The 461,373-nt window shown below is 53.8% G+C and carries 421 protein-coding genes, 13 tRNA genes, 1 other RNA gene, 8 pseudogenes, 1 riboswitch and 1 other annotated feature (2 of these 445 cut by a window edge); of the genes and pseudogenes, 228 read left to right on the top strand and 215 right to left on the bottom strand.

The features are described 5' to 3' along the window. The 3 genes from dinG to pcaB form a co-directional block, all read right to left on the bottom strand. On the bottom strand, positions 1-530 hold the start of the coding sequence (gene dinG, locus WM46_RS10460) for an ATP-dependent DNA helicase DinG (protein WP_102602207.1). The gene continues 1,621 nt to the left of window position 1, outside the view; only the first 530 of its 2,151 coding nucleotides appear in the window; its start codon is at positions 528-530; its stop codon lies off the left edge, out of view. A 208-nt stretch (positions 531-738) separates the two neighbouring features. Then, the gene (locus WM46_RS10465; RefSeq protein WP_102602208.1) at positions 739-2,160 is read right to left on the bottom strand and encodes a DASS family sodium-coupled anion symporter; all 1,422 of its coding nucleotides are present in this window, start codon (positions 2,158-2,160) and stop codon (positions 739-741) included. Between the two features lie 33 nt (positions 2,161-2,193). After that, on the bottom strand, positions 2,194-3,546 hold the full coding sequence (gene pcaB / locus WM46_RS10470; protein ID WP_102602209.1) for a 3-carboxy-cis,cis-muconate cycloisomerase: 1,353 nt from the start codon (positions 3,544-3,546) through the stop codon (positions 2,194-2,196). Positions 3,547-3,748: 202 nt separating this feature from the next. On the opposite strand from pcaB, the gene WM46_RS10475 reads away from it, so the two are divergent. Further along, entirely contained in the window at positions 3,749-4,483 is a 735-nt protein-coding gene (locus WM46_RS10475) for a GntR family transcriptional regulator (RefSeq protein WP_043001287.1), read from the top strand. Positions 4,484-5,149: 666 nt separating this feature from the next. On the opposite strand, the gene rhlE is transcribed toward WM46_RS10475, so the two are convergent. Next, the gene (gene rhlE, locus WM46_RS10485; protein ID WP_102602210.1) at positions 5,150-6,526 is read right to left on the bottom strand and encodes an ATP-dependent RNA helicase RhlE; all 1,377 of its coding nucleotides are present in this window, start codon (positions 6,524-6,526) and stop codon (positions 5,150-5,152) included. A gap of 231 nt (positions 6,527-6,757) precedes the next feature. Between rhlE and cecR the strand changes: the two genes are divergently transcribed. The 5 genes from cecR to WM46_RS10510 all read left to right on the top strand — a co-directional run bounded on the left by cecR (position 6,758) and on the right by WM46_RS10510 (position 12,753). Further along, complete coding sequence (gene cecR, locus WM46_RS10490; protein ID WP_061076936.1) at positions 6,758-7,432, top strand: transcriptional regulator CecR; 675 nt, start codon at positions 6,758-6,760, stop codon at positions 7,430-7,432. Next, the gene (gene hlyD, locus WM46_RS10495; protein WP_102602211.1) at positions 7,432-8,427 is read left to right on the top strand and encodes a secretion protein HlyD; all 996 of its coding nucleotides are present in this window, start codon (positions 7,432-7,434) and stop codon (positions 8,425-8,427) included. Before cecR ends, hlyD begins: the two co-directional genes overlap by 1 nt. Then, positions 8,420-10,156, top strand: coding sequence for an ATP-binding cassette domain-containing protein (locus WM46_RS10500; protein ID WP_102602212.1), 1,737 nt, complete (start codon positions 8,420-8,422; stop codon positions 10,154-10,156). The genes hlyD and WM46_RS10500 overlap by 8 nt, the downstream gene beginning before the upstream one ends. Further along, positions 10,149-11,282 (top strand): ABC transporter permease, encoded by a 1,134-nt coding sequence (locus tag WM46_RS10505; protein ID WP_102602213.1) that lies wholly within the window; start codon positions 10,149-10,151, stop codon positions 11,280-11,282. Before WM46_RS10500 ends, WM46_RS10505 begins: the two co-directional genes overlap by 8 nt. 364 nt (positions 11,283-11,646) lie before the next feature. Further along, positions 11,647-12,753: an ABC transporter permease gene (locus WM46_RS10510; protein ID WP_102602214.1), complete on the top strand. Its 1,107-nt coding sequence runs from the start codon at positions 11,647-11,649 to the stop codon at positions 12,751-12,753. Here the strand turns inward: WM46_RS10510 and WM46_RS10515 are convergent. Further along, complete coding sequence (locus WM46_RS10515; RefSeq protein WP_061076931.1) at positions 12,715-13,125, bottom strand: YbhQ family protein; 411 nt, start codon at positions 13,123-13,125, stop codon at positions 12,715-12,717. The genes WM46_RS10510 and WM46_RS10515 overlap by 39 nt on opposite strands. A 132-nt stretch (positions 13,126-13,257) precedes the next feature. On the opposite strand from WM46_RS10515, the gene WM46_RS10520 reads away from it, so the two are divergent. The 3 genes from WM46_RS10520 to WM46_RS10530 are packed head-to-tail and all read left to right on the top strand — an operon-like array spanning position 13,258 to position 16,219. After that, the gene (locus WM46_RS10520; RefSeq protein WP_102602215.1) at positions 13,258-14,019 is read left to right on the top strand and encodes an endonuclease/exonuclease/phosphatase family protein; all 762 of its coding nucleotides are present in this window, start codon (positions 13,258-13,260) and stop codon (positions 14,017-14,019) included. Then, positions 14,016-15,257, top strand: a complete 1,242-nt coding sequence (gene clsB / locus WM46_RS10525; protein WP_102602216.1) for a cardiolipin synthase ClsB — start codon at positions 14,016-14,018, stop codon at positions 15,255-15,257. The genes WM46_RS10520 and clsB overlap by 4 nt, the downstream gene beginning before the upstream one ends. Continuing rightward, complete coding sequence (locus WM46_RS10530; RefSeq protein WP_061076928.1) at positions 15,257-16,219, top strand: YbhN family protein; 963 nt, start codon at positions 15,257-15,259, stop codon at positions 16,217-16,219. The genes clsB and WM46_RS10530 overlap by 1 nt, the downstream gene beginning before the upstream one ends. A gap of 71 nt (positions 16,220-16,290) precedes the next feature. On the opposite strand, the gene WM46_RS10535 is transcribed toward WM46_RS10530, so the two are convergent. The 6 genes from WM46_RS10535 to moaA all read right to left on the bottom strand — a co-directional run bounded on the left by WM46_RS10535 (position 16,291) and on the right by moaA (position 19,760). After that, the gene (locus WM46_RS10535) at positions 16,291-16,995 is read right to left on the bottom strand and encodes a Bax inhibitor-1 family protein (RefSeq protein WP_061076927.1); all 705 of its coding nucleotides are present in this window, start codon (positions 16,993-16,995) and stop codon (positions 16,291-16,293) included. Positions 16,996-17,049: 54 nt separating this feature from the next. Then, positions 17,050-17,502, bottom strand: coding sequence for a molybdopterin synthase catalytic subunit MoaE (gene moaE / locus WM46_RS10540; RefSeq protein WP_061076926.1), 453 nt, complete (start codon positions 17,500-17,502; stop codon positions 17,050-17,052). 1 nt (position 17,503) lies between these two features. Then, positions 17,504-17,749: a molybdopterin synthase sulfur carrier subunit gene (moaD, locus tag WM46_RS10545; protein ID WP_102602217.1), complete on the bottom strand. Its 246-nt coding sequence runs from the start codon at positions 17,747-17,749 to the stop codon at positions 17,504-17,506. Then, positions 17,742-18,227, bottom strand: a complete 486-nt coding sequence (gene moaC, locus WM46_RS10550; protein ID WP_044256450.1) for a cyclic pyranopterin monophosphate synthase MoaC — start codon at positions 18,225-18,227, stop codon at positions 17,742-17,744. Before moaC ends, moaD begins: the two co-directional genes overlap by 8 nt. Before the next feature lie 5 nt (positions 18,228-18,232). Beyond that, entirely contained in the window at positions 18,233-18,745 is a 513-nt protein-coding gene (gene moaB, locus WM46_RS10555) for a molybdenum cofactor biosynthesis protein B (RefSeq protein WP_061076924.1), read from the bottom strand. A gap of 25 nt (positions 18,746-18,770) precedes the next feature. Further along, positions 18,771-19,760 (bottom strand): GTP 3',8-cyclase MoaA, encoded by a 990-nt coding sequence (gene moaA / locus WM46_RS10560; RefSeq protein WP_061076923.1) that lies wholly within the window; start codon positions 19,758-19,760, stop codon positions 18,771-18,773. After that, positions 19,748-19,890: riboswitch (molybdenum cofactor riboswitch) on the bottom strand. It overlaps the preceding gene by 13 nt. Before the next feature lie 267 nt (positions 19,891-20,157). On the opposite strand from moaA, the gene yvcK reads away from it, so the two are divergent. Next, positions 20,158-21,066, top strand: a complete 909-nt coding sequence (gene yvcK / locus WM46_RS10565; protein ID WP_061076922.1) for a uridine diphosphate-N-acetylglucosamine-binding protein YvcK — start codon at positions 20,158-20,160, stop codon at positions 21,064-21,066. A 108-nt stretch (positions 21,067-21,174) separates the two neighbouring features. On the opposite strand, the gene uvrB is transcribed toward yvcK, so the two are convergent. The 5 genes from uvrB to bioB all read right to left on the bottom strand — a co-directional run bounded on the left by uvrB (position 21,175) and on the right by bioB (position 27,373). Further along, positions 21,175-23,196 carry an excinuclease ABC subunit UvrB gene (uvrB, locus tag WM46_RS10570; protein WP_061076921.1) on the bottom strand — a complete coding sequence of 674 codons (2,022 nt, stop codon included), beginning with the start codon at positions 23,194-23,196 and terminating at the stop codon, positions 21,175-21,177. A 564-nt stretch (positions 23,197-23,760) separates the two neighbouring features. After that, positions 23,761-24,447, bottom strand: coding sequence for a dethiobiotin synthase (gene bioD, locus WM46_RS10575; protein WP_102602218.1), 687 nt, complete (start codon positions 24,445-24,447; stop codon positions 23,761-23,763). After that, positions 24,440-25,195: a malonyl-ACP O-methyltransferase BioC gene (gene bioC / locus WM46_RS10580; RefSeq protein WP_061076919.1), complete on the bottom strand. Its 756-nt coding sequence runs from the start codon at positions 25,193-25,195 to the stop codon at positions 24,440-24,442. Before bioC ends, bioD begins: the two co-directional genes overlap by 8 nt. Next, positions 25,179-26,336, bottom strand: coding sequence for an 8-amino-7-oxononanoate synthase (bioF, locus tag WM46_RS10585; RefSeq protein ID WP_102602219.1), 1,158 nt, complete (start codon positions 26,334-26,336; stop codon positions 25,179-25,181). Before bioF ends, bioC begins: the two co-directional genes overlap by 17 nt. After that, positions 26,333-27,373: a biotin synthase BioB gene (bioB, locus tag WM46_RS10590; protein ID WP_102602220.1), complete on the bottom strand. Its 1,041-nt coding sequence runs from the start codon at positions 27,371-27,373 to the stop codon at positions 26,333-26,335. The genes bioF and bioB overlap by 4 nt, the downstream gene beginning before the upstream one ends. 76 nt (positions 27,374-27,449) lie before the next feature. On the opposite strand from bioB, the gene bioA reads away from it, so the two are divergent. After that, complete coding sequence (gene bioA, locus WM46_RS10595) at positions 27,450-28,739, top strand: adenosylmethionine--8-amino-7-oxononanoate transaminase (protein ID WP_102603818.1); 1,290 nt, start codon at positions 27,450-27,452, stop codon at positions 28,737-28,739. A 58-nt stretch (positions 28,740-28,797) separates the two neighbouring features. Then, the gene (locus WM46_RS10600) at positions 28,798-29,274 is read left to right on the top strand and encodes a kinase inhibitor (RefSeq protein ID WP_102602221.1); all 477 of its coding nucleotides are present in this window, start codon (positions 28,798-28,800) and stop codon (positions 29,272-29,274) included. Between the two features lie 65 nt (positions 29,275-29,339). Here the strand turns inward: WM46_RS10600 and hutH are convergent, their stop codons facing one another. The 5 genes from hutH to hutI form a co-directional block, all read right to left on the bottom strand. After that, complete coding sequence (hutH, locus tag WM46_RS10605) at positions 29,340-30,860, bottom strand: histidine ammonia-lyase (protein ID WP_102602222.1); 1,521 nt, start codon at positions 30,858-30,860, stop codon at positions 29,340-29,342. A 1-nt stretch (position 30,861) separates the two neighbouring features. Continuing rightward, on the bottom strand, positions 30,862-32,547 hold the full coding sequence (gene hutU, locus WM46_RS10610) for a urocanate hydratase (protein ID WP_102602223.1): 1,686 nt from the start codon (positions 32,545-32,547) through the stop codon (positions 30,862-30,864). Positions 32,548-32,717: 170 nt separating this feature from the next. After that, complete coding sequence (locus WM46_RS10615; protein ID WP_102602224.1) at positions 32,718-33,443, bottom strand: histidine utilization repressor; 726 nt, start codon at positions 33,441-33,443, stop codon at positions 32,718-32,720. A gap of 25 nt (positions 33,444-33,468) precedes the next feature. After that, positions 33,469-34,410, bottom strand: a complete 942-nt coding sequence (gene hutG, locus WM46_RS10620) for a formimidoylglutamase (RefSeq protein ID WP_102602225.1) — start codon at positions 34,408-34,410, stop codon at positions 33,469-33,471. After that, complete coding sequence (hutI, locus tag WM46_RS10625; RefSeq protein WP_061076912.1) at positions 34,407-35,630, bottom strand: imidazolonepropionase; 1,224 nt, start codon at positions 35,628-35,630, stop codon at positions 34,407-34,409. The genes hutG and hutI overlap by 4 nt, the downstream gene beginning before the upstream one ends. A gap of 223 nt (positions 35,631-35,853) precedes the next feature. On the opposite strand from hutI, the gene WM46_RS10630 reads away from it, so the two are divergent. Continuing rightward, positions 35,854-37,137 (top strand): putative acyl-CoA thioester hydrolase, encoded by a 1,284-nt coding sequence (locus WM46_RS10630; RefSeq protein ID WP_102602226.1) that lies wholly within the window; start codon positions 35,854-35,856, stop codon positions 37,135-37,137. A gap of 67 nt (positions 37,138-37,204) precedes the next feature. Here the strand turns inward: WM46_RS10630 and pgl are convergent, their stop codons facing one another. Then, on the bottom strand, positions 37,205-38,200 hold the full coding sequence (pgl, locus tag WM46_RS10635; protein ID WP_102602227.1) for a 6-phosphogluconolactonase: 996 nt from the start codon (positions 38,198-38,200) through the stop codon (positions 37,205-37,207). Positions 38,201-38,374: 174 nt separating this feature from the next. On the opposite strand from pgl, the gene WM46_RS10640 reads away from it, so the two are divergent. Then, entirely contained in the window at positions 38,375-39,193 is an 819-nt protein-coding gene (locus tag WM46_RS10640) for a pyridoxal phosphatase (protein ID WP_102602228.1), read from the top strand. On the opposite strand, the gene modC is transcribed toward WM46_RS10640, so the two are convergent. The 4 genes from modC to WM46_RS10660 form a co-directional block, all read right to left on the bottom strand. Next, positions 39,194-40,252: a molybdenum ABC transporter ATP-binding protein ModC gene (modC, locus tag WM46_RS10645; RefSeq protein WP_061076908.1), complete on the bottom strand. Its 1,059-nt coding sequence runs from the start codon at positions 40,250-40,252 to the stop codon at positions 39,194-39,196. A gap of 2 nt (positions 40,253-40,254) precedes the next feature. Further along, a complete protein-coding gene (modB, locus tag WM46_RS10650) occupies positions 40,255-40,944 on the bottom strand; it encodes a molybdate ABC transporter permease subunit (protein ID WP_043001320.1) in 690 nt (229 codons plus the stop codon). Further along, the gene (modA, locus tag WM46_RS10655; RefSeq protein ID WP_061076907.1) at positions 40,944-41,717 is read right to left on the bottom strand and encodes a molybdate ABC transporter substrate-binding protein; all 774 of its coding nucleotides are present in this window, start codon (positions 41,715-41,717) and stop codon (positions 40,944-40,946) included. Before modA ends, modB begins: the two co-directional genes overlap by 1 nt. Before the next feature lie 233 nt (positions 41,718-41,950). Continuing rightward, the gene (locus WM46_RS10660; RefSeq protein ID WP_003023026.1) at positions 41,951-42,100 is read right to left on the bottom strand and encodes an AcrZ family multidrug efflux pump-associated protein; all 150 of its coding nucleotides are present in this window, start codon (positions 42,098-42,100) and stop codon (positions 41,951-41,953) included. Between the two features lie 128 nt (positions 42,101-42,228). On the opposite strand from WM46_RS10660, the gene modE reads away from it, so the two are divergent. From modE to WM46_RS10685, 5 genes are all read left to right on the top strand, one after another. Further along, the gene (modE, locus tag WM46_RS10665; protein WP_061076906.1) at positions 42,229-43,017 is read left to right on the top strand and encodes a molybdenum-dependent transcriptional regulator; all 789 of its coding nucleotides are present in this window, start codon (positions 42,229-42,231) and stop codon (positions 43,015-43,017) included. A gap of 192 nt (positions 43,018-43,209) precedes the next feature. Then, the gene (scpA, locus tag WM46_RS10670; protein WP_102602229.1) at positions 43,210-45,354 is read left to right on the top strand and encodes a methylmalonyl-CoA mutase; all 2,145 of its coding nucleotides are present in this window, start codon (positions 43,210-43,212) and stop codon (positions 45,352-45,354) included. Then, positions 45,347-46,342, top strand: coding sequence for a methylmalonyl Co-A mutase-associated GTPase MeaB (meaB, locus tag WM46_RS10675; protein ID WP_102602230.1), 996 nt, complete (start codon positions 45,347-45,349; stop codon positions 46,340-46,342). The genes scpA and meaB overlap by 8 nt, the downstream gene beginning before the upstream one ends. 10 nt (positions 46,343-46,352) lie before the next feature. Further along, positions 46,353-47,138, top strand: coding sequence for a methylmalonyl-CoA decarboxylase (scpB, locus tag WM46_RS10680; RefSeq protein ID WP_061076904.1), 786 nt, complete (start codon positions 46,353-46,355; stop codon positions 47,136-47,138). 19 nt (positions 47,139-47,157) lie between these two features. Beyond that, on the top strand, positions 47,158-48,636 hold the full coding sequence (locus tag WM46_RS10685) for an acetyl-CoA hydrolase/transferase family protein (protein WP_102602231.1): 1,479 nt from the start codon (positions 47,158-47,160) through the stop codon (positions 48,634-48,636). Here the strand turns inward: WM46_RS10685 and srsR are convergent. Continuing rightward, a pseudogene (gene srsR / locus WM46_RS10690) lies at positions 48,633-49,529 on the bottom strand (LysR family transcriptional regulator SrsR). The gene WM46_RS10685 and the pseudogene srsR sit on opposite strands and share 4 nt — an antisense overlap. A gap of 246 nt (positions 49,530-49,775) precedes the next feature. Here srsR and modF point away from each other — a divergent pair. From modF to gpmA, 6 genes are all read left to right on the top strand, one after another. Beyond that, positions 49,776-51,248, top strand: coding sequence for a molybdate ABC transporter ATP-binding protein ModF (gene modF / locus WM46_RS10695; RefSeq protein ID WP_102602232.1), 1,473 nt, complete (start codon positions 49,776-49,778; stop codon positions 51,246-51,248). A gap of 206 nt (positions 51,249-51,454) precedes the next feature. Next, entirely contained in the window at positions 51,455-52,471 is a 1,017-nt protein-coding gene (gene galE / locus WM46_RS10700; RefSeq protein ID WP_054176163.1) for a UDP-glucose 4-epimerase GalE, read from the top strand. Positions 52,472-52,479: 8 nt separating this feature from the next. After that, positions 52,480-53,526 (top strand): galactose-1-phosphate uridylyltransferase, encoded by a 1,047-nt coding sequence (galT, locus tag WM46_RS10705; RefSeq protein ID WP_061076900.1) that lies wholly within the window; start codon positions 52,480-52,482, stop codon positions 53,524-53,526. Positions 53,527-53,528: 2 nt separating this feature from the next. Further along, positions 53,529-54,677: a galactokinase gene (gene galK, locus WM46_RS10710; RefSeq protein WP_061076899.1), complete on the top strand. Its 1,149-nt coding sequence runs from the start codon at positions 53,529-53,531 to the stop codon at positions 54,675-54,677. After that, the gene (gene galM / locus WM46_RS10715; RefSeq protein ID WP_102602233.1) at positions 54,671-55,711 is read left to right on the top strand and encodes a galactose-1-epimerase; all 1,041 of its coding nucleotides are present in this window, start codon (positions 54,671-54,673) and stop codon (positions 55,709-55,711) included. Before galK ends, galM begins: the two co-directional genes overlap by 7 nt. A 231-nt stretch (positions 55,712-55,942) precedes the next feature. Next, positions 55,943-56,695, top strand: coding sequence for a 2,3-diphosphoglycerate-dependent phosphoglycerate mutase (gene gpmA / locus WM46_RS10725; RefSeq protein ID WP_061076897.1), 753 nt, complete (start codon positions 55,943-55,945; stop codon positions 56,693-56,695). Positions 56,696-56,737: 42 nt separating this feature from the next. Here gpmA and WM46_RS10730 read toward each other — a convergent pair whose 3' ends face one another. The 3 genes from WM46_RS10730 to aroG form a co-directional block, all read right to left on the bottom strand. Continuing rightward, entirely contained in the window at positions 56,738-57,502 is a 765-nt protein-coding gene (locus WM46_RS10730) for an ABC transporter ATP-binding protein (protein ID WP_102602234.1), read from the bottom strand. Beyond that, on the bottom strand, positions 57,499-58,566 hold the full coding sequence (locus tag WM46_RS10735; RefSeq protein WP_102602235.1) for a FecCD family ABC transporter permease: 1,068 nt from the start codon (positions 58,564-58,566) through the stop codon (positions 57,499-57,501). Before WM46_RS10735 ends, WM46_RS10730 begins: the two co-directional genes overlap by 4 nt. A gap of 151 nt (positions 58,567-58,717) precedes the next feature. Next, a complete protein-coding gene (gene aroG / locus WM46_RS10740) occupies positions 58,718-59,770 on the bottom strand; it encodes a 3-deoxy-7-phosphoheptulonate synthase AroG (RefSeq protein WP_102602236.1) in 1,053 nt (350 codons plus the stop codon). Positions 59,771-60,087: 317 nt separating this feature from the next. Here aroG and WM46_RS10750 point away from each other — a divergent pair, with 317 nt between their 5' ends. Continuing rightward, entirely contained in the window at positions 60,088-60,462 is a 375-nt protein-coding gene (locus tag WM46_RS10750; protein ID WP_061076895.1) for a YbgS-like family protein, read from the top strand. Positions 60,463-60,570: 108 nt separating this feature from the next. Beyond that, positions 60,571-61,512, top strand: a complete 942-nt coding sequence (gene zitB / locus WM46_RS10755) for a CDF family zinc transporter ZitB (protein ID WP_102602237.1) — start codon at positions 60,571-60,573, stop codon at positions 61,510-61,512. On the opposite strand, the gene pnuC is transcribed toward zitB, so the two are convergent. The 20 genes from pnuC to mngA form a co-directional block, all read right to left on the bottom strand. Then, on the bottom strand, positions 61,509-62,228 hold the full coding sequence (gene pnuC / locus WM46_RS10760; protein WP_102602238.1) for a nicotinamide riboside transporter PnuC: 720 nt from the start codon (positions 62,226-62,228) through the stop codon (positions 61,509-61,511). The two genes, zitB and pnuC, sit on opposite strands and share 4 nt — an antisense overlap. 25 nt (positions 62,229-62,253) lie before the next feature. Further along, a complete protein-coding gene (gene nadA / locus WM46_RS10765) occupies positions 62,254-63,297 on the bottom strand; it encodes a quinolinate synthase NadA (protein WP_102602239.1) in 1,044 nt (347 codons plus the stop codon). Positions 63,298-63,597: 300 nt separating this feature from the next. After that, positions 63,598-63,673: transfer RNA gene (locus WM46_RS10770), tRNA-Lys, on the bottom strand. A gap of 32 nt (positions 63,674-63,705) precedes the next feature. Then, positions 63,706-63,781 (bottom strand) — tRNA-Lys (locus WM46_RS10775). 160 nt (positions 63,782-63,941) lie between these two features. Further along, positions 63,942-64,017: transfer RNA gene (locus tag WM46_RS10780), tRNA-Lys, on the bottom strand. Between the two features lie 3 nt (positions 64,018-64,020). Then, positions 64,021-64,096: transfer RNA gene (locus WM46_RS10785), tRNA-Val, on the bottom strand. Positions 64,097-64,231: 135 nt separating this feature from the next. Continuing rightward, positions 64,232-64,307 (bottom strand) — tRNA-Lys (locus WM46_RS10790). Between the two features lie 164 nt (positions 64,308-64,471). Continuing rightward, positions 64,472-65,266: a cell division protein CpoB gene (cpoB, locus tag WM46_RS10795; RefSeq protein ID WP_102602240.1), complete on the bottom strand. Its 795-nt coding sequence runs from the start codon at positions 65,264-65,266 to the stop codon at positions 64,472-64,474. A gap of 9 nt (positions 65,267-65,275) precedes the next feature. Then, positions 65,276-65,794 (bottom strand): peptidoglycan-associated lipoprotein Pal, encoded by a 519-nt coding sequence (gene pal, locus WM46_RS10800; protein ID WP_006685431.1) that lies wholly within the window; start codon positions 65,792-65,794, stop codon positions 65,276-65,278. Between the two features lie 34 nt (positions 65,795-65,828). Next, positions 65,829-67,121: a Tol-Pal system beta propeller repeat protein TolB gene (gene tolB / locus WM46_RS10805; RefSeq protein ID WP_043001339.1), complete on the bottom strand. Its 1,293-nt coding sequence runs from the start codon at positions 67,119-67,121 to the stop codon at positions 65,829-65,831. A gap of 131 nt (positions 67,122-67,252) precedes the next feature. Continuing rightward, the gene (tolA, locus tag WM46_RS10810) at positions 67,253-68,461 is read right to left on the bottom strand and encodes a cell envelope integrity protein TolA (RefSeq protein WP_102602241.1); all 1,209 of its coding nucleotides are present in this window, start codon (positions 68,459-68,461) and stop codon (positions 67,253-67,255) included. 62 nt (positions 68,462-68,523) lie between these two features. After that, positions 68,524-68,952 (bottom strand): colicin uptake protein TolR, encoded by a 429-nt coding sequence (gene tolR, locus WM46_RS10815; RefSeq protein ID WP_042320591.1) that lies wholly within the window; start codon positions 68,950-68,952, stop codon positions 68,524-68,526. A 3-nt stretch (positions 68,953-68,955) separates the two neighbouring features. Then, entirely contained in the window at positions 68,956-69,648 is a 693-nt protein-coding gene (gene tolQ / locus WM46_RS10820; protein ID WP_080343208.1) for a Tol-Pal system protein TolQ, read from the bottom strand. After that, positions 69,645-70,049: a tol-pal system-associated acyl-CoA thioesterase gene (gene ybgC, locus WM46_RS10825; RefSeq protein WP_043001341.1), complete on the bottom strand. Its 405-nt coding sequence runs from the start codon at positions 70,047-70,049 to the stop codon at positions 69,645-69,647. The genes tolQ and ybgC overlap by 4 nt, the downstream gene beginning before the upstream one ends. Before the next feature lie 273 nt (positions 70,050-70,322). Then, entirely contained in the window at positions 70,323-70,616 is a 294-nt protein-coding gene (gene ybgE / locus WM46_RS10830) for a cyd operon protein YbgE (protein ID WP_042320596.1), read from the bottom strand. Further along, on the bottom strand, positions 70,616-70,729 hold the full coding sequence (cydX, locus tag WM46_RS10835; RefSeq protein WP_042320599.1) for a cytochrome bd-I oxidase subunit CydX: 114 nt from the start codon (positions 70,727-70,729) through the stop codon (positions 70,616-70,618). Before cydX ends, ybgE begins: the two co-directional genes overlap by 1 nt. 14 nt (positions 70,730-70,743) lie before the next feature. Continuing rightward, the gene (gene cydB, locus WM46_RS10840; protein ID WP_061076890.1) at positions 70,744-71,883 is read right to left on the bottom strand and encodes a cytochrome d ubiquinol oxidase subunit II; all 1,140 of its coding nucleotides are present in this window, start codon (positions 71,881-71,883) and stop codon (positions 70,744-70,746) included. Positions 71,884-71,898: 15 nt separating this feature from the next. Beyond that, positions 71,899-73,467 (bottom strand): cytochrome ubiquinol oxidase subunit I, encoded by a 1,569-nt coding sequence (gene cydA, locus WM46_RS10845; protein ID WP_061076889.1) that lies wholly within the window; start codon positions 73,465-73,467, stop codon positions 71,899-71,901. A gap of 681 nt (positions 73,468-74,148) precedes the next feature. After that, the gene (mngB, locus tag WM46_RS10850) at positions 74,149-76,782 is read right to left on the bottom strand and encodes a mannosylglycerate hydrolase (protein WP_102602242.1); all 2,634 of its coding nucleotides are present in this window, start codon (positions 76,780-76,782) and stop codon (positions 74,149-74,151) included. Positions 76,783-76,801: 19 nt separating this feature from the next. Next, complete coding sequence (mngA, locus tag WM46_RS10855; RefSeq protein ID WP_102602243.1) at positions 76,802-78,718, bottom strand: PTS 2-O-a-mannosyl-D-glycerate transporter subunit IIABC; 1,917 nt, start codon at positions 78,716-78,718, stop codon at positions 76,802-76,804. Positions 78,719-78,894: 176 nt separating this feature from the next. Here mngA and WM46_RS10860 point away from each other — a divergent pair, with 176 nt between their 5' ends. From WM46_RS10860 to cobO, 11 genes are all read left to right on the top strand, one after another. Beyond that, positions 78,895-79,614: a GntR family transcriptional regulator gene (locus WM46_RS10860; protein ID WP_061077999.1), complete on the top strand. Its 720-nt coding sequence runs from the start codon at positions 78,895-78,897 to the stop codon at positions 79,612-79,614. Positions 79,615-80,110: 496 nt separating this feature from the next. After that, the gene (glmS, locus tag WM46_RS10865; RefSeq protein WP_061076886.1) at positions 80,111-80,560 is read left to right on the top strand and encodes a methylaspartate mutase subunit S; all 450 of its coding nucleotides are present in this window, start codon (positions 80,111-80,113) and stop codon (positions 80,558-80,560) included. Further along, positions 80,560-81,948 carry a methylaspartate mutase accessory protein GlmL gene (gene glmL, locus WM46_RS10870; protein WP_061076885.1) on the top strand — a complete coding sequence of 463 codons (1,389 nt, stop codon included), beginning with the start codon at positions 80,560-80,562 and terminating at the stop codon, positions 81,946-81,948. Before glmS ends, glmL begins: the two co-directional genes overlap by 1 nt. Before the next feature lie 18 nt (positions 81,949-81,966). After that, positions 81,967-83,412 (top strand): methylaspartate mutase subunit E, encoded by a 1,446-nt coding sequence (locus WM46_RS10875; RefSeq protein ID WP_102602244.1) that lies wholly within the window; start codon positions 81,967-81,969, stop codon positions 83,410-83,412. Next, positions 83,412-84,653: a methylaspartate ammonia-lyase gene (locus WM46_RS10880; protein WP_061076883.1), complete on the top strand. Its 1,242-nt coding sequence runs from the start codon at positions 83,412-83,414 to the stop codon at positions 84,651-84,653. Before WM46_RS10875 ends, WM46_RS10880 begins: the two co-directional genes overlap by 1 nt. A 3-nt stretch (positions 84,654-84,656) precedes the next feature. After that, positions 84,657-86,027, top strand: coding sequence for an acyclic terpene utilization AtuA family protein (locus WM46_RS10885; RefSeq protein ID WP_102602245.1), 1,371 nt, complete (start codon positions 84,657-84,659; stop codon positions 86,025-86,027). After that, on the top strand, positions 86,024-86,341 hold the full coding sequence (locus WM46_RS10890; protein ID WP_042320615.1) for a DUF4387 domain-containing protein: 318 nt from the start codon (positions 86,024-86,026) through the stop codon (positions 86,339-86,341). The genes WM46_RS10885 and WM46_RS10890 overlap by 4 nt, the downstream gene beginning before the upstream one ends. Positions 86,342-86,511: 170 nt before the next feature. After that, a complete protein-coding gene (locus WM46_RS10895; protein WP_102602246.1) occupies positions 86,512-87,819 on the top strand; it encodes a dicarboxylate/amino acid:cation symporter in 1,308 nt (435 codons plus the stop codon). 126 nt (positions 87,820-87,945) lie between these two features. Continuing rightward, positions 87,946-88,947 (top strand): glutaminase A, encoded by a 1,002-nt coding sequence (gene glsA, locus WM46_RS10900; protein WP_102602247.1) that lies wholly within the window; start codon positions 87,946-87,948, stop codon positions 88,945-88,947. Between the two features lie 113 nt (positions 88,948-89,060). Next, complete coding sequence (locus WM46_RS10905) at positions 89,061-90,713, top strand: class I fumarate hydratase (RefSeq protein WP_102602248.1); 1,653 nt, start codon at positions 89,061-89,063, stop codon at positions 90,711-90,713. A 9-nt stretch (positions 90,714-90,722) separates the two neighbouring features. After that, entirely contained in the window at positions 90,723-91,325 is a 603-nt protein-coding gene (cobO, locus tag WM46_RS10910) for a cob(I)yrinic acid a,c-diamide adenosyltransferase (protein WP_102602249.1), read from the top strand. A gap of 61 nt (positions 91,326-91,386) precedes the next feature. Here the strand turns inward: cobO and WM46_RS10915 are convergent, their stop codons facing one another. Continuing rightward, entirely contained in the window at positions 91,387-92,295 is a 909-nt protein-coding gene (locus WM46_RS10915; protein ID WP_061076878.1) for a LysR family transcriptional regulator, read from the bottom strand. A 405-nt stretch (positions 92,296-92,700) separates the two neighbouring features. On the opposite strand from WM46_RS10915, the gene cobA reads away from it, so the two are divergent. Further along, on the top strand, positions 92,701-93,480 hold the full coding sequence (gene cobA, locus WM46_RS10920) for a uroporphyrinogen-III C-methyltransferase (protein WP_102602250.1): 780 nt from the start codon (positions 92,701-92,703) through the stop codon (positions 93,478-93,480). On the opposite strand, the gene WM46_RS10925 is transcribed toward cobA, so the two are convergent. After that, positions 93,459-94,352, bottom strand: coding sequence for a PocR ligand-binding domain-containing protein (locus tag WM46_RS10925; protein ID WP_102602251.1), 894 nt, complete (start codon positions 94,350-94,352; stop codon positions 93,459-93,461). The two genes, cobA and WM46_RS10925, sit on opposite strands and share 22 nt — an antisense overlap. Before the next feature lie 372 nt (positions 94,353-94,724). Here WM46_RS10925 and otnK point away from each other — a divergent pair, with 372 nt between their 5' ends. Genes otnK through WM46_RS10965 form a run of 8 tightly spaced genes read left to right on the top strand, consistent with a single transcriptional unit; the run spans position 94,725 to position 101,500 of the window. Further along, entirely contained in the window at positions 94,725-95,990 is a 1,266-nt protein-coding gene (gene otnK / locus WM46_RS10930) for a 3-oxo-tetronate kinase (protein ID WP_102602252.1), read from the top strand. Continuing rightward, a complete protein-coding gene (locus WM46_RS10935) occupies positions 95,987-96,631 on the top strand; it encodes an aldolase (protein WP_061076874.1) in 645 nt (214 codons plus the stop codon). The genes otnK and WM46_RS10935 overlap by 4 nt, the downstream gene beginning before the upstream one ends. Positions 96,632-96,637: 6 nt before the next feature. Beyond that, positions 96,638-97,447 (top strand): DeoR/GlpR family DNA-binding transcription regulator, encoded by an 810-nt coding sequence (locus tag WM46_RS10940; RefSeq protein WP_187394479.1) that lies wholly within the window; start codon positions 96,638-96,640, stop codon positions 97,445-97,447. Next, positions 97,428-98,204, top strand: coding sequence for a hydroxypyruvate isomerase family protein (locus WM46_RS10945; RefSeq protein WP_102602254.1), 777 nt, complete (start codon positions 97,428-97,430; stop codon positions 98,202-98,204). The genes WM46_RS10940 and WM46_RS10945 overlap by 20 nt, the downstream gene beginning before the upstream one ends. Positions 98,205-98,240: 36 nt before the next feature. Beyond that, complete coding sequence (locus tag WM46_RS10950; RefSeq protein WP_102602255.1) at positions 98,241-99,050, top strand: 3-keto-5-aminohexanoate cleavage protein; 810 nt, start codon at positions 98,241-98,243, stop codon at positions 99,048-99,050. A 24-nt stretch (positions 99,051-99,074) separates the two neighbouring features. Continuing rightward, on the top strand, positions 99,075-100,421 hold the full coding sequence (locus WM46_RS10955; protein WP_061076870.1) for a bile acid:sodium symporter family protein: 1,347 nt from the start codon (positions 99,075-99,077) through the stop codon (positions 100,419-100,421). 6 nt (positions 100,422-100,427) lie between these two features. After that, positions 100,428-100,847, top strand: coding sequence for a GlcG/HbpS family heme-binding protein (locus WM46_RS10960; protein WP_102602256.1), 420 nt, complete (start codon positions 100,428-100,430; stop codon positions 100,845-100,847). Beyond that, the gene (locus tag WM46_RS10965; protein ID WP_102602257.1) at positions 100,844-101,500 is read left to right on the top strand and encodes an aspartate/glutamate racemase family protein; all 657 of its coding nucleotides are present in this window, start codon (positions 100,844-100,846) and stop codon (positions 101,498-101,500) included. Before WM46_RS10960 ends, WM46_RS10965 begins: the two co-directional genes overlap by 4 nt. Positions 101,501-101,664: 164 nt before the next feature. On the opposite strand, the gene sucD is transcribed toward WM46_RS10965, so the two are convergent. From sucD to sdhC, 8 genes are all read right to left on the bottom strand, one after another. After that, the gene (gene sucD / locus WM46_RS10970; protein ID WP_061076867.1) at positions 101,665-102,534 is read right to left on the bottom strand and encodes a succinate--CoA ligase subunit alpha; all 870 of its coding nucleotides are present in this window, start codon (positions 102,532-102,534) and stop codon (positions 101,665-101,667) included. Beyond that, positions 102,534-103,700 carry an ADP-forming succinate--CoA ligase subunit beta gene (gene sucC, locus WM46_RS10975; protein WP_042320639.1) on the bottom strand — a complete coding sequence of 389 codons (1,167 nt, stop codon included), beginning with the start codon at positions 103,698-103,700 and terminating at the stop codon, positions 102,534-102,536. Before sucC ends, sucD begins: the two co-directional genes overlap by 1 nt. Positions 103,701-103,815: 115 nt before the next feature. Continuing rightward, positions 103,816-105,036 (bottom strand): 2-oxoglutarate dehydrogenase complex dihydrolipoyllysine-residue succinyltransferase, encoded by a 1,221-nt coding sequence (odhB, locus tag WM46_RS10980; protein ID WP_061076865.1) that lies wholly within the window; start codon positions 105,034-105,036, stop codon positions 103,816-103,818. Positions 105,037-105,050: 14 nt separating this feature from the next. Beyond that, the gene (gene sucA, locus WM46_RS10985; RefSeq protein WP_061076864.1) at positions 105,051-107,852 is read right to left on the bottom strand and encodes a 2-oxoglutarate dehydrogenase E1 component; all 2,802 of its coding nucleotides are present in this window, start codon (positions 107,850-107,852) and stop codon (positions 105,051-105,053) included. A gap of 415 nt (positions 107,853-108,267) precedes the next feature. After that, entirely contained in the window at positions 108,268-108,984 is a 717-nt protein-coding gene (sdhB, locus tag WM46_RS10990; RefSeq protein WP_043001368.1) for a succinate dehydrogenase iron-sulfur subunit SdhB, read from the bottom strand. Between the two features lie 15 nt (positions 108,985-108,999). Then, positions 109,000-110,766 carry a succinate dehydrogenase flavoprotein subunit gene (gene sdhA / locus WM46_RS10995; protein ID WP_102602258.1) on the bottom strand — a complete coding sequence of 589 codons (1,767 nt, stop codon included), beginning with the start codon at positions 110,764-110,766 and terminating at the stop codon, positions 109,000-109,002. Next, positions 110,766-111,113 carry a succinate dehydrogenase membrane anchor subunit gene (gene sdhD, locus WM46_RS11000; protein WP_042320644.1) on the bottom strand — a complete coding sequence of 116 codons (348 nt, stop codon included), beginning with the start codon at positions 111,111-111,113 and terminating at the stop codon, positions 110,766-110,768. The genes sdhA and sdhD overlap by 1 nt, the downstream gene beginning before the upstream one ends. Continuing rightward, positions 111,107-111,511, bottom strand: coding sequence for a succinate dehydrogenase cytochrome b556 subunit (gene sdhC, locus WM46_RS11005; protein ID WP_043001371.1), 405 nt, complete (start codon positions 111,509-111,511; stop codon positions 111,107-111,109). The genes sdhD and sdhC overlap by 7 nt, the downstream gene beginning before the upstream one ends. A 695-nt stretch (positions 111,512-112,206) precedes the next feature. Here sdhC and WM46_RS11020 point away from each other — a divergent pair. Together WM46_RS11020 and WM46_RS11025 are read left to right on the top strand one after the other, a co-directional pair. Further along, positions 112,207-113,490 (top strand): citrate synthase, encoded by a 1,284-nt coding sequence (locus WM46_RS11020; RefSeq protein ID WP_102602260.1) that lies wholly within the window; start codon positions 112,207-112,209, stop codon positions 113,488-113,490. A gap of 186 nt (positions 113,491-113,676) precedes the next feature. Then, positions 113,677-114,723, top strand: a complete 1,047-nt coding sequence (locus WM46_RS11025) for an AbrB family transcriptional regulator (RefSeq protein ID WP_102602261.1) — start codon at positions 113,677-113,679, stop codon at positions 114,721-114,723. On the opposite strand, the gene nei is transcribed toward WM46_RS11025, so the two are convergent. The 11 genes from nei to WM46_RS11085 all read right to left on the bottom strand — a co-directional run bounded on the left by nei (position 114,720) and on the right by WM46_RS11085 (position 124,069). Then, on the bottom strand, positions 114,720-115,511 hold the full coding sequence (gene nei / locus WM46_RS11030) for an endonuclease VIII (protein ID WP_102602262.1): 792 nt from the start codon (positions 115,509-115,511) through the stop codon (positions 114,720-114,722). The two genes, WM46_RS11025 and nei, sit on opposite strands and share 4 nt — an antisense overlap. Positions 115,512-115,534: 23 nt before the next feature. Continuing rightward, positions 115,535-116,179, bottom strand: a complete 645-nt coding sequence (pcp, locus tag WM46_RS11035; RefSeq protein ID WP_061076860.1) for a pyroglutamyl-peptidase I — start codon at positions 116,177-116,179, stop codon at positions 115,535-115,537. Positions 116,180-116,188: 9 nt separating this feature from the next. Then, positions 116,189-117,184 carry a DUF979 domain-containing protein gene (locus WM46_RS11040; RefSeq protein WP_061076859.1) on the bottom strand — a complete coding sequence of 332 codons (996 nt, stop codon included), beginning with the start codon at positions 117,182-117,184 and terminating at the stop codon, positions 116,189-116,191. Continuing rightward, positions 117,181-117,909, bottom strand: coding sequence for a DUF969 domain-containing protein (locus tag WM46_RS11045; RefSeq protein WP_102602263.1), 729 nt, complete (start codon positions 117,907-117,909; stop codon positions 117,181-117,183). The genes WM46_RS11040 and WM46_RS11045 overlap by 4 nt, the downstream gene beginning before the upstream one ends. Positions 117,910-117,986: 77 nt before the next feature. Then, positions 117,987-118,721: a 5-oxoprolinase subunit PxpA gene (gene pxpA / locus WM46_RS11050; protein WP_102603819.1), complete on the bottom strand. Its 735-nt coding sequence runs from the start codon at positions 118,719-118,721 to the stop codon at positions 117,987-117,989. Then, positions 118,711-119,643 carry a 5-oxoprolinase subunit PxpC gene (gene pxpC, locus WM46_RS11055; RefSeq protein WP_102602264.1) on the bottom strand — a complete coding sequence of 311 codons (933 nt, stop codon included), beginning with the start codon at positions 119,641-119,643 and terminating at the stop codon, positions 118,711-118,713. The genes pxpA and pxpC overlap by 11 nt, the downstream gene beginning before the upstream one ends. Next, positions 119,637-120,293, bottom strand: a complete 657-nt coding sequence (pxpB, locus tag WM46_RS11060) for a 5-oxoprolinase subunit PxpB (protein WP_061076856.1) — start codon at positions 120,291-120,293, stop codon at positions 119,637-119,639. The genes pxpC and pxpB overlap by 7 nt, the downstream gene beginning before the upstream one ends. Positions 120,294-120,455: 162 nt before the next feature. Continuing rightward, entirely contained in the window at positions 120,456-121,199 is a 744-nt protein-coding gene (gene ybgI, locus WM46_RS11070) for a radiation resistance protein YbgI (RefSeq protein WP_061076855.1), read from the bottom strand. A 175-nt stretch (positions 121,200-121,374) separates the two neighbouring features. Next, complete coding sequence (gene phrB / locus WM46_RS11075) at positions 121,375-122,793, bottom strand: deoxyribodipyrimidine photo-lyase (RefSeq protein WP_102602265.1); 1,419 nt, start codon at positions 122,791-122,793, stop codon at positions 121,375-121,377. Positions 122,794-122,814: 21 nt separating this feature from the next. Continuing rightward, a complete protein-coding gene (locus WM46_RS11080) occupies positions 122,815-123,768 on the bottom strand; it encodes a YbgA family protein (RefSeq protein ID WP_102602266.1) in 954 nt (317 codons plus the stop codon). Between the two features lie 94 nt (positions 123,769-123,862). Beyond that, complete coding sequence (locus WM46_RS11085; RefSeq protein WP_043001383.1) at positions 123,863-124,069, bottom strand: YbfA family protein; 207 nt, start codon at positions 124,067-124,069, stop codon at positions 123,863-123,865. Between the two features lie 308 nt (positions 124,070-124,377). Between WM46_RS11085 and kdpF the strand changes: the two genes are divergently transcribed. The 11 genes from kdpF (at position 124,378) to WM46_RS11140 (ending at position 137,498) form a co-directional block, all read left to right on the top strand. Further along, positions 124,378-124,467, top strand: coding sequence for a K(+)-transporting ATPase subunit F (gene kdpF, locus WM46_RS11090; RefSeq protein WP_042285393.1), 90 nt, complete (start codon positions 124,378-124,380; stop codon positions 124,465-124,467). Next, positions 124,467-126,146 (top strand): potassium-transporting ATPase subunit KdpA, encoded by a 1,680-nt coding sequence (gene kdpA, locus WM46_RS11095; protein WP_102602267.1) that lies wholly within the window; start codon positions 124,467-124,469, stop codon positions 126,144-126,146. The genes kdpF and kdpA overlap by 1 nt, the downstream gene beginning before the upstream one ends. 20 nt (positions 126,147-126,166) lie before the next feature. Continuing rightward, positions 126,167-128,215, top strand: a complete 2,049-nt coding sequence (kdpB, locus tag WM46_RS11100; protein ID WP_102602268.1) for a potassium-transporting ATPase subunit KdpB — start codon at positions 126,167-126,169, stop codon at positions 128,213-128,215. Positions 128,216-128,223: 8 nt separating this feature from the next. Then, on the top strand, positions 128,224-128,799 hold the full coding sequence (kdpC, locus tag WM46_RS11105; RefSeq protein ID WP_187394480.1) for a potassium-transporting ATPase subunit KdpC: 576 nt from the start codon (positions 128,224-128,226) through the stop codon (positions 128,797-128,799). After that, a complete protein-coding gene (gene kdpD / locus WM46_RS11110) occupies positions 128,789-131,476 on the top strand; it encodes a two-component system sensor histidine kinase KdpD (RefSeq protein ID WP_102602269.1) in 2,688 nt (895 codons plus the stop codon). Before kdpC ends, kdpD begins: the two co-directional genes overlap by 11 nt. Beyond that, complete coding sequence (gene kdpE, locus WM46_RS11115) at positions 131,473-132,150, top strand: two-component system response regulator KdpE (RefSeq protein ID WP_102602270.1); 678 nt, start codon at positions 131,473-131,475, stop codon at positions 132,148-132,150. The genes kdpD and kdpE overlap by 4 nt, the downstream gene beginning before the upstream one ends. A 277-nt stretch (positions 132,151-132,427) precedes the next feature. Beyond that, positions 132,428-132,532, top strand: a complete 105-nt coding sequence (gene speFL, locus WM46_RS26350; protein WP_114149115.1) for a leader peptide SpeFL — start codon at positions 132,428-132,430, stop codon at positions 132,530-132,532. Positions 132,533-132,788: 256 nt separating this feature from the next. Further along, positions 132,789-134,987, top strand: coding sequence for an ornithine decarboxylase SpeF (speF, locus tag WM46_RS11125; RefSeq protein WP_061077996.1), 2,199 nt, complete (start codon positions 132,789-132,791; stop codon positions 134,985-134,987). Then, positions 134,984-136,303, top strand: a complete 1,320-nt coding sequence (gene potE / locus WM46_RS11130) for a putrescine-ornithine antiporter (protein WP_061076847.1) — start codon at positions 134,984-134,986, stop codon at positions 136,301-136,303. The genes speF and potE overlap by 4 nt, the downstream gene beginning before the upstream one ends. 66 nt (positions 136,304-136,369) lie before the next feature. Continuing rightward, positions 136,370-136,861, top strand: coding sequence for a pyridoxamine 5'-phosphate oxidase family protein (locus WM46_RS11135; protein WP_102602271.1), 492 nt, complete (start codon positions 136,370-136,372; stop codon positions 136,859-136,861). 205 nt (positions 136,862-137,066) lie between these two features. Then, positions 137,067-137,498, top strand: coding sequence for a nuclear transport factor 2 family protein (locus WM46_RS11140; RefSeq protein WP_061076845.1), 432 nt, complete (start codon positions 137,067-137,069; stop codon positions 137,496-137,498). Positions 137,499-137,646: 148 nt separating this feature from the next. On the opposite strand, the gene pgm is transcribed toward WM46_RS11140, so the two are convergent. Together pgm and seqA are read right to left on the bottom strand one after the other, a co-directional pair. Next, positions 137,647-139,287, bottom strand: a complete 1,641-nt coding sequence (gene pgm / locus WM46_RS11145) for a phosphoglucomutase (alpha-D-glucose-1,6-bisphosphate-dependent) (protein WP_102602272.1) — start codon at positions 139,285-139,287, stop codon at positions 137,647-137,649. A gap of 23 nt (positions 139,288-139,310) precedes the next feature. Then, a complete protein-coding gene (gene seqA, locus WM46_RS11150; protein WP_102602273.1) occupies positions 139,311-139,856 on the bottom strand; it encodes a replication initiation negative regulator SeqA in 546 nt (181 codons plus the stop codon). Positions 139,857-140,046: 190 nt separating this feature from the next. On the opposite strand from seqA, the gene ybfF reads away from it, so the two are divergent. From ybfF to tcuC, 8 genes are all read left to right on the top strand, one after another. Beyond that, positions 140,047-140,820: an esterase gene (gene ybfF / locus WM46_RS11155; protein WP_061077995.1), complete on the top strand. Its 774-nt coding sequence runs from the start codon at positions 140,047-140,049 to the stop codon at positions 140,818-140,820. A gap of 128 nt (positions 140,821-140,948) precedes the next feature. Next, entirely contained in the window at positions 140,949-141,242 is a 294-nt protein-coding gene (ybfE, locus tag WM46_RS11160; protein ID WP_044326665.1) for a LexA regulated protein, read from the top strand. 149 nt (positions 141,243-141,391) lie between these two features. Continuing rightward, positions 141,392-141,922 carry a flavodoxin FldA gene (gene fldA / locus WM46_RS11165; RefSeq protein WP_003022839.1) on the top strand — a complete coding sequence of 177 codons (531 nt, stop codon included), beginning with the start codon at positions 141,392-141,394 and terminating at the stop codon, positions 141,920-141,922. 280 nt (positions 141,923-142,202) lie between these two features. After that, positions 142,203-142,649, top strand: coding sequence for a ferric iron uptake transcriptional regulator (fur, locus tag WM46_RS11170; protein WP_046477500.1), 447 nt, complete (start codon positions 142,203-142,205; stop codon positions 142,647-142,649). A gap of 130 nt (positions 142,650-142,779) precedes the next feature. Further along, positions 142,780-143,706, top strand: coding sequence for a tricarballylate utilization LysR family transcriptional regulator TcuR (tcuR, locus tag WM46_RS11175; RefSeq protein WP_102602275.1), 927 nt, complete (start codon positions 142,780-142,782; stop codon positions 143,704-143,706). A gap of 97 nt (positions 143,707-143,803) precedes the next feature. Beyond that, positions 143,804-145,207, top strand: coding sequence for an FAD-dependent tricarballylate dehydrogenase TcuA (gene tcuA, locus WM46_RS11180; protein ID WP_102602276.1), 1,404 nt, complete (start codon positions 143,804-143,806; stop codon positions 145,205-145,207). Then, on the top strand, positions 145,194-146,333 hold the full coding sequence (gene tcuB / locus WM46_RS11185) for a tricarballylate utilization 4Fe-4S protein TcuB (protein WP_102602277.1): 1,140 nt from the start codon (positions 145,194-145,196) through the stop codon (positions 146,331-146,333). The genes tcuA and tcuB overlap by 14 nt, the downstream gene beginning before the upstream one ends. A gap of 54 nt (positions 146,334-146,387) precedes the next feature. Next, positions 146,388-147,683, top strand: coding sequence for a tricarballylate/proton symporter TcuC (gene tcuC / locus WM46_RS11190; RefSeq protein WP_102602278.1), 1,296 nt, complete (start codon positions 146,388-146,390; stop codon positions 147,681-147,683). 52 nt (positions 147,684-147,735) lie between these two features. Here tcuC and chiQ read toward each other — a convergent pair whose 3' ends face one another. From chiQ to nagE, 4 genes are all read right to left on the bottom strand, one after another. Next, positions 147,736-148,068, bottom strand: a complete 333-nt coding sequence (chiQ, locus tag WM46_RS11195) for a ChiQ/YbfN family lipoprotein (RefSeq protein ID WP_044256579.1) — start codon at positions 148,066-148,068, stop codon at positions 147,736-147,738. Between the two features lie 49 nt (positions 148,069-148,117). Beyond that, positions 148,118-149,524 (bottom strand): chitoporin ChiP, encoded by a 1,407-nt coding sequence (gene chiP, locus WM46_RS11200; protein WP_061076840.1) that lies wholly within the window; start codon positions 149,522-149,524, stop codon positions 148,118-148,120. A gap of 437 nt (positions 149,525-149,961) precedes the next feature. Continuing rightward, on the bottom strand, positions 149,962-151,629 hold the full coding sequence (gene glnS / locus WM46_RS11205) for a glutamine--tRNA ligase (protein ID WP_102602279.1): 1,668 nt from the start codon (positions 151,627-151,629) through the stop codon (positions 149,962-149,964). 188 nt (positions 151,630-151,817) lie between these two features. Next, a complete protein-coding gene (nagE, locus tag WM46_RS11210; protein WP_061076838.1) occupies positions 151,818-153,833 on the bottom strand; it encodes an N-acetylglucosamine-specific PTS transporter subunit IIBC in 2,016 nt (671 codons plus the stop codon). 326 nt (positions 153,834-154,159) lie between these two features. Between nagE and nagB the strand changes: the two genes are divergently transcribed. The 12 genes from nagB (at position 154,160) to WM46_RS11285 (ending at position 161,093) form a co-directional block, all read left to right on the top strand. Beyond that, positions 154,160-154,960, top strand: a complete 801-nt coding sequence (nagB, locus tag WM46_RS11220) for a glucosamine-6-phosphate deaminase (protein WP_043001402.1) — start codon at positions 154,160-154,162, stop codon at positions 154,958-154,960. Between the two features lie 59 nt (positions 154,961-155,019). Continuing rightward, the gene (nagA, locus tag WM46_RS11225; RefSeq protein WP_043001403.1) at positions 155,020-156,168 is read left to right on the top strand and encodes an N-acetylglucosamine-6-phosphate deacetylase; all 1,149 of its coding nucleotides are present in this window, start codon (positions 155,020-155,022) and stop codon (positions 156,166-156,168) included. Between the two features lie 8 nt (positions 156,169-156,176). After that, on the top strand, positions 156,177-157,397 hold the full coding sequence (gene nagC, locus WM46_RS11230; RefSeq protein WP_102602280.1) for a DNA-binding transcriptional regulator NagC: 1,221 nt from the start codon (positions 156,177-156,179) through the stop codon (positions 157,395-157,397). A gap of 46 nt (positions 157,398-157,443) precedes the next feature. Further along, positions 157,444-158,196: a ribonucleotide monophosphatase NagD gene (gene nagD, locus WM46_RS11235; protein WP_042320681.1), complete on the top strand. Its 753-nt coding sequence runs from the start codon at positions 157,444-157,446 to the stop codon at positions 158,194-158,196. Positions 158,197-158,450: 254 nt separating this feature from the next. After that, a complete protein-coding gene (gene asnB / locus WM46_RS11245; protein ID WP_061076836.1) occupies positions 158,451-160,115 on the top strand; it encodes an asparagine synthase B in 1,665 nt (554 codons plus the stop codon). Between the two features lie 223 nt (positions 160,116-160,338). Beyond that, positions 160,339-160,415: transfer RNA gene (locus WM46_RS11255), tRNA-Met, on the top strand. A gap of 8 nt (positions 160,416-160,423) precedes the next feature. Then, a tRNA-Leu gene (locus tag WM46_RS11260) sits at positions 160,424-160,508 on the top strand. A gap of 23 nt (positions 160,509-160,531) precedes the next feature. Continuing rightward, positions 160,532-160,606, top strand: a tRNA-Gln gene (locus WM46_RS11265). A 36-nt stretch (positions 160,607-160,642) separates the two neighbouring features. Next, positions 160,643-160,717: transfer RNA gene (locus WM46_RS11270), tRNA-Gln, on the top strand. 19 nt (positions 160,718-160,736) lie between these two features. Continuing rightward, a tRNA-Met gene (locus tag WM46_RS11275) sits at positions 160,737-160,813 on the top strand. Between the two features lie 47 nt (positions 160,814-160,860). Beyond that, positions 160,861-160,935: transfer RNA gene (locus tag WM46_RS11280), tRNA-Gln, on the top strand. A gap of 83 nt (positions 160,936-161,018) precedes the next feature. After that, positions 161,019-161,093: transfer RNA gene (locus WM46_RS11285), tRNA-Gln, on the top strand. Between the two features lie 99 nt (positions 161,094-161,192). Here WM46_RS11285 and ubiF read toward each other — a convergent pair. Beyond that, a complete protein-coding gene (ubiF, locus tag WM46_RS11290) occupies positions 161,193-162,368 on the bottom strand; it encodes a 3-demethoxyubiquinol 3-hydroxylase (RefSeq protein ID WP_102602282.1) in 1,176 nt (391 codons plus the stop codon). A gap of 145 nt (positions 162,369-162,513) precedes the next feature. On the opposite strand from ubiF, the gene miaB reads away from it, so the two are divergent. The 10 genes from miaB to rihA all read left to right on the top strand — a co-directional run bounded on the left by miaB (position 162,514) and on the right by rihA (position 172,889). After that, positions 162,514-163,938, top strand: coding sequence for a tRNA (N6-isopentenyl adenosine(37)-C2)-methylthiotransferase MiaB (miaB, locus tag WM46_RS11295; protein WP_061076834.1), 1,425 nt, complete (start codon positions 162,514-162,516; stop codon positions 163,936-163,938). 210 nt (positions 163,939-164,148) lie between these two features. Next, positions 164,149-165,195, top strand: coding sequence for a PhoH family protein (locus tag WM46_RS11300; protein WP_061076833.1), 1,047 nt, complete (start codon positions 164,149-164,151; stop codon positions 165,193-165,195). Next, a complete protein-coding gene (gene ybeY, locus WM46_RS11305; protein ID WP_061076832.1) occupies positions 165,192-165,659 on the top strand; it encodes an rRNA maturation RNase YbeY in 468 nt (155 codons plus the stop codon). The genes WM46_RS11300 and ybeY overlap by 4 nt, the downstream gene beginning before the upstream one ends. Before the next feature lie 98 nt (positions 165,660-165,757). Next, entirely contained in the window at positions 165,758-166,636 is an 879-nt protein-coding gene (gene corC / locus WM46_RS11310; protein ID WP_061076831.1) for a CNNM family magnesium/cobalt transport protein CorC, read from the top strand. 23 nt (positions 166,637-166,659) lie between these two features. After that, the gene (gene lnt / locus WM46_RS11315) at positions 166,660-168,198 is read left to right on the top strand and encodes an apolipoprotein N-acyltransferase (RefSeq protein WP_102602283.1); all 1,539 of its coding nucleotides are present in this window, start codon (positions 166,660-166,662) and stop codon (positions 168,196-168,198) included. Positions 168,199-168,625: 427 nt separating this feature from the next. Further along, positions 168,626-169,534, top strand: a complete 909-nt coding sequence (locus tag WM46_RS11320; protein ID WP_061076829.1) for an amino acid ABC transporter substrate-binding protein — start codon at positions 168,626-168,628, stop codon at positions 169,532-169,534. Positions 169,535-169,697: 163 nt separating this feature from the next. Further along, positions 169,698-170,438: a glutamate/aspartate ABC transporter permease GltJ gene (gene gltJ, locus WM46_RS11325; RefSeq protein WP_061076828.1), complete on the top strand. Its 741-nt coding sequence runs from the start codon at positions 169,698-169,700 to the stop codon at positions 170,436-170,438. Beyond that, positions 170,438-171,112, top strand: a complete 675-nt coding sequence (gene gltK, locus WM46_RS11330; RefSeq protein WP_043001414.1) for a glutamate/aspartate ABC transporter permease GltK — start codon at positions 170,438-170,440, stop codon at positions 171,110-171,112. Before gltJ ends, gltK begins: the two co-directional genes overlap by 1 nt. Continuing rightward, entirely contained in the window at positions 171,112-171,837 is a 726-nt protein-coding gene (gene gltL / locus WM46_RS11335) for a glutamate/aspartate ABC transporter ATP-binding protein GltL (RefSeq protein ID WP_043001415.1), read from the top strand. The genes gltK and gltL overlap by 1 nt, the downstream gene beginning before the upstream one ends. A gap of 116 nt (positions 171,838-171,953) precedes the next feature. Beyond that, positions 171,954-172,889, top strand: a complete 936-nt coding sequence (rihA, locus tag WM46_RS11340) for a pyrimidine-specific ribonucleoside hydrolase RihA (RefSeq protein ID WP_061076827.1) — start codon at positions 171,954-171,956, stop codon at positions 172,887-172,889. 89 nt (positions 172,890-172,978) lie between these two features. Here rihA and WM46_RS11345 read toward each other — a convergent pair whose 3' ends face one another. After that, positions 172,979-173,461 carry a zinc ribbon-containing protein gene (locus tag WM46_RS11345; protein WP_043001417.1) on the bottom strand — a complete coding sequence of 161 codons (483 nt, stop codon included), beginning with the start codon at positions 173,459-173,461 and terminating at the stop codon, positions 172,979-172,981. 235 nt (positions 173,462-173,696) lie between these two features. Here WM46_RS11345 and leuS point away from each other — a divergent pair, with 235 nt between their 5' ends. Genes leuS through nadD form a run of 4 tightly spaced genes read left to right on the top strand, consistent with a single transcriptional unit; the run spans position 173,697 to position 178,558 of the window. Beyond that, positions 173,697-176,279, top strand: coding sequence for a leucine--tRNA ligase (gene leuS / locus WM46_RS11350; protein WP_102602284.1), 2,583 nt, complete (start codon positions 173,697-173,699; stop codon positions 176,277-176,279). A 14-nt stretch (positions 176,280-176,293) separates the two neighbouring features. After that, positions 176,294-176,884, top strand: coding sequence for an LPS assembly lipoprotein LptE (gene lptE, locus WM46_RS11355; protein WP_061076825.1), 591 nt, complete (start codon positions 176,294-176,296; stop codon positions 176,882-176,884). Further along, a complete protein-coding gene (gene holA / locus WM46_RS11360) occupies positions 176,884-177,915 on the top strand; it encodes a DNA polymerase III subunit delta (protein ID WP_102602285.1) in 1,032 nt (343 codons plus the stop codon). Before lptE ends, holA begins: the two co-directional genes overlap by 1 nt. Before the next feature lies 1 nt (position 177,916). Continuing rightward, on the top strand, positions 177,917-178,558 hold the full coding sequence (nadD, locus tag WM46_RS11365) for a nicotinate-nucleotide adenylyltransferase (protein WP_081093735.1): 642 nt from the start codon (positions 177,917-177,919) through the stop codon (positions 178,556-178,558). Here the strand turns inward: nadD and cobD are convergent. After that, on the bottom strand, positions 178,533-179,618 hold the full coding sequence (gene cobD / locus WM46_RS11370; protein WP_102602286.1) for a threonine-phosphate decarboxylase CobD: 1,086 nt from the start codon (positions 179,616-179,618) through the stop codon (positions 178,533-178,535). The genes nadD and cobD overlap by 26 nt on opposite strands. Positions 179,619-179,715: 97 nt before the next feature. Between cobD and WM46_RS11375 the strand changes: the two genes are divergently transcribed. From WM46_RS11375 to lipA, 11 genes are all read left to right on the top strand, one after another. Next, complete coding sequence (locus tag WM46_RS11375) at positions 179,716-180,327, top strand: adenosylcobalamin/alpha-ribazole phosphatase (RefSeq protein ID WP_102603822.1); 612 nt, start codon at positions 179,716-179,718, stop codon at positions 180,325-180,327. Positions 180,328-180,585: 258 nt separating this feature from the next. After that, positions 180,586-180,903, top strand: a complete 318-nt coding sequence (gene rsfS, locus WM46_RS11380; protein ID WP_012904988.1) for a ribosome silencing factor — start codon at positions 180,586-180,588, stop codon at positions 180,901-180,903. Between the two features lie 3 nt (positions 180,904-180,906). Further along, a complete protein-coding gene (gene rlmH / locus WM46_RS11385; RefSeq protein ID WP_003022725.1) occupies positions 180,907-181,374 on the top strand; it encodes a 23S rRNA (pseudouridine(1915)-N(3))-methyltransferase RlmH in 468 nt (155 codons plus the stop codon). Positions 181,375-181,403: 29 nt separating this feature from the next. After that, positions 181,404-183,305, top strand: a complete 1,902-nt coding sequence (gene mrdA, locus WM46_RS11390) for a peptidoglycan DD-transpeptidase MrdA (protein ID WP_061076820.1) — start codon at positions 181,404-181,406, stop codon at positions 183,303-183,305. Positions 183,306-183,307: 2 nt separating this feature from the next. Beyond that, complete coding sequence (mrdB, locus tag WM46_RS11395; RefSeq protein ID WP_061076819.1) at positions 183,308-184,420, top strand: peptidoglycan glycosyltransferase MrdB; 1,113 nt, start codon at positions 183,308-183,310, stop codon at positions 184,418-184,420. A 10-nt stretch (positions 184,421-184,430) separates the two neighbouring features. Continuing rightward, positions 184,431-185,546, top strand: coding sequence for an endolytic peptidoglycan transglycosylase RlpA (gene rlpA / locus WM46_RS11400; protein WP_102602287.1), 1,116 nt, complete (start codon positions 184,431-184,433; stop codon positions 185,544-185,546). A 149-nt stretch (positions 185,547-185,695) separates the two neighbouring features. Next, positions 185,696-186,907, top strand: coding sequence for a D-alanyl-D-alanine carboxypeptidase DacA (gene dacA, locus WM46_RS11405; RefSeq protein WP_043001427.1), 1,212 nt, complete (start codon positions 185,696-185,698; stop codon positions 186,905-186,907). A 107-nt stretch (positions 186,908-187,014) separates the two neighbouring features. Further along, on the top strand, positions 187,015-187,278 hold the full coding sequence (ybeD, locus tag WM46_RS11410) for a DUF493 family protein YbeD (protein ID WP_042320704.1): 264 nt from the start codon (positions 187,015-187,017) through the stop codon (positions 187,276-187,278). A gap of 102 nt (positions 187,279-187,380) precedes the next feature. Then, a complete protein-coding gene (gene lipB / locus WM46_RS11415) occupies positions 187,381-188,022 on the top strand; it encodes a lipoyl(octanoyl) transferase LipB (protein ID WP_061076817.1) in 642 nt (213 codons plus the stop codon). Between the two features lie 298 nt (positions 188,023-188,320). Beyond that, positions 188,321-189,274, top strand: a complete 954-nt coding sequence (locus WM46_RS11420) for a YbeF family transcriptional regulator (RefSeq protein WP_061076816.1) — start codon at positions 188,321-188,323, stop codon at positions 189,272-189,274. Positions 189,275-189,482: 208 nt separating this feature from the next. After that, on the top strand, positions 189,483-190,448 hold the full coding sequence (gene lipA, locus WM46_RS11425) for a lipoyl synthase (RefSeq protein WP_102602288.1): 966 nt from the start codon (positions 189,483-189,485) through the stop codon (positions 190,446-190,448). A 97-nt stretch (positions 190,449-190,545) separates the two neighbouring features. On the opposite strand, the gene tatE is transcribed toward lipA, so the two are convergent. Beyond that, a complete protein-coding gene (gene tatE, locus WM46_RS11430; RefSeq protein WP_043001430.1) occupies positions 190,546-190,749 on the bottom strand; it encodes a twin-arginine translocase subunit TatE in 204 nt (67 codons plus the stop codon). Positions 190,750-190,878: 129 nt separating this feature from the next. After that, the gene (locus tag WM46_RS11435) at positions 190,879-191,667 is read right to left on the bottom strand and encodes a deaminated glutathione amidase (protein ID WP_102602289.1); all 789 of its coding nucleotides are present in this window, start codon (positions 191,665-191,667) and stop codon (positions 190,879-190,881) included. Between the two features lie 91 nt (positions 191,668-191,758). Between WM46_RS11435 and crcB the strand changes: the two genes are divergently transcribed. Then, the gene (gene crcB / locus WM46_RS11440) at positions 191,759-192,142 is read left to right on the top strand and encodes a fluoride efflux transporter CrcB (RefSeq protein ID WP_102602290.1); all 384 of its coding nucleotides are present in this window, start codon (positions 191,759-191,761) and stop codon (positions 192,140-192,142) included. Between the two features lie 53 nt (positions 192,143-192,195). Here crcB and cspE read toward each other — a convergent pair whose 3' ends face one another. Together cspE and pagP are read right to left on the bottom strand one after the other, a co-directional pair. Beyond that, entirely contained in the window at positions 192,196-192,405 is a 210-nt protein-coding gene (cspE, locus tag WM46_RS11445) for a transcription antiterminator/RNA stability regulator CspE (protein ID WP_000034826.1), read from the bottom strand. Positions 192,406-192,578: 173 nt separating this feature from the next. Continuing rightward, positions 192,579-193,157 carry a lipid IV(A) palmitoyltransferase PagP gene (pagP, locus tag WM46_RS11450; protein WP_102602291.1) on the bottom strand — a complete coding sequence of 193 codons (579 nt, stop codon included), beginning with the start codon at positions 193,155-193,157 and terminating at the stop codon, positions 192,579-192,581. A gap of 446 nt (positions 193,158-193,603) precedes the next feature. Here pagP and dcuC point away from each other — a divergent pair, with 446 nt between their 5' ends. Next, positions 193,604-194,989 (top strand): anaerobic C4-dicarboxylate transporter DcuC, encoded by a 1,386-nt coding sequence (dcuC, locus tag WM46_RS11455; RefSeq protein WP_043001434.1) that lies wholly within the window; start codon positions 193,604-193,606, stop codon positions 194,987-194,989. Between the two features lie 56 nt (positions 194,990-195,045). On the opposite strand, the gene dpiA is transcribed toward dcuC, so the two are convergent. Together dpiA and dpiB are read right to left on the bottom strand one after the other, a co-directional pair. Next, positions 195,046-195,723, bottom strand: coding sequence for a two-component response regulator DpiA (gene dpiA / locus WM46_RS11460; protein WP_061076811.1), 678 nt, complete (start codon positions 195,721-195,723; stop codon positions 195,046-195,048). Then, complete coding sequence (dpiB, locus tag WM46_RS11465) at positions 195,692-197,353, bottom strand: sensor histidine kinase DpiB (protein ID WP_102602292.1); 1,662 nt, start codon at positions 197,351-197,353, stop codon at positions 195,692-195,694. Before dpiB ends, dpiA begins: the two co-directional genes overlap by 32 nt. A 389-nt stretch (positions 197,354-197,742) precedes the next feature. Here dpiB and citC point away from each other — a divergent pair, with 389 nt between their 5' ends. The 8 genes from citC (at position 197,743) to rna (ending at position 205,402) form a co-directional block, all read left to right on the top strand. Continuing rightward, on the top strand, positions 197,743-198,819 hold the full coding sequence (gene citC, locus WM46_RS11475; RefSeq protein WP_102602293.1) for a [citrate (pro-3S)-lyase] ligase: 1,077 nt from the start codon (positions 197,743-197,745) through the stop codon (positions 198,817-198,819). Next, entirely contained in the window at positions 198,816-199,112 is a 297-nt protein-coding gene (citD, locus tag WM46_RS11480) for a citrate lyase acyl carrier protein (RefSeq protein WP_102602294.1), read from the top strand. The genes citC and citD overlap by 4 nt, the downstream gene beginning before the upstream one ends. Beyond that, positions 199,109-200,017 carry a citrate (pro-3S)-lyase subunit beta gene (citE, locus tag WM46_RS11485; protein ID WP_102602295.1) on the top strand — a complete coding sequence of 303 codons (909 nt, stop codon included), beginning with the start codon at positions 199,109-199,111 and terminating at the stop codon, positions 200,015-200,017. Before citD ends, citE begins: the two co-directional genes overlap by 4 nt. Positions 200,018-200,027: 10 nt before the next feature. Beyond that, positions 200,028-201,560: a citrate lyase subunit alpha gene (citF, locus tag WM46_RS11490; protein WP_102602296.1), complete on the top strand. Its 1,533-nt coding sequence runs from the start codon at positions 200,028-200,030 to the stop codon at positions 201,558-201,560. 3 nt (positions 201,561-201,563) lie between these two features. Next, a complete protein-coding gene (gene citX, locus WM46_RS11495; protein WP_102602297.1) occupies positions 201,564-202,115 on the top strand; it encodes a citrate lyase holo-[acyl-carrier protein] synthase in 552 nt (183 codons plus the stop codon). Continuing rightward, entirely contained in the window at positions 202,087-202,995 is a 909-nt protein-coding gene (citG, locus tag WM46_RS11500; RefSeq protein WP_102602298.1) for a triphosphoribosyl-dephospho-CoA synthase CitG, read from the top strand. The genes citX and citG overlap by 29 nt, the downstream gene beginning before the upstream one ends. Positions 202,996-203,020: 25 nt before the next feature. Then, a complete protein-coding gene (gene citT / locus WM46_RS11505; protein ID WP_061076803.1) occupies positions 203,021-204,484 on the top strand; it encodes a citrate/succinate antiporter CitT in 1,464 nt (487 codons plus the stop codon). Between the two features lie 111 nt (positions 204,485-204,595). Then, complete coding sequence (rna, locus tag WM46_RS11510) at positions 204,596-205,402, top strand: ribonuclease I (protein WP_102602299.1); 807 nt, start codon at positions 204,596-204,598, stop codon at positions 205,400-205,402. A gap of 38 nt (positions 205,403-205,440) precedes the next feature. On the opposite strand, the gene WM46_RS11515 is transcribed toward rna, so the two are convergent. Both WM46_RS11515 and WM46_RS11520 read right to left on the bottom strand, forming a co-directional pair. After that, complete coding sequence (locus tag WM46_RS11515) at positions 205,441-206,064, bottom strand: flavin reductase family protein (RefSeq protein WP_102602300.1); 624 nt, start codon at positions 206,062-206,064, stop codon at positions 205,441-205,443. A gap of 96 nt (positions 206,065-206,160) precedes the next feature. After that, positions 206,161-206,997, bottom strand: coding sequence for an alpha/beta fold hydrolase (locus WM46_RS11520; protein ID WP_102602301.1), 837 nt, complete (start codon positions 206,995-206,997; stop codon positions 206,161-206,163). Between the two features lie 274 nt (positions 206,998-207,271). Here WM46_RS11520 and rnk point away from each other — a divergent pair, with 274 nt between their 5' ends. The 3 genes from rnk (at position 207,272) to uspG (ending at position 208,458) form a co-directional block, all read left to right on the top strand. Continuing rightward, positions 207,272-207,682, top strand: a complete 411-nt coding sequence (rnk, locus tag WM46_RS11525; RefSeq protein ID WP_043001447.1) for a nucleoside diphosphate kinase regulator — start codon at positions 207,272-207,274, stop codon at positions 207,680-207,682. Between the two features lie 147 nt (positions 207,683-207,829). Next, positions 207,830-207,919: a small membrane protein YldA gene (yldA, locus tag WM46_RS26765; RefSeq protein WP_271788437.1), complete on the top strand. Its 90-nt coding sequence runs from the start codon at positions 207,830-207,832 to the stop codon at positions 207,917-207,919. 110 nt (positions 207,920-208,029) lie between these two features. Further along, positions 208,030-208,458: a universal stress protein UspG gene (gene uspG, locus WM46_RS11530; protein ID WP_046477250.1), complete on the top strand. Its 429-nt coding sequence runs from the start codon at positions 208,030-208,032 to the stop codon at positions 208,456-208,458. A gap of 77 nt (positions 208,459-208,535) precedes the next feature. Here uspG and ahpF read toward each other — a convergent pair whose 3' ends face one another. After that, entirely contained in the window at positions 208,536-210,101 is a 1,566-nt protein-coding gene (gene ahpF, locus WM46_RS11535) for an alkyl hydroperoxide reductase subunit F (RefSeq protein WP_102602302.1), read from the bottom strand. A 243-nt stretch (positions 210,102-210,344) separates the two neighbouring features. After that, a complete protein-coding gene (gene ahpC / locus WM46_RS11540) occupies positions 210,345-210,908 on the bottom strand; it encodes an alkyl hydroperoxide reductase subunit C (RefSeq protein ID WP_004859485.1) in 564 nt (187 codons plus the stop codon). A 376-nt stretch (positions 210,909-211,284) separates the two neighbouring features. Between ahpC and dsbG the strand changes: the two genes are divergently transcribed. The 3 genes from dsbG to WM46_RS11555 all read left to right on the top strand — a co-directional run bounded on the left by dsbG (position 211,285) and on the right by WM46_RS11555 (position 214,187). Beyond that, positions 211,285-212,031 (top strand): thiol:disulfide interchange protein DsbG, encoded by a 747-nt coding sequence (gene dsbG / locus WM46_RS11545; RefSeq protein WP_102602303.1) that lies wholly within the window; start codon positions 211,285-211,287, stop codon positions 212,029-212,031. Positions 212,032-212,361: 330 nt separating this feature from the next. Beyond that, the gene (locus WM46_RS11550) at positions 212,362-213,585 is read left to right on the top strand and encodes a phosphoadenosine phosphosulfate reductase (RefSeq protein ID WP_102602304.1); all 1,224 of its coding nucleotides are present in this window, start codon (positions 212,362-212,364) and stop codon (positions 213,583-213,585) included. Further along, on the top strand, positions 213,570-214,187 hold the full coding sequence (locus WM46_RS11555) for an IbrB-like domain-containing protein (protein WP_061076796.1): 618 nt from the start codon (positions 213,570-213,572) through the stop codon (positions 214,185-214,187). The genes WM46_RS11550 and WM46_RS11555 overlap by 16 nt, the downstream gene beginning before the upstream one ends. 48 nt (positions 214,188-214,235) lie before the next feature. Here the strand turns inward: WM46_RS11555 and WM46_RS11560 are convergent, their stop codons facing one another. The 7 genes from WM46_RS11560 to entC all read right to left on the bottom strand — a co-directional run bounded on the left by WM46_RS11560 (position 214,236) and on the right by entC (position 221,616). Continuing rightward, positions 214,236-214,433 carry a YbdD/YjiX family protein gene (locus WM46_RS11560; protein ID WP_043001453.1) on the bottom strand — a complete coding sequence of 66 codons (198 nt, stop codon included), beginning with the start codon at positions 214,431-214,433 and terminating at the stop codon, positions 214,236-214,238. A 57-nt stretch (positions 214,434-214,490) separates the two neighbouring features. After that, positions 214,491-216,596: a pyruvate/proton symporter CstA gene (gene cstA / locus WM46_RS11565; protein ID WP_061076795.1), complete on the bottom strand. Its 2,106-nt coding sequence runs from the start codon at positions 216,594-216,596 to the stop codon at positions 214,491-214,493. A gap of 185 nt (positions 216,597-216,781) precedes the next feature. Continuing rightward, a complete protein-coding gene (gene entH / locus WM46_RS11570) occupies positions 216,782-217,195 on the bottom strand; it encodes a proofreading thioesterase EntH (protein WP_061076794.1) in 414 nt (137 codons plus the stop codon). Between the two features lie 2 nt (positions 217,196-217,197). Then, entirely contained in the window at positions 217,198-217,953 is a 756-nt protein-coding gene (gene entA / locus WM46_RS11575; RefSeq protein ID WP_061076793.1) for a 2,3-dihydro-2,3-dihydroxybenzoate dehydrogenase EntA, read from the bottom strand. Then, complete coding sequence (locus WM46_RS11580) at positions 217,953-218,810, bottom strand: isochorismatase (RefSeq protein ID WP_102602305.1); 858 nt, start codon at positions 218,808-218,810, stop codon at positions 217,953-217,955. Before WM46_RS11580 ends, entA begins: the two co-directional genes overlap by 1 nt. A 13-nt stretch (positions 218,811-218,823) precedes the next feature. Beyond that, positions 218,824-220,431: a (2,3-dihydroxybenzoyl)adenylate synthase EntE gene (gene entE, locus WM46_RS11585; protein WP_102602306.1), complete on the bottom strand. Its 1,608-nt coding sequence runs from the start codon at positions 220,429-220,431 to the stop codon at positions 218,824-218,826. Positions 220,432-220,440: 9 nt separating this feature from the next. Then, positions 220,441-221,616: an isochorismate synthase EntC gene (entC, locus tag WM46_RS11590; protein ID WP_102602307.1), complete on the bottom strand. Its 1,176-nt coding sequence runs from the start codon at positions 221,614-221,616 to the stop codon at positions 220,441-220,443. A gap of 184 nt (positions 221,617-221,800) precedes the next feature. Between entC and fepB the strand changes: the two genes are divergently transcribed. Further along, positions 221,801-222,739: a Fe2+-enterobactin ABC transporter substrate-binding protein gene (fepB, locus tag WM46_RS11595; protein WP_061076789.1), complete on the top strand. Its 939-nt coding sequence runs from the start codon at positions 221,801-221,803 to the stop codon at positions 222,737-222,739. A 49-nt stretch (positions 222,740-222,788) separates the two neighbouring features. Here fepB and entS read toward each other — a convergent pair whose 3' ends face one another. After that, the gene (gene entS, locus WM46_RS11600) at positions 222,789-224,027 is read right to left on the bottom strand and encodes an enterobactin transporter EntS (RefSeq protein ID WP_102602308.1); all 1,239 of its coding nucleotides are present in this window, start codon (positions 224,025-224,027) and stop codon (positions 222,789-222,791) included. A gap of 111 nt (positions 224,028-224,138) precedes the next feature. On the opposite strand from entS, the gene fepD reads away from it, so the two are divergent. From fepD to fepC, 3 genes are read left to right on the top strand one after another with little or no spacing between them, the layout of a single operon-like run. Next, positions 224,139-225,143, top strand: coding sequence for a Fe(3+)-siderophore ABC transporter permease (gene fepD / locus WM46_RS11605; RefSeq protein ID WP_102602309.1), 1,005 nt, complete (start codon positions 224,139-224,141; stop codon positions 225,141-225,143). Next, positions 225,140-226,132, top strand: coding sequence for an iron-enterobactin ABC transporter permease (gene fepG / locus WM46_RS11610; protein ID WP_102602310.1), 993 nt, complete (start codon positions 225,140-225,142; stop codon positions 226,130-226,132). Before fepD ends, fepG begins: the two co-directional genes overlap by 4 nt. Beyond that, positions 226,129-226,923 (top strand): iron-enterobactin ABC transporter ATP-binding protein, encoded by a 795-nt coding sequence (gene fepC / locus WM46_RS11615; RefSeq protein ID WP_043001464.1) that lies wholly within the window; start codon positions 226,129-226,131, stop codon positions 226,921-226,923. Before fepG ends, fepC begins: the two co-directional genes overlap by 4 nt. Positions 226,924-226,960: 37 nt before the next feature. On the opposite strand, the gene wzz(fepE) is transcribed toward fepC, so the two are convergent. The 4 genes from wzz(fepE) to fes all read right to left on the bottom strand — a co-directional run bounded on the left by wzz(fepE) (position 226,961) and on the right by fes (position 233,699). Further along, positions 226,961-228,094 (bottom strand): LPS O-antigen length regulator Wzz(fepE), encoded by a 1,134-nt coding sequence (gene wzz(fepE), locus WM46_RS11620; RefSeq protein WP_102602311.1) that lies wholly within the window; start codon positions 228,092-228,094, stop codon positions 226,961-226,963. Between the two features lie 212 nt (positions 228,095-228,306). Next, a complete protein-coding gene (entF, locus tag WM46_RS11625; protein ID WP_102602312.1) occupies positions 228,307-232,203 on the bottom strand; it encodes an enterobactin non-ribosomal peptide synthetase EntF in 3,897 nt (1,298 codons plus the stop codon). Beyond that, on the bottom strand, positions 232,200-232,418 hold the full coding sequence (locus tag WM46_RS11630; protein WP_061076784.1) for an MbtH family protein: 219 nt from the start codon (positions 232,416-232,418) through the stop codon (positions 232,200-232,202). Before WM46_RS11630 ends, entF begins: the two co-directional genes overlap by 4 nt. Positions 232,419-232,448: 30 nt before the next feature. Beyond that, complete coding sequence (gene fes / locus WM46_RS11635; RefSeq protein ID WP_262360497.1) at positions 232,449-233,699, bottom strand: enterochelin esterase; 1,251 nt, start codon at positions 233,697-233,699, stop codon at positions 232,449-232,451. 195 nt (positions 233,700-233,894) lie between these two features. On the opposite strand from fes, the gene WM46_RS11640 reads away from it, so the two are divergent. From WM46_RS11640 to WM46_RS11665, 6 genes are all read left to right on the top strand, one after another. Continuing rightward, a complete protein-coding gene (locus WM46_RS11640) occupies positions 233,895-236,168 on the top strand; it encodes a TonB-dependent siderophore receptor (RefSeq protein WP_102602314.1) in 2,274 nt (757 codons plus the stop codon). A gap of 45 nt (positions 236,169-236,213) precedes the next feature. Continuing rightward, on the top strand, positions 236,214-236,876 hold the full coding sequence (gene entD, locus WM46_RS11645; protein ID WP_102602315.1) for an enterobactin synthase subunit EntD: 663 nt from the start codon (positions 236,214-236,216) through the stop codon (positions 236,874-236,876). 117 nt (positions 236,877-236,993) lie between these two features. Further along, a complete protein-coding gene (locus WM46_RS11650; protein WP_102602316.1) occupies positions 236,994-237,935 on the top strand; it encodes a D-ribose ABC transporter substrate-binding protein in 942 nt (313 codons plus the stop codon). Between the two features lie 11 nt (positions 237,936-237,946). After that, positions 237,947-238,555, top strand: a complete 609-nt coding sequence (locus WM46_RS11655; protein WP_102602317.1) for a DUF2291 family protein — start codon at positions 237,947-237,949, stop codon at positions 238,553-238,555. After that, positions 238,555-240,081, top strand: coding sequence for a sugar ABC transporter ATP-binding protein (locus WM46_RS11660; RefSeq protein ID WP_187394481.1), 1,527 nt, complete (start codon positions 238,555-238,557; stop codon positions 240,079-240,081). The genes WM46_RS11655 and WM46_RS11660 overlap by 1 nt, the downstream gene beginning before the upstream one ends. Before the next feature lies 1 nt (position 240,082). Continuing rightward, a complete protein-coding gene (locus tag WM46_RS11665; protein WP_102602318.1) occupies positions 240,083-241,171 on the top strand; it encodes an ABC transporter permease in 1,089 nt (362 codons plus the stop codon). A 48-nt stretch (positions 241,172-241,219) separates the two neighbouring features. Here WM46_RS11665 and WM46_RS11670 read toward each other — a convergent pair whose 3' ends face one another. After that, positions 241,220-242,173: a sugar-binding transcriptional regulator gene (locus WM46_RS11670; protein ID WP_102602319.1), complete on the bottom strand. Its 954-nt coding sequence runs from the start codon at positions 242,171-242,173 to the stop codon at positions 241,220-241,222. 312 nt (positions 242,174-242,485) lie between these two features. Between WM46_RS11670 and WM46_RS11675 the strand changes: the two genes are divergently transcribed. From WM46_RS11675 to WM46_RS11690, 4 genes are read left to right on the top strand one after another with little or no spacing between them, the layout of a single operon-like run. Then, complete coding sequence (locus WM46_RS11675; RefSeq protein ID WP_102602320.1) at positions 242,486-243,316, top strand: transketolase; 831 nt, start codon at positions 242,486-242,488, stop codon at positions 243,314-243,316. Beyond that, positions 243,309-244,256 (top strand): transketolase family protein, encoded by a 948-nt coding sequence (locus WM46_RS11680; RefSeq protein WP_102602321.1) that lies wholly within the window; start codon positions 243,309-243,311, stop codon positions 244,254-244,256. The genes WM46_RS11675 and WM46_RS11680 overlap by 8 nt, the downstream gene beginning before the upstream one ends. 36 nt (positions 244,257-244,292) lie before the next feature. Further along, positions 244,293-245,711, top strand: a complete 1,419-nt coding sequence (locus WM46_RS11685; protein WP_102602322.1) for an L-fucose/L-arabinose isomerase family protein — start codon at positions 244,293-244,295, stop codon at positions 245,709-245,711. A 32-nt stretch (positions 245,712-245,743) separates the two neighbouring features. Continuing rightward, on the top strand, positions 245,744-247,258 hold the full coding sequence (locus tag WM46_RS11690; protein ID WP_102602323.1) for an FGGY family carbohydrate kinase: 1,515 nt from the start codon (positions 245,744-245,746) through the stop codon (positions 247,256-247,258). A 105-nt stretch (positions 247,259-247,363) separates the two neighbouring features. Here WM46_RS11690 and WM46_RS11695 read toward each other — a convergent pair whose 3' ends face one another. Further along, positions 247,364-247,516: a Hok/Gef family protein gene (locus WM46_RS11695; protein WP_046477188.1), complete on the bottom strand. Its 153-nt coding sequence runs from the start codon at positions 247,514-247,516 to the stop codon at positions 247,364-247,366. Positions 247,517-247,742: 226 nt separating this feature from the next. Next, positions 247,743-249,776, bottom strand: coding sequence for a choline transporter (locus WM46_RS11705; protein WP_061076771.1), 2,034 nt, complete (start codon positions 249,774-249,776; stop codon positions 247,743-247,745). Between the two features lie 127 nt (positions 249,777-249,903). Here WM46_RS11705 and betI point away from each other — a divergent pair, with 127 nt between their 5' ends. The 3 genes from betI to betA are packed head-to-tail and all read left to right on the top strand — an operon-like array spanning position 249,904 to position 253,674. Further along, positions 249,904-250,494, top strand: coding sequence for a transcriptional regulator BetI (gene betI, locus WM46_RS11715; RefSeq protein WP_102602324.1), 591 nt, complete (start codon positions 249,904-249,906; stop codon positions 250,492-250,494). Positions 250,495-250,511: 17 nt separating this feature from the next. Next, a complete protein-coding gene (betB, locus tag WM46_RS11720; RefSeq protein ID WP_102602325.1) occupies positions 250,512-251,984 on the top strand; it encodes a betaine-aldehyde dehydrogenase in 1,473 nt (490 codons plus the stop codon). A 13-nt stretch (positions 251,985-251,997) separates the two neighbouring features. Then, positions 251,998-253,674 carry a choline dehydrogenase gene (betA, locus tag WM46_RS11725; protein ID WP_102602326.1) on the top strand — a complete coding sequence of 559 codons (1,677 nt, stop codon included), beginning with the start codon at positions 251,998-252,000 and terminating at the stop codon, positions 253,672-253,674. 36 nt (positions 253,675-253,710) lie between these two features. Here the strand turns inward: betA and WM46_RS11730 are convergent, their stop codons facing one another. Further along, the gene (locus WM46_RS11730; protein WP_102602327.1) at positions 253,711-254,415 is read right to left on the bottom strand and encodes a GNAT family N-acetyltransferase; all 705 of its coding nucleotides are present in this window, start codon (positions 254,413-254,415) and stop codon (positions 253,711-253,713) included. 142 nt (positions 254,416-254,557) lie between these two features. Here WM46_RS11730 and WM46_RS11735 point away from each other — a divergent pair, with 142 nt between their 5' ends. Both WM46_RS11735 and WM46_RS11740 read left to right on the top strand, forming a co-directional pair. Further along, a complete protein-coding gene (locus tag WM46_RS11735; protein WP_102602328.1) occupies positions 254,558-255,673 on the top strand; it encodes a YbdK family carboxylate-amine ligase in 1,116 nt (371 codons plus the stop codon). A gap of 69 nt (positions 255,674-255,742) precedes the next feature. Further along, positions 255,743-255,991, top strand: a complete 249-nt coding sequence (locus WM46_RS11740) for a DUF1158 domain-containing protein (RefSeq protein ID WP_102602329.1) — start codon at positions 255,743-255,745, stop codon at positions 255,989-255,991. Here the strand turns inward: WM46_RS11740 and WM46_RS11745 are convergent. The 3 genes from WM46_RS11745 to WM46_RS11755 form a co-directional block, all read right to left on the bottom strand. Further along, positions 255,920-257,545, bottom strand: coding sequence for an alpha/beta hydrolase-fold protein (locus WM46_RS11745; protein WP_102602330.1), 1,626 nt, complete (start codon positions 257,543-257,545; stop codon positions 255,920-255,922). The two genes, WM46_RS11740 and WM46_RS11745, sit on opposite strands and share 72 nt — an antisense overlap. A gap of 133 nt (positions 257,546-257,678) precedes the next feature. Then, positions 257,679-258,020, bottom strand: coding sequence for a RamA family antibiotic efflux transcriptional regulator (locus tag WM46_RS11750; protein WP_061076763.1), 342 nt, complete (start codon positions 258,018-258,020; stop codon positions 257,679-257,681). Beyond that, positions 258,017-259,150: an MBL fold metallo-hydrolase gene (locus WM46_RS11755; protein WP_102602331.1), complete on the bottom strand. Its 1,134-nt coding sequence runs from the start codon at positions 259,148-259,150 to the stop codon at positions 258,017-258,019. The genes WM46_RS11750 and WM46_RS11755 overlap by 4 nt, the downstream gene beginning before the upstream one ends. A 192-nt stretch (positions 259,151-259,342) precedes the next feature. On the opposite strand from WM46_RS11755, the gene WM46_RS11760 reads away from it, so the two are divergent. The 4 genes from WM46_RS11760 (at position 259,343) to WM46_RS11775 (ending at position 262,368) form a co-directional block, all read left to right on the top strand. Next, positions 259,343-259,924: a TetR/AcrR family transcriptional regulator gene (locus WM46_RS11760; protein ID WP_061076761.1), complete on the top strand. Its 582-nt coding sequence runs from the start codon at positions 259,343-259,345 to the stop codon at positions 259,922-259,924. Beyond that, positions 259,924-260,292: an MmcQ/YjbR family DNA-binding protein gene (locus WM46_RS11765; protein ID WP_061076760.1), complete on the top strand. Its 369-nt coding sequence runs from the start codon at positions 259,924-259,926 to the stop codon at positions 260,290-260,292. Before WM46_RS11760 ends, WM46_RS11765 begins: the two co-directional genes overlap by 1 nt. Positions 260,293-260,390: 98 nt before the next feature. After that, positions 260,391-261,044 (top strand): oxygen-insensitive NAD(P)H nitroreductase, encoded by a 654-nt coding sequence (gene nfsB / locus WM46_RS11770; RefSeq protein WP_102602332.1) that lies wholly within the window; start codon positions 260,391-260,393, stop codon positions 261,042-261,044. Between the two features lie 76 nt (positions 261,045-261,120). After that, on the top strand, positions 261,121-262,368 hold the full coding sequence (locus WM46_RS11775) for a mechanosensitive ion channel family protein (protein WP_102602333.1): 1,248 nt from the start codon (positions 261,121-261,123) through the stop codon (positions 262,366-262,368). 1 nt (position 262,369) lies between these two features. On the opposite strand, the gene WM46_RS11780 is transcribed toward WM46_RS11775, so the two are convergent. The 7 genes from WM46_RS11780 to WM46_RS11810 form a co-directional block, all read right to left on the bottom strand. Next, positions 262,370-263,341, bottom strand: a complete 972-nt coding sequence (locus WM46_RS11780; protein ID WP_102602334.1) for a LacI family DNA-binding transcriptional regulator — start codon at positions 263,339-263,341, stop codon at positions 262,370-262,372. A gap of 75 nt (positions 263,342-263,416) precedes the next feature. Then, positions 263,417-264,559, bottom strand: coding sequence for a Gfo/Idh/MocA family protein (locus WM46_RS11785; RefSeq protein ID WP_102603824.1), 1,143 nt, complete (start codon positions 264,557-264,559; stop codon positions 263,417-263,419). After that, positions 264,552-265,577, bottom strand: coding sequence for a sugar phosphate isomerase/epimerase family protein (locus tag WM46_RS11790; RefSeq protein ID WP_102602335.1), 1,026 nt, complete (start codon positions 265,575-265,577; stop codon positions 264,552-264,554). The genes WM46_RS11785 and WM46_RS11790 overlap by 8 nt, the downstream gene beginning before the upstream one ends. Positions 265,578-265,592: 15 nt before the next feature. Continuing rightward, the gene (locus tag WM46_RS11795) at positions 265,593-266,831 is read right to left on the bottom strand and encodes an MFS transporter (protein WP_061076755.1); all 1,239 of its coding nucleotides are present in this window, start codon (positions 266,829-266,831) and stop codon (positions 265,593-265,595) included. A gap of 188 nt (positions 266,832-267,019) precedes the next feature. Beyond that, a complete protein-coding gene (pheP, locus tag WM46_RS11800; protein WP_102602336.1) occupies positions 267,020-268,408 on the bottom strand; it encodes a phenylalanine transporter in 1,389 nt (462 codons plus the stop codon). Positions 268,409-268,524: 116 nt separating this feature from the next. Beyond that, positions 268,525-270,708 carry a TonB-dependent receptor gene (locus WM46_RS11805; RefSeq protein WP_102602337.1) on the bottom strand — a complete coding sequence of 728 codons (2,184 nt, stop codon included), beginning with the start codon at positions 270,706-270,708 and terminating at the stop codon, positions 268,525-268,527. Positions 270,709-270,771: 63 nt separating this feature from the next. Next, a complete protein-coding gene (locus WM46_RS11810) occupies positions 270,772-271,857 on the bottom strand; it encodes a YncE family protein (protein WP_102602338.1) in 1,086 nt (361 codons plus the stop codon). 297 nt (positions 271,858-272,154) lie between these two features. Here WM46_RS11810 and WM46_RS11815 point away from each other — a divergent pair, with 297 nt between their 5' ends. The 3 genes from WM46_RS11815 (at position 272,155) to WM46_RS11825 (ending at position 283,970) form a co-directional block, all read left to right on the top strand. Continuing rightward, entirely contained in the window at positions 272,155-273,330 is a 1,176-nt protein-coding gene (locus WM46_RS11815; protein ID WP_061076751.1) for a DnaJ family molecular chaperone, read from the top strand. Between the two features lie 557 nt (positions 273,331-273,887). Continuing rightward, on the top strand, positions 273,888-274,460 hold the full coding sequence (locus WM46_RS11820) for a helix-turn-helix transcriptional regulator (protein ID WP_102602339.1): 573 nt from the start codon (positions 273,888-273,890) through the stop codon (positions 274,458-274,460). A gap of 195 nt (positions 274,461-274,655) precedes the next feature. Then, entirely contained in the window at positions 274,656-283,970 is a 9,315-nt protein-coding gene (locus tag WM46_RS11825; RefSeq protein WP_102602340.1) for an autotransporter outer membrane beta-barrel domain-containing protein, read from the top strand. Positions 283,971-284,078: 108 nt separating this feature from the next. Here the strand turns inward: WM46_RS11825 and WM46_RS11830 are convergent, their stop codons facing one another. The 6 genes from WM46_RS11830 to WM46_RS11855 all read right to left on the bottom strand — a co-directional run bounded on the left by WM46_RS11830 (position 284,079) and on the right by WM46_RS11855 (position 292,121). After that, positions 284,079-284,666 (bottom strand): helix-turn-helix transcriptional regulator, encoded by a 588-nt coding sequence (locus WM46_RS11830; protein ID WP_061076748.1) that lies wholly within the window; start codon positions 284,664-284,666, stop codon positions 284,079-284,081. 15 nt (positions 284,667-284,681) lie between these two features. Next, positions 284,682-285,377 carry a flagellar brake protein gene (locus WM46_RS11835; protein WP_102602341.1) on the bottom strand — a complete coding sequence of 232 codons (696 nt, stop codon included), beginning with the start codon at positions 285,375-285,377 and terminating at the stop codon, positions 284,682-284,684. A 537-nt stretch (positions 285,378-285,914) separates the two neighbouring features. Then, positions 285,915-289,061, bottom strand: a complete 3,147-nt coding sequence (locus WM46_RS11840) for a CusA/CzcA family heavy metal efflux RND transporter (RefSeq protein ID WP_102602342.1) — start codon at positions 289,059-289,061, stop codon at positions 285,915-285,917. Positions 289,062-289,072: 11 nt separating this feature from the next. Beyond that, positions 289,073-290,335: an efflux RND transporter periplasmic adaptor subunit gene (locus WM46_RS11845; RefSeq protein ID WP_102602343.1), complete on the bottom strand. Its 1,263-nt coding sequence runs from the start codon at positions 290,333-290,335 to the stop codon at positions 289,073-289,075. A gap of 32 nt (positions 290,336-290,367) precedes the next feature. Beyond that, a complete protein-coding gene (gene cusF, locus WM46_RS11850) occupies positions 290,368-290,712 on the bottom strand; it encodes a cation efflux system protein CusF (RefSeq protein ID WP_102602344.1) in 345 nt (114 codons plus the stop codon). 26 nt (positions 290,713-290,738) lie between these two features. Continuing rightward, a complete protein-coding gene (locus WM46_RS11855; protein WP_102602345.1) occupies positions 290,739-292,121 on the bottom strand; it encodes a Cu(I)/Ag(I) efflux RND transporter outer membrane protein in 1,383 nt (460 codons plus the stop codon). Positions 292,122-292,291: 170 nt separating this feature from the next. On the opposite strand from WM46_RS11855, the gene cusR reads away from it, so the two are divergent. The 3 genes from cusR to WM46_RS11870 all read left to right on the top strand — a co-directional run bounded on the left by cusR (position 292,292) and on the right by WM46_RS11870 (position 295,699). After that, on the top strand, positions 292,292-292,975 hold the full coding sequence (gene cusR / locus WM46_RS11860) for a copper response regulator transcription factor CusR (RefSeq protein ID WP_061076742.1): 684 nt from the start codon (positions 292,292-292,294) through the stop codon (positions 292,973-292,975). Beyond that, positions 292,965-294,404 carry a Cu(+)/Ag(+) sensor histidine kinase gene (locus WM46_RS11865; protein WP_102602346.1) on the top strand — a complete coding sequence of 480 codons (1,440 nt, stop codon included), beginning with the start codon at positions 292,965-292,967 and terminating at the stop codon, positions 294,402-294,404. The genes cusR and WM46_RS11865 overlap by 11 nt, the downstream gene beginning before the upstream one ends. A gap of 563 nt (positions 294,405-294,967) precedes the next feature. Continuing rightward, positions 294,968-295,699, top strand: a complete 732-nt coding sequence (locus WM46_RS11870) for a polymer-forming cytoskeletal protein (protein WP_061076740.1) — start codon at positions 294,968-294,970, stop codon at positions 295,697-295,699. 420 nt (positions 295,700-296,119) lie between these two features. Here WM46_RS11870 and WM46_RS11875 read toward each other — a convergent pair whose 3' ends face one another. Next, on the bottom strand, positions 296,120-297,145 hold the full coding sequence (locus tag WM46_RS11875) for an alpha/beta hydrolase (RefSeq protein ID WP_233623098.1): 1,026 nt from the start codon (positions 297,143-297,145) through the stop codon (positions 296,120-296,122). Positions 297,146-297,402: 257 nt separating this feature from the next. On the opposite strand from WM46_RS11875, the gene WM46_RS11880 reads away from it, so the two are divergent. The 7 genes from WM46_RS11880 to WM46_RS11910 all read left to right on the top strand — a co-directional run bounded on the left by WM46_RS11880 (position 297,403) and on the right by WM46_RS11910 (position 303,517). After that, positions 297,403-298,083: a heavy metal response regulator transcription factor gene (locus WM46_RS11880; protein WP_032950013.1), complete on the top strand. Its 681-nt coding sequence runs from the start codon at positions 297,403-297,405 to the stop codon at positions 298,081-298,083. A gap of 15 nt (positions 298,084-298,098) precedes the next feature. Next, positions 298,099-299,568, top strand: coding sequence for a heavy metal sensor histidine kinase (locus WM46_RS11885; RefSeq protein ID WP_102602348.1), 1,470 nt, complete (start codon positions 298,099-298,101; stop codon positions 299,566-299,568). 100 nt (positions 299,569-299,668) lie between these two features. After that, positions 299,669-300,289: a flavodoxin gene (locus WM46_RS11890; RefSeq protein ID WP_410374629.1), complete on the top strand. Its 621-nt coding sequence runs from the start codon at positions 299,669-299,671 to the stop codon at positions 300,287-300,289. 51 nt (positions 300,290-300,340) lie between these two features. Next, on the top strand, positions 300,341-300,991 hold the full coding sequence (locus WM46_RS11895) for a DUF4405 domain-containing protein (protein ID WP_102603825.1): 651 nt from the start codon (positions 300,341-300,343) through the stop codon (positions 300,989-300,991). Positions 300,992-301,095: 104 nt separating this feature from the next. Continuing rightward, a complete protein-coding gene (locus WM46_RS11900) occupies positions 301,096-301,575 on the top strand; it encodes a cupin domain-containing protein (protein ID WP_061076735.1) in 480 nt (159 codons plus the stop codon). Beyond that, positions 301,553-302,314 (top strand): carboxymuconolactone decarboxylase family protein, encoded by a 762-nt coding sequence (locus WM46_RS11905; RefSeq protein WP_102602350.1) that lies wholly within the window; start codon positions 301,553-301,555, stop codon positions 302,312-302,314. Before WM46_RS11900 ends, WM46_RS11905 begins: the two co-directional genes overlap by 23 nt. A gap of 138 nt (positions 302,315-302,452) precedes the next feature. Then, positions 302,453-303,517: an alpha/beta hydrolase gene (locus WM46_RS11910; protein WP_102602351.1), complete on the top strand. Its 1,065-nt coding sequence runs from the start codon at positions 302,453-302,455 to the stop codon at positions 303,515-303,517. Between the two features lie 73 nt (positions 303,518-303,590). On the opposite strand, the gene WM46_RS11915 is transcribed toward WM46_RS11910, so the two are convergent. Further along, a complete protein-coding gene (locus tag WM46_RS11915) occupies positions 303,591-304,763 on the bottom strand; it encodes an MFS transporter (protein ID WP_061076732.1) in 1,173 nt (390 codons plus the stop codon). An 84-nt stretch (positions 304,764-304,847) separates the two neighbouring features. On the opposite strand from WM46_RS11915, the gene WM46_RS11920 reads away from it, so the two are divergent. Further along, complete coding sequence (locus WM46_RS11920; protein ID WP_102602352.1) at positions 304,848-305,348, top strand: Lrp/AsnC family transcriptional regulator; 501 nt, start codon at positions 304,848-304,850, stop codon at positions 305,346-305,348. Here WM46_RS11920 and WM46_RS11925 read toward each other — a convergent pair. After that, the gene (locus WM46_RS11925) at positions 305,345-306,472 is read right to left on the bottom strand and encodes an MFS transporter (RefSeq protein ID WP_187394504.1); all 1,128 of its coding nucleotides are present in this window, start codon (positions 306,470-306,472) and stop codon (positions 305,345-305,347) included. The genes WM46_RS11920 and WM46_RS11925 overlap by 4 nt on opposite strands. 141 nt (positions 306,473-306,613) lie before the next feature. Then, on the bottom strand, positions 306,614-307,672 hold the full coding sequence (locus WM46_RS11930; protein ID WP_187394482.1) for an alpha/beta hydrolase: 1,059 nt from the start codon (positions 307,670-307,672) through the stop codon (positions 306,614-306,616). Positions 307,673-307,936: 264 nt separating this feature from the next. On the opposite strand from WM46_RS11930, the gene WM46_RS11935 reads away from it, so the two are divergent. Then, positions 307,937-308,821, top strand: coding sequence for a LysR family transcriptional regulator (locus WM46_RS11935; RefSeq protein WP_102602355.1), 885 nt, complete (start codon positions 307,937-307,939; stop codon positions 308,819-308,821). 136 nt (positions 308,822-308,957) lie between these two features. Here the strand turns inward: WM46_RS11935 and WM46_RS11940 are convergent, their stop codons facing one another. Continuing rightward, positions 308,958-310,874 (bottom strand): hypothetical protein, encoded by a 1,917-nt coding sequence (locus WM46_RS11940; RefSeq protein WP_102602356.1) that lies wholly within the window; start codon positions 310,872-310,874, stop codon positions 308,958-308,960. Positions 310,875-311,323: 449 nt separating this feature from the next. Here WM46_RS11940 and WM46_RS11945 point away from each other — a divergent pair, with 449 nt between their 5' ends. After that, positions 311,324-311,866: an AAA family ATPase gene (locus tag WM46_RS11945; protein ID WP_102602357.1), complete on the top strand. Its 543-nt coding sequence runs from the start codon at positions 311,324-311,326 to the stop codon at positions 311,864-311,866. A 4-nt stretch (positions 311,867-311,870) separates the two neighbouring features. On the opposite strand, the gene WM46_RS11950 is transcribed toward WM46_RS11945, so the two are convergent. Next, positions 311,871-312,461 carry a GrpB family protein gene (locus tag WM46_RS11950; protein ID WP_102602358.1) on the bottom strand — a complete coding sequence of 197 codons (591 nt, stop codon included), beginning with the start codon at positions 312,459-312,461 and terminating at the stop codon, positions 311,871-311,873. 214 nt (positions 312,462-312,675) lie between these two features. Between WM46_RS11950 and WM46_RS11955 the strand changes: the two genes are divergently transcribed. Next, entirely contained in the window at positions 312,676-313,527 is an 852-nt protein-coding gene (locus WM46_RS11955) for an aldo/keto reductase (RefSeq protein WP_061076717.1), read from the top strand. A 26-nt stretch (positions 313,528-313,553) separates the two neighbouring features. Next, positions 313,554-314,543: an aldo/keto reductase gene (locus WM46_RS11960; protein ID WP_102602359.1), complete on the top strand. Its 990-nt coding sequence runs from the start codon at positions 313,554-313,556 to the stop codon at positions 314,541-314,543. A 34-nt stretch (positions 314,544-314,577) separates the two neighbouring features. Here the strand turns inward: WM46_RS11960 and WM46_RS11965 are convergent, their stop codons facing one another. Next, positions 314,578-315,471 (bottom strand): LysR family transcriptional regulator, encoded by an 894-nt coding sequence (locus WM46_RS11965; RefSeq protein ID WP_102602360.1) that lies wholly within the window; start codon positions 315,469-315,471, stop codon positions 314,578-314,580. A gap of 148 nt (positions 315,472-315,619) precedes the next feature. Between WM46_RS11965 and WM46_RS11970 the strand changes: the two genes are divergently transcribed. The 3 genes and pseudogenes from WM46_RS11970 to WM46_RS11980 all read left to right on the top strand — a co-directional run. Further along, positions 315,620-316,393 (top strand): SDR family oxidoreductase, encoded by a 774-nt coding sequence (locus tag WM46_RS11970; protein WP_102602361.1) that lies wholly within the window; start codon positions 315,620-315,622, stop codon positions 316,391-316,393. A 141-nt stretch (positions 316,394-316,534) separates the two neighbouring features. Next, complete coding sequence (locus WM46_RS11975) at positions 316,535-316,786, top strand: DUF1471 domain-containing protein (protein WP_102602362.1); 252 nt, start codon at positions 316,535-316,537, stop codon at positions 316,784-316,786. Between the two features lie 158 nt (positions 316,787-316,944). Further along, a pseudogene (locus WM46_RS11980) lies at positions 316,945-317,142 on the top strand (DUF421 domain-containing protein); the annotation flags it as partial. Between the two features lie 3 nt (positions 317,143-317,145). Here the strand turns inward: WM46_RS11980 and WM46_RS26620 are convergent. Both WM46_RS26620 and WM46_RS26510 read right to left on the bottom strand, forming a co-directional pair. Continuing rightward, positions 317,146-317,240, bottom strand: a pseudogene (locus WM46_RS26620) (hypothetical protein); the annotation flags it as partial. 110 nt (positions 317,241-317,350) lie between these two features. Further along, positions 317,351-317,446, bottom strand: a pseudogene (locus WM46_RS26510) (KGG domain-containing protein); the annotation flags it as partial. A gap of 341 nt (positions 317,447-317,787) precedes the next feature. On the opposite strand from WM46_RS26510, the gene WM46_RS11985 reads away from it, so the two are divergent. Then, positions 317,788-318,696 (top strand): SDR family oxidoreductase, encoded by a 909-nt coding sequence (locus tag WM46_RS11985; RefSeq protein ID WP_102602363.1) that lies wholly within the window; start codon positions 317,788-317,790, stop codon positions 318,694-318,696. A gap of 204 nt (positions 318,697-318,900) precedes the next feature. Then, positions 318,901-319,173, top strand: a complete 273-nt coding sequence (locus WM46_RS11990) for a hypothetical protein (protein ID WP_102602364.1) — start codon at positions 318,901-318,903, stop codon at positions 319,171-319,173. Between the two features lie 692 nt (positions 319,174-319,865). Here WM46_RS11990 and WM46_RS11995 read toward each other — a convergent pair. From WM46_RS11995 to WM46_RS12020, 7 genes are all read right to left on the bottom strand, one after another. Further along, positions 319,866-320,495 (bottom strand): LuxR C-terminal-related transcriptional regulator, encoded by a 630-nt coding sequence (locus WM46_RS11995; protein WP_102602365.1) that lies wholly within the window; start codon positions 320,493-320,495, stop codon positions 319,866-319,868. A 251-nt stretch (positions 320,496-320,746) separates the two neighbouring features. Then, positions 320,747-321,259, bottom strand: a complete 513-nt coding sequence (locus WM46_RS12000) for a fimbrial protein (RefSeq protein ID WP_102602366.1) — start codon at positions 321,257-321,259, stop codon at positions 320,747-320,749. Between the two features lie 10 nt (positions 321,260-321,269). Then, positions 321,270-321,422 (bottom strand): fimbrial protein, encoded by a 153-nt coding sequence (locus WM46_RS26835; protein WP_410374630.1) that lies wholly within the window; start codon positions 321,420-321,422, stop codon positions 321,270-321,272. A gap of 15 nt (positions 321,423-321,437) precedes the next feature. After that, on the bottom strand, positions 321,438-322,277 hold the full coding sequence (locus tag WM46_RS12005; RefSeq protein WP_262360471.1) for a fimbrial protein: 840 nt from the start codon (positions 322,275-322,277) through the stop codon (positions 321,438-321,440). Between the two features lie 36 nt (positions 322,278-322,313). Next, a complete protein-coding gene (locus WM46_RS12010; protein WP_102602367.1) occupies positions 322,314-324,839 on the bottom strand; it encodes a fimbria/pilus outer membrane usher protein in 2,526 nt (841 codons plus the stop codon). Between the two features lie 34 nt (positions 324,840-324,873). Then, a complete protein-coding gene (locus WM46_RS12015) occupies positions 324,874-325,551 on the bottom strand; it encodes a molecular chaperone (RefSeq protein ID WP_102602368.1) in 678 nt (225 codons plus the stop codon). Between the two features lie 56 nt (positions 325,552-325,607). Beyond that, on the bottom strand, positions 325,608-326,138 hold the full coding sequence (locus WM46_RS12020) for a fimbrial protein (protein WP_061076706.1): 531 nt from the start codon (positions 326,136-326,138) through the stop codon (positions 325,608-325,610). Positions 326,139-326,706: 568 nt separating this feature from the next. Here WM46_RS12020 and WM46_RS12030 point away from each other — a divergent pair. From WM46_RS12030 to WM46_RS12045, 4 genes are all read left to right on the top strand, one after another. Beyond that, positions 326,707-327,869, top strand: a protein-coding gene (locus WM46_RS12030) for an IS3 family transposase (protein WP_102602369.1) whose coding sequence is annotated in 2 segments (ribosomal slippage) — positions 326,707-326,968 and positions 326,968-327,869 — 1,164 coding nt in all. Because the reading frame shifts where the segments join, the coding sequence is not laid out codon by codon here. Positions 327,870-327,904: 35 nt separating this feature from the next. Next, entirely contained in the window at positions 327,905-328,498 is a 594-nt protein-coding gene (locus tag WM46_RS12035) for a winged helix-turn-helix transcriptional regulator (RefSeq protein WP_262360472.1), read from the top strand. A gap of 66 nt (positions 328,499-328,564) precedes the next feature. Then, entirely contained in the window at positions 328,565-329,194 is a 630-nt protein-coding gene (locus tag WM46_RS12040) for a helix-turn-helix domain-containing protein (protein WP_061076704.1), read from the top strand. Between the two features lie 155 nt (positions 329,195-329,349). Further along, a protein-coding gene (locus WM46_RS12045) for an IS3 family transposase (protein ID WP_102601642.1) occupies positions 329,350-330,497 on the top strand; the annotation gives its coding sequence in 2 pieces (ribosomal slippage) (positions 329,350-329,587 and positions 329,587-330,497; 1,149 coding nt in all). 89 nt (positions 330,498-330,586) lie between these two features. Here the strand turns inward: WM46_RS12045 and WM46_RS12050 are convergent. From WM46_RS12050 to WM46_RS12080, 7 genes and pseudogenes are all read right to left on the bottom strand, one after another. Next, a pseudogene (locus WM46_RS12050) lies at positions 330,587-331,132 on the bottom strand (phage tail protein); the annotation flags it as partial. 10 nt (positions 331,133-331,142) lie between these two features. Continuing rightward, complete coding sequence (locus WM46_RS12055; protein WP_102602371.1) at positions 331,143-332,099, bottom strand: DUF6453 family protein; 957 nt, start codon at positions 332,097-332,099, stop codon at positions 331,143-331,145. A gap of 7 nt (positions 332,100-332,106) precedes the next feature. Then, a complete protein-coding gene (locus WM46_RS12060; protein WP_262360473.1) occupies positions 332,107-334,242 on the bottom strand; it encodes a DUF1983 domain-containing protein in 2,136 nt (711 codons plus the stop codon). Continuing rightward, positions 334,238-335,548, bottom strand: a pseudogene (locus WM46_RS12065) (terminase large subunit); the annotation flags it as partial. The gene WM46_RS12060 and the pseudogene WM46_RS12065, both read right to left, overlap by 5 nt. Then, entirely contained in the window at positions 335,548-336,045 is a 498-nt protein-coding gene (locus tag WM46_RS12070; RefSeq protein ID WP_102602372.1) for a phage terminase small subunit P27 family, read from the bottom strand. The gene WM46_RS12070 and the pseudogene WM46_RS12065, both read right to left, overlap by 1 nt. Before the next feature lie 196 nt (positions 336,046-336,241). Further along, entirely contained in the window at positions 336,242-336,592 is a 351-nt protein-coding gene (locus WM46_RS12075; RefSeq protein WP_102602373.1) for an HNH endonuclease, read from the bottom strand. Next, complete coding sequence (locus tag WM46_RS12080) at positions 336,592-337,203, bottom strand: hypothetical protein (protein WP_102603826.1); 612 nt, start codon at positions 337,201-337,203, stop codon at positions 336,592-336,594. Before WM46_RS12080 ends, WM46_RS12075 begins: the two co-directional genes overlap by 1 nt. 163 nt (positions 337,204-337,366) lie before the next feature. Here WM46_RS12080 and WM46_RS12085 point away from each other — a divergent pair, with 163 nt between their 5' ends. Further along, on the top strand, positions 337,367-337,600 hold the full coding sequence (locus WM46_RS12085; protein WP_102602374.1) for a hypothetical protein: 234 nt from the start codon (positions 337,367-337,369) through the stop codon (positions 337,598-337,600). A 137-nt stretch (positions 337,601-337,737) separates the two neighbouring features. Here WM46_RS12085 and WM46_RS12090 read toward each other — a convergent pair whose 3' ends face one another. Continuing rightward, positions 337,738-339,195 (bottom strand): glycosyltransferase family 2 protein, encoded by a 1,458-nt coding sequence (locus tag WM46_RS12090; RefSeq protein WP_102602375.1) that lies wholly within the window; start codon positions 339,193-339,195, stop codon positions 337,738-337,740. Between WM46_RS12090 and WM46_RS26355 the strand changes: the two genes are divergently transcribed. Next, positions 339,185-339,427, top strand: a complete 243-nt coding sequence (locus WM46_RS26355; RefSeq protein ID WP_187394483.1) for a hypothetical protein — start codon at positions 339,185-339,187, stop codon at positions 339,425-339,427. The two genes, WM46_RS12090 and WM46_RS26355, sit on opposite strands and share 11 nt — an antisense overlap. Positions 339,428-339,859: 432 nt before the next feature. Here the strand turns inward: WM46_RS26355 and WM46_RS12105 are convergent, their stop codons facing one another. From WM46_RS12105 to WM46_RS12145, 11 genes and pseudogenes are all read right to left on the bottom strand, one after another. Continuing rightward, positions 339,860-340,057, bottom strand: coding sequence for a hypothetical protein (locus WM46_RS12105; RefSeq protein ID WP_102602377.1), 198 nt, complete (start codon positions 340,055-340,057; stop codon positions 339,860-339,862). Between the two features lie 29 nt (positions 340,058-340,086). After that, positions 340,087-340,407: pseudogene (locus tag WM46_RS12110) on the bottom strand (DUF2514 family protein); the annotation flags it as partial. A gap of 80 nt (positions 340,408-340,487) precedes the next feature. Further along, positions 340,488-341,135 (bottom strand): hypothetical protein, encoded by a 648-nt coding sequence (locus WM46_RS12115; RefSeq protein WP_102602379.1) that lies wholly within the window; start codon positions 341,133-341,135, stop codon positions 340,488-340,490. After that, positions 341,128-341,511 (bottom strand): hypothetical protein, encoded by a 384-nt coding sequence (locus WM46_RS12120; protein ID WP_102602380.1) that lies wholly within the window; start codon positions 341,509-341,511, stop codon positions 341,128-341,130. Before WM46_RS12120 ends, WM46_RS12115 begins: the two co-directional genes overlap by 8 nt. An 88-nt stretch (positions 341,512-341,599) precedes the next feature. After that, entirely contained in the window at positions 341,600-341,731 is a 132-nt protein-coding gene (locus WM46_RS26625; RefSeq protein ID WP_262360474.1) for a hypothetical protein, read from the bottom strand. A 169-nt stretch (positions 341,732-341,900) separates the two neighbouring features. Next, a complete protein-coding gene (locus tag WM46_RS26630; RefSeq protein ID WP_262360475.1) occupies positions 341,901-342,650 on the bottom strand; it encodes a hypothetical protein in 750 nt (249 codons plus the stop codon). After that, complete coding sequence (locus WM46_RS12135; protein WP_187394484.1) at positions 342,643-342,996, bottom strand: hypothetical protein; 354 nt, start codon at positions 342,994-342,996, stop codon at positions 342,643-342,645. Before WM46_RS12135 ends, WM46_RS26630 begins: the two co-directional genes overlap by 8 nt. A 95-nt stretch (positions 342,997-343,091) precedes the next feature. Next, entirely contained in the window at positions 343,092-343,262 is a 171-nt protein-coding gene (locus WM46_RS26370) for a hypothetical protein (protein WP_187394485.1), read from the bottom strand. Further along, positions 343,249-343,653: a CHC2 zinc finger domain-containing protein gene (locus tag WM46_RS12140; RefSeq protein ID WP_102602382.1), complete on the bottom strand. Its 405-nt coding sequence runs from the start codon at positions 343,651-343,653 to the stop codon at positions 343,249-343,251. The genes WM46_RS26370 and WM46_RS12140 overlap by 14 nt, the downstream gene beginning before the upstream one ends. Continuing rightward, the gene (locus WM46_RS26375; RefSeq protein ID WP_187394486.1) at positions 343,646-343,807 is read right to left on the bottom strand and encodes a hypothetical protein; all 162 of its coding nucleotides are present in this window, start codon (positions 343,805-343,807) and stop codon (positions 343,646-343,648) included. Before WM46_RS26375 ends, WM46_RS12140 begins: the two co-directional genes overlap by 8 nt. Then, a complete protein-coding gene (locus WM46_RS12145) occupies positions 343,800-344,087 on the bottom strand; it encodes a host cell division inhibitor Icd-like protein (protein WP_102602383.1) in 288 nt (95 codons plus the stop codon). The genes WM46_RS26375 and WM46_RS12145 overlap by 8 nt, the downstream gene beginning before the upstream one ends. A 199-nt stretch (positions 344,088-344,286) precedes the next feature. Here WM46_RS12145 and WM46_RS12150 point away from each other — a divergent pair, with 199 nt between their 5' ends. Next, positions 344,287-344,490 (top strand): YlcI/YnfO family protein, encoded by a 204-nt coding sequence (locus WM46_RS12150; RefSeq protein WP_102602384.1) that lies wholly within the window; start codon positions 344,287-344,289, stop codon positions 344,488-344,490. A 79-nt stretch (positions 344,491-344,569) separates the two neighbouring features. Here WM46_RS12150 and WM46_RS12155 read toward each other — a convergent pair whose 3' ends face one another. From WM46_RS12155 to WM46_RS12180, 6 genes are all read right to left on the bottom strand, one after another. Continuing rightward, positions 344,570-345,187, bottom strand: a complete 618-nt coding sequence (locus WM46_RS12155) for a Bro-N domain-containing protein (protein WP_102602385.1) — start codon at positions 345,185-345,187, stop codon at positions 344,570-344,572. A gap of 105 nt (positions 345,188-345,292) precedes the next feature. Next, on the bottom strand, positions 345,293-345,490 hold the full coding sequence (locus tag WM46_RS12160; protein ID WP_102602386.1) for a helix-turn-helix transcriptional regulator: 198 nt from the start codon (positions 345,488-345,490) through the stop codon (positions 345,293-345,295). A gap of 217 nt (positions 345,491-345,707) precedes the next feature. After that, complete coding sequence (locus tag WM46_RS12165) at positions 345,708-346,166, bottom strand: hypothetical protein (RefSeq protein WP_102602387.1); 459 nt, start codon at positions 346,164-346,166, stop codon at positions 345,708-345,710. Between the two features lie 18 nt (positions 346,167-346,184). Next, positions 346,185-346,538 carry a hypothetical protein gene (locus tag WM46_RS12170; protein WP_102602388.1) on the bottom strand — a complete coding sequence of 118 codons (354 nt, stop codon included), beginning with the start codon at positions 346,536-346,538 and terminating at the stop codon, positions 346,185-346,187. 340 nt (positions 346,539-346,878) lie between these two features. Next, positions 346,879-348,066: a tyrosine-type recombinase/integrase gene (locus WM46_RS12175; protein ID WP_102602389.1), complete on the bottom strand. Its 1,188-nt coding sequence runs from the start codon at positions 348,064-348,066 to the stop codon at positions 346,879-346,881. A gap of 166 nt (positions 348,067-348,232) precedes the next feature. Further along, positions 348,233-348,309: transfer RNA gene (locus WM46_RS12180), tRNA-Arg, on the bottom strand. A 243-nt stretch (positions 348,310-348,552) separates the two neighbouring features. Here WM46_RS12180 and folD point away from each other — a divergent pair. The 5 genes from folD (at position 348,553) to WM46_RS12205 (ending at position 353,084) form a co-directional block, all read left to right on the top strand. Beyond that, entirely contained in the window at positions 348,553-349,419 is an 867-nt protein-coding gene (gene folD / locus WM46_RS12185) for a bifunctional methylenetetrahydrofolate dehydrogenase/methenyltetrahydrofolate cyclohydrolase FolD (protein WP_061076703.1), read from the top strand. A 1-nt stretch (position 349,420) separates the two neighbouring features. Further along, positions 349,421-349,633: a ribosome-associated protein YbcJ gene (gene ybcJ, locus WM46_RS12190; protein ID WP_102602390.1), complete on the top strand. Its 213-nt coding sequence runs from the start codon at positions 349,421-349,423 to the stop codon at positions 349,631-349,633. Positions 349,634-349,886: 253 nt separating this feature from the next. Beyond that, positions 349,887-351,386 (top strand): PTS transporter subunit EIIC, encoded by a 1,500-nt coding sequence (locus WM46_RS12195; RefSeq protein ID WP_061076702.1) that lies wholly within the window; start codon positions 349,887-349,889, stop codon positions 351,384-351,386. An 84-nt stretch (positions 351,387-351,470) separates the two neighbouring features. Continuing rightward, the gene (gene malI, locus WM46_RS12200; protein WP_061076701.1) at positions 351,471-352,487 is read left to right on the top strand and encodes a Mal regulon transcriptional regulator MalI; all 1,017 of its coding nucleotides are present in this window, start codon (positions 351,471-351,473) and stop codon (positions 352,485-352,487) included. A 72-nt stretch (positions 352,488-352,559) separates the two neighbouring features. After that, a complete protein-coding gene (locus WM46_RS12205; protein ID WP_061076700.1) occupies positions 352,560-353,084 on the top strand; it encodes a metal-dependent hydrolase in 525 nt (174 codons plus the stop codon). A gap of 91 nt (positions 353,085-353,175) precedes the next feature. Here WM46_RS12205 and cysS read toward each other — a convergent pair whose 3' ends face one another. After that, positions 353,176-354,561, bottom strand: a complete 1,386-nt coding sequence (gene cysS, locus WM46_RS12210) for a cysteine--tRNA ligase (protein ID WP_102602391.1) — start codon at positions 354,559-354,561, stop codon at positions 353,176-353,178. A 174-nt stretch (positions 354,562-354,735) separates the two neighbouring features. Here cysS and ppiB point away from each other — a divergent pair, with 174 nt between their 5' ends. The 6 genes from ppiB to mnmH all read left to right on the top strand — a co-directional run bounded on the left by ppiB (position 354,736) and on the right by mnmH (position 359,791). After that, entirely contained in the window at positions 354,736-355,230 is a 495-nt protein-coding gene (gene ppiB, locus WM46_RS12215) for a peptidylprolyl isomerase B (protein ID WP_061076698.1), read from the top strand. A 2-nt stretch (positions 355,231-355,232) separates the two neighbouring features. Further along, the gene (gene lpxH / locus WM46_RS12220; protein ID WP_102602392.1) at positions 355,233-355,955 is read left to right on the top strand and encodes a UDP-2,3-diacylglucosamine diphosphatase; all 723 of its coding nucleotides are present in this window, start codon (positions 355,233-355,235) and stop codon (positions 355,953-355,955) included. 39 nt (positions 355,956-355,994) lie between these two features. Beyond that, the gene (locus WM46_RS12225; protein ID WP_102602393.1) at positions 355,995-356,936 is read left to right on the top strand and encodes a DUF1848 domain-containing protein; all 942 of its coding nucleotides are present in this window, start codon (positions 355,995-355,997) and stop codon (positions 356,934-356,936) included. Positions 356,937-357,050: 114 nt separating this feature from the next. Next, positions 357,051-357,560, top strand: coding sequence for a 5-(carboxyamino)imidazole ribonucleotide mutase (purE, locus tag WM46_RS12235; RefSeq protein WP_043001520.1), 510 nt, complete (start codon positions 357,051-357,053; stop codon positions 357,558-357,560). Then, positions 357,557-358,624, top strand: coding sequence for a 5-(carboxyamino)imidazole ribonucleotide synthase (purK, locus tag WM46_RS12240; protein ID WP_102602394.1), 1,068 nt, complete (start codon positions 357,557-357,559; stop codon positions 358,622-358,624). Before purE ends, purK begins: the two co-directional genes overlap by 4 nt. 96 nt (positions 358,625-358,720) lie before the next feature. After that, positions 358,721-359,791: a tRNA 2-selenouridine(34) synthase MnmH gene (gene mnmH, locus WM46_RS12245; RefSeq protein WP_102602395.1), complete on the top strand. Its 1,071-nt coding sequence runs from the start codon at positions 358,721-358,723 to the stop codon at positions 359,789-359,791. A gap of 66 nt (positions 359,792-359,857) precedes the next feature. Here the strand turns inward: mnmH and WM46_RS12250 are convergent, their stop codons facing one another. The 3 genes from WM46_RS12250 to ybbA form a co-directional block, all read right to left on the bottom strand. Next, positions 359,858-360,991, bottom strand: coding sequence for a porin (locus WM46_RS12250; RefSeq protein ID WP_061076692.1), 1,134 nt, complete (start codon positions 360,989-360,991; stop codon positions 359,858-359,860). A gap of 177 nt (positions 360,992-361,168) precedes the next feature. Next, complete coding sequence (gene ybbP / locus WM46_RS12255; RefSeq protein WP_102602396.1) at positions 361,169-363,583, bottom strand: putative ABC transporter permease subunit YbbP; 2,415 nt, start codon at positions 363,581-363,583, stop codon at positions 361,169-361,171. Then, positions 363,580-364,266 carry a putative ABC transporter ATP-binding protein YbbA gene (gene ybbA / locus WM46_RS12260; RefSeq protein ID WP_102603828.1) on the bottom strand — a complete coding sequence of 229 codons (687 nt, stop codon included), beginning with the start codon at positions 364,264-364,266 and terminating at the stop codon, positions 363,580-363,582. Before ybbA ends, ybbP begins: the two co-directional genes overlap by 4 nt. On the opposite strand from ybbA, the gene tesA reads away from it, so the two are divergent. Genes tesA through WM46_RS12275 form a run of 3 tightly spaced genes read left to right on the top strand, consistent with a single transcriptional unit; the run spans position 364,237 to position 366,573 of the window. Then, positions 364,237-364,860, top strand: a complete 624-nt coding sequence (gene tesA, locus WM46_RS12265) for a multifunctional acyl-CoA thioesterase I/protease I/lysophospholipase L1 (protein WP_061076689.1) — start codon at positions 364,237-364,239, stop codon at positions 364,858-364,860. The two genes, ybbA and tesA, sit on opposite strands and share 30 nt — an antisense overlap. 28 nt (positions 364,861-364,888) lie before the next feature. Continuing rightward, complete coding sequence (locus WM46_RS12270) at positions 364,889-365,659, top strand: SDR family oxidoreductase (protein ID WP_102602398.1); 771 nt, start codon at positions 364,889-364,891, stop codon at positions 365,657-365,659. 59 nt (positions 365,660-365,718) lie between these two features. Then, a complete protein-coding gene (locus WM46_RS12275; protein WP_102602399.1) occupies positions 365,719-366,573 on the top strand; it encodes a co-chaperone YbbN in 855 nt (284 codons plus the stop codon). A 50-nt stretch (positions 366,574-366,623) separates the two neighbouring features. On the opposite strand, the gene fetB is transcribed toward WM46_RS12275, so the two are convergent. Together fetB and fetA are read right to left on the bottom strand one after the other, a co-directional pair. After that, complete coding sequence (gene fetB / locus WM46_RS12280) at positions 366,624-367,403, bottom strand: iron efflux ABC transporter permease subunit FetB (protein WP_102602400.1); 780 nt, start codon at positions 367,401-367,403, stop codon at positions 366,624-366,626. Then, positions 367,396-368,067, bottom strand: a complete 672-nt coding sequence (gene fetA, locus WM46_RS12285; protein ID WP_102602401.1) for an iron efflux ABC transporter ATP-binding subunit FetA — start codon at positions 368,065-368,067, stop codon at positions 367,396-367,398. The genes fetB and fetA overlap by 8 nt, the downstream gene beginning before the upstream one ends. Positions 368,068-368,212: 145 nt before the next feature. Between fetA and WM46_RS12290 the strand changes: the two genes are divergently transcribed. From WM46_RS12290 to WM46_RS12305, 4 genes are read left to right on the top strand one after another with little or no spacing between them, the layout of a single operon-like run. Then, positions 368,213-369,127, top strand: coding sequence for an SPFH domain-containing protein (locus WM46_RS12290; RefSeq protein ID WP_061076685.1), 915 nt, complete (start codon positions 368,213-368,215; stop codon positions 369,125-369,127). Beyond that, positions 369,127-369,585, top strand: a complete 459-nt coding sequence (locus WM46_RS12295; protein WP_102602402.1) for an NfeD family protein — start codon at positions 369,127-369,129, stop codon at positions 369,583-369,585. Before WM46_RS12290 ends, WM46_RS12295 begins: the two co-directional genes overlap by 1 nt. 22 nt (positions 369,586-369,607) lie before the next feature. Continuing rightward, positions 369,608-371,752, top strand: a complete 2,145-nt coding sequence (locus WM46_RS12300) for a hypothetical protein (protein WP_102603829.1) — start codon at positions 369,608-369,610, stop codon at positions 371,750-371,752. Continuing rightward, complete coding sequence (locus WM46_RS12305; RefSeq protein ID WP_102602403.1) at positions 371,722-372,438, top strand: DUF3142 domain-containing protein; 717 nt, start codon at positions 371,722-371,724, stop codon at positions 372,436-372,438. Before WM46_RS12300 ends, WM46_RS12305 begins: the two co-directional genes overlap by 31 nt. Here the strand turns inward: WM46_RS12305 and cueR are convergent. Both cueR and WM46_RS12315 read right to left on the bottom strand, forming a co-directional pair. Further along, positions 372,435-372,845, bottom strand: a complete 411-nt coding sequence (gene cueR, locus WM46_RS12310; protein WP_044258912.1) for a Cu(I)-responsive transcriptional regulator — start codon at positions 372,843-372,845, stop codon at positions 372,435-372,437. The two genes, WM46_RS12305 and cueR, sit on opposite strands and share 4 nt — an antisense overlap. A 402-nt stretch (positions 372,846-373,247) precedes the next feature. Then, positions 373,248-373,799, bottom strand: a complete 552-nt coding sequence (locus tag WM46_RS12315; protein WP_262360476.1) for a serine O-acetyltransferase — start codon at positions 373,797-373,799, stop codon at positions 373,248-373,250. Positions 373,800-374,062: 263 nt separating this feature from the next. On the opposite strand from WM46_RS12315, the gene copA reads away from it, so the two are divergent. The 3 genes from copA to ybaK all read left to right on the top strand — a co-directional run bounded on the left by copA (position 374,063) and on the right by ybaK (position 378,194). Then, positions 374,063-376,564 carry a copper-exporting P-type ATPase CopA gene (gene copA / locus WM46_RS12320; protein WP_102602404.1) on the top strand — a complete coding sequence of 834 codons (2,502 nt, stop codon included), beginning with the start codon at positions 374,063-374,065 and terminating at the stop codon, positions 376,562-376,564. A 153-nt stretch (positions 376,565-376,717) separates the two neighbouring features. Then, positions 376,718-377,512 (top strand): TraB/GumN family protein, encoded by a 795-nt coding sequence (locus WM46_RS12325; RefSeq protein ID WP_102602405.1) that lies wholly within the window; start codon positions 376,718-376,720, stop codon positions 377,510-377,512. Positions 377,513-377,714: 202 nt separating this feature from the next. Further along, entirely contained in the window at positions 377,715-378,194 is a 480-nt protein-coding gene (gene ybaK, locus WM46_RS12330) for a Cys-tRNA(Pro)/Cys-tRNA(Cys) deacylase YbaK (RefSeq protein ID WP_061076676.1), read from the top strand. Between the two features lie 123 nt (positions 378,195-378,317). On the opposite strand, the pseudogene ushA reads toward ybaK, so the two are convergent. Then, positions 378,318-379,969: pseudogene (gene ushA, locus WM46_RS12335) on the bottom strand (bifunctional UDP-sugar hydrolase/5'-nucleotidase UshA). Between the two features lie 225 nt (positions 379,970-380,194). Between ushA and fsr the strand changes: the two are divergent. Next, positions 380,195-381,415, top strand: a complete 1,221-nt coding sequence (fsr, locus tag WM46_RS12340; RefSeq protein WP_102602406.1) for a fosmidomycin MFS transporter — start codon at positions 380,195-380,197, stop codon at positions 381,413-381,415. Positions 381,416-381,629: 214 nt separating this feature from the next. After that, the gene (ybaL, locus tag WM46_RS12345; protein WP_061076674.1) at positions 381,630-383,306 is read left to right on the top strand and encodes a YbaL family putative K(+) efflux transporter; all 1,677 of its coding nucleotides are present in this window, start codon (positions 381,630-381,632) and stop codon (positions 383,304-383,306) included. Between the two features lie 119 nt (positions 383,307-383,425). Here ybaL and gsk read toward each other — a convergent pair whose 3' ends face one another. Beyond that, positions 383,426-384,730: an inosine/guanosine kinase gene (gene gsk, locus WM46_RS12350; protein ID WP_102602407.1), complete on the bottom strand. Its 1,305-nt coding sequence runs from the start codon at positions 384,728-384,730 to the stop codon at positions 383,426-383,428. Positions 384,731-384,871: 141 nt separating this feature from the next. On the opposite strand from gsk, the gene aes reads away from it, so the two are divergent. After that, positions 384,872-385,843, top strand: a complete 972-nt coding sequence (gene aes, locus WM46_RS12355; RefSeq protein WP_102602408.1) for an acetyl esterase — start codon at positions 384,872-384,874, stop codon at positions 385,841-385,843. Here aes and hemH read toward each other — a convergent pair. The 8 genes from hemH to WM46_RS12405 all read right to left on the bottom strand — a co-directional run bounded on the left by hemH (position 385,840) and on the right by WM46_RS12405 (position 394,153). Further along, positions 385,840-386,802: a ferrochelatase gene (hemH, locus tag WM46_RS12360; protein WP_102602409.1), complete on the bottom strand. Its 963-nt coding sequence runs from the start codon at positions 386,800-386,802 to the stop codon at positions 385,840-385,842. The genes aes and hemH overlap by 4 nt on opposite strands. 163 nt (positions 386,803-386,965) lie before the next feature. Beyond that, positions 386,966-387,610, bottom strand: a complete 645-nt coding sequence (adk, locus tag WM46_RS12365; RefSeq protein WP_102602410.1) for an adenylate kinase — start codon at positions 387,608-387,610, stop codon at positions 386,966-386,968. A 242-nt stretch (positions 387,611-387,852) separates the two neighbouring features. Continuing rightward, the gene (htpG, locus tag WM46_RS12375; protein WP_061076670.1) at positions 387,853-389,727 is read right to left on the bottom strand and encodes a molecular chaperone HtpG; all 1,875 of its coding nucleotides are present in this window, start codon (positions 389,725-389,727) and stop codon (positions 387,853-387,855) included. Positions 389,728-389,837: 110 nt separating this feature from the next. After that, a complete protein-coding gene (gene recR, locus WM46_RS12380; RefSeq protein WP_061076669.1) occupies positions 389,838-390,443 on the bottom strand; it encodes a recombination mediator RecR in 606 nt (201 codons plus the stop codon). Continuing rightward, on the bottom strand, positions 390,443-390,772 hold the full coding sequence (locus WM46_RS12385) for a YbaB/EbfC family nucleoid-associated protein (RefSeq protein ID WP_001515903.1): 330 nt from the start codon (positions 390,770-390,772) through the stop codon (positions 390,443-390,445). Before WM46_RS12385 ends, recR begins: the two co-directional genes overlap by 1 nt. A 53-nt stretch (positions 390,773-390,825) precedes the next feature. Then, positions 390,826-392,754, bottom strand: a complete 1,929-nt coding sequence (dnaX, locus tag WM46_RS12390) for a DNA polymerase III subunit gamma/tau (RefSeq protein WP_102602411.1) — start codon at positions 392,752-392,754, stop codon at positions 390,826-390,828. Then, positions 391,429-391,493 (bottom strand) — a sequence feature (DnaX frameshifting element). Its footprint overlaps the gene before it by 65 nt. Positions 392,755-392,962: 208 nt before the next feature. Continuing rightward, the gene (gene apt, locus WM46_RS12400; protein ID WP_061076667.1) at positions 392,963-393,514 is read right to left on the bottom strand and encodes an adenine phosphoribosyltransferase; all 552 of its coding nucleotides are present in this window, start codon (positions 393,512-393,514) and stop codon (positions 392,963-392,965) included. Between the two features lie 261 nt (positions 393,515-393,775). Beyond that, positions 393,776-394,153, bottom strand: a complete 378-nt coding sequence (locus WM46_RS12405; RefSeq protein WP_042324439.1) for a DUF454 family protein — start codon at positions 394,151-394,153, stop codon at positions 393,776-393,778. A 69-nt stretch (positions 394,154-394,222) separates the two neighbouring features. On the opposite strand from WM46_RS12405, the gene priC reads away from it, so the two are divergent. Both priC and rsmS read left to right on the top strand, forming a co-directional pair. Next, entirely contained in the window at positions 394,223-394,750 is a 528-nt protein-coding gene (gene priC, locus WM46_RS12410; protein WP_187394487.1) for a primosomal replication protein N'', read from the top strand. Positions 394,751-394,764: 14 nt separating this feature from the next. Next, complete coding sequence (gene rsmS, locus WM46_RS12415; RefSeq protein WP_061076664.1) at positions 394,765-394,926, top strand: pleiotropic regulatory protein RsmS; 162 nt, start codon at positions 394,765-394,767, stop codon at positions 394,924-394,926. Between the two features lie 118 nt (positions 394,927-395,044). On the opposite strand, the gene mscK is transcribed toward rsmS, so the two are convergent. Both mscK and acrR read right to left on the bottom strand, forming a co-directional pair. Further along, complete coding sequence (gene mscK, locus WM46_RS12420) at positions 395,045-398,404, bottom strand: mechanosensitive channel MscK (protein WP_102602413.1); 3,360 nt, start codon at positions 398,402-398,404, stop codon at positions 395,045-395,047. A 119-nt stretch (positions 398,405-398,523) separates the two neighbouring features. Continuing rightward, on the bottom strand, positions 398,524-399,177 hold the full coding sequence (gene acrR / locus WM46_RS12430; RefSeq protein WP_061076662.1) for a multidrug efflux transporter transcriptional repressor AcrR: 654 nt from the start codon (positions 399,175-399,177) through the stop codon (positions 398,524-398,526). A gap of 141 nt (positions 399,178-399,318) precedes the next feature. On the opposite strand from acrR, the gene acrA reads away from it, so the two are divergent. The 6 genes from acrA to WM46_RS12460 all read left to right on the top strand — a co-directional run bounded on the left by acrA (position 399,319) and on the right by WM46_RS12460 (position 406,129). Then, entirely contained in the window at positions 399,319-400,512 is a 1,194-nt protein-coding gene (gene acrA / locus WM46_RS12435; RefSeq protein ID WP_061076661.1) for a multidrug efflux RND transporter periplasmic adaptor subunit AcrA, read from the top strand. 22 nt (positions 400,513-400,534) lie between these two features. Next, positions 400,535-403,684: an efflux RND transporter permease AcrB gene (acrB, locus tag WM46_RS12440; protein ID WP_061076660.1), complete on the top strand. Its 3,150-nt coding sequence runs from the start codon at positions 400,535-400,537 to the stop codon at positions 403,682-403,684. A 512-nt stretch (positions 403,685-404,196) separates the two neighbouring features. Continuing rightward, a complete protein-coding gene (gene tomB / locus WM46_RS12445; protein ID WP_042324455.1) occupies positions 404,197-404,571 on the top strand; it encodes an Hha toxicity modulator TomB in 375 nt (124 codons plus the stop codon). 27 nt (positions 404,572-404,598) lie between these two features. Beyond that, a complete protein-coding gene (locus WM46_RS12450) occupies positions 404,599-404,817 on the top strand; it encodes an HHA domain-containing protein (RefSeq protein ID WP_001280991.1) in 219 nt (72 codons plus the stop codon). 176 nt (positions 404,818-404,993) lie between these two features. Next, positions 404,994-405,545 (top strand): maltose O-acetyltransferase, encoded by a 552-nt coding sequence (gene maa, locus WM46_RS12455; protein ID WP_102602414.1) that lies wholly within the window; start codon positions 404,994-404,996, stop codon positions 405,543-405,545. A 113-nt stretch (positions 405,546-405,658) separates the two neighbouring features. Continuing rightward, positions 405,659-406,129, top strand: coding sequence for a YlaC family protein (locus WM46_RS12460; protein WP_102602415.1), 471 nt, complete (start codon positions 405,659-405,661; stop codon positions 406,127-406,129). A gap of 49 nt (positions 406,130-406,178) precedes the next feature. Here WM46_RS12460 and ykgO read toward each other — a convergent pair whose 3' ends face one another. Continuing rightward, positions 406,179-406,319 (bottom strand): type B 50S ribosomal protein L36, encoded by a 141-nt coding sequence (ykgO, locus tag WM46_RS12465; protein ID WP_003859006.1) that lies wholly within the window; start codon positions 406,317-406,319, stop codon positions 406,179-406,181. Between the two features lie 222 nt (positions 406,320-406,541). Here ykgO and WM46_RS12470 point away from each other — a divergent pair, with 222 nt between their 5' ends. Continuing rightward, positions 406,542-408,092 (top strand): EAL domain-containing protein, encoded by a 1,551-nt coding sequence (locus WM46_RS12470; RefSeq protein ID WP_061076657.1) that lies wholly within the window; start codon positions 406,542-406,544, stop codon positions 408,090-408,092. A 39-nt stretch (positions 408,093-408,131) separates the two neighbouring features. Here WM46_RS12470 and WM46_RS12475 read toward each other — a convergent pair whose 3' ends face one another. Then, positions 408,132-408,485, bottom strand: a complete 354-nt coding sequence (locus tag WM46_RS12475; protein ID WP_061076656.1) for a DUF1428 domain-containing protein — start codon at positions 408,483-408,485, stop codon at positions 408,132-408,134. Positions 408,486-408,567: 82 nt separating this feature from the next. Next, entirely contained in the window at positions 408,568-409,164 is a 597-nt protein-coding gene (locus WM46_RS12480) for a YczE/YyaS/YitT family protein (protein ID WP_102602416.1), read from the bottom strand. A gap of 84 nt (positions 409,165-409,248) precedes the next feature. Here WM46_RS12480 and WM46_RS12485 point away from each other — a divergent pair, with 84 nt between their 5' ends. Next, positions 409,249-410,676, top strand: a complete 1,428-nt coding sequence (locus WM46_RS12485; RefSeq protein ID WP_102602417.1) for a PLP-dependent aminotransferase family protein — start codon at positions 409,249-409,251, stop codon at positions 410,674-410,676. Here WM46_RS12485 and WM46_RS12490 read toward each other — a convergent pair. The 4 genes from WM46_RS12490 to WM46_RS12505 form a co-directional block, all read right to left on the bottom strand. Continuing rightward, on the bottom strand, positions 410,673-410,891 hold the full coding sequence (locus WM46_RS12490; RefSeq protein WP_043001564.1) for a hypothetical protein: 219 nt from the start codon (positions 410,889-410,891) through the stop codon (positions 410,673-410,675). The genes WM46_RS12485 and WM46_RS12490 overlap by 4 nt on opposite strands. Further along, on the bottom strand, positions 410,888-411,139 hold the full coding sequence (locus WM46_RS12495; protein WP_061076654.1) for a hypothetical protein: 252 nt from the start codon (positions 411,137-411,139) through the stop codon (positions 410,888-410,890). Before WM46_RS12495 ends, WM46_RS12490 begins: the two co-directional genes overlap by 4 nt. 423 nt (positions 411,140-411,562) lie before the next feature. Further along, the gene (locus WM46_RS12500; protein ID WP_032247720.1) at positions 411,563-411,790 is read right to left on the bottom strand and encodes a DUF2188 domain-containing protein; all 228 of its coding nucleotides are present in this window, start codon (positions 411,788-411,790) and stop codon (positions 411,563-411,565) included. Positions 411,791-412,007: 217 nt separating this feature from the next. Beyond that, positions 412,008-412,628, bottom strand: a complete 621-nt coding sequence (locus WM46_RS12505) for a recombinase family protein (protein WP_187394488.1) — start codon at positions 412,626-412,628, stop codon at positions 412,008-412,010. A 386-nt stretch (positions 412,629-413,014) separates the two neighbouring features. Here WM46_RS12505 and WM46_RS12510 point away from each other — a divergent pair, with 386 nt between their 5' ends. Continuing rightward, complete coding sequence (locus tag WM46_RS12510) at positions 413,015-414,067, top strand: nucleoid-associated protein (protein ID WP_032082908.1); 1,053 nt, start codon at positions 413,015-413,017, stop codon at positions 414,065-414,067. Continuing rightward, a complete protein-coding gene (locus WM46_RS12515) occupies positions 414,064-415,674 on the top strand; it encodes a hypothetical protein (protein WP_102602418.1) in 1,611 nt (536 codons plus the stop codon). The genes WM46_RS12510 and WM46_RS12515 overlap by 4 nt, the downstream gene beginning before the upstream one ends. Before the next feature lie 188 nt (positions 415,675-415,862). Here the strand turns inward: WM46_RS12515 and WM46_RS12520 are convergent, their stop codons facing one another. The 4 genes from WM46_RS12520 to ffs all read right to left on the bottom strand — a co-directional run bounded on the left by WM46_RS12520 (position 415,863) and on the right by ffs (position 419,074). Then, complete coding sequence (locus WM46_RS12520; RefSeq protein WP_262360477.1) at positions 415,863-416,276, bottom strand: hypothetical protein; 414 nt, start codon at positions 416,274-416,276, stop codon at positions 415,863-415,865. A 346-nt stretch (positions 416,277-416,622) separates the two neighbouring features. Further along, a complete protein-coding gene (locus WM46_RS12525; RefSeq protein ID WP_102602419.1) occupies positions 416,623-417,132 on the bottom strand; it encodes a hypothetical protein in 510 nt (169 codons plus the stop codon). A 665-nt stretch (positions 417,133-417,797) separates the two neighbouring features. Continuing rightward, complete coding sequence (locus WM46_RS12530) at positions 417,798-418,868, bottom strand: site-specific integrase (protein WP_102602420.1); 1,071 nt, start codon at positions 418,866-418,868, stop codon at positions 417,798-417,800. Positions 418,869-418,977: 109 nt separating this feature from the next. After that, positions 418,978-419,074: signal recognition particle sRNA small type (ffs, locus tag WM46_RS12535), an RNA gene on the bottom strand. Positions 419,075-419,236: 162 nt separating this feature from the next. Between ffs and WM46_RS12540 the strand changes: the two genes are divergently transcribed. Then, positions 419,237-419,548, top strand: coding sequence for an MGMT family protein (locus tag WM46_RS12540; protein ID WP_061077988.1), 312 nt, complete (start codon positions 419,237-419,239; stop codon positions 419,546-419,548). Between the two features lie 31 nt (positions 419,549-419,579). Here the strand turns inward: WM46_RS12540 and WM46_RS12545 are convergent, their stop codons facing one another. Further along, positions 419,580-420,149 carry a YbaY family lipoprotein gene (locus WM46_RS12545; RefSeq protein WP_044267638.1) on the bottom strand — a complete coding sequence of 190 codons (570 nt, stop codon included), beginning with the start codon at positions 420,147-420,149 and terminating at the stop codon, positions 419,580-419,582. A gap of 212 nt (positions 420,150-420,361) precedes the next feature. On the opposite strand from WM46_RS12545, the gene tesB reads away from it, so the two are divergent. Then, entirely contained in the window at positions 420,362-421,225 is an 864-nt protein-coding gene (tesB, locus tag WM46_RS12550; protein ID WP_061076653.1) for an acyl-CoA thioesterase II, read from the top strand. 73 nt (positions 421,226-421,298) lie between these two features. Here the strand turns inward: tesB and amtB are convergent, their stop codons facing one another. From amtB to decR, 5 genes are all read right to left on the bottom strand, one after another. Next, complete coding sequence (gene amtB, locus WM46_RS12555; RefSeq protein ID WP_061076652.1) at positions 421,299-422,585, bottom strand: ammonium transporter AmtB; 1,287 nt, start codon at positions 422,583-422,585, stop codon at positions 421,299-421,301. Positions 422,586-422,616: 31 nt separating this feature from the next. After that, positions 422,617-422,955, bottom strand: a complete 339-nt coding sequence (glnK, locus tag WM46_RS12560) for a P-II family nitrogen regulator (RefSeq protein WP_002891893.1) — start codon at positions 422,953-422,955, stop codon at positions 422,617-422,619. A gap of 223 nt (positions 422,956-423,178) precedes the next feature. Then, positions 423,179-424,957, bottom strand: coding sequence for a SmdB family multidrug efflux ABC transporter permease/ATP-binding protein (locus WM46_RS12565; protein WP_102602421.1), 1,779 nt, complete (start codon positions 424,955-424,957; stop codon positions 423,179-423,181). After that, a complete protein-coding gene (locus WM46_RS12570; RefSeq protein ID WP_102602422.1) occupies positions 424,950-426,722 on the bottom strand; it encodes a SmdA family multidrug ABC transporter permease/ATP-binding protein in 1,773 nt (590 codons plus the stop codon). The genes WM46_RS12565 and WM46_RS12570 overlap by 8 nt, the downstream gene beginning before the upstream one ends. A gap of 45 nt (positions 426,723-426,767) precedes the next feature. Beyond that, positions 426,768-427,226, bottom strand: coding sequence for a DNA-binding transcriptional regulator DecR (gene decR / locus WM46_RS12575; RefSeq protein ID WP_061076649.1), 459 nt, complete (start codon positions 427,224-427,226; stop codon positions 426,768-426,770). Between the two features lie 112 nt (positions 427,227-427,338). On the opposite strand from decR, the gene WM46_RS12580 reads away from it, so the two are divergent. Then, positions 427,339-428,394 (top strand): PLP-dependent cysteine synthase family protein, encoded by a 1,056-nt coding sequence (locus tag WM46_RS12580; protein WP_102602423.1) that lies wholly within the window; start codon positions 427,339-427,341, stop codon positions 428,392-428,394. Positions 428,395-428,437: 43 nt separating this feature from the next. Here WM46_RS12580 and cof read toward each other — a convergent pair whose 3' ends face one another. Next, positions 428,438-429,256: an HMP-PP phosphatase gene (gene cof / locus WM46_RS12585; RefSeq protein ID WP_102602424.1), complete on the bottom strand. Its 819-nt coding sequence runs from the start codon at positions 429,254-429,256 to the stop codon at positions 428,438-428,440. 99 nt (positions 429,257-429,355) lie between these two features. Here cof and WM46_RS12590 point away from each other — a divergent pair, with 99 nt between their 5' ends. Beyond that, positions 429,356-431,056: an SgrR family transcriptional regulator gene (locus WM46_RS12590; protein WP_102602425.1), complete on the top strand. Its 1,701-nt coding sequence runs from the start codon at positions 429,356-429,358 to the stop codon at positions 431,054-431,056. Between the two features lie 190 nt (positions 431,057-431,246). Next, positions 431,247-431,942: a 7-cyano-7-deazaguanine synthase QueC gene (gene queC / locus WM46_RS12595; protein ID WP_043001575.1), complete on the top strand. Its 696-nt coding sequence runs from the start codon at positions 431,247-431,249 to the stop codon at positions 431,940-431,942. Positions 431,943-432,006: 64 nt separating this feature from the next. Here the strand turns inward: queC and fadM are convergent, their stop codons facing one another. The 9 genes from fadM to bolA form a co-directional block, all read right to left on the bottom strand. Beyond that, on the bottom strand, positions 432,007-432,405 hold the full coding sequence (gene fadM / locus WM46_RS12600; RefSeq protein ID WP_043001576.1) for a long-chain acyl-CoA thioesterase FadM: 399 nt from the start codon (positions 432,403-432,405) through the stop codon (positions 432,007-432,009). A 108-nt stretch (positions 432,406-432,513) separates the two neighbouring features. After that, entirely contained in the window at positions 432,514-432,894 is a 381-nt protein-coding gene (locus WM46_RS12605) for a helix-hairpin-helix domain-containing protein (protein WP_061076645.1), read from the bottom strand. Positions 432,895-433,044: 150 nt separating this feature from the next. Continuing rightward, a complete protein-coding gene (gene ppiD, locus WM46_RS12610) occupies positions 433,045-434,919 on the bottom strand; it encodes a peptidylprolyl isomerase (protein ID WP_061076644.1) in 1,875 nt (624 codons plus the stop codon). Positions 434,920-435,187: 268 nt separating this feature from the next. Next, the gene (gene hupB, locus WM46_RS12615) at positions 435,188-435,475 is read right to left on the bottom strand and encodes a nucleoid-associated protein HU-beta (protein WP_152754439.1); all 288 of its coding nucleotides are present in this window, start codon (positions 435,473-435,475) and stop codon (positions 435,188-435,190) included. 193 nt (positions 435,476-435,668) lie between these two features. Beyond that, positions 435,669-438,023, bottom strand: a complete 2,355-nt coding sequence (lon, locus tag WM46_RS12620; protein ID WP_042285905.1) for an endopeptidase La — start codon at positions 438,021-438,023, stop codon at positions 435,669-435,671. A 184-nt stretch (positions 438,024-438,207) separates the two neighbouring features. After that, positions 438,208-439,482: an ATP-dependent protease ATP-binding subunit ClpX gene (clpX, locus tag WM46_RS12625; protein ID WP_042324505.1), complete on the bottom strand. Its 1,275-nt coding sequence runs from the start codon at positions 439,480-439,482 to the stop codon at positions 438,208-438,210. A 127-nt stretch (positions 439,483-439,609) separates the two neighbouring features. Continuing rightward, on the bottom strand, positions 439,610-440,233 hold the full coding sequence (gene clpP, locus WM46_RS12630; protein WP_002891804.1) for an ATP-dependent Clp endopeptidase proteolytic subunit ClpP: 624 nt from the start codon (positions 440,231-440,233) through the stop codon (positions 439,610-439,612). 245 nt (positions 440,234-440,478) lie between these two features. Then, the gene (gene tig, locus WM46_RS12635) at positions 440,479-441,777 is read right to left on the bottom strand and encodes a trigger factor (RefSeq protein ID WP_061070466.1); all 1,299 of its coding nucleotides are present in this window, start codon (positions 441,775-441,777) and stop codon (positions 440,479-440,481) included. Positions 441,778-442,118: 341 nt separating this feature from the next. Then, positions 442,119-442,436 carry a transcriptional regulator BolA gene (bolA, locus tag WM46_RS12645; protein ID WP_042324511.1) on the bottom strand — a complete coding sequence of 106 codons (318 nt, stop codon included), beginning with the start codon at positions 442,434-442,436 and terminating at the stop codon, positions 442,119-442,121. 307 nt (positions 442,437-442,743) lie between these two features. On the opposite strand from bolA, the gene WM46_RS12650 reads away from it, so the two are divergent. The 8 genes from WM46_RS12650 to WM46_RS12690 all read left to right on the top strand — a co-directional run bounded on the left by WM46_RS12650 (position 442,744) and on the right by WM46_RS12690 (position 451,684). Next, positions 442,744-443,322 carry a lipoprotein gene (locus WM46_RS12650; RefSeq protein ID WP_061076642.1) on the top strand — a complete coding sequence of 193 codons (579 nt, stop codon included), beginning with the start codon at positions 442,744-442,746 and terminating at the stop codon, positions 443,320-443,322. A gap of 47 nt (positions 443,323-443,369) precedes the next feature. Beyond that, positions 443,370-444,845: a muropeptide MFS transporter AmpG gene (gene ampG / locus WM46_RS12655; RefSeq protein WP_061076641.1), complete on the top strand. Its 1,476-nt coding sequence runs from the start codon at positions 443,370-443,372 to the stop codon at positions 444,843-444,845. A 458-nt stretch (positions 444,846-445,303) separates the two neighbouring features. After that, positions 445,304-446,260: a cytochrome o ubiquinol oxidase subunit II gene (gene cyoA, locus WM46_RS12665; protein ID WP_061076640.1), complete on the top strand. Its 957-nt coding sequence runs from the start codon at positions 445,304-445,306 to the stop codon at positions 446,258-446,260. Between the two features lie 11 nt (positions 446,261-446,271). Beyond that, positions 446,272-448,263 (top strand): cytochrome o ubiquinol oxidase subunit I, encoded by a 1,992-nt coding sequence (gene cyoB / locus WM46_RS12670; protein ID WP_042324518.1) that lies wholly within the window; start codon positions 446,272-446,274, stop codon positions 448,261-448,263. Beyond that, positions 448,253-448,867 (top strand): cytochrome o ubiquinol oxidase subunit III, encoded by a 615-nt coding sequence (locus WM46_RS12675; protein ID WP_061076639.1) that lies wholly within the window; start codon positions 448,253-448,255, stop codon positions 448,865-448,867. The genes cyoB and WM46_RS12675 overlap by 11 nt, the downstream gene beginning before the upstream one ends. Next, positions 448,867-449,196 (top strand): cytochrome o ubiquinol oxidase subunit IV, encoded by a 330-nt coding sequence (locus tag WM46_RS12680; RefSeq protein WP_032176034.1) that lies wholly within the window; start codon positions 448,867-448,869, stop codon positions 449,194-449,196. Before WM46_RS12675 ends, WM46_RS12680 begins: the two co-directional genes overlap by 1 nt. 11 nt (positions 449,197-449,207) lie before the next feature. Beyond that, positions 449,208-450,098: a heme o synthase gene (gene cyoE, locus WM46_RS12685; RefSeq protein WP_081093670.1), complete on the top strand. Its 891-nt coding sequence runs from the start codon at positions 449,208-449,210 to the stop codon at positions 450,096-450,098. A 221-nt stretch (positions 450,099-450,319) separates the two neighbouring features. Continuing rightward, a complete protein-coding gene (locus WM46_RS12690) occupies positions 450,320-451,684 on the top strand; it encodes an MFS transporter (RefSeq protein WP_061076637.1) in 1,365 nt (454 codons plus the stop codon). Positions 451,685-451,720: 36 nt separating this feature from the next. Here WM46_RS12690 and WM46_RS12695 read toward each other — a convergent pair whose 3' ends face one another. Next, positions 451,721-452,212 carry a YajQ family cyclic di-GMP-binding protein gene (locus tag WM46_RS12695; protein WP_061076636.1) on the bottom strand — a complete coding sequence of 164 codons (492 nt, stop codon included), beginning with the start codon at positions 452,210-452,212 and terminating at the stop codon, positions 451,721-451,723. A 113-nt stretch (positions 452,213-452,325) separates the two neighbouring features. Between WM46_RS12695 and panE the strand changes: the two genes are divergently transcribed. Beyond that, the gene (panE, locus tag WM46_RS12700; protein WP_061076635.1) at positions 452,326-453,237 is read left to right on the top strand and encodes a 2-dehydropantoate 2-reductase; all 912 of its coding nucleotides are present in this window, start codon (positions 452,326-452,328) and stop codon (positions 453,235-453,237) included. Next, complete coding sequence (gene yajL, locus WM46_RS12705; protein WP_102602427.1) at positions 453,200-453,790, top strand: protein deglycase YajL; 591 nt, start codon at positions 453,200-453,202, stop codon at positions 453,788-453,790. Before panE ends, yajL begins: the two co-directional genes overlap by 38 nt. 128 nt (positions 453,791-453,918) lie before the next feature. Here the strand turns inward: yajL and WM46_RS12710 are convergent, their stop codons facing one another. The 3 genes from WM46_RS12710 to WM46_RS12720 are packed head-to-tail and all read right to left on the bottom strand — an operon-like array spanning position 453,919 to position 457,602. Then, positions 453,919-454,707: a dimethyl sulfoxide reductase anchor subunit family protein gene (locus tag WM46_RS12710; protein ID WP_102602428.1), complete on the bottom strand. Its 789-nt coding sequence runs from the start codon at positions 454,705-454,707 to the stop codon at positions 453,919-453,921. A gap of 10 nt (positions 454,708-454,717) precedes the next feature. Continuing rightward, on the bottom strand, positions 454,718-455,269 hold the full coding sequence (locus WM46_RS12715) for a 4Fe-4S dicluster domain-containing protein (protein WP_102602429.1): 552 nt from the start codon (positions 455,267-455,269) through the stop codon (positions 454,718-454,720). After that, positions 455,269-457,602 (bottom strand): molybdopterin-dependent oxidoreductase, encoded by a 2,334-nt coding sequence (locus WM46_RS12720; protein ID WP_102602430.1) that lies wholly within the window; start codon positions 457,600-457,602, stop codon positions 455,269-455,271. Before WM46_RS12720 ends, WM46_RS12715 begins: the two co-directional genes overlap by 1 nt. A 170-nt stretch (positions 457,603-457,772) precedes the next feature. Between WM46_RS12720 and WM46_RS12725 the strand changes: the two genes are divergently transcribed. Beyond that, entirely contained in the window at positions 457,773-458,468 is a 696-nt protein-coding gene (locus WM46_RS12725; protein ID WP_102602431.1) for an IclR family transcriptional regulator, read from the top strand. 36 nt (positions 458,469-458,504) lie between these two features. Here WM46_RS12725 and thiI read toward each other — a convergent pair whose 3' ends face one another. Continuing rightward, positions 458,505-459,953 carry a tRNA uracil 4-sulfurtransferase ThiI gene (gene thiI, locus WM46_RS12730; RefSeq protein ID WP_061076629.1) on the bottom strand — a complete coding sequence of 483 codons (1,449 nt, stop codon included), beginning with the start codon at positions 459,951-459,953 and terminating at the stop codon, positions 458,505-458,507. Positions 459,954-460,273: 320 nt separating this feature from the next. On the opposite strand from thiI, the gene xseB reads away from it, so the two are divergent. After that, positions 460,274-460,516 (top strand): exodeoxyribonuclease VII small subunit, encoded by a 243-nt coding sequence (xseB, locus tag WM46_RS12735; protein WP_042324547.1) that lies wholly within the window; start codon positions 460,274-460,276, stop codon positions 460,514-460,516. Further along, on the top strand, positions 460,517-461,373 hold the 5' portion of the coding sequence (gene ispA / locus WM46_RS12740) for a (2E,6E)-farnesyl diphosphate synthase (RefSeq protein WP_102602432.1). 43 nt of this gene lie beyond the right edge of the window; 857 of the gene's 900 nt are visible here — the first part of the coding sequence; it begins with the start codon at positions 460,517-460,519; its stop codon lies beyond the right edge, outside the window.

The raw sequence follows: 461,373 nt of genomic DNA on the forward strand, positions 1-461,373 counted from the left end.
ATATCCGTATGATCGCGCAGGCCGTCCCACTTGTAGCTGTCGAGGTCGCCTTTCAGCTTTGCGCAGCGCTTCTGCTCTTCCTGATTATTCGGCGTGAGTTCATCGTCAAGAAAGGCGAGCAGATCCTGCTGCGTCGGTTCGGTACTGGCCAGCGCCGTCAGATTTCGCGGACACACATAGCGCCCGCGACCAAATGCAGCGGTAAAGCGAAGATCGGGAATGATTTTGCGCAGTAGCGGCAGATCTTTATTGTAGATCTGATCCTGCAACGCCACGTTGGCGGTACTGACCACCAGCGTTTTTTGCTCTTCCCGCGCAATGGCAATGCCGGGAATGAGATAGGACAGGGTTTTCCCCACTCCGGTAGGAGCCTCAATCGCCAGATGACGCCCTTCTTCTCCGGTCAGCGTTTTTGCGACATCGGCAATCATCTGCCGCTGCGGCGCACGGGGGATAAAGTCGGGGATCTGTTCCTGAAGCGCCTTATACCAGGCGGCGATTTGCGCTTTAAGCGCAGCGGTTAATGCCATGAGAAAACCTGAAACACTGTATAAACAGCCACTATTGTGGCACATTTCAGGCCTGGAACGTATCTTTTTTGCCGCTTCTGGAAGGCGCTTCGCAACCTGGAGACGAAGTGCCGGATGGCGGCTTACGCCTTATCCGGCCTACGGCTATATACCAATCTGTGCGCGTAGGCCTGATAAGCGCAGCGCCATCAGGCAACTGCGTTGTGACTTAATAGTAACCCAGCAGCTTCCACCACAGCATGCCCACCGCGAAAATGATAATGACGTTGAAGGTCACCACGCACAGGTTGATTCGGTAAAACCGTGGTCGCTCGAAATAGCCTTGCGCAAAGTAGATAGGACCGGGTCCGCCGCCGTACTCGGTGTTCCCCCACATCAGGTTACTGAAGATACCGAAGCAGATAGCCACCATCATCGGCGGTGCGCCGGCAGCAATCGCCGTGGCGGCAAATGGCGCGTACAGCGCGGCAACGTGCCCCGTGGCGGTAGCAAACAGGTAGTGGACGTAGATATACAAGACACCGAGCACGATGAAGGCTTCCATCGCACCGAACCCCTGAATCCCGCCACCCAGCTTCACCGTCATCCATTTGATGAATCCCAGATCAGCCAGACCCGTCGCCAGGCTGATGATCACGCTGAACCAGATCACCGTATCCCACGCCGCATGGTCATTGAGGAGACTTTTCCAACTGACCGCTCCGGTCGCAAACAGATAAGCGGCCAGCCCCAACCCAACCGACGTCGCAGAGAGGCCGGTTATCAGACTGGTTCCCCAGCCCACCAGCGCCAGCACAAAGCCTATGGCTACTTTTTTCTCATTACTGCTCATGCCGCCCAGTTCGCTCAGCGACTGTTTGCCCATCGCTTTGGCTTCCGGAGTCTGTTTCAGTTCCGGATCCAGCAGCTTGTAGACCAGCAGCGGCATCAGGCAAAAACAGACCATCGCCGGAACGACGGCGGAAATAAACCAGCCACCCCAGGTGATCTCCAGACCCAGCGTGGATTTTGCCAGGCTTGCCACCAACGGGTTCGCCGCCATCCCCGTTAAAAATATCGCCCCGGTGATCGGCGTGAACTGAAAGCAGACCATCGTTAAGAAATCGCCAATCCGCTTACCGGTCGCGCCGGGCGCCGAACCGAGCACGTCATTGATTGAGCGGGCGATCGGGAAAATAATCCCGCCGGAACGCGCCGTTACGGAAGGCATCGCCGGGGCCATAATCAGGTCGGAAACGCCAAGCGAATAGGCGATCCCCAGGCTACTGCCACCAAACAGCGACAGCATTTTATAGGCAATGCGTTTCCCCAGCCCGGAGGTGACAAACCCCAGCGAAAGCACGTAGGCGCAGAAAATCAGCCATACCGTGCCAGAGGCAAAGCCCGACAGCGCCTTTGCCTCGGTCAACGTTTTGCTAAAGATGACCACGCAAAGCGCAATCAGCATGACCGCCCCCGAAGGGAGCGGCTGGGTCAGGATTGCCGCAATAGTGGCGGCAAAAATCGCAAACATATGCCAGGCCGCCGGCGTTAACCCTTCAGGGACGGGAATAAACCAAATGACGGCACCGATCACCAGCGGGATCAGAAATGAGAGAAGTTTCTTTCCCGCGACAGAATTTGTAGACATAGCCATATCCTTATTCCGTTAGCACGAGAACGTTCATTTCCGTGACTGATATTTGGCCAGCACCTGATCGACCATCTCAGGCGCCATTCCCAGATAATTTGCCGGATCGGTCAGTTGGTTAATCAGTTGCGGATCCAGTCGTTGTGCGACGGTCGGCATGGCATTCAGTACATCGGCCAGATGACCGCCCTGCTCATTGACGATGCGACAGGCGTCATACACCACATCGTGAGCATCCTGACGACCGATGTACGGAGCCAGCCCCATCATCACGGCTTCGGCCACAATCAATCCATTGGTCATTCCCAGATTGCGCGTCATCGCGGCTTCATCGACCTCCAGTCCTGCCAGCATAAAGTTGGCCTGATGCAGCGCCCCTGCGCTCAGGACGAAACTTTCCGGGATCGCAATCCATTCCGCGTGCCACGGTCCGGTGGCGCGCTCCAGATCCTGAACCATCGCATCCAGCATCAATCCGGCCTGTTGGCGAACGCCTTTCGCGCAGGCCAGCATCAGCTCACTGGAGATAGGGTTACGTTTTTGCGGCATCGTGCTGCTGGCGCCACGTCCTTTTACGAACGGTTCATACAGTTCACCAAACTCGTTCGACGCCATCAGCATCACGTCATAAGCAATTTTTCCTAGCGAACCGGTGATGACCGCCAGCAAATTTACCGCTTCGGCGAAGCCGTCGCGCGCTACGTGCCAGGTGGAGGTCGGGACATTGAGACCTAACTCTTCCATCAGCGCTTTTTGTACCGGCAATCCTTTGTCGCCCAGCGATGCCAGCGTTCCGGCAGCCCCGGCAAATTCACCGACCAGTACACGCGGACGCGCCTGTTGCAGTCGTTCGGCGTGGCGTTCGAACATGTCCAGCCAGATGGCGGCTTTATAACCGAAGGTCACCGGCAGCGCCTGCTGTAAATGGGTGCGACCGGCCATCGGTGTATCCCGATAGCGCAGCGCCAGATCTGCCAGCGTTGCGCGCAACCGGTTCATATCCGCCTCGATCAGTTCAAAGGCGTCACGGATTTGCAGTACCACCGCCGTGTCCATAATGTCCTGCGTCGTCGCCCCCCAGTGCACATAGCCGCCAGACTCTCCGGCCTGCTTTGAAATCTGGTGCACAAGCGGCAGGATCGGATAACCGACGATTTCCGTCTCATGGCGCAGCAAATCGAAATCCAGCGTATCGGCATTGCACTTCTCGGCGATCTCTTTAGCTGCTGCTTCCGGAATCACTCCGCAACGCGCCTGCGCTTTGGCGAGCGCTACCTCCACTTCGACATACTTGCGAATGAGTTCGTAGTCATCAAACACCGCGCGCATTGCCGGTGTACCAAAAGAATCTCTAAATAAAACAGAATCCATTACATTCGAAGCCATAAATCCCCCGGTTCAATCTGATAATGATAAGATGAGTGTCTGACCCGGTTTACAACACAACCGGGATAACAAAAATGTCCGAACATATACAAATGTCCGTACATTTAGAATGTACGGACATTTATAATAATCATGACGAATGTATGGAATAGCCCGTACCCATTTTTGTGACTGTGATCATTAATTATTTGACGAAATTGCGATGAAAGAATCTCTGTACAAACGGATAGCCCGTGAACTGGCCCATCAAATCTCGACGGGAACTTACCCGCCCGGTTCACTGTTTCCGACAGAAATGGAACTGTGCGAAACCTGGCAAGTAAGCCGTCACACCATGCGCGAAGCGCTGCGGGAATTAACGGAACAGGGGTTGATTTCGCGACGTAAAGGCGCAGGCACGCGTGTATGTGAACCGCAGGCGAGCGGGGTTAACCATCCGCTGTCGCATCTGGAAGATCTGCTGCTGTTGGCGAAAAACAACCTGCGGGTGATTAAAAAGATCGATGAGATTGTGGCGGATATTGAGCTTTCCCAGCTGATAGATTGCCCGCCCGGTTCACGCTGGCTGCATATCGCCAGTATTCGCGAGGATGCGCAAAACCCGGATGCGCCTATTTGCTGGACGGACAGTTACGCCAGCACCGATTATTCCAGGCTGCGCGCGTTTATCCGCGACGATCCGCACTCGCTGATTAGCGATCTGATCGAAACGCACTACGGAATTAAGAGTCACGAAGTGCATCAGACGATCACCGCCGTTGGCGTACCGAAGAAAATCGCGAAGATACTGAATGTCGAGCCCGACTCTCCGGGGATGCGCATCGTACGACGCTATCGGGATCGTGACGGAAAAGTGTTCGAGACCACGATTTCGATTCACCCGGCGGGAAGATATACCTGTTCTATTGTGTTGAAATCGCAGAATTCGGGGGAGTGAGGGGGGTTGTATTCGCTTTGCGAAGCATATGCCACCTCTGGGACGGGTACCGTTCACCTCATGTCCGCAGCTAGTCTGGTGCACCAGCACCAGTGAACGGGTTAAGGAGGCTCGTCGCCGCCTCCTTAACAATCCAGGCTCCCGACAGGAAAATTGTCGCTTCGCGATGCCCTCCGCTTATTCCTCCAGGCTACCGGGACGGGCGCGACTCAGCGTCCCTGCTTCGCACGCCCTGAACCCGCATCCTTGCGGGTTCCCCGGCCTTACGGAAACGCGTCGGAAATTTTCAGTCGGACCCATCCACACCTGACCACCTGAGCGGTTTACTTTTTACAGCGAAATGAATTTACCTGAAAGGCTGAGAATCGAAGCGATGCCGTTGGTCCGGCGTGAAAATCGATGAGCCGTTGACGGCTGACCGGGTCCGCCCGCAGGGAAGCGGGCGGAGGGGACGGCCTGCAGGGATGCAGGCTCGGCCCCGACCCGACAGGCAGACGACATAAGGCGAATGGACCACGAAGTGGCGATTTTCCCGGCCGGGAGCCAGGGTTGCAAGGGAGGCGGCGGTGAGCCTCCCTTGCACGTTCACGTGTACTGCGGTTTCAGAGAACCACTGAATATAGAGTGAACGTAACATTTCTCAGAGTATCAGGTTCCCCTGCCTCCTTACTGTACTGGCGTAATTCTGCGTGGACGACGCGGCGGACGCGGCTTTTCGCCTGCCGGTTTCGCATCGCCTGTGCGGCGTGAAGGTTTAGCGCCGACTTTCGACGCGCCACCGTCCTGACGACGCGGCTGCTGAGCGCGACTCGCGCCCTGCCCTTGTCCCTGACCACGGCCTCGACCGCCGCCGCCACCGCTACGCTGCTGGCGACCATTCTGGATCGGCTCAGCTTTAATCGATGGGTCCGGCTCGTAGCCCGGCGTAGTAATACGCGGGATCTCTTTTTTCAGCAGTTTTTCAATGTCACGCAGCAGTTTGTGTTCATCAACACAAACCAGCGACAGCGCTTCCCCCGTCGCCGCAGCACGACCGGTACGACCGATACGGTGCACATAATCTTCCGGAACGTTCGGCAGCTCGTAGTTCACCACGTGCGGCAGCTCTTCGATATCCAGACCGCGCGCTGCAATGTCAGTCGCCACCAGCACGCGGATATCGCCTGATTTAAAATCCGCCAGCGCACGGGTACGCGCTCCCTGGCTCTTGTTACCGTGGATCGCTGCGCTGCGGATACCATCTTTGTTGAGCTGTTCCGCCAGGTGATTGGCGCCGTGTTTGGTGCGGGTAAAGACCAGCACCTGCTGCCAGTTGCCCTGACCGATCATCTGCGACAACAGTTCGCGCTTGCGTTTCTTATCGACAAAATGGACGTGCTGCGTCACCTGCTCAGACGCCGTGTTGCGACGCGCCACTTCAATTTCCAGCGGGTTATGCAACAGCTTTTCAGCCAGCGCTTTGATCTCATCAGAGAACGTCGCGGAAAACAGCAGGTTCTGACGTTTCGCCGGCAGTTTCGCTAACACCCGGCGAATATCGTGAATAAAGCCCATATCCAGCATACGGTCCGCTTCATCCAGTACCAGAATCTCAATCTGGTCCAGCTTCACCGCGTTCTGGTGTTCCAGGTCCAGCAAGCGGCCCGGCGTTGCCACCAGCACATCGACGCCGCCACGCAGTTTCATCATCTGCGGGTTAATACTCACGCCACCAAAAACCACCAGCGAACGAATGTTCAGATACTTGCTGTAATCACGGACGTTTTCACCAATCTGCGCCGCCAGTTCACGCGTCGGCGTCAGGATCAGCGCCCGCACCGGGCGACGTGCCTTGCCGTGCGGCTGTTTGGTAATAAGGTGCTGTAACAGCGGCAGCGTAAAGCCCGCCGTTTTACCGGTACCGGTCTGCGCACTCGCCATCAGGTCGAGACCTTCCAGCACGGCGGGGATCGCCTGTTGCTGAATAGGGGTAGGTTCACGGTAACCCTGCTCGGCAATGGCGCGCAGAATATCAGGATTTAAACCCAGGGAATCAAAAGACATAACTACTCCGAACCGCCCCGACCGTTCCCGGTGTCGTTTTCAGGGAGATGCATACAATTTGGGAATGACAAAAACCACAATGTCATGAAGAGGCGGAGTGTAGCAGTTTTTGTGACACACCGCATAAATTATCCCTGTCACTGGAAAAGACAAAATAAACGACCAGACTGGACAAGGAGAATATTCAGTCATAATCTTAATCAATCGATTGATTAAGAATTAGGTCGCGTGATGAATACGCCCACCATGACCACGAAAGGTGAACAGGCCAAAAGCCAGCTGATTGCCGCCGCACTGGCACAGTTTGGCGAGTATGGTCTGCACGCCACCACCCGCGACATTGCCGCGCAGGCCGGGCAAAATATTGCCGCCATTACCTACTATTTTGGCTCAAAAGAGGATTTATACCTCGCCTGCGCCCAGTGGATTGCCGATTTTATTGGCGGGCAGTTTCGGCCGCACGCGGAAGAAGCCGAACGCTTATTCGCCGAGCCCCACCCCGACCGTGCGGCCATGCGCGAGCTGATTCTGCGCGCCTGCAAAAACATGATCATGCTGTTGACCCAGGATGACACCGTCAATCTGAGCAAATTTATCTCGCGTGAACAGCTCTCCCCTACCGCGGCCTATCAACGGGTGCACGAGCAGGTTATTGAGCCGCTGCACAGTCATCTGACCCGTCTTATCGCCGCGTATACCGGCTGCGACGCCAGCGATACGCGCATGATTCTGCATACCCACGCGCTGCTCGGCGAAGTGCTGGCATTCCGTCTCGGTAAAGAAACCATTTTGTTACGTACCGGCTGGTCGCAGTTTGATGAAGAAAAAACCGCACTGATTACGCAGACCGTGACCTGTCATATCGATCTTATTCTGCAAGGGTTATCGCAAAGGAGTCTGGACTGATGAAAAAACCTGTCGTTATCGGGCTGGTGATTGCGGCACTGCTCGCCGTGATTGCCGGTGGCACATGGTGGTATCAAAGTCGACAGGATAACGGGCTGACGCTCTACGGCAACGTGGACATCCGTACCGTTAACCTCAGCTTTCGCGTCGGTGGCAGACTCGCATCGCTGGCGGTGGATGAAGGAGATGCCATTAAAACGGGACAGGTGCTGGGCGAACTGGATCATGCTCCCTATGAGAACGCCCTGATGCAGGCAAAAGCGGGCGTTTCCGTCGCCCAGGCCCAGTACGATTTGATGCTGGCGGGCTATCGTCAGGAAGAGATCGCCCAGGCTGCGGCAGCGGTGAAACAGGCCCAGGCAGCCTATGATTACGCGCAGAATTTCTACAACCGCCAGCAGGGATTGTGGAAAAGTCGCACCATTTCCGCTAACGATCTGGAAAACGCCCGTTCTTCCCGCGACCAGGCGCTGGCCACGTTGAAATCCGCGCAGGACAAACTGAGTCAGTACCGTTCCGGTAATCGCGAACAGGATATCGCCCAGGCGAAAGCCAGCCTTGAACAGGCGCAGGCACAGCTGACACAGGCGGAACTCGACCTCCATGACACCACGCTTGTCGCTCCGTCGAACGGCACGCTGTTAACCCGTGCGGTCGAACCTGGCAGCATGCTCAGCGCAGGAGGCACCGTGCTGACGCTCTCCCTCACCCGACCGGTCTGGGTGCGCGCCTACGTCGACGAACGTCATCTCTCTCAGGCACAGCCGGGACGCGAAATCCTGCTGTACACCGATGGACGTCCCGACAAGCCTTACCACGGTAAAATCGGTTTTGTCTCTCCGACGGCAGAGTTCACTCCGAAAACGGTAGAGACGCCAGACCTGCGTACCGATCTGGTTTACCGTCTGCGCATTGTGGTCACCGATGCCGACGACGCCCTGCGCCAGGGTATGCCGGTGACGGTAAAGTTCGGCAACGAGGCTGGACATGAATGACGCCGTCATCACGCTAAGCGGGCTGACTAAGCGTTTTGCCGGACTGGAAAAACCGGCGGTCGCCCCACTCGACTGTACGATTCACGCCGGGTATGTAACCGGTCTGGTGGGACCGGATGGCGCCGGGAAAACCACGCTGATGCGAATGTTGGCGGGCTTGCTGAAGCCGGATGGCGGCAGCGCGACGGTGATTGGCTTTGATCCGATCAAAAACGACAGCGCACTGCACGCCGTGCTCGGTTACATGCCGCAGAAATTCGGTCTGTATGAGGATCTCACCGTGATGGAGAACCTCAACCTGTACGCGGATTTACGCAGCGTGACGGGCGAGGTACGAGAAAAAACCTTTGCCCGCCTGCTGGAGTTTACCTCGCTCGGCCCGTTTACCGGGCGTCTGGCGGGAAAACTGTCCGGCGGGATGAAACAGAAGCTGGGGCTGGCCTGTACGCTGGTCGGCGAACCTAAAGTGCTGCTGCTGGATGAACCTGGCGTCGGCGTTGATCCGATTTCACGTCGCGAACTGTGGCAGATGGTACACGAACTGGCGGGCGACGGGATGCTGATCCTGTGGAGCACCTCCTATCTGGATGAAGCCGAACAGTGTCGGGACGTGCTGCTGATGAACGAAGGCGAACTGCTGTATCAGGGGGAGCCGACCCAACTGACGCAAACCATGGCGGGACGTAGTTTTTTGATGCACAGCCCGCAGGAAAACAACCGTAAACTGCTCCAGCGGGCGTTAAAACTGCCGCAGGTCAGCGACGGTATGATCCAGGGGAAATCGGTGCGTCTGATCCTGAAAAAAGAGGCCACGGCGGACGACATTCGCCATGCCAACGGCATGCCAGAGATCGACATCAGCGAGACGGCGCCACGCTTCGAAGACGCGTTTATCGATCTGCTGGGCGGTGCCGCGACCTCTGAATCACCGCTGGGCGCCATTCTGCATACCGTAGAGGGAACGCCGGGAGAAACAGTAATTGAAGCGAAAGCGCTGACCAAGAAATTTGGCGACTTCGCCGCCACCGATCACGTTGATTTTGCCGTCCAGCGCGGTGAAATTTTCGGCCTGCTGGGCCCCAACGGCGCGGGCAAATCCACGACCTTTAAAATGATGTGCGGCCTGTTAGTACCCACATCCGGAAAAGCGCTGGTGCTGGATATGGATCTGAAGGTCAGCTCCGGCAAAGCACGCCAGCATCTGGGCTATATGGCGCAAAAATTCTCGCTCTACGGCAACCTGACGGTGGAGCAAAACCTGCGCTTTTTCTCCGGCGTTTATGGCCTGCGGGGACGCGCGCAGAACGAGAAAATTGCCCGTATGAGCGAGGCGTTTGGCCTGAAGAGTATCGCTTCGCATGCTACCGACGAACTGCCGCTGGGCTTTAAGCAACGGCTGGCGCTGGCCTGTTCGCTGATGCATGAACCGGACATCCTGTTTCTCGATGAACCCACTTCAGGCGTCGATCCCCTCACCCGCCGCGAGTTCTGGCTGCATATCAACAGCATGGTGGAAAAAGGCGTGACGGTGATGGTGACCACGCACTTTATGGACGAAGCGGAATATTGCGACCGTATCGGTCTGGTCTATCGCGGAAAATTGATTGCCAGCGGCACGCCGGACGATCTGAAAGCGCAGGCCGCCGATGACGACACACCGGACCCGACCATGGAGCAGGCTTTTATCCGGCTGATTAACGACTGGGATAAGGAGCATGCCAATGCGTAACCGCCTTCTCTCCTGGCGTCGCGTACGGGCGCTGTGCGTCAAAGAGACGCGGCAGATCGTCCGTGATCCCAGTAGCTGGCTGATCGCCGTGGTGATCCCATTGCTGCTGCTATTTATTTTTGGCTACGGCATTAACCTTGACTCCAGCAAGCTGCGGGTGGGGATCCTGCTTGAGCAGCAAAGCGAAGAGGCGCTGGACTTTACCCATGCGATGACCGGCTCGCCGTACATCGACGCCACCATTAGCGATAATCGCCAGGCGCTGATTGAAAAGATGCAGGCCGGACGTATTCGCGGCCTGGTGGTGATTCCGGTCGATTTCGCCCAGCAGATGGCGCGCGCCAACGACACCGCGCCCATTCAGGTCATCACCGACGGCAGTGAACCCAATACCGCCAACTTCGTGCAGGGCTATGTGGAAGGGATCTGGCAAATCTGGCAGATGCAACGGGCGGAAGATCGCGGGGAAACGTTTGAACCACTGATTGAGGTGCAGACCCGCTACTGGTTTAATCCGGCGGCAATCAGCCAGCATTTTATTATCCCTGGCGCGGTGACCATCATCATGACGGTAATCGGCGCAATCCTCACCTCACTGGTGGTGGCGCGTGAATGGGAACGCGGGACCATGGAAGCGTTGCTCTCCACGGAAGTGACGCGCGCCGAGCTGCTGCTGTGCAAGCTCATCCCCTACTACTTCCTCGGCATGCTGGCGATGCTGCTGTGTATGCTGGTATCGGTGTTTATTCTCGGCGTCCCGTATCGCGGATCGCTGCTGCTGCTGTTTTTCATCACCAGCCTTTTTTTGCTCAGTACACTGGGGATGGGACTGCTGATCTCTACCATCACCCGCAACCAGTTTAATGCCGCCCAGGTGGCGCTTAACGCCGCCTTTTTGCCGTCGATTATGCTGTCAGGTTTTATCTTCCAGATAGACAGTATGCCTGCGGTGATCCGTGCGGTGACCTACATTATTCCGGCACGCTACTTCGTCAGTACCCTGCAAAGCCTGTTTCTCGCCGGTAATATTCCGGTGGTGCTGATTGTCAACGTGCTGTTTTTGGTAGCCTCGGCGGTGATGTTTATTGGTCTGACATGGATAAAAACCAAACGTCGGCTGGATTGATGTAATAAAAGGCAGTGTGCCTGATGGCGCTGCGCTTATCGGGCCTACAGGATATTGATGTAATCGACGGTGCGTAGGCCGGATAAGGCATTTACGCCGCCATCCGGCAGTGTGCCTGATGGCGCTGCGCTTATCAGGCCTACAGGATATTGATGTAATCGACGACGCGTAGGCCGGATAAGGCATTTACGCCGCCATCCGGCAGTGTGCCTGATGGCGCTGCGCTTATCAGGCCTACAGGATATTGATGTAATCGACGGTGCGTAGGCCGGATAAGACGTTTACGCCGCCATCCGGCAGTGTGCCTGATGGCGCTGCGCTTATCAGGCCTACGAGGTGCTTCATCGGGTATAAGGGCAACACTATGTTTCATCGTTTATGGACGTTAATTCGCAAAGAACTGCAGTCGCTGTTACGCGAGCCGCAAACCCGCGCGATCCTGATTCTGCCGGTGCTGATTCAGGTGCTTCTGTTTCCCTTTGCCGCGACGCTGGAAGTCACTAACGCCACCATCGCCATCTATAACGAAGACAACGGGAAGCACTCGGTTGAGCTGACCCAGCGCTTTGCCCGCGCCAAAGCCTTTACCCACATCCTGTTACTGAAAAGCCCGCAGGAAATTCAGCCCACGATCGATACGCAAAAGGCGCTGCTGCTGGTGCGTTTTCCGGCGGATTTCTCGCGCAATCTGGATACCTTTCAGTCTGCGCCCATGCAGTTAATCCTTGATGGTCGTAACTCGAACAGCGCGCAGATCGCCGCCAACTATCTTCAGCAAATCGTGAAGAACTATCAGCAGGAGCTGATGGAAGGCAAGTCGAAGCCGAATAACAGCGAGCTGGTGGTTCGCAACTGGTACAATCCTAACCTCGACTACAAATGGTTTGTGGTGCCCTCACTGATCGCGATGATCACGACCATTGGCGTGATGATCGTCACCTCGCTGTCCGTAGCGCGCGAGCGCGAACAGGGCACGCTGGATCAGCTGTTGGTCTCCCCGCTCACCACCTGGCAAATATTTATCGGTAAAGCGGTTCCTGCACTGATTGTCGCCACCGGCCAGGCCTCTATCGTGCTGGCAGTTGGTATCTGGGCGTATCAGATCCCGTTTGCCGGGTCGCTGGCGCTGTTTTACTTCACGATGGTGATTTACGGGCTGTCGCTGGTGGGATTTGGCTTGCTGATCTCCTCACTCTGCTCCACGCAGCAGCAGGCGTTTATCGGTGTATTCGTCTTTATGATGCCGGCGATTTTACTGTCGGGCTACGTCTCCCCGGTCGAGAATATGCCGGTCTGGTTGCAGAACCTGACGTGGATAAACCCGATCCGTCACTTCACGGATATCACCAAGCAGATCTATTTGAAAGATGCGAGTTTGCAGATTGTCTGGGGAAGCTTGTGGCCGCTACTGGTAATAGCGGCCACGACGGGATCAGCGGCGTATGCGATGTTTAGACGCAAAATCATGTAGTTTTTTGTCTTTCGCCAGCAGCGAAACCACAGCGGGTCCGGCCAGGATTGCCAGTCCCGCTAACGCCAGCAGGACGTTGTTTTGTAAAACCCGGGACAACAGCCACAGCACAATCAGCGCCGCGCCGAAATACCAGGTGGTGGTGAGTTCTTCCAGCACGTCGGCGACTTCGCGCCAGCGCTGCTCATGATGACGCTGTAACGCCAGCATCAGTAATACGGTCACACCATACACTACGCATAATCCCAGGCCGACGTGCACCAGCGTGCCACTCATCCAGCCCACGACCAACAACGCCACGACCAGTAAATGCAACATAATCTGCCAGCAACTTAACCCCGTTGCGACACGAACTCGTTGTTGCCACCTCATGGCTTTTCTCCTGAAGGATTTTTCTCTAATTACTCAGAGTACCGCACTTTACGGAAAATTCCGTAACACCGCACCTTTTTGTGACGACGACTACACTATTTCAATCAGAAGCGTGACACCAACAGGAGAAAAATGACTCAGTCGACACGAAATTTTTCATTCACCGTGCTCACCATCAATACGCATAAAGGCTTTACCGCCTTTAACAAGCGCTTCATTTTACCGGAACTGCGTGATGCCGTTCGTACGGTTGGCGCCGACATTGTCTGCCTGCAGGAGGTGATGGGCGCGCACGAAGTGCATCCGCTGCACGTCGAAAACTGGCCGGATACCACGCACTACGAATTTCTCGCCGACACCATGTGGAGTGACTATGCTTACGGGCGTAACGCCGTCTACCCGCAAGGGCATCATGGCAACGCGGTGCTGTCACGCTATCCTATTGAACATTATGAAAATCGGGATGTTTCGGTCGGCAGCAGTGAAAAGCGTGGCGTGCTCTACTGTCGTATTGTTCCGCCGCAACTCGGGAAACCGATTCATGTGATGTGTGTTCATCTCGGCCTGCGAGAAGCTCACCGGCAGGCGCAGCTCACCCTGCTGGCAAACTGGGTTAACGCCTTGCCCGATGGCGAACCGGTGGTGGTGGCCGGTGATTTCAACGACTGGCGGCAGAAAGCGAATTATCCGCTAAAAGTTGCTGCCGGGCTTGAGGAGATTTTTACCCGCGCCCGCGGTCGCCCCGCGCGCACCTTTCCCGTCAGCTTGCCGCTGCTACGCCTCGATCGTATTTACGTGAAAAATGCCAATGCCAGTTCGCCGACAGCGCTGCCGCTGCGCAACTGGCGGCATCTCTCTGACCATGCCCCCCTTAGCGCGGAGATCCATCTATGAAATGTGGCTGGCGTGAAGGTAATCAGATCCAGTTACTGGAAAACGGCGATCAGTATTATCCCGCCGTGTTTGCGGCAATAGCCGATGCGCAGCAAAAAATTATTCTCGAAACCTTCATCTGGTTTGAAGATGAGGTAGGAAAACAGCTCCATGCGGCTCTGCTGGCCGCAGCAAAACGTGGCGTGAAGGCGGAAGTGCTGCTGGACGGCTACGGCTCACCGGACCTGAGCGATGCGTTCGTCGGCGAACTGACCTCAGCAGGCGTGGTGTTTCGTTATTACGATCCGCGTCCCCGAATCTTTGGTATGCGCACCAACGTCTTTCGCCGTATGCATCGCAAGATTGTGGTGATTGACGACCGGGTGGCGTTTGTCGGCGGGATTAACTATTCCGACGAACATATGTCCGACTACGGCCCGGAAGCCAAGCAGGATTATGCAGTGCGTGTGGAAGGGCCTGTCGTCGCCGATATTCTGCAGTTTGAGGTGGAAAATCTCCCCGGACAGAGCGCGGTGCGCCGCTGGTGGCGTCGTCATCACCGTGCGGAAGAGAACCGCCAGCCCGGCGAGGCGCAGGCGCTGTTCGTCTGGCGCGATAACGACGAGCACCGCGACGATATCGAACGTCACTACCTGAAGATGCTCACCCAGGCACGGCGGGAGGTGATTATCGCCAACGCCTACTTCTTTCCCGGTTACCGGTTACTGCACGCCATGCGCAAAGCCGCCCGCCGTGGCGTGCGCGTCAAACTGGTCGTGCAGGGGGAGCCGGATATGCCGATTGTGAAAGTCGGAGCCCGCCTGCTGTACAACTATCTGGTGAAAGGCGATGTCCAGGTTTACGAATACCGCCGTAAGCCACTGCATGGCAAAGTGGCGCTGATGGATGACCACTGGGCGACGGTCGGCTCCAGCAATCTCGATCCGCTCAGCCTGTCGCTTAATCTGGAAGCCAACCTGATCGTTCACGATCGCCAGTTCAACCAGACGCTGCGCGACAACCTCAACGCGATCATTACCGAAGACTGTAAGCAGGTTGATGAGTCGATGCTGCCGAGACGCACCTGGTGGAACCTGACCAAAAGCGTGCTGGCGTTCCACTTCTTACGTCACTTCCCGGCGCTGGTCGGCTGGCTTCCGGCGCATACTCCCCATCTGGCGCAGGTGGATCCGCCAGCCCAGCCCGAGATGGAAACGCAGGATCGGGTGGAGGTACAGAACACAGGAGCCAAACCCTGATGGCAAAATCACATCCGCGCTGGCGGCTGGCAAAAAAGATCCTCACCTGGCTGTTTTTTATCGCCGTGATTGTGCTGCTGGTCGTCTACGCCAGCAAGGTCAACTGGGAGGAGGTGTGGAACGTCATTCGCGATTACAACCGGGTTGCGTTGCTGAGCGCCGTCGGGCTGGTAATCCTCAGCTATCTGCTCTATGGCTGCTATGACCTGCTGGGCCGCGCCTATTGTGGTCACAAGCTGGCAAAGCGGCAGGTGATGCTGGTGTCGTTTATCTGCTATGCCTTTAACCTGACGCTCAGTACCTGGGTCGGCGGCATTGGTATGCGCTACCGACTCTATTCCCGCCTCGGCCTGCCGGGTGGCACCATCACCCGTATCTTCTCTCTTAGCATCACCACCAACTGGCTGGGCTACATTCTGCTTGGCGGGATCATCTTCACCTTTGGCGTGGTGCAACTGCCGGCCCACTGGTATATCGACGAGGGCACGCTGCGCATTCTGGGCGGGGTGCTGCTGTTAATCATCGCTATTTATCTGTGGTTCTGCGCCTTCGCAAAGCATCGTCATATGACGATCAAAGGGCAAAAACTGGTGCTACCGTCGTGGAAATTTGCGCTGGCCCAGATGGCTATCTCCAGCACAAACTGGATGGTGATGGGGGCGATCATCTGGCTGCTGTTGGGCCAGCAGGTAAACTATTTCTTCGTGCTGGGCGTGCTGCTGGTCAGCAGCATCGCGGGGGTGATTGTCCACATTCCTGCGGGAATTGGCGTCCTGGAAGCGGTCTTTATCGCGCTGCTGGCGGGGGAACACGCGTCGCAAGGCACAATTATTGCCGCCCTAATCGCTTACCGCATGCTCTATTACTTTGTCCCGCTTTTGCTGGCGCTATTGAGCTATCTGCTGCTGGAGAGTCGGGCGAAAAAACTGCGGGCGAAAAACGAGAAGGCGATGGCGAAGTAATACCTCGTCACCGCCCTCGGCATCATTTTCGTAGGCCGGATAAGGCGTAGCCGCCATCCGGCACAACGAACTCAGCGGCGATTGCCTAAAATACGCAGCAGCATCAGGAACAGGTTAATGAAGTCCAGATACAGCGTGAGCGCGCCGAGAATCGAGTATTTACGCAGGTTAGAACTGTCGCGCACATCGATCTGCTCGCCGATGTTCTTCAGTTTCTGGGTGTCATAGGCGGTCAGCCCGACAAACACCACCACGCCGATATAGGTCACCGCCCACATCAGCGCTTCACTCTTCAGCCAGAAGTTCACCAGTGAGGCCAGGATGATACCAATCAGCGCCATAAACAGCATGTTTCCCCAGCCGCTCAGATCGCGCTTCGTGGTGTAACCCCACAGGCTCATCACGCCAAACATCCCGCCGGTGACCACAAAGGTGCTGGCGATCGAGGAGTAGGTGTAGACGACAAAAATACTGGAGAGCGTGAGCCCGGTTAGCGCCGAATAGAGCATAAACAGCGTCGTCGCCATGCCGGCACTGAGTTTATGCACCAAGCCAGACAGCACAAAGACCAGCGCCAGTTGAGCGATGATTAAACCGAAGAACGTAATTTTGCTGGAAAAGACGAACATCATGACGGCTGGCGTATTCGCCGCATACCACGCAATAAACGCGGTAAGCAGCAACCCGACCGTCATCCAGCCGTATACCTGCGCCATATAGGTTTGCAGGCCGGAACGCGCCTGCACGATTGATTCGGATCGTGGAAATCGGTCCATGATAATCTCCTGATTGAAAGTGACCACTCTGGATAAGCGTATCACAATTTCCTGCTACCAGCGTTTTGCCGCCTGCCGATCGCTGTCACGGGCTTCCACCCAGCGCTCGCCTTCCGGCGTGGCTTCACGCTTCCAGAACGGCGCACGCGTCTTCAGATAGTCCATGATGAACTGCCCGGCCTCAAACGCACTGCTGCGGTGCGAACTGGTGACGCCGACAAAGACGATTTCATCGCCCGGCCACAGTTCGCCAATCCGGTGAATCACCGTGACGCGTCCCAGCGGCCAGCGCGCCCGCGCCTCGTCGACAATCTCCGCCAGCGCTTTTTCCGTCATTCCCGGATAGTGCTCCAGCGTGAGCGCCTTCACGCTGTCGCCGAGATTATGGTTGCGCACTTTACCCGTGAAAGTCACCACCGCACCGTCTTCGTCGCGTGCCGCCAGCCAGGGATATTCATCCCCCACGCTGAACGGCGCAGGCCCGACCACAATTTTCGTTTCCGCCATCTCAGCCTCCCGTGACCGGAGGAAAGAAAGCCACTTCATCACCCGCCGTCAGCGGATGATCAAAGCTCACCAGCGTCTGGTTTACCGCCGCCAGCAGCTTGCCGTCTTCCAGCGCCAGCGCCCAACGGTTGCTGTTAGCAGCCAGATGCTGACGCAGCGCTTCCACCGTCGGGAATTCTGCCGCCACATCCAGCGTATCGGTACCCACCAGTTCGCGAACCTGAGCGAAGAACAAAACCTTAATCATTCGAATCCGCCTTAAAATCGCCAGACTTACCGCCGCTTTTCGCCAGCAGACGCACCGGACCAATCACCATATCTTTCTGCACCGCTTTGCACATGTCGTAAATGGTCAACGCGGCCACGGACGCCGCCGTCAGCGCTTCCATCTCCACCCCGGTTTTGCCGGTAAGACGACACAGCGATTCAACACGGACACGATTGTGTTCAGGTTGCGCCTGCAGTTGTACTTCCACTTTGCTCAACAGCAACGGATGGCACAGCGGGATCAGCTCCCAGGTGCGCTTTGCCGCCTGAATACCTGCAATACGCGCGGTGGCGAACACATCGCCCTTGTGGTGGCTGCCGTCGATAATCATGGCCAGCGTTTCGCTGCGCATGGTGACAAAGGCTTCAGCGCGCGCTTCGCGGACGGTCTCCGCTTTTGTGGAGACATCCACCATGTGCGCTTCACCGGCGGCGTTTATGTGAGTCAGTTGCGACATACTTATTATTTCTTCAGATGTGGGTGAAAATTACAGGGACGCGTACGGGCATCCAACTGCGGTGCAATGATATTGTCCCACGCGGTACGGCAGGCTTTGGTGGAGCCTGGCATCGCGAAAATCAGCGTTTTGTTGGCCACGCCCGCCACCGCGCGCGACTGCAGCGTAGCCGTGCCGATCTCTTCAAACGACAGCATACGAAATACTTCGCCGAAGCCTTCCACTTCGCGATCAAATAACGGCAGCAGCGCTTCCGGAGCCTGGTCGCCTTCGGTCAGGCCCGTGCCGCCGGTGACCAACACCACCTGCACCGCATCACTGGCAATCCATGCTGAAACCTGCGCGCGAATGGCGTAACGGTTCTCTTTGACAATCGCTTTATCGATAATCTGATGCCCCGCTTCCTGCGCGGAATCACGCAGAAAATGGCCGGAGGTATCGTCCTCTTCGCCACGACGATTAGATACCGTCAAAATAGCAATGCGGGTCGGAATGAATTCAGCGCTTACCTGACTCATGGAAAACTCCTTGTTCAAAGCGGCGTTAACCGCCTATGTATGAGAGGTTCTGGGTGATACCGGTATTGTTCTGATGCAGGAAATGGGTCTGTTTTTTCTCACGCAACGCAAGCGCGATACGCGCTTCCAGCGCATCTTGTTGCTCATCGTCTTCCAGCAAATCACGCAGGCTGACGCCTCCCTCACCAAACAGGCAGAGATGAAGTTTACCCACGGAGGAGACGCGCAGACGGTTGCAGGTCGCGCAGAAGTCTTTTTCATACGGCATGATGAGGCCGATCTCACCCTCATAATCGGGGTGACAAAAAACCTGCGCCGGACCGTCGCTACGCTGGCGTAGCTGGTGGATCCAGCCGCGACGCAACAGTTCGTCACGCAGCACCTGACCGGAGATGTGGTGTTTACGGAACAGTTCGCTGCCCTCACCCGTCTCCATCAGTTCGATGAAACGCAGTTGAATGGGGCGCGTCTGGATCCAGTCGAGAAAGGTATCGAGTTGATGATGGTTCACATCGCGCATCAGCACGGTGTTGACTTTAACTTTTGCAAAACCGGCATCAAACGCGGCATCAATGCCCGCCATCACCTGCTGGAATTTATCCTGCCCGGTAATCGCGTGGAACTGACGCGCATCAAGGCTATCGACGCTGACGTTAATGCCGGTCAAGCCAGCCTCGCGCCAGTGGGCGGCATCACGCGCCAGACGGTAGCCATTGGTGGTTACCGCCAGTTGACGAATCGCCTCGTTTTCACGCACGGCGGCAATGATGTCGGTGAAATCACGACGCAGAGAGGGTTCGCCACCGGTCAGACGCACTTTTTCAGTGCCCAGGTTGGCAAAGGCGCGGGTCACCCGGCGAATTTCATCGACGGAGAGAAAACCTTTATTGGTGACGCCGCCGGGCTTGTAACCATCCGGCAGGCAGTATGTGCAACGAAAGTTGCACACGTCGGTAATCGACAGACGCAAGTAGTAAAACTTGCGCGCGAAAGCATCGGTCAGTTGTGTGGCCATGTACACCTTTCCAAATACGGGAGGCGAAGTCATTTCTTCCTGCGCCCTGGTGGCAATGCGTTTGCGTTGTCACGGCCAAAGCACCGTATCATTTGACCCAGGTGCAGAGGCTAGAGTGTTTACTGTGGTTATGGCGATACTAGCGTGTAAATGAACATAATGCCATTTACACTTAACGCTGTATAATCATGTATATAGCGTCATGATCGTGCCATTTCGCTACAGAATAAGCAAAAATAGCACTTTTGCATTGATGTATATCATTTCGCAGTCAGGCATTCGTCACTCTAAAGAGGTAGTACGGCAGAATTTATTTTCTCAACTTGCCGTTGGCGAATTGCTGAAAAGCCCCTGTTTGCGCTACTGTAGCGCGGTAAATCTGACTTCAGGAATTTTTATGCGCAATCGTACGCTGGCTGACCTGGATCGTGTCGTCGCTCTCGGCGGAGGGCATGGATTAGGACGCGTTCTCTCTTCCCTCTCCTCCCTCGGCTCACGCCTCACCGGTATCGTGACCACCACGGATAACGGCGGCTCGACGGGCCGTATTCGCCGCTCAGAAGGGGGAATCGCCTGGGGCGATATGCGCAACTGTCTCAATCAGTTGATTACCGAACCGAGCGTCGCTTCCGCGATGTTTGAGTACCGTTTTGGCGGTAATGGCGAACTTTCCGGTCATAACCTCGGAAATCTGATGTTAAAGGCGCTCGATCACCTGAGCGTGCGGCCTCTGGAAGCCATCAACTTAATTCGTAATCTGCTGAAAGTGGATGCACATTTAATCCCCATGTCGGAGCTGCCCGTTGACCTGATGGCGATCGACGATCAGGGGCATGAAGTGTACGGCGAAGTGAATATTGATCAGCTCACCTCGCCCTTGCAGGAACTGATGCTGTCACCGAAGGTCCCCACTACCCGGGAAGCGGTGCAGGCGATTAACGACGCCGACCTGATTATTATCGGTCCGGGCAGTTTTTACACCAGCCTGATGCCAATCCTGCTGCTGGATGAACTCGCCCAGGCGCTGCGCCGCACGCAGGCGCCCATGGTCTACATCGGCAATCTGGGTCGGGAACTGAGCATCCCCGCCGCAAGCCTGACGCTGATCGATAAGCTAACCATTATGGAGCAGTATGTCGGTAAAAGAGTCGTTGATGCGGTTATCGTGGGACCGAAAGTGAATGTCTCTGCGGTCAGTGACCGGGTGGTGATTCAGGAAGTTCTGGAGGCCAGCGATATTCCTTATCGCCATGACCGCCAGTTATTACACAGCGCGCTGGAGAAAGCCGTACAGGCGCTGCGGTAACCGCCTGATTACCTGATGGCGCTACGCTCATCAGGCCTACTTAATCACATCTGCGGACAGCCAGCGAACAGGCCGGATACGGTATTTACAACGTCATCCGGCAATCTCTCACGACGCCGCGATAAACAGTTCACGCAGCTGATGCAGTTGATCGCGGATCTGCGCGGCCTCTTCGAATTCCAGATTCTGCGCATGCTGCATCATCTGCCCTTCGAGCTCGTGGATCTTCTGTTGCAGCGCTTTTGGCGTCATATCCAGTTCCACCACATCGGATTTCGCCGCGGAACGCGATTTGCCTCTGCCCTTCGCCTTGGTTTTCGCAATGTTCTGCCCCAGCGCCAGAATATCGACCACTTTTTTATTCAGGCCCTGCGGAGTAATGCCGTGCTCTTCGTTGTACTGTTGCTGTTTCTCACGACGACGCTCGGTTTCGCTAATCGCCTTCGCCATTGAGGCCGTAATCTTGTCACCGTAAAGAATCGCCTTCCCGTTAATGTTACGCGCCGCACGACCGATGGTCTGTATCAGCGAACGTTCGGAACGCAGGAACCCTTCCTTGTCGGCGTCGAGAATCGCCACCAGCGACACCTCAGGCATGTCGAGACCTTCGCGCAACAGGTTGATCCCCACCAGCACATCAAACTCGCCCAGACGCAGGTCACGAATGATTTCCATACGTTCGACGGTATCGATGTCCGAGTGCAGGTAACGCACCCGCTCGCCGTGCTCTTCCAGATACTCGGTGAGATCTTCCGCCATGCGCTTGGTCAGCGTGGTTACCAGCACGCGCTCGTTAATCTCCGCACGCTTGCGGATCTCAGAAAGCAGATCGTCCACCTGCGTTGCCACCGGACGTACTTCAATCACCGGATCCAGCAACCCTGTCGGACGCACCACCTGATCAACCACTTCGCCGCCCGATTTCTCCAGCTCGTAATTGCCCGGCGTCGCAGACACATAAATAGTCTGAGGTGCCAGCGCTTCAAACTCTTCGAACTTTAACGGGCGGTTATCCAGCGCCGATGGCAGACGGAAACCGTACTCCACCAGCGTCTCTTTACGCGCCCGATCGCCGCGATACATCCCGCCAATCTGCGGGATGGTGACGTGGGATTCATCCACCACCAGCAAACCGTCGGCGGGCAGATAGTCAAACAGCGTCGGCGGCGGCTCACCCGGCCCGCGTCCTGACAGAAAGCGCGAGTAGTTTTCGATCCCTGAGCAGTAACCCAGCTCGTTCATCATCTCCAGATCAAACTGGGTACGCTGACTCAGACGCTGTTCTTCCAGCAGTTTGTCGTTGGCCAGCAGGACTTTGCGACGTTCAGCCAGTTCGACTTTGATCTCTTCCATCGCCTGCACAATGCGCTCACGCGGGGTCACGTAGTGCGTTTTCGGGTAGATGGTGTAGCGCGAAATGGTGGACTCCACCTGCCCGGTCAGCGGGTCAAACAGCGACAGACGCTCCACCTCTTCGTCAAACAGCTCCACACGCAGCGCAATGTCGTCGGATTCCGCCGGGAAGATGTCGATCACCTCACCGCGCACGCGGAAAGTCCCGCGCTGGAACGCCTGATCGTTACGGGTATATTGCAGTTCAGCCAGTCGCCGCAGAATGGCGCGCTGATCGATGATCATGCCCACCGTCATGTGCAGCATCATCTTCAGATATAAATCGGGATCGCCCAGACCATAGATGGCGGAAACAGAGGCCACGACGATCACGTCACGGCGCTCCAGCAACGCTTTGGTGGCCGACAGACGCATCTGCTCAATATGTTCGTTCACCGAGGCATCTTTTTCGATGAAGGTGTCTGAGCTGGGAACATACGCTTCCGGCTGATAGTAGTCGTAGTAGGAGACGAAATACTCGACGGCGTTATCCGGGAAAAACTCTTTCATTTCACCATACAGCTGCGCCGCCAGCGTTTTGTTGGGCGCCAGCACCATCGTCGGACGCTGCAAATCTGCGATCACATTAGCAATGGTGAACGTTTTCCCCGAACCCGTTACGCCAAGCAGCGTCTGATGCGCCAGGCCGTCCTCCAGTCCCTCTTCCAGACGGCGTATCGCCTCGGGCTGATCGCCGGAAGGTTTAAATGCGGAATTCAGTTTGAACGGTTTACTCATGAGCAGCTACCTGAAGGAATGAGCGGGCAGGTGTGTAATTTTACTCGCAGAAGATAATATTGCCAGTAAAATATACTGGATGAAAAAACAGTAACGCCTCATGAAATTTGTGTTACGCATGATAAAAGCGGATCGGAGATGGCTATAATTTCACCGCTGGCAAGATATTACACTACGAAGCGGGTTTATCCCCAGACCATTGACTTCGTTAACATTGTCAAGATGTGTGATGAAAGTTTTATTGCATTCAATGACCACAATATGACAGCCATTGATTTTATCTAACGCGCTGTAAATTATAGGATATTTCACAAAGACGCCTTTCGCACCAATTCGGCTGGAAGCTGCGTATTCTCTCGCTTGCCTTGTGTTTTCTAACTCTAATACACAAGGTTATCCACAGGAATGGTGGATAACTGCCTGCAGGCCATATGGTCTGCCGCCTGGCAAATTCCCGGTCCGACCCACCAGGGAGCACATAAAAAAAAATTATCGCTAAATTTTGATTTTTATCAGCTAAAGAAGTGCCCCTGGCAGGCGAGATCTTGCTCGCAATTTCGCCTTTTACTCATCCGCGAGTAAAGCGAGATCCAGATATTGTCCTGTGACCGTATTTTCGGCTCCTGCCGCCAGCCACGGGATTTCGCCTAACAATGGCGCAGGGATGACCCGCGTAAGCGTCGCCAGATACTCATGATGACGTTTTCCCGGCGGCGTGACGTCATTCGCCACCCACCCGACAAGCGGAAGTCCTGCCTGCTGTACCGCCTGCGCTGTCAGCATGGCATGGTTTATACACCCCAGCTTCACGCCGACGACCAGGATCACCGGTAAGCGCTCGCGCAACACCCAGTCGGCGAAGGTAAAATCGTCCGCAAGCGGGGTAAACCAGCCGCCAGCGCCTTCCACCAGCAGCCACTCCGCCTGCGCGTCCAGCGCGCGCAGTCCGTCTGACATCACGTCAGCACGAATCGGCCTTCCCTCATCGGCGCTGATGATATGCGGTGAGGTGGGTTCCGCGAAGGTGTAGGGATTCACCGCCGCGTAGTCCAGCGTCAGACTGCTGTTGCGCTGAAGCGCCAGGGCGTCACTGTTGCGAAGTCCTTCTGGCGTCATGTCACTGCCTGATGCGACAGGTTTATAGCCGGCCGTCCGATAACCCAGACTGCGCGCCGCCTGTAGCAACGCGCAGCTGGCGACGGTTTTACCGACTTCCGTATCGGTACCGGTGACAAAATAACGTTTAGTCACGTGCAATCACTCCTGCAAAAAGATGGTAGGTCAGCGGATATTTCCCCTGCCGCTGCGGCCACGCCAGTTGAAGCTGCTGCAACTGCGAGCGAGTTAAAACGCGCGACTCGCGCCCCTCGTGCAAATGGGTCGCGCCGATGCCTTTCAGCGAGCGCATGGCGCTCAGGGCGTCATCAAACTCCAGCGTCAGAGAGATGGATTGATGATGTCCCTGCCAGTCGCGCATCGCCTCACACAGCGCCTCACAGGATAAAAAGCGGTTGCCATGCGCCCGCTCATCCACCGCGCGCCAGGCCTGATGAAGCTCCGGCAGCGAGTCCTGAGCCAGCGTGGTGAAGGCCACGCAGCCACCGGGGCGCACGACCCGATACAGTTCGCTCAGCGCCTGATGCAGACTGTCACACCATTGCACGGCCAGATTGCTCCAGGCCAGGTCAAACGTTGCGCTGGCTAACGGCAACGACTCAATGTCGCCGGCGAGATAGTGATGCGCCACGTCCTGACGACGCGCTTCGTCCAGCATGCGGGCAGAGAGATCCAGCGCGGTGACCTGACTCCCCAGCTCGCGCCAGTAGCGACTCAAACGCCCCGGCCCGCAGCCGGCATCCAGTACCTGTAAAAATGGGCGCTCCGGCAGTTGCGCCAGCAACGCGTCGGCGCTCAGGCGCTGCAATGTGGCGTGCTGCTCATAGTGCGCTGCCGCACGGCCAAACGCCGCCGCGACCGCCTGTTTATTCACCTGCCCCATGCAGCACCTCCAGCAATCGGTCGATATCCTCAGGCTCATGCGCCTGAGTTAACGTCAGTCGCAGACGGGCCGTCCCGGCGGGTACGGTCGGCGGACGGATCGCCGTGACCCAACACCCCTGACGGCGTAAGGTGTCCGCCAGCTGCAACGCGCGCGCATTTTCGCCAACAATCAGCGGCTGGATGGCGCTGTGCGACTGCGCCAGCCTGAAATCGGCATGATTGATAGCCGATCTGAAGCGCTGGATCAGCGCAGTCAGTTTCTCCCTGCGTGCGTCACCTTCCTGGCTGCGAATCACCGAAAGCGACGCCTGTAACGCCATCGCCTGCGCGGGCGGCATGCTGGTGCTGTAAATCAGATGACGGGCGAACTGCAGCAGGTAATCGGCAACGCTTTCAGAGCACAGAATCGCCGCACCGCTGACGCCAAAACCTTTGCCGAACGTTACGACCAATAACGCCGGTTTTACCCCCTGCTGCCAGCAGCTCCCGCGTCCCTCTTCTCCACTGACGCCAATGCCGTGGGCATCATCCACCAGCAGCCAGGCATTACGCGCCTGTGCGGCCTGCTGAATGTCCACAAGCGGCGCGTTGTCGCCATCCATGCTGAATACGCCTTCGGTCACCACCAGTTGTCGCCCGGAACAGGGGGCGTCAAGCAGGCGCGCGAGATGCGAGGCGTCGTTATGGGTAAAGCGGCGAAGCTGCGCCGGACTAAGACTGGCCGCTTCCAGCAGCGAAGCATGGCTGAGACGGTCAGCGACAATCCGGTCATCCTTTTCCATCAGCGCGGTAATCACCGCCTGGTTTGCGGCGAAACCCGAGATAAACAGCAACGCGCGCGGATAGCCCAGCCAGTCGGCCAGTTCCTCTTCCAGTTGCTGATGGGCAATGGAATAACCGCTGACGTGGCCCGAGCCGCCGCTGCCGACGCCAAACCGCTCCGCTCCCTGCTGCCAGGCGCGAAGAATATGCGGATGGTGACTCAAGCCCAGATAATCATTGCTGGAGAAATTGAGATAGCGCTGGTCATTCGTCTCCAGCCAGCGACCGGCTCCCTGCGCGACCGCGTAACGTCGGCGCAAAGTATCCGCCGAACGACGCGCCGCCAGCGCATCGTCGATTTTGTGTTGCCAGGTCATACGGCAGCCGCGTTGTAGTAATCGTCGGTATCTGGCGTCAGCAGCGCCTGCTCCAGACGCGCACGCTGCTCGTTATCCCCGGCGAGCACCGCCGTTTGCTTCGGGTTCAGCCCCAGCTTATGGAAAAGCTGGAGGTCTTTGTCCTCTTCCGGGTTTGGCGTGGTGAGCAGTTTGCAGCCGTAGAAAATAGAGTTGGCGCCAGCCATAAAGCACATGGCCTGCGTTTGCTCATTCATCTGCTCGCGACCGGCGGACAGGCGCACATACGAGGTCGGCATCATGATGCGCGCCACGGCAATGGTGCGAATAAAATCAAATGCGTCGACGTCATCGTTATCTGCCAGCGGCGTGCCTTTTACCTTCACCAGCATATTGATCGGCACACTTTCCGGCGGGGTCGGCAGGTTTGCCAGTTGCAGGAGCAGCCCGGCGCGGTCAGTCACCGTTTCGCCCAGACCGACGATGCCGCCGGAACAGACTTTGATCCCGGCCTCGCGCACTTTATCCAGCGTGTCGAGCCGCTCCTGGTAGGAACGGGTGGTGATGATGTTGCCGTAAAATTCCGGCGAGGTGTCGAGGTTGTGGTTGTAATAGTCCAGCCCCGCCTCCGCCAGCCGTTGCGCCTGCGATTCATCGAGCGTGCCAAGCGTCATGCAGGCTTCCAGCCCCAGCGCTTTCACCCCCTGAACCATCTGCTGCAAATACGGCATGTCGCGCTCGTGCGGGTTCTTCCACGCCGCGCCCATGCAGAAACGGGTGGAGCCGGCGTTCTTCGCCTGGCGCGCCGACTCCAGCACCTGCTCAACTTCCATCAGCCGCTCAGATTCAAGACCGGTTTTATAGCGCGAACTTTGCGGACAATATTTGCAGTCTTCCGGGCAGGCGCCGGTTTTGATCGACAACAGCGTGCTGACCTGTACCTGGCGAGGATCGAAATGCTGACGGTGGATTTGCTGTGCCTCGAACAGCAGATCCAGCAGCGGTTTTTCAAATAATTCGGTGACTTGCGACAGCGTCCAGCGAGAATGAGTGGTCATAATTTTATACTTTTTGTGGTGATAAGGGTGTAGACTTGTAAACCTAAAACTTTTTAATTTGGTTTACAAGTCGATTATGACAACGGACGATATCACTTTTGATCAGCGCCATATCTGGCACCCCTACACCTCTATGACGTCTCCGCTGCCGGTCTATCCTGTTGAACGGGCCGAGGGCTGCGAACTGATTTTATCCAGCGGTGAGCGCCTGATTGATGGCATGTCGTCGTGGTGGGCCGCGATTCACGGCTACAACCATCCGCAGCTCAATGCCGCGATGAAAACGCAGATTGACGCCATGTCGCATGTGATGTTCGGCGGGATCACTCATGCCCCCGCCGTCAACCTGTGCCGTAAACTGGTCGCCATGACGCCCGCGTCGCTGGAGTGCGTGTTCCTCGCCGATTCCGGTTCCGTCGCGGTGGAAGTGGCGATGAAAATGGCGCTGCAATACTGGCAGGCTAAAGGGGAATCCCGTCAGCGCTTCCTGACATTCCGTAACGGCTATCACGGCGATACCTTCGGCGCGATGTCGGTCTGCGATCCGGACAACTCCATGCACAGCCTGTGGAAGGGCTATCTGCCGGAAAACCTGTTTGCCCCTGCTCCGCAAAGCCGAATGGACGGCGAGTGGGATGAGCGTGATATGGTGGCCTTCGCGCGCCTGATGGCCGCGCATCGCCATGACATTGCGGCAGTGATTCTCGAGCCGATTGTTCAGGGGGCAGGCGGTATGCGGATGTACCATCCGGAGTGGCTGCGCCGCATCCGCAAAATGTGCGACCGCGAAGGCATTCTGCTGATTGCTGATGAAATCGCCACCGGATTTGGCCGCACGGGCAAACTGTTTGCCTGCGAACACGCCGGGATCGCGCCCGACATTCTGTGTCTGGGTAAAGCGCTGACCGGCGGGACGATGACCCTCTCCGCTACCCTGACCACCCGCCTGGTAGCGGAAACTATCAGCAACGGCGAGGCGGGTTGTTTTATGCATGGCCCGACGTTTATGGGCAATCCGCTGGCCTGCGCGGTGGCGACCGCCAGCCTGTCACTACTGGAATCCGGCGACTGGCAGGCGCAGGTCTCGGCCATTGAAACCCAGTTACGCCAGGAACTCGCCCCGGCGCTGGCGTCACCATGGGTGACTGATGTCCGCGTGCTGGGAGCGATTGGCGTGGTGGAGACGACGCATCCGGTTAATATGGCGGCCCTGCAGAAATTCTTTGTGCGACAGGGAGTGTGGATCCGCCCGTTTGGCAAGCTTATCTACCTGATGCCGCCGTATCTCATCCAGCCAGAGCAACTGCGCCGTCTGACGAAGGCCGTGAACGAAGCTGTGCGCGACGAAACATTTTTTAACGCGTAATTAACGGTAAGCTGTACGGTTTCTGGCTACACTTTTTGGCGAGAATTAAGGAGAGTGCATGAAATTAATCAGCAACGATCTGCGCGACGGGGATAAGCTTCCCCAGCGCCATGTCTTCAACGGTATGGGCTATGACGGCGACAACCTTTCTCCGCACCTGGCCTGGGATGAGGTGCCTGCCGGAACAAAGAGTTTCGTGGTGACCTGTTTCGACCCCGATGCGCCAACCGGCTCTGGCTGGTGGCACTGGGTCGTCGCCAATATTCCTGCCGACATCCGCGTACTGCCGCAGGGCTTTGGTTCCGGACTGGTTGCGCTGCCAGACGGCGTTATCCAGACGCGAACCGATTTCGGTAAAGCGGGCTATGGCGGCGCGGCGCCGCCAAAAGGTGAAACCCACCGCTATATCTTTACCGTTCACGCGCTGGATGTGGACAGGATTGACGTCGATGAAGGTGCCAGCGGCGCGATGGTCGGATTTAACGTCCATTTCCATGCGCTCGCCAGCGCCTCGATTACCGCGATGTTCAGTTAAGCGTCTTATCCGGCCTACGGGAGGGATTCGTAGGCCGGATAAGCGTTAGCGCCATCCGGCGCTGTTCAAAGAAATTCCGGCACGAGCTGCAGCAAGGCCCCCTGCGCCAGCAATTCTGTCGCACACTCAATATCCGGGGCGAAGAAACGGTCCTGGGTATAATGCGCGACCTGCTCACGCAATACCGTTCGCGCCTGCTCCAACAGCGGACTTGACGTTAATCCCTCGCGCAAATCGATCCCCTGACACGCAGCCAGCCATTCGACGGCCAGCACGCCGCGAGTATTCGCCGCCATTTCCCATAACCTGCGCCCTGCCGCGGGTGCCATCGAGACATGATCTTCCTGATTCGCCGACGTTGGCAGGCTGTCCACGCTGTGCGGATGCGCCAGCGCTTTGTTCTCGCTGGCGAGCGCCGCCGCCGTCACCTGGGCAATCATAAAGCCAGAGTTCACGCCACCGTTTTTGACCAGAAAAGGCGGCAACTGCGACATATGCTTATCCATCATCAGCGCAATTCGACGTTCGGACAACGCGCCAATTTCGGCAATCGCCAGCGCCAGATTATCTGCCGCCATCGCCACCGGTTCAGCGTGGAAATTACCGCCTGAGATGACGTCCCCCTGCTCAGCAAAAACCAGCGGATTATCAGAGACCGCATTGGCCTCCGCCAGCAGTACGTCCATCACCTGGCGCATCTGCGTCAGACACGCGCCCATCACCTGCGGCTGACAGCGCAGAGAATACGGGTCCTGCACCTTTTCACAATTGTGGTGCGACGCCGACAGCGCGCTGGTCTCCGTCAATACATGGCGATACAGCGCCGCCGCGTCGATCTGCCCACGCTGCCCGCGCGCGGCGTGAATACGCGCATCAAACGGACGGCGGGACCCTAACACCGCTTCGGTGGTTAACGATCCGCACATGACAGCCGACGCGAACAACTCTTGTGCTTCAAACAGTCCGCGCAACGCAAACGCCGTCGACGCCTGTGTGCCGTTAAGCAGCGCCAGCCCTTCTTTCGCCGCCAGCGTAATTGGTTCCAGTCCGGCTTTTTTTAACGCTTCCGTCGCCGGTAACCATTCCCCCTGCCAACGCGCCTTTCCTTCACCCAGCAGCGTGAGCGACATGTGGGCCAGCGGCGCTAAATCACCTGAGGCGCCTACCGATCCTTTCGCCGGAATGTGCGGCCAGACTTCGGCGTTAACCAGCGCAATCAGCGCCTCTATCACGCTAAGACGAATACCGGAGAAGCCGCGCGCAAGGCTGTTTATCTTCAGCACCATGATCAGGCGCACCAGCGCGTCATCTAAGGCATCACCCACGCCTGCCGCATGCGACAGCACCAGCGAACGTTGCAGGTTTTGCAGATCCTCATCGGCGATGCGCGTCTGCGCCAGCAGACCAAAGCCGGTGTTAATGCCGTAGGCCGTGCGCCCCTCAGCGACAATCGTGTTGACGCAGGCCACACTGGCGTTAATGCCATCAATCGCGCTGGCGTCGAGGCGCAGTTTAACCGGCTGCTTCCAGATCGCACGCAGCTGTGAAAAGCTCAGATGGCCCGGCGTTAAGGTCATGGTATTCATATCAGCGTTTCCCCTGCGTTGCCGCAACCATCGGTAGATTCAGCCCCTGTTCCACGGCGCACGCCACGGCAATGTCGTAGCCCGCATCCGCATGACGCATTACGCCGGTCGCCGGATCGTTATGCAGCACGCGGGCAATTCGCTCGGCGGCTTCATCGCTACCGTCACAGACAATGACCATCCCGGCGTGCTGTGAGAAGCCCATTCCCACACCGCCGCCGTGATGCAGCGATACCCAGGTCGCCCCGCTGGCCGTGTTGAGCAACGCATTGAGCAGCGGCCAGTCGGATACCGCGTCAGAACCGTCGCACATCGCTTCGGTTTCGCGGTTGGGGCTGGCGACAGAGCCGGAGTCCAGGTGGTCGCGACCGATCACAATTGGCGCCGACACTTCCCCCTTGCGCACCATTTCGTTAAACGCCAGGCCGAGTTTTTGCCGCCATTCGAGACCCACCCAGCAGATACGCGCTGGCAGCCCCTGAAAATTAATGCGCTCCCGCGCCATGTCCAGCCAGCGGTGGAGATGTTCGTCATCCGCCACGATCGCTTTCACTTTGGCGTCGGTTTTATAAATATCCTGCGGATCGCCGGAAAGGGCCACCCAGCGAAACGGCCCGATGCCGCGGCAGAACAGCGGGCGAATATAGGCCGGTACGAAACCAGGAAAGGCGAAGGCATTTTCCACGCCCATCTCTTTCGCCATCTGACGAATATTGTTGCCATAATCGAACGTTGGTACGCCCATGTCGTTGAACGCCAGCATGGCCTCGACGTGCTTTGCCATCGAGTGCTTCGCGGCCTCTACCGTTCCCTGCGGATCGGAAAGCGCTTTCTGCTGATAAGTTTCCCAGTCCCAGCCGGAAGGTAGATACCCGTGCAGGGGATCGTGGGCGCTGGTCTGGTCGGTGACCATGTCCGGACGCACACCGCGCTTCACCAGTTCGGGCACTACGTCCGCCGCATTGGCGCACAGGGCAATCGATACGGCTTGACCTTCGCGGGTATATTTTTCGATACGCGCCAGCGCATCATCAAGAGACGTCGCCTGTTCATCGACATAACGGGTGCGCAGGCGGAAATCGATACGGCTCTGCTGACATTCAATGTTCAGGGAACAGGCGCCTGCCAGCGTCGCCGCCAGTGGCTGTGCGCCGCCCATGCCACCGAGCCCGGCGGTTAACATCCAACGCCCGCGCAGGTTGCCGTCGTAGTGTTGCCGTCCCGCTTCAACGAACGTTTCATAGGTGCCCTGCACAATTCCCTGACTGCCGATATAGATCCAGCTTCCGGCCGTCATCTGACCGTACATCGCCAGCCCTTTCGCATCCAGTTCGTTGAAATGCTCCCAGGTCGCCCAGTGAGGCACGAGGTTGGAGTTGGCGATCAGCACGCGCGGGGCGTTCTGGTGGGTTCTGAACACGCCAACCGGTTTGCCGGACTGAACCAGCAGCGTTTCGTCCTCTTCCAGTTGAGTCAGGGCGTTGACAATCGCGTCATAGCATTCCCAGTTACGGGCCGCGCGGCCTATACCGCCGTACACCACCAGCTCATGTGGGTTCTCAGCGACATCGGGGTCCAGGTTGTTCATTAACATGCGCAATGGCGCTTCGGTCAGCCAGGATTTGGCCGTCAGCGTTGTCCCTCGCGGGGCGCGGATATCTTGCTGACGATACTTGCTATGAGACATAACAACGACTCCTCACGGACATACCGGAAAAGGTTTATCCGGCAAATGGAATGATCGGGTGTGAGGTAAATATATACTTGTCTATACAAGACATAACAAGACGCCATTTAACAAATAAGATACATTTTTGTTATATTGCGTCAGCAATCACGCTTTTCAGTCCGCGCGATTCAGGAGGAGAAATGGCCCTGCAAGCGGTAACGAGACCCCGGGAAGAGCAACCGCGCGTGAGAAACGATCTGCGTGGCGGACCAGGTGGTACGACGAATGAGTAAACAAGGATCGGTCTCGCCGATGTCGAGTAAAGCGCACTCTTCTGTCGTGGCGCGCACCGCTTCAACAATGTGCTCCCCTTCCGTCAGCGGGGCAATCAACGACAGATATGCATGCGGCGTGGTCTGGCTGTAATCCTGCGCCAGATACTCCGGCACAATGTCGGCATTCACACAGCGATCTTCAATCTGTACCGGCTGGTCGTTTTCAAAATGTACCATCACAGAATGAAAAATCGCCGTACCTTCCGTCACCTTCAGCGCCGCTGCCTGCCGCGCATTGGCCGGTTTCTTTTCCAGAATCAGCACCTCGCAGTGATGCCGATGCGCCCGTGCGGCGATTTCATCGGCAATACTGCGAATTTCAAACAGCGCGGACTGGCCTTTCGGCTCCGCGACAAAGGTTCCCACGCCCTGCAGGCGCACCAGCATCCCTTCGTCGGTCAGTTCACGCAGCGCCCGGTTGATGGTCATCCGGCTGAAGCCGTACTGCGTCACCAGCTCCGCCTCCGACGGAATACGATCGTGCGGTAGCCAGACGCCGCTGGCGATCTTTTCGCTAATCTCGCGTTTAACCGTCTCATAGAACGGCGCGGGAGCAGAACGAGGGCGAGAGAGTGTCATGGGAATGTTTTACCTTATCAATCAATTACTGCCACCAGTGGGCGATTTGCCAGCCAAGCCGCGCCGCCACGCGTGCCGACCTGCCATCATTATCAAAGCGCGGATTAAATTCAACCAAATCCACCGCCTGGAGCTTACCGCTGCGGCAAACAGGTTCAATCAATTTCAGCAGGGTCGCCAACGGCACGCCCAGCGCCGCAGGCGCCGATACGGCAGGCATCTCTCCAGCCGGCAGGACGTCGAGATCGACGGTCAGATAGAGTTTATCCACCTCACGGATAAACGCCGCCAGTTGAGCGTGGGCTTCATTACACTGTAAATCTTCCACCACCAGCACGTTGCGCTTGTGCGCCTCATCCCACAACGCCTGGGTATTTGCCGCCCGGCTGACGCCGATACACGCATAGCGGAACTCACGCTGCTGCTGGTCGCAAAGCTGCGCCAGTTGACGAAACGGCGTGCCAGAGGTTGCCCGCCCGGCGTTGCGCAGATCCAGATGCGCGTCGAGATTAATGATCCCTACCCGCTCGCCAGGGAATGCATCGAAAATACCCGCCCCATGACCAAACGCCGTTTCGTGCCCGCCGCCAAGGACGAAGGTGCGCATCCCCGCATGCTGACATTGACAGACCGCATCACGTAACGCCTGCTGCGCCCCTTCCAGATCCGTCGTAGGAGCCAGCAGGTTCCCCATATCCACCAGTCGCTCATGTCCCGCGTGACTCGCCAGGTTAGCCAGCGCTGAACGCAACGCGTCCGGCGCGCCGGCGGCGCCAGGACGCCCATGATTACGCTTGACCCCCTCATCGCAGGCAAAGCCGATCAGCGCGATCCTGTCACGGTATCGCTCTGGCGAAAACGTCAGGCTGCGTGTGATCGTCTGAAACAGACGCAGCGCGTTTGCGGCTTCGCCGCTGTCATCTCGCCCCCGCCACAGGTCAGGGGCAGCCGCTTCCCATTGCGTCATGTGATTTGTCCTCGAAATATGCGTTGATACAGCGGGTTGCGCCCAGGTTCATAGAGGATCTCTACCGGGTTTTGCGCATCCCAGACGTTAAAATCGGCAACGTAACCTGCCTTCAACTGTCCGTGCGTCGCCTGGCGGCCCAGCGCCTGAGCGGCATGACGGGTGACGCCCGCCCATGCCTCCTCCGGCGTCAGTCCGAACTGCACGCAGGCCATGTTCATCGCCAGATGCAGGCTGATAAACGGGCTGGTGCCGGGGTTGAAATCGGTCGCCACCGCCATCGGCACCTGATAACGGCGCAACAACTCAACGGGCGGGCGCTGCGTCTCTTTGAGGAAATAGAACGCCCCCGGTAGCAGTACGCCAACGGTGCCGCTGTGACGCATCGCGACCACGCCCGCTTCATCAAGATACTCAATGTGATCCGCAGAAAGCCCATGATAGCGGCTGACCAGTTGCGCTCCGCCAAGCAGAGACAACTGCTCGACATGCCCTTTGACCGGAATGCCCGCCGCCTGCGCCGCGCGCAATACCCGCTCGCTTTGTGCCAGGGTAAACCCCACGCTCTCACAGAACAGATCGACCGCTTCAAACAGCCCCTTTTCCCATAGCTGCGGCAGTATCGTTTCGCAGACGTGGGTGATATAGCCGTCAGGATTGTCCCGATACTCAACCGGCACGGCATGCGCCGCCAGCAGCGTGGGGCTGATTTCGATAAGATTTTCTTCGGCCAGGCGGGCCGCGACGCGCAGCATCTTTTCTTCGGCTGTCGCATTCAGGCCATAGCCGGATTTCACTTCCAGCAGGGTCACGCCCTCGCGCATCAGACGCGCGATCCGCGCCTGTGCAGAGGCAAAGAGCGCCTCCTCCGTCGCGGCACGCGTCGCCGTCACGGTGGCATTAATACCGCCGCCCTGCGCGCTAATCTGCTGATAAGAGACGCCATTCAACCGTTGCTCCCACTCGCTGGCACGGTTGCCGCCGAACACCAGGTGGGTGTGACAGTCAATCAACCCTGGCGTCACCAGACGTCCTTGAAGGTCATGCGTATTGGCGTGCGCAGTCGGGAGAGACGCCTCCGGTACAATCGCCAGCACGCGCCCCTCACGGATAATCAACGCATGATGGTCCAGCAGGCCATACGGCGCCGTCTGCGCCGGATCGAGCGTCGCCAGACGGAGGTTTCGCCAGAGCGTATCATCAGGTAACAGGTGTTGCATGCCCTCTCCAACTTGTCTTAGGTTGTATAGACATTTATTTGAGATCGCACGCGGGAAGTCAATCATCCCGGGCAAAAATGTTACTTAATTGTGACTTTGACGGTACCCGAATCCACGAGGAGTGGTTTAAAAAACAACTTTTTAGCTTTTCACCTTCCTGTTTTGCTCAACTTAGTATAAAAAAGCAGGCTTCAATGGATACTTTTATAGCCCGGAGCAACTCGTGAACACATCATCAGTTTCCCGTCTGGCGCTGGCACTGGCTTTTGGCGTGACGCTGACCGCCTGTAGCTCTACCCCGCCGGATCAAATTCCTTCCGATCAAACCGCGCCAGGAACCTCCTCACGCCCGATTTTATCGGCGAATGAAGCGCAGAATTTTGTCGCTAAAAACTATTTTTCTTCCCTGACGCCGAACACCGCGCCGTGGACGCCATCTTCAATTTCTCTGCCTGCGCAGCCTGACTTTGTGGTCGGCCCGGCCGGTACGCAGGGCGTTACCCACACCACCATCCAGGCGGCGGTGGATGCGGCGATCACCACGCGCACCAACAAACGTCAGTACATTGCGATTATGCCGGGTGAGTATCAGGGAACCGTCTATATCCCTGCGGCGCCAGGCAGCCTGACGCTGTACGGAACGGGTGAGAAACCGCTGGACGTGAAGATTGGCGCGGCAATTGACGGTGAAATGAGCACCGCTGACTGGCGTCATACGGTGAATCCGGGCGGGAAATATATGCCTGGCAAACCGGCCTGGTACATGTTTGACAACTGTCAGAGCAAACGCGGCGCGAATATCGGCGTGATGTGTTCAGCGGTATTGTGGTCACAGAATAATGGCCTGCAGTTGCAGAATCTGACCATTGAAAACAATCTCGGCGATAGCGTGGATGCGGGCAACCATCCGGCCGTTGCGCTGCGCACCGACGGTGACAAAGTTCAGATCAATAATGTGAACATTCTGGGCCGCCAGAACACCTTCTTTGTAACCAACAGCGGCGTGCAGAACCGTCTGGAAAATGATCGCCAGCCGCGTACGCTGGTGACCAACAGCTATATCGAAGGCGATGTGGATATCGTTTCCGGTCGCGGCGCAGTGGTGTTCGATAACACCGACTTCCGCGTAGTGAACTCGCGTACTCAGCAGGAAGCGTACGTCTTCGCCCCGGCAACGCTGTCGAACATTTATTACGGTTTCCTCGCCACCAACAGCCGCTTTACCGCCGCCGGTGACGGCGTGGCGCAGTTGGGCCGCGCGCTGGATGTCGATGGCAACACCAACGGTCAGGTCGTGATCCGCGATAGCGTGATTAACGAAGGCTTTAACATGGCACAGCCGTGGGCTGACGCAGTGATCTCTAAACGTCCTTTCGCGGGCAATACCGGCGCGAAGGATGATAAAGGCGAAACCCAGCGTAACCTGAACGACACCAACTTTAACCGCATGTGGGAATACAATAACCGCGGTGTGGGCAGCAAAGTGGTGACTGCGCCGAAGCAGTAAGCATAAAAAAACCGGCATCCTGCGATGCCGGTTGTTCTTTTACCGGTTGGTTAAAAAACTATTCCAGTTAATACGCGTTAACCACCACCCACATCGGGCCCTGGCCTACCGCATAACGTCCCTTCTCCGTTAACAGCCCCTGCTCACCGGCAATCTCGTACACCGCGATATGGTGTGACTTCTGCCCGGCAGCAATCAGGTATTTCCCGCTATGGTCAACATTGAAACCACGCGGCTGCGTTTCGGTTGGCTGGAAGCCCTCTTTGGTCAGCACGCTGCCATCTTCTGAAACGCTAAACACGGTAATCAGGCTGGCGGTACGGTCACAGGCATACAGGTGACGACCATCCGGCGTAATGTGAATGTCCGCAGCCCAGCGGGTGTCGGAGAAATCAGCCGGCATCATGTCCAGTGTTTGCACGCATTCGATATCACCGTGCGGATCTTTCAGTTCCCAGACGTCCACAGAGCTGTTGAGCTCGTTGATGCAGTACGCATATTGCTGATTCGGGTGGAACGCCATATGGCGCGGACCGGCCCCTTCAACGGTGGTCACTTCCGCTGGCTCTTGCGCCACCAGCTTACCGTCATCGCTGAGGGTAAACAGGCAGATACGATCCTGCTTCAGCGCAGGCACCCACAGGGTACGGTTGTCCGGGGAAATATTGGCGGAGTGACAGCCATCCATCCCTTCCACCACATCCACAACCCCGACCGGCAGGCCATCTTCCAGACGGGTGACGCTGACGTTACCCGCATTATAGGAGCCAACGAAAACGAAACGGCCGTGATGATCGGTAGAAATGTGCGTAGGGCTGCCCGGTAGCGCGGATTCTGCGGCAAACGTCAGCGCCCCATCATCCGGCGCAATCCGGTAAGCCAGTACGCGGAATTCAGGACGCACGCCCACGTAGAGATAACGTTTATCCGGGCTGACCACCATCGGCTGAACCTGCCCGGGCACATCAACCACCTGTACCAGCGTTAACGCACCATCATGATTCAGGCTCCAGACATGGATCTGTTGGCTTTCAGGGCTGGCGGTATAAACGGTTTGCTTCATGAATGCTCCTCTGCTTTAGGCAACTGGCTGCAATAATGGAATACAGCTTAACGTAGTCGCTTTTAACGGTGAATGCTGAATCTATACTAGGGTATACGCACAAAATTTTGCCTGCTCCCCGTCCCGGTGTACCATTCAGGCAGACAAAATTTCAATGTTAATCGGGATGACGATATGACCGCTCGCGTGATTGCCCTGGATTTAGATGGAACCCTGCTGACCCCGCAAAAAACCCTGCTCCCCTCATCTGTCGAAGCGCTGTCGCGCGCCAGAGAGGCAGGCTACCAACTTATCATCGTCACCGGGCGTCATCACGTCGCAATTCATCCTTTTTATCAGGCACTGGCGCTGGATACACCTGCAATTTGCTGTAATGGTACCTATTTGTATGATTATCACGCAAAAAACGTTCTCGCAGCCGATCCCTTGCCGGTTAACCAGGCACTACAGCTTATTACGCTGCTGGAAGCGCATCAGATTCACGGCCTGATGTACGTGGATGACGCCATGCTGTATGAGCATCCGACCGGCCATGTCCTTCGCACATCAAACTGGGCGCAGACGCTGCCGCCGGAACAGCGCCCGGTCTTCACCCAGGTGCCTTCACTGGCGCAGGCGGCGCACGATGTCAACGCGGTGTGGAAATTCGCCCTGACAGACGAAGATATCCCTAAACTGCAGCAATTTGGCAAACATGTCGAAGAGCAGTTGGGCCTTGAGTGCGAGTGGTCCTGGCACGATCAGGTCGATATCGCCCGTCAGGGTAACAGCAAAGGCAAACGCCTGACCGAGTGGGTTGAATCTCAGGGCGGGTCGATGGAAAACGTGATTGCCTTTGGGGATAACTACAACGACATCAGTATGTTGGAAGCGGCTGGTACCGGCGTGGCGATGGGCAATGCTGATGACGCAATCAAAGCGCGCGCCAACGTCGTTATCGGCGATAACACCACCGACAGCATTGCGAAGTTCATCTATAGCCAGCTGTTGTAATCAGGCGGTTATCGACACGCTCTTAATCTGCGCGTACAGCCAGAGGCCAGGTTTGATCCCCAGTTCATCCCTGGCCCAGGGGCTAATGCGCGCCCACAGCGTTTTCCCCCCCACCTCAAGCTGAACTTCCACCTGCCCGTTATCGTCGTAGCAGTGGATCACCTTCGCACGCAGGATATTGCGGATACTGGTCTGCTGCGGCGGCTGCAGCACCAGCGAGACATCCGACGCCTGAATGCGAATGCGCAGCGAGGCCTGCAGCGGCTCATTGAGCTTATTGACCCATAGATGCTGGTCACCCAGCGCCAGCGCCGTCATCGCGTAATGCGGATGATGCTCCAGCACGCTCACTTTCAGGATGCTGCTCTGCTGTTCTTTCGGCAGCCATGGATGCATCACGCTGCTGCTCCAGACCTCTTCCAGCGCGCCAAATGCCTTCACCTGACCGTCTTCCAGCACCATCACGTTATCGGCCAGATGGAGAATTTCGTCGAGCGAGTGACTGACGTAGAGCATAGGAATGTTGATCTCCCGCGCCAGACGTTGCAGATAGGGCAACAGTTCACGCTTACGCGGAATGTCCAGCGAGGCGAGCGGTTCATCCAGCAGCAGCAGTTCCGGTGCGGTCAGCAGCGCCCGGCCAATCGCCACACGTTGTTTTTCACCGCCGGAGAGGCCGCCCGGCAATCTGTCGAGCAGAGGCTCAATACCCAATAGCGCCACCAGCTTATCGAACTGGCCGGCCATGCTTTTCGCCATGCCGTAACGCAGATTACCGCGCACTTTATAATGGGGAAACAGGCGCGCATCCTGAAAAACGTAGCCTATCCGGCGTTTTTCCGGAGTCAGACAGATACGCTTTTCCGTGTCGTTCAGCACCCGTCCGTTGAGTACAATGCGCCCTTTCTGCGGTCGCGTCAGGCCACTGATCGCATTGATGAGCGAGGTTTTTCCGGAACCGGAGACGCCAAAAATCGCGGTAATACCGCTGGCGGGCAGCGTTTCGTTAAGCGAGACGCAGTGGGTCCCCAGCGTCTGGGAGAAATTGAGTTCCAGCATAATTATCGCCCCGTCCGCTCACGGCTTAGCCGCGCCAGCCATTCAGAAATTAACAGTGAAATCAGCGCCAGTACGATGGAGATAAGGCACAATCTCGCCGCTGCGCTTTCACCGCCCGGCGTCTGAATCAGGGTATACATCGCCGAAGGAATGGTGCGCGTTTCGCCGGGAATATTGGAAACGAAGGTAATCGTCGCGCCAAACTCGCCGAGCGAGCGGGCAAACGCCAGTACCGTCCCGACAATAATGCCAGGCAGCGTCAGCGGAAGAGTAATCGTGAAGAAGACGCGCCAGCGTCCCGCGCCCAGCGTCCGGGCGGCTTGCTCCAGCTTAAGGTCCACCCCTTCCAGCGCAAGCCGGATAGCACGCACCATCAGTGGAAAAGACATCACTGCCGCCGCCAGTACCGCGCCGCGCCAGCTGAAGGCAAAGGTTATGCCAAACCAGTCGTACAGCCACTGGCCGATAAATCCGCGCCGTCCCATCGAGACCAGCAGCAGATAACCGACCACCACCGGCGGTAAAACCAATGGCAGATGCAGTACGCTATCCAGCAAGGCTTTGCCCGGGAAAGTGCAGCGCACCAGCAGCCAGGCAAAGAAGATCCCAAACGGCAAACTAAACAACACGGCCAGGGAAGACACTTTCAGGCTCAGAAGAACGGCCTGCCATTCGGGATCGGTCAATATCATTACTTGGTCGTAAATCCGTAACGTTTAAAGATTTCAGCAGCCTGCGGTCCTTTCAGGTAATCATAGAACGCGCTGACCGTGGCGTTTTTATGTCCATCAACAATCGCGATGGGGTACTCCACTTTTTTGTGCGAATCTTCCGGGAAGGTGGCCACGACTTTAACGCCTTTACTGGCAACCGCGTCAGAGCCGTAAACGATGCCCAACGGCGCTTCGTTACGCTCGACCAGCGCCAGCGCGCCGCGCACATCTTCCGCCGGCGCCAGTTTCGGTGACAGCGTCTCCCAGGCCCCCAGTTTCTGCAGCGCTTCTTTCGCGTAGATCCCCGCCGGAACGTGTTCCGGGTCGCCTACCGCCAGACGTCCACCATTCAGCAGCGTCGTCCAGTTGGTTTTGCTGTCAATCGTAAAATCTTTCTGCTCACTGGCTTTTGGGGCAACCACCACGAGGCTATTGCCCAGCAGCGTCTGACGCGTTGCGGTATCAATCGATTTCTTATCTACCGCGTAGTCCATCCATTTCTGATCGGCAGAAATGAACAGATCCGCTGGCGCACCGGCTTCGATCTGGCGAGCCAGCGTTGAAGACGACGCAAAAGAGGAGACCACGTCGACATTCTTCTCTTTTTTGTACTCTGCCGCGATATCCTGCATCGCATTGGTCAATGACGCCGCGGCAAATACCGTGATTTTCCCTTCATCCGCCAGCGTTTGTCCGGCAACCGTCAGTGATAATGTTGCCCCAGCAAACAAGCGTAACCATGTACGAGCCATCTGTAACTCCTTTCGAGTATCGTTATGTAGACGCAAATATAACGACAAAGCAACGATTTTCCCAGAAGTTATTGATACCACTAAGAGGTTACGCAAAGAAAATATCGGCAGGGATGAGGAGAACTTGAGAAACAATCCTGATGGGGTGCGGGCTGCATTGAGGCGCAACCAACAAAGATACGGTCTGAAAGATGAGAAAACAAAAACGCCCGACTGAGCGGGCGTTTGGGAAATCAATGATTCTGTCTGGACTGGTCTTTCTGACCGATACCGGAGAAAATGTTGAACACTTCACCGAGACCGTAAATCAGACCCAGGATGATGGCCATCACCACAGGTACCATGATTACGGCGAATACCAGACTTTTCAATAACTCTAACATGGTCAACTCCTGATATAGTCCTTGTAGTATTCTAACCGCATCACTGAGAAAAGCACTCCCCTTTTGTGCGGTCGGCTTTGCGTCTCTGCGGTTTTCCGTCACAATAACCTTTTTGCCAGGATCTTGTTATGCAAGCCGAAATCCTTCTTACCCTGAAACTTCAGCAAAAACTGTTCGCCGACCCCCGACGCATCTCTTTGCTCAAGCACATTGCGCTTTCCGGTTCCATTAGTCAGGGCGCGAAAGACGCAGGCATCAGTTATAAGAGCGCCTGGGACGCCATCAATGAAATGAATCTTCTCAGCGAACAAACGCTGGTCGAGCGTGCGACAGGCGGTAAAGGCGGCGGCGGCGCGGTGTTAACCCGCTACGGTCAGCGTCTGATCCAACTCTACGATCTGCTGGCGCAGATTCAGCAAAAAGCCTTCGATGTTTTAAGCGACGATGACGCGCTGCCGCTCAATAGCCTGCTGGCGGCCATCTCGCGTTTTTCCCTGCAGACCAGTGCGCGCAACCAGTGGTTTGGCACCATTACCGCCCGCGATCGCGATCAGGTGCAGCAGCATGTCGATGTCCTGTTGGCCGATGGTGAAACACGACTGAAAGTGGCCATCACTGCCCAGAGCGGCGAGCGTTTAGGGCTTGATGAAGGCAAAGAGGTACTTGTGCTGCTGAAAGCGCCGTGGGTGGGGATTACCCAGGACGACGCCATCGCGCAGGCGGCGGATAACCAGCTCCAGGGCATTATCAATCATATTGAACGCGGCACAGAGCAGTGTGAAGTATTGATGACGCTACCGGACGGTCAGATACTGTGCGCCACCGTGCCGGTAGACGACGCCGCGTCGCTGAACGAAGGTGCGAATGTGACAGCGTATTTCAATGCCGACAGAGTGATTCTCGCAACGTTGTGCTAGGTATCCCTACCTCGGTTATAACGGCGGGATGTTACCCGCCGTTATTTTTTCTTTGAAATTCATTACAAGATGAATAATTCCACCCGGCAAAAAACGACGCATCGTTGGCTATTTTTTGCTGGCGACAGGGGACATTAAAAAGCTCATCGTACCCGCAATACCCTCTTTTTATTGCGGAATACGGAGCAAAAAATGTCAGACTTACCGGAGTGGCAGGCACTTGCCAACAAGGAGCTCAGCCGGCGGAATAAAACCGTCGAGTCGCTGGTCACACAGACAGCGGAAGGCATTGCCATCAAACCGCTGTACACCGAAGCCGACCTCGACAAACTGGAAGTCACCGGCACCCTTCCCGGCCTACCGCCTTACGTTCGCGGCCCTCGCGCCACCATGTATACCGCGCAACCGTGGACCATTCGTCAGTACGCTGGCTTCTCTACCGCCAAAGAATCTAACGCGTTCTATCGGCGTAACCTCGCCGCCGGGCAGAAAGGTCTTTCTGTCGCCTTCGATCTCGCCACCCACCGTGGCTATGATTCCGATAATCCACGCGTCGCAGGCGATGTCGGGAAGGCTGGCGTGGCGATCGATACCGTTGAAGACATGAAGGTACTGTTCGACCAGATCCCACTGGATAAGATGTCGGTATCGATGACCATGAACGGCGCGGTGCTGCCAGTGATGGCGTTTTATATCGTGGCGGCTCAGGAGCAAGGCGTGTCGCCGGAACAGCTAACCGGCACCATTCAGAACGATATTCTGAAAGAGTACCTGTGTCGTAACACTTACATTTACCCGCCGAAACCCTCCATGCGCATTATTGCCTACATCATCGCCTGGTGTTCGGGCAACATGCCGCGCTTTAATACCATCAGCATCAGCGGCTACCATATGGGCGAAGCGGGCGCCAACTGCGTACAGCAGGTCGCTTTTACCCTGGCGGATGGTATTGAATACATCAAAGCCGCCCTTTCTGCCGGGCTGAACATTGATGACTTTGCGCCCCGCCTTTCATTCTTCTTTGGCATCGGCATGGATCTGTTCATGAACGTCGCCATGCTGCGCGCGGCGCGTTATCTGTGGAGCGAAGCGGTGAGCGGTTTCGGCGCAACCGACCCGAAATCGTTAGCTCTTCGTACCCACTGCCAGACTTCCGGCTGGAGCCTGACCGAACAGGATCCCTATAACAACGTCATCCGTACTACTATCGAAGCGCTCGGCGCCACGCTTGGCGGCACCCAGTCACTCCATACCAACGCCTTTGACGAAGCACTTGGTCTGCCCACCGACTTTTCTGCCCGCATCGCGCGTAACACACAAATTATCCTGCAGGAGGAATCAGAAATCTGCCGCACCGTGGATCCGCTGGCTGGCTCCTACTATGTGGAATCGTTAACTGACCACATTGTTAAACAGGCGCGGGCCATCATCCAGCAGATCGACGACGCGGGCGGGATGGCAAAGGCTATCGAAGCCGGGCTACCGAAACGGATGATTGAAGAGGCGTCAGCCCGCGAACAATCACTGATCGACCAGGGCAAGCGCGTCATTGTCGGCGTCAACAAATACAAGCTGGAAAAAGAAGACGACACGACCGTCCTGGAGATCGACAACGTCAAGGTGCGCAACGAGCAGATCGCCTCCCTGACGCGGATCCGCGCGACTCGCGATAATGCCGCCGTTCACGCGGCGCTGGCGGCGTTGACTCACGCCGCATTGCATAATGAGAACCTGTTGGCCGCCGCCGTGAACGCCGCACGCGTCCGCGCCACGCTGGGTGAGATCTCCGACGCGCTGGAGTCGGCGTTTGACCGTTATCTGGTGCCAAGCCAGTGCGTCACCGGCGTGATTGCGCAGAGCTACCATCAGTCCAACCAATCGGCCAGCGAATTTGATGCCATCGTGGCGCAAACAGAACAGTTCCAGGAAGACAGCGGTCGTCGTCCGCGCATTTTGATCGCCAAAATGGGTCAGGATGGTCACGATCGCGGCGCAAAAGTGATCGCCAGCGCCTATTCCGATCTCGGTTTCGATGTCGATCTCAGCCCGATGTTTTCCACTCCGGAAGAGATCGCCCGCCTGGCGGTGGAAAATGATGTACACGTCGTCGGCGCCTCCTCGCTGGCGGCCGGTCACAAAACGCTCATCCCTGAACTGATCGACGCGTTGAAAAAATGGGGACGCGACGATATCTGCGTGGTCGCAGGCGGCGTGATTCCCCCTCAGGACTATGCCTTCCTGGAGGAGCGTGGCGTGGCGGCCATTTATGGCCCCGGCACACCGATGCTGGAAAGCGTACGCGACGTACTGAAGCGGATAAGTCAGCATCATGATTAGCGAATCCACGCTGACTGACACCGTGCGGCGATTGCGCCAGGCAGAGCGGGCCACGCTCGCCCAGGCCATGACGCTGATTGAAAGTCAGCACCCTCGTCACCAGGCGCTGAGCGCACAACTGCTGGATGCCATTATGCCTTTCACCGGCAACGCGCTGCGTTTGGGGATCACTGGCACGCCGGGGGCTGGAAAAAGCACCTTTCTCGAGGCTTTCGGCACGCGACTGATCCGCGACGGACTGCGTGTGGCGGTAATTGCCGTCGACCCCAGCAGCCCGATCAGCGGCGGCAGCATTCTTGGCGACAAAACGCGAATGACCGAACTGGCGCGATCGGATGCCGCCTTCATCCGCCCGGCCCCCTCCCGCGGCCATCTGGGCGGTGCCTGTCTGCATGCGCGAGAGCTGGGGCTGTTGTGCGAAGCGGCGGGCTTCGACGTTGTGATTATTGAAACCGTCGGCGTTGGACAATCGGAAACAGAAATCGCCCAGATCGTGGACTGCTTTGTGTCGTTACAGATAGCTGGCGGCGGCGACGACCTGCAGGGCATCAAAAAAGGGATCATGGAAATGGCGGACTTGATTGTCATCAACAAGGATGACGGGGAAAACCATAACCGTGTCGCTATCGCCCGCCATATGTACGAAAGCGCACTGCATATAGTGCGGCATAAATATGCCGAGTGGCAGCCGCAGGTATTGACCTGTAGCGCGCTGGAAAAACGCGGGATTGATGAGGTCTGGCAGACCATCTGCGATTTCAGAACACAGATGACCTCCAGCGGACGACTGCAACAGGTACGCCAGTTGCAGGAAATTGACTGGTTGCAAAAGCAGACGGAAGCCGAGGCGTTGCGGCTGCTGTTCTCCCGTGACGACTTCGACCGCTACTACCACCTGACGCAGCAGGCCGTCAAAAACAACCGTCTCTCGCCGCGCGTTGGCCTTCAGCGAATCCGCGAATACCTTCAGAATCATTACTTTTCATAAAGAGAAAAATATGCCTTATCAATACGTTAACGTTGTTATCATCCGTAAAGTGGCGGTCATTGAGTTCAACTATGCCCGCAAACTGAACGCCCTGAGCAAAGTCTTTATTGACGATCTCATGCTGGCGCTCAGCGATCTTAATCGCCCGGATATTCGCTGTATTATCCTGCGTGCGCCCAGCGGCGCGAAGGTCTTCTCCGCCGGTCATGACATTCATGAACTGCCCGCCGGACGGCGCGATCCGCTCTCTTATGACGATCCGCTGCGCCAGATCACCCGTATGATTCAGAAGTACCCCAAACCGGTGATCTCCATGGTCGAAGGCAGCGTCTGGGGAGGCGCGTTTGAGATGATCATGAGCTCCGATCTGATCATCGCCGCCAGTACCTCCACGTTCTCCATGACCCCGGTTAACCTTGGCGTTCCGTACAATCTGGTCGGGATCCACAACCTGACCCGCGATGCGGGTTTCCATATCGTCAAAGAGCTGATCTTCACCGCATCCCCTATCACCGCGCAGCGCGCAATGGCGGTCGGCATTCTCAACCATGTCGTCGCCGCCGAAGAACTGGAGGATTTCACGTTGCAGATGGCGCACCATATCTCGGAAAAAGCGCCGCTGGCCATTGCCGTGATCAAGGAAGAGCTACGCGTGCTTGGCGAAGCGCACACCATGAATTCCGATGAGTTCGAACGTATTCAGGGGATGCGCCGCGCCGTTTACGACAGCGAAGATTATCAGGAAGGGATGAACGCGTTTATGAATAAACGTAAACCCAATTTTGTGGGCCATTGATACCGGGAAGGGACAAGATATGAAAGACCCCTGGTCACGGATGAGCGCCGACGACGCGGCGCAGGTAATCGAGCACAATGCGATGGTTGCTTTCAGCGGCTTTACCCCCGCGGGTTCTCCCAAAGCACTCCCTGCGGCTATCGCCCGCCGCGCCAGTGAGCTACATCAGGCGCAGCAACCGTTTCAGATTCGCTTATTGACGGGAGCGTCTATTGGCGCTGCCGCCGATGACGCGCTGTCCGAAGCTGACGCCATCTCATGGCGCGCCCCCTATCAGACATCAGGCAGCCTTCGGCAAAAAATCAATCAGGGTCAGGTACGATTTGTAGACCTGCATCTGAGTGAAGTGGCGCAGATGGTGAACTATGGTTTCTTTGGCGATATTGACGTCGCGGTGATTGAAGCCTCGGCGATCACGCCTGACGGACGGGTCTGGCTCACCAGCGGGATCGGCAATGCGCCCACCTGGCTGCTACGGGCGAAGAAAGTCATCATTGAGCTGAATCACTACCACAACCCACGCGTCGCTGAACTGGCTGATATCGTTATTCCCGGCGCACCGCCGCGTCGCAACAGCGTCCCCATTTATCATGCGATGGATCGCGTGGGCGCCCGGTACGTGCAGATTGATCCCAACAAGATTGTTGCGGTGGTCGATACAGAACTCCCCGACGGCGGAAACGTGCTCGATAACACCAATCCTGTCTGCCAGCAAATCGCCGATAACGTCGTAACGTTTCTGCTGGAAGAGATGGCGCGCGGGCGGATCCCTGCGGAGTTTCTGCCGCTGCAAAGCGGTGTGGGTAATATCAATAATGCCGTGATGGCGCGGCTGGGTGAGAACCCGGATATTCCATCTTTTATGATGTATTCGGAGGTGTTGCAGGAGTCCGTCGTGCATTTACTGGAAACGGGAAAAATCACCGGAGCCAGCGCGTCCAGTCTGACAGTATCCGCCGATTCCTTGCGGAAGATTTATGACAATATGGACTTCTTCGCCAGCCGTATTGTGCTTCGCCCACAGGAAATCTCCAATAATCCGGAAATTATCCGCCGTCTTGGCGTCATAGCTCTCAATGTCGGGCTGGAGTTTGATATCTACGGCCACGCCAACTCAACGCACGTGGCTGGTGTGAATCTGATGAACGGCATTGGCGGCAGCGGTGATTTTGAGCGCAACGCCTACCTGTCTATTTTCATGGCGCCATCCATCGCCAAAGGCGGCAAGATTTCCACTATCGTCCCCATGTGCAGCCACGTTGATCACAGCGAGCACAGCGTGAAGGTGATCATCACCGAACAGGGGATCGCCGATCTGCGGGGACTCTCACCGCTACAACGGGCGCACACGATCATCGACAACTGTGCGCATCCTCTCTATCAGGACTATCTACACCGCTATCTCGCCAGTGCGCCTGGCGGGCACATTCATCACGATCTCAACCATGTGTTCGATCTGCACCGCAATCTGATCGAACACGGTTCGATGCTCGGCTAAGCCATCTCTGCGCCACGATCTTCCGCAATATGCTGAAGCATCGTGGCGGTATAGCGATGGTTTTTCAGGGAGTAAAGGTACTCCTGCATATACATCGTACCGCCGGGCGCATCGAAATACTTCAACGTCGCCGGATTCACCAGACGCCAGGCAAACTAGGGGATCACGGTCAGAAACTGCCCGCGCTCTACCGCGCTTATCTTCGCCATAAAGCTGTAGGGACGATAGATGATCGTTGGGTTAATCCCGCATGGCCGCATATGCGCTTCCAGTATCGCTTCAAAATTGGCCCGATTCTGAAAGCGCATTTGCAGCCAGGGCAGTTCACGCAAAAGCTCCTGCGGCTGTTTATCCTCGTAGCGACGGGAAACAAGAAACCCCAGACGCAGCGGCTTCAACTCACTGATGGTTAGATTATCCAGCTCCTGCACGCGAGCCGAAACATACTGTGGCGAAATGATAAAATCGAGCTGGCGGCTAAACAGGTTATCAATGACTTCATTCTCGCTGAACTCGACAGACTTTACGGTCACACCGTTATACTTGTCGCCCAGACTGATCAACTGGTCGAAAATAATCGTTGGGTAGGTGTTGTCGACGCCAATGACTATGTTGCGCGAACCACGCGCAGCGTGATGAATTTCATTATCGATCGCCGACAGGGACTGATAAATCGGAAACAGTTTCTGGTACAACTCCTGCCCGGCCTTGTTCAGGCTTATGCTGTTGTCTTTACGGGTAAAGAGCGTATAGCCAATTTGATCTTCCAGCGCAGAAATGCTTTTACCAAATGGCGATGCCGTCATGTGTATTTTCTCAGCCGCTCTGGCGATATTATTGGTTTGCGCCAACAGGATGAAATTACGCATTTTTTTCGAGATAAAAACATCCATAAACACTCCATCATTCATCGCCATGACATCTCTACTGGCTGCGAAAAAATACTGGATAACGCGTCGCCCTTTTTTGCAGTTGCTCACAAAATAGCGATAGTTCTGTCGCCGTAATCGCCGCATGGCACAGATACCTACATCGATTTTAAAGCGCCGTTTTTTCCCCGCCGTCGCGCTAATCACATTGACATTCCTCCCCGGAACACGTATCCCTGTCATTCATTGCTGCAAAAAATGGGATGCAAAATGTCATCGTTGCATATTTCGCAAGGCACGTTTCGTCTTAGCGACACAAAAACGCTTCACCTGGATTCCGTGACGTTAAATGCGGGTGAGAGTTGGGCGTTTGTCGGTTCGAACGGAAGCGGGAAATCGGCGCTGGCACGCGCGCTGGCCGGCGAATTGTCGCTGCTCAAGGGCGAACGCCTGTGTACGTTCTCACGGATAACCCGTCTCTCCTTCGAGCAACTGCAGAAACTGGTCAGCGATGAATGGCAGCGTAATAACACCGATATGCTCAGTCCTGGCGAAGAGGATACCGGACGAACCACGGCGGAAATCATTCAGGACGAGGTGAAAAACCCGGCCCGCTGCGCGACGCTGGCGCAGCAGTTTGGTATCACTCATCTGCTCGATCGCCGCTTTAAATATCTCTCTACCGGCGAAACGCGCAAAACGTTGCTCTGCCAGGCGCTGATGGCTGAGCCGGACCTGTTGATTCTCGATGAGCCGTTTGACGGTCTCGACGTCGCTTCCCGCCAACAACTGGCAGGACTGCTTGAAACGCTACATCAGTCAGGTATCACGCTGGTGCTGGTGTTGAACCGTTTTGATGAGATCCCGGCATTCGTTCAGTATGCCGGTGTACTGGTCGACTGCACCTTAACGGAAACCGGGGCGAGAGCCGACTTACTCCAGCAGGCGCTGATCGCGCAACTTGCGCATAGCGAGCGACTGGAAGGGGTGACATTACCTGAAGCCGACGAACCCGCCGCCAACCCTGTTCTGGCTGCCGATGCGCCGCGGATCATCCTCAGGGATGGCGTCGTGTCATATAACGATCGCCCTATTCTCGATCGTCTGAGCTGGCAGGTCGATCCCGGCGAACACTGGCAGATTGTCGGCCCCAACGGAGCAGGAAAATCGACGCTGCTCAGCCTGATCACCGGCGACCATCCGCAGGGTTACAGCAACGATCTGACGCTATTTGGCCGACGTCGCGGCAGTGGTGAAACCATCTGGGATATCAAAAAGCACATTGGCTACGTCAGTAGCAGTCTGCATCTCGACTACCGGGTAAGCACCACGGTGCGCAATGTGATTCTGTCAGGCTATTTCGATTCCATCGGGATTTATCAGGCCGTGTCGGATCGTCAACAAAAACTCGCGCAGCAGTGGCTGGACATTCTGGGACTCGACAAACGCACTGCCGACGCGCCGTTTCATAGTCTCTCCTGGGGACAACAGCGACTGGCGCTGATCGCCCGTGCGCTGGTTAAGCACCCGACCCTGCTGATACTCGACGAACCCTTACAGGGACTGGATCCACTAAACCGCCAGCTTATTCGTCGCTTTGTCGATGTGTTGATTAGCGAGGGCGACACGCAACTGCTGTTTGTCTCCCATCACGCTGAAGATGCGCCTGCCTGTATTACCCACCGTCTGGAGTTTGCGCCAGACGGCGAGACCTATACCTATCAGCAAACGCGGCTGCGTTAGTTTTCATCCGTGGGCGCGAAAGCGCCCTTTTTTTTCGGATAAAAGGCGCAATCATTCTTAAAGTTAATGATTTATAATCGATTAATTGATGACTCAGTGTGAGAAATCGCGAGTGTAAACGATTCCACTATTTTATTCCATGTCACACTTTTCGCATCTTTGTTATGCTATGGTAATTCCATACCATAAGCTTAACGGAGCGAATTATGAGAGTTCTGGTCACCGGTGGTAGCGGTTACATAGGGAGTCATACTTGTGTACAGTTGCTGAAAAACGGTCATGACGTCATCATCCTGGATAACCTCTGCAACAGTAAGCGCAGCGTACTGCCTGTTATTGAACGTCTGAGCGGCAAACATCCGACGTTTGTTGAAGGCGATATCCGCAACGAAGCGCTGATGACGGAGATCCTGCACGATCACGCCATTGACACCGTCATCCATTTTGCCGGACTGAAGGCCGTCGGCGAATCCGTTGCAAAGCCGCTGGAATACTATGACAACAACGTCAACGGAACGCTGCGACTGATTAGCGCCATGCGCGCCGCCGGCGTCAAAAACTTCATTTTCAGCTCATCGGCAACCGTCTACGGCGACCAGCCGAAAATCCCTTATGTCGAAAGCTTCCCGACCGGTACGCCGCAAAGTCCTTACGGCAAAAGCAAGCTGATGGTCGAGCAGATCCTCACCGATCTGCAAAAAGCCCAGCCGGAGTGGAGCATCGCGCTGCTGCGCTATTTCAACCCGGTCGGCGCACATCCATCAGGCGACATGGGCGAAGACCCGCAGGGCATCCCGAATAACCTGATGCCGTACATCGCCCAGGTTGCGGTAGGCCGTCGCGATTCCCTCGCCATTTTTGGCAATGACTACCCGACCGAAGACGGCACCGGCGTACGCGATTACATCCACGTGATGGATCTCGCTGACGGCCACGTTGCTGCGATGGAAAAACTGGCGGGCAAACAGGGTGTCCATATTTACAACCTCGGGGCAGGTGTCGGCAGCAGCGTGCTGGACGTGGTCAATGCCTTCAGTAAAGCCTGCGGCAAACCGGTGAATTATCATTTTGCTCCGCGTCGCGATGGCGACCTGCCAGCCTACTGGGCAGATGCCAGCAAAGCCGACCGCGAACTGGACTGGCGCGTAACGCGCACGCTTGATGAAATGGCGCAGGACACCTGGCACTGGCAGTCGCGTCATCCGCAGGGATACGAGGATTAAGAAACATCATGAGTCAATTCAACCCCGTCGATCATCCGCATCGTCGTTTTAATCCGCTCACCGGACAGTGGATTCTGGTGTCGCCGCATCGCGCCAAGCGCCCCTGGCAGGGGGCGCAAGAAACGCCTTCTAACGAGGTGCTGCCAGCACACGATCCGGACTGTTTCCTGTGTGCGGGCAATACCCGCGTCACCGGCGATAAGAACCCGGATTACAGCGGAACGTTTGTGTTCACCAACGACTTTGCCGCGCTGATGACGGATACGCCTGACGCGCCGGACAGTCACGACCCGCTGATGCGCTGCCAGAGCGCACGCGGCACCAGCCGCGTTATTTGCTTTTCACCGGATCACAGTAAAACCCTGCCGGAGCTTAGCGTTCCTGCCCTGACCGAAATAGTGAAAACCTGGCAAGAGCAAACCGCTGACCTCGGGAAACGTTATCCCTGGGTACAGGTCTTTGAAAACAAAGGCGCGGCGATGGGCTGCTCGAATCCCCACCCCCACGGCCAGATTTGGGCCAACAGTTTCCTGCCAAACGAAGCTGAACGCGAAGATCGTCTGCAAAAAGCCTACTTTGCTGAACAGGGCTCGCCGATGCTGGTTGACTATGTGCAGCGCGAGCTGGCTGACGGCAGCCGTACGGTAGTAGAAACCGATCACTGGCTGGCTGTCGTCCCTTACTGGGCGGCGTGGCCGTTCGAAACGCTATTACTGCCGAAAGCGCACGTGCTGCGCATTACCGATTTGACCGACGAACAGCGCGCAGACCTTGCGCTGGCGTTGAAAAAACTGACCAGTCGTTACGACAACCTGTTCCAGTGCTCTTTCCCCTATTCGATGGGCTGGCACGGCGCGCCGTTTAACGGTGCAGAGAACGAACACTGGCAGCTACACGCGCATTTTTATCCGCCGCTGCTGCGCTCCGCGACCGTCCGCAAATTTATGGTCGGTTACGAAATGCTGGCCGAAACCCAGCGCGATCTTACAGCAGAACAAGCGGCAGAGCGTCTGCGCGCGGTCAGCGACATCCATTTTCGCGAATCCGGAGTATAAAAATGAGTCTGAAAGAGAAAACACAATCTCTGTTTGCTGAAAAATTCGGCTACCCTGCAACCCACACTATTCAGGCGCCAGGCCGCGTCAATCTCATCGGTGAACATACCGATTATAACGACGGCTTTGTGTTGCCCTGCGCCATTGATTATCAAACCGTCATCAGCTGCGCTGCCCGCAACGACCGTCAGATCCGCGTCATTGCGGCCGACTACGATAATCAGACTGACGAGTTCTCCCTTGATGCTCCTGTCGTGACCCATGACAGCCAGCAGTGGGCAAACTATGTACGCGGCGTGGTGAAGCACCTGCTCAAACGCGACAGCAGCTTTGGCGGCGCGGACCTGGTGATCAGCGGTAATGTCCCGCAGGGCGCGGGTCTGAGCTCTTCTGCCTCGCTGGAAGTGGCTGTCGGTACCGTGTTCCAGCAGCTTTACCATCTGCCACTGGACGGCGCACAGATTGCACTCAACGGTCAGGAAGCGGAAAACCAGTTTGTCGGCTGTAACTGCGGGATAATGGATCAGCTCATCTCCGCGCTGGGCAAGAAAGATCATGCCCTGCTGATCGACTGCCGTACGCTGGGCACTAAAGCGGTCTCCATGCCAGAAGGCGTAGCGATCGTTATCATCAACAGCAACTTTAAGCGCACGCTGGTCGGTAGCGAGTACAACACTCGCCGTCAGCAATGCGAAACAGGCGCGCGATTCTTCCAGCAGCCAGCCCTGCGTGATGTCAGCCTGGATGCCTTTAACGCCGTTGCGAACGAACTGGATCCACTGGTTGCCAAACGCGTCCGTCACGTGTTAACTGAGAATGCGCGTACGGTTGAAGCCGCCAGCGCGCTGGAAAAAGGCGATCTGCAACGCATGGGGCAACTGATGGCCGAATCGCACGCCTCAATGCGTGATGATTTCGAAATCACCGTGCCGCAGATTGATACGCTGGTTGACATCGTCAAAGCCACAATTGGCGAGAAGGGCGGTGTCCGCATGACCGGCGGTGGATTTGGCGGTTGTGTTGTGGCGCTGATCCCGGAAGCGCTGGTCCCTGCCGTCCAGCAAGCCGTGGCTGAACAGTACGAAGCTAAAACCGGTATCAAAGAAACATTCTATGTGTGCAAACCATCACAAGGAGCAGGACAGTGCTGAATGAAACACCTGCACTGGCACCCGATGGTCAGCCGTACCGCCTGTTAACCCTGCGCAATAGCGCGGGGATGGTGGTCACGCTGATGGACTGGGGTGCTACGTTACTCTCGGCCCGCATTCCTCTTTCCGACGGCGGTGTGCGTGAAGCGCTGCTGGGCTGCGCCAGTCCGGAGCATTATCAGGATCAGTCGGCGTTTCTGGGCGCCTCAATTGGTCGTTACGCCAACCGCATTGCCGACAGCCGCTATGCCCTCAACGGGGAAACGGTAACTCTGCAACCAAGCCAGGGCGTCAACCAGTTACACGGCGGGCCGGACGGATTTGATAAACGCCGCTGGCAAATTGTTAACCACAATGAACGTCAGGTTCTGTTTGCCATAAGCTCAGACGATGGCGATCAGGGCTTTCCAGGCAACCTCTGTGCGACGGTGCAGTATCGTCTGACCGATGACAACCGCATCTCGATTACCTATCGCGCGACGGTGGATAAGCCGTGCCCGGTCAATCTGACCAACCACGTCTACTTCAACCTTGATGGCGATCAGACCGACGTGCGTAATCATAAGCTGCAACTTCTGGCGGATGAGTATCTGCCAGTGGATGAAGGCGGGATCCCACGCGACGGCCTGAAACCGGTCGCCGGAACCTCCTTTGATTTCCGCACCGCGAAAGTGATCGCCAGCGAATTTCTTGCCGATGACGACCAGCGCAAAGTGAAGGGTTACGATCACGCTTTCCTGTTGCAGGCAAAAGGCGACAGTAAAAAGCCGGTTGCCCTGCTCGCTTCGCAAGACGGAAAGTTGCAGATGGAGGTCTACACCTCGGCCCCAGCGCTACAGTTTTACTCCGGTAACTTTCTCGGCGGCACCTCTTCACGCGGACCGAACGCCTACGACGATTATCAGGGCCTGGCGCTGGAGAGCGAATTCCTGCCAGATAGCCCGAACCATCCGGAATGGCCGCAACCAGACTGCGTTCTGCGCCCCGGTGAGGAGTACGCCAGCCTGACGGAATATCGCTTTATTCCTTCCTGATGGTGCGGCACAACCCGTGCAAAATGCCCGATAGCGCCTGCGTATCGGGCTTTAGATACCGCATCTTGCTCAAATCCCCACCACTCAAAGACAAAATCGCAACTCAGAGTTCACAAGAACCTTACACTGCTGCACTATTTTCGCTATGGTTATGCGTAAGCATTGCCGCTGCCCCGTCACGGCAATATAATGAGAATTATTATCATTCGATAAAGCTTGAGGAGTGAGAGTATGGCTGTAACTAAGCTGGTTCTGGTACGCCACGGCGAAAGCCAGTGGAACAATGAAAACCGCTTCACCGGTTGGTATGACGTTGACCTGTCCGAGAAAGGCGTGGGCGAAGCGAAAGCAGCAGGCAAACTGCTGAAGGCTGAAGGCTATAGCTTCGATTTTGCTTATACCTCCGTGCTGAAACGTGCCATCCACACGCTGTGGAACGTACTGGATGAACTGGATCAGGCCTGGCTGCCAGTCGAGAAATCCTGGAAACTGAACGAACGTCACTACGGTGCGTTGCAGGGTCTGAACAAAGCAGAAACCGCTGAGAAATACGGTGACGAGCAGGTTAAACAGTGGCGTCGTGGTTTCGCGGTGACCCCGCCGGAGCTGACCAAAGATGACGAACGTTATCCGGGACATGATCCGCGCTATGCCAAGCTGACCGAAAAAGAATTGCCGCTGACCGAGAGCCTGGCGCTGACCATCGATCGCGTGATCCCTTACTGGAACGACACCATTCTGCCACGCATGAAGAGCGGCGAGCGCGTCATCATCGCGGCGCACGGTAACTCCCTGCGCGCGCTGGTGAAATACCTCGACAACCTGAGCGAAGACGAAATCCTCGAACTGAACATCCCGACCGGCGTGCCGCTGGTGTATGAGTTCGACGAAAACTTCAAACCGCTCAAGCGCTACTATCTGGGTAATGCCGACGAGATCGCAGCGAAAGCCGCTGCCGTCGCCAACCAGGGTAAAGCGAAGTAAAAGTGTCGCCGGATAGCGGCTTGCGCCCTGTCCGGCCATTTTCTATACCCTAATCACGCCATCCAGTACCACCTGCGCCCTGCCCTGTGAGCAACACTCTACGCGGGCCCGGACGTTATACACTTGCGCCAGACTTTCTGCTGTGATGACCTTTTCCGGCTCGCCGCTGGCGACCCGCTTTCCGTCTTTAAGCATCAGCACATGTTCACTGTGGCGCAGCGCGATATTGATATCATGCACTACCACCACCGTGACCATATTACGCCGTCGTGTTTCGCGGCGAACGACATCCATCACATGAAACTGGTAGTTCAGATCCAACGCACTCAGGGGTTCATCAAGCAACAACAAATCGGGATGACGGATCAGTGATTGCGCCAGTCCCACAAGTTGCCGTTGTCCTCCGGAAAGCTGATCAAGGTAGTGCAATGCCAGAGAGGTAATTCCCAGTTGCTCGAGGATCGCCAGCACCTGTTCATCATCACGTTTACCCAACGCCCGCTGCGCGACATGGATCGACTCCAGAACATGCAAATGCACGCCCTGTGGCAGCGACTGAGGCAAAAACACGACTTTCCCGGCCCGCTCGGCGAGCGACAGCGCCGACAGGTTCTCTCCGTCCAGTAACACTTCGCCGCGAGCTTTACCCAGCCCGGCCAGCGCGCGTAACAAGGTCGATTTCCCACAGCCGTTCGGCCCCAGCAGCGCCGTAATTTTACCGCGCGGCAGTTCATCGACGCTAAGATCGTCAATCACCGGTCGTTCTGGATAGCCCGCAGTGACGCCCCGCAGGATCAAGCCACTCATGACATACTCCCACGGTGACGCAAAATAATGCTCAGAAAGAACGGGACGCCCACCAGCGAGGTGACAATCCCCACCGGTATGATGATACCGGGAAGGATGTTTTTCGAAGCGACAGAGGCCAGAGAGAGCACCAGTCCGCCTGTCAGAATACTGCCAGGCAGATAGAAACGGTGATCTTCACCAAACAGCAGACGTGATATGTGTGGCGCCACCAGGCCAATAAAGCCAATCGGGCCGACGAAGGCTACTGAGAGTGCGGACAGCAAACTGATGCGCAGCAGCGATGACAGGCGCAAGCGACGTACATCGATACCAAAGCTCATCGCCCGTTCTTCCCCCAAACGCAGCGCGGTCAGTTGCCAGGCGCTACGCATTGACCACATCCCGACGCAAATAAATGCCAGCGCCAGTACGCCCATTTTTTCCCACGACGCCCGCGCCAGGCTGCCCATTGTCCAGAATACCAGTCCCTGCAACGTATCCTCATCAGCCACGAACTGCATCATCGAGACCAGCGCGTTGAAGGTGAAGACCAGCGCGATACCAAACAGCACCACGCCGGAGGTCGCCACCCGGGTCCAGCGGGTAATGCCGTCAAGCAACAGGGCAGAGAGCAGCGCAAAAATGAACGCATTCGCCGGAATGAACCACGCGGCAGGAATACCGGGAATGCCGATCCCCAGTACAATCGCCAGCGCCGCGCCAAACGCCGCCGCCGAAGAGACGCCCAGCGTGAACGGACTCGCCAGCGGATTATTCAGGATGGTCTGCATTTCAGCCCCCGCCAGCCCCAGCGCCATGCCAACCAACAGCGCCATGAGGGCGTACGGCAGACGAATCTCCCAGACAATAACCCGGGTGCCACCGCTGGCGCTCGTCGGATGAATCAGCGTTTGCCAGAGTTCACCGATCGGCAGCCCAGATGGGCCGAGCGTAAAGTCCAGTAGTAGCGAACCAACAATCGCCATCACGATCATCAGCACCAGCAGTACGCGCTTGCGGATGACCTTGCGATATTGCGTGTTAATGACATCGTCAATGGCTGTCTGAGGAAGAAGAGACATAGCGGGATAGCAGATGCGTTTGCGAATGAAGGCCGGATTATAGCGCAATTGCCACTCGCTATATAAAAAAATATATTCCGAAACGCGAATACGCTCGGCGAAGAGACAAAAAAGCCGACTCCAGAAGTCGGCTTGTCAGGTTGCAGACGCGTTATCCGCGACGCGCTTTTACCGCATCCGCAAGCTGGCGCAGGATGATGTCGGTATCTTCCCAGTTAATGCAGGCATCGGTAATGCTTTTGCCGTACACCAGCGGCTCACCGCTGTCCGGGTTCTGATTGCCTTCAACCAGATGGCTTTCGATCATCACGCCCATAATCGCAGTCTCACCGTTTGCAATTTGCTGGCATACGTCAGCCCCGACTTCCATCTGCTTTTTAAACTGCTTACAGGAGTTGGCATGGCTGAAATCAATCATGATTTGCGCAGGCAGACCCGCTTTCGCCAGACCTTCTTTCACCGCCGCGACATGTGCAGCGCTGTAGTTCGGCTCTTTGCCGCCGCGCAGAATGATATGGCAATCGCCGTTACCGCTGGTGTTCACAATAGCAGAGTGACCCCATTTGGTGACCGACAGGAAGCAGTGCGGTGCACCGGCGGCGTTGATGGCATCAATCGCCACTTTAATGGTGCCATCGGTACCGTTCTTGAAACCGACCGGACAAGAGAGACCCGACGCCAGCTCACGGTGAACCTGAGATTCGGTGGTACGCGCGCCAATCGCGCCCCAGCTCATCATATCCGCCAGATATTGCGGGGTGATCATATCGAGGAATTCACCTGCCGTCGGCAGGCCGCTGTCGTTAATATCCAGCAGCAGCTTACGCGCAATGCGCAAACCGTCATTGATCTGGAAGCTGTTATCCATATGCGGATCGTTAATCAGCCCTTTCCAGCCAACGGTCGTACGCGGTTTTTCAAAGTAGACACGCATGACGATTTCCAGCTCGCCTTTCAGCGCTTCGCGCAGCGCCAGCAGACGACCCGCGTACTCTTTCGCCGCCACAGGATCATGAATTGAGCACGGCCCAATCACCACCAGCAGGCGATCGTCATTCCCTTTCAAAATTTTGTGAATGGCTTTACGCGCATGGGCAACCGTGTTGGCGGCATTTTCTGTAGCGGGGAATTTTTCCAGCAGTGCGACAGGGGGTAATAACTCGTTGATCTCTTTAATACGTAAATCGTCGTTCTGATAATTCATGATTATTCCAGCGTTGCCATACTTATCTAAATGAATGCAATCCCTCCAATCTATATCCTCAGCCAAAAAGTGTAAACGGTCTTTTACACTTCGAACGGATTAATCCTGGAATTCAGCTAAAAAACGCCACAAAGTAGCGAAAAACGAGATCTAACCTACAATTTTTAACTGTAACCACTCTGTTTATGAATCTTTTCAAGATTCTCTGCTGAGCCTTTGCGCTCGTTTGAGATCTTTAACCATTGCCTGCCCCTTTGACTGGCACATGCACTGTTGGAAGACGTTCTCCGACAACTCAACCAAAACAGGAGCATCTTATGCGAATGACAAAACTGGCCTCACTTTTCCTGACCGCCACGCTCAGCCTTGCCAGCGGCGCTGCGCTGGCCGCCGAATCCAGCACCCAAAGTAATAATGGCCAGGCGAATGCCGCCGCTGACGCCGGCCAGGTCGCCCCGGATGCAAAAGAAAACGTGGCTCCGAATAATGTTGATAACGACAATATCAATTCAGGCGGCACGATGCTGCATCCAAATGGCTCTTCCATGAATCACGAGGGAATGACCCAGGATGAGGTGCACAAAAACACAATGTGTAAGGACGGCCGCTGCCCGGACATGAACAAAAAAGTGGAAACCGGTGACGGTATGAACAACGGTGTTGATAGCAAAACCGATGGCACCACGCAGTAAAACTGAAAACAAGCTAACAGGAGAGCGCGAGCTCTCCTTTTTATTTTATTCGTCCAGAAACGGTATGATGTCATACAGTTAAGATGAAAATAACTAAGGGATGACATTATGGCGCACTCACACTCTCATTCTGCCCCTCACCTGCCCGAGGATGGCAATGCCCGCCGCCTGCTGCTCGCGTTTTGCATCACGGCGGGCTTTATGTTGCTGGAGGTGGTGGGCGGGATTTTATCCGGTTCACTGGCGCTGCTCGCCGACGCCGGACATATGCTGACCGATGCCGCCGCACTGTTGTTTGCGCTACTGGCCGTTCAGTTCGCCCGCCGACCGCCGACTATCCGCCACACCTTTGGCTGGCTGAGACTGACGACGCTGGCCGCTTTCGTCAATGCGATTGCGTTGGTCGTGATTACGATTTTAATCGTCTGGGAGGCGATTGAGCGCTTCTACACGCCGCGTCCGGTGGCGGGCGGCATGATGATGGTCATCGCTGTCGCCGGATTGCTGGCGAATATCCTTGCCTTCTGGATCCTGCATCGCGGCAGCGAAGAGAAAAACCTGAACGTACGCGCTGCGGCATTGCATGTGATGGGGGATTTATTAGGTTCGGTCGGGGCCATCATCGCGGCGGTGATTATCATCTGGACCGGCTGGACGCCTGCCGACCCCATTCTGTCGGTACTGGTCTCACTGCTGGTTCTGCGCAGCGCGTGGCGCTTATTGAAAGATAGCGTGAATGAATTGCTGGAAGGCGCCCCGGTTTCGCTGGATATCGCTGCGCTGCAGCGCCACCTCAGCCGGGAGCTCCCTGAAGTGCGAAACGTCCATCACGTACACGTGTGGATGGTGGGTGAGAAACCGGTCATGACCCTGCATGTACAGGTGATCCCGCCGCACGATCATGACGGACTGCTGGAACGCATCCAGCACTTTCTGATTCATCATTACCAGATTGAACACGCCACCATTCAGATGGAATATCAGCCCTGTCACGGGCCGGACTGCGATCTAAATCAGAAAGTGTCCGACCATTCACATCACCACCACTAATGGGACAGCGCGTGTGAGCCTCGTTCGCGCGCGCTGTTAATCCACATCCGGCTACCGTTAAGCGCAATAAAGGTCAGGATCAGGTACTCCAGCGACATCGCATAGACCCCCTGCAGGGCAAAGATCACGACGCTAATCACATTGATCACCACCCAGAGCAGCCAGTTCTCAACGTATTTGCGGGTCATCAGGATCATCGCCACAATCGACAGCACCATCATGCAGGAATCCCAGAACGGGAAGGCATCGGGCTGTAAATCCGGTACGGCAACCTGTAAACCCAGCATCTGCATGATCGTTACTGCGATACGGGTCAGAAAATCAAAGACCGGGTCGATATAGACCGTCATCAGACCGATCGCCGCCACACAAACCGCCAGCCAGCCCAGCGCCTTCGGCAGAGGCAGCCAGCGAATCTTAAGTTCTGCCTCGTTCTGCGTGGTCTGCCGCGACCACGCATACCAGCCGTAAATGTTGGCGGCGAAAAAGAAAAGCTGCAACAGCAGGCTGGCGTAGAGCTGGATCTGGAAAAAGATGATCGCAAACAGCGTGACGTTAATCAGGCCAAAAGCGTAGTTGCTGATCTTCTCCATACTGGCGAGACCAATGCACAACAACCCCGCGATAGTACCTACCGCTTCGATCCACGACAGATCGTAACCCCCAGCACCCATTGGTATATGTACCAGAATGTTCTGCGTGCTAAAAAAGTCCATCTTTTCCCCCGGAGCGTGTGATTATCTACGCACGTAGTGTAGCCGCAAATTCCAGCATACGGTTTAACGGCGCTAATGCGCCTTCTCGCAGCGCTTCGTCAACGTGTATCTCATGGGTCTGCCCACCCTGCTCCAACCCCTCAGCGATTGCTTTGAGGCCGTTCATCGCCATCCACGGACAGTGCGCACAGCTGCGACAGGTAGCGCCTTCTCCGGCAGTGGGCGCTTCCAGCAGCTCTTTACCCGGTACCGCCTGCTGCATTTTGTAGAAAATACCCCGATCGGTAGCGACAATAAGTTGTTGATGTGGAAGCGTTTTGGCTGCATTAATGAGCTGACTGGTGGAACCAACAGCATCGGCCATATCCACTATTGCCTGCGGTGATTCCGGGTGAACCAGGATCGCGGCATCCGGGTACAGACCTTTCATGCGACTCAACGCCTGCGTTTTGAACTCGTCATGGACGATGCACGCCCCTTGCCAGCAGAGGACATCCGCCCCTGTCTGCTTTTGAACATATTTCCCGAGATGACGATCCGGTGCCCAGATGATTTTTTCACCCAAACTATCCAGATGCTCAATCAGTTCAACCGCGATACTGGACGTCACCACCCAGTCGGCGCGAGCCTTAACCGCCGCGGAGGTATTGGCGTAAACCACGACAATGCGATCCGGATGGGCATCGCAGAACGCGCTGAATGCGTCGATTGGACAGCCAAGATCCAGCGAGCATTCCGCCTCGAGGGTCGGCATTAAAATGGTTTTTTCCGGGCTGAGAATTTTGGCCGTCTCACCCATAAAGCGAACGCCTGCAACGAGCAGCGTCGAGGCGGGATGATTGGCGCCAAAGCGGGCCATCTCCAGTGAGTCAGAAATACAGCCGCCGGTCTCTTCGGCCAGTTGCTGGATTTCGGGGTCGGTGTAATAGTGCGCAACCATCACCGCATCACGCTCTTTCAGCAGGCGCTTGATTTTTTCACGGTAGAACGCTTTTTCATCGGCGCTCAGCGGCACCGGCTTCGGCGGAAACGGATAGATTGCGGCTTCAGGGTCAAACATCACGCTCATCATGCTTTCTCGTTTTACTGGCTTAACGAATTAACCGACTTAAGGCGTGATGCATGCCATGATCGGTCATATTTGTTTTATATGCTAAACAAGATAGCGGATTGAGCGGCAAAAGTCACAACAATTGCGCTTGATAACGCCGGATGGCGACTGACGTCTTATCCGGCCTACAAGGCATAACCATTGACCAGATCAATCATTGACAGGTCTGACAAGCGAAACGCCATCAGACGTTACGCAGGTTGGAATCGTTACATTCTGCGCATAGCAAAAAGGCGCCTTTAGGGCGCCTTTTTACACTGGTGGGTCGTGCAGGATTCGAACCTGCGACCAATTGATTAAAAGTCAACTGCTCTACCAACTGAGCTAACGACCCCTTACGGGATTTTCTTACTTAATCATTCAGGATGGTGGGTCGTGCAGGATTCGAACCTGCGACCAATTGATTAAAAGTCAACTGCTCTACCAACTGAGCTAACGACCCATTCGGGTGTTGCCTGAAAGATTTTTTTTACTCGGCACCAATTTAATATTCGATGTTAAATTGGTGGGTCGTGCAGGATGACTCGGCTTCGCCTCGCCCTACGGGCCGTTGCTGAAGCAACGTTATCCTTCACGTTTAACATCTGAGTTTGATGTTAAATTGGTGGGTCGTGCAGGATTCGAACCTGCGACCAATTGATTAAAAGTCAACTGCTCTACCAACTGAGCTAACGACCCGAGTGGTGGGTGATGACGGGATCGAACCGCCGACCCCCTCCTTGTAAGGGAGGTGCTCTCCCAGCTGAGCTAATCACCCGATACTACGCTGGTAAAGATGTTTCCATCTTTAAGTGGTGGGCCGTGCAGGATGACTCGGCTTCGCCTCGCCCTACGGGCCGTTGCTTTCGCAACGTTATCCTTCACGTTCTTCTATCGCGTCCACCAGAACGATTGGTGGGTCGTGCAGGATTCGAACCTGCGACCAATTGATTAAAAGTCAACTGCTCTACCAACTGAGCTAACGACCCACTTTTGCGCTGCTTTTGGTTTGTTTGATATCCCTTGGCAACGGCGGCATATATTACTGATTTAAGATTTGAGCGCAACAAAAATTTCGATGTAGATCACTCAACTGCTTAGGAATCGCACGACACGACCAGAAATAATTCGATTTCTGGTCGCATGCTGTGCATTACATCGCGCCAAGACGTTTCTGCGCTTGTTTTGCGCCTTCGGTGCCTGGGTATTTGCTGATAACCTGCTGATATACCGCTTTTGCTTTCGCGGCGTCACCTTTGTCCTGCATGATCACGCCGACTTTATACATCGCGTCAGCAGCCTTAGGTGACTTCGGGTAGTTTTTCACTACCGAAGCAAAATAAAACGCGGCATCATCTTTTTTACCCTTGTTGTAATTCAACTGACCGAGCCAGTAGTTGGCATTCGGCTGATAAGTCGAATCAGGGTACTTTTTGATGAAGTTCTGGAATGCCACAATTGCATCATCCTGACGGGATTTATCCTGCACCAGGGCAATTGCCGCATTGTAATCGGTATTCGCGTCACCGCTTTGTACTGGCGCCCCCGACGTCGCAGCACCTGCGTCAGGCGCAGACGCCGCTGCCCCCGCTGCTGCTCCGCTCTGATCGCCGCTTGCAGGCTGCGCGGAAGCACCACCGCTGCTCAGACTATCCATCTGTAACAGGATCTGCTTCTGACGCTCAACCACCTGATTCAGTTGATACTGACTTTCCTGAATTTGACCACGCAGGGAGTCTATATCGGCCTGATTATCAGAGAGTTGCTGCTGGAGTTGGGTTAAAAGCTGGCTGTGAGCGTTAGAAATACGCTCGAGTTGAGTGACACGGTCTTCGACCGAGCCTGAGCCGACACTACTGATTGGCGCCTGAGCAAAAGCGGCCCAGGGGGCCGCTATGCCAACCAGTAACGACAGACTCAACAGATGATGTCTGAAGTTACTGCTCATGCAATTCTCTTAGTAAACCAGTACGGCACGACGGTTTTTGGAGTAAGCCGCTTCGTCGTGACCCAGTACTGCAGGTTTTTCTTTACCGTAAGAAACGATGGAGATCTGGTCAGCAGAAACGCCTTTACCCTGCAGGTACATCTTAACAGCGTTCGCACGACGTTCACCCAAGGAGATGTTGTACTCAGGAGTACCACGTTCGTCCGCGTGACCTTCTACGGTGACTTTGTAAGACGGGTTGCTACGCAGGAAGTTAGCGTGCGCATCCAGCATTGCAGCGAAGTCAGAACGGATATCGTACTTGTCCAGATCGAAGTAAACGATGTTGTTCTGCTGCAGCTGCTGCATCTGCAGACGAGCCTGCTCTTCGGAGGACATGTTGCCGCTGCCGTTTGCATCCATACCAGTGCCGGCACCCAGCATGCCTTCGCTGCCGTCATTGCTGGCGTTCTTGTTAGAAGAACATGCCGCAATAGCCATAACAGGCAGAGCGATCATCAGCCCTTTCAGCACTTTGTTCAGTTGCATTTCAATGATTCCTTTATTAATCAATTATTTATTATCACAGATACGGCGACCAGGCAGGGAATTTAACCTGTCCATCAGTTGCCGGAAGACGCGCTTTGAAACGCCCATCTGTAGAAACCAAATTCAGCACGGATCCCATCCCCTGAGAAGAGCTGTAGATTACCATAGTGCCGTTAGGTGCCAGACTTGGCGTTTCGTCCAGGAACGTTGACGACAGAACTTGTACGCCACCCGCTACCAGATCTTGTTTGGCAATGTGCTGCTGACCATTGGCCGAACTTACCATTACCATAAATTTGCCGTCGCTGCTGACATCAGCATCCTGGTTTTGTGAACCTTCCCAGGTAATACGCTGCGGAGCACCGCCGTTAACGTTAACTTTATACACTTGCGGACGACCCGCCTGATCCGATGTAAAGGCCAGGTTCTGGCTGTCCGGGAACCAGGTTGGCTCCGTATTGTTGCTGCGACCATCGGTCACCTGACGGATCTGGCCAGAGCCGATATCCATCACGTACAGGTTCAGACTCCCGGTTTTTGACAGGGCAAACGCCAGTTTGCTGCCATCCGGAGAGAACGCAGGCGCACCGTTGTGACGCGGGAATGACGCAACCTGACGGACCGCGCCGTTAGACAACGTCTGGATAACCAGCGCAGAACGACCGCTTTCGAAGGTGACATACGCCAGTTTAGAACCGTCCGGAGACCAGGCCGGAGACATCAACGGCTGCGGTGAACGGTGAACCACAAACTGGTTGTAGCCATCGTAGTCAGACACGCGCAGTTCATACGGGAACTGACCGCCGTTAGTCTGAACAACATACGCGATACGAGTACGGAATGCGCCTTTAATCCCGGTCAGCTTCTCAAACACTTCGTCACTGGCAGTATGGCCGGCATAGCGTAGCCACTGCTTGTTTACTTTGTAAGAGTTCTGAGCCAGTACAGTACCCGGCGCGCCGCCGGTGTCAACCAGCTGGTAAGCGACATTGTAAGAACCGTCCGGATTCGGAGTTACCTGACCGACCACAACCGCGTCAATCCCCAGCGCAGACCATGCAGCAGGTTGAACGTCCTGCGCAGTCCCAGGCTGTTGTGGCAAACGAGACCGATCTAACGGATTAAATTTACCGCTGTTGCGCAGGTCCGCGCCAACGATGCCACCGATATCTTCAGGTGCAGCACCCGGCCCTGCCCACTGGAATGGCACAACGCCAATCGGGCGCGCCGAGTCCACCCCTTGGGTTATCTCGATACGTACTTCTGCGTGCAGCACCGCTGCCCACAGCATTAGAAAACCAAATGCTACTCGTAATGCCTGCTTCATCATATCTCCCTTATCCAGGCGATCAGCCCACGATAATTTAGCAGAATGTTAACAAACTCAAATACACAAAACTACCAGAACCCAGCGACTACCGCAGATTGTTTTCCCCGCCATAACGGGGAAAGTTTAGCTTACGGTTTAAAGTCCAGAGGTGCGTTTTTAAACACTTCATATACCGCCTGGCTCGGTGGTTTTGGAATCTTCGCTTGTCGGGCTGCAGCAAGCGCTGCCTGACAAAGCGCGGGATCGCCACCTTCAGACTGGATGTCGAGCAGCATACCGTCTGAAGCCAGTTTTATCCGCAGCGTACAGGTTTTACCTGCATAAGACGATGCGTCGTAGAACTTGCTCTCAATGGCAGATTTAATCTGCCCGGCATAGTTGCTGATATCCGCGCCTGATGCGCCATTATTTTTAGTATTACCACTCCCCGCAGGAGAAGCGTTGTTCCCTTTTGCCCCACCGCCGGTTTTCGGCGCATTCTTACCGGAGCTGAGATCGCCAAGCAGATCGTCAACGCCAGATGCCGCAGCTGCTTTTTCAGCAGCGGCCTTTTTGGCCGCAGCGGCTTTATCAGCTGCTGCTTTCTTATCGGCAGCGGCTTTCTCGGCGGCAGCTTTTTTATCAGCGGCGGCCTTTTCTGCGGCGGCTTTTTTCTCAGCTGCAGCTTTCTCGGCGGCAGCGGCTTTCGCTGCCGCCGCTTTTTCCGCGGCAGCTTGCTTAGCGGCTTCAGCCTCGGCTTTCTTCTTCGCATCGGCAGCCGCTTTAGCCGCTTCTGCTTCCGCTTTCTTCTTCGCGTCAGCAGCGGCTTTTGCCGCCTCTGCTTCGGCTTTCTTCTGTGCATCCGCCGCGGCTTTCTTCGCGGCTTCTGCGGCTTCTTTCACCTGTGCATCAGCTTTCGCTTTGGCATCCGCTGCCGCTTTCTTCGCCGCTTCTTCAGCCTGTTTCTGCTGTTCCTGCGCTTTCTTCGCGTCGGCTTCAGCCTGCTTCTGCTGTTCCTGAGCCGCTAAACGTTCTTTCTCGATCTGCTTAAGCCGTTCCTGTTCGGCAGCCTGCTTCTCACGAAGCTCTTCCGCCTGCTGCTGCTCCAGTTTTTCACGTTGCTCTTTGGCACGCTGCGCACTTGACTGTTGCTGCTGCTGACGTTCGTACTGCTGAACCACGGCGCCAGGATCAACCATCACGGCATCGATGGAAGAACCACCGCCGCCGCCGGCTGAAGCCTCAATATGCTCATCGAACGAACTCCAGATCAGGACTGCAAATAGGATGACATGCAGCACCGCTGAAATAATTATCGCCCGTTTGAGCTTGTCGTTTTGTTCGGTTGCCTTTGACACTCTCGGTTCCCAAAAACTGTTCGCCTGTTACACGCTCTCTTTCAAACCAGAGACGCAAATGATCAGATAGGCTGCGTCATTAAGCCAACCGACTTCACACCCGCACTGTGCAACAAGTTCAGCGCTTTAATTATTTCATCGTAAGGCACGTCTTTCGCGCCCCCGATCAAGAAGACCGTTTTCGGATTGGACTCCAGGCGACTTTTCGCCTCGGCGATCACCTGTTCTGGCGGCAGTTGATCCATACGATCTTTCTCAACCACCACGCTGTACTGCCCTACTCCGGAAACCTCAATAATGACCGGCGGATTGTCGTTACTGCTCACGGCCTGCGACTCAGTCGCATCCGGCAGATCGACTTCCACACTCTGCGTAATGATCGGCGCTGTCGCCATAAAGATCAGCAGCAACACCAACAGAACGTCGAGCAACGGTACGATGTTGATTTCGGACTTCAGGTCGCGACGACCTCGTCCACGCGATCTGGCCATGGCTTACCCCTTGTTGCTTTCGCTAACGGTAAACGCCTGACGGTGCAGAATCGCGGTGAACTCTTCCATAAAGTTGTCGTAATTCAGTTCCAGCTTGTTAACACGCTGATTCAGACGGTTGTAGGCCATGACCGCCGGGATTGCCGCAAACAGACCAATCGCCGTAGCAATCAATGCTTCCGCGATACCCGGCGCAACCATCTGCAACGTCGCCTGTTTTACCGCCCCGAGCGCGATAAACGCATGCATGATCCCCCACACGGTACCGAACAGACCGATATACGGGCTGATGGAACCCACGGTGCCGAGGAACGGAATATGCGTTTCCAGCGTTTCAAGTTCACGGTTCATCGAGATCCGCATCGCACGAGATGCCCCTTCCACCACCGCTTCTGGCGCATGGCTGTTTGCCCGATGCAACCGTGCAAACTCTTTGAACCCGCTATAGAAGATTTGTTCCGAACCCGCCAGATTATCACGGCGGCCCTGGCTCTCCTGATACAGGCGAGACAGCTCAATACCGGACCAGAATTTGTCTTCGAACGCTTCAGCTTCACGCGCGGCGGCGTTAAGAATACGGGTCCGCTGGATAATGATGGCCCAGGATGCGATTGAAAAACCAATCAAAATCAACATGATAAGTTTAACCAGAAGGCTTGCCTTCAGGAACAAATCAAGGATATTCATGTCAGTCACTGCTTAAACTCCGCGACAATAGACTTGGGAAGCGCACGAGGCTTCATTTTGAGTGGATCAACGCAAACAATCAGAACCTCAGCCTCATTGAGCACGGTGTTCTCTGCGTTGACAATGCGTTGCGTGAAAACCAAAGAGGTGCCACGCATTGACGTAATTTCTGTTTGGATTTCGAGCATATCGTCGAGCCGCGCAGGCGCGTAGTATTCCAGCGTCATTTTACGCACCACGAAGGCAACTCGCTCAGCCAACAGCACCTGCTGACTGAAGTGATGATGACGCAGCATCTCTGTGCGTGCTCTTTCATAAAAAGCGACGTAACTGGCGTGATAAACCACACCACCGGCGTCGGTGTCTTCGTAGTAGACACGTACCGGCCATCGAAATATATACTTATTCATCCTGCTGCCTCTTTGTTGGCTTCGTCCACTCACACCAGTCACTTACTCCTGTAAGCTCCTGGTGATTCGCGCACTTGCCGCCGCGATGCATCAAGAATGCTGTTGTATATAGCGTTGTATTCACTTTACATCCCGGTAATGCAACAAAAGTTAGTGCTTTTAAGCGTTGCTACTATACGCGCGCGATTGAGGCTTGGGAATGGGGAGAGGTTAAGGGAGAGTAAAAATTTATGGGCTTATGCAAGCCCATAAATATTTAAGGATGTTTCTTATTCAAAAGAAGAAGAAAATCAGACCGACAATAAGCACGATATCGGCGAGTAGCGGAGAGAAAATCCCCTGCCAGTGCGCGGCGCGAGGACGAAAACCTACGCCATGAATGATGCCCGCACAGACCGCCCACATCAGCAGCAGACCGTGCCAGATTTCCAGCCCGCTGGTTTTAGCCGCGAAGCGGGAGGGATCCCAAAACATACATCCTGCTAACACTAACGCCATCACCAAAGAAAGCGCCCGTAACGGGCGCTTGTCCATCGCGTTATATTGCATCGCGATCAGGGTGGTCATCAGTGTTCTTCTTGACCGTCTTTGCTTGCCTCGACGTGCTCAAGGGCCAGCGCGGTGATGATCCCAAATGCACAGGCAAGAAGCGTTCCCAGAATCCAGGCGAAATACCACATAGTTTGCTCCTTACTTAGTACAGAGAGTGGGTATTGTTTTCAATATGCTCTTTGGTGATGCGACCGAACATTTTCCAGTAACACCAGCTGGTGTAGATGAGAATGATCGGAACAAACACCGCAGCAACCCAGGTCATCAGATTCAGCGTCAGCTGACTGGACGTCGCATCCCACATGGTCAGGCTCGCGTTCATCATGGTGCTTGAAGGCATCACGAACGGGAACATCGCGATACCAGCGGTCAGGATGATGCAGGCCAGCGTCAGAGAGGAGAACAGGAATGCCCATGCCCCTTTCTCCATACGGGAGGTCAGAATCGTCAGCAGCGGCAGCGCCACACCCAGTGCCGGAACCAGCCACAGGATCGGTGCATTGTTGAAGTTGACCATCCAGGCACCCGCTTCACGCGCCACTTCTTTGGTCAGCGGGTTAGACGCCGCATGATGATCAACCGCAGAGGTCACCACGTAGCCATCAATACCGTACATCACCCAGACCCCCGCCAGCGCGAAGCAAACCAGAGTGACCAGCGCCGCAATCTGCGATGTCGCACGGGCACGCAGGTGCAGTTCACCCACGGTACGCATCTGCAGATAGGTCGCGCCCTGAGTAATGATCATCCCTACGCTCACCACGCCCGCCAGCAGGCCAAACGGATTCAGCAACTGGAAGAAATTACCGGTGTAGTACAGACGCAGATACTCGTCGATATGGAACGGTACGCCCTGCAACAGGTTGCCGAATGCCACGCCGATCACCAGCGGCGGCACGAAGCTCCCCACGAAGATGCCCCAGTCCCACATGTTGCGCCAGCGGGTGTCTTCAATCTTCGAGCGGTAATCAAAACCGACCGGACGGAAGAACAAAGACGCCAACACGAGGATCATCGCCACATAGAAACCGGAAAACGCCGCAGCGTAGACCATCGGCCAGGCCGCAAACAGCGCGCCACCCGCGGTGATCAGCCACACCTGGTTACCGTCCCAGTGCGGGGCGATGGAGTTAATCATAATTCGACGCTCGGTGTCGTTACGACCGAGGAAACGGGTGAGCATGCCCACCCCCATGTCGAAGCCATCGGTGACCGCAAAACCAATCAGCAGAATGCCAACCAGCAGCCACCAGATAAAACGTAGTACTTCATAATCGATCATTTGACGACTCCTGTCTTAGCGTGCCGGCTGAGTAGTCGCGGTGGACTGCTCAAAGTGATAGCGACCGGTTTTCAGGCTGCTTGGGCCAAGGCGTGCGAACTTGAACATCAGGAACAGTTCAGCCACCAGGAACAGGGTATACAGGCCACAAATCAGGATCATGGAGAACAGCAGGTCGCCGACGGTCAGCGACGAGTTCGCCACTGCGGTTGGCAACACCTCACCAATCGCCCACGGCTGACGGCCATATTCGGCGACAAACCAGCCGGCTTCTACTGCAATCCACGGCAGTGGAATACCGTACAGCGCGGCGCGCAGCAGCCATTTCTTCTCACCGATGCGGTTACGAATCACGCTCCAGAAGGAGAGCGCAATGATCGCCAGCAGCAGGAAGCCACATGCCACCATGATACGGAAGGCGAAATACAGCGGCGCAACGCGTGGGATAGAATCTTTCGTCGCCTGCTGAATCTGCGCTTCAGTCGCATCAGAGACGTTCGGGGTATAGCGTTTCAGCAGCAGACCATAACCGAGGTCTTTTTTCATGCTGTTGAACTGTTCGCGAACAGCCTGGTCGGTCGAACCGGCACGCAGTTGCTCCAGCAGTTCATACGCTTTCATCCCGTTACGGATACGCTCTTCATGCTGCACCATCAGGTCTTTCAGACCAATAACCGGCGTATCGACAGAACGCGTGGCAATGATGCCCAGTGCGTAAGGGATCTGAATCGCCAGTTTGTTTTCCTGCGACTCCTGGTCAGGAATGCCGAACAGGGTAAAGGCAGCCGGAGCAGGCTGAGTCTCCCACTCTGCTTCAATGGCCGCGAGTTTGGTTTTCTGCACGTCGCCCATTTCGTAACCGGATTCATCACCCAGAACGATAACAGACAGCACGGCAGCCATGCCAAAGCTCGCAGCAATTGCAAAAGAGCGTTTTGCGAAAGCGACGTCGCGGCCTTTCAGCAGGTAGTAAGCGCTGATACCAAGGATGAACATCGCACCGGTCACGTAGCCAGACGCCACGGTGTGCACAAATTTCACCTGGGCAACCGGGTTAAGGACCAGTTCAGAGAAGCTCACCATCTCCATACGCATGGTTTCGAAGTTGAAATCCGATGCGATAGGGTTCTGCATCCAGCCGTTTGCGACCAGGATCCACAGAGCGGACAGGTTGGAACCTAAAGCGACCAGCCAGGTTACCGCCATGTGCTGAACTTTGCTCAGACGATCCCAGCCGAAGAAGAACAGACCTACAAAGGTGGATTCGAGGAAGAAGGCCATCAGACCTTCGATCGCCAGCGGCGCACCGAAGATATCCCCAACGTAGTGGGAATAGTAAGACCAGTTTGTCCCGAACTGGAACTCCATGGTCAACCCGGTTGCCACACCCAGAGCAAAGTTGATACCAAACAACTTGCCCCAGAACTTAGTCATATCTTTATAAATCTGTTTGCCGGAAAGGACGTAGACCGTTTCCATAATGGCCAGCAGGAACGCCATACCAAGCGTCAGTGGCACAAAGAGGAAGTGGTACATCGCGGTCAAGGCAAACTGTAAGCGCGACAGTTCGACTATATCTAACATCATGACTCCTTGCTCATCGCATGAAGACTCCGAGAGTGACCCCGTTAGAAAGGGTCACACGCATGCCCCAATACAAATTTATTTGTGCGCTCTCGCCGTTATCGTTTTCCTGGAGAAGGAAACAGAAAGGGCGAAAGGTTACAAACATGTTAATAAAAAACTCAAATTGATCCCGCAATTATATTACGCCGCAAAATCCTTACAATAAACAGGTTTTTATTGAGGAAGATTTGCATTTTTCGACAGTGATCAATTTATAGCGAATTTATCACCTTTCCACCAATTTGATCGGCGACAATTTAACGTGTTTCGCACACTTTTTCCAACGTTTAAACATTGATTTAAATCAAAAACAATGCCTTTTGTTAATCGTGTTTAAATTGAGTGATCGTAGTGAAAAACATGTTGCTAACATGTATCTTTGCGGGCGGGAATGGTTACCATGTGAAAATGTATATATAAAAAGACAGTGTTTTAATTAACGCCGTCACAGGAATTCCTCTTCCCTTTCCCGATTCGTTCAGCGTAGACAATTTATTGTTATTTGCCAGGATATAAATTCCACGCGTCAACTTTCACAATTATTTCACTTTTATAGCGTTATAAATTAACACCGCGCAGTTATTATTCTGTTAATAAAAAAGCCACGCAATGCGTGGCCTGTGTCTGTTTGCTGGCTATTCACACAATCTTGTAGCTGAATGTTCGCGTTTGCCCCGGCAAAACCGGGCCAATGTCGCTGCGCTTTTCATCAACGCTCTGAACCGGCTGCTCATCCAGGCGCGTTTCTGTACACGATTGAACCGCTCTGCCGAAGGCAACCGTTGCGTCGCATGACTCCGAATCTGAAGGATTAAACAGGCGCAGGATCAGTTCCTCTCCCTCTTCCGCTTTCTTCAGGGTGCTCAACTGACACCCGACCGGCGGCATAGTGAACAAACTGTAGCGGTCAGGCGTCATGAAACCGGCTTTGTTCAGTTTCATCGCATCCCACGGAATCTTGTTATAACACTGTACCGGGGTAAGCCAGGCCCTGGCCTGCTGAGCAATACCGGCGTTTACTGGCGTACCGGTATAACTGAAAAGGCTCAGCCGACAGTGCAATCGTCCGCGCAGTTGCGCATCCGGCACCGCCATTTTAATGCCTGAAGGACGGCCGGGACGCAAAAGCAAATCCTCTTTCCCGAGGAGTCCTACACCGCGTAGCAGCGTGATGGCGAAAGTTTTTTTCCTGTCACCCAGCACTTCAAATTCACGCAACCCTTCGGTGAAAACCGCCAGACCGTTTCTGCCCTCCTGAAGCGTCGCATAGTTAAGCATATTCCAGACGGGAACCGGTGCCTCTTTCCAGCCCTCTTCCCGCCAGTTTGCCAGTGCGGGATCCCGCACGGGGCGGCTCACCGTACCAAACTGCGTATCTGCCAGCACAGTGTCGGTCACAAACGGAGTGGGGATCAGTACCCGCAGGCGATGATCGTCAGCCTGATTATCCAGAAGCACTTCAATATCAATACGCCTGCTGTTGTGGCTCAGGATGACCGTTATTTCAACCTCAACCCTACCGCTACGCTGGCGAGCGCGACGTTCCGTAAGATTGAGCGGCACGGCCATTTGATAACAAATCCGCGCCCGGCTTTGCCATGCTTCATGGGTCACCTCGCACTCTGCTTTTACCGACGCAGAAGGCAGAAGCCACTCTTCTCTGGCGGGCGAGTAATCATACTCATCCCCATCATCAGAGCCCTCTTCCAGCTCCAGGACGCGGTCATAGCAGATGCCGCTATCTTTGTCATACAGACGCAGCGTGCCATCGTCGTTAACGGTAATCTGCCAGAACGCATTTTCCAGCCCCTCCGCCCGGGAGGTTTCTGGCGGATTATTATTTCCCGCCTCGCCTTGCGTCACGTACAGCGTGCGATAACCCATCGACGGTACAATCTGATGGATCTGGATATCAAACTCCATAAACGGCTCGTAGTTACCGTAATGCACGATCTGCCTGTCTATCAGTCCAGGATCGATATCGCGAACCGCGCGCACAAAACAGGGAACGGGATTTCCCCGATCGTCACGCAGGCAAAACTGATGACCTCGCAGGCGGATCGTCGTGTTAATCACCTCTTCACGCGGCCACGGCATCAGGTTAAACAGCACCAGTTTGTCACTGTCGCTCTGTGGCATGTTGTCTGTGATTTTGCGCAGATAAAAACGGATCAGGTTATCTGCCATATCCTCCGCCAGTTCGAAGCGCGCGATGATTTCCCGGTGAACCTTATCGCTACAGCAACATCCAATGCTGTCGTGGGCATGATTTTTTAAAATCTCTTTCCACATTTTTTCCAGCAAACCGTGGTGATACTCAAAGCCAAGCGTCCAGGCCAGCGTCGCCAGGGGTTCAAGGATATTGACGATCTTATTTTCAATGCGCGCATGAATGAGTTTGATGTCCATCCGCGTCGAGCCAATCGTGCGGTGTACCCGCATATACTTGCCGTCAATAAATTCGCCTTTCAGCGTAGCGAGTTGTTCACGTCGATTCTCGATATGTTCAAACACCGCTTCAAAACGGCTCATCACAAACTTCCGCTGCGGGTAGATCTCGCGCAGTTTGTCCATCACCGTAAAAATGTTCTGTTGCAGCGGCATCTGATCGTGGCCATTAGGCAGCAAAATCTCTTTGGTCACTGACGCTTTTTCCAGCACCTCAAAATAGCTGTCAAGCCGTTTGCGCAGTCCGCTCTCGTCCTCGGGTAAGTACTTACCAATTGCGTAACCCAGCGGCAGCACCTGCGCGACAACTTCACTGCCATCGCTGCTTTGCCATAAAAACTCGGTCTTATCGGTACCGTGACGCTCTGAACAACCGCGCCAGAACATCGTGCGGGTGATGCCAAATCCGTTGTAGATATGCGGAAGCTGTCCCGACATGCCAAAGGAATCCGGTAGATAGCCAATTTTCATCGGTTCGCCAAAGGCCTGGCAATCACGCATGCCATACAGCAGATTACGCACAATAGACTCACCGGAGACAATCGTGGTATCCGTCTGGGTATACCACGGGCCAATGATCAGCTTTCCGGCTTGCACCAGACGTTGTACCCGACGGGTATTTTCCGGCTTTATCGCGAAGTAGTCCTCCAGCACCGCCGTCTGTCCATCAAGAACGTAATATTTATAGTCGGTATCCTGCTCCAGTCGGGTGAGGATCTCTTCCATATTATTGACCAGCAAAATGCGCGACGCCTCGGTGGTAAAATACCACTCCCGATCCCAGTGCATATGCGGGGTAATGTGAACGCGAGATACAGCTTTCATCTTCGTTTCCTGTTCTGAATTACGACGTTACGCCATCCGTCATATATTTGCCCTGCTTCACCGCATAGCGTCGCCAGAGCAGCAAAACCAGCGTTGAGATGGCGGTTCCCACCAGCGCCGCACCGAACCAACCCGCCGCCGCCAGTACGCCGCCGTACCCGGCATCGTGCAGCAAAAAGAGTGAGAAAATACCCGCGCCAGGCGTTGAGAGACCGATATTCATCGCCCCAACCATTGCCCCTGTCGCCATTGATCCGAGGACAAAGGAGCCAATCACCCGCACAGGATCTTCAATCGCCATCGGGATTGCCCCTTCGGTAATACCCGCCAGCCCAAGCAGCCAGGTAGATTTACCGGTTTCAATTTCAAACGCTTTAAACAGACGCGGAGAAACTAACGTTGACGCAGTCACCGTAAATGCGGAGACCATTTTGACCGAGGCAAAGATGGCATAAGGACCATAGACGCCGTTCGCCATCGCCCCCAGACAAAAGGCATAGGCGGCCTTATTGACGGGCCCCCCCAAGTCAAATGAACACATAAAGCCGAGAATCGCGCCAAGCAGCAGCGCATTCGCCCCAGATAAACCGTTAAGCCAGACGGTCAGACTGTTGTTAAGCCATGCCACAGGTTCACCAACCACAAACAACATCAGACTGCCTGCTCCCAGCGTGCCAACCACCGGATAGAGGTAAAACGACAAAAAACCGTTGAATTTACTGCTCAGCCGCAGGTGGTTTTTCACCCAGCGCATCAGGTATCCGGCGATCAATCCTCCCGCGATTGCGCCAAGAAAACCGGAACCAATCATGTTCGCGGCAAGCCCCGCAGCAAAACCGGGTGCCAGTGCGGGTTTATCCGCCAGTGAATACGCGGTGTATGCCGCCAGTACAGGCACCATCAAAATGCCGAGGATCCCACCGCCAAGTTTGCGATACATCCACAGCCAGGAGTTCTCCTGATCGAACAGCGGTTGCAGACCAAATATCTGCGCCAGCAATACCGCGACAGCAAGTACCGTCCCACCCGCAACAATCAGCGGCACGGCAAAGGAGATCCCACTCAGTAACGCTTGTTTTAACTCCGTCTTAAACCCTTTAGGCTGATGACTCTCTTCCTGCCGCGCGCGCTTTTCATTTTGTGGTTCAAGCGCCAATGCTTGCCGGATCAGTTGTTCAGCATGGCGAATCGGCCCGGCGACGGGTACCGTCAGCGCCGGGATCCCCGCAAACCGTTCGCTCTCTTTGATTGCCACCTCAGCAGCAAAAATACAGGCACTGGCCGTATTCAGTTGATCCGCCGTTAAGCGCCCTTCAATACCGTTAGCGCCCTGCTTTTCAACAAACACATTGACGCCCAGTTTCCGCCCGGCTTTCTCCAGATATTCCGCCGCCATATAGGTATGCGCGATACCCGCCGGACAGGCGGTCACGCACACAATCGTGGGAGCGTTGAATGGGGTTGCTACCGTCGGTCCATGCGTGTTGTCATCCAGCGCCGACAACAGCTCGTCTGCATTCGTTGCCGCCATAACACGGGCTCGCGTCTCATCATCAGCCAGCTTCGTGGTGAGCGCGGTCAGCAATTGCATATGGGTACTGCCCACCTCTTCCTGCGGAATAGCGAGCAGGAAAATCAGTTCAACTGCTTCCGGACCATCGATCCCTTCCCAGCTCAAGGGCTCGCTGAGCGTCGCCACAGCAAAAGCGGCTTCTTTGACTGCTGACGTTTTCCCGTGCGGTACCGCCAGCCCTTCTCCTAACGCAGTAGGTCCGAGGTTTTCACGTGCAAACACTTCTTCCAGAAAGGCATCAGAATCAGCAATCTTGCCCAACGCCGTTAGCCGCTGCGCTAACGTACGAATCGCCTCTTCACGGCTGGTAAACCGGGCGTTCAGGCACAGCGCGTCCCGCTGGGTTAACGTCGTCAGGTTCATCATGATCCTCACAAAATGGTTGTTTTATGTGCGAAGGATTGTGCCAGACAAAATAATACATTTACGTGATCACTTTCACTTAAAGAGTGATATTTGTATTTAATTTGTATTGTTTACACCCAAAATTCATCAGGCATAATGTGAAAAGTCGTCTTAACAACCTGACAGAAAAAACCATGAGCCGAAAACCGCTGTATCGACAGATAGCCGACAGGATCCGTGAACAAATCCAGCGGGGTGAGCTGAAGCCCGGTGATGCTTTGCCGACAGAATCCGCGCTACAGGCGGCATTTGGCGTCAGTCGGGTCACCGTGCGTCAGGCGCTAAGGCAGTTAACCGAGCAGCAGATCATCGAAAGCATTCAGGGCAGCGGCACGTACGTTAAAGAGGAACGGGTTAATTACGACATCTATCAATTAACCAGTTTTGATGAAAAACTGACCGATCGTAGCAGCGATACGCACAGCGACGTGCTGGTTTTCGAAGTGATTCAGGCCGATGAATTTTTGAAAAATCAATTACAACTGGCTGATGATAAACGAGTCTGGCACGTCAAGCGGGTGCGTTACATCAAGCAAAAACCGGTCGCGCTGGAGGAGACGTGGATGCCGCTGGCATTGTTCCCTGATTTAACCTGGCAGGTAATGGAAAACTCGAAGTACCACTTCATTGAAGAGGTGAAGAAACAGGTCATCGAGCGCAGTGAGCAAGAGTTGATTCCGCTGATGCCCACCGAAGAGATGAGCCGCCTGCTTGTTATCCCTCTCACAAAGCCAATCCTGGAAAAAGTTTCGCGTGGCTTTTTAAAGGGAGGACAGGTATTCGAATACAGTCGCAATGCGTTTAATACTGACGATTATAAATTTACGTTGATCGCCCACAGGAAACAGCGTTAACTGAAGTGCGCGTTAACACTATTTCGATGAAGTGTTAACTGCTTCACAAATATATATGAAATGTAATACACAGAATTTCCGCTGTCCCACAGCGGGAATAGCAAACAAATCACTATCATATTTATCATTTTATTAACAATAATAAAATGACGTATAGAAACATCATACTTTATTCCGTTACACACCTCACATTTCTTCTTCTGAAATTATTTAAATACTCCTTCCGCGTAAAGACAAATAAACAGGATTCAGATCACAAACATAGAACATCGTTTAATAGACATCTATTTATTAAAATATATACCATCTAAAACAATGCACACAATCAATTGATAACAAACGATTTTTAAATTTTCATTCATAGAACAGTCGTTTTTCGAAAGATATTTTGAAAATAGATCAATTGCATCCGCCGCGCCTCCCCACGACACTCCGTCCCTATTAAAACATTTCAAAACATTTTATTTCTTACCCTGAGTCCTGGAGAGGATTACCCATGAAAAAATCAACACTCGTTATTGGCGTCATTGGTGCTGACTGCCATGCCGTAGGCAATAAAGTTCTGGACCGCGTTTTTACTGCCCATGATTTTCGCGTAATCAATCTGGGCGTAATGGTGAGCCAGGATGAATATATTGATGCCGCGATCGAAACCGGCGCCGATGCGATTGTCGTCTCTTCCATTTATGGCCACGGCGACATCGACTGCCTGGGTCTGCGCGAGCGCTGCATCGAACGCGGTATCGGCGATATCCTGCTTTACGTCGGCGGCAACCTGGTGGTCGGAAAGCATGACTTCGCAGACATCGAAGCCAAATTCAAAGAGATGGGCTTCCAGCGCGTCTTCGCCCCAAGCCACGATCTCGAAGATGTGTGTCAGTTGATGGCAGCGGATATCAACAAGCGCCACGGCGTTGAACAGCGTTGTCTGGAAGAGGCTATCTGATGCAAACCGTCTCTGTCGATATCGGCTCGACGTGGACCAAAGCTGCCCTCTTCGCAAAGGAGGGGGATGCGTTAACACTGGTTAACCACGTTCTGACTCCGACGACGACCCATCATCTGGCGGACGGTTTTTTCGCCAGCCTGAACCAGGTGCTGAACGTTGCCGATGCGCGCCCACTGCTCAACCGCGGTGAAGTGACCCTGAAATACTCCTCGTCGGCGAAAGGCGGTCTTGCCGTCGCCGCAATGGGGCTGGTGCCGTCGATCACCCTGGAATCGGCAAAAGTCACGGCGCATTCCGCCGGGGCAAAAATCGCCCAGTACTATTCGTACAAACTGAATCGCCATGATATTCAGGCGCTGGAAGCCTCACCGCCGGACATTCTGCTGTTTACCGGCGGCACCGACGGCGGCGAAGAGAGCTACGGTCTGGCCAATGCGCATGCGCTGGCGGCGTCCAGCCTCGACTGCGCCATTATCTACGCCGGAAACCGCGACATTCAGGATGATGTCCAGGCGATTCTGGGACACAAAGATCTGACCACGGTAGACAACATTCTGCCCGACCTCGATCACCCGAATCCCTTCGCCGCCCGCAAGGCGATTTGTGATGTCTTCCTGTCCCGCATCGTAAAAGGCAAAGGCCTGGATGTGATTGTCGGTGAAACCGGCGAAGAACCCATGCCGACGCCCTGGACGGTGTACGAACTGGTCAAAGCCATCAGCGAAGTCGATAGCGCATGGAAAGAGTTCATGCTCATCGACATGGGCGGCGCGACCACCGACGTCTATTCCGCCAGTGCCAACACCCTCTCGCCCGATACCGTGCTGCACGGTGTCCCGGAGCCCTTTGTTAAGCGCACCGTGGAAGGCGATCTCGGCATGCGCGTTTCCGCCGTGGTGGTAGGCGAAAGTACCCAGGAACTGGTGAAGGTGGTATTCGCTCAGCAGCCGGCACGCCAGGAGGCCTTCTATGGCTACCTGCGTCATCTGGTGGCGCATCCCGATTATCTGCCGCAGAGCGAGGAAGAGAAATACTTTGATTCTCTGTTAGCCGGACTGTGCGTCGGCTACGCCGCCGAGCGTCACGCAGGCACCAAAAAGCAGGTCTGTACCTGCGTTGGCAACGTCGATTTACAAATGGGACGCGACCTGACTACCGTGCGCAAAGTGGTCGGTTCGGGCGGCTGGCTCTCCCGCGCCAGTCAGTTTGATATCCATCACTGGCTCAAATATCGCGAACTGGACGACGACGGCAGACGCATTCTTTTACCCACTCAGTTTGAGTACTACCGCGATGCAAAAGGTCTGCTCCCGCTGCTGGCAAACGTTGCCAGACTGGATCCCCAGGCCGCTGCGCGCACCAGCATTCACTGTTTAACCCTATAAAACCTAAGGCAGCGACGAATGGAACTTCGAAATAAAAAATTAACCCATGACGAATTTATGACCGAGCGGCATCAGGTGTTGCAGACGTGGCATACCGGCAAAGACGTCGAACATTTTGAAGATGGCGTGAAGTATCAGCAGACCATTCCTGAGAAAAAACGGTTCTCGCACGCCTTGCTGAAGGCGGATCAGGAAGGGAAAACCCTGAGCCAACCGCGTGCCGGTGTGGCGCTGATGGATGAGCATATCGAACTGCTGAAAACCCTGCAGGTAGAGTGTGACCTGCTGCCCAGCACCATCGATGCCTACACCCGTCTGAATCGTTATGAAGAAGCCGCCATTGGGATCCAGAAATCCATCGAAGCCGGGACCTCAAAACTCAACGGACTGCCGGTGGTTAACCACGGCGTAGCGGCCTGTCGTCGGATGACCGAAGCGCTGGAGAAACCCATTCAGGTCCGTCACGGTACGCCGGATGCGCGTCTGCTGGCGGAGATCGCCATGGCCAGCGGCTTCACCAGCTATGAAGGCGGCGGTATCTCCTACAACATTCCTTACGCCAAACGCGTGACGCTGGAAAAATCCATTCGCGACTGGCAGTACTGCGACCGCCTGATGGGGCTGTATGAAGAACACGGCATTCGCATTAACCGCGAACCGTTCGGCCCGTTGACCGGCACGCTGATCCCGCCATTCATGTCTCACGCAGTGGCAATTATCGAAGGTTTGCTGGCGCTGGAACAGGGCGTGAAATCCATCACCGTCGGCTACGGCCAGGTGGGCAGCCTGACGCAGGACATTGCCGCGATCCAGTCACTGCGCGAACTGTCTCACGAGTATTTCCAGAACTACGGCTTCAATGATTACGAGCTGAGCACCGTGTTCCACCAGTGGATGGGCGGATTCCCGGAAGACGAATCCAAAGCGTTCTCCATTATCTCCTGGGGCGCAGCGGTCGCCGGTATGTCCGGCGCGACCAAAGTGATCACCAAGAGCCCACATGAAGCCTTCGGTATTCCGACGGCGGCGGCAAACGCCCAGGGACTGCGTGCGTCACGTCAGATGCTCAACATGGTCAGTGACCAGAAATTCCCGCCGTGTGCCGCAGTAGAACAGGAAGTGGATCTGATTAAGAGCGAAGTTCGCGCAGTCCTGAAGAAAGTGTTTGAACTGGGCAACGGCGATGTCGCGCGCGGCACCGTGCTGGCCTTCGAAGCAGGCGTGCTGGACGTACCTTTCGCCCCGGCCTCCTGTAACGCCGGTAAAATCCTGCCGGTTCGCGATAACGCCGGCGCGATCCGTATTCTGGAAGCCGGTTCAGTGCCGCTGCCGCAAGACATTCTCGCTCTACACCACGATTACGTGGCCGAACGTGCCCATTACGAAGGACGTAAACCCTCATTCCAGATGGTTGTTGATGACATCAACGCTGTATCCCACAGTCAATTAATAGGAAGACCATAATGAAAATTAAACAGGCGCTTTTCACCGCTGGCTACTCCTCATTCTATTTTGATGACCAGCAGGCGATCAAAAATGGCGCAGGTCATGACGGGTTTATTTATACCGGCGATCCGGTTACCCCGGGCTTTACCTCTGTACGCCAGGCTGGCGAGTGTGTTTCCGTACAGCTGATTCTGGAAAACGGCGCCGTCGCGGTGGGTGATTGCGCCGCCGTTCAGTACTCCGGTGCCGGCGGCCGTGATCCGCTGTTCCTGGCTGAACATTTTATTCCGTTCCTCAACGATCACATTAAACCGCTGCTGGAAGGCCGCGATGTGGATGCGTTCCTGCCGAACGCCCGTTTTTTCGACAAACTGCGCATCGACGGTAATTTGCTGCATACCGCCGTTCGTTACGGCCTGTCACAGGCGCTGCTTGACGCCACCGCGCTGGCCTCGGGTCGTCTGAAAACGGAAGTGGTGTGTGACGAATGGCAACTGCCGTGCGTACCGGAAGCCATTCCTTTATTTGGCCAGAGCGGCGACGACCGCTACATCGCCGTCGACAAGATGATCCTCAAAGGCGTTGACGTCCTGCCGCACGCGCTGATCAACAACGTTGAAGAGAAGCTCGGTTTCAAAGGCGAAAAACTGCGTGAATACGTGCGCTGGTTGTCCGACCGTATTCTCAGCCTGCGCACCAGCCCACGCTATCACCCGACGTTGCATATCGACGTGTATGGCACCATCGGTCTGATCTTCGATATGGACCCGGTGCGCTGCGCCGAGTATATCGCCAGCCTCGAAAAAGAAGCGCAGGGTCTGCCGCTGTACATTGAAGGCCCGGTCGATGCAGGCAACAAACCGGATCAGATCCGTATGCTGACCGCCATCACCAAAGAGCTGACCCGTCTGGGTTCCGGCGTGAAAATTGTCGCCGACGAATGGTGTAACACCTATCAGGACATCGTGGACTTCACCGATGCCGGCAGCTGTCACATGGTGCAGATCAAAACCCCGGATCTCGGCGGCATTCACAACATCGTTGACGCGGTGCTGTACTGCAACAAGCACGGGATGGAAGCCTACCAGGGCGGTACCTGCAACGAAACCGAAATCAGCGCCCGCACCTGCGTACATGTGGCTCTCGCCGCCCGTCCAATGCGTATGCTGATCAAGCCGGGTATGGGCTTCGATGAAGGTCTCAATATCGTGTTTAACGAAATGAACCGCACCATCGCGCTGTTGCAGACTAAGGATTAAGAGATGGCACGCACATTTAAGATCTTATCGCCGACGGCTATCCTGGGTTATGGCTTCCCGGAAGAGAGCTTTCGTAAAGCCATGGAAGCGTCACCGGATCTGATCGCGGTTGACGCAGGCTCCTCCGATCCTGGCCCCCACTACCTGGGGGCGGGGAAACCGTTTACCGATCGGGCCGGAGTGAAACGCGATCTGCGCTATATGATCACGGCGGGCGTTAAGAACAACATTCCGGTGGTGATCGGCACCGCCGGGGGATCCGGTGCAGCACCGCACCTTGAGTGGTGTCGGCAGATTATCCTTGAGATCGCACAGGAAGAAAAACTGTCCTTCTCAATGGCGCTGATCCCATCGGATGTGAATAAAGAGGTGGTTCATCAGGCGCTGGATAACGGCAAAATCACCGCGCTGGACTTTGTTCCGGCACTGACCCACGAGGCGATCGAAGAGAGCACCTACATCGTGGCGCAGATGGGGATCGAACCGTTCCAGCGTGCGCTGGAAGCCGGTGCGCAAGTGGTATTGGGCGGACGGGCTTACGATCCGGCCTGCTTCGCGGCGCTGCCGATTATGCAGGGATTTGATGAAGGTCTGGCGCTGCACTGCGGCAAGATCCTGGAATGTGCGGCCATTGCCGCCACCCCAGGTTCCGGCTCTGACTGCGCAATGGGGATTATCGACGACAACGGCTTTACGCTGAAGACGTTCAACCCGAAACGCAAGTTCACCGAAACGTCGGCGGCGGCACACACCCTGTATGAGAAATCCGATCCGTACTTCCTGCCAGGCCCTGGCGGCGTACTGAACCTGAAAGGGTGCAGTTTCAAAACGGTAAACGATGGCGAAGTGTACGTCAGCGGTTCCCGTCATGAAGAAACGCCGTATGCGCTGAAACTGGAAGGTGCGCGTCAGGTGGGCTTCCGTTGCCTGACCATCGCCGGTACCCGCGATCCGATCATGATTGCCAGCATCGACACCATTCTCGAAGAAGTTCAGGCCAGCGTCGCCCGCAACCTCTCGCTGAATGATGACAGCATCCGCATGACGTTCCACCTGTACGGCAAGAACGGCGTGATGGGTAATCATGAGCCGGTGCAAACCGCCGGGCATGAACTGGGCATTTTGCTGGATGTGGTCGCGCCAACGCAGGATATCGCCAACAGCGTCTGTTCGCTGGTGCGCTCTACCCTGTTGCACTACGGCTACGAAAACCGGATCGCCACGGCAGGCAACCTCGCCTTCCCGTTCTCGCCATCCGACATTCAAAGCGGGCCGGTGTATGAGTTCTCAATCTATCACCTGATCGAAGCCAGCGACGCCCTGCGTTTTGACTTCCATATCGAACAGGTGACGCCAGAAGGAGTTCAGGCATGAAACACGCTATTTGCACCCTGGCGCAGGTGATTCGTTCTAAAAACGCCGGACCGTATGAACTGGTGTTAGATATTTTATTTAAAACGCGCGAAGACTATCAGCGGGTAAAACGTTCTGAGCAATTAACCCCGCAGTTAATTGCCCGCTTATATAACGTTGAACCTGATTTTATTCATCGCATCGTCTGGTTCGACCCGGCGAATGCCGTAAAAATCGTGATGCCTCGCGATATTATTTCCGGCAACGTTGGTGACAATGATGTTTATGGCGCGCAGCAGCATGCGCCGTTATTAAGTATTGAGTTCGATCTATAGTCAATAAAATACAACAACGTCCATTGGCGTACAGGATTTCGCTGTATCACTGTATTCCAGATAATTCATGCGGTTGGTCACAACCAGCGTGCGCCTGAACTGCTGTCCTGGCTCAGGCGCACGCTACCTTACAACACTTCACAGACCAGCCTTGATCCGATGGAGTAATAATGAAGAAAATAAGTCTAACCAAAATGATCATATTAGGCCTGATACTCGGCATGATTGCCGGGGTGGCTATTAATAATATGGCATCGGCAGATACAGCAAAATCATACGCGCAGGATATTTCTATTTTTACCACCATCTTTTTACGTATGGTAAAAATGATTATCGCGCCGTTGGTTATTTCAACCCTGGTTGTCGGTATCGCGAAAATGGGCGATGCCAAAACGCTGGGACGTATATTCTCAAAAACCTTTTTCCTGTTTATCTGCGCCTCACTGCTGTCGATTGCGCTGGGTCTGGTCATCGTCAATCTGTTCCAGCCAGGTGCGGGCATTAACTTCGTCGCCCATGACGCAGCGGCAGTGGCTGGCGTGCAGTCAGAACCGTTCACGCTGAAAGTGTTTATCTCTCACGCCGTACCGACCAGTATCGTGGATGCGATGGCGCGTAACGAAATCCTGCAAATCGTGGTGTTCTCGATTTTCCTCGGGTGCAGTCTGGCCGCCATTGGCGAGAAAGCCGAGCCGATCGTGAAGGTGCTCGATTCACTGGTTCACGTCATGCTGAAGCTGACCGGTTACGTCATGCTGTTCGCCCCGTTAACCGTGTTCGCCGCGATCTCCGGGCTTATCGCTGAACGCGGGCTGGGCGTGATGGTGAGCGCCGGGATCTTCATGGGTGAGTTCTACCTGACGCTGGGTATGCTGTGGGCGATCCTCATCGGCCTGTCAACGGTGATTGTCGGTCCGTGCATCAGTCGCCTGACGAAAGCGATTCTCGAACCGGCGCTGCTGGCGTTTACCACGTCCAGTTCTGAAGCTGCGTTCCCGGGCACCCTGGATAAGCTGGAGAAATTCGGCGTCTCGTCTAAGATTGCCAGCTTCGTGCTGCCTATCGGTTACTCCTTCAACCTCGTGGGTTCAATGGCCTATTGCTCGTTTGCCACCGTCTTTATCGCGCAGGCGTGCAACATTGAACTGAGCATGGGCGAGCAAATCACCATGCTGCTGATTCTGATGTTGACCTCCAAAGGTATGGCAGGCGTACCGCGTGCCTCGATGGTGGTCATTGCCGCTACCCTCAACCAGTTCAACATTCCGGAAGCCGGTCTGATCCTGCTGATGGGCGTCGATCCGTTCCTCGACATGGGCCGTTCCGCAACCAACGTGATGAGTAACGCCATGGGCGCCGCGATTGTCGGTCGCTGGGAAGGTGAACACTTCGGTTCCGGCTGCCGGGGCACTGCGCCGGTCAAAACGCCAGAACAGGAGCGTCCTGCCACTGAGCCGTCAGAAGTGGTGATGTCCTGATGATATAAGGTTGCCGGATGGCGCTATTGCTTATCCGGCCTACACATCGAGTATTAACCTGTAGGCCGGATAAGGGGCTTGCGCCGCCATCCGGCAACATGCCAATCACACCAACAAGGTTGCACCATGAACGTAAAATTCTTCGGCGCGAGCATGTTAACCGCCAGCCTGTTTTTTAGCGCCGCCACGCTGGCGCAAACGGCACCGGACTACGCCGCATTGATCGAACAGGCACACCAGAAATACAAAAGTAACGACGGCGGCAAAGTCGCCGACTATATCCCTGCTCTTGCCACCTACAGCCCCAACAACTTCGCCATTACCCTCGCTACCGTTGACGGCAAAATTTACCAGGCCGGAGACATCAACAAAGCATTCCCGATGGAATCGCTGAGCAAAGTCTTCACCCTCGCGCTGGCGATGGAACAGCGTGGGCCACAAGAGGTGCTGGATAAACTTGGCGCCAATGCTACCGGCCTGCCCTTTAATTCCGGTCTCGCGGTCGAACTCACCCAAGGCGCACCGGAGAATCCGCTGGTCAATGCCGGTGCCATGAGTACCGTCAGCCTGATTGATGCCAAAGACAAAACCGACCGCTGGAACAAAATCCTCGCCAACCTGAACGCCTGGGCCGACGCCACGCTCACGGTCAATGAACCGGTATTTCGATCGGAAATGGAGACCAACCAGCACAATCAGGCGCTGGCGCAATTGATGGCATCGTACAACAGCTTCTACGGCAACACGCAGGAGGCCGTGGAGATCTACACCCGCCAGTGTTCAGTAGACGTCACCGTTGAGCAACTTGCCAAAATGGGTGCCGTACTGGCCAACAAGGGGAAATCGCCGTTCACCGGCAAACAGTTGCTCAATGAGCGCTATGTTCCGCAGGTACTGGCTGAAATGGCCATCGCCGGTCTCTACGACGGCAGCGGAAAATGGCTGTACACCGTCGGTATTCCGGCGAAAAGCGGCGTCGGCGGGGGAATGGTCGCGGTGGTACCGGGACAATACGCCATCGCCGTTTACTCACCGCCGCTGGACAGCGCCGGGAACAGCGTGCGCGCACAGCAGACTATTGAATATGTTGCCCATGCAACGCAGGCCAATCTCTTTATGGCGCATTAAGCGGATGCCGGATGGCGCTCATGCGAATCCGGCCTACAAATCAGGCATTTTTGTAAGTCGGATACGGCGCGACGACGCCCTCCGGCGATATCAACCTTAACGTGAGAAGTAACATGTCTAAACCCTTTGTCTGGCAAGAACTCTTTGTACAAAGCAAAGAGAGTACGGAATACGAATTACTGAGCAATCAGCATGTTACGGTGACAGAGTTAGATGGCGAAGAGGTCATCAAAGTGGCGCCGGAAGCATTAACGCTGCTGGCGCAACAGGCATTCTATGAAGCATCGTTCTTCCTGCGCTCCGGACACTTAAAGCAGATTGCCAGCATCCTGCACGATCCGCAGGCCAGCAGTAACGACAAATATGTCGCCCTGCAGCTGTTACGTAATGCGGAAGTGTCGGCGAAAGGCGTGCTGCCGAACTGCCAGGACACGGGTACGGCGACAGTGGTCGCCAGCAAAGGCCAACAGATATGGACCGGCGGCGATGACGCCGAAGCGCTCAGCAAAGGGATTTACACCACCTTTAAAGAAAATAACCTCCGCTACTCGCAAAACGCCCCGCTGGATATGTATACCGAGGTCAATACCGGCACCAACCTGCCGGCGCAGATCGATATCAGCGCCACGCCGGGTAGCGAATACCGCTTCCTGTTCGTCAATAAGGGCGGCGGCTCAGCCAACAAAGCGGCGCTGTTCCAGGAGACCAAATCGATCCTGCAACCGGAAAAGCTCACCGCCTTCCTGATCGAGAAGATGAAATCGCTGGGTACCGCAGCCTGCCCGCCGTATCACATCGCTTTTGTCGTCGGTGGTCTCTCCGCAGATCAGGCGCTCAAGGTCGCCAAACTGGCCTCAACCAAGTATTACGACAACCTGCCCACCAGCGGTAACGAACTGGGTCAGGCGTTTCGTGACACCGCGCTGGAATCCGCGCTGCTCAATGCCAGCCGTGAATTTGGCATTGGCGCACAGTTTGGCGGCAAATATTTCGCCCATGATATTCGCGTCATTCGTCTGCCGCGCCACGGCGGCTCCTGCCCGATCGCGATGGCGCTCTCCTGCTCCGCCGATCGCAATATCAAAGCGAAGATCAACAAACACGGGATCTGGCTGGAAAAACTCGAGCATAACCCGGGCAAATTTATCCCTGAATCCAGCCGCATCGAGAACAGCGCGCAGAGCGTAAACCTGGATCTGAACCGTCCGCTGCGCGAGATCCTGCATGATTTATCCGCCCTGCCCGTCGGTACGCGGCTTTCGCTAAACGGCCCGATCGTCGTCGCCCGCGACATCGTGCACGCCAAACTCAAAGAGCGCCTGGACAACGGCGAAGCGATGCCAGCGTACATGAAAGATCACATTGTCTACTACGCAGGCCCGGCCAAAACGCCAGATCAGATGGCCTGTGGCTCGCTCGGGCCAACCACCGGCGGGCGCATGGACGGTTATGTCGATGCCTTCCAGGCCGCTGGCGGTAGCCTGATCATGCTGTCCAAAGGCAACCGCAGTTCGCAGGTCACCGAGGCCTGCCATAAACACGGCGGATTCAACCTCGGCAGCATCGGCGGCGCCGCAGCCTTACTGGCGCAGCAATACGTGAAAAGCCTGCGCTGCCTCGAATACCCCGAACTGGGAATGGAAGCGGTCTGGATGATGGAAGTTGAAAACCTGCCGGCCTTCGTGCTGGTAGACGACAAAGGAAACAACTTCTTCAGCCAGTTTGAACAACAGCATCGTTGTGCATCCTGCCCGGCAGGACATTAAGGAGCGTTTATGCAAGCGCGAGCCAATGGCGACCGTCATCGCCAGCGTCAGCAAAAGCTGAAAGAACAGGTGGATATCCGCGTGGCAGCCGCCACGGAACAAAAAGGGATTTTGATCGTTTTCACCGGTAATGGAAAAGGGAAATCCACGGCCGCCTTTGGCACCGCCACCCGTGCGGTGGGTCATGGTAAAACCGTTGGCGTCGCGCAGTTTATCAAAGGCCAGTGGGATAATGGCGAATACAACACCCTGCATCCACTGGGGGTTGAGTTTCACATTATGGGGACCGGGTTTACCTGGGAAACGCAAAACCGCGTGTCAGATATCGCCGCGGCGCTCGCCGTCTGGGCAGAGAGCAAGCGCATGCTGGCCGATGCGCATTACGATCTGGTGGTGCTGGACGAACTCACTTACATGCTGGCGTATCACTATCTTGATACCGACGAGGTGATCGCCGCCATTCGGGAGCGTCCGGCGCAGCAGAGTGTGATTGTGACCGGGCGAGGGTGTCACGCGCAGTTACTGGAGCTTGCCGATACGGTGAGCGAACTGCGCCCGGTCAAGCATGCGTTTGACAGCGGTATTCAGGCTCAGGCAGGAATTGACTGGTAGTCACGTCGTTGCCGGATGGCGCATGCGCTTATCCGGCTTCCCGTTTGCCCGTCATCCGCCATCAGCGTTCCAGGTGAGATACCACCGATTTTTGCAACAGCCAGTCGCGGAAGACCTGTAAATGACGGGATTCCGCTTTTTCTTCCCGCCAGGTCATGATGAAACGATTACCCGTGCGCATGGGCACATCGCAAGGGATCACCATGTCACCGTTGTCCAGATCGTGCTGGATCGCAAAACGCGGGAGCAGCGCAACCCCCAGATTCGATCGCACCGCGGCGATCAGCATCGACAGCAGATCAAAACGCGGGCCTTTGTTGGCCAATGGACTACTGACATCCGACAGGGCGAACCACTCCTGCCAGCCGTTAATTCGCGTACTTTGATGCAGCAATGGAAACTCATTGAGCAACTCTTCGACCGCCAGTTTCTGGTTAGGCTGTGACAGCAGACTGCCGCTGCAAACCGGGAGGATTTCCTCTTCGAACAGATACTCCACTTCTGACCACGGCGAACAGAAGTCCTCACGCATAATGGCCGCATCATATTCACGATTGAGAAAATCGCCCATGTTCGCCAGCGAGTGAATATTAACGATAATATCGGGGTTAAGTTTGTTGAATTCACGCAGATTGGGGATCAGCCAGTGGGTGCTGAACGTCGGATTGACCGCCAGTTCAATGACTTCGACCGTGGGCTGCCAGGTCATAATGGTATTCGTATCACGCTCAAGTTTATTTAGCGTTTCCTTAACAATGCTCAAATAATGCTTCCCGGCCGCGTTTAAAAAAATCCGCTTTTTGGCATGACTAAATAATGCAGTATGCAGAAAATCCTCAAGTGCATTCACCTGGCGAAATACGGCACTTTGCGTTAATGCTAACTCCTCCGCCGCACGCGTATAACTTTCATGACGTGCCACCACTTCAAACGTCACCAGTAATTCAGTCTTTGGTATCTTTCCTCTCATAACGTCTTCCATATGCCGCGTACAAAAATAGTTTAATTTATAAAAAATAAATGCAACCGACTCCCGATTGGCCTGAGAGTTATATTTTATTTCCTACCTGGATGTCATTGATCCACTCCATGGTTTATTCACACAGGAGGCGAACAAATAATAACCAATAATACGCAAGACTGACCATAAACACAATTTAATTAAGGTTATTTTGCGACAAATAGCGCCAATAAGTTCTTAATAATTTTTCAAGATAACTTGTTTATCGGAGAAAAAACTTTGCGGGTTTAATCAATATTATTTACTTATTATTTCAGGAGAATTCAGTTCACTAAACGATAAGCAAACGATGGCGTTTTTTCATCTGCTTTTACTCTTTTTACCGTTTTTCCCGACAATAATTAAGGACGACATATGAAAAATTCCGGAAAAGTCTGGCTGGTTGGTGCAGGCCCGGGTGATATCACCTTACTGACCCTTAAAGCCCTGCAGTGTATTCAACAGGCTGATGTCATCATTTACGATCGGCTGGTCAATCCCAAAATGCTTGAGTGGTGCTCAGCGAGCTGTACCTGCATCAACGTTGGCAAAAGTCCGGGCTATCATTGTGTTCCTCAGGAGGAGATCAATGCTCTGCTTATCCAACATGCGCGGACGCAGCGGAACATTGTGCGCCTGAAAGGCGGCGATCCTTACGTGTTTGGTCGCGGTGCCGAAGAGGTGGAATATCTGGTCGAGGAAGGCATTGCCTTCGAAGTGGTGCCGGGGATCAGTTCCGCCATTGGCGGGCTGGCCTGCGCCGGGATCCCGGTGACCCACCGCGACCTGGCATCGGGTTTTCATGTCGTGACAGGACATACCCGCGAAGGTAATCAGCAGCAGGACTGGCGGCAGCTCGCGAAGCTCAACGGCACGCTGGTGATTGTCATGGGGATCGCTAATCTGCCGTTTATCTGTGAAGAATTGCTGATGGGGGGCAAGTCACCGGACACGCCCGCAGCGATTGTGATGTCGGCCACCCGGGACAATCAGCGGCGCTTAACCTGTACGCTTGGCACATTACTCACGAAAGCGCAGGAAGCGAATATTGTGCCACCGGCGCTGATTGTGGTTGGCGATGTTGTCCGTCTGAGCGACCGACTCTCTTTTATTCCAGAGGTGATGGAACGCGCCTACAGCGAAAGCTGCTCATGACGGAATGACTGCGGAGACGTCTGGTGAGCCGCCCGGAACACCCGACAAAAATAGCTGGTCTGCGCATACTGAAGTTTCCGGGCGATGCTGTCGATAGAGTTGGTCGGATCGCACAGCAACTCACTCGCCCGCTGCATTTTTTTCTGGCTCACCCAGGTTTTAAAATTCACTCCCTGCCGTTTCTTAAAGAAACGGCTAAAGTAGTTGGCGCTTAGACAGACATGCGCGGCCACCGACTCCAGCGTCAGTTCCTCATATAAGTGTTCATCAATATAGCGCAGTGCGGCGACCAGTTTCTTTTCGTGGCGAGAAAGTTCCATTGCCGACAAACGCAGGTCGCTCAACTGCACATCGGCGGTGTCCAACGTTTTACTCTGAACCGGATTGAGATTATTAATAATAAAGCTGAGCAGGTTTGCCGCCGCCACCAAGTGATTATTTTCAACAATCGCGACCTGATTCCAGGCTGATTTGATTTTAGGATCGAAAACCCACTGCCGATCGTCATCAATGACAATACTTTTATATTCCGGATATTTTGCGCGCACCTGACCGCAAATAATAAACCCCAGCAGATGCCCTTGACGAATTAACGGCATAGAGAAAAAACTTAACCCCGCATGACAGCAGAGAATTCTGATTTTTTCTTCTTTTAACCCTTCGAAAGCACAATATTTATCACATTTCTGACAACTTTTTTGGTATTGCGGATTAGCGCGCAGTAATGAACAGAACGAATTAAAATTATGACAGGCGGAGATTTCCCGACCATTAATGTCTACCACCACGGCAGCAAGCCCCGTGGCCTTAGAAAACACCTCTGCCAGTGAGTAAAAAGTGTGTAAGACATCGTCCTGATTATGCTGAGGCACGTCACGCTCCGTCAGTGGTCTGGATAACGTCGTTAATATGCAAAATTTGTCCGGCTGAAAGAATGACCCTGACCGCAAAAAATAATCTCATTTATTCAGGTGATTATGATCAAATTGCAAGAGCGGCGTCCCCGTCTCCTCAAAACCGTTCTGCGCCGGTTGTGACAACTTTTCCCAAAGATTAACGAATCTTCACATCGCTCTGTGAGCATCATTTCAATGCAATGAATTAATTTATTTATTATTTTCAATAAATTATATAAAAGTTATTCAATTTTATGATGTGCTTATTTGTGAGAATCATCATGTGAATGTGAAACGCCCTCCTGAATAATAGGCTCAATTACCAGACAATCTGAACGGAGTGGATGTATGCCCGTCACGACAGGTGTTATCGCCGACGACTTTACTGGCGCAACGGATATAGCAAGTTTTATGGCTGAACAAGGCTGGCGGGTCGCGCTACTGCCCGGGATGCCAGACGCCGCACAGCCGTGGAATGAAGAGGTCGACGCGATTGTCATCTCGCTTAAAAGCCGTTCTCTACCGGCTGACCAGGCCATCGATCAATCATTACGCTGCTGGCAATGGCTGCACAACATGGCAGGCGCGCGGCAGATTTACTTTAAATATTGCTCCACCTTTGATTCCACCCCCGCCGGGAATATTGGTCCGGTCAGCGATGCGCTGATGGAAGCGATGCACGCGCCGTACATTGTTCACTGTCCAGCCCTGCCGCAAAACGGACGTACGGTGATTCACGGTCATCTGTTTGTGCATGGCATATTGCTGAATGAATCCGGCATGGAGAAACATCCACTCAACCCGATGACCGATGCGAACCTGATTCGACTGCTCATGGCGCAAACTACCAGCACGGTCGGGCGTATTGACCTCAGCACGATTCAAAAAGGTGTGGAAGCGGTCACTCACGCGCTGGACTGCTGCCAGTCTGAAGGTGTACATCACGTGATTGTGGATACCTTCAGCGAAGCCGATCTGCAGACCCTCGCTCAGGCCTTACGTCATACACCGCTGCTGGCGGGCGGTTCCGGCCTGGGTGGCGCACTGGCCGCTTGCGCCGCGCCACAGCGTGGACGGGACGCAGTACATCCCTTCCCGCAGCCGGCAAAAACGGTGGTTTTTTCCGGAAGTTGTTCCACCATGAGCAACCGCCAGGTGAATCGCTATAAAGCGCAGGCCGCTTCCCGCCTGCTCGACGTGGCGCGCTGCCTGGCAGACGCAGAGCATTACAGCGATGAGCTGTCGCTGTGGACAATGGCGCATGTCGATGACGCGCTCGCCCCGCTGATTTACGCCACCCAGCCACCGGAAGCGCTGAAACGTATTCAACAGGAGTACGGTGAGCAGCGCGCCAGCCGGGCAATTGAACATACCTTTGCCAGACTGTCGGCCAAACTGCAGGCCGCGGGCGTAAACGGTTTTATCGTCGCGGGTGGCGAAACGTCCGGCACCGTAGTGGAGGCGTTACAGGTGACGCGACTGGCGGTCGGCAAAGCCATCGCGCCCGGCGTGCCGTGGGTGTTTTCCGCCGAGCCGCCGCTGGCGCTGGCGCTGAAATCAGGCAACTTCGGTGACGAAGACTTCTTTTTCACCGCGCAGGAGTATGCATCATGAGTCAGCTTAACGAACAGCAACTGCGCGAACAGCTGGTGCATTACGGTCGCTCCCTGTTTATGCGCGGCTTCAGCAGCGGTGGTTCGGGCAACCTGAGCGTAAGGCTACCGGACGGCGGCTATCTGGTGACGCCGACCAACTCCTGTCTGGGCGAGCTGGACGCCGCCACGCTCAGCAAACTGGATGCCAACGGCGTTCACCTCAGTGGCGATAAACCCTCGAAAGAAGTGCCCATGCATCTGGCCTGGTACCGTCATCGTCCGACCTGCGGCGCGGTAGTCCATTTGCATTCGCCATGGCTGACCGCCCTTTCCTGCCTGCCGTGCAGCACGCCGGAAAACTGTCTGCCGCCGTTAACGCCGTACTACGTAATGCGCGTCGGGCAGTTACCGCTTCTGCCTTATTTCAAACCCGGTCATGAAGGCATTGCCAGTGCGCTCAGCGAAATTGCGGCGGACCATATCGCCGCGCTCCTGGCAAATCATGGTCCGGTAGTCAGTGGCCGCTCACTTCGTGAGGCGGTGTTTAATGCCGAAGAGCTGGAAGACAGCGCCCGCATCTGGCTGACCTTGAAACCACTGGGCTACGTGCCGCTAACGGCGGAAGCGGTAGCTGAACTCCAGTCATCCTTGCGAGTGTGAGGTGAAATGATGATCCCCGAACAACGACGTGATTTTATTTACCGCTACGTGCATGAAAAAAACGTCGCCTCGTTTAATGAGCTGGCGGATCTGATGAGCGTGTCGCACATGACCGTGCGCCGCGACATTCAGTTGCTGGAAGAAGAAGGCAAAGTCATCTCGATCAATGGCGGGGTGAAACTCAACAATCTGCTGAAATCGGAACTGCCGTGGCGGGAAAAGGCCGAACTGCATCATGACGTGAAGCGACGGATGGGACAGCTTGCCGCCATGCTGATAGAGCCAGGGCAAACGCTGTATCTCGATGCGGGAACGTCGTTGTTTGAAGTGGCGAAAGCCGTCGCCGCCAGCCACTGCTTCAACCTGACGGTGGTGACCAACGATTTTTCCATCAGCCACTACCTGATGGATATGCCACACATTACGCTGTATCACACCGGAGGACTGGTGGATCAGCGCAACCGTTCCTGCCTCGGGAAAAGCGCCGCCAGTTTTCTGCGCACGATCAACATCGACGTGGCGTTTCTCAGTTCGTCCTCGTGGGATACCGAGCGCGGTATGTCGACCCCCAGCGAGGGCAAAGCCTCGGTGAAAGAGGCAGTGCTCACCGTCTCCCGCCGTCGGGTACTGGTTTGCGACAGCAGTAAATTTGGCAAATACGGAATGTTCCACATCTGCTCGCTGGATCAACTGACCGACATTATTTCGGATAACCGGTTGCCCGACGTGGCGCAGGACACCATTGCCAGCCAGGGCGTGAAACTACACCTGGTTGATTGCCGGGAGGGAACGCAGCATGCTGAAGTTAGCGGCTAACCTCGACTGGCTGTTTTGCGAATACCCCATTGCCGGGCGCTTTCAGGCCGCAAAGGCGGCGGGTTTTCATGGCGTTGAAGGGCTGTTTCTCTGGCAGCATCCGCTGGACGTGCTGCTGGCGGCACAACGGGAAACCGGCCTGCCGGTGGCGCTGATGAATGCGCCGGCGGGTAACTGGCAGGCAGGTGAACGCGGACTGGCCTCCCTGCCGGGCCGTGATGAGGAGTTTCATCGCAGTCTGCTGATTGCCCGCGATCACGCCACGGCACTGGGCTGTCGCAAGGTGCACGTCATGGCCGGACTGCGCGTGGCCGGCCTTTCCGCCAGCGACCAGCGCGCACGGCTGATAGACCAACTGCGTATCGCCTGTGACGTCATGGTCGAAGCTGGAATCGACGTGCTGATTGAACCGTTAAACCCGGACGATATGCCTGGTTATTTCGTCGATAGTTTTCCACTGGCCGAAAGTCTGATTAATGACGTGAGCAGGAAAAATATCGGCTTACAGTTTGATATTTACCACTGCCAAAAAATACACGGTAATGTTGCGCATCTTATTGAGCATTATTTACCGATCATTAAACACTTTCAAATTGCTTCTGTACCCGGTCGCCATGAACCGGGAACGGGAGAATTAAATGAAGCATGGCTCTTTGAATTTATTAAGCAGACAGGTTATCAGGACTGGATGGGGTGTGAATATAAACCGTCAACACCAGGGCCCGAATCGTTACGCTGGATGACACCGTACTTATAATTTTAATATCTCTGTACCGGAAAACCGGAGGAACACATGTCGGATACTGTTATTATCTCGCTGGCACCCGTTGCCGCGGATTGCCCCAGAGTTATACCCGAAGAACTGGCCCAGGAAATACTGGCCAGCGTCGAACATGGTGCGGCCATCGTGCATTTACATGTTCGCGATAAGCAGGGTCGCCTGACGCCAGACACCACAGATTTTCAGGCGACAATCGACCACGTCATGCGCCATTCCGACCTGATTATTCAGGCCTCCACCGGTGGCGTCTCCGCCATGTCGATTGCCGAGCGCTGCGCGCCACTGGACTGTCCCGGCGTCGAGATGGCGTCGCTGAACGTCGGCTCCGTTAACCTCGGCGATGCCGTATACTTTAATCCCGGACCGGACGTCGAATATTGTTCGCAACAAATAACCCAACGTTCCATTATTCCCGAATTTGAAGTTTTCGAAATTGGCATGATTAATAACATCCTGGCGCTGGAAGAAAAAATATCGTTCAAGAAACCAATGTTATTCAATATTGTCCTCGGACACCGTGGAAGTTCACCCGCGACGGTTGATGCGTTAATTGCCTTGCGCAGTATGATCCCACGCGACGCCTTATGGGGAATTACCCATTTTGGCCGCAAGAATTTCGATATTATTGCGGCTGCGGTCGGCATTGGCGCCAGCGAAGTGAGAATTGGTTTTGAAGACAGCTATTATTTAAGTGCCGAAGAGAAAGCCCAGCATAATTATCAACAGGTTGCCAAACTCGCCACACTTATTCGCAGTATGGATAAAAAGGTCGCCACGCCGGATATTGCGCGGCAAATGTTAGCTATTCCACCACGGCAGTAATAACGAGAGAAAGGACATTTCACCATGACTATCACAACCGTTATTCACAAAACCGGACTGGGCGTCTGCATCGCCGGTGGCGCACTGGCGGCAATTGGCGCGCTGATGCAGTCTCCCGCCCTCTGGCAGCCGGGGCTGGTGATGCTGACGGCAGGCTTCGCGGCAGGCGCGGGCTACTGGACAAATCTTCGCAGCTACCAGTTTACCCTGTGGATCATCGCCGGCTTTGTCGCGGCGATGACCTGGTCAACCGATCTGATCGTCTGGGGCGGATTCAACATCACCCATAAGTGGATCGTCTTTTTAGTGATCCAGGCGACCATGTTCAGTATGGGGACCAAACTCACGATTCAGGACTTTATTGATGTCGCTAAAATGCCATGGGCGGTGTTTATCGGCACCTTCTGTCATTTCGTCATCATGCCTTTGCTCGGCCTGAGCATTACGCTGATCTTCGACTTCCCGCCGGAAGTGGCGGTGGGCATTTTGCTGATTGGCTCCTGCCCCAGCGGGCTCTCCTCCACCGTCATGGTGTATATCGCCAACGCCAACCTGGCGCTGGCGGTCTCTATCGCCGCCGTCTCAACGCTGGCGGCGACGGTCATGACCCCGCTGTGGGTGAATCTGCTGGCGGGCTCGATGATCGACATCCAGCTCACGGCGATGGTGATGGACGTCGTGAAAATCGTATTGATCCCGATTGGCGCAGCGATTTTACACGACTACCTGAAAACCTATGCCGGTGTGCAGGGTCGTCGAACCGTGCAAATTCTGGCCGGGATCAGCGCCATCTGGCTGCTGTATATGATTGCCGGCGGCTGGGACTCGCTGTTTGGCAGCGCCAGCGCCGACGCGCAAATGTACGCGGTGGTGTTGAACTTTGTGGCGGGCGGGATCATCTGGGCGCTGTTCTATAACTGGCTGTATGGACGCGTGGACGGCGTTAAGAAGGTTATGCCGACCATTTCGATGATGGGCATCATTTTCTTCACCACCACGGCGGCAGCGGCCGGACGCGACAACCTGGTTCAGGTCGGCTTTCTGCTCTGCTTCGCCATGCTGATGCACAACCTCGGCGGCTTCCTGATTGGCTATCTGATGAGCCGCTGGGTCTTCCGCATGGATGTTCAGTCCGCCCGGACGGTGGCCTTCGAAGTCGGCCTGCAAAACGGCGGGATGGCATCAGGTCTTGCCGCCGCGATGGGCAAACTGGCCACCGTTGGTCTCGCCTCTGCGGTCATGACGCCGCTTGGCAACGTCAGCGGCTCGCTGCTGGCTAACTACTGGCGCAAAAAGGATGCCCGACAGGCGCAGGCCCAGAGCGAGAGTTCGCCTGCTCAACCGGTATCAGAACCTCTGTCAAAAGGATAACTCACAATGATGACTTTAACCCTGAAACAGGCGCGACGCGCGGTAGACTGCGCGCTCGATCTCGCCGACACCCGTTACGCGCAACGTCCACTCAGCGTGGCGGTGTGCGACGCTCACGGCGAGTTACTGAGCTTTGCCCGTATGGATAACGCCAAACTGTTGACCATTGAGCTGACGCAGCGTAAAGCGCGCACCAGCAGCCGTTTAGGCTGCACCACTCAGGCGTTTTTACAACGTCTGCAAAACGAGTCGCTGGATATCAGTTACTTTGCTGACCCACGTTTTACCGCGCTGCCCGGCGGCGTACCGATTCTTCACAACGGTAAATGCCTGGGGGCCGTTGCGGTTGGCGGACTGTCCGCCCAGGAAGATCACGATGCGGCCATGGCCGTTGCCGAATGTTTGCTCAAGGAGATCGCAGAATGAAAAAGATCGCTATGCTTCACACCAGTTCCGCCACGCTCGCCATGATGCAGCAACTGATCGGCGACATCATGCCAGAAGCGGACGTGATGCACCTGGTCGAAGAGTCGATGATTAAGCAGGTGATGAAGGCCGGTGGCGTGACGCCGAACATTGCGGCACGCATTGCCGACTACGTCCACATTGCCGAAAAAGCCGACTGTGAGATTTTCATCACCGCCTGTTCGTCCATTGGCACGGCGGTTGAACAGTGTCAGTTTATGACGCCGCTGCAGCTTGCGCGTATCGACTGCGCGATGGTGGAAAAAGCCATTAGCCTGGGTGAGGACATTGCCGTGCTGGCCACCGTCGCCACGACCATGAAACCGACGCTGGAGTATGTGCAGCGCAAAGTGCAGGCCAGTGGTAAGCAATGCACCGTGACGCCGATATTGATGGAAGAGGCCTTCCATGCCCTGCTGGCGGGCGATATGGAAACCCACGATCGCATCGTCAGTGAAGGATTGCACAGCGCGTATAAACAGGCTGATGTGGTCATGCTGGCGCAAGCGTCGATGGCTCGCGTTCTGCAGCAGCTTCCGTCTCCGCCCGTCCCGGTGATGACCTCTCCGGAAAGCGGCATTCGCTGGCTGAAAACGCTGGCGGAAAGCGCATAGCCCATCACGTCAACACTCCCCGTCGGCCGGATAAGCGCCAGCGCCATCCGGCAAACAGACAGGCAAAAAAAAGGCCATCATCAGATGGCCAACCATGTCGAAAATGGACCAGCCCTTTCCCCTGCATCACGGGTAAATGCAGGGGATGGGCTGTTTTATTGCTTTTACTTAATGACGGCTTTCAGCGCTTCGCCGATATCGGCCAGGCTGCGAACGGTTTTCACTCCAGCGGCTTCCAGAGCTGCGAATTTCTCATCCGCAGTCCCTTTACCACCGGCGATAATAGCCCCTGCGTGACCCATACGTTTGCCTTTCGGCGCGGTCACACCGGCAATGTAGCCCACAACCGGTTTAGTCACGTGATCTTTGATATAGGCAGCCGCTTCTTCTTCCGCGCTACCGCCGATCTCACCGATCATCACGATCGCTTCGGTCTGCGGATCTTCCTCGAACAGTTTCAGGATATCGATGAAGTTAGAACCCGGGATCGGGTCACCGCCGATGCCCACACAGGTGGACTGGCCGAAACCGTAGTCGGTGGTCTGCTTAACCGCTTCATAGGTCAGCGTACCGGAACGGGAGACGATACCCACTTTACCCGGCTTGTGAATGTGACCCGGCATGATGCCGATTTTGCATTCGCCTGGGGTGATAACCCCCGGGCAGTTCGGGCCGATCATGCGTACGCCCGCTTCATCCAGTTTCACCTTCACGGTCAGCATATCCAGCGTCGGGATACCTTCGGTAATGGTGATGATGAGCTTAATACCTGCGTCGATGGCTTCCAGAATAGAGTCTTTGCAGAACGGTGCCGGAACGTAGATAACCGTTGCAGTCGCGCCGGTTGCTTCAACCGCTTCACGCACGGTGTTGAACACCGGCAGGCCCAGGTGCGTGGTGCCGCCTTTGCCTGGCGTTACGCCGCCAACCATCTGCGTACCGTAAGCTATCGCCTGTTCGGAGTGGAACGTCCCCTGGCTACCGGTAAAACCCTGACAGATAACCTTGGTGTTTTTATCGATTAAAACAGACATTATTTCCCCTCCACTGCGGCAACAACCTGCTGAGCTGCATCCGTCAGACTTTTCGCTGCAATAATATTCAGGCCGCTGTCAGCCAGTTTCTTCGCGCCGAGTTCGGCGTTGTTGCCTTCCAGACGAACCACTACCGGAACGTTAACACCCACTTCCGCTACCGCGCCGATGATACCGTCAGCGATCAGGTCGCAACGTACAATACCGCCGAAGATGTTAACCAGAACCGCTTTAACGTTGTCGTCAGAGAGGATAATTTTGAACGCTTCGGTTACGCGCTCTTTGGTTGCGCCGCCGCCAACGTCAAGGAAGTTAGCCGGTTCGCCGCCGTGCAGTTTCACGATGTCCATGGTGCCCATCGCCAGACCTGCGCCGTTAACCATGCAGCCGATGTTGCCATCCAGTGCGACGTAGTTCAGTTCCCACTGTGCTGCCTGCGCTTCACGCGGGTCTTCCTGCGATTGATCGCGCATCTCACGCAGATCCGGCTGGCGGAACAGCGCGTTGCCGTCCGCGCCCAGTTTGCCGTCGAGGCAGATCAGATCGCCCTGCTTAGTGATAACCAGCGGGTTGATTTCGATCAGCGCCAGGTCGCGCTCAAGGAAAATGGTCGCCAGGCCCATGAAGATTTTGGTGAACTGCTGAACCAGTTTGCCTTCCAGACCCAGTTTGAACGCCAGCTCGCGTCCCTGATACGGCATTGGGCCGGTCAGCGGATCAAGCGCAACTTTGTGGATCAGGTGCGGGGTTTCTTCCGCCACTTTTTCAATTTCAACGCCGCCTTCGGTCGAGGCCATGAAGACCACGCGACGGGAGCTACGGTCAACCACCGCGCCCAGGTACAGTTCTTTATCAATATCGGTCGCAGCTTCAACCAGAATCTGGTTAACCGGTTGACCGTTGGCGTCTGTTTGATAGGTCACCAGACGTTTGCCCAGCCAGTGTTCAGCAAAAGCGCGGATCTCTTCTTTGCTTTTGACCACTTTCACACCGCCCGCTTTACCGCGGCCACCTGCGTGAACCTGACATTTTACTACCCACGGACCTGCACCGATTTTCGATGCTGCTTCTTCAGCTTCACGCGGAGTAGTACAGGCATAACCCACCGGCGCCGGTAAGCCATAGCGGGCAAAAAGTTGTTTTGCCTGATATTCATGTAAGTTCATGTGTTCTGTCCATCCTTCAGGTAATCGTTATCTTTAAACCCGTAGACCGGCGTGGTGCTTGTGCCGGATGGCGCTACGCTCATCCGGCCTACGAGGCAGGTGATACTCTTGTTTACTACACGTCCAGCAGCAGACGAGTCGGATCTTCCAGCAGTTCTTTGATCGCCACCAGGAAGCCCACGGATTCGCGACCATCGATCAGACGGTGATCGTAGGACAGCGCCAGGTACATCATCGGCAGGATTTCGACCTTGCCATCTACCGCCATCGGACGATCTTTAATCGCGTGCATCCCGAGGATCGCGCTCTGCGGCGGGTTGATGATCGGCGTGGACATCAGGGAACCGAATACGCCACCGTTGGTGATGGTGAAGTTACCGCCCGTCAGATCTTCCACCGTCAGCTTGCCGTCACGACCTTTGATAGCCAGCGTCTTGATGTTTTTCTCGATGTCAGCCATACCCAGCGTATCAACGTCACGCAGTACCGGGGTTACCAGGCCGCGTGGCGTGGACACCGCCATGCTCACGTCGAAGTAGTTGTGATACACCACGTCGTCGCCATCGATAGACGCGTTCACTTCCGGATAACGTTTCAGCGCTTCCACCACCGCCTTCACGTAGAAGGACATGAAGCCCAGACGGATACCGTGGCGTTTTTCAAACGCTTCACCGTACTGCTTACGCAGCTCCATGATCGGCTTCATGTTGACTTCGTTGAAGGTCGTCAGCATGGCAGTGGAGTTTTTTGCTTCCAGCAGACGCTCGGCCACGCGTTTGCGCAGACGGGTCATCGGTACACGTTTTTCGCTGCGCGCCCCCAGGGCCGGCTGTGCAGCAGGGGCTGCTGCCGGTGCTTTAGCCTCGGCCTTCGCAGGGGCTTTCGCCAGATGCTTATCCACATCTTCACGGGTGATACGACCGCCCACACCGGTGCCTTTGATTGCACTGGCGTCGAGGCTGTGCTCAGCCAACAGGCGACGGATCGCCGGGCTCAGGGCATCGTTATTTTGCTCTTCCAGAGAAGCCTGCTGACGCTGCGCCGGGGTAGACGCTTTTTCTTCAGACTTCGCGCTGGTTTCTTTACCCGCGCTATTGCCTTCACGCAGGCGACCGAGGATCTGGCGCGAGGTCACGGTCGTGCCTTCGTCTTCCAGAACTGCATCCAGAATGCCGTCCGCTGATGCCGGTACTTCCAGTACCACTTTGTCAGTTTCGATTTCTACCAGCACTTCGTCACGAACCACCGCATCACCCGGTTTTTTGTGCCAGGTGGCAACAGTCGCGTCCGCTACGGACTCAGGCAGGTCGGGAACAAGAATATCTACGCTACTCATTATGTATCCTTTAATTAATCGACGTTCAGCGCGTCATTGACCAGATCTTGTTGCTGTTTCTGGTGAACGGACATATACCCTACCGCCGGAGAGGCGGAGGCCGGGCGACCTGCATAACGCAGAGCGGACCCAAATGGAATCACTTCACGGAAATGATGTTGGCTGCAGTACCATGCGCCCTGGTTGAGCGGCTCTTCCTGGCACCAGACAAAATCATGTACGTGAGCGTACTGTTTCAATACTTCCTGCATCGCCTGATGCGGGAAAGGATAAAGCTGTTCGATGCGCACAATGGCGACATCTTTCTGATTGTTCTTGCGACGCTGTTCCAGCAGGTCGTAATAAACCTTACCAGAACACATCACCACACGCTTCACGCCTTTCGGATCGAGGTCATCCACTTCACCGATGGCAGGCAGGAAGGTGCCGTTAGCCAGTTCGTCCAGGCTGGAGACCGCCAGCGGATGGCGCAACAGCGATTTCGGCGACATGACCACCAGCGGACGACGCATCCCGCGCAGCGCCTGACGACGCAGCATGTGATACACCTGAGCCGGGGTAGACGGTACGCACACCTGCATGTTTTGCTCAGCGCAAAGTTGCAGATAACGTTCCAGACGCGCGGAGGAGTGCTCCGGGCCCTGCCCTTCGTAACCGTGCGGCAGCAGCATCACCAGGCCACACATCCGGCCCCATTTCTGCTCACCGGAGGAGATGAACTGGTCGATCACCACCTGTGCGCCGTTGGCGAAGTCACCGAACTGTGCTTCCCAGATGGTCAACGTGCGCGGTTCCGCCGTGGCATAGCCGTATTCGAATGCCAGTACCGCTTCTTCAGACAGCACGGAGTCCCAGACGCGGAAGGAGCCCTGTCCGTTATGGACATGCTGCAGCGGCGTATAGGTTGAACCATTCGCCTGGTTGTGAATAACCGCGTGACGGTGGAAGAAGGTACCGCGACCTGAGTCTTCACCGGACAGACGAACCGGAATCCCTTCGTCGACCAATGTAGCGTAGGCCAGATTCTCGGCGCCGCCCCAGTCGAACAGTTTCTCACCGGCCGCCATAGCCTGACGATCGCCATAAATCTTCGCGACGCGTGACTGCATCTCAACCGCTTCCGGCACCGTACTGATGCGTTTCGCCAGTTCCTGCAGACGCTTCATCTCAACCTGGTTCGGGTAGTTTTCATCCCATTCGTGGTTGAGGTACGGCGACCAGGTAAAGGAGTGCATGTTCATCGGACGCCACTCTTTCACCACGCATTCGCCCGCGTCCAGCGCGTCACGATACAGGTTGACCATTTCAGTGGCATCTTCCAGCGTCGCAACTTTATCCGCTTCCAGCTTGTCAGCGTAGATTTTACGCGGAGTCGGATGCTTTTTGATTTTCTGATACATCAACGGCTGAGTTGCGCTCGGCTCGTCGGCTTCGTTGTGGCCGTGACGGCGGTAGCACACCAGGTCGATGAAGACATCGCGTTTGAAAGTGTTACGGAAGTCCAGCGCCAGGCGCGTAACAAACGCGACCGCTTCCGGATCGTCCGCATTCACGTGGAAGATCGGCGCCTGAACCATTTTACCGATGTCGGTGCAGTACGGGGTGGAACGCGCATCCAGCGGGTTAGAGGTGGTGAAGCCCACCTGGTTGTTGATCACGATGCGAACGGTACCGCCCACTTCGTAACCCCGCGCTTTCGACATGTTCAGGGTTTCCTGAACCACGCCCTGCCCGGTTACCGCAGCATCGCCGTGGATGGTAATCGGCAGGACTTTGTTGCTGCTTGGTTCGTCCAGCCTGTCCAGACGGGCGCGAACGGAACCAATTACCACCGGGCTGACGATTTCCAGGTGCGACGGGTTAAACGCCAGCGCGAGGTGAACCAGACCGCCCTCGGTTTCGATATCCGATGAGAAGCCCATGTGGTACTTCACGTCGCCGGTGCCGAGATGTTCTTTATGTTTGCCCGCAAATTCGTCGAACAGGTCCTGCGGTTTTTTACCCAGCACGTTGACCAGTACGTTCAGACGACCACGGTGCGCCATACCCAGCACCACTTCACGGGTGCCGCTGTTGCCGGCATGGCGGATCATCTCTTTGAGCATCGGGATTAACGCATCGCCGCCTTCCAGCGAGAAGCGTTTCGCGCCCGGGAATTTCGCGCCCAGATAACGTTCCAGACCTTCTGCTGCGGTCAGTTCGCTCAGGAAGCGTTTTTTCTCTTCACCGCTGAACGCGGCGCGACCGGATTCGATCCGCTGTTGCAGCCAGCGTTTCTCTTCGGTGCTGGTGATGTGCATGTACTCGGCGCCAATCGGGCCGCAGTATGTTTGTTTGAGCGCGGAAAGCAGCTCGCCCAGCTTCATCGTCTCTTTGCCGCCGGCAAAAGAACCTACGTTAAAGCTTTCCTGGAAATCGGCCTCTGTCAGATCGTGGAAGGAAGGATCCAGATCTGCCACAGTTTCTTGCTGCCACAGTCCCAGCGGATCGAGATTCGCATGCTGGTGACCACGGAAGCGATAAGCGTTGATGAGCTGCAGGACTTTAACCTGCTTCACATTGGTGTCAGGGTCGGAAATCGAAGAAGAGTAACGTGAGGCATCCTTCGCCAGACGACGGAAATAATCACGCGTTTTTGAATGGAATTGATCCGGTTTGACTCCGGTGCCAGGTAACTGCTGGAACGTCGAACGCCAGTTAGCGTCTACCGAGTCAGGATCGGTTAAGAAGTCTTCATAGAGCTGTTCTATCCAGCTCTGGTTTGCGCCAGAGAGGTAAGAAGAGTCCAACCAGGCTTTCAAAGCGCTGTTCTGCATCGTGATCCCTTAAGCATTTATATGCTTACTTCGCCGTGGATACTACCACGCATACGTCGTATGCGTGCCGGGGTTCACTTGTTACGGACTGTCGTGTGATCTGCGTCCGCTAAGGAACCTTTAAAAACTGTCTAATAATCGTCGTTGTTCAGGCTGCGACTGCGTTGCACCCGTCTCTCACCCCGGTCACATAGTGAACTATGCTCCCGACGATTCGTTCCGTTCGCGCCTTGTCTCGCGCTGAACATCTCGATTATTGCTATCAATGTGGCAGTTTTTAGAGGTTTCCTGCACTGATTTGCCTGGTGGCGACCCCGTAGGCCTGATAAGCGAAGCGTCATCAGGCAAAATGTGCCGGATGGCGACGCAAACGTCTTATCCGGCCTACAGGATTGCCACCGCGGGCAATGTCTACTTACGCACTGCGTTGCAACAGCATCGACTTAATATGGCCGATGGCGCGCGTCGGGTTCAGCCCCTTAGGACATACACTGACGCAGTTCATGATGCTGTGACAGCGGAATACGCTGAATGCATCGCTTATCCCTTCCAGACGGCTGTCGGTCTCGGTATCACGGCTGTCGATCAGGAAGCGATAGGCCGCTAACAGACCCGCAGGACCGATAAACTTATCCGGATTCCACCAGAAGGATGGGCAAGACGTTGAGCAGCAGGCGCACAGAATGCATTCATACAGCCCATCGAGTTTTTCCCGCTGCTCTGGCATCTGTAAATGCTCGCGAGCCGGAGGATTTTGCCCATTATTCAATAAGTAAGGCTTAATCTTCTCATATTGTGCATAGAATTGCCCCATGTCTACTACCAAATCGCGGATCACCGGCAAACCAGGCAGCGGACGGATAACAATTTTTTTACCGGGCTGAACCAGCGCTGACACCGGCGTGATGCAGGCCAGACCGTTCTTCCCGTTCATGTTCAGACCATCTGAACCACACACACCTTCACGGCAGGAGCGGCGGAAAGAGAGGCTGGGGTCTTTCTCTTTGAGCTGCATCAACGCATCCAGCAGCATCATGTCACGCCCTTCTTCGCCTTCCAGGGTGTAATCCTGCATGCGCGGAGCGTCATCAACATCCGGGTTATAGCGATAAATTGAAAACTCGAGTTTCATTGTCCTGTCTCCGCATTAGTAAGTACGAATCTTCGGCGGGAATGCCGGGCGCAGTTTCGGTTCCATGTTGACTTCACGTCGGGTCATGGATTCCGTCTCTGGCAGATACAGGGAATGGCACAGCCAGTTTTCATCATCACGCTCCGGGAAGTCGAAGCGGCTATGCGCGCCACGGCTCTCGGTACGGAAGTTGGCGGACACTGCGGTTGCATAGGCAGTTTCCATCAGGTTATCCAGCTCCAGACACTCTACGCGCTGGGTGTTGAATTCGCTGGAGGTGTCGTCCAGATGGGCATTTTTCAAACGCTCGCGGATGGCTTTCAGCTCTTCCAGACCTTTCGCCATCGCATCGCCTTCACGGAAGACCGAGAAGTTATGCTGCATACATTCCTGCAGCGCTTTGCGAATCACCACCGGATCTTCACCATCACGGTTGTTGTTCCAGCGGTTCAGACGCGCCAGGGACGCATCGATTTCGTCTTCTGTGGCATCGCGCAGTTCGCCCTGCTCGGCGATAGATTCCTGCAGATGCAGACCGGCCGCACGACCGAACACCACCAGATCCAGCAGCGAGTTACCGCCCAGACGGTTAGCGCCGTGTACCGATACGCAGGCGATTTCACCGACCGCAAACAGCCCCGGAATCACCACGTCTTCGCCCTGCTCGTTCACCGTCAGCGCCTGACCGGTCACTTTGGTCGGAATGCCGCCCATCATATAGTGGCAGGTTGGGATAACCGGAATCGGCTCTTTCACCGGGTCAACGTGGGCAAAGGTGCGAGACAGTTCCAGAATACCCGGCAGACGGGATTCCAGAACGTCTTTACCCAGATGGTCGAGTTTCAGTTTGGCATGCGGACCCCATGGACCATCGCAGCCGCGACCTTCACGGATTTCGATCATGATAGAACGCGCCACCACATCACGACCCGCGAGGTCTTTCGCATTCGGCGCATAACGCTCCATGAAGCGCTCGCCGTGTTTGTTCAGCAGGTAACCACCTTCACCGCGGCAGCCTTCTGTCACCAGAACGCCCGCACCGGCAATACCGGTTGGGTGGAACTGCCACATTTCCATATCCTGCACTGGCACACCTGCGCGGATAGCCATGCCCACGCCGTCGCCCGTGTTGATATGGGCGTTAGTGGTGGACTGATAGATACGGCCTGCGCCGCCGGTGGCCAGCACGGTCGCACGGGCTTTGAAGTAGACCACTTCACCGGTTTCGATGCACAGCGCGGTACAACCGACCACTGCGCCATCGGCGTTTTTCACCAGATCCAGCGCATACCACTCGGAGAAAATCGTGGTGTGGTTTTTCAGGTTCTGTTGATACAGCGTATGCAGCAACGCATGACCCGTACGGTCAGCCGCCGCCGCGGTGCGTGCCGCCTGCTCGCCGCCGAAGTTTTTCGACTGGCCGCCAAACGGACGCTGGTAAATTTTGCCGTCGTCGAGACGGGAAAACGGCAGCCCCATGTGCTCCAGTTCCAGAATCGCTTCCGGACCGGTTTTACACATATATTCGATCGCGTCCTGATCACCGATGTAGTCCGACCCTTTAACGGTGTCGTACATGTGCCATTCCCAGTTATCTTCATGGGTATTACCGAGCGCGACGGTGATGCCACCCTGCGCAGAAACGGTATGGGAACGGGTTGGGAACACTTTGGACAGCAGCGCACAGGTCTGGCCGCTTTGGGAAATTTGCAGTGCTGCACGCATACCTGCGCCGCCTGCACCAATGACTACAGCATCAAATTCTCTGACTGGCAGTTTCATTACACACCCCACACCACAACGAATCCATAAATCACGTAAACCACCAGGGCAACGACGATAGCCAATTGCAGCGGCAAACGAATTGCCAGCGGTTTAACGTAGTCGGTCAACACCTGCCACATGCCGATCCAGGCATGAATCAAGATGGAAAAAAGTGCCAGCAGGGTGAAGACTTTGGTGAAAGCCGATGAGAAGAAACCGGTCCAGACTTCCCAGGTCAGTTCGCCGCTTGTGGCGAAGAAACCCACCATATAGATGATGTATAACGTCAGAACGATAGCGGTAGCACGGACCAGGATGAAGTCATGTACGCCATTGCGTCCTAGTGCGGAGGCGTTGCTTACCATACGAGGACTCCTGCGAGAAGTGAAAGCACGACAGTGATAACAAAAGAGATTTTGGCTGAGCGTTTACCCGCTTCGAATGTTTCTTCCAGATAGCCAAAATCCATCATCATGTGACGAACACCGACCACGACGTGATACGCCAGCGCGGTAAGGATGCCCCACATAATAAATTTAACAAAAAAGCTACCCATGATGGCGGATGCCTGTTGGAATCCTTCAGGGGAAGAGAGGCTGGTGCCCAATAACCACAACAGGATCCCGACCGCCACAAAGGTGATCACTCCGGAAACGCGATGGAGAATGGACGCTATCGCCGTGATTGGGAACCGGATCGTTTGCAGATCCAGATTGACAGGTCTTTGTTTTTTCACATTTCTTATCATGAATAACGCCCACATGCTGTTCTTATTATTCCCTTTGGACTTCGGGTACAGAGAGTGAATCTCCTGTAGCCTGAAAGACGACGGGATTTCCTTCCTCCGGTCTGCGTGCGGGTCAGACAGCGTCCTTTCTATAACTGCGCGTCATGTAAAACACTGCTTCCAGATGCTAAAACGACACGTTACAACGCTGGGTGGCTCGGGATTGCAGGGGTTTCCGGAGACCTGGCGGCAGTATAGGACGTTCACAAAATCATTACAATTAACCTACATATAGTTTGTCGGGTTTTATCCCGAACAGTGACACAGGTCACGATAACAACATTTATTTAATTTTTAATCATCTGATTTGACAATCATTAAACAAAGTTGTTACAAACAACACCAGAAAAGGCATATAATGCGTAAAAGTTATGGGGTCACTCTTTAACCTGCAAATAAGTTATGTAACAGTAGGAAGATATTGACCGATCCCTTCAGTACAGTTAATAGTGATAGACAGGTTGAATAATTCGGATTGCTAAGTTGTTGATTTGTTGCTAATTCACCATGAGTTAACTGATTTACCTGCAAGCGCCCATTGCTCTGTACCCTGGTTTTCTCCTCTATCCAGAGCGGCGAGCCGAATAACAAACTGGTAACGGTTGATTGATGTATCGATGGCAAATCTCACCTGAGTAGTCTTAAGCAATAAGGCGCTAAGGAGACCGTAAATGGCTGACACAAAAGCAAAAATCACCCTAAATGGTGATACGGCTATTGAGCTGGATGTGCTGAAGGGCACGCTAGGTCAAGATGTTATTGATATTCGTAGCCTGGGTTCAAAGGGGATGTTTACTTTTGACCCTGGTTTCACCTCTACTGCATCCTGCGAATCCAAAATCACATTCATCGACGGCGATGAAGGCATTTTGTTGCATCGCGGCTTTCCGATCGATCAGTTGGCCACCGAGTCTAACTATCTGGAAGTGTGCTACATCCTGCTGAACGGCGAAAAACCGACGCAGGCAGAATACGACGCGTTCAGAACCACCGTGACTCGCCATACGATGATCCATGAGCAAATCACCCGCCTGTTCCACGCTTTCCGTCGCGATTCACACCCGATGGCGGTAATGTGCGGGATCACCGGTGCGCTCGCCGCGTTCTATCACGACTCTCTGGATGTGAACAATCCGCGCCACCGCGAAATCGCGGCATTCCGTCTGCTGTCTAAAATGCCGACGATGGCGGCGATGTGTTACAAATATTCTATCGGCCAGCCGTTTGTTTATCCGCGTAACGACCTCTCCTACGCCGGTAACTTCCTGAATATGATGTTCTCCACACCGTGCGAAACCTATGAAGTGAACCCGGTACTGGAACGCGCGATGGACCGTATCCTGATCCTGCACGCCGACCATGAACAGAACGCATCCACCTCAACCGTACGTACAGCAGGCTCGTCTGGCGCGAACCCGTTTGCCTGTATTGCTGCGGGTATTGCGTCCCTGTGGGGACCGGCGCACGGCGGCGCGAACGAAGCGGCGCTGAAGATGCTGGAAGAAATCAGCTCGGTTAAACACATTCCGGAATTCGTTCGTCGTGCGAAAGACAAGAATGACTCTTTCCGCCTGATGGGCTTCGGTCACCGTGTTTACAAAAACTACGATCCGCGTGCAACCGTGATGCGTGAGACCTGCCACGAAGTGCTGAAAGAGCTGGGTACCAATGATGACCTGCTGGAAGTGGCGATGGAGCTGGAACACATCGCGCTGAACGACCCGTACTTCATTGAGAAGAAACTCTACCCGAACGTCGACTTCTACTCCGGTATCATCCTGAAAGCGATGGGGATCCCGTCTTCCATGTTCACCGTGATCTTCGCCATGGCCCGTACCGTTGGCTGGATTGCGCACTGGAGCGAAATGCATACCGATGGTATGAAAATCGCGCGTCCACGTCAGCTGTACACCGGCTACGAAAAACGCGATTTTAAATCTGACCTTAAGCATTAATCGTCAGACCGCCGGATGGCGCTAACGCGTATCCGGCTTACGTTTGTGTATCGCGTAGGCCGGATAAAACGTTAACCTTGCCCTCCGGCAAATTCCCTCGTTTTATTGACCCGAGTTATATCCTTCTCGCAACACTTTCTCTATTATTGATTGATAACCCTCTTGATTTTCCTTAGGGAGCACGGAATGCCAGTTCTGCGGTGGGGCCTGCTGTTTTTGCTGTCACTTCTTTTGTCCCTGCTCTTTCTCTGTATTCATCTTCCGGCGGCGCTACTGCTCGGCCCGATGATTACCGGCATTCTGTTCAGTCTTCGCGGTATCTCCCTGCAACTCCCTCGCTGCACGTTCCTCGGTGCTCAGGCCATTCTCGGCTGCATGATCGCGCAAAATCTTTCGGTCTCCTTGTTAACCACCCTGGCGGCAAACTGGGCGGTGGTACTGGCGGTTCTGCTGGTGACGCTGCTCTCCAGTACAGCCGTCGGCTGGCTGCTGGTTCGCTACAGTTCTCTACCGGGCAACACCGGGGCGTGGGGTTCATCGCCCGGCGGCGCGGCGGCAATGGTCGCGATGGCTCAGGATTACGGTGCCGACATCCGCCTGGTCGCCTTTATGCAGTATCTGCGGGTACTGTTTGTCGCTGGTGCGGCGGTGCTGGTGACCCAGTTTATCATGGGTGAAAGCGCGGAAACCGTCAGCCAGCAGATTGAGTGGTTCCCGCCACTGAGCGGCAATTTGTTCACGACGCTGCTGTTAGCGGCGGTTGCCAGCGTCGTAGGCCGGATGCTGCGTATTCCTTCCGGTACGATGCTGGTGCCGATGCTGGTCGGCGCAGTGCTGCATGCGAGCGGCATGATGGTGATTGAACTGCCGGAATGGTTGCTGGCGATCGCCTATATGATTATTGGCTGGCAGATTGGTCTCGGGTTCGACAAGCAGGTGTTTTTTATGGCGCTGCGGCCGTTGCCGCAGATCCTGGTCTCTATCTTCGCCTTACTGGCGATTTGTGCAGCGATGGCCTGGGGCCTCGCCCACTATATGCAGATTGATTTTTTAACCGCCTATCTCGCCACCAGCCCTGGGGGGCTGGATACGGTTGCAGTAATAGCCGCCGGCAGTCACGCCGACATGTCGCTGATCATGGCAATGCAAACCCTGCGCCTGTTCAGTATTCTTCTCACCGGCCCCGCCATCGCCCGTTTTATTTCAGCCAAAGCGCCGCGACACGCGCATTAATGCTGGCAATGCGGACACCAATAGAACGGGCGCGAGGAGAGCGTGGTTTTCTCGATGATCCCGCCGCAACGTTCGCAGGGTTCACCGTCGCGGTGAAACACCTTAAAGCGAAACAGCGCGCCATGATGCCGGTTGTCATCCACCTGACCGCGGGTGGTATATGACAGGCGCGGAATATCCAGCAGCGCATGCGCTAACGCCGTCAACTGCGCATCGCTGAGATCGCGGGCTTTATGCTGACCGGTTAACCCCACCTGCCAGAGGATCTCCACGCGCAGATAGTTTCCCAGTCCGGCGAGAAAAGCTTGATCCAGCAACAGACCGGAAAACTGACGGTTGCGAAAACGCGGCGAGAGTAACCGCGCTTTCACCGCGTCAGGCGTCAGACGCGGGTCCAGCACGTCCGGCCCGACCCGTTGCAGGAAGGGATGGGTAGTGAGCTGTTCCGGCGTCAATATCTCAATGTCAGACGCGCTGTAGAGCAGAATGGTTTTATCCGCGGTTTGAAGTTTAACGCGCAGAATACGGGTGGTTTGCGGCATGTCGCCACTGTCCACCACGCGCCAGACGCCATACAACTGGTTATGGCTGTAGAGCGTCAGACCAGCGGAAAAATGGGTCAGCAACGCTTTGCCGCGCGTCTCCATCGCCGTGACGGTCTGCCCCACCAGCGTGGATTGATACGGTTTTAACTGCGCAAAGGCAAACCAGACATCCGTCAGGGGTTTGCCTTTGATCGCCGCCTCCAGGTTATCCGCCGCACGGCGGATCTCCGGGCCTTCAGGCATGGTTCTGTCCTTATCTGAGGAGATTAGTGCGTGGCGCCACCTGTCACGGCGATGTCATCGTCGATCTGCAATGCGGTAGCGATCGCCACTTCCAGCGCCAGACGTACCGTTTCCGCCGCCATACTGGGCGCACCCGGATGCGCCGCCGCCTGTTGCGGCAGATAAGGGATATGGATGAATCCCCCCTTCACCTCCGCGATGCCGCTCAGTTTGTGCAGCAATCCGTACATCACATGGTTGCAAACAAACGTCCCCGCCGTCTGTGAGACCGACGCTGGCACACCCGCTTCACGCATCGCCGCCACCATGGCTTTGATGGGCAGCGTGCTAAACCAGGCCGCTGGCCCGCCAGCAACAATCGGCTCATCCACCGGCTGTTGGCCTTTATTATCCGGAATACGGGCGTCGTCGACGTTGATCGCCACGCGCTCAACGGTAATATCGGTCCGTCCGCCCGCCTGTCCGATGGCCAGCACCAGCGACGGAGAGAGCGTATCAATGGCGGAATTCAGCACACTGAGCGACTCGCCAAACACACACGGCAACTGACGCGCCACCACGCGACACCCGGCGATGATAGCATTGTCGAGCTGCGAGACCACTTCCCAGGAAGGGTTAACCTGCTCGCCACCGAAGGGCTCAAATCCGGTGATTAATACTGTTTTCATCCGTCCTCCTTACAGGAACATCAGGAAATACATCAGGAACACGTTGACTAACAGCAGCAGTATGCCGGTCGGCACCTGCGCTTTAATGACCGCGTTTTTATCTGGCAGTTCCAGCAGCGCGGCGGGCACAATGTTGAAGTTTGCCGCCATCGGCGTCATCAGCGTACCGCAATAGCCGGAGAACATCCCGATAGCCGCCATCACCGCCGGGTTTCCACCGTGCTGTAGCACCAGAATCGGAATGCCAATTCCCGCCGTGACAATCGGGAAGGCGGCAAACGCATTCCCCATCACCATCGTCAACAGGGCCATCCCAATGGTATACACCGCTACCGCGATAAAGCGGCTGTCGACGGCCAGATACTCTTGCGTAAGATACGAAATGCCACTGCCGACGCCTGCCGCCGTAAACAGCAATCCTAACGTTGCGAGGATCTGCGGTAGAATAAATGCCCAGCCGATGGAATCCAGCAGACGGCGCGCCTCCTGAATCGGCTGATGCACCTTCTCATGGGTCATTTTGACAGCCATGCCCAGACCAATCAGTGAGCCTGCGGTCATCGAGAACAGCGTCACCAGCGTGGCATGATTACCTGGTCCAAACAGGGCGTCCTGCAGTCCCGGAATGTGGTTGAACATCAGTACGCCAATCACGGTGACGACCGGAATGGCCAGCGCCGGGTAAAACAGGCGGTTCCCCAGACGCGTGGCGCTCTCTTCCCGTTGCTCGCGGGTGCGCTGATGATAACTTCCCAGCTTCACACCGCCAAAACCGGCGATCAACGCCATGAGCACCACCGCGACGCCGACGGCAATGTTGACCGTGCGTTTGTCGCCCACCAGTTGATACGTCCAGTCGCCCAGCAGGAACAACAGCCCGTAGACCCCCCAGAATAACCCGGTCGTTAACCGACGCGGATTAGCTTTATCCTGCCAGGACATAATGGCGACAATCAGCAGAACGATCCCCGCCAGCCAGTAGAGGTAGCTTTGTTGAAAATTCATTGCGCCTCTCCTTTGCGGGTGTCAACAGAACCGGCTTTCGCCATCTCGCGTTGCAGATAGCTGTCCAGCCGCCACAGGCGCGTACCGTGGATCACTAAGGCGCACAGAGCCGTTGGGATCCCCCACAAGGCAATGTGCAGCGGTTCGGTCTGAATGCCACCGGACTCCAGCATAAAGTTGTGCATGAAGATAATCGCGCCGAAGGCGACGAAGATATCCTCACCAAAAAAGAGCCCCACGTTATCCGTCGCTGCCGACATCGCCCGCAGACGGTAGCGCACCGCGCCGGGCAATGCCCCGTACGTTTTCTCCGCCGCCCCTTCCGCCATAGGCGCTAACAACGGACGCACCATTTGCGGATGGCCGCCCAGGCTGGTCAGCCCCAACGCAGCGGTGGCTTCACGAATAAACAGATAGACGATCAACAAGCGACCTGACGTGGCGCTTTTAATCCTGGCAATCCATGCCTGGGCGCGTTCTTTCAGACCGTGACGCTCGAGCAGGCCGATAACCGCCAGCGGGATCAGCAGGATAAACGGCAGGTTGCGGGTGTTGAGAAAACCTTCACCCAGTTTTTCGAGGATCGTGGCGATCGGCATTTGCGCCGCCAGTCCGGTGACGATCCCGGCGACAATGACCACCAGCACCGGGTTAAAACGTAAAAGAAATCCAACCACAATGACGGCGATGCCCATCAGTGGCCAGAGCGTTATTGCATCTCCCATAATCCATTCCTGTATGTTGTGTTTTGTTGTGGTGTTTTTATATGCGCAGCCCCTCAATGGAGGCTGCGTCAGTGTGTTTATGCAACAATGGTGATACCGCGGGCTTCAAACGCCGCGCGTAAACGTCGGGCGAAGGCCAGCGCGTGTTCGCCATCGCCATGAATACAGACCGTTTGCGCCACGACGCTTGCCCACTCGCCGGTGAGACTTTTCACGCGTCCGGTTTCAACCATTCCCAGCGTTTGCGCCAGCGACTGTTCCTCGTCTTCAATCAGCGCGCCCGGTTGGCTACGAGGCACCAGACTGCCGTCCGCCAGATAACCGCGGTCGGCAAACACCTCCTGTCGCGTGACAAGACCGTAACGCTCGCCCGCACGAATCAACTCGCTTCCCGCCAGGCCGACCAGAACCAGCGCCGGATCGCAGGCGTGTACCGCTTTGGCAATAGCATCCGCCAGTTGCGGATCTTTCGCCGCCTGGTTGTAGAGCATGCCGTGAGGTTTCACATGGCGCATGACGCCGCCTTCCGCCCGGGCCATTGCCGCCAGCGCGCCGATTTGATACAGCGTTTGCGCGTAGACGGTTTCCGCAGGGAGCGTCATCGCTGTACGGCCAAAGTTTTCCCGATCCGGAAAGCTCGGGTGCGCCCCAATGGCTACGCCATTTTTCAGCGCCTCGCGCACGCTGGCCAGCATGGTTTGCGCATCGCCAGCATGAAAGCCGCAGGCAATATTGGCCGATGAGACCAGCGTCAACAGCTCTCCATCGCTGGCACAGCCTTCGCCGAGATCCGCATTTAAATCAATGTTCATCATTGAGTCGCCATGTGAGTTGTTCCAGATAGCGCTGTTGGTCCTGCCGCGCTTTCAGCGCCTCCTCCAGCGAACACTGAACAAAGTGAATCGGTTGACCGAGCGGGATCTGCGCCAGATGGTACATATCGGCCTCAATAATACAGGCAATGCGCGGATAACCGCCGGTAGTCTGGGCATCGTTCATCAATACAATCGGCTGCCCGTTGTGCGGTACCTGAATCACGCCGGGCAGCAGACCGTGCGACACCAGTTCCCGATCCGTCGTTCGCGTCAGCGGCTGTCCCTGCAAGCGGTAGCCCATCCGGTTACTCTGTGGACTCAGATGCCACGGCGATCGCCAGAACGACTCCTGTGAAACGGCGTAAAATTCGTGGTATTCCGGCCCCGGCAGCGCCCGAATGTGGTTCCCCCATAGCAGTTGCTTTACTCCTCGCGCTTCCTGGAACGGGCGCCGGGGTTTGCCGGTTGCCAGCCGGTCGCCATCTTTCAGCAGACGGCCTTCCAGCCCGCCGATGCCCACTTTGAGATCGGTACTGCATGACCCCATCACTTCCGGCACGTCGATGCCGCCCGCGACGGCAAGATAGCTGCGCATACCGTGCTGCGGACGTTTTAGCGCCAGACGCTGGCCCGCTTTCACCGGCAGACGCCAGCCCGTCCAGACGGGGTGATTATCCAGCCGCGCTTCGCATCCTGCGCCAGTCAGGGCAAACCAACCGTCGGTTTCAAATTCCACAACCAGTTGTCCGAGGGTAATTTCCAGCACCGGGGCACTGGCCTCATTGCCCACCAACAGGTTAGCGATTTGCATCGCCGGTTTATCCAGCGCGCCACAGTGGCTCACGCCTGACTGACGAAAACCGTGACGACCGCCGTCCTGAACCGAGGTGTACAATCCCGCGCGAATAATATTCAGCATACCCCCTCCTTCTGCGGGATAAAGCGCACGCTATCGCCGGGGCGCAGGAGAACCGGTTCCTCTTTTTTCGGGTCGAACAGGGGCAGCGACGTATGACCAATCAACTGCCAGCCGCCTGGCGTTGGCAGCGGATAAATACCGGTTTGCGGCCCGCCGATACCCACCGATCCTGCCGGAACGATCAGCCGCGGCTCTGCGCGCCTTGGCGTGTGCAGTTGTTCCGGTAAGCTACCGAGATACGGGAATCCCGGCTGAAAACCTAAAAACCAGACCACATACTCGACCGACGCGTGCAGTTCCACCACCTGCTTTTCGCTCAGGCCGCTGTGGCGGGCAACGTCCGCCAGATCGGGACCACCTGCGCCGCCGTAGGTCACCGGAATTTCGATGTAGCGTGAGTCAGGCTCCAGCGCCTCACTCTCCTCCCACCAGCGTTGCAGGCGTTCGATCGCATCCAGCGCCAGCGTTTGCGGGTCGCGCAGGATCACGGTGATATTGTTCATTCCCGGAATCGCCTCGACCACGTTTGGCGTCTCAACCAAACGCTGAGCGAGTCGCCAGATACGTTTCTGGCTCGCCAGCGTCACCGGCGGCTCAAGCTCCAGCACCACCGCCGTTTCACCTAACAGATAACAACGCGCTCGTTGCACTTGTGTTCCTCTTGTTTTTACCACCCGCTTCATCAGGCGTTATTGTCGCTGCCAGTCAGGACTCGGACAGCGCACAAAAACCGGAGCGTACAGAGAGTACGTGAGGATTTTGAGCTCTGCCCAGGGCCAGAATGGCAAGTAAAATAGCCCTTATGAGGCGGGTTATGCAGGGTTGGGAATATCAATAAACGTCACATCCAAATCGGTGTTCTCCGTCAGCCATTCGCTGAGCGCACGGATCCCGCCGCGTTCGGTGGCGTGATGCCCGGCGGCGTAAAAATGCAACCCCTGCTCACGGGCAGAGTGGATGGTTTGTTCGGAAACTTCGCCGGTGATAAAGGCGTCAACGCCAGACTGTGCGGCGCTGTCGATGAAGCTTTGCCCGCCGCCGGTGCACCAGGCGACGCGTTTGATGGTATCCGGCCCGGTGTCGCCGCACCATAACGGCCTGCGTCCAAGACGTGCTTCAATCCACGACGCCAGTTCCAGCCCAGGAACCGGCATCGCCAGTTCGCCCCAGGGAACCAGCGGCTCGATTTCACCCATTACGGTGATCCCCAACAGGGCCGCCAACTGTGCGTTGTTACCCAGTTCGGGATGCGCATCCAGCGGGAGATGCCAGCCGTAGAGGTTAATGTCATTCGCCAGCAGCGTTTTCAGGCGATTGCGCTTCATCCCGCGAATCACCGGGGATTCGCCTTTCCAGAAATATCCATGATGAACGATGACTGCATCGGCCTGCAGACGCACCGCTTCATCCAGTAACGCCTGACTGGCGGTCACACCGGTGACGATTTTCTGCACCGTTTCTTTGCCTTCAACCTGCAAACCGTTTGGCGCGTAGTCGCTGATGGCGGCGCTGTTCAGTTTCTCGTTGATCAGTTGTTCCAGTTCGGTGTTTTTCATCATCGATCCCTTGTTTATTTATGCACTCCGTTAAAATAGCGTCCCTGTGGCGGTTCGTCGATAGACAATTATTCGCCATATCAAGAAACCATCGCCGCGCGCTTAGCCATAAAAAAGAGGCGTGTTTACGCCCCCTCTTCCTGAATAGTTATGGCGTCAGATCGCATAGTCACCGTCAGCTTTTTCGTGCGGCCTCATACGCGGCGAGCGTCTCCTGACGCGCCTGTTTGTGATCGACAATAGGCTGCGGATAGTCGAGCGAAATGCCCTCTTTTGTCGCCCATTTCCACGGTTCGTGTACCGCCTTGCCCGGCACATCGCAAAGCTCTGGGATCCACTGACGGATAAACTCACCGTCGCTGTCGAACTTTTCGCCCTGAGTCGTCGGATTAAAAATACGGAAATACGGCGCGGCGTCGGTTCCGGTAGAAGCCGCCCACTGCCAGCCGCCGTTATTTGCGGCCAGATCGCCATCTATCAGCTGTGACATGAAATAGCGCTCGCCTTTACGCCAGTCGATCAGCAGATCTTTCACCAGGAAACTGGCCGTAATCATCCGCAGTCGGTTGTGCATCCAGCCGGTGGCGTTCAGTTGCCGCATCGCCGCATCAACAATCGGATAACCCGTTCTCCCCTCCTGCCAGGCCTGTAAATCATCCGCACGGTCCCGCCAGCGCACGCGATCGGTCCACAGAATAAAGGGGCGGTGTTTGCACAGACCGGGATGGTACGTCATCAGATGGCGATAAAACTCACGCCAGATAAGTTCGTTCAACCAGACGCTGCCCGCGCCGCCGTCCAGCGCCTGCGGCTGTTCCGCCAGCAGGCGATGCAGACACTGGCGCGGCGATAAGCCGCCGGTAGCAAGACTGGCGGATAAACGACTGGTGCCCTCAATGGCCGGGAAATCGCGACGTTCGTCGTACTCGCCCGCTCCCTGCTGGCAAAACTGGCGTAGCCGGGCAATGGCGGCTTTTTCTTCCACCGGGAAAAGGGTCTGATCAAAATCCTGCTGCGGATAATTAAGGCTGAGTGGAGGTAACGATGACAAAACCTCATTCCTCTCACGCCGTTCGGGCGCGGGAACGCACTCCGGCATCCCCTCCTTCAGCCGTTTTAACCAGGCATTTTTAAACGGCGTGAAGACTTTATACATCTCATGATTTCCCGTCATCACCGAGCCTGGCGGCAGGATCACGCTGTCATCAAACCCTTCGCAGACCACATTGGGCAGCGCGCTTTCCACTGCCGCATCGCGCTCGCGCTCATTCACTTCGTACTGATAGTGGTAGAACAGATGGCTGACGTCATGCTGTTCGCACACCGCTTTCACCGTTTCAATGCTGGCCGCAAAATCATTGACCTCTTCAAACAGTAGCGGAATGCCTTTTTCCGCCAGCGCCTGCTGTAAAGCGTTTAGCTGAGCCTGGATAAAGGCGGCCTGGCGCGGTGACATCTCATGATTCGCCCACTGTTCAGGCGTGGAGATAAACAGCGCCACGACGCGTGTAGCGCGATGGCGGCAGGCGGCGGCAAGGGCAAGATGGTCATGCAGACGGAGATCGCGACGAAACCAGACCAGATGGGTGGACATAACACTCCCGAATGAAAAAAATCAACTCCCGTAGCGCAGCCGCAGGGCTTCCGGCCAGGGATCAAAATAGCGTTGCCCGGAGAGATACGCATCCGGATATTCCGCCATATAGTGTTTGAGCAGCGTCACAGGCGCAAGCAGGGGTTGCGTAGCGCGTCGGTAGCCGTCAATGAGGGATGCCAACTCCTGCCGCTGACGGGCATTGAGTTGTTTGCGAAAATAGCCCTGAACATGCATCAGGACATTGGTATGGTTACGCCGGGTGGCAGGATGGGACATCAGTTTCATCAGGCGCAGACGATATTCAATGAAAAAGTCATCAAGGCTTTCCCACTCATAGAGAGCAGCGACAAAGCGCCCCAGCTCGCGATATTCCGGCTGTGAATGAGCCAGCAGCAACAGCTTATAGCGGCTGTGATAGTCAATCAGCGCGCCACGCGTGAGTCCTTGTTGGCGCAGTCCGTTCAATTCATGCAGGGCATAAATCCGCGCGACAAAATTTTCCCGTAATTGTGGGTCGTGCAATCGCCCGTCCTCTTCAACAGGGAGCCACGGGTAAGACGCCATCAGGACTGAGGTAAAGATACCGCGGCCGGCTTTGCGATTGTTTTTCCCATCGGCGTCATAAACACGAACGCGTTCCATGCCACAACTGGGGGATTTCGCGCAGACAATATAGCCACAAAGGTGCCCGAAACGGCTGACACGTTCTTCACTGAACGCGGTCATCGCCTGAGTTAAATCGCCCTCACGCTGATCGCTGAAACGCAATGCCATTGCCTCTTCCATTTTCACTAAGCGCAATGCAGGACGCGGCACCGGCAGGCCGATCGCCATTTCCGGACAGACGGGTTCAAAGCGCCCCCACGGTGAAAGTTCTTCGACTGCAAAGGTCAGGCGTTTATGTCCACCATCAAAGCGAACCGCCTCCCCTAACAAACAGGCGCTAATGCCAACAGGGATTTTCTCGCTCATGATGTCTCCTTTTCCATTTCTGAAATAAGTGTAGACACAGAGGCATAAAAAAACCGCCACATTGCTGTTGGCGGTTTTTCTGAACGCGATGCTCTTAGTAGAAATCGCAGGTGGCTTTTTCAGCCTGATCCATCCACACCGGTTTATCGCTGGTTTTTGACCACACGCGGTGTAGATAGCTATAAAAACGGGCGCGGTCTTTCCAGAACAGCATGACCGGTAGTGCCAGCACCCCAGCCACAACGGCGAAAGTACGGCGTAACAATACAACATGTGCTGGATATTCTTTGTACAACTCCATGATTCTCTCCCCTTTATCTGGCCGGTAATCATCACCGGTAAAGTCAAATTGGTTATCTGCTGAAAATAGTACCGCTTTGCGTGTAATTTTACTACTCATCCGACCACTTATTTTTAGCTATTTACGCTTTGTTTATCTTTATCGCGTAATTAAGTTACGAGAAGGTTAAATTAATACTAATCACTAGTTAAATAATGGTTTTTGCCATTTTTATACTTTTTTTACACCCCCGACGTCGATTTTTGCGAAATCTTTGCAGGCAGATATTTACGCTGTGTTTATCACATTTATGCCACGGGAGGTGCACTGTGAGTGCAGGCGTGATAATCGGCATCGTGCTGATTTTCTTATTATTAGGTTATCTGGTGTATGCATTAATCAATGCGGAGGCGTTCTGATGGCTGCGCAAGGATTTTTACTCATCGCCAGTTTTCTGCTGATTCTGTTCGTGCTCGCCAGGCCGTTAGGCGCGGGCCTGGCGCGGCTGATCGGCAACAATCCGCTGCCTGGTACCGCGGGCGTTGAACGCCTGATCTGGCGCGGGCTGAGTATTTCGACACATGAGATGAACTGGAAGCAGTACCTGCTGGCGATCCTCGCGTTGAATATGCTGGGGCTGACGCTCCTGTTTCTGCTGTTGGTGGGGCAACACTTTCTGCCGCTGAATCCACAGCAGTTGCCTGGACTGTCGTGGCATCTGGCGCTCAACACTGCGGTCAGCTTTGTTGCTAACACCAACTGGCAGTCCTACAGCGGGGAAACCACCTTAAGCTATTTCAGTCAGATGGCCGGGTTGACGGTACAAAACTTTTTATCCGCCGCAACCGGGATCGCCGTGGTGTTTGCTCTGATCCGCGCCTTTACGCGCCAGAGCATGAGCACCCTCGGCAACGCGTGGGTCGATCTGGTGCGCATTACGCTGTGGATCTTATGCCCCATCGCGCTGGTGATAGCCCTGTTCTTTATTCAGCAAGGCAGCCTGCAAAACCTGCTGCCCTATCAACCCTTCACCTCCCTGGAAGGTGTGCAACAACTGCTGCCAATGGGGCCGGTGGCCTCGCAGGAAGCCATCAAGATGTTGGGGACCAACGGCGGCGGCTTCTTTAATGCCAACTCAGCACACCCGTTCGAAAACCCCACCGCGCTGACCAACATGGTGCAGATGCTGGCAATCTTTTTAATTCCAGCCGCGCTCTGTTTCGCGTTTGGCGACGCGGCAGGCGATCGCCGTCAGGGACGAATGTTGCTGTGGGCCATGTCGCTCATCTTTATCGTCTGCGTCGCCGTGGTGATGTGGGCAGAGGTTCAGGGGAATCCACATTTGCTGCAGTTCGGCGCTGATTCCAGTCTCAACATGGAAGGCAAAGAGAGCCGCTTTGGCGTGCTGGTGAGCAGTCTTTTTGCGGTGGTGACGACGGCAGCCTCGTGCGGCGCGGTGATCGCCATGCACGACTCGTTTACCGCGCTGGGCGGCATGGTACCGATGTGGCTGATGCAGATTGGTGAAGTGGTGTTCGGCGGCGTTGGTTCGGGCCTTTACGGCATGCTGCTGTTCGTGCTGCTGGCGGTGTTTATCGCCGGACTGATGATTGGCCGCACGCCAGAGTACCTGGGCAAAAAGATCGACGTTCGCGAGATGAAAATGACCGCGCTGGCGATTCTGGTCACCCCCGCGCTGGTCTTACTCGGCACCGCGCTCGCCATGATGACTGAGGCGGGGCGCAGCGCCATGCTCAACCCCGGTCCGCACGGCTTTAGCGAAGTCCTGTACGCCGTCTCTTCCGCCGCCAATAACAACGGCAGCGCCTTTGCCGGTCTGAGCGCCAACACCCCGTTCTGGAACTGTCTGCTGGCGTTCTGCATGTTTGTTGGTCGCTTCGGGGTCATCATTCCGGTGATGGCGATTGCCGGAACGCTAGTGGCGAAAAAGAGCCAACCGGCCAGTCCTGGCACGCTGGCGACCCACGGCGCGCTGTTTATCGGCTTACTGATCGGGACGGTGCTGTTAGTCGGCGCCCTGACCTTTATTCCTGCACTGGCGCTTGGCCCAGTGGCTGAACACCTTTCCTTACGCTGAGCGATGCGGAGCACAATGTTATGAGTCGCAAACAACTGGCGCTGTTCGAACCGTCTCTGGTCGCTCAGGCGCTGATGGACGCAGTGAAAAAATTAAGCCCACATACCCAGTGGCGCAATCCGGTAATGTTCATCGTCTGGATGGGTAGCCTCCTGACCACCGTGATTACCGTCGCGATGGCGACAGGCCAGATGGCGGGCAGCGCGCTGTTTACCGGGGCGATCAGTCTGTGGCTGTGGGTCACCGTACTGTTTGCCAACTTTGCTGAAGCGCTCGCCGAAGGGCGCAGTAAAGCGCAGGCCAACAGCCTCAAAGGGGTGAAAAAGACGGCGTTTGCCCGCAAACTGCGCGAACCGAAGTACGGTGCGAAGATGGATCACGTCCCGGCCGATGAGTTGCGTAAAGGCGACATCGTGCTGGTGGAAGCCGGCGATATCATTCCCTGTGACGGCGAAGTCATTGAAGGCGGTGCCTCCGTGGATGAAAGCGCCATTACCGGCGAGTCCGCACCGGTAATCCGCGAATCCGGCGGCGATTTCGCCTCGGTGACCGGCGGGACGCGCATTCTCTCCGACTGGCTGGTGATCGAATGCAGCGTGAATCCCGGCGAAACTTTCCTTGACCGGATGATCGCCATGGTCGAAGGCGCCCAGCGCCGTAAAACGCCCAACGAGATCGCCCTGACCATTCTGCTGATTGCCCTGACGATTGTCTTTTTGCTGGCAACTGCAACGCTGTGGCCATTTTCTGCCTGGGGCGGTCACGCGGTCAGCGTCACGGTGCTGGTCGCCCTGTTAGTTTGCCTGATCCCAACGACAATCGGCGGGTTGCTCTCCGCGATTGGCGTCGCCGGGATGAGCCGTATGCTCGGCGCGAACGTCATCGCCACCAGCGGACGCGCAGTGGAAGCCGCAGGCGACGTGGACGTGCTGCTGCTGGACAAAACCGGCACCATTACTCTCGGTAACCGCCAGGCCTCAGACTTCCTGCCTGCGCAGGGTGTCGATGAAAAAACGCTGGCCGACGCCGCACAACTCTCGTCGTTAGCCGATGAGACGCCGGAAGGTCGCAGCATCGTGATCCTCGCCAAGCAGCGCTTTAATCTGCGCGAACGCGACGTGCAGTCGCTGCATGCCACCTTCGTCCCCTTTACCGCTCAGAGTCGGATGAGCGGCATTAACATCGACAACCGGATGATTCGTAAAGGTTCCGTCGACGCCATCCGTCGCCACGTTGAGGCCAGCGGCGGCCAGTTCCCGGCGGATGTCGAGCAGAAAGTGGACAGCGTCGCCCGTCTGGGCGCCACGCCGCTCGTGGTGGTGGAAGGTTCGCGAGTGTTAGGCGTGATCGCGCTGAAAGATATTGTCAAAGGCGGGATAAAAGAGCGTTTTGCCCAGTTGCGTAAAATGGGGATTAAAACGGTGATGATCACCGGCGATAACCGCCTGACCGCCGCCGCCATCGCTGCCGAGGCGGGTGTGGATGACTTCCTTGCCGAAGCAACACCGGAAGCCAAGCTGGCGCTCATCCGCCAGTATCAGGCGGAGGGCCGCTTAGTGGCGATGACCGGTGATGGTACCAACGACGCACCGGCGCTGGCACAGGCTGATGTGGCGGTGGCAATGAACTCCGGTACGCAGGCGGCAAAAGAAGCGGGCAACATGGTCGATCTTGATTCCAACCCGACCAAGCTTATCGAAGTGGTGCACATCGGCAAACAGATGCTGATGACGCGCGGTTCACTGACCACCTTCAGTATCGCCAACGACGTGGCGAAGTATTTTGCCATCATTCCGGCCGCGTTCGCCGCGACCTATCCGCAACTGAATGCGCTGAACATTATGCGTCTGCATTCGCCGGACTCGGCCATTCTGAGTGCGGTGATCTTTAACGCTTTGATTATTGTCTTTCTGATCCCGCTGGCGCTGAAAGGCGTGAGCTACAAACCGCTTTCCGCATCCGCCATGCTGCGCCGTAACCTGTGGATTTACGGTCTGGGGGGGCTGGTGGTGCCGTTTATCGGCATCAAAGTGATTGATTTGCTGCTGACCCTGCTGGGTCTGGTGTGAGGTGTCTGATGAGTGCTTTACGTCCGTTGTTTTCAACAATGATTTTCCTGCTGCTGCTGACGGGCGGCGCGTATCCACTGCTGACCACTGCGCTGGGACAATGGTGGTTCCCGCATCAGGCCAACGGTTCACTGATTCGGGATGAGCACGGGGTGCGGGGTTCTGCGCTGATCGGGCAGAACTTTACCGCTGAAGGCTATTTCCAGGGACGGCCTTCGGCCACCGCTGAAATGCCCTATAATCCCATGGCATCCGGCGGCAGTAATCTTGCCGCCAGTAACCCGGAACTGGATAAACAACTGCAAAACCGGGTCGCCGCCCTGCGCGCCGCCAACCCGCTGGCCAGTCATAACGTACCGGTGGAACTGGTTACTGCCTCCGCGAGCGGTCTGGACAACAACCTGACGCCCGCGGCGGTGGCGTGGCAAATCCCCCGCGTGGCGCAGGCCCGTCATCTCACCATTGAACAGGTGACGCGACTGGTTGCAGAATACACGCAGAAACCGCTGGTGAGCTTTATCGGTCAACCGGTCGTAAATATTGTCGAACTCAATTTAGCGCTGGACAGCATGAATGGCGAATAGTGAACCGGTACGCCCCGACCCCGATCGCCTGCTTGAGCAGGCGGTCGCCCCGCATCGGGGAAAACTAAAAATCTTCTTCGGCGCCTGTGCGGGCGTCGGGAAAACCTGGTCGATGCTGGCTGAAGCCCAGCGCCTGCGCGCACAGGGACTCGACATCCTGATTGGCGTGGTGGAGACCCACGGACGCAAAGAGACCGCCGCCCTGCTGGATGGTCTCAGCATTCTGCCGTTGAAACGCCAGGCGCGCCACGGGCGTCATATCAGTGAATTCGATCTCGATGCCGCGCTCGCCCGCCGTCCGGCGCTGATCTTAATGGATGAACTGGCGCACAGTAATGCGCCTGGCTCACGCCATCCCAAGCGCTGGCAGGACATTGAAGAACTGCTCGACGCCGGTATTGATGTCTTTACCACCGTCAACGTGCAGCATCTCGAAAGCCTGAACGATGTGGTCAGCGGCGTGACGGGGATTCAGGTGCGCGAAACCGTACCGGATCCGTTTTTTGACGCTGCCGACGAGGTGGTGCTGGTCGATTTACCGCCTGACGATCTGCGCCAGCGTCTGAAAGAGGGCAAAGTCTATATCGCCGGGCAGGCCGAGCGCGCCATCGAACACTTCTTCCGCAAGGGCAATTTAATTGCGCTACGCGAGCTGGCGTTGCGCCGTACCGCCGACCGGGTGGACGATCAGATGCGCGCATGGCGCGGTCGTCCGGGTGAAGAGAGAGTCTGGCATACCCGCGACGCCATACTGCTCTGCATTGGTCACAACACTGGCAGTGAAAAACTGGTGCGCACCGCCGCACGGTTGGCGTCGCGACTGGGCAGCGTCTGGCACGCCGTCTATGTCGAAACCCCCGCGCTGCATCGTCTGCCGGAAAAGCAGCGGCGCAATATTCTGCACGCCCTGCGACTGGCGCAAGAGCTAGGCGCGGAGACCGCCACACTGTCCGATCCCAGCGAAGATAAAGCGGTGGTCCGCTACGCCCGCGAGCATAATCTGGGAAAAATAGTGCTGGGGCGGACGACAACGCGACGTTGGTGGCATCGCGATTCTTTTGCCGACCGGCTGGCGAAACGTGCGCCGGAACTGGATCTGATGGTCGTCGCCCTGGACGAACCGCCGGCTCGGGCGCTGACGTCTATGCCCGACACCCGCACCTTTAAGGACAAATGGCGCGTACAAATTCAGGGCGGCCTGGTCGCCGTCGCGCTCTGCGCCCTCACGACCTTTATTGCCAGCCAGTGGCTGGCTGCCTTTGATGCCGCAAACCTGGTGATGCTCTATCTGCTCGGTGTAGTGGTTATCGCCCTCTTCTATGGTCGCTGGCCGTCGGTGTTTGCCACCTTTATTAGCGTGGTCAGCTTTGATCTGTTCTTCATTGCGCCGCGCGGCACGCTTGCCGTCTCGGATGTGCAGTATCTCCTCACCTTCGGCGTCATGCTAACGGTAGGGCTGGTCGTTGGTAACCTGACGGCAGGCGTGCGCTATCAGGCTCGCGTTGCGCGCTACCGGGAACAGCGTACTCGTCATCTTTATGAGATGTCGAAAGCGCTGGCGATGGGACGCCGTGCGCAAGATATCGCCAGTACCAGCGAACAATTTATTGCCTCCACCTTTCATGCCCGCAGCCAGATTTTATTGCCGAATGAAGAGGGCAAACTGGCCGCCCTCACCCACCAGCAGGGAATGACGCCCTGGGATGATGCCATTGCCCGCTGGAGCTTTGATAAAGGGTTACCGGCAGGCGCCGGCACCGATACTCTGCCCGGCGTGCCGTACCAGATCCTGCCGTTACGCAGCGCCGACAAAACCCACGGTCTGGTGGTTGTCGAACCGGGCAATCTGCGTCAGTTAATGATCCCGGAGCAGCAGCGACTGCTGGAAACGTTCACTCTGCTGGTGGCGAATGCGCTGGAACGTCTGACCTTAACCGCCAGCGAAGAGCAGGCGCGGCTGGCCAGCGAACGGGAAAGCCTGCGTAACGCCCTGCTCGCGGCACTTTCTCACGACCTGCGCACCCCGCTGACCGTGCTGTTTGGTCAGGCGGAAATCCTCACGCTCGACCTCGCCAGCGAAGGCTCGCCTCATGCCAGACAGGCCAGCGAAATTCGCCAGCATGTACTGAATACCACTCGCCTGGTGAATAACCTGTTGGATATGGCGCGGATTCAGTCCGGTGGTTTCAACCTCAAAAAAGAGTGGCTGACGCTGGAAGAAGTGGTGGGCAGCGCGCTGAAAATGCTGGAGCCAGGCCTGCTTCATCCGGTAAACCTCTCCCTGCCCGCGCCGCTGACCCTCATTCACGTCGATGGCCCGCTGTTCGAACGAGTACTGATTAATCTGCTGGAGAATGCCATCAAATATGCCGGACCGCAGGCGGAGATCGGCATCGACGCGCACGTTGAAGACGAACATCTGCAACTCGACGTCTGGGATAATGGGCCTGGCATTGCGCAAGGACAGGAGCAGCGCGTGTTCGATAAATTCGCCCGGGGGAACAAAGAGTCGGCGGTGCCGGGCGTCGGGTTGGGGCTGGCCATCTGTCGGGCGATAGTGGAAGTGCATGGCGGGTCGATTGCCGTCTATAATCGCCCTCAGGGCGGCGCCTGTTTCCGTGTTACACTCCGACAAGACGCTCCACCAGAACTTGAAGATTTTCATGAGGATATGTGACAAACGTTCTGATTGTTGAAGATGAGCAGGCCATTCGCCGCTTTCTGCGTACCGCGCTGGAAGCCGATGGGCTGCGCGTGTATGACGCCGAGACCCTTCAGCGCGGTTTACTGGAGGCGGCAACGCGCAAGCCCGATCTCATTATTCTCGATCTCGGTCTGCCGGATGGCGACGGCATTGATTTCATTCGCGACCTGCGACAGTGGAGCGCCGTCCCGGTGATCGTGCTCTCTGCGCGCAGCGAGGAGAGCGACAAAATTGCCGCGCTGGATGCGGGGGCCGACGACTATCTGAGCAAACCTTTTGGCATTGGCGAATTACAGGCACGCCTGCGTGTTGCCCTGCGTCGTCATTCCGCCACTCCCTCTCCCGAACCGATTGTGCGCTTTTCCGATGTGGTGGTGGATCTCGCCGCGCATCTGATTCATCGCGGTGAAACAGAAATCCATTTAACGCCGATTGAGTTTCGCCTGCTGGCCGTGTTGCTCAACAACGCCGGAAAAGTGCTGACTCAGCGCCAGTTGTTGAACCAGGTCTGGGGACCGAACGCCGTCGAGCACAGCCACTATTTGCGTATTTATATGGGTCACTTGCGACAGAAACTGGAGCTCGATCCCGCGCGACCCCGCCACTTTATTACCGAAACCGGCATTGGCTATCGTTTTATGCCGTGAATGGTTATTCATTATTTTTAAATAATTCTTAAATTTATTTTTTATTATTCCCACCTGGCCATAATTATATTATTTTGACCAGGTCAATTCTCACTGAAAATAAAGAACACAGAATTATAACAAATAATAAACAAAGTGATATCTTATCGTCAGTCATGCATAAAAAACGACTAAATATTTTGCGAATGATCGTTTTTTATTGATCTCCTTCACGGATCGGGGCGTTTTCCTGGATAAAATACCTTCACCTTCTACTGATAAAGAAAAGGTAATCAAAATGGAAAATAATAGCCGTACAATGCCCCATATCAGGCGGACAACACATATTATGATGTTTGCCCACCGTAATAGCTTTGACTTTCATTTCTTTAATGCCCGTTAGTCTTTCGACTATGGGCACTCCAGCATACAGGTCTTCCTGACTCGCTGTATCACAGGCTCACGCCTGTATTCCTCAGTGCTCACTCTGCTTAAGCCTTGATTTACCTGTGACCGGACAGGTAAGGTTTTTTGCATCCTAAAAAAAGCAATTTACTGATTTATTTATCAGGGGACAAGCATTGCTTTTATTCCGGAGTTATCAGTTTCTCATTCGAGAAATTGAGGACCTGCTATTATCTGAAAATAAAGAGATGAAAATGTCTGAATTAAAAATTGCCGTGAGTCGTTCTTGCCCTGACTGTTTTTCTACACAACGCACGATTGTGAATGTTGATGAAAGTAATTTTATTGACGTGGCTGCCGTGGTGTTGTCTGTCAATGATATTGAACGTGGGAAACTCGATGAAATTGACGCGACCGGCTACGGTATTCCGGTGTTTATCGCCGCAGAAGAGGAAGAGCGCGTACCGGCAGAACATCTGCCGCGCATTTCTGGCGTATTCGAATGCAATGAAGCCCGTACCGCTTTCTATGGCCGTCAGTTAGAAACCGCTGCAAACCATTACGAAACACAATTACGTCCTCCCTTCTTCCGCGCGCTGGTTGACTACGTTAACCAGGGAAATAGCGCATTTGACTGCCCTGGACATCAGGGCGGCGAGTTTTTCCGTCGTCATCCGGCAGGTAATCAGTTTGTGGAGTATTTTGGCGAAACGCTTTTCCGCTCCGACCTGTGTAATGCCGATGTGGCAATGGGCGATTTGCTGATCCACGAAGGCGCGCCATGCATCGCTCAGCAACACGCGGCGAAGGTGTTTAATGCGGATAAAACTTACTTTGTGCTGAACGGAACGTCTTCGTCCAACAAAGTGGTGCTGAACGCGCTGCTGACTCCCGGCGATCTGGTGCTCTTCGACCGTAACAACCATAAGTCAAACCACCACGGCGCGTTATTGCAGGCGGGCGCAACGCCGGTCTATCTGGAAACCGCACGTAACCCGTACGGCTTTATCGGCGGGATCGATGCCCACTGCTTTGAAGAGAACTACCTGCGCGAACTGGTGAGCGAAGTGGCGCCGCAGCGGGCTCGCGACGCACGTCCATTCCGTCTTGCTGTTATCCAGTTGGGCACCTATGACGGCACGATTTATAACGCCCGTCAGGTGGTGGATAAAATTGGTCACCTTTGCGATTACATCCTGTTCGACTCCGCCTGGGTGGGCTATGAGCAGTTTATCCCGATGATGGCGGATTGTTCTCCACTCCTGCTGGAACTGAACGAAAACGATCCGGGCATTCTGGTGACTCAGTCCGTTCACAAACAGCAAGCGGGCTTCTCCCAGACCTCGCAAATTCACAAAAAAGACAGCCATATCAAAGGGCAGTCGCGCTATGTGCCGCATAAACGCATGAATAACGCGTTCATGATGCACGCCTCCACCAGTCCGTTCTATCCGCTGTTTGCCGCGCTGGACATTAACGCCAAAATGCACGAAGGCGTCAGCGGCCGCAACATGTGGATGGATTGCGTCGCCAATGGTATCGACGCCCGTAAGCTGATCCTCGACAACTGCCATCATATCCGTCCCTTTGTTCCGGAACTGGTTGATGGCAAACCGTGGCAATCTTATCCGACTGCGGAAATCGCCAACGACCTGCGCTTCTTCCACTTTGTTCCCGGTGAACACTGGCATGCGTTTGAAGGTTATGCCGAGCATCAATACTTTGTTGACCCCTGCAAACTGCTGCTGACCACCCCGGGTATCAACGCACGCAATGGCGAATACGATACCTTCGGCGTCCCGGCGACTATCCTTGCCAACTTCTTGCGCGAAAATGGCGTGGTCCCGGAAAAATGCGACCTCAACTCGATCCTGTTCCTGCTGACCCCGGCGGAAGACATGGCGAAACTGCAACAGCTCGTCGCCCTGCTGGTGCGCTTCGAGCGACTGCTGGAGTCTGACGCGCCGCTGGCGGAAGTCCTGCCGTCTATCTACAAACAGCACGAAGCGCGCTATGCCGGTTACACCCTGCGCCAGTTGTGCCAGGAAATGCACGACCTGTATGCGCGTCACAACGTGAAGCAACTGCAAAAAGAGATGTTCCGCAAGTCGCATTTCCCGCGCGTCAGCATGAATCCGCAGGATGCCAACTACGCCTATCTGCGCGGTGAAGTGGATCTGGTGCCGCTGCCTGAGGCCGAAGGCCGTATTGCCGCTGAAGGCGCGCTCCCTTACCCACCGGGCGTGCTGTGCGTGGTTCCGGGGGAAGTCTGGGGCGGTGCGGTATTGCGTTACTTCAGCGCGCTGGAAGAAGGGATCAACCTGCTGCCCGGTTTCGCGCCGGAACTTCAGGGTGTGTACATCAACGAGTGTGATGGTCGCAAACAGGTGTGGTGCTACGTGATTAAACCGCGTGAAGCACAAAACGGCCTGTTGAAAGGAGAAGCATTATGAGTAAAGCCAAATCCAATAAAATGGGCGTGATGCAGCTCACCATCCTGACCATGGTCAATATGATGGGCTCCGGGATCATCATGCTGCCGACCAAACTGGCTGAAGTCGGCACCATTTCGATTATCTCCTGGCTGGTGACAGCCGTCGGGTCCATGGCGCTGGCCTGGGCGTTCGCCAAGTGCGGAATGTTCAGCCGTAAATCAGGCGGTATGGGCGGCTACGCGGAATATGCGTTTGGTAAATCCGGTAACTTTATGGCGAACTACACCTATGGGGTATCGCTGTTGATTGCCAACGTCGCCATCGCGATCTCCGCCGTGGGTTACGGTACTGAACTCTTCGGTGCCTCCCTCTCCCCGGTGCAAATCGGTCTCGCCACCATCGGCGTACTGTGGATCTGTACGGTCGCCAACTTTGGCGGTGCACGCATTACCGGGCAGATCAGCAGTATCACTGTCTGGGGGGTGATCATTCCGGTTGTCGGTCTGTGCATCATCGGCTGGTTCTGGTTTAGCCCAACGCTGTATGCCAACTCGTGGAACCCGCATCACGTACCGTTCTTTACCGCCGTCGGTTCGTCTATCGCGATGACGCTGTGGGCGTTCCTTGGTCTGGAATCCGCCTGTGCGAACGCAGAAGTAGTGGAAAACCCCGAAAAGAACGTCCCGATTGCCGTACTGGGCGGGACGCTGGGCGCGGCGGTGATCTACATCGTCTCGACCAACGTGATTGCCGGGATTGTACCTAACATGGATCTGGCGAACTCCACCGCGCCGTTTGGTCTGGCGTTTGCGCAGATGTTCACACCGGAAGTGGGTAAAGTGATCATGGCGCTGATGATCATGTCCTGCTGCGGTTCGTTGCTGGGCTGGCAGTTCACCATTGCTCAGGTCTTTAAATCCTCTGCCGATGAAGGCTATTTCCCGAAAATCTTTTCTCGCGTGACCAAAGTCGATGCGCCGGTTCAGGGGATGCTCGCGATCGTCATCATCCAGAGCGGCTTATCACTGATGACCATCAGCCCGTCGCTGAACAGCCAGTTTAACGTGCTGGTCAACCTGGCCGTGGTGACGAACATCATTCCGTATATTCTGTCGATGGCCGCACTGGTGATCATCCAGAGAGTGGCGAATGTGCCTGCAGCAAAGGCGAAATCGGCAAACTTCGTGGCATTCATCGGTGCGATGTATAGCTTCTATGCACTCTACTCGTCAGGTGAAGAAGCGATGCTGTACGGTTCCATCGTGACCTTTCTCGGCTGGACGCTGTACGGTCTGGTTTCACCGCGTTTTGAACTGAAAAATAAGCACGGTTAATACCCCATCCCGGACTGCAGGCAACTGCGGTCCGGTTCCCTCAACTTCCTGTTTAAGACAGCAATCATGAGTAATCCAGAACGTATCGTCAGCGATCCTGATGACATTCTCGCCATTATCAAAAATCACCCGATTTGCCGGATAGCGCTCAACGATGAGACCAGTCCGTATATTGTGCCCGTCAATTTTGGTTATGAGTATCAGGACGGGCGCTGGACTTTCTGGTTCCACGGCGCACGTAACGGGAAAAAGATGCGTCTGTTACGTAGAAATCCGGCAATCAGTATCGAGATTGATGGCGACCACCAGCTGATGGAGGCTGAAGAAGCCTGCGATTATAGCTACGCATATACCAGTATTATTGCCAGCGGAAAGGCATCCATTGCCCTGCCACGACGCGAGATGGAACACGGTCTGAACGTGATAATGCGTCAGGTTGTACCAGAAAAAACGTTCCATTATCGCGAAGAGATGATGAAAGCGGTATGCGTAGTTCGCATTGACTGCCAGACATTAACCTGTCGGCGGCATACCGCAGTATCTGCACCGTTTTCGTAAACCTGATAAGCAAAGCGCCTTCAACAATACCAGCCGTACCTCGTCCGGCCCGACGCTAACCTTTTTCACGGTCTGTGACACCCATCATTAAAACACGGTTTTATTTTTAATGAATGCGTGTTCTATTTATTTCCTGAATGTCGTGACAATGTTTTATTAGCTTCAGGGGTCGACTAAGACCGAAAACATCTATCAGGAGATGGACATGAAAAAAGCCTTTTGTATGGCGCTCTTGCTGTTAAGCAGCTCTTGCTTTGCGCAGAGTACAGACGTTAACGCGGTGACAAATGCTGTAGAAAGCATGCGTCAGGCGATGCTGAGCGGTGAAAAATCCAGTCTGGAAAAAGTGGGGTTACCTTCTCTGAGCTATGGTCACTCCAGTGGAAGAATTGAAAATAACGCCGAATTTGTTGACGCTATCGTGACCGGAAAATCACAATTTAAAACTCTGAATCTGAACGACCAGACTGTGCAGATTGATGGCGATGTCGCGATTGTCCGCCATATTCTGGAGGCTAAAACCAACGACAGTGGAAAACCTGGTGAAGTAAAAATCGGCGTGATGCTGGTGATGAAAAAAGACAGCGCCGGAGACTGGAAGTTATTAGCGCGTCAGGCGTATAAGCTCCCCCAGTAACCACGCGGACTTCCGCCAACGTGCGAGCGTAGGCCTGATAAGCGTAGCGCCATCAGGCAATCAAACAGCACCGGAAGCGGCCTACGGGAAAAGTGTTCGGAAATAAAAAAGGAGCCTTACGGCTCCTTTTTTAATGCGGCTTTCCAGCTCAGGCGTTTTTCAACACTTCGCTGACGATTTCGACCGCTTCTTTCTCGATCTGTTTGCGATGTTCTTCGCCGAGGAAGCTCTCGCAATAGATCTTGTACGCATCTTCTGTACCAGACGGGCGCGCCGCGAACCAACCGTTGTCGGTCATGACTTTCAGACCGCCAATCGACGCACCGTTACCTGGTGCCGCCGTCAGACGCGCGGTGATCGGGTCACCAGCCAGCGTACTGGCGCTGACCATCTCTGGAGACAGTTTAGACAGCGCCGCTTTCTGTGCCGACGTTGCACCTGCCTGCAGACGGTTATAGCTCGGCGCACCAAAACGGGCGGCAAGCTCGTTATAGTGCTCCTGCGGATTCTTCCCGGTGACAGCAGTAATTTCTGCTGCCAGCAGGCACATGATGATCCCATCTTTATCAGTAGACCACGGCGTACCGTCGAAACGCAGGAAGGATGCTCCCGCGCTCTCTTCGCCGCCAAAGCCGAAGCTGCCATCAAACAGACCATCAACAAACCATTTAAAGCCCACCGGAACTTCGACCAGTTTACGACCCAGATCGTTAACCACGCGGTCAATCATTGCCGAAGAGACCAGCGTCTTACCGACAGCCACGTCTTTGCCCCACTGCGGACGATGCTGGAACAGGTAGTTGATAGCCACCGCCAGATAGTGGTTCGGATTCATCAGCCCCGCCGGAGTGACGATACCGTGACGGTCATAATCCGGATCGTTGGCGAACGCCAGGTCGAACTTATCGCGCAGCGCCAGCAAACCGGCCATGGCACATTCAGAGGAACAGTCCATACGGATTGCGCCATCTTTATCGAGATGCATAAAGCGGAAAGTCTGATCAACCTGATCGTTTACGATGGTCAGATTCAGTTTGTAATGATCTGCGATACGCTTCCAGTATTCAATACCGGAACCGCCCAGCGGATCCACGCCCAGCGTCAGACCGGCTTTCTGGATCGCCGCCATATCGACGATATCCGCCAGCCCCTCAACGAACGGCTGTACCAGGTCCTGCTCTTTGACATGACCGGACGCCAGCGCCGCATCCAGAGAAATACGCTTCACGCCTTTCAGATCGTCAGCCAACAGCGCATTCGCGCGATCTTCCACCACTTTCGTGACGTTGGTATCTGCCGGGCCACCGTTAGGCGGGTTGTATTTAATGCCACCATCTTCCGGCGGGTTGTGGGACGGCGTAATCACAATACCGTCAGCCAGCGGACCACCTTTTTTGTTGTGGACCAGAATGGCATTCGACACCGCGGGCGTGGGGGTAAAACCGTTGTTCTCCTGAACAATCACGTCGACACCGTTCGCTGCGAGCACTTCCAGCACGGAGATAAACGCCGGTTCAGACAGTGCGTGAGTATCTTTCCCCACGTAGCACGGACCCGTAATGCCATTTTTTGCACGTTCTTCCGCGATAGCCTGCGCAATCGCCAGAATATGGGGCTCGTTGAAGCTATGACGGCCTGCACTGCCACGGTGTCCGGAGGTGCCGAACTTCACCGCGTGTTCCGCATTTCCTTTTGCGGGCTTCAGTACATAGTATTGTGACGTCAGTTGCGCGACGTTAATCAAATCACTCTGTTGCGCAGGTTTGCCTGCGCGGTTGTGGATTGCCATTGCCTGGTCCTTCTCTGCATGGATTAAATTGTTCCGCAAACCTTTTCAATCAATTCCGCCGGGAATTGCATTGACTGCATGATGTGCTCAATCATGCTGCATTTACGGCCGGTGTTGGTGTTGGTGATCACCCAATACGGCGTGCCGGGCACGTGTTTGGGTTTGGTCTGGTTACCGTTTTTCAGTAGCGTCTGTTCATCAGCCGCGAAGTAGACACGCGTACGGCCATGCAACGATTCCGTTGCCTCAGCAAACGCGTGTTGATCCAGTGTATAGAGTGTAGTCAGCACCAGCATAAAGCGGTTAACGGCCTTCTTCTGTTCGGCATATTCATCGGACAGAAGCAGTTCACGCATAGCGCGCACTTTATCTTTGACAAGATTGACGGGTTTCGCCTCGGCAACAGCCGGCTGCGCGACGCGAACCTCTTTTGTCACTGGCGTGACGGGCTGTGATGCGGCGGAAAACTTCAACATACGCCGTAAAATCTCGGATGCGCTCTCGCCGATATGCTTCGTGTGGCTGGCAATATAGCTGTAGAGTTCATCATCAACTTCAATCGTTTTCATCTTAATCCAGTGCGGTGTCTTATCTGATCTGAAATACAAATCGTTGGGAGTATAGGGGCAAATCCCAACAGCGAATAGCGTCAAACCCGGCTGAACAAAAAACTCGGAGAAAACCGAAGTGGTTGCAGCCCAGTGGCAGAATGGTCAACATAATACCCTAACCCGACAGAGCGAAAAAAAGAACTTTGCCATGAAATTGAATATCCGAGCGCAATCCGCACAAAACCTGCACAATAATTATCCCATCGTACTGGTTCACGGTTTATTTGGCAGTCTGGACAATCTGGGCGTGCTGGCTCGTGACCTGGTGAACGACCATGACATCATTCAGGTCGATATGCGTAATCACGGCCTTTCTCCGCGCGACCCGGTGATGAACTACCCGGCAATGGCGCAGGATCTGTTAGATACGCTGAATGCGCAACACATCGAAAAAGCCACCTTTATTGGTCATTCGATGGGGGGAAAAGCGGTGATGGCGCTCAGCGCGCTGGCCCCGGAACGCATCGCCCGTTTAGTGGCGATCGATATTGCCCCGGTGGATTACCACGTCCGTCGCCATGACGAAATTTTCACCGCCATCAACGCGGTGACGGCATCGCCGGCAAAGACCCGTCAGCAGGCGGCTGCAATCATGCGCGAACATCTTAATGAAGAAGGTGTGATTCAGTTTTTGCTGAAATCGTTCGTTGACGGCGAATGGCGCTTCAACGTGCCGGTGCTGTGGGAACAGTATCCGCATATCGTCGGCTGGGAGACAATACCGGCCTGGGATCATCCGGCACTGTTTATTCCCGGCGGCAACTCCCCTTACGTCACCGAAGCATATCGCGCCGATTTACTGGCGCAGTTCCCGCAGGCGCGTGCGCACGTCATTGCCGGAGCCGGTCACTGGGTGCATGCCGAAAAACCGGAGGCGGTGCTGCGCGCCATCCGTCGTTATCTTAATGAAACGGCTAACTGATTAAAAACTCAGCGTCCGTGCGCGATTACGCGTGCGAACGTTGGCGCGCCTCATTCGCTGATGTATGATGGCGCGCTATCCATCCGGGCAGAGGCCTGGCTGATTGTTTCCCCGAAGTCACCAATATCATGGCCAAAGAACAAACGGACCGTACGACACTAGATCTGTTCGCGCACGAGCGTCGCCCGGGACGACCGAAAACCAATCCGCTTTCGCGCGATGAACAGCTGCGCATTAATAAGCGTAATCAACTCAAACGCGACAAAGTTCGCGGTCTTAAGCGTGTCGAACTCAAACTCAACGCGGAAGCGGTTGATGCGTTGAATGAGCTGGCGGAATCCCGAGAGATGAGCCGCAGTGAACTGATCGAAGAGATATTGATGGCCCAACTGGCGGCACTACGCGGCCAGGATCTTGCCTGAAATCATCCCATTTCCCACTTTCATGTAGCATGGAGTGCACTCGTATGCGTTTGCTATTTCCGCATACCTGACTGTTCTGCTATGATTGCCCTTATCTGTGGGCAATTCGCCACCACCATTTCAATAAGTTTCAAGAGGTTACTTTACTCATGGCAATCACTGGCATCTTTTTCGGCAGCGACACCGGGAACACCGAAAATATCGCAAAAATGATTCAAAAACAGCTTGGTAAAGACGTTGCCGATGTGCATGACATTGCAAAAAGCAGCAAAGAAGATCTCGAAGGCTACGACATTCTGCTGCTTGGCATTCCAACCTGGTACTACGGTGAAGCGCAGTGCGACTGGGATGACTTCTTCCCTACCCTCGAAGACATTGATTTTAACGGCAAACTGGTCGCACTGTTCGGCTGCGGCGATCAGGAAGATTATGCAGAATACTTCTGCGACGCGTTAGGCACGATCCGCGATATCATTGAGCCGCGCGGTGCAACTATCGTGGGTCACTGGCCGACCGCAGGCTATCATTTTGAAGCCTCCAAAGGTCTGGCGGATGACGACCATTTTGTCGGTCTGGCGATTGACGAAGACCGTCAGCCGGAACTGACCGCCGAGCGCGTGGAAAAATGGGTGAAGCAGATTTCTGAAGAACTGCACCTCGACGAGATCATCAACGCCTGATGTACGGCGGCGCAGACAATGTTTGCGCCGCATCAATAGACAGAACCAATCAAAATAATTGCTACAAATTTGTAACTTTCTTGCCCATCCCTGTACAATGTGCGGGAGTTTTTAGGTGGCGCTCTCATTTCCAGGCAATACCGACTATTTATTAACATTTGCCAGAGGCTTGCAGTTTTCATTTAGACACGGCAGTCCTATAATGAAACGCATTATCTCGAGTGCAATTTCTGTCACTTCTTGTATGAAGTGAATCGTTTAGCAACAGGACAGATTCCGCATGACTGACAACAATACCGCATTAAAGAAGGCTGGCCTGAAAGTAACGCTTCCTCGTTTAAAGATTCTGGAAGTTCTTCAGGAACCGGAAAACCATCACGTCAGTGCGGAAGATTTATATAAACGACTGATCGACATGGGTGAAGAAATTGGTCTGGCGACCGTGTATCGCGTGCTGAACCAGTTTGATGACGCCGGGATCGTAACCCGCCACAATTTTGAAGGCGGCAAATCCGTTTTTGAGCTGACCCAGCAGCATCATCACGATCACCTTATTTGCCTCGATTGCGGCAAAGTGATCGAATTCAGTGATGATTCTATTGAAGCACGCCAGCGTGAGATCGCAGCAAAACATGGCATTCGTCTGACGAACCATAGCCTTTATCTGTACGGCCACTGCGCTGAAGGCGATTGCCGCGAAGACGAACACGCGCACGACGCGAAATAATTTGCACTATTCTGAAAAGCCAACCTGTCGGTTGGCTTTTTTTATGCGCGCCATTCGCCACTCTGCGCTTTCTTCTGACAGCATGTTGCTTTAATGTAAAATCTCCCCCTGCCTTGTCCGGAGAATCGAAATGGAACTTCGCCAGCTACGTTATTTTGTCCGTATTGTGGAAACCGGCAGTATGGGCAGCGCGGCGCTCGATCTCGACATCGGCGTCTCCGCGCTCAGCCAGCAGATGACGCGGCTGGAAAACGAACTCGCCATTCGTCTGTTGCAGCGAACCTCGCGTGGCGTAACGCCAACCAACGCCGGTCTGGCCTTTTACTCGCAGGCACAGCTGGCGTTGCGTCATGCTGATGATGCTATTCTGGCCGCGCGCGATGCGCGTCTGTCCGGACACGTCAGCGTCGGTATGGCCCCCAGCACGGCCTCCGTCCTGGGAATGCCGTTTATTCATGCCATGCGGGAACATTACGCCGACGTTCGCCTGCATGTGGTGGAAAGCCTGTCGGGTAATCTGGAACGGATGATCAACACCCGTCAGATTGATCTGGCCGTTGTTTTTCAGAAAGAGAAGATCCTGCGCTGGAGCGCCAGGCCGGTTCTCGAAGAGCGACTTTTTCTGATTGGCACGCATGACCTGCTGGCGGCGATTCCGGATGACACCATAACCCCTGCTCAACTGGCGAATATTCCCCTGATCATGCCAAGCCTGGGCCACGGACTGCGCGGCCGACTGGAGGCCATTTGTCAGGAACACGGACTGAAGGTGGATATCGCCACGGAAATTGATGGCCTGACGTTACTGATGCGCGCCGTTCGCAGCGGACTTGGCGCCACGTTGCAACCAGGTGCTGCCATTTCGCATCTTGAGAGGGAAGCGCTGAGAGTGATTGGCGTCCATAATCCCATACTCAGCCGCCCTAATTTTCTGGTCAGCCTGTCTGACGATGAACTCACCCCCGCCGGTCTTGCAGCCCGCGTGATACTCACAAAAGTGATGCGTGAACTTGTGGAAACCGGCAGTTGGCCGGGCGCGACCCTTTACACTCACTAAACAGGTCTTTAGCTTCCCGCCATAGCGCCCATACAACCTGTACGTATACATTTCAATTACAAATTTAACAAATAGTTAAATGGTAATGGAGTAGACGATGGTTGATGTACTGGTGATTGGCGGTGGTAATGCCGCGTTATGTGCCGCCTTAACCGCCCGTGAGGCAGGAGCTTCCGTGTTGCTGTTAGAGGCCGCGCCCCGGGAATGGCGCGGCGGCAACTCTCAACACACGCGCAATTTACGCTGTATGCACGATGCGCCACAGGATGTGCTGGTTGAGAGTTATCCCGAAGAGGAGTTCTGGCAGGATCTCTGGCGTGTCACCGAAGGCAATACCAATGAAGCGTTAGCGCGCCTGGTGATCCGTACCTCTTCACAGTGTCGCGACTGGATGCGCCAGCATGGTGTCAATTTTCAGCCCCCACTCTCTGGTGCGCTGCACGTCGCGCGTACCAATGCCTTTTTCATGGGCGGCGGTAAAGCCCTCGTGAACGCTTATTACCGCAGCGCAGAAAAGCTGGGGGTACAGATTCGCTACAACACACCGGTGCAGGCGCTTGAATTGCATCATGGCGATTTCGTCGCAGCCCTGGCAGGTCACGAGCGCATTGAGGCAAAAGCCTGCGTACTCGCCGCCGGTGGATTTGAATCCAATCGCGAATGGCTGCGTGACGCCTGGGGAGAGAACGCACGCGGCGAATGGCCAGCCGATAACTTCCTCATTCGCGGCACCCGCTTTAATCAGGGCGTCTTGCTCAAATTTATGATCGACGCCGGGGCTGACATCATCGGCGATCCGTCCCAGTCCCACTGTGTGGCGATTGATGCCCGGGCCCCGCTGTATGATGGCGGCATTTGCACGCGCGTGGATTGCGTCTCACTTGGCGTGGTAATCAACCGGGATGCGGAACGCTTTTACGATGAAGGCGAAGATTTCTGGCCGAAACGCTATGCCATCTGGGGGCGTCTGGTTGCCCACCAGCCAGGGCAGATTGGCTACTCCATCATCGACAGCAAAGCGATCGGCCACTTTATGCCGCCAGTTTTCCCCGGCGCACAGGCCAATACGCTGGATGAACTGGCCCGCCAGCTAGGGCTGGATCCCGAACGCTTTACCCATACCGTGGAGCACTACAACCAGTCCTGTCAGCCGGGTCAGTTTGATCACACGACGCTGGACGACTGCGCAACGCTGGGCCTGACGCCACCGAAAACCCACTGGGCGCGACCCATTGATACACCTCCCTACTACGGCTATGCCCTGCGACCAGGGATCACCTTTACCTATCTGGGACTGAAAGTGAATGAACATGCTGCGGTCCATTTTGCAGGCGTCCCCAGCCGTAACCTGTTCGTTGCCGGTGAGATGATGGCAGGCAACGTACTGGGCAAGGGCTATACCGCCGGTGTCGGCATGTCCATCGGCACCACGTTTGGTCGCATCGCAGGTAAAGAAGCCGCGCAGGCAGCGCGTAAGGAGGCGCATCATGAAGCAGCTTGAAAAACTGATCATCGAAGCCAAAATCCTCACCGAGCCAGAGGCTGAAGTCGAGCGGGTGATGCAGGTGTGTAACGCCTGTCGCTATTGCGAAGGGTTTTGCGCCGTGTTCCCGGCGATGACTCAACGACTGGAATTTGGCAAAGCCGACATTAACTATCTGGCAAACCTGTGTCATAACTGCGGCGCCTGCCTGCACGCCTGCCAGTATGCACCACCCCATGAGTTTGCGATCAACGTGCCGAAAGCGATGGCGGAAGTGCGTCTGGAAACGTATCAACACTACGCACAACCGGCGGCCTTCGGGGCGCTGTATCGCCGGGCTGGCGTCACCGTGACGCTGGCGCTGGTCGTTGGTCTGATCCTCTTTTTACTCCTCGCGATGGGACTGAAGGGATCGCTGCTCCACCCGCCGTTGGCCGGTGATTTCTACCAAATTTTCCCGCACAACCTGCTGGCATGGATGTTTGGCTCGGTTTTCATGCTGGCGATCGGTTTACTGATGGCAGGGGTGATCCGCTTCTGGCGCGAGATTTCTCCCGTCGGGCCGCGTCCGGCGGAAATAGCCGAAGCCTCACACAATGCGCTGACGCTGAAATACCTCGACGGTGGACACGGCAAAGGCTGCAACGACGCGGACGATGCCTTTACGTTGATGCGTCGTCGTTTCCACCATTTCACCTTTTACGGCTTTATGCTCTGTTTCGCCGCGACCGTGGTGGCGACCGGTTATCACTATTTCGCCGGATGGGAAGCCCCCTACCCGTTCTTCAGCGCGCCGGTCATGCTTGGCACGCTCGGAGGAATCGGTTTAGTCGTCGGCCCGGCAGGCCTGCTGTGGTTAAACCTTAAGCGCTCGCCACTGCATGGCGACGCGCGACAGAAACCGATGGATCGCGGCTTTATTTTACTGCTGCTCCTGACCAGCCTGACCGGTTTAGGTCTGCTGGCGGGAAGAGACACCTCATGGATGGGGATCCTGCTTGCCCTCCATCTTGGCGTGGTCATGGCACTTTTTTTGACCATCCCATACGGAAAATTTGCCCACGGATTTTACCGCTGCGCGTCTTTACTCAAATGGGCGATTGAGAAGCGACGTGGAAAACAGGCGGGGGTCGCAGGCGACTGACCCGCACACTCTTACCTCTATACATAATTATGATAAGACAGTGGAGCAACCTCAATGACTCAACAACCATCGCGCGCCGGCACGTTCGGCGCAATACTGCGTGTGACCAGCGGTAATTTTCTCGAACAGTTCGATTTTTTTCTGTTTGGTTTTTACGCCACCTATATTGCAAAGACGTTTTTTCCCGCCGAAAGTGAGTTCGCTGGCCTCATGCTGACCTTTGCCGTTTTTGGCTCCGGTTTTTTAATGCGCCCCATTGGGGCAGTTGTACTGGGGGCGTATATTGACCGGATTGGCCGACGGAAGGGGTTGATGGTCACCCTGGCGATTATGGGTTGCGGCACGCTGCTCATCGCCCTCGTTCCGGGTTATCAGACTATCGGCCTGCTGGCTCCCGTGCTGGTCCTGGTGGGACGTCTGCTACAGGGATTTTCTGCCGGCGTCGAACTGGGCGGCGTCTCTGTTTATCTTTCTGAAATCGCCACGCCAGGCAATAAAGGCTTTTACACCAGTTGGCAATCGGCCAGCCAGCAGGTGGCGATCGTGGTCGCCGCGCTGATCGGTTACGGTCTGAATGCCACGCTGGGACACGATGAAATCTCCGAATGGGGTTGGCGAATCCCGTTCTTCATTGGCTGCATGATTATTCCGCTGATTTTTGTTCTTCGACGTTCGCTACAGGAAACGGAAGCCTTTTTACAACGTAAACACCGCCCCGACACCCGGGAAATTTTTACCACCATTGCTAAAAACTGGCGCATTATCACCGCGGGTACCCTGCTGGTGGCGATGACGACCACGACCTTTTATTTTATTACCGTTTATACCCCCACTTACGGGAGAACGGTGTTGAACCTGAGCGCGCGTGACAGCCTGGTAGTCACCATGCTGGTGGGGATTTCTAACTTCATCTGGCTGCCGATTGGCGGCGCCATCTCTGACCGGATCGGGCGTCGTCCGGTGCTGATGGGCATCACCTTGCTCGCCCTCATCACTACCTGGCCGGTCATGAACTGGCTTACCGCCGCCCCCGACTTCACCCGCATGACGCTGGTGCTGCTCTGGTTCTCGTTCTTCTTCGGCATGTACAACGGCGCGATGGTAGCCGCACTGACCGAAGTGATGCCGGTGTATGTCCGAACCGTGGGTTTTTCACTGGCCTTTAGTCTCGCCACGGCAATTTTCGGCGGCCTGACGCCAGCCATCTCTACCGCATTGGTCCAGTTGACCGGCGATAAGAGTTCTCCTGGGTGGTGGCTCATGTGCGCTGCGCTGTGCGGGCTCGCCGCGACGGCAATGCTGTTTGTTCGTCTCAGCCATGGTTATCAGACGGCTGATAATAAGCTCTGAAACGCAAACGGGCGGAGATCTCTCTCCGCCCGCTTTATGTGGTCTCTGACGCTTACTTCGCCGTATTGTTACTACGAATTTCCTGCCAGATCTTATCGCAATCGGCTTTCACAGCCTGATCGTTACCGGTACGTGTCGCCTGAATACACTGCTGATAATCCAGCACGCGAACACTTTCCTGATTCGCAAACTGTTGATGCTGCTTTTCTTTTTTCAGCACATCCAGCACGCTCTGGCAGGCTTCGATTTTCTCTGGCGATCCCTGTGCCGTGTTGATACAGGCGCTATATGCCTCTTTCAACCGGCTGTCTTCTTTCGGGGCCGTTGACGGTGCGCAGGCCACCAGTCCCGAGGCCATTACGGCGATGAGTATCAGTTTTTTCATAGCAGGGTCCTCAACGATGCGGCAGGCACAAGGCCTGCCGCTGATGGCATTAGAAGATGGTGAACGGTGCAATCACAATGAACTTCACGTCGCGCTCATCCTGGAAGATGTTGCCGTAACCGCCGCCCCAGCTCGGGATGTTGGAGTGGTTGTCATATTCGGTGAAGTGCAGTTTAAACATGGTGCCTTTCGCACGACCGTCCTGCAAGGTGTAGACCGCATCCAGGCTGTATGAAGACTCTTCGATGGTACGGTTTTTGTCGTAGTACGCATCCGGGCTGCTCTGCCAGGTAGACGGTTTCGCGTCCCAGGCATACACATAGGAAGCCCCGACGGCCCAGCCCGGCAGGTTCCAGTTCTTCAGGTCATACATCGCGCCAAAGAAGACCGCTTTTTCGCCGTTGGCGTTGAAGTCTGAACGGTTATCCCACCAGATATCCAGACGACCGTTGGACGACGCATAGGTTGGCGTCATACGTTGCAGGAAGAACCCTTGCTGCCCTTCAGCCTTAACCCAGGTTCCTTCCAGACGCAGGTCAACCACTTCCGCCACTTTGTAGCCGAAGGTCAACGCCTGCAACCAGGCGGTTCCGTCATAGATATCGCTGGCGCTGCGGTCATCGACTTTGTCACGCGCACCGTAGAACTGGTAGCTGGTGGAGAACGGATTGCCACCTAAATCAAACTTGTAGCTGGCTTTGGCGAAGTACTGATCGACATAGCCTTCGGACTGACCAAATGCGGCTTCCAGCACCAGGTCATTTTTGAAATCATATTTTGCGCCGACAGAATGGAGATAATCGACTTTGGTCTTTTTATCGCCCTGGTAGAATTTATCAACCTCAGTGTGCCATGGCGCTTTATATTCGTTGGCCCACATATAGGAGAAGCTCAGTGCGCCCGCATCGCCGTAGTCAAAGTTTGCGCCAGCTTCGGCCCCCTGATAGGTACCCGGCATAAAGCTCCAGTGCGGCGCTAACAGCGTCTGACCGGTAGGCTGAATATAACCGGCACGTGCCCAGGCTGGACCGTATTTGAATTTCGCGGCGGCCTTGTACAGACTAATTCCGCTCTTATCGCCGGAGTAGTCTTCATCGTAGCCTTTGTTCTTTTTCGAGAAAGCGATTTCGTTTGGATGGCCGCTGTCGCCGTTTTCTGCCATTTCAATCGCAGTAAACGCCGCCACATCGAGACCGAACATATCTGCTGCATAGCCGGACTGGAAATCCAGGTTGGCGTTCCAGGTCGCGTGAGAAAGGTTGGTTTTGTACTTATCTCCGTCGGTGACATCTTTACGGTCGCGCTCGCGCTGCCAGTAATAAATGCCGCCCGTCAGGGTTGAATCATCAATAAAACCTTCGGCCTGTGCCTGCGGAACAACGACCAGACCCGACAGTGCTGTGATACCGGCGATAGCCAACGCCAGCGCACTACGTTTGCCACTAAACGTACGCATATGTTAATCCTCTTTGACGTATAAATTGCTGTTGCCAAAGGCGAAACAGCGAAAAAATAAAAAAGTAAAAGTAGCATTGAGAAAAACCTCACTGACTACAGTGATAGACTATTTTTCGCGACGCGAATTATCAATACCTTTCTGTAACGAGAATGTAAGAGTATGAGCAACCGCACATATTTCATTGCTTCCTGTTACATTTTATTCATCCATCAACAAATGCCATAAAAGATGTAAATTCTCTTTGTTTTCCAGAAAGATGAACGCGGTTTCATGCCATTATCTGTTTTTTGCGCACATTATCGATAACAGACGGTTGTTAATGACATTATTTTTTGAATGGGAATTAATTCGCTTCGCAAAGCGAGATATTTCGTTGAACAGAAGATGAAAAAAACGCCGCAGAATGCGGCGTTTGAAGAGGTCGTTGCGGCAGCTTATTCGCCGACTTTCGCCCAGGTGTCACGCAGGCCAACGGTGCGGTTAAACACCAGTTTCTCTGCGCTGGCGTAACGGCTGTCCAGACAGAAGTAACCTTCGCGCTCAAACTGGAACGCTTTCCCTGCTACCGCGGCTTTCAACGATGGCTCTGCAAAGCCCTGTTTGATCACCAGCGATTCCGGGTTCATCACGGACAGGAAATCTTCCGCCGCGCCAGGATTCGGTACGATGAACAGACGATCGTAGAGGCGAATTTCAACTGGCAGTGCGTGTGCGGCGCTAACCCAGTGGATCACGCCTTTCACTTTACGGCCATCAGCCGGATCTTTGCTCAGGGTATCCGCATCATAGGTACAGAAGATGGTGGTGATAGTGCCTTCCGCATCTTTTTCCACGCGTTCTGCTTTCACCACGTAGGCGTTACGCAGACGCACTTCTTTACCCATCACCAGACGCTTGTACTGCTTATTGGCTTCTTCACGGAAGTCAGCGCGGTCGATCCAGATTTCACCGCTGAACGGAACCTCACGCGTGCCCATTTCCGGTTTGTTCGGATGGTTAGGCATGGTGACCATTTCGCTTTCGCCCTGCGGGTAGTTCTCGATAACCAGTTTTACCGGATCGATCACCGCCATCGCACGCGGGGCGTTTTCGTTCAGATCTTCGCGGATACAGGATTCCAGCGACGCCATTTCGATCGTATTGTCCTGCTTGGTCACGCCAATGCGTTTGCAGAATTCACGGATCGCCGCGGCGGTATAGCCGCGACGACGCAGACCGGAGATCGTCGGCATACGCGGATCGTCCCAGCCTTCAACGTGCTTATCAGCCACCAGCAGGTTCAGCTTACGCTTGGACATCACCGTGTATTCCAGATTCAGGCGCGAGAATTCATACTGGCGCGGGTGAACTGGAATGGAAATGTTATCCAGCACCCAGTCGTACAGACGACGGTTGTCCTGGAACTCCAGGGTACACAGAGAGTGCGTAATGCCTTCCAGCGCATCGCTGATGCAGTGGGTGAAGTCGTACATCGGGTAGATGCACCACTTGTTGCCGGTCTGATGGTGCTCGGCAAATTTAATACGGTACAGAACCGGATCGCGCATCACGATAAACGGCGACGCCATGTCAATCTTCGCACGCAGGCAGGCTTTACCTTCTTCAAAACCGCCGGTACGCATTTTTTCGAACAGAGCGAAATTTTCCTCGATGCTGCGATCGCGGAACGGACTGTTTTTGCCAGGCTGAGTCAACGTGCCACGGTATTCGCGGATCTGCTCCGGCGTCAGCTCATCGACATACGCCAGACCTTTGTTGATCAGTTCAACCGCGTAGGCGTGCAGTTGATCAAAGTAATCTGAGGAGTAGCGAACGTTGCCAGCCCAGTGAAAACCTAACCACTCAACGTCGTTTTTGATCGAATCAACGTACTCGATATCTTCTTTTACCGGGTTGGTGTCATCGAAACGCAGGTTGCACTGGCCCTGGTAGTCTTGCGCGATACCAAAGTTCAGGCAGATGGATTTCGCGTGGCCAATGTGCAGATAGCCATTTGGCTCCGGCGGAAAACGGGTATGGATCGTGGTGTGCTTACCACTGGCCAGATCTTCATCGATGATCTGACGAATAAAGTTACTCGGGCGGGCTTCAGCCTCACTCATCGTGGATTCCTCAAAGCGTAAACAACGTATAACGGCATATGATCTTATAAGCCGGACTGACTGACAACCTTTAGTTACTGAAAAAGTGGCGTTGAAGAAAAATAGGCGGGAATTTGCTGCAAAAAAAAGCGGCGGAGGTTTCCCCCGCCGCTTCATGTTACCGGATGGCGTCTTATGCCTTACCCGGCCTACCCTTTAATTTCATACAGTGGCGTTTGACCGGCAACCACGTGACCGTCGGCTTTAATCACCAGGCCGCTGAAGTCGTCGATGTTGCTGCACACCACCGGACTGATCATCGAGCGCGCGTTCGCGTTCAGGTAATCCAGATCCATTTCCAGAATCGGCTGACCCGCTGTCACTTCCGCGCCCTCTTCTACCAGACGTTTGAAGCCCTGTCCGTTCAGCGCGACGGTATCGATACCCATGTGGACAACGATTTCCGCGCCTTTCTCGGTTTCCAGGCAGAACGCATGATTGGTGTTGAAGATTTTCACGATGGTGCCCGCTGCCGGAGAAACCACGGTTTTATCCGTTGGTTTTACCGCAACACCATCACCGACCGCTTTGCTGGCGAACGCTTCGTCAGGCACCTGATCCAGCGCAACCACATCACCGGTCACTGGCGATACCAGTTCAGCAATGGTCACCGCATTCGGTACAGCCTGCGGTTTTGCCGTCGTCTGGGCAGCAGGCGCTGCAGAGGCTTCAGCCGCCGCAACCGGACCGGTTGTTTTCATTGCGTTGGCGATTTTCTCAGCCACGAAGCCGACGATAATCTGCACGCTGGTTTTGTTCAGACGAATCACACCAGAAGCCCCCAGGCGTTTCGCCAGGCCTTCATTCACCAGCGACGAGTCTTTTACGCTCAGGCGCAGACGGGTGATGCAGGCGTCAATACCGGTGAGGTTATCAGAACCGCCGATGGCGGCGATGTACTGACGCGCCAGGGCAGAAACGTCCTGCTCTTTATCGCTGCTCACATTGAGGTCCTGACCATCCGCTTCGCTGCCAGCCACGGCCAGTTCACGACCCGGAGTCATCAGGTTGAATTTGGTGATAACGAAACGGAACACCACGTAGTAGATGGCAAAGAACACCAGACCCTGCGGGATCAGCATCCACCACTGGGTCGCCAGCGGGTTACGGGAAGAAAGCACCATATCCACCAGACCCGCACTGAAGCCGAAGCCGGCAATCCAATGCATGCTCGCCGCGATGAATACGGAGATCCCGGTCAGGACGGCGTGAATCACATACAGAACCGGCGCAACGAACATGAAGGAGAATTCCAGCGGTTCAGTGATACCGGTAAAGAATGCCGCAAACGCACCGGCCATCATGATACCCAGCACTTTCGCCTTGTTCTCAGGACGCGCGCAGTGGTAGATAGCCAGCGCCGCACCCGGCAGACCAAACATCATGATTGGGAAGAAGCCCGCCTGATAACGACCGGTAATCCCGACAACCGCTTTACCCGATTCAATAGACTGGGCGCCGCCGAGGAAGTTAGGAATGTCGTTAATGCCCGCAACGTCGAACCAGAATACGGAGTTCAGCGCGTGATGCAGACCCACCGGAATCAACAGACGGTTAAAGAAGGCGTAGATACCCGCACCGGTTGAGCCCAGTTTTTGAATGTGTTCACCGAAGTTAACCAGACCGTCGAAAATCACCGGCCAGATGTACATCATGATGAACGCCACAATGATCATCACAAAAGAGGTGAGGATCGGCACCAGACGGCGACCGCTGAAGAAGGAAAGCGCTTTCGGCAGTTCGACGCTGCTAAAGCGGTTGTACAGTTCAGCGGAGATAATACCGACAAGGATACCCACGAACTGGTTGCTGATCTTACCGAAAGCGGCAGGAACCTGGTCAGCAGGGATCTTCTGAATCATAGAAACCGCAGCCGGAGAACAGAGCGTGGTCAGCACCAGGAAGCCCACAAAACCGGTCAGCGCCGCAGCACCGTCTTTATCTTTAGACATACCGTAAGCCACACCGATAGCAAACAGTACGGACATGTTATCGATAATGGCGGAACCGGACTTAATGAAGAACGCCGCAAGGGCGTTGTCTCCACCCCAACCTACCGGGTCGATCCAATAGCCGACCCCCATCAATATTGCCGCCGCAGGCAGCGTGGCGACCGGCACCATTAGCGCACGGCCTACCTTTTGCAGATAACCTAGAATACTCACTTTCTTCCCCCTTTGAGACCCCGTTAAGGCTCGCTTTAAGCTGTGTTTTTATTTTGTCACTAACTTATTGAAATTCAGTTGTTGCTTTACTGGCATTGTGAGTGTGTAAAAATTTAATTCGTACCGCAAATTAAAAGCGTGTTTTTTGTGAGTTTAGTCACCAAATATCGTTATATTCACTCCCTTTTACTGGCTATGTGGGAAAACTTATTTTATCATTCAAAAAATCAAGACAGATTGATCCAACTGATGCATGCCAGGTTACGCTTTACCATGCACCTATGCACAATCCGTCAACGGCTTACATTTACTTTCTGAGGTGAAGAATGAGACTGATTCCCCTGACTTCCGCTGAACAGGTCGGCAAATGGGCTGCACGCCATATCGTTAATCGCATCAATGCGTTCAAACCGACAGCCGATCGTCCGTTTGTGCTGGGTCTGCCGACAGGCGGCACGCCGCTGACAGCGTATAAAGCCTTAGTCGAAATGCACAAAGCGGGCCAGGTTAGCTTCAAACACGTCGTGACGTTCAATATGGACGAATATGTCGGCTTGCCAAAAGAGCATCCGGAAAGCTACTACAGCTTTATGCATCGCAATTTCTTTGACCATGTTGATATTCCAGCAGAAAACATCAACCTGCTCAACGGCAACGCGCCGGACATCGACGCCGAATGCCGTCAGTATGAAGAAAAGATCCGTTCCTACGGTAAAATCCACCTGTTCATGGGTGGTGTCGGTAATGATGGTCATATCGCCTTTAATGAACCGGCTTCGTCGCTGGCTTCTCGTACCCGTATCAAAACCCTGACGCATGACACCCGTGTGGCAAACTCCCGTTTCTTTGACGGCGACGTGGATCAGGTACCGAAGTACGCGCTGACCGTTGGCGTGGGTACCCTGCTGGACGCTGAAGAAGTGATGATTCTGGTGCTGGGTTCGCAGAAAGCGCAGGCACTGCAGGCTGCGGTAGAAGGCAATGTGAACCACATGTGGACCATCAGCTGTCTGCAACTGCATCCGAAAGCGGTTGTGGTGTGCGATGAGCCGTCCACAATGGAACTGAAAGTTAAGACACTGAAATATTTCAACGAGTTAGAAGCCGAAAATATCAAAGGTCTGTAATGTAGTCTCCGCCCTGTTTTATGTTCAGGGCGGCATATTTTTTGAAATCGGGGGTCGGAATGTATGCTTTAACCCAGGGCCGGATCTTCACCGGTCACGAAATTCTTGATGACCATGCGATTGTTGTCGCCAATGGCCTGATTGACCGCGTTTGTCCTGTGGCAGAACTGCCGCCAGAGATCGAACAACGTTCAGTGAACGGGGCCATTCTTTCCCCCGGCTTTATCGATGTCCAGCTCAACGGCTGCGGCGGCGTGCAGTTTAACGACACGGCAGAAGCCGTCACCGTTGAAACGCTGGAGATCATGCAGAAAGCCAACGAGAAATCGGGCTGCACCAACTACCTGCCGACACTGATTACCACCAGTGACGATCTCATGAAGCAAGGCATTCGCGTGATGCGTGAATACCTGGCGAAACATCCGAATCAGGCGCTGGGTCTGCACCTGGAAGGCCCATGGCTGAACCTGGTGAAAAAAGGGACGCACAATCCGAGCTTTGTCCGTCAGCCTGACGCTGCGCTGGTTGATTTCCTGTGCGATAATGCCGACGTAATCACCAAAGTGACGCTGGCGCCGGAAATGGTCCCTGCGGAAGTGATCAGCAAGCTGGCGAACGCCGGGATTGTGGTTTCTGCCGGTCACTCAAACGCCACGCTGAAAGAAGCGAAAGCCGGATTCCGCGCAGGTATCACCTTCGCCACACATTTGTTCAACGCGATGCCTTATATCACCGGACGCGAACCGGGCCTGGCAGGTGCGATTCTGGATGAAGCTGATATCTATTGCGGCGTGATTGCCGACGGCCTGCACGTCGATTATGCCAACATCCGCAACGCTAAACGGCTGAAAGGCGACAAACTGTGCCTGGTGACGGATGCGACCGCACCCGCAGGGGCAAATATTGAACAGTTCATTTTTGCTGGTAAAACAATATACTACCGCAATGGACTTTGTGTAGATGAGAACGGGACGCTGAGCGGTTCATCATTAACCATGATTGAAGGCGTGCGTAACCTGGTTGAACATTGCGGCATTGCACTCGACGAAGTGCTGCGCATGGCGACCCTCTACCCTGCGCGCGCCATTGGTGTTGAGAAACACCTCGGCAGCATCGCGGCGGGTAAAGTGGCGAACCTCACCGCTTTCACACACGACTTTAAAATCATCAAGACCATCGTTAATGGTAACGAGGTCGTTACTGAGTAAGAGAAAGTATGACACCAGGCGGACAAGCTCAAATAGGTAATGTTGATCTCGTAAAACAGCTTAACAGCGCGGCCGTTTACCGCCTGATTGACCAGCATGGGCCAATCTCGCGGATCCAGATTGCCGAGCAAAGCCAGCTTGCCCCCGCCAGCGTAACCAAAATTACGCGTCAACTGATTGAACGCGGACTGATCAAAGAAGTTGATCAGCAGGCCTCCACCGGAGGCCGCCGCGCTATCTCTATCGTCACCGAAACCCGCAGTTTTCACGCCATTGGCGTGCGTCTTGGCCGCCACGACGCAACCATCAACCTGTTTGACCTGAGCAGCAAAGTGCTGGCGGAAGAACACTATCCTCTGCCCGAACGCACGCAGGAAACGCTGGAACACGCGCTGCTCAACGCTATTACCGCTTTTATTGACAGCAATCAGCGCAAAATCCGTGAGCTCATCGCCATTTCCGTGATCCTGCCGGGGCTTGTCGATCCGGAAAGCGGCAAGATCCACTATATGCCGCATATTCAAGTGGAGAACTGGGGACTGGTTGAGGCGCTGGAAAAACGGTTCCTCGTCACCTGTTTTGTTGGCCACGATATCCGCAGTCTGGCGCTGGCAGAGCACTACTTTGGTGCAAGCCAGGATTGCGAAGACTCCATTCTGGTGCGCGTCCACCGCGGAACGGGCGCCGGAATCATCTCTAACGGGCGAATTTTTATTGGTCGTAACGGCAACGTTGGCGAGATTGGTCACATCCAGGTTGAACCACTCGGCGAGCGCTGCCACTGCGGCAACTTTGGCTGTCTGGAAACCATTGCCGCGAACGCGGCGATTGAACATCGCGTCCTCAATCTGCTCAAGCAAGGCTACCAGAGCCGCGTTCCGCTGGAAGACTGCACAATCAAAACCATCTGCAAGGCAGCAAATAAGGGCGACAGCCTGGCTTCTGAGGTGATCGAGCACGTCGGGCGTCATCTGGGCAAAACCATTGCGATCGCCATCAACCTGTTTAATCCGCAAAAAGTCGTGATTGCCGGTGAGATCACCGAAGCCGATAAAGTGCTGTTACCCGCCATTGAAAGCTGCATTAATACGCAGGCGCTGAAGGCGTTTCGCACGAATTTACCGGTGGTGCGTTCCACGCTGGATCACCGCTCGGCCATCGGTGCGTTTGCGCTGGTAAAACGCGCTATGCTCAACGGTATTTTGCTCCAGCATTTGCTGGAAAACTGATGCGCTCTTATAGTATCGGATTATTAACACATCTCCTGGGTAGTTCATGACCATTAAGAATGTCATTTGTGATATCGACGGCGTGCTGATGCACGACAACGTTGCCGTACCGGGTGCGGCGGAATTTTTGACTGGCGTAATGGAAAAAGGCCTGCCGCTGGTGCTGTTGACCAATTACCCGTCGCAGACCGGCCAGGATCTGGCGAACCGTTTCGCGACGGCTGGTGTCAATGTGCCGGACAGCGTGTTTTATACCTCGGCAATGGCAACCGCCGATTTCCTGCGTCGTCAGGAAGGGAAAAAGGCATATGTTGTCGGCGAAGGCGCACTGATCCACGAATTGTATAAAGCCGGTTTCACCATTACCGATGTAAACCCGGATTTCGTTATCGTTGGCGAGACCCGTTCCTACAACTGGGACATGATGCACAAAGCGGCTTACTTTGTGGCAAACGGCGCACGCTTTATCGCTACCAACCCGGACACCCACGGCCGCGGGTTTTATCCGGCCTGTGGCGCGCTCTGTGCTGGTATCGAAAAAATCTCCGGTCGTAAACCGTTCTACGTCGGCAAACCGAGTCCGTGGATTATCCGTGCGGCATTAAACAAAATGCAGGCGCACTCGGAAGAGACGGTGATCGTCGGCGATAACCTGCGCACCGATATTCTCGCCGGCTTCCAGGCGGGGCTCGAAACCATTCTGGTGCTTTCCGGCGTTTCCACGCTGGATGACATCGACAGTATGCCGTTCCGCCCAAGCTGGATTTATCCCTCCGTCGCCGAAATCGACGTTATTTAACCCAGACCACGTCCCAGGACGTGGTTTTTCATTTTCGCTGCCTGAAAAAATAACAGCATTCAACAAAAACGGCAAAAAACTGATAATCCATCAATGAATATGCTCAATACGTAATCTTTTTTCACTAATCGACAATCACCATTGCGTTTTTTCTTTTTCGGACCGCAAACCCCTTGCGCCTCTTGTTTCTTTGCGGCATTTTCTTTAGCAAGCAAACACAAAAAGCATTACGCAACAGGTTAACGGAGAAGGTTATGTGTTCAATTTTCGGCGTATTCGATATTAAGTCAGATGCAGGTGAACTGCGTAAAAAAGCGCTTGAGCTGTCACGCCTGATGCGCCACCGCGGCCCGGACTGGTCCGGTATTTATGCCTGCGATAAGGCCATTCTGGCCCATGAACGTCTGTCGATTGTCGACGTCAACGCTGGCGCGCAGCCGCTGTATAACGAAAAGAAAACCCACGTGCTGGCCGTCAACGGTGAAATCTACAACCACCAGGCGCTACGTGCAGAATATGGCGATCGCTACGCGTTCCAGACCGGTTCTGACTGCGAAGTGATCCTCGCGCTGTATCAGGAAAAAGGGGTGGAATTTCTCGACGACCTGCAAGGGATGTTTGCCTTCGCGCTGTATGACAGCGAGCAGGATGCATATTTGATTGGCCGCGACCACATCGGCATTATCCCGTTGTATATGGGCTACGACGAATTCGGCAACCTGTATGTGGCGTCAGAAATGAAAGCGCTGGTGCCGGTTTGTCGCACCATTAAAGAGTTCCCGGCGGGAAGCTATCTGTGGAGCAAAGACGGTGAAATCCGTCAGTACTATCAGCGTGACTGGTTCGATTTTGACGCGGTAAAAGATAATGTTACCGACAAAAACGAACTGCGTCAGGCGCTGGAAGATTCCGTCAAAAGCCACCTGATGTCTGATGTGCCTTACGGCGTACTGCTCTCTGGCGGCCTGGACTCTTCCGTCATCTCGGCGATCACCAAAAAATTCGCCGCCCGTCGTGTCGAAGATGACGAACGTTCTGAAGCCTGGTGGCCGCAACTCCACTCCTTCGCCGTCGGTCTGGAAGGTTCTCCGGATCTGAAAGCCGCGCAGGAAGTGGCGAACCATCTGGGGACCGTACACCATGAAATTCACTTTACCGTACAGGAAGGGCTGGACGCGATCCGCGACGTGATTTATCACATCGAAACCTACGACGTTACCACCATTCGCGCCTCCACGCCGATGTACTTAATGTCGCGTAAGATCAAGGCGATGGGCATCAAAATGGTGCTGTCTGGCGAAGGGTCGGATGAAGTGTTCGGCGGCTACCTCTATTTCCATAAGGCGCCAGACGCCAAAGAACTGCACGAAGAGACCGTACGCAAGCTACAGGCGCTGCACATGTTTGACTGCGCCCGCGCCAACAAGGCGATGTCGGCCTGGGGTGTGGAAGCACGCGTCCCGTTCCTGGATAAAAAATTCCTCGACGTGGCAATGCGCATCAACCCGGAAGATAAAATGTGCGGCAACGGCAAGATGGAAAAACATATCCTCCGCGAATGTTTCGAATCCTATCTGCCGGCAAGCGTCGCATGGCGTCAGAAAGAGCAGTTCTCCGACGGTGTGGGTTACAGCTGGATCGATACCCTGAAAGAGGTGGCCGCTCAGCAAGTTTCCGATCAGCAACTGGAAACCGCCCGCTTCCGCTTCCCGTACAACACGCCGTCTTCAAAAGAAGCGTATCTGTACCGCGAGATCTTCGAAGAGCTGTTCCCGGTGCCAAGCGCCGCAGAATGTGTGCCGGGTGGCCCGTCCGTCGCCTGCTCTTCTGCTAAAGCGATCGAATGGGACGAAGCGTTCAAAACCATGAACGATCCATCCGGTCGCGCAGTGGGTGTTCACCAGTCCGCTTATCAATAAGCCACACTGATGAAAAAGGGCCTTTCGGGGCCCTTTTTTGATCCGGAAAAACGGTTCAGAAAGCGATTAATAACCAATAATTGCCGAATATTGCGCCACGCTGTTCGCAACCTAACCAAACAGTCACATTCCGGGCGTTTTCGATGAAAAAGGGGTTGACGCTTCAAGGCTCAATACGCATAATGCGCCCCGCAACGCCGATAAGGTAAGCGCGAAAAAAGATGGCTACGTAGCTCAGTTGGTTAGAGCACATCACTCATAATGATGGGGTCACAGGTTCGAATCCCGTCGTAGCCACCATCTTTTTTGCGGGAGTGGCGAAATTGGTAGACGCACCAGATTTAGGTTCTGGCGCCGCAAGGTGTGCGAGTTCAAGTCTCGCCTCCCGCACCATTCCCATAAAAGCGTTGCACGGATGGGGTATCGCCAAGCGGTAAGGCACCGGTTTTTGATACCGGCATTCCCTGGTTCGAATCCAGGTACCCCAGCCATATTTCTTCGAGTTTGCGGATTACCGCGACGGTCATTGGGGTATCGCCAAGCGGTAAGGCACCGGTTTTTGATACCGGCATTCCCTGGTTCGAATCCAGGTACCCCAGCCATCGAAGAAATACCGTATCTGGCTACGTAGCTCAGTTGGTTAGAGCACATCACTCATAATGATGGGGTCACAGGTTCGAATCCCGTCGTAGCCACCATATTCAGAACACGTTAGTTTCTTTAAACGGGTTCAAAAACAATTTGTTGGGGTATCGCCAAGCGGTAAGGCACCGGATTCTGATTCCGGCATTCCGAGGTTCGAATCCTCGTACCCCAGCCAAATTTGAAAGACGTTCACGATGTGAATGCACCCTGTTGGGGTATCTCCGGGCTGAGTCCGGCACGAGATAACCGACATACCATTGGGGTATCGCCAAGCGGTAAGGCACCGGATTCTGATTCCGGCATTCCGAGGTTCGAATCCTCGTACCCCAGCCACATTAGAAAAGCTCGCTTCGGCGAGCTTTTTGCTTTCTGTTATTTACCCGACTGGCGAGTAAGCCTGATAAGCATCGCGCCATCAGGCATTCATTAGCACTACAACCCTAATGCGTATTTCAGCGCCTGACGTTTTAACACGCCAGCGCGTTCTGCCGCCATTAGCCCAAGGTTACGAATAATCCTCAGCGGCTGCAGGTCATTACTGAATCCGGCGTAGAACAGATCCATCCCGCTTTGCATGATGAAATTATCCGCCATGCGCCGGGTCTGGTAGCGTTTCAGAACCGGCTGACTCGCCCAGGACTCGCCATAGCTGCGGGCATTCACCAGCACATCGATGAGCGCATCCACATCGCGATAACCCAGGTTTACCCCCTGCCCGGCCAGCGGATGAATGGTGTGCGCCGCATCGCCAACCAACGCCAGCCCCGGCTGCACATATTGCAGGGCATGGCGGCGCGCCAGCGGAAACGCGCCTGCCGCGACCGGCATCACCTGTCCCAGACGCGCCGGGAAATGCTTCGCGATCTCCGTCTGAAGCTGCGACATACTGAGCCCCTGCAACTGACGGATCCGCGCCGGAGCGTCATACCACACCAGCGATGCCCAGTTATCGAACAGCGGCAGAAACGCGCGCGGGCCATCCGGCGTAAACTGTTGCCAGGTGCTGTCACCGGGATCATTCTCGCACTGTACGGTAATCAGCATGCAGGATTGCGCATACTGCCAGGCGTGAATGCCAATGCCGGCCATCTGCCGCACCTGCGAATTTGCTCCATCCGCGCCAATCACCAGTTTTGCGGTGATTCGTTCGCCACCTGCCAGCTCCAGCTCATGACGTTCGTTATGACGATGCAGCGCAATCAGCGAAGCCGGAACCCGCAGCGTCACTTTCGGATGCGCTTCCAGCGCCTGCCAGAGCGCCTGTTGCAGAACGTTGTTTTCAACCATATACCCGAGCAGCGGCAGCTTCAGTTCGCTGGCGTCAAACACCACATGCGCGTTTTCCCACTCCCAGGTTTCCAGTCGACGATAGGGATGACTGCGCATCCCCTGTACGGCATCCCAGACGCCAAGTCCCTTCAGCAGTGAAACCGAGGCGGCGCTGATCGCCGAAATACGCACGTCCGGCTGGCTGTCCGCAACAAACGGCGCAGGCACGGCGTGTTCAATCACCGTTACCGTGAAGCCGTGTTGTGCCAGCCCCAGCGCCAGCGCGCCACCGACCATTCCCCCGCCGACAATGGCAATATCCGTTGGTTGATTTGTCATGGTCAATCATCCTGTTGCATGAATAAGACAAGTTTACAGGATTTTTTACCCCTTGAGGCTGATAACGGTCATACTGGTCACCAGGGCAGCAAAGCATTACACTATGCGCCCTGCAATTCAGCCACTATTTCGCAAGAGCAAGTCGATGACCAAAAAACTCCATATTAAAACCTGGGGCTGTCAGATGAACGAATACGATTCATCGAAGATGGCCGATCTGCTGGATGCCACTCACGGGTATCAACTGACCGATGTGGCGGAAGAAGCGGATGTGCTGCTGCTGAATACCTGCTCAATCCGCGAGAAGGCTCAGGAAAAAGTCTTCCATCAGTTGGGCCGCTGGAAGCTCTTAAAAGAGAAGAATCCCGATCTGATCATCGGTGTCGGCGGTTGTGTGGCGTCTCAGGAAGGCGATCATATCCGCCAACGCGCGCACTATGTCGACATTATCTTCGGGCCGCAGACGCTGCATCGCCTGCCGGAGATGATTAACTCCGTTCGCGGCAACCGTAGCCCGGTTGTCGACATTAGCTTCCCGGAGATCGAGAAGTTTGACCGCCTGCCTGAACCGCGCGCGGAAGGTCCGACCGCGTTTGTCTCTATTATGGAAGGCTGCAACAAATATTGTACTTACTGCGTGGTGCCTTACACCCGCGGTGAAGAAGTCAGCCGCCCATCGGATGATATCCTGTTTGAAATCGCCCAGCTTGCCGCTCAGGGCGTACGTGAAGTCAATCTGCTTGGCCAGAACGTCAACGCCTGGCGCGGACAAAACTATGACGGTACCACCGGTTCGTTCGCCGACCTGCTGCGTCTGGTTGCCGCCATTGACGGTATCGACCGCATCCGCTTCACCACCAGCCATCCGATCGAGTTCACCGACGACATTATCGATGTCTATCGCGACACGCCGGAACTGGTGAGCTTCCTGCACCTGCCGGTACAGAGCGGTTCGGATCGCGTGCTGAATCTGATGGGACGGACCCACACGGCGCTGGAATATAAAGCGATCATTCGCAAGCTGCGTGCGGCACGTCCGGACATTCAGATAAGCTCCGATTTCATCGTCGGCTTCCCGGGTGAAACCACCCAGGACTTCGAGCAGACCATGAAGCTGATTGCTGACGTTAATTTCGATATGAGCTACAGCTTTATCTTCTCTGCACGTCCGGGAACGCCGGCCGCCGATATGGTCGATGACGTGCCGGAAGAAGAGAAGAAACAGCGTCTGTATATTCTGCAGGATCGCATTAACCAGCAGGCGATGGCCTGGAGTCGTCGTATGCTCGGCACCGTTCAGCGCATTCTGGTGGAAGGAACGTCGCGTAAGAGCATCATGGAACTGTCTGGTCGTACCGAAAATAACCGCGTGGTGAACTTCGAAGGCGCGCCGGAGATGATCGGTAAATTTGTCGATGTGGAAATTACCGATGTCTGGACCAACTCACTGCGCGGGAAAGTGGTGCGCACCGAAGACGAAATGGGTTTGCGCATTGCAGAAACCCCGGAATCGGTGATTGCGCGAACCCGTAAAGAGAACGAGATTGGCGTCGGGTTCTGGCAGCCTTAATTCTGCTGAAAGCGTCAAAATGCCCGATGGCGCTACGCTTATCGGGCCTACTGGAGCACGACGCTTCATAGGCCCGATAAGGCTCTTGTATTTCCTCTCTACGCCCCCATCTTTATTCCAGTGCTTGCGCCTTTCCCCCGTGGCGTGAATAATTTCCTGACAGGCCGGTGAATGTTCATCTTCCGGCTCCCTATGCATAAGAGGAACAGTTTGAACACAGACACTCGCGAAATTACCCTTGAGCCTGCAGACAACGCCCGCCTGCTGAGCCTTTGCGGCCCGTTTGATGACAACATTAAACAGCTGGAACGCCGTCTCGGCATCGAGATTAACCGCCGTGACAACCATTTTAAACTGACCGGTCGCTCGATTTGCGTCACCGCTGCGGCAGATATCCTGCGCAGCCTGTATGTCGATACTGCGCCGATGCGCGGCCAGACGCAGGATATCGAACCGGAGCAAATCCATCTTGCGATTAAAGAAGCGCGTGTGCTTGAGCAGAGCGCCGAGAGCGTTCCCGAGTACGGTAAAGCGGTCAATATCAAAACCAAGCGTGGCGTGATTAAACCGCGTACGCCTAACCAGGCGCAGTACATCGCCAACATTCTCGACCATGACATCACCTTCGGCGTCGGTCCTGCCGGTACAGGGAAAACCTACCTCGCCGTTGCCGCCGCCGTGGATGCCCTTGAGCGTCAGGAAATCCGCCGTATTCTGCTGACTCGTCCGGCGGTTGAAGCCGGGGAAAAACTGGGCTTCCTGCCAGGCGATTTGAGCCAGAAGGTTGACCCGTACCTGCGCCCGCTGTATGACGCCCTGTTCGAAATGCTCGGCTTCGAGAAAGTTGAAAAGCTGATTGAACGCAACGTGATCGAAGTGGCTCCGCTGGCCTATATGCGCGGACGTACGCTGAACGATGCCTTTATCATTCTTGATGAGAGCCAGAACACCACCATCGAACAGATGAAGATGTTCCTGACCCGTATCGGCTTTAACTCGAAGGCGGTGATTACCGGTGACGTCACACAGATTGACCTGCCGCGTAACATCAAGTCTGGTCTGCGCCATGCCGTTGAGGTGCTGGCAGAGGTCGACGAGATCAGCTTTAACTTCTTCCACAGCGAAGACGTCGTGCGCCACCCGGTGGTTGCCCGTATCGTTAACGCCTATGAAGCATGGGAAGAAGCCGAACAAAAACGTAAAGCCGAGCAGGCTGCCGAGCGCAAGCGTGAAGCTCAGGAACAGGAACAGAAATGAGTCAGGTGATCCTTGATTTGCAACTGGCGTGTGAGAACAACAGCGGTTTGCCAGAAGAGAGCCAGTTTCAGACCTGGTTGAATGCGGTTATCCCGCAATTTCAGGAAGAATCAGAAGTGACGATTCGCGTGGTGGATGAGGCCGAAAGCCACGACCTCAATCTGACCTGGCGCGGGAAAGACAAGCCGACCAATGTGCTCTCCTTCCCGTTTGAAGCCCCACCAGGTATTGAGTTGCCGCTGCTTGGCGACTTGATCATCTGCCGTCAGGTCGTTGAACAGGAAGCGCAGGAGCAAGGTAAGCCGCTGGATGCCCACTGGGCGCACATGGTCGTCCACGGCAGCCTGCATTTGCTGGGCTACGATCATATCGAAGATGACGAGGCAGAAGAGATGGAAGCCCTCGAGACAGAGATTATGCTTGCTCTGGGCTATGAGGATCCGTACATTGCCGAGAAGGAATAAGCGACCGGGCGAATGCCCGGTGGTTTCCGGTGATGCCATGCGCTGAGTTTGCGCGCATTGAGCAAAAGATTAACTAACAAGAGAACCCATACGACGCCATGAGCGACGACAATTCACACAGTAGTGACACGTTAAGCAGCAAGAAGGGATTTTTTTCCCTGTTACTGAGCCAACTTTTCCACGGTGAACCGAAAAACCGTGATGAACTGCTGGCGCTGATCCGTGATTCCGGGCAGAACGAGCTTATCGATGAGGATACGCGCGACATGCTCGAAGGGGTGATGGACATTGCGGACCAGCGCGTTCGCGACATCATGATCCCCCGCTCCCAGATGATTACCCTGAAACGCAACCAGACGCTGGATGAATGCCTCGATGTCATCATCGAGTCCGCCCACTCGCGTTTTCCGGTGATCAGCGAAGACAAAGATCACATTGAAGGGATTCTGATGGCCAAGGATTTGCTGCCGTTTATGCGCAGCGATGCCGAGGCCTTCAGCATGGAGAAAGTGTTACGTCAGGCCGTTGTCGTCCCGGAGAGCAAACGCGTTGACCGTATGCTCAAAGAGTTTCGCTCTCAGCGTTACCATATGGCTATCGTCATCGACGAATTCGGCGGTGTCTCCGGTCTGGTGACCATTGAAGACATCCTCGAACTGATCGTCGGTGAAATCGAAGATGAATACGACGAAGAAGATGATATCGACTTCCGTCAGCTCAGTCGCCACACCTGGACCATTCGCGCGCTTGCGCCGATCGAAGACTTCAATGACGCCTTCGGCACCAGCTTTAGCGACGAAGAGGTCGATACCATTGGGGGTCTGGTGATGCAGGCGTTTGGTCACCTGCCCGCACGGGGTGAAACCATTGATATCGATGGTTACCAGTTCAAAGTGGCAATGGCCGACAGCCGTCGTATTATTCAGGTTCACGTCAGAATTCCGGATGACTCCCCCCAGCCAAAACTGGACGAATAAAACCGAACGGGAAGAAGAACTCAATGGCTTTTGCCTCATTAATTGAACGCCAGCGCATTCGCCTGCTGCTGGCGTTATTATTCGGTGCCTGCGGTACGCTGGCTTTTTCTCCTTATGACATCTGGCCCGCTGCGATTGTGTCGCTGATGGGTTTGCAGGCATTAACCCTGAATCGTCGCCCGCGTCAGTCAGCCGCTATCGGCTATTTCTGGGGACTGGGACTCTTCGGGACGGGGATCAACTGGGTTTACGTCAGCATTGCGCAGTTTGGCGGGATGCCAGGCCCGATCAACGTCTTCCTTGTCGTGCTGCTCGCGGCATACCTTTCACTGTATACCGGGCTGTTTGCTGGCGTACTTGCGCGTCTGTGGCCGAAAACCAGCTGGTTACGGGTCGCCATTGCTGCGCCGGTGGTATGGCAGCTAACCGAATTCCTGCGTGGCTGGGTGCTGACCGGATTTCCGTGGCTGCAGTTTGGCTACAGTCAGATCGACGGCCCGCTGAAAGGGCTGGCGCCGGTAATGGGTGTCGACGCCATTAACTTCCTGCTGATGATGGTCAGCGGATTGCTGGTTCTCTCGCTGGTCAGCCGTAACTGGCGTCCGCTGGTGGTCGCTATCGTCCTTTTCGCGCTCCCCTTCCCGTTGCGCTATATCCAGTGGTACACGCTGGAACCGCAAAGAACCACCCGCGTATCGATGGTTCAGGGCGATATCCCGCAGTCGTTGAAATGGGACGAAGGCCAGTTGATGAATACGCTCAAGATCTATCTGGATGCGACGCAGCCCGAAATGGGGAAATCGCAGTTGATCATCTGGCCGGAATCCGCCATTCCGGATCTGGAAATCAACCAACAGCGCTTTCTGGGCATGATGGACGACCTGTTGCGTTCGAAGAACAGCTCGCTGATTACCGGTATTGTCGATGCGCGACTGAACAAGCAGAACCGCTACGACACCTACAACACCATCATCACGCTGGGGAAAGACAATCCTTACCGCTATGACTCCACCAACCGCTACAACAAAAACCATCTGGTGCCGTTTGGTGAGTTTGTGCCGCTGGAATCCATTCTGCGCCCCTTAGCGCCGTTCTTTGACCTGCCGATGTCCTCGTTCAGCCGTGGCCCGTATGTTCAGCCGCAGCTGCATGCGCACGGTTTAGCGCTGACCGCCGCGATTTGCTACGAGATCATTCTGGGCGAACAGGTACGCGATAACTTCCGTCCGGATACGGACTATCTGCTGACCATCTCCAACGATGCGTGGTTTGGTAAGTCGATTGGCCCGTGGCAGCATTTCCAGATGGCGCGGATGCGATCGCTTGAGCTGGCGCGGCCGCTGTTGCGCAGTACTAACAACGGTATTACGGCAGTGATTGGCCCGCAGGGCGAGATCCAGGCGATGATCCCGCAATTTACGCGCCAGGTGTTGACCGCCGATGTGACGCCAACAACGGGCTTAACGCCGTACGCCCGCACGGGCAACTGGCCGCTGTGGCTTATTACCGCGCTGTTTGGTTTTGCTGCCGTGTTAATGAGTTTGCGTCAACGTCGCAGATAACACAGCGCACCATCAAATCCAGGCCGGATAAGGCGGTACGCCGCCATCCGGCGGTTGTGCCACATCGTGCCTGATGGCGCTACGCTTATCAGGCCTACAAACTACCATTCTCCCTCCCCTTCTTCCATTCTGGCACGCCTATTGCTTTGTTAAAAAAGGCAAACCTGTTTTTAGCGTTCAGCGCAACTTAGTCGCACTAAAGTAGTTCACCGGTAGCACCGAAACGGTGCAATGAGAGATTTTTGCCTCTAAACGGTGCGGCGCACTTCGCAAAAATAAACAATAACGCAGCAAAATCTTTACATTAAGCCAGACTAAATGTTAACAAACAGGTAAAACACTGCACGCTTAAGTTGCAGGTGATAACAACACAGACACTCACAATAGGTATCACTGCGTCGACGGCGCAGACGATAAGGAGTTGGATATGCAATTACGTAAGCTAGCCACAGCAATGCTGGTGATGGGACTGTCAGCCGGTCTGGTACACGCGGAAGACGCGGCGCCCGCCGCAGGCAGCACGCTCGACAAGATCGCCAAGAACGGCGTTATCGTCGTCGGTCACCGTGAATCCTCCGTGCCGTTCTCTTATTACGACAATCAGCAGAAAGTGGTGGGTTATTCTCAGGATTACTCCAACGCCATCGTTGAAGCCGTGAAGAAGAAACTGAACAAGCCCGATCTGCAGGTTAAGCTGATCCCGATTACCTCTCAGAACCGTATCCCGCTGCTGCAAAACGGCACTTTCGACTTTGAGTGCGGTTCCACCACCAACAACCTTGAGCGCCAGAAACAGGCCGCTTTCTCTGACACCATCTTTGTCGTCGGCACACGTCTGCTGGCGAAGAAAGGCGGTGACATTAAAGACTTCGGCGATCTGAAAGGCAAAGCGGTTGTTGTGACCTCAGGCACCACCTCTGAAATTCTGCTGCACAAGCTGAACGACGAGCAAAAAATGGATATGCGTATCATCAGCGCTAAAGACCACGGTGACTCTTTCCGTACCCTGGAAAGCGGTCGCGCCGTTGCCTTTATGATGGATGATGCCCTGCTGGCCGGTGAGCGCGCGAAGGCGAAGAAACCGGATAACTGGGAAATCGTCGGCAAACCACAGTCTCAGGAAGCTTACGGCTGCATGCTGCGTAAGAACGATCCTGAGTTCAAAAAGCTGATGGATGACACCATCGCCCAGGCGCAGACCTCAGGCGAAGCCGCGAAATGGTTTGATAAGTGGTTCAAAAATCCGATCCCACCGAAAAACCTGAACATGAACTTCGAACTGTCGAACGAAATGCAGGCCCTGTTCAAAGAACCGAATGATAAAGCACTTAACTAACTAGAACGAAATGGGGCGGGAACTCCTTGCCCTCTCGATTGCTATACAGCACGGACAGACTATATGCCTGATGGTCGTTCCCCATCAGGCCTGAAAACCGAAGTACGCTGGATAACAATCTTCGAGGGTAGCGCTGCTACCCTTATTTTTTCGGAGTAGATGTATGTCAATAGACTGGAACTGGGGCATTTTTTTACAACAAGCCCCATTCGGCAACACCACCTATCTCGGCTGGCTCTGGAGCGGTTTCCAGGTCACCGTCGCACTATCCATCACCGCCTGGATCATTGCCTTCCTGGTCGGTTCTTTGTTTGGCATTTTACGTACTGTCCCGAATCGCTTCCTTTCCGGGATCGGCACCCTTTATGTAGAACTGTTCCGTAACGTACCGTTGATCGTCCAGTTCTTCACCTGGTATCTGGTGGTGCCTGAACTGCTGCCAGAAGATCTTGGCATGTGGTTTAAGGCGGAACTGGATCCCAATATTCAGTTCTTCGTTTCGTCCATGCTCTGTCTGGGGCTGTTCACCGCAGCACGCGTCTGCGAACAGGTTCGTGCCGCTATTCAGTCACTGCCGCGCGGCCAAAAAAACGCGGCGCTGGCGATGGGGCTGACCCTGCCGCAAGCCTACCGCTACGTGTTGCTGCCTAACGCCTATCGCGTGATCGTCCCGCCGATGACCTCTGAGATGATGAACCTGGTGAAAAACTCCGCCATCGCCTCCACCATCGGTCTGGTCGATATGGCCGCGCAGGCCGGTAAGCTGCTGGATTACTCGGCGCATGCCTGGGAATCGTTTACCGCCATTACTCTGGCGTACGTGTTGATTAATGCCTTCATCATGCTGGTGATGAGTCTGGTGGAACGTAAAATCCGCCTGCCTGGCAATCTGGGAGGCAAATAATGTACGAATTCGACTGGAGTTCTATTGTCCCTTCCCTGCCCTATCTGCTGGATGGGCTGCTCATTACGCTGAAAATTACGGTCACAGCGGTGATTATCGGCATTGTCTGGGGCACCATTCTCGCCGTTATGCGCCTTTCCAGTTTTGCGCCTGTCGCCTGGTTTGCTAAAGCGTACGTTAACGTCTTCCGCTCCATCCCGCTGGTGATGGTACTGTTGTGGTTCTACCTGATTGTGCCTGGGCTATTACAGGACGTACTGGGGCTGTCGCCGAAAACCGATATTCGCCTGATTTCGGCGATGGTCGCATTTTCGATGTTTGAAGCCGCCTATTACTCCGAAATTATCCGCGCGGGTATCCAGAGTATTTCCCGTGGACAGTCAAGTGCGGCACTGGCGTTGGGGATGACCCACTGGCAGTCAATGAAGCTCATCATTTTGCCGCAGGCGTTTCGCGCAATGGTGCCGCTGCTGCTGACGCAGGGTATCGTTCTGTTCCAGGATACGTCTCTGGTGTACGTCTTAAGCCTCGCGGATTTCTTCCGCACCGCGTCTACGATTGGCGAGCGTGATGGTACACAGGTCGAAATGATCCTGTTTGCCGGTGCCGTTTACTTTGTTATCAGCCTGAGCGCGTCGTTGTTGGTCAGCTATTTGAAGAAAAGGACAGTTTAATGATTACCCTGAAAAATGTTTCTAAATGGTATGGTCACTTTCAGGTGCTGACCGACTGCTCCACGGAAGTGAAAAAAGGCGAAGTGGTGGTCGTCTGCGGCCCGTCAGGTTCCGGGAAATCCACGCTGATCAAAACCGTTAACGGCCTGGAGCCAGTGCAAAAAGGTGAAATCACCGTGAACGGCATTATGGTCAACGACAAAAAAACCGATCTGGCGAAGTTACGTTCACGCGTCGGGATGGTGTTCCAGCACTTTGAACTGTTCCCGCATCTGTCGATTATCGAAAACCTGACCCTGGCGCAGGTGAAAGTCCTTAAGCGTGATAAAGCCCCGGCGCGCGAAAAAGCGCAAAAGTTGCTGGAACGCGTAGGCCTTGCCGCGCATGCCAATAAGTATCCGGCGCAGCTTTCCGGCGGCCAGCAGCAGCGTGTGGCGATTGCCCGCGCGCTGTGTATGGATCCTATCGCGATGCTGTTCGATGAACCTACCTCCGCACTCGATCCGGAGATGATCAACGAAGTACTGGACGTCATGGTTGAACTGGCCAACGAAGGGATGACCATGATGGTAGTAACCCATGAAATGGGCTTTGCCCGCAAAGTGGCGAACCGGGTGATCTTTATGGACGAAGGGAAAATCGTTGAGGACTCACCAAAAGAAGAGTTCTTTGCTAACCCGAAATCCGAACGCGCAAAAGACTTCCTCGCCAAAATCCTGCATTAATCTTGCTGGCGCGCATGCCAGAGTGCGCGCCATCTCACGCTTTCTTGCCTCGCTCCTCGAATCATTTGCACCCCGGCGTTACCCTTGCCACAAAGTAGCATTCATAAGGAGTAACAATGGCACTGCCAATAATCATAGATTGCGACCCGGGTCATGATGACGCTATCGCAATGGTTCTCGCCCTCGCCTCACCGGAACTTGACGTTAAAGCCATCACCTCATCCGCAGGTAACCAGACCCCCGATAAAACGCTGCGCAACGTATTGCGAATGTTAACGCTGCTGAACCGCACGGACATTCCGGTGGCGGGCGGTGCGCCAAAGCCCTTGATGCGTGAACTGATCATTGCCGATAACGTCCACGGCGAAAGCGGACTGGATGGCCCGGCGCTACCGGAACCCGCCTTTGCGCCGCAGCCATGCACCGCCGTTGAGCTGATGGCAAAGACGCTGCGCGAGAGCACGCGACCAGTCACCCTTGTCTCAACCGGGCCGCAAACCAACGTCGCGCTGTTGCTGAACAGCCATCCAGAACTGCGTGACAAAATCGCCCGTATCGTGATCATGGGCGGTGCAATGGGGTTGGGCAACTGGACGCCTGCCGCCGAATTCAATATCTATGTCGACCCTGAAGCCGCAGAAATCGTCTTCCAGTCGGGGATTCCGGTGGTGATGGCCGGTCTGGACGTCACGCATAAAGCGCAAATACATGTCGAAGATACCGAACGCTTCCGCGCCATTGGTAACCCGGTTTCCACGATCGTTGCTGAACTACTCGACTTCTTCCTTGAGTATCATAAAGACGAGAAATGGGGATTTACCGGCGCGCCACTGCACGACCCGTGCACCATCGCCTGGCTGTTGAAACCCGAACTGTTTACCACCGTTGAACGCTGGGTTGGCGTGGAAACGCAGGGGAAATACACCCAGGGGATGACTGTGGTGGACTATTACTTCCTGACGGGCAATAAGCCGAATGCCACCGTGATGGTGGATGTGGATCGTGAAGGGTTTGTAGACCTGCTGGCGGAACGACTAAAGTTTTATGCGTGATCAATGCCGGATGGCGCTGACGCTTATCCGGCCTACAGAGTAAGTCATCGTAGGCCTGATAAATGCGTCAGCATCGCCATCAGGCTATATTACGGTTCAAACGGTCGGCGCTGGAACTGGTCGTGTCCGCATTTCGGGCACAATGGCAACACGTCCGGCGTATACACCGCCAGGTGAAAATGACACTTCTCACAGACCAGATTGCCCAACCCCACCACTTCGCCGCTGTGATATACCCCGTGATGACTCAGGTCCTGAAAAACTTCGCGCCATTCGAGCTGCGTTTTGTCGGTGATATCCGCCAGTTCCTGCCACAGGCTCTCTTTTATCACCCGCATAAAAACGCTGTCGGACTCCTCTTCCAGACTCTCCTCATAGCTGATGGCAAACTCTTCCAGGTCGCGTCTGACGGCGCGCGTCAGTTCGTCCACTTCGGTTCGCGTTAACTCCCCGGCCTGCAAAACCTGCTGCCGCGCCTGTTCTACCAGCGCATCGATATCACGCTCGCCATTGCGCAGACGTTCACTTAATGACGCCACCAGTTCACGGTAGTATTGAGCAACCTTGTTCATCGTTTCGCCTCCTGGGTCGTTAACTGTCTATAATAATAGACGTTATTTGGGTCGCGCTTTGCAAGACTGCCCACAGAGTGTGTAAATTCGTGCAAGGATTACCGTTGCGTGAATTCGAACCTGAATGCGCGAAAGGCTGTTTTGACGCGGGCGTTTGGGCTATGCTATGCGGATCTGAAACACCACATCGAAAGCTACGTTTGTAGCTGTATTGAAAACAGGACCACTGGCTGCCATGCAAGAGCAATACCGCCCGGAAGAGATAGAATCCAAAGTACAGCTTCACTGGGATGAGAAGCGCACATTTGAAGTTACCGAAGACGAGAGCAAAGAGAAGTATTACTGCCTGTCTATGCTTCCCTATCCTTCTGGTCGACTACACATGGGCCACGTACGTAACTACACCATCGGTGACGTGATCGCCCGTTATCAGCGCATGCTGGGCAAAAACGTGCTACAGCCTATCGGCTGGGACGCATTCGGCCTGCCTGCGGAAGGCGCGGCGGTGAAAAACAACACCGCGCCGGCACCATGGACCTACGACAATATCGCCTACATGAAGAACCAGCTCAAAATGCTGGGCTTTGGCTATGACTGGAGCCGTGAGCTGGCGACCTGTACCCCGGAATACTATCGCTGGGAGCAGAAATTCTTCACCGAACTGTACAAAAAAGGTCTGGTCTACAAGAAGACCTCTGCGGTCAACTGGTGCCCGAACGATCAGACCGTACTGGCGAACGAACAGGTTATCGACGGCTGCTGCTGGCGCTGCGACACCAAAGTTGAGCGTAAAGAGATCCCGCAGTGGTTTATTAAAATCACCGCCTATGCCGATGAACTGCTCAACGATCTCGATAAACTGGATCACTGGCCTGACACCGTGAAAACGATGCAGCGCAACTGGATTGGTCGTTCTGAAGGCGTGGAAATCACCTTCAACGTGAACGATTATGACAACACGCTGACCGTTTACACGACCCGCCCGGATACCTTTATGGGCGCCACTTACCTGGCGGTTGCCGCCGGTCACCCGCTGGCGCAGAAAGCGGCAGAGAACAACCCTGAACTGGCAGCCTTTATCGACGAATGCCGTAACACCAAAGTGGCCGAAGCCGACATGGCGACCATGGAGAAAAAAGGCGTCGATACCGGCTTCAAAGCGGTTCACCCGCTGACCGGCGAAGCGATCCCGGTCTGGGCGGCTAACTTTGTGCTGATGGAATACGGCACCGGCGCAGTCATGGCTGTACCGGGTCACGATCAGCGCGACTACGAATTTGCCACCAAATACGGCTTAACCATTAAGCCGGTTATCCTGGCAGCCGATGGCTCTGAGCCGGATCTTTCCGAACAGGCGATGACCGATAAAGGCGTCCTGTTTAACTCTGGTGAATTTGACGGTCTGGCCTTCGACGCGGCCTTCAATGCCATTGCCGATAAGCTGGCCGCCAAAGGCGTGGGCGAGCGTAAGATCAACTACCGTCTGCGCGACTGGGGCGTTTCCCGTCAGCGTTACTGGGGCGCACCGATCCCGATGGTCACGCTGGAAGACGGCACCGTACTGCCAACGCCGGAAGATCAACTGCCGGTGATCCTGCCGGAAGATGTCGTGATGGACGGCATCACCAGTCCGATCAAAGCCGATCCTGAGTGGGCGAAAACCACGGTTAACGGCCAGCCTGCGCTGCGCGAAACCGACACTTTCGACACCTTTATGGAGTCATCCTGGTACTATGCGCGTTATACCTGCCCGCAGTATCAGGAAGGGATGCTGGATTCCAACGCGGCAAACTACTGGCTGCCGGTAGATATTTACATTGGCGGTATCGAACACGCCATCATGCACCTGCTCTACTTCCGCTTCTTCCACAAACTGATGCGCGATGCCGGCATGGTGAACTCTGACGAGCCAGCAAAACAGCTGCTGTGTCAGGGGATGGTACTGGCTGATGCGTTCTACTATGTGGGCGAAAACGGCGAGCGTAACTGGGTTTCCCCGGTGGACGCGATCGTTGAGCGCGACGAGAAAGGCCGTATCGTGAAGGCGAAAGATGCGGCGGGCCATGAGCTGGTGTATACCGGCATGAGCAAAATGTCCAAGTCGAAAAACAACGGTATCGACCCGCAGGTGATGGTTGAACGTTACGGCGCGGATACCGTGCGTCTGTTTATGATGTTCGCCTCTCCGGCTGATATGACGCTGGAATGGCAGGAGTCCGGCGTGGAAGGCGCTAACCGCTTCCTGAAACGTGTCTGGAAACTGGTGTACGAACACACTTCCCGTGGCGATGTTGCGCCGCTGAACGTTGACGCGCTGACGGAAGATCAGAAAGCGCTGCGTCGCGATGTACACAAAACGATCGCCAAAGTGACCGATGATATCGGCCGCCGTCAGACCTTCAACACCGCGATCGCCGCCGTGATGGAGCTGATGAACAAGCTGGCGAAAGCCCCGCAGGATGACGAGCAGGATCGTGCGCTGATGCAGGAAGCGCTGCTGGCGGTAGTACGAATGCTTAACCCGTTCACCCCACACGTCTGCTTTACGCTGTGGCAGGCGCTGAAAGGCGAAGGCGACATCGACAACGCGCCGTGGCCGGTCGCGGACGACGCCGCAATGGTCGAAGACTCCACGCTGGTCGTGGTCCAGGTTAACGGCAAGGTGCGTGGTAAAATCACCGTTCCGGTGAATGCGACAGAAGATCAGGTTCGTGAACGTGCGGGCCAGGAACATCTGGTCGCTAAATATCTTGATGGCGTTACCGTGCGTAAAGTGATTTACGTACCGGGTAAACTCCTCAATCTGGTCGTTGGCTAAGCGCGGGAGGAAGCGTGCGATATCTGGCAACATTGTTGTTATCTCTGGCGGTGTTAACCACCGCCGGATGTGGCTGGCACCTGCGCAATACCACGCAGGTTCCGGACACCATGAAAACCATGATTCTGGACACGGGGGATCCGAATGGTCCGTTAAGCCGTGCGGTGCGTAACCAACTGCGTCTGAACGACATTGAGCTACTGGATAAGAGTACGCTGCGTAAAGACGTACCGTCTCTGCGTCTGGGCCGGGTCAGCATTTCGAAAGATACCGCGTCTGTCTTCCAGAATGGGCAGACAGCGGAATACCAGATGATTATGACGGTCAATGCGTCAGTATTGATTCCGGGTCACGATATTTATCCTATCAGCGTCCGGGTATTCCGTTCGTTCTTCGACAACCCGCAGATGGCGCTGGCGAAGGATAACGAGCAGGATATGATCATCAAAGAAATGTACGACAGAGCGGCGGAACAACTGATTCGTAAGCTGCCAAGCGTACATGCTGCGGATCGTCTCTCATCGCAAGAAGAAGTTGCCGTTGACGATACAGAAGCGGCTCCCGCTTCCTCTTCAACGCGTGTCTCCAGCACGCTGGGTAACTGATGATTCGGTTGTACCCTGAACAACTCCGCGCGCAACTCTCTGAAGGGTTGCGCGCGGCGTATCTGCTACTCGGAAACGACCCGCTGCTGTTGCAGGAAAGCCAGGATGCCATCCGTCAGGTTGCGGCAACTCAGGGGTTCGACGAACACCACACGTTTACTCTCGACAACAACACTGACTGGAACGCCTTGTTCTCGCAATGCCAGGCGATGAGTCTGTTCGCCAGCCGTCAGACGCTATTGTTGTTGCTGCCCGAAAATGGTCCGAATGCCGCGATGAATGAACAACTGGCGACGTTGGTTCAACTGCTGCATGACGATCTGCTGCTGATCGTGCGCGGAAACAAGCTCACAAAAGCGCAGGAAAACGCCGCCTGGTTTAGCGCGCTGGCCGACCGGGCCGTACAGGTCAGTTGTCAGACGCCGGAGCAGGCGCAACTCCCCCGTTGGGTGGCGGCGCGCGCAAAGCAAAATAATCTGCAACTGGACGACGCGGCGAATCAACTGTTGTGCTATTGCTATGAAGGTAACCTGCTGGCACTGGCGCAGGCGCTGGAACGTTTGTCCTTGTTGTGGCCCGACGGTAAGCTCACCCTGCCTCGCGTCGAACAGGCCGTTAATGATGCCGCCCACTTCACCCCATTCCATTGGGTGGATGCGTTGGTCATGGGCAAAAGTAAGCGCGCACTGCACATTCTTCAGCAGTTACGTCTGGAAGGCAGCGAACCGGTTATTTTGCTGCGTACCCTGCAACGTGAACTGTTGTTGCTGGTAACGCTGAAACGCCAGTCGGCCCATACTCCGCTGCGTACGCTTTTTGATAAGCATCGCGTCTGGCAAAACCGTCGGGGCATGATCGGCGACGCGCTGAACCGACTGAGTCCGACGCAGTTACGTCAGGCGGTCCAGTTACTGACACGTACGGAAATCACGCTGAAGCAGGACTATGGCCAGTCGGTCTGGGCAGAGCTTGAAGGGCTCTCACTGCTGATTTGCCACAAAGCGCTGGCTGAAGTTTTTATTGATGGCTGATATGAAATCGTTACAGGCTCTCTTTGGCGGCACCTTTGATCCGGTGCACTATGGTCACCTCAAGCCCGTGGAAACGCTGGCCAATCTGATTGGTCTGTCACGGGTCATCGTGATGCCTAATAATGTTCCCCCTCATCGCCCGCAGCCGGAAGCCACCAGCGCACAGCGGAAAACCATGCTTGAACTGGCGATTGCCGACAAGCCGTTGTTTATCCTCGATGAGCGTGAACTGAAGCACGACACCCCTTCCTATACGGCGCAAACGCTGAAGGCCTGGCGTGAAGAGCAAGGCCCGGATGCCCCGCTGGCGTTTATCATTGGCCAGGACTCGTTGCTGACCTTCCCGACCTGGCATGACTACGAAACCATTCTCGACAATACCCATCTTATTGTCTGCCGCCGTCCGGGCTATCCGCTTGAAATGGCGGAGGAACAGCATCAGCATTGGCTGGATCAACATCTGACGAATACGCCGGACGATCTGCACCTGCTACCGGCAGGGAAAATCTATCTCGCCGAGACGCCGTGGTTCAATATTTCCGCCACGATCATCCGCGAGCGGCTGGAAAACGGCGAACCGTGTGATGATCTGATGCCGCACGCGGTGCTGGAGTATATCAATGAGCACGGACTGTATCGCTAAGTACGTCGCTTAACGCCGCCAGCAGGCGGTTGTTCTCTTCCTGACTGCGTATTGCCACGCGGAAATAGCGTCCATCAAGACCTGGGTAATTGGCGCAACTGCGGATCAGAATATGTCGCGCCAGCAAAGCGCGCTGAAGATCGGTTTCGCAGCGCAGCAGAAGATAGTTCGCCTGGCCGGGATACACCGTCAGCCCCGGCAGCGCACACAGCTGCTGATAAAAACGTCCACCCTCTTCCCGCAGCCATTGCCATGTCGCCTGTTGATACGCGGTATCCTCCAGAACCTGTTCCCCTGCCAGTGCGGCAAAAGCGTTGATCGACCACGGCATCTGGCGCGCCCTCATCGCCGCGACCGCCTGCAGATCGCTGTTGATGAGGTATCCCAGCCGCAGTCCCGGGATGGCATAGAATTTTGTCAGTGAACGCAGAACCCAGATATGCGGGTTATCCTTTAACAGCGGAATAAATCCCGCTTCATCAGCGATAAAATCGATAAATGCTTCATCAAGAATCAGCGCTATATTCAACGCCTGACAGCGCCCGGCAATCGCCTCGAGTAACGCCCGCTCCGGCAGTAATCCGGTGGGATTGTTTGGCGTGCACAAAAACAGACAGTCCAGTTCTGCCGTTAACGCATCGAGAATCGCCCCGGTCAGTTGCCAGCCATCTTCTTCACGCAGCATGAACGTATCAATGACGCATTCCCCCCACTGCAACGCGCGGCGGTATTCGGCAAATCCCGGCGCGACGATCATCGCTCGCCGCGGTTTCAAGCCGTTCACCAGGGTAAAGATCGACTCGGTCTCACCGTTTCCGGCGAGGATCCATTCGACTGGCACCTGATGATGTCGGGCCAGCGCCTGATGCAGGTGATGGTAATCGACGTCAGGATAACGCTCGGCAAGGTGTAAATTGTCGACAATGGCGCGTTTTACCGTTTCAGGCATACCCAGAGGATTAATATTCGCGCTAAAATCCAGCAACTTCTCGGGCGAGATCCCGAGGAACTCAGCCGCCTCACGGGTGTTACCGCCGTGGGCGCTTTTGAATAGAGACATCGTGCCGCTCCTGGCAAAAGAGGCTATTTTAGAGAAATTAGCGCGCGCGTTCAGGGCGAATATCATGTTTTGCGCGAATACGTATCACGAGGGGAAAATGCGACTCTGGTTAGTTCGTCATGGTGAAACCGAGGCTAATGTGGCGGGATTGTATAGCGGTCATGCCCCCACACCGTTGACCGGGCGCGGCGTCGCGCAAGCGCAAACGCTGAATACACTGCTTCACCAGGTTCCCTTTGAGCAGGTGCTGTGTAGCGAGCTGGAGCGTGCGCAGCACACGGCGCGCATAGTGCTTCAGGGACGTGAACTGCCGCTGCAGGTGAAGCCTGAGCTCAATGAGATGTTTTTTGGCGACTGGGAGATGCGTCATCACCAGGATCTGGCCCGCGAAGATGCCGAGAACTATGCGGCCTGGTGCAACGACTGGCAAAATGCGGTTCCCACCAATGGGGAAGGATTTCAGACCTTCGCCCGGCGCGTTGAGCAGGCAATGTCGCTCCTCGCCGACTATCGGCACCATGATCATGTGCTGATAGTCAGCCATCAGGGTGTTCTCAGCCTGTTAATCGCCCGGTTGCTTGCCATGCCCGCCGCGGCGATGTGGCATTTTCGCGTTGAGCAAGGCTGCTGGAGCGCCATTGATTTTACTGGCGATTTTGCCACGCTTCGGGTTCTCAACAGCAGAGCGATATGGACGCCCGGCGAGTAAAATATCTGTTTTTTACCGCCAGCAACGCTCCGCCCATTGACACCCCCGGACAGGCTGCTATTCTCCGCTGCCAGACTTTTCCCGCCCTTCAGCGTTTTGCAGAAATTGTTTTACAAAAATGGCGATGCATTCTGTTGCATGGGGTGGGATGATAGCCCACTTTCAAAAGCCGCCCGGTGACATTTGTCCCGAAAAGACTGTGGGTTCAGGTATACTGACAGGCTTATTAATACTCATTCATGCACCCAGGGGGAAAACTTGCAGGGTAAAGCACTCCAGGATTTTGTTATCGACAAAATTGATGACCTTAAAGGTCAGGACATCATCGCCTTAGACGTTCAGGGCAAATCCAGTATCACCGACTGCATGATCATCTGTACCGGTACGTCCAGCCGTCACGTCATGTCTATTGCTGACCACGTCGTTCAGGAATCGCGTGCGGCGGGAATGCTGCCGCTGGGCGTGGAAGGTGAGAGCGTCGCCGACTGGATTGTCGTTGACCTGGGTGAAGTGATTGTCCACGTGATGCAGGAAGAGAGCCGTCGCCTGTATGAGCTGGAAAAACTCTGGAGTTAATGCGTGAAGCTTCAACTTGTCGCGGTAGGCACGAAAATGCCCGACTGGGTACAAACCGGTTTTACCGAGTACCTGCGGCGTTTTCCCAAAGACATGCCTTTTGAGCTGATCGAAATTCCGGCCGGCAAACGCGGCAAGAACGCGGATATCAAGCGTATTCTCGACAAAGAGGGTGAACAGATGCTGGCTGCCGCTGGCAAAAACCGCATCGTCACCCTGGATATTCCCGGTAAACCCTGGGACACGCCGCAACTGGCGACCGAACTGGAACGCTGGAAACTGGACGGTCGTGATGTCAGCCTGTTAATTGGCGGGCCGGAGGGATTATCCCCTGCCTGCAAAGCGGCGGCAGAACAAAGTTGGTCGCTCTCTGCACTCACACTTCCTCATCCGCTTGTCCGGGTGCTGGTGGCAGAGAGCCTGTATCGGGCGTGGAGCATTACCACTAATCACCCTTATCACCGTGAGTGATCACTGAGCTTGAGTAGACTAAGCAGCGGATGAAATTACAGAATTCTTTTCGCGACTATACGGCTGAGTCCGCGCTATTTGTGCGCCGGGCGCTGGTCGCTTTTTTGGGTATTTTACTGCTCACCGGCGTGCTTATCGCCAACCTGTATAATCTGCAGATTGTCCGTTTTACCGATTACCAGACTCGCTCGAATGAAAACCGGATTAAGCTGGTGCCCATCGCCCCCAGTCGCGGCATCATCTATGACCGTAACGGTATTCCACTCGCCCTGAACCGCACCATTTACCAGATCGAAATGATGCCCGAGAAGGTCGACAACGTGCAGCAAACGCTGGATGCCCTGCGCAGCGTCGTCGATCTGAGCGATGATGATATTGCCGCCTTCAAGAAAGAGCGCGCACGTTCCCACCGCTTTACCTCTATTCCCGTCAAAACCAACCTCACCGAAGTGCAGGTTGCGCGTTTTGCCGTGAACCAGTACCGCTTCCCGGGTGTGGAAGTGAAAGGTTATAAGCGCCGGTTCTACCCGTACGGTTCCGCGCTCACCCACGTCATTGGCTACGTGTCGAAAATTAACGATAAAGACGTTGAGCGACTGGATAAAGACGGCAAACTGGCTAACTACGCCGCGACGCATGACATCGGAAAACTGGGGATTGAGCGCTACTACGAAGATGTGCTGCACGGTCAAACCGGCTACGAGGAAGTCGAAGTCAACAACCGTGGCCGCGTCATCCGCCAGCTCAAAGAGGTTCCCCCGCAGGCCGGACACGACATCTACCTGACGCTGGATCTCAAACTGCAGCAGTATATTGAGACGCTGCTTGCCGGTAGCCGCGCTGCCGTGGTGGTCACCGACCCGCGCACCGGCGGCGTGCTGGCGCTGGTTTCAATGCCAAGCTACGACCCGAACCTGTTCGTCGACGGTATCTCCAGTAAAGACTATTCCGGTTTGCTTAACGATCCAAACACGCCGCTGGTCAACCGCGCAACGCAGGGGGTGTATCCGCCGGCGTCGACGGTGAAACCGTATGTCGCCGTATCTGCATTAAGCGCGGGCGTTATCACCCGTAATACCAGCCTGTTTGACCCTGGCTGGTGGCAGTTGCCAGGCTCAGAAAAACGCTACCGTGACTGGAAGAAATGGGGTCACGGTCACCTGAACGTGACTAAATCGCTGGAAGAATCGGCAGATACCTTCTTCTATCAGGTCGCTTATGACATGGGGATCGACCGCCTCTCCGAGTGGATGGGCAAATTCGGTTACGGTCACTATACCGGTATCGACCTGGCGGAAGAGCGTTCCGGCAACATGCCTACCCGCGAATGGAAGCTCAAACGCTTTAAAAAACCCTGGTATCAGGGCGATACCATTCCGGTCGGCATCGGTCAGGGCTACTGGACGGCAACGCCGATTCAGATGAGTAAGGCGCTGATGATTTTGATTAACGATGGCGTCGTGAAGGTGCCTCATCTGCTGATGAGTACCGCAGAAAACGGCAAGAAGGTTCCCTGGGTACAACCGCAGGAGCCACCGGTCGGCGATATTCACTCTGGCTACTGGGAACTGGCGAAAGACGGCATGTATGGCGTCGCCAACCGTGGCAACGGGACCGCGCATAAATATTTTGCCAGCGCGCCGTATAAAATTGCCGCCAAATCCGGTACCGCACAGGTCTTTGGCCTGAAAGCCAATGAAACCTATAACGCGCATAAAATTGCCGAGCGTCTACGTGACCATAAACTGATGACCGCATTTGCACCGTATAACAACCCGCAAGTGGCCGTCGCCATCATCCTGGAAAACGGAGGGGCGGGCCCGGCGGTGGGGACCATTATGCGTCAGATTCTTGACCACATCATGTTGGGCGATAACAACACCGATCTGCCAGCGGAAAACCCGGCGGTTGCAGCGGCGGAGGATCAATAACCATGACGGATAATCCGAACAAAAAAACATTCTGGGATAAAATCCATATTGATCCCACCATGTTACTGATTTTGCTGGCGCTGCTGGTTTACAGCTCACTGGTTATCTGGAGTGCCAGCGGCCAGGACATTGGCATGATGGAGCGTAAAGTCGGTCAGATTGCAATGGGTCTGGTGATCATGGTGGTCATGGCGCAGATCCCGCCGCGCGTCTATGAAGGCTGGGCGCCGTATCTCTATATTTTCTGTATTATTTTGCTGGTGGCGGTCGATGCCTTTGGGGCGATATCCAAAGGCGCGCAGCGCTGGCTGGATCTCGGCATCGTGCGTTTTCAGCCTTCTGAAATCGCCAAAATCGCGGTGCCTCTGATGGTCGCACGCTTTATCAACCGCGACGTCTGTCCGCCCTCCCTGAAGAACACGGCCATCGCGCTGGTGCTGATTTTTATGCCGACGCTGCTGGTGGCGGCGCAGCCTGACCTCGGGACCTCGATTCTGGTCGCGCTTTCCGGGCTGTTCGTGCTGTTCCTTTCGGGTCTGAGCTGGCGTTTAATTGGCGTCGCTGTGTTGCTGGTCGCGGCGTTCATCCCGATCCTGTGGTTCTTCCTGATGCACGATTATCAGCGTCAGCGTGTGATGATGTTACTTGACCCGGAAACCGACCCGTTGGGCGCCGGTTATCACATCATTCAGTCTAAAATTGCGATCGGTTCCGGCGGTCTGAGCGGCAAGGGGTGGTTACACGGTACCCAGTCGCAACTCGAATTTTTGCCCGAACGCCACACCGACTTTATCTTCGCCGTCCTGGCGGAAGAGCTCGGTTTGATTGGGATACTGATCCTGCTGGCGCTGTATATACTGCTGATTATGCGTGGCCTGTGGATTGCCGCCCACGCGCAAACCACCTTTGGTCGCGTGATGGCCGGTGGCTTAATGTTGATTTTATTCGTTTATGTCTTCGTTAATATTGGTATGGTGAGTGGGATTCTGCCTGTTGTAGGCGTTCCGCTTCCGTTGGTCAGTTACGGAGGCTCAGCACTGATCGTGTTGATGGCCGGGTTCGGGATTGTCATGTCGATCCACACCCACAGAAAAATGTTATCGAAAAGCGTGTAAGGGGTGCGCAATGCGTAAGCAGTTGCCTGGAGTCTGCGTCGTAGCAGGAATTATGCTGCTCGCGGCATGTACGAGTGATGATGGTCAGCAACAGAACACCGTCGCGCCGCAGCCGGCGGTATGTAATGGGCCCGTCGTTGAAATCAGCGGAGCCGATCCGCGTTTTGAACCGCTCAACCCGACCGCTAATCAGGATTACCAGCGAGACGGTAAGAGCTACAAGATAGTGCAGGATGCCTCGCGCTTTAGTCAGGCAGGATTCGCGGCGATTTACGATGCCGAGCCCGGCAGCAATCTGACCGCCTCAGGCGAAGCGTTCGATCCTATGCAGCTCACCGCGGCGCATCCGACGTTACCGATCCCGAGCTATGCGCGGATCACGAACCTCGCCAATGGACGGATGATCGTGGTGCGCATTAACGATCGCGGTCCCTATGGTAACGATCGCGTGATTTCACTGTCGCGTGCCGCCGCTGACCGTCTGAACACCTCCAATAACACCAAAGTGCGTATCGACCCGATTATTGTCGCGCAGGATGGTTCCTTGTCTGGTCCGGGTATGGCCTGTACCACGGTGGCCAAACAGACTTATGCCCTGCCCTCACGTCCGGATCTGAGCGGCGGCATGGGCAGCGTCTCCTCCGCACCGGAAGCGATGCAGCCTCAGGGTGACGTTCGCGCCATCAGCAATTCCACGCTGCAAAGTGAAGATAATGCCGGCGCACCGGTTCAGAGTAGTGGGTTCCTCGGTGCCCCGACAACCCTGGCGGCCGGCGTACTGGAAGGCAGTGAACTGACGCCAGCGCCACAGCCCACGACTGCGGCTCCCGTTAGCGCGCCAGTCAGTGCACCGGCAGCAACACCTGCCGCGACGACTGCGCCTGCCGCCGCTTCCGCCAGCGGCAGTTACGTAGTCCAGGTTGGTGCGGTAAGCGATCAGGGGCGTGCCCAACAGTATCAGCAGCGCTTAGGCCAGCAGTTTGGCGTACCGGGACGCGTCACGCAGAACGGCGCCGTGTGGCGTATTCAGCTCGGGCCGTTCGCCAGTAAAGCCCAGGCCAGTGCGCTGCAGCAGCGCTTACAATCTGAAGCCCAATTACAGTCCTTCATTACCGGCGCACAGTAACGTAACAAGGGCATCTGAAGTGTCAATTTCTGTAAATGACGTTAACAACGTTAACAAAGTCATGCGGAAAGTCAGATGCCTGCCGGTATTGCATTTGCTATAGTAGGGCACTTTTTTTTAATTCCATCACGGACGTCGTAGTTCAGACCATGAAGACCACTTTTTCCGCTCGTTTCCTGCAGCGCATGGCGCTCACCACGGCTCTTTGTACAGCCGCTATTTCAGGCGCGCATGCCGATGACCTGAATATCAAAACCATGATCCCGGGTGTTCCGCAGATCGACGCGGAGTCCTACATCCTGATTGACTATAACTCCGGTAAAGTGCTGGCGGAACAAAACGCCGATACGCGTCGCGACCCGGCCAGTCTGACCAAAATGATGACCAGTTACGTTATCGGTCAGGCAATGAAAGCGGGCAAGTTTAAAGAGACGGATCTGGTCACTATCGGTAATGATGCATGGGCCACGGGTAATCCGGTCTTTAAAGGCTCATCGCTGATGTTCCTGAAGCCGGGCATGCAGGTTCCGGTATCGCAGCTGATTCGCGGGATTAACCTGCAGTCTGGTAACGACGCCTGCGTCGCGATGGCTGACTTTGCGGCTGGTAGTCAGGATGCGTTTGTCGGTCTGATGAACAGCTATGTGAACGCGTTGGGTCTGAAAAACACCCATTTCCAGACGGTTCACGGTCTGGATGCCGACGGTCAGTACAGCTCCGCTCGTGATATGGCGCTGATTGGCCAGGCGCTAATCCGCGACGTTCCTAACGAATACTCCGTCTACAAAGAAAAAGAGTTCACCTTTAACGGCATCCGTCAGTTGAACCGTAACGGTTTGCTGTGGGACAACAGCCTGAAAGTCGATGGCATCAAGACCGGTCATACCGATAAAGCAGGCTACAACCTGGTGGCCTCGGCGACCGAAGGCCAGATGCGTTTGATCTCCGCAGTCATGGGCGGGCGCACCTATAAAGGGCGTGAAACAGAAAGTAAAAAGCTGCTGACCTGGGGCTTCCGTTTCTTCGAAACGGTTAACCCGCTGAAAGCAGGCAAAGAATTCGCGTCTGAACCGTCCTGGTTTGGTGATACCGATCGCGCCTCCTTAGGGGTTGATAAAGATGTGTATCTGACCATTCCGCGTGGCCGTATGAAAGACCTGAAAGCCAGCTATGTACTGAACAGCACGGAGCTGCATGCGCCGCTGCAGAAAAATCAGGTGGTCGGTACCATCAACTTCCAGCTTGACGGTAAAACCATTGAGCAGCGCCCTCTGGTCGTGCTGCAGGAAATCCCGGAAGGTAACTTCTTCAGCAAAATCATTGATTACATTAAGTTAATGTTCCATCACTGGTTTGGTTAAAAATTGAACACTTGAAAGTGTGATTTCCATCCCCATATACTAAGCATCAGTAAAACTCCCGCCCTCTGGCGGGAGTTGTTATTTATTTACGTTACGCCGGAGCTGACATGAAAACCAAACTTAACGAACTGCTTGAATTCCCTACTCCTTTTACTTACAAAGTTATGGGGCAGGCGTTACCTGAGCTGGTTGAACAGGTGGTTGAAGTGGTACAGCGCCATGCGCCAGGTGATTACTCTCCGACGGTAAAACCCAGCAGCAAAGGCAATTACCACTCGGTCTCGATTACCATCAACGCGACCCATATTGAGCAGGTTGAAACGCTGTACGAAGAACTCGGTAACATCGAAATCGTCCGTATGGTTCTGTAATACAGGTTCGGGCCCCGACCATGTTCGGGCGCCCACCTCGCCTCCTCTTCTCTGTGATATACTTCCCTCCCCCATTGATTACTTCTCTACGGAGATGCTGTTTTGTCTCAGGATAAAATACTGGTCCGCCAGCTCGGTCTTCAACCCTACGAACCCGTCTCCCAGGCCATGCACGACTTTACCAACACCCGCGATGAACAGACTCCCGATGAAATCTGGCTGGTTGAGCACTATCCGGTTTTCACCCAGGGTCAGGCAGGGAAAGCGGAACATGTTTTAATGCCCGGTGATATTCCGGTCATTCAAAGCGATCGCGGTGGGCAGGTGACTTACCATGGACCAGGCCAACAGATCATGTACGTTCTGTTGAACCTGAAGCGACGTAAACTGGGCGTGCGGGAATTGGTTACGTTGCTGGAACAGACTGTCGTAAATACTCTGGCTGAGCTGGATATTGACGCTCATCCGCGTGCAGATGCCCCTGGCGTTTATGTCGGTGAAAAGAAAATATGTTCCCTCGGTTTGCGTATTCGTCGCGGTTGCTCATTCCATGGACTGGCATTAAACGTTAATATGGATCTCTCGCCTTTCTTACGAATTAATCCCTGCGGCTATGCCGGTATGGAAATGGCAAAAATATCTCAATGGGATAACCAGGCCACGACAGATAATATCCAACCACGATTATTAGCCAATATTTTAGCACTGCTAAATAATCCCCCTTACGAATATATTCCTGCTTAACTTATTGAATGCAATGGCCCAAAAAATCGCGGGCCATTGTCACCCTTCCGGTTCAAATGCTTTACAATGTCTCCTGGTTTCTATATTTTCTGTCTGTCTTAGCTTGAATTTTTAACGCATTTACTTCGTCATAAAAATCGACGTAGGATTTTTCTTTATACAAACGTTAAACCTTCAATCAATTGCCATAAAAAGGTTATCGATACCGCGAGATGAACAATAGTGGTGCAAAAAGCATGCTTACAACAAATACAAGCATCACTATTATTTATAATGTGAATTAAATTGGAGTTAGAACGTGAGTGAAAATAGTAAGCCGAAAGGACATTTCTACGAACATCGACCCGAAGATAAACCGCAAATTTTCAGAACGCTGAGAAATATCGACCTGAACCTGCTGACTATTTTTGAAGCTGTTTATGTTCATAAAGGAATCGTCAACGCCGCGAAAATTCTCAATCTGACTCCCTCAGCGATCAGCCAGTCCATTCAGAAACTGCGCACAATATTTCCTGATCCCCTGTTTATTCGAAAAGGCCAGGGGGTGACGCCCACGACGTATGCCACCCATCTGCATGAGTATATCAGCCAGGGGCTGGAGTCCATTCTCGGCGCGCTGGATCTCACCGGCAGCTACGATAAACAACGGACAATTACTATCGGGACCACACCGTCTATCGGTGCGCTGGTCATGCCAACAATTTATCACGCCATCAAAACGAGCCATCCGCAACTGCATCTGCGTAACATTCCCGTCCATGATGCCGAAACGCAACTCAGTCAGTTTCAGAGCGATTTGATTATTGATAACCACCTCTACAGCAACCGTGCAGTAGAGAACCATGTTCTGTTTTCTGACAAAATCGAACTGGTCTGCCGCCAGAACCACCCTTCTCTGACGCGTGCCGTGACCCCTGAAGCCCTCGATGACGCTGAACATAGTCTGCTGATGATCGAAGGACAAAGCTTCACGCTCCTGCGCCAACGTATCCAGGAACTGTTCCCCGATCGGCAAATCAGCTTTAGCAGCTACAACATTTTTACGCTGGCATCACTCATCGCCCACAGCGATCTGGTGGGTATTATGCCCGCGCGCTTCTTCACGCTGTTCAGCCACTGCTGGCCGCTTCAGCGGATCCCTCATCCATCCCTGAACCATGAGAAAATCGACTTCTCACTGCATTACAACAAGCTAAGCTTACGCGATCCAGTACTGGAGAACGTCATCACAGTGATCCGCGACGCCTTCTGAAAAAGAAATGTTGCGACCAGGTCAAAACTGATGTCAGGCAAATGGCACAAAACAACAACTATTTTACATTTTGCCGGCCACTCAGGCTGCTTTCAGGCCCGTTTCAATGATATACTGCGTGTTGTTAATTCAAAAATAGTTGATAAATACAACATTCCCTTGAATTGAAACGCTTTCCCTCGTTATTCGCAACTGGAACACGCACGCTATGAGTAAACCCATTGTGATGGAACGCGGTGTTAAATACCGCGATGCCGATAAGATGGCCCTTATCCCGGTCAAAAATGTGGCGACAGAGCGCGAAGCCCTGCTGCGCAAGCCGGAATGGATGAAAATTAAGCTTCCAGCGGACTCCACTCGTATCCAGGGCATCAAAGCAGCAATGCGTAAGAATGGCCTGCATTCTGTTTGTGAAGAAGCCTCTTGCCCAAACCTGGCGGAGTGTTTCAACCACGGTACCGCCACGTTTATGATCCTCGGCGCCATTTGTACCCGTCGCTGCCCGTTCTGTGATGTGGCCCACGGCCGCCCTGTGGCGCCGGACGCCAACGAACCGGTTAAGCTGGCACAAACGATTGCCGACATGGCTCTGCGCTATGTCGTTATCACTTCTGTTGACCGTGATGACCTGCGTGACGGCGGCGCTCAGCATTTTGCCGATTGCATTACTGCTATTCGTGAGAAAAGCCCTACGATTAAGATTGAAACGCTGGTCCCCGACTTCCGCGGTCGTATGGATCGCGCCCTGGAGATTCTGACCGCCACTCCGCCGGACGTTTTCAACCATAACCTTGAAAACGTACCTCGCATTTATCGTCAGGTTCGCCCAGGCGCCGACTACAACTGGTCGCTCAAATTACTGGAACGCTTTAAAGAAGCGCATCCAGAGATCCCGACCAAATCTGGTCTGATGGTCGGTCTCGGTGAGACGAATGCGGAAATCATTGAAGTGATGCGCGATCTGCGTCGTCATGGCGTGACCATGCTGACGCTGGGACAATATCTGCAGCCGAGCCGTCACCACCTGCCCGTTCAGCGCTATGTCAGCCCGGACGAATTTGAAGAGATGAAAGCAGAAGCCATCGCGATGGGCTTTACCCATGCTGCCTGCGGACCGTTCGTCCGTTCGTCTTACCATGCTGACCTGCAGGCGAAAGGGATGGAAGTGAAGTAATTTCGAAATAAATACTTACATTTCGCCCATAAAAAACCCGCTTAATCGCGGGTTTTTTCTCATCAGAGTAAAACGGCCAGGCGTCTAGCTCCGGATATTACTCTTTATGAGAGAGTTTCTCAGCCTGAATGCTGCCGTCTGCGTCTTTTTTCGCGCCCGCATCTTCATCATTCATTGCTTTCTTGAAGCCCTTAATCGCCGTGCCCAGGTCTCCACCCAGTGTACGTAACTTCTTGGTACCAAACAGCAGAACGACCAGTGCGGCCACTACCAGCAGTTTAGTAATACTAATCTCACCCATAGATACCTTCTTAACTTAAAACAGGCGGCGTAGCGCGCCCTTAGTAACCTGAGAATATTAACGGTCATTTGACGCGCGCACACAATAGCAATCTGTAACAAGGTGAATCAAGCAGTGTTTAAAAAAACGTCATAATAATTGCGGTGGCACAAATCTGCGGTTACGTAATACCGGTAATTGCGCCCGCACCTGGCGGATCCGCTCAGCGGAGATCTCCGCCATGACAAGCGTCGGGACGTCTGCCGCCGCCGCAATCGTCACCCCAAAAGGATCGATAATACGACTCTGCCCGATGTTTTTGTTACCACACTCCCCTGCAGCAATCATATAGCAGGTGGTATCGAGCGCGCGGGCAGCCAGCAGCGTCGACCAGTGATGTTCCTTCAGCGCCCCTCTGACCCATGCCGCCGGTAGCACCAGTACTTCCGCGCCCTGCAACGCAAGCGCCATCGACAGTTCGGGAAAGCGCAGATCGTAGCAGGTCATCAGCCCCACTCTGAGTCCATCCACATCAAGCAGCGGTGCGATAACGTTACCCGCATCAACATTGCGGGACTCCTGAATGGAGAAAGCATCATAGAGGTGTAGCTTGGCGTAGCTTGCCACGATTTTCCCTCCGCGCAGCGCCACCAGCGTGTTCACCGCACGACCGGGACGCGAGGGAACGTGAACGGTGAGAATGGTGGTCATCGTATTCAATGCGCTTTCCCGCAACAGTCGTTTCAGGAAATCTCCCTCCACAGGCTGGGCAGATTTCACCGACAGGTCGGGATCCGCATCGTCTCGCGCCAGCAATGCCTCAGGCAGAACCAGCAATGACGCGCCGTTTTCCGCCGCCTGCGACATGAGCGTGACGCAGGTTTCTGCGTTCTTTTCCCACACAGAACTGACGGCAAATTGCCCTGCAGCAACTAGCATAATTCCTCCGGTCAGGTTTATCAGGCTCGCCAACGATGATTATTCAGCGTTACACTTATCTTATATACCAACCAAATAGCAGGATTACGCAGTGTTACAACTTCTTTTAGCGGTTTTTATTGGCGGCGGCACAGGAAGTGTAGCGAGGTGGATGCTCAGTATGCGGTTTAACCCCATGCATCAGGCGATTCCGATAGGAACCCTGACCGCAAATTTACTGGGTGCATTCATCATTGGTATGGGACTGGCATGGTTTAGTCGAATGACTAACATCGATCCAATGTGGAAGGTCTTGATCACAACCGGCTTTTGTGGCGGCCTGACAACCTTCTCTACTTTTTCGGCGGAAGTGGTCTTTTTGCTTCAGGAAGGTCGAGTGGGCTGGGCAATGCTGAATGTGTTGTTCAACCTGCTGGGATCATTTGCGATGACGGCGTTGGCATTCTGGCTATTTTCCGCCTCCAGCGCTCACTAAAAACCAAAAAAAACCCGCTAATAAGCGGGTTTTGAAATCTTGCTGACGTAAGCTTACAGAGCAGTTACGTTTGCAGCAGAAGGGCCTTTGGCACCGTTAGTGATTTCGAACTCTACACGCTGACCTTCAGCCAGAGTTTTAAAACCATTGGTCTGGATTGCAGAGAAGTGTACGAACACGTCTTTGCTGCCATCTTCCGGAGTAATGAAACCGAATCCTTTGGACTCATTAAACCACTTAACGTTACCTTTAATCTTAGACATCAAAATTACCTTTACATGAAAAATAGACACAAATGCTGTGTCGGGTACCAGTACACCAATTGTGGTTCACTTTGTCCAGTCGAACTTTGGCAAAAAGTGATAAATGTCGCGTTATTTTTTGACATAAGCTCATATCACTTTGTTTTATATGAAATTTATTGCCAGTAATCGGTTCAGAACTGAAAACGCATCCACGCAAAGTATACGTTACCGTTGTTATAAGTACCGGGGATATAGGTCATCTGAAACGTTGCCGGACCGTAACCAATGGAGGCCAGCGGCAGTAGGACAGGAAGAGGAATGTAGTTCCAGTTATCACGCGCCGTCACGCCGGCGGTAAAACCTAATCCCAGATGGAAATTGTCATCCGGCAGAGGTCGCCAGGTACTTTCCCAACCATAACCACCGATCGGCTCCCATTTATTCCATGAATCTTTGAAAGCCATAATGTAAAGGCCGTGCCAGTTTCCCTTTTCATCCCAGCGCGACTGACCAAAACCACCGCCCCATGGACGCTCGTTATAACGATCGGTTTTTTCTTTATCATAGGCAAAACGCGCATGCCAGGTTATCGCGGGAATATACAAATCATAGTGCTCAGGTTGCTGCCAGGTTTCGGCAACATTATCTGTAAAGGTATTAAACCACCCTTTTTCTTCTGCCACTGCACGCGGCAGTATCGCTAACTGAATAAAAAGAAATGAAAAAAGGAAAAAATATTTTTTAGCTGTACTCACAACGTTTATTACCATTCTTAAGTTCAGTCTTTATTATACCAAAAATAACTTGAATGAAACCTTAACAGCGGCTGCGCTGACCTGAATCAGATTGTTCTAAGATTTTTAATGCCATCATTAAACCTTATTCTTTGTAGTATTATTTATGGCTGAATTATCAGTCAGATATTGTATGATTTTTACCCATTCACGTTACAAACACTCTTTCGCCGCCACTCGTTAACAGCAATGCCTCATAAATAAAACAAAAAAGAAACAATCAAGAATTTTCCTGGAAAAAGGAAAATAAAATATTTCACCTTCATCACGCCAACGAAAAAAATAGCCGCTGACCGACCGTTAATCGTTCTGTTTATTGATTTTAATCAGCAAGTAGCAAGCACTTATTCGGCACATTTTCACACCAACTTATTGGCATTTTCTTAATTTCACTTCTGGGTGTCTACGCGACAGGGGAAACAATGTTGACATTTATCGAACTCCTTATTGGAGTTGTGGTTATTGTGGGTGTAGCGCGCTACATCATTAAAGGGTATTCGGCAACCGGCGTGCTTTTTGTTGGCGGTCTGGTGCTGCTGATTATCAGCGCCCTGATGGGCCACAAAGTGCTGCCTTCCAGCGAAACCACGACGGGTTATTCCGCGACGGATATCGTTGAGTACATCAAGATCCTGCTGATGAGCCGTGGTGGCGACCTTGGCATGATGATCATGATGCTCTGCGGATTTGCCGCTTACATGACCCACATCGGCGCGAACGATATGGTCGTGAAACTGGCCTCAAAACCTTTGCAATACATCAACTCACCTTATCTGCTGATGATTGCCGCCTATTTTGTTGCCTGTCTGATGTCCCTGGCGGTGTCTTCCGCCACCGGACTCGGTGTATTGTTGATGGCGACGCTTTTCCCGATCATGGTCAACGTGGGGATTAGCCGCGGTGCTGCGGCGGCCATTTGTGCCTCACCTGCCGCAATTATCCTTTCCCCTACCTCCGGTGACGTCGTGCTGGCTGCCAAAGCAGCCGAAATGCCGCTGATCGATTTTGCCTTTAAAACCACGCTGCCCATCTCCATTGCGGCAATCATCGGGATGGCGATTGCCCACTATTTCTGGCAACGTTATCTGGATAAAAAAGAGAACGCGGCCCACGAAATGCTGGACGTGAATGAAATCACCACCACGGCACCGGCGTTCTACGCCATTCTGCCGTTTACACCGATTATCGGGGTGCTGATTTTTGATGGTAAGTGGGGACCGCAACTGCACATCATTACGATTCTGGTGCTCTGTATGCTTATTGCGGCGGTGCTGGAGTTCGTTCGGGGTTTCAACACCCAGAAAGTGTATTCCGGTCTGGAAGTGGCGTATCGCGGTATGGCCGATGCGTTTGCGAACGTGGTGATGCTGTTAGTTGCGGCGGGCGTTTTCGCACAGGGTCTGAGCACAATTGGCTTCATCCAGAGCCTGATCTCCATCGCCACTTCGTTTGGGTCGGCGAGCATCATTTTGATGCTGGTACTGGTGATTCTGACCATGCTGGCAGCAATGACCACCGGTTCCGGTAACGCGCCGTTCTACGCTTTCGTCGAAATGATTCCTAAGCTGGCGCAATCATCGGGTATCAACCCGGCGTATCTGTCGATTCCAATGCTGCAGGCGTCCAACCTGGGCCGTACGATCTCCCCGGTCTCCGGCGTGGTCGTGGCGGTAGCCGGGATGGCAAAAATCTCGCCGTTTGAAGTGGTAAAACGCACCTCCGTACCGGTCATGGTCGGACTGTTGATCGTTATCATCGCGACCGAAGTGATGGTGCCGGGTACCTCCTCCGCAGTAACGGGAGGCTGATTCGGAACCCATGCCGGATGATGGCATACGATGCCTCATCCGGCCATACGCCGCCATTAACCGTGGTAAATACGCTGCGGTCTCCCCACCTTGCCATGCACAATTTCCGCAATAACCAAATGCCGACTGGCACAATATTCGAGGTACCGTCTGGCGGTCGTACGGCTGATGGTCAGCGCCTGCGCGACGGTTTCGGCGGTGTGCTGTACCTGAGGATCAGCAAACAGCTTTTTAACCGCATTCAACGTTAGCGCATCAATTCCGGTGGGCAGTTCATCTTTCGGCTCGCCTCGCGCATAGGCATTAAACATCTCATCAATTTGTCGCTGACTGGCACTGTCGTTTTCTGCCAGCATCCGTCTGCGCTGTTGGTAACGAGTGAGCGTCTGCCCCAGACGCTCATAGGCGATAGGTTTTATCAGATAATCAAACGCCCCGCTGCGTACCGCGTCGGCCACCGTTTCCATATCGCTGGCCGCGGTGGTAAAGACCACCCCGCCGGGATAATGCGACGCCGTTAGCTCATGCAGCAGCGAGATCCCCTTGCCGTCCGGAAGGTAGTTATCCAGCAAAATGAGCCCCGGTTTAAACCGTTCAATCATCATTCTCGCCTGCGCCAGATTACCGGCTAACCAGATCTGATTGAAACCGGGAATATGGCGGATGTACTCTGCATGCATCTCGGCAAGCAGCATTTCATCTTCAACGATTAATAGGGTTAATGGTTCCGTCATTGTTCTTTTTCACTTTCGGAATAAAAAGAGAGAATAAGGTGCCGCAGGGATCGTTATCTTCCAGAGTAATCGTTCCGCCACAGCGCCCCACATAACTTGCAATCAGGTACAGTCCGATGCCGTGCTCACCCGGCTCATCGGAACGGGTGCTTACACCTTGTTCGAATATTTTTTCGCGCAGTGCCTCAGGGACGCCGCATCCCTGGTCGGCCACTTCGATCACCACATCATCGCCCTCATCGCTCAGATACAGTTCCACGACCTTATTCCCCTGCCCGGTACGCAAACTGGCTTCAAACGCGTTGTCGAGAAGATTCCCGACAATCGCCGCAAACTCGGTACTGTCCAGCCCTTCCGGCAACTGCTGGAGCTGACTGCCGGGAACGATCGTCATTTTGAGACCCAGTTCGCGCGCGCGCTGAACCTTACCAAACAGCAGGCCCGCCACCTGGCGATCGGCAAACGCCTCGCGCAGGCTGTCAATCAACTGTTGTTGCGCCTGCGATTCCCCCTGCACCATCTCCCTGACCCGATCGTACTCTTTCATTTGCAGCAGGCCATTGAGCGTTGACATCCAGTTTAGATGCTCATGGCGCAACGTTCGCAGACTCTCCACATATTGCTTAATCTGTGTCAGTTGCGCGTTCAGGGTGGCGATTTCATCTTTGCTACGAAAGCTGATAATCGCCCCCAGCAACTCATCACCTGAGCGGATCGCCTCACGGTTGGCAATAACGCTCAGGCCATTGAAGTTGACCATCGCGTCCACGCGCCTTTCAGCAATCTGTTCGGTAAAGAAATCCGATGGATTCACCACCTCATGAATCGGTTTGCCCAACCATTGTCGACCTGGCGAACGCAGGCCAAGCATCTTTCTCGCACTACGATTGATGGCCGTAATATAACCATCCGGATCAACGGCAATCAGCCCTTCATAAACAGAACTGAACAGCGCTTCCTGCTGACGAACCACCCGGGCAATTTGTTTCGGTTCCATCCCCATCATCTGACGGCGGATATGAGCGGCAAAAAACCAGGAAAGCAACATCAGTATCACCAGCAGCAAAACAAACACACCGGCCATCGGCAGAATGAAGTCCAGCCGCCAGCTGTCAATTTTGCTAACCAGATAACCGATGGAGACCACGCCAATAACGTTGCCGCTATCATCAAAGATTGGCGTTTTTGCCCGCATTGCCAGGCCGATGGAGCCCGTCCCGGTAATGAAATAGCTTTCTCCCCTCTCCAGCGCGCCCGGCTTGGTGAACTGCATCGGGTAGCCAATTTTCTCCGGGTTAGGATGATAAAGCCGGATAGAGTGGCTATCGCCAATCACCACATAGTCAAAATCGGTGTCGCTTTGCAGTTTACCGGCAATAGAGGCCAGTCGTTTGTAATCGCGGTCCTTCACCGCCGCAATGACGCTATCGTTAGCCGCGATAATCTTCGCCTGGTTCATCGCCATATCACGGACATGCGTACTTAAATAATCCTCAAAACTGGCGGAAAAATACTGTGCCAGCGCGGCGATAATGAACACCGAAAAAACGAGAATAAGCAGAAAAATACGCAACGGAAATGCCAGTCGGCGAAAAAAAGAAAACGGCTTTTTATTTTTTTGAACCAACATGACTGTTCCTTAACGGGCATTATTCGGTAGAGATCGCCAACAAATGTAATAAAAATGTTTTATTCGAATACGCAGAGAATAAAGACGATCGTTACAGATTCACCACGTTAAATCAATTAAACCACTTAACTCCACGTCACAATCTGCGATAAGAATAATTAAAAAACTTAAAACCATTAAACCCATAAAAACCATCTAAGTGTTTGTGAAATAAATCAAAATTTACCTCAAAAATACTCCTTACGATGTATGCATTCGGGAAAAAAAGAAATAGACAGTTGCAAAATCGTCTTTTTCCCGGAATGAAAACAAAACGTTATCAAATGGTTTTTTCATACAACATACGCACAAAACTGGCAACAACAATATATCTTCAGGACTTATCTACTATGTTTGGTAATAATGTGTTCACGCGCGTCAAACGCTCAGAAAATATAAAAATGGCGGCGATCACGCAATTCCTGAAAGAGAATGATCTGAGCGTCGATACCACCGTTGAAGTTTTTATTACCGTGACCCGTGATGAAAAACTCATCGCCTGCGGCGGTATCGCCGGAAATATCATCAAGTGTGTAGCCATTAGCGAATCGGTACGCGGCGAGGGGTTAGCGCTCACGCTGGCGACAGAACTGATCAATCTCGCCTACGAAAGGCACTGCACACATCTCTTCATTTATACCAAAACTGAGTATGAAACGTTGTTCCGGCAGTGCGGATTTTCAACGCTGACCCGCGTTCCCGGCATCATGGTGCTAATGGAAAACAGCACCACGCGACTGAAACGCTACGCGGAGTCGTTGGGCAAACTGCGTCATGACGGCAAGAAAATCGGCTGCATCGTGATGAATGCCAATCCGTTCACCAATGGGCACCGCTATTTAATCCAACAGGCAGCGGCGCAGTGCGACTGGCTTCATCTGTTCCTGGTGAAAGAAGATACTTCCCGTTTCCCGTATGAGGACCGACTCGACCTGGTGCTCAAAGGCACCGCGGACATCCCGCACCTCACCGTTCATCGCGGTTCGGAATACATCATTTCGCGCGCCACGTTCCCGTGCTACTTCATTAAAGAACAAAGCGTCATCAACCATTGCTACACCGAAATCGATTTAAAAATTTTCCGTCAGTATCTGGCACCCGCGCTGGGGATCACCCATCGCTTTGTCGGAACGGAACCCTTTTGCGGCGTAACCGCCCAGTATAACCACGACATGCGTTTCTGGCTGGAAACGCCAACTCTTCCCGCCCCGCCCATTGAACTGGTGGAAATCGAGCGACTGTGTTTCCAGGGGACGCCGATCTCAGCCTCTCTGGTACGCAAACTGCTCGTGAAAAAAGATCTCACGGCTATCGCGTCGCTGGTGCCTTCAGCCACTTTGCAATACCTGCAAAGCATGCCTGAGCGCACACCCGCTCACGCGACAGTCCGCCAAAAGACCCCCGCATTAGTAACAGGTGAAAAATGAAAATAAACCAGGCTGCCGTCGCAGGCACACTTGAGTCCGGTGATGTGATGATACGCATCGCCCCTCTCGATACGCAGGAGATTGACCTGCAGATCAACAGCAGCGTTGAGAAACAGTTTGGCGAGGCCATTCGCGCCACCATTCTGGATGTTCTGGCGCAGTATGACGTGCGCGGCGTGCAATTGAATGTCGATGATAAAGGCGCACTGGACTGCATTTTACGTGCACGACTGGAAGCATTACTGGCGCGCGCCAGCGGCATCCCGGCCCTGCCCTGGGAGGATCGCCAATGATTTCCGCTTCTTTGCAACAGCGCAAAACGCGCACTCGCCGCAGCATGCTGTTTGTCCCCGGCGCCAATGCCGCAATGGTCAGCAACTCGTTTATCTATCCGGCAGATGCCCTGATGTTTGACCTGGAAGATTCCGTCGCGCTGCGTGAAAAAGACACCGCTCGTCGCCTGGTCTACCACGCGCTGCAGCATCCGCTGTATCACGACGTCGAAACCATCGTGCGCGTTAATGCGCTGGATTCTGAATGGGGGATCAACGATCTGGAAGCCGTCGTTCGCGGCGGCGCTGACGTGGTCCGTCTACCGAAAACCGATACCGCTCAGGATGTTATCGATATCGAAAGCGAAATTCTGCGCATTGAAAAAGCCTGCGGTCGCGAGCCGGGCAGCACGGGTCTGCTGGCCGCCATCGAGTCACCGTTAGGCATCACCCGCGCCGTGGAAATCGCCCACGCCTCTGAACGTCTGATCGGGATCGCGCTGGGCGCGGAAGACTATGTACGCAACCTGCGCACGGAGCGTTCGCCAGAAGGCACTGAATTACTGTTTGCCCGTTGCTCCATTTTGCAGGCCGCGCGCTCTGCCGGGATTCAGGCCTTCGATACCGTTTATTCCGATGCCAACAACGAAGCAGGCTTCCTGCACGAAGCCGCCCACATCAAACAGCTGGGTTTTGACGGCAAATCGCTGATCAACCCACGCCAGATTGACCTGCTGCACAACCTGTATGCCCCGACGCAAAAAGAAGTGACGCACGCGCGTCTGGTCGTGGAAGCCGCAGAAGCCGCCGCCCGCGAAGGCCTCGGGGTGGTCTCCCTGAACGGCAAGATGGTCGACAGCCCGGTGATCGAGCGCGCACGTCTGGTGCTCTCCCGTGCAGAACTTTCCGGCATCCGCGAAGAATAAGGCAAAAACAATGACCCAGAAAAACGAACAGTCTCAACGACAGGAACGGGTAGCGGCCTGGAGCCGCCAGGCTGAAAGCGACCTTTCCACCTATACCCGCGCCGCAAAACAGGCCCTGCAGGAACAGAAACCGCGCGACCAGAAACTGTGTACCAGCCTGGAAGAGGCGATCCGCCGTTCCGGTTTGCAGGATGGCATGACCATCTCCTTCCACCATGCGTTTCGCGGCGGCGACCTGACCATCAATCTGGTGATGGCAACCCTCGCCAGCATGGGATTTAAAAACCTGACGCTGGCTTCCAGCTCTCTGAGCGATTGCCACGCGCCGCTGGTCGACCATATCCGTAACGGCGTCGTTAGCCGTATTTACACCTCGGGTCTACGCGGACCGCTGGCAGAAGAGATCTCTCGCGGCCTGCTCGCCGAACCCGTTCAGGTTCACTCTCATGGCGGCCGCGTGCATCTGGTACAGAGCGGCGAGCTCAGCATTGACGTCGCTTTCCTCGGCGTTCCGTCCTGCGATCCGTTCGGTAACGCTAATGGCTATACCGGTAAAGCATGTTGCGGCTCACTCGGCTATGCCCGCGTTGACGCTGAAAGCGCCAGCCAGGTGGTGCTACTGACGGAACAACTGCTGCCTTATCCGCACAACCCGGCCAGCATTACTCAGGATCAGGTTGATCTGATTGTGCAGATAGACCAGGTCGGCGATGCCGATAAAATCGGGGCTGACGCCACCCGAATGACCACCAACTCGCGCGAACTGCTGATTGCCCGCAGCGCGGCAGAGGTCATCGCCCACTCCGGCTATTTCAAAGAAGGTTTTTCACTGCAAACCGGTACCGGCGGTGCCTCACTGGCGGTCACGCGTTTCCTGGAAGACAAAATGCGTAGCCGTGATATCCGTGCAGATTTCGCACTGGGCGGTATCACTGCCACCATCGTCGATCTGCATGAAAAAGGGTTGATTCGCAAACTGCTGGACGTACAGAGCTTCGACCGCAACGCCGCAGAGTCACTGGCGCGCAACCCGAATCACATCGAAATCAGCGCGAACCAGTATGCCAACTGGGGTTCAAAAGGGGCTTCCGTTGACCGTCTGGACGTGGTCGTGCTGAGTGCGCTGGAAGTCGACACCCAGTTTAACGTCAACGTGCTGACTGGTTCTGACGGCGTCATTCGCGGCGCGTCAGGCGGCCACTGCGATACCGCCGTCGCCGCTGCGCTGTCAATCATTGTCGCACCGCTGGTGCGTGGTCGCATTCCGACGCTGGTAGATAACGTGCTGACCTGCGTCACGCCGGGTTCCAGCGTCGATATTCTGGTTACCGATCATGGTATTGCGGTTAACCCGGCACGTCCGGAACTGGCGGAACGCCTGAAAGAAGCCGGGATGAAGGTGGTCTCCATCGAGTGGCTGCGTGAACGGGCGCAACAGCTCACTGGCGAACCACGTCCCATCGAATTCACCGACCGTGTGATTGCCGTGGTGCGCTATCGCGACGGTTCGGTGATCGATGTTGTTCATCAGGTGAAGGAATAATCCATGCACCTGCTCCCTGAACTTGCCACCCGCCACGCGGTTTCAATTCCCGAGCTGCTCGTCAGCCGGGATGAGCGACAAGCACGGCAACATGTCTGGCTGGCGCGCCATCCCATTCCACTGGTCTCCTTTACCGTGGTAGCGCCTGGCCCGATTAAAGACAGCGAGCTCACCCGTCGCCTCTTTAATCATGGTGTGACTGCCCTGCGTACGCTGGCGACACAGGCGGACTGGCATATCAGGGAGCAGGCTGCACTGGCCTCAGCCAGCGGGCCGGAAGGCATGCTCTCGATTGAGGCACCGGCCCGTGACATCAAGCTCGCGACCATTGAGCTCGAACAAACCCATCCTCTGGGACGTTTGTGGGACATCGATGTGCTCACCCCCGGAGGTGAAATTCTCTCCCGCCGCCATTTTGCCCTTCCTGCCCGCCGCTGCCTGCTGTGCGAGCAGAGCGCTGCCGAATGCGCGCGTGGCAAAACGCATACGCTCTCCGCTCTGATCACCCACATGGAGGCGCTGCTACATGCTGCCGATTCCCAATATGTCCGCTGAAACCACCGCCCTTCCCCGTACGCTGTTTGACGCATACGGCCATCTGGCGTGGCGTGCAATGCTGACAGAAGTCAACCTGTCGCCAAAACCCGGGCTGGTCGATCGTCTGAACTGCGGCGCGCATAAAGACATGTCGCTGACGGATTTTCACCGCAGCGCGCTGGCGATTCAGGCCTGGCTGCCGCGTTTTATTGAATATGGCGCATGCTGTGCGCAGATGCCGGCCGACGCCGTACTAACCGGCTTACGCCCGTTAGGTATGGCCTGTGAAGCGGACATGTTTCGCGCCACCGCGGGTGTGAACACCCATAAAGGCAGCATTTTTTCTCTCGGTCTGCTGTGTGCCGCCATTGGCCGTCTGCACCAGCAGCAGCAACCCATTACCCCGGAAACGATCTGTACCACCGCCGCCCGCTTTTGCCGCGGCCTGACCGAGCGCGAACTGCGCAACAACAATCAACAACTCACGGCAGGTCAGCGACTTTATCAGCAACTGGGATTAACCGGCGCACGCGGCGAAGCCGAAGCGGGATATCCGTTGGTTATCCGCCATGCGCTTCCGCACTATCGCGCCCTGTTAACCGAGGGACGCGATCCCGAGCTGGCGCTGCTGGACACCTTGCTCCTGCTGATTGCGCGCAACGGCGATACCAACGTGGCTTCGCGCGGCGGTGCGGCAGGACTGCGCTGGATACAGCAGCAGGCAAACACATTGTTACAACAAGGGGGCATCCGAACCCCCGCCGATCTCGATCATCTGCATCAGTTCGACAGCCACTGCATTGAACGCAATCTCAGCCCTGGCGGCAGTGCCGACCTGCTGATCGTCACGTGGTTTCTAGCCCAGATTTCTCAAGTTAAACATTTACATAATTATTGAAAAGATCCTTTCCGGAGAATCACTTATGTCTTTATCGAAAGATAGTATATGGAAGTTGTTGGCCCCCCTGGTCGTCATGGGCGTCATGTTTCTTATCCCTGTCCCGGACGGCATGCCCCCTCAGGCATGGCATTACTTCGCCGTTTTCGTGGCGATGATCGTCGGTATGATCCTGGAGCCGATCCCGGCTACCGCGATCAGCTTTATCGCCGTGACCATCTGCGTAATTGGTAGCAACTACCTGCTGTTTGATGCCAAAGAGCTGGCGGACCCGGCATTCGATGCCGGTAAACAGGCGCTGAAATGGGGTCTGGCGGGTTTCTCCAGTACCACCGTCTGGCTGGTGTTCGGTGCGTTTATCTTCGCGCTGGGCTACGAAGTCACCGGTCTTGGCCGTCGTATCGCGCTGTTCCTGGTGAAATTCATGGGCAAACGCACCCTGACGCTGGGCTATGCGATTGTCATCATCGATATTCTGCTGGCGCCGTTTACGCCATCCAACACCGCCCGTACCGGGGGCACCGTGTTCCCGGTAATCAAAAACCTGCCGCCGCTGTTTAAATCGTTCCCGAACGATCCGTCCGCGCGTCGTATCGGCGGTTACCTGATGTGGATGATGGTCATCAGTACCAGCCTGAGTTCTTCGATGTTCGTTACGGGGGCTGCGCCAAACGTGCTGGGTCTGGAATTTGTCAGCAAAATCGCCGGTGTGCAGATTAGCTGGCTGCAGTGGTTCCTGAGCTTCCTGCCGGTCGGTATCATTTTGCTGATCGTTGCGCCGTGGCTCTCTTATGTTCTCTACAAACCTGAAGTCACACACAGTGCGGAAGTCGCTGCCTGGGCGGGCGACGAACTCAAAACCATGGGGACCTTGACGCGTAAAGAGTGGACGCTGATCGGTCTGGTTCTGCTGAGCTTAGGGTTGTGGGTCTTTGGCGGTGAAGTGATCGACGCTACCGCCGTCGGTTTGTTAGCCGTTTCTCTGATGCTGGCGCTGCACGTGGTGCCGTGGAAAGACATTACCAAATACAACAGCGCCTGGAACACGCTGGTGAACCTTGCCACCCTCGTGGTCATGGCAAACGGTTTAACCCGCTCCGGTTTTATTGACTGGTTTGCCGGTACCATGAGCACCCATCTGGAAGGGTTCTCGCCTAACGCGACGGTAATTGTGCTGGTGCTGGTGTTCTACTTTGCTCACTACCTGTTTGCCAGCCTGTCGGCGCACACGGCAACCATGTTGCCGGTTATTCTGGCGGTCGGTAAAGGTATCCCGGGCGTACCGATGGAACATCTGTGTATCCTACTGGTGCTGTCCATCGGGATCATGGGCTGTCTGACACCGTACGCAACAGGCCCTGGGGTCATCATCTACGGCTGCGGCTATGTAAAATCCAAAGATTACTGGCGTCTTGGTGCCATCTTCGGGGTGATTTACATTGCGATGCTGTTGCTGGTTGGCTGGCCGATTCTGGCGATGTGGAGCTAGTTCTGACCTAAAACGCTGAATGGATCAAGGCCCGCGGGGTAAAGACACCTCGCGGGCTTTTTTTATGGTTAAATAGATACTATTCAGATTTTATATAAGTTCAGAATCATCATGAAACCGACCTGGCAAAAATGGGTGTGGCTCGCCGCCCCACTCCTCCCCCTTTCTACCGCAGCCGCCAACGAATTACAGGCAACGCAGTACGGCGACTTCGACCGTTATGTGCTGGCGCTCTCCTGGCAGACGGGCTTCTGCCAGAGCCAGCACGAGCGTGACCGCCATGAGCCTGACGAGTGTCGCTTGCAAAAAGAGACCGCCAACAAAGTCGATTTTCTGACCGTTCACGGTTTGTGGCCGGGGTTGCCGAAATCGGTCGCTTCGCGCGGAGTCGATGAACGCCGCTGGATGCGATTTGGCTGCGCCACGCGTCCGATTCCTAATCTGCCGGAAGCTCGTGCCAGTCGTAAATGTTCCGCGCCAGAAACAGGGCTTTCGCTGGAAACCGCCGCCAAACTCAGCGACGTGATGCCGGGAGCGGGCGGTCGTTCTTGTCTCGAACGCTATGAATACGCAAAACACGGCGCCTGCTTTGGCTTTGATCCGGATGCGTACTTCGGCACCATGGTGCGGTTGAATAAAGAGATCAAGGCCAGCGAGTTAGGGGCATTTCTGGGTGAGAATTACGGTAAGAGCATCAGTCGCCGCGCCTTCGATGCTGCGGTGGCCCGACGTTGGGGAAAAGAGGCCGTCAAAGCGGTTAAACTAAGCTGTCACGGCAATCCGGCTTATCTGACGGAGATCCAGCTCTCGCTGAAGGCCAGCGCCATCAATGCGCCGCTCTCCGCCGACTCGTTTGCCCCGCAGCCCCATCCGGGAAACTGTGGTAAACAGTTCGTCATCGACAAAGTGGGTTATTGATCTTTTGACCCGGCGTGAAATCCGCACCGGGTCAAAAATCAACGTTTCGCACGCGCATCCGGGCGCACCAGATCAAAACGGTGCGACTCGCTGATCGCATAGTAGGCCGTTGGGCCGCCGGCGCGCAGCACGGGCTGTGCTTTTGCGGTCTGATAAATCCCCTCTTCCAGCAGCGTTTCGGCAATATGAATCCCGACGACCTCACCGAGGATCAGCCAGGTTTCGATGGCTTCACCCTGCGCGGTCGTCAGTTGAATACTCTGCGACAGGCGACATTCAAAATTCACCGGGCTTTGCGCAACCCGTGGCACTTTCACCAGCCGACTTTCTGCCTTCGTCAGCCCGGCGGCAAAAAATTCATCTTCGCCATGCGGCAGACTGGCAGAGGTTTCATTCATCGCGCTGGCTAACTCTCGGGTGGTCAGATTCCAAACAAACTCGCCGGTTTCCATGATGTTACGCACGCTGTCTTTCCAGCCGGTGCTGGCAAAACCGATAATGGGCGGATGATAATTAAAACAGTTGAAGAAGCTGTAAGGCGCCAGGTTATCCCGGCCAGCGCTGTCCTGAGAGGCAATCCAGCCAATTGGCCGAGGGCCAACAATGGCATTCAGCGGATCGTGCGGCAAGCCGTGTCCCTGCGAGGGTTGATAGAAATACATAGTATTCTCTGATGAATTTAACGTCGGCGAAGCACGAAATGCGCTCCGCTCATCCCCCTGACGGAAGAGGATCAGCGTAGAGCAATCCGTTAAAGATTACGACTGAATAAAGTTGAGCAGATCCTGATTTATCTGCTGCTTATGGGTGGTGCAGATGCCGTGGGAACCGCCCGCATAAACTTTCAGTTGAGAATCAGTCAGTATTTCCGCCGCTACCTTGCCGCAGGTTTCAAACGGGACAATCTGATCGTCATCGCCGTGAATGACCAGCGTCGGAATGGTCATTTTGCGCAGGTCTTCGCGCAGGTCCGTTTCCGAGAACGCCTTAATGCAGTCGTACAGCGCTTTTATCGAGCCCTGTAATCCCTGCTCAACAAAACTCTCCCGCACGGCTTTCGACTCTTTCGCTCCCGGACGGTTATAGCCGTAGAATGCGGCAGTGAGTTCATAGAAAAAGGCGGCACGGTCATTGACAACGCCTTCACGGATACCGTCGAACACTTCTTTCGGCACACCGTTTGGGTTGAAATCCGTTTTCACCATGATGGGCGTCACCGCGCCAATCAATACCGCTTTCGCCACCCGCTGCGTCCCGTGTCGCCCAATATAACGCGCCACTTCGCCACCGCCAGTCGAGTGACCGACGTGCACCGCATTTTGCAGGTTCAGGTGTGCGGTCAGTTCAGCCAGATCGTCGGCATACTGATCCATCGTGTGCCCCTCCCACGGTTGCGCGGAGCGACCATGCCCGCGCCTGTCGTGGGCAATCACCCGATATCCTTTCGAGCCAAGAAAAAGCATCTGATCTTCGAAGGCATCTGCCGTTAACGGCCAGCCATGGCTGAAGACAATGGGCTGTCCACTGCGGTCACCCCAGTCCTTAAAATACAGATAGCTACCATCTTTGAGAGTAATTTTGTCATACTGGCTCATGAGATCTCCTGTAACGGAACGCTGAGAAAGTGACGCGCCCGCGGCGCGCGCTTAAAAAGCATAATGCAAATTTGAGAACGATCACGTTTATCGAATAAAATTCATACTAGCGATGCTTTTTTGGCTATTTACCCGAATGTGAACTAAATCACTTCAAACCCAGGGTAAGTCTCAGTATCATCGGGAGAGTTAAACCCTTGCCGCCAGACGGTGAGGGTTTTCTTTTGGGAATATTACCTGCGGCAAAACGCAGTACTGACGACATGGAGTAAAAATGTCCAGACCAACTATCATCATTAACGACCTTGATGCAGAACGCATCGATCGCTTACTGGAGCAACCCGCGTATGCAGATTTACCCATTGCCGACGCGTTAAATGCCGAGCTGGATCGTGCCCAAATGTGTTCGCCAGAGACCATGCCGCATGACGTCGTGACCATGAACAGTCGTGTTAAATTCCGCAATCTCAGCGATGGCGAAATTCGCGTGCGCACGTTGGTTTATCCTGCGGCGATGACCGACAGCAGTACGCAACTTTCAGTGATGGCGCCAGTGGGCGCAGCGCTGTTGGGCGTGCGTGTGGGCGACACCATTCACTGGGAACTTCCGGGCGGCGTATCCACCCACCTTGAAGTGCTGGAGCTGGAATACCAGCCAGAAGCAGCAGGCGACTTCCTGCGTTAATCCCATCTGCATAAGCGACTCTCCGCTTTACCCAGAGGATGCGCTCGCATCCTCTTTCCGGCACCTTTCGTAAAATCACCCATTCTTCCTGGTTCGCCATTCGCCTGACTCGTCCACACTGAATCGGTTTCATTGGCAGGTGCGGTCATGAACGAAACATTCAGCATATTACTGGGATTCTTCATTATGGCGGCGATCATCGTCGGCGCCGTGCTTTACCTGGAGAATCACTGGTAGTGAATGAACAAGGAATCGCCGTACATGCGAAAAATACCCTGCAGAAAGCAGACAGAATTATTATTATATGCTTGAATGATTTAAGTATTAATTAACAGGGAGAAACGGGTATGTATAAGACAATCATTATGCCGGTTGATGTTTTTGAAATGGAACTCAGCGATAAGGCGATTCGCCACGCTGAATTTCTGGCGCAGCAGGATGGCGTCATTCATCTTTTGCACGTGCTGCCTGGTTCTGCCAGCCTGAGCCTGCATCGCTTCGCCGCCGACGTTCGTCGTTTTGAAGAACACTTACAGCATGAAGCCGAAACCCGACTGCAAACGATGGTCGGTCACTTCAGTATCGATCCTGCGCGTATTAAGCAGCATGTCCGCTTTGGCAGCGTCCGCGACGTGGTCAATGAGCTCGGTGAAGAACTGAATGCTGACGTGGTGGTCATTGGTTCGCGTAATCCGTCAATTACCACACACCTGCTGGGTTCTAACGCCTCAAGCGTGGTACGTCATGCCACGCTGCCGGTGCTGGTTGTGCGTTAATCATCTTATAACTGACAAAAAAAGAGGTGCCAGTCGGCACCTCTTTCATTTTGCAGGTGTAGTCTTACTTTCTTTTTTTATGCCGTCTTCGTACGAATCAGGTAATCAAAGGCGCTCAGAGAGGCTTTCGCCCCTTCGCCGGTCGCGATGATAATCTGCTTGTACGGTACGGTGGTGCAGTCGCCCGCCGCAAATACGCCCTTCACACTGGTTTCGCATTTTGCGTCGATGATGATTTCACCCATCCGGTTGCGTTCAATCGCCCCTTCCAGCCAGGTGGTGTTCGGCAACAGGCCAATCTGGACGAAGATCCCCGCCAGTTCAACGTTGTGAACGTCGCCGCTCACACGGTCGCGGTATTCCAGACCAACCACTTTCGTGCCATCGCCTTTCACTTCCGTAGTCTGGGCGTTCAGAATGATATCGACGTTTTTCAGGCTGCGAACTTTATCCTGCAGAACCTGGTCCGCCTTCATTTCCGGGGCAAATTCCAGCAGGGTCACGTGTTCCACAATCCCCGCGAGATCAATCGCCGCTTCCACGCCGGAGTTACCGCCGCCGATCACCGCCACGCGCTTGCCTTTAAACAGCGGGCCATCGCAGTGCGGGCAATAGGTAACGCCTTTGGTACGATACTGATCTTCACCCGGAACGTTCATGTTGCGCCATTTCGCACCGGTAGCAATGATAATGCTGCGTGCTTTCAGTACCGCGCCGGAAGCGGTTTCAATCTGATGCAAACCGCCTTCGCTGGCCGCTGGCACCAGTTTGCTGGCGCTCTGGCTGTCGATGACATCCACGTCATAATCATCGACGTGGGCCTTCAGTGCACCGGCTAACTTCTGCCCTTCCGTTTTCGGGACAGAGATGTAGTTTTCGATATCCACAGTATCGAGCACCTGGCCGCCAAAACGTTCGCCCATCAGGCCGGTACGAATCCCTTTACGTGCGGAGTAGACTGCTGCTGCTGCGCCCGCAGGGCCGGAACCGACAATCAGAACATCATAAGCATCACGCTGGCTCAGCTCTTCTGCGGCGCGTTTTTCAGCGCCCGTATCCACTTTCGCCACGATTTCCGTCAGCGTCATCCGACCCTGACCAAACTCTTTCCCGTTAACGTAGACAGCCGGAACACCCATCACGTTACGCTCAGTGATCTCGTTCTGGAACGTGCCGCCATCAATCGCCGTATGCTTGATACGCGGGTTCAGCACCGCCATCAGGTTCAGCGCCTGCACCACGTCAGGGCAGTTATGGCAGGAAAGTGAGTAATAAGTTTCAAACTCAAAATCGCCGTCAATATCGCGGATCTGCTCAAGCAGAGACTGCGCTTCTTTTGACGGGTGTCCACCGGTCCACAGCAGCGCCAGAACCAGTGAGGTAAATTCGTGTCCCAGCGGAGAACCTGCAAAGCGCGGCCCTCGCGTCGAACCCGGATTGGTGATCAGGAAAGAGGGTTTGCGCACCGGCAGGCTGTTGTCTTCTTTAAAGGTGACTTTCTCTGACAGTTCAGCGATTTCAGCCAACAGTTCCTTGATTTCCGCCGATTTAGCGCTGTCATCCAGCGTCGCAATCAGCTCAACGGGTTTCGTCAGTTTCTCAAGATAAGCCTTGAGCTGGGTTTTCATATTTGTGTCGAGCATTGTTCTTCCCTCTCTGAAAACATCATCATGCAAGCTGCCTTAATTGGGCTGCGTAAATGCAACTTGCATCATGGGGTTTAAAGAACGGATGCAAAAATGCATCCGTTTAATGGTTAAATTTCCTTTGGATTTCGCGTCAGGGCAAGGCGGCTAGCCTGATGATCCCCGGGAGCTTACTCAAGTAAGTGACCGGGGTCAGAAGGTGACGCCAACGCCGCCATGGCGTGAAAGACATAGAAATTTTTAGATCTTGCCGACCAGATCTAAAGATGGAGCCAGCGTCGCTTCGCCTTCTTTCCACTTAGCCGGGCACACTTCGCCTGGGTGAGAAGCAACATACTGAGCGGCTTTGATTTTACGCAGCAGGTCAGAAGCATCACGGCCGATACCTTCAGCGGTAACTTCGATCGCCTGGATGATACCCTGCGGGTCAACAACGAACGTTGCGCGGTCTGCCAGACCTTCGTCTTCACGCATGTTGTCGAAGTTACGGGTCAGGGCGCCAGTCGGGTCGCCGATCATCGCATATTTGATTTTGGCGATGGTGTCAGAGCTGCTGTGCCATGCTTTGTGGGTAAAGTGGGTGTCGGTAGAAACGGAGTAAACGTCTACGCCCAGCTTCTGCAGTTCTTCGTAATGGTCTGCAACGTCACCCAGTTCGGTCGGGCATACGAAGGTAAAGTCAGCCGGGTAGAAGAAGAAGACGCTCCAGCGGCCTTCGGTATCTTTCTCGGTCACTTCGATGAATTCACCGTTTTTGAACGCCTGGTTTTTAAAAGGTTTAATTTTGGTATTAATCAAAGACATCTGTACTTCCTCCATGTTTTCGTTGAGGGATAAGTTACCGAAGATTGACTGACAGGGCTAATGCGTTTCCTTTATCAAATCAATAAGCGTTAGCTAACAAACCTCTCAATTCAACGTTGTGAACGTGCTACGACGCAAAGTAAAAAGGGCCACCTTTGCAGGCAGCCCCGTTACCTGAACTACCCGTGGGTAACTTCAGCGCCAGTGAAACTGGCTATGTGTTGCGCTCTACATTACCTTAACAAAGGCTGTAACAGCGAGAAGGATTACACCACCCCACTCCTGAAAGGGCAACGTTCCAGCCTGAGGTCTTATCTATGGCTGTGATAGGTTTCCCCACCGTTCTCGCAATCGCTCTGATTTATAAGGATAAAAGATGTTAAAACGTACGCTTTTGCTCTCCCTCTTCCCTCTTTTTGCCTGGGCCGAAGACCTGCCTGCGCCCGTTAAAGCAATAGAACAACAAGGGATTACCATTATAAAGTCGTTCGATGCGCCCGGCGGGATGAAAGGCTATCTTGGGAAATATCAGGATATGGGGGTCACTATCTACCTGACGCCTGATGGCAAGCAGGCCATTTCAGGCTACATGTACAATGAAAAAGGCGAAAACCTGAGCAATCAGTTGATAGAAAAAGAGATCTATGCGCCTGCCGGACGGGAAATGTGGCAGCGCATGGAAAAAGCCAACTGGCTTCTCGATGGCAAGAAAGAGGCTCCAGTGGTGCTCTATGTTTTTGCTGATCCTTTCTGTCCGTACTGCAAACAATTCTGGCAACAAGCACGGCCATGGGTGGAGTCCGGCAAAGTCCAATTGCGGACGCTACTCGTCGGCGTCATCAAACCAGAGAGTCCAGCTACCGCCGCTGCCATTCTGGCATCGAACGACCCGGCAAAAACCTGGCATGATTATGAAGCCTCCGGCGGAAAAATGGCGCTCACTGTACCCAAAACGATTTCTCCGGAACACATGAAGATCCTCAATATGAACCAGAAAATCATGGATGATTTAGGCGCAAACGTCACACCCGCGATTTACTATATGAGTAAAGAAAATGCTCTCCAGCAGGTCGTTGGCTTGCCTGAAAAAGCACAACTGGATGCCATGATGGCGCAGCCATAATTAATACGGGTAATTATATGCAATTAGATATAATTACCCTGAATAATTCACACAACACGTTTAAAAATCACTTCGTTATTTAAGCTTCACTAAAGTAACACTCAAGCCAGAAAGAAACATTTCTTTGCAAAAATTCTTTGTTTTTAACCACACCAGCTTGTATAGCGAGCATTTAATATCAATTGAAATATATTCAAAACAGATATATTTAATATAATTTAATTAATTCATTGAATTTATTTAAGCATTGCACGCTCCCAAAAAAGGCTTATATTATAGAGGGATATCTATTTCAGGCGAATGACTATAACGTTTAAGGATAAGCGATACATGTCAGTTTATAAAATATCATTAAACCAAAATGTTCTTGAAGCCGCTGAAGAACGCATCACCTGGACTCTCGAAAATCTTCCCCGCGTATGCGTCTCCTTTTCCGGTGGTAAAGATTCCGGCTTGATGTTGCATCTGACGGCAAATCTTGCACGTAAGCTACACAAAAAAATCAATGTGTTGTTCATTGACTGGGAAGCACAATTTTCCTGTACCATTCGTTATATTACCGCGTTGCGCGAAATGTATGCCGACGTCATCGACCATTTCTATTGGGTTGCCATTCCGCTCACCACCCAAAACGCACTGTCACAGTTTCAACCCGAATGGCAGTGCTGGGAACCCAATACCCAGTGGGTTCGTCAACCGCCGCCAGACGCCATCACCGATCCGGGCTATTTTCCCTTCTATCAATCCGGCATGACCTTCGAACAGTTTGTGCGTGAATTTGCTGACTGGTTTTCGAATAAACGCCCGGCAGCCATGATGATCGGGATTCGGGCCGATGAGTCCTATAACCGTTTTGTGGCAATTGCCAGTTTACGTAAACAGCGTTTTGCCGATGACAAACCCTGGACGACCGCCGCGCCAGGTGGACATACCTGGTATATCTATCCGCTGTATGACTGGAAAACAGCCGATATCTGGACCTGGTTTGGTCGCACAAATCTGCCCTGTAATCCGCTCTACAACCTGATGTATCAGGCCGGTGTCCCGGCCCGTTACATGCGTATTTGTGAGCCATTTGGCCCCGAACAGCGTCAGGGATTATGGCTCTATCATGTTGTTGAACCGGAAAGATGGGCAGCGATGTGCGAGCGTGTTAGTGGCGTCAGAAGCGGCGGGATCTACGCCGGGCAGGATAATCACTTCTACGGCCATCGAAAAATTCTCAAGCCCGATCACTTGAGCTGGCAGGACTACGCCATGCTGTTACTGCTCAGCATGCCAATCACCACGGCAGAGCATTACCGCAACAAAATCGCCGTCTATTTACAGTGGTACAAGAAAAACGGCCTTGATGAGATCCCGCAAACGCAGACTGGCGATATTGGTTCGAAAGATATCCCCTCCTGGCGACGCATCTGCAAAGTGTTATTGAACAATGATTACTGGTGTCGGGCGCTCTCTTTCAGTCCAACTAAACCGAAAAGTTACCAGCGTTATAGCGAACGCATGAAAGCGAAACGCAAGGAATGGGGAATTTTATGCAACAACGATTAACTCAGGACCTCCTTAGCTATCTCTCTGGCTTATCTGATGACGAAAGAATTAAAGCCATCAATGAGTTCAGAAAGGCGATTCACAGCGTCAGTCCGTTTCGCGACGAGCCGGTTGACTGTGTGCTATGGATAAAAAACGAACACATTTCGCCTAACGATTACAATCCCAATAACGTCGCTCCACCGGAGAAAAAGCTGCTGCTGAAATCCATTGAAGCGGATGGCTTTACCCAACCCATTGTTGCCACCCAGTCCAGCCCGGAAGAGTATGAGATCGTCGATGGTTTTCATCGTCATGAACTGGGAAAAGGCAAAGCCTCGCTCAAATCCCGTCTCAAAGGCTATTTACCCATTACTTGTCTGGAGGGGGAGCGTCATGACCGCATGGCGGCGACGATTCGCCACAACCGCGCCCGTGGCCGTCATCAGATCCACGCGATGTCTGAGATCGTGCGTGAACTGGCATTACTGGGATGGGAAGACGAAAGAATCGGTAAAGAACTGGGGATGGACGAGGACGAAGTCCTGCGCCTGAAACAGATCAACGGTCTTCAGGAGCTGTTTGCCAGTCGTCGGTTTTCAAAAGCCTGGACGGTGAAATAACCTGATTATGCCGGATGGCATGCTTATCCGGCGCGAATCCCCTCGCATTCAACAGCAGCGTGCCCCGCCTTTTCCGCCATAGCGTGCATCCTGACGCTCACGGAAAAACTCCTCATAGGTCATAGGCGTCTGATCCGGATGGGTGATCCGCATATGCTCGACGTAGTTGTCATAGTCCGGCACGCCAATCATCAGTTTTGCGGCCTGGCCCAGATATTTCCCGGCTTTCGAAAGCGTATCAAACATCATTACCACCTGTCAGAAAATCCCCTCTCCCGATCGGGAGAGGGGCATAATTACACGTTAGTGCGCGCCTTTGGCCTGCGCAACGATCTCGTCCACATTTTCCGGCATCGGCTCATACGGCGTTTCTTTCGCAGTCGGCTTGTCTTCTTTGAGAGCGGCGAGCGCCGTCTTAATGGAGAACAACGCCAGCACCACGACCACCACCATGAAGAAGATGGTCAGGCCCGCATCCAGACGGTTGTTAAACACCAGTTGTGCCAGCTGCGATTCCGTGTACTGCGGCGGGATATTGCCACTGTCGATCATCGCCTGGAACTTATTGGCAATCGCCAGGAAGCCTACTTTTGTATCCGGGCTGAAGGATTTCTGCCAGCCCGCCGTCAGAGTACAAATCAGCAGCCACGCGGTCGGCACCAACGCCACCCATGCATAACGCTGACGTTTCATCTTGAACAGGACAACCGCGCAGAGCATCAGCGCCATGCCTGCCAGCATCTGGTTAGCAATACCAAACAGCGGCCACAGGGTGTTAATGCCGCCTAACGGATCCACCACGCCCTGATGCAGGAAGTAGCCCCACGCCAGTACGCACAGTGCGGTCGCCAGCAGGTTGGCAGGCAATGAGTCCGTACGTTTAAGGCCTGGAGAAACCACGCCCAGCAGATCCTGCAGCATAAAGCGCGCCGCACGCGTCCCCGCATCAACCGCCGTCAGAATAAACAGCGCTTCGAACAGAATGGCGAAGTGATACCAGAAGGCCACATCCATCATCCCACCCAGCGCGCCGTGCAGGATATAGGCCATCCCCACCGCCAGCGTAGGTGCACCACCCGCACGGGAGATAATCGACTGCTCACCCACCTCGTTGGCAATCTGATGCAGCGTATCCGGCGTAATGGCAAAGCCCCAACTACTCACCACCTGAGCGGCAGACGCCACCACATCGGTAGTGCCGGCAGGCGCCAGCACAGCCATTGGGCTGTTCATAGCAAAGTAGACGCCCGGATCGATGATACAGGCAGAAACCAGCGCCATGATGGCGACAAACGATTCCATCAGCATGCCGCCGTAGCCAATGAAGCAAGCCTGACCTTCGTTCGCCAGCATCTTCGGCGTCGTGCCGGAGGAGATCAGCGCGTGGAAACCCGAAACGGCGCCACAGGCGATAGTGATAAACAGGAACGGGAACAGGTTACCTGTCCACACCGGCCCGGTACCATCGACGAATTTGGTCAGCGCAGGCATCGTCAGCGTTGGGCGCATGATCAAAATGCCCACCGCCAGACCGACAATGGTCCCGATTTTCAGGAAGGTTGAGAGGTAGTCACGCGGTGCCAACAGCAGCCACACCGGCAGTACCGCCGCCACGAAACCGTAGCCCACCAGCATCCAGGTTAACTGAACGCCGGTGAAGTCAAAGTACGGCGCCCAGGTTGGACTTTCCGCGACCCAGCCGCCGGAAATAATGGCAAACACGAGGAACACCAGACCGATAACCGACACTTCGCCGATACGACCCGGACGCAGATAGCGCAGATAGATCCCCATAAAGATCGCCAGCGGGATGGTAAACGCGACGGTGTAAGTTCCCCACGGACTGTGGGTCAGCGCTTTCACCACGATCATCGCCAGCACCGCAAGGATAATCACCATGATCATGAAGCAGGCTACCAGCGCAATCACCCCTGCGGTTGGGCCCATCTCTTCTTTGACCAGTTCACCCAGCGAGCGGCCATCGCGACGCGTCGACACGAAGAGCACCATGAAATCCTGTACCGCCCCGGCTAATACCACGCCAGCCAGCAACCAGATCATGCCTGGCAAATAGCCCATTTGCGCCGCCAGTACCGGTCCGACTAACGGACCCGCACCGGCAATCGCCGCAAAATGGTGACCAAACAAGACTTTTTTATCGGTGGGGACATAGTCGAGCCCGTCGTTATGGCGCACTGCGGGCGTCATACGCGTCGGGTCAACCGCCAGCACATTTTTGGCGATGTACAGACCGTAGAAACGATAGGCAATGAGATAGACACAGACCGACGCCACGACTATCCACAGTGCGTTGATCTGTTCCCCACGGTTTAGCGCAATGTAACCCAGAGCAAATGCACCCATTACCGAGAGCACTGTCCAGATGAGGTATTTCCCTGATTTATTCATGGTTGTTATCCGTTTGCGTGTTCCAGAGAAGAGAGATGTTACATTTTGTTTCTATAACATCTTTTCTGGTTTTAACAACCTGACAACCCAATAAACCTGAAGTATCACCGACTATTTACATTGCATTGTTAACTGGATCACTCCATTCACCCGTTAACGCTGCAATCTCATGACATTAAGCGTGCTCAGCCCAGCACCGCGGTTCCCAGTCGGCACGTACAGCAACGGCGCCCTTGCTCATCAAACACAACGATTTCCCAACTCTGGCTTTGACGTCCCAGATGCAGCGGCTGGCAAACACCGCGCACCTTACCCTGCGAAACCGCCCGGTGATGGGTGGCGTTCAGTTCTGTCCCAACCACGCATTGCCCGTCACGGGTCATCAGATACCCCGCCATTGAGCCTAACGTTTCGGCCAGCGCCGCAGAGGCTCCGCCGTGCAGTAAACCAAAGGGCTGGTGCGTGCGGGTATCCACCGGCATTTCGGCTTCCAGCACGTCGTCACCAAGTCGGGTATAGATAATGCCCAGATGTGCCACCATCGTGTTCTGGCTGGTAGCGTTCAGTTCATCAAGCGTTAAATGACGTTTCCAGATCATCGTTACGCTCCCAGCGTGGAGCCGCCGTCCACCACGATGTCCTGCAACGTAATGTGGCTGGCCAGATCGGAGGCGAGGAACAGAATGGTGTTAGCGATCTCCTGCGGTCGGGCGATTTTGCCTAAAGGAATACCAAGCTTAAACTGCTCGCCAAAGCCGCGAATGCGCTGCTGTTCTGCGTCATCGCTGACCCACAGCGTCCGCTGCATGTCAGTATCCGTGGATCCTGGTGACACCAGGTTACAGCGCACTCCGCTGCCCGCCAGCTCCAGCCCGACGGTCAGCGCCAGACTTTTCAGCGCCGCCTTCGACGCCCCATAGGCGCTCATGCCGATACGCGGCGTATGCGCAGCATCGGAAGCCACAGTCACGATCGCCCCGCCCCGCTGATGGCGAAACTGGGCCATCGTCTGCTGGAACAGATTAAAGGCGCCACCAACGTTAACCGCAAACGTCTGCTGCCAGTCGTGTGGACTCAGCGCGTCGGTCGCGCCCATACGTAAAATTCCGGCAGCATTCACCAGCACGTCCAGCCGTTCCGTGTGTGCCAGCACGCGCTGACAAACCTCAGCCACCTGTCCGGCATCCGCCACATCCATCACCTCAGTGGCAAACGGATAATCCTGTAAAGTGAACTCGCGATCGAAGCCGGTGACCTGTGCCCCGGCCTCAGCAAACGCCAGCGCCGTGGCGTAACCAATGCCTTTACCCGCTCCGGTGACCCACACCGCTTTGCCGCGAAAATCAAATCCGGCCATTAGCGCACCTCGCGGGAGAGTAGCGCCCACCAGGCATCGATGGTCGGTTTTTTCGCCAGCATCACGAAGTCGATATCGCCGTGCACTTTACGCCAGCGTGCTGCCAGCGCCATCATCCGTACCGAGTCCAGACCGTAATCGATCAGGTTCTCGTCATCCATCGGTTCATCAGACTCATCGAGCAGCGGTAAAATCAGCGCCCGCAGTTCATCTTTGCTGGCTGGAACCGGCGCGGGCAACAACTCCTGAGTCATCACGACGCGGCCTGAACGTCCCGCAACATACTTCAGCGACATCAGGTGCTCTTCACGGCTAAAGTCGGCCAGCGCGTCCGCTACCATGAACGGCTTGATATCGCGCATGAAAGCATCCGTCGCGGTGGTCATGCAGCCAATGTGTGCATATACCCCGGTGATAATCAGCTGATCGCGGCCGGTTTCTTTCAACATCAGTTCCAGCGGGGAACGGTGAAACGCGCTGTAACGCCATTTCACCAGCACATTATCGGCTTCATCCGGCGCCAGCGCGGCGACCACTTTTTGCTGCTCCGGTGAGCGCGTCAGTCCCGGCCCCCACATGTCGTTAAGCAGGGCGCGATCTTCATCGCTCTGATCCTTCGGCTGCGCGGTGTAATAAACCGGAATATTATGCGCTTTACAGTAGTTGCGCAGCGCGGCGATATTGGCGATCACCTGTTCCATCATCGGACAGTTTTCACCCCAGAAGCTGACGAAGTAGTCCTGCATATCGTGGATCAGCAGCGCTGCACGGTCCGGGTCAAACGCCCAGTTGACCTTATTGACCGGAATATCGAGCGCGGTTGGCAGCGCGTAAGCCTGCAGTTTAGGAATTGCCATTGCGTGTTCTCCTTCAGGCCGAACGTGTAGCCAGCCACTGACGTAATTGTTTTTTATCGACTTTACCCACCGGAGTCAGAGGCAGCGCCTCAACGATTTCCACCCGGTCCGGTAACTTGAATTCAGCGACGCCCTGCTCGCGCAGGAAGCGACGCACCTGTACCGCGCGCAGCGGTTCTTTCACCACCAGATACGCGCAGCTCTTTTCCCCCATCAGCTCGTCTTCCATACTGACCAGCGCCGCATGGATCACCGCCTGATGACGCAGTAACAGGTTTTCGATCTCTTCCGCGGCAATCTTCTCGCCGCCACGGTTGATCTGATCTTTCTCTCGTCCCTGAACGGTGATGTAGCCATCCTCGTCAATGGCGATCAGATCGCCTGAACAGTAGAAACCGTTGGCGTCAAAGGCACTGGCGTTATGCTGCGGACTTTTGTAATAACCACGGAAGGTGTACGGGCCACGCGTCATCAGCCGTCCCGTTTCCCCCTGCGGCAGCGGGTTGCCGTCGGCATCTGCTACCCACACTTCATCATCCGGGCACATCGGACGCCCCTGGGTATTGATGATTCGCTCCGGGCTGTCGTCGAGACGGGTATAGTTCACTAAACCTTCCGCCATGCCGAAAACCTGCTGCAACTGGCAGCCAATTTCAGCCGGGATCCGCGCTGCCAGCGATGCGGAGAGGCGCGCACCGCCAACCTGTAACAGCGTCAGTGAAGCCAGTTGCGCATTGCTGCCCCACTCGTTAATCGCCTGTAACCACAGGCTGACCGCCGGCGGCACCAGCGCCGTCGCGTTGATCTGATGTTTTTCAATCAGCGGGAAGCACAGCGTGGCGCTCGGGTCTGCGGCCAGCACTACAGTGCCACCGGCAAGAAATACGCCCAGCGATCCGGGTGAACTCATAGCGTAGTTATGCGCGGCAGGGATGGCGCATAAAAAACGCGTATCGGCGGTGAAGTGACAGATTTCATTACTACGACGCACGCTGTAATAATAGTCGTTGTGGGTTCGCGGGATCAGCTTCGGCGTCCCGGTCGTGCCGCCGGAGAGCTGGAAGTAAGCCACCTCATCCGCAGGCGATGGCGTGGCGGTAAACGCGTCTGCTGGCTGGTTTATCGCCGCTTGCAGGCAGTGCTCGCCGCTGTCATTGAGCAGATGCACCACGCGAATAGAATTATGCTGAGCAATAAACGTATTCAGAAAATCATTGTCGGCAAACAGCGCGTGCTGACGATCGGCAATCAGCAGCGCGGGCTCGATCTGCGTCGCATAGGCGGTAAGTTCAGTGCGTTGATGGCTGAACAGAGCAAGCACGGGTGCGACGCCAAGCTTCAGCAGCGCAAAGAACGTGATATACAACTCCACCACGTTGCCCAGCTGTACCAGCGCGGTTTCGCCGGATTTGATCCCCTGACGGCGCAGCGTACAGGCAAGATTGTCCGCCGCCTGATTCAGTTCACGATAGCTCAACTGGCGCTCACCTTCGATGACCGCCGTATGGTCGCTTTCTGCATGGCGGGTCAAAATATCCGTCAGCGGCAGATCCTGCCAGTAGCCCTTTTCGCGGTACCGACGGGCAAATTCGTCAGGCCACCGGGTGAAAGGAATGCTCATCATCGCTCCTTAATGCAATCCAAAAACGTTCAACATGGTGGAAAGTTTGACGCCGGTTTCACGCCATTCCCCCACCGGTGAAGAGGCCGGGACGATCCCTGCGCCTGCAAACAGACGCACCTGATTTTTCCGTAACCTCGCACAGCGGATGGTTACCACCCACTCACCGTTGCCTTCGGCGTCGCACCAGCCGACGATGCCGCCAAACAGTTCGCGGTCGAACGGCTCCAGTTCGGCAATCAGCTGTTTCGCCGCCTGATGCGGGAAGCCACTCAGCGCAGGCGTCGGGTGCAGCAGACAGGCCAGCGTCAACGCGTTTTCGCCGGCGTTGGCTTTGCCTTCAAACGGCGTGCCGAGGTGCCAGAGCGTGGGTGTGGTGATGAGCTGTGGCGAAGACGGCAGTTGCAGATCCTGACTGCGCTCGCGCAGCACGGTTTTCATCGCCTGCGTAACCAGCTCATGTTCATGGCGATCTTTCTCTGAGGCCAGCAGGCGGTTTCCGGCTTCCCGATCCAGCACGTCATCAGGCTGACGGCGCGCGGAGCCCGCCAGCGGCAGTGAGCTAAAGCGATCGCCTTCTTTGCGCAGCAGCAGTTCCGGGCTCGCACCGAGCAAGACGCCGCCATCGTGGAGCGGGACATGGAAGTTGTAACTAACCGGGTTTTGCGCCACCAGACGTTCCAGCAGCGCGCCGCTGTTGATCTCGGCGTCGGTGGTGATGTCAATCAGTCGCGATAGCACCACTTTGTCGACTTCCGGCGTCGCCGTCAGCGCAGCGGCGCGCGCGACCATCTCTTCGAACGTCTCCTGCTCGGGAATGGCGTTACGCGCCGTGACGTTGAGTGTTTGATGATCGGTAAAGTAGCGTGATGATTGCTGCTTTTCCTGGCGAGAAAAGGTCTGCCAGCTCTGAGGAATAAACAGCGATGATGGCTGGCAAGTATCGAACGGAATCGCCCCCACCATAACCGGGTTTGCGATACCCTGTGCTTTGGCATCGGCGAACAGTGCGTGTAATTTTTGTTGGAAGGGGCTGTCTGGCGAATCGCCGTTAACGGCAGGTTCATCGAAGCGGGCGAAGCATCCTGACGTCGTGAAACTCCGATACGGCGACATAAAGAAAAAGCGATGGGGTGCAAGTGTTGCCATGGTCTGCTGAATTTCCTCGGCCAAAGACGTATCCATATCATCCTCCAAAAATGATAAAGGTTTTAATAATGATTATCATTTATATTTTCGGGCGCTAACCTAAAAGCAAACAGGCGACATGTCAACTCTTGAGGTAGCACAAAGTGCGACTAACGCTTGCATCCCTTACGCTTAATAATGAAAATGAGAAGCATTAATAACTCAGCACAGGAACTGATTTGTGAGACTGCCTTCCCTGCTCGTTACGCTCTTCGTTTTCGGATTCTCCTCAGCCTATGCGGCGGACTGGCCGCGTCAGGTGACCGACGTTCGCGGCAGCCACACGCTGGAACACAAACCTGAACGCATCGTCTCTACCAGCGTCACGCTGACCGGTTCATTGCTGGCGATTGATGCGCCGGTGGTCGCCAGCGGGGCGACAACACCTAATAACCGCGTGGCTGACGATCAGGGATTCTTACGTCAATGGGGCGACGTGGCAAAAACGCGCAAGCTGACGCGCCTGTATATTGGCGAACCGAACGCCGAAGCGGTGGCAGCACAAATGCCCGATCTCATTCTGATTAGCGCGACCGGCGGCGACTCTGCCCTGGCGCTGTACGATCAGCTCTCGCCTATTGCCCCGACGCTTATCATCAATTACGACGATAAAAGCTGGCAGTCGCTGCTGACGCAGTTAGGCGAGATTACCGGCCAGGAGAAACAGGCCGCCGCACGTATTGCGGAATTTGATAAGCAGCTAACCATCGTTAAGCAGCAACTGAAATTGCCGCCGCAACCGGTGAGCGCGCTGGTCTACACCGCCGCCGCCCACAGAGCCAATCTGTGGACGCCAGAGTCCGCGCAGGGAAAAATGCTGGAGCAACTCGGCTTCACGCTGGCAACATTGCCTGGCGGACTGCAGCCCAGTCAAAGCCAGGGGAAACGTCACGATATCATTCAGCTTGGCGGTGAAAATCTGGCAGCCGGACTGAACGGAGAAGCGCTGTTCCTGTTTGCCGGCGACGAGAAAGACGAACAGGCGATTTACGCTAACCCACTGCTGGCGCATCTGCCTGCGGTACAGAACAAGCGCGTCTATGCCCTGGGCACCGAGTCTTTCCGTCTGGATTATTACAGCGCGATGCGGGTGCTAAACCGCCTCTCCACGCTGTTTTAATCGCCATTGCCGGATAGCGACGATAACGCGTTATCCGGCCAGTCTCACACTATGCGGGTTCCGGCGGCGTCTGGCGGAATCGACGTAATTCACTGAGTAACAGCAGCAGTAGCAGTCCCACAATCACCAGACCAAAGCCGCTAACGCTCGCCGAAGCCACCGGCGTCATGATCGCTCCCAGCCCCCCTAATAACGCCGCGCCAATCGCGTCTCCGGTGACGTTCTGCGCCGTCCACAGGCCGTTGATGCGCCCTAACATATTTTCCGGCGTCTGCGTTTGCAGCATCGTGTACTGCAACAGCGAACTGATGGCGCTCAGCCAGCCAAACAGCGCGAGACACACCACGCCGAGTACCCAGACAGGCATCAGGGCAAACAGGCCAATGGCCAAAAATGACCCCACGGTCGAGGCCAGCATGATTAATCCCGGACGCACGCTGTGCGCCAGTTGCCCACTGGTGAGTGCGCCAACCGCCGCCCCGAGTGGGATGGCGGCGTACAACATGCCAATCTGCGCCGCTGACATCTGCCAGCTAATCGCCAGCGCCGGATAGAGCACGCGCACGGCGCTGGCCATCGTCAGCAGACCGCCAAGCAGCGCAATACCACCGATCAGCGGACTGGCAAGCAGGAAGCGAAACGCCGTCAATAAGGATTTCAGCGGATGTTCACGCTGCTGCGGCGGTGGCGGCAGCGCCGGAAGGCTCAACAGCGGTAGTAAGGTGATAAAGGTACCTGCCGCCGCCAGACCGTAGTTCCAGGCCACACCGCCGGTGGCGAGCAACAGTCCACCCAGCATGGGCGAAATCACCGAGCCCAGACGCACGGTCAGCATGGTAATCGCCCCTGCCTGCATCAGGTTTTCGCGCCCTACCAGCGCAGGCGTTGCCGCCAGCAATGCCGTCACGCCCAGCGAGGCAAAAAAGCCGTCCCACAGACCCAGCAGATAAATCGCAATCAACGAAGGGTCCGGCAGCATGGCGTTCAGACACAGACCGATGAAGCCAATACCGCAGGTACCGCGCGCCAGCAGGATCACTTTTTTGCGTTCATAACGGTCGGCCAGGACGCCACCGACCATCAACCCGACAAACATCGCGCTGCCGGTCAGCGTTACCGAAAGGCCCACCTGCCAGGTGGAGTGCGTCATCATCTGGATCTGTACGGGTACCGCGACGCCGAGCAGTCCGAGCGAAACAATAGAGATAAAACGGGCCAGGAAGACAGCGCGAAATGCCGGGTGTGTCTTCAGCAAACTGAGGTTAAGCAGCCAGGATTGTCGATTCATTACAACGCCTTAATGCGATCTTTTTTTCATTATCCATTCAATGGCTGCACATGCTAACATAATCAAATAAGATCGATAACGATAATTACTATCATTATCAGGGAAGTTGATATGTCATGTTCTGTTTCCGTGACGCGTGCCATTGCCGTGCCCGGATTGTTGTTATTACTGGTTATCGCCACGGCATTAAGTCTGACCATCGGTGCAAAATCCTTACCCGTCTCCGTGGTTCTGGAATCGCTCACTGGCACCTGTCAAAGTGCCGATTGTACTATCGTACTGGACGCCCGCCTGCCGCGAACGCTGGCAGGATTGCTGGCCGGGGGCGCGCTGGGACTCGCCGGGGCGTTAATGCAAACGCTCACCCGCAATCCGCTGGCCGATCCTGGGCTGCTTGGCGTCAACGCCGGGGCCAGTTTTGCCATCGTGCTGGGTGCGGCGCTGTTCGGCTTTTCCACACCGCAGGAACAACTGGTGATGGCCTTTATCGGCGCGCTGGTGGCGTCACTGATTGTGGCGTTTACGGGCAGTCAGGGCGGCGGTCAGTTGAGCCCGGTACGTCTGACGCTGGCGGGCGTCGCGCTCGCCGCAGTTCTGGAAGGTCTCACCAGCGGTATTTCCCTGCTGAATCCTGACGTCTACGATCAGCTTCGTTACTGGCAGGCCGGTTCACTGGATATCCGCAATCTGCAAACCCTCAAGGTGGTTATTGTGCCTGTGCTGATAGCCAGTGCCACTGCGCTGATGCTCAGTCGGGCGTTGAACAGCCTGAGTCTGGGAAGTGATACCGCCACCGCGCTTGGTAGCAAAGTCGCGCGTACGCAACTTATCGGTCTGTTAGCCATCACCGTCTTATGCGGTAGCGCCACGGCGATTGTTGGGCCCATTGCGTTTATCGGTCTGATGATGCCGCATATGTCGCGCTGGCTGGTCGGCGCCGACCATCGCTGGTCGCTCCCCGTGACGCTGATCGCCACCCCTGTTCTGTTGCTTTTTGCCGATATTATTGGTCGTCTGATTGTTCCCGGCGAACTGCGCGTGTCCGTCGTGAGCGCGTTTATTGGCGCTCCGGTGTTGATCTTTCTGGTTCGTCGTCGTCCGCGAGGTGCCGCATGATGTACGTATCGCGTCGCCTGCTGATCGCTTGCCTGCTTCTGACGGTCGGTTGCCTGATCTTCGCGCTCTGGGGTCTGCGTAGCGGCGCAGTGACGCTGGAAATCCCACAAATTATTGCTGCCTTAACCGGCGATGCGCCGCGTAGCCTGACGATGGTGGTGACCGAGTGGCGCTTGCCGCGCGTGCTGATGGCACTGCTGATTGGCGCTGCACTCGGCGTCAGCGGGGCGATTTTTCAGTCCCTGATGCGTAACCCGCTCGGCAGCCCGGATGTGATGGGCTTTAATACCGGAGCCTGGAGCGGCGTACTGGTCGCGATGGTACTGTTTGGTCAGCATCTGACGGCTATCGCGCTGGCAGCGATGGCTGGCGGGATTCTGACGTCACTGGTGGTCTGGCTGCTGGCCTGGCGCAATGGTATTGAAACCTTCCGCCTGATCATTATCGGCATCGGCATTCGTGCCATGCTGTTTGCGTTTAACACCTGGCTGTTGTTGAAGGCTTCGCTGGACACGGCATTAACCGCCGGATTGTGGAATGCCGGCTCGCTTAACGGTCTGACCTGGGCAAAAACCTGGCCTTCCGCGCCGATCATTATTCTCATGCTGGCAGGCGCCGGGTTGCTGGTGCGGCGCATGCGTCTGCTGGAGATGGGTGATGACAGCGCCTGCGCGTTGGGAGTCAGCGTGGAGCGCTCACGGCTCGCCATGATGCTGGTCGCCGTGGTGTTAACCGCAGCCGCCACCGCACTGGCCGGACCGATTTCCTTTATCGCGCTGGTTGCCCCACATATTGCCCGTCGCCTGAGCGGCACCGCGCGTTGGGGATTAACCCAGGCCGCACTCTGCGGCGCGCTGTTACTGCTGGCGGCCGATCTGTGCGCGCAGCAACTGTTTATGCCTTATCAGCTTCCGGTGGGTGTCGTCACCGTGAGTATCGGCGGTATTTACCTTATCGCCTTGTTAATTCAGGAGTCCCGCAAAAAATGACCGAATCAGTAGCCCGTTTGCGTGGCGACCAGTTAACGCTGGGTTATGGAAAGTTCACCGTTGCCGAAGACCTCAACGTCACCATTCCCGATGGTCATTTCACGGCCATTATCGGCCCCAATGGCTGCGGGAAATCGACGCTGTTGCGAACCCTCAGTCGGCTGATGACGCCGGCAAACGGTCACGTCTGGCTGGACGGTGAGCCGATTCAGCGTTATCCCAGCAAAGAAGTTGCTCGCCGCATCGGTTTGTTGGCGCAAAATGCGACGACGCCGGGCGATATCACCGTGCAGGAACTGGTGGCGCGCGGGCGCTATCCGCATCAGCCGCTGTTTACCCGTTGGCGCAAAGAAGATGAAGATGCCGTGACGCAGGCCATGCGCGCCACCGGTATTACCCATCTGGCCGGACAAAGTGTGGATACGCTATCCGGTGGTCAGCGTCAGCGCGCATGGATAGCGATGGTTCTGGCGCAGGAAACGTCAATCATGCTGCTCGATGAACCGACCACCTGGCTGGATATCAGCCATCAGATTGATTTGCTGGAATTACTGAGCGAACTGAATCGCGAGAAAGGCTACACCCTCGCCGCCGTGCTGCATGACCTCAACCAGGCCTGCCGCTATGCCACTCATTTGATCGCGTTGCGTGAAGGAAAAATTGTCGCAGAGGGGGCGCCGAAGGAGATTGTCACCGCTGAATTAATTGAGAAAATCTATGGGCTGCGTTGCATGATTATCGACGACCCGGTAGCGGGCACACCGCTGGTGGTGCCTCTGGGCCGCCGTTAACCGCTGGCCGGAAGGCGCTGAGCCTTCCGGTCGTCAATCAGACCAGATGCTCCCTGATCATGGTTTCATCCCGTTTACGCGATACCATAGCATGCTGGAGAAGTACGCCAGCACAGGCCATAATCCCTCCGATCAGTGCAGCCAGCACAACCACGATCATTCTACCTGGCCCCTGTTTTTTCACCGGTAATGAAGGCTTGAGCTGATATTTGAACGGCGAGAATTTCACATCCTGAACATTGACTGACTCCAGTTGCTCAACATAATACTGCCGGTTTTTTAACTCGGCATTCAGTTCAGCCACATCCGTGACCGATTTTTCAATCTCCAGCTTTCGCTGGATCCCATCAGCGCCCAAAGAAATAGAAAAATCAGGATCGTCTTTCACCGCCTGGCCATTACTGTAAACCGGTTTTTTAATTCCGGCGGCATTTGCAATCTCCAGAGAATAATTGAGTCGTTGAATATTGGTATCCAGCTGATTTTTAAGTTTGACGCGATCCAGAGCCAGACGCTCTTTCTCAAAGCGGGTTTTGACTTCCAGCTGATTGCGAATATTTTCCAGCGAGTCCTGCACGACTATCTCAGAAATAAACTGGATATAGCCCGCCAGTACCTGCTGCGCCTCTTCTTTGGCTGGAGCCGTAAAACTCAGCACCCATGACGTGTACAGTGCCGTTTCGTTTTTCTTTCCGGCATTGCTGTCCACCGCGCTCATCTTTTCGCTCAGCGCGACAATGGCCCGATGCAGGTCCATTTCATCGATTTTCGCCCCTTTTAACTGCTCCATCACATACGGTGATGAGCGTAAATATTGCTCCAGCAGTGAAGACGACTGAAATTTCTTGATGAAGAGATTGAAGGTATTGTTACGATCCACACTGACATCAAGGTCCAGAACACGTAATCCCGTCAGCGTTCTTTGCAGATCCTGCCACTGAATTGGCTCAGCTGGCGTCACCACCGCTTCGCTGGTCCAGCGTTGTGGCAAAAAGAAGGTGATGAATAGCCCCACACACGCAAACGCAAACGTGCACGCAATAATGCGTTTTTTCGCCTGCCATAAAATATCAATCAGGTTTAATAAATCGATTTCATTACTCTGGGTCTGCGGCAACGGAAAACGCGTAAATTCCGTATTTTTATCCTGCTTCACATTGAGTGACGGCATACCGTACGTCCTGATGCTTGTTCCATGAAAGTTATTTATGCCAATAGCGTAGCAAACCCCTAAAACATTCCGAAATACTAATGCACGGATAAAGCCAAATTCAGAATTTGACCCCTGGCGGTAATATTCCTAATAACAGAATTATCACAATAAAAAATCCCCCGTAACAATGACGCGTTGTTACGGGGGACAAATAACTGGCTCAGTATTAATCAATCACGGTTATATTTATTACAACACCCGGCGATGATTGGACCAATATTTTCAAAGGCTGACGGAGAGATAATCTCCACATGTGCACAGTCCTGGCGATACACCTCCAGCTCCGCGATCCACGGCGCCCAACTGCGCTCCGGACTTACGCCTTCCGGCAGGGTGCGCTCGGCAACAAACAGCGTCGCGCGCCCATCAAAGGGAACGCTGTGCGCGCTGGTCAGTAAGCGAACCGCATCAGCGTAGTTCCCTTCAATAGTGCTAAACAATTCGCCAGAGGCGTTCCCCTGCTGCGCGGCCAGAAAGGCTTCCCGCTCGCGGTCAATTTCTGCCAGTACTTCCGGGTCGAGTCCATTGGCCTCTTTTTCTGACCAGTTCTGCGTTTCCGGCGGCCAGGTATCTAGCAGGCCGAGGAAGGCGACGGTTTCACCCCGCGCCCGCAGACGTGCGGCAATACCGTGCGCCAGCGTGCCACCGAGAGAATAGCCCAGCAGGTAATACGGACCGTGCGGTTGTTGTTCAATGAGCGTCGCCAGATGGTGTTCGCAGACCGCGTCCAGATCGGTTGCCGTCTGCATCGGCCCTTGCGGACGCGGCGACTGGATACCGGTAATGGACCATTGCGGACTGAGATAGCGCGACAGTACGCTAAACTGCCAGGCAAATCCTGATGCCGGATGGAAACAAAATAGCGTTGGGCCGTCGCTTTTGCGTAACGGCAGCAGCGTTTCAAACCCCAGACGCTGTACCTGTGCGTCATCATCCGCATCCAGCAGTGCCGCCAGTTGCGCTACCGTCGAGGCCACCATGACCTGCCCCGGCGTCACCTGACGGGTGACGGTCCGGCTCAGTTGCGCCGCCAGCTTCATGGCCAGTAGCGAATGGCCGCCCAGCGCAAAGAAATCGGCCTCAACGTCGTTGACGTCACAGCCCAGCAGCTCACTGAATGCCTTCGCCACCGTTGTTTCACTACCCGGCTGCGGGGCTCTTCCTTTGGCTCGCGATGTTAATTCCGGCATCGGTAGCGCTTTACGATCCAGCTTACCGTTGGCGCTGAGCGGCAGTTGCGCCAGCTGCAGCAACACCACTGGCACCATATGCGGCGGGAGCTTTTCCCGCAGTTGTGCCTGGAGCGCGGGGATATCAAGCGGAAGTCCTGACTGCGAGACCAGATACCCCACCAACTGGCGGGCATCGCCTCCTGTTGCCGCCGCCTGATTAAAGACGCAGGCGTGAACCACCGCCTGTTCAACATCAGGCAACGCCTGCATCACACGATCGATCTCGCCCAGTTCGATACGCTGACCGCGGATCTTGAGCTGATCGTCACTGCGTCCCAGATACTCCACCGCACCGTTATCCAGCCAGCGCGCAACGTCTCCGGTACGGTACATCCGCTCTCCCGGCGCAAACGGATCGGCGATAAACCGACTCGCCGTGAGGTCCGGCCTGCCAAGATAGCCCTGTGCGAGTTGGATACCGGTCAGATAGAGATCGCCCGCCACGCCAACAGGAACCGGATGCATCATCGCATCCAGGATCCGCAACCCGGTATTCCATACCGGGAAACCAATCGGTACGCTGCTGCCAGTGACGTTTGCCAGTTCATCGCCCCAGGCCGGATACCAGCTGACATCAACCGCCGCCTCCGTTGGGCCATACAAATTATGTAACGGGGCATGCGTCAGCCGTTCCCACTCGCGACATAAATCAGCAGGTAAGGCTTCGCCGCTGCAAAAGACATGCTTTAACGTTGCACAGCTTTCACCGGCGCTCTCTGGCGTCAGCGAGGCGACGAATGCCGCCAGCATCGATGGCACAAAGTGGGTCGTCGTCACCCCGTAGTGGGCAAAGAAGCGCTGCATGGCCAGCGGATCGCGATGCGCTTCCGGTTCCGCCATCACCAGCTTCGCCCCGGCGATAAACGGCCAGAAGAATTCCCACACCGAGACGTCAAAGCTGCATGGTGTTTTTTGCGCCACGACGTCCTGCGTCGTCAGCCCATACTGGTTTTGCATCCACAGCAGACGGTTAACAATGGCGGTTTGCCCGACCATCACCCCTTTCGGTCTGCCCGTTGAACCAGAAGTAAAGATGATGTACGCCGTATGCTGCGGTTGCGATAACCCCAGCGGCGCGCTATCGCCTGCCGACAGCGGTTCGCTATAGCAGAGGCTTTCCAGCCCCGGAATATCGCTAAAGCGTGGTAACTGTTCTGCTGTGGTGATCAGCAGTTTCGGCTGCGCGTCTTCCAGCATCATTCGCAGACGATCGTCCGGATAACCGGTATCTAATGGCAGCCAGGCCGCACCGGCCTCAACAATCCCGTGCAACGCCAGCGTCAGAAATACGGAGCGCGGTAAGGCCACCGCGACGCTATCACCCGGCTGCACGCCGTGTTCACGCAGCATACCGGCGAGCGCCACCACCTGTTCGCGCATTTCGCGGTAGCTGAAATCATAGCGGGCATCCGCCAGCGCGGGCGCGTCCGGCGTTCTACTCGCCTGTTCCGCCACCAGCGCACTGAGCGTCGTGGACGGGATCTCAACCGCCGTGGCGTTGACCTGCGCAATCTGCTGATATTCAGCAGGAAGCAGCAGATCGGCATCACCACAGCACAAGGCTGGGTTAGCGGCAAACTGTTCGATCAGCGCCATCAGACGCAACGCATGCTGTTTGAGCGTGGCTTCATCATAACGTTGTTGGTTGGCGAGAAGCTCAATGCTCAGTCCGCCTTCTTCATCCGGGAACAGCGCCAGTTCAAGATCGTTAACCGGTCCCGTCGCCAGCGTATGGGTTTGCGCCGTGACACCCGGGATCTCCAGTTGATAGTCGAAGACTTTGACGTTAAGCACCGGGCCAAAAAGCGGATCTTCTCCGGCCGCCCGGCCGCTGTCGCGGACGATTTGCTCCGCATCATAGCGCTGATGACGGCGCATTTTCTTAAGCTGGGCGGACAGCCGTTTTGCCAGTTCTGGCAGTTTTTCTGCAGCATCAATACGCACGCCCAGCGGTAACACGTTGAGTACGGGGCCGGTGGCGGTCAGCGCCGCCGAGCCCATGCGGCGCATAAAGATAAAGCCTGCCGCGTATTCCATCCGGCTGCACAGTCGTCCCAGCCAGAGCGCTACCAGCGCCAGCGCCAGATCGGTTCGCTGCACGTCAGGCAGTTGCGTCGCCAGGTGGCGAAACGCGCCTTCCGGGGCGTTAAGCTTCATGCGGTAAATGTCAGACGTCGCCGCCCGTCCCGGCAGCGGTGCGGGTGAAAGCGACGCTGGCGGCGGAAGCTGTTTGCGCTGCTCGGCCCAGAACGCGCCATCGCGTTGCCAGGCCTCACTCTGACGATACTGCTGATACTCTTCCACCACCTCAGCAAACGGCGTGAAGGGTGAGTCAGGCGTCGCGTCCCCCCGGAGCCATGCGCTGTAAATTGCCGCTATCTGGCGGGTAATCGCCGGGAAACTGAAACCATCGACCAGTAAATGATGATAGCGCTGATACCAGTACCACTGGTCGTCACCAACCTGGAACAACTGATGATGTACCAGCGGCTTGCCGCCATCGACGCGCAGATTTTGCTGCAGGTCGGCCTGCATCAGCGCCAGCGCGGCATCATGCGGGTTCGCCGCGCTGCGGAGATCGCAAATCTGCGGTTCAGCAAACGTAAAAGCGTCATCGACCCATTGCCAGACGTCGCCGTTATCCTCGGTAAAACGCATCCGTAAGGTATCAGCCTGCTGTAAACCGGTGACGACTGCGCGCGCCAGTCGTTGCGCATCCAGTTCACCGGTTAACGCCACATAATGTGCGACGCTCCAGGCGGAAGGTAATGTGGAGAGTTTTTCCGCCATCCAGATGCCAGGCTGTGCGGCAACAAGCGGTAAACGAGGGCTCATTGCGCCTCCTGCGAAACGGCGTAATAACCGGGAATTAACGTGGTCCAGTGACGCGCCAGCCACTGCTGGCAAGCTTCCTGAGACTGCGGTTCGCATACCATCTGCCAGCCAGTAGGTAATGCGCAATGCTGCGGCCAGAGGCTAAACTGCTGTTGCGAATTTTGCAGAATGTAGAACTGTCCCTGCGGGTTATCGAAGGGATTACTGAATTCCATACTCAACTCCTGTCGTGGAAAATCGTTCGCTCAGAGCAGCGGCTTCCAGAGGTCGATCAACCCCTGCGTCAGGCCACCACGCCAGCAAAGCGCATCATGTCCGCCGTCAACCTGACGCCAGAAAACCGACTGCTGTGTCGTCTGTAGTTGTGTGTAGAGCGCCTGGTTCGCGCGAAAGATAACCGGCTCGCGGACTCCCGCCTCGAGGACAATCCGCAATCCCTTTGCGGACAGCGTACCGGTGCGAAGTTGTTCAATAATCAGCCCGTTCTGTTGACCGCCGCGATGGGGCCACCAGTAAGAACCGGACTGGCTGAGCACGCAGCCAAAGCGCTGCGGCCAGTGCAACCCGGCAAACAGCGATGACAACCCGCCAAAACTTTGCCCTGCAACGACCGTGCGCTCAGGACGATCGCTGAATGGCGCAACATGCCGGACCTGCGGCAATAATTCGTGTTGCACCGCCAGCCAGAAATCCGCGTTGCAGGGAAGTTCACGGCTGCGGTGTGTGGTATCAATGGCATCAATAAGCAGATAAACCGCTGCTGGCAGTTGCCCCCGCTGAGTGAGTGAAGTGAGCGCTGGCCAGACGGGCATGCTCTGCGCCCAGAATTGCCCATCGAGGAGAACCGCCAGGGGGCGATCATCCGGCTGCGCATCACCAGTCGTAAAGACCCATACCCGACGCGTATTGCCCAGACGCGCGCTGTTCCAGTGCAGAACCACCGGCGATGACACTGGCGTTTGTGGGGCGTCCCAGCCCGGTTGCGCAGGGGCCTGCGGCATCTCAAGCGCCGACACGGCGTGCCCTCGCCCCCCTTTCCAGCTCACCGGATTAAGCGGATCGGCAATCGCCTGTGGCAACAGTTGCCGCCAGCCTTCGCGCAATGCCGTGCGATCCAACACGCCATCAGCCTTCAACGAGGCAAACGACTCGTCCTGCGTTGAGGGAATAAAACAATAACTGCCGCGCCAGTTAGCGCTTAACACGGTCTGCCACTGCCAGACATCCGTTCCGACAATACGCTGCATCGTTTGAGGAAAGACATTCTGGTGATGATCGGTAACGCCAGTGATGTATACCCAGACGCGCTGAATGGCTGAGTGAAACTCACTCCCCTGCGGATCGCGCCACCAGAAGGTCACCCGGTAATTTCCGTCTGCTTCACGCGTCCATTGCGGACCGTTTTTTGACTGCCACCAGGCCTCACTGCCTACCGTTAACGCCGTCACCGTCATAACCTCATGTTTATTGTGATTTTTTTCATTGTTTGATGAAATATATTGATAATATTATTGATAACTATTTGCATTTGCAATAGCGTATTGACGCGCCGTGGGAAGCGCGAACAGTTTTTAACCAACCGCGCTGCGGGCTTTTCTGGAACGGAGGGTTTTCGCAGAGGCGGGCGACATCGGGCCGGATACCGATCTCAGGTGCCTGGTACACGTGGCTAAAGAAAAGCAGGAAATACAATGAACAAGAAGATTCATTCCCTGGCCTTATTGGTCAACTTAGGGATTTACGGGGTAGCGCTGCCCGCAATGGCAGAAGAAACCGCTGATAGCACCGCCGTCTCTCATGAAGATACTATTGTGGTTACCGCCGCCCAGCAGAACTTGCAGGCTCCTGGCGTGTCGACTATCACCGCAGATGAAATTCGCAAAAACCCTCCCGCTCGCGACGTCTCTGAAATCATTCGTACCATGCCTGGCGTTAACCTGACCGGTAACTCGACCAGCGGCCAGCGCGGCAATAACCGTCAGATTGATATTCGTGGGATGGGGCCAGAAAACACCCTGATCCTGATCGACGGTAAACCGGTGACCAGTCGTAACTCCGTGCGCCTCGGCTGGCGCGGTGAGCGCGATACCCGTGGCGATACATCATGGGTGCCGCCGGAGATGATCGAACGCATTGAAGTCCTGCGCGGGCCTGCTGCCGCACGTTATGGTAACGGCGCCGCCGGTGGCGTGGTGAATATCATCACCAAAAAGGGCAGCAACGAGTGGCACGGCTCCTGGAATACCTATTTCAACGCACCGGAACACAAAGAGGAAGGCGCGACCAAACGCACTAACTTTACCCTCAACGGTCCGTTGGGCGGGGATTTCAGCTTCCGCCTGTTTGGTAACCTGGATAAAACGCAGGCCGATGCGCGTAACATCAACCAGGGCCATCAGTCTGAACGTACCGGCACCTATGCCGACACGCTGCCAGCCGGTCGTGAAGGCGTCATCAACAAGGACATTAACGGTGTGGTGCGCTGGGACTTCGCGCCGATGCAGTCGATTGAACTGGAAGCCGGTTACAGCCGTCAGGGTAACCTGTATGCCGGGGACACGCAGAACACCAATACCAACCAGTTGGTGAAAGATAACTACGGCGAAGAGACCAACCGTCTCTACCGTCAGAACTACTCGCTGACCTGGAACGGCGGTTGGGATAACGGCGTCACCACCACCAACTGGGTGCAGTATGAACATACCCGTAACTCCCGCACGCCGGAAGGTCTGGCGGGCGGTACTGAAGGAATCTTCGACCCGAAAGCGTCACAGAAATATGTTGATGCCGACCTGAACGACGTCACGCTGCACAGTGAAATCAGCATGCCGTTCGATTTGCTGGTTAACCAGAACCTGACGCTGGGTACTGAATGGACCCAGCAGCGTATGAAGGATATGCTCTCCAACTCGCAGACCTTTATGGGCGGTGATATTCCAGGCTCCAGCAGCACCGACCGCAGCCCTTATTCAAAAGCGGAAATTTTCTCGCTGTTCGCTGAGAACAACATGGAGCTGACCGACAGCACCATGCTGACGCCGGGCCTGCGTTTCGATCACCACAGCATCGTGGGCGACAACTGGAGCCCATCGCTGAACCTGTCACAGGGCCTGGGCGATGACTTCACTCTGAAGATGGGCATTGCGCGGGCGTATAAAGCGCCAAGCCTGTATCAGACCAACCCGAACTACATTTTGTACAGTAAAGGCCAGGGCTGCTATGCCACGGGTGCCGCGACCGGCATCGGCTGTTACATGATGGGTAACGACGATCTGAAAGCAGAAACCAGCATCAACAAAGAGATTGGCCTTGAGTTCACACGTGATGGCTGGCTGGCAGGTGTGACCTGGTTCCGCAACGATTATCGCAATAAGATCGAGGCCGGTACGGTACCGATGGACCGCACATCGATTACCAACAAAGGCAAAACCACCTACACCGATATCTATCAGTGGGAGAACGTACCTAAAGCGGTCGTAGAAGGGCTGGAAGGGACGCTGAACGTACCGGTTAGCAACACCGTTAACTGGACCAACAACATCACTTACATGCTGCAGAGTAAAAACAAAGAGACCGGCGAACGCCTGTCGATTATTCCAGAGTACACGCTGAACTCAACGTTGAGCTGGCAGGTACATCAGGATGTTTCTCTGCAATCCACCTTTACCTGGTACGGCAAACAAGAGCCGAAGAAATACGATTACCAGGGTAAACCGGTGACCGGTTCGGACAAACAGTCCATCAGCCCATACAGCATCGTGGGTCTGAGCGCGACCTGGGACGTGACCAAAAATGTCAGCCTGACCGGCGGCGTGGATAACGTCTTCGACAAGCGTCTGTGGCGTGAAGGTAATGCGCAAACGACCGGTAGCACGACCGATGTCTCTTATATGTGTGGCGCAGGTGCGTACACCTATAATGAACCGGGTCGTACGTGGTACATGAGCGTTAACACACACTTCTGATGCCCTCTTCCCTCCTCCATCCGGAGGAGGGATTTTGATGACGCGATGCAGACAACCCACTTCCCTCTGATTCTGGCGCACCATACGTTGCAATGTGTGACGTTCGAGCCGGACACCTTCCACGAGCACGATCTGCTGTGGCTTCCTCATCATGCGCAACTGGCACGTGCCGGGCGTAAACGTAAAGCCGAACACCTGGCCGGTCGTATTGCCGCTGTTCATGCACTACGCGAGTGGGGTCATAAAAACGTACCGGGAATCGGTGAACAACGACAACCGTTATGGCCACATGGTCTGTTCGGCAGCATCAGCCATGGCGCCACTTCCGCACTGGCGGTGGTTTCACGCCAACCAGTGGGCGTCGATATAGAAACGATTTTCACACCGCAGACGACGGCTGAAGTGTGTTCGTCCCTTGTCGATGATGAAGAAGAACGGATTCTACGTTCCAGCACGTTACCCTTTCCTCTTGCCTTAACACTGGCTTTTTCAGCCAAGGAGAGCGTATTTAAAGCACTGTCACGTTGGTCGCACCCACTCCCGGGATTTGCGAGCGCAAAAGTCTCCGCACTGACAACTACGCAGCTAACACTACGTGTATTACCAATATTTTCGCCTAATTTCGCCTATCACGACGCCAACGTGTACTGGATACAACATCAGGACATGGTCATCACTTTATTCCCTCATCTCGCATCAGGATCGTGATCCTTTTCTCCTTTTAAACAATTAAGCGCGCAAAACGTAGACAGTTCAATGAAGTCGATTTATCGTTACTTTGAATAATAAATCATATTTGAATATATATTCAATGTGGAGAAAACGATGAACACGACCTTTGTAAAATCCGTCTTACTGGCTTCGATCCTTACAGCATCCGGCACGTTGTACGCGGCCGATAATGGACTCATCGCCATCATTACACCGTCCCATGACAACCCTTTCTTCAAAGCCGAAGCTGATGGCGCGGCGGCGAAAGCAAAAGAGCTGGGATATACCACACTGGTGGCTTCTCACGATGATGATGTGAACAAGCAGAACCAGCTCATTGAAACGGCGATTGCCCGTAAAGCAAAAGCCATTATCCTCGACAATGCGGGAGCTGATGCCACCGTAGGGCCGCTGGAAAAAGCAAAAGCCGCTGGCGTTCCGGCGTTTCTGATTGACAGGGAGATCAATAAAACCGGTGTTGCCGTGGCGCAAATTGTCTCCAATAACTATCAGGGCGCACAGCTTGGCGCTGAAAAGTTCGCCAAACTGCTGGACGGTAAAGGCCAGTACGTTGAGCTGTTAGGCCGCCAATCGGATACCAACGCGCATGTGCGTTCTCAGGGTTATCACGATGTACTGGATGACTATCCGGACATGAAGATGGTCGCTCAGCAGACCGCTAACTGGAGCCAGACCGAAGCTTTCACCCGTATGGAAGCCATCCTGCAAACTAACCCCAATATCGTGGGCGTCATTTCAGGCAACGATACCATGGCGCTCGGTGCTGAGGCTGCGTTAAAAGCCGCCGGGAAAAACAACGTTATCGTGGTGGGTTTTGACGGTAGCGACTATACCCGCGACTCCATCATTAACAAGAGCAATATCAAAGCGACCGTTCTGCAACCTGGCTGGCAACAGGCTCAGATGGCTGTTGAACAGGCGGATTACTACCTGAAAAACGGAAAAGCCCAGAAAGAAGAGAAACAGCTGATGGACTGCGTACTGATTGACGAAACCAACGCCAGCAAGCTGAACAAATTCAATCTGAGTCATTAACCGGAGGCATTATGTCGTTAACACAATGGGGTGCCGCGCTGTTAGGGTGCGCCACCCTGTTGCTGACGGCCTGCACGGTAGTCGATCTTGACGAAAATGGTAAGCCGGTGATCCCCGCCGATCCTAATGCCAAAGCCAGTTTCGACAATCTGACACCCCAGCAGATCGCGCAACAAACCTGGCAGCCACGCGTACTGGACGCCGCGAATCAACACGCCCTGGATGCAACCGCGCTGAGCGTCCGTATGGCGACACCGACAGCCACGCCAGAAAGCGTGTTCGTCCGTCTGACCAGTCGGATCGAAAAAATCGATATCTCCAACACCAGGGAGAAATCTTTCGTGATGAACGTCAACGGACAGCCTGTAGAAATTCAGATAGGGCCAGTGATGCGCGGCAATGCGATTCGTGATGCCTCAGGCTTTAAGTTTGAGGACTTTACCAACCAGGTGCAGTTTGCTCAGCTATCCCGGGCCTATAACCGGGAAGCAGTAAAAGCACTTCCACCGGTTGATGACAGTTGGTCAGGCAAAACCGCCACCGTGTTAATGGCGGTGACGCTGAACGGCGGTAAACCTGAGAATGCCGCAGCCCTGGCGTTGAAACAGGAGGCTCCGTAATGAACGATGTCCCTGCTGATGAAGTCATCCTGGAAACACAAGCTATCTCAATGCTGTTTCCTGGTACAGTTGCGCTGGATGCAGTGGATTACCGTGTCTGGCGCGGCAAAGTGAACGTCATTATTGGCGAAAATGGCGCGGGTAAATCCACGCTGATGAAGATCCTTGCCGGCGTTCAGCAGCCCAGCAGCGGTGAAATGCGGCTTAATGGCCAGCCTGTGCGCTTTTCCAGCACCCGGGATGCTGCCGCGCACGGTATCGGAATGGTACATCAGGAATTAAACCTATTCGAAAACCTGAACGTGGCAGAGAACATCTTCCTGGGGCGGGAGTTACAAAAAGGCGTGACCCCCATTAATGAGGCCGAACAGGAAAAACGCGCGGCAGAACTGCTGCAGCGTCTTGACCAGCCCATCTCCCCACGCGAACTGGTGGGTAACCTCAAGGTTGGACAGCAGCAGCTCATCGAAATCGCCAAAGCGCTGGCGGAAGATGCCGACATTCTGATTCTGGATGAGCCTACCTCAGCGCTGAGCAAAACCGAAGTGGAGATTCTGTTCCGGGTGATCCGCGAACTGACTCGTCAGGGCGTGTCGATCATCTATATCTCACACCGTCTGGAAGAGTTGATGGCGATTGGTGACGTGATCACCATTTTGCGTGACGGTAAATTCCAGGCTGAGGCAAAAGTGTGTGATATCGATGTGCCGTGGATTGTTCGCGAAATGTTAGGGAGCGACCCGGTCAGCAACTTCCTTGAACCTGGACGCACCTTTGGCGCGCCAGTGCTCGAAGCGGAACACATCACCTGCGTAAATGCAGCCGGGAACGCGGTCGTGAACGACGTCAGCTTTCGTGTTCATGCCGGAGAAATTGTCGGCATATACGGGCTAATGGGGGCAGGACGCACTGAACTGTTTGAATGCCTGCTCGGCACCGAGCGTAATTATCTCGGCAAATTATGGCTGGACAGTAAGCCCGTTCCGCAACGGTTAACCACCGCCGAGCGGATCCGCATGGGCATGAGCCTGGTGCCAGAAGACCGAAAGCGCACTGGAATTTTCCCGATATCGTCCGTCGCCACCAATCTGACCATCGCCAGCCTGTGGCGACGACTCCAGCGCGGCTTTGCCATTTCTCGCCGTGATGAAGAGGCCGTGGTCGTCAGTACAATTGGCGATCTGTCGATCAAAGTCTCGTCACCGGAGGTCGAAATTCAGGCTCTGAGCGGCGGAAATCAGCAGAAAGTCGTGATTGGCCGCTCGCTGTTGACCAATCCGAAAATCCTGTTTCTTGACGAACCCACACGTGGCATCGACGTGGGCGCGAAAGCCGATGTCTTTCGCATGATGGTGCAACTCTCGCAGCAGGGAATTGCCGTTGTCTTTTCCACTTCAGATTTGAAAGAAATTATGGCGGTGTCTGACCGCATTCTGGTGATGTCCGGTGGGAAACTGACCGCCGATATCGTACGCGATCGGGCCGAAGAATCGGCGCTGGTAACCGCAAGTGCTCAGGGGTTCTGACATGAAAACTGTTCAATCTGTCGCCATTACCCCCCGCTCCGGGGTGTCATTCTCACGAGAAAATATTCTGCTGCTGATCCTGAAGCTGCGGACCTTTATTGCGCTGTTTTTGATAGTGGGATTCTTTGCTTTTACCGTACCGGGATTCCTCTCCGGCGGAAGTATGGTCATCATGATCAAACATATCGCCATCAACGCCTTCCTGGCGCTGGGGATTACCTTCGTCATTATCACGGCTGGCATCGATCTCTCGATTGGCGCGACGCTGGGGCTGTGCGGCATGATTGCCGGCTGGTTGATAACCAAAGGGATAGTGCTGCCGATGTTTGGTATCGCTATTTTCCCCAGCGTCTGGGTAATCGTCCCGCTGGTACTGTTGATTGGTGGACTAATTGGCGCCGCAAACGGCTGGATTATCACGCGCTATAACGTTGCGCCATTCATCTGTACGTTGGGCACCATGTACGTTCTGCGGGGGGCGGCGATGTTAACCTCCGACGGCCAGACCTTCCCGGGACTTTCCGGCAATCCACAGTTAGGGAACACCGGGTTTGATGAAATAGGTGCCGGTACGCTGTTTGGTATCCCCTGGGCTATCTGGATGATGATTGTGCTGGCGTTGATCATTGCCTATGTAGCACGCCGCCTGCCGTTTGGTCGCCATGTTTACGCCATTGGCGATAACGAGCGCGCGGCTGAACTTTCCGGGGTGAAGGTCAAACAGGTGAAAATTTGGGTTTATACCCTTTCCGGCCTGTGCGCCGCCATTGCCGGGATTGTCGTATCAGCGCAGCTTTCCGCCAGCCATCCAGCAAACGGTACGGCATTTGAAATGAACGCCATTGCCGCCGTGGTGCTTGGTGGTACTTCGCTCGCCGGAGGGCGTGGCACCATTCTCGGGACGCTGATCGGAGCGTTTGTCATCGGCTTTCTCGCCGATGGACTGGTGATGATGGGTGTGAGTGAATTCTGGCAAATGGTAATCAAGGGGATCGTCATTATCGTTGCCGTCATCATTGACCAGATGCAGAATAGGATGCAGCAAAAGGCAGCGGTCGTCGCGCAAAAAGCGGCAATGGAAAGTCAGTAGCGAAGCACAACCTGCTCCGGGTGAAAACGCCCGGAGCGTCTCAGCCACCTATGCCTGTTTTACCAGACTTCGCGCAGTCGGATAATCAGTGATCAGTACGTCAATATAATTCCCCTGCAGCGCGCCGCGAATGGCGTTACGTTTGTCTTCACCGCCCGCCAGCGCAATCACGTGCTTACAGTCGCGAATTTGCGCCAGCTCCATGCCAATCACCGGATCTTCTTCATGACTGAGCACCGGTTTTCCGGCAGCATCATAATAGTGAAGGCAGATATCGCCAACCGCGCCCCTCTCCGCAAGCAGTTTAAGCATCTCTTCGTTATAATAGTTACCGGAGTTCTTCAGCAGTTGTGATGGTTCCAGTTCGCCAATCCCGACGATTGCCACATCCACCTCGGCAAATTTATCGACCACCGCAGCGACATCCGGACTGTTCACCAACCGGGTGCGTTCTTCAACAGAGTGCTCAATGCTTTGCGAGGGTAATAGCCACGACGGGCAGCCCAGATGCGCGGCCAGTTGTTGCGTGAGGATCGTTGCCTGCACGTTGCCATTTGGCCCAACGCCACCCAAAAGTTGGATCACACCCGCCGCACGAATATTCTGTGGATGCATCTCATCGACCATGCAACGAATCGTACTACTCCAGGAAGAGATTCCTACCAGATCCTCAGGACGAATGCGGGTTTCAACATAATGCGCCGCCGCACTGCCAATCGCGTGCTTGATTTGCGCCCCCGTAGGGTTGTCGCCCACATCCACTACGATCGCCTGGCGAATGCCGTATTGTTCTTCCAACGCCTTTTCCAGCGAGACAAAAATATTGGTCGGTTGCACTACTGTAATTTTTACCAATCCATCTTTTTGGCATCGCGTTAATGCACGCGACACAAAGGACTGCGAAAGATGCAGCAACGTGGCAATTTCTGACTGTTTTTTATTTTCGGCATAGTAGAGTGTGGCAATTTTCACCAGTAACCGTTGTTCATCCTGCTTCGACATGGCAATCCCCCTGTAAAGTCCCGTTATTTTTATTCATACCTGAATAGATAACAAGCGATCTCCTGCTTCTCACTATCAAGGCAAGTGTGATCCTTTTCTCCTTTCTCCAAAATTTGCCTGCACAAAGCGTAGACAAACCCCGGGACAAGGCATATCTTTAATAGTGAATAATAAATCAGTAGTGAATATATATTCCTATCGATAACTAAACAACTTAACAAGGAGTTAATCTCTCGCTTTGGCAAGTGGTCAGGTTATTACATCCTGCTGGAATATTTATTCACACAGGATTAAACATTCAAGAGGTGTTATATGAATCCGTTTTTGCTCTCAGTCGAAGAGCTTGAAAAGAAAGCGCGTGCGGTACGCCGACGCATCATTGTATTGAACGCTGAGAGCCCGGCTGGCGGTCATACCGGGGCTGATCTGTCCCAGGTTGAGCTGTTGACGGCGCTTTACTTCCGTATTCTCAACTGCTCTCCCGCGCTGCAAGAGAGTGATGAACGCGATATCTATATCCAGTCAAAAGGCCATGCGGTGGGCGGATACTATTGCGTGCTGGCAGAAGCTGGCTTTATTCCGGTGGACTGGCTCGCCAGCTATCAGCATGCCGACTCGCATTTACCCGGCCATCCTGTGAAACACAAAACGCCAGGCATCGAACTCAATACCGGCGCTCTGGGACACGGCCTACCGGTCGCAGTCGGCATCGCGCTGGCGGCAAAACGCAATAACAGCAAACGCCGCGTCTTTGTCATTACCGGCGACGGTGAACTGGCGGAAGGCAGCAACTGGGAGGCCGCGCTGGTCGCTGCGCACTACCAACTCGATAATCTGGTCATTATTAACGACAAGAATAATCTCCAGTTGGCTGGGGCAACAAAAGAGATCATGAACACCGATCCCCTTGATGAAAAATGGCGTGCCTTCGGTATGCAGGTCACCACATGTCGCGGAAATGATATGGCCGATGTGGTCCGTACTCTGGAAGGATTAACGCCGCAGGGCAAGCCCCATGTGGTGATCGCAAATACCACCAAGGGCGCCGGCGTCTCCTTTATTCAGGGACGTCCGGAATGGCATCACCGTGTCCCTAAAGGTGAGGAAGTGGAACTGGCGCTGGAGGAACTAAAAGATGAGTAAGAGTGAACACCTCGCAACGGTGATGGTTAACGCCTTTATTGATGCGGTCGACCGCGGAATGGATCTGGTGCCGGTAGTGGCGGACTCCACGTCTACCGCAAAAATTGCGCCATTTATGCAGAAGTTTCCCGGGCGGCTGGTAAACGTCGGCATTGCTGAACAAACGCTGGTGGGCACCGCCGCAGGACTGGCGCTTGGTGGGAAAATCGCCGCGACCTGCAACGCTGCGCCTTTTTTAATTTCACGCGCTAATGAGCAGATCAAGGTCGACATCTGCTACAACAACACTAACGTGAAGCTCTTTGGCCTTAACGCCGGCGCCAGCTATGGTCCACTCGCCAGCACCCACCACAGTATTGATGATATTGCGGTACTGCGCGGTTTTGGCAACATTGAAATTTATGCCCCTTCCTGTCCGATAGAGTGTCGACAGATTATCGATTATGCCCTGTCACATATTGGCCCGGTTTATATCCGCCTGGACGGTAAAGCTCTGCCGGAATTACACGATGAGCATTACCACTTCGTCCCGGGACACATCGACATTCTGCGCGAAGGTAACGATATCGCCCTGGTCGCGATGGGGTCGACGGTGCACGAAATTGTCGACGCTGCCGCACAGCTGGCACAAGCCGGTATTGAAGCCAGCGTAATCAGTGTACCGTCTATTCGTCCCTGCAATACTGCACAACTGCTCGCGGCACTGACGCCGTGCCGTGCTGTGGTTAGTGTGGAAGAACATAACATCAACGGCGGTGTGGGAAGCCTGGTTGCGGAAGTACTGGCAGAAGCCGCCAGCGCCATTCCTCTGCGCCGCCTGGGGATTGCCGATGGTCAGTACGCCATCGCGGCGGACAGAGCGGCAACCCGCGCTCGTCACGAAATAGACGTCGCGGGCATTGTAAGAAACGCGACCGCGCTACTGAATGCAGCAAGATAAAACAATAACAAATCAGAACACTTACTGGAGAAAGCTATGTCCCGAATTCCTCAACAACTGACCATGGCGGTGATCATTGGTAACCGGGGTTTTTTCCCAAGTTATCTGGTCGCAGAAGCCCGCGAACAGGCAACCGCTTTATTTAACCGCCTCGGCATTAAAACCATCATGCTCGACGACACCCAAACCGAGCTCGGCGGTGTGGAAACCCGACAGGATGCCAAAATTTGTGCAGAACTGTTTCGCACGCATCGCGACGAAATCCACGGTGTCGTTGTGCTGCTGCCAAACTTTGGCGATGAAAAAGCGATAGCGGAGACGCTGCGACTCTCCGGTCTGAATGTTCCGGTACTGGTTCAGGCGCAGGAAGATAATCTCGATAAGATGGGACTGGCGACCCGTCGCGACAGTTTCTGCGGCAAAATCTCGCTATGCAATAACCTGCGCCAGTACGGTATTCCCTTCACCCTGACTACTCAACATGTGTGTGACTTAGCGGGGGAGGTTTTTGAAAAAGATCTAAGACGCTTTGAGCAAATTTGCCGCGTCGTCAGTAGCATGCGCGGCGTGCGTGTGGGAGCCATTGGCGCACGACCTGCCGGGTTCAACACCGTTCGCTACAGCGAAAAACTGCTGGAAAGACTGGGTATTGCCGTCGAAACGTTGGATTTGTCCGAGGTGTTTACCCGCATCAAACAGTTACGCGATGACGATATCCGCGTTGATGAGAAACGCCGCCTGCTGATTGATAACGCCGACGCCAGTGCGATCCCCGCAGATAAACTCGTCACGATGGCAAAACTGTTTGTCGTGATAAGCGACTGGGTGATCGCTAACGACATTGATACTACAGCTATCCAGTGCTGGACTTCGCTGCAGGAAAATCTCGGTATCAATGTCTGTTCGATCATGAGCGTTATGTCAGGGCAATTGATGCCGAGCGCCTGCGAAGTGGACGTGATGGGAGCGCTCTCCATGTACGCACTCGCCAGCAGTAATTTGAGTCCGGCCTCGATTGCCGACTGGAACAACAACTTCGGCGACGATCGTGATAAATGTGTCCTGTTTCACTGTGGAAACTTTGCCTCTGCCAGTCTGGAAAGCCCCAAAATAGGGACCGCTGACATCATCGGCACGACCGTCGGCAAAGAAAATACCTGCGGTGCCGTACACGGTCGGATGAAGAGCGGCACGCTCACTTACTTCCGTATGAGCACTGACGATCTGACCGGGGAAATCAAAGCCTACGTCGGCGAAGGACAGTCGGTGGATGATGCGCTCGATACCGTCGGTTGCCGGGCAGTCATTCAGGTTCCTCATCTGGAAAACCTGCTGGCGTGGATTTGTCGTAATGGTTTTGAGCATCACGTTGCCATGAACCACTCTGCCAGCGCCGAAATTCTGCATGAAGCCTTCACCCGTTACCTCGGCGTGGATACATTTTTCCATCGCTAAACCATCGGGATAACAAGAGGCTGGAGAAGAGTATGGCAGCAGATAAAGACATTATCATTGCGCTTGATGAGGGGACGACTAACGCAAAAGCGGTCGCTCTGGATGGCAACGGCAAAGTGGTGGCAAAATTTTCCCGTTCATTGACGATTCAAACGCCACGTGACGGTTGGGTTGAGCAATCCGGCGAGGCACTGGTGGCCGCATCACTGGCGGTTATGACCCAGGCGATTCAGGCGGTGGGGGCGAATCGTGTTGCGGCGCTGGCCATCAGCAACCAGCGTGAAACAGCCATCGGCTGGTATCGTGCCAGCGGGCGTCCGCTTGGCCCCGCCATGACATGGCAATGTTCGCGCACTGCTGATTTTTGCCGAACATTACGCGAGCAAGGTCGGGAAGCGCAAATCAAGGCCGTGACCGGACTCCCCATCGCCCCGCTTTTCTCCGCCTCTAAAATGCGCTGGTTGCTACAAAGCATTCCCAATGGATTTCAACTCGCACAGCAAGGTGAAATTTGTCTGGGTACAATCGATAGCTGGCTACTGTGGAATCTGACTGGAGGTAACGCATTTCGCTGCGATCAATCCAATGCGTCACGTACGCAATTGCTTAATCTGACCCACGGTGAGTGGGATGATGACATGCTGACGCTGTTTGGCATACCGCGGCAGGCGCTGCCAGAAATCTGTCCTTCCAGCGTGTATTTCGGCGTAACCCAGGGGTTGATCGACATTCCTGATGGAATCCCCATTCTGGCGATGATTGGGGATTCGCATGCAGCGTTATTTGCCCACGGACTGGGCGCGGAAGGATGTGTGAAAGCGACCTATGGCACGGGTTCCTCCGTGATGGCGCCAGTACAGTCTGCACTATGTGATGTCAACGCGCTGGCGACGACGGTCGCCTGGCATGACGGCAACAAGCGGGTCTATGGACTGGAAGGCAATATTCCCCATACCGGCGACGCCGTAGCCTGGATGGTGGACAGCACGGGTTTAAGCGAACTTCCCGAAGCGCAATTAATTCATGAACTCAATACGTTGCCAGCGACAGTGGATTCCACGCTTGGCGTCTATTTTGTACCCGCGCTTACCGGCCTGGGCGCCCCCTGGTGGGATGAAAATGCCCGAGGTCTGATTCACGGTTTAAGCCGTGGCGTGAAACGCGCACATCTGGTTCGGGCGGCACTGGAATCTATTACCTATCAGATTGCCGATGTCGTTATGGCAATGCGCCAGCACAGCGATTTTCAGCTTACAGCGCTGATGGTGGATGGCGGTCCGACAAAAAACGACTGGCTGATGCAATATCAGGCCGATCTGCTGGGCTGCCCGGTGATGCGCAGTGACGTGCCTGAACTTTCGGCGATCGGCGCAGCATTACTGGCGCGTAAAGCGCTACTCAACGTTGATATTGAGCAGCTCCGACGTTACCTGCCAGAACATGTCTCCTTCCAGCCCAACGCCGAACGTCACGAGAGATTACAAAAACGCTGGCATGAATGGCAGCACGCCATCGAGCGCACTCGCTGGCAAACGCAGGTTAACTAAGCAATTCGCCCGCAGCCATGACTGACTGCGGGCGATGGATAAAGCGGGCGCCGTCTCATCCAGACCTGACAGGCGGATATGCGGGGATAACTCCCCGCATAACGGCTACTTCTTCGATTCGTAAGCGAGAACTGCCTTAAACTCAATACCACGCTCCCTGACGCTAAACTCACAGAGTGAGTCCCTCACCAGAAGCGTGAATCCCAGCACCGTAATACAGAGTGCGATGACTGCCATTAAGGCATATTTCGTCAGCATGTATTGCCTCCATGCGAAGAAGAGACTACCATCCGAATTGTTCAGGTTTGGAATGGTAGCCTCAAGGTTGATAGTACTGTCACCTTGGGGCTTTCTTCTTTCCAGACCTCAGCAATGGCCTGAAGCTGGACAGCATCAGGCACCCGCCGTTATCGTACTCTTCTTCTCACCCATCACTGTATATTTACACAGCTAAAGCGCATTTTCGGAAAACGTTTAGAGTGTCCTACATACCCGGGAACAGCACGCCATTGCCTGGCGCTTCGCGATCCAGATGGATGAAGTTCAGATGGCGTTCATACTGGTCGAGAATATCGGTAATCACCTGCTCTTTGCTGTAGTCCATCAGGTCATTGCCCTGACTGCCTTCCAGCAGGAAGGTCTCCAGACGGTAATAGGTCGATTTCCCGCTGCGTGCGCGATAGGTAAAACCCGGAATCGCATACTGCTGCGGCCAGATTTGGTAGATAAAGTTACGTTCATCCCCCATGTGCACCCGCAAATCAAGGTGCCCCAGGCTTTCGCCTTCTACCGGCGGCAGACTTTTCAGTTCTACGTGCGCACCACGCAGTGTTAACTCTTGCGCCACCTCTTCCATCGCCGGGAAACACACGTTTTCCATCATCTCGCGGGTGTAGCGTGTGCCGGGATAGTTCATCAGACGTGACAGACGTTTTTTCCAGCTCAACCGGTCCTGTACGCCCATTGGTCGAGGCGCCGTATTCCGGTTAGCACTCTCACGGCGATAATCTTCCACCTTCAGCGACTTATACAATCCCGCCATAATAAAGAAAATGACGAAGCTGAACGGTAGCCCCATGATCACCGTGGTGTTCTGCAAGGCTGAAATTCCGTTCGTCATCAGCATTCCCAGGGTCAGCAAACCGATCGCCACCGACCAGAAGACACGCAGCCATGACGGCGCATCGCTATTGATATCTTTCAGCTTCGAGGTGAAATTTCCCAGCACCAGCGCGCCGGAATCCGCTGAGGTCACATAAAACAGCAGGCCCGTGATGGTCGCCACCGAGGCGCTGAAGGTAAACGCCGGATATTGTGCTAACAGGCTGTAGAATCCACGTTCCGGATGCGCCATCGCCTCCTGAGCAAAACCCGCATCGCCGTGGATAATTTCATACAGCGCGCTGTTGCCGAACACCGACAGCCACAGCAGCGTAAAGGTGAACGGAATAATCAACGTACCGAAAACAAACTGACGGATGGTGCGCCCACGTGAGATTCGCGCGAGGAACAGGCCAACAAACGGCGACCATGCCACCCACCACGCCCAGAAAAATAGCGTCCAGTTATTCATCCACTCAACCGGACGATCGAAGGCAAAGCTGTTGAGCGTCATCCCCATAAAGCGATTCACATAGTCGCCCACGTTGAGCACCAGCGCATTGAGCAGAAATGAGGTATCGCCCATAAACAGAACAAAAAGGATCAGCCCCAACGCCAGCAGAACGTTAAGCTCTGAAAGTACGCGGATGCCCTTATCCACCCCGGACGTGACCGAAATCGTGGCGATCACCACCGACAAGACAATCAGCGCCGCTTTCGCCGCCATCGAATCCGGGATATCAAACAACACGCTCAGACCGTAGTTGAGCTGAACCACACCAATCCCCAGCGTCGTGGCGATACCAAAAATAGTACCGATAACAGCGGCGATATCGACGCTATGCCCAATCGGTCCGTTGATACGTTTACCAAAGATCGGATAGAGCGCAGAACGGATGGTCAGCGGCAGATTATAGCGATAGCTGAAATATCCCAGCGCCATGCCCATCAGGGCATACATTGACCAGCCGGTCAGACCGTAGTGAAAGAGCGTCCAGACCATCGACTGACGCGCCGCTTCAATGGTCTGCCCTGCCCCTTCCGGCGGCTGCATATATTGCGTCACCGGCTCCGCCACAGAGAAGAACATCAGGTCGATACCAATCCCGGCGGCGAAGAGCATAGCTGCCCAACTGAGCAGGCTGAACTCCGGTTTCGACTGCTCCGGCCCGAGCTTTACCGAGCCAAAACGCGAGCAGGCAATGAAAACAACAAAGACGATGTACAGCGTGGCCGCCAGCAAATAGTACCAGCCAAACGTTTTTGAAACCCAGTTCAGCGTCCGGCCAATCCAGACTGCGGAGAAATCACTAAAAAAGATGGTGGTCAGGGAAAACAACAAAATCAGCCCGGCGGACGTGTAGAAAACCACCGGATTGATTTTGTCTTTTTCTCTGCGCTGGGGAAGGTCTGACATCCAGTATCCTCACATTTTTTGTAACTATTAAAAATCAAATTCGCAACAATTAAGACACATTTTATATTGAACGTCCAATCAAAAACCGCTTTAATAGTGAAACAAAACTGATGAATGGAGTCCCAAAATGCCCAAACTGGGGATGCAGCCGATACGGCAGCGGCAGCTGATTGACGCCACGCTGGAAGCGATAAATGAAGTCGGGATGCACGATGCGACGATTGCGCAAATCGCCCGTCGTGCCGGTGTTTCTACCGGGATCATTAGCCATTACTTTAAGGATAAGAATGGATTGCTGGAGGCAACGATGCGCGACATCACCAGCCAGCTGCGTCATGCCGTTTTGCATCGACTCCATGCGCTACCGGGCGCGCGCGCCGAGTTGCGATTGCGCGCCATCGTGGCGGGAAACTTTGACGAGACCCAGATCAGCCACGCCGCAATGAAAGCCTGGCTGGCGTTCTGGGCCAGCAGCATGCACCAGCCGATGCTGTACCGCCTGCAGCAGGTCGCCAGTAAACGCCTGCTGTCAAATATCGTGGCCGAATTCAAACGCGAGCTACCGCGTGAACAGGCGCAGCAGGCGGGCTACGGATTAGCGGCGCTGATAGACGGGCTATGGCTGCGTGCTGCGCTAAGCGGTAAGCCGTTCAACCTCAGTCTCGCCCAGGCGCTGACCACCCATTTCATCAGTCAGCACTTACAAAAAAGTCACTGACTCACCGAGGAGAATGCATGTCCCGAATGGCAGAACAACAGCTTTACATTGATGGTGGCTATACTGCTGCCACCAGCGGTCGGACTTTCGAGACGATCAACCCTGCCAGCGGCGAGGTCCTGGCCACCGTACAGGCCGCAGGGCGTGAGGATGTCGACCGCGCGGTGAAAAGCGCTCAACGCGGACAAAAAATCTGGGCGGCGATGACCGCCATGGAACGCTCGCGCATTCTGCGCCGGGCAGTGGAGATTCTGCGCGAACGTAATGACGAACTGGCGACGCTGGAAACGCAGGATACCGGCAAACCGTTCAGCGAAACCGCCAGCGTCGATATCGTCACCGGCGCAGACGTACTGGAATACTACGCCGGGTTGATTCCCGCACTGGAAGGCAGCCAAATCCCGCTACGAGAGACCGCGTTTGTCTACACCCGTCGCGAGCCGCTGGGCGTCGTCGCCGGGATTGGCGCATGGAACTACCCGATTCAAATCGCACTGTGGAAATCCGCGCCAGCCCTGGCGGCAGGCAACGCGATGATCTTCAAACCCAGCGAAGTCACCCCGCTGACCGCCCTGAAACTAGCAGAAATCTACAGCGAAGCCGGCCTGCCGGATGGCGTTTTTAACGTCCTGCCGGGCGAGGGCGCGGAAACGGGCCACTATCTGACCGAACATCCGGGTATTGCCAAAGTCTCCTTCACCGGCGGCGTCGCCAGCGGCAAAAAAGTGATGGCGAACGCTGCCGCGTCCTCGCTCAAAGCGGTGACGATGGAACTGGGCGGGAAATCGCCGCTGATCGTTTTCGAGGATGCCAACGTCAACCTTGCCGCTGACATCGCAATGATGGCGAATTTCTACAGCTCCGGCCAGGTCTGCACCAACGGGACGCGCGTGTTTATTCCGGCACGGATGAAAAGCGCATTTGAGCAGACTATTTTATCCCGCGTGGCGCGGATCCGCGCTGGCGATCTGTTTGATTCAGCGACCAATTTTGGCCCACTGGTCAGCTTCCCGCATCGCGAAAATGTCCTGCGCTATATCGAAAGCGGTAAAAACGAAGGCGCGACGCTGCTTTGCGGTGGCGATGTACTGAAGGGCAGCGCATTCGACCATGGCGCCTGGGTTGCCCCGACGGTGTTCACCGACTGCCGTGATGAGATGACCATCGTCCGCGAAGAGATTTTCGGCCCGGTCATGACAATTCTGACTTACGAGAGTGAAGACGAGGTTATTCGTCGCGCCAACGACACCGACTACGGTCTGGCCGCTGGCGTCGTCACCCAGGATCTCAACCGCGCACATCGCGTCATTCACCAACTGGAAGCCGGGATCTGCTGGATCAACACCTGGGGGGAATCCCCCGCAGAAATGCCGGTTGGCGGCTACAAGCATTCCGGTATCGGGCGTGAAAACGGCGTGATGACGCTACAAAGCTATACCCAGGTGAAATCCATTCAGCTCGAGATGGCGCCATTCCAGTCTGTATTTTAAGCAGGAGGTTTCATTGCATTTTGACTATATCATTATTGGTGCCGGTTCTGCCGGCAACGTACTGGCAACACGACTGACAGAAGACAGCAATACCACCGTTCTGCTTTTGGAAGCGGGCGGTCCGGATTACCGTGCGGACTTCCGCACCCAGATGCCGGCGGCGCTGGCTTTCCCGTTGCAGGGGAAGCGCTATAACTGGGCATATGAGACCGAACCAGAACCGCATATGAACTATCGCCGCATGGAGTGCGGACGCGGCAAAGGGCTGGGCGGATCCTCGCTGATTAATGGCATGTGCTACATCCGTGGCAATGCGCTGGATCTCGACCACTGGGCAGAAGAACCCGGACTTGAGCACTGGAGCTACCTCAACTGCCTGCCCTATTACCGCAAAGCGGAAACCCGCGATGCCGGCGCGAATGACTATCACGGCGGCGACGGCCCGGTCAGCGTGACCACCTCAAAATCGGGCGTGAACCCGCTGTTCGACGCGATGATCGAGGCGGGCGTCCAGGCGGGTTATCCGCGAACCGATGACCTGAACGGCTATCAGCAGGAAGGCTTTGGCCCGATGGACCGCACCGTCACGCCACAGGGGCGTCGCGCCAGCACCGCCAGAGGCTATCTGGATCAGGCGAAAAAACGCCCTAACCTCACCATCGTGACCCATGCGCTGACCGACCACATCATTTTTGACGGTAAAAAAGCGATCGGCGTGGAGTGGCTGGAAGGCGACAGTACAATCCCCGTCCGCGCGACGGCCCGGAAAGAGGTGCTGCTGTGCGCGGGCGCGATTGCTTCACCGCAGATCCTGCAACGCTCTGGCGTAGGCGATGCCGCGCTGTTAAAAGCGCATGCTATTCCGCTGGTTCATCATCTGCCGGGCGTCGGTGAGAACCTGCAGGATCATCTGGAAATGTACCTGCAATATGCGTGTAAAGAACCGGTCTCGCTCTACCCTGCTCTGCAGTGGTGGAATCAGCCGAAGATCGGCGCTGAATGGCTGTTTGGTGGTACTGGCGTCGGCGCCAGCAACCATTTTGAAGCGGGCGGATTTATTCGCAGCCGCGAAGCATTTCGCTGGCCGAACATTCAGTACCATTTCCTGCCGGTGGCGATTAACTACAACGGTTCGAACGCGGTGAAAGAGCATGGTTTTCAGTGCCACGTTGGTTCGATGCGCTCGCCGAGTCGCGGTCATGTACAGATTAAGTCGCGCGATCCGCGCGAGCATCCGGCGATTCTGTTTAACTACATGTCGACAGAGCAGGACTGGCAGGAATTCCGCGATGCGATTCGCCTTACCCGTGAAATCATCAACCAGCCGGCGCTGGATAAATTCCGTGGACGAGAGATCAGTCCCGGCATTGACTGCCAGAGCGACGAACAGCTGGATGCGTTTGTTCGTAACCACGCGGAAACGGCGTTCCACCCCTGCGGCACCTGTAAAATGGGCTTTGATGAGATGGCCGTAGTCGATGGCGAAGGCAACGTGCACGGCGTGGAAAATTTACGCGTAGTGGATGCGTCGATCATGCCGCAAATTATCACCGGCAATCTGAATGCAACGACTATCATGATTGGCGAGAAAATTGCCGATGCCATTCGCGGTCGCGCGCCGCTGGCAAAAAGCACCGCACGCTATTACGTGGCGGGCGATGCGCCGGTACGTAAACCGGCACAGCGCTAAGGAGATTTCCGCTCTGGTAACAGAGCGGAGTTTTACTTATGACAATCGACACTGCGCCAGCGTTTGCCGCTGCCGGCCGTGCTCGTCAAAATTCTCCAGCGCTAACCAGCGCTGTAATGCGCGGTCACACTCAGGCCACTCGCGATCAATCATCGACAACCAGTCGCTGTCCCGATTGCGGCCTTTGCGGACAATTTTCTGGCGAAAACGGCCTTCAAACACAAACCCTAACCGCTCTGCCGCCCGGCGTGACGCCAGGTTGAGAGAATCACATTTCCACTCCACGCGGCGATAGCCCTGCGCAAACGCATACCGCAACAGCAGCCAGACGGCTTCTGTGCCCAGTACGCTATTTTTCATCCGCGGCGACCAGGTGACATGGCCGATTTCAACGCTGCCGTGCTCGCGTTCGATCGCCATAAAGCAGACTAACCCCACCGCACGGTCAGCGCGGATATCCACCACGGTGAAAGGCACCAGTGCGTCATCATTCGCTTTCCCGCTGAGCCAGTGGAATGTCGCCTCTACGCTGTCGGGGCGACTGCTCGCCAGCCACGTCCAGTCCCGCTCGTCATCGGCCTGCGCATAGGCGTCGAACAGATCTCCGGCATGACGTTCTGGATCGAGCGGCTCAAGGCGGCAGTAACGACCTTCCAGCACGGTTCGTTGCAGAACCGACGCGCCATGCCAGTCCGGCAACGCGTCGCCAACCGTCTGACCATACTGATTAATTTCCGGCACAGCTCACTCCTTACGCAACGGTAAAATCTGGTTATAACAGTTCCCGATTCGTCTTCAAAGCGCCACTTTCAGATTTCTTCTGCCGCTGCGGATTGACCCATCGCTTCTATACTAAAAGCACATCACCAGGGGAGCGAATGCCATGCCACTACCCGATTTTCACGTCTCAGAACCGTATACCCTCGGCATTGAACTGGAAATGCAGGTGGTGAATCCGCCTGGTTATGACCTGAGCCAGGACTCTTCGACGCTGATTGCCGCAGTGAAAGATCGGGTGAGCGCCGGAGAGGTGAAACACGATATCACCGAAAGCATGCTGGAGATGGCCACCGACGTCTGCCGCAACATCGATCAGGCCGCCGTGCAGTTTTCCGCCATGCAACAGGTGATCCTCGAGGCGGCGGCCGACCATCACCTTGAAATTTGCGGCGGCGGCACTCATCCGTTTCAGAAATGGCAGCGCCAGCAGGTGTGCGACAACGAGCGCTATCAGCGTACGCTGGAGAACTTTGGGTATCTCATCCAGCAGGCCACCGTATTTGGGCAACATGTCCACGTCGGCTGTCCCAGCGGCGATGACGCCATTTATCTGCTGCACGGACTGTCGCACTTTGTCCCACACTTTATTGCGCTCTCGGCGGCGTCACCCTATATGCAGGGCTCCGACACCCGCTTTGCCTCGTCGCGCCTGAATATTTTTTCCGGATTTCCTGATAATGGCCCGATGCCATGGGTCAGCAACTGGCAGGAATTTGAGGGACTTTTCCGCCGGCTCAGCTATACGAGCATGATCGACAGCATTAAGGATTTGCACTGGGATATTCGTCCCAGCCCGCATTTTGGTACCGTCGAAGTGCGGGTGATGGATACGCCGCTGACCCTGTCGCATGCGGTGAATATTGCCGGGTTAATTCAGGCCACCGCCCACTGGCTGCTGACCAAGCGCCCATTTAAGCATCAGGAGCGTGATTACCTGCTGTATAAATTCAACCGTTTTCAGGCCTGCCGTTATGGGCTGGAGGGTATTCTGACCGATGTGCATAGCGGCGATCGCCATCCGCTGTCAGATGACACCCTGCGCCTGCTGGAAAACGTGGCGCCCTCGGCAGATAAAGTGGGGGCGACCAGCGCTATCGAGGCGTTAACGCGCCAGGTGAAAAACGGCCTCAATGAAGCGCAGACAATGCGTGACTTTGTCAGCGAGGGCGGTTCGCTCATCGGGCTGGTGAAAAAACATTGTGAGATCTGGGCAGGGTAAGCGGAGCGGGTTTGCGTTAACGGAGAAGATCCAGGACAATGGCTTTTTTAACTCAAGTTTAACAATGCCATGAAACACCCGCTTGAATCCCTGATGACCGCCGCCGGTATTCTGCTGCTGGCTTTTCTCTCCTGCCTGCTGCTTCCCGCGCCGTCACTGGGACTGGTGCTGGCGCAAAAGCTGGTGGCGACCTTCCATCTGATGGATCTCAACCAGCTCTATACGCTGCTGTTCTGCCTGTGGTTCTTAGCGCTTGGCGCTGTTGAATATTTCGTGATTCGCTACGTGTGGCGTCGTTGGTTTTCGCTGGCTCACTAAGCCGGTGAAATCCCGCATTCCGTAGACCAGCGCTTCACACCACGCGGTATAGTCGTGGCCGCTTGACCACGGGTGAAAGCTGACCGTGTAGCCTTTCTCCCGAAGCACCTTTTCAAACGCCCGCGTATTGCGATAAATCCCACCGTTTGGCCCCTGCATTTCAAAGCGTCCGGCCTGCAGCCAGAATTTCACCGGATAACGCGGTGAATCCTGATACTGCCGGGTCAACCAACTGGCCTCCTCCCCTTTCGGCGCCCACCAATAGGAACCAGACAGACTTAGCACGTTGCCAAACAGGCGCGGATAGCGTAACGCCACCCATGACGATGCCAGCCCACCATAACTGGATCCCGCCAGCACCGTTTTTTGTCGCGTGAGAGCAATGCCCTGCTGACGCAACCAGGGCAGCAATTCGTAAGCCATAAAATCGGCAAACGCCGGGTTTGGCGGCAGCTCTTTACCGCGCCGTGGGTGATCGAGAGAATCCACAAACACCACATTGACTGGCGGGAGTTGATGACGAGCAATCAGCCCATCAATAACCCGATCGATATGGTATTCATCCAGATAGGTTTTGCCATCAAACAGGATCAGCGTCCAGCGCGCCGGTTGCGCGGTGTGCGGGCGATAAATCGCCACTTCCCGCGTATTACCCAGTCGCTCGCTGGCGATCGTTTTCCGCATCAGAGAACCGTGACGCAGTGGCTGCGACATGGCCTGAACCGAACAAAAACGGGATGGACTGAGATCGAGCAGCGACGACTGGTTCCAGCGATCGGCAAATTTCGCGCCGATCGTCAGCGGGTTGAACGGATCGGCCTGCGCGCTGACCAGGATGGCACGCCGCTGATCGCGAGGCGATCCGTTGATCAGTGGGACATCCGGCGCCAGCTTATACTGCATGACCGTATCCTTCGGAACGACATAGCTACGAAACCAGACGTCGGAATGGCCTAAACGAAACAGCGGATCGTGATCGCCCGCCGGTGAACCGAAAAGAAAAACGTTCTGTTTTGCGCCACGCCAGAGAAAAGTCACGCGTTTGTGATCGGCATCGTAGGGTTCCACCAGCGGCGTGCCGTAACGTTGACGATCCTGCCAGAATTCGGTGGTGCCTGCGCCCGCCGCAAGGGCTTTTTCCAGTTGCTGCAAAACGGGACTGACGGGGGCCATGCGTTGAGTTCGCGGTAAAGGTGTCGTCTCTTTCATCTGCCAGGAGAAGCGCCAGCGCATGCCTTCATTGCCGTGTAGCACCAGCGAGGTGACCTGTTGCTGAGGCAGTGAAAACAATAGCTGATGCTCACCATCCGCAGGGCCGCCTTCCAGCAACGTACGAATACGTCGGTTCTGACCATCAAGCAATCGGGCATCAGTAATACCGGAAAGCGTTGCAGAGACATAGTTTTCATTTAGCGCAGGAAGGACAAAACAGATTTCCCCGCTGGCATCAAATTTCCCTTGCTGCTCCCCTTGCACAGAGGGAGTCGAACACGGCATTGCCTGAGCCGACATCGTCCCCAGCCCAAGCAGCAAACCACTCCACGCCATCTTCATTGGCCAACCGTTCCTCATGAAATTTGTTAGCCACGCTAATGTAAATGGGAATTATTTGCAATAATATTTGGGTAATTGCAGCGCTGCGTAGAGCTGAGAAGTATTCCTGATAGCTCCCGCTATCAGGAAAGAATCAGTGCGTCCGACTGTGATTTTCTTTGCGGTAGGCGCCTGGCGGCTGGTTAAACGTGCGGGTGAAAATGCGGGTGAAAGTCTGCTGAGAGTCAAACCCGTAGCGCAGGCAAATGTCATACACTTTTTCGTTGGACTCGCGCAGATCCCGCGCCGCCAGCAGCAGTTTGCGCTCGCGAATGTAGCGCCCCAGGCTCTCCCCTTTGTACTGCAAAAACAGACGCTGCAAGTGCCACTTGGAGTAACCCGCATGACGGGCGATGTCGTCAATGCGCAGCGGCTGGTTCAAATTATCATCTATCCACTCGACAATGCTGTCGATAACCTGAGCAGAAATGGTCATTCGGAACTCCTCTCCTGCAATTGTGTTGCCTGATCCCACCATGGGGTGAACCGTTGTGCTGAATCATCCAGCTTCACCGGTTCCCCCTGCATCGGAGTGAGCAGACGGTAGGCTTTATTCCGACTGGCCAGCGCCAGTCGTTTGTAGGGGTCATCCCAGCTATGCTTTGCCAGCACAAAGCGTCCGGCATGACCGGGCAATATCGCTTTTGCCCGCAAATCCAGAGCCGCCTGCGCGGTCTCTTCCGGCATCATGTGAATGTATTTCCAGTCCTGGTCATATTGACCGTTCTCCATGATGGCAAGGTCGATGCCGCCAAACTGTTCGCCAATCGCCCTGAAATGGGGGCCATAACCCGAGTCGCCGCTGTAATAAATTTTCTGTGCCGGCGTTTCAAACAGAAAACTGGCCCACAGCGTCTGGTTGCGCTTGATGCCACGCCCGGAAAAGTGTCGCGCGGGCAGCACATGAATCATCAGCGAATCGTCGACCCTGACGGACTGATTCCAGTCGCGCTCTTCAATAATGTCGCCGTTCATTCCCCAGTATCGCAGATGAGAGCCAACGCCCAGCGGCGTAAGCACACGCTTCACCTTTGGCATTAACGCAGTGATGGTGGCGTAATCCAGATGGTCATAGTGATCGTGAGAAATGATCAGCAGGTCGATCGCCGGCATTGTCTGCGCCGTCCACGGATACTCGCCGGCGAACGCTTTGTTAAGGAACGAAAACGGTGCGGCGTAGCTGCTGAAAACCGGGTCAATCAGAATGCGTTTGCCGTCCAGTTGCAGATACCACGAGGAGTGCCCCAGCCAGATCAGGGTATTCTGCTCAACCGGCAGGCTGGCAAGATCGGTGGCAACCAGCGGTAAGGGCTGTGCAGGCCGTGCATTTTCACGCTTCGCGACCAGAAACTCCCACCATGCCGCGAGCATACTTTTGTTTCCGGTATAGCCCGGCGTTGGCACCTGATTATGGAATTGCCCATCACGGTAGTTCGCGGATTGTTCTACCTGGCTAAGCTGAGCGCCCTGCGGCGCCTGGCCGAAGCCAGCATTGAGGACAAACGGTAACGTTGCTGCACTGGCAATGAGCATAATAACGACCACACAAACGGAGAGAGGCTTCATATCCTGACCTGTAAAACGCGCTCCGGTCCGATGGTTTGCGCGGCTGACTCTTGATTATGAGTGAGTAAGCACTCATTATAGAAATCGGAAGTTTCGCGTCAAGATGATTTTCAATCTTTGACATTCACCGTTGCGGCGCTGCAAAGGCCGTGTTTCAATCACCTTTTTAGACAATCTTAAGGGTAAAGTGTAGTGGCTCGTCCGAAGAGTGAAGACAAAAAACAGGCATTACTGGAGGCTGCAACCACGGCCATTGCGCAATCCGGGATCGCGGCATCGACCGCTGTGATAGCCCGCAACGCAGGCGTGGCAGAAGGAACGTTGTTTCGCTATTTCGCGACAAAAGACGAGTTAATCAACGAACTTTATCTTCATCTTAAACAGAGCCTATGCCAGTCGCTGATCGAGAATCTCGATCGTTCACTGACGGATACCAAAGTGCTGACCTTTTTCATCTGGAGCAGCTATATCAGCTGGGGCCTCAACCATACCCAGGGACATCGCGCCATTCGCCAGTTAGCGGTCAGTGAAAAAATCACCAAAGAGACGGAACAAAAAGCCGACGACCTGTTTCCTGAGCTACGCGATCTCTGCCACCGTTCGGTGCTGCCGGTCTTTATGTCCGATGAGTATCGGGCTTTCGGCGATGCGCTGTTTTTAACGCTGGCAGAAACGACAATGGAATTTGCCGCTCGCGAACCGGCTCGCGCCAGTGAATTTATCTCCCTGGGCTTTGAAGCGATGTGGCGCGCCCTCACCCGTGAGGAAGCATAATGGACGAAAAAACGCTGTACGCGTGCGCGCAACGTCTGGCGCTGGCGTTTCCGTTTACCGAACACTGTTGGCCGTTCGGTCCGGAATACGACGTGTTTAAAGTTGGCGGCAAGATTTTTATGATCGTGACCGAATTTAATCGCCGCGCAGTGATTAACCTGAAAGCCGATCCGGAAAAATCACTGCTGAATCAGCAGATTTACCCGAGCATTACCCCCGGTTACCACATGAACAAAAAACACTGGATTTCCGTCGCCCCCGGCGATGACATCAGCGAGTCATTGCTGGAAGAACTGGTCGACGATTCGTGGAATTTAGTCGTCGATGGCCTGGCTAAACGCGACCAAAAACGAATCCGCCCTCTCTGATTGGTCGCGTAAGCCGAAAACTGTTTTCGTATTATCTCTCTTATCATCGTCCAGAGAACCTTGTACCCTGCGAGTATTAAAACCAACCGGGAGTAGTTATGGATATCGTTTCAGTGGCCTTAAAGCGTCACTCCACCAAGGCATTCGACCCTAATAAAAAGCTGACCGCTGAAGAAGCAGAGAAAATCAAAACGCTGCTGCAGTACAGTCCGTCCAGCACCAACTCTCAGCCGTGGCATTTTATCGTTGCCAGCACGGATGAAGGCAAAGCGCGTGTGGCCAAATCTGCCGCCGGTAGCTATGTCTTCAACGAGCGCAAAATGCTTGATGCCTCGCATGTCGTGGTGTTCTGCGCCAAAACGGCCATGGACGATGCGTGGCTGGAGCGCGTGGTCGATCAGGAAGAGGCCGACGGGCGTTTTGCTTCTGCCGACGCGAAAGCCGCCAACCACAAAGGGCGTACTTTCTTCGCCGATATGCACCGAAAAGATTTGAAAGATGACGCGCACTGGATGGCAAAACAGGTTTATCTGAACGTCGGTAACTTCCTGTTAGGCGTTGGCGCACTGGGTCTGGACGCGGTACCGATTGAAGGGTTCGACGCAGCCATTCTCGACGCGGAATTTGGCCTGAAAGAAAAAGGCTTCACCAGCGTGGTCGTGGTTCCGGTTGGCCATCACAGCGTCGAAGATTTCAACGCGTCGCTGCCCAAATCTCGCCTGCCGCTGGAAACCACGCTGACAGAGGTGTAATTCACCCAGCGCCCCTCCGTTTGCATAATTTCCCCTCAGCGGTCATCATTGACCGCTGTTTTATAAAGGAGAGGTTATGCAGGAATTAATTACCCAGGTCGAAGATTTAGCGGGTATTGAGATGAATCACACCACCTCGCTGGTGATGATTTTCGGTATTATTTTTCTCACTGCCGTCATTGTGCATATTATTTTGCACTGGGTGGTACTGCGCACATTTGAAAAACGCGCCACCGCCAGTTCCCGTCTGTGGCTACAGATTATTACCCAGAACAAATTATTCCATCGTCTGGCGTTTACTCTACAAGGGATTATCGTCAACATTCAGGCCGCGCTGTGGTTGCAAAAAGGCAGTGAAGCGTCAGACATTCTGACCACCTGCGCGCAGTTGTGGATCATGATGTATGCCCTGCTGTCGCTGTTTTCATTACTGGACGTCATCTTAAATCTGGCGCAAAAAATACCGGCAGCCTCTCAGCTTCCGCTCAAAGGCATATTTCAGGGCATTAAACTGATTAGCGCGATTATCGTTGGCATTCTGGTGATCTCGCTGTTAATGGGGCAATCCCCGGCAATCCTGATTAGCGGCCTGGGCGCGATGGCGGCCGTGCTGATGTTGGTATTTAAAGACCCGATTCTGGGACTGGTTGCCGGCATTCAGCTTTCTGCTAACGACATGCTGAAACTGGGCGACTGGCTAGAAATGCCGAAATACGGCGCGGACGGCGCGGTCATTGATATTGGTCTGACAACGGTGAAAGTCCGCAACTGGGACAATACCATCACCACCATTCCCACCTGGTCACTGGTTTCAGACTCGTTTAAAAACTGGAGCGGTATGTCGGCCTCCGGCGGTCGACGGATTAAACGCAGCATCAGCATTGATGCCACCAGTATTCATTTTCTGGATGATGATGAAAAGCAGCGCCTGTATAAAGCGCGTCTGCTGAAGCCTTATCTGGATACGCGCCATCAGGAAATCGATGAATGGAATCAACAACTGGATGCGCCTGAATCGGTATTAAACCATCGACGGATGACCAATATCGGGACTTTCCGCGCCTACCTGAACGAATATCTGCGCAACCATCCGCGCATTCGTAAAGACATGACTTTAATGGTACGCCAGTTAGCGCCGGACGATCATGGTTTACCCGTCGAGATTTACGCCTTTACCAATACTGTGGTCTGGCTGGAATATGAAAGTATTCAGGCGGATATTTTCGACCATATTTTTGCGGTCGTGGAAGAATTCGGCCTACGTATTCACCAGTCACCCACCGGCAATGATATTCGCTCGCTGGCGGGCGCGTTCACCAAATAACTCAGGTACTGGCGCGTGAAATAAAGCGCCAGTCCATCATCACCCTTTCCGTTGGCGCATCCGGATTATCGATTTTATTGAGCAGTAAGGTAACCGCTTTGCGGCCAATCTCCCGCGACGGCTGTTCAATGGTGGTGAGCGACACCATCTCAGAGAGTTCAGTGCCATCGAACCCAACCACGGCGATATCCTGCGGTACGCGAAGACCCGCCTGCTCAATGGCGCGCAGCGCCCCTGCCGCCAGCGTATCAGAAACGGCAAACACCGCATCCGGCGGGTTTTCTTTCAGCAGCGTTTGCATCGCCGCCATCCCGGCCGCTGAACTGAGGTCGCTGGCATATTCCACCGCCTGATAGGCCAGATCACGCAAATGAATCACGCTCTTATAACCGCGTTCGCGCAGACGGGCATATTTGTAGCTTAAATCGTGGTTAATCAAGGCGATCCGCTTACGCCCGCTGTCAGCAAGCTGGCTTACTACGTGCTGCGACGCATCCACATCATTGATCCCGACACAGGAAACCGTCCCCGCATCGGCATATTCGGCACACTGCACCCAGGCCGCGTTGCCGATTAATTCCGCAAGTTCCGGCAGCCGGGAGAAGGCATCCATGGTGATAATACCGTCGACGATTTTCCCCGACAGCAGGCTTAACCCTGAGCGGGAACGATCGATATCGGAACCTGAATTGCACAGCAGGATACGGTAGCCGTTTTTCTCGGCCTCTGCTTCGATGCCCTTGACCACCTCGGCGCAGAACGGGTTGGCGATGTTGGATACCATCACCAGAATCATATGGCTGCGCGCGGTGCGGAGCTGACGTGCCAGCAGATTGGGCTGGTAATTGCTCTCCTTGATCGCCTGCAAAACCCGCTCACGGTTTTTCGCTTTCACGCTGTCGCTGTTGTTCAACACGCGCGACACCGTCGCCACCGAAACCCCGGCCAACTGAGCGATTTTCTGAATAGACATAACGACGACACATCCTGCGGTTAGCGTTTTATGCAGGCTATCATAAATTTGTTGCCCGGCGAACCGGGCAACGCGTCATCGCTCAACGCGTACCCAGCGTTGCTGCTGATGACTTTTTACTATCGCATCAATGATATACATCACATTCGCGCCATCATGGAAGGTAGCAAACAATGGCTGTTCCGGCATTTTTCCAGCCTGAACGGCACGGTAGAACTGCGCCATCATATTTTTGAAGGCATCGGGCCAGCCTTCAATATGCCCGCCGGGAAAATGCGCGCTGTCGGCGACATCGCGGTTCATCAGTGCAGGATCATCGCTCAGGATCTGATTCGCCTGCGCACGATGCCCCACCCATAACTGCTGCGGCATCTCCTGATCCCAGGCAACGGACTGCTCGCTGCCGTTGATTTCAAATGTCAGGCCATTTTTATGCCCGGCGCTCACCTGTGAAACGCGAAAACTGCCTTTGCTGCCATCATCAAAGCGGAACAATACCGAGCCAAAATCTTCAGTGCTTACCGGTTTATCTTCATACCGGGCGTTCGAGTCGTGAGTAAAAGTCTGGTTGCCCGCAACGTTTGCCTTGCGCGTCGGCCAGACGATCGCGAGATCGGCCATCACTTCTGTGATGCGCCGTCCGGTGACAAACTGCACCGTGTCGCACCAGTGAGAGCCAATATCCGCCACGGCGCGCGACGCCCCGCCGAGCGCCGACTCTACCCGCCAGTTGTAATCGGTTTCCAGTAGCATCCAGTCCTGCAAATAGCTGCCATGAGTGGCAAACAGTCGCCCGATACTTCCTGCGCGCATCATACTGGCCGCCTGCCGCACCATCGCAAACTGACGATAGACAAAGCTGACGCCGTGCACCACGTCGGCCTCTTCTGCCAGCGTCACCAGTTCCCGCGCCTCTTCCGCCGTCATGCACAGCGGCTTTTCAGAGAAGACGTGCTTGCCTGCCCGCAAGATCTGCCGGTTAATCTGCGCATGCAGATGGTTCGGCGTACAGTTATGCACCACCTGCAGATTCGGATGCGCGAGCAGCTCCTCAACGCTGCCATAGGCATGCGGCACGTTCAGTGCCTGTGCCTTCTCCCGTGCCTGAGAAAGACTTCCGTCGCATAGCGCCACCACCTGAACAAACCCGAGGCGACGCAGCGCTTCGATATGCGCAGGGCCAATAAATCCGCTGCCAATAATGCCGACATTAATCACTGGCGCCTCCGGCAGCAAAATCATCAAACGCCCGTCCGGAGACCGGAATAATATGGCGGCGGATGAATTCGCTGCCTTCGCTGGCCCCGATCTCACCGTCTTTCAGGCAGCATTCCCACTCCAGTACCGCCCAGCCGTCAAAGTCATACTGCGTCAGCTTGCTGAAAATACCGTTGAAATCGATCTGCCCGTCACCCAGTGAGCGAAAGCGCCCTGCCCGGTTGATCCACGGCTGATAGCCGCCGTATACCCCACTGCGTCCGTTTGCCCGGAACTCCGCATCCTTCACGTGAAACGCTTTGATGCGCGTGTGGTAGATGTCGATAAAGGCCAGGTAATCCATCTGCTGCAACAGCATATGGCTGGGATCATAAAGAATGTTGCAGCGCGGGTGGTTGTCCAGAAGGTGCAAGAAACGCTCGAACGTGACGCCATCATGCAAGTCTTCCCCGGGATGTAGCTCAAAACAGACATCCACACCGTGCGTATCGAACGTATCCAGTATCGGTCGCCAGCGGTTGGCCAGTTCGCTAAACGCCTCCTGAAAACGCGGTTCATTGTGCGGCGGCCACGGATAGAAAAACGGCCAGGCCAGCGAACCGGAAAACGTGGCATGCGCATTAAGTCCCAGTTTTGCCGACGCCGCGGCCGCCTGTTTTAGCTTCTCCGTCGCCCATGCCTGGCGCGCCGCATCGTTACCGCGCACCTCCGCTGGCGCAAAGTGGTCAAAGGCGTCGCTATAGACCGGGTTAACCGCGATCAGCTGTCCTTCCAGATGGGTCGACAACTCGCTGATGGCTACCCCGTATTCCGCCAGCTTACCGTTGATGTCATCGCAATAGGCCTGACTTTGCGCCGCTTTTGCCAGATCAAAAATATGCGGCTGATGGCAGGGGATCTGTACCGCTTTATAGCCCTTGCCCGCCGCCCAGCCCGCCAGCCCCTCCAGCGAGTTAAACGGCGCTTGCTCCCCGATAAACTGCGTCAGAAAAATACCCGGCCCTTTAATCGTCCTCATACCACCTCCAGAAAATTACGCCTTGTCATCGTCATACTTGAACGAGAACAGGAAAATCAGTGCAATCACCGCAGCCGCCACCGCCGGGATCCACCAGAATGAGACCCACGCCTGCGGCACGGTTTGCCCGGCAACCAACCGGTTATACAACGCCCCGGAAATCTGCGAGCCCAACAACATCCCGATACCGTAGGTGAACATCACGATCATGCTCTGTGCCTGACCTTTTACCTTTTCACCCGCCACACGGTCGGTGTAGATAAAGCCGACAACAAAGAAAAAGTCATAGCACACGCCGTGCAGCAGAATGCCGAGATACAACAGAAAGCGCCCCTCTTCGCTTACGCCAAGCGCAAAGAATGCATAACGGACGAACCACGCCAGCATGCCAATCAGCAGCATGTACTTCACGCCCAGACGGCGGAACAGCAGTGGGATCACCAGCATGAAGAAGATTTCTGACATCTGCCCGAACGACATCGCGGTGCTGACATCCGCAATACCGGCATCCGCCAGATAAGAGGCGGTGTAAGCGTAATAGGTGCCGAGTGGTACCGAGATCAGCATCGCGCACAGCGAAAAGATAAAGAAATGACGCGTTTTGAGCAGCGCGAACGCATCGGCACAAAACAGATCGCGCACCTGAACTGGCTGTCCCTTCGCAGGTGCCGGCGTATGCGGCAACGTCAGACTGTACAACGCCAGCAGTACGGAACTGGCCGCCGCCACCTGGAAAATGGTTATGCTGGATGCCACGCCGGTGACGCCGATGAAAATCCCTGCCACGATCCAGCCGATAGTGCCGAACACGCGTACCACCGGGAAGGTTTTATCGACATTCGACAAACTGTGAAACGCAATGTTATTGGTCAGCGCCAGCGTCGGCATATAGCACAACGTATAGCCGAACAGCAGGCCAATCAGCAGCGCCCCGTTCTGGGCAATCAATGCCCCCGGCACAAACCACAGGATCACCGCTCCGGCCAGATGCATCACCGCCATCACTTTTTGCGAGGCAAAGAAGCGATCCACCAGCATACCGAGCACAAACGGCGAAAGAATAGAAGCGATCGGCCCTGCGGAAAACGCATCGCCAATCAGCAAAGACATGTTGTGTTGCGTCATGACCAGACCGAGTGTCACCGACCAGCTTCCCCAGATAAAAAACTGTAAAAACATCATCAGCGACAGTCGGGGTACCAGCAGCCGATGCTGCCCTATCGCCTTTCCACTACTTTCCGTTGTTGACACCATTTTGAGCCTCGCCTTTAAAAAGTAATCGATTACAAATTACATCACATGAAAAGTAATCGATTACAAAAAAAAGATCCTGTGGATCGAAACAGAATTGGGAGAGGGGTCACGATAAAGTTGGAGAGTAGCGGTGGCGAGTAATAGGTTTTGTCGGCCCGGTAAGCAAAGCGCCACCGGGCATCAACAGATTACTTTTTGCGGGACAGTTTGAACGCGATAAACAGGAAGATGACCCATACTGGCAACAACATCGCTGACAGACGCATGTCGTCGATGGTGCACATCAGCACAAGGATCATCGCCAGAAAGGCGATACAGATGTAGTTCCCTGCCGGGTAGAGCAACGCTTTAAACTGGGTATCGCGCCCTTTGCGACGCATCGCGGCACGAAAACGCAGGTGCGCCAGACAGATCATGATCCAGTTCAACAGCAGCGTCGCCACCACCAGCGCCATCAGCAGGCCGAAGGCCTCTTTCGGTAGCAGATAGTTGATGAGTACCACCAGTGAAGTGATCGCACCAGAGAGTAGCAGTGAGTTTACCGGCACGCCACGACGGCTGACGCGAGTCAGAAACTTCGGCGCGTTGCCCTGCACGGACAGACCAAACAGCATACGGCTGTTGGAATAAACACCGCTGTTATAAACCGACAGAGATGCCACCAGAATCACGAAATTCAGTGCAGAAGCCACTACGTTGCTGTTCAGATCGTGGAAAATCATCACGAAAGGGCTGCTGTCAGATTTCACTTCTACCCACGGGTAGAGCGCCAGCAGAACCACCAGTGAACCGATGTAGAACAGCAGAATACGATACACCACCTGATTGACTGCTTTCGGAATGCTTTTATGCGGATCGCGCGCTTCCGCCGCAGTGATGCCGATAAGTTCCAGCCCGCCGAAAGAGAACATAATCACCGCCAGCGACAGAACAAGCCCCTTCCAGCCCGTCGCCAGAAAACCGCCGTGCTGCCACAGGTTATCGATAGTCGCCCGCTCACCACCGTTGCCCGAGAACAGCAGCCACAGGCCAAAACCGATCATGCCGATAATCGCCAGCACTTTGATGAGCGCAAACCAGAATTCGGTTTCACCGTACAGACGGACGTTCACCAGGTTGACGGCGTTAATGATAATAAAGAAGGCCGCAGCCCAGACCCAGGTGGGGACGTCGGGTAACCAGTATTGCATATAGATACCGGCGGCCGTCAGTTCAGCCATCCCGACCAGCACAAACATCACCCAGTAGTTCCAGCCTGACAGGAAGCCCGCAAACGGTCCCCAGTATTTATAGGCAAAGTGAGCGAAGGAGCCCGATACCGGCTCTTCGACGACCATTTCGCCGAGCTGGCGCATGATCAGAAAGGCAATAACCCCGGCGATGCCATACCCCAGCAGCACGGCAGGCCCCGCCATCTGAATTGCCGGACCGATGCCCAGAAACAACCCGGTACCAATCGCGCCGCCAAGGGCGATTAACTGAATATGTCGATTTTGCAAACCACGTTGCAGCGTCGGACTCTGTTCCGACGACGCTTCAGAACGGCCGTTGCCTGAAGCGGATGACGCGTCTTTCACGCCCTACCCCTGTCTCTTTTTTAGAAGGGGCACGTTTTAACACTTCATGCTGGAGGTGGCAAGTTAAAGGCACGGGAATGGATGGGGCATCCTTGCCCCTGATAACGAGGTGGAACTCAGAACTCGTAGCCAACGGACACTTTGAAGGTGCGCGCTTCCCCCTGGGTGACGTACGTGCCGGAATCATCAACACTGGCCCAGTAGTTTTCGTTGGTAACGTTGTCGATGCCCGCGCGAACGGTCATCTGATTTTGATTCTGGTTAAGCGCGAAGCGATAGCGCATGCCCAGATCCAGAGTGGTGTAGCTGTCGAGCTTTTTGGTATTGGCCAGGTCCGCATACTGAGAACCGGAGTGGTTCACACGCGCGGTAGCGGTCAGACCTTCAATCGGTTTGATGTCGTACTCGGCGCCCAGCACGGCGTAAAAGTTTGGCACGCCGATAACATCATTGCCCTGATTCAGGCCGTTGTTGGTTTTGGTCATCTCCGCCTGCAACCAGGTGGCGCTGGCGTTCAGACGCATGCCCAGCATCGGTTCGCCGAAGACATTCAGCTCAACGCCACGGTTACGCTGCTCGGCATCCAGACCATAATGTTTGGTTTCACTGTCAAGAATTGCCGACGGCATCTTGATCTCAAACAGCGCCAGCGAGCCGCCAACACGCCCGAAGTCTGCCTTCACACCCACTTCATTCTGTTTGGAATGGACGATACCGGTGCTCTGACCATAGTTGGTTGCGGTATTGGGTGCCGTTTTACCGGGCTGTAACGCTTCGGTGTGGTTGGCGTAGAAAGAGATCTCTTCCCACGGTTTATAGACGACGCCGTAAGTCGGCATCCAGCGACTGCCGTCAAAACCGTCGGCGGCGTTTTCCGCTCCGGTGATTTTGTCATAGCCCCGAATCACAACTTTCTGATGGCGCGCCCCGACGGTAAACAGCAGTTTGTCATCCAGCACGCCCAGCGTATCGCTCAGCAACCAGCCCTGAGTGCGGGTGCGCCCGCTGGTCAACGGATCGCTGTAGTTACCGCCTTTACCGTTCGAGTTGGTACTGGCCGGCGCATCAACGCCGCTGTTGTGGTAGATGTTGGTATACGGGTTATCCGCCGCTTTAGACATTTTCCACGCGATTTTTTCGTTTTTGCTTTGTGCCGAGTAGCCAACGTTCACCTTGTGCGAGACAATGCCGGTATCGAAATTGCCACGAATTCCCGCCATGCCGCTGACCGTGTCGCTGATACGGTTGGTATCAAGACGACTGGCGGTGGCCGTCCCGCTCTTATCCAGCAGTTTTGGCGCGCTGTAGAGACCTTCTTCGTGCGCGTGCTGAGCGCCAAGTCCGGTGTAGGCAGTCCAGTTGTCAGTGATGTCGTATTCACTACGCCACATGCCGAACTCGTTTTCAATGTCGCTATACGCCCATTTCTGCGAGAAGTTGCGGTCATTTTTTGGCGGCGTCGGAACGAAATCGACCGCAGAAATGTTGACGCTGGTTGGGCTACCGTGGAAGGTTTTCTTCTGATAACCCACGTCCAGTGAGGTGCGGAAGTTATCGCTTCTGTAGTCCAGACCGGTGGAGAGCAGCGTGGTGCGACGGCGATCGTCCTGAATTCGGGTTTCGCCTTCACGGTGGACCAGATTCACCCGCGCGCCAAACTGATCGTTGTCGCCAAAGCGACGACCGGCATCCAGCGTGGTGCCAATCTGTGAATCAGAGGTGTAGTCCACGCCGACTTTGGCCTGCGGGATATCGCCTGCATGTTTCGGCTCAAGGTTGATCATCCCGCCGACGGCAGAACTCGCGGCGCCGTTCATCAGGGCGTTTGCCCCTTTGAAGATTTCGATGCGATCCACCATCTGCGCATCCACCACCTGACGCGGCAGAATGCCGGACAGGCCGCCAAAGGTCATATCATCGCCGTCAAATTTCAAACCGCGAATGCGGAAACTTTCTGCACTGTTGCCGTAGCCCTGGACATACTGCACGCCCGCATCGTTTGCCACGACGTCGGCGATGGTTTTCGCCTGCTGATCCTCAACCAGTTTAGAGGTGTAGCTGATGACGTTGAAGGGAACGTCCATCGCGCGTTGCTGGCCGAGCATCCCCAGTCTGCCGCCGTTGGCGACTTGTCCATCAAGAAACGCCGGCAGCGGCGTGTCGCCGCCGGGTTTGAAATCACTATGGGTTGTCGCCTGAACCACAATGGTGTCTTCTGCTTTTTTCGCGGTGTCTGCCGCCCAGGTCGTGCCAGAGATTGCGCCAATCGTCAGCGCCAGAATTGTTTTGGTGTTGTTCATGTGAATGCCATCAAAAAGAGTCAATGTCGCGGGGGACAACATCCGTCCCCCGGCTGATTTTTATTATTTATTCAGATCAATACGTACAACGCTGTCCGGCGCGTCGGTTGAGTGGTCTTTATTAAATTTCTGTTTCACGGTGACATACAGCGTCTGACCGTCAGCAGAGAGCAGCAGGCTGTTTGGATTCGGCGGCAGGTCCCAGCTTTTCTTCACGCTGTAATCGGTCGCGTTGAGGCTGAGCAGCTTCCCGGAATCACGCTGGGTGATATAAATTTCGTTGCGTTTCGCGTTGAATGTCACCGCCAGAGAATCCCCCACGTCCAGTTGCTTCAGCACCTTGCCGGTGTGGATATCGAGCACCAGCGTGGTTTTCGCTTTGGAGTTATCGGTCACGAACAGACGTCCGGTTTGTGGGTCTTCTGCCATATTCAGCAACAGCGCCGGCTTGTCGCCCAGCGGCTTCCAGCGTTTCTCAACGCGCTGGTTACGCGGGTTGATCACCAGGATTTCACCGCCGCCATTCGCAGCGTAAATGCGCTGGGTCGTTTCGGAATAGTGCAGACCGGTCATCCATTTGCCGGTGTTTTTGATACGCGTTTTCAGCTTCAGCGTTTCGGCATCAACCACCCAGATCACCGCTGGATCGGCAACCGCGCCGATATACAGCAGGCCGTTATGCAGCAGTACCTGGCGTGCGCCATACGGGAAACCTTCCGCGTTCCGCTCCGGGAACAAGACGCGATGTTTGACTTTGCCATCCGCAGTGTTCAGCGCGCTCAGGCCACCGTCCAGCGAGTTGGTGACGTACACCGTTTTGCCGTCAGGCGAAATCGCCATACCAAAGTTTTTCAGATCCGTGTGGCTGCGACCGGTAGTCTTAAGGGTTTTGGCATCCAGTTTGTAAACCACCCCGCCCTGAACATCTTTAAAGCCTTCGGCACTGGCGACATACAGCGCGTCACCGGCTGGATTTAACGCCATCTCATACAGGCCATCCGCCAGATCGCGTTTTAACGAATCGGTCGCCACCGCTGGCGTCGCCGCTTTTTCAACGGTATTTGTCGCTGTAGTGGCGGGCGTCGTGGCCGCGCAACCGCTTAATGCCGCCGCGATCAGCACGGCCAGCGCAGTAATACTTTTTTTCATTCCTGGGTTCCTTACCAAAAAAGACACGCATTAAATAATAAAGAGAATGAGAACTATACTTATTCTCCTTTTCGAAGCAAGCGTATTTCGCGCAAAAAATACCCTTAATGAAACAGAGGTTCGAATTGTGAGAGCTCAAACGAAAATGGCGAGTGAACGATAATTTCTGCGAATTATTCTGGACGAACAGGCCCCACAGGCCACAGAATGCGATTTGCACTTTTTTTATATTTTTCAAACGAATGACTTAACCTAAATATCGTCATTCATGTGTCGGTCACGCCAGGCAACGGTGTCATGAATAAAATCATCAAACGACTCGAAATCATTAAAAGCGCCATCGAACTTGAGGATGAGGAGATCATCCAGCAGCAGCTTGTGCATCTGCAGCGGGAATCTGGCGATCCCGTAATAACGGCAATTGCCCGGGCTATCGAGACGCGTCGGTTCAGTGATGCAATGCGTGAAATTGCCACCTGGCTACAAAATCAGCGCGCCATAACCAGTTGGCAGGATCCGGCGATTGCCGCCAGCAAACTGGAACTTAAGGCGCTGGAAAGTCAGTTGCGGGAGCTAATCGACACCCGTAATACCCGTATTCAAATTCTGGATGAGTTTAACGACCAGTATCATCTGCGCCTCGGGCCATTAATGAGCCGTATTCTCGAGCTGCGTAAACAGCTCGCCGCCAGCGCCTTGCGTCGTCAGGAAGCGGAACGCAGACGCCGTGAGAAAGATTACCTTTCCTGTCAGCAGTACATCTCGCTGGCTGTCGATCGCTTAGCCCAGCTCAAACAGCAGTGGATGGGCATGGATTCGGCTTCTCGTGCCGCTGTCGACATCCGTCAGCGCATTCAGCAGCAAACGGAGCTGATTACCGATCTGCTCGCCGAGATCCGTGAACTGGAAGCCGATTTTTCCCGTCAGGATGACAGCGACACGCGGCAGGCGCAGGAAGAGGCAGCCCATGAATATGAGGAGTATCAGGAACAGCAGCAGGATGCTCAGCACCGTTTCGCACGCGATCAGCGTCTTTCAACGGATGAGCGTAATGAGCTTAAGCGCCTGTGGCGTCAGGCCAGCCGTTTGTGTCACCCGGACGTCGTCGCTGATGAACTGAAAGAGAAAGCGCACCAGATGATGGTGCAGCTCAATCTGGCGCGGCAAAATGCCGATCTGGCGGCCATTCGCGCCCTGCTCACGCAGTTACAAAGCGGTCTGGAACCAATGATGGCCAGTGACCGACTGAACAATCTCGACCATCTGCGGCAGAAAATCCAGCAGTTGCGGATCCAGATTGACGCGCTGCTGAAAGAGATCGCCGGGCTGGAAGCGGAAAATGCCTGGCGTCTGGCGACCTCGGTTCGCGATAAAGAAGCGTACTTTTCCGAGCAGGAGCGCGCGCTGGCTGAGCTTCGCGATACACTGGAGAACCAGGTAAAACATGTTGAGCAGGATCTGCTGGCGGGTTAAGACTTTTTTGCAAAAAAAAACGCTCTGGCACCGCTGGCCTACCTGAATAATCCGAGATCAGCACAAACAATCAAAAACAACATTTAATCATGCCAATGAAGACAATAAAGGTATTTTACTTCAAGTTAAAACGACAAATGCAGATTCATTAACTGACAACCTCTATTTTTTAAACAGTTCACACCACCCATCACATCTCCATTGCGACATTCACCAGGAATATTCCTAACGCACAATACCCGGGATCGCCATGCTAATCCCACTTCACCTGATTGCGCCCCTTCCCTCCCTTTTGTCTCCGCTATTTTTTAGGACTTCCCCGCAAACTCTCCATTATTTCCCCACCTTTTTTCATCAATCCATAAGTGAAATCTATCAATCATTCTCCAGAAGGTGAAATAAACGATTTATCTTAAATTTTAACAAAGCGTAATATTTCACTTGAGAATAATCCCAATACAAGATGCGGATTTAAACAGATTCCCGGCCAGGGAAAGAACCCTTTTTTAATGCGTTAAAGAGGGGCAGGATGCTATCGCCGATTCAAGGAGAATTTAATGTCAAAAGCTATTTTTATGGGTGATGATTATTACACCTGGCTTGGCATGAAAAATATTCTGCGCGGCACATCAATCTATTATGGCATGCAATATTATGCAGCCTGTTCACCGCCCTCTTCCTTCCCGGTTGTTCAAAATAATGATTACCTCATTATTCATCCCGAACAGACGGATATTCTGAAATACGCCAGTATCATTCGCCGTCTCTCCTCGCGTTCGTCACTGATGCTTTTTGTGCTGACGAATGCCGAAACCTTTGCGGTATTCCAGACCATTTGCGGCATGCAGATGCACTTTCTCGACCGCAAGTTGAGCCTTGACGCGCTGCACCGCCGGGTGACTCAACTCATCAACTGCAAGAACACCAGTGTGAACCAGCCACTGGCTAATGCCATGAGCGTGAATGAATTTAACGTCATGATGATGTATTCCCGGGGGTGGTCGCTGTCCAGAATTGCCACTATTGCGCATAAAAGCGAAAAAACAATCGGTACCTATAAAAGCAATATTGCCAAAAAGTTAGGGCACAACAACACCCATCTGAAATATATGTTCTCTCACTATCGTTAACCATCTACTAAGGAAATACGGCACGGACGACTGAGCATGATTTAAGGCGTTATCAATCACTAAAAATTATTCCGCCCTGCGGAAGGGACTCCTGTTTTCGAAATTTGACAACCCAGGCCAACTCATCGCGAGCCAACCCTAACCACAAACGCAACGTGTCAACCAACTAAAAACAGAAATGCAGACGAGGTTATTATGAATAAGGTTTACAACATCATATGGAATGCGACACTCGGGCTTTGGGTTGTCGCCTCCGAATTATCAAAAGGGAAGAAAAAAAGCAGTTCGCGTAAAACGGGACTGCTTGTTGTTTCCGGTTTATTTGCTGGCGTTTCTCTCACGGCCGTCGCTGCGCCGATCGTGACCGATGGCACACGCGATATCGCCGTGGATTACCAGGATGGCATCTCCGCCGGTGTCCATCAGGACGTATTCAACTACGGTTTTTTATATGAAAACCAAAACAACGCCAATGAACTGAATATCACCGGCGCGATCCCCAACATCGCCTACGGACAGACCGGCATTGTGGAATCATCGACCATCCGGGATCTGCTGGAAAGCGGCAAAATTATTATTACCGCCACCAACCTCGCCCACGAGCAAAAATCCATCACCACAATTGAAGAGCTGGCGGAATACCTGAGTCATACACAGTCGTCTACCCCGCAGCAAAGCGTGGAATTTCAGGTGATTGACCCGGCCGATCCCGAGACAACCTCCACCCTGAAGGTGTTTGATACCGCAAGCCTGGCAAACTTTATTAGCGTTTCACAGATTGGCGATGCCGTGCTTAACACGTTTGATGCCAATGTGTCGCAAATCTATAAGCAGTTTGGCTTTGCCCTTGCCAAAGATGGCGCAACCGCCAATCTCAATATTGGCGATAATTCACTGAAAGTAAGAGAAAATGCTATCCGTCTGCTGGCAAAAGACTCTTCTCTGCTCAAAGCGCAAGACCCGAACAGCAAGGTCAACTGGCAATCCGATAACTACATTCAGTTTGGTGCTGCGCCGGTCGTTCCGACCAAAACCTTTGCCGGTTCGAAACAGACCACCGTGTTTGGCAAAGACATTACCTTAATGACCTACGGCTACGACGAAGAGGGCAATGTCGTTGAAACGGGTAACCGCACCTTTTCCATCAAAAGCACGGCGGACCTGGCGAACTTCAACAACTGGCTGGTTGGCGCCGGCAGTGAGAGCGCCAAAACCCCCGACGGGCAAGATATCAGCCAGATCCAGCTCTGGCTGGATTCTGGCGCTATCAGTAAAGTTTCTGACGCACAGACCTACTACGCGAGCCTGATCAATCAACTGCTGACCTCCGGTACCAATGCCGACCTGCTGACCTGGGATTACGATGTCTGGACGGACGGACAGGCGCACACCAATAACACCACGGCGGCCACTGGTGAACTGCATGCCATCTACGCTAATGGCCAGGGCACCACCGGCACATTGGTTGCGGGCACAACTCTGGCTGTCGATGGCAGTATCAATGGGGCAATGAAGGCCGATGGCGAGGGTTCTATCGTCAATGAAGGCGCCCTGAACGTGCTGAGAACCGCTACCGGACAAGGGTTGGCGATTGGCATGCTGGCCAGTGATGCCAGTGCCACTAACCACGGCACGATTAACTCCGGTTTGTTTATCGACAAAGATGGTAATCAGAACGTCAGCAGTTACGGAGCCTACGGTATGCAGGGGCTGGGAAACAGCACCGTGGTGAACGAAGGGACCATTAACCAGGCCATCACAACGAACAACTACGGAACCGCAGCTGCAGCCGACCCATGGTCAACCGATAAACCCAACAGTTCTCTGACGCTCGCTATCGGTATGCAGTTGTCTGATCAAACCAACGGGACCAACAGGGGTGAGATTAACGTCGTGGACGGACGCGCTAACGGCGTCTCATTTGGCAAGGGAACGGCTTACGCCGTTGAAGTGTCCGGTGATGCCACCTTCACAAACGCCGCTGGCGGTACCCTTTACCTTGGGCGTGATGCCGTCACCCCCGCTGACGATGTTGCGATGGGCGGCGGTGCCAGCCCCAGCGCCGGGATCCTGACCCGAAGCTCAGGCGATGTCACCAATGACGGAACGATCACCCTCGGAAAAGGCGTTCGTAACGCGGCGGGGATCCTGGTCGGCAACGCCACCGGGAATGTGATCAACACGGGTAAAATTACCCTCAATGGCGACTCGTCGTCCGGCACCAGCCAGAACTTCGGTATTTCCGTGCGCGACAGCGGCAGCGAAAACGGCCAGCAGATCCGCAACGACGGCGAGATTACCGTCAACGGCCACAACAACATCGGTATCCATCTGACCGCCAGTTCGAAGAACGCGCATGTAACATCCAGCGATACAGGGGCGATCACGGTCGCGGGCGACGGCGGCACGTCAAACCGTAACTATGCGATCTGGGCTGAAGGAAGTACCACATCCCAGGCCACCGTCGACGTGTATTCCACAATCACGCTGGATGAAGTCGGCAACATTGGCGTTCATGTCCGCGATAACGCGGTGGCTAACATTAACAGTACCAGCAGTCCGCTGTTCAACAATAGCGATCAAATAGGCTACTACCTGTACGGCAAAGGCGCGACCGCCAATATCGGCGAAGCCGTTATGAACGATAACGGTCAGGCGCGCACCACGTTATTCCGCATTGCGAATGGCGCAAACTTTGCCGGCAATACGTTCGACCCGCTGACGCACCAGCCATCTAAACTCGAGATGACCTTAACGGGCGAAAAATCAATTGGCGTCTTCGCGACCGGTAAAGGCAGCACCGTGGATACGGGTGAAGCAACATTTACGGTAAGCGGCAACGGTGCGGCGGCACTGCTGCTCGAAGGGGGCGCAGAAGGCACCATCAGCGATAAGACCCTTATTGAACTGACCGGCTCAAATACCACTGCCGGGATTGTCGATGGTCAGGCGCATCAGTTGAACGGTAACAAACAGGGCACCCCTGTCGAAACCATTCTTAACTCCAGCGCCATCATTAAATCCCTGGATACTGGGCTGAACGTCATCGCCTATGTGGCGAAGAATCTCGGCAACATCGTTCTGCAACAGGACGCGGTTATCGATCTCGCCAGTAAAGACAGTATCGGTGTCGACGTGCAAGAAGGAGGACGGTTAACCAACAACGCATCCCAGGCATTGCATGTCAGCAACGGGATTGGCGTTCGCGCCTCTGGCAAAGATGCGCAGATCAAAAAGCTGGGCGCGATTGAGGTCGATGACGGTACCGCAGGCGTGCTGCTGACCAATGGCGCAACGCTGAATATCACTGCGGGAACCGGTGGATTAGCCGATACCATTACGACCAACGGCACGGCGGATGGGATTCGTCTTGAAGCCGGTGCGGGGTCGCTGGCCGCCAAAGGCGTCACCATCAGCGCATTGGGCAGCGGCGCAGGCATTCAGAACCATGCCGAAAGTTCGGATATCACGCTGAACGACGTCACGATTAACGCCAACGACGGTCCGGGGATCCGCACCAGCGTGGCGCTGAACGTGAAAGACGGCGCCAATAATATGCTCAACGTCACTGGCTCTGGATCAGGCTTTGCCTTCATGAAAGAGAACGGCGACAACGCGACCGGCGATTTGGTTATCGGCACCGGTTACACCGTGCTGGTACACAACGATACCGGAAACGCCACGGGGAACGGGATCGATGCCCGCACCAACGGCAGACTGACCACCCGCGCCGATATTACCATTCAGGACGCGACGGGCGGTTCAGCCATTCTGGCAAAAGACGTTTCCGCCATCACCAACAGCGGCAACATCACCTCCAACAGCGTGAAGGGTCCGGTGGTGGATGCCAGCGGCGACAGCAGCAAAACCATCACCAACAGCGGCACGATCCTCGCCGCCACCGATCAGGATGTCGCGATTCAGTCCGGTAAAGGCAATGACACCATCAACATCAGCGGCGGCAATATGCGTGGTGTCATCAATACTGGCGCCGGTAGCGATCGTTTTATCTGGAACAGCGGAACGTTCGCCGGGGAGGTGAACTTCGCGGGGACAACCAACAACAAGGCCAACATCGGCAACGTATCGCTGGCGAACACGCGCCACATCACCACGCTCGCCGGTACGGGTAACGCCCTCACCTTCACAAACACCAAGGGTAATATCGGTACGCTGCTGGCGGATGACCTCAGTCTGGGAACCCACATCGGCAGCGGCTGGAATACCTTAACGCTGACGGGCGCGCAGGCGGATATGCGCATCGTGGATAGTCTGACACTGACTGACGGCACCCTGGCCGTTAACGACGGCGCGACGCTGCGCACGGGCGATCATCGCGATGCCAGTAATACCGGCGCGACCATTGGCAACTACAGCATTACCACCAGCGGTAAGGCCAGCAACATCATCTTTGATACGCTGGGCAATGACGCTGACAGCCAGATTTATCAGGGCACTATCAGCGGTAGCGGCAACTTTGTCCGTGCAACGGGTGGCACGACGGTGTTCACCACCGACAATAGCTACAGCGGTTCCACTACGATCAATCAGGGCGGGATTTTACATCTCGGTCAGGGCGGCACGACGGGCGGTATCAACCCGGTTTCGCAGATCATTGATGACGGTATTCTGACCGTGAATCGCAGCAACAACGTCCTGCTTAACGGAGTGATTTCTGGTATCGGCGCGCTGGAGCAAATCGGTAAAGGTATCACCCGTTTAACCGGTGCCAACAGCTATAAAGGGGAGACCACCGTCGACAACGGCACACTGCTGGTCAATGGCGATCAGTCTGCCGCGACGGGCATAACCACCGTGAACGGCATTGCAACCCTGGGCGGCACCGGCACCCTCGGCGGCGACGCCGTGATGAATGACGCCACCACCCTTAGCGCAGGCGACGGCGGCGCGGGGACGCTGAAGATCAACGGTAGCCTGCAACTGGGTAGCAAAACCACCTCCGCGTTTGAACTGGGACAAGCCTTCGTGCCCGGCGGCGCACAAAACGATCTGGTTGATGTCGCCGGCAATCTGCTGCTCGACGGCACGCTGAACGTCAGCCAAAGCGCAGGCGGCACGTTTGGCCCAGGCGTCTACCGTCTCTATAACTACGGCGGCACGCTCGACAACCAGACGCTGGAGTTAGGCGACGTTCCGGCGGGTCAGGATAAGAGCAATCTTTTTGTCCAGACGGTGCTGGATAAGCAGGTCAACCTGGTCAACACCAACGGCGTCACGCTGCAGTTCTGGGACGGCGCGCAGACGGGCGAAAACCACGGTAAAACCGGGATTGAAGGCAACGGTAAAATTGACGGTGGCGATGGCAAATGGATGGCTATCGGCAGCCTGGGTGATAACAACTGGACGCAGCAGGATGGTATCGGCAACGCGCCATGGGCGCAAAAAGCCTTTGCGGTCTTTACCGGCAACGCCGGTACGGTCGAAGTCGATCAGAGCGCCGGCAATGTTCAGTTCTCTGGCGCGCAGTTTGACGCGGACGGCTATGTCATCAAAGGCGATGCGCTAAACGCATGGGAAACCACCGCGGGCAGCAATGAGCTGATGCTGCGCGTCGGTGCCGGTGGCGCAGGCGATAACTTCACCGCAACGATCGAATCGACGATCCGCGAAGGTGACAGTGCGGATAGCCTGACGCTGGTCAAAACCGACCAGGGACGTCTAATCCTCAGTGGCGACAACACGTATCATGGCGGCACGCGTATCGATGGCGGCACGCTACAAATCTCGGCAGATAACAATCTGGGCCAGGCGGGAACCGGCGTCACTATCAACAACGGTTCAACGCTACAGCTGGGCGCGGATTTCACCACTCAGCGCACTCTCACCCTGGGGACATCTGGCGCGGATGCAGTGTTCGATCTGAATTCGCACCACTTCTCCCCTGTTGGCGATATCGCGGGCGCGGGCAACCTGAAAGTCACCAGCAGTACCCATGATGCGGCCAGCACGCTGTCGCTCGATCGGGCTAACCGCTATCAGGGCACAACGCTGATTGAAGGTACCGGACAAGCGCACAACGTCACGGTAAATGCCAGCCAGACGGGAACATTTGGTAGTAACGCCAGCAGCACGGTGAGCGTAACGAAAGGCGCGACGCTGAACATCAGCGGCGCAGCAACCGGTCTGCAATCCCTGACGCTGGACATTGCCGACAGCCTGTTAACGCTAAAAGACACGGTCACTGCCGCCGACGCGACGCTGAATCTGAACGGCACAGCAAAGGCGCTGATTGCAGGCAATGCAACCGCAGGACAGTCGACCATTAACGTATCAGAAGCGAGCACGCTGGCGCTGGAAGAGGATGCCAGCGGCGGCAGCGCAACGGTGACCAACAGTGGACTGATCTCCTTTGCCGATCGTGCGCTGGCGGAAATGACTACCGTGAAAAATCTCTCCGGCGGCAACGTGGATATCAGCAACGTCGACAGCGCGACGTCCATCGGTTCGTTGTCCGGCGCGGGCAACGTTATGCTGGGCGATAAAACCCTCTCCCTCGGTAATCTGGCGCTGGATGACACCATCAGCGGCATCATCAGCGGTGACAGCGGCAATCTGGTGAAAATCGGCGACGGAACGCTAACCTTAACCGGCGACAACACCTGGACCGGCACCACATCGGTCGATGAGGGCGTACTGCTGGTCAACGGTAATCAGGCGGCGGCGACCGGTGACGTAACGGTCAAGGCGGGCGCGACGCTGGGCGGCAACGGCATTATTGGCGGCGCGGTGAATGTTGCGGATAACGGCCATATTACCGCCGGTTCCACACTTAACAGCGTCGGCAAACTGACCACCGGCGCTCTGACGCTGAATGAGCTGTCGCAACTGGATTATCAGTTTGGCCAGGCGTATACCCCAGGCGGTGCCTTCAACGACCTGATTAACGTCAACGGCGATCTGGTACTCGACGGCAAGCTCAACATTGAAACCTCACCCGGCGGCAGCTTTGATGTCGGCGTCTATCGCGTCATTAACTACTCCGGCACGCTGACCAACAACGTGATGGACATTGCCAACGCCCCGACGGCGGCAGACAGTCTGTACGTGCAGACATCGGTTAACAATCAGGTCAACCTGGTAAACCACGGCGGTCTGACGCTGCGCTTCTGGGACGGCACCGGCGGTGAGAATGGCGAACTGAAAAACAACGGCGTGATCAACGGCGGCGATGGTATCTGGCAATCCAGCCACGGCAACGATAACTGGACCACCGATGAATCCACACCGGAAGGCGCGCTGAACGCTCCGTTCACCGATGCCGCGTTCGCCGTCTTCCAGGGGGTGGCAGGCAATGTCACCGTGGATAACAGTCTGGGTAATGTGATCATCAGCGGCGCGCAGTTTGCCACCGATGGCTACCGTGTAGCGGGCGATGCCATCACCACTGACACCGCCAATACGCTGATTCGCGTCGGCGACGGCACCGTCGATGGTGCAGGGTATATCGCCACCATCGACAGCGAGATCCGCGGCACCGGCGGCGTCAATAAGAGCGACCTCGGTACGCTGATCCTGACCGGCGAGAACAGCTACAGCGGCGGTACAACGATTACGGCAGGGACACTGCAGGTTTCCGGCGATAAAAACCTCGGCGCAGCCAATACCGGGATCACCTTTAACGGCGGTACGCTGAAGTATGGCGATGCGTTTAATACCGCCCGCCAGGTGACGCTGGAGTCCGGCGGCGGGACCTTCGACACCAACGGCTTCAACGTCGAACTGTTGACCGACGTTGAAGGCAGCGGCCAGTTAACAAAAACCGGCCAGGGTACGCTCATGCTTACGCTCGACACCACCTACACTGGCGGTACCCACGTCGTGCAGGGCACGTTGCAGTTGGGTAATGGCGGTGAGATCGGCAGCGTACAAGGCGATATCATCGCTGACGGCATACTGGATGTGAAACGCTGCAACAGCTACACCCTGAGCGGCAATATCAGCGGCGAAGGACAGCTCCACCACACCGGCAGCGGCATCACCACGCTGGAAGGCGCGAACAGCTACAAAGGCGCAACGCTTGTCGCCAACGGGGTTCTGCAGGCCGGTGGCACCAATACGTTGAGCGCAGCGTCTCATCACTATGTGGCGAGCGAAACCGCGCTGAAAACGCAAGGCTACGACCAGACGGTCGCCGGATTAACCAACGGCGGCAGCGTGTCGCTGACGGGGGCGGCGATCGGTTCCGCGTTGACGGTGAAAGGCGATTACAGCGGCAAAAACGGGACGCTTGAATTAGCCGCGGCGCAGAACAGCAGCGGTCAGGGTATTGCGGACCGACTGGTGATCGATGGCGGTAAGGTCAGCGGCAGCACGCTGCTGAATGTAGACGGTTCCGGACTGGGCGCGCCGACGGTGGGCGATGGGATCGAAGTGGTGACGGCGAAAAACGGCGCCACCACCACGGCACAATCCACGCGTGACGGCTTCTATCTGGCGAGTAACCGGATGTCTGCCGGGGCGTTTGAATATCAGTTGTATGCCGGCAACGCGAAAGGCCAGGGCGAAAACTGGTACCTGCGCAGCGAATATCGTCCGGAAACCATGCTCTACTCCGGTCTCGCCAGCGTGGTGCGTCAGGGCGACCTGAGTTTGTTAGGCAATATGCACCAGCGAATGGGGGACGATGCGCGACCGGGTCTCGATGAAGACAACCGTGCGTGGGCGAGAATGATTGGCTACTCCGGTAAAACCAAACTGGACGATGTCACCGGCACGCAGACCACCAGCCACACGATGGGGATTCAGGCAGGGGTTGACCTTTACGCGGATACCAGCTGGAAAGCCGGTGTATACACCAGCATTCTGGATATCGACAGCAGCGTCAAAGGCAGCAACGCGGGTAGCGCGGGTAAAGGCGGTAACATCGATGACAACGCGTTTTACCTGGGCGGTTACGCCACCTGGTTCTCCACCGATGGCATGTATGTGGATAACGTCCTGCAATACGGTAACCATGATGCTCGCCTGTCGGCATCCGGAAACAAGGGTTCCCATACCGTGAAAGGCCATACGCTGACCGCCTCGACGGAGATCGGCAAAGCGTTCCGCTTAGGGGCAAGCGCATGGAGTCTGGAACCTCAGGCGCAGTTGATCTATCAGTACAGCGATTTTGATGACAGCACGCTGGGCGGCGCGACGAAGACGAAGGTCAGACTCGATACTGCCGATGCCTTCACCGCCCGTGTCGGGCTGCGACTGAAAGCTGACTATGACACCCGCCACGGTAAGATTCAGCCATATGGCCGCGTCAACCTGTGGCAGGGTCTGGGGTCGAAAGACAAAACCCACTTCAGCAATGCGGTTGCCACCACGACGCTGGAATCCTCGCAGCAGTACTCCAGTACCGAAGTCGCGGCAGGTCTGAGCTGGAACATCGACCGCGACCTGCAGGTGTACGGCGAACTGGGAACGCAGTTCAACAACGGCGGGCATAAATTGCAGGTGGAAGCGCCAGTCAATGCCTCTATTGGCTTTAAAAAGTCGTTCTGACAACCTCTGAGGGGAGTAGGCCGGGTGAAGGCAATGCCTCACCTGGCCTACGTTGTTCAGGACACCTGTAGGCCTGATAAGCGAAGCGCCATCAGGCTAACGACAAGCTCAGGATAAAAATGACAGCTGATGGTTGAATCTGACGATCAGTTTATTCAGTTCAGTAGAATGGGCCAGACCCAGCTTCGTGATGATTCGCATTTTATGCGTCTGTATCGTTTTATAGCTCACACTGATCAGATCCGAGATTTCATTTGGCGAATATCCGCTCACCAGCAAACTGAGGATTTGTTGTTCACGATCGCTCAGCCGTTTTTGTGAACGGAATAAGCGGGGATTCCAGCACTCCCCCGTCAGAGTCGTCAGTCGACCAAAATCACGCAGCGGTGATTTATCGGTCAGTACAATCACTTTTTCGACATACAGCAACTCAATGCACAATTTTGCCAGACGGTCATCGGCAATCACCACCACGGCATTATCGTAAACTTTAAAGCGGTTCTTATTTAAATAGCTGACAAAATCAGCGCAGGACTGTTCGTGACTGATGATATTAAAAATCATCAGCCGATGGCGATAGCGTGCAGAGTAATCCACCATCACCTGCCAGGGGACATTCGTCACCTCAGCATTTTTACTTTTTAAATACGTTGAGACACTGCTGCCGACAAAATCTTCATTTCCACACATCAACATAAAGTTCACCTTCCTTTATAAACTTTTCAATTTATTACTCATCAAAAAATGAATAATGACCTTTTCGACATCCAACGCGTCGCGTGGATGTTTGAATTCAAACTTGCAGGAGATCTGCTGACAGGAATAAAGCTGGTTGTTTTCATCAAATTCGTTGATGGCAACAACGTTGACGACCCGGAGATCGCAATGCAAACGACCAAACTGTTCAAAATCAAGGGATGCCCCTTTGATCAGCGCATTTTTATAAAGAAAGCGGGTATTTATTTTTTGTGAAATCAGCGCGCAACCGCCGCGGGAGATATTCTTAATCTGCAGTGAATAATTCTCACCATTTTTATAGCGCCCAGAACAGTAAAAATGATACCCCTTTAAAAAGGAGAAACGCTGATGCTGGCGGCGCTGAACCAATATGATCACTTCAGGTATGCGATATGCCAGTCCGCACTCCAGTTTATCGGTCAGCGACTGACTGAACCGGGCATTGAACCGGATAATGCCGCTGTCGCTGTGCAAGATAAAAGACTGGATAGAAGAGAGTGGGATGTCGCTATTGTTGGCAATCACGAAGTAGTCGAAGTCAACCTTTTCTAATTGAGTGACCACGCTGGTGTCTTTAAATTTCAGTTCCACCTTAGTTTTTCTGAGAAGCTCTTCGCGAATAATGGCCACGATCTCAAATTTATTGTCCTTTGCCATCCCAAATCCCATAGTTAAATCCTTATTTTGTATTTCAGATACTTCTCATTCGTGTTTAATGATAAAAGGCTAAAACTGGCTCCCGCAGATGGTTTTTTGATTACCATAAGGGATTACCTTTCAGATATTTCGCATGATATTAAGTTTTTGGCTATTTTTACTGATTAATTGATATGTAAAAACATTCAGTGAAGTGTAAAAGTGGCCCGCATTATGCGTAAAAGAGGGTGAACTTAACGAAAACTTGATAATAAAAATGAATAAAATGCGATTAACTGCACGATTCTGAAATATAAAACCGATGTTTACACTATTTGCAACACAAGGATGCGGGTTGTGCTTTTTATGCACAACCCGCTGAGGGATAACGGCAAAATTAAATATCAGAGGGGACGAATGAACAATAACGGGAGATTCAGGAAGGGATAAATCTTATCATCAGAAAAAGCATTTTACAGTATTGCGGAATATGTCAGAAAGAATGAAAGACTTCCGTCAGAATGATTTTCTCCGGCCCGCTTCATTTCAGCAGGCCGGATGATGAAGGTGTTAACGTGATATTTTACGGTGACGATGCATCCACATCAACTTATAAGCCGCGGGGATAATAAACAATGACAACAGTGGTGCCGTGATCATGCCGCCGATCATGGGCGCAGCAATCCGGCTCATCACTTCCGAACCGGCCCCTGTCCCCCACAAAATCGGCAGAAGACCGGCAATGATCACCGCCACGGTCATCGCTTTGGGTCGTACCCGTAGTACCGCCCCGTGATACAGTGCGTCATCCAGTTTCTCTGCGCTGAACGTCTGCGGGTTGTCCAGTGAAGGATCGGCCTCAATGGCATGGCGCAGGTACATCAACATAACCACGCCAAACTCTGCGGCGACCCCCGCCAGCGCGATAAACCCGGTTCCTGTCGCCACCGACAGATGGAACCCCATCCAGTAGAGGAACCAAATTCCGCCCACCAGCGCAAACGGCACGCTGGTGATGATCAGCAGCGCTTCTCCGACCCGGCGGAACGCCAGATACAGCAGGACGAAGATGATCATCAGCGTCATGGGCACCATCAGCTTCAGCTTATGGTTCGCCCGCTCCAGCAACTCAAACTGACCAGAAAACGCGACGCTGGTACCCGACTTCAACTGGACATTATCGGCAATCGCCTTTTTCAGATCGTTGACGACAGAGACCATATCCCTGTCGCGCGCATCAATGTAGATCCAACTGGTAGGCCGCGCGTTCTCCGTTTTTAGCATCGAGGGCCCCGACGTGATGTTGATTGTGGCCACATCCCCTAGCGTAATTTGTTGCTTCATCGGCGTGAGGATCGGTAACTGGCGCAGCGCCTGTGGGCTGTCCCGGAAGCTCTGCGGATAACGCAGATTGATCGGATAACGGGCAATCCCCTCAACGGTCTCCCCGACCATCGCCCCACCGACGGCAGAGGTAATAAACAACTGTACGTCACCTACCGTCATGCCGTAGCGGGCTGCTTTCTCACGGTTAATATCGATGTTGAGATAGCGGCCGCCTTGCAAACGCTCAGCGAGCGCGGACGTCACACCGGGAACGGTTCGGGCGACTTCTTCAATCTGCTCAGCCATCGCATCGATATCAGCCAGTACGTTACCAGAAACTTTAATCCCAATCGGACTCTTAATCCCGGTAGAGAGCATATCAATACGGTTACGAATCGGCGGCACCCACAGGTTTGCCAGCCCCGGCAGACGAACGGTGTTGTCCAGTTCCTCGATGATTTTGTCCATCGTCATCCCCGGACGCCACTGATCCTGCGGTTTGAGCTGAATCGTGGTTTCCACCATCTCCAGCGGCGCCGAATCCGTGGCGGTCTCCGCTTTCCCGGTTTTGCCAAAGACTCTGGCGACTTCCGGTACGGTCATGATCAGCTTATCGGTTTTCTGTAACATACTTGCTGCTTCTGCCGCCGAAATCCCCGGCAGCGTGGACGGCATGTACAACAGATCGCCTTCGTTAATCTGCGGTAAGAACTCGCCCCCCACTTTACTCAGCGGCCAGGCAACCGTCAGGATCGAGAGCACCGCCACCAGCAGCGTGGTTTTCGGCCAGCGCAATACTTTCAGCAATAGCGGATGGTAAATACGGATCAAAAAGCGGTTAAGCGGGTTGCTGCTTTCCGCCGGAATTTTCCCGCGGATCCACAGCCCCATCAGGATCGGGATCACCACGATCGCCAGAAAAGCCGCCCCCGCCATCGCATACGTCTTGGTGAACGCCAGCGGCCCGAACAGGCGTCCTTCCTGCCCTTCCAGGGTAAAGATGGGAATAAATGAGAGCGTGATGATCAGCAAACTGATAAACAGCGCCGGACCGACCTCCACTGACGCATTGGTGATCACCTTCCAGCGCGTTTCGTTATCAAGCGCTTCGCCCGGATGCTGGTGTTCCCACTCTTCCAGCCGTTTATGCGCATTTTCGATCATCACAATGGCGGCATCCACCATCGCTCCCACGGCGATGGCGATCCCGCCAAGCGACATAATGTTGGCGTTCAGCCCCTGGAAATGCATCACGATAAAGGCGATACACAACCCCAGCGGCAGCGAGATGATCGCCACCAGCGCGGAACGCACGTGCCAGAGAAACAGCGCGCAGACCAGCGCCACGACGATAAACTCTTCCAGTAGCTTATAGCTGAGGTTATCGATGGCACGGTCAATCAACTGACTGCGATCGTAGGTGGTCACCACCTCCACGCCTTCCGGCAGACTACTTTTCAGCGTCTCGAGTTTATTTTTAACCGCCGAGATCACCTCACGCGCGTTTTTACCGGAGCGCAATATAACCACCCCGCCAGCCACTTCGCCATCCCCGTTGAGTTCGGCAATCCCCCGGCGCATTTCCGGGCCGATCTGCACTCGCGCCACATCCCGCAGGTATACGGGTACACCGTTTTCCCCTGACTTCAGGACGATATTATTGAAGTCATCCAGCGTTTGCAGATACCCGCTGGCGCGGACCATGTATTCTGCTTCCGACAGTTCCACCGATGAGCCGCCCGCCTCCTGGTTAGAGGCATCCAGCGCCCCTTTCACCTCCGACAGATTGATGCCGTACTGAGCGAGTTTCATCGGGTCGATCACCACCTGATACTCTTTCACCACGCCGCCCACGGAGGCCACTTCCGACACATTCGGGATGGTTTTTAACTCATATTTCAGAAACCAGTCCTGCAACGAACGCAGTTCCGCCAGGTCGTGCTTACCGCTGCGATCGACCAACGCATACTCGAAGATCCAGCCCACGCCGGTCGCGTCCGGGCCCATTTCCGCGCTGACGCCCGCCGGGAGCTTACCCTGCACCTGGTTGAGATATTCCAGCACGCGAGAACGTGCCCAATACGGATCGGTGCCATCTTCAAAAATGACATAGACATACGAGTCGCCAAACTGCGAGAAGCCGCGCACCGTCTTCGCGCCGGGTACGGACAGCATGGTGGTGGTCAGCGGATAGGTCACCTGATTCTCGACAATCTGCGGCGCCTGCCCCGGGTAGCTGGTTTTGACGATCACCTGCACGTCGGACAGATCGGGCAGCGCATCCACCGGCGTGTTAACGATGGTCCAGGTCCCCCAGACGCTGAGAAAGAGCGCGCCAATGATCACCAGAAAGCGGTTGGCGACCGAGCGGCGAATAATCCATTCAATCATCTGCGTTCTCCTCAGTGCGCATGGGCCGCATGATCGGGCGACGCTGGTGGTTGCTGGGCGCGCATCCGATCCAACGCCCCCGAAATGTTGGCTTCTGAATCAATCAGGAACAGGCCGCTGGCAACCACCTTCTCACCTTCAGCCAGCCCGGAACGGATCGCCGTTACCCCTTGTGAGGCCTGGAAAACAGAGACGGGTTTAGGGACAAAACGCCCTTCACCGTCCACGGTGATCACCCGCTGCTCGTTGCCGGTATCGATCAGCGCTTTAGACGGGATCAGCAACATCGGCTCACTTTGCGTTTTCAGATTGAGATAAGCGTTCATCCCCGGTTTCAGCGCTTCATCGGGGTTATCGACTTCCAGGCGCAGTTGCAACGTTCGGGTGGTGGCATCGGCGCTGGGCAGCAGCATCCACTTGCGGAAGGTGAAGGACTTGTCCGGACGCGCCGGAACGGTCAGCGAAAACGGCGACGCGTCTTTAATCAGCCACGCGATGGATTCAGGCACCGCGGCGGTTACCCACACCGGATCCATCCCCTGAATTTTCGCTACCACGTTATCTTTGGCGATGTTCATGCCAGCGCGTAAATCAAAGGCGGTAATCACCCCGTCAATGGGTGCCGTAAGGGTAAAGCGGGTCTGAATTTTGCGCGTTGCGGTCAAACGCCGAATATCCGCTTCCGGCATTCCGGCCAACCGCAGTCGCTCCAGAATCCCCTCAACCTGGGTTGCCGTGCCGCCAGTCTCTTTGAGCAGCAGATATTCACTCTGCGCTTCTACCCAGTCAGGGATCGTGAGTTCGAGCAGCGGTGCGCCTTTTTTCACCTTATCACCCACGGTGAGCGGCCAGACTTTCTCGACAAATCCGGCGGCCCGCGCCTGCATAATGACAAACTGATACTCGTTGTAGCTGACGTTCGCCGGAAACGTCTGGGTAAAGGTGAGGGGTCCACGGCGCACGGCCTCGGTTTTCACACCGAGATTTTGCGTTTGCGTTGGATCGATACGGACGCCCGGCGCAGCGGCGCTGGCAGACTCTTCATCGGCATATTTCGGCACCAGATCCATATCCATAAAGGGCGATTTGCCGGGTTTATCGAAGCGGGTATTCGGGTACATCGGGTCGTACCAGAACAGCACCTTGCGGGCTTCTTTTTCCGTGGCAGGCGGTGTATTCGCCGACGGGTGTGTAGCGGCGAAATACGTATAGCCGCCTACGGCGATAATGCCGCCCGCCATCATGCTGCCGATAATCAGCGCGATATTTTTCATGAGGTCATGCTCAACGTTAAAATAAGAGAGAATTACTGGCTTTTAATATCCTGTAATAAAGAGAGGTTGCCCTGCTGGATAAACGTAAACGCCACGTTGTCACCGGGTTTAATATCGTTGAGCTGCGTTTGCGGTGTGATGGTAAAACGCATGGTCATTGTCGGCCAGTTCAGCGCGGGGATCGGGCCATGTTCAATGGTGACTTTTTTGCTTTCCGTATCAACGCCTTTTACCACGCCGGTGGCGCTGATCGCCGGGCTTTGTTCGGCGGCAGGCATGGCGCTCATCATATCGCCGTGATGGTGTTCATTGGCCTGAGCATTCATTGCCAGCGTTGAGAAAATCGCGAATACCGCCGCTTTACATACTGTGTTCATGTTAATCTCCTGTGATGTTTTTAGATTTATTCCAGCCAACCGCCGCCAAGCGCGGTATAGAGCGTAATTTCGTTAACCTGTCGGGCGTAATTAAGGTCAAGCAGGGTTTGTTGCGTCGCAAATAGCGAACGTTCAGCGTCCAGCACTTCGATATAGCTCACCGCACCGTTGCGATAGAGCGCTCTGGCACGCTGAAGAGTGATTTGTAGCGAGGTCAGGTAACGCTGCTGACCGCGAATCTGATCGGTAAGGCTCTGGCGTAGCGCCAGCGCGTCGGCAACCTCTTTGAACGCGTTCTGGATCTTCTGCTCATAATTGACCACCGACTGCTGCTGGCGGATTTCAGCCAGATCGAGGTTGGCCTGATTACGTCCGGCGTTGAAGATCGGTAACTCCACTTTCGGAATGAAATTCCACATCCCGCTTGACGCCGAAAACAGACTAGAGAGATCGCTGCTGCTGCCGGAGATCCCGCTGGTCAGCGTGATGGAGGGGAAAAATGCCGCCCGCGCCGCGCCGATATTGGCGTTTGCCGCCATCAGCGCATGTTCGGCTTCCATGATGTCCGGGCGCTGCAACAGGATTTGCGATGAGAGCGACGGCGGTAACGTCACGCCGTTGATATCACCGACGTCCTGTCGCGTGTCATCCGGTAGCTTGCCGTAGCTCCCCAGCAATAGCTGTAGCGCGTTAGTCGCCTGCGCCAGTTCCCCCTGACGTTTCGCGATATCACTGCGGGTACTTTCAATCACGCCGCGCGCCTGTTCCAGCGCCAGCACGTTGGTACTGCCGGTGACCAGTTGTTTTTCCACCAACGCATATGCGCGCTCATAGTTGCTCAGCGTTTCTTGCGCCACCTGAAGCTGGGCGGAGGCCAGACGCTGATTGAACCAGCTCTGCGCCACGTTGGACACCAGCAGAATATGCACTGCCCGACGCGCCTCTTCGCTGGCGAAAAAGTTCTGTCGATCGGCTTCGCTCATGTTTTTCAACCGGCCAAAGAAATCCAGATCAACGCTCAGGTTCAGCCCGGCCTCATATTCACGCGTACTGCGGGTGTCACCTTTAAGTTTTCCACTCCAGTTTCCGCTGCTTTCTGCGTTCAGTTGCGGATAGCGATCGGCATCGGTCACCCGATATTGCGCCCTCGCCTCCTGCACTTTCAGCGTCGCCATGCGTAAATCGCGATTGTTGCGCAGTGCCTCGTCAATCAGGGCTTTCACCTGCGGATCGACAAAAAACTGCCGCCAGCCGCTGTCCTGATAGCCTGTCGGTGATGTCACCAGTTGGTTCTGACTGAGAGAAAACTGCTGCGGTACCGGAAGCGCCGGTCGCTGATAGTCCGGGGCGAGTGAGCATCCTGCCAGCAGTAACGCCATTGAGAGCGTGAGAAGCTTAATATTACGCATAAGCCTGATTTTCATGTGGGTTGATATCAGCAACTTTACCTGGCGCTCTCTGATCGACCCGTGACAGCAAAATGACAAAGCTGTCATTTTCCCAGAATGCGATTGCTATCCGATCTGGCTTCTCTAGAATTGAGTGGCCCCATAACATTCGCGTGGTGAAGGAGGACATATTGAAGATTTTGATTGTCGAAGATGAGAAAAAAACCGGTGAATACCTGACCAAAGGGCTGACGGAAGCGGGCTTTGTTGTCGATCTTGCCGACAACGGTCTGAACGGCTATCACCTGGCGATGACCGGCGATTATGACCTGCTCATCCTTGACATCATGCTGCCCGACGTCAACGGCTGGGATATCGTCCGGATGCTGCGTGCCGCGAATAAGGGCATGCCGATTCTGCTGCTTACCGCACTGGGAACGATTGAACATCGGGTGAAAGGGCTGGAGTTAGGGGCGGATGATTATCTGGTTAAGCCATTTGCCTTTGCCGAACTGCTGGCGCGCGTCAGAACGCTGCTACGCCGGGGGGCGGCGGTGATTGTCGAAAGCCAGTTTCAGGTGGCCGATCTGATTGTTGACCTGGTGAGCCGCAAAGTGAGTCGCAGCGGCACCCGCATCACACTCACCAGCAAAGAATTTACCCTGCTGGAGTTTTTCTTACGCCACCAGGGGGAAGTTTTGCCCCGCTCGCTGATTGCCTCTCAGGTGTGGGACATGAATTTTGACAGCGATACCAACGCCATCGACGTGGCCGTGAAGCGCCTGCGCGGCAAAATTGATAACGACTTTGAGCCTAAGCTGATTCAGACCGTGCGTGGCGTGGGATATGTGCTTGAGGTGCCGGATGGTCAGTAAGCGGTTATCCCGCCCTTTTTCGCTGGCGACGCGCCTGACCTTTTTTATCAGCCTCGCGACCATTGCCTCCTTTTTTGCCTTTGCCTGGATCATGATTCAGTCGGTCAAAGTGCATTTTGCCGAACAGGACATCAACGATTTAACTGAAATCAGCGCCACCCTCGAACGTATCCTTAGCCCCTCCGACGAGCCGGAATCCCGCCGTCTGGAGATCCTGAAAAACGTGGTGGCCGGCTATTCAAACGTCATTATTTCGCTGGAAGATGCTAACCAGCAGGCGCTTTTTCATTCCCCTCATATGCCGGATATCCGCCAGTTTCTTGCCCATGCCACGGTGGATAAAACCGTTCCGGGCGGCAACGTCTATTTGATTAACGGTCCGTCGATGCAGATGGCAGGCCACGGTACCCATTCCAGTTGGCGCATGATTCGCCTGCCGGTCGGGCCGCTGGTAGACGGTAAACCGGCCTATACCCTGTATCTGGCGCTGTCGATCGATTTTCACCTGCATTACATTAACGATCTGAAAAACAAGCTGATCATGACCGCCTCGATCATCAGCATGTTGATCATTTTTATCGTGCTGTTTGCCGTTTATAAAGGCCACGAACCGATCCGTAGCGTCAGCCGACAGATACAAAATATCACCTCGAAAGATCTCGACGTACGTCTGGATCCCCGGTCGGTGCCTATTGAACTGGAACGGCTGGTGCTCTCGTTTAATCACATGATCGAGCGTATCGAAGATGTTTTTACCCGCCAGTCCAATTTTTCTGCTGATATTGCCCATGAGATCCGTACCCCTATCACCAACCTGGTGACGCAAACGGAAATTGTCCTCAGCCAGCCCCGTAGCCAGAAGGAGCTGGAAGAAGTGCTCTATTCCAACCTCGAAGAATTTAGCCATATGGCGAAAATGGTCAGCGATATGCTGTTTCTGGCGCAGGCCGATAACAACCAGCTGATCCCGGAGAAAAAAGCGATCAATCTGGCGGATGAAGTCAGTAAAGTGTTCGACTTTTTTGAGGCGCTGGCGGAAGAACGGGAAGTCGGATTGCATTTTGAAGGGCGTCCATGTCTGGTTTCCGGCGATCCCGGGATGCTGCGTCGGGCGATCAGCAATCTCCTCTCCAACGCGATGCGCTACACACCATCGGGCCAGACCATTACCGTCCGCCTGACAGAGGCGGGCGAACAGGTGCGCATCATCATTGAAAACCCGGGAACGCTCATCCCTGCCGAACATTTACCACGGTTGTTTGATCGCTTTTATCGCGTGGATCCGTCCCGCCAGCGCAAAGGCGAAGGTAGCGGCATCGGACTGGCGATCGTGAAATCGATTGTGACTGCACACCACGGAAAAGTGTCGGTGACTTCGGATGCGAACGTGACCCGGTTTACCTTGAGTTTGCCGAAAGAGCAGGCCTGACTGGCCTGCTCCCCGTGCCGTAGCCTCCCTCCTCAGCACCGCCAGCACTAAGATTCATCCTAAAAAAACAGCGGCTTATCTTGACTGATTTTTCATCGATACATCTTTTTAACATTTATATTACTTTCTGCGCTCCGCCAGTCCACTTCTGTGACAACATGGTTGACCGTCAATCTTCTCTCTTCTGTCCGATAACGCCTTGCCCGCTATCGGATAAACACTCTCTGTCCATGCCGATCCTCATCGCCAAAAATTCAAACTACTGCACAAAATTCATCACCAAAAGGGAATAAAAATCCGAAAAATTACCCCTCTATATATTCTGAAACATCGCAGAAAAATTATCTCAGACGTTGCAATAAGCAATCAGGAGCTTTTCAGCCACTCCTTTCACCTTCACTATTGTTAATATGGCGTTGATATTTTTTAAAAGGTTTAATTTTTAATTATTACAAGCAGAATAAAACATGGTTTATTTTTTATTGTGAAATAAGTCTCTGGCTGATACCGTAAAAATACACACTAACAGTTATAAATATAAACAGGAGATGACATAAAATATTATGCAATATAACCTCCTGTGGCTGGTTTGGGGGCTTTGGATTTACCTCATCATCCATTACGGCGTAGGGGATCAACATTTTTACATCACGTTGAAGTCTCGATGGAAGATTGTTGCCGCAATTATTTTAAGCTGTGGTTTAATTTATGCTGTTTACTTACTTTCATCATCGACGGGGATCCGCACCATGTTTAAACGTAAAGGGCAAAACACGACTTTTGCTGATACCAACGCAGATATTAACATTGCATCATCGCTTAATTCTTCCCAGGTCTCCTACCTCGGTGACGATGTAGAAATCACGGTAAAACCTTCGCATAGTGCACAGACGGAACCCTCCGTTGCCGTTATTCCTGAAACCTGCATTATTAAGGGTGAACTGAACTCTACCAGTGACATTCACGTCAATGGCCGTATTGACGGTATTATTCGCTCAGAGAAAACGGTCCACATTTTAAAAAGTGGACACGTTGAAGGTGATATTATTGCTTACGCCATCGCCATTGATGGCGTGCTGAATGGCAACTGTATTGGTGGCGAAGTCAGTATTAATGCGCAGGGTATTGTGAATGGTCAGGTGAAAAGTGATTCGCTGGCCATTCACAAAAATGGCCGTTTCTATGGCAACTCACTACCACGTGAGGATGAAGAAGAACATGAAAATGCGTTTATTTCTGCAATGGAATCAGTGAAAGAAAACACGGTCGATATTTCAGACTTTTATAGAGAGTAATGTATTTATCGACATGCCGGATGCTGGCGATGATCATCGTCGCCGCATTATGGCAAAGAGCTGCCCGGTTGCTGATCCAGGCCAACGGTTGCCGTAATGCTTGTCATCGCAGAAAAATAAGAGATGGAAAAAAGGCTCTTGCGAACACATTTGCTTCTCCGCCTGAACGTAATGTGAAGTGATCGATTCACTCTCTCCCGATCCATCCTGTCACCTCAGGTTCATCGTCATCATTCCCTGCATCAGATTAGGTCTATGAATTTCATTCATAGCGCCTATTTAAATAGCGTAATTATCTTTAACCGCAACTTCGTTAATCTGGGTACATCACGTGACGATACGCCGCGAAAGGCAGCGGAAAGTGGCGACAGCTGATGGACACACCCCAGCCTGCGCGGCTGGGGCGTCATCGGAGGCTAACTAAATATTCTTATTGAAGAAGACGTCTAACTTTTGCAAAGCCTCATCAACGTATTTTGGCACCCAATAGGTCTCGATATGGGTAGCGCCATCGATCAGGAAGAGTTCTTTGTCCTTCGTACCGGTGGCTTTTGCGAACGCGTCTTCAGTCATATAGAGCGTATCCGCTTTTGTACCGGCAATCATCAGCAGCGGTTTATTGATGAGATTGATATGGTCCGTTACGTCAAAGCTCATCAAATCCAGAAGACTGCTGGTGGTGTATTTAAACGTGGAGTTCGGGTGGGCGTGGGTTTTCCAGTAGTACTCGTAGCCCTGGCGATATAAGGCAAAGGGTAATTTAGCAATCTGTTCATCAGTCAGGTTGGCATCGCCGGAGTAAAGCACTTCTCCTCCGGCGGCTTCCTGAGCACGTGCATCAGAAGCCTGCTGAAGACGTTGCTGGATAGTATCCAGCTGTGAATCCTGCATACCGTTGCGGCGCACAAGACCTGAATTAAACATGCTGATGGTTGCTATCGATTTGAACCGTTTATCCGTCTCGGCCGCAACCAGCGAATAACCGCCGCCGCCACAAATACCCAGCAGACCAAGGCGGGCGGTATCGACACCAGGATACTGGCTGATGTAGTCAGCCATGCCGTGAATGTCCTCGATACGATTAGCAGGTTTATCCACGCTGCGCGGCATCCCACCGCTGGCACCCTGATACGCCGCATCGGCGGTAATCGTGATGTAGCCCTGCTCGGCAAGACGCTGAGCATACAACCCGGCGACCTGTTCTTTTACGCCGCCATTAGGATGTGCAACCACCACGGCCGGGTATTTTTTGGCGGGATCGTAGTTAGCAGGGGTATAGACATTCGCAGCAATCTGGATGCCCTGCAGATCGTATTTCACAGGATGAATATTGACCTTGCCTTTGACGTTCTCGGTGATGGCTCCGTCATAGACGAGAGTGAATGGATTTTTTTTGTAATCAGCCGCATTGACTGAGGTCACTCCAGCCATTGCCGTGAGTAGCATTGCACTGATAAGCGTGAATTTCATGGTCTCTCCCGATGCGTGTCGGCCTGGTTATACAGGCTCGCAGAATCAAATTTGCAGGCTCAGATTAGGCGGAGAGGGCTGTCAGCATCGTGACGGGGAAATAACATTTTTGTCAGTTTACGCCGCATCCCTAACTGACCGAATTGTCAGGAAAATGTCAGCTAACCGTTGGTAACGAATGCCTATTATTACCCTCAACAGCATACGAATGGATAACCGAAGAAGGAAACAGGATGAGGCTGCTATTGGTCGAAGATGAAGAAAAAACGTCAACCTATCTCAACCGCGCGTTGAGTGAGTCCGGATTTACGGTAGATGTCTCTGCAGACGGCGCTGAAGGTCTTCATTACGCGCTGGAGTTCGACTACGACGCGATAATCCTGGATGTGATGCTGCCGGGGATGGATGGTTACCGGGTACTTGAGGGTGTGCGAGCAGCCAAACAGACGCCGGTGCTGATGCTCTCGGCTCGCGGCTCGGTCGATGAACGCGTTAAAGGGCTTCGCCTTGGCGCGGATGATTACCTCCCCAAGCCCTTCTCGCTGATTGAGCTGGTGGCGCGTATTCAGGCACTGGTACGTCGCCGCGCTACGGATGGCGCAGACATCACCCAGCTGCAAATTCACGATCTGCATCTCGACTTACTGGCTCGCCGCGTATTTCGTGGCGGAACACGGCTGGAACTGACCGCGAAAGAGTTTTCCCTGTTGAGCCTTCTGGCCCGGCATCAGGGGGAGATTCTGTCAAAAATGATGATTGCGGAGCAGATATGGGACATGAATTTTGACAGCGATGCCAACGTGGTTGAAGTCGCCATTAAACGCCTGCGAGCCAAAGTGGATGCGCCTTTCGATATCAAACTGCTGCATACCGTTCGTGGCATGGGTTATGTCCTCGAAGTCCGGTCCGCATAAATGAAGGGGATAAGCATGCCTGAGCGTTCCATTTCCGTTCACCTGGCGCTGATGTTTGCCTTATCCGCGCTGCTGATTGTGTCCGTCATCGGTATCCTGCTCAGAAGCTCTTTGCATGACTCTTTGCAAAAGCAGATGCACAACGAGCTTTTATTCCGGGAATCATTAATGAGCCCGTGGATCACCGCCCGAACCTCGGCTGACGGCTGGTCGACGTTGGCCAATAAATTCACCGTATTAACCAATTCTGAAGGTGAACGCGTTCGCTACTGGATAGTGAGCGATAACCCACGCTTTAGCATGGGAGGAACACCACCGGTGGGTGTTCAGTGGTCTTCTTTACAGGAAGGCTTTAATAAAGTGCCCGGCGCATCGGAAGGTGCCTGCTCGCTGTTTCTGTTAGTGAAAACGATCCCCGCCAACGGTGACAGGCCTGAGCTGCGCTATATTGTTGCCATCGACTCCACGCCGTACATGGGCACACTGAATGCCTTCACCCGGACGCTGCTCATCATAGCCGCACTGGGCGTCGTGATTGTCGCCTTGCTGGGATACATCGTCTCAAGGATCGGTCTTCGCCCCGTTGGCGCACTCAGTAAAGAGGCCGAGCATCTTGCACCGGGAGACCATGGCCAGCGCCTGAACACCCGCGCGTTACCCGAAGAGCTGCAGCAACTGGCGTCATCATTTAATGGCGTGTTAGAACGTCAGGAAATCGCCTGGCGTCAGCTTGACAGCTTTAACGCCGATGTTGCGCATGAACTCCGTACCCCGCTGACCAACCTTATCGGCCAGACGCAACTGGGTCTCTCACGCCGACGTTCGCATGATGAACTGGAAGAATTATTGGGTTCCAATCTGGAAGAACTGGAACGCATGACGTCTATCGTTAACGACATGCTGTTCCTGTCCCATGCCCACGCGGGTGAACATGCGTCCCAACTGACTAAGGTGTCCCTGCGGGAAGAAACCCTGAAAACAGCGGAGTACGTTGAACCCTCATTTGCGGAAAAACAGCTTTCTCTGGATGTTGAAGGAGATGTGACCGCGCACATCGATCGGCGATTGTTCCACCGCTCACTGGCTAATTTACTGGAAAACAGCGCAAGGCATTCGCCGTCCAATAGCACGGTTACGGTGCGCTTAAGCGAAAAAGGTCATCAGGCCTGTGTTGAAGTGTCAAATCCAGGCGATCCGATAGCACCTGAACACTTACACCGGCTTTTCGAGCGGTTCTATCGCGTTGACACCTCCCGGGCGAGAAGTGATACCCACCATGGGCTGGGCCTGTCAATCGTCCGCGCCGTCGCCATTATGCACCGGGGAGATGTCTTTGCCCGGAGCGAGAACGGTATCAATACCTTTGGGCTGACGCTTGCCAAACAGCCTGATGCAATCCGTACAGAAAGAGTGATATCGGAGACAAAATCGGGACACCAACGCGCCAGGCCTGCTGACAAAATTGTCAGAGAGCCGTCAGTCTGATGTCAGGCTAGCTGCGCCAGAATCGCTGCCAGGACTCACCACTGCTGATTAAAGGAAGGAAACAGTGAGAATAAGAAAGGTATTTAGCGGGTTTCTGGCGATGATGGTCATGGGGTTTTTAGGGCAACCCGCGATCGCCGCAGAGGATTCATCCACACCGTCCCGCACGCTGATTATCTGGTTTTCCCAGCCCGAGGAAATGAAGCCCGATGCCGTGGACGGTTTTTCCGGGGCCAGCGTATTACAAAAAAATATGCCAGAGACCGGTAGCACGCAGTTTGTTGCGCAGCTGATTCAGAAGCAGACTCACGGCGACCTGTTTCGCATTGAAACCGCCCCCCCCTACCCTCGCCAGCATGATGAACTGTTACGTGTTGCCGAAAAGGAACAGCAAACTAACGCCAGGCCCTCACTCAAAACGCCGCTCCCCGATCTCAGCAATTACGACACCATTTACGTTGGCTATCCCATCTGGTGGTATACCATGCCAATGGTGATATATAGCCTTTTTGAGCAAAATGACTTTGCCGGTAAAACGGTCATTCCCTTTACCACCCATGGCGGCAGCCGGTTAGCTGACTCCCTGCGACAAATAACCCGCATGCAGCCGCAGGCCAGGTTAGTCACTCGTGCACTCTCGATCTCGCGCAATGATATTTCAGGCCCTGACGTACCCGCGCAGGTTGAGCAATGGGTAAAACAAGTTCAGCCACAGCGTTAATCCGTCGACATGAAGAAAATTTATATTTTCCAGGTCATGCAGGATACGCTGATGACGTTACTTCTGCTGGTGCTGATGGGGTTTCACCTTCACGGTGAAATCGTGCATGAATGGGCGGGGATTATTTTTACGCTGCTCATCATGTTGCATTTATACCTTAACCGACATCGACTATGGTCACTGTCACCGACTATTCCGTTAACGATGCAGAGAGTTAACAGGGTCATTAACGCAGTGACTTTCGTTGTCATCCTGACCGCGATTGTCTCTGGCATGATGCTGTCCCGACATATTCTTCTGGCGCTGCCGTTCCACAACCCGGCGAACTGGGTCAGAAAAGTACACATGACGTCGGTCCATTGGGGAATGCTCATTCTGGCGCTGCATATCGGGTTGCACTGGAAAATGCTGGCCACGTTTTTCTGCCGGATCCTGAACATCTCCGGCAGCTCACTCGTTGTAAATAACATTATGCCAGGTGTTTTTTCGCTCATCGCACTACTGGGATTATACGGATTACTGAGCCAGGACTATCTCGATTATTTGCTGATGAAGGTCGATTTCTCCTTTTTCGATTACGATGAATCTGCCCTTCTTTTTTATCTACGCTACCTGGCCATTATTGTTTTATTTGCCTTAATGACGCGCTTTTTGCTTTGGTCTTTTATTTTTAGAAAATGCAAAGCAATGTCACCCCAATAGGGGTTAACTGACAGAATTGTCAGGCTGGCGTCAGTCTGACGACATGTCACCCTGATTAGAATCATTGCAGACCCTCCCCATCATCGTAGATAAGGACGCTTTGCATGATCAGACATTTACGTTACCTCGGGCTGTTACTGCCCCTCGTCACATTTTCATCCTGGGCAGCGGAACAAAATCCCCCTGTCCATATCGCCCCCGCAGGAAGTCAGAACGCGGTGGATGGGCCAGCCGAGAACTTTACCGGTCGCGTCCGGGTTGATCCTCTCTTCAGGCCGGATAACGACATCCCTGTTTCCGGAGCTTATGTCACCTTTGAACCGGGTGCTCGTTCCGCCTGGCATACGCATCCGGCAGGTCAGCGGCTGATTGTGACCTCGGGTGTTGGGCTCACCCAACAAGAAGGGCAGCCGGTGCAGGTCATCCGCGCTGGCGATGTTGTTTCTTGTCCGGCGGGCGTCAAACACTGGCACGGGGCGGCGCCTGGCAGCGCGATGACGCATCTGGCGATAACCGGGATTGTGGATGGCAAAAGCGTTAACTGGATGGAGAAAGTGACAGATGAACAATACCACGCCCATTAAAGCATTAGCGGCAGCAATAGTGCTGACCATTGGTTCTGGTCTCGCCGCACATGCTGCGCCCGTCAACAAAGGAGCCTCAGAAATGAACCACGAACAAACGGTTTCAGATACGCTGTCAGCCCGCCAACAGGCCATCCCGTTGATTGCCGCATCGATGGCCAGCAGTCAGATGGATAAGCTGAATACTACGCTTAATCAGGGGCTGGATGCCGGACTCACGGTAAACGAAACCAAAGAGATTCTCGTCCAGCTTTATGCCTATACGGGCTTCCCCCGTAGCCTGAATGCGCTTAATGAACTGATGAAGGTCGTCGAAGCACGTAAACAACGTGGCATCGAAGACGTTGAGGGTAAAGAACCGGTTGCCCCGGTCCCTGTCGGGGATGAGCTTCGCCGTGTCGGTACCGCAAACCAGACAAAAATCTCAGGCGCTCCCGTCCAGGGCCCGCTGTTTGATTTTTCCCCGGTCATTAATCAGTTCCTGCAAGCGCATCTTTTTGGCGACATTTTCGCCCGCGATAACCTCGACTGGCAAAGCCGCGAGCTGGCAACGGTTGGCGCATTAGCGGCCACGCCGGGCATCGAATCACAACTGCTGTCGCATACCCGAGCCAGCATGCGGGTCGGTCTGACGGCAGCGCAGCTGCGCCAGTTGGCACAGGTTCTGCGTGAACATGGCGAAAGTGATGCAGCAACGCGCGCTGAAAAGGCGCTGCAGCAGGCGCTCGACAGCAAATAAGGTAAGTTGGTCAGAGACGATACGCGGCTAATCGTGCGCATTCATGAGTCTGCCAAATAAGGGCAATCAGGGGGGCTAAATAATTCACGCTGGCAACTCAGATATGATTGAACGGCAAACATAACAGAGGATGTAATCTTGAAGACTGTCTTAAAAACGCTGGCCATCTGCGTAATGGCGGGTGGCCTGGTGACTCAGTCGGTATACGCCGAGCCGCTGGTCATTCAGGAACAGGGAAGCTTCACTGCAGGTGGTACTATCATCACCGCCCCAGGAACATTTGACGCGAAAAAGCCGCTGGATTCTGCTGGCCAAACCTGGCATGGCGATCACGCATCTGTGTTCTACCAGATTCCGGAAAATCCGCATAAATACCCTATCGTCATGCTGCACGGCGCAGGTCAGTTCTCCCGCACCTGGGAAAGCACGCCGGATGGTCGTGAAGGGTTCCAGAACATATTCCTGCGGCGTGGATTCTCAACTTATCTTGTCGATCAGCCACGCCGGGGCAGCGCCGGGCGCACGACGGTAGAAGGTACGGTTACGCCTAAACCGGATGAACAAATGTGGTTCAATCAGTTCCGCGTTGGCGTGTGGCCAGAGTATTTTAACGGCGTTCAGTTCTCTCACGATAAAGAAGCACTGAATCAGTATTTCCGTCAGATGACCCCGAATACCGGGCCGTTTGATATCGATGTTATCTCTGATGCGATGTCCGCCGTCGTGGATAAATCCGGCCCGGCTATCCTCTTCACCCACTCTCAGGGTGGCGGACCAGGCTGGTACACGGCGATGAAAAATGACAAGGTCAAAGCCATTGTCGCCTTCGAGCCTGGCAGCAGCTTTGTCTTCCCGGAAAAAGAACTCCCTGCCCCTATGCCAAGCGCGTTCGACACGCTGAAGGGTGAGCCTGTGCCAATGGAACAGTTTATGGCACTGACCAAAATCCCGATTCTGATTATTTACGGCGATAACATACCGGATAAGCCCGTCGCCATGCCCGCACAGGACAGTTGGCGCGTAAGGCTGGCGATGGCTCGTGAGTGGCGTGACGTGGTGAACAAGCATGGCGGGGATGTCACTGTGACGCATCTGCCTGAAGTGGGAATCAAAGGGAATACCCATTTCCCATTCTCTGATTTAAATAATGTGCAGATTGCTGATTTGGTGAGTCAATTCCTGAAGGAGAAAAATCTGCAGTAGGCGTTTTAGAAAATCACCTAAATCGTTTAAAAGAGCGCCCAACCCATAGTGGGCGCTCATCGCCTTGTGTAACTTATTCAAGTACCGGCAAAATATAACCTTTACGCGCACTTTGCCACGCAAGAACAGCGAGGCCCAACGCAATGAAGGAGAGAATAGCGCCCGCCCAGTTCGGAGAAGCCAGTCCAAAACCCGCAGCAATGGTTACCCCACCGGCCCATGCCCCCAGCGCATTTCCCAGATTAAACATGCCGATATTGACCGAGGCCGCCATTGTCGGGGCTCCCGCATGGTTGGCGCGCTCCATTACCAGTTTCTGAATCGGTGAGACCGTCGCGAAGCCGAACGCCGCCATCAGGAAGACTGAGATGCTGGCAACCCACTGGCTTTCAACACCCGCCCAGAAGACCAGCAGCACCAGCCCCTGAGCCGCGAGGGTAACGAACAGCGTGCCAAACAGAGAGCGGTCAGCGAAGCGCCCACCAATCCAGTTGCCAACGGCAAGCCCCAGACCAAACAGCACCATTAACCCTGCCACGCCGCCTGAGGAGAAACCGGCCTCCTGCACCATCATAGGGGCAATGTAGGTAATCGAGGTGAAAAAGGCAGCCGGGCCGAAAATCGTGATCCCCATAACCAGCAGCACCTGCGGGTCAACAAAGGCTCTCAGTTCGTTACGTAAAGCAATCGCTTTGCCTCTCGCAATATGCGGAACCAGCAGGGTTACACTTGCCATCGTCAGCAGCCCGATACCGGCAATGATCCAGAATACCAGCCGCCAGCTAAAGGTCTGTGCAAGCCAGGTCCCCGCAGGAACGCCGAGAAGATTGGCTAATGTCAGCCCCGAAAACATAAAGGCAATGGCGCTTGCCTGACGCCCGGGCGCCACCAGCGATGCGGCAATAATCGAACCGATACCAAAAAAGGCCCCGTGATTAAAGGAGGTGATAATACGGCCGACAATCGCAATCTCCATGGTTGGCGCGATGGCCGTCATGATATTACCGATCGTAAAGATACCCGCCAGCGCAATCAGCATGGCCTTGCGGGGGATCTTCGCGCCGACAATCGTTAACAGCGGTGCACCAATAAATACGCCCAGCGCGTATGACGTCGCCATCATTCCCGCTTTCGGGATACTGACGCTAAATTCTGCGGCGATTTGTGGGAGGATCCCGGCGATGACGAATTCCGTCAGGCCGATACCAAATGCGCCCACGGCGAGGGCGAAAAGTGCGATAGGCATTGCAACTCCATTGTTCGTTTTGTGGCTTAATAATATTAGGTAGAATTAAGTATATTCATATTTTCATTCAGACTGAGAAGCCCTATGAGCGCATTTGATAAAGAAAAAGATGGTATTCGGCAGACAAGACATAAACCGGCGGAATTGGATGTCATTGACCGAAAAATATTAAGTACCCTGGCAGAGGATGCAGGACGCAGCTACACGGAATTGAGTGAGATTGTGAACTTATCAGCCCCGGCGGTTCACGATCGCGTAAAACGACTGAAGCGCGATGGGGTGATCAAGGGTACCGTGGCGGTCCTGGATGGCTGCAAGCTGGGACGGACGCTGTTAACATTTCTGGTTATCGACACCAGTAGCTATCAGGCAACGCGCGCCCTTTTGCAGTTCACCAGCCGCAAGGAAGTGGAAGAGTTACACACCGTTGCCGGCGACGGCTGCGTCTTTATCAAAGTACGCGCCGCCGATACAGAATCGCTGGAAAATTTCCTGATGGAGATTCAGAGCCTTGAGGGCGTACGTTCCGTACGCAGCTATATTGCGCTTTCCACGTTTCTGGAGCGCGGGCCTTCGCCGGATTAAGACGTGCTGACCTTCTGGCGGGCGGTGAAAAATGTCAGTACCCCGGCGTAAAGGAGCAGCACGCTACTCATGGCAAACGTGCTCTGCCAACCGAGGTGGTCAAACACGATGCCTCCTGCCGTTGATCCAAGGGCGATGGAGAGCTGAATCACCGCGACCATGAGCCCGCCTCCGGCTTCAGCGTTATCAGGTAACGTACGCGCAATCCATGCCCACCATCCGGTTGGCGCGGCAGTGGCCAGCATGCCCCAGAACCCTAACAACAGAGAAACCGTCCAGAGCTGATGCCCGGTCAGCATCAGGCCGATGGCAATGGCAGCCATCAGTCCGGGTATGGCCATCAGCGTGGGGTAAAACTTTCTGTTGAGGAATGTCGAAACAACCAGCGTGCCGATAAAACCTGTTACGCCGATAATCAGCAAAATCAACGACAAACCTGAGGAATCAACCCGCGTCACCGACTCCAGGAACGGGCGCACATAGGTAAATAGTGTAAACTGGCCCATGAAAAACAGGCCACAGGCCAGCATGCCAACCGCAATCACACGGCGGCTAAGTATGCGGAATACCGCGCCAGGTGACGTGTGGCTTTTATTCGCATCCATGCCGGGCAGGCTGATGCACTGCCAGATAAAGGCGACAACCGCGACAGGCACCAGGCACAAGAAAGCGCCTCGCCATCCGACCGTGGCACCCAGATAGCTTCCCAGCGGCGCGGCCACGACCGTCGCCAGCGCATTACCGGCGTTGAAAATCGCCAGCGCACGCGTGACCTGTTGCTGCGGCACCAGACGAATCGCCGTTGCCGCAGACATCGACCAGAATCCGCCAATCGCCACACCAATCATCGCGCGACCGACCATATACATCAGATAACTGGAAGCCAGCGCAATAATAAGCCCCGATACGGCCATCAGAACCGTCATTCCCAATAGCAGGAATTTACGATTCATCTTTCCAGCTAGCGTTGAAAGCGTCAGGCTGGTCAGAACCGCCAGCGCGCCGGAGATAGCAATCCCCTGCCCTGCCAACCCCTCCGTCACGCCCAGGTCACGGGCAATCGGCGTGAGCAGGCTGACGGGCATAAATTCAGAAGCAATCAGCACAAACACGCACAGGGTCATGGCAAAAATACCGCCCCAGTATGCGCGCTGATGATGAGGTGATGGTGTTTGGTTTAGCATCGACATAGTGAAATTTCACGAAGGTCAGGATAAAAGCCACCCGCCATAGGCCGGTGGCTTTGCATCAATTCAGGAGAGGGTTTATTTCAGTTTGGTCTGGAAAAATTGTTCGAATTTCGCGAAAGGTATTTTTCCGGCCACGTTATCGTACAAGTCCACGTGATTTGCCCCAGGCACCACCACCAGCTCTTTGTCTTTACTGCCAACAGCCTTGTAAGCATCTTCAGCAAAATAGCGTGAATACGCTTTCTCACCGGTCACAATCAGCGTCGGGATGGTGATTTCATTGGCGTAGCTCAGCAGCGGCATATTCATAAATGACAGCGGCATCGTTGCCGTCCACGCCCCGGTCGAGTTCACGGATCGTGCGTGAAAACCACGCGGCATACGATAGTAATCGAAGAACTCTTTCAGTACCGGATGCGGATTTGCCGGCAGCGTTTCTGGCAGAATACGCTCGCCCGCGCTGACCTTGCCGTTGCTGTCGACATTAATATCATGACCACCGTGAGCGAACGTTCCGCTCTGCGCATCCTTCCAGCGCTGTTCATTCAGATACTGCAGAACAGCACGACGATCGGCGGTTGAATAACGATCTTTGCCATCCCCCACACCATGGCCCATCGCCCGGCTCATGTCATACATCACGCTGGTAGCCACCGCTTTAACGCGGGTATCCATCGCGGCATCGTTCAACGCCATGCCGCCCCAGCCACAAATACCGAGCAGCCCGATACGGTTGCGATCCACCTCTTTTTGCAGCCCTAAGAAATCCACGGCCGCGCTGAAATCTTCAGTGTTGATATCCGGAGAGGCGACGTTTCGCGGATAGCCGCCGCTTTCCCCGGTGTAAGAAGGATCGAACGCCAGTGTAACAAACCCTTGTTCCGCCAGCGTCTGCGCATACAGGCCGCTGGATTGCTCTTTCACCGCGCCAAATGGCCCACTGACCGCAATCGCCGCCAGCTTGCGATCGCCACGGTCTTTAGGCAGGTAAAGATCGCCCACTAAGGTGATGCCATATCGGTTCGGGAACGAGACTTTACGATGTTCGACTTTCTGGCTCTCGGCGAACGTTTTATCCCATTTATCTGTCATGGACACAGGGGCATTAGGATGGGTTGAATCAGCATAACTCATTGTCGTGACTCCACTTAATGATGCGAATAGCAGCATGGCCGGCATCGCGGTTTTTAGCGTTCGGGTGAAGGCTTTCATAAAAATCCCCATAAAAAACAACAGAGAGATACAGGTTTCCGACGGACAACGCTGCGGTGCTTTGCTTTGATGGGGTCATTATAGTGAGCAGAATTAGTGCTGATTAGAGGGCGATTACTGCTAAGATTGATACCATATTGTTATAAATTAATACCGAATTTGCTGTCATTCCGGGGGGATTCTTCAATGGCAAAAAGGGAGAACTACAACGAGCTGTACCTGTTTATGCAGGTGGTGCGGGAAGGCAGTTTCACCGCGGCTGCTCAGCGGCTGGGGCTTGCTCAGTCAGGAGTCAGCCGATCTGTTCGCGAGCTTGAAGAAAGGCTGGGCGTCCAGCTGCTGGTGCGCACCACGCGTAAACTGTCGCTGACGCAAGCAGGCGAGCAGCTCTACCAGAAGACGGCATCGGGATTTGATACGTTAGATCGTGGGCTTGCCACGCTGGCGCACTACCGTGAGACGCCCTCCGGTACGGTACGTATCAATGCCAGCCAGCACGCGATTGATAAATGCCTGCTGCCAAAGCTTGCGGTATTTAAACAGCGCTATCCTGATATCAGGCTTGAACTGATGAATGAGAGCCGGTTCGTGGATATCATCGAGGAAAGATTCGATGCCGGCGTCCGCCTGGGGCCTGAAGTCGGCCAGGGTATGGTCGCGGTACGCATCACGCCCGATATGGAGATGGCGATTGTAGGAACTCCGGAACATTTTCGTCGCTATGGTTTTCCGCAAACCCCGGCGGATTTAAAGGCGCATCCCTGCATCGCCTATCAGTTTGCCGACGGCAGCATATACCAGTGGGAGCTCAATCAGGATGATAAAAAAATTACCCATCGTCCTGAAGGACAATGGGCCTTATCTGACAGCTATATGGAGGCAGAAGCCGCCCGGTTGGGCTTAGGATTGGCCTATGTTCCTGTTGAACTGATAGCGGATGATTTAGAACACGGTAAGCTTATCAGGGTGTTGCAGCGTTACAGCCTGCGAATGGAGGGATTGTTTCTCTATTACCCTCATCGCAACGTCTCCCCCGCCCTGCGGATGGTCATTGAGACGTTGAAGATCTGAACGTTAACAACGACCGACTCTTCACTGTGCAAAATGGTGTCAGGTAGTCCCTCTGCTTTCAATTCCAAGGTCCGTTGTGAGCAAGGAGCGGACATTCATTTTAATTCTTTTCTACCCCAATAATTCAGCATCTCCACTAGTTTGACTCGGAAAAGAATTCACCTACAATATCTAGAGATTCTACCAACTGAGATGATTTTTTTCTTGCTTCATCAGTGAATTTTTGAAGTGAAAAAGCAGTTTCAGATGATTTTATCGCCTCAATTTTCTTAGCCAAGGCTTCAGCTTTTTTCTCATCACAATAAACTAAAGAGTCGAGCAAGCTGACCGTTTGTTCCATTTCAAATTCTGAACCGCTTGCCATTGAGAGGAAATCGACAACTCGACTTGGGGTATCAGCATATACCCTACTTTTTAGTTCTACTAGTTCTGTTAAAATTTTATCCCAAGTAGCAAAAATATATCCGTCTTCCGTGGAATCAGAAAGCATGGTGAGAACTGAGGCATCGTGATCTATTATTATTGGAACTTCTTGTTGTTTTAACTCCACAATCGCTGATCTTAACTCTGGTTTCCAGCGAGGCATAGTCGTCACCTCAATTTCTAAGGAGTTTAATAATTGCTCTATGCGCCTCTCAATTTTAGCCAGGGATGAACCTTTTACTATCCCAAAATATGAAAGGAAGTCGTTAATGCTCATTTCATAACCTGGTAACTTATCATCACGAATATGACCAAAATGACTCAAATAGGCGTTACCTGATGATTTCAAAATAGTTCTAGACTCATCACCAATAATATTATATATGTGTGCGTATTCTAACGCTTTTAAGCCGTGGCTTGCCATCTCATTCAAATAAGGTCTGGGAACAACTAGCTTAAATTTATGAGCATGGCACATTTCGCTAATAGCAGATGCGCCGATTCCGTATCTTGACTTCACTTTAGAGAAGCTAAGTCCAAATAACATTGGCATCGCTACACTTGAATCCAAAATTACTTTTATAGAATGGCTCCTACCAAGTGATCTGAATATATCGTAAGTATTCGTTGAAAGTAGATGGCTAATTGCATCTCCGTATGCTGTGATTCGAGCAGTCGTCAATCTGGACAAAGCCTCATAAAGGCTAGTCCTTCTCTTTTGAAGACTATGTGTAGCAATAAACTCTTGTAATTGCACTGAGTATGGCTCATCACCATTAAACAACTGTTTTCTCGATAATATTTCAAGAGAAATTTTAATCAATAATTCCGCATCTATCTTTTCGAGATTAAAATCACGCATTAGTTCGTTAAGATCTTTTAACTTAGCCTGTTCAAAATCATCTCTCGATAATTTCAATCTTCCACTGACTTCTGGGCTTAAAGTAAAACCGCCTTCAAAGTGTCTTATATTTCCTTTCGACTGTAACCTGCTAATAGCCTTTACAACCTGAACATTCAGGGCTTTGTTACCCAGATCATTTGAAATTCTTTCGCTTAATAAGGATTCTGAAATCCCCTCTTCCGAAAAGATATTAGCGAAGATGCAATTTTCTATTATCTCATCTTTTAGTTCTCTAGCTTCATGGGAAAATAACAAGGTATTACTGATAGCAATTTCTTTTGGGGTTGCTTCTATTTTACCTGTAATTGGTAGACCAAGTATTGTATTAACAGAATTAATTGATCCCGGTAGAGCAAGTGAGGTTGAGATAGATGCGATATCAAATATTGTAATTTCAATCTGCCCCTTATATTTAAATTCCTCCTGGAGGAATTTGTCTCTCTCATGATCTTTTATGCGGCGATTAGTTACGTATATGAAATGCTTACTGTTAGTGCTGCTAGTAAGTAATGCTTCATGATTTATCTTTTTTTCCCAGTCTTTTCTCACACTTAATTGAATTCTAATATGATCCCAACTTGATCTGACATCTCTACCTCCATCCCCTGTGCCATCTATGATCTCCAAATTAGGATATCCTTTTATAGTCAAGAATAATAACGCGATATCGTAGAATTTTTTTTCTTCTAAGTCTCTTAAAGTTTTATATAATCCGGAATAGTACATATAGCCCCCTTTAAACCATTCGTATATCTGAATTTAATTTTTCATCGGCGTTAAACTTGCGGATTTAGCCGGATTTCATACCACGATCATACTAAATTATCTGACTTTATCGTATATTCAACATTCTATCAATATAAGTTATTAGTTAGGAAACTTTAGCGCAGGTTTTATACCTGAGAAACGCACAAAATGACTCATAAACTGACGTATAATGTTGTACTGGACTTTTTTTAGTGAATAAAACTCAGGCAACTCTCGGAAAGTTAAGTCCGCTCCTGGCACTGAGCGGACCAACCAGCTGGTTGCAAGGTCCGCTGTGAGCGTGGAGCGGACATGCAATTCAGGATAAAATGTTGTTATTTTAACCATCACAGATAATCTGGCGACGCTGGAAAGTACGCCATTCGCATTGCTGCTTCATCGCATCAATAAATGTTCAGGAGTGGTCAATGTCTTCTGTTTTACAACATCGTTTCATTCTTACAGGTGGCCCAGGGTCAGGCAAAAGCACGATAATTGCTACGATTATAAAACGAGGGTTCTGGTGTTCTAAAGAAGCTGGAAGAGGTGTGATACAAGACCAGGTTAACATCGGCGGCGATGCATTACCGTGGGCCAACCAGACTGCATTTGCTGAGCTCATGCTCTCCTGGGAAATGCGTTCGTGGCATGAAGCGGAAGAGCAAACACAACCCTGCTTCTTCGACCGTGGTGTTCCTGATGTTGTAGGTTACTTACGTCTTTCTGAGCTTCCCATACCGAGGCATCTGGATAACGCCGTCGAGAAATTTCGCTATAACCGAATCGTATTTATTGCACCACCCTGGCGCGACATATATGTACAGGACACAGAGCGCAAACAATCTTTCGATGTTGCCGTCGCGACATATCACGCAATGGTGAAAACATATCGTATGTATGATTATCAGTTGATTGAATTACCCTGCGCTTCAGTAGAGGAACGTGCGGATTTTATCCTTTCCAGGATATAGCACATCAAATATAGCCTAAATATTTGAAAATCCTCTGATAGATATCGTGTACCACTTTACTTTTATTTTTATGATATTTTTGAATGTCAAAACTGCAACCTTTAATTGCCTCAAATTTGGCATCTGCGTATAGTTTGCAGTCTTTTTCTGACTGTCTAAGCCAATCCCGGAAAAGCAAATGACGGGCTGTTTCAGGGGTGTCCTGAGTAAAAACATGTAGGTTAGCTCTAGGGTTTTCATAATGGAAAAGACGATGACCATGGAAGCGGGGTTCACGAACAATTAGTCTATACCCAAGGCTTTCAAGCGCTAATAAATATGTTTCTTCATCCGCAGCATCAGCAACCGTCACGTCAATATCAATCACGGGTTTAGCGGCCAAACCAGGTACTGCCGTAGAACCCACATGATCAATTTTTAGTAGATTCGAACCCAATTTATTCTTAATTTCAGATTCCAGTGCTGAATATATTCCCGGCCACGAGGGATCATAAGCAACGACCGAAACATTCTCAATCGGCGGTACACCATTAACAAAATAGCTATCCTGAGGATCGATGACATAATGCTTCATCATCTCTTTTGTGCTAACCATAAACTAATACCCATAGATCATTCGAATTGTGAACGATAGTGTACAGGTGATGGGGTTGGATGTATCTAAAGCGTCCGCTCCTGGCACAAAGCCGACCATCAACCTCCCTCTACATTAATGAGCACATCTAATAAACCCTAGCTAATTACCCAATCTAATCGAATAAATCCGTTTGCGTTATGCTTTTCCTACACAACAGCTGAAGGATAACGTCATGCCAACTGTAAAACTGAACAACGGGATTGAAATGCCCCTGCTGGGCTTTGGTGTCTTCCAGATGACGGATGCCGCTGAATGCGAAAGAGCCGTTATTGATGCCATCGATACGGGATACCGCCTGATCGATACCGCCGCGTCTTACCAGAATGAAACCCAGGTCGGGAACGCACTGAAGCAGACCGGTATTGCCCGCAACGAACTCTTTGTAACGACCAAGCTGTGGCTGCAGGATACGAATTACGAAGGCGCTAAAGCCCAGTTCGAACGTTCCCTGAATCGGCTGCAGTTGGATTACGTCGACCTGTATCTGATTCACCAGCCTTATGGCGATGTCCATGGAGCATGGCGTGCCATGGAAGAACTGCAACAGGCAGGCAAAATTCGCGCTATTGGCGTCAGCAACTTCCATCCTGACCGACTGGCCGACCTTATCGCCTTCAACAACGTGGCCCCTGCGGTTAACCAGATTGAAGTTAACCCCTTCAACCAGCAACTGCATGCGGTTCCATGGAATCAAAGCCGTGGCATTCAGCCGGAAGCCTGGGCTCCGTTTGCTGAGGGGAAAAATGGTCTGTTCCAGCATCCCGTGTTAACGGCAATTGGCCAGAAATACGGCAAAAGCGTGGGCCAGGTGGTGCTGCGTTGGATCTTCCAGCGAGGCATCGTTTCACTGGCGAAATCGGTCCGCAAAGAACGCATGGCTGAGAACATCAACATTCTCGATTTTGAACTCAGCGCTGAAGATATGTTGCAGATTACCGCTATCGATACCGCAACAAGTGCTTTCTTCTCACACCGCGATCCTGCCAGAGTTGAATGGTTGGCCGGTCGCAAACTGGACGTTTAAGACGCGATAAAAGAGGCAATGAATTAATGCAAAAACGTTATCTGGGTCAATCCCGACTCGAAGTGTCCGCGCTTGGCCTCGGTTGCATGGGCTTAAGCCATGGCTACGGCCCGGCGACCGATACGCGTCAGGCTATCGAGCTCATTCGCGCCGCGGTTGAACGTGGCGTCACCTTCTTCGATACCGCTGAAGTGTATGGCCCCTTTCTTAATGAAGAGGTCGTCGGTGAAGCCTTAAAACCATTTCGTGATCGTGTGGTCATCGCCACCAAGTTTGGTTTTACTTTTGGCGACGACAACAAGCAGCAGATTTTAAACAGCCGTCCGGAGCATATCCGCGAAGCGGTGGAAGGATCGTTACGCCGTCTCAAGACTGATGTTATTGATCTGCTGTATCAACATCGTGTCGACCCGGATGTCCCTATTGAAGATGTTGCGGGAACAGTGAAGGACCTGATCGCTGAAGGCAAAGTTAAACATTTCGGTCTGTCCGAGGCGGGTGCACAAACTATTCGCCGCGCGCATGCCGTACAACCGGTCACTGCGCTGCAAAGCGAATACTCAATGTGGTGGCGCGAGCCTGAGCGGGAGATCCTGCCGCTGCTGGAGGAACTGGGCATCGGTTTCGTGCCTTTCAGCCCATTAGGTAAAGGCTTCCTGACGGGATCGATTAAGCCTGGAACGACGTTTGGGAAGGATGATTACCGTAGCACCGTGCCGCGTTTCGCCGAACAGGCGATTGAAGCCAATGAAAAGCTGGTCTCGTTGCTGGGTGAACTGGCGGCAGAGAAAGGCGTGACGTCTGCGCAAATCGCGCTGGCATGGCTGCTGGCACAAAAGCCGTGGATTGTTCCTATCCCTGGTACCACCAAACTACACCGGCTGGAGGAAAACCTGGCGGCCGCCGACATCATTTTGTCGCAGGACGATTCACGGCAAATAAGCCTAGCGCTTGAAACCATTAAAATCGTCGGCGAACGTTACTCCCCTGAACATCAGGCTCGCGTGGGCCGTTAATACCCGGACGGGTCCGCCGCAATTGGCGGACCTGTTATTCCTGGTAGCGAAGTGCATCGATCATCAGCGCAAAAGCGGGCGGATGTTGCTTACGGCTCGGGTAGTAGAGGTAATATCCGGGGAAAGATGGACACCAGTCCTGCAAAACCTGAATAAGCGCTCCTGACTGTAGATAATCCTGCACCCTGTCTTCAGGAATACAGGCAATGCCAAAACCGGATAACGCCGCATCAATTCGTTCCGCCTGCAGATTGAACGTGACCTGCCCTTCCACTCTGACCCGTAACGGTTTCCCTTCCTTCTCAAACTCCCAGTGGTAAAGCCCACCGGCAGTCGGTAGGCGCATATTGATGCACCGGTGATTTTGTAGCTCGTGCGGTGTTTCAGGGGCAGGATTTGTCGCGAAATAAGACGGTGCTCCTACGACGGCCATTCTCATGTCCGGCCCAATTCTTACCGCAATCATGTCTTTATCCACGCTTTCACCCAGACGGATCCCGGCATCAAAACGCCCCTCAACAATATCGACAAAGCCGTTATCAACGATCAGTTCAACATTGATTTCCGGGTATTCCCTGAGGAAGGGTTTTAGCTTCGGCCATACCAGACTTCGCGCGGCATGCTCACCGGCTGATAAACGAATATTGCCGGAGGCGGTGCCGTTAAGTTGAACCAGCGATTCCAGCTCCTGTTCAAGATCGGCGATACGCGGTTCAAGGCAGGCAATAATTCTCTCACCGGCCTCTGTAGGGGCAACGCTTCGGGTCGTACGGGTCAGAAGGCGGATATTCAGCCTTTCCTCCAGCGCCTTCATCGCGTGGCTGAGTGCGGACTGAGAAACGCCCAGTTTGCCCGCTGCTTTGGTAAAACTTCTCTCCCTCGCTACCACAAGAAAGATTTGCAGTTCGTTGAAGTTTTCTTTGAGCATCGGCGATTTCCTTATGGAGGCATTCCCTTCATCGCACACTCATGAAGGGTGTTCATAGACGCAATCATTTTAGCCCTATTACTGACAATAATGATAATTGATATTCTGACCGTATCGAAAATAAGTCAGAAATATCAGAAGGTTTATCATGAAAATACTCGTTGCAGGCGCGACCGGAAGTATTGGTCTTCATGTCGTGAATACCGCTATTGAAATGGGTCATCAGCCCGTGGCGCTGGTCAGAAATAAACACAAAGTAAAATTGCTTCCTCGTGGAACGGATGTTTTTTACGGCGATGTTTCAATGCCTGAAACACTCACCGATTTTCCGAAAGATATTGATGCCATCATCTTCACGCTCGGTTCCGATGGTCAGGGTCGTATTGGTGCCAGAGCGATCGATTACGGCGGAGTGCGTAATATTTTACGAATATTCAGGGATACGCCTGTTCATATCAGCCTGATGACCACGATTGGCGTGACTGAACGGCTCAGCACCTGGAATCAACGCACTGAGGTACATGACTGGAAAAGACGTGCTGAGCGTCTGGTCAGGGCCAGTGGTCACCATTATACCATTGTCAGGCCAGGCTGGTTTGATTACAACAATGATGATGAACACAGAATCGTTATGCTTCAGGGGGATCGTCGCCATGCAGGAACACCGGAAGATGGTGTGATATCCCGGGAGCAAATCGCCCAGGTTCTGGTCAGTGCCCTGACCAACGACGAGGCAAAAAATAAAACGTTCGAGCTGGTAGCTGAGCGAGGTGAAGCACAGCAGGATCTTACCCCACTGTTTGCAGACCTGCAGTCTGATGATCCACAAAAAAATGATGGGGTTCTGGACGTAGACAATATGCCTCTGCGTGAAGAACCTGAGTGCATTATTAACGAGCTGAATTTGTATTCAAAAAATTAACCAATCTACCACCCTGACAATTTTGTCATATAGCGGTCAGCCTCATGACAGATTAGATCTGTATATTTACATATACAGACGGGGAGAGTTCCCCTGATACGAGTCCAGTTTCATACATAGATTTTAAAAGAGGTATTAAATATGAAAGCACTACTGATTACTGCATTGGTCATGGGGTTTATTTCAGTGAATGCCGCCTCTGCTGCTCAGGAAATTAACCATCCAGACGGGAAAGAAAAGATGGGTGTAGTCTCAGCCAGCAATGCCTATACGCTTGATGAGTTATCGAATGCGCTCTCTCGTAAGGCTGATGAGCAAGGGGCAACGTCATTCAAAATCCTGTCGACAACAGGAAATAACAGACTGCATGGGGTTGCGGAGATCTATAGGTAAATAATCAGCATCTCAAAAAGGAGATGTCATAGGCCCTATATCATGCGCGTCGATTTATATTCAGCACAGAAGACATCATCAGTAATATAACTCTTATGGATTGATTCAAACTTACATAAGCCGCTTTTCAGGCAGTTTATTTATCCGTAGGAGTCAGTATGGAGATGGTACTGAGAACCTTAGCCATGTATTTTATTTTACTGGTCAAGTTTAATATCGTTGGACGCCGGGCGTTATTACAAATGACCAGTTTCGACCTGATTTTATTGTTGATTATTAGCGAAGCAACACAACAGGCATTACTGAGCAATGATTTTTCCGTTACGGGGGCGATGCTCACAATAGTCTCTCTGGTGGCAAGCAAGTTTAATCAGTCCATGCGTAAATTGTTTTTCAGCACTGTGATATCTGAAAGCAGGTGAATAAATACATCTTCAATACTTTTCATATTCATAAGAATACCCTCTGGATTATAGAAATATCTGCGAGTCTAAAACAGACCCGCAGGACACTCTTTTTATTAAAGGATGAGACTGGAGCTAATAATCAGGAATTGTCAGATTTATGGCCACCACTGTGCTGGCCACCTTTGCGATCTGCTTCAGACGGCTTATCTCGGTCTTCAGCGAAATGACTGGAACCACCACGATGCTCTGCCATATATCACCTCATACATATCGGCTATGTCAGTCAGATACAAAAATGTATTCGTACCTGTCGTTGTTCAGTGCTTAACGCTAGCATTAATTCTGACTTAGTCAAATTTAATACCCGCACCCATTTTTTACCATTGTTATTTTTCAACATATTATAAAACCACCTCTTTGTTTATTTTTCATCTACCATAACATTAACGAAAAGTCACCCCATGACTACTCTAAGAATAATAAAACCCCACTCAACCCAGGATTAATCTCATACAAGGCATTATTAAGATACAAGTCGTTAAATTTGTTCTACGCTTATTGATTCTTGTCAGAAAAATAGAGAGAGGTGATTGAATGGCTAATAAATATAATGAAAAACAGGGGGCTATTATGAAAAATACAGAGCGCTTTCCTGCTCCGCCTTTTCCACACCAAAAACAACCCTTTCCGGGGCTTGCCGGAAAAATGCAACCACGTCCCGATCACGGTGAAGAAAGCTATCACGGAAGCGGTCGGCTTACTGGCAGAAAAGTGTTAATTACCGGTGGTGATTCAGGTATTGGTCGTGCAGTTGCTATTGCGTATGCGCGTGAAGGTGCGGATGTCGCTATCAACTACCTGCCTGATGAAGAAGAGGATGCTCGTGAGGTCGTCGATCTGATAAAAAAAGCAGGAAGAAATGTCGTGGCGATCCCTGGTGATATTCGTGAGGAATTGTTTTGCCAACACCTGGTTAGTCAGGCGGTTGAGTCCTTAGGTGGGCTTGATGTACTGGTCAACAACGCGGGGCGCCAGCAATTCTGTGAATCGATTGAAGAGCTCACAACTGATGCCTTTGATGCAACCTTCAAGACCAATGTCTATTCGATATTCTGGATTACTAAAGCGGCAGTCCGCCACTTGCCATCAGGGGGAGTGATTATCAACACCTCGTCAGTGCAAGCTTACGAGCCCAGCGAAATCCTGCTGGATTATGCTCAGACCAAAGCAGCGATCGTTGCTTTTACAAAATCGCTTGCAAAACAACTGGCACCGAAAGGGATCCGGGTAAATGCCGTTGCTCCAGGTCCCTACTGGACGGTTCTACAATGTTGTGGCGGCCAGCCACAGGAGAAAATTGAGCAATTTGGTGCCAATTCACCGCTCGGTCGGCCGGGTCAGCCCGCAGAAATTGCGCCACTTTATGTCACCCTGGCTTCCGCGGAGAACAGCTATACGTCCGGGCAAGTCTGGTGTTCTGACGGTGGGACCGGGACGTTATAACATGTGTTTATAAGAATGAACCGCAACAGAACAGGTACAGTTCCATACCTTAGTTTGCGAAGTCGAGAGCCGTTCTGTTCATAAATATCTGATTAGGAGATATCCGACATAGAGCTCACCCTAATTCGTTTAGGACTAGAATAGAGTAGGTGTATGACGTATTCCACTTTAGTACTGTCTTTTACCTGACACCCAGGAGATTAAATGGCTGACTTAAATGAACGCATTGAAATCCTTGAGAAAAATATCAATGATCTGAACCTCGATCTTCACGCATCAAAGGTTGCTATTAACGTTTTATCTACGGTGATAAACACCATGAGTGGTGAACCGGGTTTACTTGAGAGATCATATGAGCAAACCAGAAGTTCTGCTCCTCTTGTAAAGTTCAATCACCCAGTAGAGGAAGGTTATGAGGATAAACTTACGGAGAGAATATTGAATTTACTCTCGGCTACCCAACACGAGCTTAACTAATGCAAAGCTACCCAAGAGGATAAACGGAATATCCTCTTAAGGGGATCGCATTCTGGAATGACTCAATTAAGTTGGACAGTTCATGTTACGGGCCTCCATGGCTGAGGCGTAACCACTATCAGACGGGGTACTACGGCGGTCCTGTTCAGCGCCAGTACTGTAATAGTGACTTAATCCCGTGTCTTCCGGTTATTTTATTCAACCGTATCAGCGTTAACATTCCGTACTAAATAACAGCCATTCTGCGCACCACGACAGAAAAGTAATTCTGCCTACCCCTGATTAATCTGCTACAGCGACACAGTCAATAATGTGGCGTTTCTGACTGCAATGATGAGCGAGGACCTGGAGTAAGCTATCCAGATGATATATAGCAGTCTCTGCTTTGCAGGCCTCATTACATCCTGTGCTGGTAAACTTCCTTATTCATCGTGCGGTCAATACGACATAAACAACTTCAGATGTCTCTTCCCCGGAAATCGACTGCGACATCGGCATGAGGATGTTCTACTCTATTAATGAGCGTTTTATCAAAGCTGTTAAGTCTATTCTTTTCGCCGATAGCCATTAAGAATAAGATCATAAGATCATAAGATCATAAGATCATAAGATCATAAGATCATAAGATCATAAGATGGTAATCATTACAGCGCTGAACACGAAACGAAGCGATAGGCTATCATCCCTCGATATTATTGCTTTATATATTTATGAAAAACATTCGGCCAATCACTCTTTTCTGCCATTTTATTGAGTAGTTGCATTAACTCATAATCGCTACGTAAATTAAATCTTTGCATAATCTTGTATTTATGAGTGAATACCGTTTTTTCACTGATCATCAATTCGTCTGCAATTTGCATAACTGACATACCCTTATATAAACAAATCATGCTGCGGACCTGCTGAGGTGATAGTGTTTTTTGCTGACAGTCATAACATGAAACGGATGACTGACGATAACCTTCCTGCCGCATCTTGTGCCAGTCAGCATTCAATGCCGAACGTAACTGTGTCACGGAGGCCCGACGAGAAATAAAAATAACATCCTGAAAACAAGGAGGCAGAGCTGAGACGCGCTTATCATTATCAACAAAGCCAATCACAACTCCCTTTTTACGCTCCTGTAATTCAGGGCAGCAGATAAAGCACTCTCCAGGACATAATGCAAGCACAATGACATCAGCTACCTTCACGCTTTCTGATGTGAAGTTATAATTGAAATCAATTTTTATATTCTTATGAGAAAAGAAGTCACTGAAAAACCAGGTCAATCCACTCTGAAAAAATGCATCTAACTCTTTTATAACAATATTAATCATTTACTATACCAATATATAATTAAATTTCTCTATAGATAGGTCTTTTTCTCAACAGACGAGCTTCTTGTTATATCGCCCCGTGGAATTAAAAATTGGCAACAGCATAGCATTCAATCTTCGCCGGGAGTTATTACTCTGTTCCCAGGCAGCGATGTAAAAGCCCGTATAAAAGAACCCTGCAATACTAAAAGAATGCTCCCTTTAAGGGATGACAAATAACACGTCTATATCTTTTTTCAATCAGCAGCCTGTCAATTGTATTGCATTGTCAAAACGACGACTGCGCGAATGGTCCCAGGTGTTGGCCTTCCAGCCACCGATGTGACCATGGCTTTCATGGGAATGGTCGCCGTTCTGTCTGCTGCAATATTTTGCGAGATATGGGATCCGCTACCCATTAACAGACCTGTGGTGGCATCAGATATCGCGATAGCCACGCGAGTTGCCGTGCCATTATTTTGGTAATAATGTTCACCAGCCTCCGGGTCAGGCGTTCCGGTAAAACCGGTCATCACGCTCAGCGTACCCTGTGGGCAACGGGTAAATAACAGGTTAAAAGAGACCGGTTCAGAAGATGACCCAGGTGTGAACATATTTGTTGCCTGTATATTACCAAGATCGATATTCATATTCGAATTTCCACCATTAAAAATACACGGTGATGCGATAATGCGACCTTTGACCTTTATATCCACATTATCTGCCGACAGCGCTGGTAATGAAATGGCGCAAATCAGAAGCATAACAAAGTTGTTAATATTCATTTAACAGTCCTTATTGATAGGTCAGACTCAGCGTTGCGGAAGCATTCGCAATCCCCGTTGTTACCGTAGTTTTTGTCTGATAATAACGTGCGGTTAACGGGAACATCTCCTGGCCACCATTTGTTCTCTTCAAAACAAGGTTATTTCCAGGAATTAAGGGGATATTATTGTAAACAAGCTATATGCCAACCCCACTCGCGACCCCTACACTTCCCTGACCTGTTAATGCAAGCACGGTGTTATCACTGACATCTGGATTTTGTATCCCGGTTAGCATAACGTTAATATTGGCTCCGGGATCACAATCCAGAATTAAATTTTGCGTCTTCTGTGCATCAACTGGCATTGTTCCCACTGCAGAACCAAACTGGCTAACTAAAACATCACCCATTTCAAACAAAATATTCGATGTTTTTACTGAGCACGCCACCTGAGTGATAGATCCAGTTCCCGCATTCACGGGAATTTCAGGCGCAATTTCTCCACCTCGATATTGCATCGTAAAGGCCACAAACGATGCCAATTGCCCGGTCACCGAGCCAGATGTAATATCACCAATCTTCCAGAATTGTATAATCGGCTGAAAGTCATTAATAGCAAGATTGCCAGAGTTAGATGACCAACTGAATGTTGAATAATTATCACCGCCAATAAAGTTAGTGCTAGAATAAGTTGCCTGGCCTGCTTTAGTGTTTTTATAAAAGCCTAAAGAAACACCTACCCCAGGCAAATTCGTTTTATAAATACGCCGAGTTCCGTATGTTGCGAAATAGGGTAAAACACCACTTCTCATCCCTGCACTTGATCCTTCATCTGCGGTTGCAACGCAGGTATAAGCATGCGTTAAGGAGCCATATATCTCATTACTGATCGCTTGCCCAATAGAGATATCCCGCTGAACAATAATATTGCCATAATCTACTGAATATGGAGATCCGATATAATTATAGTTACAGCAGAATCCACTTAGTGGAAATAACATGCTTAGCATTAAGAATGCAAAACTGATAATTCGCATATCTACACACCTGATTTAAATAGTTTCATTTTGACGTTAACGGCAAATCGCATTATCCAGAATCACATCGTTATTCTGCTTCATCATGTTTATAGAGTAATGTACATTGCAAGTGTTTTCGGATTGATTTCCCCATTTCACAGTCAGGTTTACTTTCGGATCCAGTCCCGTTAAGTACACCTGACCATTATTGCCAACAATAAAGCCGCTATGCTTTGCACCTTCAATGCTGACTATTGCGCCGAACGGCACGAAATGACCGTTTCTCTGGGTCAAAGTCATCAACATGCGAGCACCCACACTTGCCAGATAGTTCGCCCTGACGATGGCTCCACGGGTAGGCACCACGGTTTTGACCGTTTGTTCAAACTCAACGTTAGCCGGCAATGACTCGGTGATTAATGACACATCATTTTTGCGGTAAGGCATTAAATTCGAGGCAAGGGTATATCCTCGATAATCTGTTGTAGCCCCACTCATATTATGGATGCCAACACCGGAAGCCCCTGGGGCGGCAATCAGGACGTTAGTTTCTCCCAGCGGTTGAGAGAACGTCACGCCATTTGCATGAGCGACAACGCCCCCCTGAAGCCCGTAATTAAGACGATCGATATTTTTGTCATAGCTGTATCCGGCCGTTAACTCACCATAGGTGCCTTTATAGTCACCGTTCATGTTGCCGGTATAACCCACCCCGTTAGTGCCATAACCCTGCTGAACATTCCAGTTAAAAACGTTATTCGGCAAAGCCACACCATTCATCCCAACGCTGTGTGTCGTGCCATTACGCTTGCTGGCATTCATGCCATAGTTTGCCCATGTCTGCGGCAAAAGCTTTTCCAGGGGGATGCTGATATTCAGTGCCAGCATCTGGTCTTTATCGTAGTTCTGGTGAGCGCTGTGCGTGCCCGCGCTAGCATTCTTACTCAGGGTCCAGGTCAGACCGTAACTAATACTACGCCAGTAGTTGTTATACCCAACGCTCCAGGATTCCATCGTCTTACCGGAGTCCCAGTAATCTTCACGCGCGACGCTCAGCATCAAAGAACCCAGGCTATCTCCCAACCCCTGGCTCAGCGTCAGCTCAGCACGATTGCGACGTCGATCCTGAAGCGCATGACTGTCACCATAAGAATCAAGGACCTCCTGCATGCCATAGTAGCCGTTGGTGGAATAGCGGTAGCCTGCGATTGCAAAGTTGGTGCCAGTTGTAGCAAAGTTTTTACTGTATCGTGCCCGCCAGGATTGACCGTTTGATTTTGGCATATTTTGTGGCGTGGACCAGCCCTGGGTTATATCGGTGGAGATAGCGCCGAAGTCGCCCATATTCTTACCCACACCCGCAGCGAGAGCCTGATACTTCCTCGATTCCTGCAATCCGCCATAAAACGTAAAACCATAGGGCAAGCCGAGAATACCGCTAATCTGACCAAAAGGTGTTTTATCCACACTGCTGTTATAGGAACGATATTGACCACCTGTTAACGCATATTTTATTCGCCCTTCACGCTGCAATACGGGAAGTGAGGCAAACGGCACGCTAAAGTGTTGTTCACTGCCATCAGCCTCTTTAATGGTGACATCAAGATCTCCGGCGCCGCCGGTAGGATACATGTCCTTAATTTCAAAAGCGCCTGGTGCCACAAAGCTCTGGTAAATCTGATAGCCATTCTGACGAATAAGCACCTGAGCATTGGTTCTGGCTATGCCGCGCACCACTGGGGCATAGCCCTTGAGAGAGTCAGGCAGCATGTCATCATCGGAAGCAAGTTGAGCTCCCCGGAAAGGTATGCTGTCGAAAACATCTGCCGGGGCAGAACTGTCCCCCAGCGTGAGCTGCGATTTCAACGGAATTATCGTGCGTTGGGCGTAAGTGTAAACCGTATCCCAGGCATCGTGTCCCTGCGAATCTCGCGACCAGGTAGTGTAATTTCGTAACCGCCAGGGACCAATGTTCACTCCCGGACGAAGGTTGGCATACTGGCTATCGCTGTTGCTGCTGTTATTTTTTGCCCAGTTGTTCGCCCCACTCAGAGTGTAGTTGAGCATAGCGGCGCTAATGCCTTCATCCCAGTGTTCGGACGGCACCGACCCTCGAGCTTGCGCTGATATTGCCGCCTGCGGAATGCTCAATACCAGGCGCTGCATGGCAAACTGGAAATCCGCACTAGCGTGAGGAATGGCGTATAGATTTGCACAGGATGTATCGCCCTTCAAACCGGGAAAAAGTCCTGTCTTTACCCCCCAGTTTTGTAATTGCTCAATGGTTAAGCAGGGTTCTAATTTTTCATCGCCATTAAGCTCTTTCATTAATATAAACGTAATATCGCGGGTATCGACTAACTGATCATCCAGTACAACATCAACATGATAATTCCCTGGTGCCTGTGCGCCAGACTCAAACCCTGAAAGATCGACTTTCACTGTCCCTGGATTATCCAGCTCAACCAATTCTGGGTTAAAAAAATCGCGACTATAACTATTTTGTGCATTACCGAAGAGCACGACAGTTATCAATAATATCAACCGAGCAGGTCGTTCTTTTATAGAATCCTTAGCCATTATCCTAAATCCCACTCAGTTTGTTTTTACCTTTCTACAGACTGGCCTTGTGTTCTGCGCCTGGACTGCCATAATCATTGATAATTTTGAATACAACTGTCCCCTTTGTTATCCCGGAAGGTAAGTCGAATGTCGCCGTACCGCCGGGTAATACATAACTGACATCAAGCAATTTATTACCCGCCACTGAAATCTCATTAAAATTAATCACATGTTGTGTCGGATTATTTACCTGTATTTTCTGTCCTATCTGTTGCCAGCGTAATTTATCAGCCTGCTCTTCCGGAAGTGTGCCTTTCATCACAGCTGGCCGGTAGATAAGCTTAATTCTAGTCTTAACGGCAATTTGCAATGTATTGTCGACTTTAGACGAAGAAGGTATAGCTTTTATGTTGAGCCAGAACAGGCTCTCTTTATCCTGAGGTAATGCTCCGGTTACCACAATACGCTCGACATTTTGTTGTCCATTATTCAGACGGTACAAAGGCGGTGTAATAATAAAAGGAGCCTTCTCTATACCACCATTAGGCGTTTCGATCCATGACTGGATAAGATATGGCATGTCATCTGGATTGTTAACGTTAATAGAGGCCTCTTTTTTATTACCATCAAAAATAACGCGAGTCCCACCAATAATCACACCAGCCTGGGCAACAGATAAACCGGCGCTCAATATCGCGGCGGTAAGTAATATGTTGCGAAGAAAATTCATTTTACACCTCTAAAAGATGGGGCCGTACCAGCCCCATCTGTTTTCTGAACAAGAAACTAGTTATACACAACGGAGAAGTTAGCAACGGAGTTTGCCGTACCCGGCGTTACCGATGTGGTGGTAGAAATATATTGCGCATAGAATTTCAACGTATTGTCTTGCGTACTGCTAAGTATGTAGCTATAGCTGTTTTCGCCGTGCAAAGGCAGATCGGCTTTATCTGCAGTCATCAGATTAATCGCCACCCCCGATGCCGCACTCGATGTTGATGTATCAATAGCCAGCAAGTTAGGATTCGTCAGATCCGGTGTACCATCAAAGCGCACTTTTGTAGACGAAACCGTGACCGGACAGTTTTTCAGAACAATATTAAAATCCTTCGCAGCCGCTTTTGTGCCGCTATCCGGGAATTCACTTTTATAAAAGTTACCCAGATTTACTTCCTGATTTTTCGAAGCCACATCGACTTCACAGGCATTATCCAGAATGTTGCCGACGAAATTAACGGTGCCAGCGGCAGCATAAACGTGAGACATAGACAGCGCTGCGATTGTAGTTAGTGCCACTAAAAAAAGATTTTTTTTCATCACTCTGTTTCCTTATTAACTTTGTTTACTACCCATTTTTTGACAATAGGCTTCCTGTGGGAGTTACACCCTTTTGTGCCAGTGACTTTATTTTTAGAGTGCAGCATGCCAACCATAATTAATTACGGGAAAATACTGAACTGTTCAGCTGACTGGTTAAAATTTATCTAATCATTTTCTTAAACTCAAATGTTTTCTCAGTCTAGCTGTAGACTTTCCGTTAACGAATATTCAACATTCATTTCTTGTTTCTCCCCATCAGCAACGTCCAGTCTATTTTTAGACTTACGTATCAAGAACCAAAAAATCAATAAGTTAGAACGCAAATTTTCCCAAGTCTACTTTTAGACCTTGTGCAAATATTCCTTGAATTCTTAATTTTTAAGATAATTCTTCATGCCGTTCAAAAAATGATCATGCATGCGGAATTGAGGTTTCTTATGAACACGCGCTTAACGACCACGGAAAACAATGACAAATCATCCGCCCTGGAATTAAAACCATGATCTTACCCACCATTAGTGGACACGCGACTAAGTGAGTAAACTCTCAACCAGAGGTAGCTCACATGACAAAATCCGTATCAACCAGTAAGAAACCCCGTAAGCAGCATTCGCCTGAATTCCGCGATGAAGCCCTGAAACTCGCTGAACGCATCGGTGTCGCTGCCGCCGCCCGCGAACTCAGCCTGTATGAGTCGCAACTCTACAACTGGCGCAGCAAGCAGCAGCATCAGACCGCATCCTCTGAGCGCGAGAGTGAACTGGCGGCTGAAAATGCCCGTCTCAAACGTCAGCTGGCTGAGCAGGCAGAGGAACTGGCCATTCTCCAAAAGGCCGCGACATACTTCGCGAAGCGCCTGAAATGAAGTATGTCTTTATCGAACAACACCAGGCTGAATTCAGCATTAAAGCCATGTGCCGCGTACTGTGCGTGGCCCGTAGCGGTTGGTATGCCTGGCGCAAGCGCCGCAGCGTCATCAGTGCCCGCCAGCGTTTCCGGCAGGGTTGCGACAGCGCGGTCAGTAATGCTTTCGGCCAGGCAAAACAGCGCTACGGTGCGCCCCGTCTGGCAGAAGAGCTGCGTGCGCAGGGCCTGGCGTACAACGTGAAAACCATTGCTGCCAGCCTGCGCCGTCAGGGGTTACGGGCGAAAGCCGCACGCCGGTTCAGCCCGGTGAGCTACCGTGAACATAGCCTGCCGGTGTCAGAGAACCTGCTGAAGCAGGATTTTTACGCCAGCGGCCCGAACCAGAAGTGGTCGGGAGACATAACCTACTTGCGTACCGACGAGGGCTGGCTGTACCTGGCGGTGGTCATCGACCTCTGGTCGCGGGCCGTCATCGGCTGGTCGATGTCATCGCGGATGACGGCCCGGCTTGCCTGCGATGCGTTGCAGATGGCGTTGTGGCGGCGTAAACGGCCGGAGAACGTAATTATGCATACGGACCGGGGCGGACAATACTGCTCAGCGGCCTTTCAGGCACTGCTGAAGCGGCATAACCTGCGCGGGAGCATGAGCGCCAGGGGCAACTGCTACGATAATGCGTGCACGGAAAGCTTCTTCCACTCACTGAAGGTGGAATGTATCCACGGAGAACGCTTTGCCAGCCGGGAAATAATGCGGGCGGCGGTGTTCAATTATATCGAGTGTGATTACAATCGCTGGCGTCGCCACAGTGCCTGCGGTGGTATTAGCCCGGAACAGTTCGAAAACCAAATCCTCGCTTAGGGCGTGTCCACATTACGTGGGTAGGATCACCATTCATGCATATAGAGACACTGAATAAACATGTGTTACCCGTTGCAGAAAGATTAGTGATCGGCAGAGGTGATGTTGTGCATTATTATAAAGATGATATCCGGCAATGTTTTTTGCTATTACAAGGTAGCGTCGCCTTGCATCGCCGCGGCGATGGTATTGTTTTAAACTCTGAATCGGCACCGTTTATTTTGGGTGTCAGCAGTCAGTTTTCCTCTGAACATCTTTATGTCAGAGCTCTGGAAACTTCAGAGATAGCCCGTGTGTCATTGGATTGTTTTAATAACATCGTTGCACAACAGGATTTATGGGAGCATTTTTCGAAACTCTTGATTTACACTGCCTCCCGCGTGTATGAGCATTGTGCGCAAATATCGCAGATGTCGGCCTATGACATTATTCGCTTTCAGCTTGTTGAACTCATGCAAGAGCCTGACGCGATACGACAAACAATTACGGCTGCGGCCTATATCAAAAGCCGAACCTATCTTTCACGTAGCGGTATCATGCGTATTCTGGCAGAACTGCGAACCGGGAAGTACATCACCATGGAACGGGGTGTACTACTTGATATCAACCATTTACCCCGTAAATATTGACGATTGCGATGCATGGCACAGGGAGTAACGCTATAATCAGACAGGTCAATATGAAGGTTATCGGTTATGTCCTCTTCAGAAAAACCTCACAAAGGTTCGCCCTATGCGCAAGAGCTGATTACTCACTTACAGCCGTATTCTACTCTACGTAAAATAGAACGTGGGGAGCAGATGGATTTCCAAGTGAATGGTCAGGGAATGTGTTATCTCATCCTGGAGGGAACCGTGGCGATTTATCGCCGAAAGGATAATATGATGCTGTCAACTGCGCGCAGTCCCGCTCTGTTTGGTCTTGCCAATCTGACGGATATTTACTTCGATGATTATATTAAAACCGTCAATTCCTGCGTGATTGGCGAGATCTCCACCGATCGTGTAAACGAAATTATCAAAGAAAAGTCGTTATGGGGGCTTCTCTCAAAACAGCTGATGTTTGTGTATGCCCGACTTTACAACAATGTGATGCCTCAGGGTGCTCCGACTGCGTACGAGATGATTCGTCAGCAGTTACTTAAGCTAATAGAAGAAGATGAGAGTTATCGTACCGCAGTCACGGCAGAACTCTACATACGCGAAAAAACCCATCTTTCTCGCAGCGGCGTCATGCGCATCCTGGCGGATTTAAGAACGGGTGGTTTTATCGAAATGGAAGAAGGTAGGCTCATTAAAATACACAAGCTTCCCGCCAGATACTGAGAAAATAGAAAACTGATAACAACGGGATGAGATGTAAAAATGCTGCCAGGATCATTAGCCACAGCAAATTGAGTACGTATCGACGCCGCAGTTGAATCGCCACTGGTTTAACAGACACCTCAGAGTCATTTAAGATGGCTTAAAGAGAGGTGCCCATGAGCGGTAAGCGTTATCCCGAAGAGTTTAAAATTGAAGCAGTCAAACAGGTTGTTGATCGCGGTTATTCTGTTGCCAGCGTTGCAACACGTCTTGATATCACCACCCACAGCCTTTACGCCTGGATAAAGAAGTACGGTCCGGATTCTTCCACTAATAAAGAACAGTCAGATGCTCAGGCCGAGATCCGCCGTCTCCAGAAAGAGCTGAAGCGGGTTACCGATGAACGGGACATATTAAAAAAAGCCGCGGCGTACTTCGCAAAGCTGTCCGACTGAGGTACGCCTTTATCCGTGACAACACCTGTTGCTGGCCTGTTCGCCTGCTCTGTCGGGTGCTGGATGTACATCCCAGTGGTTTTTACGCCTGGCTTCAGCAGCCGCATTCACAACGCCACCAGGCAGACCTGAGACTGACAGGGCAGATTAAACAGTTCTGGCTGGAATCGGGATGCGTCTATGGTTATCGCAAAATCCATCTGGATCTGCGGGACAGCGGGCAACAGTGCGGAGTGAACAGAGTCTGGCGACTGATGAAACGTGTCGGGATAAAGGCTCAGGTCGGATACCGGAGCCCGCGGGCACGTAAAGGCGAGGCCAGTATCGTGTCGCCCAACAGGCTCCAGCGACAGTTCAATCCGTATGCTCCGGATGAGCGTTGGGTAACGGACATAACCTACATCAGGACCCACGAAGGCTGGCTGTATCTTGCCGTGGTGGTTGATCTGTTCTCACGCAAAATTATCGGCTGGTCCATGCAATCCCGGATGACAAAGGACATTGTCCTGAACGCTCTGCTAATGGCTGTATGGCGGCGTAATCCCCAAAAACAGGTGCTGGTTCATTCGGATCAGGGCAGTCAGTACACAAGCCATGAGTGGCAGTCGTTCCTGAAATCACACGGGCTGGAGGGCAGCATGAGCCGTCGCGGTAACTGCCATGATAATGCGGTTGCAGAAAGCTTTTTCCAGTTGCTGAAACGCGAACGGATAAAGAAAAAGATCTACGGAACGCGGGAAGAAGCCCGCAGCGATATTTTTGATTACATCGAAATGTTTTATAACAGTAAGCGTCGGCATGGTTCCAGCGATCAGATGTCACCGACAGAATATGAAAACCAGTATTATCAACGGCTCGGAAGTGTCTAGATTATCCGTGGCGATTCAGCTGACAGTTTCTCCCTGGCGGTTAAAGAGTTACTCGCACCAGTCCCACCAAGAGACACGGGTATTACCCCATCATTTCCTACAACGCCAAGGTTCTTTAAAGCACCTGATGATGATTTTGCTCCAGTCCCGCCTTGTTCAATACTGAGTGCAGTCGTAAGGCCCGATAAACTAGTGATATCGCTGTTTGAGCCTTTATCGGCTTTTCCATTCAGGGATGTTGTAAGGCTTCTCCATGCTGGTCCGCTGAAAGTGGTGCCATCAGGGAGTTTCACTGTGATCGTGCCGGTGCCGCTGAAGATCTGCTGCCAGTTCTGTTTATCGTAGTTAATACCGCGAAGCGCCTCCGCACTCTGGGCAACCAGCGCAGCCGTGACCATATTCAGTGCCACGCGAGGAACAGCGTACCAGGCCGCACCGGATTGTGTTGGACCGGTGTAATTGCTGACCAGCGTCAGAGCTGTGTTGCTATGAACCGCTCTGACGGGAAGTGTGTAAGGGACACCGCCGACAGTCACTACGATAAAGTCACCTGCTGCCAGTTCGGTAGTAAAAGCAGTTCCGACACCGGGAACTGCAGCAGAGTTATTGGTCAGGGTTAATGTTCCTGCTGACATGAATATGCCCTCAATACATGTTTGGAAGGATCAGAAGCGGCATGCTGATATTCTGGTTAAAGGTGGCATCCCAGTCGCTAACGTTGTAGTTACCGAAAACACGGTTATATGCTGAACGTATGCTTCCACCAGACATGACGATCCCTTTAGTACGCACATTGGCGACCCCGTTAACCATTCTGGTTTGCGTCCCGGTATTGGTAAGATGGCAGTACCCACCACCAATACTCTGGAAGGAGTCAGTTATCTGAATGGTACGGTCATAGACCATTGGTCGCTTTTGCGTTGAAAACGTCACCTGGCCTGCTGGATTTGTCATAGTGATGCCATCACCACCGACCGGCGCAGTCTGATTAAATATTGCAAGGTCAATTGTGACGGATGCTGTGACATCATCCGTTCCGCTATAAGAGATACTCCGTACAATGATATTGGTCCCGTCAAATGCAACAGAAACATTTGGATTATCCCATTTGCCAAATGGAATACCTGAGACGGGTAGCGCTGCGCTTCCGTTTACAGTAATTCGTCCTGTATAAGCACAGGTCATCAAAAGTGAACGATTCGAAATAGCGGTAAAATCTGTTGAACTGGCGACCAGAATCCCTTCGTTATATGTAGCGGCAGGAAGAATTTCGAGAAATGTTGCGTCAAAATCAACCTTCTCACCATTCCTGTATCCTTTTTTACCAAAGTTAATATTTACCGATGAATTTCCATTCCTTGTTACGGAAGACATAAAATAAATATTTGGAGGATTTGTAAAATCCTGAATTACAACTGGCCTTCGTGCAATGGTGACAAGCTCTGAACCAGCAGTCATGGTAACAGGGACACTGTAACTGGAACCTCCACCATCTCCATATTGCCCGGATGTTGCGCCACAATACGACGGGGCACGAAGCCCCGCTGTAATCGCCATCACCGGGCGACCATCGTTATAATCAATCAGAATACCTTCTGGCATAATTCACCTACCATTTACCGACAACAACTCGCCCACCGCCAGACAGATTGACAGTAATTCCATTCCCGTTAATAACGACCGTATTATTCACACCATTAAATGCAAACTGACCACTGTCAGCATAAAATTTCCCATGGAATTCACAATTGCCGTTCTTATCGATATTCCACCCTGCCCCTAACGGCCCAGAAACGAAAGAGGTGGACCGGATATAGTTACCAATTTTGGCGTTGGTGATACTGCCATCCTGAATAAGCGCATCGCGGATAAATACCTGTCCGTTAAAGACAAAGAAGGCGGCGGTGTAATTTCCCGGATCGCTACCAGAATAAATGCCGAACTGATCAGCAGCAAAAACCACTGTGGATTTATAGGTGCTGCCCGATGGCTCAATGGACATACCAAACCCGGTGTCATATTTCACACCGTTTCTGACAATCCCAAGGTTCAGTGTGTACGACGCTTTCGCAGTGCCATCGCTTTTCACTTCAGCTGTTAATTTCTGATTTACAGCCGCCATCAGTTCACCATCAGGTCCGATCTGCGCCTGAACATAATCGGCCAGTTCAGCGAATGCACCATCCAGATTTGCTACCGTGGTGGTCACTGTCATCACTTCGGCTTTGACTTCACCGTACTGCTCAAACTGACGCTGGACCGTGCCGTGATTGGCGAGGGCATTTTCCATTATGCCTTCAAGGTTTGTGTCAACCCCGCCTTTAATGTTCTGGAATGCTTCAGAATTCTGAACAGAATCATCAATGAGGTCGATCAGGCTTCCTGTATCCATTGAGCACAGAGCAGGGACTTCGATAAATCCAGAAGCACCGAATGCGTTAATGGTCCTGATATACCAGTAATAGGTATGCCCGACCTGCAACTGATTGCTGGTCCATGTGGTTCCCATCCCCTCTCTGCTGGCATTACCCTCAACGATCTCAGTTGATGTGCCCTGAAGTTTCGTTTCACCTGATGTCCAGAAGTCGAACTGGGTGGAAACGTTGGTGATAGCAGCAAGGCGGGGGATCATCGTCACCGCAAAGAAACCCTGCTCAATATCAACATGCGAGGGCGGCGGCGGCGCTTCAACACTGAACTCAAGATAAGCTTCCGGCGATTCAGCCCCCATCTGATTCACCGCTGAAACATGCGCAGTGTAGGTATTCCTTGGCAGCCCTGTCAGACGAGTGAAAGACCCCGGCACCTGGGCAGAAAGCACCATCTGTCCATTGCGACGAATGACGACTTTGTTATAAACAACCTGCCCGATATTTTCCCAGGACAGTATCCCCTGGACCACCTGACCGATTTCTTCGACGGTGTACTTCATGTTCTGCGGCTGGGCAACACCACCGGACGGTAACTGAGTGAATGGAGGGCGCTCTATAGGCTTGCCAATAGCATCACCCCATACATCAGCCGTTTCCTGTTTTAGTGTCAGTTGCACGCCGTTCTGCACACCAAATTTCCAGTCCGTTACCCGCATCTCAACGTTCACGATGCCGATAGACGGGAAATTGACTTTCACATACATTCCGGGGCGATATCGGTAGCCACTGAGATTCAGCGTAACGTTCATCGTTCTGGCAATACGGGTACGCTTTAACTTCACATCAGCCAGGCGCTGAGCCTGAAACTCACTCGTCACAAATCGCAGTTTCATATCCTGCGATATTTCGACGCCGTCCTCCGCCACCCACTCGCTTACAGATACGGATGGGAAATCAGCTTCAGTAAACCCCTGTTGCGGATCGACGAATGTTCCCTTGATAGTATTAACACGCTCCGACTGGGAAACTTCCGGCATGATTTCGATATCACCCGCAAGCTGGCTTTCGGTGATCACTTCCGTTGCCGGGCCATAGTACGCGCCAACCAGCAAACCATGCTTACCGGCAATATAGGTCACGTCACCAGCACAGGCCGCAAGCATCCCCTCCAGAATGCTCACCTTGTTTTCGCTGAGGTCAAACTCGCCGTTGATCGTGTAGCGTCTTTCGACGGTATTGCCGCCGGTGATCACATCCTCATCGCAGATGTTGGCGGCTTCCTGAAACTGATCCCAGTTAATGTCTGAATCAGGAACCTTCAGGTAGTTGCGGTAATAGTCCAGGATAACCAGCGCTGCGTTGTTACTGTACATCACCGTCGGTAAGGATTAACTTGTCCATCTCAGCCCACTTTCTGTAAAGCTCGGCCATTTGACGGGAACATTTCTCAAGTCGACCTTCCGGTAACCAGAATTTAAAATCGGCGTGAACGTGACCGACAGGAGCGCGCCAGACTTTTACTGCGGCACAGATGTCTATCTTGTTTGAAAGGTCAACGCCAACCCATAAGGGATAGGTTTTAAGTTCATGCTGCGGGGCGATAAAATCGCATTTTTCCCACTTAATCATGTCCATCCAGGCCGACTCGGCGGTAACCCAGATATTCATGTGCTTGGTGAAAAAGTTAATTCTGGCCGAAACCTGCTCTTTCGCCTTTTTAGCCAGGCGGCGCAGGTCATCCCAGCGCTTACAGATACCCAGCCCAGGATTAGCCTTCTGCCAGACTTTTTCATCAAAGGGATCGTCACCTTCATCTAAGGTGTAGATGATGGCAAAAAACGTATCGTCTTTTACCAGCCCACGCAGCACCTTGATGGCGTAATCACGCAATTCGTAGCAGATGCCTTCTTTGTTGAAGCCAGCGGTGGTGATGCCGAAAAGCAGCGATTGCAGGCGCGCCCCGGTTGCCGTCTCCAGAACGTCCCAGACATCACGGGTTTTATGAGCATGCAGCTCGTCGACGATGGCGCAGTGGATGTTCAGGCCGTCGAGGTTGTTCGCATCTGATGATAAAGGCTCGAATTTGGAGGCCGTTTGCTCCTGGTAGATAGCGAACTTGTTGAATTCGAAGATCCTCCCAAGAGTGGCTTTCGCCTTCTTGACCATATTTTTCGCGTCTTCAAAAACAATTCGCGCCTGGTCACGGGTGGTTGCAGCGGAATAAACCTCCGCCCCGCCCTCGCCGTCGGCGCCAGCCATATAAAGCCCCACGCCGGAGCAAAGTGTTGATTTGGCATTTTTACGGGCCACCTCAACATCTGCTGTACGGAAACGCCGAACCATCACCGGACGACCGCTGCCATCGTTACGCAGGACGTTTTCCCCCGTCTCTTCGTTAACCAGCGGGATAACAAAACCAAAAATATTAATCAGGATGAAAACATGCCAGTCCATCAGCTCAATAGGCTGGCCTGCCAGCGCGCCTTTTACGTGAGGCACAAAATTATAGAAATTCAGAATGTGCTGCGCACGCGGCTCACTGAAGAAAATACCGCGCTCTTCGCCGTGTGCCAGATCGTCAAGAAAACGCTGACAGGCAAGGCGCACATACTCACAGGCAATAATTTCCCCCGCCACCACCCTCTCGGCGTAGCGGATGCCTTCTGCAACATTAGCCATTAATCCCTCGCTTTCATAAACTCGGTCATCGGATCAACCGCATCAGGACCTTTTGTATTCACTTTAGAACGGCTTGCTGGCGTCATGCCGAATTCACCGAGCATGGCGCGTAGACGTTTCCAGGCATCTGCTTTCATGATGGCGGCCGGGTGAGCCTTGATCATGCGTATTTCTCGCTCTTTACCTTCGTCTGGCTCTTCGTCGCTATATACGGCGTAGGTGTAGCCTTCCCTCTCCAGCGTGTCGCAGTGGTGCCGGTATTCGGTATAAGCCTCAACCAACAACTCAAGGGCTCGCCCGTCAAGCTGGGAGATCACGCCGATGGCGTCCAACTCTTCAGCCATCCGCTTAAACCAGTATTTCCCCTGTTTGTCGAAATGCTTCGGCGTTGGGGGAACCCCTTTAGGTGGTTGCGGCTCGTTTTGGTTTATCGGTCGTTTGGATGGGTTACCCCTAACCAAACGCAGATGGGTCGGGGTTTTCGGCGGTCCTGACATAATCGAAAACTCCTATCAATCATCGAATGGGGGACCCATAAAAAAGTTTTCTAACCTGCGGCGATGTGAATAAGGGTTAGGCGGCGGTCCTTTGGCGCGTCGTTCCTGAACTTTCAACCCGCCCTCCCCATATATGATAAAAGTTCTCATTTGCATTGAAATAGTTGCATTTGCAACCACTTAATGAGAACAACTATCATTTGAGTCTTTCTACCGCTGTCTTCGCCCTATGGCAGGGCTTGCAGAGGCTTTCGAGGTTGGACAGGTCATCGGTCCCCCCATTTGCTTTGGCGGTGATGTGGTCCACCGTCTCAGCAGGTGTGTACCTTCCATTTCGCAGGCACTCCTGACAGAGGTGTTTATCTCTGTCTAGTACAAGAGGACGCAGTTTGTCCCATTTGCTGCCATAGCCGCGTTGATGCCTGCTTTGCCCTCGCTGATGCTGCTGCCAGCCTTCATTGCGATGGTTCTCGCAGTAACCAGAACGATCTGTTGTTGTGCCTGGACAACCGCGTTTACGGCATGCTCTGGGTATCAGTGCTGGCATCACAACCTCATTACTGGAAATATTCCCAATCGCCACGCTCGACGGCGTTCTGTACGTGGTACAGAGTCAGGATGACGTTCAACCGGTTCACCATCTGCATGATCAACCAGCGAATAACACGGATAGACCACCTCATCACCATAAGCATCACCTACTGCATAATCAGCAGGCTTGCGGCTGTCCCATCGTGCCAGCATCTTTTCAATGCGCTCCGGCGGGACGCTGTAGCAAACGCCATGTATCAATCGCGGGAGAGTGACGTAATCATTGCGGAGTTTGTCAGCCATAATTAGCCGCTCAGCTATCTGCATCTGATATTGTGGCGGTCGGCCAGTGCCGAGATAAAAACTCACCAGTGCGTAATGAAAACGCTCCAGCCAGTCAGCGACCATTTCCCTGAACCCGGGAACCGGTAGCGCGTCATCTTCGATAATCACAACCCGACAATCCTGCTTTGAAGCCCATTCAAGCGCGCGGCGGTGATTCCAGTTAGCGCCATTGTCACCACTATCAATTAGCAGGACAGCACCGAGATGCTCAGCCAGACACAATGCCTGCTTGTGTCGTGAATGGTGTCCGACAACCACAAACTTAATCTCTTCAGTCACCAGAGAATCTCCAATAAAAAGCCGCACGATGGCGACTACTGTCTGAATATCAGGGTGTTGCTTCGCTTTAACCCTGGTTAAGGTAAGCACTCAGCCCGTCAGTGGTGGGACACTGGCGTACATAATGCTGGAGCTATGGCTGAACACCTCTGGCTAAGGAAAAGAAATGCCTACTATCAAGCAAGATCAAATCGAGCTATATCGGAAGATTGAAGCACTTGAAGCAGCTTTAACTGTTACTTTGGCAGCCGTTTCCACGGCACTGCCATCCGTAAAAACGGATGTTGTGAAAAATCTCAGACTTTGGGCAAATACCAACAAGGAAGTCGAAGGTGCACCACAGGCCTTCTCCTCATTGGCTGATAAAATCGAGCAGACCAACTTCAACGTTGAAAACTAATTTTTCCGAACAAGCGATTTTATTAATCCATTGCTAATATTACTTTCAGCGATCTGTTTAAGGGTCGCTGATTCCATCGCTTCAACCTTTTTCTCAAGAATTATAAGGCGCTCTATGAGTGTCATATTTGTCTCCATTTATTTATGTTTCCACCACGCTGACTCTTTGCCAACACCATCAGTTTTGAACACTGTATGCACCAGAGGGCCGGTAACCAGCCAGTCAGCAAATGACTGCGCGACAATACCGAACGCCAGCATGTCACCTACCCCGGCGCCAGCCTGTTCTTTCTTCCAGAAACGATAACTCTCGATCCGGTAGTAAAGACGGATAATGCCGTGAGCGAACGCCATTACATCAGCGCGGGTACCGCCCAGCAGACCAGCGTTAAGCATCACATCGCTGCGATGCGCTTCAATGAATTCCTGATAGATTCGCTCAGGATGATTCTGTTTCGCCCAGGTGTCGGCGTAGGTCTTCGGTTCTGAACCGACATACACCTTTCCGGCTTCCATTTCTCCCCACGGCGCGCGTAGCATTTCGACATCGGTACCATCGGTACACCAGACGAACCGGTATTCAGGATGATCGCGCAGGTGCTGCCAGATATGCAGCCAGCGCCGGAAGTAGACGTTCATTGCAACATCAGGAACTGTCACCAGTTGAGCGCCATCAGGAACGGCGGTTAGCTGATCGGCCAGCACTATGGCATCAGCACCCCGGATTGATTTAGCCCAGGCGGTCAGCGCCGCCGGGTCAGGCTGCATTCTGCTACCACGCTGCGGGTCAGGCTGGCTGGTAAGCAACGTTGTGATTACCACGTCGCGCTGCTGCCGGTACTCAACGTAACCGGTATACCCCGTATCGCGCCGTTCGTTGTGGATTTTCACATTACGTTCCACCAGCGCTTTCCGGTCTGCCGTTGGCACCGACCGATCTACGGCTTCATGCTCATCGAGCGAATGAATCAACTTTTCGGAACCAGTTACATCGGCATAAGCCCAGGTAGTCAGGCCAGCGTTATGGATGCGCAGGGCAAGGTCACTGTGTTCGTACATGCCGCGCCCGTAAATCCAGTCAAAGCCACCGACATGCTCGATAGCGCTGCGGCGGTAATACAGCATCACGCCGCGCTGCCCGGTGTACGCCACATGCTTATCGTCGCTATAAAGCACAGCGAGATCGTTAAGCTTGCGCGGCCCGGCAAGGTCGAGGAACTGATATGCCAGATGCAGCTCAGGTGATTCGATATAAGGAAGATGCCAGCCATCGACAATCGGCCATGCGTCGTCGTCCCACAAAAACAGATGCTCGCACCCGGCATCAATCAGCGCTGTAAGACTGGTATTCTTCGAAGCAACAATGCCGAGTGATGTTTCCTGGCGAACCAGTTGCACACCAGCAGGAACTACGGCCGCAGGTTTTGACCCGTCGTCTATAACAACCACCAGCGCTCCGACGGGCAGATGTTTCATGTGCTGTTCGATGGCTCGCTTAAGCACTTCTGGTCGATTGTGCGTTGAGATTGCTATTCCGATACGGGCAGATGAATTACAGACAGGCGCATACGGGACATTATCAATAATGACCTGCATAATTTCTCCAGGAGGAAAACTACTGACGTTTGATGAGAACTTTCCCGTAAAGCGTCTGCCGATTCACTTCGCCGTTCTCTGCTACCACATAGCCACGCTCATCATGAACAGCAGCAATTACTTCGCCCTTCTCATCATCAGCCGTGTAGACGTGCTTAACCTCAACGCCATCGAGAAAGACAGCGTATCGCTCGACTCCGGGATTAATCTTCCTGCCGGGATCGTCATCTAAGACAGTAATTCTCATACAAGCCTCATTTCTTCACGCAGATAGCTTGCGTATTGGTTGATCGAGCGGTCTCAAAGTTTTTCAGGAATTCGGCTTTTGCGGCCTCGCAAGTCTCCCGTGAGGAAAACTCCTGTGAACGGACGCTGGCAAAATCATTATCAGCCCATGCTGAAGCGTATAAAGAAAATATGAGGATAAAGGTCATCTGCGTTTCCTTTTAGACGTGAGCCTGGCGCACGGTAAAGCCGCCAAGAGGTAACGGTTTACCCAGGCTCACTACTGAAAGACTCTCTTTGATGTGCGCGTGCGATGCGCATTAATAAGCCACGCGGGTGCGATGCTGTTTTATACCCTGTAGCGGATAAGAGTTGTCTTATCCGCTTGTGGGGATAACCATTTTCAAGCCCACCAGCAGGTAAGCTTTGTAATGGTAACTCAGTCGTCGAGTTGCAACACACCATGCTCAAGTGAATCGGAATACGCGATCAGCCCAGTGTATTCAGGAATAATCTCGCCATCATCCGCTTCAAACTCCGGAATTTTTCCAGTGGTGATGGTGTATTGAGACGCACCGTCTTCTTTCGCGAAGACAGCCAGGTCTTCAATCTGTTTTGCTGTAAGAACTACTGTCATGCTCATTCCTCATTTATTAAAAAGCCCCGCTATTGCGAGGCCAGTGATTTATTGTTTGACTCTCTTACCGAGTCGTAAACACGCTCACACGTCATTCCGGCGCGGTAGCGTTCGTCAGCGATTCCAGCATAACGTTTAGCTTCTTCTGCAAGGCTTCCGAGCATGTCGGCGAGCATTCCGGCGTCGGCGCTGGCTGTTTTGCTTCTGACGGCAGCGGCAAGATCTGCGGTGTGCTTTGCGGCGTCCAGGCGGGTGGCAAGTTTTGTTGCTTCGATGCGCAACTGGTTAACAGTGGCAGACAAACCAGCAGCAGTGGCAGCAGCTTTTGCCGCTTGTTGTTGTGCATCTTTCTCCGGCAAAAATAATCGCCTCGGCAAACGGGTCTGAAGGCAGTTTGTTCATGTTGGGTGCATTTTTCATCGTCTGCCTCTCAGTGAGCCATCGGCGCTGCCGGAATGCCTTCCGTCTTAAGCGTTTCAATAAAACTGTCGTGAAGAAGCGCCATCCCTTTAAGCCCCCCTTCAGACATATCGATCCCCGTGACAGGGCTGATATCTATCATGCTGCGATATATTGCCGCGGCCATTTCCGGGGCTTTGTTCGCCGGGAACATTTCGTATGCTAGCCCCTCGATATGATTTGCCAGTGCAAAACGTTCAGACCACGGGTAAATGACTATGCCTCCCTGTTCGCCGGTATATACGGTGACCTCCTCAGGCTCTCCCTGCTCATTTTTCACTTCAACAGATCCGTTGGTGTCAAACATTTCACAGATAAATACGGCGGCCACCACCCAGCGCCAGAGCATCAGATTCTGCTCATTACTCAAAATAAAGTCCCCGGCATGCATACCGTGCCAGAGGGAGGCAACCAGACGCAGTCCACTCACTAAATCCGAGTCATACTCTCCGCTGTCGAGTTTCTGAATATCAGTTTCCGGGACGGCAGTATTGCCTCCACTCTGCTGGCGATGGAAATAAAGGACTACATTTTTCTCGGCTTCCAGACGGCTCATCAGAATATATTTTTCTGTCTGGCTGTTTTCACCAGAGAAATAATTACTTTGTGTTTTACGCATGATAAATCTCCAGTCCAAAGTTATTATCTTTCGGATTGTCCAGTGCGGCGGTCACTGCCTCTTTCATAACTTCATTCATAAACTCAACACCTTCAGATGTGAGGCGACTGCAGTCTTTCGTCAGCATCCCGGCGTAAGTGTCGTTCAGCATCTGCAGTCCTTTATCACTACCGAACTTACGCAGGCACTGGAGTTCAATGCTGTTGATAAGGCAACTACTTATGGCTGACTCTGTCAGATTATCGAGAGCCACGACCTGTCTTTTCACCATCAGGTTAAGTACTGCTGAACCGTTGTTACGTAACCGACAATAATGAATAAAGGCATCGGCAATATGTTTTCGGTTTAATTCAAGAGAGTTATTTGACGTTTTCATAAATACTGTTCTCCTGCCATCAGGACGAGTGCTCTCCCGACCTGATGGCCGTTATTTTTCGGGCTAAATTTATGGCGCTACAGTGGCATTATTTACCGATATTTTGCTTCCGCTCACGAATACTGAAATCCGCTTCATCTGCATTAAATTTCAGAGCAGAAGCAATACCCGGCAAATACATCATCATTTCGCCCAGATTACGCAAATCCTCTTTAGCCATGTCACCTGTGTATTCTTTATTATCACAGGCCCAGAACACAATATTGCCGACAGACCCAGCCCGGACATGATGCCCTCATAAGCGCTTTCGGAATGCATACGGATCGCCACCAGCGCCTCATCATCCTCTTTATGCAAATCACAACGGGTAAGCAATTGTTCGATGTTGCTCATACACCACCTCCGGCCAGTTTTTTCAGATCAATCCCGTAAACAGCCAGCCATGCTTCAGCGGGCCACGCCTTCACACTGCCGTAGCGTTCGTCAGGTACATCCCTGGCCTCAACACCGTTGTCGCGGCACCAGCGGCGTAATGGTGCGAATTTAAATTCACCCTTGCGGCTGGTTGCCTTCTCAATCCTGGTGATGGTTGCGTGTTTTACGCTTTCGCCAAGCTGCTCTTCCAGATCCCGGCAGCGACGGGTTACAGCACTGAGTTTTCCGAGTGCAGAGGCTTCGCGTTTACGGCTGATTTGTGCTTTTGTTCGCTCGGCGTGATCGGCCCGCTCTTTTTCTGCCAGACGGCCCTGCTCAGACGTCATCGCAATCTGCAGGATCTCTATCGTGGATAATTCACGTTGTACAGGCACTGGCTGGTAACGGGCTTCCAGCTTGTCAACCAGCACACGGCGAACAGCTTTTGACTCGCGCGCAGCCACCCGAAGAGCCTGCTTGCGACGCATCCCTATGACTTCCTGGTCCGCTCCACCTTTTTTACTGTCCATAGGGGTTACGAAAGTTTCGTAACCCTCCCCGGCAAGCTCGTCTTTGATGCGGGCGACAAAATCGTTATTGCGAATAGGTTTTTGCCCACACTCTTTGCGTGCTTCATTAACCAAAACCAGTAATTCCTGCGAGTCGATATAGTCGGTTTCGGTGTCAAGACCTCCGCCAGCCATCAGTTCAGTTTTATCAGCCATTGCTCTTCTCCTGCGCCAAAAAGTTAGTCACGCCATCGCGAAAGATACTGTTCATCACATCCAGTCCTTCACTGCTGATATCGTCGCCACTGAAGCAGACATTCAGCATGTGCAAAGCAAAAGCCTTACCCGTCTGGCCTGGATATTCCTTCTCTGCCGGATTAACCAGCCCTTTACGGATACAGGTTGCCGTGGACGCTTCCTCAAGCATGATCATGACGCGCTGGCCGTTATCGGCATTGATCCAGGCAACAGGTCGCCCGCTGTCTTTCATCACGTGGCGGATGTATGCCCTTGCCAATTTCAGGCAAAGACTTTCTGTGTACTGCTGGTATGACTCAGCCATTGCACACCCCATGTTCATTTTCTGTCTGCTCACCAAGATCCAGAGAACGTTGCAGATTCAGCAGCACATCTTCATCAGTGCTGTAAATATGTGGTTTAGCCATTGTCGGCCTCCGCAACTTCACGGGCGATCTTTTCAATCAGATCAACCAGTCTGAAACACATCTCCTCTTCTTCCTCACTGGATGTGAGAAACCCGGCAGCGGCAGCAAGCGCCTGAATTTTGTTCAGGGCATTGAAAGCATCGAGCACCTTAACGTTGCGCATTGCATACCCCCTGTTCGGATGTGACAGACCAGCCAGCCCGGCGGGCCATTTCCAGAAACGACGGTAACGTAGCTATGTGTTCGCCATTCACCAGCGGGTAGTCACACACATGACGTCCTTCTTTAAGCTGAACCACCACACATCCGGTAAAATTCGGAGCGACATGAAGGTTTACGTTCAGAAGAGTGCGAATACCTTTCCGCAACATCAGCTTTTCAAACTCACCTGTATCGCCATGAGCACCACATCCCAGGCAATGGAATGTCTGAGTGGCAGGATCGACAGTGAATGATGGCGTTTTCTCGCTATGGAAAGGGCAGAACCCGATGTAATTTTTTCCCTGCCGATCCAGATGAACGCACGACCCGACAGCGTTGAGAATGTCAGTCATCACTAGTCTCCTGTGCTTTTCTGGCGGTTTCCTCTATCTGCGACATAAGGCTCCCGGCCAGTTCAATACGGTCTGAAGTATCAGTCAGGAACTGCGCTGCGCGTGCGAGCGCTTCAATTTCGATAAGAGCATCAATTTTGGTGAGTTCAGACATTCGCCACCTCCTGAACACCAGAGGTGCATGCTTCAAAACGCTGCTCGAAAACCCAGGAGAAGTGATCGTCACCGTCTATCAGTTGGAGACGACATGGAGCCTTAGTACGAATCTGCGCGGCAAAGACCAGTTTCCAGTTCAGGAAATGTGAACGTGCCTGATGTTCGGTATTAGCTTCAGCGCGCAGAACAACGGGTGTCGCGCCAGGTTTATCTGACGGCGTGCCCAGAAACAGATATGTAAATTCAGGCCGAGTTTGGGTATCATGTGAACATGCCATAATGTAAGCCTCACTTACGTTGTGGTTAGAGACCCGGTTAGTGTTCCACCACTGCCGGGTTTCGCATTTTTCAGTAAGGCGGAACGCCGAACTGTGCGCACAGATTAAATCCATATGTGCGCACATGTCAATACTTAACCTTTCACTATTTTTATAGTATTCTGTGCGCACACATTTGGTACCAATATGAGGCGCAGAAATGTCTAGCGGCAACATCAATAGCAAATCAGCAAAGAAGTACATCCGCTTTCCGCACGAACTACTCGAAGATATTGACGCGAGTGTAGAGCATGAAAAACGCGAGCATCCGAACGCCAATTTTTCTGCTTGGGTAATTGACGCCTGCGAGGTTAAACTCAGAGGCGAGCAAAGGAAGAAATACAAAGACAATCCCGACCAGTGATCGACTTGGTCCCCAAAGGCAACGTTCGCAGCGTTGCCTTTTTCTTTGTGCACACGGGGTGTGCTGCCAGTAAAGCCGCTCATACTGATACCTCGACTTTCCCACCACCAATCAACTCAAATGGAATCTGACCAATTTCATCCACCAGCTTTTGCGCCTTAACCAGTTCAGGCAGATCACCCTGGCGCTTACGAAGACGGCGGCCAGCATCGGAAGAATCCTCGTCTGAAGCCTTCCAAGCTGCTGCAACAATATTTCGCATCTGTTCAATGGTGTGGTGAACATCCAGTTGAGGAGCCGAATTCTCTTTCTCAATGAGATCAAGAGCCCACCTTCTAACCTCTTTGGCAACCTGTGTGTCAGCAAGGAACCCCAGCAAATGGAGTCCGCGCGGAGAGAAGACCCGCACCTTTTTTCTACGTAAGTTATTGTTTATTCCATTGGTCATCACATTGATGACCTGTGACATCCCTTCGGTAAATTCATCTTTATTCCTGTTGTACAAGTTGGTGATGGCCTTAACTTGTGCATACCCCAAAAGCCCCGCAGACTGTTTTGCAGTGAACCATATTTTCCCGTCACCATTGTTAAACGGAATTACCACCTGGTCATGAAACTTCAGTTCGCGGCAATTAACGCCCTGACCGATTTCAGAGTGAGCAAGGCCCTGCCCGGAGAGGGCATTTAATTTATTCATGGTTATTTACCTGTCGTTAATTAGTTTGATGACTGTCGTGACAACCAGATCTTAATCAGATGTGAATGCAACGACACACAACAAATGCGCATAAGGGGTTCTTTATCAGGCTACCTCCTTGCGCGATTCTTCGATGCGCTGGTTAATCCAGTCATTAACTTCACTTTCGACGAAGGCAATGGCACGTGAACCAATTTTGACAGAGGACGGGAATTTACCCTGTCCCATAAGGCGGTAGATCCAAGCTTTGCTGTAGCCAGTGCGGCGCTGGACTTCTGAAAGACGAATAAAAGATTGCGACATGTATACCTCGTAACGTCTATTGTGAATTACGAGATGAATGATGGCATGAAAAACATGATTATTTTCATACCCTCAAGCATGAGGGAGATTAATTGATAATTTACTCTAAGGGTTTAGGGTAAATTATCATTCTGCGGCATTGTTACCATAAGGGTTACGACCAAAGCACCCTCAGGGTAAGAGCTGATATGCTCAAACAGCCCTGAGGGTAAGGGGATCATCCTCGCTTAATAGGACAGGCAACCAATTCGATAGACTCAGCCTGACGACTGGTGAATCCCATATTCTCAAGTTCTTGCTTAATGGATGCCTGATTTGCCCGCGTAGCTCTATCGTTATCATGGTCATATTTAGACCACTCTTTATTTCTTATTTGTATGGCAAGAAAAAGTGGATCATCCTCTCTATATTTTTTAATGAGAATTGGACGTTCGCTTTCTAGCTTACGTACTTGCCGTTTAAGCGTATCAATTTCCATACGCAACATTTCAACGTCAGCTTCGCTCAATGGTTTAGTATCTGTAGAATCAGGAACACTAGGTGTTATTTCGTCTAATGGAATAGACAAGTCCATACCTAGCTTTTCTGCTAAATTTTTTAAGTCCGAGCGTCTGAAGCCATATACATCGAAATGAGGCGCAGACCAATGATCATTACTCCCCCAACCAGCCATCATTTTCTCCTTAACTCTTAATTAGAACGGAATATCATCGTCAAAATCCATCGGCGGTTCGCTAACTGTAGAACGAGCTAATTCGATCTTAGGGGCTACTTCAGGCATATATCCTTCTTCACGTATGGCTTTGAGGAGAGATATTAACGATGGGTCACCATCATAATGGTTGTCAGTATAGGTAGGCTCAATTGTGCCGGCTATGCCTTGTTTAACCCATTCAGGAAGATCACCATTCGATTCCTCTATATAAAGAAAATCTGCGATTTGGGTCTCACTGACATGTGGTTGATGCAAACGAATACGTGTAACTAATTCTCTCAGGCTAACAAACTCACTCTCGCGCGCTTTGAGCACTTCAGCTATGTCTAACATAACGTCACCTCGCATCCTCTAATTTTGGCAGCTATGTCAGCCCGCAGAGGTGTACGGGTTTTTAGTACCAATCTAAACATAGCCATTTTCTTTTCTGGGATTATCGTCTACTGAGGTATACATGTCTAGAGCAAGCTGTATGCATAACCAGTAAAATAACAACTATGACACATTATTGTAAGTCAGATGTTGTTCCAAAACTGGCAAAAGTTGTTCCAGAATTGTTCCAGCCAGAATGCATATATGAAAATAAAAACAATTAGTTATGTTTGTAAACATATATATGGAACAACTGGAACTACTGGAACAACCACCTTTCTCTCATACGTGAGTAAGTGGCTTAGCCAACAGACTTCTTAGCCAGCTCATCCAGATAGTCCGCATACCACTGGAGCATCTCCCGACGACCGTCAAGATACTGCGCATGGTTGTAGGTACCACGGATAGTATTCCTGTCGGCATGCGCCAGTTGCGCTTCTATCCATGCAGAGTCAAATCCTTTCTCATGCAGAACCGTACTCATCGTGTGCCTGAACCCGTGGCCTGTTGCTTGCCCTGCATAACCAATACGTTTAATCACCTGGTTAATACTGGCTTCACTCATAGGCTTGTGCGCATCATTACGCCCAGGGAAAACATACTTACCCCAGCCAGTGATCTCTTTTAGCTCCAGAAGATATGATTTTACTTGATGTGAAAGTGGAACAAGGTGAGGACGACGCATTTTCATGCGTTCCTTGGGGATCTGCCACATATCATGGTCAAAATTAAACTCAGCCCACTCAGCGGCACGCAGTTCTATAGTTCTGACGCTGGTATACATAAGTATTAACGTAGCTATTCTGGTTACTTTACTACCACTGTAAACATGAACTGCATTTATGAATGGACCAATCTGATCCGGCATTAAATGAGGGAAAGGTTGCTGTTTTGGGGATTTCAGTGCACCAGCTAAATCCGTTACGGGATTAAACTCAGCTCTGCCGGTTATGATTGCATAGGTAAATATCTGACGGCAGGCTTGTCTGGTCTTTTTTAGCTTATCCAGTACACCGCGCGCCTCCATTTTCTTCAGTACAGAGAGCATAGTCATCGGCTTAATATCTGTTATGGCCTTCTTCCCGATATACGGGAATATGTCTTTTCGCAGATATTCAAGAATGTCGTCGGCATAGCCGGAGGACCAGTTCGGCTTCTTATGGTCATGCCATTCAAGCGCCAGAAGTTCAAAGCTGTTATTAACCGCGAGATTTTTCGCCTCTCTGGATGCCTGTTTAACCTCAGATGGATCATCACCCGCGGCAAGTACTCGCTTGGCTTCAGTCCGTTTGTCTCTGGCCTCCGCAAGCGTCACATCCGGAAAAACACCAATGGATAGCAGCTTCTCTTTCCCTGCATAACGGTACTTCATGCGCCAGTACCTGGAACCGTTCGGGTTAACCAGCAAATACAAACCACCGCCATCAGACAGCTTATATGGTTTCTCTGTTGGCTTTGCAGTACTTACCTGGCGGGCAGTTAGCTTCATAATGGGGGTATCTCATTTCATTGAACCTGAACATACCCCCGAATGTACCCCCAGGCGAGCGTAGATTTCAATAGATGACACTAGACTTTGAGATAATGAAGTTTTGCTATAAGGCTTGGTATATCTGGATTTAGTAGACTTTAAGAGATGTCGGTAGAAGTGAAAATGGCGCCCCCTACAGGATTCGAACCTGTGACCGACGGCTTAGAAGGCCGTTGCTCTATCCAGCTGAGCTAAGGGAGCATTGAACTGCAATGCGGACTGACACAAAACTGGTCGGTATTATACGTTCACAACCTTAACGGTCAATGGCTTTCCTCTCAACTGCTTGAGTTGTGAGCATCCTGCCTTTCCTCAGGGCAAATCCCCCACGGATCGCCATCTAAAACAGCGTCGACTGTAAGCGGTAACTGACAACCGTCTTCACTTCTGACAAAATAGCGCCATCCCCTTTGACGTGAAGTAACAGATGGAATCCTCTCTCTGATGGCAGCAAAGATTATTGACGGTAAAACGATTGCGCAGCAGGTGCGCTCTGAGGTTGCTCAAAAAGTTCAGGCGCGTATTAAGGCCGGACGTCGCGCCCCAGGCCTGGCGGTAGTCCTGGTCGGCAGCAACCCGGCATCGCAGATTTACGTCGCAAGCAAGCGTAAAGCCTGTGACGAGGTGGGATTCGTCTCCCGCTCCTATGACCTGCCGGAAACCACCAGCGAGGCGGAACTGCTTGAGCTGATTGATACGCTCAACGCCGACAACACTATCGACGGTATTCTGGTGCAACTGCCGCTTCCGGCAGGCATTGATAATGTCAAAGTGCTGGAGCGGATTGATCCCGATAAAGACGTGGACGGTTTCCATCCGTACAACGTCGGTCGCCTGTGCCAGCGTGCGCCCCGTTTGCGTCCCTGCACGCCGCGCGGGATCGTCACTCTGCTCGAACGTTACAACATCGATCTCTATGGTCTGAATGCGGTTGTGATCGGCGCCTCTAACATCGTGGGTCGTCCCATGAGTATGGAGTTGCTGCTGGCCGGTTGCACCACCACGGTGACCCACCGCTTCACCAAAAATCTGCGTCACCACGTTGAGCATGCCGATCTGCTGATCGTTGCCGTCGGGAAACCGGGCTTTATTCCAGGTGACTGGATCAAAGAAGGCGCTATCGTGGTGGATGTCGGCATCAATCGTCTGGAAAATGGCAAGGTCGTCGGCGACGTGGTGTTTGAAGACGCTGCCGCACGTGCCTCGTACATTACGCCCGTACCAGGCGGCGTGGGGCCAATGACGGTCGCCACACTTATCGAAAACACGCTACAGGCGTGCGTTGAATATCACGATCCTCAAGACAATTAATATGGCGACATTTTCTTTAGGCAAACATCCTCACGTTGAACTGTGCGATTTGCTGAAACTGGAAGGCTGGAGTGAAAGCGGCGCCCAGGCGAAAATTGCCATAGCCGAAGGTCAGGTCAAAGTGGACGGCGCGGTAGAAACCCGCAAACGCTGTAAAATCGTGGCCGGTCAAACCGTGAGTTTTGCCGGACAGACCATCATCGTAACAGCCTGAGCTGTCTGACGCCTCAACCCGCTCTCTCCTCCGGGGATGTCGGGTTGAGACCCCCTTATTCTCTCCCCCTATCTCCCTACGACCATAGCGGTTAATTATCGATCAACTTCAAAGAATCGCGATTTCATTTGATGAAGCGTGAAATTTCAGTTGCGCAAAATCCACGCCTTCATCACGATAAGTAGAACGTTCTACTATAACGTTCTACTTACAATAACAGCGCCAATAAAAACGCTACTCGGGGGAAATCAGCATGGGTCTGATATCAGGGTTTGTTAAATCGTTGTCTAAATTATCGATGATTGGTCGCGCCTTAATGCTGCCAATTTCACTGCTTCCCGCTGCGGGCCTGCTGTTGGCCTTCGGGGATAAATTCCATCTGCCGCTGATGATGAACGCAGGCGGCGTTATCTTTGATAACCTGCCGATGCTGTTTGCTATCGGTTCTGCCGTCGGTCTCGCTTCAGAATCAGGTATCGCGGCGCTGTCGGCGGCGGTCTCAGTGTTTGTCACCAATATCACCATCAGTACGGTGCTGAGCATCACGCCGGAGATGGCCTCTCAGGGCGGCAAATACGCGATGGTGGTCGGTATCCCGACCCTGCAGATGGGCGTCTTTGGCGGTCTGATCTGCGGTATTCTCGCCGCCTGGTGTTACAACCGCTTTCATACCATGCAGTTGCCGGAATTCCTCGGTTTCTTCTCCGGTAAGCGTTTTGTGGCCATCGCCACCGCGTTTCTCTCCTTCGTGCTCGGTCTGCTACTGCCCTACGTCTGGCAACATATCCAGTCCGGTATCGATGCGCTTTCGGTGGTGGTTAACGGCGATAATCAGGCAGTCTCAACCTTTATCTTTGGCCTGGTTGAACGTGCGCTGATCCCGCTCGGTTTACATCACATCTGGTATCCCTCCTTCTGGTATTCCTTTGGGGATTACACCACTCAGGCCGGCCAAGTGATCCACGGCGACCAGACAATCTGGTTCAAAATGCTGGAGGAAGGGGTCAAATCCTTCAGTAGCGATACCTATCAGAACGCCGGTAAGTTCATGCAGGGCGAGTTCCCGCTGATGCTGTTTGCTCTGCCTGCGGCATGTCTGGCGATGTACCACGAAGCGCACACGAAAAATAAGAAAATTGCCGCCGGTATTCTGTTCTCGGCCGCGCTTACCTGCTTCCTGACAGGGATCACCGAGCCGGTTGAGTTCACCTTTATCTTCGTGGCGCCGATTCTGTACGTCTTCAACGCCGTGATGGCGGGACTGGCCTATATGACCATGTACCTGTTGCATGCGCATATTGCCAAATCGTTCTCCGCCGGTTTCATCGACTACCTGTCGTTTGGCATTCTGCCGTCCTTCAATGGCTATCAGACCAATTTCCTGAACGCCATTATCATCGGCGTGCCGATGGCGCTGATTTACTACTTTACCTTCCGCTTTGTCATTCGCCGTTTCGATATCAAAACGCCAGGTCGTACCGAAGTGACCGCCAATGCAAACGACAAGACGGATACAGAAATTGCCACTGAAATCATCGGCCTGCTGGGCGGTGCGCAGAACATCGACTCCGTCGGCTCCTGCATCACCCGTCTGCGTCTGGAAGTGGCGAAAAGCGACGTGGTCGATAAAGACGGTCTTAACGGCCTCGGCGCGCGCGGCGTGGTTTTTGTCGGCGATAACGGTATCCAGGTGATTTTCGGTGCCAGAGCACAGTTTATCGCCCAGACCATGTCCACGATGATCGGCAAATAATAAGATGCCTGAATGACACGTCTCCTGTACGCTGGGAGACGTTGTTGTATCTGGCTGATAACCGGTATTTTTCAGGGAGCGATTTTGAAGAAAGTCAGCATTATTGATGTGGCAAAGCAGGCGGGCGTTTCGGTCTCAACCGTTTCGCTGGTGCTACGCCAGAAAGGGAAAATCTCAGAGGCAACCATTGAGAAGGTCCATGCCGCCATCAATACGCTTGGTTATGTCCATAACATCGCCGCGGCGAATCTTCGCGCCAATACCTCCAATTTGATCGGCCTGATCCTGCGTGATTTTAGCGACAGCTTTTCCATCAAAGTAATGGCAAGCATTGTTCAGGAACTGGAAAAAAACGGTTTTATGGTTTTTCTCGGCCAGCCGCTTAACGATGGCGATCACCTGGAGCGCTGTCTGCTGTCGTTTAAGCAGCAGGGCGTCGCCGGGGTGATTTACCTCGCCTCCGATAATCGCGCCTCAACATTGCCAGAGAAAATCCGCCACTGCCCGCTACCGCTGGTGGTAGTGTCTCAGTCGCTGCTGGAAGACAAATGCGATCTGGTGATGCGCGATAATCGCCAGGCCGCGAATCTGGCGACCCGCTACCTCATCGAGCGAGGGCATCGTAATATCGCCTATATCGGCGGGCAGGAAGGCTGCCACATTCGTGAACAACGACTGCTGGGTTTTCGCAGCGCAATGACGCAGAACGGCCTGGTGTATCGCGAGGAGTCCGCACCGGCCTGTAGCGACGATACTCAGGCGGCGGGGCTCGCCACACGCCAGTTACTGGAAAAGAACAACACCTTCACCGCCCTGCTCTGCCATTCTCCCGCCGCGATGATTGGCTCGATCTCCGGCATTCATCAGGTTGGGCGCACGGTTGGGAAAGATGTTTTCCTCACGCAACAGGTCGCCCTGATTGGGTTCGAAGACATGCTCCACGTGAATCTGACCTCGCCGTCATTAACCTATGTTTCATCCGCCAGTGAAGAGACCGGACGCCAGGCGGCAGTCCTTATGATGCGCAAACTGAAAGAGCCAGAGCTACAAATCCAGCGTATTACGCTTTCCGGTCAACTGGTCGTGCGCGAATCGGCGTAAATTCAGAATTCACCCGCCTCCTCTCCCCGCTTGTCACTGCTATATTGCTATGATTTGCCAGGGATAATACCGATGCCTACCGTTATCACGCACGCCGCCGTCCCGATTTGCCTTGGGCTGGGTCTGGGACTGAAAGTCATTCCTCCACGTTTACTGTTTGCCGGGATCGCCCTTGCGATGCTGCCGGACGCTGACGTGCTTTCGTTTAAACTCGGTGTGTCCTATGGAAACGTGTTCGGCCATCGCGGATTTACCCATTCGCTGCTGTTTGCGTTGGTGGTTCCGCTGCTCTGCGTGTGGATGGGACGACGATGGTTTAAAGCCGGCTTAATGCGTTGCTGGCTGTTTTTGACGGTTTCGCTGCTGTCGCACAGTCTGCTGGATTCTGTCACCACCGGGGGCAAAGGCGTTGGCTGGCTGTGGCCGTGGTCGGATGAACGCTTTTTCGCACCCTGGCAGGTGATTAAAGTCGCCCCGTTTGCGTTATCACGTTACGCCACGCCGTACGGGCACCAGGTGATATTTTCGGAATTATTATGGGTATGGCTACCGGGAGTGATGATGATGGGTGTGCTGTGGTGGTATAGACGTCATTAATAGTGCCTGATGGCGCTACGCTTATCAGGCCTACCGATCATTCCATCGTAGGCCGGACAAGGCGTTAGCCGCCATCCGGCAATTCAGGTAATTACTTACGACGCCAGGTCGTCCCCTGTGGACCATCTTCCAGCACAATGCCCATCTCGTTCAGGCGGTCACGCGCCGCATCCGCTGCCGCCCAGTCTTTGGCTTTACGGGCATCCAGACGCTGTTGAATCAGCGCTTCAATTTCCGCGACTTCACCGTCATCCGCCTGCGCCCCGCTTTGCAGGAACGCTTCCGGATCCTGCTCCAGCAGTCCCAGCACGCCAGAGATCTTACGCAGATGAGAGGCCATCGCGTTCGCAGCGGCCATATCCTCGCCTTTCAGACGGTTCACTTCACGCGCCATATCAAACAGCACGGAGTAGGCTTCCGGGGTGTTGAAATCGTCATTCATCGCCTCAACAAAGCGCGCTTCAAACGCCTCGCCGCCGGCAGGCGCGACCGACGTATCCGTTCCGCGCAGCGCGGTGTACAAGCGCTCCAGCGCAGAACGCGCCTGCTTCAGGTTCTCTTCGCTGTAGTTCAACTGGCTACGATAGTGGCCGGACATCAGGAAGTAACGCACGGTTTCCGCGTCGTAATACTTCAGCACGTCGCGTACGGTAAAGAAGTTACCCAGCGATTTAGACATCTTTTCGCGGTCAACCATCACCATCCCGGAGTGCATCCAGTAGTTCACGTACTCACCGTCATGCGCACAGGTGGACTGGGCAATTTCGTTTTCGTGGTGCGGGAACATCAGGTCAGAACCGCCGCCGTGGATATCAAAGTGATTACCCAGCTGTTTGCAGTTCATCGCGGAACACTCAATGTGCCAGCCAGGACGGCCTGCGCCCCACGGTGACGGCCAGCTCGGCTCACCCTCTTTGGACATTTTCCACAGCACGAAGTCCATCGGGTTGTGCTTCACATCCACCACATCCACGCGCGCACCGGCCTGCAGTTGATCCAGATCCTGGCGTGACAGTTGTCCGTAGTTCGGGTCGGTCGGGACATCGAACATCACGTCGCCATTGTCCGCCACATAGGCGTGACCTTTAGCAATCAGCTGTTCAGTGATTTCTATGATTTCGGCGATATGGTGGGTTGCGCGCGGCTCCAGATCCGGACGCAGAATATTAAGCGCATCAAAGTCGTTGTGCATTTCGGCGATCATACGATCCACCAGCGCGACAAAGCTCTCGCCATTTTCATTTGCGCGTTTAATGATTTTATCGTCAATATCGGTGATGTTACGCACGTACTTCAGCTTGTAGCCCAGAAAGCGCAGATAGCGCGCCACCACGTCAAACGCCACAAACGTACGGCCATGACCAATATGACAGAGATCGTAAACGGTAATACCACACACGTACATGCCGACTTCCCCGGCATGAATGGGTTTGAATTCCTCTTTTTGGCGCGTCAGTGTATTAAAGATTTTTAACATCGAAGATTCCGTGTAAGACGTGTGTGGATAACAAAGTCTGTATAATACCCATAATTGGGACGGGAAGCAGCACACTTTGCGAGGTGATCGCAGCGTGCGGTTATGCTATAACACCTCCCTAACTCTGACCCTTAGTTGGGTTAAAGCACCACTATATCGGAACAGGATGCAAAAATGGTTACTTTCCACACTAATCACGGCGATATCGTAATCAAAACGTTTGATGATAAAGCGCCTGAAACAGTTAAAAACTTCCTGGACTACTGCCGCGAAGGTTTTTACAACAACACCATTTTCCACCGTGTGATTAACGGTTTTATGATTCAGGGCGGCGGTTTTGAGCCTGGCATGAAACAGAAAGCCACCAAAGAAGCTATCAAAAACGAAGCCAACAACGGTCTGAAAAACACCCGTGGTACGCTGGCAATGGCGCGTACTCAGGCTCCGCACTCCGCGACGGCACAGTTCTTCATCAACGTTGCCGACAACGACTTCCTGAACTTCTCCGCTGAAAGCATGCAGGGCTGGGGCTACTGCGTATTTGCAGAAGTTGTTGAAGGTATGGACGTGGTTGACAAAATCAAAGGCGTTTCTACCGGTCGCAGCGGCATGCACCAGGACGTACCAAAAGAAGACGTCATTATCGAAAACGTGACCGTCAGCGAGTAATCGTGACGACACTGTTTATTGCAGATCTTCATCTCTGCACGGAAGAACCGGCGATCACCGCCGGTTTTCTGCGTTTTTTAGCGGGTGAAGCCCGTCAGGCCGACGCGTTGTATATCCTGGGCGACCTGTTCGAAGCCTGGATTGGCGATGACGATCCCAACCCGTTACACCGTGAAATAGCCGCCGCCATTAAAGCGGTTGTTGATTCCGGCGTCTCCTGCTTCTTCATTCACGGTAATCGTGACTTCCTGATTGGCAAACGCTTCGCCCGCGAAAGCGGCATGACGTTGCTCCCCCAGGAAAAAGTACTCAATCTGTACGGTCGTCGGGTGCTTATCCTGCACGGCGATACGCTGTGTACTGATGACGCGGGTTATCAGGCATTTCGCGCAAAAGTCCATCAGCGCTGGCTGCAAACGCTGTTCCTCGCCCTGCCGCTGTGTATTCGCAAACGCGTGGCCGCCCGAATGCGTGCCGACAGCAAAGCCGCCAACCGCAGCAAGTCGCTGGAAATCATGGACGTCAACAAACATGCGGTTATCGCGGAGATGGAAAAACACCATGTCCAGTGGCTGATTCACGGCCATACTCACCGTCCTGATGTTCACCCGCTCACTGCTAATGGTGAACCCGCCTTCCGCGTCGTGTTAGGCGCCTGGCATCACGAAGGATCGATGGTTAAAGTCACGCCGGACGATGTGGAACTGATCGCTTTCCCGTTTTGAGAAAAAAGCTCTCTCATTATTAATACTGGAATACTCGCGATGATTATTAGCGCCAGCCGTCGCACCGATATACCTGCTTTCTACAGTGAGTGGTTAATGAACCGCATTCACGCTGGCTTTTTGCTGACCCGGAATCCTTTTAACTATCACCAGGTCTCTCGGGTGTCATTGCGACCTGAAGATGTTGATGCGATCGTATTCTGGACACGCAATCCCACGAAACTGCTTCCCTATATCGATGAGCTCACTGAAATCGGTCATCGCTTTTATTTCCAGTTCACCCTCACCGGGTATCCGCGGTTGATTGAGTCTAAAACCTTAAATCCGCATAAAGCGCTCGACGTATTCAAACGACTGTCAGCAAAAGTCGGCGCTGAAAAAGTCATCTGGCGCTATGATCCCATTTTGTTTTCAAACCACCTTCCGTTTGACGAACATATCCGCCTGTTCAGTAAAATCGCCAGCGAATTAGAAGGCCATACCCGGCGCGTCGTCATTAGCTTCGCCGATTTCTATCAAAAGACAGAAAAAAACCTGAAGGCGATTGATTCGCTCATTTACAGCGATATCACGCAAAACCATGAACTCTGTTTAGCGTTGTCGCAAAAATTATCAGAGATTGCCCGGCAACATGGACTGGACATTTACTCCTGTGCCGAAAAAGCCAATCTTACCGGGCAAGGCATTCAGCATGGGAAGTGTATTGATGAGGCGCTGATTAATGACTTATTTGGCTTATTAATCCCTGATAGCAAAGATTCAGGTCAACGTGAGGCCTGTGGATGTGTGAAGAGCATAGACATCGGCACCTACAACACCTGCCTGCATGGATGTCAATATTGCTACGCGACCGACAATCAGCATCAAGCCAACAGCAATTTCAAAAAACATGATCCGCAGAGTCCCTTTTTGTCAGGGGGGACCGAGGGGGTTGATCCGCTTCTGTTAGAACCGGTACGTTTCCAGCAAAATCTCTTTTGACGTCGCAGGAAGCCTTAAAATCCAGCTACGCAACCGTTTTCCTTGGCGTAGTATCGTGCTATTCTCTGTGGCCTCAAAAGCAGTGTGTCCCGCACCACAGGAGTTTTCAGACGCATGTCTTCCCGCAATAATCCGGCGCGTGTCGCCATCGTGATGGGGTCCAAAAGCGACTGGGCTACCATGCAGTTCGCCGCCGAAATCTTTGAAATCCTGGATGTCCCACATCACGTAGAAGTGGTTTCTGCCCACCGCACTCCCGATAAACTGTTCAGCTTTGCCGAAAGCGCCGAAGAGAACGGTTATCAGGTAATTATTGCTGGCGCGGGTGGCGCTGCCCATCTTCCAGGTATGATTGCGGCGAAAACGCTGGTGCCAGTACTGGGCGTTCCGGTACAAAGCGCGGCGCTGAGCGGCGTCGATAGCCTGTACTCTATCGTGCAGATGCCGCGCGGTATTCCGGTCGGTACGCTGGCGATTGGTAAAGCGGGCGCGGCTAACGCGGCGCTGCTGGCGGCGCAGATTCTGGCAACGCATGATAAAGCGCTGCATCAGCGCCTGAACGACTGGCGCAAGGCGCAAACGGATGAGGTGCTGGAGAATCCGGATCCGCGAGGTGCGGCATGAAACAGGTTTGCGTACTGGGCAACGGGCAGTTAGGCCGGATGCTCCGTCAGGCGGGTGAACCGCTGGGCATCGCCGTCTGGCCGGTCGGGCTGGATGCGGAACCGGCTGCCGTACCTTTTCAGCAAAGCGTGATTACCGCAGAAATCGAGCGCTGGCCGGAAACCGCGTTAACGCGTGAACTGGCGCGTCATCCGGCCTTCGTTAACCGCGATGTATTCCCAATCATTGCTGACCGCCTGACGCAAAAACAGCTTTTCGATAAGCTCGGTCTGGCGACCGCGCCGTGGCAGTTGCTGGCCGACAAAAGCGAATGGCCTGCTGTCTTTACCCGTTTAGGCGAACTGGCGATCGTGAAACGTCGCGTCGGTGGTTATGACGGTCGCGGTCAGTGGCGTCTACGCGCCGGTGAAACCGATCAACTGCCGGACGACAACTACGGCGAATGCATTGTTGAGCAGGGCATTAATTTCTCGGGTGAAGTGTCGCTCGTTGGCGCACGCGCACATGACGGCAGCACGGTGTTCTACCCACTGACGCGTAACCTGCATCAGGACGGTATTCTGCGCACCAGCGTCGCCTTCCCGCGTGCTGACGCGAAGCAGCAGGCGCAGGCCGAATCCATGCTTTCGGCCATCATGCAGGATCTGGGTTACGTCGGCGTGATGGCGATGGAGTGCTTTGTTACGCCGGAAGGTCTGCTGATCAACGAACTGGCCCCGCGCGTACACAACAGCGGTCACTGGACGCAAAACGGCGCCAGCATCAGCCAGTTTGAGCTGCATCTGCGGGCGATTACCGGCCTGCCGCTGCCGTCACCGGTGGTGGACAGTCCGTCAGTAATGGTGAATCTGATTGGCAGCGATCTGAATTATGACTGGCTGAAACTGCCGCTGGTTCATCTGCACTGGTACGACAAAGAGGTGCGTCCGGGACGTAAAGTGGGTCACCTGAATCTGACCGACAGCGATACCGCGCGACTGGGCGCCACGCTGGAAGCCCTCTCGCCGCTGCTGCCGACGGAATACGCCAGCGGTATCCTCTGGGCGCAAACTCAGCTCAAGTAAGCCTAAAATGCGGGGAAGTTTAACTTATACTTCCCCGTCCTCTCCTTCCGCGCGTAAAATCCCGTCCATTGCTGTTTGTCTTTTTCAGGATTTCTCATGAACGATGGAACGGACTATCGCGCGATCCTTACCGCCGATACGCCCTTAATCGATGTCCGCGCGCCGGTTGAATTTCAGCAGGGCGCCATACCGGGCGCGATAAATTTACCCTTAATGAATGATGACGAGCGCGCCGCCGTGGGTACCTGCTACAAACGCCAGGGGCCAGAGGCTGCACTGGCGCTCGGTCATCAACTGGTCTGCGGCGAGATTCGCCAGCAGCGTCTGAATGCCTGGCGCGAAGCCTGCCTGCAATACCCGCAGGGCTATCTCTGCTGCGCCCGGGGCGGTCAGCGTTCGCACATTGTCCAGCAGTGGCTCCGTGAATCCGGCGTGGATTACCCATTGATCAACGGTGGCTACAAGGCGCTACGCCAGGCCGCGATCGCCACCACGGAAGAACAGGTCCAAAAACCGATCGTGCTGATTGGCGGCTGTACCGGCAATGGCAAAACGCAACTGGTGCAACAGCAGGAAAATGGGGTAGATCTCGAGGGATTAGCCCACCATCGCGGCTCCTCTTTTGGTCGCACGCTGGAACCCCAGCTCAGTCAGGCCAGTTTTGAAAATCTGCTGGCGGTGACGCTGCTCAAAAAGCAGGCCACACGCTGGGTGCTGGAAGATGAAGGCCGGATGATTGGCGCTAACCATCTGCCGGAATGTCTGCGCGAGCGCATGGCGCAGTCCACAATCGCCGTGATTGACGATCCTTTCGAGCGCCGTCTTGAGCGCCTGCGGGAAGAGTATTTTGTGCGAATGCATCATGATTTCACCCACGCCTATGGCGACGAGCCGGGATGGCAGGAGTACAGCAACTATCTGCATCACGGGCTTTTCGCCATTCAACGGCGTCTGGGCTTGCAGCGGTTTAACGCGTTAACCGCAAAGCTGGACGTGGCGCTGGAGGCACAGCGTCATTCCGGCAGCACCGAAGCGCATTTCAGTTGGTTAGTGCCGCTGCTGGAAGAGTATTACGATCCGATGTATCGCTATCAGCTGGAAAAGAAAGCCGGAAAGATTGTCTTTCGTGGAACGTTCGAAGAGGTTGAAGCGTGGTTGCGCAGTTGAAAAATGCCGGATAGTGATCATTTGTAGGCCCGGTAAGCGTTAGCGTCACCGGGCCTGGCATCAGACTCAGAAGTCGTAACGCAGACGTACCAGGTTCATATCACCCAGGTTGTCGGTGCTGGAGGTAAAGACGTGTTCGTAATCAACACGGAAACCGTAATCCAGCTGGAAGCTGATACCCACGCCATTGTCGGTACGCAGGTAGTTGCGACCATTCACGTATTCAATACGGTCACCCATGAAGTACGGCTGAACAGATTTCAACGCATACTGGTTGATTGGGAATTTATAGCCCGCAAAGTATTCCAGACCCCACGCATCACCGGCAAAGTAGTCGTTAACAGACACTTTCTTGGTGGTCATGAAGTTCTGGTACCAGCCGCCGCCCAGTGAGAAGGTCCAGTTATCCGGGGTCCAGCTCAGCGCGGTACCCACGATGTTCTGATCGTACGTTTTGCTGCCGTTACCGCGCATTTCCGCACGCGTGTAGTTCCACGCCGTACCCCAGCTCAGATCGTCAGTAATGTGATAATCCGCACCCAGTGAACCACCGCCTTTACGCTTGTAGTTCAGGCCATTGTTCGGGTTGTAGTCGTCGCTGAACAGATAAGACGCGTAGAGATCAACATCGCCAACCGTTTTCTTATATTTCAGCATTTTGCGGGAACGGTAAGAACCATCATAGTCGCCGTTAATCCCGTTACCCGGAGCCTGACCAATCATGTCGTAGTCCCAGATATCGGTTTTCGCACCGACCACATCGTAATAGATGCTGTTCTGTTGACCGAAGGTCAGCGTACCCCAGGTATCGCTCTTCAGACCGGTGTACAGCATACGACGCGTGGTGTCATGCGCGCCATCAGCATAGTGATTGTCCCAGTTGAACTGCGCCGGAATGTTGACGCCCAGCTCGTAGAAGCTGATCCAACTGATGTCATCAAACAGATAGTAATCTGCCGCGAAGCGGAAACGGGTACCGCCGTCGAAGCCATTGCGTTTATAGCCATTTGCGCCGTCATCGCCCGTCATATTCTGGAACTGAGGACGAATACTCCCGCCAACGGTAAAGTTGAGACGACTCAGCGGATTGCCCGCCTGCGGATCTTGTTTCAGAACGGTGATTTCCGCCTGAGAGGCGAAGGACGTCAATGCCACTGCTGCGCCGATCGATGCCGCCAGCGCTGTTGTTTTTATAGTCATTATTTTTCCTTGATAGATTTCCTGCTAATTATTCAGCGCTTGAATATTAACTGGTATTAACACTGACGTGTTGGCGGGTTTTTAATGATTTGTGCCGTTAAACAGCGAGGGGTTATCAATTTATGCTACTAAGAAAGTACGCGCCAGCATAAAAACCGGCGCGTCATTATCACGGCATTAAACAGTAAACTGACGGAACAACGCTTTCCCTTTCAGCAGACGGACGCCGAGCCAGCCCCCGCAAAGAGAAAGTAAAAGCGCGCCGCAAAGAGGCAGGACAATCCACAAACGCCAGTCAGGTTCCCACGGGAAGTCAAACACCTGAGTTTGCAGCACCGCCAGCGCGGTTTCCGCGCCGATGGACGCCACCAGCCCGGAGACCAGCCCCAGCATGGCAAATTCACACCACAGCGTGGTGCGCAGGAGTTTCTTGCCCGCGCCTAACGTACGCCAGACCACCAGCTCCTGATGGCGCTGACGCATGCCGACCTGCACCTGCGCCAGTAACAGCAGCATGCCGCAGGCGGTCACCAGCACAACCATGACCTCCAGCGCCCGGCTAACCTGCTCCAGCACCTGCCCCACCTGCTTGAGGATCGCGCCGATGTCTAACAGGCTAATCGTCGGGAACTCACGGTTAAGCTGCGTCAGCATGCCGTTGCCGTTTTCCCAGCGGAAGCTGGTCAGCCAGCTTTGCGGCTGACCATCCAGCGCGCCGGACGGGAAGATAAAGAAAAAGTTGGGGCGCAGGCTTTCCCAGTCGACCCGGCGCAAACTGGTCACCTTCGCGCTGAACGCCTGGGTGTCCCCCATAAAAGTGACGCTGTCGCCGAGTGAAACGTTCAACCGTTTTGCCAGCCCCTCTTCCATCGATACCTCGCCTTCTTCTGGCGGCCAGTTGCCGGCGGTGATGGGATTGTGATCCGGACGGGCATCCTGCCAGGTCAGGTTCAGCTCACGATTCAGGGACTCATCTTGTCCACCTTCCGTCGGCGTGTTGTTTATCGCTGTCAACCGCGCCCGCACAATCGGGTAGAACGCTTCCGGGATCACCTGATGCTCGGAGAGAAATGCCTTCACCTGCGGCACCTGCTCCGGGGCAATGTTGATCAGAAAATAGTTGGGACTTTCCGGCGGAAGCTGCTGCTGCCAGCGATCCAGCAGGTCACCGCGTAAAACCAGCAGCAGCGCCAACAGCATAAACGACAACGAAAATGCTGACAGCTGGCTCAGCGTCGACCACGGCTGACGTAACAGGCGACTGACCGCGAGGCGCAGCGGCAGCGCCGACAGCGTCATTCCGCGCAGCACGTTCAGCAGCATCCATCCCAGCACGCCGCACAACAACGCCAGCACGACCGCCCCCGCCAGCACCGCCCACAGCAGCGGGCTGCCGCCCATTAACCCGGCCAGTAACACCACCACCACCACGGTCACGATCGGCAAATAGAATTTCAGCGGCCAGACGTTGGCCACCACGTCACGACGCAATACGCGCAGCGGCTGGGTGGCTAACAACAAGCGATATGGACGCAAACCGACCAGCAGAGAGATCACCGTCATGGTGCCCAACGCCCAGATCCACGGCCAGAAACTGGCAGGCGGCAGCGCGGCGGACAACACCGGTTTAAGCAGCACCATCAGCATCTTTTCGAATAACAGGCCGATCGCCCCACCCGTCACGGCGGAAAGCGCCAGTACCATCAGCCACTGCCCGACAATCAGTTTTCGCAGTTGCGCCCTGCCCGCGCCGAGCGTTTTCAGAATCGCCACCAGATCGTAGCGACTGCGGCAGTAGTGATTCATCGCCACCGCCACGGCAGCGACGGCCAGCAGCAGTGTTAACAGTGCCGAAAGAAGAAGAAATTGTTGCGAACGCTCAAGGGATTTACCCAGCGCGCCTTCGTCCTGTTCAAGTCCGTACCAGCGATGTTCCGGCTTCAGTTGCGGTAACAGCCACTTTTCATAGCCGTCAAGCTGCTGCGGCGTACCGCCAAATTTATAGCGCCACGTGACGCGACTACCGGGCTGCACGGCACCGGTTTTCGCGACATCCGCCGTATTCATTAACAGACGCGGCGCCATCTGGAAGGGATTAAAGCCGGAGTCCGGCTCCTGCACCACTTCACCGGCAATGCGCAGCGTGGCATCGCCGACATCAATGGTGTCGCCGGTTTTCAGATTCAGCAGCGCCATCAGTCGCGGCGCCAGCAGTACCGTTCCCTGCTGCGGCTTGAGCCCCGGCGGGTTGGTTTCCAGCTCGCCGTACATCGGGTAGATGTCATCGACCGCTTTGACGTTCGCCAGCTGTGGCGTATCACCGGCAAAGGTCATGGTGGCAAAGGTCAGTTGTTCTCCGACCTTCAGGCCGCGCTGACGCGCTTCGTCAATCCACGCCTGCGGCACCTCGCGTGAGCTGCGCAGTGCCCGGTCGCCGGCCATGAACTCACGACTTTGCTGACTTAACCCTTTTTCCATCCGGTCGCTGATGTTGCCCAGCGCCAGCACGCAGGCCACCGCCAGACTCAGCGCCAGCCAGACAATCAACAGCGACGGCGAGCGCCATTCGCGCCAGAACCAGCGTGCGATCATGCCTCCTCCTGCAACTGTCCATTCACCAGACGCAGCCGTCGGTTGCAGCGCGCCGCCAGTTGCGGATCGTGAGTCACCAGGATAAGCGTGGTACCGTGTTCGCGGTTAAGAGAAAAGAGCAGATCGGCAATTTTCTCGCCGGTCTGCCGGTCGAGGTTCCCCGTCGGTTCATCGGCAAACAGGACGTCCGGGCGACCATTAAAGGCACGCGCCAGCGCCACGCGCTGCTGCTCACCACCGGAAAGCTGTGCCGGAAGATGGTCCAGACGCTTGCCCAGACCCAGTTGTTCCAGCAGGGCTTTTGCTCCCGCTTTACTTTGTCCGCTGTTTTCGCCGCGCAGCAGTGCGGGAAGTTCGACGTTTTCCAGCGCATTCAGTGTGGGAATCAACATAAAGGACTGAAAGACAAAACCGACATGCTGTGCACGCAGTTGGGCCCGGGCCTCTTCATCCATCTGATGCAGCGGTTTCCCCACCAGATTGACGTCGCCCTCGGTGCCGTCGTCCAGTCCGGCGAGGATCGCCAGCAGCGTGGATTTCCCTGAACCCGACTCGCCAATCAGCGCAATGGTCTCGGCGCGTTTGACAACCAGGTCAACTCCGGTAAGGATGGAAAGCTCGTGCTCCCCCTGACCGACGGACTTCTTAAGACGATGAACTTCAACAATGTTTTCCGCTGGCATTTGCCTTTCCTGTTCCTGATCCTGTTTACCTGTCGGGCCGCTGTGGCTGACACGTTGTTAATCCTCGGCGACAGCCTGAGCGCCGGATACCGAATGTCCGCCAGTGCCGCCTGGCCTGCGTTGCTCAACGATAAATGGCAGAGCAAAACCACCGTGGTGAACGCCAGCATCAGCGGCGACACCTCCCAGCAAGCGCTGGCGCGTCTGCCTGCGCTACTCAAGCAGCATCAACCGCGCTGGGTGCTGGTTGAGCTGGGCGGCAACGACGGACTACGCGGTTTTGCGCCGCAACAGACCGAACAGACGCTGCGCACCATCGTGCAGGACGTGAAGGCGGCGAACGCCGAACCGTTGCTGATGCAAATTCGCCTGCCCGCAAACTATGGTCGTCGGTATAATGAAACCTTTAGCGCGCTCTATCCAAAGCTCGCCAAAGAATTTGATATTCCTCTGTTACCCTTTTTTATGGAAGAGGTCTATCTGAAACCGCAATGGATGCAGGATGATGGTATTCATCCTAACCGCGATGCCCAGCCGTTTATCGCCGACTGGATGGCGAAACAGCTGAGTCCTTTAGTAAAACACGAGTCTTAATTCAACGGAGATCCTGACAGGTAAAGTTATGCAAAAATCGGTCTTAATAACAGGATGTTCCAGCGGTATCGGCCTGGAAAGCGCGCTTGAGCTGAAGCGTCAGGGCTTTCAGGTTCTCGCCGGCTGCCGCAAACCAGACGATGTCACGCGCATGAATAACATGGGATTCACCGGCGTATTGATCGACCTCGACTCGCCTGAGAGCGTGGATCGCGCCGCTGACGAGGTGATCGCCCTGACCGATAACTGCTTATACGGGATCTTTAACAATGCCGGATACGGCGTCTACGGTCCGCTGCCCACCATCAGCCGCGCGCAGATGGAGCAGCAATTTTCCGCCAATTTCTTTGGCGCTCATCAGCTCACGATGCGTCTGTTACCGGCCATGCTGCCGCACGGCGAAGGTCGGATTGTGATGACCTCCTCGGTGATGGGGCTGATCTCAACGCCCGGACGCGGCGCCTACGCGGCCAGTAAATACGCGCTGGAAGCCTGGTCAGATGCGTTACGCATGGAGCTGCGTCACAGCGGAATTAAGGTCAGCCTGATTGAACCCGGCCCCATTCGCACGCGCTTTACTGAAAACGTTAACCAGACCCAGGATGACAAACCGGTGGAAAACCCCGGTATTGCCGCACGTTTTACGCTCGATCCTGAAGCCGTCGTCGCCAAAGTGCGCCATGCTTTTGTCAGCGATAAACCCAAACTCCGCTATCCCGTCACGCTGGTGACCTGGGCCGTCATGCTGCTCAAACGTCTGCTGCCGGGACGCCTGATGGACAAAATTTTGCACGGATGAGTTGAAGCGTACGCGTCAGCCCCCATGTAAAAAAGAAATCGACACAAGAGAGTGACTCCATGTCCACACAGAATATTGTCAACATTAACGAATCGAACCTGCAGCAGACCTTAGAACTGTCGATGACCACGCCGGTCCTGTTCTACTTCTGGTCTGAACGCAGCCAGCACTGCCTGCAACTGACGCCGGTGCTGGAAAGCCTTGCCGCGCAGTACAACGGTCAGTTCGTTCTGGCGAAGCTCGACTGCGATGCCGAGCAGATGATCGCCTCTCAGTTCGGTCTGCGCGCTATTCCGACCGTCTATTTGTTCCAGAACGGTCAGCCGGTTGACGGCTTCCAGGGACCGCAGCCGGAAGAGGTGATTCGCGCCCTGCTCGACAAAGTGTTGCCGCGTGAAGAAGAGCTAAAAGCGCAACAGGCCATGCAACTGATGCAGGAAGGCAACTACACTGAAGCGCTGCCGCTGCTGAAAGACGCCTGGCAGTTGTCTAACCAGAACGGTGAAATCGGCCTGCTGCTGGCGGAAACGCAAATTGCCCTCAACCGCTCCGAAGACGCAGAAGCCGTGCTGAAAACCATTCCGCTTCAGGATCAGGACACCCGTTATCAGGGGCTGGTCGCGCAAATTGAACTGTTGAAACAGGCGGCGGATACGCCAGAAATTCAGCTACTGCAACAGCAGGTGGCGGAAAACCCGCAGGACGCCGGACTGGCGGCGCAGCTGGCGCTGCAGCTGCATCAGGTGGGACGCAACGAAGAAGCGCTGGAACTGCTGTTCAGCCATCTGAAAAAAGATCTTGCCGCCGCAGACGGTCAGGCGCGTAAAACATTCCAGGAAATTCTTGCCGCGCTGGGTACCGGCGACGCGCTGGCGTCGAAATATCGCCGTCAGCTGTATGCGTTGCTGTACTGATCGTATTTGCCCGATGGCGCTACGCGTATCGGGCCTACGCAAGCCGCCGGTTACGATTTCCTTAAATGCGTCACCACCAGTTGGTGACGCGAGTTGTAAAACTTCCGATAGGTTAAATAACAGGCAATGATGGTCGACAGACTCGCCGTTGAGAGCAGCATAAACGTCACCATGATCTGATATTTAATCGCTTTGACCGGATCGATACCGGCAAAGATCAGCCCTGACATCATCCCCGGCAAACTCACCAGACCGACCGTTTTCGCGGAGTCGATCGTCGGGATCAGCGAGGCGCGAATGCTGTCGCGGATCAAGCCGGCAGACGCCATTTTCGGCGTGGCGCCGAGGCTGAGTTTCTCCTGAATCTGCTGTTGTTCACTGCTGAAACGCTGGCCGAGATTGTTGTAGCACAATCCGACGGCCACCATCGCATTACCAGCGATCATCCCGGAAATGGGGATCACCTGCATCGGAATAAATTCAATCGACCCCGACAGCACCAGCACCGCCAGCGTTAACCCTGCCCCTGTCGTGATGGCAATAAACGAGGAAACAAACGCTTTATCAATATATTTACTGCGCTTCTGCGCGTTATACGCGGCGTTAAAACAGATAAATAGCACCATCACTAACGTCAGGACCGCATGATTCACCGCGAAGATATATTTCAGGACATAGCCGACGATAATAAGCTGAACCACGGCGCGAGCGACGCTCCAGAGAATATCTTTCTCCAGCGCGAGTTTCTCTTTATGGCTTATCAGCATCGCCACCACCACCAGCATCATCGCTAATGCCAGTGACTCGTTAGTAATATTATGTTCATTCATTACGCGCTTCCTGCATTTCTCCGGCATGCGGCATCAGAGTGATTATTTCATCCGCATGATTAATTTCGTCTTTATCGTGAGTCACCCACAGCACCCCTATCTGCTGATCGCGAGCATAGTGATGAATAATCTCATTCACATTGCACTTATTGCTTTCATCCAGCGCGCTGGTGATTTCATCAAGCAGTAAAACCTGCGGCAAAAACTGTAAATTGCGGATCAGCGAAATGCGCTGTTTCTCTCCGCCGGAAAGTTCGTTGATATTTTTCGCCAGAATCGACTCCGGTAGTTGAAAGCGGGCCAGATCCGCCAGAAAAGCCCCAGGATCAGGGCGCCGGTTACGGATTTGCCAGGGGAAGATCAGATTATCGTAGACGGTATCGCCAAACAGCGCGGGCGTCTGGGCGCAATAGGAAACCTGTTGACGATAATGTTCCGGGTTGAGAGTGGCGATATCCTCCCCGACAAAGAGGATCTCGCCGCTATTCGGACTGAGCAACGACGCAATAATCTTCAGTAATGTACTTTTTCCACAGCCGGAAGGGCCGGTGATTAATTTAAATTCACCGGGATGTAAGTCAAAACTGATGTTATTCAGAATTTTCGTGGTCCCGACCTGGTAACCCACATTGTTTACCTGCAGCAAAATGCTATTTTCACGCATTATCTATCCTGTTTTCGCGTTTTATCGCAAAATAGTGTATCCCTCTAATTAACGGGAGGGGAACTCTCTTTAATGAATCAGGTATAATTTCAAGAGTAACGTCGCCAATCACGACATCATGGACAGTTCAACAGGAGGTTTTTCAATGCTTATCGTTATTCCTATTCTCATTTTTGTCGCGCTGGTCATCGTCGGTGCCGGCGTGAAAATTGTTCCCCAGGGGTATCAGTGGACGGTAGAGCGATTTGGCCGCTATACCAAAACGCTGCAACCGGGCTTAAGCATCGTTGTGCCGTTCATGGACCGGGTTGGCCGCAAAATCAATATGATGGAGCAGGTGCTGGATATTCCCTCGCAGGAAGTGATCTCGAAAGATAACGCCAACGTCACCATTGATGCCGTCTGCTTTATTCAGGTGATTGACGCTCCGCGTGCGGCCTATGAGGTCAGCAATCTGGAACTGGCGATCATCAACCTCACCATGACCAACATCCGTACCGTTCTGGGTTCGATGGAGCTCGATGAAATGCTCTCCCAGCGTGACAGCATCAATACCCGACTGCTGCATATTGTCGATGAAGCCACCAATCCCTGGGGCATTAAAGTTACGCGTATCGAAATTCGCGATGTCCGCCCACCGGCTGAACTGATCTCCTCAATGAACGCCCAGATGAAAGCGGAACGAACCAAGCGTGCCTATATTCTGGAAGCCGAAGGGGTGCGTCAGGCGGAAATCCTTAAGGCTGAAGGGGAAAAACAGTCGCAGATCCTGAAAGCTGAAGGGGAACGTCAGTCCGCCTTCTTACAGGCGGAAGCCCGCGAACGTTCCGCTGAAGCGGAAGCCCGCGCCACCAAAATGGTGTCTGAAGCGATCGCCTCCGGTGATATTCAGGCGGTGAATTACTTTGTGGCGCAGAAATATACCGAAGCGCTACAGCAAATCGGCTCGTCCAGTAACAGTAAAGTGGTGATGATGCCACTGGATGCCAGCAGCCTGATGGGCTCCATTGCCGGGATCACTGAACTGATCAAGGACAGCGCCAGCGAACGGAATAAATAATGATCGAGATGATTGTGGGGCATCCCCATATTTTCTGGCTCAGCCTCGGTGGTCTGCTTCTGGCCGCTGAGATGCTGGGCGGCAACGGTTATCTGTTATGGAGCGGCGTCGCGGCGGTCATTACCGGCATTCTGGTCTGGCTGTTGCCCGTCGACTGGGAATGGCAGGGTGTTATCTTTGCCGTCTTAACGCTGCTTGCCGCCTGGTTCTGGTGGAAGTGGATGGCAAAACGCGTTCGTGAACAAAAGCCCGCAGACAGTCAGCTCAACCAGCGCGGTCAGCAGCTGGTCGGCCGTCGGTTTGTACTGGAGTCGTCTCTGGTCAATGGTCGTGGACACATGCGGGTTGGCGACAGTTCATGGCCGGTCAACGCCAGCGACGATCTGCCCGCCGGCACTCACGTTGAAGTGATTGCCGTTGAAGGCATCACGCTCTATATCAGACCCCTTCCCCGATGAAACAGATGACAGGAATCGCATGATGGTCAGGAAGACGCCTCTGGCATTAAGTTTTTGCGCACTACTGGCGAGCGCCCCGCAGGCATTCGCCTCGTTTGATATGGCAGACTGCACGTGGAGCGACGAACGCTGCCTACTGAAAGGCGACCCTATTCTGACGCCCGATAATGATTCTCGCGATAACCTGTTGCGCCTGCTGAGTGAGGCAAAGTCGTTTGCTGTGCCCGTCCAGTCGATGCCCGCGGATATCACCCGCTCGCGCGACTTCTATTTTGCTTATCACCCGCAGTGGGATGACATTGATGTCCGGACGGACTCGCCTGCACAAACGCAGAACGAAACCAGCCCGCTCGCCGGGCAAATGGCAACGCTGCAGGTGGAGCCGGTTGAATTCAACCACGACGATGAGCAGGAAAACCGTTTTGTCTCCAATAATGCCGACAGCGTCAGTCAGTTTTTTGCCGCGCTGCAAAGCGATGCGGCGCTGACGGCAGAACAAAAGCAGGCGCTGGCGCAGGCACGTCTGGGGCTTTATTCCGGGGCCAACGCAGAGCAAATTACGGCGTCCCTCGCCGCGCTCCCGGCGGATTCAGTTGCCCTGACGTATAAAACCTATCTGACCGGCGCGGCCCATTTTTACGCGGGTGAATACGAAAGCGCCGCGCAGACCTTCACGTCTCTGCTTAAGAGCGATCGCCCGTGGCTGGCGGAAACCGCGCAATATATGCTGATGCGCACGGCGCTGAACAAAAGCAGCCAGAACAGTGTCGGCGAATATGGCGATTTTGATATCGCGCGAATAAACCGTGAAGACGCCTTGCTCGCGCAAAAAGAGGCGCAAACCTATCTCCAGCGCTGGCCAGAAGGCCGCTATGCCGATTCCGCACACGGCATGCTGCGTCGCATCCACTGGTATTTGCAGGACTGGACGTCGCTTGCAGGATTGTATGAGCAGGCATTCCAGCAGGCCGCCGATGCGCAGGCGCTGCGAAACCTGGTGATTGAATACGATAATGTCTATGGCATGCAGTTTTACGATCAATCCGTCCAGGAGGCGTTCGCCGATGCCCCCCTCGTCAGTTATATCGAGATGCTGCGCGCCCTTCGTCTGAACAGCGACCTGAAGCCAACCCTGACGCAGGCGAACCTTGATGCCAGCAAACCGGTTTTTGAAAAAAGCGGGAAACTGCCGCTGTGGCGCGATCTGCAACTCAACCTGTGGCTGGTGACAGAGAACGATGCTGCCATTCTTCAGGCGGTTACCCCGGCGCAAGAACTACCGGCTCACGATATCCTCGCCTTCAGTGAACAGGTTCTCTACGGTAACGCGCTGATGGGACAAAAGCAGTGGCCAGCGGCACGCGATTTCTGGTCGACACTGCTGAAGCTGAGCCAGGATAACGAACAGCGGCAGTATGTGCAGGCAAAACTGGCGGCGACGCTGGTCTACAGCGGCGATACGGCGGCGATGTTTGCCCCGGACAGCGCGGTCACCAGCTTGCGCTATCGCTCGCGGGTACTGAAAACTGTGGCGACGCCTGAACAGCTGCGCCAGCAGGTCAGCCAGGGGCCGAATAATGAAGAACGCACTATCGCGCTGCATACGCTGCTGGTGCGCGATCTCACTGAAAACCGCTTTAGCGACTGGCTGCAGGACCGCAAACTCGCCAGCGCCATCACGCAGCCGGTGATCGGTGAAGCATTCAACGACGTCAATCTGAGCACGTTTGACTGGAACGGCGACGCCGCTGAAGCCGGTTACGTGTGCCGCAGCCTCAATGACACCGTCGGCACGCTGAGCAAAAATCCCGATGATGCCCATGCGCTGAACTGTCTGGGTGAGTTTTTCCGCACGTCGCAAACCCATGTCGATTTGTGGAAAGACAGCGCAGGCAATGGCGTGCTGGAAGCCGCTATCGACCGCAAGCATCCGGTTGGGCAGTATGACCGCCAGAGTTACTATCAGCAGGTCATTACCTCGCCGCAAGCCGAGCATGAAGACAGAAGTTACGCGCTGTATCGCGCCATCATGTGCTACGCCCCGTCCGGTGCAAATGAGTGCGGCGGAGAAGAGGTGGACAAACAGCAGCGCAAAGGCTGGTTCACGCAGTTGAAAACCCAGTATCCGGGCAGTCCGTGGGCGCAAAAACTCAAATACTACTGGTAATCGCGCTACTGGCGGGACAGGCGCAGGCAGTTGAGACGGTTACCGCCCGCGAACATCCCGCCTTCTGGCTCTGGTCAGGGGTAAAGGCCAGCGATGAACTGAGAGGCGCCCGGACGGTCTATCTGCATCAGGGTGAAGTATTGATGCGGGCGAAGGGCGCAGAGTTTCAGCGTCTGGGACTTCCCGTCAGTCGCCTGACGTTTCCGTCCATCTGGCTTACCATACGCTTTACCACGCTCGACGTTCCGGACGCAATTCCGGCACGCATCGTGCGGCTGATGCAGCGCTGGCAGGCGGCGGGAAATCAGGTTGTAGGGCTGCAGGTCGATTTTGACGCCGCGACGCATCAACTCGCCGACTATGCCCGCTTTCTGCGGGCATTGCGCCAACAACTGCCTCCCGACTTTGCTCTTGGGGTAACCGGATTACTGGACTGGGCGAAAACCGGTGACGTCGCGACGCTGAACGCGCTGCCGATCGATGAACTGGTGGTGCAGAGCTATCAGGGGCGGCGCACGGTGACGAATTATCAGGACTACCTGCCCGCCCTCACCCGCCTGCGTATTCCCTTTAAGCTTGGTCTGGTACAGCACGGTATGCGGGACAGCCAGGCGGAAGCACTGTTACGCACATCCTCGTGGTATCGCGGCACGGTGGTCTTTATGCTCAACCCCGACGCGCGTTAAGCCTGCGCCTTGTGGTGGCAGCAGCCAGAAAGGTTATCAATAATTGGGCATTCCGCACTGTCATCGCCCGGACACGACTCAGCCAGCGCCAGCAACTGTACGCGCATTGACTGTAATTCGCTGATATGGCGCTCAATTTCAGCCACTTTCTCCAGCGTCCGCTTTTTGACATCCGCGCTGTGACGCCCCGGATCGTTGAACAGATTTACCAGTTCACCGCACTCTTCAAGGTTGAATCCGACCTGGCGCGCCTGGCGCAGTAGCGTCAGCTCATTGAGATGCTGCTGCCCGTACGTGCGATAGCCGTTTTCGCCACGCAGCGGCGGCGTGACCAGCCCTTTCTCTTCATAAAAGCGAATCGCTTTACTGGTTAAGCCGGTTTTTTTTGCTACATCGGATATATTCACTTTCTCCCCCAGGCCTTCCCTTTGATAGAAGGTTTTCAAGTGGCGTAGCGCCACAGTGCACTGCGCCGATCCATTCCACCCACAAGCCATCGTACGGCCTTTCTTTCGTTCGTTCAACAACGCCCAGCACAGGAAACCACAGCACACAGGCTGAAGCGGATCCAAGACGGAAACGGCGCTATACCGCACCCGCCTAAGCAATTTGGAGCGAAAAAATTGTGAGCGGCTGTAGTGTGGAGGTTGCAGGATGAAATAGAGCAAAGCCTTACGGCGCAAGGGTTGCGTATTAAAAGTTAAATTTTCTGGTGTTGCGCAGCGTCGCAAAAAGGATCGAGAAAAATTCCATTGTTTAAGGATTGCAGGTAAGACGAAAACGCCCACGATGGGGCGTTAATCTGCAAATTACGCGGCGACTTTTTTCGATGTCATGACAGGGGATATCATATTTTTGTAAACAGTATCAGCGGGAATATCTGTGAGTACCAGTGAGTGCGCACCAATAGTGACGTTATCCCCAATCGTAATTTTCCCGCCAAGAATTGTAGAGTTGCAGCCGATATCCACATTACTGCCGATGATTATCATTGCGTCAGCGCTGTCTGTGCGCAGGCCAATCGTAATACCTTGCTTAAGATCGGCATACTCGCCGATGACGCAATTATCAGTAATCACTATGCCGTTAAGATGCGCAATGTTCAGACCTTTACCAATTTGGCAGGATAACGAAATATCAACAGGGTGACGTTGTTTGAGACGATGTTCAATTTTTCGGGCTATCCGTTTTTTGAATTTACTGTCTTGTCCGTATAGCCAGGAAGCGATCCGCCACCAAAAAAGGAAGTGTTTCTTATGATTACGCCGGGTGCGGATTATGGCCCTGCGCCATGAAAAGGCCTTATCACGGCCTATGACCTCAAGGCGAATGCATTCCTTCAGTTCGGAGTATGAGTTCACGTGTAGTCGTCCTGACGCAAAAATCAAAGGTTAATTCTAAATTAATACCTCATAGAGACAACATTTTTTAATGCAGGCTATGCTGAAAAAAGCCTCACAACATAGCAAGGCTTTGTCATTGTAATGTGGACACTTTTGTCGAAGTGTGGACACTGATTTTAAATATCCCTTTCAATCAGCAGTATAAACACTTGACCTTCCCCTTGCGGGAAGGTTTAACCTTTATCACAGTCAGTTAATCCCTGTAATAAAGGAGTGTAGTGATGTCTCAAACTATCGACCTGACCCTGGACGGCCTGTCCTGCGGTCACTGCGTCAAACGCGTAAAAGAGAGTCTTGAACAACGCCCGGATGTTGAACAGGCTGAGGTTACCGTGACTGAAGCGCACGTCACCGGTACTGCCAGTGCCGAAGCGCTTATCGACACCATCAAACAAGCCGGTTACGGCGCAGAGTTAAGCCACCCAAAGGCTAAACCGCTGGCGGAGTCATCAATCCCGTCGGAAGCGCTGGCAGCGGTCCCTCCTGAGCTTCCGGCAGCGACGGCTGAAGATGAGAGCCAACAGCTGCTGTTAAGCGGCATGAGCTGCGCCAGCTGTGTTTCCCGGGTACAAAATGCGCTGCAAAGCGTTCCCGGGGTCACGCAGGCACGGGTAAACCTCGCGGAACGTACTGCGCTGGTGATGGGCAGTGCGTCCGCCGCAGATTTAGTCCTGGCGGTGGAAAAAGCCGGTTATGGCGCGGAGGCGATTGAAGACGATCTCAAACGCCGTGAGCGCCAGCAGGAAACCGCCATCGCAACAATGAAACGCTTCCGCTGGCAGGCGATTGTCGCCCTGCTGGTGGGTGTGCCGGTGATGGTCTGGGGGATGATGGGCGATAACATGATGGTGACCGCCGACAACCGCAGTCTGTGGCTGGCGATCGGCCTGGCAACGCTCGCCGTGATGGTCTTTGCGGGCGGCCATTTTTATCGCAGCGCGTGGAAAAGCCTGATGAACGGCACCGCGACGATGGATACCCTGGTGGCGCTGGGTACCGGCGTTGCCTGGCTGTATTCCATGAGCGTCAACCTGTGGCCGCAGTGGTTCCCGATGGAAGCACGTCATCTTTATTATGAAGCCAGTGCGATGATCATTGGTCTGATTAACCTCGGACACATGCTGGAAGCCCGCGCGCGTCAGCGCTCGTCTAAGGCGCTGGAAAAATTACTCGATCTCACGCCGCCAACGGCGCGGGTGGTTACAGAAGAAGGTGAAAAGAGCGTACCGCTGGCAGAGGTTCAGCCGGGGATGCTGTTGCGCCTGACCACCGGCGACCGCGTGCCGGTTGACGGTGAAATCACCCAGGGCGAAGCCTGGCTGGATGAGGCGATGCTCACTGGCGAACCTATCCCACAACAAAAAGGGGAAGGCGACAGTGTGCATGCCGGTACCGTCGTGCAGGATGGCAGCGTGTTGTTCCGCGCCAGTGCGGTAGGCAGCCATACCACACTGTCGCGCATTATTCGCATGGTGCGCCAGGCACAGAGCAGTAAGCCTGAAATCGGTCAGATGGCCGATAAGATTTCCGCCGTGTTTGTCCCGGTCGTGGTACTGATTGCGTTGGTGAGCGCGGGTATATGGTACTTCTTTGGCCCGGCCCCACAAATTGTCTATACCCTGGTGATTGCCACGACGGTACTGATCATCGCCTGTCCTTGCGCGCTGGGTCTGGCGACGCCGATGTCGATTATTTCCGGCGTAGGTCGTGCGGCTGAGTTTGGCGTACTGGTGCGTGATGCCGATGCGCTGCAGCGCGCCAGCACTCTGGATACCGTGGTCTTCGACAAAACCGGGACGCTGACCGAAGGCAAACCCCAGGTCGTTGCGATTAAAACCGTTGGCAGCACTAACGAGGCGCAAGCGTTGCGACTGGCGGCCGCGCTTGAGCAAGGCTCCAGCCACCCGCTGGCACGGGCGATTCTCGACAAAGCGGGTGACGGCGCACTGCCGCAGGTCAACGGTTTCCGCACCCTGCGTGGATTAGGCGTTAGCGGCGAAGCGGAAGGCCATACGCTGTTGTTGGGCAACCAGGCGCTGCTGAATGAGCAGCAGGTTGACACCCGCGAACTGGAAGCCGAGATTTCAGCCCAGGCTTCCCAGGGCGCCACGCCGGTATTGCTGGCGATTGATGGCAACGCGGCGGCGCTGCTGGCCGTACGCGATCCGCTGCGTAGCGACAGCGTGGCAGCCCTTCAGCGACTGCACCGTGCCGGTTATCGTCTGGTGATGTTAACCGGCGATAACCCGACAACGGCCAACGCCATCGCCAAAGAGGCGGGAATTGATGAGGTGATTGCCGGCGTTCTGCCGGACGGTAAAGCCGATGCCATTAAACGTCTGCAAAGCCAGGGGCGTCAGGTGGCGATGGTCGGTGACGGCATCAATGATGCACCGGCACTGGCGCAGGCCGATGTCGGGATTGCAATGGGCGGCGGCAGCGACGTGGCGATTGAAACTGCCGCAATCACACTGATGCGCCACAGTCTGATGGGCGTAGCAGATGCGCTGTCCATCTCCCGTGCCACGCTGCGTAATATGAAGCAGAACCTGCTCGGGGCGTTCATCTACAACAGCATCGGGATCCCGGTGGCCGCCGGTATCCTGTGGCCGTTCACCGGTACGCTACTCAACCCAGTGGTTGCCGGTGCGGCAATGGCGCTCTCATCCATTACCGTGGTGAGCAACGCTAACCGACTGCTGCGCTTTAAACCAAAAGAGTAAGCGATGCCGGATGGCGCTGACGCTTATCCGGCCTACTGCGTTAATGTGGAACGGCAAAGCCGGATGAGGCACTTTAGCGCCGCCATCCGGCAATTCACACATTGCACAGCCCTGGGTCACGCGTTAGCATGGGCTTCTGATTAGGGAGGTCGCATGGATCTGTTTTACCGGGTAAAAACATTCTTCGCTACGCTATCCGGCAATCGCTATACCTGGCCCGCCATTGATGTTTCGTTGCCCGGCAACCGCCATTTCCACCTGATTGGCAGTATTCATATGGGCAGTCGCGATATGTCCCCTCTCCCTGCCAGACTGCTCAAAAAGCTTAACAACGCCGATGCGCTTATTGTTGAGGCCGACGTCTCCGGCAATGACAGCCCCTTTGCCGATCTACCCGAGTTTGCCGCGCTGGAACAACGCATCAGCGAGGAGCAATTGCGCAGCCTGCATCGCGCGACCGATGAACTGGGGATCTCTCCGGCGCTGTTTTCCACGCAACCGCTGTGGCAAATCGCGATGGTGTTGCAGGCCACCCAGGCGCAACAGTTAGGATTACGCCCGGAATACGGCATTGATTATCAACTGTTGCAGGCCGCGAAAAAGGCAGAAAAACCGGTGATTGAACTGGAAGGCGCCGCCAGTCAGATTGCGCTATTGTGCGAACTGCCTGATAACGGTCTGGCGCTGCTGGATGATACGTTGACGCACTGGCACACCAACGCCCGACTGCTGCAGCAGATGATGAGCTGGTGGCTGAAAGCGCCGCCGCAGGACAATCACCTGACGCTTCCGAACACCTTCAGTCAGTCGCTGTATGATGTGCTGATGCATCAGCGCAATATCGCCTGGCGGGATCGTCTGGCGGCGCTGCCTGTGGGTCGCTATGTGGTAGCTGTCGGCGCGCTGCACCTGTATGGAGAGGGGAATCTGCCGGAGCTGATGCGATAAAAAAAGTGGCCAATATTTCTATTGGCCCGTCAAAGAGGAATTTCATCATTATTATTATGCCGCCGCTTAATGCGACGGTGTATGTCGATTGTCGCTCAAACTCTGCATCCTGCCAACATAATTGCGCAAGATGGTACTATATTTCGGACATTTGTTAGAGATACGCTTGACTTGTCATTTGGTTTAGCCAGGAAAAATAGCTATGACACCCGCCGTTAAATTACTCGAAAAAAACAAAATTACGTTCAAAATCCACACCTACGATCACGATCCCGCCGAAACCAACTTCGGTGATGAAGTGGTGCGCAAGTTAGGGTTGAATGCCGATCAGGTGTACAAAACGCTGCTGGTTGCGGTGAATGGTGATATGAAACATCTGGCGGTAGCGGTCACCCCCGTGGCCGGACAACTGGATCTGAAAAAAGTCGCCAAAGCGCTCGGCGCGAAAAAGGTCGATATGGCCGATCCGCTGGTTGCGCAACGTACAACCGGGTATCTGGTCGGCGGCATTAGTCCGCTGGGACAGAAAAAACGTCTGCCAACGCTGATCGATGCGCCAGCCCAGACGTTTGACACCATTTTTGTCTCTGGCGGCAAACGCGGGCTGGACATTGAACTGGCGGCGGTTGATTTGGCCGCGATTCTGGAGGCTAAATTCGCCGATATCGCCCGCCGGGACTAAATGCGTATTTGTGCCGGATGGCGACGCACGCGTCTTATCCGGCCTACCTCTTATCAGGCCGACAAACCGCGCTGACCTGCAGGCCGGAAAAGGTGCCAGCACCCCATCCGGCACTCCGTCCTGTCACTGCCAGCTGACTTCCCCTTTCGGCTCATACGCACTGGCATCCAGCGGTGAGTTTTTCTGAATGTATTCCTTCAGCACTTCCGCATCAATAAACCCGGTGTTGACGTACCCCGGTTTGTTATCAATCCGCGGATAGCCATCGCCGCCGGTCGCGTTAAAGCTGAGCGTCGCCATACGGTAGGTTTTCGCCGGGTCAATCGGCTCGCCGTTGATTTTCAACTCGTTGAGCTTGCCATCTTTTGCCACAAAACTAACCCTGGCAAACTGCGGATAGGCGCCGGAGTCCGGTTTCATTTGCGCCACGGCCGTCAGATAGTCCGTCACATCCTTACCGTTCATATCGGCATACACAACAACGTTGCCGAACGGCTGAACCTTCAGCACGCTTTTATAGGTGATATCCCCGCCTTCGATCGAGTCACGAATGCCGCCGCCGCTCATGACGCCGAAATCAGCACCGGTGCGCGCCATTTGCGCAGCCAGAATCAAATGCCCCATGTTGGTCTGCACAAAACGGACCTTGCTGCGGTCGCCTTCCAGACGGTCATTCACCGCCCCGATTTTCACATCCAGTTGCGCTTTTCCTTTATTCTGGAACGGAGACAACAGCGAGAGCATCTGCGCATTCTCAGCGATTTCCGGGGTGTAAAGTACGTGCTCACTTTTCCCGTCTTCCCAGGTCACTTTCTTCTTGAGATTCACCGGAATCAGCTGATAGTTGACCATTTTCATCTCGCCGTTACGGAACTCAAAGTCCGCGCGACCAACGTATTTCCCCCACTCATGGGCCTGTACAATCCAGATCCCGTTCTGTTTGTCCGGCGCACACGGCGTACCGGGAACGTAATCCACCTGTTTTTTATTTTCCGCTGCCATGCACACCGGGTCCTGTGAGTGACCACCCACAATCATCGCCAGCGCGCCCTCTGGCAGACTGCGTGCCATTTCGACGTCGCCCGGCGCGTTCGAACCATGGTTACCGTTGTCATAGTGCCCCATGTGAGTGGTGGCAATCATGACGTCAGGCTTTTCATTCATCTGCAACTCCTGAATCACCACCTTTGCCTCTTCCGCTGGTTTGCGAAATTCGATATCGGTGAAGAACTCAGGGTTACCGATTTTCGCCGTATCGTCGGTGGTCAAACCGATAACCGCGATTTTCAGATCCTGACGTTTAAAAATGGCCCAGGGTTTGAACAGACGCTCGCCGGTACTTTTCTGGTAAATATTGGCCGAGAGAAAGGGGAACTTCGCCCACTTCTCCTGCTGACGCAGGACGGTGAGCGGATTATCAAATTCGTGGTTACCGACCGCCATCGCGTCATAACCAATCAGGTTCATCCCACGAAAGTCGGGCTCAGCATCCTGGAGATCTGATTCGGGAACGCCGGTGTTGATGTCACCACCGGACAGCAGCAGGACGCTGCCCCTTCGGCAGCCACCTCGCGACGAATCCCGTCCACCAGCGTTTTTTGCGCCGAGAGACCGTACTCGCCGTATTCACTGCGCCAGAAATGGCCATGATGATCGTTGGTATGCAGAATGGTGATTTTATAGGTTTTATCTTTTTCATAAGCCTGAGCAGGCTGACTTGCCAGCGTGAATGCGGCGAACAGTGCCAGCGCCACACCCCGTTTCAAAAATTTCATGTTTCTCTCCCTGATTCCTTCACTCGGCTGAAATTACAATTATCTGAAATAATAGTCGAATAAGTTTTCAGAATTGAGACTTCCTTCAAACCTCGTCCGCAGGTATGTTAGTCAGGTAATAATCACAATGACGATATTCCCCTATGCGCAACATCGTTCACGTTGCATCCGGGCAGCGTGAAGGATAAAGCGCATACATCGCAAATCAGACAGAAGTGACTTTCTATGGCAATGAGTGAACAAACCCAGCCAGCACCTGGTGCGTCCGCGCCAGTCGCTAAGGCACGTACGTCGTTCGGCATTTTAGGCGCGATCAGCCTTTCACACCTGCTTAACGATATGATTCAGTCGTTAATTCTGGCGATCTATCCGCTATTACAGTCCGAATTCTCACTGACCTTTATGCAGATAGGGATGATCACCCTGACCTTCCAGTTGGCCTCTTCGCTTCTACAACCGGTGGTCGGCTACTGGACCGATAAGTATCCGATGCCGTGGTCGTTGCCGATTGGCATGTGCTTTACGCTGAGCGGGCTGGTGCTGTTGGCGATGGCCGGCAGTTTTGGCGCCGTGCTGCTGGCTGCCGCGCTGGTCGGCACCGGTTCTTCGGTATTCCACCCGGAATCGTCCCGTGTGGCGCGGATGGCCTCAGGCGGACGCCACGGTCTTGCCCAGTCCATCTTCCAGGTGGGCGGTAACTTTGGTAGCTCCCTGGGTCCGTTGTTGGCGGCAGTGATCATCGCCCCTTACGGCAAAGGTAATGTGGCCTGGTTCGTGCTTGCGGCGCTGCTGGCGATTGTCGTGCTGGCGCAAATCAGCCGCTGGTATGCCGCGCAGCATCGTATGAGCAAGGGGAAACCCAAAGCAACGATTATCAATCCGTTGCCGCGCAATAAGGTGGTGCTTGCGGTCAGTGTCCTGCTGATCCTGATTTTCTCGAAATACTTCTATATGGCGAGCATCAGCAGCTATTACACCTTTTATCTGATGCAAAAATTCGGATTATCGGTACAAAACGCGCAATTTCACCTCTTTGCCTTCCTGTTTGCGGTTGCTGCAGGAACGGTAATCGGCGGGCCTTTAGGCGATAAGATTGGCAGAAAATATGTCATTTGGGGCTCTATCCTCGGCGTCGCGCCGTTTACGCTGATTTTACCTTATGCCACCCTACACTGGACCGGTATTTTAACGGTGATCATTGGTTTTATTCTCGCCTCCGCGTTTTCCGCCATTCTGGTGTATGCCCAGGAGCTACTGCCGGGTCGTATCGGCATGGTTTCTGGTCTGTTTTTTGGTTTTGCCTTTGGGATGGGTGGCCTGGGAGCCGCCGTGTTAGGTCTGCTCGCTGACCACACCAGCATCGAGTTAGTCTATAAAATCTGTGCTTTCCTACCACTTCTGGGGATACTGACCATATTCTTACCTGATAACCGGCATAAAGCCTGAGTTTCTTGCGGCTAAAGCTAAACTTTAGCCGCTCGCTACACCTGTTGTTATAAGCCTTTGCTCTGTATCCAGTCCGCTCGTTTTCCGATCCGTGCCTTTTTCGCTTCAAATTGCAGTTTTCTTCAAAATTCAATAATTATTCACAAACATAATAGTCAAAATTGTCATAAACTATTACCTGGAATTTTGGAAATCAGCTACCAAAGGAGACGGAATGCATCACGCCACCCCGCTTATCACCACCATTGTTGGCGGCCTTGTGCTCGCTTTTATACTCGGCATGCTTGCCAATAAACTGCGTATTTCTCCTCTGGTGGGATATCTGTTAGCGGGCGTTCTGGCCGGTCCTTTTACTCCTGGCTTTGTGGCTGATACCAAACTTGCGCCGGAGCTCGCTGAGCTTGGCGTTATTCTGCTGATGTTCGGCGTCGGTTTGCACTTTTCACTGAAGGATTTGATGGCGGTAAAGTCGATAGCCATTCCCGGCGCGATCGCCCAGATAGCCGTGGCGACGCTGTTGGGTATGGCCCTTTCCGCCATGCTGGGCTGGTCGCTGATGACCGGCATCGTCTTTGGTTTATGTCTTTCAACCGCCAGTACCGTGGTGCTGCTGCGCGCGCTTGAAGAACGACAACTGGTCGACAGTCAGCGAGGGCAGATTGCCATCGGCTGGCTGATTGTTGAAGATCTGGTGATGGTGCTGACGCTGGTCCTGCTGCCCGCCGTGGCCGGAATGATGGAAAAAGGCAACGTCGGGTTCGCCTCGCTGGCGGTCGACATGGGTATGACCATCGGTAAAGTTATCGCCTTTATCGCCATTATGATGCTGGTTGGCCGCCGTCTGGTGCCGTGGATTATGGCGCGCAGTGCGGCAACCGGCTCCCGCGAACTGTTTACCCTGTCCGTACTGGCGCTGGCATTAGGTATCGCTTTCGGCGCAGTAGAACTGTTTGATGTCTCCTTCGCGCTGGGCGCGTTCTTTGCCGGGATGGTACTGAATGAATCGGAACTGAGCCACCGTGCGGCCCACGATACTCTGCCGCTGCGCGACGCATTTGCCGTCCTGTTCTTTGTCTCCGTCGGTATGCTGTTTGATCCCCTGATTCTGATCCAACAGCCGCTGGCCGTGCTGGCGACGCTTGCCATCATTATCTTTGGCAAGTCGGTCGCCGCCTTCTTCCTGGTACGTCTGTTTGGCCACTCGCCGCGTACCGCGCTGACCATCGCCGCCAGCCTGGCGCAGATTGGTGAGTTCGCCTTTATTCTCGCCGGTCTGGGGATGGCGCTGAACCTGCTGCCGCAGGAAGGGCAAAATCTGGTGCTGGCGGGGGCGATTCTGTCGATTATGCTCAACCCGGTGCTGTTTGCTCTGCTGGAAAAATATCTGGCAAAAACCGAGACGCTGGAAGAACAGACGCTGGAAGAGGCTATCGAGGAAGAGAAACAAATTCCGGTGGATATCTGCAACCACGCGCTGCTGGTTGGTTTTGGCCGCGTCGGCAGTCTGCTCGGTGAAAAACTGATGGCGGCCGGAATGCCGTTAGTGGTTATCGAAACGTCACGGACACGGGTTGATGAACTACGCGAGCGCGGGATCCGCGCGGTGCTGGGGAATGCCGCCAATGAAGAGATCATGAATCTGGCGCACCTGGATTGCGCCCGCTGGCTGATCCTCACCATCCCGAACGGCTACGAGGCCGGCGAAATTGTTGCTTCTGCCCGCGAGAAGTGCCCGAATATTGAGATTATCGCTCGCGCGCATTATGACGATGAGGTCGAGTACATTACCGAACGCGGCGCTAATCAGGTCGTGATGGGCGAGCGCGAAATCGCCCGTACGATGCTGGAACTGCTGGAAACACCACCAGCAGGTGAAGTCGTGACGGGGTGACCATCGTTGCATCGGCTCGTTTGCCTGATGGCGCTTCGCTTATCAGGCAAACGTGATGACACAGATAATGGCAACTGTAGGCCGGATAAGGCGTTTACGCCGCCATCCGGCATGATGATTTAACGATCCCAGTACGACTCTTCGAGGCTGTCCTCACGCTCCGGCAGTCCACGCGTCAGACGCGGGGAGTGCTGGTTCAGTACCTGATAACTCACGCGATTGGCATATTTACACACCTGCGCTAATGACGAATAGGTCAGCCAGGTGAACTTATGCTTACTGGAATTCGGCACATTCGAACGGTGATAGCTATTGGCAGTAATATCATGCAGCAGCGCCGCCAGCGCGCCGTCACCTGCGCCATTGGTATTCATGATTTTTTCTGGGCCGCCCATATACGGGGCGATATGGGAATAGACGCGCAGCGGATTGCGACAGTCTTTATGGCGCATCGCGCGGCTGAACTCATACTGGTTAAATTCGGCAATCGCGCCCGGCAGCAGCGGGTGCTGGGTTTTGCGTTTGGCTTCCTCTTCAGTAAAGCCCGCCATGTACAGCCCTACCGGTCCGGCGGTACACAACACCAGATCGACCCAGTCCAGCGCTTTGTCAGACGCCAGCAGCGGATCGTTTTCACCGGTCAGCGCTTCGGCCTCTTCTTCATTCATCGCCAGAATAGAGACGTTCTCTTTCAGGAAATCCTGCCACCACTGCGGGTTATCGGCGATGACAAATTTGGTTCCCAGCGTCAGTACCACCGGCACATTGTGCTTTTTAGCGTACTCTATGGCCTTCATGGTGGCTTCCGGCATCGGCTCGCCCGGCTTGCAGCGTACCAGATAGGAGGTCAACACCAGCGCCGATGCCCCGGCAATTACCGATTCCGGAATGCTTTCCGCGCGCAGTTGGTTCATGTGCCCTGGGCTGATGGCGAAGGTACGCTCGCCGGATTCGCCTATCAGGGTAAAGCAGCGGCCAATCGGTCCGTCAACGCCCTGCAGATAGTTAAGGTCGGTCCGGCTGGAGGTGTTACACAGATAGCGGTAAGCGTAACTACCAATCTCAATGTTGCTGCACATTACGCCCAGCAACACTGAACGGTCATCGGCCAGCACAGAGTAGTTGTGCATGGTGTTGCCAATGGTCCCGCCGGCAAACTGATGGGTGATCAGGTTGTCGCGCACCAGTTCCTGATACAGCGCTTCGGCCACGTCATCCTCAATCACCAGCGAATGCCCGGCGCTCAGTCCATAACGTTGCACAAACGCGTCATCCACTTTCGCCTCAATATCCACCAGCGTTTGATCGATCCCCACCACCCATGCGGCGCTGGTTTCATTTTCAGGCTGGATTTGTTGCAGCAGCGGATCGCGTGCATTGACAGGGAAATAGTGTTTGGATTTGCGTTTACCGGGAAATTTCATGGCTGTTTTTACGGGTGGCTAACTGAGCGGTGCATGGTAGCACATTCCCCCTGCGACGACAGAGTTTCAATATCGGACGGGCGGATCGCAGTTTCCACGGCGGAAGCTCTTACAATGGATCGATTTCACAAGGAGCGTTTTATGAAACCGGAAAACAAACTTCCCGTACTGGCACGCATTTCAGATGAAATGAAGGCGGTACTGAATGTCCGGCAGGACGATCTGCCGCCCTGGCCGCCCGCTGATGATGTGGTCGCTATGCGCCAACACTACATTCTTGAACGCCGCTTCTGGAACGCGGATGCACCGCAGATGCCAACGCGGGAATATGCCATTCCCACGCGCTGGGGAGAGGTGACAACGCGCCTGTACAGCCCAACGCCAGACAGTCAGGCTACGCTGTTTTACCTGCACGGTGGCGGTTGTATTCTCGGTAATCTGGATACCCATGACCGTATCATGCGCCTGCTGGCAAGCTATACCCAGTGCACAGTAATTGGCGTCGACTATTCGCTCTCGCCTGAAGCGCGCTTTCCACAAGCCCTTGAAGAAACCGTTGACACCTGTCAGTTCTTTTATCAGCAGGCGGACGACTATCAGTTGAATATGACACGCATTGGCTTTGCTGGTGATTCCGCTGGCGCGATGCTGGCGCTCAGCAGCGCGCTGTGGCTGCGCGATAAGCACATCTCCTGTGGAACGGTGGCGGGCGTGCTGTTGTGGTACGGCCTGTACGGTTTACAGGACTCGGTGAGTCGTCGACTGATGGGCGGCGACTGGGATGGCCTCAGCCGCCAGGATTTAGCGATGTACGAAAAAATGTATCTGCGTAATGCCGACGATCGCGAGTCGCCATACTATTGCCTGTTCAACAACGACCTGACACAGGCGGTGCCGCCCTGCTTTATCGCCGGTGCGGAGTTTGACCCGCTGATCGACGACAGTCGCCTGCTCTTCCAGACGCTGGCGGCACACCAGCAGCCCTGCGAATACAAAATGTATCCCGGCACCCTGCACGCCTTTCTGCACTACTCACGCCTGATAAAATCTGCCGATGATGCATTACGCGATGGTGCGCATTTCTTTACTCAGCAGATTAACGCGGCACGTTAGCGGTACGCGGCCGTCAGTTTCAGCATCATATCTATATGTTCCGGTGCGGCATTCAGCGCCGGAATATATTCATACTTTTTGCCGCCCGCTTCGAGGAAGATCTCTTTATTCTGCACCGCAATTTCTTCCAGCGTCTCCAGACAATCCGCCGCGAAGCCCGGACACATTACCTGAATATGGCCCGTACCCTTCTCGCCTAACATCTTCAGCGTTTCATCAGTATAGGGCGTCAGCCACGGTTCACGACCAAAACGCGACTGGAAGGTCATCATGACTTTTTCTGGCGGCAGGCCGAGCGCAGAAACCAGCTCACGGGTGGTATCGCGGCAGCGCTGCGGATAGTCGTCGCCTTCATCTGCAAAACGCTGGGGAATACCGTGATACGACAACAGCAGCAAATCGGGTTCGCCATGTTCGGCAAACGAGGCTCGCGCGCTGTTCGCCAGCGCATCAATATAGGCGCTGTCATCGGCGTAATCGCGAATAAACGAAATGCCGGGAATACGACGTTTACGCGCCAGAATGCGCGCCAGCTCATCCCAGACCGCCGCGGCGGTTGAGCAGGAATATTGCGGGTACAGCGGCAGCACAACAATGTGATCAACGTGGTTCGCCAGCAGCTCGTCCACCGCGCTTTCCAGCGACGGCGAGCCGTAACTCATACCCAGCGCGACGGGCGTGTCCGGTAAGCGCGCAGCAAGCGCCTGCTGCTGTTGACGGCTGTAGACCATCAGCGGCGAGCCGCCTTCCATCCAGACCGACTGATAAAGCTTTGCCACTCGCGGAGCGCGCAGCGGCAAAATTACACCGCGTAGTAGCGGCCACCACAGCACACGGGGCGTATCGACAACGCGTTTATCGCTTAAGAACTGCCGGAGATAGCGTGTTACTGCCGCCGGGGTGGGGGCATCGGGAGTCCCAAGATTTGCCAGCAGGATACCGGTTTTCGTCTGACGCATTACCGCCTCTTATCGATTCAAATTGTTGATAATTGTAGCGGAAAAGCGAATAAGAAGAACTAATTGCTGTGAGAGGTATGACGAGAATTTGCCTGATGGCGCTGCGCTTATCAGGCCTACAAGATAATGGCAGGCCTGATAAAAGGTTCACGACACGAAAAACTTAGCCGAGGATTTTTTCCAGAGCAGCGCGCACGTCAGCAACGGCCTGCGTCCCGTCAACTTTCGCGTATTGGGTGTTACCTGCTGCCGCTTCTTTCTGGTAGTAGCCAATCAGCGGCGCCGTCATCTGATGGTATTCCACCAGACGCTTACGCACGGTCTCTTCCTGGTCGTCTTTACGGGTGGTCAGCTCTTCACCGGTCACGTCGTCTTTACCTTCAACCTTAGGCGGGTTGAATTTGATGTGGTAAACGCGGCCAGAGGCAGCGTGCACGCGACGACCGACGATACGGTCAACGATCAGCTCATCCGGTACGTCGAATTCGAGAACATAATCCACCACGATACCGGCTTCTTTCATGGCGTCTGCCTGCGGAATCGTGCGCGGGAAACCATCTAACAGAAAACCGTTACGGCAATCTTCCTGCGCGATACGCTCTTTTACCAGCGCGATCACCAGCTCATCCGTCACCAGCTTGCCGGAGTCCATGATGTCTTTCGCTTGTTTGCCCAGCTCGGAGCCAGATTTCACGGCGGCACGCAGCATATCACCGGTGGAGATTTGCGGAATACCATACTTCTCCATGATGAACTGAGCCTGAGTTCCTTTACCCGCGCCCGGAGCGCCAAGCAGAATGATACGCATTACGAAAATCCCCTTAAAGGTTGTCGATATTTTTAAAAAAGCGCTAAACGATACCACCATCACGCATTTGTCTCAAGGAAGGCGCCCTGCGCTGAAACGGTTAATGAGGGAAAATTTAGAAAAGAGAGGCGATTAAAAGAAAGGCCAGATGGCGATAACGCCCATCCAGCCTGGACAGAATATATCAATGTAGGCCGGATAAGACGCTAACGCGTCGCCATCCGGCATTCACATGGCGGTTATCAGGAAACCAACAACTGGTTCATACGACGAATGAACTGGTTTGGATCTTCGAGCGTGCCGCGCTCGGCAAACAACGCCTGATCCAGCAGCAGTTCAACCCACTCGTTGAATTGCGCTTCATCCTGGGTATCCGCCGTGCGTTTCACCAGTACGTGGTCCGGGTTGAGTTCAAAGATATATTTCACTTCCGGCACGTTCTGGCCCGCTGCGGCAAACAGTTTTGCCATCTGGGTGCTCATTTCATCCGCGTCGGTGGTGACAATCGCCGGCGTATCGGTCAGACGGTGCGTCAGACGTACGTCTTTCACCCGGTCGCCCAGCAGGTTTTTCACGCGCTCAACAAACGGTGTCAGCGCTTTTTCCGCTTCTTTCGCGCTTTCATCAACCTCATCGGCCAGCTTGTCGATAGACTCGTCCGCTTTGGCGACGGACTGGAATGCCTTACCGTCGAACTCGGTCAGGTAGTTCATCATCCACTCATCAATGCGATCGGAAAGCAGCAGCACTTCGATGCCTTTCTTACGCAACAGTTCCAGATGCGGGCTGCTCTTCGCCGCCGCGTAGCTGTCTGCAGTGATGTAGTAAATCTTCTCCTGCCCTTCTTTCATGCGGGAGACGTAGTCTTCCAGAGAGACGGTCTGCGCAGAAGAGTCGGTATGCGTCGACGCGAAACGCATCAGTTTGGCGATGGTTTCCTGGTTAGCGTGATCTTCCGCCGGCCCTTCTTTCATCACCAGACCAAACTGCTGCCAGAACGTCTGGTATTTTTCCGCGTCATCTTTCGCCAGTTTTTCCAGCATCTGTAATACGCGCTTGGTCAGTGCGCTACGCAGGTTGCGGGTAACGCTACTGTCTTGCAGGATCTCACGCGAGACGTTCAGCGGCAGATCGTTAGAGTCGATAAGCCCTCGCACGAAACGCAGATAGTTCGGCATGAACTGCTCGGCGTCATCCATGATAAAGACGCGCTGGACGTACAGCTTCAGGCCGTGTTTGTGATCGCGGTTCCACATGTCCCACGGCGCCTGCGACGGGATGTACAGCAGGCTGGTGTACTCCTGCTTCCCTTCTACGCGGTTGTGGCTCCAGGTCAGCGGATCGGTAAAATCGTGCGCGATATGTTTGTAAAACTCGTTGTACTCGTCGTCTTTGATTTCTGACTTGTTACGGGTCCACAGCGCCTGCGCCTTGTTGATTTTCTCCCAGGAAACGACGGTTTCGCCGTCTTTTTCTTCCTGTTTTTCAATCTCAACCGGCAATGCGATATGGTCGGAATATTTGCTGATGATGGAACGTACGCGCCAGTCGTCAAGGAACTCGTCTTCGCCTTCACGCAGATGCAGGGTGATTTCCGTTCCGCGATCGTCTTTGGTGATATCAGCAACGGTGTATTCACCTTCGCCCGCCGACTCCCAGAACACGCCGTTCTCCGGCTTGTCGCCTGCGGCGCGAGTGCGGACCGTCACTTTATCCGCGACGATAAACGCCGAATAGAAGCCTACGCCAAACTGACCAATCAGTTGACTGTCTTTCGCCTGATCGGAGCCCATGGATTCAAGGAAGGATTTGGTCCCGGACTTCGCGATGGTCCCCAGATGATCGATCACGTCATCACGGTTCATCCCCACGCCGTTATCGGCGATGGTCAACGTACGCTTATCTTTATCGAAGGAGACGCGTACGCGCAGTTCACCGTCGCCTTCATAGAGGTCCGGGTTCGACAGCGCGCGAAAACGCAGCTTGTCTGCCGCATCAGAGGCGTTAGAGATAAGCTCACGCAGGAAGATTTCTTTATTGGAATACAGAGAATGGATCATCAGGTGCAGAAGCTGTTTTACTTCTGACTGAAAACCACGAGTTTCTTGTCCTTTCATGTAGATCTACCTCAACAATGCCATTTTCAATGGTAAAAACACGTTGAAGGTGAAATGGGGACAAGCGGGAAGGATTTCAAGCGGAGGCCGCGAGCGCAGCCTCCGTTTGGTCAGAATTTAATCTTGTGGCGTCCTGCCAGAGAATGCGACAGCGTGGTGCCGTCCACCATCTCCAGCTCACCACCGACCGGCACGCCGTGGGCGATACGGCTGGCGTCAACGCCATATTGCGCGCAGAGTTCAGCAATGTAGTTCGCTGTGGCTTCCCCTTCGACCGTCGGGTTGGTCGCGAGGATCACTTCACTGAGTTGCTCAGAGGACAGGCGCTGCTCAAGTCTGTCGAGACCGATGTCATCCGGCCCGATGCCGTCGAGCGGCGACAAATGCCCCATCAGCACGAAGTAGCGCCCGGAAAACTGCCCGGTCTGCTCGATAGCGTAGATATCCGCCGGGCTCTCGACCACGCAAATCTGGCCGTTTTCCTGGCGACGCGGGTTCGAACAGATATTGCAGACTTCCTGCTCGGTGAAGGTGCGGCAATCGGCGCAGTGACCGATTTCCGACATCGCCCGGGTGAGCGCTTGCGCCAGACGCATCCCGCCGCTGCGGTCACGCTGAAGCAGCGTAAACGCCATGCGCTGCGCCGACTTCGGGCCTACGCCCGGCAGGCAGCGCAGTGCTTCCATAAGCTGAGTTAACAGCGGGCTGGTTTGCATCAGAACGGCATCTTAAAGCCTGGCGGCAGTTGCATACCGGAGGAAACAGAGGCCATTTTCTCTTTCTGGGTCTCTTCAATGCGACGGGCAGCATCGTTAAATGCAGCAGCAACCAGATCTTCCAGCATCTCTTTGTCATCTTCGAGCAGGCTTGGGTCGATCTCCACGCGACGGCAGTTATGCGCGCCGTTGATGGTCACTTTCACCAGACCCGCGCCGGATTCACCGGTCACTTCCAGCTTGGCGATTTCTTCCTGCATCTGCTGCATTTTTTCCTGCATCTGCTGGGCCTGCTTCATCAGGTTACCCAGACCGCCTTTACCAAACATAGGCTTCTCTCTCAATCACGTTAAGGGATGACAATCATAAGCGTCGCTTACGATCAAATGGGGCGGATACTCTCTTCATCCAGATCCGCATCGAAGAATCGACGCAGGGTCTGGATGTTGTTATCCGCAACTATCGACTCGCGCGCCTGCGCAAGTTTCTCTTCATAAATCGCCTGACGCCATTCCAGCGGCGTTCGCACCGCCGGATTATCATCTTCTACGATGGTCAGTTCAACCGTTGATCCCGCAAGCTGACTCAGTGCTTCCGCCAACTTTTGCTGCGCACCGCTGGAATTCAGGTGACGCTGGCTGGAACGCAAATGCAGACAGACCGCATTGCCGTTCTCTTCTTTCCAGGCATTGAGCGCGACCTGCTCAACCAGTTTGGGCAGCGAGAGCTGACTGACCTGCGCCGCCCACGGATCGCGTTCAATCGCTTCTGCGGCCAGCTTAGCAGCCAGTTCCGGCGTTTTCTCATGCTCCAGCGCTTTCTTCAGCGCCTTCGGCGTCGCCACCACCTCTTTCACTTCAGCAACCGGCGTGGTCGCCTTCCAGCGATAGGCTTCTTTCTTCGCCGGAGCCTGTTCGAGCGCAGACGGCGCAGGTCGAGCCTGCACGCGTTCTGATACCGAAGCCAGTCTTTCCAGCGCAGCGTTATTCACCGGCCGCGCGCGGGGTGCGGCTGCCGGTTCACTCTTTTTTGCTTTGGTTGCTCCCTGCGCACGTTGCAGTTGATTGCGCGCCGCCAGCACCTGACTGGTGGATTCCGGCAGCGGCGCTGTCGGAGATGGTTGCGCAGGCGCAGACTGCTGCGACACCTGGGTCGGCGACATTACCGCCGTTGGCGCGACAGGGGCAAACGATTGTCGCGGAACCTCGGGTTCTGGTAACGGCATACGCGGATGAAACGCCAGCGCCCGCAGTAAGGTCATTTCAACGCCCATGCGTCTGTCTGGCGCGTACGGCAGTTCTTTACGGCCAATCAATAACGTCTGGTAATAGAGCTGAACGTCCGCCGGCGGCACAGTGCGCGCCAGTTCACGCATGCGCACTTCGATCGTCGCCATGTCGCTGCCAAGTGCGGCAGGAGACAACTGGACCAGCGCAATACGGTGCAGCAGACCCAGCATTTCGACCAGCAGCGCTTCCCACTCGATTCCCCGCGCCGCAGCCTCGTTGACCAGCGTCATCACCCGTTCGCCGTCGGCGGCGATTACCGCCTCCACCAGCGACAGCGCCTGATCGTCATCCAGCGTGCCGAGCATCGCGCTCACCGCCTGGGTGGATACCTGGCCGTCACCGCTGGCTATCGCCTGATCGGTCAGACTCAATGCGTCACGCAGACTGCCGTCGGCCGCACGGGAAAGCAGTTGCAGCGCACGCGGCTCGTGGGCGATCTGCTCTTCGTTAAGAATATGTTCAAGCTGATGGCGAATCTGGTCGACATCCAGCGCCTTAAGATGGAACTGCAGGCAGCGGGACAGAATGGTCACCGGCAGCTTCTGCGGATCGGTTGTCGCCAGCAGGAATTTGACGTGCGACGGCGGCTCCTCAAGCGTTTTGAGCAGCGCGTTAAAACTGTGGCGAGACAGCATATGCACTTCGTCGATCAGATAAACTTTGAATCGACCGCGCGCCGGTGCGTACTGGACGTTATCCAGCAGGTCCCGGGTGTCTTCGACTTTGGTGCGCGAGGCGGCATCGATCTCAATCAGATCGACAAATCGCCCCTGCTCAATTTCGCGGCAGTTATCACACACGCCGCACGGCGTGGCGGTAATGCCGGTTTCGCAATTCAGTCCCTTTGCCAGCAGACGGGCAATGGAGGTTTTACCGACACCCCGGGTACCGGAAAATAGATATGCATGGTGAATACGCCCTAACGACAAGCCGTTCGCCAGTGCGGTCAGCACATGTTCCTGGCCGACGACGTCAGCAAAGGTTTGTGGGCGCCATTTTCGGGCTAAAACCTGATAACTCATTGGCTGGCTCTGAAACGCTGGAAGGTGGATTCATAGGGGGGAATGCTAACACAACCTCGCACATTCAGCGAGGTTGAGAGGTGATATTCAGGCGACATCGTTGCAGCCAGTTTGGTGACGGACAGCGCGCAAAAACCGGAGCGTACTGACAGTACGTGAGGATTTCGAGCACTGACCGGGGCCAAAATGGCAAATAAGATAGCCTGAATCAGTGTCCCGGGAATGGAACCAGGCTGTAGCAGTTGATGCCCTGCTGCGCCAGGCGCTGCTCGCCGCCGAGGTCAAACAGGTTGATGATGAACGCGGCATCGGTCACTTCGCCGCCCAGACGACGGATCAGTTTCACGGTCGCTTCAATCGTCCCGCCGGTTGCCAGCAGATCGTCAACCACCAGCACTTTATCACCGGCGTGGATCGCATCAACGTGGATTTCCAGTTGATCGGTGCCGTATTCCAGTTCGTAGCTCTCAGCGATCGTTTCACGCGGCAGTTTGCGCGGTTTACGCACCGGCACAAAGCCAACGCCCAGACCCAACGCTACCGGCGCACCAAACAGAAAGCCGCGTGCTTCGGTACCGACAACTTTGGTGATGCCTGCATTTTTGTAACGCTCAACCAGCAATTCGATGCTGAGCGCGTAAGCTTTCGGATCTTCCAGTAAGCTGGTGACATCACGGAAAAGAATGCCCGGTTTCGGGTAGTCCTGAATGCTTTTAATGCTATTTTTGAGAAACTCAAGCTGCTGTGCAGTTGCGGTCATAAGTTTGTGCCTGATTAATACGGTGTTACTTCACGGCGCACTATACACTTCATCCTTCAGGCTGCCTCTTTGTTGGCTGCCTTCATTCATCCCGGTCACTTACTGATGTAAGCCAGGGATTCATTCAGTTGCCGCCTCGATGCACCTTGAAGGATAGTGTGTATATAGAAGGCCAACATTAATTTGACCCGGCGCGCCTGTGCTCGAAAACGGTCGAATTTACTGGCTACCGCTTGCAATTGCAACCGCGATTATTGCACTTCAGTGCTTTTGTTGCTTTTCGTCAATCACTGGTATTCGCCACATAAATATCAGCAGGCAAACCAGGATCACCAGCAGCAGGATCCGCACCCACCACATCGGGGTCAACCACAGCGATACGGCGAAGGTGATGAGGATCATTACGATCGCGCGGGGCTTAACGCCCGGCGGCATAGCCTTATATTTCTGCCAGAATCGCAAATAACTGCCAAACCACGAGCGGTAGAGTAACCAGTCATGGAAACGCGGCGATGAGCGGGCAAAGCACCAGGCAGCCAGCAGAATAAACGGTGTCGTCGGCAGTACAGGCAACACGACGCCCAGCGTCCCCAATACAACTGCCAGCCAACCCGTGATGATTAAAAGGATTCGTTGCATAATAAAGGCATATCGCAAACCAGAACGCTACTTTAGCATAACAGTTATCATTTTCATCGGAGTGTTACATTGAAAACCGCCATGCTGCTGCAAAAGCTGGAAGATCAGCTCGCCCTCCTGCGCCAACGCTGCGCGCCGGTAGCGCAGCATGCCACGATCAGCGCCCGCTTCGATCGCCATCTTTTTCAGACACGCAGTACCCTGCTCCAGGCCTGTCTGGAGGAAGCTGAAGGCCACCTTCAGGCGCTACGTCAGGCGGTTGAACAACAGCAATTGCCGCAAGTTGCCTGGCTGGCGGAACATCTGGCGTCGCAACTGGAAGCGATCTCCCGCGAGACCGCCAGTTGGTCACTGCGGGAATGGGACAGCGCCTCGCCGGGTCTGGCACACTGGCAGCGCAGACGCATCCAGCATCAGGAATTTGAGCGACGCCTGCAGGAAATGACCGCGCAACGCAAAGCGCGACTGGCTCAGGTCACCCGCCTGGACGAACAACAAACGCTGCAACGCGAAGTAGAAATCTATGAAGGTCGTCTGGTGCGCTGTCGTAAGGCGCTGGACAATATTGAACGTGTCCTGGCGCGTTTAACCCGCTAATCCCTGGAGACGCTATGTCACTTGAAAACGCCCCGGATGAGGTCAAACTGGCCGTCGATTTGATTGTGTTGCTGGAAGAAAACAATGTCGCCCCGGCTACCGTTTTGAAAGCGCTGGAAATGGTTAAGCGGGACTATGAAAAAAAAGTGGCTCAGACGGCTGACAAACCGGATTGAGTTTTGCCTGATGGCGCTGCGCTTATCAGGCCTACATTTCTGAGCGGGTATTGGATATTACCCTGTGTTGTAGGCCGGATAAGACGCAAGTGACGCCATCAGGCATGCGATCGTTTGATTAAACCGCAGGCGCCGGATCGTCGCCTTTGATCTCGCGTTTAACCTCTGTAACTTCATCGCCCTTCTCGTTGCGCAGATGCACTTCAAGCTGGTTAAAGGCGATATCAATGTTATTTTCGCGACACAGACGATCGATTGACCGGTTCAGTTCATCAACCGTGTGGCTACGATCGCGCAGCTCACGCACGTACAGACGCAGTTCGTGATCCAGGGTGCTGGCACCGAAGGTGGTGAAGAACACCGCTGGCTCGGGATCGTGCATCACTTTCGGATGCTCCATCGCGGCCTGAAGCAGGACTTTCTTCACTTTATCCAGATCCGAACCGTAAGCCACGCCGAGGCGGATCACCAGACGAGTGGTGGTATCAGACAGCGACCAGTTGATCAGGCGCTCGGTTACAAACGCCTTGTTCGGGATGATCACCTCTTTACGATCGAAATCGGTAATGGTGGTCGCGCGGATACGGATCTTGCTGACGGTACCGGAGAACGTGCCGATCGTCACCGTATCGCCGATCCGCACCGGGCGTTCGAACAAAATGATCAAACCCGAGACAAAGTTACCGAAGATCTCCTGCAAACCGAAACCGAGACCGACCGATAAGGCCGCCGCCAGCCACTGCAGTTTATCCCACGACACGCCGAGCGAACCGAAGACCGTCATTGCCCCGACGGCAATGATGATGTAGTTCAGGATCGTGGTAATGGCATACGATGCGCCCTGGCGCATTTTGAGGCGCGACAGCACCAGCACTTCCAGCAGACCCGGCAGGTTGCGGATCAACGCCCAGGCCACCATCGAAGCGATAATGGCAAACAGCAGGCTGCCCATCGTCACGCTTTTCACTACCGCCGCGCCCGCTTCGGTGCCGTTATAGTGCCAGAGCGTAATGCTGTCGAGATAGCTGAACACGGTGATCAGATCGGACCAAATCGCCCAGAACACCACCGCAAACAGTGAAACCATCAGCAGCATCGTAATGCGTAATGTTTGCTGGTTCACCTGCTCCAGCGCGATGGTTGGTTCTTCCTGCGGTTCCGCCCCTTCGGCCCCCTCTTTCACCAGATTCTGACGACGCGCCAGCGCACGACGCCAGGCGATACGCCGCGCCGCGACGCTTAAACCGCGCAGCACCGTCTGATACAGCAGGTTCCAGATGATGACCAGATAAACGGTCTCAATCCAGCGGCCCGACAGGCGCAGCGTGGTGTAGAAGTAGCCGGTTGCCGTCAGCACCATTAGCGCAATCGGGATGATTGACAGGATGGTGATCGTCACCAGGCGCAGGCCATGCGACTCTTTATCACGCCAGCTTTCACGGCACATCGGCCACACCAGAAACGCGATCAGCAGCAGGTTGAGGAAAATCATCGCCTGCCCCAGCACATCGTCCATCAGATGCAGCGGAGAAAGCTCTGCCGCGACGGACCAGAAGTGGAGTGGCAGTAGCGCCAGGCTGATGCGCACAATCTGGCGACGCCAGTGGCTGGTCAGTTGCGCAGGCATACCGAAATGGCGAATCGCCACCCCGTCTTTTTCGAGCACTTTCCAGCACAGTCCGAAGACCAGCCAGAAGATAGCCAGTTTTTTACTGAATGCCCACAGCAGATCGCTGATGTTTAACTGCATGGTCAGCAAAATCAGGCCGACAGCCAGAATCAGCAGGCACACCGGCAGCGCACGGATCAGATCGATCAGAATCGCTTTCGGTGTGTTTAGCTGACTGTCATTGCGCAGCGACCCCACCGCGGCGGCGAGTTTCTGCTGCCAGGCTTTCAGCCACTTCAGACGCCAGCGAATCAGCCCGGCAATCAGCAGTAGCGGCAGCCCGGCCAGGAAGGCGATAAACACCGCCGGCCACGCTTTTTCCCAGTTCACCGTGATTTTCATCGACTTGAACTGATCTTTCAGCGACTGCGGGAAGGCTTTGATCCAGTCCCAGTCCATTGGTCGGTTGCTGTTTACCCAGAAGATTTGCTGGGTCAGGATCTCTTTCAGGCTTTTCGAGACGCTCATTAACTGCTGCTGATTAATTTGCAGGTTAATGGCCATCATGAGCTGATTGCCCAACTGCTTATTAAGCTGGTCCAGCAGTTCACGGCGCATATCGACAACCTGCAACAGCGCATCGTGGACTTCGTCATTGACTTCGTTGCTGTGACCTTCTTCCAGCTTAGCCACGAAGGCATCGTTCTGGAACAACGCGTCACGCTGTTGGTTAATTTCGAACTGCTCCAGACGCAGGTCCGCAATGCGGTTAGTCATGTCAGAGAGTTCATCCGCCGACGGCAGCGTTTGCTGCTGCTGATAGAGAATACGCGACAGCAGCAGGCTGCCCTTCAGCACTGCGATTTGTTCTTTAATATTGCGTTCGGATTGCAGCGCACGGTCCAGCCAGTTTTTGACTTTGATGTTTTGCTGCATCAGCGAGTTGCCATTTTCCGTCGCGGTGATCAGGCGCTGGCTGAGCTGATGATTGATTTCCAGCTCCTGTTTGACCAACGGATTGGCCTGGATCCGCGCGGTTTCATCCGGTGAAATGGCCTCCTGCGCCGTTTTTTCCGTTAAGGTCAGACGCTTACTGTTGACCGCTTCCTGCAGCAACTGCATCTGATGCTCGAGCCGGTTGCTGTTTGCGGTGACATAATCGCGCTGCTTTTGCAGAGTGTCCTGCAACACCGTATTGCCTTCCAGGCTTTTACGCTGTTGATCGATCTGGGCGTTCAGTAACGTTTGCTGGGCCTGTAAAAGCACCTGCTGAGTCGGTCGCAACGCCGCTTCGCCCACGTTGGTGCCGTCCAGTCGGTTGCGGATCTGCTGAAGCTGCTGAGAAGCCGTATACATCGCATTTTGTACGCGTTCGGGCTGCGTTTGCAGGGAGACCAACTGGCTGTTATAGGTGGCGAGATCGTTTTGCGCGTTCTGCAAATCATCCAGTACCTGCGCCACGCGCAGTTCTAACTGGCGTAATGAAAGCGTACTGAGCGTCTTACGCGTTTCATCATCATTATCCACATCGCTGAGGGCATTCAGGGCCTCTGTCGCCTGACGCATTTTTTCCGGCGCCTGCGCCACGCGCTGACGGAGCTGCGTCGTCTCGTCTTTTACCCGCTCGATTTTCTCCAGCGTTGCGATGGTCTCGACGAGATCCTGCTGAACCAGTTTATCCTGCGCGGAAAGGTCTTTTTGCTTATTGAGCGTATCCAGTTGGCTTTGCACCTCCGCCTTCGACGGCAGATCGCTGTTTGACGACGCGCGGGCAAGCGCCAAAGACTGGCAGGACAGCATTAAGATGAAAACAGCCACCGTGATAAAAACGAGGTGCTGTGCACGTTTATAGAGCTGCAACATAGTCATGTGAATGAAGGTTTCTGAACCGAAAAGACGACCGAAAATAGTCAACGAGCAAGAATATCACGGCTCTGTCAGACAGAATAGCGGCAGCGAAACCGTCCAGGATAATTCCTGGAGTGGCGTCAGGACACGGCGTCAGGCCCCGTCGACTGTAGCGTGGGGCAAAATGTTAACATTTCCAGCAACACGGCGACGTAATCCCGCGCTTCTTTTTTGAGATCAAACGATTGTGGAGCAAAAAGCCAGTTTTCCATCAGACCTGAAATCATGGCGCGCATGATCACCGCCGCCCGCCGCGTAATCAAATTTGCAGGCAACATTTTTGAATGAATACAATGCGCTAACGTTTGTTCGATCCGATCATAGCTTTCGAGACAGATGTTTCTTTGCGCCTGCTGAACTATAGTCATTTCTCCCACAAATTCACATTTGTGGAATATAATCTCCATCAATAAACGTCGCCGTTCTTCTGTCACGGTAGATTCAAGGAGATGAACGAGTATTTCTCTTAACACTGATAGTGGATCGTCGGGGAATTTTGCCTGATACTCAGTCTCAAGCTCACCAATACTGGATTCTGATAGTTCCCAGATTTCACTAAATAAATCCGACTTGTTTTTGAAATGCCAATAGATTGCACCGCGAGTAACGCCAGCGGCTTTTGCAATCTCCGCCAGCGAGGTGGAAGATACCCCTTGTTGCGAGAACAACCGTAGCGCTACATCCAGGATGTGTTGTCGTGTTTCCTGCGCTTGTTGTTTGGTTTTTCGTGCCATATGTCGGTGAATTTACAGGTGTTAGATTTACATACATTTATGGATGTATGTACCATAGCACGACGATAATATAAACGCAGCAATGGGTTTGTGGACTTTTGACCATTGATCAATTTGAAATCGGACACTCGAGGTTTACATATGAACAAAAACAGAGGGTTTACGCCTCTGGCGGTCGTTCTGATGCTCTCAGGCAGCTTAGCGCTTACAGGATGTGACGACAAACAGGCCCAACAAGGGGGCCAGCAGATGCCAGAAGTTGGGGTTGTGACGCTCAAAACCGAACCTCTACAGATCACAACTGAACTCCCGGGTCGCACCAGTGCTTTCCGTATTGCGGAAGTTCGTCCTCAGGTAAGCGGGATTATCCTGAAGCGTAATTTCGAGGAAGGTAGTGATATCGAAGCAGGAGTGTCTCTCTATCAGATTGATCCTGCGACGTATCAAGCCACTTATGAAAGCGCGAAAGGCGATCTGGCGAAAGCCCAGGCCGCTGCCAGCATCGCTCAGGTAACGGTTAACCGTTATAAAAAGCTGCTGGGCACGCAGTACATCAGTCAACAAGATTACGATCAGGCGCTGGCCGATGCGCAACAGGCGAATGCCGCTGTCGTTGCCGCGAAAGCCGCCGTTGAAACAGCGCGAATTAACCTGGCGTACACCAAAGTGACCTCTCCGATTAGCGGCCGTATTGGTAAATCTGCCGTGACGGAAGGCGCACTGGTGCAAAACGGTCAGGCGACAGCGCTGGCAACCGTGCAGCAGCTCGATCCTATCTATGTTGACGTGACGCAGTCGAGCAACGACTTCCTGCGTCTGAAACAAGAACTGGCTAACGGAACGTTGAAGCAGGAAAACGGCAAGGCGAAAGTCGAGCTGGTGACCAGCGATGGCATCAAATTCCCGCAGACCGGTACGCTTGAGTTTTCAGACGTGACCGTCGATCAGACCACCGGTTCTATCACCATCCGCGCCGTCTTCCCTAACCCGGATCACACTTTACTGCCGGGAATGTTTGTTCGCGCGCGTCTGGAAGAAGGAACCAACCCTACTGCGTTACTGGTACCACAACAAGGCGTGACCCGTACGCCGCGCGGTGATGCAACCGTGCTGGTTGTGGGCGCTGATGACAAAGTGGAAAGCCGTCAAATCGTGGCCAGTCAAGCGATTGGCGATAAATGGCTGGTGACCAGTGGTCTGAAATCAGGTGAACGCGTCATTATCAGTGGGCTGCAGAAAGTGCGTCCTGGTGCGCAGGTGAAAGCACAAGAGATTACCGCAGAGAACAACCAGCAAGCCGCTAGCGGTAGCCAGCCTGAGCAGTCTAAGTCTTAACTTAAACAGGAGCCGTTAAGACATGCCTAATTTCTTTATCGATCGCCCCATATTTGCATGGGTGATCGCCATTATCATCATGTTGGCAGGGGGGCTTGCGATCCTCAAGCTGCCGGTCGCGCAATATCCGACGATTGCGCCGCCCGCAGTGACGATCTCCGCAACCTACCCTGGTGCTGATGCCAAAACCGTGCAGGATACGGTCACGCAGGTTATCGAACAGAATATGAACGGTATCGATAACCTGATGTACATGTCCTCAAACAGTGACTCCACGGGTACCGTGCAGATCACCCTGACGTTTGAATCCGGTACGGATGCAGATATCGCGCAGGTTCAGGTGCAGAACAAACTGCAGCTGGCGATGCCGTTGCTGCCGCAGGAAGTACAACAACAGGGTGTGAGCGTTGAGAAGTCGTCCAGTAGCTTCCTGATGGTTGTCGGGGTTATCAATACCGACGGCACCATGACGCAGGAAGATATTTCGGATTACGTCGCCGCCAACATGAAAGACACCATCAGCCGTACTTCCGGCGTAGGTGACGTTCAGCTGTTTGGTTCGCAGTATGCGATGCGTATCTGGATGGACCCGACCGAACTCAACAAGTATCAGTTAACCCCGGTTGATGTCATTGCGGCCATCAAAGCGCAGAACGCCCAGGTCGCAGCCGGTCAGTTAGGCGGTACGCCGCCGGTGAAAGGCCAGCAGCTTAACGCATCGATTATTGCCCAGACCCGTCTGACGTCAACCGACGAGTTCGGCAAAATCCTGCTGAAAGTGAACCAGGATGGCTCTCAGGTTCGTCTGCGCGACGTCGCGAAAGTTGAACTGGGCGGCGAGAACTACGACATCATCGCGAAGTTCAACGGTAAACCGGCCTCCGGCCTGGGGATCAAACTGGCAACCGGTGCGAACGCGCTGGATACCGCCGCGGCGATCCGTGCTGAACTGGTGAAGATGGAACCGTTCTTCCCGTCAGGTCTGAAAATCGTTTACCCGTATGACACCACCCCGTTCGTGAAAATCTCTATTCACGAAGTGGTGAAAACGCTGGCGGAAGCGATCATCCTCGTGTTCCTCGTGATGTATCTGTTCCTGCAGAACTTCCGCGCGACGCTGATCCCGACCATTGCGGTGCCGGTCGTTCTGTTGGGGACCTTTGCGGTACTTGCCGCTTTTGGCTTCTCGATAAACACCCTGACGATGTTCGGGATGGTGCTCGCCATCGGCCTGTTGGTGGATGACGCCATCGTGGTGGTCGAGAACGTCGAACGTGTTATGTCCGAAGAGGGGCTACCGCCGAAGGAAGCCACGCGTAAATCCATGGGCCAGATTCAGGGCGCACTGGTGGGTATCGCGATGGTGCTGTCTGCGGTATTTATCCCGATGGCCTTCTTTGGTGGATCTACCGGTGCGATTTATCGTCAGTTCTCCATCACCATTGTGTCCGCAATGGCGCTGTCCGTACTGGTTGCGTTAATCCTGACGCCGGCGCTGTGCGCCACCATGCTTAAACCGGTTGCCAAAGGCGACCACGGTGAAGGCAAAAAAGGCTTCTTCGGCTGGTTTAACCGCATGTTCGATAAGAGCACGCACCATTACACCGACAGCGTGGGTAATATTCTGCGCAGCACCGGTCGTTATCTGCTGCTGTATCTGATCATCGTGGTCGGCATGGCGTTCCTGTTCGTCCGTCTGCCAAGCTCCTTCCTGCCGGACGAAGACCAGGGCGTATTCCTCAGCATGGCCCAGTTGCCTGCGGGTGCGACCCAGGAACGTACGCAGAAAGTGCTTGATGAGATGACCGATTACTTCCTTACCAAAGAGAAGAGCAACGTTGAATCGGTGTTTGCGGTTAACGGCTTCGGCTTTGCAGGTCGTGGTCAGAACACCGGTATCGCGTTCGTCTCGTTGAAAGACTGGGCTGATCGTCCGGGCGAAGAGAACAAGGTTGAAGCCATTACCCAACGCGCTTCTGCCGCCTTCTCACAGATTAAAGACGCCATGGTATTCGCCTTTAACCTGCCCGCGATTGTGGAACTGGGTACCGCGACCGGTTTTGACTTCCAGTTGATTGACCAGGCGGGACTCGGTCACGACAAACTGACCCAGGCGCGTAACCAGTTGTTCGGCGAAGTGGCAAAACATCCGGATCTGCTGGTCGGCGTTCGTCCGAACGGTCTGGAAGATACGCCGCAGTTCAAGATTGATATCGACCAGGAAAAAGCACAGGCGCTGGGTGTTTCCATTAGCGACATTAATACCACGCTGGGTGCCGCATGGGGCGGAAGCTATGTGAACGACTTTATCGACCGTGGTCGTGTGAAGAAAGTTTACGTCATGTCCGAAGCCAAATACCGTATGTTGCCGGAAGATATCGGTAACTGGTATGTGCGCGGCAGCGATGGTCAGATGGTGCCGTTCTCCGCCTTCTCGTCCTCACGCTGGGAATACGGTTCACCGCGTCTGGAACGCTATAACGGTCTGCCTTCTATGGAGATCTTAGGTCAGGCGGCACCGGGTAAGAGTACCGGTGAAGCGATGGCGATGATGGAGCAGTTGGCCAGTAAGCTGCCATCCGGTATCGGCTACGACTGGACGGGGATGTCCTACCAGGAACGGCTGTCCGGTAACCAGGCCCCTGCCCTGTATGCCATCTCACTGATCGTCGTCTTCCTGTGTCTGGCGGCGTTGTATGAGAGCTGGTCTATTCCGTTCTCCGTTATGCTGGTGGTTCCGCTGGGGGTTATTGGTGCGCTGTTGGCGGCCACTTTCCGCGGCCTGACCAACGACGTTTACTTCCAGGTGGGCCTGCTCACAACCATTGGGTTGTCGGCGAAGAACGCGATACTGATCGTCGAATTCGCCAAAGATCTGATGGATAAAGAGGGCAAAGGCCTGATTGAAGCAACGCTGGATGCGGTTCGTATGCGTTTACGTCCGATCCTCATGACCTCTCTGGCGTTCATTCTGGGCGTTATGCCACTGGTTATCAGCTCCGGTGCCGGTTCCGGCGCACAGAACGCCGTAGGTACTGGCGTAATGGGCGGGATGGTCACCGCAACGGTTCTGGCTATCTTCTTCGTCCCGGTCTTCTTTGTGGTGGTACGCCGCCGCTTCAGCCGGAAAAGTGAAGATATTGAACACAGCCATTCCGTAGAACATCGCTGATGCTCATCTGATAAAAGGCCGCGCAAGCGGCCTTTTTTTTCGAATGAAATCAGCAAAAGGGCTTATTGATACATTGTTGACTTTTGGTTGTGGATAATAAAGGTTATAATCCACAAGAGGATGAAGGCTATTTCTGGCCATTTGGCTTATGGCTTATTCCCTGCTTAATAACTCATTATTAAGACAATTCCTGGGGAGCATCCGTTTCTGGTTTCGTGCCAGAGGTAAGCGAAGAGGATGGAAAGAGAAGATAATCTGATGAATTTCAAAATAATCACGTAATTATCTCATTCCGGAATGGGTTGTCGGCATGCTATAATGAGAAAAATCTACAAACCTTCACTTTCTTTCGTATTACATTAATTGTAATTTTTCGTAATATAGCGATGAAATCTTTTTTAGAGTAGATTATAGTTAAATCATCAAGCGTAGAAGGCAAGTACCAGGTCAGTTAGTTGTACCCATCCCGAAAGGTGTTCGGTTAGTTCAAGCCACTAAGAAGGGGATGCGTTATGGATGAATACTCACCCAAAAGACATGATATAGCGCAGCTTAAATTTCTTTGTGAAACGCTTTATCACGACTGTCTTGCAAACCTTGAAGAAAGCAATCATGGCTGGGTTAACGACCCAACCTCGGCGATCAACCTTCAACTCAACGAACTGATAGAGCATATTGCAACCTTCGCACTTAATTATAAAATTAAGTATAATGAGGACAATAAGCTGATTGAGCAGATTGATGAATATCTGGACGACACATTTATGTTGTTCAGCAGTTATGGCATTAATGCGCAGGATCTGCAGAAATGGCGGAAATCAGGTAATCGCTTGTTCCGCTGCTTTGTGAATGCCACCAGAGCTAATCCTGTTAGTTTGTCTTGTTAAAAATTATTACAATCATAGGTAAGATTTATGTCCGATAAACCATTAACTAAAACTGATTATTTGATGCGTTTGCGACGCTGTCAGACAATTGACACGCTTGAGCGCGTGATCGAGAAAAATAAATATGAATTATCTGACAATGAACTGGCTGTATTTTACTCAGCCGCCGATCACCGTCTCGCAGAATTGACGATGAATAAACTTTACGACAAGATCCCCTCCTCCGTCTGGAAATTCATTCGTTAATTTGATTACTGAACATCAGGAAATACGGACGTTTTCCTGGAGGACCTTTATCTTATTTGCAATAACAATAGCATGACTATTGTGATTTCTGTCACGGTATAGCTCAGGGATCGTTCCCTGGTTAGCGCAGACCCTCTACTGTATTGCCTCACCGGTGAACCGTCAGAGAGCGTAGAATGAGTGAAGAGAAGCGGAAAATGATAGCGGGTGAACGGTATCACCCGGCAGATGAGACCCTGCGCCATGACCGATTGCAGGCACGTCGGTTTGTTCACCGCTACAATCACACCGCCCCGGATGAAAAGGCCGAACGACTGGCTATTCTCCACGCCCTGTTAGGCCAGTGCGACCGGCCTTACATCGAGCCGCCATTCCGTTGTGACTACGGTTACAATATCTTCCTGGGTAAAGCATTTTACGCCAACTTCGACTGCGTCATGCTTGACGTCTGCCCCATTCATATTGGTGATAACTGCATGCTGGCTCCCGGCGTGCATATCTATACCGCCACGCACCCGCTGGATGCGACAGAGCGCAATAGCGGACTGGAATTCGGCAAACCCGTCACGATTGGTAATAATGTCTGGATTGGTGGGCGTGCGGTCATTAATCCCGGCGTCAGCATTGGTGACAATGTGGTGGTTGCCTCCGGCGCCGTCGTGACCAAAAGCGTACCGGCCAACGTCGTGGTGGGCGGTAATCCGGCACGGATTATTAAAACACTGTAAATAGAATTGTAACTGTTATGCTAAATTGTGATTAATCTGTTACTTTTTTCACGCTAATCGCCCACTTAAAATAGGGCGTTCCCCTGTAAGTAGCGAAATCACGAAGGCAAAAAATGACAGAAATACAACGCCTGCTCACTGAAACCATCGACGAACTGAACGTGCGTGAGAAGCGCGATAATAAGCCCCGCTTTAGCATCAGCTTTATTCGCAAACATCCTGGTTTGTTTATTGGGATGTATGTTGCATGGTTTGCCACGCTGGCAGTCATGCTGCAATCAGAAACGCTGGTCGACTCCGTCTGGCTGCTGGTGGTGCTGTTTGTCATCCTCAACGGTTTTTTCTTTTTTGATGTCGCCCCGCGCTATCGCTATGAAGATATCGACGTGCTGGATTTCAGAGTGTGTTACAACGGCGAATGGTACAACACCCGGTTTGTGCCTTCCGCGCTGATCAGCACCATCCTTCACTCCCCGCGTGTTGACGATGAACGCAAAGCGCAATTACAGAAGATGTTGACGCGTAAGGGCGAACTGTCGTTTTACGATATCTTCACCCTTGCCCGCGCGGAAGCCACGCCATAACCGATTGGTGTTGCCGGATAGACTTTCTCTCTATCCGGCTCCCTTCTCCCTAACGCCGTTTTTTCCTTCCCTGGACCGCTTTAAAACGCGGGTTGCTCTTACAAATCACATATAAACGCCCTTTCCGTTTTACGATCTGACAGTCCGGATGGCGCTGCTTTGCGCTACGTAATGAATTCAAGACCTGCATGGTATCCTCATCGCCTTAAAAATTATGTTATAACATAACATGATTTTATCGCTGAACGCTCGACTGTTCAATCCTTTCTGCATTAACGCCCGTTTTTTCGCTGTGCAGATGGCGAAAACTCACACTCCCCTCAAAAAAACCAGCAGATTAACGACATCATTTACAGGGCTTTTTTCCCGATCGGATATACTTTCTCTACAATGCGTTATTAAGGATATTTGCGTGAGAACACGACATCTGGTCAGTCTGGTGACAGGAGTGCTTATCCTCGCCGTGTTGGTTCCGGTCGGTTTGAGTGTTTGGCTCGCTCATCGCCAGGTCGAGAAGAAATTCATCGAGGAACTGGATACCTACTCATCGCGCGTTTCTGAACGTACTGAACGCGTGGTGGCCCAGGCAAAACAGGCATTGCAGCAGATTAGCGCCGTGAATAGCGCGCCTTGCTCGCGTGAACACTTACTGGCGATGCGGAGACTCTCCTTCAGCTATCGTTATGTCCAGGAAGTGCTGTATCTGCGCAACAACATGCCGGTTTGCTCATCCCTGGAACAGGAAAGTTATACTTCGGCCTTCCCTCCGCCCATGAAAATCACTAACGATGGCTACCGCGCCTGGTTTACCGCGCATAACGATCTGGGGATTGAGCGCTACATGGCAGCACTGGGCTATGGCGACTATATCGTGATGATTGATCCCGCCTCTTTTATCGACGTGGTTCCTTTTGGCGCCTGGCAGATCGATGTCGCGATTATTGGCGTAAAACACAATACCGTCATTGCCAGCAGCAGCGCGCTCGCACCGAATATTCTGCAATTTACTCAGGAAACCACGCCTCGCCACCTGGAAAGCCATGGCATTATTTATGAAATTCGCCCTTTCCCGGAGATGGGCATTACCATTGTCAGTTGGGCGTCGACCCTCCCACTACAAAAAATTTGGTACCGGCAGGCGCTGATCTGGGTTCCCGCCGGCACGCTGATCGGTCTGCTGGCCGCCGCCTTTATTCTTCGCATTCTGCGCCGTCTCCAGTCTCCCCATCACCGATTGCAGGATGCCATCAATAACCGGGATATTAAGGTTCACTACCAGCCCATTATTTCGTTATCCACCGGGAAAATCGTCGGGGCTGAAGCGCTGGCACGCTGGCCGCAAACCGACGGCAGCTACCTGTCACCCGACATTTTTATCCCCCTGGCCGAACAGACCGGGCTTACCGAACCACTCACTCGTTTAATTATCGAAACGGTGTTTGAGGATATGGGGCAATGGCTGAAGCAGCATCCCGAACAGCATATTTCCATTAATATTGAAGCGGCGGATCTCGCCTCAGAAAAGCTCCCGACGTTGCTCAGTAAACTGCTTAACCGGTATCAGCTTGCCCCCTCACAGATAGCTCTGGAACTGACGGAACGGGGATTTGCCGATCCGAAAACCAGTTCACCCATTGTCGCCCGCTACCGTAAGGCGGGACATGCTATCTATATTGATGATTTTGGCACCGGCTATTCGAGCCTCAGCTATTTGCAGAATCTGGACGTGGATATCCTGAAAATCGACAAATCGTTTGTCGATGCCCTGGAGTACAAAAACGTGACGCCGCATATCATCGAAATGGCCAAAACACTGAAGCTGAAAATGGTGGCGGAAGGGATTGAAACGGCTAATCAGGAAGACTGGCTGCGCCAGCACGGCGTCCACTACGGGCAGGGCTGGCTTTACAGCAAAGCGCTGCCCAAAGAAGCATTTATTCTGTGGGCGGAAAAACGCTTATAACGCGGAGATGGCTGGCGGCACGCCGCACAGCCAGTCACGCTAGTCGTCGATAATGGGTGAGAATCCGCCGTAAATCATGCGTTTACCATCAAACGGCATCGACTCGCCGAACGCTTTCATGCGCGGATCGGTCATCATCTTCTGATTCGCCGCATCCCGCACCTCTTTCGACGGGTATTCAATCCAGCTGAATACCACTTCTTCGTGCTCCTCGGCTTTCACCGCCATACGAAAATCGGTGAGTTTGCCATCGGGCACATCCTCGGCCCAGCATTCCACAATGCGGAGCGCGCCAAATTCCTTGAACAGCGGTGCTGCTTTTGCCGCCATCGCCTTATAAGCCTCCTTGTTTTCGGCAGGTACGGCAAGGACAAATCCATCCACGTACTTCATGAGAAAAACCTCCGAAGTCCACCGCGCGACAAGCCAATTCCAGCCGCGTCAGTCGTGAATAAGTTTAGTCGTCCTCTCCGGTCTATGCCGTCTGAATCCGCGCCCGGGGTTTGTAGCGAAACCACGGCAGGCAGATCTGGATCAGCGGCCCAATCGCCAGCGCATACAGCACGGTTCCGACGCCAAGCGTACCGCCGAGCAGCCAACCACTCAGTAAAACAGAAACTTCAATCGCCGTTCGAATCGTACGCACCGACCATCCCGTGCGGGCGTGAATACCGGTCATCAGACCGTCTCTCGGCCCGGCGCCAAAACCCGCACCAATGTACATCCCCGTCGCCAGGGCGTTCACCACCACGGCCGCCACCAGCATAAGGCTACGCACGACGAGGGAGGAAAACGCCGGCATCACCGCCAGCGCGGCATCGGCGGCAAGTCCGATCACAATCACGTTACTGAGGGTGCCCAGTCCAGGACGTTGACGCAGGGGGATCCACAGCAAAAGGACCAGCGCACCGACAATAATCATCACCACACCAATCTTCATCGACAACAGATTCGCCAGCCCCAGATGGAACACGTTCCACGGATCGGTACCTAAATCCGCGCGCACAAACATCGCGGTGGATACCCCATACAGCGCCAACCCAAAATAAAGTTGAACCAGACGACGCCCCATTTTCACCCTCCCCGTTCAGATAGCCTTCATCATCGCTGTAATTGGCACTATGATTAATGACCAGTTTTGAAAAAGTGGACTGCAATGTCATCACGTCGTTATGGAAGTCAATCTCTCCAGCGCCTGCTTGGGCACTGGCAGGACAGCGCCGCAAGGACCCCGCTCTGGCGGCAACTGGCAGAAGCGTTGCGTCTGCTGATCCTCGACGGGCGCCTGGCGCTCGACAGCCGTTTGCCCGGAGAACGCGAACTGGCTACGGTACTCGACGTCAGCCGGACCACCGTGGCCAGCGCGCTGGCGCAATTGCGGGAAGAGGGATATCTGGAGAGTCGGCACGGCAGTGGGTCGCGCGTGGTTTTGCCGGGTCATATCCGCGAAGTACCGACGCGCACCGGTACCACGATGGCGTTGGATCTCTCCACCGCCGCCCTCAGTGCGGGGCCTGAAATCCATCAGGCGTATCAACAGGCGCTGGTTGCGATGCCACCACATTTGCTGACGTCGGGCTATCAACCGCAGGGATTACTCTGCTTACGTGAATCGCTCGCCCGTCATTACTGTGCGCGAGGCCTTCCGACAACGGCGGATGACATCATGGTGGTCAACGGCGCGGTCAGTGGTCTGGCGCTGATCCTGCGCTTATTGACCGGCCCCGGCGATCGGGTAGTGGTCGATCATCCGACGTACCCGCTGGCGATTGCAGCCATTCAGGGCGCCTCCTGTCGACCGGTGGGCGTGTCATTACCCGAACAGGGCTGGGATACAGCCGGACTGGCAGCAACCATCGCCCAGACCTCACCGAGAATAGCCTATCTGATGCCGGATTTTCACAATCCCACCGGGCGGTGTATGGATGATGAGATGCGGCAAGTCATCGCGGATATCGCTGCCCGCACACGTACAACGCTGGTGATTGACGAAACGATGGTGAACCTCTGGTACGACGCCCCGCCGCCACCGCCGCTGGCGGCGTATCACCGCGACGCCCCGGTAATTATGCTGGGTTCGGCCGGCAAGAGCTTCTGGGGAGGATTGCGTCTGGGCTGGGTGCGTGCGCCATCTCGAACTATCGCCGCGCTGGTGCAAACGCGGGATACGGTCGATTTGGGCTCGCCGATCATCGAACAACTTGCCACCACGTGGCTACTGGATAATGCCGATTCATTTTTGCCGCAGCGCAGACAACAGCTCGCCGCGCGGCGCGCACTCTGTGACACGCTGATGCGCAGGCACTTTCCCGAGTGGCGCTATCAGCAACCACAGGGCGGATTATCCTTCTGGGTAGAACTACCGGATACGCTGGCGACGCTTTTCGCCACGCGGGCGGAAAGCGTCGGGATTCAACTCGGAACAGGCACCCGCTTTGGGCTCGCGGGGGCGTTTGATCGTTTCTTACGTATGCCGTTTGCCTTGCCGGAAGAGCCTCTGCGCGCGGCATTTAACACCCTGGAACCGATCTGGGAAACACTGCGTCTGCAGTCCGGCAGCGGTAAGGTGCGTAAGATTATTTAATGCTGACGAGGAACCGGAAAACCCTTGAGGGAAATCACAAAGTTATCGCCCTCTTTCTTTATTTTGGCGCCAGCATCACACCAGTCTGAGGCAATGCGAAAAAATTCATCGCTGCCGACGTTCCAGCTCAGACAAACATGCTTAACATAACCCGAGCGGAGCAGTTCACAGGCTTCGCCATAGTTACTGGCGATAGAGAGCGTTTGCTGTTTCATTTTTTCTTCTTCAGTAGTCTGCGCAATGCTTTGATTTCTTTAGGAGTCAGTGGCTCAACAAACGACTCTTCCGTGTGTTGGCTATCGATATCGCCAGCCGAGACCCCCGCCTCTGCCGCAACGTCGAAGGCAATCAGCAGCAGTTTTTCTGTCGTGATGCTTAAATTCTCATTATTCAGTTCAGCGTAATGACGCAGTTTTTCTTTTAACGTCTCATCAATTTTGACATTCAGTACTGCAGTAGCCATCGTAAGGATCCTTGTGGACAGGCAAAAGCACGGTTCCGGCGACGACAGGATCGCCATGGCGTGATAAGAGAATTGAGCGCCAGGATTTAACATCCCAAAAACACTCTGCCAGCATTTGATGACAAAAAAATGACAAAACTATGACAACGACAAGAAGAAAAACGAAGATGTGATGCCGGATGGCACAAATGGGTGGGGGCCCTGCCATCAGCCATTAGTACTAAATTGTGTTGGTTAATCAATTGGTTATAGTGGTAGTACTACAACAGTACTGTACCACTCTCGATAGTACCGTCCAGCACAAAATATTGCAAGGTAACGTGCCTTCAGGGTTGGGGACATGACATGTACTTTTCGAAAGTTATAGTGTCGGAAGTACTTTCCCGATGTGCATAAAAAAGGGGCGACAAGCCCCTTATTCAGTTACTTCTTATCCTTTGGTGGACAAGGATCGTTACCATGCGAATCTTTTTTTGCGATCCTGCCATCCTTGTTATGGATCACAAGCTCACTTTTTTGGTTTGTAGCAATCCCTCTTGCAGCGTCTACCGCAGATTGCTTTGTTGGGTGAACGGAGGTCGCTTTACTGTTTCCTGCCCCCTTAACAGCCCAACCTCCATCATGAGGAACAACATGCTGATCTTTACCCATTATCGAACCCTCTATTTCCATAGAAAAATCAGCATATAGCGTTCAAACAAACCACTCAATACTACATATTGTGTTAAAGTTGATTTTCATCACAAAACGTGAATAGATATCGAAAGGATTCGTTTACTACAAAACTGTAAGTACCCTTCCTTGACCATATACCGCTATATTCGTTAACAATCTGGCAGTGCTGGCCAACTCTGCCATTTATTACCCACTATTCTTCTGTAAGAGATGAGCTTTTAGCCACCTTTGCGATAGTAGCCCTTGAACAACCGATCAAAGCTTGGATTTTGCTCCAGCTTTTACCGTCAGACAGTAGTTCTTGTACTTTATGATGTAAGCTCTCATCGACTGGACGACCACGATATTTTTTCTCTCTCTTGGCCTTTTCAATACCCTGCTTTTGTCGTCTGCGGCGATCTTCATAGTCCTTGCGACTGATTGCCGCCAACATATCGAGCATCATAGAATTCATTGCTTCAAACATACGAGCGGTGAACTCATCCTGAACATGCAAAAGCTGATGGCTCGTAGGCAAATCTAACGATACAACCCTGATCCCTTTAGATTCGATTAGTCCTCGTAAGGTTTTCCAGTCCTCTGCGGTAAGTCGGCTTATACGATCTATTTGCTCACAGAGCAGAATGTCGCCACGTTCCGCGATATCTAAGAGTAAAAACAATTGAGGCCGCTGTAGGCTTGCACCTGATTCATTTTCCTTAAAGTACTTTGATATTTTCAGATCATGTGAATGAGCAAATGCCTCCAACTCTTTCAAAGCCCTATCTGCATCTTGCTCTTTCGTCGATGCTCTTAGATATGCCCATACACGCATGATACTCACCATCAGTCTGTTTTATATGGTTCATTATATACAGTCTGTTTTAGGTTGTAAAATTCATTTAATGAACCACTTTGAATGAAGATCTGTGCAGGTCTGCTTGAGGTATACATATGATGCACTAGGAATACTGCACATCAATAACAATAAGTTACTATTTCCAATGAAATAATATCCATTTACGCATAGACAAATCGAGCTAACTGTCTGGCTTATAGAGAATTTTTCATGTTTAATTAGATGTATCGCAGTCGGCAGTGTTTATGTTAGTGACAACCTCTTCTAATTTTTTGTAAAGGTGCTGGTAGATAGATTCATTCGGAATATACTGTATGAATAACCAGTGATGTGATTTGATTTCTTATAAGGACTTATCAGCAATGAGTGAACTTAAAGTTATATCACACGCAATGTTTAACATATCCGTAGAACAGGCAGAAGCAAGTAGGGTAGACCTTGAACACGGTGAGGGCGATTTTCAGAAGTATTGCGGCCAATTGTTAGATGAGTTACTGGAAAATACTCGCAGCAAATCCTTTAAATTCAGAGCAATAGAAGAATTTGTCCCTGCTCATCTTAACGTGCTTGTTAATGATCAAAACGAGTGGGACAAGAGAACACTTGGAATTGCTGAAAAACTTTTGTCCGTGGAAATAGATGCTCAAGATAAAATTAAGGCTATGAAGAAAAAAATTAAAAAAGGAGCCTTATTAATTTTATTACTTTCTCGTGACAATAATTTCAATTTCGTAATACTTAAAATTGAACATAGCGATTTTTTTGATGAGATAGAGTCAAAAATCAAAAAAGGACTTCCTCTTAATCGTCAAAGGCTCCAAAAATCATGTTTAGTTAGCTTCAGCAACACATATGATGTTGAAGAGATTCTTATATCGGATAGTGGAGCTTCAATTAGTGAATATTGGTGGAAAAACTTCCTCAGTACTGTAGAACTTCAAAGTTCTGAACTTAATACAAAAAATGCGTTTGGTTCAATTGAAAACTTTCTTAAAAGGGAAGTAGAAAAGCACTCTTCCGTGGATTATTGGTATATGCGTAATGACATTATTGCTTACTTTAGAAACAATGAGCAATTTGCATACGATGAATTAGTAGAGAAAGTACGTTCACATAAGCCAGAAAGCCCAGCTATTGATGAACGTTTCGACCAAATAATCGAGAAATTTAAAGCATTACCAGATCATAAAAACTCGAAATTTGATAGGCAATTTCAATTAGAACCAAATGTAATTCGTGCTAGAATAAAGAAAACAATAGCTTTGTCGGACAACATTGAATTAAGAATCAACGGGGAAGTTGCTGATTTCCGTAAAAAAATTGTTCCCGAATCAGATGCGTTAGGTAAATATCTGAAAATCTACTCAGATACTGGTTACGAAGAATTTAGTGCAGGAAAAGAAGATAACGTATGAATATAGTATCTAAAATAGCCGATTTATTCATGCCATCGCAAGAAGTTTCTTCTTGCGACAACTTTCATTTATTTAAGGCTGAATATCGTATTTTAGAAACTACTATCCATCAAGATTATTCTCAACGGGTGGAAGAATTAACAAATGAAGTCATAGCTAACAATCTAGATATTGAAATTGACTTTAAGTTTGAGACTTGTGATTCATTCACCCTTCTTATTTCCCCAGAATATTGTAGTGATCTTCAACAAGTTAAAGATAAAATTGACAATGCTATTCAATTTTCAGAAACTGATGATACCATTATTATTTGCATTTCTATTGATAAAAAAATCGCCTTAGATAAAGACAATAAAATACATATATTTAACTTTGATGATTTCATCAAAAATGTCTTTGGGGCGAATATGTCCAGTATTCTGACATATCTTAACTGCTTTGATCTACATAAGGAGTTGCTTTTTAATGTCTGGGACGACATTAACTCCTTTGGTAGTGAAACCATCAAATTTGTTAGCCAAAAAGATTTGGTTGGTTCTAATACTCTCAGCATAGCCCGGGATTCCATCATCTCAAAAAGAAATAAAAGCTGCCATTTTATAAATGATTCACAATATAAATTCATTCCCGATGATTTTTTCCTGTCCCCTTCAGGGTCTTTTCACTCTGATATAAAAAACACATTTGATTCTCTATTAACAACTTTTCTCATTGTTTATCTCGCTGATACATCTGAAATTTCAGTTGAGAATGCTAGTAGTGATTTATATATTGATTATAAATTCAAAGGTTATAGACTAATCAGTGAAGTTATTGCAATAAAAGATATGAGCAATAACAGCACAAGTGAGCTTTTCGATATTTACAAGTGGGTCTATAATAGCGGCAACTTCATAGATAAAATTGGTCTTGCTCGAAATATAATATCCATTCATATGGTGGATAAGTGTATGACATCGATAAATCATGGCACATTAAAGTCCATAGAATCGGGCTATGACATTTACCTTAAGGATAATGTAAAACAATACATTGAAATAAAAAATAAAATTTCTGAGTTTCTCGTTGGGCAATCAGACAAGGCATCTGACATTACTAAAAACATGTTTTCCACCTTCAAAACTAGTTTTTGGAGTATTATAACATTCTTTATTTCGGTATTTCTCATTAAGATAATCACATCTAATAGTTATAGAGGAACTGTAACCTTAGAAACTCTAGTTGTAACTCTGGTGTTTATTTTATTCTCTGTTGTTTATTGGTATTTTACAAATAAAGAAGTATTGGAAGAAAAAGATAGATTACTCAGCCGTTATGACACAATCAAAAATAGATATAAAGATCTTCTTAATGAAGACGATTTGAATAACATAATTAATACGGAAAAATTAAAAGCAGATGACACTGCATATATAGAGTCCCGACGGAAAAGATTTTCAATTATTTGGAATAGTTTTAATGCTGTTATTGCAATAGTGGTATTGGGGTTGTTTTTTTTAGATAATAACATGTCACCGAGTAATAAATTAGAGGAAGAGGTAAAAACTCAGCCACAGCCACAAAATACAAAGCAGAAATTGCAAAATCAAGATCTAAATAGAAATTAAGTGATATTTAAATTCGTGTAGAAAAAAACAGCCTTTATTTTTATTTGCGTAAACGATTCCTTTACTTTTAGCACTAAAAGCAAGAAAACTATAATTTTATAATTTTCTTTGTTTAAGGCCAGTAATGTTATCAGCGTTACAATTGTCCTCGATGAAGGCCGCTTCCGCGACCTTATTTAGCACCGTGCTCATTGAGAACGATCAACTACCATGTATGTTGGTTGACACAAGCTGCCGCGTTCCTGTGACCAGTAATAATCAAGATCCGCAACACGCATATCCAACCCCGAATCCACACGATTGATCTGTAACCGCAGCCCTACAGTATCTTTGTACGATAAACCAGATTTAACATTGTACTTGTACTTAACCCCGCTTTCTTCTTCAAAAGATTTGAGATAAGGGGTGATTTGCTTCTGGATTTCTTTCAGACAAATAACTTCATTACCAATTACAAAGGGCTTTTCTGGTTTCCCATGGGAATCGTAGTCGCAATTGCAGTTAATGGGATCGTCGTTAAGAGTACTGACAATATTCTTATCATCATTTCTTCCCCCTGATACAAGATTACTATTTCGAGCAAATCTGTGTAATTGTTCCATTATGGTTAAAATCAACGAGAGCGAGTAGTAACGCCTTGCGTTGTTTCGAGTACTACGAGAAAAACGCAACGTTACGATCTAATTTTTGGTTCTTAAAGAGACTAACGAGCAAAGCGAGTTAGGCTCTCTAGAGACTTAATATAAGTAAGGCATTTACGAGATCTAATTATTTTTAATATAAGGGGTACTTAATCAGGATCGTGCAAAAAACAACCAAAAAGAGCCAAAAAACATACTACAGAAGTGTTTTTTTAGGTTACTATGACCTTAATTAAGTCGTTTCAATCTCTGATTAACCCGTATTAGTACGATGCAGCCTGAGTTAGTACCCCACTATCATACTAATTTAGGATGGATATATTTTTTTAATGAGATCCGAAAGTTCTTTCTTCGTTGGATTACTCTCTAATAAGCGAGTCAACTTGTACAATTCTTCACCAGTAAGATATTCTCCGCCTTTTGGGTCATCGGTGCGAATCGGTGTACCATCTTTAAACATCCCCCATAGCTCTTTTGATACACCTGTTAATACTTTCTTATAATCGTTCACCCTCGATTTAGAATAATTATTACCTTCGAATAGTTCACTACTATCTAGCATTGATTTAGTTTTGTCTTTGCTAATATCACCCATCATGGTTAATAGTATAAGTATATTCTTTGTCACCATGCCTTTTTTAGAACCTTTTGATTCAGTCAAAGTCCTAATATGTTTCTTGATAACGTTTTGTGCAGCACTGGTTAGCTGATTTAGATTTTTAACCCCTGCTAGGTGACTACGAAGGTCGTTATTCTGATGTACCTTTTCTTTCCGCCCACGTGGTTTTAGTTCATGCGGTTCTTTCTTTTTTGTCATGATTAACACTCCTCTAAATTAAAAATCATCTCATGGTTAACCTCCTACGGCTGCTGTTTATGTTCGATTGGCTATATGTTAACGGGCAAAATTGCCCCAATCAAGGAATAGTTGCAAGTTTTTCTTGACAATCTCATTACTATGAGAATCAAAAAATCATTTATCGATTTTAGCACTATCTCTGTACTTCCTAACTGATACGCTCTTCGATGGTTTCGCGAGTATCTTTATACTTCTTTACTGATACATTCATTAATTATTTCAAATGTACTCTTGTACTTTCCCAGTGGTACCGACATTTATGCAACAGTACGATCCAATGGAATACTGGACTATTAAATATGAAAAAAGCATCTATAAATCATTGCAAAAACGTTACCTTGCAATATTTTGTGCTGGACGGTACTATCGAGAGTGGTACAGTACTGTTGTAGTACTACCACTATAACCAATTGATTAACCAACACAATTTAGTACTAATGGCTGATGGCAGGGCCCCCACCCATTTCTGGGTAAGTACTTGATAGATAATGTCTAAAGTACTGAAGTCTCTCCTCCATAGCCTTAGTGGTACAAAAACTGTGTATCACCAGTAGGCTGCACGATGTCCCTTATGCTCTCCCGTCACTAAGCAGGCTCTCAGCGAAGAGGCTGCTTAGTACGAATCAAATATATTCCAATAGATCATATAGTTGAGAAACCGCGACTGATTTACCATATCTTTTGTATGTGATTGAATTATCTGCATGTCCTAAGAATGCAGCAGCATAATGCTCCACTACACCAGCGTTTTTTAACTTAGTGGCAATGTAATGTCGCAGTGAATGAAACTCTGGAACCCCTAATTTTTTGCGATAACCGCTAAACCAGCGAGTGAAGTAGTGGCTGTATGACCCTTTATAGAAAGTTAACTGCGGGAACAGTCTGCCCTTCTGTTTCTGTACATACACCAAAAATCCTATATCTATCAATTTTTGATGAATTGGTATTGTACGTTTACTGTTCTCCGTTTTGACCACCTGTCCATCATGACGATCATCAATCCTGATGCACCACCTTCCCTCATTTTTTAAGATATCACCATGATATAGTTGACAAATTTCATTAGCTCTCATCCCCGTAAATCGACCAAGCAAAATAATCCATCTCTTCCAGTCGGGTAAGGTACTGATCCCATTCTCTAGGCATCTGATCTGAGCAGAGGTATATGCTTCTCGCTTTTGGGAAACTGGCTCGCGATCCTTTTGGAGCAACCCCTCAAAGGGATTTTGAAAATCATAGTCAGTACGGTGTTTCAGCCATCGGAAAAAACCACTGATTTTCTTAACATATTTGTTCTTTGTAGGAATCGCGACATCCAGCCCGCTAATGAATTCAGCAGCCCTGCTACGCTTAAACACCTGATCAGTGAAGCTAAAGTACTTATCAATACAGCGTTTGATAGAAGCGGCTTCCCTCTCGCAAACTTCAAGGTTTTTAAACTCAACATACTGTACAGCCTGTAATTTTAGCTCTTGGAATGACAATTCTGATTGAGGGGTTTGGCTCATACCGATTGTAGGACTGACAGTTTCAGTAATCAGCCAAGGGCGATCTGCAAAGCGTAAAGATCGCTTTGTCGCTTCAGTCTTTGAACGAGTGCCTAACGAACGACGAAACTCACGGCGTTTACCACAGGGTAAAACGTTAACTTTACGGTAATACCAGATCCCATGACGGGAGAGCATAAGGGACATCGTGCAGCCTACTGGTGATACACAGTTTTTGTACCACTAAGGCTATGGAGGAGAGACTTCAGTACTTTAGACATTATCTATCAAGTACTTACCCAGAAATGGGTGGGGGCCCTGCCAGCTACATCCCGGCACACGCGTCATCTGCCTTGGCTGCTTCCTTCCGGACCTGACCTGGTAAACAGAGTAGCGTTGCGGGAGAACCAACAGAGCCCCCATTGAGAGCGTTGTTAACCAACGCGCAGGCGCATTATCACTGCTGCCCCCTGTAATTGCAAGCTATCGGCGGTCAGATGCTGGTTTCTTGCGCAATGGAACTTCCCGCGCCCGCCATTCCAGATTATGCTGAAGGATTACCGCAGGAAGAGACCATGGACAGACAAGACACTTTCCCTCAGCGCGTCTGGCAAATTGTTGCCTCCATTCCCGAAGGCTGTGTCACCACTTATGGCGACGTCGCGATGCTCGCAGGCTCTCCGCGCGCGGCCAGACAGGTCGGCGGCGTACTCAAACGTTTACCTGAAGGCAGCACCCTGCCCTGGCATCGGGTGGTGAATCGGCACGGCGCGATTTCACTCACCGGTCCCGATCTACAGCGACAACGGCAGGCATTACTGGCGGAAGGTATTGTAGTGTCCGGGAGCGGGCTGATCGATTTACAGCGGTATCGCTGGAATTATTGACCCTCTCCGGGTGGAGAGGGTCAGACAGGCCTTAGTACTGCGTCGGGGCAGGCACCGCTGAAGACGGGTTGACCTGCGTTGGCGAGGTTGAAGGCACTGTCGTCGCTGCCCCACCGCTTGCCTGCACAGGAACTTCCGTCTGCTGTACCGGTACCAGAGTCAGATCGGCTTTCGTGCCGCCCTGGTTGATGACCGGCTGAACGGTATCGGTAATAAACACCAGTTTGTCATTCACCGTAATTGCCGCACTCAGCAGAATGCGGGCATTCGGCTGCACGTCAGCCGGGTTAAACGGCAGAACGAAGCTGAATGGCGCCTGTTTCCCTTCGGTACGAACCGCTTTCTGGGACAGAACTTTCGACGGGGCATCGGCGAGCGACGCATCCGACAGGGTCACGGTCAGCACGGCGTCAGGCGGCAATGCCACTTTCTGACGGATCCATACGGTACCCGAGACATTAGGTTGCTGAATAGCAGGCTGTGTGGCCGTTGCTGAAGTGTTTGGGTTCGGCGCTGGCGTCTGGATATCCGCGCTTTTATCCGCGCAGGCAGCCAGAGCAACCGCAACCGCTAAACCACTTACCATGTGCATGAGCTTCATTAAATTCTCCTTATCATCTCTGCACCAGCGGGTTTTCCTCCCGCCGGAAGAGTGGTTAACAAAAACGTAACGTAGCTAAGTGTGGCACATATCACTTATTTTTGCCTGGAATTGGCCAGTTTTTCAGACTATTGCACCCATCGGACCACTTCCAAAATTGCGTTATACTCTGCCTATCTCGCTTCGGCGTCGTTGTTACCTGGAGAGCATGTATGAGTCAGGCACTGAACAATTTGCTGACATTGTTGAATCTGGAAAAAATTGAGGAAGGACTCTTTCGGGGCCAAAGTGAAGACTTAGGGTTGCGCCAGGTATTTGGTGGACAGGTCGTCGGTCAGGCGCTATATGCGGCGAAAGAAACAGTACCGGAAGAACGCCTGGTCCACTCGTTTCACAGCTATTTTTTACGCCCTGGCGATAGTCAGCGACCGATTATTTATGACGTTGAAGTCCTGCGCGACGGCAACAGCTTCAGCGCCCGCCGCGTTGCCGCTATCCAGAACGGGAAGCCTATCTTTTATATGACTGCCTCATTCCAGGCGCCGGAGCCCGGTTTCGAACATCAAAAAACCATGCCGCACGCCCCCGCGCCGGAAGGATTAACATCAGAAACCGACATTGCCCGGACAGTCGCGCATCTGCTGCCGCCGATTTTAAAAGATAAATTTCTCTGCGATCGCCCGCTGGAAGTACGTCCCGTTGAGTTTCATAACCCGTTAAAAGGCCATGTGGCAGAACCCACGCGCCAGGTGTGGATCCGTGCGAACGGTGCGTTGCCCAACGACATTCGCGTCCATCAGTATCTGTTGGGCTACGCCTCCGATCTCAATTTCCTGCCCGTTGCCCTGCAACCTCACGGCATTGGTTTCCTGGAAAAAGGGATTCAGATTGCCACGATCGATCATTCCATGTGGTTCCACCGTCCGTTTGATTTGAATGAATGGCTGCTGTACAGCGTGGAAAGCACGTCGGCCTCCAGCGCGCGCGGATTTGTCCGCGGCGAGTTTTACACGCAGGATGGCAAACTGGTGGCCTCGACCGTGCAGGAAGGGGTGATGCGTAATCACAACGAATAAAAAGCCGGATGGCATGGCTGCGCATCCGGCGGTATCCCGCGTTGCCCGGTTACGTTAACCGGGCATCTTTCTGTTATGCGTTGTAGGCATTCTCGCCGTGGCTGTTCACATCCAGCCCTTCGCGCTCTTGCTCTTCCGGTACGCGCAGACCGACGGTCATATCCGCGAGCTTGTAGCCGATGAAGGCCACGACGCCAGACCAGACGATCGTGATGGCGATGCTCTCAAGCTGCACCAGCAGCTGATGCCCCATCGTCACCCCTTCCGCAAAGCCCACACCGCCCAGCGCGCTTGAGGCAAAGACCCCGGTAAGAATACAACCGACAATCCCGCAGACGCCGTGAACGCCGAACACATCACACGGGTCATCAACACGCAGCAGACGTTTGAGCATGGTCACGCCCCACAGCCCGGCCACGCCAGCCACCACGCCAATGATTAACGCGCCACCGACACCGATGTAACCACAGGCAGGCGTTACGCCAACCAGACCGGCAATCGCCCCTGAGCATGCGCCCAACAGAGACGGTTTACCGCGCAGCGCCCACTCGCCGAAGATCCAGCCGAGAATCGCGGCGGCCGTGGCAACAACGGTGTTCACAAAGGCCAGCGCGGCAATTTCGTTCGCCGTCCCTGCGGAACCGGCGTTAAAGCCAAACCAACCGATATAGAGGATCGCCGTACCGGTAAAGACCATCGGCAGGTTATGCGGTTTGAACGCCTCTTTGCCGAAGCCCACACGTTTGCCAATCAGGTAGGCCCCCACCAGGCCAGCAATGGCGGCGTTGATATGCACGACGGTACCACCGGCAAAGTCCAGCGCACCGTGCGATCCCAACAGGCCGCCGCCCCACACCATATGGGCAATCGGAATGTAGGAAAGGGTCAGCCAGACCACCACGAAGATCAGGACGGCAGAGAAACGAATGCGTTCCGCCAGCGAACCGACGATCAGACCGACGGTAATACAGGCAAACGATCCCTGGAAAGCAACGTGAATATACTGGTAGATACTGCCCATTACGGCGGTCAGTTCAATGTTTTTCAACATCACCCAGTTGAAGTTACCGAAGAAGCTGTTCCCTTCGCCGAACGCCAGTGAATAGCCAAACACCACCCACATGATGCACACCAGCGCAAAGGTGACGGTGACCTGCGTCAGCATCGACAGGACGTTCTTCCCGCGGATCAAACCGCCGTAGAACAGAGCGATACCCGGTATGGTCATAAACAGCACCAGCGCGGTACAAATCATCATAAAGGCGTTATCGGCTTTATCCGCCACTGCCGGAGCAGCCATCGCGAGACCTGGCAGCAGCGCCAGCGAAGCAAGGCCCGTTTTCATCGTTGCTATCTTCATTTTGTCGTTTCCCGTTACTGTGTGCCAGGCTTTACAGCGCCGCTTCGTCAGCTTCGCCGGTGCGAATACGAATGACGCGTTGCAGCTCCGCGACGAAAATTTTGCCGTCGCCAATTTTTCCGGTGTAGGCCGCCTTGCTGATGACATCGATCACTTCATCCAGTTGGTCGTCGGCAATGGCCACATCAATCTTCACTTTAGGCAGGAAGTTGACGCTGTACTCTGCACCCCGATATAACTCGGCATGACCCTTCTGACGTCCGAACCCTTTCACTTCGGTGACGGTCAGCCCTTGAATACCAATAGAAGAGAGCGCTTCGCGAACGTCTTCCAGTTTGAACGGTTTGATTACCACGGTAACCAGCTTCATAGATCCCCTCCAGTCAGAATTCGGCATATGGTGCGACTACACGACTGAGGTATTGCAAGGGGTATGCCAGAATTGAAAAAGCGGAGCCGATGTCTGTTCTACAGGCCGTCTGGCGGGCAATTCAGAAAGGAACACGGAGCGGGAAAAGAAAAACGCACCATGATAGTGCATGATGCGTTACATTTTTGCACCACCGCCGAAGCGACCCGGCAGCGGCGGTGCATCAGGCGGGAAGCGACTCCTCGCGAACGCTGGCCGCCAGCTCCTCGCCGGCAAGCTGGAGCTGATACATCTGCCAGTAGCGCCCTTGCGCCGCAAGCAGTTGTTGGTGAGTACCACGCTCTACCGCCTGTCCACGATGAAGCACCAGAATGGTGTCCGCCTCGACAATGGTCGACAGTCGGTGTGCAATCACTACCAGCGTGGTGTGTTCGCGCACGGCGGCCAGCGCATGCTGAATAGCCTGCTCGGTACCGGAATCGATGCTGGCGGTCGCTTCATCGAGGATCAGGATCTGCGGCGTTGCCACCAGCACTCGCGCCAGCGCCAGCAGTTGTTTCTGCCCGACAGAGAGGGTGTTTCCCTGCTCGCCAAGTTGGGTATGAATGCCTTCACTCATCCCACGCGCCAGCGCTGCCAGTTGCACCGTCTCCAGCGCCTGCCACACCTGCTCTTCGGTGATATCCCGTCCCAGCGTCACGTTCGCCAGGAATGAATCCGCCATCACCACCGGATCCTGCTGTACCATCGCCACGCCCTGACGTAACACGCTGTGACTCAGCGAATGTAATGGACGGCCGTCAAGGCGAATCTCCCCCTGACTTAGCGGGTAGTAACCCATCAACAGGCTGGCGAGAGTACTTTTACCGCTGCCGGTATGCCCCACCAGCGCGACAAAACTGCGGGACGGTACGGAAAGAGTGACATTTTGCAGCACCAGATTATCGTCGCGATAGGCGAACGACACATCCTCAACGTCAATCTGCCCGGACGCCAGCGGGCGCGGGTCCTGCCCGTAACGCTGGCGCGGCCCGTCCATCAGTTCAAACACACGCTCCCCGGCCACCACGGCCTGCTGCAACATCGACTGCTGGGTGGTCAGTTCGATCAGCGGTTCATTCAGGCGTCCCAGATAACTGATAAAGGCGTAGAGCACCCCGACTTCTATTGTCCCTGCCGACGTAAAACTGAACAGCATCAGCAGGCCACAGAGAATGAGCGCGGAAAACAGGCTCAGCAGAGGTCGCAATAAGAAGCCATCTAAACGCAGCGTCTGCATACGCGCCAGATAATGCGAGCGGCTGGCTTCGCCCATGCGTTCACCAAAGCGCGCCTGCTGGCGAAACTGCTGAATCACGCTCATGCCATTGATGATTTCGTTGAAGCCGTCGTTGATATCGGCGAGATAAGCCCGCACGCGGCGGACAATCGGCGTGCTGTAACGCTGATAGATAATCATCACCACCAGCACCGCCGGGAAGATCAGGATCGCCACCAGCGCCATGCGCCAGTCGAGACTGAACATCGCCACCAGCATCGCACCAATCAGGGCAGCGCTGCGCAGAACCGTCGCCACTACCGTGACATACAGATCGCGAATCACTTCGGTATCGTTGGTGACGCGCGAAATGAGCTGTCCGACGGGCTGTGTGTCAAATTCACTCAACGGCTGACGCAGCGCGGCATCCATCACGTCGGTACGCAATTGCTGCACCACGCCGACTGCTGCGCGGTTAAACAACAGCGACTGAGCATAGTGCAGGCTGGCGGCGAGGATCTGCAGCCCGAGATAGGCGGCAATCAGCCCGGCCACTATCCCCAGCGGCAGATTATTTTTAGCCACCATGTTGTCGATGAAGTAGCTGATCAGCAGCGGCCCACTGACTTCTGCGGCCGCCGCGACCCACAGCATAATCACCGCAACACCTAACGGTTTTCGCCACGGCGATCCATAGGCCAGCAGACGTTTGAGGGTCGGCCATAACTGCCCAAAACTACGCATTTGCCGCCTCCTCGTTATTTTCCGGCACCTCATCAAGCGCCGCTTCCAGTTGCTGATAACGGTACATATCGCGATACCAGCCCGGCTGCTGCACCAGTGCCTCGTGATCGCCGCGCTGCGCGATATGCCCATGCTGCATCACGATAATTTCGCTCGCTTCGGTCAGCGCCGAGAGACGATGCGCGCTGATGATCACCGTTCGCCCTTCTCCCCACTGACGCAGATTGTGCAGGATCTGATGCTCTGTTCGCCCATCCACCGCCGACAGGGCATCGTCCAGGATCAGGATTTCGGCATTCAGCAACAGCGCCCGCGCAATGGAGATACGCTGTTTCTGCCCGCCGGAGAGCATCACGCCGCGCTCGCCGACTTCGGTATCGTAGCCCTGCGGCAGGCGAAGAATATCCTCATGTACGCTGGCTAAACGCGCCACATGTTCAATGTCCTGTTGCGTGGCGCTGGGGCAGCCCAGCGCAATGTTATTAGCCACGGTATCCGAAAACAGGAATGGCGTCTGACTGACCACCGCCAGCCGGCTGCGCCAGCTGTCCAGTTGCAGGCGCGGCAGAGGAATGTCATGAAAGCGAATGTCCCCCAGGGCGATATCGAAATGGCGCTGAATCAGCGACAGCACGGTACTTTTACCCGCGCCGGTCGGCCCGCAGATGCCCAGCATCTGCCCAGGCTTAAGCTGAAAATTGACGTTTTCCAGCGTCGGATGCGTGGTTTGCGGATAGCTGAACGCGCGGATCGCCACCGCCAGCTCGCCCCGCCCTTCCGGCACCGGTTCGCTCCCATCATTCACCACCGGCGCTTCGGCCAGCATCGCGCGAATACGGCCATAAGCCGCGCTGCCGCGCTCCACGATGTTAAACATCCACGCCAGCGCCAGCATCGGCCAAATCATCAACCCGAGGTACATCATGAAGCTGGTCAGTTGTCCCAGCGTTAGCGAGCCTTGCACGACCATCCAACTGCCGCCGCCGATAGCCAGCAGGTTCGCCGTGCCGATGGCGATATAAATCGTCGGATCAAAGCGGGCATCAATGCGCGCCACGCGCATGTTTTTCTTCCCGGTATCTTCTGCGTCAGCCGCAAACAACGCGGACTGCCGATCCTCCAGACCAAAGGCTTTGATCATGCGAATGCTGGTCAGACTCTCCTGGGTACGGTCATTGAGACTGGAGAACGCCGCCTGCGCCAGTCTGAAACGATCATGCAGACGATCGCCGTAGCGTTTGATCATCAGCGCCATCACCGGCATCGGTAGCAGGGCAAACAACGTGAGCTGCCAGCTGATCTGTGTGGACATCACAATCAGCACCGCGCAGCCCATCACCAGCGAATCCACCAGCGTCAGAACCCCTTCCCCTGCGGCAAAGACCACGCGATCGACGTCATTGGTGGCGCGGGCCATTAAATCACCGGTACGGTGGCGCAGATAAAATTCAGGATGCTGGCGACTGAGCTGGCGGTAATAATCTTCGCGTAGCTCCACCGCCAGTTGGTAAGAAGCACCAAACAGCAGCACGCGCCAGACGTAGCGCAACAGATAAACCACAACGGCAATCAGGGCGATGGTACCAATCCACATCATGACCTGTTGCGGCGTAAAGTGTTGTGTGGATACGCCATCCACCACAATACCGACCACTTTTGGCGGAATGAGTTGCAGAATAGCGATGAGGATAAGCAAGGCAACCGCCCCGAGGTAGCGACGCCACTCCCGGCGAAAATACCAGCTTAATTGAGCAAATAATCGCACGTATTATGTCCTGACCTGATTTTCCGGCAAATCGTGCCGGGAGAGTTATTCGATTGGCAGCGCAGTGGTGTATTTAATCTGTTCCATGGCAAAGCTCGACGTGACGTCCGACAGACCGGGAACGCTGTTTACCAGACGTTTGTAGAAGTCGTCATAGCGCTTCATATCGGCCACCTGGACCCGCATCAGGTAATCGTATTCACCGGCCATGCGCCAGAAGCCCAGCACCTCCGGCATCTCACTGACCACCGTCACGAAGCGGCAATACCAGTCACTGCTGTGATGCTGGGTTTTGATGTGCACAAAGGCAGTTAACCCCAATCCCAGTTTTTCCGGGTCAAGCAGCGCGACTTTTCCCAGCAGAATGCCATCGTCTTCCAGGCGTTTGAGGCGCTTCCAGCAGGGTGTGGTGGTCAGATTAACGGCATCCGCCAGCGCCTGCAAAGAGAGGGTGCAGTCCTGCTGCATCAATGCAAGTAGCTTACGGTCAATTTTATCTAACATACCGGCACCTCAGAGAAGAATTTTCTCCTTACATTCTATTTTAAAGGTTAAATGGCAACAATTTTTTCCGTGCTTTTCGTTACTCTTGGCACAAAATGACAAATGGATATTAATGATGAACAGCACCTGGGTTAAAAATGCCATCAATGAGATTAACGCGGATTATCAGCGCTCGGCTGATACCCATCTTATCCGCCTGCCGTTACCCGCTTTTCCGGGGATCCAGCTCTATCTGAAAGATGAAAGCACCCACCCGACCGGTAGCCTGAAGCACCGACTGGCGCGTTCGCTGTTCATTTATGGGTTGTGCAACGGCTGGATTAAGGAAGGCACAACCATTATCGAATCCTCTTCCGGATCAACGGCGGTATCCGAAGCCTGGTTCGCCCGTCTGCTGGGACTGCCGTTTATCGCCGTCATGCCCGCCTGCACGGCCAAACGGAAAATCGAGCAGATTGAATTTTACGGTGGCCGCTGCCATTTCGTGGACAGCGCCTGCGAGATTTATGCTGCGTCAGAACAGCTGGCGCACGAGTTGAACGGCCATTATATGGATCAGTTCACCTATGCCGAACGCGCCACCGACTGGCGCGGTAACAACAATATCGCCGACAGCATCTTCCGCCAGATGCAGTGCGAACCGCATCCCGTACCGAAACACATTGTGATGAGCGCCGGAACCGGCGGGACCTCCGCGACCATTGGCCGCTACATCCGCTGCCAGGGTTACGATACAAAATTGATGGTGGTGGACCCGGAAAACTCGGTTTTCCTGCCTTACTGGCAAACGCGTGATGCTACGCTGCGCAGCCCTGTCGGCAGTAAAATTGAGGGGATTGGCCGTCCGCGCGTCGAACCGTCATTCATTGCCGACGTGGTCGATGAGATGTTGCGCGTCCCTGATGCTGCCAGCGTGGCGACCGCTCACTGGCTGGAAACGCAGTTGGGCCGCAAAGTGGGAGCCTCAACAGGCACCAACATGTGGGGCATGCTGCAACTCGCCGCCCGCATGCGCGAAGCCGGAGAAACCGGCTCGCTGGTGACGTTGCTGTGCGACAGCGGCGAGCGCTATCTGGACACCTACTACCATGCTGAATGGGTAAGCACCCATATTGGCGATCTCACTGCGTCGAAAGCCGAACTCGCCCGGTTGCTGAATGTGAATTAAATCAAAAAAAACCGGGCTGAACGCCCGGTGCTGGTAGGGTCTCTCATTCGGGGGAATAAGGTCGATTTGGATAGTCCAGCCAATGTGTCAAAAAGTGTGATACCGCCTGATTGCGACAATGACCAATCACCGGTAAATGAGGAAGTTCGGCAATAAGTTGCGGCATGGCATTGCCCATGATCAGGCCGTGCCCGACGCTGCCGAGCATTTCGCGATCGTTCATGGCGTCGCCAAACGCCATACATTCCGCCATCGACAGGCCAAGATGCCCGCTCAGTACCTCCAGTGCAGAACCTTTGTTACAGCCCACCGGCAGCACTTCCAGGCAATCGACCGCAGAGAAGCAAAGATGAGCTCGCGCGCCTAACACCTCTTCAAGCTGAATTTTCAGCCGCGTCAGATCGTCGTGATCGCCACAGAAGCAAACTTTGGTCACCCGATCTGCCGGGATACGCGCAACATCCACAATCTGATAGCGAAACCCGCTATAGACGTGGGCGTGCAGCATCTCGGGGATCTCTTGTCCGGTAAACCAGCCGTTATCGTTGAAGACATGCATGCTCGCCTGTGTGTCCCAGCGCTGATGCAGGACGATCTCAGCAACAGCCGGAGCCAGATCCTGACGGTGCAACACCTCACCTTCCAGCGAGTGGATACGCGTCCCGTTGCCGGTAATCAGAAAAGCATCGAGTGAAAAGGTGCCGAGAATATGGCGCATTTCCAGCACATGACGCCCGGTGGCAAACGTCAGAGTTATGTCGCGTTCGCGCAGTCGCGCCAGGGTGGAGAGCGTTTCATCCCCCAAAAGGTGATTTGGCATCAACAGGGTGCCATCCATATCAAATGCAGCCAGGCGCGCCATCTCTTTCTCCACTCTGTGACGGATTAACTTGTGATTGAGTATTACCTGATATATACGGAAGTAATAGTGAATAGATAAAAGGAATTGTTCCGGGTTTATATGCGACTTCTCAACCGGCTTAATCAGTACCAGCGACTCTGGCAGCCTTCTAATGGCGAACCGCAGAACGTGACCGTCGGAGAACTGGCCGAACGCTGCTTCTGTAGCGAGCGGCACGTCCGCACGTTGTTGCGCCAGGCGCAGGAATCAGGTTGGCTGGTCTGGGAGGCGCAGTCCGGGCGCGGTAAGCGCGGGCAACTGCGTTTTCTGGTGACCCCGGAATCATTGCGCACGGCGATGATGGAACAGGCGCTGGAAAAGGGTCAACAGCTTAGCGTACTGGAGCTGGCACAACTGGCGCCTGGTGAACTGCGGGCCATGCTGCAGCCCTTTATGGGGGGTCAATGGCAAAACGACACGCCCACGCTGCGTATTCCCTATTACCGTCAGCTTGAACCGCTGCATTCTGGTTTTCTTCCCGGTCGCGCCGAGCAACATCTGGCGGGGCAGATTTTCTCCGGCCTGACCCGTTTTGACAGCCAGACCCAGCTTCCCTGCGGGGATTTAGCCCACCACTGGGACATCTCCGCCGACGGGTTGCGCTGGGATTTTTATATTCGTTCAACCCTGTTCTGGCACAACGGCGACGCGGTAGAGACCGCGCAACTGCATCAGCGACTGCTAATGTTGCGCGAACTCCCGGCACTGAACCGGCTGTTTATCAGCGTGAAGAACATTGAGGTGACACATCCTCAGTGCCTGACGTTTATCCTGCACCGCCCGGATTTCTGGCTGGCGCATCGGCTGGCAAGCTACGGCAGCCTGCTGGCACATCCGGAACATCCCGTCATTGGGACGGGGCCTTTTCGTCTGACGCTGTTTACGCCGGAACTGGTACGTCTGGAAAGCCATGATCATTACCATCTCGTACATCCGCTGCTGAAAGCCATTGAATACTGGATCACCCCTCAGCTTTTTGAGCAGGATCTGGGTACCAGCTGTCGCCATCCGGTGCAGATAACCATTGGCAAACCCGAAGAGCTCGCTACGGTGAGTCCGGTGAGTACCGGCATCAGCCTCGGTTTTTGCTATCTCGCGCTAAAAAAAAACCCCCGCCTGACGCCACTGCAGGCTCGTCGGCTGGTCAGCCTTATTCATCGTTCTTCGCTGTTGCAAACGCTGGATGTGAGAGAAAACCTGATTACACCCTGCAACGAACTGTTGCCTGGCTGGGAAATCCCGCAGTGGGAAGGGCTGGAACCGGTTGAACTGCCGAAAAAGATGACGCTGGTTTATCACCTGCCGGTTGAACTGCATACCATGGCAGAGCACCTGCGCCACACGCTGGCAACCCTGGGCTGCGAACTGACGCTGATTTTTCATAACGCGAAAACCTGGGATGGCTGCCAACGGCTTGCCGAAGCGGATCTGATGATGGGAGACCGCCTGATTGGCGAAGCGCCCGAGTATACTCTCGAACAGTGGTTACGCTGTGATTCACTCTGGCCGCACGTGCTTGATGCGCCAGCGTTCTCCCATCTTCAGGCCACGCTGGATGCGCTGCAAATCAGACCGGAAGAGGATCATCGCTATGCCGCGCTGCGGCAAGTTTTCGCCAGCCTGATGGATGACGCCACGCTGACGCCGCTGTTTAACTATCACTACCGCATCAGCGCGCCGCCGGGTGTGAACGGGGTGCGGTTGAATCCGCGTGGCTGGTTTGAGTTCACCGAAGCCTGGCTACCGCCACCCGCGTCGTGAAGAAGCTGGTCGCCGGGCAACTCTGGCGCTACCATAGCGACTTTATACACGTCATCCTTCAAACTGCCTCTTTATTGGCTACGTCTGTTCACCCCTGTCATTTACTTAGGTAAACGCCAGGAGATTCTCAGACTTGCCGCCTTGATGCTATTTGAATGATTTTGTGTACAGCAATTTATCAGGATTAACCATGAAACGTGCCGTCGTAGTTTTCAGTGGAGGGCAGGACTCCACCACCTGTCTGGTGCAGGCGCTGCATCAGTATGATGAAGTGCATTGCGTGACCTTTGATTATGGTCAGCGCCATCGAGCGGAGATTGATGTTGCGCGTGATCTGGCCCTGAAACTGGGTGCCCGTGCGCACAAAGTACTGGACGTGACGCTGCTGAGTGAACTGGCAGTCAGCAGCCTGACTCGTGACAACATCCCGGTTCCGGATTACGAACCGGATGCCGATGGGATCCCGAATACTTTTGTGCCTGGACGCAATATTCTGTTTCTGACCCTGGCGGCGATTTATGCTTATCAGGTAAAAGCTGAAGCGGTGATTACCGGCGTCTGCGAGACCGATTTCTCCGGTTACCCTGACTGTCGTAATGATTTTGTCGAGGCGCTGAATCACGCCATCAAACTGGGAATGGCAAAAGATATCCGCTTTGAAACGCCGCTAATGTGGATTGATAAAGCCGAAACCTGGGCGCTGGCAGATTATTGGGGCAAGCTGGATCTGGTGCGTGAAGAAACGCTAACCTGCTACAACGGCATTAAGGGCGATGGTTGCGGCCACTGTGCGGCCTGTAATCTGCGTGCGAACGGCCTGAATCATTACCTGGCGGATAAACCGGTCATCATGGCGGCAATGAAGCAGAAAACCGGCTTGAAATAATTGCGGGTTTCGCCGGATGGCGGTGCCAGGCACCTTATCCGGCCTACAGTTGAATCATCCACACCTACTTCACCATCTGCTCCAGCTTTTCGCGTAACTCCCCTTCCAGCGGCAGCGCTTTTTGCGATTTCAGATCGATACAGACGAACGTAATGAGCGCATCAGCCACCACCTGTCCTTCCGGTTCCAGCGTAATCACCTGGCTTAGAATACCGCTTTTCCCGTTTAGCTGTTGCACCTGGCTGGTGACGGTCAGCAGATCGCTCAGAACCGCCGGACGGCGATAGTTAATATTGATGTTGACCACCACGAAAGCGATATTGTGGGCAGTCATCCATTGAAAGCTATCGCTGCTTTCCAGACCATCCCAGCGGGCTTCCTCCAGAAACTCAAGATAGCGGGCATTATTCACGTGCTGATAAACATCAAGATGATAACCACGAACCTTAATCTGTGTTTGCATAGCGCAGAGACCTTACGTTTTTTATAAGAATGTACTCTATGGAAGTAGAGAGGCCATAACTGGTATGACCTCTACTATCCTGGCAAATTTTTGCCACTGCGCAAGTTATTAAAGTGTTAAAATTGACAAATTACGCTCTACCAGCGAATTTCCCATCCCTGGCACTTGCTTGAGATCTTCCACCGTTTTAAACGGGCCGTACTCTTCACGATAGCTGACTATCGCCTGCGCTTTCTTCAGGCCAACACCGTTCATCGCTCGCGCCAGCTCTTCTGCCGATGCGGTATTGATGCTGACCCTGGTGCCCTCTTCGGTGCTGGCTTTCGCCGGAACCGCGGCTTTGTTTTGCCCTGCGACCGGTGCTTGTGCGCTGGTCTCCACCGCCGGGCTTTTCGCTGCCGCTGTCGATGACGCCGCCAGAGCGCTTTGAGTCATACCCGCGCAGGCGAAGGAAAGGGTGATAAGTAACGCTTTGATTCCATGTTTCATACTGTTTTCTCCTTGTTAGTGAACAGTGGAATCACGATAACGAGGCAAAAACCAACGAACAAATGGCAAATGTCAGAAATGGAAAAGGCCGCGAAAGCGGCCTTCAGGTGTTACAACGGTTGTGCAATGATTTGCGAGACGTCTCGACGATTACGGCTGTTGATCCATCGCATCGCCGATTTTGATTTTCGCCGATTTACGCAGGTTACTCATCAGCGCTTCGAAGACAATCTGCGCATTGTTCTGGGTGATCCCCTGAACCATCGCTTTCTTCTGCTCTTCCGGCATGGAACCCGCTTTCACGTCGTCCAGGGCCAGCAGAACCACATTGCCTTGCATATCGTTGGCAATGCCATAGCTCGGCTTATCTTTCGCCGGCAGGCTCAGACCAAACGCCGCCTGGCTAATAGGATCCTGGCCCGTACGGCTCAGCGTTTTAGACTCGCCAAAGCTCAGACCGGCGGCTTTCATCGCTTCTGCGCCTTTACCCGCCTTCAGCTCAACCAGCAGTTTTTCCGCATCCAGTTTAGCCTGCTGCTCTGCCTTGTTGTGCTTAACCAGCGCCGTAACCTGATCTTTCACCTCAGACAGCGGCTTCACGGCCTCTGCTTTGTGATCGCTGATACGCAGAACAAACGCGCGATCGCCATCCACAGTGATGATATCGGAGTTTCTGCCCGGCGCGCCGTTTTCACCCACCAGAGCGCCATCAAAAATGGCGTCTGATACCGGTTTGAAATTCAGCTCTTCCGGCAGGCTCTCGTGGCTGAACCAGCCCGTCTGTACCGCTTTCGCGCCAGCCGCCTGTTCGGCACCCGCCAGAGATTCCGTATCATTGTTCGCCGCATCGCTCACTTTCTGCTGTAAAGCAAAGTAAGCATCCAGCGCTTTTTCCTGTTTCACTTTCGCGGCGATGTCATCACGGACTTCGTTCAGCGGCTTCACAACCGCCGGCTGAATGTCGTCCAGACGCACCACCAGGAAGCCGACAGAGGATTTAATCACGCCAGAAAGCTGGCCCTTCTCTTTCAGCCCGGCATTTTTCAGCTCATCCGGCGTGGTGGCGTCTTCCAGCCAGCCCATATCGCCGCCGTTGCGGGCAGAGATGATGTCGGCAGATTTCTCTTTCGCCAGCGCAGCAAAGTCACCGCCTTTGTTCAGCGCGTCCAGGACCGCTTTCGCTTCATCTTCCGTTTTCGTCTGGATGATGCTGTAACGGCTACGCTGCGCCTGGGTGAACTGATCCTGATGCTGATCGTAATAAGACTGGATATCTTCATCGCTGACCGGTTTTTGCATCGAGGCAGCGTCCAGCTTGATGTAGCTGACGCGGAACTGTTCCGGGGTCATGAAGCTATTCTTGTGCTGCTCGTAGTAGCTGGCCACTTCCTGGTCCGTCACCGACTGCTTCGCTGCAAGGGCATTAACGTCAATCGTGGCTTCGCGGACGACGCGCTGCTGAGCGACAAGCGCCGCCAGCTCATCCGTCTCGCCTTTGAGCATGAAATCGGTCCCCGCGACGCCGCTGATAAGCTGCTGCGTAGTCAGCTGGTTACGCAAGGCTTGCGCATACTGGTCAGCAGTCATCCCCATCTGATTGACAATCGCGTTGTAGCGGTTGTTATCAAACTTACCATCGACCTGGAATGCCGGCGTGGAGAAAATGGCCTGCTTCACTTGCTCATCGCTGATGCCCAGTTTGAGTTCGCGGGCATACTGGTCAAGCAGCGCTTCATCAATCAGACGATTGAGCGTCTGCTGGCGCAGGGTTTTCATGTAACCTTCGTTTGCCGCGAGCTCAGAGTACTGGTCGCCCAACTGTTGCTGCATGCGATTACGTTCGCTGTTGAACGCATTCTCAAACTGCCCACGGCTGATTTCCTGGTCATTCACTTTAGCGGCGTAGTTGTTGCCTCCGCCAATCAGGTAACCACTCACGCCGGTCAGAATGAACGACACGATAATGATTCCGAAAATAATCTTGAGCACGAGACTGTTAGCAGCCGTGCGTAAGCTGTCCATCATGGTGTAACCACACTCCGCTGTAGGTGACTATACACGGCATCTTTCACGCGGCCTCGTCGTTAACTGCCCCGATGAAACGTGAATGCCTTTGTGTATATACGCGTGACGCAGCATAGCGTTTCCTGAACGCTGCGCATAAAGGCCTATTGTGACAAGAAACAGGGGCGATTGTCAGCCCACAACATGTAGAAAATCGCTGCAAAAACAAAAAAGGCACATCAATTGATGCGCCCTTGTACTGAGTCCTGTCCCCGGAAGGGGATCACGCTTAGTTTACTGCGTCTTTCAGTGCTTTACCTGCACGGAAACCAGGTACTTTGGCGGCAGCAATGGCGATCTCTTTACCTGTTTGCGGGTTGCGACCAGTACGGGCAGCACGCTCTTTAACAGCAAAAGTACCAAAACCTACCAGCGCAACGTCATCCCCTTCTTTCAGAGATTCGGTAACAGAAGCAATAATTGCGTCTAACGCACGCCCTGCCGCAGCTTTGGAGATATCAGCCCCTGCAGCAATTTTGTCGATCAGTTGAGATTTATTCACTCTTCTCTTCCTCATTATAATTTATATCGCACCAGAATCCTTCAAAGTGCGACCGCGCAGCAGTTATATCAGGCCTGCCATGCCCTTACAACACCCGATAATGATGGCAAGCCCAATCCGTCATCTAAATTAGCTATACAAAAAAAGGCTGGCAAGTACGAAATGGCCTGCCAGCCCTGTTTTTATTAGTGCTCTTTGCGCGAGGTCACTATTTTGCCGTCACAACCTGCATTCCAGAGGGTTCATTTTGCAATGCGAGAGTCAGAACCTCTTCAATGCGTTTCACCGGATGGATGTCCAAATCGGCAATAACATTGTCCGGAATCTCTTCCAGGTCGCGTTTGTTTTCATCCGGAATTAAGACCGTTTTAATACCACCACGGTGCGCAGCCAGAAGTTTTTCTTTTAACCCACCGATCGGCAGTACCTGACCACGCAGGGTGATCTCACCGGTCATCGCCACATCGGCACGCACCGGGTTACCGGTCAGGCAGGAAACCAGCGCGGTACACATCGCAATCCCGGCGCTCGGACCGTCTTTCGGCGTCGCCCCTTCCGGGACGTGAACGTGAATGTCGCGTTTTTCGTAAAAGTCCGGATTAATACCCAGTTTCTCCGCACGCGCGCGCACCACGGTCAGCGCAGCCTGGATGGACTCCTGCATCACTTCACCCAGCGAACCGGTGTAGGTCAGCTTGCCTTTGCCCGGCACGCACGCGGTTTCGATGGTCAGCAGATCGCCGCCCACTTCCGTCCACGCCAGACCGGTCACCTGGCCCACGCGGTTTTCATTGTCCGCGCGACCATAGTCAAAGCGCTGTACGCCCAGGTAGTCGTGCAGGTTATCGCCATTGATCACAATGTGTTTCAGTGACTTATCCAGCAGCAACTGCTTGACCGCTTTCCGGCACAGTTTGGAAATTTCACGTTCCAGACTACGCACGCCAGCTTCACGAGTGTAGTAACGAATAATGCCGATAATGGCGCTGTCGTCGACCGTCAGCTCGCCTTTCTTCAGCGCGTTACGCTCAATCTGCTTCGGCAGCAGGTGCTGTTTGGCAATATTCAGCTTCTCGTCTTCGGTATACCCGGACAGACGGATCACTTCCATACGGTCCAGCAGCGGCGCCGGAATGTTCATGGAGTTGGAGGTCGCGACAAACATGACGTCGCTGAGATCGTAGTCCACTTCCAGGTAGTGATCGCTGAATGCCACGTTCTGCTCAGGATCCAGCACCTCAAGCAGTGCGGATGCCGGATCGCCACGCATGTCGGAAGACATTTTATCGATCTCATCGAGCAGGAACAGCGGGTTTTTAACACCCACTTTCGCCATTTTCTGGATCAGTTTACCCGGCATAGAGCCGATGTACGTCCGACGGTGACCGCGAATTTCCGCTTCATCACGCACGCCGCCCAGCGCCATACGGATGTATTTACGCCCGGTCGCTTTGGCGATGGACTGACCCAGAGAGGTTTTACCTACCCCCGGCGGTCCCACCAGGCACAGGATCGGCCCCTTGATTTTGTTCACACGGCTTTGTACCGCGAGATATTCAAGGATGCGGTCTTTCACTCGCTCCAGACCATAGTGGTCGGTATCAAGGATTTCCTGCGCCTGACGCAGGTCTTTTTTGACCTTGCTACGCGCATTCCACGGCACCTGTACCATCCAGTCGATGTAGCCACGCACGACGGTCGCTTCCGCCGACATCGGCGACATCATTTTCAGCTTCTGCAGTTCAGCTTCGGCTTTCTCTTTCGCCTCTTTCGGCATTTTTGCCGCGTCGATCTTCCGCTTCAGCGCTTCGTTTTCGTCTGGCGCGTCGTCCATTTCGCCGAGTTCTTTCTGAATTGCCTTCATCTGCTCATTCAGATAGTACTCACGCTGAGATTTCTCCATCTGCTTTTTCACGCGGTTGCGAATGCGCTTCTCAACCTGCAGCAGATCGATTTCAGACTCCATCATCGCCATCAGATACTCCAGACGCTCGTTCACGTCGGACATCTCCAGCACGGACTGCTTATCCGCCAGCTTCAGCGGCATATGGGCAGCGATGGTGTCCGCCAGGCGCGCCGGATCGTCAATGCTATTGAGCGACGTCAGCACTTCTGGTGGGATTTTCTTGTTCAGCTTGATGTAGCCTTCGAACTGGCTGATCGCCGTGCGTACCAGCACTTCCTGTTCGCGCTCGTCAATAGCAGGCGAATCAAGGTATTCCGCTTTCGCAGAGAAGTGCTCGCCGTTATCAGACAGCGCAGAAATACGCGCACGCTGTAACCCTTCGACCAGCACTTTGACGGTGCCGTCAGGCAGTTTCAGCATCTGCAAAATAGAGGCCACGGTCCCGACGGTGAAAAGATCGTTTACACCCGGCTCATCCGTTGATGCTTCTTTCTGGGCGACCAGCATGATTTTTTTATCATGGTCCATAGCCGCTTCCAGACAACGGATAGATTTTTCCCGCCCTACAAACAAGGGTATGACCATGTGCGGATAAACCACCACATCGCGCAACGGCAATACGGGGATTTCAATGCGTTCAGAACGCTCAGGATTCATAGAGCTCTCTCTTAGTTTAGTGTCCGCCAGGTAATCAGATGGCATAGCTGTGCTTCACGCCACCTTTAACATGTATGTCAGTATATGGGGATGTTTCCCACACATTCAACGCCATGATTACGGAAAAAGTAAAGGGGAGATAAAATCCCCCCTTTTTGATTAACTGATTGTATGGATTGGCTAATTATTCACCAGATGCCTGCTGGGCTTCCGGCTTGCCGTAAATCAGCAATGGCTTGCTCTGGCCGCCGATCACTGACTCATCAATCACCACTTTTTCGACGTCTTCCATCGAAGGCAGATCGTACATGGTATCCAGCAGCGCGGCTTCTACGATGGAGCGCAGACCACGGGCACCGGTTTTACGCGCCATCGCTTTGCGGGCAATCGCATCCAGCGCTTCGTCGCGGAACTCCAGGTCAACGCCTTCGAGGTTAAACAGCGCCTGATACTGCTTGGTCAGCGCGTTTTTCGGCTCTTTCAGGATCTGGATCAGCGCTTCTTCGCTCAGTTCGCTCAGCGTCGCCACAACCGGCAGACGACCAATAAACTCAGGAATCAGACCAAACTTGATCAAATCTTCCGGTTCAACCTGCGAGAGCAGTTCGCCTTCGCTGGCCTTGTCGGATTTTGCTTTCACCGTTGCGCCAAAACCAATGCCGGAGCCGGTTTCAACGCGGTTAGCGATCACTTTATCCAGACCGGCAAACGCACCGCCACAGATGAACAGGATCTTAGAGGTATCCACCTGCAAGAATTCCTGTTGCGGATGTTTACGTCCGCCCTGCGGCGGAACGGCAGCAACCGTCCCTTCGATCAGTTTCAGCAGCGCCTGCTGTACGCCTTCACCGGAAACGTCACGAGTGATCGACGGGTTGTCAGACTTACGGGAAATCTTGTCAATTTCATCGATATAGACGATACCACGCTGCGCTTTCTGCACATCGTAGTCGCACTTCTGCAACAGTTTCTGGATGATGTTCTCAACGTCCTCACCCACGTAACCCGCTTCGGTCAGCGTGGTGGCATCCGCCATCGTGAACGGAACGTCCAGCAGACGCGCCAGCGTTTCCGCCAACAGCGTTTTACCGGAACCAGTCGGACCGATCAGCAGAATGTTACTTTTGCCCAACTCGACGCCATTGCTGGTGTCGCCGTTGCGCAGACGTTTGTAGTGGTTGTATACCGCGACCGCCAGCACTTTCTTCGCCTGTTCCTGACCAATGACGTAATCGTCAAGGTGGTTACGAATTTCGTGTGGCGTCGGCAGCGCACTGCGTTCACGATGCGGTGCAACTTCCTTAATCTCTTCGCGAATGATGTCGTTACACAGATCGACACATTCATCGCAGATATACACGGATGGACCGGCGATGAGCTTACGCACTTCATGCTGGCTTTTGCCGCAAAAAGAGCAGTACAACAATTTGCCCGAGCCATCTTTGCGTTTATCTGTCATGAGTCAAAACCTCTTCTTTGTTCTTTGTGCCGCACACGACGACGCAAAATGCCATTCTCAGGCGCAACTCGCTTTGTCGCGTTGTGCCGCCCCTGGTAAGTATAGCGGCAGAGTTGCGCCCCGGGCATCAATTACGATGGGTCAAAATCGAGTCGACTAAGCCATACTCCACTGCCTCAGCAGCAGAGAGGAAGCGATCGCGCTCAGTATCACGTTCAATCTGCTCAAGAGATTGACCCGTATGGTGTGCCATAAGTTCGTTCATGCGCCCTTTAACTTTCAGGATTTCACGGGCGTGAATTTCAATATCTGTTGCCTGGCCCTGGTAACCGCCCAACGGCTGGTGAATCATCACGCGGGAGTTCGGCAGGCAGAAACGTTTACCTTTCGCCCCGGCCGTCAGCAAGAACGCGCCCATAGAGGCCGCCTGGCCCATACAGATGGTGCTGACGTCTGGCTTAATAAACTGCATGGTGTCATAAATCGACATGCCTGCAGTAATTACGCCGCCCGGAGAGTTAATGTACAGGTAGATATCTTTTTCCGGGTTTTCGGCTTCCAGGAACAGCATCTGCGCCACGATCAGGTTAGCCATATGATCTTCGACCTGACCGGTCAGAAAAATGACGCGTTCCTTAAGTAGACGAGAGTAGATATCAAAAGAGCGCTCACCACGTGAGGTCTGTTCAATGACCATCGGCACCAGCGCCATATGGGGTGCAAAGTTATCTCGTTCGCCGCTGTATGACATTTCCGTCTCCTGGATAAAAAATGAAAAAACCTGCTGTACCGATTGTAACCTTATGGACGGATTATCAGCTAGTCCCTCTGTTATGGGTACGGCATCGCCATAATTCAAGCATAACAATCTTTTGCTTTAACGCTAACACCGAAAAACGCTTTTTCGCACGCTTCCATGCAAAAGTCATGACAAAAAAAAGACCCGCCACCTGACGGTGACGGGCCTTTGTGCGAAATTCGCGCGTTTAAGCGGAATTACGCCTGCTGGTTCATCAGCTCATTGAAGGTCGTGGCTTTTTCAGTCACTTTGGCTTTCGCCAGAACCGCTTCAACCGCCTGTTCTTCCAGAGCGACGTTACGCATGTTGTCCATCAGCTCTTTATTTTTGCTGTAGAACTCGATCACTTCTTTCGGATCTTCGTAAGCAGAAGCCATCTCTTCGATCAGGCCCTTCACGCGATCTTCATCCGCTTTCAGTTCGTTGGTACGAATCACTTCGCCCAGCAGCAGACCTACTACTACGCGACGCTTAGCCTGTTCTTCGAACAGTTCACGCGGCAGTTCCAGAGCTTGTTTCTCGTTACCACCGAAACGCTGAGCAGCCTGACGACGCAGAACGTCGATTTCGCTGTCAATCAGTGCAGCAGGAACGTCGATGTCGTTCGCTTTCACCAGACCGTCGATTGCCTGAGATTTAACACGGTTACGCACCGCGCCTTTCAGCTCGCGTTCCATGTTTTTACGGACTTCGGTACGCAGACCGGCAACGGAACCATCTTCAACGCCGAAACGTTTGATGAATTCTTCAGTCAGTTCCGGCAGCTCACGCTCTTCCACTTTCTTCAGGTTGATGGCGAATTTCGCCGCTTTACCTTTCAGGTTTTCAGCGTGGTAGTCTTCCGGGAAAGTCACGTCGATGGTGAACTCTTCGCCTGCTTTGTGACCTTTGATACCGTCTTCAAAGCCCGGGATCATACGACCCTGGCCCATCGCCAGTACGAAATCAGACGCTTTACCGCCTTCGAACTCTTCGCCGTCTACAGAACCGGTGAAGTCGAGGGTAACGCGGTCTTCTGCATCCGCAGCGCCGTCTTTATCTTTCCAGGTCGCCTGCTGTTTACGCAGGGTATCCAGCATCACGTCAACATCCGCGTCGGTGACTTCAACAACCGGTTTTTCAACTTCGATTGCGTCCAGACCGGTCAGTTCAACTTCCGGATAGACTTCGAATTCTACCGCGTAGGTGAAGTCTTCACCCAGTTTGTATTCGCCCGGAACGTAGTTCGGTGCGCCAGCCGGATTGATTTTTTCTTTGATGATGGCATCAACGAAGTTGCGGCTCATCAGGTCACCCAGAACGTCCTGGCGAACAGACGCGCCATAACGCTGAGCAACAACATTCATCGGTACTTTGCCTTTACGGAAGCCGTCAATACGCACTTTCTTCGCTACGTTGACCAGCTCGCTTTTAACAGCGGTCTCGATGCTGTCAGCAGCGATAGTAATCGTTACACGGCGGCCAAGGCCTTGAGTGGTTTCAACTGAAACTTGCATCTTGTTACCTCAAAAAATCACAGTGCTCGGTCAACTCTACTCCGCAAGCACAGATTATTAGCTTCGCGGAACCGGGATGTTCTCTTAATCAATCACATTCCCTGTCGTCAGAATCATCCCGAAGACATTCAAATAAGACGCGGCATTATAGCGGCATCACTTTTATGAGTCGAGAACGGTTATTGCGCGTTGCTGCGGCATTTTTCACAATTCCCGGCTATTTTTACCCTGAAAAGGGTTTGACCCGTGCAAAATTCAGACAAAACAAAACGGCCCGCAGGCCGTTTTCACATAATCTTTAGCAACATACTGGAAAAGCGCCAGCGGTTGCAAATGCGTTTTTACGCGATGCTTCCCGCACCCCGACATGGCGGTGACGCAAAGATCGTATCCTGCAACCCTTCCCACTCTTTGATGGTATAGGTATGCAGCGCCAGCGCGTGGACCGTCGTAGACAGTTCTGCGGTTAATGTACCGTAGATCATCCGATGACGATTCAAAAAACGCTCGCCGGTAAAGCGATCGCTAACCAGAACGACTTTAAAGTGGCTTTCTGAACCAGCCGGGACATTGTGACGATAGCTTTCATCCACGACCTCGAGGAACACGGGTTGGAACGCTGCCCTTAATTTTTCTTCTATTTGCTCACGTATCATCATGATATATCTCCTCAAACGGCGCTGAGATGTCACCCATCCCTTTAAATATTAGCCGCTTTTACCGGTTCCATTACACCATTACAACAAAAATTTAGCCTTCGTCTGATTTTCGCCGTCAAGGCGATGAAGTTTACTGATTCAACCCACTGGGGGATGGCATAAATACCCAATTTGGTCTCTATAACCTCATTATTCGGACAACATGATGAATTTACATGCGTTACCCACTTCCCCTCGCCGTTGGCGATGTTATGATGGCGGGAATTATTCTCTATCCATATGATTAAGAGTTACTGAGAGCACGAACATGTTAAAAAAAATCCTCTTCCCGTTAATCGCGCTTTTCATGCTGGCGGGCTGTGCGACACCGCCAACCACGATTGACGTTTCGCCTAAAATTACGCTTCCGCAACAGGATCCGAGCCTGATGGGCGTGACCGTTAGCATCAATGGCGCCGATCAGCGTCCGGACCAGGCGCTGGCGAAAGTGACCCGCGACAATCAACTGGTGACACTGACTGCCTCCCGCGATCTGCGTTTCCTGTTACAAGAAGTGCTGGAAAAACAGATGACCTCACGCGGTTATATGGTCGGCCCGAACGGTGCAGTGAACCTGCAGATCATTGTTAACCAGCTGTACGCTGATGTGTCTCAGGGCAACGTGCGTTATAACATCGCCACCAAAGCCGATATCGCGATCATCGCGACGGCGGCCAACGGCAACAAGATGACCAAAAACTACCGCGCCAGTTACTCCGTTGAAGGCGCGTTCCAGGCGACCAACAAGAATATCGCCAACGCGGTTAACAGCGTGCTGACCGATACTATTGCTGACATGTCTCAGGACACCAGCGTCCACGACTTTATCAAACAGAACGCTCGTTAATTTCTGCCCCCTGACCCGGCACCGCGCCGGGTCAGCTTTATATGCCCATGCCCAGTCACTACTTACGCATTTTTCAACAACCAAAATCAGCTATCTTGCTGATGTTGGGTTTTGCCTCCGGCCTGCCGCTCGCGTTGACCTCCGGTACGCTTCAGGCGTGGATGACCGTCGAGAATATCGATCTGAAAACCATCGGTTTCTTTTCGCTGGTCGGTCAGGCTTACGTCTTTAAGTTTCTCTGGTCTCCGGTCATGGACCGCTACACACCGCCCTTTTTAGGTCGTCGTCGTGGCTGGTTGCTGACAACGCAATGTTTGTTGCTGGTATCCATCGCCGCGATGGGTTTTCTGGAGCCCGGTAGTCAGTTGCGCTGGATGGCGGCGCTGGCAGTGGTGATCGCCTTTTGTTCGGCATCGCAAGATATTGTGTTTGACGCCTGGAAAACGGATGTCTTAGCTGCAGAAGAACGCGGGACCGGTGCGGCAATTAGCGTGCTTGGCTATCGCCTCGGAATGCTGGTGTCCGGCGGACTGGCGCTGTGGATGGCCGACCGTTGGCTCGGCTGGCAGGGCATGTACTGGCTGATGGCGGCGTTGCTAATCCCCTGCATTATTTCTACCCTGCTCGCCCCCGAACCGACTGACACTATTCCGGTGCCAAAAACGCTGGAACAAGCGGTAGCTGCCCCCTTACGTGATTTCTTCGGTCGCAACAACGCCTGGCTGATTTTGCTGCTCATCATCCTTTATAAGCTGGGTGATGCCTTCGCCATGAGCCTGACCACCACCTTTTTGATTCGTGGCGTGGGCTTTGACGCCGGTGAAGTGGGCGTCGTCAATAAAACGCTGGGACTGATTGCCACTATTATTGGCGCGCTGTACGGCGGGGTACTGATGCAGCGACTGACGCTGTTCCGCGCTTTACTGATTTTCGGCATCCTGCAGGGCGTCTCCAACGCCGGGTACTGGCTCCTGTCGGTGACCGACAAACACATGTTCAGCATGGCCGCCGCGGTGTTTTTCGAAAATCTGTGCGGGGGGATGGGGACCTCGGCGTTTGTTGCACTGCTGATGACACTGTGCAATAAGTCGTTTTCTGCCACCCAGTTCGCCCTGCTATCGGCACTTTCTGCCGTCGGGCGCGTCTATGTTGGCCCGGTTGCCGGTTGGTTTGTCGAAGCGCACGGCTGGTCGACGTTTTATCTTTTCTCCGTCGTGGCCGCTGTTCCGGGTCTGATATTGCTGCTGGTATGTCGGCAAACGCTGGAGTACACGCGACAGAGCGAAAGTTTCCTGCCGCGAACAGAATTCCGTTCGGCCTACAGTCTGGCGTTATGGATTTTGATGGCGGGATGCGCGTTGCTTGCCGTCTGGCTGCTGTTGCTGTCGATGAACGCGATGGATTTCACTAACTTCTCCTTCCTCGCTGGACTGCTGGAAGTTGCGGTGACTGTCGCCATTTTCGGCATCGTGTTTGGCGGATTGCTCGACTATCTGGCGCTGCGCAAAACGCGACTGGTGTAAACGCCCCCTTTATTTAGCTGTTGTAATCACCTTGCGTAATTATATCGGCTAAATAAGCAGCAATTGAAAAAAATAATATTTGTTGTTTTGTGCGCAATAGAATCTGGAAATTATTGACGCCTTTTATAGGTTTTATTTTCCTTACTCGATTCAGCCTGACCACATTTATTTTTTGTATTTTATTTGTCTCTTTATTGATAATCACTTGTTAAGCAATTGTTTTATTTTTGCATTGGTTATACCAATTGCCCTCCTGTCGCCTCCCTGGAATCCCCTTTCGTTATAACGTGATGTTGCAACAGGTTCTTAATGCTGAGACGACATATCCTGCAACATATGTGACACGGGCGGCAGAACCCGGTAACACAGATCCAATGATGTTTACAGTAATGTAACCTTCCCGTAAAATGCCCACACACTTTAAACGCCACCAGGTCCCGTGGAATTGAGGTCGTTAAATGAGACTCAGGAAATACAATAAAAGTTTGGGATGGTTGTCATTAATTGCAGGCACTGCATTACTCAGTGGCTGTAATTCTGCGCTGTTAGATCCCAAAGGACAGATTGGACTGGAGCAACGTTCGCTGATACTGACGGCATTTGGCCTGATGTTGATCGTCGTTATTCCTGCAATCTTGATGGCTGTAGGTTTTGCCTGGAAGTACCGTGCAAGCAATAAAGATGCGAAGTATAGCCCGAACTGGTCACACTCCAATAAAGTGGAAGCGGTGGTCTGGACGGTACCTATCTTAATCATCATTTTCCTTGCCGTGCTGACCTGGAAAACCACTCACGCTCTTGAGCCAAGCAAGCCGCTGGCACATGACGAGAAGCCCATTACCATCGAAGTGGTTTCCATGGACTGGAAATGGTTCTTCATCTACCCGGAACAGGGCATTGCTACCGTGAATGAAATCGCCTTCCCGGCGAACACTCCGGTGTACTTCAAAGTGACCTCTAATTCCGTGATGAACTCCTTCTTCATCCCGCGTCTGGGTAGCCAAATTTATGCCATGGCCGGTATGCAGACTCGCCTGCATCTGATCGCCAATGAAGCCGGTACCTATGACGGTATCTCCGCAAGCTATAGCGGACCTGGCTTCTCCGGTATGAAGTTCAAGGCTATCGCAACAGAGGACCGCGCCGCATTCGACCAATGGGTTGCTAAAGCGAAACAGTCACCGAACACCATGAGCGATATGGCTGCGTTCGAGAAAGTGGCTGCACCAAGCGAATACAACCAGGTGGAATATTTCTCCAACGTGAAACCCGATTTGTTTAAAGACGTTATTAACAAATTTATGGCTCACGGTCAGAGCATGGACATGACCCAACCAGAAGGTGAGCACAGCTCGCACGAAGGGATGGAAGGCATGGACATGAGCCACGCGGAAGCCGCCAACTCAAGGGGCTGAGGAAGAAAACGATGTTCGGAAAATTATCACTGGATGCAGTCCCGTTCCATGAACCTATCGTCATGGTTACGATCGCTGCCATTATCGTCGGGGGTCTGGCTTTATTAGCCTTGATCACTTACTTCGGTAAGTGGACCTACCTGTGGAAAGAGTGGCTCACGTCCGTTGACCACAAGCGTCTTGGCATCATGTATGTCATCGTCGCTATTGTGATGTTGCTGCGTGGCTTTGCCGACGCCATCATGATGCGTAGCCAGCAGGCGCTGGCCTCTGCGGGTGAAGCGGGCTTCCTGCCGCCTCACCACTACGACCAGATCTTCACGGCTCACGGCGTGATCATGATCTTCTTCGTGGCAATGCCTTTCGTTATCGGTCTGATGAACCTGGTGGTTCCGCTGCAGATCGGTGCGCGTGACGTTGCGTTCCCGTTCCTGAACAACCTGAGCTTCTGGTTCACCGTTGTCGGCGTTATCCTGGTTAACCTGTCTCTGGGCGTTGGTGAGTTCGCACAGACCGGTTGGCTGGCCTATCCGCCACTCTCGGGAATAGAGTACAGTCCCAGCGTCGGGGTCGATTACTGGATCTGGAGTCTCCAGCTATCCGGTATTGGTACGACGTTAACCGGTATCAACTTCTTCGTTACCATTCTGAAGATGCGTGCGCCGGGCATGACCATGTTCAAAATGCCGGTCTTTACCTGGGCATCACTGTGCGCGAACATCCTGATTATCGCGTCATTCCCAATCCTGACGGTTACCGTCGCGTTGCTGACCCTGGATCGCTATCTGGGCACCCATTTCTTTACCAACGATATGGGCGGCAACATGATGATGTACATCAACCTGATTTGGGCCTGGGGCCATCCGGAAGTGTACATTCTGGTTCTGCCCGTATTCGGAGTGTTCTCCGAAATCGCGGCAACCTTCTCGCGTAAACGTCTGTTTGGTTACACCTCGCTGGTCTGGGCGACCGTGTGTATTACCGTACTGTCGTTCATCGTCTGGCTGCACCACTTCTTCACCATGGGTGCTGGCGCAAACGTAAACGCCTTCTTCGGTATTACCACCATGATTATCGCCATCCCGACCGGGGTGAAGATCTTCAACTGGCTGTTCACCATGTATCAGGGCCGCATCGTTTTCCACTCCGCTATGCTGTGGACGATTGGCTTCATCGTGACCTTCTCCGTCGGCGGGATGACCGGCGTTCTGCTGGCGGTTCCGGGCGCGGACTTCGTACTGCACAACAGTCTGTTCCTGATTGCGCACTTCCATAACGTCATCATCGGCGGTGTGGTCTTCGGGTGCTTCGCCGGTATGACCTACTGGTGGCCAAAAGCGTTTGGCTTCACGCTGAACGAAACCTGGGGTAAACGCGCCTTCTGGTTGTGGATTATCGGCTTCTTCGTAGCCTTTATGCCGCTGTACGTGCTGGGCTTCATGGGGATGACCCGTCGTCTCAGCCAGCAGATTGACCCACAGTTCCACCCGATGCTGGTGGTAGCCGCCTGCGGCGCCGCGCTGATTGCACTGGGTATCCTGTGCCAGCTGATTCAGATCTTCGTCTCTATTCGCGACCGCGAGCAGAACCGTGACCTGACCGGTGACCCATGGGGTGGCCGTACGCTGGAGTGGGCAACCTCTTCTCCGCCGCCGTTCTACAACTTTGCCGTTGTGCCACACGTTCACGAGCGTGATGCATTCTGGGAAATGAAAGAGAAAGGTGAAGCGTACAAACAGCCTGCGCATTATGAAGAAATTCATATGCCGAAAAACAGCGGTGCGGGCATTGTGATTGCGGCGTTCTCTACCGTCTTCGGTTTCGCCATGATCTGGCATATCTGGTGGCTGGCGATTGTAGGCTTCGCAGGCATGATCATTAGCTGGATTGTGAAAAGCTTTGACGAGGACGTGGACTACTACGTACCAGTCCCGGAAGTCGAAAAACTGGAAAACCAGCATTTCGATGAGATTTCTAAGGCAGGGCTGAAAAATGGCAACTGATACTTTAGCGAACGCGACTGCCCACGCGCACGAACACGGGCACCACGACGCAGGCCAGACCAAAATCTTCGGATTCTGGATCTACCTGATGAGCGACTGCATTCTGTTCTCTATTCTGTTCGCAACCTATGCCGTTCTGGTGAACGGCACCGCAGGTGGCCCGACAGGTAAGGACATTTTTGAGCTGCCGTTCGTTCTGGTTGAAACTTTCCTGCTGTTGTTCAGCTCCATCACCTACGGCATGGCGGCGATCGCCATGCACAAGAACAACAAGAGCCAGGTTGTCTCCTGGCTGGCGTTGACCTTCTTGTTTGGTGCTGGCTTCATCGGGATGGAACTCTATGAATTCCATCACCTGATTGTTAACGGTATGGGTCCGGATCGCAGCGGCTTCCTGTCCGGGTTCTTTGCGTTGGTCGGCACCCACGGTCTGCACGTCACTTCCGGTCTGATCTGGATGGCGGTGCTGATGGTGCAAGTCGCCCGTCGCGGCCTGACCAGCACCAACCGTACCCGCATCATGTGCCTGAGCCTGTTCTGGCACTTCCTGGATGTGGTGTGGATCTGTGTGTTCACTGTTGTTTATCTGATGGGGGCGATGTAATGAGTCATTCTACCGATCACAGTGGCGCGTCCCATGGCAGCGTAAAAACCTACATGACAGGTTTTATCCTGTCGATAATCCTGACGGTTATCCCGTTCTGGATGGTCATGACGGGTGCTGCCTCTCCAGCCGTAATTCTGGGGACTATCCTGGCAATGGCAGTGGTGCAGATTCTGGTGCATCTGGTGTGCTTCCTGCACATGAACACCAAGTCTGATGAAGGCTGGAACATGACGGCTTTTGTCTTTACCGTGCTGATCATCGCCATCCTGGTTGTCGGTTCCATCTGGATCATGTGGAACCTCAACTACAATATGATGATGCACTAAGAGCGGCGGTTATGATGTTTAAGCAATACCTGCAAGTAACGAAACCAGGCATCATCTTTGGCAACCTGATCTCGGTGATCGGGGGATTCCTGCTGGCCTCCAAGGGCAGCATCGACTATCCCTTGTTCATCTACACGTTGGTCGGAGTGTCACTGGTTGTGGCGTCGGGTTGTGTATTTAACAACTACATCGACAGGGATATCGACAGAAAGATGGAAAGGACCAAGAATCGGGTGCTGGTAAGAGGCCTGATCTCTCCTAAAGTCTCGCTGGCGTACGCCACCCTGCTGGGTATTGCTGGCTTCATGCTGCTGTGGTTTGGCGCGAACCCTCTGGCCTGCTGGCTGGGGGTGATGGGCTTTGTGGTTTATGTGGGCGTTTACAGCCTGTATATGAAACGCCACTCGGTCTACGGCACGCTGATCGGCTCTCTCTCCGGCGCAGCGCCGCCGGTGATCGGCTACTGCGCGGTAACCGGTGAGTTCGACAGCGGCGCGCTGATTCTGCTGGCGATTTTCAGCCTGTGGCAGATGCCGCACTCTTATGCCATCGCGATTTTCCGCTTTAAGGATTATCAGGCGGCTAACATCCCGGTTCTGCCGGTGGTGAAAGGCATCTCTGTCGCCAAAAACCACATCACGCTGTATATCATCGCGTTTGCCATTGCGACGCTGATGCTCTCTCTGGGCGGCTACGCCGGATATAAATATCTGGTGGTTGCGGCAGCGGTGAGCGTCTGGTGGTTAGGCATGGCGCTGCGCGGTTACAAAGTGGAAGATGACCGAGTCTGGGCGCGCAAGCTGTTCGGTTTCTCCATCATCGCCATTACCGCGCTCTCTGTGATGATGTCGGTCGACTTTATGGTGCCGGATTCACACAATCTGCTGACTTACGTCTGGTAAGTTAATCGTCATATCTTCTATGCCGGATGGCGGCTGACGCCTTATCCGGCCTACAAAAAAGCACATTGCTTGTAGGCCGGATAAGAGATGTTAGTCTCGTCATCCGGCATTTTCGTCTCTAGCCGACGCCACTCACAACCCCAACATTTGTTAATAAAGCGCATATTTACCCCGCCTGCTTAGCGCTTTACACTAGGCGCGAAATTAAGACAGAGGTGGGAATGAACGATTATAAAATGACGCCGGGTGAGTTGCGCGCCACCTGGGGTTTAGGGACCGTATTTTCTCTGCGCATGCTTGGCATGTTTATGGTCCTGCCGGTTCTGACCACGTACGGCATGGCACTACAGGGAGCCAGCCAGGCGTTAATTGGCCTCGCCATCGGCATCTATGGTCTGGCGCAGGCTATTTTTCAGATCCCTTTTGGACTGCTCTCCGACCGTATCGGTCGTAAGCCGCTGATTGTCGGCGGGCTCGCTGTGTTTATCCTCGGCAGCATCATTGCCGCGCTGTCGGACTCCATCTGGGGCATTATTCTTGGCCGTGCGTTACAGGGTTCGGGGGCGATCGCCGCCGCGGTGATGGCGCTGCTGTCAGACTTAACCCGTGAACAAAATCGCACAAAGGCAATGGCGTTTATTGGCGTGAGCTTTGGCATCACCTTCGCAATCGCCATGGTGCTTGGGCCAATCATTACCCACGCCCTGGGGCTCAACGCCCTCTTCTGGATGATCGCCATCCTGGCAACGCTTGGCATCATCCTGACGCTGTGGGTGGTGCCAGACAGTGACAACCACGTGCTCAATCGCGAATCGGGGATGGTGAAAGGCAGCTTCAGCAAAGTGCTGGCCGAACCGAAACTGCTGAAGCTTAACTTCGGCATCATGTGTCTGCACATTCTGCTGATGTCCACCTTCGTTGCCCTGCCCGGCCAGTTAGCTGATGCCGGACTACCCGCAGCGGAACACTGGAAAGTGTATCTGGTGACGATGCTGATTTCGTTTGGCTCGGTCGTCCCGTTTATTATATACGCCGAAGTGAAGCGGCGGATGAAACGGGTGTTCCTGTTCTGCGTAGCGCTGATTGTGATTGCCGAGGTTGTTCTCTGGGGCGCGGGCAGCCATTTCTGGGAACTGATTATCGGTGTGCAACTGTTCTTCCTCGCCTTCAATCTGATGGAAGCCCTCCTTCCCTCACTGATCAGTAAAGAGTCTCCAGCAGGCTATAAAGGCACGGCGATGGGCGTGTATTCCACCAGCCAGTTCCTCGGCGTCGCGCTGGGCGGTTCACTGGGCGGTTGGGTCGACGGGATGTTTGACGGACAGACGGTTTTCCTTGCCGGGGCGTTTTTAGCCGTTGTCTGGCTCGCCGTCGCCAGCACCATGAAAGAGCCGCCGTATGTCAGCAGCCTGCGGGTAGTCATTCCACCGGAGATTGCAGCCGATGACGTGCTGAAGCAGCGTTTACTGGCAACAGAAGGTGTCAGTGAAGTTTTGATTGCCCAGCAGGAACATTCCGCCTATGTGAAGATCGACAGCAAAGTGACCAACCGCTTTGAGGTTGAGCAGGCCATCAGCCGGGCGTAAAAGTGAAAACGGTCCGGAAAGCCGGACCGTTGAAGATTAATCGCGGAAGTTTTTAAACTGGAACGGCTGTCCCAAATCGCCGCCGCGCACCAGCGCCATCACGGACTGGAGGTCATCACGGGATTTCCCGGTCACGCGAATCTCTTCACCCTGAATCTGCGCTTGCACCTTCAGCTTGCTGTCTTTAATCAGCTTAACGATCTTCTTCTGCACGGCGCTCTCGATGCCCTGCTTCAGCTTTGCTTCCACAAACCAGGTCTTCCCACTGTGGACGAACTCGTCCGGCACGTCGAGGGATGTCCCTTCAATGCCACGCTTGAGCAGCTTGGCACGCAGAATGTCCAGCAACTGGTTAACCTGGAAATCGGATTCGCTCAGTACCTTGATGGTTTTATTGGCATCATTGAGCTCAATGGTCGCTTCAACGCCGCGAAAATCAAAACGTGACTCAACTTCACGAATGGCGTTATCCACGCCGTTACGTGCTTCCTGAAGATCAACTTCAGACACAATATCGAAAGATGGCATCTTTTCCTCTCCCTTCATTTTTGATGCGAAGCATAATACCTGCAAAGTGACCCAACAGACAGCGCTATACTATGTTAGCAAACACCTGGTGCTGTTGCGGGTGAGGAGGAAGAATGAAAATTACCGTACTGGGATGCGGAGCCTTAGGACAGTTATGGCTTTCTGCGCTGTGCAAACAGGGACATGACGTACAAGGTTGGCTGCGCGTTCCGCAGCCCTATTGCAGCGTGAATGTGATTGAGACGGACGGGTCGATATTTAACGAATCCCTGACGGCAAACGATCCGGAGTTTTTAGCCACCAGCGATCTGCTGTTGGTCACGCTCAAAGCGTGGCAGGTCTCCGACGCGGTCAAAGCGCTGGCGTCGACGCTGTCGGAAACGACACCCATTCTGTTGATCCATAACGGCATGGGAACGATTGAAGAATTGCACACTATCCGCCAACCCTTGCTGATGGGAACGACCACCCACGCCGCACGTCGCGATGGCAACGTCATTATCCATGTCGCGAACGGCACCACGCGTATCGGTCCAGCGCGCGAGCAGGATGGTGATTTCAGCTATCTCGCCGATTTGCTGCAATGCGTACTGCCTGACGTAGCCTGGCATAATAATATTCGCGCCGAGATGTGGCGCAAGCTGGCGGTGAACTGTGTGATCAACCCCCTGACCGCGCTGTGGAACTGCCCGAATGGCGAACTGCGCAACCATCCAGAAGAGGTCAACCTGATTTGCCAGGAAGTCGCGGCCGTTATTGAACGCGAAGGTCACCATACATCAGTCGACGATTTACGCTATTATGTCGAGCAAGTTATTGACAGTACGGCAGAAAACATCTCATCCATGTTGCAGGACATTCAGGCTCTGCGTCATACCGAGATTGACTACATTACCGGATATCTGCTGAAACGCGCCCGTGCGCATGGGATTGCGGTGCCGGAAAACAGCCGCCTGTTTGAGTTAGTAAAACGAAAGGAGAGTGAGTATGAGCGCATCGGCACTGGTATGCCTCGCCCCTGGTAGTGAAGAAACCGAAGCGGTTACCACTATCGACCTGCTGGTTCGTGGTGGAATCGACGTCACCACCGCGAGCGTCGCCAGCGACGGCAGTCTGACCATTGTCTGTTCACGCGGCGTAAAACTGCTGGCGGATGCGCCGCTGGTTGCCGTGGCCGATGGCGACTACGACATCATCGTTCTGCCGGGCGGCATTAAAGGCGCCGAGTGTTTTCGCGACAGTACGTTACTGGTCGAAACCGTTAAGCAGTTTCACCGCTCCGGACGGATTGTCGCCGCCATTTGCGCGGCAGCCGCTACCGTACTCGTTCCACACGACATCTTCCCTATCGGCAACATGACGGGCTTTCCGGCGCTGAAAGACCGCATTCCTGCTGAACAATGGCAGGATAAACGCGTGGTCTGGGACCCGCGGGTGAAGTTGCTCACCAGCCAGGCCCCGGGTACCTCAATCGATTTTGGTTTAAAGATTATCGACCTGTTGGTTGGTCGCGAGAAAGCCCATGAAGTCGCGTCACAACTGGTGATGGCAGCAGGCATTTATAATTACTACGAGTAAGATGACGCAAGGCTTATGAGTCTCCAGGCCGGATAAGACGCTTTAGCGTCGCCATCCGGCATCATCGTTGTGTTAATGCCTGATGGCGCTGCGCTTATCAGACCTACGGTAAACCCCCGACCAATCATTCAAAACCAGGGAGCGGACCCCATCACATTACTGTAAAACAGCATTCTCCCGGCCAGTTCCCCCGTGATGATCAATGCCACCCATACCCAACTGCGCATCCCGCTGTTCAGACGTGATATCCCCCACACCGCGACACACACGCTGGCAAACAACTGCCACCAGAGCAGAGGGCTGGACGCATCAGCACCCGGAACCTGATAACGAAGGCCCAGTGCGCCTGCGCTCAGTACAATGCCAGCCACAATCCCCGCATTACAGACCGTAGAAGGTGAAAGGTGCCAGTACGCTCGGGCAATGGCGACGCTCATAAACCCCGTCAGCAGCGCCGTTCCCAGGAACGCGGCAGGCGTCGCAACGTTGTGCCAGAGCGGGTGTAGCGGCATCTGGTAATAGACCTGCGAGGTCACCAGAATGGTGCCCAATCCCACCAGTGCTGTCACGCCGCCCAGCAGCGTCACTCCGCGCGGCGCAGGCCTGAACCAGCACAGCAGTAGCCAGCAAAACATCACGCCATTGAGCACAATAAACGCGGCCACTTCCCGACTGAGCCAGGAGCTCTCCAGTCCAGTCAGGGAGCGGTAAGCGCCTTCAGGCGCTCCCAGATGCGCCAGCGATGCACAGGATCCCAGCACGGTAATGATCCAGAACCGAAGCGCCAGCGTACGACACTGCATTGCGCTGAATTTCTGTGCGCTGAAAGACTGGCATAGCGTCAGCGCCAGTACTCCGCCAATACCCCACTGAGCGAAGACGGTGAAGAAGACCAATGGCAATTCATACTGTTCCATGTTGTTCTCCTTAATCCCGCGGCGGAATAATGACAATGTTAGGCTGGCTAATCGTGTGATCGGGCAGGTTGTAGCGTTTTTCCAGCACCGCCCATTGCGTCGTATGCTCTTTACGCAGCTCAGCGATCTCGCCAAAACGTAATACGCCTGCCGGACAGGATTCTACGCAGCGCGGCTGCAATCCTTCATCGAGACGCTCAGCACACAGATTGCACTTACTGGTTTTCCCTTCGGCGGGATCGTACACCGGCGCACTCCACGGGCAGGCCATGATGCACATCCGACAACCAATGCAGCGATCGTGATCCTGCATGACAATGCCGTCGGCACGTTTGCTGTACGTCCCCGCCGGGCAGACTTTCATGCACTGCGGGTCATCGCAGTGGTTGCACGACATGCTGATGAAGGCCTGCGTATTGGGCTCATCCGTATGACGTTCACGCACCCGACGCCAGAGTACACCCATCGGCGTCATGTTTTCTGATTTGCAGGCCATGCTACAGGTTTTACAACCGTAGCAATTTTGCATATCAATAAGAAATCCATACTGTTTCATCGCCATTAAGCCTCCCTTCTCACATCAACGAGCGTACTGTTGCAACAGTGCCCATTCCCCAGCACTTCCACCTGATCGTTGGTCACATGGCTACTGCTTCCTCCCTGCTGCTCCCACCAGCCGTTATCCAGACTCACGACTCCGCGTTTGATATGGGTGGTCACGTCAGCAATCGCCCGATGCTGACCGCGATGATTGAACACCACGACCCACTCTCCAGGCTGAATCTTACGCTGCCGGGCATCTTCCGGGTGAATCATCACGTTCGGGCGGTTACGCTGAACCTCCAGGATCCACTCGTTCATCCCGTGGCTGGAGTGTACGCTGCGCGCCAGTTTGCGCTGCACCGCCATTAGCGGATAGGTTTGAGCCAGTTCAGGCGAGCCTTTAACCGATTCTTTCACCTGCTTCCAGGTCACCACCGGCAGGAAATCCTTTTTCGCCCACTCCTCAATGTACAGATGCGCTTTGCCGGTCGAGGTGAGGAACTGGCCGTCTTTAAACGGGATCCAGTCTTCTTCAACGGGGCATACCGGCCCCTTTTTCAGCATGTCGCGGGTAATGCCCGAGCCTTTCAGGCAGGTATCGATATAGTGCTCAATGGGCTGGTTAAAAACCTCGCCAAAACCAAAGCGTTCGGCCAGTCGGGCAAAAATCCAGTAATCGGGTTTGGCTTCTCCCGGCGGCTCCACCGCCTTCTCCATCAGTTGCACATAGTGGCTGCGCACGCCCGCCATAAGACTGACATCCTCAAAAATGGTCGTGACGGGGAGCACCAGATCGGCATATAGCGCAGACGAACTCATCAGGTTGTCGGCTACCACCACAAACGGTACCTTTTTAAAGGCCTCTCTGACCTGGTTGGTATTGGGCAACTGGGTCATCGCACCCAGCGTCATATTCCACCAGAACTTAATCGCATGCGGTTTTTCGTTAACGACCCAGTCACCGATTTTAGGAATAGGAATGGCGGGAATTTTGGCTGCATTCGGCGCCGGAGGAACGATGGGCGAGAATTTTGCCATCTGTCTGACGCCACCCGCATCGCAGACCCCCGCCCCGGCTTTACCGATATTGCCGGTGATCAGCGCCAAATAGAACTGGCTGGCGGCAACGTAAGTACCAAACTCGGTTCTCTGTGCCCCCGACATGTTCTGCACAATCATCGCCGGTTGCGTTGCGGCGTAATCTCGCGCCAGACGGAGCACCGTCTGCGCGGGCACATCAGTCTCCTCCTCCACTTTCTGCGCTGTCCAGGGTTTTGCCTGCGCCCACACGTTATCCAGCACGGTGGTGAATTCACTGTTGGCAGGTAATTCCTCACTCAACAATGCGGGTATCACGCCGGGCGCATCATGGCGTTTCAGGGTCTGACTCTGTGTATCAAACACCAGATAGCTGTCCGCGTCCTTTGGATCGGCACGCATCAGTTGCTGCTGCGGATCCACCAGATAAACCGCACCGGTATGCGCGCGCAGGAAATCCGCGTCATAGCGTTTTTCCTGCATGATGATGTTAATCATCCCTAATGCCAGGGCGATATCCGTACCCGGCACGATTGGTACCCACTCGTCGGCTTTGGCCGCCGTTTCGTTAAATCGCGGGTCGATCACCACCAACCGTGCGCCGTTTCTCTGCGCCTGTGAGTAGTTTTTGAAATAGGCATGCATGGTGACCGCCGGGTTATTCCCCCAGCACAAAATGTAGCGGCTGTCTGCAATGGTGTCGCGGGTATCGGCATAACGCAGGCCAACCATCGGCATCATCGCCGCGGTGACCGCCGCGCAACAGAGCGAACCGGCGGTTTTGGTACTGCCGCCAAGATAGTCGAAAAAGGCTTTGGCCATATCGTTCTTGATGGAGTCCATGTTCCCGGAAGCGGCAGTGAGCAATAAGCCTTTATTGCCCTCAGTGGCGATGGTCTCCCGGATGTTCTTTTCAATGAGATCCAGCGCGGCGTCCCAGGTTACCGGTTTAAATTTCCCCTCGCCTTTTTCTCCTGTTCGCAACAATGGTTGCGTCAGCCGTAATGGGTGATAAACCCATTTGGTGCGGCTAATTCCCCGTAAACAGCACTTCACATTGAAGCCTTTCGTCGCTTCAATTTTCATTAACCGGTCTTTCCAGACGTACGCCGTCAGGTTGCAGTGCAAACACTCCATCGCGCAGGTCGAGCGGAACGTCTGGTAATCCGATTGCTTAAGACGAAATCGGGGTAAAGGCGCACCGTTAGCCTGACGCAGCGTCAGAAACGTCGGCGCTAATGAGGATAACCCCACCACACCGAACCCTTTTAACAGGGTTCTTCTTTTTAAGCGGATATTGCTCAATGTGTCCATGTTCTTGCCTCTAAAAAAGTTCATTATTAGTTAACCCAAGCTCACCAATGATTAACCTGACGCAAGTCAACATCTAACCATTTAGGAGTAGTGAGCTTTTTAAATTGCGAAGGCAGTACTGATTTCAGCCGCGATGGTATACTCGCGAAGAATCAAAAAAGAGAACGCATATGGCTGAAACATCGCAAGGGGTCAATTCGGTTGATATCGCCGTCAACATTCTGGCGTTTGTTGCCAGTCAAAACGGCCAGACGCGGGCCATCGATATCGCTACGGGATGCAACCTGTCGAAAAGTCGTTTACACAAGTATCTGGTCTCACTCTGTCGAACCGGTATGCTGGGGCAAAACGAAAAAGGACTTTATTGCCTGGGATCGACCCTTCTTCAGATGGCGGGGAATCCAGCGGCTGCACGCGATCCGGTGAGTGAACTTAATACGGCGCTGATCGCGTTTCGCGATACCTTTAACCACTCTACCGGCGTGGTGGTTGAGACGGACGGCGGATTAGTGTTGAAGCACTACAATCGCAGCTTCCGTAATGTGGATATCGATTTTCTGCCCAACACGCCCGTTCCGCTTCACGCCAGTTCAGCGGGTCAGGTATTCATGAGTTATTCCGCCTGGCGGCCGCAAAACCAGGCGCAGGCACAACTGATTGAGCAGATACGCTCTCGGGGCTACGCGGTGCGTCACAATCCGACACAGGGGATCCCTGGCGCACAGTCGATTGCCTGTCCGCTACGCAATAAAAAGGGAGAGCTGGTGGCGATTGCCGTGACGATGGGGTTCTTCAGTACAGACGACATGCCGCAGATTGCCGGACAGTTAGTAAGTAGCGTCGAAGCGCTTCATTTGCAGGAATAAGGTTCCCCCGGCGCGGATGGCCGGGGGAAATCGCGATTACGGGCGATACACTTTCACATTCTCAAAGCCCTGCTCACGCAGATACAGCGCCTGCAGACGGCTCATCACGCCGCGCTCACACCACAGCAGCCAGGTTTTATTCTGGTCGAGATCGCCGAACTGAGTGCTCAGCTTGTAGAACGGCAGTGAAACCACATCGACACCTTCTACCTTCAACGGCTTATCGTCCTGCTCGTCGATGGAGCGGATATCCAGAATCACGTCGTTCGGGCCAAAACCGCTGACGGTTTCAACTTCCACCACATCCTGCTGGGTCTGCTGCGCGATTTCACGAATATCGACATTGCTGGCTTCTTCAACCACTTTGTCGAGGATGCTGAAGTCAAAGTTCTGTTCTTCCGCTTCAATCTTCGCCTTGATGGCTTTCACCGTCGGGCTTTTTGAAATCACGCCACAGTATTCCGGCATGGTGCGGGCAAAATCTTCAGTCCCAATCTGGCGCGCCAGATTGATGATGTGCTCTTTATCGTAAGCAATCAGCGGACGCAGAATCAGCGTATCGGAGACGTTATCAATCAGACGCAGGTTGGTCAGCGTCTGGCTGGAAACCTGTCCCAGCGCTTCGCCAGTGACCAGCGCCTGCACGCCATAGCGCTCTGCCACTTTCGACGCCGCGCGAACCATCATGCGTTTCAGTACCACGCCCATCTGGCCGTCATCCACTTTCTCGAGGATCTCGCCGACCACTGGTTCAAAGTTGATGGCGACAAAACGCACGCGATGTGAACTGCCGAAGCGGTTCCACAGATAGTGCGCCACCTGACGAACGCCAATTTCATGCGCCGCGCCGCCAAGGTTAAAGAAGCAGTAGTGAACGCGGCAGCCGCGACGCATCAGCATATAGCTGGAAACGCCGGAGTCGAAGCCGCCGGAGATCAGCGACAGTACATCTTCCTGCGTCCCGATCGGGAAACCGCCGATCCCTTCGTAGCGGCCTTTAATCAGCAGCAGACGATCGTCTTCCACTTCCAGATGGACAGTCACATCCGGGTTGGTCAGCTTCACGCGCGCCGATTCAATATGCTGATTTAAACCGCCGCCTACGTAACGTTCCACGTCAATAGAGCTAAACTCGTGTTTACCGCGACGTTTAACGCGCACGCAGAAGGTTTTGCCTTCCAGTTGATCGCGGTATTGCACCAGCGCCTTCTCGAAAATATCGTGCATGTCGGTAAACGGCACGTCTTCGACTTCGAGAATGTGGTGAATCCCCGGGATACGGGTCAGCGCGTCGCGGATCGCCAGACGCTGGTTTTCATCTTTCGCGCGAACTTCGATGTTATCCCAGTGACGGACAACGGCGAGGGTCTCATCATAGTGCTTTAAAACGTTACGAATGTTCCCGGTCAGCATTTTTATAAAGCGCAAACGCACAGATTGGCTTTTGATGGTGATTTCCGGGAACAATTTAATGATAAACTTCATGGCGGCAATGGTTCTTTAGCAAGCCAGTTACGGCTTGTAGTGGAGAAATAGTACAGCAACCCCGTTAAGGGCTGCATCCAGGCGCGGAAGTATACCACTATCACGCGATTCCTGTGCACATTGCGCGTTATACCCTCAATAATTCGAGTTGCAGGCGGGCGGCAAAGGAGCGCATCCCCTGGCGCTGACACAAGTAAGCGGCTGGAGTGAGCGAATGCAGCCAACGTACATGCAGCCTGAAGTATGATGGGTAAATTTGATAATTGCTCTGAGTCCGTTACCATATCAGGGCTGAAAATACTGAGAGTCAGACATTTATTATGGCGAAGAAAAATGAGGCGCCGGTCAGCTTTGAAACGTCGCTGAACGAGCTGGAGCAAATTGTAACGCGTCTGGAAAGTGGCGATCTGCCGCTGGAAGAGGCGCTGAACGAATTCGAACGTGGCGTGCAACTGGCACGTCAGGGTCAGGTGAAGTTGCAACAGGCTGAACAGCGTGTGCAAATCCTGCTGTCTGACAATGAAGACGCATCCCCTACGCCTTTTACAGCGGATAACGAGTAAATGGATTTTTCGCAGCAGCTTCAAGCCTGCGTCGAGCAGGCTAATCAGGCGCTGAGCCGTTTTATTGCCCCACTGCCCTTTCAGAACACTCCCGTGGTCGAAACCATGCAGTATGGCGCATTATTAGGCGGTAAACGTCTGCGTCCGTTTCTGGTGTATGCCACCGGTCAGATGTTTGGTATCAGCCTGAACACGCTGGATGCCCCGGCAGCCGCCGTTGAGTGCATTCATGCCTACTCGCTGATCCATGACGATCTGCCGGCAATGGATGATGACGATCTGCGGCGTGGCCTGCCGACCTGCCACGTCAAGTTTGGCGAGGCCAATGCGATTCTGGCGGGTGATGCCCTGCAAACGCTGGCGTTCTCGATTATCAGCGACGCCCCGATGCCGGAAGTTGCTGACCGCGATCGGATCGCGATGATTTCCGAGCTGGCGAGCGCCAGTGGAATCGCCGGAATGTGCGGCGGTCAGGCGCTGGATCTCGCCGCCGAAGGTAAACAGGTGCCGCTGGAGGCGCTGGAGAAAATCCATCGTCATAAGACGGGCGCTTTGATTCGCGCCGCGGTTCGCCTGGGGGCGTTAAGCGCCGGAGAAAAAGGCAGAAATGCGCTGCCAATACTCGACAAATACGCAGAAAGTATCGGCCTGGCATTCCAGGTTCAGGATGACATTCTGGATGTGGTGGGCGATACTGCAACGTTGGGTAAACGTCAGGGCGCCGACCAGCAGCTTGGCAAAAGTACCTATCCTGCACTTCTGGGCCTTGAGCAAGCCCGGAACAAAGCCCGGGATTTAATCGCAGAGGCTCGCCAGTCGCTAAACCAACTGGCCGCACAGTCACTCGATACCTCGGC

The organism is Citrobacter freundii complex sp. CFNIH2, from assembly GCF_002880615.1.
GTDB classification, from domain to species: domain Bacteria; phylum Pseudomonadota; class Gammaproteobacteria; order Enterobacterales; family Enterobacteriaceae; genus Citrobacter_A; species Citrobacter_A amalonaticus_F.

What these genes read in the sequence shown, in the direction of transcription:
- glsA (WP_102602247.1), top strand. Translation starts at nt 87,946, where the DNA reads ATGAACGTAAAATTCTTCGGCGCGAGCATGTTAACCGCCAGCCTGTTT.
- scpA (WP_102602229.1), top strand. Translation starts at nt 43,210, where the DNA reads ATGTCAGACTTACCGGAGTGGCAGGCACTTGCCAACAAGGAGCTCAGC.
- WM46_RS11965 (WP_102602360.1), bottom strand. Translation starts at nt 315,471, where the DNA reads ATGCTCAAAGAAAACTTCAACGAACTGCAAATCTTTCTTGTGGTAGCG.
- hutI (WP_061076912.1), bottom strand. Translation starts at nt 35,630, where the DNA reads ATGCAACACCTGTTACCTGATGATACGCTCTGGCGAAACCTCCGTCTG.
- WM46_RS11950 (WP_102602358.1), bottom strand. Translation starts at nt 312,461, where the DNA reads ATGGTTAGCACAAAAGAGATGATGAAGCATTATGTCATCGATCCTCAG.
- dcuC (WP_043001434.1), top strand. Translation starts at nt 193,604, where the DNA reads ATGTTGACATTTATCGAACTCCTTATTGGAGTTGTGGTTATTGTGGGT.
- WM46_RS10660 (WP_003023026.1), bottom strand. Translation starts at nt 42,100, where the DNA reads ATGTTAGAGTTATTGAAAAGTCTGGTATTCGCCGTAATCATGGTACCT.
- WM46_RS11550 (WP_102602304.1), top strand. Translation starts at nt 212,362, where the DNA reads ATGTCAGTTTATAAAATATCATTAAACCAAAATGTTCTTGAAGCCGCT.
- fepD (WP_102602309.1), top strand. Translation starts at nt 224,139, where the DNA reads ATGTCATGTTCTGTTTCCGTGACGCGTGCCATTGCCGTGCCCGGATTG.
- WM46_RS12290 (WP_061076685.1), top strand. Translation starts at nt 368,213, where the DNA reads ATGCTTATCGTTATTCCTATTCTCATTTTTGTCGCGCTGGTCATCGTC.
- WM46_RS11885 (WP_102602348.1), top strand. Translation starts at nt 298,099, where the DNA reads ATGCCTGAGCGTTCCATTTCCGTTCACCTGGCGCTGATGTTTGCCTTA.
- moaE (WP_061076926.1), bottom strand. Translation starts at nt 17,502, where the DNA reads ATGGCGGAAACGAAAATTGTGGTCGGGCCTGCGCCGTTCAGCGTGGGG.
- WM46_RS12710 (WP_102602428.1), bottom strand. Translation starts at nt 454,707, where the DNA reads ATGGAACAGTATGAATTGCCATTGGTCTTCTTCACCGTCTTCGCTCAG.
- WM46_RS11140 (WP_061076845.1), top strand. Translation starts at nt 137,067, where the DNA reads ATGAAAAAAGCCTTTTGTATGGCGCTCTTGCTGTTAAGCAGCTCTTGC.
- WM46_RS10600 (WP_102602221.1), top strand. Translation starts at nt 28,798, where the DNA reads ATGAAATTAATCAGCAACGATCTGCGCGACGGGGATAAGCTTCCCCAG.
- sucC (WP_042320639.1), bottom strand. Translation starts at nt 103,700, where the DNA reads ATGAACTTACATGAATATCAGGCAAAACAACTTTTTGCCCGCTATGGC.
- yldA (WP_271788437.1), top strand. Translation starts at nt 207,830, where the DNA reads ATGAACGAAACATTCAGCATATTACTGGGATTCTTCATTATGGCGGCG.
- WM46_RS12275 (WP_102602399.1), top strand. Translation starts at nt 365,719, where the DNA reads ATGTCCACACAGAATATTGTCAACATTAACGAATCGAACCTGCAGCAG.
- WM46_RS11690 (WP_102602323.1), top strand. Translation starts at nt 245,744, where the DNA reads ATGGCAGCAGATAAAGACATTATCATTGCGCTTGATGAGGGGACGACT.
- WM46_RS12120 (WP_102602380.1), bottom strand. Translation starts at nt 341,511, where the DNA reads ATGAAAACGTCAAATAACTCTCTTGAATTAAACCGAAAACATATTGCC.
- tesA (WP_061076689.1), top strand. Translation starts at nt 364,237, where the DNA reads ATGAACTTCAACAATGTTTTCCGCTGGCATTTGCCTTTCCTGTTCCTG.
- WM46_RS12485 (WP_102602417.1), top strand. Translation starts at nt 409,249, where the DNA reads ATGTCATCACGTCGTTATGGAAGTCAATCTCTCCAGCGCCTGCTTGGG.
- sdhA (WP_102602258.1), bottom strand. Translation starts at nt 110,766, where the DNA reads ATGAAACTGCCAGTCAGAGAATTTGATGCTGTAGTCATTGGTGCAGGC.
- moaC (WP_044256450.1), bottom strand. Translation starts at nt 18,227, where the DNA reads ATGTCGCAACTGACTCACATAAACGCCGCCGGTGAAGCGCACATGGTG.
- decR (WP_061076649.1), bottom strand. Translation starts at nt 427,226, where the DNA reads ATGTTAGATAAAATTGACCGTAAGCTACTTGCATTGATGCAGCAGGAC.
- WM46_RS12450 (WP_001280991.1), top strand. Translation starts at nt 404,599, where the DNA reads ATGTCCGATAAACCATTAACTAAAACTGATTATTTGATGCGTTTGCGA.
- WM46_RS12195 (WP_061076702.1), top strand. Translation starts at nt 349,887, where the DNA reads ATGGGTCTGATATCAGGGTTTGTTAAATCGTTGTCTAAATTATCGATG.
- entS (WP_102602308.1), bottom strand. Translation starts at nt 224,027, where the DNA reads ATGAATCGACAATCCTGGCTGCTTAACCTCAGTTTGCTGAAGACACAC.
- WM46_RS11765 (WP_061076760.1), top strand. Translation starts at nt 259,924, where the DNA reads ATGGACGAAAAAACGCTGTACGCGTGCGCGCAACGTCTGGCGCTGGCG.
- pal (WP_006685431.1), bottom strand. Translation starts at nt 65,794, where the DNA reads ATGCAACTGAACAAAGTGCTGAAAGGGCTGATGATCGCTCTGCCTGTT.
- WM46_RS11735 (WP_102602328.1), top strand. Translation starts at nt 254,558, where the DNA reads ATGCCACTACCCGATTTTCACGTCTCAGAACCGTATACCCTCGGCATT.
- WM46_RS11805 (WP_102602337.1), bottom strand. Translation starts at nt 270,708, where the DNA reads ATGAACAACACCAAAACAATTCTGGCGCTGACGATTGGCGCAATCTCT.
- gltK (WP_043001414.1), top strand. Translation starts at nt 170,438, where the DNA reads ATGTACGAATTCGACTGGAGTTCTATTGTCCCTTCCCTGCCCTATCTG.
- WM46_RS12715 (WP_102602429.1), bottom strand. Translation starts at nt 455,269, where the DNA reads ATGGCGATGAAACAGTATGGATTTCTTATTGATATGCAAAATTGCTAC.
- zitB (WP_102602237.1), top strand. Translation starts at nt 60,571, where the DNA reads ATGGCGCACTCACACTCTCATTCTGCCCCTCACCTGCCCGAGGATGGC.
- yajL (WP_102602427.1), top strand. Translation starts at nt 453,200, where the DNA reads ATGAGCGCATCGGCACTGGTATGCCTCGCCCCTGGTAGTGAAGAAACC.
- WM46_RS26370 (WP_187394485.1), bottom strand. Translation starts at nt 343,262, where the DNA reads ATGCGCAACGTTAAGGTGCTCGATGCTTTCAATGCCCTGAACAAAATT.
- fetA (WP_102602401.1), bottom strand. Translation starts at nt 368,067, where the DNA reads ATGCGTGAAAATAGCATTTTGCTGCAGGTAAACAATGTGGGTTACCAG.
- aes (WP_102602408.1), top strand. Translation starts at nt 384,872, where the DNA reads ATGAAACCGGAAAACAAACTTCCCGTACTGGCACGCATTTCAGATGAA.
- WM46_RS10615 (WP_102602224.1), bottom strand. Translation starts at nt 33,443, where the DNA reads ATGACACTCTCTCGCCCTCGTTCTGCTCCCGCGCCGTTCTATGAGACG.
- WM46_RS12040 (WP_061076704.1), top strand. Translation starts at nt 328,565, where the DNA reads ATGTCCTCTTCAGAAAAACCTCACAAAGGTTCGCCCTATGCGCAAGAG.
- bioC (WP_061076919.1), bottom strand. Translation starts at nt 25,195, where the DNA reads ATGGGGCAGGTGAATAAACAGGCGGTCGCGGCGGCGTTTGGCCGTGCG.
- WM46_RS11875 (WP_233623098.1), bottom strand. Translation starts at nt 297,145, where the DNA reads ATGCTACTCACGGCAATGGCTGGAGTGACCTCAGTCAATGCGGCTGAT.
- WM46_RS10955 (WP_061076870.1), top strand. Translation starts at nt 99,075, where the DNA reads ATGACTATCACAACCGTTATTCACAAAACCGGACTGGGCGTCTGCATC.
- nei (WP_102602262.1), bottom strand. Translation starts at nt 115,511, where the DNA reads ATGCCTGAAGGCCCGGAGATCCGCCGTGCGGCGGATAACCTGGAGGCG.
- ybbP (WP_102602396.1), bottom strand. Translation starts at nt 363,583, where the DNA reads ATGATCGCACGCTGGTTCTGGCGCGAATGGCGCTCGCCGTCGCTGTTG.
- cydA (WP_061076889.1), bottom strand. Translation starts at nt 73,467, where the DNA reads ATGTTAGATATAGTCGAACTGTCGCGCTTACAGTTTGCCTTGACCGCG.
- holA (WP_102602285.1), top strand. Translation starts at nt 176,884, where the DNA reads ATGATTCGGTTGTACCCTGAACAACTCCGCGCGCAACTCTCTGAAGGG.
- cobD (WP_102602286.1), bottom strand. Translation starts at nt 179,618, where the DNA reads ATGTCTCTATTCAAAAGCGCCCACGGCGGTAACACCCGTGAGGCGGCT.
- tolR (WP_042320591.1), bottom strand. Translation starts at nt 68,952, where the DNA reads ATGGCCAGATCGCGTGGACGAGGTCGTCGCGACCTGAAGTCCGAAATC.
- WM46_RS12105 (WP_102602377.1), bottom strand. Translation starts at nt 340,057, where the DNA reads ATGACAGTAGTTCTTACAGCAAAACAGATTGAAGACCTGGCTGTCTTC.
- ybgI (WP_061076855.1), bottom strand. Translation starts at nt 121,199, where the DNA reads ATGAAAAACACCGAACTGGAACAACTGATCAACGAGAAACTGAACAGC.
- acrB (WP_061076660.1), top strand. Translation starts at nt 400,535, where the DNA reads ATGCCTAATTTCTTTATCGATCGCCCCATATTTGCATGGGTGATCGCC.
- WM46_RS11650 (WP_102602316.1), top strand. Translation starts at nt 236,994, where the DNA reads ATGAACACGACCTTTGTAAAATCCGTCTTACTGGCTTCGATCCTTACA.
- tcuA (WP_102602276.1), top strand. Translation starts at nt 143,804, where the DNA reads ATGGTTGATGTACTGGTGATTGGCGGTGGTAATGCCGCGTTATGTGCC.
- WM46_RS11665 (WP_102602318.1), top strand. Translation starts at nt 240,083, where the DNA reads ATGAAAACTGTTCAATCTGTCGCCATTACCCCCCGCTCCGGGGTGTCA.
- WM46_RS11865 (WP_102602346.1), top strand. Translation starts at nt 292,965, where the DNA reads ATGGTCAGTAAGCGGTTATCCCGCCCTTTTTCGCTGGCGACGCGCCTG.
- cydX (WP_042320599.1), bottom strand. Translation starts at nt 70,729, where the DNA reads ATGTGGTATTTCGCCTGGATTCTGGGAACGCTTCTTGCCTGTGCATTT.
- miaB (WP_061076834.1), top strand. Translation starts at nt 162,514, where the DNA reads ATGACCAAAAAACTCCATATTAAAACCTGGGGCTGTCAGATGAACGAA.
- tolB (WP_043001339.1), bottom strand. Translation starts at nt 67,121, where the DNA reads ATGAAGCAGGCATTACGAGTAGCATTTGGTTTTCTAATGCTGTGGGCA.
- scpB (WP_061076904.1), top strand. Translation starts at nt 46,353, where the DNA reads ATGCCTTATCAATACGTTAACGTTGTTATCATCCGTAAAGTGGCGGTC.
- WM46_RS11835 (WP_102602341.1), bottom strand. Translation starts at nt 285,377, where the DNA reads ATGGGATTTGGGATGGCAAAGGACAATAAATTTGAGATCGTGGCCATT.
- WM46_RS11025 (WP_102602261.1), top strand. Translation starts at nt 113,677, where the DNA reads ATGCCAGTTCTGCGGTGGGGCCTGCTGTTTTTGCTGTCACTTCTTTTG.
- lon (WP_042285905.1), bottom strand. Translation starts at nt 438,023, where the DNA reads ATGAATCCTGAGCGTTCTGAACGCATTGAAATCCCCGTATTGCCGTTG.
- modA (WP_061076907.1), bottom strand. Translation starts at nt 41,717, where the DNA reads ATGGCTCGTACATGGTTACGCTTGTTTGCTGGGGCAACATTATCACTG.
- WM46_RS12295 (WP_102602402.1), top strand. Translation starts at nt 369,127, where the DNA reads ATGATCGAGATGATTGTGGGGCATCCCCATATTTTCTGGCTCAGCCTC.
- citT (WP_061076803.1), top strand. Translation starts at nt 203,021, where the DNA reads ATGTCTTTATCGAAAGATAGTATATGGAAGTTGTTGGCCCCCCTGGTC.
- cyoA (WP_061076640.1), top strand. Translation starts at nt 445,304, where the DNA reads ATGAGACTCAGGAAATACAATAAAAGTTTGGGATGGTTGTCATTAATT.
- kdpA (WP_102602267.1), top strand. Translation starts at nt 124,467, where the DNA reads ATGGCTGCGCAAGGATTTTTACTCATCGCCAGTTTTCTGCTGATTCTG.
- WM46_RS12405 (WP_042324439.1), bottom strand. Translation starts at nt 394,153, where the DNA reads ATGCAACGAATCCTTTTAATCATCACGGGTTGGCTGGCAGTTGTATTG.
- WM46_RS12205 (WP_061076700.1), top strand. Translation starts at nt 352,560, where the DNA reads ATGCCTACCGTTATCACGCACGCCGCCGTCCCGATTTGCCTTGGGCTG.
- WM46_RS11935 (WP_102602355.1), top strand. Translation starts at nt 307,937, where the DNA reads ATGGCAAAAAGGGAGAACTACAACGAGCTGTACCTGTTTATGCAGGTG.
- potE (WP_061076847.1), top strand. Translation starts at nt 134,984, where the DNA reads ATGAGTAAAGCCAAATCCAATAAAATGGGCGTGATGCAGCTCACCATC.
- nfsB (WP_102602332.1), top strand. Translation starts at nt 260,391, where the DNA reads ATGGATATCGTTTCAGTGGCCTTAAAGCGTCACTCCACCAAGGCATTC.
- WM46_RS10915 (WP_061076878.1), bottom strand. Translation starts at nt 92,295, where the DNA reads ATGAGAGGAAAGATACCAAAGACTGAATTACTGGTGACGTTTGAAGTG.
- meaB (WP_102602230.1), top strand. Translation starts at nt 45,347, where the DNA reads ATGATTAGCGAATCCACGCTGACTGACACCGTGCGGCGATTGCGCCAG.
- ubiF (WP_102602282.1), bottom strand. Translation starts at nt 162,368, where the DNA reads ATGACAAATCAACCAACGGATATTGCCATTGTCGGCGGGGGAATGGTC.
- WM46_RS10895 (WP_102602246.1), top strand. Translation starts at nt 86,512, where the DNA reads ATGAAGAAAATAAGTCTAACCAAAATGATCATATTAGGCCTGATACTC.
- modF (WP_102602232.1), top strand. Translation starts at nt 49,776, where the DNA reads ATGTCATCGTTGCATATTTCGCAAGGCACGTTTCGTCTTAGCGACACA.
- rihA (WP_061076827.1), top strand. Translation starts at nt 171,954, where the DNA reads ATGGCACTGCCAATAATCATAGATTGCGACCCGGGTCATGATGACGCT.
- chiQ (WP_044256579.1), bottom strand. Translation starts at nt 148,068, where the DNA reads ATGAAAAAACTGATACTCATCGCCGTAATGGCCTCGGGACTGGTGGCC.
- WM46_RS10885 (WP_102602245.1), top strand. Translation starts at nt 84,657, where the DNA reads ATGGCACGCACATTTAAGATCTTATCGCCGACGGCTATCCTGGGTTAT.
- WM46_RS10880 (WP_061076883.1), top strand. Translation starts at nt 83,412, where the DNA reads ATGAAAATTAAACAGGCGCTTTTCACCGCTGGCTACTCCTCATTCTAT.
- ybeD (WP_042320704.1), top strand. Translation starts at nt 187,015, where the DNA reads ATGAAAACCAAACTTAACGAACTGCTTGAATTCCCTACTCCTTTTACT.
- dpiB (WP_102602292.1), bottom strand. Translation starts at nt 197,353, where the DNA reads ATGTTGGTTCAAAAAAATAAAAAGCCGTTTTCTTTTTTTCGCCGACTG.
- pcp (WP_061076860.1), bottom strand. Translation starts at nt 116,179, where the DNA reads ATGAAAACAGTATTAATCACCGGATTTGAGCCCTTCGGTGGCGAGCAG.
- clpX (WP_042324505.1), bottom strand. Translation starts at nt 439,482, where the DNA reads ATGACAGATAAACGCAAAGATGGCTCGGGCAAATTGTTGTACTGCTCT.
- pxpA (WP_102603819.1), bottom strand. Translation starts at nt 118,721, where the DNA reads ATGAACATTGATTTAAATGCGGATCTCGGCGAAGGCTGTGCCAGCGAT.
- fepC (WP_043001464.1), top strand. Translation starts at nt 226,129, where the DNA reads ATGACCGAATCAGTAGCCCGTTTGCGTGGCGACCAGTTAACGCTGGGT.
- citD (WP_102602294.1), top strand. Translation starts at nt 198,816, where the DNA reads ATGAAAATAAACCAGGCTGCCGTCGCAGGCACACTTGAGTCCGGTGAT.
- hutU (WP_102602223.1), bottom strand. Translation starts at nt 32,547, where the DNA reads ATGTCTCATAGCAAGTATCGTCAGCAAGATATCCGCGCCCCGCGAGGG.
- clpP (WP_002891804.1), bottom strand. Translation starts at nt 440,233, where the DNA reads ATGTCATACAGCGGCGAACGAGATAACTTTGCACCCCATATGGCGCTG.
- glmL (WP_061076885.1), top strand. Translation starts at nt 80,560, where the DNA reads ATGCAAACCGTCTCTGTCGATATCGGCTCGACGTGGACCAAAGCTGCC.
- WM46_RS10535 (WP_061076927.1), bottom strand. Translation starts at nt 16,995, where the DNA reads ATGGACCGATTTCCACGATCCGAATCAATCGTGCAGGCGCGTTCCGGC.
- tcuC (WP_102602278.1), top strand. Translation starts at nt 146,388, where the DNA reads ATGACTCAACAACCATCGCGCGCCGGCACGTTCGGCGCAATACTGCGT.
- WM46_RS11680 (WP_102602321.1), top strand. Translation starts at nt 243,309, where the DNA reads ATGAGTAAGAGTGAACACCTCGCAACGGTGATGGTTAACGCCTTTATT.
- modE (WP_061076906.1), top strand. Translation starts at nt 42,229, where the DNA reads ATGCAAGCCGAAATCCTTCTTACCCTGAAACTTCAGCAAAAACTGTTC.
- hlyD (WP_102602211.1), top strand. Translation starts at nt 7,432, where the DNA reads ATGAAAAAACCTGTCGTTATCGGGCTGGTGATTGCGGCACTGCTCGCC.
- cobO (WP_102602249.1), top strand. Translation starts at nt 90,723, where the DNA reads ATGCAAGCGCGAGCCAATGGCGACCGTCATCGCCAGCGTCAGCAAAAG.
- pagP (WP_102602291.1), bottom strand. Translation starts at nt 193,157, where the DNA reads ATGGTAATAAACGTTGTGAGTACAGCTAAAAAATATTTTTTCCTTTTT.
- WM46_RS11940 (WP_102602356.1), bottom strand. Translation starts at nt 310,874, where the DNA reads ATGTACTATTCCGGATTATATAAAACTTTAAGAGACTTAGAAGAAAAA.
- rna (WP_102602299.1), top strand. Translation starts at nt 204,596, where the DNA reads ATGAAACCGACCTGGCAAAAATGGGTGTGGCTCGCCGCCCCACTCCTC.
- WM46_RS11630 (WP_061076784.1), bottom strand. Translation starts at nt 232,418, where the DNA reads ATGGAATTCAGTAATCCCTTCGATAACCCGCAGGGACAGTTCTACATT.
- WM46_RS12090 (WP_102602375.1), bottom strand. Translation starts at nt 339,195, where the DNA reads ATGCAGGTCATTATTGATAATGTCCCGTATGCGCCTGTCTGTAATTCA.
- ybgC (WP_043001341.1), bottom strand. Translation starts at nt 70,049, where the DNA reads ATGAATAAGTATATATTTCGATGGCCGGTACGTGTCTACTACGAAGAC.
- WM46_RS11830 (WP_061076748.1), bottom strand. Translation starts at nt 284,666, where the DNA reads ATGTTGATGTGTGGAAATGAAGATTTTGTCGGCAGCAGTGTCTCAACG.
- WM46_RS11780 (WP_102602334.1), bottom strand. Translation starts at nt 263,341, where the DNA reads ATGTCTATTCAGAAAATCGCTCAGTTGGCCGGGGTTTCGGTGGCGACG.
- WM46_RS11870 (WP_061076740.1), top strand. Translation starts at nt 294,968, where the DNA reads ATGCAATATAACCTCCTGTGGCTGGTTTGGGGGCTTTGGATTTACCTC.
- rnk (WP_043001447.1), top strand. Translation starts at nt 207,272, where the DNA reads ATGTCCAGACCAACTATCATCATTAACGACCTTGATGCAGAACGCATC.
- WM46_RS11855 (WP_102602345.1), bottom strand. Translation starts at nt 292,121, where the DNA reads ATGCGTAATATTAAGCTTCTCACGCTCTCAATGGCGTTACTGCTGGCA.
- WM46_RS10935 (WP_061076874.1), top strand. Translation starts at nt 95,987, where the DNA reads ATGAGTCAGCTTAACGAACAGCAACTGCGCGAACAGCTGGTGCATTAC.
- WM46_RS12160 (WP_102602386.1), bottom strand. Translation starts at nt 345,490, where the DNA reads ATGTCGCAATCTTTTATTCGTCTTTCAGAAGTCCAGCGCCGCACTGGC.
- ybeY (WP_061076832.1), top strand. Translation starts at nt 165,192, where the DNA reads ATGAGTCAGGTGATCCTTGATTTGCAACTGGCGTGTGAGAACAACAGC.
- WM46_RS12580 (WP_102602423.1), top strand. Translation starts at nt 427,339, where the DNA reads ATGATGAACAGCACCTGGGTTAAAAATGCCATCAATGAGATTAACGCG.
- WM46_RS11930 (WP_187394482.1), bottom strand. Translation starts at nt 307,672, where the DNA reads ATGAGTTATGCTGATTCAACCCATCCTAATGCCCCTGTGTCCATGACA.
- folD (WP_061076703.1), top strand. Translation starts at nt 348,553, where the DNA reads ATGGCAGCAAAGATTATTGACGGTAAAACGATTGCGCAGCAGGTGCGC.
- WM46_RS11515 (WP_102602300.1), bottom strand. Translation starts at nt 206,064, where the DNA reads ATGTATTTCTATCAACCCTCGCAGGGACACGGCTTGCCGCACGATCCG.
- WM46_RS12150 (WP_102602384.1), top strand. Translation starts at nt 344,287, where the DNA reads ATGTCTAGCGGCAACATCAATAGCAAATCAGCAAAGAAGTACATCCGC.
- entA (WP_061076793.1), bottom strand. Translation starts at nt 217,953, where the DNA reads ATGGCCGGATTTGATTTTCGCGGCAAAGCGGTGTGGGTCACCGGAGCG.
- WM46_RS11915 (WP_061076732.1), bottom strand. Translation starts at nt 304,763, where the DNA reads ATGCCTATCGCACTTTTCGCCCTCGCCGTGGGCGCATTTGGTATCGGC.
- tomB (WP_042324455.1), top strand. Translation starts at nt 404,197, where the DNA reads ATGGATGAATACTCACCCAAAAGACATGATATAGCGCAGCTTAAATTT.
- WM46_RS11945 (WP_102602357.1), top strand. Translation starts at nt 311,324, where the DNA reads ATGTCTTCTGTTTTACAACATCGTTTCATTCTTACAGGTGGCCCAGGG.
- WM46_RS12650 (WP_061076642.1), top strand. Translation starts at nt 442,744, where the DNA reads ATGTTAAAAAAAATCCTCTTCCCGTTAATCGCGCTTTTCATGCTGGCG.
- ybcJ (WP_102602390.1), top strand. Translation starts at nt 349,421, where the DNA reads ATGGCGACATTTTCTTTAGGCAAACATCCTCACGTTGAACTGTGCGAT.
- WM46_RS11580 (WP_102602305.1), bottom strand. Translation starts at nt 218,810, where the DNA reads ATGGCAATTCCTAAACTGCAGGCTTACGCGCTGCCAACCGCGCTCGAT.
- cyoB (WP_042324518.1), top strand. Translation starts at nt 446,272, where the DNA reads ATGTTCGGAAAATTATCACTGGATGCAGTCCCGTTCCATGAACCTATC.
- WM46_RS11890 (WP_410374629.1), top strand. Translation starts at nt 299,669, where the DNA reads ATGATGGTCATGGGGTTTTTAGGGCAACCCGCGATCGCCGCAGAGGAT.
- moaD (WP_102602217.1), bottom strand. Translation starts at nt 17,749, where the DNA reads ATGATTAAGGTTTTGTTCTTCGCTCAGGTTCGCGAACTGGTGGGTACC.
- fur (WP_046477500.1), top strand. Translation starts at nt 142,203, where the DNA reads ATGACTGACAACAATACCGCATTAAAGAAGGCTGGCCTGAAAGTAACG.
- WM46_RS11920 (WP_102602352.1), top strand. Translation starts at nt 304,848, where the DNA reads ATGAGCGCATTTGATAAAGAAAAAGATGGTATTCGGCAGACAAGACAT.
- WM46_RS10500 (WP_102602212.1), top strand. Translation starts at nt 8,420, where the DNA reads ATGAATGACGCCGTCATCACGCTAAGCGGGCTGACTAAGCGTTTTGCC.
- nadA (WP_102602239.1), bottom strand. Translation starts at nt 63,297, where the DNA reads ATGAGCGTGATGTTTGACCCTGAAGCCGCAATCTATCCGTTTCCGCCG.
- modB (WP_043001320.1), bottom strand. Translation starts at nt 40,944, where the DNA reads ATGATATTGACCGATCCCGAATGGCAGGCCGTTCTTCTGAGCCTGAAA.
- WM46_RS12460 (WP_102602415.1), top strand. Translation starts at nt 405,659, where the DNA reads ATGACAGAAATACAACGCCTGCTCACTGAAACCATCGACGAACTGAAC.
- WM46_RS10860 (WP_061077999.1), top strand. Translation starts at nt 78,895, where the DNA reads ATGAGCCGAAAACCGCTGTATCGACAGATAGCCGACAGGATCCGTGAA.
- WM46_RS10905 (WP_102602248.1), top strand. Translation starts at nt 89,061, where the DNA reads ATGTCTAAACCCTTTGTCTGGCAAGAACTCTTTGTACAAAGCAAAGAG.
- maa (WP_102602414.1), top strand. Translation starts at nt 404,994, where the DNA reads ATGAGTGAAGAGAAGCGGAAAATGATAGCGGGTGAACGGTATCACCCG.
- nagC (WP_102602280.1), top strand. Translation starts at nt 156,177, where the DNA reads ATGACACCAGGCGGACAAGCTCAAATAGGTAATGTTGATCTCGTAAAA.
- WM46_RS26375 (WP_187394486.1), bottom strand. Translation starts at nt 343,807, where the DNA reads ATGTCTGAACTCACCAAAATTGATGCTCTTATCGAAATTGAAGCGCTC.
- citX (WP_102602297.1), top strand. Translation starts at nt 201,564, where the DNA reads ATGCACCTGCTCCCTGAACTTGCCACCCGCCACGCGGTTTCAATTCCC.
- WM46_RS12000 (WP_102602366.1), bottom strand. Translation starts at nt 321,259, where the DNA reads ATGAATATTAACAACTTTGTTATGCTTCTGATTTGCGCCATTTCATTA.
- WM46_RS12725 (WP_102602431.1), top strand. Translation starts at nt 457,773, where the DNA reads ATGGCTGAAACATCGCAAGGGGTCAATTCGGTTGATATCGCCGTCAAC.
- hutG (WP_102602225.1), bottom strand. Translation starts at nt 34,410, where the DNA reads ATGACGCAATGGGAAGCGGCTGCCCCTGACCTGTGGCGGGGGCGAGAT.
- otnK (WP_102602252.1), top strand. Translation starts at nt 94,725, where the DNA reads ATGCCCGTCACGACAGGTGTTATCGCCGACGACTTTACTGGCGCAACG.
- WM46_RS11810 (WP_102602338.1), bottom strand. Translation starts at nt 271,857, where the DNA reads ATGAAAAAAAGTATTACTGCGCTGGCCGTGCTGATCGCGGCGGCATTA.
- acrR (WP_061076662.1), bottom strand. Translation starts at nt 399,177, where the DNA reads ATGGCACGAAAAACCAAACAACAAGCGCAGGAAACACGACAACACATC.
- nagD (WP_042320681.1), top strand. Translation starts at nt 157,444, where the DNA reads ATGACCATTAAGAATGTCATTTGTGATATCGACGGCGTGCTGATGCAC.
- phrB (WP_102602265.1), bottom strand. Translation starts at nt 122,793, where the DNA reads ATGTCCACCCATCTGGTCTGGTTTCGTCGCGATCTCCGTCTGCATGAC.
- galK (WP_061076899.1), top strand. Translation starts at nt 53,529, where the DNA reads ATGAGTCTGAAAGAGAAAACACAATCTCTGTTTGCTGAAAAATTCGGC.
- WM46_RS12055 (WP_102602371.1), bottom strand. Translation starts at nt 332,099, where the DNA reads ATGCCAGAAGGTATTCTGATTGATTATAACGATGGTCGCCCGGTGATG.
- WM46_RS11640 (WP_102602314.1), top strand. Translation starts at nt 233,895, where the DNA reads ATGAACAAGAAGATTCATTCCCTGGCCTTATTGGTCAACTTAGGGATT.
- WM46_RS12270 (WP_102602398.1), top strand. Translation starts at nt 364,889, where the DNA reads ATGCAAAAATCGGTCTTAATAACAGGATGTTCCAGCGGTATCGGCCTG.
- WM46_RS12250 (WP_061076692.1), bottom strand. Translation starts at nt 360,991, where the DNA reads ATGACTATAAAAACAACAGCGCTGGCGGCATCGATCGGCGCAGCAGTG.
- WM46_RS10730 (WP_102602234.1), bottom strand. Translation starts at nt 57,502, where the DNA reads ATGAGTGGCTTGATCCTGCGGGGCGTCACTGCGGGCTATCCAGAACGA.
- cydB (WP_061076890.1), bottom strand. Translation starts at nt 71,883, where the DNA reads ATGATCGATTATGAAGTACTACGTTTTATCTGGTGGCTGCTGGTTGGC.
- WM46_RS12590 (WP_102602425.1), top strand. Translation starts at nt 429,356, where the DNA reads ATGCGACTTCTCAACCGGCTTAATCAGTACCAGCGACTCTGGCAGCCT.
- WM46_RS12530 (WP_102602420.1), bottom strand. Translation starts at nt 418,868, where the DNA reads ATGTCCCTTATGCTCTCCCGTCATGGGATCTGGTATTACCGTAAAGTT.
- ahpF (WP_102602302.1), bottom strand. Translation starts at nt 210,101, where the DNA reads ATGCTCGACACAAATATGAAAACCCAGCTCAAGGCTTATCTTGAGAAA.
- moaB (WP_061076924.1), bottom strand. Translation starts at nt 18,745, where the DNA reads ATGAGTCAGGTAAGCGCTGAATTCATTCCGACCCGCATTGCTATTTTG.
- betB (WP_102602325.1), top strand. Translation starts at nt 250,512, where the DNA reads ATGTCCCGAATGGCAGAACAACAGCTTTACATTGATGGTGGCTATACT.
- hutH (WP_102602222.1), bottom strand. Translation starts at nt 30,860, where the DNA reads ATGAATACCATGACCTTAACGCCGGGCCATCTGAGCTTTTCACAGCTG.
- WM46_RS11320 (WP_061076829.1), top strand. Translation starts at nt 168,626, where the DNA reads ATGCAATTACGTAAGCTAGCCACAGCAATGCTGGTGATGGGACTGTCA.
- WM46_RS12085 (WP_102602374.1), top strand. Translation starts at nt 337,367, where the DNA reads ATGCCTACTATCAAGCAAGATCAAATCGAGCTATATCGGAAGATTGAA.
- WM46_RS11135 (WP_102602271.1), top strand. Translation starts at nt 136,370, where the DNA reads ATGAGTAATCCAGAACGTATCGTCAGCGATCCTGATGACATTCTCGCC.
- dacA (WP_043001427.1), top strand. Translation starts at nt 185,696, where the DNA reads ATGAAGACCACTTTTTCCGCTCGTTTCCTGCAGCGCATGGCGCTCACC.
- sdhC (WP_043001371.1), bottom strand. Translation starts at nt 111,511, where the DNA reads ATGTGGGCGTTATTCATGATAAGAAATGTGAAAAAACAAAGACCTGTC.
- citF (WP_102602296.1), top strand. Translation starts at nt 200,028, where the DNA reads ATGACCCAGAAAAACGAACAGTCTCAACGACAGGAACGGGTAGCGGCC.
- nagA (WP_043001403.1), top strand. Translation starts at nt 155,020, where the DNA reads ATGTATGCTTTAACCCAGGGCCGGATCTTCACCGGTCACGAAATTCTT.
- WM46_RS11955 (WP_061076717.1), top strand. Translation starts at nt 312,676, where the DNA reads ATGCCAACTGTAAAACTGAACAACGGGATTGAAATGCCCCTGCTGGGC.
- ybbA (WP_102603828.1), bottom strand. Translation starts at nt 364,266, where the DNA reads ATGCCAGCGGAAAACATTGTTGAAGTTCATCGTCTTAAGAAGTCCGTC.
- WM46_RS12565 (WP_102602421.1), bottom strand. Translation starts at nt 424,957, where the DNA reads ATGCGTAGTTTTGGGCAGTTATGGCCGACCCTCAAACGTCTGCTGGCC.
- tcuB (WP_102602277.1), top strand. Translation starts at nt 145,194, where the DNA reads ATGAAGCAGCTTGAAAAACTGATCATCGAAGCCAAAATCCTCACCGAG.
- asnB (WP_061076836.1), top strand. Translation starts at nt 158,451, where the DNA reads ATGTGTTCAATTTTCGGCGTATTCGATATTAAGTCAGATGCAGGTGAA.
- cobA (WP_102602250.1), top strand. Translation starts at nt 92,701, where the DNA reads ATGAAAAATTCCGGAAAAGTCTGGCTGGTTGGTGCAGGCCCGGGTGAT.
- WM46_RS11045 (WP_102602263.1), bottom strand. Translation starts at nt 117,909, where the DNA reads ATGGGAGATGCAATAACGCTCTGGCCACTGATGGGCATCGCCGTCATT.
- mngB (WP_102602242.1), bottom strand. Translation starts at nt 76,782, where the DNA reads ATGAAAGCTGTATCTCGCGTTCACATTACCCCGCATATGCACTGGGAT.
- WM46_RS12010 (WP_102602367.1), bottom strand. Translation starts at nt 324,839, where the DNA reads ATGGCTAAGGATTCTATAAAAGAACGACCTGCTCGGTTGATATTATTG.
- WM46_RS11020 (WP_102602260.1), top strand. Translation starts at nt 112,207, where the DNA reads ATGGCTGACACAAAAGCAAAAATCACCCTAAATGGTGATACGGCTATT.
- WM46_RS11660 (WP_187394481.1), top strand. Translation starts at nt 238,555, where the DNA reads ATGAACGATGTCCCTGCTGATGAAGTCATCCTGGAAACACAAGCTATC.
- purK (WP_102602394.1), top strand. Translation starts at nt 357,557, where the DNA reads ATGAAACAGGTTTGCGTACTGGGCAACGGGCAGTTAGGCCGGATGCTC.
- mngA (WP_102602243.1), bottom strand. Translation starts at nt 78,718, where the DNA reads ATGAACCTGACGACGTTAACCCAGCGGGACGCGCTGTGCCTGAACGCC.
- rhlE (WP_102602210.1), bottom strand. Translation starts at nt 6,526, where the DNA reads ATGTCTTTTGATTCCCTGGGTTTAAATCCTGATATTCTGCGCGCCATT.
- amtB (WP_061076652.1), bottom strand. Translation starts at nt 422,585, where the DNA reads ATGAAGATAGCAACGATGAAAACGGGCCTTGCTTCGCTGGCGCTGCTG.
- WM46_RS11345 (WP_043001417.1), bottom strand. Translation starts at nt 173,461, where the DNA reads ATGAACAAGGTTGCTCAATACTACCGTGAACTGGTGGCGTCATTAAGT.
- WM46_RS11985 (WP_102602363.1), top strand. Translation starts at nt 317,788, where the DNA reads ATGGCTAATAAATATAATGAAAAACAGGGGGCTATTATGAAAAATACA.
- WM46_RS26630 (WP_262360475.1), bottom strand. Translation starts at nt 342,650, where the DNA reads ATGGCTGATAAAACTGAACTGATGGCTGGCGGAGGTCTTGACACCGAA.
- WM46_RS12155 (WP_102602385.1), bottom strand. Translation starts at nt 345,187, where the DNA reads ATGAATAAATTAAATGCCCTCTCCGGGCAGGGCCTTGCTCACTCTGAA.
- WM46_RS11080 (WP_102602266.1), bottom strand. Translation starts at nt 123,768, where the DNA reads ATGAGCGAGAAAATCCCTGTTGGCATTAGCGCCTGTTTGTTAGGGGAG.
- WM46_RS11745 (WP_102602330.1), bottom strand. Translation starts at nt 257,545, where the DNA reads ATGAAGATGGCGTGGAGTGGTTTGCTGCTTGGGCTGGGGACGATGTCG.
- gltJ (WP_061076828.1), top strand. Translation starts at nt 169,698, where the DNA reads ATGTCAATAGACTGGAACTGGGGCATTTTTTTACAACAAGCCCCATTC.
- speF (WP_061077996.1), top strand. Translation starts at nt 132,789, where the DNA reads ATGTCTGAATTAAAAATTGCCGTGAGTCGTTCTTGCCCTGACTGTTTT.
- bioA (WP_102603818.1), top strand. Translation starts at nt 27,450, where the DNA reads ATGACAACGGACGATATCACTTTTGATCAGCGCCATATCTGGCACCCC.
- apt (WP_061076667.1), bottom strand. Translation starts at nt 393,514, where the DNA reads ATGACCGCAACTGCACAGCAGCTTGAGTTTCTCAAAAATAGCATTAAA.
- WM46_RS10475 (WP_043001287.1), top strand. Translation starts at nt 3,749, where the DNA reads ATGAAAGAATCTCTGTACAAACGGATAGCCCGTGAACTGGCCCATCAA.
- gpmA (WP_061076897.1), top strand. Translation starts at nt 55,943, where the DNA reads ATGGCTGTAACTAAGCTGGTTCTGGTACGCCACGGCGAAAGCCAGTGG.
- moaA (WP_061076923.1), bottom strand. Translation starts at nt 19,760, where the DNA reads ATGGCCACACAACTGACCGATGCTTTCGCGCGCAAGTTTTACTACTTG.
- nadD (WP_081093735.1), top strand. Translation starts at nt 177,917, where the DNA reads ATGAAATCGTTACAGGCTCTCTTTGGCGGCACCTTTGATCCGGTGCAC.
- pgl (WP_102602227.1), bottom strand. Translation starts at nt 38,200, where the DNA reads ATGAAGCAAACCGTTTATACCGCCAGCCCTGAAAGCCAACAGATCCAT.
- WM46_RS11555 (WP_061076796.1), top strand. Translation starts at nt 213,570, where the DNA reads ATGCAACAACGATTAACTCAGGACCTCCTTAGCTATCTCTCTGGCTTA.
- WM46_RS11820 (WP_102602339.1), top strand. Translation starts at nt 273,888, where the DNA reads ATGTCAAAAGCTATTTTTATGGGTGATGATTATTACACCTGGCTTGGC.
- WM46_RS11900 (WP_061076735.1), top strand. Translation starts at nt 301,096, where the DNA reads ATGATCAGACATTTACGTTACCTCGGGCTGTTACTGCCCCTCGTCACA.
- mnmH (WP_102602395.1), top strand. Translation starts at nt 358,721, where the DNA reads ATGAACGATGGAACGGACTATCGCGCGATCCTTACCGCCGATACGCCC.
- ybgE (WP_042320596.1), bottom strand. Translation starts at nt 70,616, where the DNA reads ATGACCACCCTGATCGCGATGCAATATAACGCGATGGACAAGCGCCCG.
- WM46_RS12505 (WP_187394488.1), bottom strand. Translation starts at nt 412,628, where the DNA reads ATGCGTGTATGGGCATATCTAAGAGCATCGACGAAAGAGCAAGATGCA.
- cysS (WP_102602391.1), bottom strand. Translation starts at nt 354,561, where the DNA reads ATGTTAAAAATCTTTAATACACTGACGCGCCAAAAAGAGGAATTCAAA.
- WM46_RS12695 (WP_061076636.1), bottom strand. Translation starts at nt 452,212, where the DNA reads ATGCCATCTTTCGATATTGTGTCTGAAGTTGATCTTCAGGAAGCACGT.
- uspG (WP_046477250.1), top strand. Translation starts at nt 208,030, where the DNA reads ATGTATAAGACAATCATTATGCCGGTTGATGTTTTTGAAATGGAACTC.
- WM46_RS11970 (WP_102602361.1), top strand. Translation starts at nt 315,620, where the DNA reads ATGAAAATACTCGTTGCAGGCGCGACCGGAAGTATTGGTCTTCATGTC.
- kdpB (WP_102602268.1), top strand. Translation starts at nt 126,167, where the DNA reads ATGAGTCGCAAACAACTGGCGCTGTTCGAACCGTCTCTGGTCGCTCAG.
- fsr (WP_102602406.1), top strand. Translation starts at nt 380,195, where the DNA reads ATGGCAATGAGTGAACAAACCCAGCCAGCACCTGGTGCGTCCGCGCCA.
- WM46_RS12005 (WP_262360471.1), bottom strand. Translation starts at nt 322,277, where the DNA reads ATGCGAATTATCAGTTTTGCATTCTTAATGCTAAGCATGTTATTTCCA.
- WM46_RS10890 (WP_042320615.1), top strand. Translation starts at nt 86,024, where the DNA reads ATGAAACACGCTATTTGCACCCTGGCGCAGGTGATTCGTTCTAAAAAC.
- WM46_RS12140 (WP_102602382.1), bottom strand. Translation starts at nt 343,653, where the DNA reads ATGACTGACATTCTCAACGCTGTCGGGTCGTGCGTTCATCTGGATCGG.
- WM46_RS12170 (WP_102602388.1), bottom strand. Translation starts at nt 346,538, where the DNA reads ATGTTAGACATAGCTGAAGTGCTCAAAGCGCGCGAGAGTGAGTTTGTT.
- sucD (WP_061076867.1), bottom strand. Translation starts at nt 102,534, where the DNA reads ATGTCTGTTTTAATCGATAAAAACACCAAGGTTATCTGTCAGGGTTTT.
- cspE (WP_000034826.1), bottom strand. Translation starts at nt 192,405, where the DNA reads ATGTCTAAGATTAAAGGTAACGTTAAGTGGTTTAATGAGTCCAAAGGA.
- WM46_RS12300 (WP_102603829.1), top strand. Translation starts at nt 369,608, where the DNA reads ATGGTCAGGAAGACGCCTCTGGCATTAAGTTTTTGCGCACTACTGGCG.
- WM46_RS12525 (WP_102602419.1), bottom strand. Translation starts at nt 417,132, where the DNA reads ATGACAAAAAAGAAAGAACCGCATGAACTAAAACCACGTGGGCGGAAA.
- WM46_RS12225 (WP_102602393.1), top strand. Translation starts at nt 355,995, where the DNA reads ATGATTATTAGCGCCAGCCGTCGCACCGATATACCTGCTTTCTACAGT.
- WM46_RS11880 (WP_032950013.1), top strand. Translation starts at nt 297,403, where the DNA reads ATGAGGCTGCTATTGGTCGAAGATGAAGAAAAAACGTCAACCTATCTC.
- tesB (WP_061076653.1), top strand. Translation starts at nt 420,362, where the DNA reads ATGAGTCAGGCACTGAACAATTTGCTGACATTGTTGAATCTGGAAAAA.
- WM46_RS11905 (WP_102602350.1), top strand. Translation starts at nt 301,553, where the DNA reads ATGAACAATACCACGCCCATTAAAGCATTAGCGGCAGCAATAGTGCTG.
- WM46_RS12475 (WP_061076656.1), bottom strand. Translation starts at nt 408,485, where the DNA reads ATGAAGTACGTGGATGGATTTGTCCTTGCCGTACCTGCCGAAAACAAG.
- modC (WP_061076908.1), bottom strand. Translation starts at nt 40,252, where the DNA reads ATGCTGGAACTCAATTTCTCCCAGACGCTGGGGACCCACTGCGTCTCG.
- bolA (WP_042324511.1), bottom strand. Translation starts at nt 442,436, where the DNA reads ATGATGATACGTGAGCAAATAGAAGAAAAATTAAGGGCAGCGTTCCAA.
- entF (WP_102602312.1), bottom strand. Translation starts at nt 232,203, where the DNA reads ATGAGCCCTCGTTTACCGCTTGTTGCCGCACAGCCTGGCATCTGGATG.
- WM46_RS12075 (WP_102602373.1), bottom strand. Translation starts at nt 336,592, where the DNA reads ATGCCAGCACTGATACCCAGAGCATGCCGTAAACGCGGTTGTCCAGGC.
- nagB (WP_043001402.1), top strand. Translation starts at nt 154,160, where the DNA reads ATGAGACTGATTCCCCTGACTTCCGCTGAACAGGTCGGCAAATGGGCT.
- glnK (WP_002891893.1), bottom strand. Translation starts at nt 422,955, where the DNA reads ATGAAGCTGGTTACCGTGGTAATCAAACCGTTCAAACTGGAAGACGTT.
- citE (WP_102602295.1), top strand. Translation starts at nt 199,109, where the DNA reads ATGATTTCCGCTTCTTTGCAACAGCGCAAAACGCGCACTCGCCGCAGC.
- WM46_RS10465 (WP_102602208.1), bottom strand. Translation starts at nt 2,160, where the DNA reads ATGTCTACAAATTCTGTCGCGGGAAAGAAACTTCTCTCATTTCTGATC.
- WM46_RS11435 (WP_102602289.1), bottom strand. Translation starts at nt 191,667, where the DNA reads ATGCTAGTTGCTGCAGGGCAATTTGCCGTCAGTTCTGTGTGGGAAAAG.
- clsB (WP_102602216.1), top strand. Translation starts at nt 14,016, where the DNA reads ATGAAATGTGGCTGGCGTGAAGGTAATCAGATCCAGTTACTGGAAAAC.
- thiI (WP_061076629.1), bottom strand. Translation starts at nt 459,953, where the DNA reads ATGAAGTTTATCATTAAATTGTTCCCGGAAATCACCATCAAAAGCCAA.
- cecR (WP_061076936.1), top strand. Translation starts at nt 6,758, where the DNA reads ATGAATACGCCCACCATGACCACGAAAGGTGAACAGGCCAAAAGCCAG.
- chiP (WP_061076840.1), bottom strand. Translation starts at nt 149,524, where the DNA reads ATGCGTACGTTTAGTGGCAAACGTAGTGCGCTGGCGTTGGCTATCGCC.
- mscK (WP_102602413.1), bottom strand. Translation starts at nt 398,404, where the DNA reads ATGACTATGTTGCAGCTCTATAAACGTGCACAGCACCTCGTTTTTATC.
- WM46_RS12605 (WP_061076645.1), bottom strand. Translation starts at nt 432,894, where the DNA reads ATGAAACATGGAATCAAAGCGTTACTTATCACCCTTTCCTTCGCCTGC.
- lipA (WP_102602288.1), top strand. Translation starts at nt 189,483, where the DNA reads ATGAGTAAACCCATTGTGATGGAACGCGGTGTTAAATACCGCGATGCC.
- fldA (WP_003022839.1), top strand. Translation starts at nt 141,392, where the DNA reads ATGGCAATCACTGGCATCTTTTTCGGCAGCGACACCGGGAACACCGAA.
- WM46_RS11685 (WP_102602322.1), top strand. Translation starts at nt 244,293, where the DNA reads ATGTCCCGAATTCCTCAACAACTGACCATGGCGGTGATCATTGGTAAC.
- WM46_RS11790 (WP_102602335.1), bottom strand. Translation starts at nt 265,577, where the DNA reads ATGAGGACGATTAAAGGGCCGGGTATTTTTCTGACGCAGTTTATCGGG.
- WM46_RS11975 (WP_102602362.1), top strand. Translation starts at nt 316,535, where the DNA reads ATGAAAGCACTACTGATTACTGCATTGGTCATGGGGTTTATTTCAGTG.
- speFL (WP_114149115.1), top strand. Translation starts at nt 132,428, where the DNA reads ATGGAAAATAATAGCCGTACAATGCCCCATATCAGGCGGACAACACAT.
- fetB (WP_102602400.1), bottom strand. Translation starts at nt 367,403, where the DNA reads ATGAATGAACATAATATTACTAACGAGTCACTGGCATTAGCGATGATG.
- uvrB (WP_061076921.1), bottom strand. Translation starts at nt 23,196, where the DNA reads ATGAGTAAACCGTTCAAACTGAATTCCGCATTTAAACCTTCCGGCGAT.
- pgm (WP_102602272.1), bottom strand. Translation starts at nt 139,287, where the DNA reads ATGGCAATCCACAACCGCGCAGGCAAACCTGCGCAACAGAGTGATTTG.
- htpG (WP_061076670.1), bottom strand. Translation starts at nt 389,727, where the DNA reads ATGAAAGGACAAGAAACTCGTGGTTTTCAGTCAGAAGTAAAACAGCTT.
- WM46_RS12325 (WP_102602405.1), top strand. Translation starts at nt 376,718, where the DNA reads ATGGATCTGTTTTACCGGGTAAAAACATTCTTCGCTACGCTATCCGGC.
- WM46_RS12675 (WP_061076639.1), top strand. Translation starts at nt 448,253, where the DNA reads ATGGCAACTGATACTTTAGCGAACGCGACTGCCCACGCGCACGAACAC.
- WM46_RS26625 (WP_262360474.1), bottom strand. Translation starts at nt 341,731, where the DNA reads ATGGCTAAAGAGGATTTGCGTAATCTGGGCGAAATGATGATGTATTTG.
- WM46_RS12480 (WP_102602416.1), bottom strand. Translation starts at nt 409,164, where the DNA reads ATGGGGCGTCGTCTGGTTCAACTTTATTTTGGGTTGGCGCTGTATGGG.
- WM46_RS11520 (WP_102602301.1), bottom strand. Translation starts at nt 206,997, where the DNA reads ATGAGCCAGTATGACAAAATTACTCTCAAAGATGGTAGCTATCTGTAT.
- ppiB (WP_061076698.1), top strand. Translation starts at nt 354,736, where the DNA reads ATGGTTACTTTCCACACTAATCACGGCGATATCGTAATCAAAACGTTT.
- xseB (WP_042324547.1), top strand. Translation starts at nt 460,274, where the DNA reads ATGGCGAAGAAAAATGAGGCGCCGGTCAGCTTTGAAACGTCGCTGAAC.
- WM46_RS10515 (WP_061076931.1), bottom strand. Translation starts at nt 13,125, where the DNA reads ATGAGGTGGCAACAACGAGTTCGTGTCGCAACGGGGTTAAGTTGCTGG.
- adk (WP_102602410.1), bottom strand. Translation starts at nt 387,610, where the DNA reads ATGCGTATCATTCTGCTTGGCGCTCCGGGCGCGGGTAAAGGAACTCAG.
- dnaX (WP_102602411.1), bottom strand. Translation starts at nt 392,754, where the DNA reads ATGAGTTATCAGGTTTTAGCCCGAAAATGGCGCCCACAAACCTTTGCT.
- cstA (WP_061076795.1), bottom strand. Translation starts at nt 216,596, where the DNA reads ATGAATAAATCAGGGAAATACCTCATCTGGACAGTGCTCTCGGTAATG.
- fepG (WP_102602310.1), top strand. Translation starts at nt 225,140, where the DNA reads ATGATGTACGTATCGCGTCGCCTGCTGATCGCTTGCCTGCTTCTGACG.
- entD (WP_102602315.1), top strand. Translation starts at nt 236,214, where the DNA reads ATGCAGACAACCCACTTCCCTCTGATTCTGGCGCACCATACGTTGCAA.
- kdpC (WP_187394480.1), top strand. Translation starts at nt 128,224, where the DNA reads ATGAGTGCTTTACGTCCGTTGTTTTCAACAATGATTTTCCTGCTGCTG.
- citC (WP_102602293.1), top strand. Translation starts at nt 197,743, where the DNA reads ATGTTTGGTAATAATGTGTTCACGCGCGTCAAACGCTCAGAAAATATA.
- WM46_RS11895 (WP_102603825.1), top strand. Translation starts at nt 300,341, where the DNA reads ATGACGTTACTTCTGCTGGTGCTGATGGGGTTTCACCTTCACGGTGAA.
- WM46_RS12165 (WP_102602387.1), bottom strand. Translation starts at nt 346,166, where the DNA reads ATGATGGCTGGTTGGGGGAGTAATGATCATTGGTCTGCGCCTCATTTC.
- cpoB (WP_102602240.1), bottom strand. Translation starts at nt 65,266, where the DNA reads ATGAGCAGTAACTTCAGACATCATCTGTTGAGTCTGTCGTTACTGGTT.
- purE (WP_043001520.1), top strand. Translation starts at nt 357,051, where the DNA reads ATGTCTTCCCGCAATAATCCGGCGCGTGTCGCCATCGTGATGGGGTCC.
- WM46_RS12490 (WP_043001564.1), bottom strand. Translation starts at nt 410,891, where the DNA reads ATGAAACAGCAAACGCTCTCTATCGCCAGTAACTATGGCGAAGCCTGT.
- lnt (WP_102602283.1), top strand. Translation starts at nt 166,660, where the DNA reads ATGGCTTTTGCCTCATTAATTGAACGCCAGCGCATTCGCCTGCTGCTG.
- WM46_RS12135 (WP_187394484.1), bottom strand. Translation starts at nt 342,996, where the DNA reads ATGGCTGAGTCATACCAGCAGTACACAGAAAGTCTTTGCCTGAAATTG.
- WM46_RS26355 (WP_187394483.1), top strand. Translation starts at nt 339,185, where the DNA reads ATGACCTGCATAATTTCTCCAGGAGGAAAACTACTGACGTTTGATGAG.
- ykgO (WP_003859006.1), bottom strand. Translation starts at nt 406,319, where the DNA reads ATGCAGGTCTTGAATTCATTACGTAGCGCAAAGCAGCGCCATCCGGAC.
- sdhB (WP_043001368.1), bottom strand. Translation starts at nt 108,984, where the DNA reads ATGAAACTCGAGTTTTCAATTTATCGCTATAACCCGGATGTTGATGAC.
- ampG (WP_061076641.1), top strand. Translation starts at nt 443,370, where the DNA reads ATGCCCAGTCACTACTTACGCATTTTTCAACAACCAAAATCAGCTATC.
- WM46_RS10510 (WP_102602214.1), top strand. Translation starts at nt 11,647, where the DNA reads ATGTTTCATCGTTTATGGACGTTAATTCGCAAAGAACTGCAGTCGCTG.
- hemH (WP_102602409.1), bottom strand. Translation starts at nt 386,802, where the DNA reads ATGCGTCAGACGAAAACCGGTATCCTGCTGGCAAATCTTGGGACTCCC.
- WM46_RS12035 (WP_262360472.1), top strand. Translation starts at nt 327,905, where the DNA reads ATGCATATAGAGACACTGAATAAACATGTGTTACCCGTTGCAGAAAGA.
- bioB (WP_102602220.1), bottom strand. Translation starts at nt 27,373, where the DNA reads ATGACCACTCATTCTCGCTGGACGCTGTCGCAAGTCACCGAATTATTT.
- pcaB (WP_102602209.1), bottom strand. Translation starts at nt 3,546, where the DNA reads ATGGCTTCGAATGTAATGGATTCTGTTTTATTTAGAGATTCTTTTGGT.
- WM46_RS10965 (WP_102602257.1), top strand. Translation starts at nt 100,844, where the DNA reads ATGAAAAAGATCGCTATGCTTCACACCAGTTCCGCCACGCTCGCCATG.
- WM46_RS11740 (WP_102602329.1), top strand. Translation starts at nt 255,743, where the DNA reads ATGAAACACCCGCTTGAATCCCTGATGACCGCCGCCGGTATTCTGCTG.
- WM46_RS12060 (WP_262360473.1), bottom strand. Translation starts at nt 334,242, where the DNA reads ATGTACAGTAACAACGCAGCGCTGGTTATCCTGGACTATTACCGCAAC.
- mrdA (WP_061076820.1), top strand. Translation starts at nt 181,404, where the DNA reads ATGAAATTACAGAATTCTTTTCGCGACTATACGGCTGAGTCCGCGCTA.
- WM46_RS11750 (WP_061076763.1), bottom strand. Translation starts at nt 258,020, where the DNA reads ATGACCATTTCTGCTCAGGTTATCGACAGCATTGTCGAGTGGATAGAT.
- WM46_RS11040 (WP_061076859.1), bottom strand. Translation starts at nt 117,184, where the DNA reads ATGAATTTTCAACAAAGCTACCTCTACTGGCTGGCGGGGATCGTTCTG.
- WM46_RS11705 (WP_061076771.1), bottom strand. Translation starts at nt 249,776, where the DNA reads ATGTCAGACCTTCCCCAGCGCAGAGAAAAAGACAAAATCAATCCGGTG.
- tatE (WP_043001430.1), bottom strand. Translation starts at nt 190,749, where the DNA reads ATGGGTGAGATTAGTATTACTAAACTGCTGGTAGTGGCCGCACTGGTC.
- WM46_RS12015 (WP_102602368.1), bottom strand. Translation starts at nt 325,551, where the DNA reads ATGAATTTTCTTCGCAACATATTACTTACCGCCGCGATATTGAGCGCC.
- WM46_RS10750 (WP_061076895.1), top strand. Translation starts at nt 60,088, where the DNA reads ATGCGAATGACAAAACTGGCCTCACTTTTCCTGACCGCCACGCTCAGC.
- WM46_RS10735 (WP_102602235.1), bottom strand. Translation starts at nt 58,566, where the DNA reads ATGTCTCTTCTTCCTCAGACAGCCATTGACGATGTCATTAACACGCAA.
- odhB (WP_061076865.1), bottom strand. Translation starts at nt 105,036, where the DNA reads ATGAGTAGCGTAGATATTCTTGTTCCCGACCTGCCTGAGTCCGTAGCG.
- WM46_RS11815 (WP_061076751.1), top strand. Translation starts at nt 272,155, where the DNA reads ATGAATAAAATCATCAAACGACTCGAAATCATTAAAAGCGCCATCGAA.
- leuS (WP_102602284.1), top strand. Translation starts at nt 173,697, where the DNA reads ATGCAAGAGCAATACCGCCCGGAAGAGATAGAATCCAAAGTACAGCTT.
- ybaL (WP_061076674.1), top strand. Translation starts at nt 381,630, where the DNA reads ATGCATCACGCCACCCCGCTTATCACCACCATTGTTGGCGGCCTTGTG.
- WM46_RS10875 (WP_102602244.1), top strand. Translation starts at nt 81,967, where the DNA reads ATGGAACTTCGAAATAAAAAATTAACCCATGACGAATTTATGACCGAG.
- WM46_RS11840 (WP_102602342.1), bottom strand. Translation starts at nt 289,061, where the DNA reads ATGATTGAATGGATTATTCGCCGCTCGGTCGCCAACCGCTTTCTGGTG.
- dsbG (WP_102602303.1), top strand. Translation starts at nt 211,285, where the DNA reads ATGTTAAAACGTACGCTTTTGCTCTCCCTCTTCCCTCTTTTTGCCTGG.
- WM46_RS10940 (WP_187394479.1), top strand. Translation starts at nt 96,638, where the DNA reads ATGATGATCCCCGAACAACGACGTGATTTTATTTACCGCTACGTGCAT.
- WM46_RS12495 (WP_061076654.1), bottom strand. Translation starts at nt 411,139, where the DNA reads ATGGCTACTGCAGTACTGAATGTCAAAATTGATGAGACGTTAAAAGAA.
- entE (WP_102602306.1), bottom strand. Translation starts at nt 220,431, where the DNA reads ATGAGCATTCCTTTCACCCGGTGGCCTGACGAATTTGCCCGTCGGTAC.
- WM46_RS12070 (WP_102602372.1), bottom strand. Translation starts at nt 336,045, where the DNA reads ATGTCAGGACCGCCGAAAACCCCGACCCATCTGCGTTTGGTTAGGGGT.
- WM46_RS12680 (WP_032176034.1), top strand. Translation starts at nt 448,867, where the DNA reads ATGAGTCATTCTACCGATCACAGTGGCGCGTCCCATGGCAGCGTAAAA.
- rlpA (WP_102602287.1), top strand. Translation starts at nt 184,431, where the DNA reads ATGCGTAAGCAGTTGCCTGGAGTCTGCGTCGTAGCAGGAATTATGCTG.
- entH (WP_061076794.1), bottom strand. Translation starts at nt 217,195, where the DNA reads ATGATCTGGAAACGTCATTTAACGCTTGATGAACTGAACGCTACCAGC.
- cyoE (WP_081093670.1), top strand. Translation starts at nt 449,208, where the DNA reads ATGATGTTTAAGCAATACCTGCAAGTAACGAAACCAGGCATCATCTTT.
- betI (WP_102602324.1), top strand. Translation starts at nt 249,904, where the DNA reads ATGCCCAAACTGGGGATGCAGCCGATACGGCAGCGGCAGCTGATTGAC.
- cof (WP_102602424.1), bottom strand. Translation starts at nt 429,256, where the DNA reads ATGGCGCGCCTGGCTGCATTTGATATGGATGGCACCCTGTTGATGCCA.
- WM46_RS10520 (WP_102602215.1), top strand. Translation starts at nt 13,258, where the DNA reads ATGACTCAGTCGACACGAAATTTTTCATTCACCGTGCTCACCATCAAT.
- WM46_RS10685 (WP_102602231.1), top strand. Translation starts at nt 47,158, where the DNA reads ATGAAAGACCCCTGGTCACGGATGAGCGCCGACGACGCGGCGCAGGTA.
- WM46_RS12020 (WP_061076706.1), bottom strand. Translation starts at nt 326,138, where the DNA reads ATGAAAAAAAATCTTTTTTTAGTGGCACTAACTACAATCGCAGCGCTG.
- WM46_RS11825 (WP_102602340.1), top strand. Translation starts at nt 274,656, where the DNA reads ATGAATAAGGTTTACAACATCATATGGAATGCGACACTCGGGCTTTGG.
- WM46_RS10505 (WP_102602213.1), top strand. Translation starts at nt 10,149, where the DNA reads ATGCGTAACCGCCTTCTCTCCTGGCGTCGCGTACGGGCGCTGTGCGTC.
- WM46_RS12115 (WP_102602379.1), bottom strand. Translation starts at nt 341,135, where the DNA reads ATGCGTAAAACACAAAGTAATTATTTCTCTGGTGAAAACAGCCAGACA.
- WM46_RS12545 (WP_044267638.1), bottom strand. Translation starts at nt 420,149, where the DNA reads ATGAAGCTCATGCACATGGTAAGTGGTTTAGCGGTTGCGGTTGCTCTG.
- gltL (WP_043001415.1), top strand. Translation starts at nt 171,112, where the DNA reads ATGATTACCCTGAAAAATGTTTCTAAATGGTATGGTCACTTTCAGGTG.
- panE (WP_061076635.1), top strand. Translation starts at nt 452,326, where the DNA reads ATGAAAATTACCGTACTGGGATGCGGAGCCTTAGGACAGTTATGGCTT.
- WM46_RS10950 (WP_102602255.1), top strand. Translation starts at nt 98,241, where the DNA reads ATGTCGGATACTGTTATTATCTCGCTGGCACCCGTTGCCGCGGATTGC.
- ahpC (WP_004859485.1), bottom strand. Translation starts at nt 210,908, where the DNA reads ATGTCTTTGATTAATACCAAAATTAAACCTTTTAAAAACCAGGCGTTC.
- hupB (WP_152754439.1), bottom strand. Translation starts at nt 435,475, where the DNA reads ATGAGGAAGAGAAGAGTGAATAAATCTCAACTGATCGACAAAATTGCT.
- WM46_RS12175 (WP_102602389.1), bottom strand. Translation starts at nt 348,066, where the DNA reads ATGAAGCTAACTGCCCGCCAGGTAAGTACTGCAAAGCCAACAGAGAAA.
- WM46_RS11085 (WP_043001383.1), bottom strand. Translation starts at nt 124,069, where the DNA reads ATGGAGTTGTACAAAGAATATCCAGCACATGTTGTATTGTTACGCCGT.
- pnuC (WP_102602238.1), bottom strand. Translation starts at nt 62,228, where the DNA reads ATGGACTTTTTTAGCACGCAGAACATTCTGGTACATATACCAATGGGT.
- WM46_RS11995 (WP_102602365.1), bottom strand. Translation starts at nt 320,495, where the DNA reads ATGATTAATATTGTTATAAAAGAGTTAGATGCATTTTTTCAGAGTGGA.
- sucA (WP_061076864.1), bottom strand. Translation starts at nt 107,852, where the DNA reads ATGCAGAACAGCGCTTTGAAAGCCTGGTTGGACTCTTCTTACCTCTCT.
- glmS (WP_061076886.1), top strand. Translation starts at nt 80,111, where the DNA reads ATGAAAAAATCAACACTCGTTATTGGCGTCATTGGTGCTGACTGCCAT.
- seqA (WP_102602273.1), bottom strand. Translation starts at nt 139,856, where the DNA reads ATGAAAACGATTGAAGTTGATGATGAACTCTACAGCTATATTGCCAGC.
- ybfE (WP_044326665.1), top strand. Translation starts at nt 140,949, where the DNA reads ATGGCCAAAGAACAAACGGACCGTACGACACTAGATCTGTTCGCGCAC.
- WM46_RS10530 (WP_061076928.1), top strand. Translation starts at nt 15,257, where the DNA reads ATGGCAAAATCACATCCGCGCTGGCGGCTGGCAAAAAAGATCCTCACC.
- WM46_RS11990 (WP_102602364.1), top strand. Translation starts at nt 318,901, where the DNA reads ATGGCTGACTTAAATGAACGCATTGAAATCCTTGAGAAAAATATCAAT.
- WM46_RS11845 (WP_102602343.1), bottom strand. Translation starts at nt 290,335, where the DNA reads ATGAAAAATATCGCGCTGATTATCGGCAGCATGATGGCGGGCGGCATT.
- sdhD (WP_042320644.1), bottom strand. Translation starts at nt 111,113, where the DNA reads ATGGTAAGCAACGCCTCCGCACTAGGACGCAATGGCGTACATGACTTC.
- WM46_RS11925 (WP_187394504.1), bottom strand. Translation starts at nt 306,472, where the DNA reads ATGACCCTGTGCGTGTTTGTGCTGATTGCTTCTGAATTTATGCCCGTC.
- glnS (WP_102602279.1), bottom strand. Translation starts at nt 151,629, where the DNA reads ATGAGTGAGGCTGAAGCCCGCCCGAGTAACTTTATTCGTCAGATCATC.
- mrdB (WP_061076819.1), top strand. Translation starts at nt 183,308, where the DNA reads ATGACGGATAATCCGAACAAAAAAACATTCTGGGATAAAATCCATATT.
- acrA (WP_061076661.1), top strand. Translation starts at nt 399,319, where the DNA reads ATGAACAAAAACAGAGGGTTTACGCCTCTGGCGGTCGTTCTGATGCTC.
- WM46_RS12720 (WP_102602430.1), bottom strand. Translation starts at nt 457,602, where the DNA reads ATGGACACATTGAGCAATATCCGCTTAAAAAGAAGAACCCTGTTAAAA.
- WM46_RS12690 (WP_061076637.1), top strand. Translation starts at nt 450,320, where the DNA reads ATGAACGATTATAAAATGACGCCGGGTGAGTTGCGCGCCACCTGGGGT.
- pxpC (WP_102602264.1), bottom strand. Translation starts at nt 119,643, where the DNA reads ATGCTGAATATTATTCGCGCGGGATTGTACACCTCGGTTCAGGACGGC.
- WM46_RS12145 (WP_102602383.1), bottom strand. Translation starts at nt 344,087, where the DNA reads ATGGCATGTTCACATGATACCCAAACTCGGCCTGAATTTACATATCTG.
- ybfF (WP_061077995.1), top strand. Translation starts at nt 140,047, where the DNA reads ATGAAATTGAATATCCGAGCGCAATCCGCACAAAACCTGCACAATAAT.
- aroG (WP_102602236.1), bottom strand. Translation starts at nt 59,770, where the DNA reads ATGAATTATCAGAACGACGATTTACGTATTAAAGAGATCAACGAGTTA.
- yvcK (WP_061076922.1), top strand. Translation starts at nt 20,158, where the DNA reads ATGCGCAATCGTACGCTGGCTGACCTGGATCGTGTCGTCGCTCTCGGC.
- gsk (WP_102602407.1), bottom strand. Translation starts at nt 384,730, where the DNA reads ATGAAATTTCCCGGTAAACGCAAATCCAAACACTATTTCCCTGTCAAT.
- WM46_RS12500 (WP_032247720.1), bottom strand. Translation starts at nt 411,790, where the DNA reads ATGGGTAAAGATCAGCATGTTGTTCCTCATGATGGAGGTTGGGCTGTT.
- WM46_RS11775 (WP_102602333.1), top strand. Translation starts at nt 261,121, where the DNA reads ATGCAGGAATTAATTACCCAGGTCGAAGATTTAGCGGGTATTGAGATG.
- WM46_RS11560 (WP_043001453.1), bottom strand. Translation starts at nt 214,433, where the DNA reads ATGTTTGATACGCTTTCGAAAGCCGGGAAATATCTGGGCCAGGCCGCA.
- WM46_RS10945 (WP_102602254.1), top strand. Translation starts at nt 97,428, where the DNA reads ATGCTGAAGTTAGCGGCTAACCTCGACTGGCTGTTTTGCGAATACCCC.
- recR (WP_061076669.1), bottom strand. Translation starts at nt 390,443, where the DNA reads ATGCAAACCAGCCCGCTGTTAACTCAGCTTATGGAAGCACTGCGCTGC.
- bioF (WP_102602219.1), bottom strand. Translation starts at nt 26,336, where the DNA reads ATGACCTGGCAACACAAAATCGACGATGCGCTGGCGGCGCGTCGTTCG.
- WM46_RS11655 (WP_102602317.1), top strand. Translation starts at nt 237,947, where the DNA reads ATGTCGTTAACACAATGGGGTGCCGCGCTGTTAGGGTGCGCCACCCTG.
- WM46_RS10960 (WP_102602256.1), top strand. Translation starts at nt 100,428, where the DNA reads ATGATGACTTTAACCCTGAAACAGGCGCGACGCGCGGTAGACTGCGCG.
- WM46_RS11755 (WP_102602331.1), bottom strand. Translation starts at nt 259,150, where the DNA reads ATGAAGCCTCTCTCCGTTTGTGTGGTCGTTATTATGCTCATTGCCAGT.
- WM46_RS11675 (WP_102602320.1), top strand. Translation starts at nt 242,486, where the DNA reads ATGAATCCGTTTTTGCTCTCAGTCGAAGAGCTTGAAAAGAAAGCGCGT.
- WM46_RS12510 (WP_032082908.1), top strand. Translation starts at nt 413,015, where the DNA reads ATGAGTGAACTTAAAGTTATATCACACGCAATGTTTAACATATCCGTA.
- WM46_RS12520 (WP_262360477.1), bottom strand. Translation starts at nt 416,276, where the DNA reads ATGGAACAATTACACAGATTTGCTCGAAATAGTAATCTTGTATCAGGG.
- fadM (WP_043001576.1), bottom strand. Translation starts at nt 432,405, where the DNA reads ATGCAAACACAGATTAAGGTTCGTGGTTATCATCTTGATGTTTATCAG.
- queC (WP_043001575.1), top strand. Translation starts at nt 431,247, where the DNA reads ATGAAACGTGCCGTCGTAGTTTTCAGTGGAGGGCAGGACTCCACCACC.
- rsmS (WP_061076664.1), top strand. Translation starts at nt 394,765, where the DNA reads ATGTCACTTGAAAACGCCCCGGATGAGGTCAAACTGGCCGTCGATTTG.
- tcuR (WP_102602275.1), top strand. Translation starts at nt 142,780, where the DNA reads ATGGAACTTCGCCAGCTACGTTATTTTGTCCGTATTGTGGAAACCGGC.
- WM46_RS11960 (WP_102602359.1), top strand. Translation starts at nt 313,554, where the DNA reads ATGCAAAAACGTTATCTGGGTCAATCCCGACTCGAAGTGTCCGCGCTT.
- galT (WP_061076900.1), top strand. Translation starts at nt 52,480, where the DNA reads ATGAGTCAATTCAACCCCGTCGATCATCCGCATCGTCGTTTTAATCCG.
- galE (WP_054176163.1), top strand. Translation starts at nt 51,455, where the DNA reads ATGAGAGTTCTGGTCACCGGTGGTAGCGGTTACATAGGGAGTCATACT.
- copA (WP_102602404.1), top strand. Translation starts at nt 374,063, where the DNA reads ATGTCTCAAACTATCGACCTGACCCTGGACGGCCTGTCCTGCGGTCAC.
- WM46_RS12540 (WP_061077988.1), top strand. Translation starts at nt 419,237, where the DNA reads ATGGACAGACAAGACACTTTCCCTCAGCGCGTCTGGCAAATTGTTGCC.
- dpiA (WP_061076811.1), bottom strand. Translation starts at nt 195,723, where the DNA reads ATGACGGAACCATTAACCCTATTAATCGTTGAAGATGAAATGCTGCTT.
- WM46_RS11795 (WP_061076755.1), bottom strand. Translation starts at nt 266,831, where the DNA reads ATGGTGTCAACAACGGAAAGTAGTGGAAAGGCGATAGGGCAGCATCGG.
- WM46_RS12385 (WP_001515903.1), bottom strand. Translation starts at nt 390,772, where the DNA reads ATGTTTGGTAAAGGCGGTCTGGGTAACCTGATGAAGCAGGCCCAGCAG.
- kdpD (WP_102602269.1), top strand. Translation starts at nt 128,789, where the DNA reads ATGGCGAATAGTGAACCGGTACGCCCCGACCCCGATCGCCTGCTTGAG.
- tig (WP_061070466.1), bottom strand. Translation starts at nt 441,777, where the DNA reads ATGCAAGTTTCAGTTGAAACCACTCAAGGCCTTGGCCGCCGTGTAACG.
- corC (WP_061076831.1), top strand. Translation starts at nt 165,758, where the DNA reads ATGAGCGACGACAATTCACACAGTAGTGACACGTTAAGCAGCAAGAAG.
- WM46_RS11695 (WP_046477188.1), bottom strand. Translation starts at nt 247,516, where the DNA reads ATGCTGACGAAATATGCCTTAATGGCAGTCATCGCACTCTGTATTACG.
- entC (WP_102602307.1), bottom strand. Translation starts at nt 221,616, where the DNA reads ATGGATACGTCTTTGGCCGAGGAAATTCAGCAGACCATGGCAACACTT.
- WM46_RS11670 (WP_102602319.1), bottom strand. Translation starts at nt 242,173, where the DNA reads ATGTCGAAGCAGGATGAACAACGGTTACTGGTGAAAATTGCCACACTC.
- WM46_RS11375 (WP_102603822.1), top strand. Translation starts at nt 179,716, where the DNA reads ATGCGACTCTGGTTAGTTCGTCATGGTGAAACCGAGGCTAATGTGGCG.
- ppiD (WP_061076644.1), bottom strand. Translation starts at nt 434,919, where the DNA reads ATGATGGACAGCTTACGCACGGCTGCTAACAGTCTCGTGCTCAAGATT.
- citG (WP_102602298.1), top strand. Translation starts at nt 202,087, where the DNA reads ATGCTGCCGATTCCCAATATGTCCGCTGAAACCACCGCCCTTCCCCGT.
- WM46_RS12515 (WP_102602418.1), top strand. Translation starts at nt 414,064, where the DNA reads ATGAATATAGTATCTAAAATAGCCGATTTATTCATGCCATCGCAAGAA.
- ybaK (WP_061076676.1), top strand. Translation starts at nt 377,715, where the DNA reads ATGACACCCGCCGTTAAATTACTCGAAAAAAACAAAATTACGTTCAAA.
- cusF (WP_102602344.1), bottom strand. Translation starts at nt 290,712, where the DNA reads ATGAACACAGTATGTAAAGCGGCGGTATTCGCGATTTTCTCAACGCTG.
- WM46_RS10640 (WP_102602228.1), top strand. Translation starts at nt 38,375, where the DNA reads ATGACCGCTCGCGTGATTGCCCTGGATTTAGATGGAACCCTGCTGACC.